The 455654-nt window shown below is 65.8% G+C and carries 420 protein-coding genes, 4 tRNA genes, 1 other RNA gene, 1 pseudogene and 3 riboswitches (2 of these 429 cut by a window edge); of the genes and pseudogenes, 185 read left to right on the top strand and 241 right to left on the bottom strand.

Annotation, left to right across the window (positions count from 1 at the left end; translation table 11 throughout):
• A protein-coding gene (gene lptG, locus KF707C_RS05270; RefSeq protein WP_003448391.1) for an LPS export ABC transporter permease LptG crosses the window boundary here: on the bottom strand, positions 1–859 show its 5' portion. The gene continues 203 nt to the left of window position 1, outside the view; only the first 859 of its 1062 coding nucleotides appear in the window; it begins with the start codon at positions 857–859; its stop codon lies off the left edge, out of view.
• Positions 852–1973, bottom strand: coding sequence for an LPS export ABC transporter permease LptF (gene lptF, locus KF707C_RS05265; protein WP_003448392.1), 1122 nt, complete (start codon positions 1971–1973; stop codon positions 852–854). The genes lptG and lptF overlap by 8 nt, the downstream gene beginning before the upstream one ends.
• A 143-nt stretch (positions 1974–2116) precedes the next feature.
• Here lptF and KF707C_RS05260 point away from each other — a divergent pair, with 143 nt between their 5' ends.
• From KF707C_RS05260 to rlmF, 7 genes are all read left to right on the top strand, one after another.
• Complete coding sequence (locus KF707C_RS05260; RefSeq protein ID WP_003448395.1) at positions 2117–3604, top strand: leucyl aminopeptidase; 1488 nt, start codon at positions 2117–2119, stop codon at positions 3602–3604.
• Positions 3601–4017 carry a DNA polymerase III subunit chi gene (locus KF707C_RS05255; protein WP_003448396.1) on the top strand — a complete coding sequence of 139 codons (417 nt, stop codon included), beginning with the start codon at positions 3601–3603 and terminating at the stop codon, positions 4015–4017. Before KF707C_RS05260 ends, KF707C_RS05255 begins: the two co-directional genes overlap by 4 nt.
• Positions 4018–4028: 11 nt before the next feature.
• Positions 4029–4448 (top strand): hypothetical protein, encoded by a 420-nt coding sequence (locus KF707C_RS05250; RefSeq protein WP_003448398.1) that lies wholly within the window; start codon positions 4029–4031, stop codon positions 4446–4448.
• Positions 4449–4562: 114 nt separating this feature from the next.
• On the top strand, positions 4563–7412 hold the full coding sequence (locus tag KF707C_RS05245; RefSeq protein ID WP_003448400.1) for a valine--tRNA ligase: 2850 nt from the start codon (positions 4563–4565) through the stop codon (positions 7410–7412).
• A 64-nt stretch (positions 7413–7476) separates the two neighbouring features.
• Positions 7477–7773, top strand: a complete 297-nt coding sequence (locus KF707C_RS05240; RefSeq protein ID WP_003448401.1) for a winged helix-turn-helix domain-containing protein — start codon at positions 7477–7479, stop codon at positions 7771–7773.
• 35 nt (positions 7774–7808) lie between these two features.
• Positions 7809–9638 (top strand): SLC13 family permease, encoded by a 1830-nt coding sequence (locus tag KF707C_RS05235; protein WP_003448402.1) that lies wholly within the window; start codon positions 7809–7811, stop codon positions 9636–9638.
• 67 nt (positions 9639–9705) lie between these two features.
• Positions 9706–10701, top strand: a complete 996-nt coding sequence (gene rlmF, locus KF707C_RS05230) for a 23S rRNA (adenine(1618)-N(6))-methyltransferase RlmF (protein WP_003448404.1) — start codon at positions 9706–9708, stop codon at positions 10699–10701.
• 14 nt (positions 10702–10715) lie between these two features.
• On the opposite strand, the gene KF707C_RS05225 is transcribed toward rlmF, so the two are convergent.
• Positions 10716–14147 carry an AAA family ATPase gene (locus KF707C_RS05225; protein ID WP_003448406.1) on the bottom strand — a complete coding sequence of 1144 codons (3432 nt, stop codon included), beginning with the start codon at positions 14145–14147 and terminating at the stop codon, positions 10716–10718.
• On the bottom strand, positions 14144–15364 hold the full coding sequence (sbcD, locus tag KF707C_RS05220; protein WP_081608019.1) for an exonuclease subunit SbcD: 1221 nt from the start codon (positions 15362–15364) through the stop codon (positions 14144–14146). The genes KF707C_RS05225 and sbcD overlap by 4 nt, the downstream gene beginning before the upstream one ends.
• 108 nt (positions 15365–15472) lie before the next feature.
• On the opposite strand from sbcD, the gene KF707C_RS05215 reads away from it, so the two are divergent.
• A complete protein-coding gene (locus KF707C_RS05215; protein ID WP_003448409.1) occupies positions 15473–16807 on the top strand; it encodes a TAXI family TRAP transporter solute-binding subunit in 1335 nt (444 codons plus the stop codon).
• 61 nt (positions 16808–16868) lie between these two features.
• Positions 16869–17876, top strand: coding sequence for a nucleoid-associated protein YejK (yejK, locus tag KF707C_RS05210; protein WP_003448410.1), 1008 nt, complete (start codon positions 16869–16871; stop codon positions 17874–17876).
• Between the two features lie 54 nt (positions 17877–17930).
• On the opposite strand, the gene KF707C_RS05205 is transcribed toward yejK, so the two are convergent.
• The 8 genes from KF707C_RS05205 to KF707C_RS05170 form a co-directional block, all read right to left on the bottom strand.
• Positions 17931–18866, bottom strand: a complete 936-nt coding sequence (locus KF707C_RS05205) for a glutathione S-transferase family protein (RefSeq protein ID WP_003448411.1) — start codon at positions 18864–18866, stop codon at positions 17931–17933.
• 37 nt (positions 18867–18903) lie between these two features.
• Positions 18904–19218: a GIY-YIG nuclease family protein gene (locus KF707C_RS05200; protein ID WP_003448412.1), complete on the bottom strand. Its 315-nt coding sequence runs from the start codon at positions 19216–19218 to the stop codon at positions 18904–18906.
• 44 nt (positions 19219–19262) lie between these two features.
• Positions 19263–19748 carry a nuclear transport factor 2 family protein gene (locus tag KF707C_RS05195; RefSeq protein ID WP_003448413.1) on the bottom strand — a complete coding sequence of 162 codons (486 nt, stop codon included), beginning with the start codon at positions 19746–19748 and terminating at the stop codon, positions 19263–19265.
• A gap of 92 nt (positions 19749–19840) precedes the next feature.
• Positions 19841–20473, bottom strand: coding sequence for a helix-turn-helix transcriptional regulator (locus tag KF707C_RS05190; protein ID WP_003448414.1), 633 nt, complete (start codon positions 20471–20473; stop codon positions 19841–19843).
• Between the two features lie 79 nt (positions 20474–20552).
• On the bottom strand, positions 20553–21677 hold the full coding sequence (locus KF707C_RS05185) for an NAD(P)/FAD-dependent oxidoreductase (RefSeq protein WP_003448415.1): 1125 nt from the start codon (positions 21675–21677) through the stop codon (positions 20553–20555).
• A gap of 7 nt (positions 21678–21684) precedes the next feature.
• Positions 21685–22641, bottom strand: a complete 957-nt coding sequence (locus tag KF707C_RS05180) for an ornithine cyclodeaminase family protein (protein ID WP_003448416.1) — start codon at positions 22639–22641, stop codon at positions 21685–21687.
• Positions 22642–22774: 133 nt separating this feature from the next.
• Positions 22775–23779: a DUF481 domain-containing protein gene (locus KF707C_RS05175; RefSeq protein WP_003448418.1), complete on the bottom strand. Its 1005-nt coding sequence runs from the start codon at positions 23777–23779 to the stop codon at positions 22775–22777.
• 125 nt (positions 23780–23904) lie between these two features.
• On the bottom strand, positions 23905–24900 hold the full coding sequence (locus KF707C_RS05170; protein WP_036990984.1) for a DUF481 domain-containing protein: 996 nt from the start codon (positions 24898–24900) through the stop codon (positions 23905–23907).
• Between KF707C_RS05170 and KF707C_RS05165 the strand changes: the two genes are divergently transcribed.
• Both KF707C_RS05165 and KF707C_RS05160 read left to right on the top strand, forming a co-directional pair.
• Positions 24899–25285, top strand: coding sequence for an MGMT family protein (locus KF707C_RS05165; protein WP_036990986.1), 387 nt, complete (start codon positions 24899–24901; stop codon positions 25283–25285). The genes KF707C_RS05170 and KF707C_RS05165 overlap by 2 nt on opposite strands.
• A gap of 75 nt (positions 25286–25360) precedes the next feature.
• On the top strand, positions 25361–27100 hold the full coding sequence (locus KF707C_RS05160; RefSeq protein ID WP_003448424.1) for an AmpG family muropeptide MFS transporter: 1740 nt from the start codon (positions 25361–25363) through the stop codon (positions 27098–27100).
• A 61-nt stretch (positions 27101–27161) separates the two neighbouring features.
• Here KF707C_RS05160 and KF707C_RS05155 read toward each other — a convergent pair whose 3' ends face one another.
• The gene (locus tag KF707C_RS05155) at positions 27162–27989 is read right to left on the bottom strand and encodes a mechanosensitive ion channel family protein (RefSeq protein ID WP_003448426.1); all 828 of its coding nucleotides are present in this window, start codon (positions 27987–27989) and stop codon (positions 27162–27164) included.
• 113 nt (positions 27990–28102) lie between these two features.
• A complete protein-coding gene (locus tag KF707C_RS05150; protein WP_003448428.1) occupies positions 28103–28582 on the bottom strand; it encodes a YajQ family cyclic di-GMP-binding protein in 480 nt (159 codons plus the stop codon).
• Positions 28583–28805: 223 nt separating this feature from the next.
• Here KF707C_RS05150 and KF707C_RS05145 point away from each other — a divergent pair, with 223 nt between their 5' ends.
• From KF707C_RS05145 to KF707C_RS05130, 4 genes are read left to right on the top strand one after another with little or no spacing between them, the layout of a single operon-like run.
• Positions 28806–29768, top strand: a complete 963-nt coding sequence (locus KF707C_RS05145; RefSeq protein ID WP_003448429.1) for a GGDEF domain-containing response regulator — start codon at positions 28806–28808, stop codon at positions 29766–29768.
• On the top strand, positions 29765–30676 hold the full coding sequence (locus tag KF707C_RS05140) for a putative 2-dehydropantoate 2-reductase (protein WP_003448430.1): 912 nt from the start codon (positions 29765–29767) through the stop codon (positions 30674–30676). Before KF707C_RS05145 ends, KF707C_RS05140 begins: the two co-directional genes overlap by 4 nt.
• Before the next feature lie 45 nt (positions 30677–30721).
• Positions 30722–32743 carry a sensor histidine kinase gene (locus KF707C_RS05135; protein ID WP_003448432.1) on the top strand — a complete coding sequence of 674 codons (2022 nt, stop codon included), beginning with the start codon at positions 30722–30724 and terminating at the stop codon, positions 32741–32743.
• 1 nt (position 32744) lies between these two features.
• Positions 32745–33323 carry a cob(I)yrinic acid a,c-diamide adenosyltransferase gene (locus KF707C_RS05130; RefSeq protein ID WP_003448434.1) on the top strand — a complete coding sequence of 193 codons (579 nt, stop codon included), beginning with the start codon at positions 32745–32747 and terminating at the stop codon, positions 33321–33323.
• Between the two features lie 4 nt (positions 33324–33327).
• Here the strand turns inward: KF707C_RS05130 and KF707C_RS05125 are convergent, their stop codons facing one another.
• The 4 genes from KF707C_RS05125 to secA form a co-directional block, all read right to left on the bottom strand.
• Positions 33328–34272, bottom strand: a complete 945-nt coding sequence (locus KF707C_RS05125) for a Nudix family hydrolase (RefSeq protein WP_036990988.1) — start codon at positions 34270–34272, stop codon at positions 33328–33330.
• Entirely contained in the window at positions 34269–34907 is a 639-nt protein-coding gene (locus KF707C_RS05120; protein ID WP_003448438.1) for a glutathione S-transferase family protein, read from the bottom strand. Before KF707C_RS05120 ends, KF707C_RS05125 begins: the two co-directional genes overlap by 4 nt.
• Positions 34908–35065: 158 nt before the next feature.
• Positions 35066–36283, bottom strand: a complete 1218-nt coding sequence (argJ, locus tag KF707C_RS05115) for a bifunctional glutamate N-acetyltransferase/amino-acid acetyltransferase ArgJ (protein ID WP_003448440.1) — start codon at positions 36281–36283, stop codon at positions 35066–35068.
• 119 nt (positions 36284–36402) lie between these two features.
• Positions 36403–39156: a preprotein translocase subunit SecA gene (gene secA, locus KF707C_RS05110; RefSeq protein WP_003448443.1), complete on the bottom strand. Its 2754-nt coding sequence runs from the start codon at positions 39154–39156 to the stop codon at positions 36403–36405.
• A 282-nt stretch (positions 39157–39438) separates the two neighbouring features.
• Between secA and KF707C_RS05105 the strand changes: the two genes are divergently transcribed.
• Positions 39439–39894, top strand: coding sequence for a DUF721 domain-containing protein (locus KF707C_RS05105; RefSeq protein WP_036990991.1), 456 nt, complete (start codon positions 39439–39441; stop codon positions 39892–39894).
• Positions 39895–39960: 66 nt separating this feature from the next.
• Here KF707C_RS05105 and lpxC read toward each other — a convergent pair whose 3' ends face one another.
• From lpxC to rsmI, 18 genes are all read right to left on the bottom strand, one after another.
• Positions 39961–40872 (bottom strand): UDP-3-O-acyl-N-acetylglucosamine deacetylase, encoded by a 912-nt coding sequence (gene lpxC / locus KF707C_RS05100; protein ID WP_003448445.1) that lies wholly within the window; start codon positions 40870–40872, stop codon positions 39961–39963.
• A gap of 112 nt (positions 40873–40984) precedes the next feature.
• A complete protein-coding gene (gene ftsZ / locus KF707C_RS05095; RefSeq protein ID WP_003448446.1) occupies positions 40985–42172 on the bottom strand; it encodes a cell division protein FtsZ in 1188 nt (395 codons plus the stop codon).
• Positions 42173–42217: 45 nt separating this feature from the next.
• Positions 42218–43468: a cell division protein FtsA gene (ftsA, locus tag KF707C_RS05090; protein WP_003448447.1), complete on the bottom strand. Its 1251-nt coding sequence runs from the start codon at positions 43466–43468 to the stop codon at positions 42218–42220.
• Positions 43469–43489: 21 nt separating this feature from the next.
• Entirely contained in the window at positions 43490–44353 is an 864-nt protein-coding gene (locus tag KF707C_RS05085; RefSeq protein ID WP_036990994.1) for a cell division protein FtsQ/DivIB, read from the bottom strand.
• 3 nt (positions 44354–44356) lie between these two features.
• On the bottom strand, positions 44357–45304 hold the full coding sequence (locus KF707C_RS05080; protein WP_003448450.1) for a D-alanine--D-alanine ligase: 948 nt from the start codon (positions 45302–45304) through the stop codon (positions 44357–44359).
• Positions 45301–46761 (bottom strand): UDP-N-acetylmuramate--L-alanine ligase, encoded by a 1461-nt coding sequence (murC, locus tag KF707C_RS05075; protein WP_003448452.1) that lies wholly within the window; start codon positions 46759–46761, stop codon positions 45301–45303. Before murC ends, KF707C_RS05080 begins: the two co-directional genes overlap by 4 nt.
• Entirely contained in the window at positions 46754–47824 is a 1071-nt protein-coding gene (gene murG / locus KF707C_RS05070) for an undecaprenyldiphospho-muramoylpentapeptide beta-N-acetylglucosaminyltransferase (RefSeq protein WP_003448453.1), read from the bottom strand. The genes murC and murG overlap by 8 nt, the downstream gene beginning before the upstream one ends.
• On the bottom strand, positions 47821–49029 hold the full coding sequence (gene ftsW / locus KF707C_RS05065; protein WP_003448454.1) for a putative lipid II flippase FtsW: 1209 nt from the start codon (positions 49027–49029) through the stop codon (positions 47821–47823). Before ftsW ends, murG begins: the two co-directional genes overlap by 4 nt.
• On the bottom strand, positions 49029–50375 hold the full coding sequence (murD, locus tag KF707C_RS05060) for a UDP-N-acetylmuramoyl-L-alanine--D-glutamate ligase (protein WP_003448455.1): 1347 nt from the start codon (positions 50373–50375) through the stop codon (positions 49029–49031). Before murD ends, ftsW begins: the two co-directional genes overlap by 1 nt.
• A 6-nt stretch (positions 50376–50381) precedes the next feature.
• Entirely contained in the window at positions 50382–51464 is a 1083-nt protein-coding gene (gene mraY / locus KF707C_RS05055; RefSeq protein ID WP_003448456.1) for a phospho-N-acetylmuramoyl-pentapeptide-transferase, read from the bottom strand.
• A 2-nt stretch (positions 51465–51466) separates the two neighbouring features.
• On the bottom strand, positions 51467–52831 hold the full coding sequence (locus KF707C_RS05050; RefSeq protein WP_036990996.1) for a UDP-N-acetylmuramoyl-tripeptide--D-alanyl-D-alanine ligase: 1365 nt from the start codon (positions 52829–52831) through the stop codon (positions 51467–51469).
• Positions 52824–54287 carry a UDP-N-acetylmuramoyl-L-alanyl-D-glutamate--2,6-diaminopimelate ligase gene (gene murE / locus KF707C_RS05045; RefSeq protein WP_003448458.1) on the bottom strand — a complete coding sequence of 488 codons (1464 nt, stop codon included), beginning with the start codon at positions 54285–54287 and terminating at the stop codon, positions 52824–52826. The genes KF707C_RS05050 and murE overlap by 8 nt, the downstream gene beginning before the upstream one ends.
• Positions 54287–56020 (bottom strand): peptidoglycan D,D-transpeptidase FtsI family protein, encoded by a 1734-nt coding sequence (locus tag KF707C_RS05040; RefSeq protein ID WP_003448459.1) that lies wholly within the window; start codon positions 56018–56020, stop codon positions 54287–54289. The genes murE and KF707C_RS05040 overlap by 1 nt, the downstream gene beginning before the upstream one ends.
• Entirely contained in the window at positions 56017–56310 is a 294-nt protein-coding gene (gene ftsL / locus KF707C_RS05035) for a cell division protein FtsL (RefSeq protein WP_003448460.1), read from the bottom strand. The genes KF707C_RS05040 and ftsL overlap by 4 nt, the downstream gene beginning before the upstream one ends.
• Complete coding sequence (gene rsmH / locus KF707C_RS05030; RefSeq protein ID WP_003448461.1) at positions 56307–57254, bottom strand: 16S rRNA (cytosine(1402)-N(4))-methyltransferase RsmH; 948 nt, start codon at positions 57252–57254, stop codon at positions 56307–56309. Before rsmH ends, ftsL begins: the two co-directional genes overlap by 4 nt.
• Positions 57251–57706, bottom strand: a complete 456-nt coding sequence (gene mraZ, locus KF707C_RS05025; RefSeq protein ID WP_036990999.1) for a division/cell wall cluster transcriptional repressor MraZ — start codon at positions 57704–57706, stop codon at positions 57251–57253. Before mraZ ends, rsmH begins: the two co-directional genes overlap by 4 nt.
• Before the next feature lie 322 nt (positions 57707–58028).
• An RNA gene (gene rnpB, locus KF707C_RS05020) (RNase P RNA component class A) lies at positions 58029–58387 on the bottom strand.
• Positions 58388–58487: 100 nt separating this feature from the next.
• Complete coding sequence (gene rsmI / locus KF707C_RS05015) at positions 58488–59354, bottom strand: 16S rRNA (cytidine(1402)-2'-O)-methyltransferase (protein ID WP_003448463.1); 867 nt, start codon at positions 59352–59354, stop codon at positions 58488–58490.
• Between the two features lie 120 nt (positions 59355–59474).
• On the opposite strand from rsmI, the gene KF707C_RS05010 reads away from it, so the two are divergent.
• From KF707C_RS05010 to KF707C_RS04995, 4 genes are read left to right on the top strand one after another with little or no spacing between them, the layout of a single operon-like run.
• Positions 59475–61286 carry a penicillin-binding protein activator gene (locus KF707C_RS05010; RefSeq protein WP_003448465.1) on the top strand — a complete coding sequence of 604 codons (1812 nt, stop codon included), beginning with the start codon at positions 59475–59477 and terminating at the stop codon, positions 61284–61286.
• Positions 61283–61651, top strand: coding sequence for a YraN family protein (locus tag KF707C_RS05005; protein WP_003448467.1), 369 nt, complete (start codon positions 61283–61285; stop codon positions 61649–61651). The genes KF707C_RS05010 and KF707C_RS05005 overlap by 4 nt, the downstream gene beginning before the upstream one ends.
• A gap of 28 nt (positions 61652–61679) precedes the next feature.
• Entirely contained in the window at positions 61680–62273 is a 594-nt protein-coding gene (locus KF707C_RS05000; protein ID WP_003448470.1) for a phosphoheptose isomerase, read from the top strand.
• Positions 62270–62800, top strand: a complete 531-nt coding sequence (locus tag KF707C_RS04995) for a BON domain-containing protein (protein WP_003448472.1) — start codon at positions 62270–62272, stop codon at positions 62798–62800. The genes KF707C_RS05000 and KF707C_RS04995 overlap by 4 nt, the downstream gene beginning before the upstream one ends.
• A 47-nt stretch (positions 62801–62847) precedes the next feature.
• Here the strand turns inward: KF707C_RS04995 and KF707C_RS04990 are convergent, their stop codons facing one another.
• From KF707C_RS04990 to rplM, 7 genes are all read right to left on the bottom strand, one after another.
• Positions 62848–63276, bottom strand: coding sequence for a ClpXP protease specificity-enhancing factor (locus KF707C_RS04990; RefSeq protein ID WP_003448473.1), 429 nt, complete (start codon positions 63274–63276; stop codon positions 62848–62850).
• A 10-nt stretch (positions 63277–63286) separates the two neighbouring features.
• Positions 63287–63904, bottom strand: coding sequence for a glutathione S-transferase N-terminal domain-containing protein (locus KF707C_RS04985; RefSeq protein ID WP_003448474.1), 618 nt, complete (start codon positions 63902–63904; stop codon positions 63287–63289).
• 88 nt (positions 63905–63992) lie between these two features.
• A complete protein-coding gene (locus tag KF707C_RS04980; RefSeq protein WP_003448475.1) occupies positions 63993–64772 on the bottom strand; it encodes a cytochrome c1 in 780 nt (259 codons plus the stop codon).
• A complete protein-coding gene (locus tag KF707C_RS04975; RefSeq protein ID WP_003448476.1) occupies positions 64772–65983 on the bottom strand; it encodes a cytochrome b in 1212 nt (403 codons plus the stop codon). The genes KF707C_RS04980 and KF707C_RS04975 overlap by 1 nt, the downstream gene beginning before the upstream one ends.
• Positions 65983–66576, bottom strand: a complete 594-nt coding sequence (gene petA, locus KF707C_RS04970) for a ubiquinol-cytochrome c reductase iron-sulfur subunit (RefSeq protein WP_003448477.1) — start codon at positions 66574–66576, stop codon at positions 65983–65985. Before petA ends, KF707C_RS04975 begins: the two co-directional genes overlap by 1 nt.
• Positions 66577–66829: 253 nt before the next feature.
• Positions 66830–67222, bottom strand: a complete 393-nt coding sequence (gene rpsI / locus KF707C_RS04965) for a 30S ribosomal protein S9 (RefSeq protein ID WP_003448478.1) — start codon at positions 67220–67222, stop codon at positions 66830–66832.
• Positions 67223–67237: 15 nt separating this feature from the next.
• Positions 67238–67666, bottom strand: coding sequence for a 50S ribosomal protein L13 (gene rplM, locus KF707C_RS04960; protein ID WP_003448479.1), 429 nt, complete (start codon positions 67664–67666; stop codon positions 67238–67240).
• Positions 67667–67939: 273 nt separating this feature from the next.
• On the opposite strand from rplM, the gene KF707C_RS04955 reads away from it, so the two are divergent.
• Positions 67940–68977 (top strand): NADP(H)-dependent aldo-keto reductase, encoded by a 1038-nt coding sequence (locus tag KF707C_RS04955; protein ID WP_003448480.1) that lies wholly within the window; start codon positions 67940–67942, stop codon positions 68975–68977.
• 37 nt (positions 68978–69014) lie between these two features.
• Here the strand turns inward: KF707C_RS04955 and KF707C_RS04950 are convergent, their stop codons facing one another.
• Complete coding sequence (locus tag KF707C_RS04950) at positions 69015–70154, bottom strand: acyl-CoA dehydrogenase family protein (protein WP_003448481.1); 1140 nt, start codon at positions 70152–70154, stop codon at positions 69015–69017.
• Between the two features lie 148 nt (positions 70155–70302).
• Here KF707C_RS04950 and KF707C_RS04945 point away from each other — a divergent pair, with 148 nt between their 5' ends.
• On the top strand, positions 70303–71301 hold the full coding sequence (locus KF707C_RS04945) for a GlxA family transcriptional regulator (RefSeq protein WP_003448483.1): 999 nt from the start codon (positions 70303–70305) through the stop codon (positions 71299–71301).
• Positions 71302–71526: 225 nt separating this feature from the next.
• Here the strand turns inward: KF707C_RS04945 and zapE are convergent, their stop codons facing one another.
• From zapE to KF707C_RS04930, 3 genes are all read right to left on the bottom strand, one after another.
• Positions 71527–72621 (bottom strand): cell division protein ZapE, encoded by a 1095-nt coding sequence (gene zapE, locus KF707C_RS04940; protein WP_003448484.1) that lies wholly within the window; start codon positions 72619–72621, stop codon positions 71527–71529.
• Positions 72622–72716: 95 nt separating this feature from the next.
• Positions 72717–74066: a tryptophan--tRNA ligase gene (locus KF707C_RS04935; RefSeq protein WP_003448485.1), complete on the bottom strand. Its 1350-nt coding sequence runs from the start codon at positions 74064–74066 to the stop codon at positions 72717–72719.
• A 29-nt stretch (positions 74067–74095) separates the two neighbouring features.
• Positions 74096–74725 carry an alpha/beta hydrolase gene (locus KF707C_RS04930; protein ID WP_036991007.1) on the bottom strand — a complete coding sequence of 210 codons (630 nt, stop codon included), beginning with the start codon at positions 74723–74725 and terminating at the stop codon, positions 74096–74098.
• Positions 74726–74851: 126 nt separating this feature from the next.
• On the opposite strand from KF707C_RS04930, the gene KF707C_RS04925 reads away from it, so the two are divergent.
• Complete coding sequence (locus KF707C_RS04925) at positions 74852–75292, top strand: YhcB family protein (RefSeq protein WP_003448487.1); 441 nt, start codon at positions 74852–74854, stop codon at positions 75290–75292.
• 81 nt (positions 75293–75373) lie between these two features.
• Here KF707C_RS04925 and cysN read toward each other — a convergent pair whose 3' ends face one another.
• The 3 genes from cysN to KF707C_RS04910 all read right to left on the bottom strand — a co-directional run bounded on the left by cysN (position 75374) and on the right by KF707C_RS04910 (position 79110).
• On the bottom strand, positions 75374–77275 hold the full coding sequence (gene cysN / locus KF707C_RS04920) for a sulfate adenylyltransferase subunit CysN (protein ID WP_003448488.1): 1902 nt from the start codon (positions 77273–77275) through the stop codon (positions 75374–75376).
• A 12-nt stretch (positions 77276–77287) separates the two neighbouring features.
• Positions 77288–78205, bottom strand: coding sequence for a sulfate adenylyltransferase subunit CysD (cysD, locus tag KF707C_RS04915; RefSeq protein WP_003448489.1), 918 nt, complete (start codon positions 78203–78205; stop codon positions 77288–77290).
• 146 nt (positions 78206–78351) lie between these two features.
• Positions 78352–79110: a Nif3-like dinuclear metal center hexameric protein gene (locus KF707C_RS04910; RefSeq protein ID WP_003448490.1), complete on the bottom strand. Its 759-nt coding sequence runs from the start codon at positions 79108–79110 to the stop codon at positions 78352–78354.
• 112 nt (positions 79111–79222) lie between these two features.
• On the opposite strand from KF707C_RS04910, the gene algW reads away from it, so the two are divergent.
• Positions 79223–80374 carry a Do family serine endopeptidase AlgW gene (gene algW / locus KF707C_RS04905; protein ID WP_003448491.1) on the top strand — a complete coding sequence of 384 codons (1152 nt, stop codon included), beginning with the start codon at positions 79223–79225 and terminating at the stop codon, positions 80372–80374.
• Between the two features lie 56 nt (positions 80375–80430).
• Here algW and hisC read toward each other — a convergent pair whose 3' ends face one another.
• From hisC to KF707C_RS04855, 10 genes are all read right to left on the bottom strand, one after another.
• Positions 80431–81483, bottom strand: coding sequence for a histidinol-phosphate transaminase (hisC, locus tag KF707C_RS04900; protein ID WP_003448493.1), 1053 nt, complete (start codon positions 81481–81483; stop codon positions 80431–80433).
• A 2-nt stretch (positions 81484–81485) separates the two neighbouring features.
• Entirely contained in the window at positions 81486–82799 is a 1314-nt protein-coding gene (hisD, locus tag KF707C_RS04895) for a histidinol dehydrogenase (RefSeq protein WP_003448495.1), read from the bottom strand.
• Between the two features lie 122 nt (positions 82800–82921).
• A complete protein-coding gene (hisG, locus tag KF707C_RS04890) occupies positions 82922–83557 on the bottom strand; it encodes an ATP phosphoribosyltransferase (protein WP_003448497.1) in 636 nt (211 codons plus the stop codon).
• 88 nt (positions 83558–83645) lie between these two features.
• Complete coding sequence (gene murA, locus KF707C_RS04885; RefSeq protein ID WP_003448498.1) at positions 83646–84911, bottom strand: UDP-N-acetylglucosamine 1-carboxyvinyltransferase; 1266 nt, start codon at positions 84909–84911, stop codon at positions 83646–83648.
• Between the two features lie 21 nt (positions 84912–84932).
• Positions 84933–85172: a BolA family protein gene (locus tag KF707C_RS04880; protein WP_003448499.1), complete on the bottom strand. Its 240-nt coding sequence runs from the start codon at positions 85170–85172 to the stop codon at positions 84933–84935.
• 109 nt (positions 85173–85281) lie between these two features.
• Positions 85282–85590 carry an STAS domain-containing protein gene (locus tag KF707C_RS04875; RefSeq protein ID WP_003448500.1) on the bottom strand — a complete coding sequence of 103 codons (309 nt, stop codon included), beginning with the start codon at positions 85588–85590 and terminating at the stop codon, positions 85282–85284.
• The gene (locus KF707C_RS04870) at positions 85587–86231 is read right to left on the bottom strand and encodes an MlaC/ttg2D family ABC transporter substrate-binding protein (protein ID WP_003448501.1); all 645 of its coding nucleotides are present in this window, start codon (positions 86229–86231) and stop codon (positions 85587–85589) included. Before KF707C_RS04870 ends, KF707C_RS04875 begins: the two co-directional genes overlap by 4 nt.
• Positions 86232–86242: 11 nt before the next feature.
• On the bottom strand, positions 86243–86710 hold the full coding sequence (gene mlaD, locus KF707C_RS04865; RefSeq protein WP_003448502.1) for an outer membrane lipid asymmetry maintenance protein MlaD: 468 nt from the start codon (positions 86708–86710) through the stop codon (positions 86243–86245).
• Positions 86710–87507 (bottom strand): lipid asymmetry maintenance ABC transporter permease subunit MlaE, encoded by a 798-nt coding sequence (gene mlaE / locus KF707C_RS04860; RefSeq protein WP_003448504.1) that lies wholly within the window; start codon positions 87505–87507, stop codon positions 86710–86712. Before mlaE ends, mlaD begins: the two co-directional genes overlap by 1 nt.
• Positions 87507–88316, bottom strand: coding sequence for an ATP-binding cassette domain-containing protein (locus KF707C_RS04855; RefSeq protein WP_003448505.1), 810 nt, complete (start codon positions 88314–88316; stop codon positions 87507–87509). Before KF707C_RS04855 ends, mlaE begins: the two co-directional genes overlap by 1 nt.
• A gap of 231 nt (positions 88317–88547) precedes the next feature.
• Here KF707C_RS04855 and KF707C_RS04850 point away from each other — a divergent pair, with 231 nt between their 5' ends.
• From KF707C_RS04850 to KF707C_RS04805, 10 genes are all read left to right on the top strand, one after another.
• The gene (locus KF707C_RS04850) at positions 88548–89522 is read left to right on the top strand and encodes a KpsF/GutQ family sugar-phosphate isomerase (RefSeq protein WP_003448509.1); all 975 of its coding nucleotides are present in this window, start codon (positions 88548–88550) and stop codon (positions 89520–89522) included.
• The gene (locus KF707C_RS04845) at positions 89522–90046 is read left to right on the top strand and encodes a KdsC family phosphatase (protein ID WP_003448510.1); all 525 of its coding nucleotides are present in this window, start codon (positions 89522–89524) and stop codon (positions 90044–90046) included. Before KF707C_RS04850 ends, KF707C_RS04845 begins: the two co-directional genes overlap by 1 nt.
• Before the next feature lie 8 nt (positions 90047–90054).
• Positions 90055–90624 carry an LPS export ABC transporter periplasmic protein LptC gene (lptC, locus tag KF707C_RS04840; RefSeq protein WP_003448512.1) on the top strand — a complete coding sequence of 190 codons (570 nt, stop codon included), beginning with the start codon at positions 90055–90057 and terminating at the stop codon, positions 90622–90624.
• Entirely contained in the window at positions 90611–91147 is a 537-nt protein-coding gene (lptA, locus tag KF707C_RS04835; RefSeq protein ID WP_003448514.1) for a lipopolysaccharide transport periplasmic protein LptA, read from the top strand. Before lptC ends, lptA begins: the two co-directional genes overlap by 14 nt.
• Complete coding sequence (gene lptB, locus KF707C_RS04830) at positions 91147–91872, top strand: LPS export ABC transporter ATP-binding protein (protein ID WP_003448515.1); 726 nt, start codon at positions 91147–91149, stop codon at positions 91870–91872. The genes lptA and lptB overlap by 1 nt, the downstream gene beginning before the upstream one ends.
• 147 nt (positions 91873–92019) lie before the next feature.
• Positions 92020–93516, top strand: coding sequence for an RNA polymerase factor sigma-54 (locus KF707C_RS04825; protein ID WP_036991003.1), 1497 nt, complete (start codon positions 92020–92022; stop codon positions 93514–93516).
• A gap of 84 nt (positions 93517–93600) precedes the next feature.
• Positions 93601–93909 carry a ribosome hibernation-promoting factor, HPF/YfiA family gene (hpf, locus tag KF707C_RS04820; protein ID WP_003448517.1) on the top strand — a complete coding sequence of 103 codons (309 nt, stop codon included), beginning with the start codon at positions 93601–93603 and terminating at the stop codon, positions 93907–93909.
• Between the two features lie 12 nt (positions 93910–93921).
• Complete coding sequence (gene ptsN, locus KF707C_RS04815; protein WP_003448519.1) at positions 93922–94386, top strand: PTS IIA-like nitrogen regulatory protein PtsN; 465 nt, start codon at positions 93922–93924, stop codon at positions 94384–94386.
• A gap of 9 nt (positions 94387–94395) precedes the next feature.
• Entirely contained in the window at positions 94396–95253 is an 858-nt protein-coding gene (gene rapZ, locus KF707C_RS04810) for an RNase adapter RapZ (protein ID WP_003448521.1), read from the top strand.
• Between the two features lie 16 nt (positions 95254–95269).
• Positions 95270–95542: an HPr family phosphocarrier protein gene (locus KF707C_RS04805; protein WP_003448523.1), complete on the top strand. Its 273-nt coding sequence runs from the start codon at positions 95270–95272 to the stop codon at positions 95540–95542.
• 202 nt (positions 95543–95744) lie between these two features.
• Here the strand turns inward: KF707C_RS04805 and pmbA are convergent, their stop codons facing one another.
• Positions 95745–97091: a metalloprotease PmbA gene (gene pmbA, locus KF707C_RS04800; RefSeq protein ID WP_003448525.1), complete on the bottom strand. Its 1347-nt coding sequence runs from the start codon at positions 97089–97091 to the stop codon at positions 95745–95747.
• A 145-nt stretch (positions 97092–97236) separates the two neighbouring features.
• Here pmbA and yjgA point away from each other — a divergent pair, with 145 nt between their 5' ends.
• Positions 97237–97758: a ribosome biogenesis factor YjgA gene (gene yjgA, locus KF707C_RS04795; RefSeq protein ID WP_003448527.1), complete on the top strand. Its 522-nt coding sequence runs from the start codon at positions 97237–97239 to the stop codon at positions 97756–97758.
• An 18-nt stretch (positions 97759–97776) separates the two neighbouring features.
• Here the strand turns inward: yjgA and tldD are convergent, their stop codons facing one another.
• The 8 genes from tldD to mreB form a co-directional block, all read right to left on the bottom strand.
• On the bottom strand, positions 97777–99219 hold the full coding sequence (gene tldD / locus KF707C_RS04790) for a metalloprotease TldD (RefSeq protein WP_003448528.1): 1443 nt from the start codon (positions 99217–99219) through the stop codon (positions 97777–97779).
• Positions 99220–99221: 2 nt separating this feature from the next.
• Positions 99222–100070 carry a carbon-nitrogen hydrolase family protein gene (locus KF707C_RS04785; RefSeq protein WP_003448529.1) on the bottom strand — a complete coding sequence of 283 codons (849 nt, stop codon included), beginning with the start codon at positions 100068–100070 and terminating at the stop codon, positions 99222–99224.
• 56 nt (positions 100071–100126) lie between these two features.
• Positions 100127–103942, bottom strand: a complete 3816-nt coding sequence (locus tag KF707C_RS04780; RefSeq protein ID WP_003448530.1) for a YhdP family protein — start codon at positions 103940–103942, stop codon at positions 100127–100129.
• A gap of 13 nt (positions 103943–103955) precedes the next feature.
• Positions 103956–105413: a ribonuclease G gene (gene rng / locus KF707C_RS04775; protein ID WP_003448531.1), complete on the bottom strand. Its 1458-nt coding sequence runs from the start codon at positions 105411–105413 to the stop codon at positions 103956–103958.
• Between the two features lie 6 nt (positions 105414–105419).
• On the bottom strand, positions 105420–106010 hold the full coding sequence (locus tag KF707C_RS04770; protein WP_003448532.1) for a Maf family protein: 591 nt from the start codon (positions 106008–106010) through the stop codon (positions 105420–105422).
• A 51-nt stretch (positions 106011–106061) separates the two neighbouring features.
• Positions 106062–106550 carry a rod shape-determining protein MreD gene (mreD, locus tag KF707C_RS04765; RefSeq protein ID WP_003448533.1) on the bottom strand — a complete coding sequence of 163 codons (489 nt, stop codon included), beginning with the start codon at positions 106548–106550 and terminating at the stop codon, positions 106062–106064.
• Positions 106550–107572 (bottom strand): rod shape-determining protein MreC, encoded by a 1023-nt coding sequence (gene mreC, locus KF707C_RS04760; RefSeq protein ID WP_394340057.1) that lies wholly within the window; start codon positions 107570–107572, stop codon positions 106550–106552. The genes mreD and mreC overlap by 1 nt, the downstream gene beginning before the upstream one ends.
• A 72-nt stretch (positions 107573–107644) precedes the next feature.
• A complete protein-coding gene (gene mreB, locus KF707C_RS04755; protein ID WP_003452051.1) occupies positions 107645–108682 on the bottom strand; it encodes a rod shape-determining protein MreB in 1038 nt (345 codons plus the stop codon).
• A gap of 219 nt (positions 108683–108901) precedes the next feature.
• On the opposite strand from mreB, the gene gatC reads away from it, so the two are divergent.
• From gatC to KF707C_RS04730, 5 genes are read left to right on the top strand one after another with little or no spacing between them, the layout of a single operon-like run.
• Entirely contained in the window at positions 108902–109189 is a 288-nt protein-coding gene (gene gatC / locus KF707C_RS04750; RefSeq protein ID WP_003452050.1) for an Asp-tRNA(Asn)/Glu-tRNA(Gln) amidotransferase subunit GatC, read from the top strand.
• A 14-nt stretch (positions 109190–109203) separates the two neighbouring features.
• Complete coding sequence (gatA, locus tag KF707C_RS04745; RefSeq protein WP_003452048.1) at positions 109204–110655, top strand: Asp-tRNA(Asn)/Glu-tRNA(Gln) amidotransferase subunit GatA; 1452 nt, start codon at positions 109204–109206, stop codon at positions 110653–110655.
• A gap of 11 nt (positions 110656–110666) precedes the next feature.
• Positions 110667–112112, top strand: coding sequence for an Asp-tRNA(Asn)/Glu-tRNA(Gln) amidotransferase subunit GatB (gene gatB, locus KF707C_RS04740; protein ID WP_003452046.1), 1446 nt, complete (start codon positions 110667–110669; stop codon positions 112110–112112).
• A 54-nt stretch (positions 112113–112166) separates the two neighbouring features.
• Positions 112167–112550 (top strand): septal ring lytic transglycosylase RlpA family protein, encoded by a 384-nt coding sequence (locus KF707C_RS04735; RefSeq protein WP_036992800.1) that lies wholly within the window; start codon positions 112167–112169, stop codon positions 112548–112550.
• 13 nt (positions 112551–112563) lie between these two features.
• Positions 112564–112941, top strand: a complete 378-nt coding sequence (locus KF707C_RS04730; protein ID WP_003452044.1) for a carboxymuconolactone decarboxylase family protein — start codon at positions 112564–112566, stop codon at positions 112939–112941.
• A gap of 31 nt (positions 112942–112972) precedes the next feature.
• Here KF707C_RS04730 and KF707C_RS04725 read toward each other — a convergent pair whose 3' ends face one another.
• From KF707C_RS04725 to KF707C_RS04710, 4 genes are all read right to left on the bottom strand, one after another.
• A complete protein-coding gene (locus KF707C_RS04725) occupies positions 112973–113914 on the bottom strand; it encodes an AEC family transporter (protein ID WP_003452043.1) in 942 nt (313 codons plus the stop codon).
• A 69-nt stretch (positions 113915–113983) separates the two neighbouring features.
• Complete coding sequence (locus KF707C_RS04720) at positions 113984–114406, bottom strand: bactofilin family protein (RefSeq protein WP_003452042.1); 423 nt, start codon at positions 114404–114406, stop codon at positions 113984–113986.
• 334 nt (positions 114407–114740) lie between these two features.
• The gene (locus tag KF707C_RS04715) at positions 114741–115301 is read right to left on the bottom strand and encodes a response regulator transcription factor (protein ID WP_003452041.1); all 561 of its coding nucleotides are present in this window, start codon (positions 115299–115301) and stop codon (positions 114741–114743) included.
• Between the two features lie 24 nt (positions 115302–115325).
• Positions 115326–116582 (bottom strand): ATP-binding protein, encoded by a 1257-nt coding sequence (locus KF707C_RS04710; RefSeq protein ID WP_003452040.1) that lies wholly within the window; start codon positions 116580–116582, stop codon positions 115326–115328.
• A gap of 248 nt (positions 116583–116830) precedes the next feature.
• On the opposite strand from KF707C_RS04710, the gene KF707C_RS04705 reads away from it, so the two are divergent.
• The 4 genes from KF707C_RS04705 (at position 116831) to KF707C_RS04690 (ending at position 122928) form a co-directional block, all read left to right on the top strand.
• Positions 116831–117547 (top strand): SIMPL domain-containing protein, encoded by a 717-nt coding sequence (locus tag KF707C_RS04705; protein WP_003452039.1) that lies wholly within the window; start codon positions 116831–116833, stop codon positions 117545–117547.
• Positions 117548–117759: 212 nt separating this feature from the next.
• Entirely contained in the window at positions 117760–119361 is a 1602-nt protein-coding gene (locus KF707C_RS04700; protein ID WP_003452038.1) for an ABC transporter substrate-binding protein, read from the top strand.
• Positions 119362–119956: 595 nt separating this feature from the next.
• On the top strand, positions 119957–121282 hold the full coding sequence (locus KF707C_RS04695; RefSeq protein ID WP_231992324.1) for an OprD family outer membrane porin: 1326 nt from the start codon (positions 119957–119959) through the stop codon (positions 121280–121282).
• 47 nt (positions 121283–121329) lie between these two features.
• Positions 121330–122928: an ABC transporter substrate-binding protein gene (locus KF707C_RS04690; protein WP_003452036.1), complete on the top strand. Its 1599-nt coding sequence runs from the start codon at positions 121330–121332 to the stop codon at positions 122926–122928.
• A gap of 162 nt (positions 122929–123090) precedes the next feature.
• On the opposite strand, the gene KF707C_RS04685 is transcribed toward KF707C_RS04690, so the two are convergent.
• Positions 123091–124308 carry a M24 family metallopeptidase gene (locus KF707C_RS04685; RefSeq protein ID WP_003452035.1) on the bottom strand — a complete coding sequence of 406 codons (1218 nt, stop codon included), beginning with the start codon at positions 124306–124308 and terminating at the stop codon, positions 123091–123093.
• A gap of 160 nt (positions 124309–124468) precedes the next feature.
• Between KF707C_RS04685 and KF707C_RS04680 the strand changes: the two genes are divergently transcribed.
• From KF707C_RS04680 to KF707C_RS04655, 6 genes are all read left to right on the top strand, one after another.
• Positions 124469–125032 (top strand): cupin domain-containing protein, encoded by a 564-nt coding sequence (locus KF707C_RS04680; protein WP_003452034.1) that lies wholly within the window; start codon positions 124469–124471, stop codon positions 125030–125032.
• Between the two features lie 263 nt (positions 125033–125295).
• Positions 125296–126897, top strand: a complete 1602-nt coding sequence (locus KF707C_RS04675; protein WP_096368003.1) for an ABC transporter substrate-binding protein — start codon at positions 125296–125298, stop codon at positions 126895–126897.
• A 196-nt stretch (positions 126898–127093) separates the two neighbouring features.
• Positions 127094–128104: an ABC transporter permease subunit gene (locus KF707C_RS04670; protein WP_003452003.1), complete on the top strand. Its 1011-nt coding sequence runs from the start codon at positions 127094–127096 to the stop codon at positions 128102–128104.
• A gap of 30 nt (positions 128105–128134) precedes the next feature.
• On the top strand, positions 128135–129046 hold the full coding sequence (locus KF707C_RS04665) for an ABC transporter permease subunit (protein ID WP_003452005.1): 912 nt from the start codon (positions 128135–128137) through the stop codon (positions 129044–129046).
• 129 nt (positions 129047–129175) lie between these two features.
• The gene (locus KF707C_RS04660) at positions 129176–130150 is read left to right on the top strand and encodes an ABC transporter ATP-binding protein (RefSeq protein WP_003452007.1); all 975 of its coding nucleotides are present in this window, start codon (positions 129176–129178) and stop codon (positions 130148–130150) included.
• Complete coding sequence (locus tag KF707C_RS04655; protein WP_003452010.1) at positions 130147–131118, top strand: peptide ABC transporter ATP-binding protein; 972 nt, start codon at positions 130147–130149, stop codon at positions 131116–131118. The genes KF707C_RS04660 and KF707C_RS04655 overlap by 4 nt, the downstream gene beginning before the upstream one ends.
• A 48-nt stretch (positions 131119–131166) precedes the next feature.
• On the opposite strand, the gene KF707C_RS04650 is transcribed toward KF707C_RS04655, so the two are convergent.
• From KF707C_RS04650 to KF707C_RS04610, 9 genes are all read right to left on the bottom strand, one after another.
• On the bottom strand, positions 131167–132093 hold the full coding sequence (locus tag KF707C_RS04650) for a 5-oxoprolinase subunit C family protein (protein ID WP_003452012.1): 927 nt from the start codon (positions 132091–132093) through the stop codon (positions 131167–131169).
• The gene (gene pxpB, locus KF707C_RS04645; RefSeq protein WP_003452015.1) at positions 132090–132767 is read right to left on the bottom strand and encodes a 5-oxoprolinase subunit PxpB; all 678 of its coding nucleotides are present in this window, start codon (positions 132765–132767) and stop codon (positions 132090–132092) included. The genes KF707C_RS04650 and pxpB overlap by 4 nt, the downstream gene beginning before the upstream one ends.
• The gene (locus KF707C_RS04640) at positions 132764–133510 is read right to left on the bottom strand and encodes a 5-oxoprolinase subunit PxpA (RefSeq protein WP_036992787.1); all 747 of its coding nucleotides are present in this window, start codon (positions 133508–133510) and stop codon (positions 132764–132766) included. The genes pxpB and KF707C_RS04640 overlap by 4 nt, the downstream gene beginning before the upstream one ends.
• Positions 133511–133844: 334 nt before the next feature.
• Entirely contained in the window at positions 133845–136406 is a 2562-nt protein-coding gene (locus KF707C_RS04635) for a PepSY domain-containing protein (protein WP_003452019.1), read from the bottom strand.
• A gap of 182 nt (positions 136407–136588) precedes the next feature.
• A complete protein-coding gene (locus KF707C_RS04630; RefSeq protein WP_003452021.1) occupies positions 136589–138778 on the bottom strand; it encodes a TonB-dependent receptor in 2190 nt (729 codons plus the stop codon).
• 251 nt (positions 138779–139029) lie between these two features.
• The gene (locus KF707C_RS04625) at positions 139030–140139 is read right to left on the bottom strand and encodes an alpha-hydroxy acid oxidase (RefSeq protein ID WP_003452025.1); all 1110 of its coding nucleotides are present in this window, start codon (positions 140137–140139) and stop codon (positions 139030–139032) included.
• Between the two features lie 11 nt (positions 140140–140150).
• The gene (locus KF707C_RS04620) at positions 140151–140831 is read right to left on the bottom strand and encodes a Fe2+-dependent dioxygenase (RefSeq protein ID WP_003452027.1); all 681 of its coding nucleotides are present in this window, start codon (positions 140829–140831) and stop codon (positions 140151–140153) included.
• Positions 140832–140957: 126 nt separating this feature from the next.
• Positions 140958–143219 carry a TonB-dependent receptor gene (locus KF707C_RS04615; RefSeq protein WP_003452029.1) on the bottom strand — a complete coding sequence of 754 codons (2262 nt, stop codon included), beginning with the start codon at positions 143217–143219 and terminating at the stop codon, positions 140958–140960.
• A gap of 163 nt (positions 143220–143382) precedes the next feature.
• Positions 143383–144546, bottom strand: coding sequence for a type III PLP-dependent enzyme (locus KF707C_RS04610; RefSeq protein WP_003452030.1), 1164 nt, complete (start codon positions 144544–144546; stop codon positions 143383–143385).
• Between the two features lie 520 nt (positions 144547–145066).
• Between KF707C_RS04610 and KF707C_RS04605 the strand changes: the two genes are divergently transcribed.
• Together KF707C_RS04605 and KF707C_RS30070 are read left to right on the top strand one after the other, a co-directional pair.
• Positions 145067–146650 (top strand): peptide chain release factor 3, encoded by a 1584-nt coding sequence (locus KF707C_RS04605; RefSeq protein ID WP_003452032.1) that lies wholly within the window; start codon positions 145067–145069, stop codon positions 146648–146650.
• 581 nt (positions 146651–147231) lie between these two features.
• A pseudogene (locus KF707C_RS30070) lies at positions 147232–147684 on the top strand (REP-associated tyrosine transposase).
• Between the two features lie 271 nt (positions 147685–147955).
• Here KF707C_RS30070 and KF707C_RS04595 read toward each other — a convergent pair.
• Positions 147956–148969 (bottom strand): M14 family metallopeptidase, encoded by a 1014-nt coding sequence (locus KF707C_RS04595; RefSeq protein WP_003452443.1) that lies wholly within the window; start codon positions 148967–148969, stop codon positions 147956–147958.
• A 97-nt stretch (positions 148970–149066) separates the two neighbouring features.
• On the opposite strand from KF707C_RS04595, the gene KF707C_RS04590 reads away from it, so the two are divergent.
• Complete coding sequence (locus KF707C_RS04590) at positions 149067–149690, top strand: TetR/AcrR family transcriptional regulator (protein ID WP_003452446.1); 624 nt, start codon at positions 149067–149069, stop codon at positions 149688–149690.
• A 49-nt stretch (positions 149691–149739) separates the two neighbouring features.
• Here KF707C_RS04590 and KF707C_RS04585 read toward each other — a convergent pair whose 3' ends face one another.
• The 4 genes from KF707C_RS04585 to KF707C_RS29900 all read right to left on the bottom strand — a co-directional run bounded on the left by KF707C_RS04585 (position 149740) and on the right by KF707C_RS29900 (position 154068).
• Positions 149740–150435: an ABC transporter permease gene (locus KF707C_RS04585; protein ID WP_003452449.1), complete on the bottom strand. Its 696-nt coding sequence runs from the start codon at positions 150433–150435 to the stop codon at positions 149740–149742.
• A gap of 10 nt (positions 150436–150445) precedes the next feature.
• Positions 150446–151156 carry an ABC transporter permease gene (locus tag KF707C_RS04580; protein WP_003452452.1) on the bottom strand — a complete coding sequence of 237 codons (711 nt, stop codon included), beginning with the start codon at positions 151154–151156 and terminating at the stop codon, positions 150446–150448.
• A 57-nt stretch (positions 151157–151213) separates the two neighbouring features.
• Positions 151214–151999, bottom strand: coding sequence for a transporter substrate-binding domain-containing protein (locus KF707C_RS04575; RefSeq protein ID WP_003452455.1), 786 nt, complete (start codon positions 151997–151999; stop codon positions 151214–151216).
• A 71-nt stretch (positions 152000–152070) separates the two neighbouring features.
• The gene (locus KF707C_RS29900) at positions 152071–154068 is read right to left on the bottom strand and encodes an aminotransferase class I/II-fold pyridoxal phosphate-dependent enzyme (RefSeq protein ID WP_036993052.1); all 1998 of its coding nucleotides are present in this window, start codon (positions 154066–154068) and stop codon (positions 152071–152073) included.
• 178 nt (positions 154069–154246) lie between these two features.
• Between KF707C_RS29900 and KF707C_RS04565 the strand changes: the two genes are divergently transcribed.
• Positions 154247–155041: a TatD family hydrolase gene (locus KF707C_RS04565; RefSeq protein ID WP_036993055.1), complete on the top strand. Its 795-nt coding sequence runs from the start codon at positions 154247–154249 to the stop codon at positions 155039–155041.
• A 308-nt stretch (positions 155042–155349) separates the two neighbouring features.
• Here KF707C_RS04565 and KF707C_RS04560 read toward each other — a convergent pair whose 3' ends face one another.
• The 4 genes from KF707C_RS04560 to KF707C_RS04545 all read right to left on the bottom strand — a co-directional run bounded on the left by KF707C_RS04560 (position 155350) and on the right by KF707C_RS04545 (position 161650).
• Positions 155350–157380 (bottom strand): methyl-accepting chemotaxis protein, encoded by a 2031-nt coding sequence (locus tag KF707C_RS04560; RefSeq protein WP_003452464.1) that lies wholly within the window; start codon positions 157378–157380, stop codon positions 155350–155352.
• Between the two features lie 248 nt (positions 157381–157628).
• Positions 157629–158465, bottom strand: coding sequence for a regulatory signaling modulator protein AmpE (gene ampE / locus KF707C_RS04555; protein ID WP_003452467.1), 837 nt, complete (start codon positions 158463–158465; stop codon positions 157629–157631).
• A 15-nt stretch (positions 158466–158480) separates the two neighbouring features.
• Complete coding sequence (gene ampD / locus KF707C_RS04550) at positions 158481–159029, bottom strand: 1,6-anhydro-N-acetylmuramyl-L-alanine amidase AmpD (RefSeq protein ID WP_003452469.1); 549 nt, start codon at positions 159027–159029, stop codon at positions 158481–158483.
• Between the two features lie 347 nt (positions 159030–159376).
• Positions 159377–161650, bottom strand: a complete 2274-nt coding sequence (locus KF707C_RS04545; RefSeq protein WP_036993053.1) for a DUF1631 domain-containing protein — start codon at positions 161648–161650, stop codon at positions 159377–159379.
• A 318-nt stretch (positions 161651–161968) separates the two neighbouring features.
• Between KF707C_RS04545 and nadC the strand changes: the two genes are divergently transcribed.
• Together nadC and KF707C_RS04530 are read left to right on the top strand one after the other, a co-directional pair.
• Positions 161969–162817 carry a carboxylating nicotinate-nucleotide diphosphorylase gene (gene nadC / locus KF707C_RS04540; RefSeq protein ID WP_003452473.1) on the top strand — a complete coding sequence of 283 codons (849 nt, stop codon included), beginning with the start codon at positions 161969–161971 and terminating at the stop codon, positions 162815–162817.
• Between the two features lie 506 nt (positions 162818–163323).
• On the top strand, positions 163324–163551 hold the full coding sequence (locus tag KF707C_RS04530) for a hypothetical protein (RefSeq protein WP_003452474.1): 228 nt from the start codon (positions 163324–163326) through the stop codon (positions 163549–163551).
• A 65-nt stretch (positions 163552–163616) separates the two neighbouring features.
• Here the strand turns inward: KF707C_RS04530 and KF707C_RS04525 are convergent.
• The 4 genes from KF707C_RS04525 to KF707C_RS04510 form a co-directional block, all read right to left on the bottom strand.
• Positions 163617–163692, bottom strand: a tRNA-Thr gene (locus KF707C_RS04525).
• Between the two features lie 13 nt (positions 163693–163705).
• Positions 163706–165340, bottom strand: a complete 1635-nt coding sequence (locus KF707C_RS04520) for an O-antigen ligase family protein (protein ID WP_158526749.1) — start codon at positions 165338–165340, stop codon at positions 163706–163708.
• Between the two features lie 37 nt (positions 165341–165377).
• On the bottom strand, positions 165378–167372 hold the full coding sequence (locus tag KF707C_RS04515; RefSeq protein WP_003452476.1) for a sulfatase-like hydrolase/transferase: 1995 nt from the start codon (positions 167370–167372) through the stop codon (positions 165378–165380).
• A 72-nt stretch (positions 167373–167444) separates the two neighbouring features.
• Positions 167445–167894: a pilin gene (locus KF707C_RS04510; protein ID WP_003452477.1), complete on the bottom strand. Its 450-nt coding sequence runs from the start codon at positions 167892–167894 to the stop codon at positions 167445–167447.
• 273 nt (positions 167895–168167) lie between these two features.
• Here KF707C_RS04510 and pilB point away from each other — a divergent pair, with 273 nt between their 5' ends.
• From pilB to yacG, 5 genes are read left to right on the top strand one after another with little or no spacing between them, the layout of a single operon-like run.
• On the top strand, positions 168168–169874 hold the full coding sequence (gene pilB, locus KF707C_RS04505; RefSeq protein WP_003452478.1) for a type IV-A pilus assembly ATPase PilB: 1707 nt from the start codon (positions 168168–168170) through the stop codon (positions 169872–169874).
• 2 nt (positions 169875–169876) lie between these two features.
• A complete protein-coding gene (locus KF707C_RS04500) occupies positions 169877–171094 on the top strand; it encodes a type II secretion system F family protein (RefSeq protein WP_003452479.1) in 1218 nt (405 codons plus the stop codon).
• Between the two features lie 2 nt (positions 171095–171096).
• Complete coding sequence (locus KF707C_RS04495; RefSeq protein WP_003452480.1) at positions 171097–171969, top strand: prepilin peptidase; 873 nt, start codon at positions 171097–171099, stop codon at positions 171967–171969.
• Positions 171966–172577, top strand: coding sequence for a dephospho-CoA kinase (gene coaE, locus KF707C_RS04490; RefSeq protein WP_003452481.1), 612 nt, complete (start codon positions 171966–171968; stop codon positions 172575–172577). Before KF707C_RS04495 ends, coaE begins: the two co-directional genes overlap by 4 nt.
• Positions 172574–172774 (top strand): DNA gyrase inhibitor YacG, encoded by a 201-nt coding sequence (gene yacG / locus KF707C_RS04485; RefSeq protein ID WP_003452484.1) that lies wholly within the window; start codon positions 172574–172576, stop codon positions 172772–172774. Before coaE ends, yacG begins: the two co-directional genes overlap by 4 nt.
• 616 nt (positions 172775–173390) lie before the next feature.
• Here yacG and KF707C_RS30215 read toward each other — a convergent pair.
• The 4 genes from KF707C_RS30215 to KF707C_RS04470 all read right to left on the bottom strand — a co-directional run bounded on the left by KF707C_RS30215 (position 173391) and on the right by KF707C_RS04470 (position 175290).
• Positions 173391–173606: a hypothetical protein gene (locus KF707C_RS30215; RefSeq protein WP_004420093.1), complete on the bottom strand. Its 216-nt coding sequence runs from the start codon at positions 173604–173606 to the stop codon at positions 173391–173393.
• 107 nt (positions 173607–173713) lie between these two features.
• A complete protein-coding gene (locus KF707C_RS04480) occupies positions 173714–174400 on the bottom strand; it encodes an energy-coupling factor ABC transporter permease (protein WP_004420096.1) in 687 nt (228 codons plus the stop codon).
• Positions 174397–174864, bottom strand: a complete 468-nt coding sequence (locus KF707C_RS04475; protein ID WP_004420098.1) for a hypothetical protein — start codon at positions 174862–174864, stop codon at positions 174397–174399. Before KF707C_RS04475 ends, KF707C_RS04480 begins: the two co-directional genes overlap by 4 nt.
• Positions 174865–174867: 3 nt before the next feature.
• Positions 174868–175290 (bottom strand): GNAT family N-acetyltransferase, encoded by a 423-nt coding sequence (locus KF707C_RS04470; RefSeq protein WP_004420099.1) that lies wholly within the window; start codon positions 175288–175290, stop codon positions 174868–174870.
• 135 nt (positions 175291–175425) lie between these two features.
• Here KF707C_RS04470 and KF707C_RS04465 point away from each other — a divergent pair, with 135 nt between their 5' ends.
• The 4 genes from KF707C_RS04465 (at position 175426) to KF707C_RS04450 (ending at position 178411) form a co-directional block, all read left to right on the top strand.
• A complete protein-coding gene (locus KF707C_RS04465) occupies positions 175426–176052 on the top strand; it encodes a DUF1780 domain-containing protein (protein WP_004420101.1) in 627 nt (208 codons plus the stop codon).
• Positions 176053–176122: 70 nt separating this feature from the next.
• Entirely contained in the window at positions 176123–176296 is a 174-nt protein-coding gene (locus tag KF707C_RS04460; protein ID WP_004420103.1) for a DUF3094 family protein, read from the top strand.
• 60 nt (positions 176297–176356) lie between these two features.
• Entirely contained in the window at positions 176357–177655 is a 1299-nt protein-coding gene (locus KF707C_RS04455; RefSeq protein WP_004420104.1) for an NAD(P)/FAD-dependent oxidoreductase, read from the top strand.
• 42 nt (positions 177656–177697) lie between these two features.
• On the top strand, positions 177698–178411 hold the full coding sequence (locus KF707C_RS04450) for a substrate-binding periplasmic protein (RefSeq protein WP_004420106.1): 714 nt from the start codon (positions 177698–177700) through the stop codon (positions 178409–178411).
• Positions 178412–178515: 104 nt separating this feature from the next.
• Here KF707C_RS04450 and KF707C_RS04445 read toward each other — a convergent pair.
• The 3 genes from KF707C_RS04445 to KF707C_RS04435 all read right to left on the bottom strand — a co-directional run bounded on the left by KF707C_RS04445 (position 178516) and on the right by KF707C_RS04435 (position 178761).
• Positions 178516–178591: transfer RNA gene (locus tag KF707C_RS04445), tRNA-Lys, on the bottom strand.
• Between the two features lie 8 nt (positions 178592–178599).
• Positions 178600–178676, bottom strand: a tRNA-Pro gene (locus KF707C_RS04440).
• Between the two features lie 9 nt (positions 178677–178685).
• Positions 178686–178761, bottom strand: a tRNA-Asn gene (locus KF707C_RS04435).
• Between the two features lie 208 nt (positions 178762–178969).
• On the opposite strand from KF707C_RS04435, the gene KF707C_RS04430 reads away from it, so the two are divergent.
• Complete coding sequence (locus KF707C_RS04430) at positions 178970–181282, top strand: DUF1631 domain-containing protein (protein WP_036991266.1); 2313 nt, start codon at positions 178970–178972, stop codon at positions 181280–181282.
• 20 nt (positions 181283–181302) lie between these two features.
• Positions 181303–181644, top strand: a complete 342-nt coding sequence (locus tag KF707C_RS04425) for a PilZ domain-containing protein (protein ID WP_004420111.1) — start codon at positions 181303–181305, stop codon at positions 181642–181644.
• Between the two features lie 233 nt (positions 181645–181877).
• On the opposite strand, the gene clpB is transcribed toward KF707C_RS04425, so the two are convergent.
• The 3 genes from clpB to rluD all read right to left on the bottom strand — a co-directional run bounded on the left by clpB (position 181878) and on the right by rluD (position 186365).
• Entirely contained in the window at positions 181878–184442 is a 2565-nt protein-coding gene (gene clpB / locus KF707C_RS04420; RefSeq protein ID WP_004420113.1) for an ATP-dependent chaperone ClpB, read from the bottom strand.
• A 229-nt stretch (positions 184443–184671) separates the two neighbouring features.
• On the bottom strand, positions 184672–185397 hold the full coding sequence (pgeF, locus tag KF707C_RS04415; protein ID WP_004420115.1) for a peptidoglycan editing factor PgeF: 726 nt from the start codon (positions 185395–185397) through the stop codon (positions 184672–184674).
• The gene (gene rluD / locus KF707C_RS04410) at positions 185394–186365 is read right to left on the bottom strand and encodes a 23S rRNA pseudouridine(1911/1915/1917) synthase RluD (protein WP_004420116.1); all 972 of its coding nucleotides are present in this window, start codon (positions 186363–186365) and stop codon (positions 185394–185396) included. Before rluD ends, pgeF begins: the two co-directional genes overlap by 4 nt.
• Before the next feature lie 147 nt (positions 186366–186512).
• Between rluD and KF707C_RS04405 the strand changes: the two genes are divergently transcribed.
• Entirely contained in the window at positions 186513–187532 is a 1020-nt protein-coding gene (locus KF707C_RS04405) for an outer membrane protein assembly factor BamD (protein WP_004420117.1), read from the top strand.
• Positions 187533–187636: 104 nt separating this feature from the next.
• Here the strand turns inward: KF707C_RS04405 and KF707C_RS04400 are convergent, their stop codons facing one another.
• The gene (locus tag KF707C_RS04400) at positions 187637–189268 is read right to left on the bottom strand and encodes an NAD+ synthase (RefSeq protein ID WP_004420118.1); all 1632 of its coding nucleotides are present in this window, start codon (positions 189266–189268) and stop codon (positions 187637–187639) included.
• 155 nt (positions 189269–189423) lie between these two features.
• Here KF707C_RS04400 and KF707C_RS04395 point away from each other — a divergent pair, with 155 nt between their 5' ends.
• From KF707C_RS04395 to KF707C_RS04385, 3 genes are read left to right on the top strand one after another with little or no spacing between them, the layout of a single operon-like run.
• Positions 189424–189660, top strand: a complete 237-nt coding sequence (locus KF707C_RS04395) for a PP0621 family protein (protein WP_004420120.1) — start codon at positions 189424–189426, stop codon at positions 189658–189660.
• Positions 189650–191251, top strand: coding sequence for a sensor histidine kinase (locus KF707C_RS04390; protein ID WP_004420122.1), 1602 nt, complete (start codon positions 189650–189652; stop codon positions 191249–191251). The genes KF707C_RS04395 and KF707C_RS04390 overlap by 11 nt, the downstream gene beginning before the upstream one ends.
• A 2-nt stretch (positions 191252–191253) precedes the next feature.
• Positions 191254–192591, top strand: coding sequence for a sigma-54-dependent transcriptional regulator (locus tag KF707C_RS04385; protein WP_004420124.1), 1338 nt, complete (start codon positions 191254–191256; stop codon positions 192589–192591).
• A gap of 133 nt (positions 192592–192724) precedes the next feature.
• Here KF707C_RS04385 and thiO read toward each other — a convergent pair whose 3' ends face one another.
• Positions 192725–193834 carry a glycine oxidase ThiO gene (gene thiO / locus KF707C_RS04380; protein ID WP_004420126.1) on the bottom strand — a complete coding sequence of 370 codons (1110 nt, stop codon included), beginning with the start codon at positions 193832–193834 and terminating at the stop codon, positions 192725–192727.
• Between the two features lie 58 nt (positions 193835–193892).
• On the opposite strand from thiO, the gene KF707C_RS04375 reads away from it, so the two are divergent.
• The 7 genes from KF707C_RS04375 (at position 193893) to KF707C_RS04345 (ending at position 202270) form a co-directional block, all read left to right on the top strand.
• On the top strand, positions 193893–194426 hold the full coding sequence (locus tag KF707C_RS04375) for a GspH/FimT family pseudopilin (protein WP_036991269.1): 534 nt from the start codon (positions 193893–193895) through the stop codon (positions 194424–194426).
• An 80-nt stretch (positions 194427–194506) separates the two neighbouring features.
• Complete coding sequence (locus KF707C_RS04370) at positions 194507–195001, top strand: GspH/FimT family pseudopilin (protein ID WP_036991271.1); 495 nt, start codon at positions 194507–194509, stop codon at positions 194999–195001.
• On the top strand, positions 194992–195579 hold the full coding sequence (pilV, locus tag KF707C_RS04365) for a type IV pilus modification protein PilV (protein ID WP_004420128.1): 588 nt from the start codon (positions 194992–194994) through the stop codon (positions 195577–195579). The genes KF707C_RS04370 and pilV overlap by 10 nt, the downstream gene beginning before the upstream one ends.
• An 11-nt stretch (positions 195580–195590) precedes the next feature.
• On the top strand, positions 195591–196523 hold the full coding sequence (locus KF707C_RS04360) for a PilW family protein (protein WP_004420129.1): 933 nt from the start codon (positions 195591–195593) through the stop codon (positions 196521–196523).
• The gene (locus KF707C_RS04355; protein ID WP_051050677.1) at positions 196520–197002 is read left to right on the top strand and encodes a PilX N-terminal domain-containing pilus assembly protein; all 483 of its coding nucleotides are present in this window, start codon (positions 196520–196522) and stop codon (positions 197000–197002) included. Before KF707C_RS04360 ends, KF707C_RS04355 begins: the two co-directional genes overlap by 4 nt.
• Positions 197003–197024: 22 nt before the next feature.
• The gene (locus KF707C_RS04350; RefSeq protein ID WP_004420131.1) at positions 197025–201830 is read left to right on the top strand and encodes a PilC/PilY family type IV pilus protein; all 4806 of its coding nucleotides are present in this window, start codon (positions 197025–197027) and stop codon (positions 201828–201830) included.
• A 20-nt stretch (positions 201831–201850) separates the two neighbouring features.
• Positions 201851–202270, top strand: coding sequence for a type IV pilin protein (locus KF707C_RS04345; RefSeq protein WP_192817691.1), 420 nt, complete (start codon positions 201851–201853; stop codon positions 202268–202270).
• A gap of 56 nt (positions 202271–202326) precedes the next feature.
• On the opposite strand, the gene ispH is transcribed toward KF707C_RS04345, so the two are convergent.
• The 8 genes from ispH to murJ all read right to left on the bottom strand — a co-directional run bounded on the left by ispH (position 202327) and on the right by murJ (position 210293).
• The gene (gene ispH, locus KF707C_RS04340; RefSeq protein WP_004420133.1) at positions 202327–203271 is read right to left on the bottom strand and encodes a 4-hydroxy-3-methylbut-2-enyl diphosphate reductase; all 945 of its coding nucleotides are present in this window, start codon (positions 203269–203271) and stop codon (positions 202327–202329) included.
• A 103-nt stretch (positions 203272–203374) separates the two neighbouring features.
• Positions 203375–203614 (bottom strand): type II toxin-antitoxin system BrnA family antitoxin, encoded by a 240-nt coding sequence (gene brnA / locus KF707C_RS04335; RefSeq protein WP_004420134.1) that lies wholly within the window; start codon positions 203612–203614, stop codon positions 203375–203377.
• On the bottom strand, positions 203595–203867 hold the full coding sequence (locus KF707C_RS04330; RefSeq protein ID WP_004420135.1) for a BrnT family toxin: 273 nt from the start codon (positions 203865–203867) through the stop codon (positions 203595–203597). The genes brnA and KF707C_RS04330 overlap by 20 nt, the downstream gene beginning before the upstream one ends.
• Before the next feature lie 51 nt (positions 203868–203918).
• Positions 203919–204359 (bottom strand): FKBP-type peptidyl-prolyl cis-trans isomerase, encoded by a 441-nt coding sequence (gene fkpB / locus KF707C_RS04325; RefSeq protein ID WP_004420136.1) that lies wholly within the window; start codon positions 204357–204359, stop codon positions 203919–203921.
• The gene (lspA, locus tag KF707C_RS04320) at positions 204352–204855 is read right to left on the bottom strand and encodes a signal peptidase II (RefSeq protein ID WP_004420138.1); all 504 of its coding nucleotides are present in this window, start codon (positions 204853–204855) and stop codon (positions 204352–204354) included. Before lspA ends, fkpB begins: the two co-directional genes overlap by 8 nt.
• Positions 204848–207697: an isoleucine--tRNA ligase gene (gene ileS, locus KF707C_RS04315; RefSeq protein ID WP_004420139.1), complete on the bottom strand. Its 2850-nt coding sequence runs from the start codon at positions 207695–207697 to the stop codon at positions 204848–204850. The genes lspA and ileS overlap by 8 nt, the downstream gene beginning before the upstream one ends.
• 15 nt (positions 207698–207712) lie before the next feature.
• On the bottom strand, positions 207713–208651 hold the full coding sequence (ribF, locus tag KF707C_RS04310) for a bifunctional riboflavin kinase/FAD synthetase (RefSeq protein ID WP_004420140.1): 939 nt from the start codon (positions 208649–208651) through the stop codon (positions 207713–207715).
• Between the two features lie 106 nt (positions 208652–208757).
• A complete protein-coding gene (gene murJ / locus KF707C_RS04305) occupies positions 208758–210293 on the bottom strand; it encodes a murein biosynthesis integral membrane protein MurJ (protein ID WP_004420141.1) in 1536 nt (511 codons plus the stop codon).
• Between the two features lie 213 nt (positions 210294–210506).
• Between murJ and rpsT the strand changes: the two genes are divergently transcribed.
• A complete protein-coding gene (gene rpsT, locus KF707C_RS04300; RefSeq protein WP_004420142.1) occupies positions 210507–210782 on the top strand; it encodes a 30S ribosomal protein S20 in 276 nt (91 codons plus the stop codon).
• Between the two features lie 101 nt (positions 210783–210883).
• On the opposite strand, the gene KF707C_RS04295 is transcribed toward rpsT, so the two are convergent.
• From KF707C_RS04295 to rplU, 5 genes are all read right to left on the bottom strand, one after another.
• A complete protein-coding gene (locus tag KF707C_RS04295) occupies positions 210884–211348 on the bottom strand; it encodes a CreA family protein (RefSeq protein ID WP_004420143.1) in 465 nt (154 codons plus the stop codon).
• A gap of 10 nt (positions 211349–211358) precedes the next feature.
• On the bottom strand, positions 211359–212477 hold the full coding sequence (gene proB / locus KF707C_RS04290) for a glutamate 5-kinase (protein WP_004420144.1): 1119 nt from the start codon (positions 212475–212477) through the stop codon (positions 211359–211361).
• Positions 212478–212558: 81 nt separating this feature from the next.
• The gene (gene cgtA, locus KF707C_RS04285; RefSeq protein WP_004420145.1) at positions 212559–213773 is read right to left on the bottom strand and encodes an Obg family GTPase CgtA; all 1215 of its coding nucleotides are present in this window, start codon (positions 213771–213773) and stop codon (positions 212559–212561) included.
• A gap of 140 nt (positions 213774–213913) precedes the next feature.
• A complete protein-coding gene (gene rpmA / locus KF707C_RS04280) occupies positions 213914–214171 on the bottom strand; it encodes a 50S ribosomal protein L27 (protein ID WP_004420146.1) in 258 nt (85 codons plus the stop codon).
• 24 nt (positions 214172–214195) lie between these two features.
• The gene (gene rplU / locus KF707C_RS04275) at positions 214196–214507 is read right to left on the bottom strand and encodes a 50S ribosomal protein L21 (protein WP_004420147.1); all 312 of its coding nucleotides are present in this window, start codon (positions 214505–214507) and stop codon (positions 214196–214198) included.
• Positions 214508–214751: 244 nt separating this feature from the next.
• On the opposite strand from rplU, the gene KF707C_RS04270 reads away from it, so the two are divergent.
• Together KF707C_RS04270 and KF707C_RS04265 are read left to right on the top strand one after the other, a co-directional pair.
• On the top strand, positions 214752–215720 hold the full coding sequence (locus KF707C_RS04270) for a polyprenyl synthetase family protein (protein WP_004420149.1): 969 nt from the start codon (positions 214752–214754) through the stop codon (positions 215718–215720).
• A gap of 128 nt (positions 215721–215848) precedes the next feature.
• Positions 215849–216091: a PA4570 family protein gene (locus KF707C_RS04265; protein WP_004420152.1), complete on the top strand. Its 243-nt coding sequence runs from the start codon at positions 215849–215851 to the stop codon at positions 216089–216091.
• A gap of 132 nt (positions 216092–216223) precedes the next feature.
• Here KF707C_RS04265 and KF707C_RS04260 read toward each other — a convergent pair whose 3' ends face one another.
• The 6 genes from KF707C_RS04260 to KF707C_RS04235 form a co-directional block, all read right to left on the bottom strand.
• Positions 216224–216841, bottom strand: coding sequence for an FKBP-type peptidyl-prolyl cis-trans isomerase (locus KF707C_RS04260; RefSeq protein ID WP_004420154.1), 618 nt, complete (start codon positions 216839–216841; stop codon positions 216224–216226).
• An 81-nt stretch (positions 216842–216922) separates the two neighbouring features.
• Positions 216923–217228, bottom strand: a complete 306-nt coding sequence (locus tag KF707C_RS04255) for a DUF6482 family protein (RefSeq protein ID WP_004420156.1) — start codon at positions 217226–217228, stop codon at positions 216923–216925.
• Between the two features lie 120 nt (positions 217229–217348).
• Positions 217349–217843 (bottom strand): TIGR00645 family protein, encoded by a 495-nt coding sequence (locus KF707C_RS04250; protein ID WP_004420158.1) that lies wholly within the window; start codon positions 217841–217843, stop codon positions 217349–217351.
• 190 nt (positions 217844–218033) lie between these two features.
• A complete protein-coding gene (locus tag KF707C_RS04245) occupies positions 218034–218375 on the bottom strand; it encodes a PA4575 family protein (RefSeq protein ID WP_004420161.1) in 342 nt (113 codons plus the stop codon).
• 210 nt (positions 218376–218585) lie between these two features.
• Entirely contained in the window at positions 218586–221093 is a 2508-nt protein-coding gene (locus tag KF707C_RS04240) for a Lon protease family protein (RefSeq protein WP_004420162.1), read from the bottom strand.
• 90 nt (positions 221094–221183) lie between these two features.
• The gene (locus tag KF707C_RS04235; protein WP_004420165.1) at positions 221184–221507 is read right to left on the bottom strand and encodes a TraR/DksA family transcriptional regulator; all 324 of its coding nucleotides are present in this window, start codon (positions 221505–221507) and stop codon (positions 221184–221186) included.
• 148 nt (positions 221508–221655) lie between these two features.
• Here KF707C_RS04235 and KF707C_RS04230 point away from each other — a divergent pair, with 148 nt between their 5' ends.
• Both KF707C_RS04230 and KF707C_RS04225 read left to right on the top strand, forming a co-directional pair.
• Positions 221656–223509: an Lnb N-terminal periplasmic domain-containing protein gene (locus tag KF707C_RS04230; RefSeq protein WP_004420167.1), complete on the top strand. Its 1854-nt coding sequence runs from the start codon at positions 221656–221658 to the stop codon at positions 223507–223509.
• 113 nt (positions 223510–223622) lie between these two features.
• Complete coding sequence (locus tag KF707C_RS04225) at positions 223623–224843, top strand: RtcB family protein (protein ID WP_004420169.1); 1221 nt, start codon at positions 223623–223625, stop codon at positions 224841–224843.
• Positions 224844–224876: 33 nt separating this feature from the next.
• On the opposite strand, the gene betT is transcribed toward KF707C_RS04225, so the two are convergent.
• Positions 224877–226904 (bottom strand): choline BCCT transporter BetT, encoded by a 2028-nt coding sequence (betT, locus tag KF707C_RS04220; protein WP_004420170.1) that lies wholly within the window; start codon positions 226902–226904, stop codon positions 224877–224879.
• Between the two features lie 278 nt (positions 226905–227182).
• Between betT and KF707C_RS04215 the strand changes: the two genes are divergently transcribed.
• Positions 227183–227497, top strand: coding sequence for a hypothetical protein (locus KF707C_RS04215; RefSeq protein WP_051050681.1), 315 nt, complete (start codon positions 227183–227185; stop codon positions 227495–227497).
• A gap of 32 nt (positions 227498–227529) precedes the next feature.
• Here KF707C_RS04215 and gdhA read toward each other — a convergent pair whose 3' ends face one another.
• The 3 genes from gdhA to ettA all read right to left on the bottom strand — a co-directional run bounded on the left by gdhA (position 227530) and on the right by ettA (position 231396).
• The gene (gene gdhA, locus KF707C_RS04210; RefSeq protein ID WP_036991276.1) at positions 227530–228864 is read right to left on the bottom strand and encodes an NADP-specific glutamate dehydrogenase; all 1335 of its coding nucleotides are present in this window, start codon (positions 228862–228864) and stop codon (positions 227530–227532) included.
• Between the two features lie 251 nt (positions 228865–229115).
• Positions 229116–229646, bottom strand: a complete 531-nt coding sequence (locus KF707C_RS04205) for a hypothetical protein (protein WP_004420175.1) — start codon at positions 229644–229646, stop codon at positions 229116–229118.
• Positions 229647–229728: 82 nt separating this feature from the next.
• Positions 229729–231396 (bottom strand): energy-dependent translational throttle protein EttA, encoded by a 1668-nt coding sequence (gene ettA / locus KF707C_RS04200; RefSeq protein WP_004420178.1) that lies wholly within the window; start codon positions 231394–231396, stop codon positions 229729–229731.
• A 342-nt stretch (positions 231397–231738) separates the two neighbouring features.
• On the opposite strand from ettA, the gene KF707C_RS04195 reads away from it, so the two are divergent.
• From KF707C_RS04195 to KF707C_RS04185, 3 genes are all read left to right on the top strand, one after another.
• Positions 231739–235878: a sensor domain-containing protein gene (locus KF707C_RS04195; RefSeq protein ID WP_036991277.1), complete on the top strand. Its 4140-nt coding sequence runs from the start codon at positions 231739–231741 to the stop codon at positions 235876–235878.
• A gap of 167 nt (positions 235879–236045) precedes the next feature.
• Entirely contained in the window at positions 236046–237299 is a 1254-nt protein-coding gene (glyA, locus tag KF707C_RS04190; RefSeq protein ID WP_004420182.1) for a serine hydroxymethyltransferase, read from the top strand.
• Between the two features lie 139 nt (positions 237300–237438).
• Entirely contained in the window at positions 237439–237807 is a 369-nt protein-coding gene (locus tag KF707C_RS04185; protein ID WP_004420185.1) for a PilZ domain-containing protein, read from the top strand.
• Positions 237808–237934: 127 nt separating this feature from the next.
• Here KF707C_RS04185 and radA read toward each other — a convergent pair whose 3' ends face one another.
• The 3 genes from radA to KF707C_RS04170 form a co-directional block, all read right to left on the bottom strand.
• Positions 237935–239302, bottom strand: a complete 1368-nt coding sequence (gene radA, locus KF707C_RS04180) for a DNA repair protein RadA (protein WP_004420187.1) — start codon at positions 239300–239302, stop codon at positions 237935–237937.
• A gap of 42 nt (positions 239303–239344) precedes the next feature.
• The gene (locus tag KF707C_RS04175) at positions 239345–239626 is read right to left on the bottom strand and encodes a hypothetical protein (RefSeq protein ID WP_004420188.1); all 282 of its coding nucleotides are present in this window, start codon (positions 239624–239626) and stop codon (positions 239345–239347) included.
• An 81-nt stretch (positions 239627–239707) separates the two neighbouring features.
• A complete protein-coding gene (locus KF707C_RS04170; RefSeq protein WP_004420190.1) occupies positions 239708–239953 on the bottom strand; it encodes a YdcH family protein in 246 nt (81 codons plus the stop codon).
• A 211-nt stretch (positions 239954–240164) separates the two neighbouring features.
• On the opposite strand from KF707C_RS04170, the gene mscL reads away from it, so the two are divergent.
• Positions 240165–240584: a large-conductance mechanosensitive channel protein MscL gene (gene mscL, locus KF707C_RS04165; protein WP_004420191.1), complete on the top strand. Its 420-nt coding sequence runs from the start codon at positions 240165–240167 to the stop codon at positions 240582–240584.
• Between the two features lie 122 nt (positions 240585–240706).
• On the opposite strand, the gene KF707C_RS04160 is transcribed toward mscL, so the two are convergent.
• The 6 genes from KF707C_RS04160 to KF707C_RS04135 form a co-directional block, all read right to left on the bottom strand.
• Positions 240707–242266, bottom strand: coding sequence for a TerC family protein (locus KF707C_RS04160; protein ID WP_004420192.1), 1560 nt, complete (start codon positions 242264–242266; stop codon positions 240707–240709).
• Positions 242267–242544: 278 nt separating this feature from the next.
• On the bottom strand, positions 242545–243024 hold the full coding sequence (locus KF707C_RS04155; RefSeq protein ID WP_004420195.1) for a DUF934 domain-containing protein: 480 nt from the start codon (positions 243022–243024) through the stop codon (positions 242545–242547).
• Complete coding sequence (locus tag KF707C_RS04150; RefSeq protein ID WP_004420197.1) at positions 243021–244691, bottom strand: nitrite/sulfite reductase; 1671 nt, start codon at positions 244689–244691, stop codon at positions 243021–243023. Before KF707C_RS04150 ends, KF707C_RS04155 begins: the two co-directional genes overlap by 4 nt.
• A 125-nt stretch (positions 244692–244816) precedes the next feature.
• The gene (locus KF707C_RS04145; RefSeq protein ID WP_004420198.1) at positions 244817–246826 is read right to left on the bottom strand and encodes a CocE/NonD family hydrolase; all 2010 of its coding nucleotides are present in this window, start codon (positions 246824–246826) and stop codon (positions 244817–244819) included.
• A gap of 24 nt (positions 246827–246850) precedes the next feature.
• Positions 246851–248437, bottom strand: a complete 1587-nt coding sequence (locus KF707C_RS04140) for a BCCT family transporter (RefSeq protein ID WP_036991279.1) — start codon at positions 248435–248437, stop codon at positions 246851–246853.
• Between the two features lie 364 nt (positions 248438–248801).
• Positions 248802–249578, bottom strand: coding sequence for a ferredoxin--NADP reductase (locus KF707C_RS04135; protein ID WP_004420201.1), 777 nt, complete (start codon positions 249576–249578; stop codon positions 248802–248804).
• Between the two features lie 84 nt (positions 249579–249662).
• Between KF707C_RS04135 and KF707C_RS04130 the strand changes: the two genes are divergently transcribed.
• Positions 249663–250787 carry a methyltransferase gene (locus KF707C_RS04130; RefSeq protein WP_004420202.1) on the top strand — a complete coding sequence of 375 codons (1125 nt, stop codon included), beginning with the start codon at positions 249663–249665 and terminating at the stop codon, positions 250785–250787.
• Positions 250788–250981: 194 nt separating this feature from the next.
• Here KF707C_RS04130 and KF707C_RS04125 read toward each other — a convergent pair whose 3' ends face one another.
• From KF707C_RS04125 to KF707C_RS04090, 8 genes are all read right to left on the bottom strand, one after another.
• Positions 250982–251122, bottom strand: coding sequence for a DUF2474 domain-containing protein (locus KF707C_RS04125; protein ID WP_004420206.1), 141 nt, complete (start codon positions 251120–251122; stop codon positions 250982–250984).
• 10 nt (positions 251123–251132) lie between these two features.
• Positions 251133–252140 (bottom strand): cytochrome d ubiquinol oxidase subunit II, encoded by a 1008-nt coding sequence (cydB, locus tag KF707C_RS04120; RefSeq protein ID WP_004420210.1) that lies wholly within the window; start codon positions 252138–252140, stop codon positions 251133–251135.
• A 2-nt stretch (positions 252141–252142) separates the two neighbouring features.
• Complete coding sequence (locus KF707C_RS04115; protein WP_004420213.1) at positions 252143–253582, bottom strand: cytochrome ubiquinol oxidase subunit I; 1440 nt, start codon at positions 253580–253582, stop codon at positions 252143–252145.
• Between the two features lie 261 nt (positions 253583–253843).
• Positions 253844–254419 carry a nucleotidyltransferase family protein gene (locus KF707C_RS04110; RefSeq protein WP_004420216.1) on the bottom strand — a complete coding sequence of 192 codons (576 nt, stop codon included), beginning with the start codon at positions 254417–254419 and terminating at the stop codon, positions 253844–253846.
• A gap of 83 nt (positions 254420–254502) precedes the next feature.
• Positions 254503–255474 carry an XdhC family protein gene (locus KF707C_RS04105; RefSeq protein ID WP_004420220.1) on the bottom strand — a complete coding sequence of 324 codons (972 nt, stop codon included), beginning with the start codon at positions 255472–255474 and terminating at the stop codon, positions 254503–254505.
• A gap of 11 nt (positions 255475–255485) precedes the next feature.
• Positions 255486–256703 (bottom strand): cytochrome c, encoded by a 1218-nt coding sequence (locus KF707C_RS04100; RefSeq protein ID WP_004420223.1) that lies wholly within the window; start codon positions 256701–256703, stop codon positions 255486–255488.
• A gap of 2 nt (positions 256704–256705) precedes the next feature.
• Entirely contained in the window at positions 256706–257245 is a 540-nt protein-coding gene (locus tag KF707C_RS04095) for a (2Fe-2S)-binding protein (RefSeq protein ID WP_004420226.1), read from the bottom strand.
• Positions 257238–260066, bottom strand: coding sequence for a xanthine dehydrogenase family protein molybdopterin-binding subunit (locus KF707C_RS04090; protein ID WP_004420228.1), 2829 nt, complete (start codon positions 260064–260066; stop codon positions 257238–257240). Before KF707C_RS04090 ends, KF707C_RS04095 begins: the two co-directional genes overlap by 8 nt.
• A 339-nt stretch (positions 260067–260405) precedes the next feature.
• Between KF707C_RS04090 and KF707C_RS04085 the strand changes: the two genes are divergently transcribed.
• Positions 260406–261614 (top strand): MFS transporter, encoded by a 1209-nt coding sequence (locus KF707C_RS04085; RefSeq protein ID WP_004420231.1) that lies wholly within the window; start codon positions 260406–260408, stop codon positions 261612–261614.
• Between the two features lie 140 nt (positions 261615–261754).
• On the opposite strand, the gene KF707C_RS04080 is transcribed toward KF707C_RS04085, so the two are convergent.
• Positions 261755–262321, bottom strand: a complete 567-nt coding sequence (locus KF707C_RS04080) for a DJ-1 family glyoxalase III (RefSeq protein WP_004420233.1) — start codon at positions 262319–262321, stop codon at positions 261755–261757.
• Positions 262322–262520: 199 nt separating this feature from the next.
• Between KF707C_RS04080 and KF707C_RS04075 the strand changes: the two genes are divergently transcribed.
• Both KF707C_RS04075 and trmA read left to right on the top strand, forming a co-directional pair.
• Positions 262521–263813 carry an NCS2 family permease gene (locus tag KF707C_RS04075; RefSeq protein WP_004420235.1) on the top strand — a complete coding sequence of 431 codons (1293 nt, stop codon included), beginning with the start codon at positions 262521–262523 and terminating at the stop codon, positions 263811–263813.
• Positions 263813–264907, top strand: coding sequence for a tRNA (uridine(54)-C5)-methyltransferase TrmA (gene trmA, locus KF707C_RS04070; RefSeq protein ID WP_004420237.1), 1095 nt, complete (start codon positions 263813–263815; stop codon positions 264905–264907). Before KF707C_RS04075 ends, trmA begins: the two co-directional genes overlap by 1 nt.
• A gap of 151 nt (positions 264908–265058) precedes the next feature.
• Here trmA and KF707C_RS04065 read toward each other — a convergent pair whose 3' ends face one another.
• Complete coding sequence (locus KF707C_RS04065) at positions 265059–265445, bottom strand: DUF4345 domain-containing protein (protein WP_004420241.1); 387 nt, start codon at positions 265443–265445, stop codon at positions 265059–265061.
• A gap of 139 nt (positions 265446–265584) precedes the next feature.
• On the opposite strand from KF707C_RS04065, the gene KF707C_RS04060 reads away from it, so the two are divergent.
• From KF707C_RS04060 to ypfJ, 3 genes are all read left to right on the top strand, one after another.
• Complete coding sequence (locus KF707C_RS04060) at positions 265585–266019, top strand: DUF411 domain-containing protein (RefSeq protein WP_004420243.1); 435 nt, start codon at positions 265585–265587, stop codon at positions 266017–266019.
• A gap of 19 nt (positions 266020–266038) precedes the next feature.
• Positions 266039–266893, top strand: coding sequence for a PhzF family phenazine biosynthesis protein (locus KF707C_RS04055; protein ID WP_004420245.1), 855 nt, complete (start codon positions 266039–266041; stop codon positions 266891–266893).
• Between the two features lie 71 nt (positions 266894–266964).
• A complete protein-coding gene (gene ypfJ, locus KF707C_RS04050) occupies positions 266965–267837 on the top strand; it encodes a KPN_02809 family neutral zinc metallopeptidase (RefSeq protein WP_004420247.1) in 873 nt (290 codons plus the stop codon).
• A gap of 127 nt (positions 267838–267964) precedes the next feature.
• Here the strand turns inward: ypfJ and KF707C_RS04045 are convergent, their stop codons facing one another.
• From KF707C_RS04045 to KF707C_RS04025, 5 genes are read right to left on the bottom strand one after another with little or no spacing between them, the layout of a single operon-like run.
• A complete protein-coding gene (locus KF707C_RS04045; RefSeq protein WP_004420249.1) occupies positions 267965–268303 on the bottom strand; it encodes an endonuclease domain-containing protein in 339 nt (112 codons plus the stop codon).
• Between the two features lie 29 nt (positions 268304–268332).
• Positions 268333–268968, bottom strand: coding sequence for an HAD family hydrolase (locus tag KF707C_RS04040; protein ID WP_004420250.1), 636 nt, complete (start codon positions 268966–268968; stop codon positions 268333–268335).
• Positions 268969–269016: 48 nt separating this feature from the next.
• Positions 269017–269886, bottom strand: a complete 870-nt coding sequence (tesB, locus tag KF707C_RS04035) for an acyl-CoA thioesterase II (RefSeq protein ID WP_004420253.1) — start codon at positions 269884–269886, stop codon at positions 269017–269019.
• A gap of 32 nt (positions 269887–269918) precedes the next feature.
• Positions 269919–271523 carry a SagB/ThcOx family dehydrogenase gene (locus KF707C_RS04030; protein WP_004420255.1) on the bottom strand — a complete coding sequence of 535 codons (1605 nt, stop codon included), beginning with the start codon at positions 271521–271523 and terminating at the stop codon, positions 269919–269921.
• Positions 271520–272080: a GNAT family N-acetyltransferase gene (locus tag KF707C_RS04025; RefSeq protein ID WP_004420256.1), complete on the bottom strand. Its 561-nt coding sequence runs from the start codon at positions 272078–272080 to the stop codon at positions 271520–271522. The genes KF707C_RS04030 and KF707C_RS04025 overlap by 4 nt, the downstream gene beginning before the upstream one ends.
• 68 nt (positions 272081–272148) lie before the next feature.
• On the opposite strand from KF707C_RS04025, the gene KF707C_RS04020 reads away from it, so the two are divergent.
• From KF707C_RS04020 to KF707C_RS04005, 4 genes are all read left to right on the top strand, one after another.
• Entirely contained in the window at positions 272149–273066 is a 918-nt protein-coding gene (locus KF707C_RS04020) for a histone deacetylase family protein (protein ID WP_004420258.1), read from the top strand.
• Positions 273067–273207: 141 nt separating this feature from the next.
• Entirely contained in the window at positions 273208–274440 is a 1233-nt protein-coding gene (locus KF707C_RS04015) for a TIGR03862 family flavoprotein (RefSeq protein WP_004420259.1), read from the top strand.
• 107 nt (positions 274441–274547) lie between these two features.
• Complete coding sequence (locus tag KF707C_RS04010; RefSeq protein WP_036991281.1) at positions 274548–275546, top strand: response regulator; 999 nt, start codon at positions 274548–274550, stop codon at positions 275544–275546.
• Between the two features lie 3 nt (positions 275547–275549).
• A complete protein-coding gene (locus KF707C_RS04005; protein WP_004420263.1) occupies positions 275550–276014 on the top strand; it encodes a PAS domain-containing protein in 465 nt (154 codons plus the stop codon).
• Here KF707C_RS04005 and KF707C_RS04000 read toward each other — a convergent pair.
• The 8 genes from KF707C_RS04000 to yedA all read right to left on the bottom strand — a co-directional run bounded on the left by KF707C_RS04000 (position 276011) and on the right by yedA (position 285242).
• Positions 276011–277477, bottom strand: coding sequence for an aldehyde dehydrogenase family protein (locus KF707C_RS04000; protein WP_004420264.1), 1467 nt, complete (start codon positions 277475–277477; stop codon positions 276011–276013). The two genes, KF707C_RS04005 and KF707C_RS04000, sit on opposite strands and share 4 nt — an antisense overlap.
• A gap of 19 nt (positions 277478–277496) precedes the next feature.
• The gene (locus tag KF707C_RS03995) at positions 277497–278309 is read right to left on the bottom strand and encodes an ABC transporter permease (RefSeq protein WP_004420265.1); all 813 of its coding nucleotides are present in this window, start codon (positions 278307–278309) and stop codon (positions 277497–277499) included.
• The gene (locus KF707C_RS03990) at positions 278309–279220 is read right to left on the bottom strand and encodes an ABC transporter permease (protein ID WP_004420268.1); all 912 of its coding nucleotides are present in this window, start codon (positions 279218–279220) and stop codon (positions 278309–278311) included. The genes KF707C_RS03995 and KF707C_RS03990 overlap by 1 nt, the downstream gene beginning before the upstream one ends.
• A gap of 107 nt (positions 279221–279327) precedes the next feature.
• Positions 279328–280473, bottom strand: a complete 1146-nt coding sequence (locus KF707C_RS03985; protein WP_004420269.1) for an ABC transporter substrate-binding protein — start codon at positions 280471–280473, stop codon at positions 279328–279330.
• Positions 280474–280566: 93 nt separating this feature from the next.
• Positions 280567–281685, bottom strand: a complete 1119-nt coding sequence (locus KF707C_RS03980; protein ID WP_004420271.1) for an ABC transporter ATP-binding protein — start codon at positions 281683–281685, stop codon at positions 280567–280569.
• A gap of 223 nt (positions 281686–281908) precedes the next feature.
• Entirely contained in the window at positions 281909–282733 is an 825-nt protein-coding gene (locus KF707C_RS03975) for a response regulator transcription factor (RefSeq protein WP_004420272.1), read from the bottom strand.
• 208 nt (positions 282734–282941) lie between these two features.
• Positions 282942–284261, bottom strand: a complete 1320-nt coding sequence (locus KF707C_RS03970; protein WP_004420273.1) for a DEAD/DEAH box helicase — start codon at positions 284259–284261, stop codon at positions 282942–282944.
• 60 nt (positions 284262–284321) lie between these two features.
• Entirely contained in the window at positions 284322–285242 is a 921-nt protein-coding gene (gene yedA, locus KF707C_RS03965) for a drug/metabolite exporter YedA (protein WP_004420275.1), read from the bottom strand.
• Between the two features lie 156 nt (positions 285243–285398).
• On the opposite strand from yedA, the gene KF707C_RS03960 reads away from it, so the two are divergent.
• Positions 285399–285875 (top strand): Lrp/AsnC family transcriptional regulator, encoded by a 477-nt coding sequence (locus tag KF707C_RS03960; RefSeq protein WP_004420276.1) that lies wholly within the window; start codon positions 285399–285401, stop codon positions 285873–285875.
• A 65-nt stretch (positions 285876–285940) separates the two neighbouring features.
• Here the strand turns inward: KF707C_RS03960 and KF707C_RS03955 are convergent, their stop codons facing one another.
• Together KF707C_RS03955 and KF707C_RS03950 are read right to left on the bottom strand one after the other, a co-directional pair.
• The gene (locus tag KF707C_RS03955; RefSeq protein WP_004420279.1) at positions 285941–286552 is read right to left on the bottom strand and encodes a 3'-5' exonuclease; all 612 of its coding nucleotides are present in this window, start codon (positions 286550–286552) and stop codon (positions 285941–285943) included.
• Between the two features lie 23 nt (positions 286553–286575).
• Positions 286576–287055: a LabA-like NYN domain-containing protein gene (locus KF707C_RS03950; RefSeq protein WP_004420280.1), complete on the bottom strand. Its 480-nt coding sequence runs from the start codon at positions 287053–287055 to the stop codon at positions 286576–286578.
• Positions 287056–287340: 285 nt separating this feature from the next.
• Between KF707C_RS03950 and KF707C_RS03945 the strand changes: the two genes are divergently transcribed.
• The 3 genes from KF707C_RS03945 (at position 287341) to KF707C_RS03935 (ending at position 289389) form a co-directional block, all read left to right on the top strand.
• Positions 287341–288201: a substrate-binding periplasmic protein gene (locus KF707C_RS03945; RefSeq protein WP_004420281.1), complete on the top strand. Its 861-nt coding sequence runs from the start codon at positions 287341–287343 to the stop codon at positions 288199–288201.
• A gap of 10 nt (positions 288202–288211) precedes the next feature.
• The gene (locus tag KF707C_RS03940; protein ID WP_004420282.1) at positions 288212–288877 is read left to right on the top strand and encodes a YciC family protein; all 666 of its coding nucleotides are present in this window, start codon (positions 288212–288214) and stop codon (positions 288875–288877) included.
• Between the two features lie 74 nt (positions 288878–288951).
• Positions 288952–289389: a VOC family protein gene (locus KF707C_RS03935; RefSeq protein ID WP_004420283.1), complete on the top strand. Its 438-nt coding sequence runs from the start codon at positions 288952–288954 to the stop codon at positions 289387–289389.
• Here KF707C_RS03935 and KF707C_RS03930 read toward each other — a convergent pair.
• Both KF707C_RS03930 and KF707C_RS29620 read right to left on the bottom strand, forming a co-directional pair.
• Positions 289383–290186: a substrate-binding periplasmic protein gene (locus tag KF707C_RS03930; RefSeq protein ID WP_004420284.1), complete on the bottom strand. Its 804-nt coding sequence runs from the start codon at positions 290184–290186 to the stop codon at positions 289383–289385. The two genes, KF707C_RS03935 and KF707C_RS03930, sit on opposite strands and share 7 nt — an antisense overlap.
• 12 nt (positions 290187–290198) lie before the next feature.
• Positions 290199–290447, bottom strand: coding sequence for a CDGSH iron-sulfur domain-containing protein (locus KF707C_RS29620; RefSeq protein WP_036991282.1), 249 nt, complete (start codon positions 290445–290447; stop codon positions 290199–290201).
• Between the two features lie 88 nt (positions 290448–290535).
• Between KF707C_RS29620 and KF707C_RS03920 the strand changes: the two genes are divergently transcribed.
• Positions 290536–291621 carry an endonuclease/exonuclease/phosphatase family protein gene (locus KF707C_RS03920; RefSeq protein ID WP_004420286.1) on the top strand — a complete coding sequence of 362 codons (1086 nt, stop codon included), beginning with the start codon at positions 290536–290538 and terminating at the stop codon, positions 291619–291621.
• A 75-nt stretch (positions 291622–291696) separates the two neighbouring features.
• On the opposite strand, the gene hrpB is transcribed toward KF707C_RS03920, so the two are convergent.
• Positions 291697–294219 (bottom strand): ATP-dependent helicase HrpB, encoded by a 2523-nt coding sequence (hrpB, locus tag KF707C_RS03915; protein ID WP_004420287.1) that lies wholly within the window; start codon positions 294217–294219, stop codon positions 291697–291699.
• Positions 294220–294394: 175 nt separating this feature from the next.
• Here hrpB and KF707C_RS03910 point away from each other — a divergent pair, with 175 nt between their 5' ends.
• The 4 genes from KF707C_RS03910 (at position 294395) to KF707C_RS03895 (ending at position 296906) form a co-directional block, all read left to right on the top strand.
• Positions 294395–294814 (top strand): hypothetical protein, encoded by a 420-nt coding sequence (locus KF707C_RS03910; protein ID WP_004420288.1) that lies wholly within the window; start codon positions 294395–294397, stop codon positions 294812–294814.
• A gap of 1 nt (position 294815) precedes the next feature.
• A complete protein-coding gene (locus KF707C_RS03905; protein WP_004420289.1) occupies positions 294816–295706 on the top strand; it encodes a cation diffusion facilitator family transporter in 891 nt (296 codons plus the stop codon).
• 344 nt (positions 295707–296050) lie between these two features.
• Entirely contained in the window at positions 296051–296530 is a 480-nt protein-coding gene (locus KF707C_RS03900) for an Lrp/AsnC family transcriptional regulator (RefSeq protein WP_004420290.1), read from the top strand.
• 172 nt (positions 296531–296702) lie between these two features.
• Positions 296703–296906 (top strand): DUF2788 domain-containing protein, encoded by a 204-nt coding sequence (locus KF707C_RS03895; RefSeq protein WP_004420291.1) that lies wholly within the window; start codon positions 296703–296705, stop codon positions 296904–296906.
• A gap of 23 nt (positions 296907–296929) precedes the next feature.
• On the opposite strand, the gene KF707C_RS03890 is transcribed toward KF707C_RS03895, so the two are convergent.
• Positions 296930–297559, bottom strand: coding sequence for a pseudouridine synthase (locus KF707C_RS03890; protein ID WP_081608029.1), 630 nt, complete (start codon positions 297557–297559; stop codon positions 296930–296932).
• Positions 297560–297637: 78 nt separating this feature from the next.
• On the opposite strand from KF707C_RS03890, the gene KF707C_RS03885 reads away from it, so the two are divergent.
• On the top strand, positions 297638–298705 hold the full coding sequence (locus tag KF707C_RS03885) for an MBL fold metallo-hydrolase (RefSeq protein WP_004420295.1): 1068 nt from the start codon (positions 297638–297640) through the stop codon (positions 298703–298705).
• 19 nt (positions 298706–298724) lie between these two features.
• Here the strand turns inward: KF707C_RS03885 and amn are convergent, their stop codons facing one another.
• The 5 genes from amn to KF707C_RS03860 all read right to left on the bottom strand — a co-directional run bounded on the left by amn (position 298725) and on the right by KF707C_RS03860 (position 306115).
• Entirely contained in the window at positions 298725–300200 is a 1476-nt protein-coding gene (amn, locus tag KF707C_RS03880) for an AMP nucleosidase (RefSeq protein ID WP_004420296.1), read from the bottom strand.
• A gap of 118 nt (positions 300201–300318) precedes the next feature.
• Positions 300319–300999 carry an energy-coupling factor ABC transporter permease gene (locus tag KF707C_RS03875; protein ID WP_004420298.1) on the bottom strand — a complete coding sequence of 227 codons (681 nt, stop codon included), beginning with the start codon at positions 300997–300999 and terminating at the stop codon, positions 300319–300321.
• Between the two features lie 48 nt (positions 301000–301047).
• A riboswitch (cobalamin riboswitch) is annotated at positions 301048–301248 on the bottom strand.
• A gap of 53 nt (positions 301249–301301) precedes the next feature.
• Positions 301302–302951, bottom strand: a complete 1650-nt coding sequence (locus tag KF707C_RS03870) for an acyl-CoA dehydrogenase family protein (RefSeq protein WP_004420301.1) — start codon at positions 302949–302951, stop codon at positions 301302–301304.
• Position 302952: 1 nt separating this feature from the next.
• Complete coding sequence (locus tag KF707C_RS03865; RefSeq protein ID WP_004420302.1) at positions 302953–303600, bottom strand: TetR/AcrR family transcriptional regulator; 648 nt, start codon at positions 303598–303600, stop codon at positions 302953–302955.
• A 118-nt stretch (positions 303601–303718) separates the two neighbouring features.
• Positions 303719–306115, bottom strand: coding sequence for a hybrid sensor histidine kinase/response regulator (locus KF707C_RS03860; protein ID WP_004420305.1), 2397 nt, complete (start codon positions 306113–306115; stop codon positions 303719–303721).
• 252 nt (positions 306116–306367) lie between these two features.
• On the opposite strand from KF707C_RS03860, the gene KF707C_RS03855 reads away from it, so the two are divergent.
• The 4 genes from KF707C_RS03855 (at position 306368) to KF707C_RS03840 (ending at position 309884) form a co-directional block, all read left to right on the top strand.
• Entirely contained in the window at positions 306368–307165 is a 798-nt protein-coding gene (locus KF707C_RS03855) for a hydroxymethylpyrimidine/phosphomethylpyrimidine kinase (RefSeq protein WP_036991295.1), read from the top strand.
• Positions 307162–307791: a thiamine phosphate synthase gene (thiE, locus tag KF707C_RS03850; RefSeq protein ID WP_004420309.1), complete on the top strand. Its 630-nt coding sequence runs from the start codon at positions 307162–307164 to the stop codon at positions 307789–307791. The genes KF707C_RS03855 and thiE overlap by 4 nt, the downstream gene beginning before the upstream one ends.
• A gap of 30 nt (positions 307792–307821) precedes the next feature.
• The gene (hemL, locus tag KF707C_RS03845) at positions 307822–309108 is read left to right on the top strand and encodes a glutamate-1-semialdehyde 2,1-aminomutase (protein WP_004420311.1); all 1287 of its coding nucleotides are present in this window, start codon (positions 307822–307824) and stop codon (positions 309106–309108) included.
• Between the two features lie 227 nt (positions 309109–309335).
• Positions 309336–309884, top strand: a complete 549-nt coding sequence (locus KF707C_RS03840) for a tetratricopeptide repeat protein (protein ID WP_004420312.1) — start codon at positions 309336–309338, stop codon at positions 309882–309884.
• A gap of 64 nt (positions 309885–309948) precedes the next feature.
• On the opposite strand, the gene KF707C_RS03835 is transcribed toward KF707C_RS03840, so the two are convergent.
• Positions 309949–310278 carry a DUF1820 family protein gene (locus KF707C_RS03835; protein ID WP_004420314.1) on the bottom strand — a complete coding sequence of 110 codons (330 nt, stop codon included), beginning with the start codon at positions 310276–310278 and terminating at the stop codon, positions 309949–309951.
• Positions 310279–310412: 134 nt separating this feature from the next.
• On the opposite strand from KF707C_RS03835, the gene miaB reads away from it, so the two are divergent.
• From miaB to lnt, 5 genes are all read left to right on the top strand, one after another.
• Positions 310413–311753: a tRNA (N6-isopentenyl adenosine(37)-C2)-methylthiotransferase MiaB gene (gene miaB / locus KF707C_RS03830; protein ID WP_004420316.1), complete on the top strand. Its 1341-nt coding sequence runs from the start codon at positions 310413–310415 to the stop codon at positions 311751–311753.
• Between the two features lie 91 nt (positions 311754–311844).
• Entirely contained in the window at positions 311845–312861 is a 1017-nt protein-coding gene (locus tag KF707C_RS03825) for a PhoH family protein (protein WP_004420317.1), read from the top strand.
• Complete coding sequence (gene ybeY, locus KF707C_RS03820; RefSeq protein WP_004420318.1) at positions 312854–313318, top strand: rRNA maturation RNase YbeY; 465 nt, start codon at positions 312854–312856, stop codon at positions 313316–313318. Before KF707C_RS03825 ends, ybeY begins: the two co-directional genes overlap by 8 nt.
• 21 nt (positions 313319–313339) lie before the next feature.
• Positions 313340–314179: an HlyC/CorC family transporter gene (locus KF707C_RS03815; RefSeq protein WP_004420320.1), complete on the top strand. Its 840-nt coding sequence runs from the start codon at positions 313340–313342 to the stop codon at positions 314177–314179.
• A 114-nt stretch (positions 314180–314293) separates the two neighbouring features.
• Complete coding sequence (gene lnt, locus KF707C_RS03810; RefSeq protein ID WP_004420321.1) at positions 314294–315814, top strand: apolipoprotein N-acyltransferase; 1521 nt, start codon at positions 314294–314296, stop codon at positions 315812–315814.
• 92 nt (positions 315815–315906) lie between these two features.
• Here the strand turns inward: lnt and KF707C_RS03805 are convergent, their stop codons facing one another.
• On the bottom strand, positions 315907–316668 hold the full coding sequence (locus KF707C_RS03805) for a YdcF family protein (protein ID WP_004420323.1): 762 nt from the start codon (positions 316666–316668) through the stop codon (positions 315907–315909).
• A gap of 26 nt (positions 316669–316694) precedes the next feature.
• Positions 316695–317132, bottom strand: a complete 438-nt coding sequence (locus tag KF707C_RS03800; protein WP_004420325.1) for a hypothetical protein — start codon at positions 317130–317132, stop codon at positions 316695–316697.
• A 252-nt stretch (positions 317133–317384) separates the two neighbouring features.
• On the opposite strand from KF707C_RS03800, the gene leuS reads away from it, so the two are divergent.
• The 6 genes from leuS to lipA all read left to right on the top strand — a co-directional run bounded on the left by leuS (position 317385) and on the right by lipA (position 324591).
• Positions 317385–320006 carry a leucine--tRNA ligase gene (leuS, locus tag KF707C_RS03795; RefSeq protein ID WP_036991299.1) on the top strand — a complete coding sequence of 874 codons (2622 nt, stop codon included), beginning with the start codon at positions 317385–317387 and terminating at the stop codon, positions 320004–320006.
• Positions 320007–320067: 61 nt separating this feature from the next.
• On the top strand, positions 320068–320676 hold the full coding sequence (locus KF707C_RS03790) for an LPS-assembly lipoprotein LptE (protein ID WP_004420329.1): 609 nt from the start codon (positions 320068–320070) through the stop codon (positions 320674–320676).
• A 42-nt stretch (positions 320677–320718) separates the two neighbouring features.
• Entirely contained in the window at positions 320719–321756 is a 1038-nt protein-coding gene (gene holA / locus KF707C_RS03785; protein WP_004420332.1) for a DNA polymerase III subunit delta, read from the top strand.
• Between the two features lie 73 nt (positions 321757–321829).
• A complete protein-coding gene (arfA, locus tag KF707C_RS03780; RefSeq protein WP_004420335.1) occupies positions 321830–322045 on the top strand; it encodes an alternative ribosome rescue factor ArfA in 216 nt (71 codons plus the stop codon).
• 54 nt (positions 322046–322099) lie between these two features.
• Entirely contained in the window at positions 322100–323413 is a 1314-nt protein-coding gene (locus KF707C_RS03775) for a lytic murein transglycosylase (protein ID WP_004420338.1), read from the top strand.
• Between the two features lie 125 nt (positions 323414–323538).
• On the top strand, positions 323539–324591 hold the full coding sequence (lipA, locus tag KF707C_RS03770) for a lipoyl synthase (protein WP_004420341.1): 1053 nt from the start codon (positions 323539–323541) through the stop codon (positions 324589–324591).
• Between the two features lie 77 nt (positions 324592–324668).
• Here the strand turns inward: lipA and lipB are convergent, their stop codons facing one another.
• From lipB to KF707C_RS03715, 11 genes are all read right to left on the bottom strand, one after another.
• Positions 324669–325292: a lipoyl(octanoyl) transferase LipB gene (gene lipB, locus KF707C_RS03765; protein ID WP_004420344.1), complete on the bottom strand. Its 624-nt coding sequence runs from the start codon at positions 325290–325292 to the stop codon at positions 324669–324671.
• The gene (locus tag KF707C_RS03760; RefSeq protein WP_004420345.1) at positions 325292–325573 is read right to left on the bottom strand and encodes a DUF493 domain-containing protein; all 282 of its coding nucleotides are present in this window, start codon (positions 325571–325573) and stop codon (positions 325292–325294) included. Before KF707C_RS03760 ends, lipB begins: the two co-directional genes overlap by 1 nt.
• Positions 325574–325647: 74 nt before the next feature.
• Positions 325648–326811 carry a D-alanyl-D-alanine carboxypeptidase family protein gene (locus KF707C_RS03755; protein WP_004420347.1) on the bottom strand — a complete coding sequence of 388 codons (1164 nt, stop codon included), beginning with the start codon at positions 326809–326811 and terminating at the stop codon, positions 325648–325650.
• A gap of 62 nt (positions 326812–326873) precedes the next feature.
• Positions 326874–327875: a septal ring lytic transglycosylase RlpA family protein gene (locus tag KF707C_RS03750; protein WP_004420348.1), complete on the bottom strand. Its 1002-nt coding sequence runs from the start codon at positions 327873–327875 to the stop codon at positions 326874–326876.
• Between the two features lie 3 nt (positions 327876–327878).
• Positions 327879–328868: a lytic murein transglycosylase B gene (gene mltB / locus KF707C_RS03745; RefSeq protein WP_036991301.1), complete on the bottom strand. Its 990-nt coding sequence runs from the start codon at positions 328866–328868 to the stop codon at positions 327879–327881.
• A gap of 35 nt (positions 328869–328903) precedes the next feature.
• Positions 328904–330049: a rod shape-determining protein RodA gene (gene rodA, locus KF707C_RS03740; protein WP_004420352.1), complete on the bottom strand. Its 1146-nt coding sequence runs from the start codon at positions 330047–330049 to the stop codon at positions 328904–328906.
• Positions 330046–331944 carry a penicillin-binding protein 2 gene (mrdA, locus tag KF707C_RS03735; RefSeq protein ID WP_004420354.1) on the bottom strand — a complete coding sequence of 633 codons (1899 nt, stop codon included), beginning with the start codon at positions 331942–331944 and terminating at the stop codon, positions 330046–330048. Before mrdA ends, rodA begins: the two co-directional genes overlap by 4 nt.
• Before the next feature lie 9 nt (positions 331945–331953).
• Positions 331954–332421, bottom strand: a complete 468-nt coding sequence (gene rlmH / locus KF707C_RS03730) for a 23S rRNA (pseudouridine(1915)-N(3))-methyltransferase RlmH (protein ID WP_036991305.1) — start codon at positions 332419–332421, stop codon at positions 331954–331956.
• Between the two features lie 12 nt (positions 332422–332433).
• Positions 332434–332787 (bottom strand): ribosome silencing factor, encoded by a 354-nt coding sequence (gene rsfS / locus KF707C_RS03725; protein WP_036991308.1) that lies wholly within the window; start codon positions 332785–332787, stop codon positions 332434–332436.
• A gap of 22 nt (positions 332788–332809) precedes the next feature.
• Entirely contained in the window at positions 332810–333454 is a 645-nt protein-coding gene (gene nadD / locus KF707C_RS03720) for a nicotinate-nucleotide adenylyltransferase (RefSeq protein WP_004420359.1), read from the bottom strand.
• Entirely contained in the window at positions 333454–334719 is a 1266-nt protein-coding gene (locus tag KF707C_RS03715) for a glutamate-5-semialdehyde dehydrogenase (protein ID WP_004420361.1), read from the bottom strand. Before KF707C_RS03715 ends, nadD begins: the two co-directional genes overlap by 1 nt.
• A gap of 305 nt (positions 334720–335024) precedes the next feature.
• Here KF707C_RS03715 and KF707C_RS03710 point away from each other — a divergent pair, with 305 nt between their 5' ends.
• Positions 335025–335732 carry a DNA-3-methyladenine glycosylase gene (locus tag KF707C_RS03710; protein ID WP_004420362.1) on the top strand — a complete coding sequence of 236 codons (708 nt, stop codon included), beginning with the start codon at positions 335025–335027 and terminating at the stop codon, positions 335730–335732.
• A complete protein-coding gene (locus KF707C_RS03705) occupies positions 335729–337045 on the top strand; it encodes a bifunctional DedA family/phosphatase PAP2 family protein (RefSeq protein WP_004420364.1) in 1317 nt (438 codons plus the stop codon). The genes KF707C_RS03710 and KF707C_RS03705 overlap by 4 nt, the downstream gene beginning before the upstream one ends.
• 45 nt (positions 337046–337090) lie before the next feature.
• Here the strand turns inward: KF707C_RS03705 and KF707C_RS03700 are convergent, their stop codons facing one another.
• From KF707C_RS03700 to KF707C_RS03690, 3 genes are read right to left on the bottom strand one after another with little or no spacing between them, the layout of a single operon-like run.
• On the bottom strand, positions 337091–337681 hold the full coding sequence (locus tag KF707C_RS03700) for an LON peptidase substrate-binding domain-containing protein (RefSeq protein WP_004420366.1): 591 nt from the start codon (positions 337679–337681) through the stop codon (positions 337091–337093).
• 9 nt (positions 337682–337690) lie between these two features.
• The gene (locus KF707C_RS03695) at positions 337691–338407 is read right to left on the bottom strand and encodes an LrgB family protein (RefSeq protein WP_004420367.1); all 717 of its coding nucleotides are present in this window, start codon (positions 338405–338407) and stop codon (positions 337691–337693) included.
• Positions 338404–338766 (bottom strand): CidA/LrgA family protein, encoded by a 363-nt coding sequence (locus KF707C_RS03690; RefSeq protein WP_004420368.1) that lies wholly within the window; start codon positions 338764–338766, stop codon positions 338404–338406. The genes KF707C_RS03695 and KF707C_RS03690 overlap by 4 nt, the downstream gene beginning before the upstream one ends.
• Before the next feature lie 211 nt (positions 338767–338977).
• Here KF707C_RS03690 and KF707C_RS03685 point away from each other — a divergent pair, with 211 nt between their 5' ends.
• The 5 genes from KF707C_RS03685 (at position 338978) to KF707C_RS03665 (ending at position 343464) form a co-directional block, all read left to right on the top strand.
• Complete coding sequence (locus KF707C_RS03685; protein ID WP_004420370.1) at positions 338978–339433, top strand: MaoC family dehydratase; 456 nt, start codon at positions 338978–338980, stop codon at positions 339431–339433.
• 84 nt (positions 339434–339517) lie between these two features.
• On the top strand, positions 339518–341245 hold the full coding sequence (locus tag KF707C_RS03680; protein ID WP_004420372.1) for a C13 family peptidase: 1728 nt from the start codon (positions 339518–339520) through the stop codon (positions 341243–341245).
• A 28-nt stretch (positions 341246–341273) separates the two neighbouring features.
• Positions 341274–341915: an oxidoreductase gene (locus tag KF707C_RS03675; RefSeq protein ID WP_004420373.1), complete on the top strand. Its 642-nt coding sequence runs from the start codon at positions 341274–341276 to the stop codon at positions 341913–341915.
• A 3-nt stretch (positions 341916–341918) separates the two neighbouring features.
• Positions 341919–342530: a class I SAM-dependent methyltransferase gene (locus tag KF707C_RS03670; RefSeq protein ID WP_004420374.1), complete on the top strand. Its 612-nt coding sequence runs from the start codon at positions 341919–341921 to the stop codon at positions 342528–342530.
• 67 nt (positions 342531–342597) lie between these two features.
• Positions 342598–343464 (top strand): MBL fold metallo-hydrolase, encoded by an 867-nt coding sequence (locus tag KF707C_RS03665; protein ID WP_004420375.1) that lies wholly within the window; start codon positions 342598–342600, stop codon positions 343462–343464.
• An 86-nt stretch (positions 343465–343550) separates the two neighbouring features.
• Here KF707C_RS03665 and KF707C_RS03660 read toward each other — a convergent pair whose 3' ends face one another.
• From KF707C_RS03660 to mpl, 3 genes are read right to left on the bottom strand one after another with little or no spacing between them, the layout of a single operon-like run.
• Entirely contained in the window at positions 343551–343838 is a 288-nt protein-coding gene (locus tag KF707C_RS03660; protein WP_004420377.1) for a YceK/YidQ family lipoprotein, read from the bottom strand.
• A complete protein-coding gene (gene ubiX / locus KF707C_RS03655) occupies positions 343831–344460 on the bottom strand; it encodes a flavin prenyltransferase UbiX (RefSeq protein WP_004420378.1) in 630 nt (209 codons plus the stop codon). Before ubiX ends, KF707C_RS03660 begins: the two co-directional genes overlap by 8 nt.
• A 1-nt stretch (position 344461) precedes the next feature.
• Entirely contained in the window at positions 344462–345814 is a 1353-nt protein-coding gene (gene mpl, locus KF707C_RS03650; protein ID WP_004420379.1) for a UDP-N-acetylmuramate:L-alanyl-gamma-D-glutamyl-meso-diaminopimelate ligase, read from the bottom strand.
• Positions 345815–346081: 267 nt separating this feature from the next.
• Between mpl and KF707C_RS03645 the strand changes: the two genes are divergently transcribed.
• The 3 genes from KF707C_RS03645 (at position 346082) to KF707C_RS03635 (ending at position 348987) form a co-directional block, all read left to right on the top strand.
• Entirely contained in the window at positions 346082–347437 is a 1356-nt protein-coding gene (locus KF707C_RS03645) for a C4-dicarboxylate transporter DctA (protein WP_231992299.1), read from the top strand.
• Positions 347438–347501: 64 nt separating this feature from the next.
• Complete coding sequence (locus tag KF707C_RS03640) at positions 347502–348191, top strand: FadR/GntR family transcriptional regulator (protein WP_004420381.1); 690 nt, start codon at positions 347502–347504, stop codon at positions 348189–348191.
• Between the two features lie 46 nt (positions 348192–348237).
• The gene (locus KF707C_RS03635) at positions 348238–348987 is read left to right on the top strand and encodes a GntR family transcriptional regulator (RefSeq protein ID WP_100244170.1); all 750 of its coding nucleotides are present in this window, start codon (positions 348238–348240) and stop codon (positions 348985–348987) included.
• On the opposite strand, the gene KF707C_RS03630 is transcribed toward KF707C_RS03635, so the two are convergent.
• Positions 348988–349860 (bottom strand): LysR substrate-binding domain-containing protein, encoded by an 873-nt coding sequence (locus tag KF707C_RS03630; protein WP_004420385.1) that lies wholly within the window; start codon positions 349858–349860, stop codon positions 348988–348990.
• 130 nt (positions 349861–349990) lie between these two features.
• On the opposite strand from KF707C_RS03630, the gene KF707C_RS03625 reads away from it, so the two are divergent.
• The 3 genes from KF707C_RS03625 to phnX all read left to right on the top strand — a co-directional run bounded on the left by KF707C_RS03625 (position 349991) and on the right by phnX (position 353625).
• Entirely contained in the window at positions 349991–351151 is a 1161-nt protein-coding gene (locus tag KF707C_RS03625) for a 2-aminoethylphosphonate--pyruvate transaminase (RefSeq protein WP_004420387.1), read from the top strand.
• A gap of 280 nt (positions 351152–351431) precedes the next feature.
• Positions 351432–352772, top strand: a complete 1341-nt coding sequence (locus KF707C_RS03620) for an MFS transporter (protein WP_004420388.1) — start codon at positions 351432–351434, stop codon at positions 352770–352772.
• A 25-nt stretch (positions 352773–352797) separates the two neighbouring features.
• Positions 352798–353625 carry a phosphonoacetaldehyde hydrolase gene (phnX, locus tag KF707C_RS03615; protein ID WP_004420390.1) on the top strand — a complete coding sequence of 276 codons (828 nt, stop codon included), beginning with the start codon at positions 352798–352800 and terminating at the stop codon, positions 353623–353625.
• Between the two features lie 141 nt (positions 353626–353766).
• On the opposite strand, the gene KF707C_RS03610 is transcribed toward phnX, so the two are convergent.
• Positions 353767–355668, bottom strand: a complete 1902-nt coding sequence (locus KF707C_RS03610) for a sigma-54-dependent Fis family transcriptional regulator (RefSeq protein ID WP_004420393.1) — start codon at positions 355666–355668, stop codon at positions 353767–353769.
• A 317-nt stretch (positions 355669–355985) separates the two neighbouring features.
• Here KF707C_RS03610 and exaC point away from each other — a divergent pair, with 317 nt between their 5' ends.
• On the top strand, positions 355986–357506 hold the full coding sequence (gene exaC, locus KF707C_RS03605; protein WP_004420395.1) for an acetaldehyde dehydrogenase ExaC: 1521 nt from the start codon (positions 355986–355988) through the stop codon (positions 357504–357506).
• Between the two features lie 287 nt (positions 357507–357793).
• On the opposite strand, the gene qhpR is transcribed toward exaC, so the two are convergent.
• Complete coding sequence (gene qhpR / locus KF707C_RS03600) at positions 357794–358834, bottom strand: AraC-like transcriptional regulator QhpR (RefSeq protein WP_004420398.1); 1041 nt, start codon at positions 358832–358834, stop codon at positions 357794–357796.
• A 286-nt stretch (positions 358835–359120) separates the two neighbouring features.
• Between qhpR and eat the strand changes: the two genes are divergently transcribed.
• The 4 genes from eat to KF707C_RS03580 all read left to right on the top strand — a co-directional run bounded on the left by eat (position 359121) and on the right by KF707C_RS03580 (position 363392).
• A complete protein-coding gene (eat, locus tag KF707C_RS03595; RefSeq protein ID WP_004420400.1) occupies positions 359121–360488 on the top strand; it encodes an ethanolamine permease in 1368 nt (455 codons plus the stop codon).
• A gap of 55 nt (positions 360489–360543) precedes the next feature.
• Entirely contained in the window at positions 360544–361938 is a 1395-nt protein-coding gene (locus KF707C_RS03590; RefSeq protein ID WP_004420402.1) for an ethanolamine ammonia-lyase subunit EutB, read from the top strand.
• A gap of 15 nt (positions 361939–361953) precedes the next feature.
• Complete coding sequence (eutC, locus tag KF707C_RS03585; RefSeq protein ID WP_004420403.1) at positions 361954–362787, top strand: ethanolamine ammonia-lyase subunit EutC; 834 nt, start codon at positions 361954–361956, stop codon at positions 362785–362787.
• A 146-nt stretch (positions 362788–362933) separates the two neighbouring features.
• Positions 362934–363392 carry a GNAT family N-acetyltransferase gene (locus tag KF707C_RS03580; RefSeq protein WP_004420405.1) on the top strand — a complete coding sequence of 153 codons (459 nt, stop codon included), beginning with the start codon at positions 362934–362936 and terminating at the stop codon, positions 363390–363392.
• A gap of 37 nt (positions 363393–363429) precedes the next feature.
• On the opposite strand, the gene KF707C_RS03575 is transcribed toward KF707C_RS03580, so the two are convergent.
• Complete coding sequence (locus KF707C_RS03575; RefSeq protein WP_004420406.1) at positions 363430–365016, bottom strand: serine/threonine-protein kinase; 1587 nt, start codon at positions 365014–365016, stop codon at positions 363430–363432.
• Between the two features lie 153 nt (positions 365017–365169).
• On the opposite strand from KF707C_RS03575, the gene KF707C_RS03570 reads away from it, so the two are divergent.
• The 5 genes from KF707C_RS03570 to KF707C_RS28975 all read left to right on the top strand — a co-directional run bounded on the left by KF707C_RS03570 (position 365170) and on the right by KF707C_RS28975 (position 369446).
• Positions 365170–365829, top strand: a complete 660-nt coding sequence (locus tag KF707C_RS03570; protein ID WP_004420408.1) for a DedA family protein — start codon at positions 365170–365172, stop codon at positions 365827–365829.
• 10 nt (positions 365830–365839) lie between these two features.
• Positions 365840–366658, top strand: coding sequence for a M90 family metallopeptidase (locus tag KF707C_RS03565; RefSeq protein ID WP_004420409.1), 819 nt, complete (start codon positions 365840–365842; stop codon positions 366656–366658).
• A 78-nt stretch (positions 366659–366736) separates the two neighbouring features.
• Positions 366737–367264: an inorganic diphosphatase gene (ppa, locus tag KF707C_RS03560; protein WP_004420411.1), complete on the top strand. Its 528-nt coding sequence runs from the start codon at positions 366737–366739 to the stop codon at positions 367262–367264.
• A 218-nt stretch (positions 367265–367482) separates the two neighbouring features.
• Entirely contained in the window at positions 367483–368673 is a 1191-nt protein-coding gene (locus tag KF707C_RS03555) for a tyrosine-type recombinase/integrase (RefSeq protein ID WP_081608033.1), read from the top strand.
• A 32-nt stretch (positions 368674–368705) separates the two neighbouring features.
• A complete protein-coding gene (locus KF707C_RS28975) occupies positions 368706–369446 on the top strand; it encodes a hypothetical protein (protein ID WP_131679663.1) in 741 nt (246 codons plus the stop codon).
• 118 nt (positions 369447–369564) lie between these two features.
• On the opposite strand, the gene KF707C_RS03550 is transcribed toward KF707C_RS28975, so the two are convergent.
• Both KF707C_RS03550 and KF707C_RS03545 read right to left on the bottom strand, forming a co-directional pair.
• Positions 369565–370992, bottom strand: coding sequence for a YfjI family protein (locus KF707C_RS03550; protein WP_158526748.1), 1428 nt, complete (start codon positions 370990–370992; stop codon positions 369565–369567).
• Between the two features lie 64 nt (positions 370993–371056).
• A complete protein-coding gene (locus KF707C_RS03545) occupies positions 371057–371266 on the bottom strand; it encodes a helix-turn-helix transcriptional regulator (protein ID WP_036991373.1) in 210 nt (69 codons plus the stop codon).
• A 312-nt stretch (positions 371267–371578) separates the two neighbouring features.
• On the opposite strand from KF707C_RS03545, the gene KF707C_RS03540 reads away from it, so the two are divergent.
• The 7 genes from KF707C_RS03540 (at position 371579) to KF707C_RS03510 (ending at position 376149) form a co-directional block, all read left to right on the top strand.
• Positions 371579–371908 carry a hypothetical protein gene (locus KF707C_RS03540; protein ID WP_004420416.1) on the top strand — a complete coding sequence of 110 codons (330 nt, stop codon included), beginning with the start codon at positions 371579–371581 and terminating at the stop codon, positions 371906–371908.
• Between the two features lie 95 nt (positions 371909–372003).
• Positions 372004–372972 carry a DUF932 domain-containing protein gene (locus tag KF707C_RS03535; RefSeq protein ID WP_004420417.1) on the top strand — a complete coding sequence of 323 codons (969 nt, stop codon included), beginning with the start codon at positions 372004–372006 and terminating at the stop codon, positions 372970–372972.
• A 75-nt stretch (positions 372973–373047) separates the two neighbouring features.
• Positions 373048–374052 (top strand): YqaJ viral recombinase family nuclease, encoded by a 1005-nt coding sequence (locus KF707C_RS03530; RefSeq protein ID WP_036991322.1) that lies wholly within the window; start codon positions 373048–373050, stop codon positions 374050–374052.
• An 89-nt stretch (positions 374053–374141) separates the two neighbouring features.
• Positions 374142–375092 carry a recombination directionality factor gene (locus KF707C_RS03525; RefSeq protein WP_004420423.1) on the top strand — a complete coding sequence of 317 codons (951 nt, stop codon included), beginning with the start codon at positions 374142–374144 and terminating at the stop codon, positions 375090–375092.
• Complete coding sequence (radC, locus tag KF707C_RS03520) at positions 375064–375561, top strand: RadC family protein (protein ID WP_004420426.1); 498 nt, start codon at positions 375064–375066, stop codon at positions 375559–375561. The genes KF707C_RS03525 and radC overlap by 29 nt, the downstream gene beginning before the upstream one ends.
• A 13-nt stretch (positions 375562–375574) precedes the next feature.
• Positions 375575–375784 (top strand): hypothetical protein, encoded by a 210-nt coding sequence (locus tag KF707C_RS03515; protein WP_004420428.1) that lies wholly within the window; start codon positions 375575–375577, stop codon positions 375782–375784.
• Between the two features lie 59 nt (positions 375785–375843).
• Positions 375844–376149 (top strand): hypothetical protein, encoded by a 306-nt coding sequence (locus tag KF707C_RS03510; RefSeq protein WP_036991325.1) that lies wholly within the window; start codon positions 375844–375846, stop codon positions 376147–376149.
• Here KF707C_RS03510 and KF707C_RS03505 read toward each other — a convergent pair.
• Positions 376136–376483 (bottom strand): helix-turn-helix domain-containing protein, encoded by a 348-nt coding sequence (locus tag KF707C_RS03505; RefSeq protein WP_004420431.1) that lies wholly within the window; start codon positions 376481–376483, stop codon positions 376136–376138. The genes KF707C_RS03510 and KF707C_RS03505 overlap by 14 nt on opposite strands.
• A 136-nt stretch (positions 376484–376619) precedes the next feature.
• On the opposite strand from KF707C_RS03505, the gene KF707C_RS03500 reads away from it, so the two are divergent.
• Both KF707C_RS03500 and KF707C_RS03495 read left to right on the top strand, forming a co-directional pair.
• Positions 376620–376973: a hypothetical protein gene (locus tag KF707C_RS03500; RefSeq protein WP_004420433.1), complete on the top strand. Its 354-nt coding sequence runs from the start codon at positions 376620–376622 to the stop codon at positions 376971–376973.
• A 113-nt stretch (positions 376974–377086) separates the two neighbouring features.
• Positions 377087–377881 carry a hypothetical protein gene (locus KF707C_RS03495; protein WP_004420436.1) on the top strand — a complete coding sequence of 265 codons (795 nt, stop codon included), beginning with the start codon at positions 377087–377089 and terminating at the stop codon, positions 377879–377881.
• A gap of 135 nt (positions 377882–378016) precedes the next feature.
• On the opposite strand, the gene KF707C_RS03490 is transcribed toward KF707C_RS03495, so the two are convergent.
• The 12 genes from KF707C_RS03490 to KF707C_RS03435 form a co-directional block, all read right to left on the bottom strand.
• Positions 378017–378745 carry an inovirus Gp2 family protein gene (locus KF707C_RS03490; RefSeq protein WP_036991327.1) on the bottom strand — a complete coding sequence of 243 codons (729 nt, stop codon included), beginning with the start codon at positions 378743–378745 and terminating at the stop codon, positions 378017–378019.
• Between the two features lie 873 nt (positions 378746–379618).
• Positions 379619–380551 (bottom strand): Kiwa anti-phage protein KwaB-like domain-containing protein, encoded by a 933-nt coding sequence (locus KF707C_RS03485; RefSeq protein ID WP_036991329.1) that lies wholly within the window; start codon positions 380549–380551, stop codon positions 379619–379621.
• A complete protein-coding gene (locus KF707C_RS03480; protein ID WP_051050679.1) occupies positions 380548–381135 on the bottom strand; it encodes a hypothetical protein in 588 nt (195 codons plus the stop codon). The genes KF707C_RS03485 and KF707C_RS03480 overlap by 4 nt, the downstream gene beginning before the upstream one ends.
• A 99-nt stretch (positions 381136–381234) precedes the next feature.
• Positions 381235–383058, bottom strand: coding sequence for an Hsp70 family protein (locus KF707C_RS03475; protein WP_004420441.1), 1824 nt, complete (start codon positions 383056–383058; stop codon positions 381235–381237).
• A gap of 2 nt (positions 383059–383060) precedes the next feature.
• Positions 383061–384302 (bottom strand): hypothetical protein, encoded by a 1242-nt coding sequence (locus KF707C_RS03470; RefSeq protein ID WP_036991331.1) that lies wholly within the window; start codon positions 384300–384302, stop codon positions 383061–383063.
• Positions 384299–385402, bottom strand: coding sequence for a hypothetical protein (locus KF707C_RS03465; RefSeq protein ID WP_036991333.1), 1104 nt, complete (start codon positions 385400–385402; stop codon positions 384299–384301). Before KF707C_RS03465 ends, KF707C_RS03470 begins: the two co-directional genes overlap by 4 nt.
• Before the next feature lie 27 nt (positions 385403–385429).
• Complete coding sequence (locus KF707C_RS03460) at positions 385430–388489, bottom strand: type III restriction-modification system endonuclease (protein WP_004420449.1); 3060 nt, start codon at positions 388487–388489, stop codon at positions 385430–385432.
• A gap of 124 nt (positions 388490–388613) precedes the next feature.
• Positions 388614–390272, bottom strand: coding sequence for an RNA-binding domain-containing protein (locus KF707C_RS03455; RefSeq protein ID WP_036991336.1), 1659 nt, complete (start codon positions 390270–390272; stop codon positions 388614–388616).
• 9 nt (positions 390273–390281) lie between these two features.
• The gene (locus KF707C_RS03450; RefSeq protein ID WP_004420453.1) at positions 390282–392153 is read right to left on the bottom strand and encodes a site-specific DNA-methyltransferase; all 1872 of its coding nucleotides are present in this window, start codon (positions 392151–392153) and stop codon (positions 390282–390284) included.
• Positions 392154–392196: 43 nt separating this feature from the next.
• Entirely contained in the window at positions 392197–392877 is a 681-nt protein-coding gene (locus KF707C_RS03445) for a DUF4391 domain-containing protein (RefSeq protein ID WP_036991338.1), read from the bottom strand.
• Positions 392874–396164 (bottom strand): helicase-related protein, encoded by a 3291-nt coding sequence (locus tag KF707C_RS03440; RefSeq protein WP_004420458.1) that lies wholly within the window; start codon positions 396162–396164, stop codon positions 392874–392876. The genes KF707C_RS03445 and KF707C_RS03440 overlap by 4 nt, the downstream gene beginning before the upstream one ends.
• A 166-nt stretch (positions 396165–396330) precedes the next feature.
• Positions 396331–397617 carry a three-Cys-motif partner protein TcmP gene (locus KF707C_RS03435; RefSeq protein WP_004420460.1) on the bottom strand — a complete coding sequence of 429 codons (1287 nt, stop codon included), beginning with the start codon at positions 397615–397617 and terminating at the stop codon, positions 396331–396333.
• Between the two features lie 305 nt (positions 397618–397922).
• On the opposite strand from KF707C_RS03435, the gene tcmP reads away from it, so the two are divergent.
• Positions 397923–398765 (top strand): three-Cys-motif partner protein TcmP, encoded by an 843-nt coding sequence (gene tcmP / locus KF707C_RS03430; RefSeq protein ID WP_036991340.1) that lies wholly within the window; start codon positions 397923–397925, stop codon positions 398763–398765.
• Here the strand turns inward: tcmP and KF707C_RS03425 are convergent.
• Together KF707C_RS03425 and KF707C_RS03420 are read right to left on the bottom strand one after the other, a co-directional pair.
• Positions 398746–399498, bottom strand: a complete 753-nt coding sequence (locus tag KF707C_RS03425; RefSeq protein ID WP_004420463.1) for a DUF5131 family protein — start codon at positions 399496–399498, stop codon at positions 398746–398748. The genes tcmP and KF707C_RS03425 overlap by 20 nt on opposite strands.
• Positions 399499–399886: 388 nt before the next feature.
• Entirely contained in the window at positions 399887–400153 is a 267-nt protein-coding gene (locus KF707C_RS03420) for a hypothetical protein (protein WP_004420465.1), read from the bottom strand.
• 145 nt (positions 400154–400298) lie between these two features.
• On the opposite strand from KF707C_RS03420, the gene KF707C_RS03415 reads away from it, so the two are divergent.
• Entirely contained in the window at positions 400299–401237 is a 939-nt protein-coding gene (locus KF707C_RS03415; protein ID WP_004420468.1) for a class I SAM-dependent methyltransferase, read from the top strand.
• A 306-nt stretch (positions 401238–401543) separates the two neighbouring features.
• On the opposite strand, the gene KF707C_RS03410 is transcribed toward KF707C_RS03415, so the two are convergent.
• The 7 genes from KF707C_RS03410 to KF707C_RS03380 form a co-directional block, all read right to left on the bottom strand.
• Positions 401544–402431 carry a SphA family protein gene (locus tag KF707C_RS03410; RefSeq protein ID WP_004420470.1) on the bottom strand — a complete coding sequence of 296 codons (888 nt, stop codon included), beginning with the start codon at positions 402429–402431 and terminating at the stop codon, positions 401544–401546.
• An 80-nt stretch (positions 402432–402511) separates the two neighbouring features.
• Complete coding sequence (locus KF707C_RS03405) at positions 402512–403573, bottom strand: NADH:ubiquinone reductase (Na(+)-transporting) subunit F (protein ID WP_004420473.1); 1062 nt, start codon at positions 403571–403573, stop codon at positions 402512–402514.
• 10 nt (positions 403574–403583) lie between these two features.
• Complete coding sequence (locus KF707C_RS03400; RefSeq protein WP_004420475.1) at positions 403584–403943, bottom strand: phenol hydroxylase subunit P4; 360 nt, start codon at positions 403941–403943, stop codon at positions 403584–403586.
• A 57-nt stretch (positions 403944–404000) separates the two neighbouring features.
• Positions 404001–405527, bottom strand: coding sequence for an aromatic/alkene/methane monooxygenase hydroxylase/oxygenase subunit alpha (locus KF707C_RS03395; protein ID WP_004420477.1), 1527 nt, complete (start codon positions 405525–405527; stop codon positions 404001–404003).
• 34 nt (positions 405528–405561) lie between these two features.
• Entirely contained in the window at positions 405562–405831 is a 270-nt protein-coding gene (locus KF707C_RS03390; RefSeq protein WP_004420480.1) for an MmoB/DmpM family protein, read from the bottom strand.
• Positions 405832–405840: 9 nt separating this feature from the next.
• On the bottom strand, positions 405841–406821 hold the full coding sequence (locus KF707C_RS03385) for an aromatic/alkene monooxygenase hydroxylase subunit beta (protein WP_004420483.1): 981 nt from the start codon (positions 406819–406821) through the stop codon (positions 405841–405843).
• Positions 406822–406873: 52 nt separating this feature from the next.
• Complete coding sequence (locus tag KF707C_RS03380) at positions 406874–407131, bottom strand: phenol hydroxylase subunit (RefSeq protein WP_004420486.1); 258 nt, start codon at positions 407129–407131, stop codon at positions 406874–406876.
• A 381-nt stretch (positions 407132–407512) separates the two neighbouring features.
• On the opposite strand from KF707C_RS03380, the gene KF707C_RS03375 reads away from it, so the two are divergent.
• The 12 genes from KF707C_RS03375 to KF707C_RS03320 all read left to right on the top strand — a co-directional run bounded on the left by KF707C_RS03375 (position 407513) and on the right by KF707C_RS03320 (position 419818).
• Positions 407513–409210 carry a sigma-54-dependent Fis family transcriptional regulator gene (locus KF707C_RS03375; protein ID WP_004420490.1) on the top strand — a complete coding sequence of 566 codons (1698 nt, stop codon included), beginning with the start codon at positions 407513–407515 and terminating at the stop codon, positions 409208–409210.
• Positions 409211–409305: 95 nt separating this feature from the next.
• The gene (locus KF707C_RS03370; protein WP_004420493.1) at positions 409306–409740 is read left to right on the top strand and encodes a PQQ-binding-like beta-propeller repeat protein; all 435 of its coding nucleotides are present in this window, start codon (positions 409306–409308) and stop codon (positions 409738–409740) included.
• A 423-nt stretch (positions 409741–410163) separates the two neighbouring features.
• Positions 410164–410922 (top strand): sulfite exporter TauE/SafE family protein, encoded by a 759-nt coding sequence (locus tag KF707C_RS03365; protein WP_004420494.1) that lies wholly within the window; start codon positions 410164–410166, stop codon positions 410920–410922.
• Between the two features lie 99 nt (positions 410923–411021).
• On the top strand, positions 411022–411264 hold the full coding sequence (locus tag KF707C_RS03360) for an exodeoxyribonuclease VII small subunit (RefSeq protein WP_004420495.1): 243 nt from the start codon (positions 411022–411024) through the stop codon (positions 411262–411264).
• On the top strand, positions 411261–412148 hold the full coding sequence (ispA, locus tag KF707C_RS03355) for a (2E,6E)-farnesyl diphosphate synthase (RefSeq protein WP_004420496.1): 888 nt from the start codon (positions 411261–411263) through the stop codon (positions 412146–412148). The genes KF707C_RS03360 and ispA overlap by 4 nt, the downstream gene beginning before the upstream one ends.
• A 295-nt stretch (positions 412149–412443) precedes the next feature.
• Positions 412444–413193, top strand: coding sequence for an AraC family transcriptional regulator (locus tag KF707C_RS03350; protein WP_051050682.1), 750 nt, complete (start codon positions 412444–412446; stop codon positions 413191–413193).
• 169 nt (positions 413194–413362) lie between these two features.
• Positions 413363–414433, top strand: coding sequence for an ABC transporter ATP-binding protein (locus tag KF707C_RS03345; protein WP_004420498.1), 1071 nt, complete (start codon positions 413363–413365; stop codon positions 414431–414433).
• Positions 414430–416067 (top strand): ABC transporter permease, encoded by a 1638-nt coding sequence (locus tag KF707C_RS03340; protein WP_004420499.1) that lies wholly within the window; start codon positions 414430–414432, stop codon positions 416065–416067. Before KF707C_RS03345 ends, KF707C_RS03340 begins: the two co-directional genes overlap by 4 nt.
• Before the next feature lie 23 nt (positions 416068–416090).
• On the top strand, positions 416091–417083 hold the full coding sequence (locus KF707C_RS03335) for an extracellular solute-binding protein (protein WP_004420500.1): 993 nt from the start codon (positions 416091–416093) through the stop codon (positions 417081–417083).
• A 15-nt stretch (positions 417084–417098) separates the two neighbouring features.
• Positions 417099–417887 (top strand): inositol monophosphatase family protein, encoded by a 789-nt coding sequence (locus KF707C_RS03330; RefSeq protein ID WP_004420501.1) that lies wholly within the window; start codon positions 417099–417101, stop codon positions 417885–417887.
• A gap of 48 nt (positions 417888–417935) precedes the next feature.
• Positions 417936–419297, top strand: a complete 1362-nt coding sequence (locus KF707C_RS03325; RefSeq protein ID WP_004420502.1) for an OprD family porin — start codon at positions 417936–417938, stop codon at positions 419295–419297.
• A gap of 128 nt (positions 419298–419425) precedes the next feature.
• Positions 419426–419818 (top strand): cupin domain-containing protein, encoded by a 393-nt coding sequence (locus tag KF707C_RS03320; protein WP_004420503.1) that lies wholly within the window; start codon positions 419426–419428, stop codon positions 419816–419818.
• Between the two features lie 71 nt (positions 419819–419889).
• Here the strand turns inward: KF707C_RS03320 and KF707C_RS03315 are convergent, their stop codons facing one another.
• Positions 419890–420831: a LysR family transcriptional regulator gene (locus KF707C_RS03315; RefSeq protein WP_004420505.1), complete on the bottom strand. Its 942-nt coding sequence runs from the start codon at positions 420829–420831 to the stop codon at positions 419890–419892.
• A gap of 196 nt (positions 420832–421027) precedes the next feature.
• Here KF707C_RS03315 and KF707C_RS03310 point away from each other — a divergent pair, with 196 nt between their 5' ends.
• The 4 genes from KF707C_RS03310 to dxs all read left to right on the top strand — a co-directional run bounded on the left by KF707C_RS03310 (position 421028) and on the right by dxs (position 429035).
• Positions 421028–422719 (top strand): AMP-binding protein, encoded by a 1692-nt coding sequence (locus KF707C_RS03310; protein ID WP_004420506.1) that lies wholly within the window; start codon positions 421028–421030, stop codon positions 422717–422719.
• Entirely contained in the window at positions 422716–425985 is a 3270-nt protein-coding gene (locus KF707C_RS03305) for an acetyl-CoA carboxylase family protein (protein ID WP_004420508.1), read from the top strand. Before KF707C_RS03310 ends, KF707C_RS03305 begins: the two co-directional genes overlap by 4 nt.
• A 375-nt stretch (positions 425986–426360) precedes the next feature.
• Positions 426361–427017 carry a winged helix-turn-helix domain-containing protein gene (locus KF707C_RS29565; RefSeq protein WP_004420511.1) on the top strand — a complete coding sequence of 219 codons (657 nt, stop codon included), beginning with the start codon at positions 426361–426363 and terminating at the stop codon, positions 427015–427017.
• A gap of 122 nt (positions 427018–427139) precedes the next feature.
• Positions 427140–429035, top strand: coding sequence for a 1-deoxy-D-xylulose-5-phosphate synthase (gene dxs, locus KF707C_RS03295; RefSeq protein WP_004420513.1), 1896 nt, complete (start codon positions 427140–427142; stop codon positions 429033–429035).
• Between the two features lie 136 nt (positions 429036–429171).
• Here the strand turns inward: dxs and KF707C_RS03290 are convergent, their stop codons facing one another.
• The 12 genes from KF707C_RS03290 to nrdR form a co-directional block, all read right to left on the bottom strand.
• On the bottom strand, positions 429172–429969 hold the full coding sequence (locus KF707C_RS03290; protein WP_004420514.1) for a cobalamin-binding protein: 798 nt from the start codon (positions 429967–429969) through the stop codon (positions 429172–429174).
• Positions 429969–430385, bottom strand: a complete 417-nt coding sequence (locus KF707C_RS03285; protein WP_004420515.1) for a hypothetical protein — start codon at positions 430383–430385, stop codon at positions 429969–429971. The genes KF707C_RS03290 and KF707C_RS03285 overlap by 1 nt, the downstream gene beginning before the upstream one ends.
• Positions 430382–430996, bottom strand: a complete 615-nt coding sequence (gene ribA, locus KF707C_RS03280) for a GTP cyclohydrolase II (protein ID WP_004420516.1) — start codon at positions 430994–430996, stop codon at positions 430382–430384. Before ribA ends, KF707C_RS03285 begins: the two co-directional genes overlap by 4 nt.
• Positions 430997–431105: 109 nt before the next feature.
• A complete protein-coding gene (locus KF707C_RS03275) occupies positions 431106–431759 on the bottom strand; it encodes a retropepsin-like aspartic protease family protein (RefSeq protein WP_004420517.1) in 654 nt (217 codons plus the stop codon).
• A 65-nt stretch (positions 431760–431824) separates the two neighbouring features.
• Positions 431825–432325, bottom strand: coding sequence for a phosphatidylglycerophosphatase A family protein (locus KF707C_RS03270; RefSeq protein WP_004420518.1), 501 nt, complete (start codon positions 432323–432325; stop codon positions 431825–431827).
• On the bottom strand, positions 432318–433286 hold the full coding sequence (gene thiL, locus KF707C_RS03265) for a thiamine-phosphate kinase (protein ID WP_004420519.1): 969 nt from the start codon (positions 433284–433286) through the stop codon (positions 432318–432320). Before thiL ends, KF707C_RS03270 begins: the two co-directional genes overlap by 8 nt.
• An 18-nt stretch (positions 433287–433304) precedes the next feature.
• Entirely contained in the window at positions 433305–433778 is a 474-nt protein-coding gene (nusB, locus tag KF707C_RS03260) for a transcription antitermination factor NusB (RefSeq protein WP_004420520.1), read from the bottom strand.
• On the bottom strand, positions 433775–434251 hold the full coding sequence (ribH, locus tag KF707C_RS03255; protein ID WP_004420521.1) for a 6,7-dimethyl-8-ribityllumazine synthase: 477 nt from the start codon (positions 434249–434251) through the stop codon (positions 433775–433777). The genes nusB and ribH overlap by 4 nt, the downstream gene beginning before the upstream one ends.
• A gap of 62 nt (positions 434252–434313) precedes the next feature.
• Positions 434314–435408 (bottom strand): bifunctional 3,4-dihydroxy-2-butanone-4-phosphate synthase/GTP cyclohydrolase II, encoded by a 1095-nt coding sequence (gene ribBA, locus KF707C_RS03250; RefSeq protein ID WP_004420523.1) that lies wholly within the window; start codon positions 435406–435408, stop codon positions 434314–434316.
• 18 nt (positions 435409–435426) lie between these two features.
• Complete coding sequence (locus KF707C_RS03245; protein WP_004420525.1) at positions 435427–436089, bottom strand: riboflavin synthase; 663 nt, start codon at positions 436087–436089, stop codon at positions 435427–435429.
• Positions 436090–436308: 219 nt separating this feature from the next.
• Positions 436309–436467: riboswitch (FMN riboswitch) on the bottom strand.
• 91 nt (positions 436468–436558) lie between these two features.
• Entirely contained in the window at positions 436559–437665 is a 1107-nt protein-coding gene (gene ribD, locus KF707C_RS03240) for a bifunctional diaminohydroxyphosphoribosylaminopyrimidine deaminase/5-amino-6-(5-phosphoribosylamino)uracil reductase RibD (protein ID WP_004420526.1), read from the bottom strand.
• A complete protein-coding gene (nrdR, locus tag KF707C_RS03235) occupies positions 437665–438129 on the bottom strand; it encodes a transcriptional regulator NrdR (protein WP_004420528.1) in 465 nt (154 codons plus the stop codon). Before nrdR ends, ribD begins: the two co-directional genes overlap by 1 nt.
• Before the next feature lie 113 nt (positions 438130–438242).
• On the opposite strand from nrdR, the gene KF707C_RS03230 reads away from it, so the two are divergent.
• The 3 genes from KF707C_RS03230 (at position 438243) to trxA (ending at position 440316) form a co-directional block, all read left to right on the top strand.
• Positions 438243–438671: a YbaY family lipoprotein gene (locus KF707C_RS03230; protein WP_004420531.1), complete on the top strand. Its 429-nt coding sequence runs from the start codon at positions 438243–438245 to the stop codon at positions 438669–438671.
• Positions 438668–439321 (top strand): class I SAM-dependent methyltransferase, encoded by a 654-nt coding sequence (locus tag KF707C_RS03225; protein ID WP_036991346.1) that lies wholly within the window; start codon positions 438668–438670, stop codon positions 439319–439321. Before KF707C_RS03230 ends, KF707C_RS03225 begins: the two co-directional genes overlap by 4 nt.
• Positions 439322–439446: 125 nt before the next feature.
• Complete coding sequence (gene trxA, locus KF707C_RS03220) at positions 439447–440316, top strand: thioredoxin (RefSeq protein WP_004420534.1); 870 nt, start codon at positions 439447–439449, stop codon at positions 440314–440316.
• A 75-nt stretch (positions 440317–440391) separates the two neighbouring features.
• On the opposite strand, the gene KF707C_RS03215 is transcribed toward trxA, so the two are convergent.
• Positions 440392–440742, bottom strand: coding sequence for a hypothetical protein (locus KF707C_RS03215; RefSeq protein ID WP_004420536.1), 351 nt, complete (start codon positions 440740–440742; stop codon positions 440392–440394).
• 108 nt (positions 440743–440850) lie between these two features.
• On the opposite strand from KF707C_RS03215, the gene KF707C_RS03210 reads away from it, so the two are divergent.
• The 5 genes from KF707C_RS03210 to KF707C_RS03190 all read left to right on the top strand — a co-directional run bounded on the left by KF707C_RS03210 (position 440851) and on the right by KF707C_RS03190 (position 444786).
• Entirely contained in the window at positions 440851–441414 is a 564-nt protein-coding gene (locus tag KF707C_RS03210) for a DUF2796 domain-containing protein (protein ID WP_004420537.1), read from the top strand.
• Positions 441415–441454: 40 nt separating this feature from the next.
• Positions 441455–442162 carry an ABC transporter ATP-binding protein gene (locus KF707C_RS03205; protein WP_004420540.1) on the top strand — a complete coding sequence of 236 codons (708 nt, stop codon included), beginning with the start codon at positions 441455–441457 and terminating at the stop codon, positions 442160–442162.
• Between the two features lies 1 nt (position 442163).
• On the top strand, positions 442164–443426 hold the full coding sequence (locus KF707C_RS03200; protein ID WP_004420541.1) for an ABC transporter permease: 1263 nt from the start codon (positions 442164–442166) through the stop codon (positions 443424–443426).
• A gap of 7 nt (positions 443427–443433) precedes the next feature.
• Entirely contained in the window at positions 443434–443952 is a 519-nt protein-coding gene (locus tag KF707C_RS03195; protein WP_004420543.1) for a DUF3299 domain-containing protein, read from the top strand.
• A gap of 162 nt (positions 443953–444114) precedes the next feature.
• A complete protein-coding gene (locus KF707C_RS03190) occupies positions 444115–444786 on the top strand; it encodes an OmpW/AlkL family protein (protein ID WP_004420545.1) in 672 nt (223 codons plus the stop codon).
• 123 nt (positions 444787–444909) lie between these two features.
• Here the strand turns inward: KF707C_RS03190 and KF707C_RS03185 are convergent, their stop codons facing one another.
• The 4 genes from KF707C_RS03185 to KF707C_RS03170 all read right to left on the bottom strand — a co-directional run bounded on the left by KF707C_RS03185 (position 444910) and on the right by KF707C_RS03170 (position 448000).
• Positions 444910–445839, bottom strand: coding sequence for an NAD-dependent epimerase/dehydratase family protein (locus KF707C_RS03185; RefSeq protein WP_004420546.1), 930 nt, complete (start codon positions 445837–445839; stop codon positions 444910–444912).
• Positions 445832–446716 carry a sugar nucleotide-binding protein gene (locus tag KF707C_RS03180; RefSeq protein WP_036991349.1) on the bottom strand — a complete coding sequence of 295 codons (885 nt, stop codon included), beginning with the start codon at positions 446714–446716 and terminating at the stop codon, positions 445832–445834. The genes KF707C_RS03185 and KF707C_RS03180 overlap by 8 nt, the downstream gene beginning before the upstream one ends.
• Before the next feature lie 97 nt (positions 446717–446813).
• Positions 446814–447584, bottom strand: coding sequence for a precorrin-4 C(11)-methyltransferase (gene cobM / locus KF707C_RS03175; protein WP_004420550.1), 771 nt, complete (start codon positions 447582–447584; stop codon positions 446814–446816).
• Positions 447581–448000, bottom strand: a complete 420-nt coding sequence (locus tag KF707C_RS03170; RefSeq protein ID WP_004420552.1) for a cobalamin biosynthesis protein — start codon at positions 447998–448000, stop codon at positions 447581–447583. Before KF707C_RS03170 ends, cobM begins: the two co-directional genes overlap by 4 nt.
• A gap of 119 nt (positions 448001–448119) precedes the next feature.
• A riboswitch (cobalamin riboswitch) is annotated at positions 448120–448314 on the top strand.
• A gap of 92 nt (positions 448315–448406) precedes the next feature.
• On the opposite strand from KF707C_RS03170, the gene cobW reads away from it, so the two are divergent.
• Entirely contained in the window at positions 448407–449459 is a 1053-nt protein-coding gene (cobW, locus tag KF707C_RS03165) for a cobalamin biosynthesis protein CobW (RefSeq protein ID WP_004420555.1), read from the top strand.
• A gap of 110 nt (positions 449460–449569) precedes the next feature.
• The gene (gene cobN, locus KF707C_RS03160) at positions 449570–453304 is read left to right on the top strand and encodes a cobaltochelatase subunit CobN (protein WP_004420557.1); all 3735 of its coding nucleotides are present in this window, start codon (positions 449570–449572) and stop codon (positions 453302–453304) included.
• 107 nt (positions 453305–453411) lie between these two features.
• Here cobN and KF707C_RS03155 read toward each other — a convergent pair whose 3' ends face one another.
• Positions 453412–454503 (bottom strand): 3-deoxy-7-phosphoheptulonate synthase, encoded by a 1092-nt coding sequence (locus KF707C_RS03155; RefSeq protein ID WP_004420559.1) that lies wholly within the window; start codon positions 454501–454503, stop codon positions 453412–453414.
• 515 nt (positions 454504–455018) lie between these two features.
• Here KF707C_RS03155 and KF707C_RS03150 point away from each other — a divergent pair.
• Positions 455019–455654: the 5' portion of an ATP-binding protein gene (locus KF707C_RS03150; protein WP_004420564.1), read on the top strand. Its footprint extends 372 nt past the window's final position; 636 of the gene's 1008 nt are visible here — the first part of the coding sequence; its start codon is at positions 455019–455021; its stop codon lies off the right edge, out of view.

The raw sequence follows: 455654 nt of genomic DNA, 5'->3' as shown, positions 1-455654 counted from the left end.
AAATCGCCATCAGCACCAGGGCTGCAGTGACCAGCGGCTGCAGGACCTTGGTCCAGAACGCCAGCCAGTAGCGCCCGTTGTTCAGGCCTTGATCGGCCAGGTAGTGGATGTAGCGCCACAAACCGGTGATGGACAGGGCCTCGGGCTCCATCACCACGGTGCCCAGCAGTTGCGGATTCAACTCCACGTCCCAGCGCTCACTGGGACTGTTCACCACTTCGGTGTGATCGCCACGAAAGTGGGTGGTGGCCACATTCTCCAATTGCCAGTGATCGCCCTGGAACAAGGCACGCCGGGCGAAGCTCGCAGACTGCATGCGGCGCTCACCATCGAAACGATAACGGGTCACGCCATAGAGCACGCCATTGGGCTGGACGGCGTTGATGTGCACGAACTCCTCACCCTGGCGGTGCCAGAGGCCGCGCTTCGAGCTCTGGGCGTCACCACCGCCCTGGGCCATGGAGCGATTGGCCTGGGCCAGGTTCTCGCTCCAGGGCGCCAGGTACTCGCCGATCAGCACGCCGACGACCATCAGCACCAGCATGGGCTTCATCACGGCCCAGACGATGCGCCCAATGGACACGCCCGCAGCTCGCATCACAGTGAGTTCGCTGCTGCTGGCCAGTGTGCCCAGACCAATCAGGCTGCCGATCAGCGCCGCCATCGGCAGCATGTCGTAGAGCCGGCGCGGCAGGGTCAGGAAGACATACCAGGCCGCGGCGAACACGTCGTAGCTACCTTCGACATCGCCCAGCTCATCGATGAAAGCGAACAGCGCCGCCAGGCTGACGATGACGCCCAGCACCGCGAGGATGCCAAAGAACACGCTGGTGCCGATGTAACGATCCAACCTAACCATGGGCCACCTCACGTGCATCACGACGAGCCGCCCACTTCAGTCGTAGCGGCTCCCAGTACAACAACAGCAGGCCGATGATCAGGAACAGCCCATGCACCCACCACAGCCCCAGGGCCATGGGAATGCGCCCCTTGTCCAACTGCCCGCGCGCCGCGATCAGCAGGGCCAGGTAGGCCATGTAGAGCAGGATCGCAGGCAGCAGCTTGAGGAAGCGCCCCTGGCGCGGGTTGACCCTGGACAACGGCACCGCCAGCAAGGCGACCACGAACACCAGCAGCGGTATGGACAAGCGCCACTGCAACTCGGCCTGGTAGCGCGGGTCGGCACTGCCGATCAACTCGGATGTCGGCACGGCTTCGCGCTCGCCGATCTCGGCGCTGATCTCGGGCTTGGGCAACAGCACGCCATAGGTCTCGTATTGGATGATGCGGTAGTCCGCCTTACCGGGGTTGCCGTCGTAGCGGTAGCCATTCTTGAGGATCAGGTAACGGCTGCCGTCTGGCTGGATCTGCTGATGCCCCTTCTCCGCGACCAGCACTCCGATGCCGCGATCGGTGCCATCCTGGCGTGACACGCGCTTCTCGGAAATGAAGACACCTCCCAGCGCGCTGCGGTCAGCGGAAAGCGACTCGGTGTAGGTGACGCGACCCCCCCCCTTCATGGCCTGGAAGCGGCCGGGAACCAGGGTATCGAACTCGGTGAGGGCGTCCTGCTCGTTGAGGATGCGCGCCACCTGGGCCACACCCTGGGGCGCCAGCCCCAGGCTCAGCCAGGCCACCAGCAGAGCGACCAGGGTGGCAGGCGCCAGGCTGTAGACCATGAGGCGCTGCTGGCTCATGCCGGTGGCGCTGAGAACCGTCATCTCGCTTTCCAGGTAGAGCCGGCCGTAGGCCAGCAGGAAGCCGAGGAACAAGCCGAGCGGCAGGATCAACTGCAGGAAGCCTGGAATCCGGAATCCCATGATCATGAACAGCACGCCCGGGTCCAGGACACCCTGCGCGGCCTGGGCCAGGTACTTGATGAAACGGCCGCTCATGATGATTACCAGCAGCACGGCACTGACCGCACTCAAGGTAACCAGGACCTCGCGGGAGAGATAACGGAAGACAATCAAAACCAGGGGCTCCAGGGTTGTCAGGCTCAGGCGGCTGCGCTCAAACTAGCCGCTTTATGGCCAGCCCGCCGAACTGACGGGCCACTGAAAAAATAGCCGGCATTATCAATCAATCCCGGCCCTTTGTCTTGGGGACACATGTCATGGAATTCCTCGTCAAAAGCGCCCGCCTGGAAACCCTTAAAACCTCCACCCTGGTCGTCGCCGTCGGCGAAGGCCGCAAGTTGGGTGAGGCCGCCAAGGCGGTCGACGCGGCTGCCGATGGTGCCATCACCACCCTGCTCAAGCGCGGCGACCTGGCGGGCAAGGTCGGCCAGACCCTGCTCCTGCACAGCCTCCCCAACCTCAAGGCCGATCGCGTGCTGCTGGTGGGCAGCGGCAAGGAGCGCGAACTCTCTGACCGCCAATTCCGCAAATTGATCGCTGCAGTCAACGGCGTGCTCAAGGGCCTGGGCGGCAGTGACGCCGCGCTCGCCCTGGGCGAGCTGCAGGTGAAGGGCCGCGACGCCTATGGCAAAGCCCGCCTGATGGTGGAAACCCTGGCCGATGGCACCTACCTGTTCGACCGCTTCAAGAGCCAGAAGGCCGACGCCCCTGTACTGAAGAAAATCACCCTGCTGGGCGAGAAAGCCGACGTCGCCGAACTGGAGCGTGGCAGCGCCCACGCCCAGGCCATCGCCAAGGGCATGGCCTTTACCAGGGACCTTGGCAACCTGCCGCCGAACCTCTGCCACCCCAGCTACCTCGCCGAAGAGGCCAAGGCCCTGGCCAAGGAACACAAGCACCTCAAGGTCGACGTGCTGGACGAGAAGAAACTCAAGGAACTCGGCGCGGGTGCCTTCCTCGCCGTGGCCCAGGGCAGCGAGCAACCGCCACGGATGATCGTGCTCCACTACCAGGGCGGCAAGAAGGACGACAAACCCTTCGTCCTGGTGGGCAAGGGCATCACCTTCGACACCGGCGGCATCAGCATCAAGCCCGCAGCCGGCATGGACGAGATGAAGTACGACATGTGCGGCGCCGCCAGCGTGCTCGGCACCTTCCGCGCACTGCTGGAACTGCAGTTGCCCATCAACGTCGTCGGCCTGCTGGCCTGCGCCGAGAACATGCCCAGCGGTCGCGCCACCCGCCCCGGCGACATCGTCACCACCATGAGCGGCCAGACCGTTGAAATCCTCAACACCGACGCCGAAGGCCGCCTGGTGCTGTGCGACACCCTGACCTACGCCGAACGCTTCAAGCCCCAGGCGGTGATCGACATCGCCACCCTGACCGGCGCCTGCATCGTCGCCCTCGGATCCAACACCTCCGGCCTGATGGGCAACGATGACGCCCTCGTGAAGCAGATCCTCAAGGCCGGCGAGTACTCGGACGACCGCGCCTGGCAACTGCCGCTGTTCGACGAGTACCAGGAACAGCTGGACAGCCCCTTCGCCGACATCGCCAACATCGGCGGGCCGAAGGCCGGCACCATCACCGCCGGTTGCTTCCTGTCGCGCTTCGCCAAGAAATTCCACTGGGCGCACCTGGACATCGCCGGCACCGCCTGGGTCAGCGGCGGCAAGGAGAAAGGCGCCACCGGTCGACCGGTCCCCCTCCTGACCCAGTACCTGCTGGACCGCAGCCAGTGAGGATCGAGTTCTACGTGCTCTCCTCGGCCAGCCCGGCGGACCGCCTGCGTGCGGCCTGCCAGTTGGCCGCCAAGGGCTGGCGGCATGGGCTGCCGGTCCTGATGCGCTGCGCGGATGCCGCCCAGCGCGACGAACTGGACCAGTTGCTCTGGCGCTTCCGCGCCGAGAGCTTCATCCCTCACGGCCTCATCGAGGATGACCCCGACGGCCCCGTGGTGCTGGCGCTGGACGAGGCACCGACCGTCCAGCAGGGCCTGCTGATCAACCTCGCATCCAGCCTGTCGCCCCACATCGAGCACTTCAGCCGCATCATCGAGATCGTCAATCAGGAACCCGCCCTGCTTGCCGCCTGCCGGGAGAATTTCCGCACCTACCGCCAGCGGGGCTATGATCCGAAACGAGTCGAACTCTAGCTGTAACCATCATGGATACCCCCAAACCTCCTCCCAAGCCGGCCCACCTGCTGGACGACCTCGAATCCATTCGCGCCCTTCTCGGGGACGAACCCGGTGTCGCCGAGCCCCCCTTGCTGACCGATGCCCTGGACGCCGCCGATGGCATCCCGGTGCTGTCCGAGATCGTCGAGCCCGCCCTCCAGGCGCCGCCCGTCGACGCCCCGCAACCGGCGACCGGCAGCGCCACGCAACCCATCGCCGAAGCGATCCGCCAACGCATGACGCCCACCGGCAACCCCGAACTGGCGCGCCTGGACAGCGAGCTGCGGGCCGCCGCGCAGTTGATCCTGCAGGATGTGATCGACGACTTCGTGCCGCAGATCGAGGCCGAACTCAAACGTCGCCTCGGCGCCCGGCTGAACCGCCTGCTACCGCCCAAACGCCAATAGGCCATCCGCCTCGGCGGCACGCATCGCCCGGTGCGTGCCGCTTATGGCGCTGCGCCTTTGCCGCTATAATCCCCGGTTTTCCCATTCAGTTCCCTCTAGGGTCCCCGCCGAACCATGGACAAGACCTACCAGCCCCACGCCATCGAAACTTCCTGGTACCAGACTTGGGAGAAGAACAACTACTTCGCCCCGCAAGGTTCCGGCGAGCCCTACACCATCATGATCCCGCCGCCGAACGTCACCGGCAGCCTGCACATGGGACACGGCTTCAACAACGCGATCATGGACGCCCTGATCCGCTTCCGCCGCATGCAGGGTCGCAACACCCTCTGGCAGCCGGGCACCGACCATGCCGGCATCGCCACCCAGATGGTGGTGGAGCGCCAGCTGGCCGCCCAGGGCGTGAGCCGCCATGACCTAGGCCGCGAGAAGTTCCTCGACAAGGTCTGGGAGTGGAAGGAAGAGTCCGGCGGCACCATCACCCGGCAGATCCGTCGCCTCGGCTCCTCCGTCGACTGGTCCCGCGAGCGCTTCACCATGGACGACGGTCTCTCCGAAGCGGTCAAGGAAGCCTTCGTCCGCCTGTTCGACGATGGCCTGATCTACCGTGGCAAGCGCCTGGTCAACTGGGACACCAAGTTCCACACCGCCATCTCCGACCTCGAAGTGGAAAACCATGACGAGAAAGGCCACCTGTGGAACCTGCGCTACCCCCTGGCCGACGGCCACAAGACCGCTGACGGCAAGGACTACCTGATCGTCGCCACCACCCGCCCGGAAACCATGCTGGGTGACAGCGCCGTCGCCGTGCATCCGGAGGACGAGCGCTACAAGGCCCTGATCGGCACCTTCGTCGAACTGCCCCTGGTGGGTCGTCGCATCCCCATCGTCGCCGACGACTACTGCGACCCCGAGTTCGGCACCGGCTGCGTGAAGATCACCCCGGCCCACGACTTCAACGACTACGAAGTCGGCAAGCGCCACAACCTGCCGCTGATCAACATCTTCGACAAGAACGCCGCCGTGCTCGCCACCGCCCAGGTGTTCAACCTCGACGGCAGCGTCAACCACGACCTCGACGCCAGCCTCCCGGCCGAGTTCGCCGGCCTCGACCGCTTCGAAGCCCGCAAGCGGATCGTCGCCGCCTTCGAACAGCTCGGCCTGCTGGAAAAGATCGAAGACCACGCGCTGAAAGTGCCCAAGGGCGACCGCTCCGGCACCGTCATCGAGCCCTGGCTCACCGACCAGTGGTACGTTTCCACCAAGCCCCTGGCCGAGCCCGCCATCGCCGCCGTGGAAGACGGCCGTATCCAGTTCGTGCCCAAGCAGTACGAGAACATGTACTTCTCCTGGATGCGTGACATCCAGGACTGGTGCATCAGCCGGCAGCTCTGGTGGGGCCACCGCATCCCCGCCTGGTACGACGAGGCCGGCAACGTCTACGTCGGCCGCGACGAGGCCGAAGTCCGCGCCAAGCACAACCTGGGCGACCAGCCGCTGCGCCAGGACGAGGACGTGCTGGACACCTGGTTCAGCTCCGGCCTGTGGACCTTCTCCACCCTCGGCTGGCCGGAACAGACCGAGTACCTCAAGACCTTCCACCCCACCGACGTCCTGGTCACCGGCTTCGACATCATCTTCTTCTGGGTCGCCCGCATGATCATGCTGACCCTGCACCTGGTGAAGAACGAGGATGGCACCCCGCAGGTTCCGTTCAAGACCGTCTACGTCCACGGCCTGGTACGCGACTCCCAGGGCCACAAGATGTCCAAGTCCAAGGGCAACGTGCTGGACCCGCTGGACATCGTCGACGGCATCGATCTCGACACCCTGCTGGAGAAACGCACCAGCGGCATGATGCAGCCCAAGCTGGCCGAGAAGATCGCCAAGCAGACCCGCGCCGAATTCCCCGATGGCATCAACAGCTACGGCACCGACGCCCTGCGCTTCACCTTCTGCTCCCTGGCCTCCACCGGCCGCGACATCAAGTTCGACATGGGCCGGGTCGAGGGCTACCGCAACTTCTGCAACAAGCTGTGGAACGCCGCCAACTTCGTCATCGAGAACACCGACGGCCAGGACACCGGCGTCAACGGCGAAGCCGTGGACCTCTCCTCGGTCGACCGCTGGATCATCAGCCAGCTGCAGCGCACCGAAGCCGAAGTCACCCGCCAGCTCGACGCCTTCCGCTTCGACCTGGCCACCCAGGCCCTCTACGAGTTCGTCTGGGACGAGTACTGCTCCTGGTACCTCGAACTGGTCAAGCCGGTGCTCTGGGACGAGAACGCTCCCATCGAGCGCCAGCGCGGCACCCGCCGCACCCTGGTACGCGTGCTGGAGGTCATCCTGCGCCTGGCCCACCCCTTCATGCCCTTCATCACCGAAGAGATCTGGCAGCGCATCAAGGCCCAGGCCGGCGTCAGCGGCGACACCCTGATGCTGCAACCCTGGCCGGTGGCCAACGAAAGCCGCATCGACGCTGCCGCCGAAGGCGACATCGAATGGGTCAAGACGCTGATGCTCGGCGTGCGCCAGATCCGTGGCGAGATGAAGATCTCCATGGCCAAGCGCATCGACGTGGTCCTGGCCAACGCCAGTGACGAAGACCTGCGCCGCCTGAATGAGAACGGACCGCTGCTGAACAAGCTGGCCAAGTTCGAATCCGTCCGCGTCCTGGCCAGCGGCGAGGAAGCCCCCATGTCCGCCACCGCCCTGGTGGGCGACATGCAGGTGCTGGTGCCCATGGCCGGCCTGATCGACAAGGACGCCGAACTGGCGCGCCTGGACAAGGAGATTCAGCGCCTGGACGGCGAGGTCAAGCGCGTCGGCGGCAAGCTCGCCAACGAAGGCTTCGTCGCCAAGGCCCCGGCCGAGGTGCTCGACAAGGAGCGCGCCAAGCTGGCCGAAGCCGAACAGGCACTGGCCAGGCTGGCCGAGCAGCGCGAGAAGATCGCCAACCTGTAAACCCTGACGAGGCCCGCTGATGCGGGCCTCGAACTTCACGCCTGGCACAACGCAGGGAACGCCCATGGAAACCAGCAAGACCAAGACCAGCTTCTATCGCCGCCTCTACGTCGCCTGGCTGATCGACAGCGGCGCCGCCACCAGCGTCCCGGCGATCATGGACGCCACCGGCATGCCCCGGCGCACCGCCCAGGACACCCTCTCCGCCCTGGGCGAACTGGATATCGAATGCCACTTCGCCCAGGCCGAGGGCGAACGCAACAACGCCGGCCACTACGAAATCCGCGACTGGGGCGCCATCGACAAGCGCTGGATCGCCACTAACCTGCATCAGATCAAGGCGGTCCTCGGCTATCCCTGAGACCCTGCCCCGCCAGTCCACTCCGGGAGCTGCGTTTGAACCTCGATCTGCTGATGGTCCTCGGCCTGCTGGCGGTTGCCGTCACCCTCTTCATCCTCAACAGGCCGCGCATGGACGTGGTCGCCCTGCTGGTGATGGTCGCCCTGCCGCTGACCGGCGTGCTGGACATCCAGCACACCCTGGCCGGCTTCAGCGACCCCAGCGTGGTGTTGATCGCCGCGCTCTTCGTCATCGGCGACGGCCTGGTCCGGACCGGCATCGCCTATCGCCTGGGGGACTGGCTGGTGGCCAGGGCCGGCAGCAGCGAGACCCGCCTGCTGGTGCTGCTGATGCTGGCCGCCGCCGGGCTGGGCTCGGTGATGAGCTCCACCGGCGTGGTGGCCATCTTCATCCCGGTGGCCCTGGGCGTCGCCGCGCGACTCAAGATTCCCCCGGCGCGCCTGATGATGCCGCTGGCCTTCGCCGGCCTCATCAGCGGCATGCTCACCCTGGTGGCCACCGCCCCCAACCTGGTGGTCCACAGCGAACTGCGCCGCGCCGGTCTCGACGGCTTTGGCTTCTTCAGCCTGACGCCGGTAGGGCTGGCGGTGCTGGCACTGGGCGTGCTGTACATGCTGGCGACCCGCCGCTGGCTCACCCCGAGGGGCCGAGACCAGGCCGATGCGGCGCCGCGCCTGACCCTGACGGACCTCGCCACCGCCTACGACCTGAACCAACGCGAGCGCCGGCTGCGGGTCCGCCCCGACTCGCCCCTGGCACGCCAGGCGCTGAACGAACTGGAGCTGCGCAAGCAGTACGGCATCAACGTCATCGCCGTGGAGCGCCAGCAGCGCTTCCGTACCCTGCTGCTGATGGCCACCGGCAACACCCTGCTGGAGCCCGGCGACGTCCTCCTGGTGGACCTGGCCAGCCCCGCCATCGGCCTGCTCGGCGCCTACCAGGAGCTGGGCCTGGAACCCCTGCCGTTGACGGCCTCCTACTACAGCCTGCATGCCCATCAGCTGGGTCTGGCCGAAGTCGCCTTCCCGCCCGAATCCAGCCTCCCCGGCAAGACCATCCAGGCGTTGGGCTTCCGCACCCGGCACAAGCTCAACGTGGTCGGCCTGCGCCGCCAGGGCCGCGCGCTGGACGGACTGCTGGTGGACGAGAAGCTCAAGACCTCGGACACCCTGCTGGTGGCGGGTGACTGGCGGGCGATCCACCAGCTCCAGGGCAAGAGCCGGGACTTCCTGGTCCTGAGCCTGCCCGCCGAGGTGGACGAAGTGGCGCCCACCGCCCGCAAGGCGCCCTACGCGCTGCTCAGCCTGGCGGTGATGATCGTCCTGATGGTCAGCGGGCTGGTGCCCAACGTGATGGCGGCACTGATCGGCTGCCTGCTGATGGGCGCCTTCCGCTGCATCGACCTGGACAGCGCCTATCGCGCCATCCACTGGCCCACGCTGGTGCTGATCGTCGGCATGCTGCCCTTCGCCCAGGCGCTGCAGCAGACCGGCGGAATCGACCTGGCGGTGAAGGGACTGGTGGCCCTGCTGGGCAACGCCGGCCCTTACGCCATGCTGGCCTGCCTCTTCGCCGCGACCTCCCTGATCGGCCTGTTCATCTCCAACACCGCCACCGCCGTGCTGATGGCGCCGGTGGCCATAGGCACCGCCCAGCAACTGGGCCTGTCGCCCTACCCCTTCGCCATGATCGTCGCACTGGCGGCCTCGGCGGCCTTCATGACGCCCATTTCCTCCCCGGTGAACACCCTGGTGGTGGGACCGGGGCAGTACCGCTTCGGCGACTTCGTGAGGGTCGGCGTGCCCTTCACGGTGCTGGTGATGATCGTCAGCGTCTTCATGGTGCCCCTGGTATTCCCGCTCTGATGGACGCGGGTCCCCACGGGCACCCCCGCTGTGGGAAAATGCCGCGTTTCCCCTCGACATCGCCGCCATGCCGCAACCGCCCAAGCGTTCACGCCCCGCCCCCGCGAAACCCGCCGCCCCCACCAAGGGGCAACTGCACCCGCGCAACCGCCACCAGGGACGCTACGACTTCCCCCAACTGATCCAGGGCAGCCCGGAACTGGCGCGCTTCGTCATCACCAACCCCTACGGCAAGGAAAGCATCGACTTCGCCGACCCCGAAGCGGTGAAGGTGTTCAACCGTGCGCTGCTGCGACAGTTCTACGGCATTCGCCACTGGGACATCCCGCCGGGTTACCTGTGCCCGCCGATTCCCGGGCGGGCCGACTACCTTCACGGCCTGGCGGACCTGCTGGCGGCGGACAACGGCGGCGTCATTCCCCGGGGCAAGGGCCTCCAGGCCCTGGACATCGGCGTGGGCGCCAACTGCATCTATCCCCTCATCGGCCACCAGGAGTACGGCTGGCACTTCACCGGCGCGGACATCGACCCGACCGCCCTGGATTCGGCCCTCGCCATCGTAGGGTCCAACCAGCTGACAAGCGCCATCGACCTGCGCCGGCAGGCGGCCCCCAAGCAGATCTTCAAGGGGCTCATCGCGCCGGGCGAGCGCTTCGACCTCACCCTCTGCAATCCGCCCTTCCACAGCTCCCTGGACGAAGCCACGCGCGGCAGCCGGCGCAAGTGGAAGAACCTCGGCAAGCAGGCCCCTGAACGCAAGCTGCCGGTGCTCAACTTCGGTGGCCAGGGCGCGGAGCTCTGGTGCGAGGGTGGCGAATCCGCCTTCCTCCAGCGAATGGTGGACGAGAGCCGCCAGTTCCGGGACCAGGTGCTCTGGTTCAGCAGCCTGGTATCGAAAGGCGGCAATGTGCCGGGCATGGAGGCACGACTGCGGCGCAGCGATGCCGTCGAGATACGCACGGTGGAAATGGCCCAGGGCCAGAAGCAGAGCCGCTTCGTCGCCTGGACCTTCCTCGATGCCGACCAGCGCGAGGCATGGCGGCGGGCGCGCTGGCAGGCCTGAGGTCGCCCGCTCCCTCAGGGAGCGGTGACACTGAAGCGCGGGTCCAGCCGGCTGTAGCCCATGCCCACGCCCTTGTGCACCCTGAGCTGCACCGGAATACGCTCCTTGAGCGCTTCGACGTGGCTGATCACCCCGATCATCTTGCCGCTGGCGTTGAGCGCGTCCAGGGCATCCAGGGCGACCTCCAGGGTTTCGCCGTCCAGGGTACCGAAGCCCTCATCGAGGAACAGCGAATCGATGCTGGTCTTGTGACTCACCAGGTCCGACAGGGCCAGCGCCAGCGCCAGGCTGACGAGGAAACTCTCCCCACCCGACAGGGTCTTGCAGTCCCGGGCCGTGTCCGCCTGCCAGGTATCCACCACTTCGAGCTCCAGCTCGCCCCCCTGGCGCCGCGCCAGCTGATAGCGACCGTGCAGCCGCTGCAACTGACGATTGGCCAGGTGCACCAGGTGATCCAGCGTCAGGCCCTGGGCGAACTTGCGGTACTTGGCCCCATCGGCGGAGCCCACCAGGCTGTTCAGGCGCTGCCAGAGGTCGTAGTCGGCTTCCTGGCGACCGATCTCGGCGAACAGGGCCTGAAGGTTCTGCCGTCGCAGGGCATCACCCGACAGCTGGGCGCGAATCTCGCCCTGGCGCTGGCTGAGCCCCCGCAGGCGCTCGCCGAGGGCCTGCCACTCGGCGTCCAGCTGCTCGGGAGCCAGCGCACTGGCCGGCTCGGCCTGCAAGCGTCCGGCGTGCGCCCGGGCGTCCGCCAGCAGGGCCTCGGCATCCCCCCGCTCCCGTTCCAGCCGCTGTTGCAGGTCCTGCAGGCCCGCGCGCTCGACCTCGTCGAGCAACGCGGCGAGAAAGGCCGGCTCGTCGTTGAACGGACTGGCCGCGAGGGCCTGTCGCCAGGCGTCGAGGTGCTGCAATTGCTGGAGGCGGAGCGCCTGCAGCCGTTGATCCTGGCTGTGCTCGCTCCCCTTCAAGTGATTGAGACGCTGCTGCGCCAGGTCCAGCTCCGCCTGCTCGGTCGCCAATGCGGCCTCGGGGTCCGGTGCCGGCGCCAGAGGCGCCCGGTCGGGCTCGCCGGAGGCCTGCCAGCGCCCAAGCCAGACGCTCGCCTGTTCCCGGGCGCGGGCCAGGGCAAGCTGCTGGTCCCGTAGTCGTTCCTCCAGCTCCTGGCGGCTGGCCTGGTCCTGCTGCCATTGCCGCCATTCCGCCTCGCGCTCGGCGAGCCAGGCCTCCCCGGACTCGGGAAGTTCGTAGCCCAGCGATGCCAGCCCCGCAATGAGACTCGCACGTGCCTCGCTCTGCGCGCCATGCGACTGCTCCAGTCGCTGGACAGTCGCCTGCTCGCGCTGGTGCAGTCCGGCCAGCTCCTTCTCCAGCAGCGCGAATGCGCTGTCGCAGGCCTGCCGGTGTTGCTCGGCCCGTTGCCGCCCCTCGCGGACAGACGCCAGTTCGGCCTTCATCCGGTCCAGGTGCCCGAGGCGCTCCTGCAAGGCCTGGACCCGCGCAGCGTGCGCCTCGCGCTCGGCATGCAAGGCGGCCAGGTCGGGAAGCTGCAGCGCCAGCGCCTGGCACAGTTGGCGCCAGTGCTCGACGACTTCACGCTGCTCCGTCTCGAAGCCCTGCAACGCCTCGCCCAGCTGCTGGGCCTGGGCCTCCAGGGCGGAAAGCCGGTTGCTGAGGATTTCCCCCTGCTGGCGCACCTCGTCCTGGGCCTGCTTGGAGGCCTCCAGGGCCCGCTGGGTGTCGGACAGGTCGAGCGCTTGGTATTCGGCGATCGCCGGATGCTCGTGGGAACCGCACAGCGGGCAGGCATCGCCAGGCTGGAGGGCGGCACGATAGGCCTCCAGTTGCTGGATGCGACGCTCCTGCTCGAGCAGCTTCTCCTTGTCGGCGATCTGCTGCTTCAGCTCGCTGAAACGGCGCCGCAGGGCATCCCGTTGCTCCCCCAGACCACGGCGCTCCTCCTCCAGGGGCAGCAACTGGGCCCGGGTCCGATCCTGGCGCTCGGCCAGTTGCCGGCGCTGCTGGGACAACTGTTCCAGCCGCTCGAGCTGAGCGCCGCGCTCCAGAAGCCGCTGCCACTGCTCCCGCAGGGCGACGTCATCCTGGCCGGCCAGCAACTCGTCCAGCCGGACCTGTGCCTCCCGCTCGCCCAGCTGCGCCTGCACCTGCTCGGCATGGGCGGACTCGACGGCGCTTCGAGCGGACGACAACCGCTGCTCCAGCGCCGTCGCTTGCCCGCTGAGCGCAGCCTGCTCGCGCTGCAGTTCGCCGATCTCCGCCTGGCGCCGAGCCAGGGCGCCGAGCTCCGCCCGCCAGCCCCCCAGATGCTCGCCCAGCCGGGCCCGCTGCGGATGCTCGGCCAGGCGCCGCTCAAGGCCCTCACGCTCATTCAGGAGGCTTTCCACGGCGCGCTGCCGGACAGCGACCCATTGCTCGCTCAGTTGGGCGCCCCGCCACAGCTGGCCGAGGATGCGCTCGGCCAGGTCTTTAAGCTCCTGCCGGGTGACCCGCAGCTCGCCCTCGCCCTGCTCCAGTTGCAGCACACTGCGCTGCCAGTCGCGGTGCAGGGGCTGCAGGCGGCTGGCGGGCTCACTGGCCGCCAGACGTGCCAGTTGGGGCTGGGCCTGCTGCAAGGCTTCGCGAGCCGCCAGGGCCTGTCGTTCGGCGGACTGTTGGCGGGCAAGCGCCTTGTCCAGTTCATCGCGCCACTGGCGCTGTCGTTGCAGATCGGCCTGGAGCGCCTGCAACTGTCGCTCGTCCGAAGCCAGCCCCTCCGCCTCCGCCTCCAGGGCGAGGCGCGCGTCATCGCCCAGCAGCTCCACCCCTTCGGCGCGGGCGCGAAGCTGGTCGAGGCCGGCCTTCACCTCCCGGGTGCGCTCGAAGACGCGTTGGGAGATCAGTCCGTAGATGTCGGTGCCGGTGAGTTCTTCCAGCAGCTCCGCACGCTGGTTGGCATTGGCCTCCAGGAACGCGGCGAACCCGCCCTGGGCCAACAGCATGGACTTGGTGAAACGGTCGAAATCGAGCCCGGTCAGGCGTTCGGTGAGCCGGAGCTTGTCCGCCACCTTGTCGCTGAGGATTTCCCCGTCGGCGATGCGCGCCAGCTCCACCCTGGGAGCCTGCAGGCCCCCATCCACCCGGTCACGGGCGCGACGCTGGCTCCAGAAGGCGCGATAGCCCACGCCCTTCACCTCGAACTCCACCTCCGCCAGGCAGTCGGCCGTATGGCGCGTCATCAGCTCGTTGAGGCTGGCAGAGACCGTGCCCATGCGCGGCGTACGGTGATACAGGGCCAGGCAGATGGCGTCCAGCAGGGTGGTCTTGCCGGCGCCGGTGGGGCCGGTGATGGCGAACAGGCCATTGCCCGCGAAGGGCTCGCCGGTGAAGTCGATCTTCCATTCACCCTTCAGGGAGTTGAGGTTCTTCAGGCGCAGGCTGAGGATCTTCATGCGTCACCCTCCCGCAGGTCGGCCAGCACCCGGCGGTGCAGTCCCTGCAGCTCGCCACGCAAGGCGGCATCCAGTTCCTCGCTCTCCAGACGTTTGTCGAACACCTCCTCCGGGTTCAGCTCATCGAGGGTTTCGCGCGCCTCGCGTTGCAGGCCGGGCAGGACATTGCCCCGTTCGCGGCGAATGCGCAGCACCTCCACCGGCAGTCCCTCGCAGAGCGCGGCCAGGCGCGCCTGGAGGTCATTGAGGTAATCATCGGTACTGACCTGTACCTCGACCCAGACCGGTCGCTCCGGCGTCCCCTCGGACGCGACTGCGGCCAGCAATGCAGGCAACTCGGCGAGGCTGCCGCGCAGCGAGTGCAGGGGCTGGAAACGCGGCACCGGCAATGCCTCGACCTTGTGCAGGCCGATGCTGTCCAGCTCCACCAGCAGGACTTCCTTCTGCTGGGATGCCTCGTCGAACGCCAGAGGAATCGGCGAACCGCTGTAACGGACGTGCTCCAGTCCGCCGACCTTCTGCGGCCTGTGGATATGTCCCAGGGCGATGTAGTCGGCCGCCGGGAAAGCGTTGGTGGGGAAGGCCTCCAGGGCGCCGACGTAGATCTCGCGCACGGATTCGCTGGCGCTGGCGCCCACGGTGGTGAGGTGGCCGGTGGCGACGATGGGCAGGCCACCGCCCAGTTCGCTCCGCCGCTCACGGGCGAGGTCGAACAGGTGCTGGTAGTGCGCCTGGATGGCCTGCTGCAGCGACAGCTGCTTGTCGGCGGCGCTCTGCCCGGCCTGGCTCTGCAGCACATCGCGCGGGCGGATGAAGGGAATGGCGCAGAGTATCGCCCCGGGCACCCCGGAGCGGTGCCGGAGCACCAGCACCTGCTCCGCCGGGTCCAGGCCCACGGCCGGGACCACCCGGGTCTGCAGCTGCGCCAGCAGGCTGCGGCTTTCCCCCAGCATGGCCACGGAATCGTGATTGCCCCCCAGCACCACCAGCTCGGCGCCAGTGGCGCGCAGATCCACGATGAACTGGTTGTACTGTTCCCGGGCGTAGCTGGGTGGCGCCCCGGTGTCGAAGATGTCCCCCGCGATGAGCACCGCATCCACCTGGCGCGCCTCCACCTGCTCGATCAGCCAGTGGCAGAACGCCTGGTGCTCGGCTTGCCGGGTCTTGCCCATGAAGTGCTGGCCCAGGTGCCAGTCGGAGGTGTGAAGGATGCGCATCGGGATCACCCTGGGGAACGGAAATGCGCGCAACCCTGTCATTTCCTTCGCGGCCTGGCAACCGTCGAGCCGCTATCCTGTGTTCATCCGCTGCAGACAGGGACCGACATGCAACGCCTCCTTCGCGACTTCAAGATCATGCTACTGGCCAACCTCTGGCTGATTCCGGTGCTGGCGGTCCTGGTGGGCGCCCTGTTCTACTTCGTGGCGCCGCCGCCGCCCATGCACGCGCGCCTGGCCACCGGCGGCCCCACTGGCGGCTACCACGCCTTCGGCCTGAAGCTGAAGGAGGAACTGGCCAGGCAGGGTTTCGAGCTCGAACTGGTGCGAAGCAAGGGCTCCCTGGACAACCTGGCCAAGCTGGAACGGGGTGACGTGGAGATCGCCCTGGTGCAGAGCGGCCAGGAGCTCACCCTGGAGGCGCACAAGCGGGACGCGCTGCATGGCCTCGGGGTGATGTACCAGGAGCCCCTCTGGCTGTTCAAGCGCAAGGGGATCGTCATCGACAGCATGGCCGACCTGCTGCCCCTGAGGGTCGCCATCGGCGCCCCCGACAGCGGCACCCGCTCGGTGAGCGAAGCCCTGCTGGCCGCCAACCAGATCAGCCCCGAACGCTACCCCGGGCAGTGGCAACCCATCAGCGCCAGCCCCGCGGCCAGCGCCCTGCTGGCGGGCGAGCTGGACGCCGGCTTCTTCCTCGGCCCGGCCGAGAGCGCCGTGGTGCAACGCCTGGCGGCCAGCCCGGAGCTGGACCTGGTCAGCCTCCGGCGCAGCGCCGCCTACCGCGCTCGCCTGCCCTACCTGACCAAGCTGGCGGTCGGCGAGGGCGTGCTCAACCTCGCCAGCAACAGCCCGGCACAGGACATCCTCACCCTGGCCCCGGTGGCTACCCTGGTGGCCAATGACGAGTTCCACCCCTCGCTCACCCCACTGATCCTCGAGGCCGCCCGCGAGGTGATGAAGGGCGGCACCCTGCTGGACCCGCCGGGCACCTACCCGGCGGCCAAGCCCCAGACCCTCGCCCCGCTCAGGGAGGCGGAGTACTACTACGAGAAGGGACTGCCCATCCTGCAACGCTATGTGCCCTTCCGCATCGCCTCCCTGGCGGACCGCTACATCATCCTGCTGATCCCGCTGATCGTGATCATGATCCCCCTCTCCAAGGCCGTCGGCCCCATCTACCGCTGGCGCATCCGCGCGCGCATCTACCGCTGGTACAAGCACCTGCGGGAGATCGAGCGCAAGCTGGACGGCGACACGCCGCCGGACCAGCTGGCGGCCGAGATCGACAACCTCGAACAACTGGAACAACGCCTCGTCCGGGTCGAGGTGCCACTCTCCTACTCCAACGAGCTCTACGACCTGCACGTGCACCTTCGCTACGTGATCGAGCGCTTGCAGGCGTTGCAGCGGCGGCAGGCAGCCGGCGAGCGGCTCGGGTAAACTGGCGGACTTTTGATGCCGGCGCGCCAGCGCGCCGGAGGTCCCCGGAGAGCCAAGAGCCATGCCCATCCGCCACTGCATCGTTCACTTCATCGACAAGAAGCCCGACGGCAGCGCCGCCGTGCTCCACGCCCGGGACAGCGAACTGGGCGAATCCCAGGCCATGGAGAACCTCCTGGCCGACCTCAACGAGAGCTACAACGCCAAGCAGGGCAAGGCCTGGGGCTTCTTCCACGAGGAGTCCGGCGCCTACCCCTTCAGCGGCTGGCTGAAGGAGTACCAGGACGGTGCCCGCGACTTCACCGCTTTCAGTCGCCAGGCGGTGGAGCACCTGCAGAAGCTGATGGAGGAGTCCAACCTCTCCACCGGCGGCCACGTGCTCTTCGCCCACTACCAGCAGGGCATGACCGACTACCTGGCGATCGCCCTGCTGCACCACAGCGAGGGTGTCGCCGTGACCGACAGCCTGGAGGTGGCGCCGGCCAAGCACCTGGACCTGGGCCAGTTGCACCTGGCGGCACGGATCAACCTGTCGGAATGGAAGAACAACCAGCAGTCGAAGCAGTACATCTCCTTCATCAAGGGCAAGAACGGCAAGAAGGTCTCGGATTACTTCCGTGACTTCATCGGCTGCCAGGAAGGCGTCGACCCCCCCAGCGAAACCCGTACCCTGCTCAAGGCCTTCAGCGACTTCGTGGAAGCCGAGGACCTGGCCGAAGACCAGGCTCGGGAGAAGACCAAGACCCTGGTGGACTACGCCAGCACCCAGGCCAAGCTGGGCGAGCCCATCACCCTGGACGAACTGTCGGGGCTGATCGACGAGGACCGTCCCCGCGCCTTCTACGAGCACATCCGCAACAAGGACTACGGCCTGTCCCCGGAGATCCCGCCGGACAAGCGCACCCTCAGCCAGTTCCAGCGCTTCACCGGCCGTGCCGAGGGCCTGTCCATCAGCTTCGAGGCGCACCTGCTGGGCTCGAAGATCGAATACGACGAGGGCCGCGACATGCTGATCATTCGCCAGCTGCCGACCCAGCTGAAGGACCAGTTGAAGCGGCGCAAGGACTGAAACGAAGAAGCCCCGGCCAATGCCGGGGCTTCTCGCTTCGGGCCGACCGCCGGATCACACCGCCTCGATACGGAACCCCAGGCGCGGCACGTGGACATTCACCCGGCCGGCACGCTCGTCGTCACGACCGAGGATGATCTCCTCGATACCGCTGAAGACCAGCTCGCCCTCCACCGGGTCGACGCCGTAGTCCGTGGCCGCCACCCGCACGACCTGACCGACCGCAAAGCCATTGGGATCGTCGACCGCCCCCTCCGGCAAGGGCGCCGGCTCGGCCCCGCGAGCGATCTCGATGGCCTCGACGGCGGACAAGGGGCTGGACGCGCCCTCGCCAAAGCCCAGCACACGCCCCAGCCAGGCGGCTACATCCGGGTAGTCGTCCACCAGCGGCGCGGTCACCGGGGTCGCCTTGAGGAACCAGAGACAATGGGCCAGGGAGAAATCCGCCACCGAGGGTTCGCCGAAGAGGAACTCGCCCTCGCTGCGTTCCAACTGCTGCTGCAGCCGGCCCATGAGCACCGGCCAGTTGTTCCGCGCCTGCTCCGGCGACAGGCGGCTGGCGCTGCCGCCGGAGAACAGCTTGGCGCGGTCGGCGAGGAAGGCCTGCTGCGCGGCGGGAGGCAACTGCCCTATGCGCACGGCGATGGATTCGGGCTGGAACACCAGGGTCACGGAATGCTGGAAGATCACCGAGTCCACCCACTGGGCGAAGCTCGCGACGATGAACTCCTGTCCCTCGGGGAACAGCGCCGGGGTCGCCTTCTCCGCCTCCAGGCGGCGGGCGATCAGCGCGGTATCGCAGTAGATGTCGGCCCCCACCTGCAACACCGGGGTCTTGCGGTAGCCACCGGTCAGGGCCATCAGGTCCGGCTTGGGCATGATCCGCGGGATGTCCACCGAGCGCCACGACAGCTGCTTGTAGCCGAGCATCAGGCGCGCCTTCATGGCGAAGGGCGAGGCGTCGTAGTGATGCAGGATGAGTTCGGACATGGGGCAGGGCTCCGCTGCGTGAAAAAGAATCCGCAGCTTAGCGTGCGCCCGTCTCCGGGCCCATCCTTTCCGGAGCCTGCCAGGCCTTTATCAGCGCCTCTTTGGCCGGCTTCTTCATGCGTTTGATGGCGAGCTCACGGCGCAGGGCCTCGCCCTTGTCGGCGCAGGTCTCGACAAAGACCAGCGCCTGGGCCGGACTGGAATGGAAGAAACGCGCGCCCTTGCCGCTGCGGTGCTGGGCGAAGCGGCGCTGCGGGTCGTCGCTGATGCCGCAGTAGAGCGCGCCGTTCTCGGCACGCACCAGATAGACGAACCAGGGCTTGGCGGGGGGGACTTCAGGCAGTTCGGACATCGCGGGACCTTCGAGGCGGCGCCGCGATTAGGCCTGTCCGGGCGTCAGGGCACAAGCCCCCGCGCGCTGGCCCGGTAGGCGGAGAGGCCCCGCGCCGCCTGCTGGCGGATCCTGTCCTGCACCGCCGGCAACCAGCCCAGCAGCAGGCCCTTGGCTCCCAGGGCCTGGCGGCTCCAGCGCCAGAGGTCGAAGTGGTCGTGGTGCTCGATGATCCTGCCGTCGGAGAACAGGAAGCGGGCCTGGATGCGATTTTCCACCATGCGACCGGTCTGGCTGAACAGGTAGCGAGCCACCCAGTGGGCGCTGCCCTGGAGATCGTCCGCCTCGACGCGGTCGAAGGTCAGGGAGAACTGCTGGGCCCGGCTGGCCAGCATGCGCCACATGTCCGCGGCTTCCTCGCCATTGAGGTCGGTGAACACCGGGTCGCTGAAATGCACGTCCGGGCTGTAGCAGGCCGCCATGGTCTCGGCGTCCAGCCGTTGGAAAGCCTGGTAGAAGCGGGTGATGAGTTCGGCGTTGGGATGGGCCATGGGTCAGCTCCGGGGCAAGGGATGACAGCAGTATCGACCCACTTCGGGCTGAGGCTCCAGTGCCATCAGCCCCGCGAATGCAGGTAACCGCTTCAGGGCGACTCCGCCTTCAGCTCCTTGAGGTGCTTGTAGACCGTCGCGCGGCCCATGTTGAGGACATTGGCCACATAGTTGGCGGCACTCTTGCCCTTGAAGGCGCCTTCGGCGTGCAGCGCCAGTACCAGTTCGCGCTTGTGTTCCCGGGTGAGCAGGTTGAGACCCAGCTGGCGCTGCCGCAGCCAGTTGTGCAGGAAGGTGTTGATGCGCTCCTGCCAGTCGTCCCGGAACAGCGCATCCGGCTGGGGAATCAGCTTGCCTGGCGAGAGGAACAGGTCGAGGGCCGCCTTGGCCGCCTCGAACAGCGAGATATTGAGGTTGATGCAGAGCACCGCCAGCGGCGTGCCCTGGGCGTCCCGCAGCACCGTGCTCATGGAGCGGATTTTCTGGCCGTCCCAGTTGAGCTTTTCGTAGGGGCCGATGTTCCGCTCGCCCACCTCATCGTCGAGCATGTCTTCGAGGGCGGCGTCATCCCCTACGCAACGCTTGGACAGGTTGTTGGCGATGTAGTCGATCTTCTGGGTCCGCAGGTCGTGGAGCACCACCTCGGCATGGGGAAAGAACAGGGTGGCGATGGCGTCGGCGATGGCCCGGTAGTTGTCCAGGTCAGCGGCTGGGCGGGGGGTCATGAAACGGCTCCTGGCGCGGAAGGAACGACGCCGGGCACGGGGCCCGGCGCTGCGAGTGTGGCGCAAAGCGCCGGCGGCGTCACCCCAGGCGGGCCGGCGAAAGCAGCGCCTCGGTGAGGCCGAAGCGGGCCAGGTGCTCCGGCAGCGGCTGGCGGCGGATCAGGCTGGCGCTGGCCTCGCCCATGGCGGCGGACGTCTGGATGCCGTAGCCGCCCTGCCCCGCCACCCAGTAGAAGCCCGGCGCGCCCGGGTCATAACCGGAAACCAGGTCGCCGTCGGCGAAGAAGGAGCGCAATCCGGCCCAGGTCCGCGCCGGACGGCGGATGCTCATGTGGGTGTGCTCCTCGATCTGGTAGATGCCGAGGGCGATGTCCAACTCCTCGGGCTGCACATCGTGGGGCTCCACCGGGTCGGCGTTGGCGGGCGAGCCCAGCAGCATCCCGGCGTCCGGCTTGAAGTAGAAGGACTCGTCGAGGCTCACCACCGCCGGCCAGGCGTGGACATCCAGCCCCTCCGGCGGCGCGAAGATGAAGGCGGCCCGACGCTTGGGTTGCAGTCCCAGCGGCCGGACGCCCGCGAGGCGCGCCAGTTGATCGCACCAGGCACCCGCGGCATTGACCAGCACCGGCGCGACCAGGTCGCCCTGCCGGGTCGTCACCCGCCACAGCTCGCCGTCGCGGCGCACCGCCTGCACCTCGCAGCCCAGGCGCACCTCGCCACCATTGCGGCGAATCCCACGCAGGTAGCCCTGGTGCAAGGCATCGGTATCGATATCGGCGGCGCTGGGGTCGAACATGGCGCCCTGGACCTTGTCGCGGCGCAGTACCGGCACACGCTCGCAGGCTTCGTCGGCGCTGAGCATGCGCATGTCGGGCACGTTTTCCAGGGCACTGTCGAACTGGCGTTGCAGCTCGGCGGCGTCGCCCGTGAAGTCCACCACCATTTCGCCACGGGGCGTCAGCAGCGGATGCTCGCTGAATCCGGGCGGAGGCGCATCGAAGAAGGCCCGGCTGGCGGCGGTCAACGCCCGCACCTGGGGCGTGCCATAGGCCACGGTGTAGAGCGCGGCGGAACGGCCGGTGGCGTGGTAGCCGGCGTGTTCCTCCCGCTCCAGCACCAGGACGCGGCCATGCCGGGACAGCCAGAAGCCGGTGGAGGCACCGGCGATGCCGGCACCGACGATGATGAAATCGACCTGGTTCATGGGCGCCTCACTGGCCTTCGCACTGCAGTTGGTAGACCCGGTTGGCCAGCGCCACGTCCTCGAGGCCAAGGCCGATGGAGCGGAAGAACACCGGACGGCTGTAGTCCGGGCGCGGCACGCGGTCGCTCACCAGGCCGGGCAGGTCGCCGACGATGGACTCGGGACTCCAGCCATGCCGCTCGGCCGCCAGCAGCATCTCGCCGGCGGCGCCTGGCGTGGTGACACGGTAATCGCAGTAGACATCCATCTCCGCCAGGGCCTCGGGCGGTATCTCATGGGCACGCGGGGCATTGGTGCTGATGGAGGTGACCAGCGCCGGCCGGGTGAGTTGGCGCGGGTCCAGCACCGGACCGGCGGAAGAGGTGCAGAGCATCACCACGTCGGCATCGGCCACGGCAGCGTCCAGGCTGTCGTGGACCTCGACACGCGGGTCCTCGGCGCGCAGCAGCGCCTGGGCCTCGGCATTGCCGGCGAGCGTCCGCGAATGAACGCGGATGGACTGCCAGTCCCGCAACCCTTTCACCTGATGCAGGTGGGCACGGGCCACCGCGCCACTGCCGATCACCGCCAGCCGACGGGCCCCGACCGGCGCCAGCTCTTCCACCGCCACGGCTGTGGTGGCGGCGGTGCGGGCGGTGGTGAGTTCACCGGCATCGCAGAGCAGCAGCGGCTGGCCACTGTCCATGGACATCAGCAAGGTCCAGGCGGTGACCCGAGGGCCCTCCGGCTTCTTGATATAGGGCGAGGTCTTGACCCCGTAGACGCCTTCCTTGGCGAGCACGCCCAGGTAGTTGATGAAGTCGCCCGCGGCATTGGGAAACTCCACCAGTTGCTGGGGCGGCTGCACGGCCTCACCCCGGGCGAGGTCACGGAACATGTGGCGCATGGCCTGATGCACGTCGAGCTGCTGGAGCAGGCGGCGGGCTTCGGCTTGCGGAACGACGAACGGCGGGACGCTGGGCATGGGAGGCTTCCGGAGTCAGAAATAAACATTTTGTCCATTCTGGACTCAGTTGTTTACATCGACAAGCGAAAAGCGACCTGCTGCACGGGCGCCACGTCAGGCCCCGGGGTCGGGGCCGTCTCACCAGGCAGGCTTACCAGCCCACGCCGAAACCGACGGTGTAGCGTGTTTCGTCGATCTCGCCGTCGGCGCCGCTGACCTGGTCCTTCTCGGCCTTCATGTTCAGCGAGGCCCAGTCGGTGAGCTTGTAACGCAGGCCCATCTCGGCATCCAGGGAGTAGTCGGCGGTGTTGTCCAGCGGACGTCCCACTTCGCCGGTGGTGAAGAACTCGACCGTCTTGCCGATCAGGTAGCGGTTGTAGTCCCACTTCAGGCTGAGGGAATAGAAGTTCTCCTTGCTGCCATCGGAGAACTGGTAGTCGCTGCGGTTGACCAGGCTCGCCAGGGAGAAGGCGCCCAGTTCGTCGTCCCAGAACTGGTAACCGGGACCGGTACCCAGGGTGCGCTGGCGCGCCAGCTCCTCGACCTTGTCCCGCTTGTATTCACCGCGGCCCTGCCAGAAGAACTGGTCGGTGAGGAAACGGTCGAGGGCGTACTCGACCTCCCAGTTGTCGGTGGTCTTCACCTCGTTGGTGAACTCGCGGTTGTATTCGCCCGAGGCGTTGTGCCGCCAGCGGCCGTGACGCGCCTTGGTGGAGAAGTCGACGTCATAGTCGTCGGTGTCCTTCTCGGCGCGCTTGTAGTCGAGCGCCAGGTCGACGTTGCCGGTCCAGGTGAGGTCTTCCACCAGGGGCTTGGGCTTCATGATCTGGTCGATGCTGGCCAGTTCCACTTCCTTGGGGGCATCGCCGTTGGCGAGGATGACCTTGCCCTCGTCGGCCCGGTGCAGGGACTTGGCCCGCTCGCCCTCCACATCGCCCTGCTTGATCAGCAGCTCGCGGTCGCTCTCCAGGGTGGCGACCTTCTTCCAGTCCAGCGGAATGGTTCCGCCGTAGTCGGTTTCCAGCACCAGCTTGTTGCCGTCGAAGACGCGGATGGTGCCGGTGAGTCGGTCGCCGTTCTTCAGCCAGACGGTGTCGGCGAAGGTGGCGGTGGAAGCGGCGGCAAGCGCCAGGCAAAGCAGGGATCGAGACAGCATGGGACGGCTTCTTCGGCTCCGATTCAAAAAAAGCCGGGCATTATCCGGATGGCCGGCGGCAGAGCAAGGACTGACCGGACGATGGCCGATGAGTTCCGAAGAATCGATGGACGTGCGCCTCCCCGCTACCAGCCCACCCCCACGCCGATGAGGTAATGGCGGTCCGATACGGTGGTTCCCTGGCCCCGGATCTGGTCCAGCTCGTAGAGCAGCGAGAGCCGCGCCCAGTCGTTCAGGCGATAACGCAGGCCGAACTCGCTGTCCAGCACATAATCGATCTCGTTGATGCGCGGCATCTGCAACTGGGCCTTGGAGTAGAGCTCGAAGCGGGTCCCCCAGATCAGGCGCTTGAAGTCCCACTCCAGGGAGTAGGCGTCGAACTCCAGGTCACCGGCGGCGCTTTCCAGTTCAAAGCGCGACAGCTGGGCGATCAGGTCGAAGCGCCCCAGTTCGTTGTCCCAGAAGCGATAACCCGGCCCCAGTCCGTAGGAGCGCTGGCGATCGAAGAACTCGAAGTCATCGCGGGCCTGGTCATAGCTGCCACGCACGAACCAGTGGGGGGTGAGGAATCGGTCGAGATCGTACTCCAGCTCCCAGTTGTCCTCGGTGCGATCGCCGTTCTTGGTTTCGTTTTCCAATTGCCCACTGAGCACATGCCGCCAGCGGCCGTGCTCGACCCGGGTATCGCCCTTGAGCTTCCATTCATCCTTCTTGTCGGCATTGCGCTCCATGTCCAGCTTGGCGTCCAGGTTGCCTTCCCAGATCCGGTCCTTGAGCAGGGGACGGGGCGGAACCATCTGGCGGATGCTGGCCAGGGGCACCGTCTCGCTCGCACCATTGACCAGACGCACCATGCCCTTGCCCGCCGCTTCCAGGCTCTGGCTGTGCTCGCTGTCCTGGCCCGCGCGCTTGATCATCAGCGGTTTCTCGGAGAGGAGGGTGTCGATATCCTTCCAGTCGATCAGCACCTGGCCGGCATAGCGGGTCTTCAGCGCCAGCTTGCCGCCATCCAGCAACAGGATCTCGCCGGTCAGGCGATCGCCGTTGTTCAACCAGACGGTATCGGCCCAGAGCGGCGTACACAGGACAGTCAGGAACAGGGCACCGAGGCAACGGATCATGGCGGACAGCAAGAAAGGGAAAGAGGCGCCAGAGGATGCATGGGGGGACTTGCCCGGAGCAAGTGCCGACGTTCGCCGGGAGGCGCTCTACCTGACCCTTGGCCAGGTACCGGAGGGCAAGGTGGTCACCTACGGCCAACTGGCGGAACTGGCGGGCCTGGGCCGCGCGGCGCGCTGGGTCGGCCGGACCCTGAGTCAGCTGCCCAGCGGCACCCGGCTGCCCTGGCACCGCGTGGTGGGAGCGGGCGGGCGCTTCAGCCTGGCCGCTGGTACCCCGTCCGGCAATGAACAGCGGGCACGATTGCGCGCAGAGGGTGTCCGACTCCACAACGATCGGGTGGACATGCGTCGGCACGGCTGGCATCCCATGCCACCCAAGGGTTAGAGTGCGCCCTGCCCTGTTTCCCGCCCGCCGCGGAGCGCCCCTGTCCGGCGCCTCGCCTTTCGGACCGCACCGCTGATGCCTCATAGTTCCTGGCGCGCCGCCATCGCCGCCTACGCCTCGCCCTCCACCCTGTCGCTGCTGTTGCTGGGGTTCGCCGCCGGCCTGCCCTACATGCTGGTGTTCGCCACCCTGTCGGTCTGGCTGCGGGAGGCCGGGGTCTCTCGGGAAACCATCGGTTTTGCCAGCCTCATCGGCCTGGCCTACGCCTTCAAGTGGATCTGGTCGCCGCTGCTGGACCAATGGCGCCTGCCGCTGCTGGGCCGCCTGGGTCGGCGCCGCTCCTGGCTGGTGCTGTCACAGGCCCTGGTGGCGCTGGGGCTGGTGGGCATGGCTATGTGCGACCCGCAAACCCACCTGACCTGGCTGATCGCGCTGGCGGTGGTGGTGGCCTTCGCTTCCGCCACCCAGGACATCGCCATCGACGCCTATCGCCTGGAAATCGCCGAGGACAGCCGGCAGGCCGCCCTGGCCGCCTGCTACATGACCGGCTACCGGGTTTCCGCGCTGCTGGCCACCGCCGGCGCGCTGTATTTCGCCGAGTGGTTCGGCTCCACCACGACCGTCTACGAATACGGTGCCTGGGCCGGCACCTACCTGTTGTTCGCCCTGCTGATGCTGCCTGGCCTGATCACCAGCCTGTGGATGCGCGAGCCGGCGGTCGAGTTGCCGGCCCAGACCAACAGCTCTCGCTTCAAGCTCAAGCAGCAGCTGTCCTCGGTACTGATCCTGCTGGTGATGCTGATCTCCCTGCCAGCGATGATCACCGGCCTGCTGGACCGCGCCTGGCCTCGCGCCGCGCTCTACGCCATCTTTCTCGTCACCTGCCTGTCGCCCTGGGGCATGCGCCAGATCCTGCCGGTGCGCGACCTGCTGAGCCAGCAGCGCCGCCAACTGCTGGTCGCCGCGAGGGGCAAGGTGATGCCGAACTTCGACTTCGTCCACCAGGCCGTCTCGATCATCGTGCTGATCGTGGTCCTGGTGACCATCGCCGCCGCGGTGAAGGCGTTTTCCTCGGGCGCCTGGCCTCGGGGCACGCTGTTCGTGCTGATCACCCTGGCCTGTTTCTCCGCGCCCGGCCGGCTGCTCATGGCCCCGGTACTCACGCCAATCAGTGAGTTCGTCCAGCGCTACCGCTGGCAGGCGCTGCTGCTGCTGGGGCTGATCGCCACCTACCGGATGTCCGATACGGTGATGGGGGTGATGGCCAACGTCTTCTATATCGACCAGGGCTTCACCAAGGAGCAGATCGCCAGCGTCAGCAAGCTGTTCGGCCTGGTGATGACCCTGCTCGGCGCTGGCGCCGGAGGCGTGCTGATCGTGCGTTTCGGCATCCTGCCGATCCTCTTCATCGGCGGGGTCGCCTCGGCGGCCACCAACCTGATGTTCGTGGCCCTGAGCGGCATGGGCGCCCACCTGAACATGCTGGTCCTGACCATCTCCTGCGACAACTTCAGCGCGGGTCTCGCCACCTCGGCCTTCGTCGCCTACCTGTCGAGCCTCACCAATCTGAAGTTCTCCGCCACCCAGTACGCGCTGCTCAGCTCCATCATGCTGTTGCTGCCGCGCCTGATCGGCGGCTATTCGGGAGTGATGGTGGAAAGCCTGGGCTACCACAACTTCTTCATGCTCACGGCCCTGCTGGGCATTCCCACCCTGCTGCTGATCGCCATCCAGTGGGGTCGGGATCGCCAGCAGCCCAGGGAAAACGGCTCGCACAGCAACCCACCGGCATCGAGCTCCACCGAGCAGCCCTGACCCCCGGACACGAAAAAGGCCAGCGAATGCTGGCCTCTTTCGTAGCGTGCATCCGAGCGCTTCAGGCTTCCTGGACCAGACGCACCACCCGCTGGGGGAAGGGGATACCGATGCCCACCTCATCCAGCCGCTCCTTGGCCCGCTCGATGAAATCGAAGGTCACGCCCCAATAGTCCTCCGTGGCGACCCAGACCCGCAGGGAGATGTTGATGGCGCTCTCCCCCAGTCCGGTGACGAAGACCACCGGTTCAGGATTGCGCAGCACGCGCGGGTCCCTGGCGATATCCAGCAGCACTTGGCGGGCCACCTTGATGTCGCAGCCGTAGTCGATGCCGATGTTGATATCCACGCGGCGGGTCTTCTCCCGCGAGAAGTTGGTGATGTTGCCGTTGGACAGGCTGCCGTTGGGTACGATCACCACCTTGTTGTCGCCGGTCTTCAGGGTGGTATGGAAGATCTGGATGCCGTCCACGGTTCCCGCCACGCCCTGGCCCTCGATCCAGTCGCCCACCTTGAACGGGCGGAACAGGAGGATCAGCACACCGCCAGCGAAGTTCGCCAGGCTGCCCTGAAGCGCCAGGCCGATGGCCAGGCCCGCCGCACCGATGGCGGCGACGAAGGAGGTGGTTTCGACCCCGATCATCGAGGCGACGCTGACCAGCAGCAGCACCTTGAGGATGATGTTGGCCAGGCTGCCGACAAAACCCTGAAGCGTGCGATCGACATTGCGGTTGCGCATCAGCGCGCCCACCCGGCCGGTCAGCATGTTGATCAGCCACCAGCCCACCAGCAGGGTGATCAGCGCCAGGGTCAGCTTGCCGCCGTACTCCAGCACGATGGGAATCCAGGCCTCGGATGCCTTCACCAGCTCATCGACGTTCATATCCATCGTTGTTCTCCTCAATTTCCACAATGCAAAACCAGGCCGCCATGGACACTCCATGGCGGCGAAGGTTCAAGGGGTACCTGGAGTGCGACGCGAGCGGGCCGCGAAGGTTCCGCTCAATCGCGGAAGTTGTTGAACTGCAGCGGCATGCCGAACTCCTTGGCACGCAGGGAGGCGATGGCGTCCTGCAGGTCGTCGCGCTTCTTGCCGGTGATGCGCACCTGCTCGCCCTGGATCGCGGCCTGGACCTTGAGCTTGGTGTCCTTGACGTGGGCGACGATCTTTTTCGCCAGCTCCTTGTCGATGCCCTCGCGAAGCACCGCCTCCTGCTTCACGGCCTTGCCCGAGGCATAGGAGTCCTTCACCTCCAGGCACTGGATATCGATCTTGCGCTTGACCAGGGCCAGCTTGAGGATTTCCAGCATCTGCTCCAGCTGGAAGTCGGCTTCCGCCGTGAGCGTCACCGTCAGCTCCTTGAACTCGAAACTGCCCTTGCCGCGCAGGTCGTAGCGGCGATCGAGCTCCTTGATGGCGTTGTCGACAGCATTGGTGACTTCGTGCTTGTCCAGTTCGGACACCACGTCGAACGAGGGCATGGGATTCCTCCAGATAGACGGCGCGATCTGCATCACGGATATGAGCGCGCCTGGCTTGACGGTAAAAAATGCGCACCCATTATAACCGAGCGACAAGTCCCCTTTTCGAGGCCTTACCCAGCAGTCCGAATCCGGCAGAGCGGTGGGGCGACAAGGCAATCGGCATGGGGCTTGATATCATAACGCCACATTCCGCTGTCCCACTCCTTCGCGAGCCTGCCCAATGCCCAACCCTCATCTCAGCATCCTGGTGGTGGACGATGCCAAGTTCTCCAGCGCCATGATCGGCCGCGCCCTCGCCCAAGCCGGGTACCAGGACCTGCGCTTTGCCAGCAGCGCCAGCGAAGCCCTGAATCTTTTGGAGCAGAAGCCCGCCAACGTCATCCTGGCGGACTGGCTGATGCCCGAGATCGACGGCCTGGAGCTGACCGCGCGAGTGCGCCAGCTGGACGAAATGACGGATCACTACAGCTACATCATCCTGCTGACCGGCAAGGAAGGGGAGAACGTCCTGGGCGAGGCCTTCGATCGCGGGGTGGATGACTTCATCAGCAAGGCCGCCATGAGCGAGCAACTGGTGCCCCGGGTGTTCGCCGCCGACCGCCTCTGCGCGACCCTGCAGCGCCTGCTGCAGGAAAATCGCCTGCTGACCCAGAACATCGCCAGCCTGGAACAGCGCAACCTCGTGGACTCCCTCACCGGCTTGGGCAATCCCCGCTACCTGCGGCTGAAGCTGACCGACAGCCTGCGCCAGGTGGAGTCCCGCGGTGGCGCCCTGTGCTACCTGCTGATCGGGCTGCTGGACGCCCCGCAGCTGCGCCTGCGGTATGGCGACACCTTCTACAGCGAGCTGCTCCATGGCGTCGCCCGGCGCTTGCAGCAACTGATTCGCCCGCTGGATGTGCTGACGCGCCTGGACGAGAACCATTTCGGTCTGATCACCCTGATCGACGACCTCCACGAGTGCTCGCCCAGCAGTTTCCGTCGACTCCACGAGGGGCTGAACCTCAAGGCCTTCAAGACCACCGAGGGCTTCATCACCCTCAAGGCCGGCATCGCCCTGGTGGGCCTGGATACCAAGGCCCTGCCGGTGGATGTGGAGGAACTGCTGGACAAGGCCGTCGCGCTGCTGCCCGAAGCCTACGCCAGTGGTCGGGTCACCGCCCTGCGCCTGCCCCAGCCATGACCTGGCACATTCTCGGCGCCGGCAGCCTCGGCAGTCTCTGGGCCACCCGCCTCGCCCGTGCCGGCGTGCCGGTCCGCCTGATCCTGCGGGACCCTCGGCGACTGGCGGCGTACCAGGCGGCCGGCGGCCTCACCCTGGTGGATCAGGGCCAGGCCCGGCGACACGCCATCCCCGCCGAACTGCCAACGGCCGATGGGCCCATCCAGCGCCTGCTGGTGGCCTGCAAGGCCTATGACGCCGAAGCCGCCGTCGCCCCCTTGCTACCGCGCCTGTCTCCCGACGCCGAGCTGGTGCTCCTGCAGAACGGCCTGGGCAGCCAGGATGCGGTCGCCCTTGGTGCGCCCCACGCGCGCTGCGTGCTCGCCTCCAGCACCGAAGGCGCCTTTCGCGAAGAGGATTTCCGCGTGGTGTTCGCCGGCCAGGGCTTCACCTGGCTGGGGGACCCTCTCCGCCCCGGCGCCCCGGCCTGGCTGGGCGACCTGTCGGCCGCCGGCATTCCCCACGCGTGGACACCGGACATCCTCTCGCGCCTCTGGCGCAAGCTGGCCCTCAACTGCGCCATCAACCCGCTGACCGTGCTTCACGATTGCCGCAACGGCGGGCTGCTGGAACATCCGGCCGAAGTGGCGGTGCTCTGCTCGGAACTGGTGGAGTTGCTGCAGCGCTGCGGCCAGCCGGCAGCGGCCGAGAACCTGCTGGAAGACGTGCAACGCGTGATCCAGGCCACCGCCGCCAACTTCTCCTCCATGCATCAGGACGTCGCCAGCGGCAGGCGCACCGAGATCAGCTACCTGCTGGGCCACGCTTGCGCCACTGCGGCGCGCCACCATGTCGCCGTGCCCCATCTGGACCGCCTGCACGAACGCCTCAAGGCCCACCTGCGGCAGCGCGGATTGCCCGTCACCTGACCCCGCGCTAACCTGCCTTCAGCCCAGTCGCGGAAACCTGCCCCCTTGACCAGCCTGCGCAAGCGCCTCGAGAACCTGTCGGTCGGCCGCAAACTCCTCGCGGCCCTCCTGGTGCTCCTGGCCACCGTCCTGCTCATCGCCAACCTCGCCTTCATCAGCGCCGCCTACTGGATTTCCCAGGAAAGCGTGGCGCCCCAGGCCCTGGAAACCCTGGGCCGGCTCTTCGCCAGTCCTACCGTTTCCAGCGACGCCCTGTCATCGGAGGCAAGGGCCAGGTCGATGCTGGAGCGGCTGGACGGCTACAGCCCACTGAGGGCGGCCGCCCTGTACGGCACCGACGGCCGCCTGCTGGCCCAGTTGCAGACGGGCGAACAGCTCGACCTGCCGCTGACGGCCAGCGACATCCCCGGGTGGCGCTCGCGAGAATTCCGCGCCACCCACCTGTCCCAATTGCCACAACCCGGCCGCGATCCGGGCTACCTGCTGCTGGTGGCCTCCAGCGAACTGCCCGGGGTGTTCTACACCGGCACCCTGACGGCCAGCCTGGCGATCCTGGCCTGCAGTGTGCTGCTCTGGTTGCTGGTGGCCCGCCAGATCAAGCGCATGGTCACCCGCCCCATCCGCCGGCTGGAGGAGCTCTCCCGCCAGGTCACCCGTGAGGAGAACTACTCCCTGAGGGCGCCCCGGGGCAACCGCGATGAGATCGGCAGCCTCTCCGATGCCTTCAACACCATGCTCAGCCGCATCGAGGCCCGGGAGCAGCAGCTCAAACGGGCCCGGGACGACGCCCAGGCCGCCTTCGACCAGGCCCATACCCTGGCCGAGGAAACCCGTCACTCCAACCGCAAGCTTGAGCTGGAAGTCCAGGTACGAAGCAAGATCGAGAAGAAGCTCACCGGCTTCCAGAACTACCTCAACAGCATCATAGACTCCATGCCCTCGGCGCTGATCGCCCTGGACGAGCAGCTCTACGTCACCCAGTGGAACCAGGAGGCCAGCGCCCTGTCCGGCACCTCCATGGACGATGCCCTGAACCAGCCGGTCTTCCTCGCCTTCCCATCCCTCAAGCCCTTCCTGCCGCAGATCCGCCTCACGGCGGAGAAACACAAGGTGGAGAAGGTGGAACGGGTCAGCTGGCGGGTGGGCGAGGACGTGAAGCACTACGCCCTGACCTTCTACCCATTGACCGGTGGCGCCGGGCGCGGCGTGGTGATCCGTATCGACGACATCACCCAGCGCCTGTCCATGGAAGAACTGATGGTGCAGTCGGAGAAGATGCTCTCGGTGGGAGGCCTGGCCGCCGGCATGGCCCACGAGATCAACAACCCCCTGGGCGCGATCCTGCACAACGTGCAGAACATCCGGCGGCGCCTCTCCCCGGAACTGGACCGCAACCAGGAGCAGGCCGCCATCAGCGGCATCAGCCTGGAGTCGGTGAACCAGTATCTGGAGGCCCGCGAGGTGCCTCGGCTGCTGGACGACATCCAGTACGCCGGCGCCCGCGCCGCGAAGATCGTCACCCACATGCTGGCCTTCAGCCGTCGCAGCAACCGCCAACTGGCGCCCTGCCAGCTGCCGATGCTGATCGACCAGGCCCTGGAGATCGCCAGCAACGACTTCGACCTCACCGAGGGATTCGACTTCAAGGAGCTCCAGATCGTCCGCGAGTTCGATCCGGACCTCGGCCCCGTGCCGGGTACCGCCAACGAACTGGAGCAGGTCCTGCTGAACCTGCTGAAGAACGCCGCCCAGGCCGTCCATCAGCGCGAGGACGGCGAAGAAGGACGCATCACGCTGCGCACCCGTCTCTGCCCGCCCTGGGCCGAGATCCAGGTGGAAGACAACGGCGTCGGCATTCCCGAGACGGTGCGCAAGCGCATCTTCGAGCCCTTCTTCACCACCAAGGAAGTGGGCCAGGGGACGGGGCTCGGGCTGTCGGTTTCCTATTTCATCATCACCAACAACCACAAGGGGCAGATGGAAGTGCAGTCCAGGCCCGGCCAGGGCACCTGCTTCACCCTGCGCCTGCCGCTGACATCCACCGCCACGGACGCAGGAGCCGCCTGACATGGGCAACCGCCTCTCGAAGATCTACACCCGAACCGGCGACAAGGGCGAGACCGGCCTTGCCGGTGGCCGCCGGGTTCCCAAGGACCACCCGCGCATCGAGGCCATCGGCGAAGTGGACAGCCTGAACAGCCAACTGGGCCTCTTGCTCGCCGAACTCGCGGAAGGACAGGCCCGGTGGCCGGACCTGGCGGAGCTGGAAGAGGCCCTGGCCCCCTGCCAGCACCGCCTGTTCGACCTGGGCGGAGAATTGGCCATGCCGGAATACCAGGTGGTGGACACTGCCGAGGTCGAACGACTGGAAGCGGCCATCGACCGCTGGAATGACGAGCTGGGGCCGCTGGAGAACTTCATCCTGCCCGGTGGCTCACGCCTGGTGGCCCAGGCCCACGTCTGCCGCAGCGCCGCCCGCACCGCCGAACGCCGCCTGCAGACCCTGAACGGCGAGGAACCCCTGCGAGCGGAGTTGCTGGCCTACCTCAACCGCCTGTCCGACCTGCTCTTCGTCGCCGGCCGGCTGATCGCCAGGCGGCAGGGAATCGGTGAGGTGCTGTGGCAGGCGGCGGGAAAGGCGGGATAGGGCGTCAGGCCTCCGGCCAGAATGCGCGAATGCCTGCCACTCCCTGGGCGCCCACTTGCCAGGCACGCTCGATATCGGCCGGTCCGACGCCGCCCAGCAGGTAGACCGGCTGGTTGAAGCCTTTCAGCATCTCCTCTGCACGCTCCCACCCCAGAGGCGCGGCATCGGGATGGGTCTGCGTCGCCTCGACCGGCGACAAGGTGACGAAATCCACGCCCATGGCCTGAGCCAGCTGCAACTCCTCCGCACAGTGGCAGGATGCCGCCAGCCAACGCTCGCGGGGGAAAGGCCGGCCGTTGGGCGCGTACTTGCGCAACTGCCGGGCGGTCAGGTGCCAGCCGGCGGCGGGAAAGTCCCCCAGCCACTCCAGCGGTCCCTTGAGCATCAACTGCGCCTTGCCGGCGCACAGCCCCTGTATGTCCACCGCGAGATCACGGTACTGGGCGTCGAACATCGTCGGTGCCCGTAGCTGGATCAGGCGCACGCCACCGGCCAGGGCAGCCTTCACCCCCGCCAGGAGCGCCTGGGGCTCGAGATCTCCCGGGGTGACGAGGTAGCGATCGGGCAGGCGTGCAGCCGCCACGATGGGCGCGTTGGCTTCGGGAAACTCGTAGTTCACCAGTTCCCGCGGCGACACCCAGGCCAGGGGCTGACCCTCGGCACCATGGGGTTCGCCGGTGAATCCGGCAACCTCCCAGACATCCAGCAGCACCTGCTTGTCCGGGTAGTCGTGGTGGACCTGGATCAACGGCCGGGCGGCGCTCACGCGGATACCCAGTTCCTCCTCCAGCTCACGGCACAATGCGTCGCGCACCGCCTCGCCCTCCTCCACCTTGCCGCCGGGAAACTCCCAGAGGCCGCCCTGGTGCTTGTCCTCCGGACGCCGGGCGATCAGCACCCGGCCGTCGACACCCCGGATCACGGCGGCGGCCACATGGATTCGTTTCATTCGATGATCTCCGTTTCCTGCATGGCGGCCTGGTACCAGCGCTGGAACGCAGGCCACCGGTAGATGGTTTCGACATAGGCCTCGGCATCCGCCGGCAGCGCCACGGCGTAGCTGCGCAGCCGGGCGGCAACCGGCGCAAAGAAGGCGTCGGCGATACTGGCATGGCCGAAGAGGAAGGGACCGTCCTGACCGAAGCGGCCGCGGCAATCAGCCCAGAGCGCGCAGATGCGCCGGATATCCGCCTGGACCTCTTCCGGCACCTCGTCGAGGGGCTTCTGTCGCCGCAAGTCGATCGGCATGTGGCTGCGCAGGGGCACGAAGCCGCTGTGCATTTCAGCGCACGCCGACCGCGCATGGGCGCGAGCTGTCTGGCCAAGGGGCCATAGGTGGGCTTCGGGGAACCGCTCGGCGAGGTACTCGGCGATCGCCAGGGAGTCCCAGAGCGTACCGTCCTCGCACTGAAGCACCGGGACCTTGCCGGTGGGCGAGAGACTGAGCAACCGCGAGCGGCTGTCCGCCTGGTAAAGCGGAATGCGTTCCTCGTCATAGGGGGCGCCGGTCAGCTCGATCGCCAACCAGGCCCGCAGGGACCACGACGAATAGTTCTTGTTGCCGATGATGAGTTTCAGTGTCATGCCCAACTCCTTGGTTCCAGTTCCACGGTGTGTCACTGGATCATGGAAGCGGCCGACGATCCAGGCAATTCCGCTTGCTCATCGGGCCATGAGCATGCGGAATACCAGGCTGGAAAATCAGGACCCGCCGCCGGCAGCGGCGGGCCACCGCCGGGTTATCAGGTGCGGTACTCGGCGTTGATCTTCACGTACTCGTGGGACAGGTCGGTGGTCCAGATGGTCTCACTGCAGTCACCACGCCCCAGCTCGATGCGGATGGTGATCTCCTCGCGGGCCATCACGGCCGCACCCTGGGCCTCGGTGTAGCTGGCGGCGCGGCCACCCTGGCTGGCGATGCAGACTTCACCGAGGAACACATCGATCTTGCTGACATCCAGGTTCGGCACGCCGGCGTAGCCCACGGCGGCGAGGATGCGGCCCCAGTTGGGGTCGGAGGCGAACAGGGCGGTCTTGATCAGTGGCGAATGCGCCACGGCGTAGGCCACGTCCAGGCACTCCTGGTGGTTGCCGCCGCCATTCACCTGGACGGTGACGAACTTGGTGGCGCCCTCGCCGTCGCGGACGATGGCCTGGGCGATCTCCATGAAGACATCGAACACCGCCTGCTTCAGCTTGGCGAACAACTCGCCGCTGGCTGCGGTGATTTCGGGAAGCGCAGCCTGGCCGGTGGCGATCAGCATGCAGCAGTCGTTGGTGGAGGTATCGCCATCGATGGTGATGCGGTTGAAGGACTTGTTCGCGGCATCGCGCACCAGGGCATGAAGCACGTCGCGAGCGACCTTGGCGTTGGTGGCGATGTAGCCGAGCATGGTGGCCATGTTCGGGCGGATCATCCCGGCGCCCTTGCTGATGCCGGTGATGGTCACGGTCACGCCATCATGCTCGAACTGGCGACTGGCACCCTTGGGCTGGGTGTCAGTGGTCATGATGCCTTCGGCGGCCAGGGCCCAGTTGTCCTCCCTGAGGTCCGCCAGGGCGGCGGGCAGCGCCGCCTCGATCTTCTCTACCGGCAACGGCTCGCCGATCACGCCGGTGGAGAACGGCAGCACGGCCGCCTCATCCACGCCGGCCAGCTCAGCCAGCCTGGCGCAGGCACGGCGGGCGCGAACGAGGCCATCCGGACCGGTGCCGGCATTGGCATTGCCGGTGTTGGTCAGCAGATAGCGCACATCGCCTTCCAGGCGCTCGCGTGTAACCAGCACCGGTGCGGCGCAGAAGGCATTGGTGGTGGTCACGCCGGCGATGGTGGAACCTTCGGCGCAACGCATCACCACCACATCCTTGCGCCCGGGGCGCTTGATGCCGGCGGAAGCGATGCCGAGTTCGAAACCGGGAACCGGGTGCAGCGTAGGCAGAGGGCCAAGACCAACAGCCATGGGAAGCGCTCCTTTTGTGATGGTGCGACCGGCTGCGGGTGGCGCAGCGGCCTGGGGATATCAGGAAAAACGCCGCGAGCGGCGGGAGCCGGTCGCGGCGTCGTAACTACAGCGGCAGGTCAGCTGATCTGACCGTGGCAGTGCTTGTACTTCTTGCCCGAACCGCAGGGGCAAGGCTCGTTGCGCCCGACCTTGGGCTCGGTACGAACCGGCGCGGCAGCGGTGGCGGTGGCGGTAGCGACACCCAGGTCATCCGGCTCGTCGCCGGCCTCGGCCTCGACCAGGCTCGGCGCCGCGGCATGTTCGAACTGCATGCGACGCGCCAGCTCCTCGGCCTCGCGGCGCAGGCGCGCCTCTTCCTCGGCCGGATCCTCGCGGCGAACCTGCACGTGGGAGAGCACGCGAATGGTGTCGCGCTTGATGGAATCGAGCAGTTCCTGGAACAGGGTGAAGGACTCGCGCTTGTACTCCTGCTTCGGGTTCTTCTGGGCATAGCCGCGCAGATGGATGCCATGGCGCAGGTGATCCATGGTGGACAGGTGGTCCTTCCAGAGATCGTCCAGTACACGCAGCAGCATCTGCTTCTCGAAGGCGCGCAGCGCCTCGACGCCGGCCAGCTCTTCCTTCTCGTGGTAGGCGGCCATCAGAAGCTCGAGAATCTTCTCGCGCAGGGTTTCCTCGTAGAGCTTGTCATCCTCGTCGAGCCACTGCTGAATCGGCAGCTTCAGGCCGAAGTCGCTGTGCAATGCGGCTTCCAGACCGGAGATGTCCCACTGCTCGGGCATCGACTGCGGAGGAATATGGGCGTCGATGGTGCTGTTCAGCACTTCCTCGCGGAATTCCTTGATGGTGTCGCCAATGTCTTCGGCGGCCAGCAGCGTGTTGCGCATGTGATAGATCACCTTGCGCTGCTCGTTGGCCACGTCGTCATACTCGAGGAGCTGCTTGCGGATGTCGAAGTTGCGGCCTTCGACCTTGCGCTGGGCCTTCTCGATGGCGTTGGTCACCATGCGGTGCTCGATGGCTTCGCCGGACTGCATGCCCAGCGCCTTCATGAAGTTCTTCACCCGGTCGGAGGCGAAGATGCGCATCAGGTTGTCTTCCAGCGACAGGTAGAACCGGCTGGAACCCGGGTCGCCCTGGCGGCCGGCACGGCCACGCAACTGGTTGTCGATGCGGCGGGACTCGTGGCGTTCGGACGCCACCACGTGCAGGCCACCGGACTCGATCACCTGCTGGTGACGCTTCTGCCACTCGGCCTTGATCTGGGCGATCTGCTCGTCGGTGGGGGCTTCCAGGGCCGCGACTTCGGCCTCCCAGTTGCCGCCCAGGAGGATGTCGGTACCCCGGCCGGCCATGTTCGTGGCGATGGTCACGGCACCGGGACGACCGGCCTGCGCGATGATCTCGGCTTCCTTCTCGTGGTACTTGGCGTTGAGCACCTTGTGCTCGATACCGGCCTGCACCAGGAGCTGGGCCACGTACTCGGAACTCTCGATGGACGCGGTGCCCACCAGCACCGGTCGGCCATTGGCCTGGCATTCCTTGATGTCGCTGATGATGGCGGCGAACTTCTCTTCCTGGGTCAAATAGACCAGGTCGTTGAAGTCTTTTCGGGCGACTGGACGGTGGGTGGGAATGACCACCACATCGAGGCCGTAGATCTGGCGGAACTCGAACGCCTCGGTATCGGCGGTACCGGTCATGCCGGACAGCTTCTTGTAGAGGCGGAAGTAGTTCTGGAAGGTGGTGGAGGCAAGGGTCTGGCTTTCTGCCTGGATCTGCAGGCCTTCCTTCGCCTCGATGGCCTGGTGCAGCCCCTCGGAGAGGCGGCGGCCCGGCATGGTGCGGCCGGTGTGCTCGTCGATCAGCAGCACCTGGCCATTCTGCACGATGTACTCGATGTTCCGGTGGAACAGGGTATGGGCACGCAGGGCGGCGTAGACGTGGGTCAGCAGGCTCAGGTTGTGCGCCGAATAGAGGCTCTCCCCCTCCGCCAGCAGGCCGGCCTCGGTGAGCATCTCCTCGATGTACTGGTGGCCCATCTCGTTGAGCTCGACCTGGCGGGTCTTCTCGTCAACGGAGAAATGACCTTCCTGGGTAACCTGCCCTTCCACCTCTTCGATATGACGCTTGAGGCGCGGGATCAGCTTGTTGATCTGGATGTAGAGCTGGGAGCTGTCCTCGGCCTGGCCGGAGATGATCAGCGGGGTGCGGGCTTCGTCGATGAGGATGGAGTCCACTTCGTCGATCACGGCGAAGTTCAGCTCGCGCTGGAACTTGTCTTCCAGGCTGAACGCCATGTTGTCGCGCAGGTAGTCGAAACCGAACTCGTTGTTGGTGCCGTAGGTGATGTCGGCAGCGTAGGCGGCGCGCTTCTCTTCCGGCGGCTGGAACGGGGTGACGATGCCGACCGTCAGGCCGAGGAACTCATAGAGAGGCCGCATCCAGTTCGCGTCGCGACGGGCCAGGTAGTCGTTCACGGTCACCACATGCACGCCCTTGCCGGACAGCGCATTGAGATAGACCGCCAGGGTCCCCACCAGGGTCTTGCCCTCGCCGGTCCGCATCTCGGCGATCTTGCCGTCGTGCAGGGTCATGCCACCGATCAACTGGACGTCGAAGTGGCGCATGCCCATGACGCGCTTGCCCGCCTCGCGCGCCACCGCGAAGGCTTCAGGCAGCAGTTGGTCGAGGGTCTCACCCTTGGCCAGGCGCGCCTTGAACTCTTCGGTCTTGGCACGCAGTTGGTCATCGGACAGGGCCACCATCTGCTCTTCGAACGCGTTGACGGCCTGGACAACCTTGGCCATGCGCTTCACATCGCGTTCGTTCTTGCTTCCAAAGAGTTTCTTCAACAATGGCGCAAACATATAGAGAGGATCTTCCACACTTGGGGATGGAGGGCGGCCTGGAGTCGCCCGCGCAGCCGTCATGGCTGCTAGCGAAGGGGGCATTCTACCCGGATTCCTTGTGGAGGAAAGCGGGTGGAGTTCCCAGCCTCCGTCGGAACCGGTCGACCATGGAGCGACCGGATCGGTCCATGGACTGCACGGCGACATGACCTCCGGGCCACATCGGGGAGCCCGGAAAACCGGGCGGATGAATCGCTTCTGTTAATATTGGGGCATCCTGGTTTCCTTCAAGCACCCGCCATGGCATTCCGCCCCCTGCCCGCCCGTTCCCCCGCCTCGCTGCTGCGTGAGGAGAAGCCATTGCGAGCCTTGTTCACCGAGGCCCAGCGCATCGACCAGCTGCAGCAGTTGCTGGCCAGCCAGTTGCAGCCCGCCGCCCGTGAACATTGCCACGTCGCCGCCTGGCGCGACGGTCGCCTGCTGTTGATCGTCACCGATGGACACTGGGCGACACGCCTGCGCTATCAGCAGACACGCCTGCTCCGGCAACTGAAAGCCTTCGAGGCCTTCTTTGGCCTGGAGCGGATCGTCTTCAAGGTGCAGCCAACCACGGGAACCGCCAAGGCTCCCGTCACCGAGGGACGCCTGTCCTCCACCGCGGCGGAAAGCCTCCAGGCCACAGCCGAGACCGTGAGCGACCCAAGGCTTCGCGCGGCACTGGAACGCCTGGCCCGACACGGCCAACCCAAGGACTGAGCCCGACTGAAGATAAAAGAAAGGCCACCCGAAGGTGGCCTTTGAAGTCAGGAAAGAGGTTATTGCTTAAACGGCTGCTACCGGACGCATGTAGGAGATGGGTGCAGTCCTGGCGTCCTCGAAGGTCACCACTTCCCAGGCGTCCTTCTGCTCGATGAGCTTGCGCAGCAGGCGATTGTTCAGCGCGTGGCCCGACTTGAAGCCACGGAACTCGCCGATCAGGCTGTTGCCCAGCAGGTAGAGGTCACCGATCGCATCGAGAATCTTGTGCTTGACGAACTCGTCCTCGTATCGCAGGCCGTCTTCGTTGAGCACCTGGTTCTCGTCCACCACGATGGCGTTTTCCACGCTGCCGCCGAGCGCCAGGTTCTGGGAACGCAGGAACTCGATGTCACGCATGAAGCCGAAGGTCCGCGCGCGGCTGACCTCCTTGACGAACGAAGTGCTGGAAAAGTCCACGCTGGCACACTGGGTGCGATTGCGGAACACCGGATGATCGAAGTCGATCTCGAAGCTCACCTTGAAACCGTCGAAGGGGACGAAGGTGGCGCGCTTGTCGCCCTCCTCCACCGTGACTTCGTGGAGGATGCGGATGAACTTCTTCGGCGCTTCCTGCTCCTGCAGGCCGGCGGACTGGATCAGGAATACGAAGGGACCGGCACTGCCGTCCATGATCGGCACTTCCGACGCGGAGAGTTCGACGTAGGCGTTGTCGATGCCCAGGCCTGCCATGGCCGAAAGCAGGTGCTCCACGGTGTCCACCTTGACCTCACCGTTGATCAGTGTGGTCGACATGGTGGTCTCACCGACGTTCTCAGCGCGGGCGGGGATATCCACTGCGGGTTCGAGGTCGGTACGGCGAAACACTATGCCGGTGTCCACAGGCGCGGGCTTGAGGGTCAGGTAGACCTTCTCCCCGGAATGCAGCCCTACGCCAGTGGCACGGATAATGTTCTTGAGAGTGCGTTGTCTGATCATGGCATTGGCCGCTTGTACGCAAGTTGCGAACTGTTTTCAACAATGGGCGGCGATAATAGCAGAACCGCCCTTTGCTGAACACCAATCACCCCAATACTCCTGATAAATCCCATCAATCAGCCTGGCGACGCAGGAACGCCGGAATGTCCAGGTAATCCAGGTCATCCTGGGTGTTGAGCTTGGCCGCGGTGGCCGCGCCGGCGTGAGCCTGGTTGCGCATCACGGTCGGACGGTCCAGATCGCGGTAGTTCACCGAGGGCTGCTCCGGACGGGTGGCCACGGTTGCGGTCGCCACACTGGCGGCCTGGACGGTGTTGTCCACCACCTTGACCGGCTTCTCGATGCGCGCACCAAGGCCAGTGGCCACTACGGTCACGTGCAGTTCGTCGCGCATGTCCGGATCGATCACGGTCCCCACCTTCACGGTGGCGTGCTCGGAGGCGAACTGCTCGATGATGTTGCCCACATCGGAGTACTCGCCCAGGGACAGATCCGGACCGGCGGTGATGTTCACCAGGATGCCGCGCGCGCCCTGCAGGTTCACATCGTCCAGCAGCGGGTTGCGAATGGCCGCCTCGGTGGCCTCACGGGCGCGATTCGGACCGCTGGCGCAGCCGGTGCCCATCATCGCCATGCCCATTTCGCCCATGACGGTCTTAACGTCGGCGAAGTCGACGTTGATCATGCCGGGACGCTTGATGATGTCGGAGATGCCGCGCACGGCGCCGGCCAGCACGTCGTCAGCCTTGGCGAAGGCGGCCAGCAGGCTGGCATCCTTGCCGAGGATGGTCAGCAGCTTCTCGTTGGGGATGGTGATCAGCGAGTCGACGTTCTCCGCCAGCGAGCGGATGCCCTCGTCGGCGATCTGCATGCGCTTGCGGCCTTCGAAGGGGAACGGACGGGTCACCACGGCCACGGTGAGGATGCCCATTTCCTTGGCCACCTCGGCGATGATCGGGGCCGCGCCGGTACCGGTACCACCGCCCATGCCGGTGGTGATGAACACCATGTCGGCGCCCTGCAGCACCTCGGCGATGCGCTCGCGATCCTCGATGGCGGCCTGGCGGCCCACTTCCGGATTGGCGCCGGCACCCAGCCCCTTGGTCACGCCCGGGCCGAGCTGCAGCACAGTGCGCGCGCCAATGTTCTTCAACGCCTGAGCGTCGGTGTTGGCGCAGATGAACTCGACGCCTTCGATGTTGGTAGTGCTCATGTGGTTAACGGCGTTGCCACCGCCGCCGCCCACGCCGATTACCTTGATTACCGCGCTTTGCGGAACATTATCAACGAGTTCAAACATTTCCCCTCTCCTTCCTTTTTAGTTTTTCGCCTACTGCGTACCGCGTTAGAAATTGCCCTGGACCCAGCGCTTGAGGCGCTCGAGCACAGGGGCTTTGGCCTCTTCCGAGAAACCGAAGCTGCCAGAGGATGCGGGCATGCCATCGGACTGCTTCTGCAGCCCGTACATCAGCAGGCCCACGCCCGTCGAATAGATGGGGTTGCGCACCACGTCCGCGAGCCCCTTGACGCCGTGGGGCAGCCCGAGGCGCACCGGCATGTGGAAGATCTCCTCGGCCAGCTCCACCGCGCCTTCCATCTTGGCGGTGCCGCCGGTGAGGACGATGCCCGCCGGAATCAGGTCTTCGTAGCCGCTGCGGCGCAACTCGGCCTGGACCAGGGTGAAGAGCTCGTCGTAACGCGGCTCCACCACTTCGGCCAAGGCCTGTCGAGACAGTTCGCGCGGGGGACGATCGCCGACGCTGGGCACTTTGATGGTCTCACCGGCACCGGCCAGCTTGGCCAGGGCGCAGGCGTAACGGATCTTGATTTCCTCGGCGTACTGGGTCGGTGTCCGCAGGGCCATGGCGATGTCGTTGGTGACCTGGTCGCCGGCGATCGGGATCACCGCCGTGTGGCGGATCGCGCCTTCGGTGAAGATGGCGATGTCGGTGGTGCCGCCGCCGATGTCCACCAGGCACACGCCCAGCTCCTTCTCGTCGTCGGTGATCACCGAGTAGGCCGAGGCCAGTTGCTCGAGGATGATGTCATCCACTTCGAGGCCGCAGCGACGCACGCATTTCTCGATGTTCTGCGCGGCGTTCACCGCACAGGTCACGACATGGACCTTGGCCTCCAGGCGCACGCCGGACATGCCCAGGGGCTCGCGCACACCTTCCTGGTTGTCGATGACGTAGTCCTGGGCCAGGGTGTGCAGCACACGCTGGTCGGCGGGAATGGCCACCGCCTGGGCGGCGTCCAGTACACGCTCGATGTCGGCGCCGCTGACCTCGCGGTCGCGGATCGCGACGATGCCATGGGAGTTCAGGCTGCGGATGTGATTGCCGGCGATACCGACGAAGGCGGAGTGGATACGGCAGCCAGCCATCAGCTGGGCCTCCTCCACGGCACGCTGGATGGACTGCACGGTGGACTCGATATTCACCACCACGCCCTTCTTCAGGCCGCGCGACGGGTGGGTACCGATGCCGACGATTTCCAGCTGGCCATCGGCCGCGATCTCGCCCACCAGCGCCACCACCTTGGAGGTGCCGATATCCAGGCCCACGATCATCTTGCCGCTCTGTACGCTTGCCATGTTCTAACCTTCTCTCTCAATTCACTGCGCGGCGACCGTCGTCGCCGCCGGGGCTTCGACCGGCGTCCGCCAGGCCACGGCCAGGCCGTTGGGGTAGCGCAGGTCGACGCGCTCTATGTTCGCGATCTGTTCCTTGAGCGTCTTCTCGTAGATCGAGATGAAGCGACGCATCTTCTCCACCAGGTGATCCCGGCCCAGCAGCAGCTCGAAGCCCTGTCCGGTGGTCAGGAACCAGCTGCCGCGTTCACGCAACTCCAACCGCACGATGGAGAAGCCGAGAGGCCGCAGCATCTGGCTGAGCATCTGGTATTGCTGCATCACCTGCTCCTGCGCCCGCTGCGGGCCCCAGAGCTGGGGCAGCTGTTCGTAATGAGTCAGTTCACGCGGTGTGAAGGCCTGACCCTGGTTGTTCAGCAGCGCCTCATCACCCCAGCGGGCGATGGGCAGTTGTTCCTCCAGGCGAATGGCCACCTGGTCCGGCCAGACCCTGCGCACCTCGGCATGGGCGATCCACGGCATCTGCTCCAGCTCGCGGCGCATGCCGGCCAGGTCGATGGTGAAGAAGCTCGCCGCGATGTAAGGCGCGATCCGCTGCTGCACCGCCTGCTGGCTGATGTAGCTCAGGTCGCCCTGCACATTGATCCTGGCAATGGGCCGATCCGCGTAGGGCAGCAGCCGCTGGGCCGCCTCGTAGGCGCCGAAACCGAGCACCGCCAGCAGCACCGGCCACAACAGGCGCCGGAGGAAGCCGAAACTGGGCTTGGGTAACCGCTGGGCGAGCGGTTCCTTCTCCACCATCCTGCTGGCGCCACGGGGCACCGGCTTGCGCAGCGGCGCAACGCGACCGATCACCGGTTCCTGACGACGGATAGTGGCGCTACGCATGGGTCAGCCCCTTGCCTCGACGCTGTCGGCGAGGATCGCCAGCACCAGGTGCTGGAAATCCAGGCCGGCAGCGCGCGCGGCCATGGGCACCAGGCTGTGGTCGGTCATGCCCGGTGCGGTATTGACTTCGAGCAGCCAGAAGCGGCCTTCGGCGTCCTGCATCACATCGGCCCGGGCCCAGCCCTGGATGCCGAGGGTTTCGCAGGCACGCGCGGTAAGCAGCTTCAGCTCCTCCTCCTTGTCCGCCTCCAGTCCACAGGGGATCTGGTAGCGGGTATCGCTGGCCAGGTACTTGGCGTCGTAGTCGTAAAAGGTGTGCGGGGTGCCGAGACGAATGGGCGGCAACACCTCGCCACGCAGCCAGGCCACGGTGAACTCCGGTCCCTGGATCCACTGCTCCACGAGAACCTGCGAGTCATAGGTGGCGGCGGCGCGCCAGGCCTCGATCAGGGCCTCGACGCTCTCGACCTTGGCCATGCCGATGCTGGAGCCCTCATGGGCAGGCTTGACGATCAGCGGGAACCCGAGCTTGTTGGCGGCCTGGCGGCAATCGGCCTCGCTGGCCAGCACCCCATGACGCGGCGTGGGCAGGCCGAGGCTGTTCCACAACTGCTTGGTGCGGAGCTTGTCCATGGCCAGTGCGGACGCGAGGATGCCGCTGCCGGTGTAGGGAATGCCCAGGCACTCCAGCAAGCCCTGCATGCTGCCGTCCTCCCCTCCACGACCATGAAGGATGATGAAGGCGCGGTCGATCTTCTCGGCCTGCAGGCGCTGCAACAGGTCATCGCCCACGTCGATGCCGAAGGCGTCCACGCCGGCGGCCTGGAGAGCCTGCAGGACCATGGCGCCGGATTTCAGCGAAACCTCGCGCTCGGCACTCTTGCCACCGTAAAGCACGGCGACGCGGCCAAAGGCGGCCGGCTCGAGGGTGGACATCAGTTTCGCGCTCATGACTTCTTCCTCTCGGCGGCCACGTCGCAAGCGCCACCGAACAGCGGGTTCTGGATCAGCTGCGGCGCCAGGGCGCCGATGTCGCCCGCGCCCTGGCAGAGCAGGATGTCGCCGGGACGAAGCAGCGGTTTGACCAGGGGCGCAAGATCAACGCCGCGGTCGATGTAGATGGGGTCCAACTGACCGCGCTGGCGGATGCTGTGGCAGAGCTGGCGGCTGTCCGCTCCGGGAATGGGCTCCTCGCCCGCCGGATAGACCTCCATCAGCAGCAGCACGTTCGCCTCGCCCAGCACCTGCACGAAGTCGTCGTACAGGTCGCGGGTGCGGCTGTAACGGTGTGGCTGGTAGACCATCACCAGGCGCCGCTCCGGCCAACCGCCCCGGACGGCCTTGATCACGGCAGCGACTTCGCGCGGGTGGTGGCCATAGTCGTCCACCAACATCACGCTGCCGCCCTCCACCTGCAGTTCGCCGTAGACCTGGAAGCGTCGGCCAACGCCCTGGAAGCCCGAGAGGCCCTGGACGATGGCTTCGTCGCTGATGCCTTCGTCAGTGGCGATGGCGATGGTGGCCAGGGAGTTCAGCACGTTGTGGTTGCCCGGCATGTTGACCGAGACATCCAGGGGCTCGCGGTCCTTGCGCAGCACGGTGAACCAGGTACGCATGCCTTCCTGGCGCACGTTGATCGCGCGCACGTCGGCGTCTTCGGCGAAGCCGTAGGTCACCGTGGGGCGGGCCACCTGGGGCAGGATCTCGCGAACGACCGGGTCATCCACGCAAAGTACCGCCAGGCCATAGAACGGCAGGTTGTGGAGGAACTCCACGAAGGTCTTCTTGAGACGATTGAAGTCCCCCTCGTAGGTGCTCATGTGGTCGGCGTCGATATTGGTGACCACGGCCACCATCGGCTGCAGGTGCAGGAAGCTGGCGTCACTCTCGTCCGCTTCGGCCACCAGGTAGCGGCTGGTGCCCAGCTGCGCATTGGTGCCGGCCGCATTCAGGCGCCCACCGATGACGAAGGTAGGGTCCAGGCCGCCGGCCGCGAAAACCGAGGCGATCAGGCTGGTGGTGGTGGTCTTGCCGTGGGTGCCGGCGACCGCGATGCCATGGCGATAGCGCATCAGCTCGGCAAGCATCTCGGCACGGGGCACCACCGGAATGCGGCGCTCCAGGGCCACCGCCACCTCGGGATTGGACTTGTTCACCGCGCTGGATACCACCAGCACGTCGGCGTTCTCGGCGTTCTCGGCCCGGTGGCCGATGAAGATCTGGGCGCCGAACTTCTCCAGGCGTTCGGTCACGGCCGAGGTCTTGAGGTCGGAGCCCGATACCCGGTACCCCAGGTTCAGCAGCACTTCGGCGATACCGCACATGCCCACGCCGCCGATGCCGACGAAGTGAATGCGGCGGATGCGGCGCATCTCGGGCTGGGGCATGGCTTTCTGGCTCTCAACCATGGGCCACCTCCAGGCAGATTTCGACCACGGTGCGGGTGGCGGCGGGCTTGGCCAGTCGGCGGGCGGTAGCGCCCATGGCCTTGAGTTTCTCGGGCTGCATCAGGACCTCGGTCAGCTGAGCGGCCAAGGTGGCCGCGTCAGTGGAATGTTGCGGAAGAAGGACAGCCGCGCCCTCCTTCGCCAGGTATTCGGCGTTGCGCGACTGGTGGTCGTCGATGGCGTGGGGCAACGGCACCAGGAACGACGGCAGCCCGGCGGCGGCCAGTTCGCTCACGGTCAGTGCTCCGGCACGGCAGATGACCAGGTCCGCCCAGGCATAGGCACGGGCCATGTCCTTTATGAAAGGCGCGACCTCCGCTTCGACCGCAACCTGGCGATAACGCTCCGCAGTGATTTCGTCATGTTTGCGGCCCGCCTGGTGGAACACCTGCGGACGCAGGTCGGCCGGCAGTTTCGCCAGGGCTTCGGGCAACAGCTTGTTCAGGGGCTCGGCACCCAGGCTTCCGCCCAGCACCAGCAGACGCGGCTTGCGGCCGGCCAGGTCGTCGCGCGGCGTCTCCAGGAAGAGCTCCTCGCGCACCGGGTTACCCGTGGTGCGTCGTTTTTCGCTGGGGCCGAAGGTATCCGGGAAGGCCTCGCAGACGCGGCTGGCGAATGGCGCCAGACTGCGATTGGCGGTGCCCGCCACGGCGTTCTGCTCATGGATCACCAGGGGCACGCCGGACAGGCGCGCCGCCAGTCCGCCGGGGCCGGTGACGTAGCCGCCCATGCCGAGCACGCACACAGGCTTGAGCTGACGCACGATGCGGCGGGCCTGGAACAGCGACTTGAGCAGCTCGAACGGTGCCTTGAGCAGCGACTTCAATCCCTTGCCGCGCAAGCCGCTCACCTGGATCAGGTGCAGCGGCAATCCGGCCTGGGGCACCAGTTCGTTCTCGATGCCTTTCGGGGTACCCAGCCAATGCACGGAGAAACCCCGAGCCTGGAACTCACGGGCACAGGCCAGTGCAGGGAACACGTGGCCGCCGGTGCCGCCGGCCATGATCAGCACGGTGCCGCTCATGGGCGTACCTCCTCGTCGAAGAAATCGCTTTCGACGAACTCCACTTCCTCATGACCCAGGTAGGTGCGCCGCTCCCACTCGATCCTGAGCAGCAGCGCAAGGCTGACACAGCAGATCACCAGGGAACTGCCGCCATAACTGAGGAACGGCAGGGTCAGGCCCTTGGTGGGCAACAGGCCGATGTTCACGCCGACATTGATCAGAACCTGGCCGATCCAGAGGAATGCCAGACCGTAAGCCACATAGGCCGAGAAGAACTGCCGCGACTTCTCCGCCCAGAGGCCGATATAGAGGGCGCGTACGCTGACGAAGACGAACAGACCCACTGTGGCGAGCGCCCCGATCATGCCCAGCTCTTCGGCAAGCACGGCGAACACGAAATCGGTATGGGCTTCCGGCAGGTAGAACTGTTTCTGGACGCTGTTGCCCAGCCCCACGCCGAACCACTCGCCCCGACCGAAGGCGATCAGCGCCTGGCTCAACTGGTAGCCCGCGCCGTACTGATCGGCCCAGGGGTCGATGAAGTTGGTCAGGCGCTGCATCCGGTAGCTCTGGCTGGTCATCACCAGCACCCCGGCCGCCAGCACTGCCCCAGCCAGCGGAACGAAGCGCACCAGGTTGATGCCGCCGAGGAACAGCATGGCGATGCAGGAGCCCACCAGCACAACGGTGGCGCCGAAGTCGGGCTCGGCCAGCAGCAGCGCGGCGATGGGGCCCAGCACCAGCATCGGTTTCATGAAGCCGGTGAGCTTCTCACGCACCTCATCCTGGCGGCGCACCATGTAACCGGCGATGAACATCACCGTGAACAACTTGGCCAGTTCCGAAGGCTGGAGGTTGAACAGGCCGAAGCCTATCCAGCGCTTGGCACCATTGATCTCGCGTCCGATGCCGGGGAGCAGTACCGCCACCAGCAGTATCGTCGCGAGCAGCATCAGGCGCGCGCCATGTCGCTGCCAGAAGGACATGGGTATCTGCAGGGTGACCAGCGCCGCGCACAAGCCGATGGTCAGGTAAACCAGGTGGCGGATCATGTGGTAGAGCGGATTGCCGGACTGGGCTGCCGCGACCTCCGAGGACGCCGAGGTGATCATCACCAGCCCCAGGCCGAGCAGGGTCAGGCAACCGGCCAGCAGCGGGAAGTCCAGGTCGATGCCACGGCGGCTGCGCAGTGGCGACGGAGCGGCAAGCAGTTGGGCCAGCATCAGGACAGCCCCTCCACGGCCTGGGCGAACAGTCGTCCGCGCTCTTCGAAGTTCTTGAACATGTCCAGGCTCGCGCAGGCCGGCGACAGCAGCACGGCATCGCCCGGCTCGGCCAGGTCGGCGCAGCGCCGCACCGCCTCGTCCAGGGTCGAAACCCGAACCTGGGGCACTGCATCACCCAGGGCCTGGGCGATCCGTTCGGCATCGCGCCCGAGCAGGACCACGGCACGGCAGAAACGCGCCACGGGCGCGGTGAGCCCGGAGAAGTCGGCGCCCTTGCCGTCCCCACCGGCGATCAGCACCAGCTTGCCGTCGATATCGGCGCCCAGGCCCTCGATCGCGGCCAGCGCGGCACCGACATTGGTGGCCTTGGAGTCGTCGTAGTAGGCCACGCCCCTCAATTCGCGCACCCATTGGCAGCGATGGGCGAGGCCGGCGAAGCCACGCAGGGCCTGCAGCATGGGCGGGAACGGCAGGCCGACGGCGTGGCCGAGCGCCAGCGCGGCGAGGGCATTGGCCTGGTTGTGGGCGCCACGTATCTTCAGCTCGCGGACCGACATCAACTTCTCGAACTGGAAGGCGAGGTACTTCTCACCGTCCTCCTCGATCAGGCCGAAGGCTTTGAAATCCGGCCTGTTCAGACCGAAGGTCCAGCAGGGCAACTGGTCCGCCACCAGGGGACGGGAGAGCGCATCGCCACGATTCACCACCACCTGCCGGGCGCCGCGAAAGATGCGGTGCTTGGCCAGGTGATAGGCCTGCATGTCGGCATAGCGGTCCATATGGTCTTCGCTGACGTTGAGCACGGTGGCCACCTCGGCATTCAGCCGCTCGGTGGTCTCCAGCTGGAAGCTGGACAGCTCCAGCACGTAGAGTTCGACATCGTCCGCCAACAGGTCCAGTGCGGGGGTCCCGAGGTTGCCGCCCACCGCAACGCGCTTGCCGGCGGCCCGCGCCATGTCGCCCACCAGGGTGGTGACGGTGCTCTTGGCGTTGGAGCCGGTGATGGCGACGATGGGCGCCTTGGCATGGCGTGTGAAAAGTTCGATGTCACCCGAAAGCTTCACGCCCCGGCGCGCGGCTTCCTGCAGCGCCGGCGTGGCCAGTGCCAGCCCGGGGCTGACGTAGAGCTCGCTGGCGCGGCCGAGGAAGTCCGGGTCCAGCTCGCCGCAACGCACTTCGACCTGCGGGTACTGGCTCTGGAGCGTCGCCAGCTCCGGCGGGTTCGCGCGCGTGTCGGCCACGGCGAAGGGCACGCCCTGTCGCGCCAGGAAGCGCACCAGGGACATGCCGCTCTTGCCGAGGCCGACAACGATGCGGAACTGGTCGGAAGCGATCAGGGTCACGCTGGGTTACCTCAGTTTCAGGGTGGCGAGGCCAATCAGCACCAGGATCACGGTGATGATCCAGAACCGAACGATGACCCGGGGTTCGGGCCAACCTTTCAGCTCGAAATGGTGGTGGATAGGGGCCATTCGGAATACGCGACGACCGGTCAGCTTGAAGGACGCGACCTGGATCATCACCGACAGGGTTTCCATTACGAACACGCCGCCCATGATGAAGAGCACCACTTCCTGGCGGACGATCACGGCGATGGTGCCGAGGGCCGCGCCAAGGGCCAGGGCGCCCACGTCACCCATGAAGACCTGGGCGGGGTAGGTGTTGAACCAGAGGAAGCCAAGGCCCGCGCCGACCAGGGCGGCGCAGAACACGATCAGCTCGCCTGAGCCCGGCACATAGGGGATGAGCAGGTATTCGGCGAATTTGATGTTCCCCGAGAGGTAGCAGAAGATCCCCAGCGCGCCGCCCACCATCACCGTGGGCATGATCGCCAGGCCGTCGAGGCCGTCGGTCAGGTTCACCGCGTTGGAGGAGCCGACGATCACGAAATAGGTCAGGACCACGAAGCCAATGCCCAGGGGGATCTCGATGTTCTTCACCAGGGGCAGGATCAGGGTGGTCTCGGCCGGCGTGCTGGCGGTCATATAAAGGAAGATCGCAGCGGCGATACCGAACACCGACTGCCAGAAGTACTTCCAGCGGCTGGGCAGGCCTCGGGAGTTCTTCTCGATCACCTTGCGGTAGTCATCCACCCAGCCGATGGCGCCAAAGGCCAGGGTCACGGCCAGTACCACCCAAACGTAACGATTGGCCAGGTCCGCCCATAGCAGGGTGCTGATGGCGATGGCGGTCAGGATGAGCGCGCCGCCCATGGTCGGGGTGCCGGACTTGGACAGGTGCGATTGCGGGCCGTCGTTGCGCACGGCCTGGCCGATCTGGCGGACCTGCAGGGTGCGGATCATCCAGGGACCCAGCCAGAGCGACAGCGACAGGGCCGTCAGGACGCCGAGAATCCCGCGCAGGGTCAGGTACTGGAATACACCGAACCCCTTATGGAACTGTTGCAGGTACTCAGCGAGCAGCAGCAGCATGATTAGTGAGCCTCCCCCGTCCCGCAGAATGCCGCGACGACCTTGTCCATCGCCGCGCTGCGGGAGCCTTTGATAAGAATTGTGGTGTTGTTGTCCTGCTCGTCCGCCAGGGCCTGGATCAGGCTGGCCTGGTCGGCGAAATGGCGTCCCTGGTCGCCAAAGGCGGTTACCGCGTGCGCCATCAGCGGACCAACGGCGTACAAGGCACTGACCTTGCCACGGGCGTAGGCGCCCACCTCGCGGTGACCCTCCTCGGCCCAGTCCCCGAGTTCGCCCATATCCCCGAGCACCAGGATGGTGCGACCGGAAAAGCCGGCGAGTATATCAACGGCGGCCAGCATCGACGCGGGGTTGGCGTTGTAACTGTCATCGATGACGCGCATTCCACTGGCGGCCAGCTGCGCTACGGCGCGGCCCTTGACCGGTTGAAGGCTCTCCAGGCCCTCGCGGATCCCGACCAGCGGCACACCCAGTGCGTAGGCGGCGGCGCTGGCAGCCAGGGCGTTGGCGACGTTGTGCCCGCCCAGCAGGTTGAGCTGGATGTCCGCTTCGCCGGCCAGGCCGCGGAGGCTGAAGCCCACGCAGCCACGGGCATCGCGCTCCAGGTTTTCGGCGCGGAAATCGGCTCGGGCGTCCGCCACGCCGAAACTGAGCACCTTGCGACCGGCGGCGCGGGCGAACCAGATATCGAAGGCGCGATCGTCACGATTGAGCACGGCGATACCATCGGCCGCGAGCCCTTCGATGATCTCGCCCTTCGCCTCGACGATTTTCTCCGGGCCGCCGAATTCGCCTACATGGGCGGTGCCGGCATTGTTCAGGATGGCCACCTGGGGCCGGGTCAGGCCGACGGTGTAGCGGATTTCGCCAACCCGGGATGCGCCCAGTTCGATCACGGCGCTGTCGTGCCCTGGCGCCAGCTCCAGCAGGGTCAGAGGCACACCGAGGTCGTTGTTCAGGTTGCCGCGGGTGGCAAGGACGGTGCCCTGGGTACGCAGGATGCTTGCGAGCATTTCCTTGACGGTGGTCTTGCCGCTGGAGCCGGTCACAGCCGCCACACGGCCGGTGAAACCATCACGGTTGTAGGCACCGAGACGACCCAGGCCATCGCGGGTGTCCGACACCAGCAGTTGCGGAATGGGGGCGTCTGCCACCTTACGTTGAACCAGCGCGGCGACCGCGCCCTTGGCGGCGACATCGGCCAGATAATCGTGACCATCGAAACGCGGCCCCACCAGGGCGACGAACAGTTGACCGGGACCGATCTTGCGGCTGTCACTGGAAACGCCGTCAAAGCTGACGTCGCTGCCCACCAGTTCAGCCTGCAGCGGCACCTGCAATTCGGAGAGACGGAACGGCCTAAGCATGGGGTGCCTCCCAGGCGTCCAGGGCCTTGGCGGCCTCATCCAGGTCGGAGAATACGTGACGAACGCCGGCGATCTCCTGGTAATCCTCATGACCCTTTCCGGCCAACAGGACGACATCGTCCACGCCAGCCGAGGCGATCAGTTGCGCGATGGCCAGCCCTCGGCCGGCAACGAACGCAGCCAGGTCGGGTGCCGAGAAACCGGAACGGATATCGGCGAATATCTGCGCGGGATCTTCGCTGCGTGGGTTGTCATCGGTAACCAGCACGCGATCGGCCAGGCGCTCGGCCACGGCCGCCATCAAGGGGCGCTTGCCACGGTCGCGGTCACCGCCGCAGCCAAACAGGCAGAGCAGGTCGCCACGGGCATGGGGGCGAAGTGCCTGAAGGACTTTTTCCAGGGCATCCGGGGTATGGGCGTAGTCCACCACCACCAGCGGCTTGTCATCTCCCCCAAGCCGCTGCATGCGGCCCACCGGCCCCTGAAGCGCCGGCAGCACCTGCAGGACATCGGCCAGCGGATAGTCCATCGCCAGGAGTGCGCCAACCACGGCCAGGAGGTTGCTCAGGTTGAATCGACCCAGGAGCGGGCTGCGCAGCAGGCCCTCCCCCTGATGGGTCACCAACTGAGCGCTCACGCCCTGATCGTCGAAGTGCGCTTCGCGGCAGTAGAGGAAGGCGTCCTCGTCTTCCAGGCTATAGCTGAACAGACGCGACCCGTGCTGTTCGGCCGCCAGTTGGCGCCCGAACTCGTCATCCAGATTGATCACCCGGGCCTTCAGCTCGGGCCAGGCGAACAGCCGGGACTTGGCCGCGCCGTAGGCCTCCATCGAGCCGTGATAGTCCAGGTGGTCGCGGGAGAGGTTGGTGAACACCGCCACATCGAAATCCAGTGCGGCGACTCGCCCCTGCTCCAGGCCGTGGGAAGACACTTCCATGGCCACCGCACGGGCGCCCGCCTGCTTGAGGTTGGCCAGGGTGGCCTGGACCGCCAGCGGATCGGGCGTGGTATGTCGGCCGCTCTCCAGCTCGCCATGGAAGCCGGTGCCGAGGGTCCCGACGATGCCACAACGTTCGCCCAGGCGATCGAGGGCCTGGGCCAGGAGTTGGCTGACGCTGGTCTTGCCATTGGTACCGGTCACACCGATCAGGCGCAGGGCGCGACTGGGCTCGCCATAGAAACGACCCGCGATGGCCGACATCTGGCCAGCCAGCCCCTTGATTGGAATGAACTCCGCGCCAGCCCGTTCGGCCACGTCGGCGTCGGTAGCCTCGTAGGCTACGGCGACAGCGCCACGAGCGATGGCATCGGCGATATGGGTGCGGCCGTCGCTCAGGGCGCCAGGAATCGCCAGGAACAGATCACCAGGACGGACCTTTCGGCTGTCCAGGGTCAGTTCTCGAATCAGGGTGGAGCCTTGCGCCTGAGGCAGCAGTTGGTTCAGTGGCATGGGCATCAGATCCGCCCTCCTTTGCCTGGAGCCGCTTCCGCGGTCTGTTGTTCCTCGGTCGGCAGGTTGTCCGGGGCGACGTTCATCAGACGCAGCGCACCGGCCATGACCTTGCCGAATACGGGGGCCGAGACCAGGCCGCCGAAATAGCCCGCCTTGCTGGGCTCGTCGATCACCACCACCATGGCCAGCCGGGGATTGCTGGAGGGACCGAAACCCGCGAACAGCGAGCGATAGGCGTTCTGGGTGTAGCCCTTGGTTCCTACGCTGGCTTTACGGGCCGTGCCACTCTTGCCGGACACGTGGTAGCCAGGGACCTTGGCGCGAAAGACGCCACGGGGCGCCTCGACTACTTGCTGGAGCATGCCCTGCATGGTTTTCGCCACGCTCTCGGGAATGACCTGGGCGCCAACTGGAACGTTGTCCACGCGGATCATGGAGAGCGGCACGGCCTGGCCGTTATTGGCCAGGGTGGCGTAGGCGTGGACCAGTTGGATCGCGGTGGTGGACAAGCCGTAGCCGTAGGACAGGGTCGCGGTTTCCGCCTTGCGCCACTCACGATGGTTGGGCAGGTTGCCGACGCGCTCGCCAGGGAAACCGAGGCCGGTGTCCTGGCCCATGCCCAGTTTGCGCATGGTGTCGTAGATCGCCTCGCCGCCAATGTCGAAGGCGATCTTGCTCATGCCGACGTTACTGGAGTTGATCAGGATGCCCGTCAGATCCAGGACAGGGCCCTCGGTCCGGGAAACGTCCTTGATGGTGTAGCGACCGATCTGCAGGTAGCCGGGGTAGACCTCTACTTTGTCTTCCGGCTTCCAGCGCCCGGTTTCCAGGGCCGCCGACATAGAAATGGGTTTCACCGTGGAGCCCGGCTCAAAGACGTCGATCATGGCACGGTTGCGCATGGCTGCAGGCTGCAGGTTGCGACGGTTGTTCGGGTTGTAGGTGGGCTGGTTGGCCATGGCCAGCACTTCCCCGGTCTTGACGTCGACTATCACCAGGCTGCCTGCCTTGGCGCCGTTCTCCACCAGGGCATTGCGCAATTCCCGGTGCGCCAGGTACTGCAGGCGCAGGTCGATGGACAGGGCGAGGGTCTTGCCCGGCTTGGCATTGCGTGCGACCTGGACATCCTTGATCAGGCGACCACGACGATCCTTCAGCACCTGGCGCTTGCCGGGCACGCCGGCCAGCCATTCGTCAAAGGAAAGCTCCACGCCTTCACGACCGCGATCATCCACGTCGGTGAAACCGACGACATGGGCGGTCACCTCGCCGGCCGGGTAGAAACGACGAAACTCCTCGATGCCATAGACGCCCGGGAGCTTGTGGGTGAGGACGGCCTGCCCCTGCTCCGGGGTCAGGCCACGCGCCAGGTAGATGAACTCGCGGCCGGCATTCTGTTCGATGCGCTGGGAGAAAGCCTTGGGGTCCTGCCCCAGCACCTGGGCGATCCGGGACCACTGCTCCCGGGACTCCATCAGCTCCTTGGGGTTGGCCCAGAGCGTGGTGACCGGGGTACTGACCGCCAGCGGCTCACCATTGCGGTCAGTAATCAGGCCGCGATGGGCGGGAATGGGGATATGTCGCACGCTGCGCGCATCGCCATGGGCCTTGAGGAAGTCATGGTCGATGACGTGCAGGTCGACGATGCGCCAGGAAATGGCGCCAATCATGAGGGCGAGAAGCACCAGCACCAGGCGGAAGCGCCAGGGATAGAGGGCGCCTTCCAGCTTCATCATGGCGCCACCATCCGCACTTCGGCCGGATCGGGAATGCGCATCTTCAGCTGCTCGCTGGCCAGCGACTCGATACGGTTGTGGGCGGTCCAGGTGCTCTGCTCGAGAATCAGGCGCCCCCACTCGGCCTGGGCCTTGTCACGTACGCTCAGTTCGCCGTACAGCTCATTGAGGAGCTGACGATTCCAGTGGGCGCAGTAGGACACGGCGATGGCCGACAGCAGCACGCCAATGAAGAGCAGCAACATCACAAGGCTGCCGCCAGGCAGGGGCTTGGCGTAGAGGCGACTCATCGCAGTTTCTCCGCGATACGCATGACCGCGCTGCGGGAGCGCGGATTGGCCTTCAACTCGGCCTCGGAGGCGTACTGGGGCTTGCCCAGCAGCTTGAGGCGCGGCTCGAAGACCGCCTGGCGAATCGGCAGGTCACGGGGCAGGTTATCGGCCTCGCCCTTGGCATGCTTGCGCATGAACAGCTTGACGATGCGGTCCTCCAGCGAGTGGAAACTGATCACCACCAGGCGACCGCCCACGGCCAGGGACTCGAGCGCGGCATCAAGCCCCTGCTCCAGGTCGCCCAGCTCGTTGTTGATATGGATACGGATTCCCTGGAAGGCACGGGTTGCCGGGTTCTTGCCCTTTTCCCAGGCCGGATTCGCGGCCGCCAGCACCGCGGCCAGGTCGGCCGTGCGCTCGAAGGGTTTCTCGGCACGACGCTGGACGACAGCCCGGGCCATGCGCTTGGCGAAACGCTCCTCGCCATACTCCTTGAAGACCCGGGCGATCTCGTCTTCGCTGGCGCTGGCGATCCACTGGGCGGCGCTTTGACCTCGATCGGGGTTCATGCGCATGTCCAGCGGGCCATCATTGAGGAAGCTGAAGCCACGCTCAGGATCGTCCAGTTGCGGGGAGGACACGCCAAGATCCAGCAGTACGCCGTCGATCTTGCCCTCAAGCCCACGCGCACGAACCTCGTCACCGAGCTCGGCAAAGCTTCTCTGCACAATGACAAAGCGGCCGTCTTCGGCCGCCAGAGCTTGCCCCGCTGCAATCGCCTGCGGGTCCTTGTCGAATCCCAGCAGCCGTCCGCCTGGCCCAAGCCGCTCAAGGGCGAGCCGGCTGTGCCCCCCTCGACCGAAGGTGCCGTCCAGGTAACAGCCATCCCCCCGCAGGGCGAGACCCTCCACTGCCTCTTCGAGCAGTACGGTGATATGGCGGAAACTGCTGGATACGCTCACAGGATAAGGTCACGTAGTTCGTCCGGCAGACCGCCGGGCTGTTTGATTGCCATGAGGTCCGCCTCGGAAACTGCGTTCCACGCGTCCTCATCCCACAGTTGAAATTTGTTCAGTTGGCCGACCAGCATCGCGCGCTTATCCAGCCGGGCGTGATCACGCAGTCGCGGCGGAATGAGAAAGCGACCGGCGCTGTCCAGCTCCAGGTCCACGGCATTGCCGATCAACAGGCGTTGCAGGCGGCGAGTCTCCTCGCGCAGGGACGGCAGCTCACGCAGCTTGGCTTCTATGAGCTCCCACTCAGGCAAGGGGTAGACAACCAGACAAGGGTCGACGGCGTCGATCGTGACGATGAGCTGGCCAGCGCAACGCGAAACGAGCTCGTCGCGATACCGACTAGGCATCGCGAGTCGTCCCTTTGCGTCGAGACTGATGGCATTAGCTCCGCGAAACACGGCTGCGCTTCCCCTTTGATTGGCTTTCCTTGCCAGTAAATCCCACTTCTACCCACTTCGCTCCACTTCCGCACACTATAGAAATGCGCCAGCCCCACCGTCAAGGCGGGCAAAAGGGGAAAACTCCTTACAGGACGGCAATTTAGCGAGGATTCTGAGGGGGTGTACGAGGTTTGACAGCGCAAAAAGGAGAAGAAAAATCCAAGACTTACAACCAGCTGAACTTCGAACTTAAAGTGAATTGTTAAGAGCTGGATACTTTCGACATTGCGACGAAAGGAAACAGGGATCAGGAGTGCAATCGGGGAACGAGGGAAAAGAAGTGGAGAGTCGATCTGTAAGCCGGGTTCTGTCGAGGACAGTCATTCATCTACGGCGGCCATCACTGACAACCTTTAGCAACCTACCCGAATCCGACGCGGGCCACGCCATGGATTCCTATTTGGTCTTGCTCCGAGTGGGGTTTGCCTAGCCACGAACTGTTACCAGTCGTGCGGTGCGCTCTTACCGCACCTTTTCACCCTTACCGGCGCTTACGCGCTTAGGCGGTTATTTTCTGCGGCACTTTCCGTAGGCTCACGCCTCCCAGGCGTTACCTGGCACTCTGCCCTATGGAGCCCGGACTTTCCTCCCTCTCAAAATCGTAGAACGAAATGAGACAGCGACTGTCCGATCGACTCTCCGCCGACTAGGGTAACGGCGCCCGAGACAAGCTGCAAGCAAGTCGACCTGCGACGCGAACTCTCAAATCCGCACAGAGTCTCGCCCCAGAGCCCGCCGCTCACGATTGACGCTTCAGCGCCTCCTGATACAGCAGGTTCTTGCGCACCCCCGTGATCTCAGCGGCCAGCGCCGCAGCGCGCTTCACCGGCATCTCCGCAAGCAGCAACTCCAATACCCGCACGGCCTCGGCGCTCACGGAGTCCTCGCCTTCCGGCGGCTGCCAGCCGCCAACCAGAACCACACACTCACCCCGCTGCTGGTTGGCGTCGGCCGCGACCCAGGCGCAGAGCTCCGCAAGAGAAGCCCCCTTCAGCGTCTCGAAGGTTTTGGTCAGCTCCCTCGCCAACACCGCTTGCCGCTCGCCGCCGAACACGCCCCGCATATCCTCCAGGGACTCCAGCAGTCGGTGGGGAGCCTCATAGAAGATCAATGTGCGCGACTCTTCCCTTACCCCTTCCAGCCGCCCGCGGCGTGCACTGGCCTTGGCCGGCAGGAACCCTTCGAAACTGAATCGATCCGAGGGCAGGCCTGCTGCGGACAGCGCAGCGATAAGCGCACAGGCACCGGGAACGGGTACCACGCGAACACCTGCCGCCTGGGCCGAGCGCACCAGATGAAAGCCCGGATCAGAGATGAGCGGCGTTCCCGCATCGGAGATCAGGGCGACATTCTCTCCCGACAGCAAACGGGACAGGAAACGGCCGCCATGATCCCGCTCGTTATGCTCGTGACAAGCCGCCAGGGGCGTTTCGATACCGAAGTGCTGCAGCAGGCGGGCCGAATGCCGGGTGTCTTCCGCGGCGATCAGCGAGACCTCCCGCAGCACCTTCAGAGCCCGAGCCGTGATGTCATCCAGATTGCCAATCGGCGTTGCGACCACATAGAGCGTGCCCGGAACACCACCACTGGCAGAAGAAAGAGCCACAAGACACCTCGGAAAGTACGGAAAGGCGGCATTGTATCTCGATTCGCCGGGTCGACATCGCACCCCACCCGGGCCTTGGGTACAATCGCACCTTTCTCCAACGAGTATCGGGACCGATAAATGATCGCCTGCCTGCGTCCGCTCTCCGCCCTCTGCCTTGCCGGCCTGCTGGCCGCCTGCGCCAGTTCGCCCTCGTCCAGCCTCGGCGAACTGCCTCGGACTCCCGACGCCAGCATCGAGCAATTGCTGCAGCAGGCCAGCACCGCCAAGCCCGAGCAGGCAGCGTCGCTGCGCCTCTCCGCCGCCGACCTCGCTTACAAGCAGCAGGATATCGGACGCTCGGCCCGCATCCTCGAGCAGATTCCGCTGGACAGCCTGAAACCGGCCCAACAGGTTTTCGCCAGCACGCTGTCCGCCGAGTTGGCCATGACCCGCAACCAGCCCAAGAGCGCCCTGAAAGCCCTGGCCCACCCAAGCCTGGAGCGCCTGGCCGAGTTGCCGGTCGATCAACAGGTGCGCACCCAGCTCGTTCGTTCGCGAGCCCTGGAAGCCGACGGCCAAACGCTTGCCGCCGCTCGCGAGCGCGTCTTCATCGCCCCGCTGCTCAACGGCGATTCCGCCGCCAGCAACCACGAGGCCATCTGGACGCTGGTCTCCCACCTGCCCCTGGACCAGTTGCAGGGAGGCGCCGACAAGGACCTTTCCGGTTGGCTGGAACTCGCGCGCCTGACCAAGACATCCGCCACCCTCGAGCAACAGCAAGCCAGCATCGATAACTGGCGCAAGCAGAACCCGGACCACCCAGCAGCCAAGCAACTGCCCCTGCCACTGGTCAAGCTGAAGGAACTGGCGAATCAACCCCTGACCAAGATCGCATTGCTGCTGCCTCAGGAAGGACAACTGGCCACCGTGGCCCGCGCCCTTCGGGACGGATTCCTGGCCGCCCACTACCAGGCGCAACAGGCTGGCCAGGCGCAACCGGCCATCGAGATCTACGACAGCTCCAAACTGGGCTCCGTGGACGAGTTCTACCGCAAGGCTCAGGCTGACGGCGTGCAACTGGTGGTCGGCCCGCTGGAGAAGCCCCTGGTCAAGCAGCTCAGCGCACGAGAACAGCTCCCCATCACCACCCTGGCGCTGAACTACAGCGACTCAAACCAGGAGTCCCCCGCACAACTGTTCCAATTCGGCCTCGCCGCCGAGGACGAAGCTCGCGAAGTCGCTCGCCGCGCGTGGGCAGATGGCATGCGCAGTGCCGTCGCACTGGTGCCCCGTGGAGAGTGGGGAGACCGTGTCCTCCGCGCCTTCCAGCAAAGCTGGCAGGCGGAAGGCGGACGCCTGATCGCCGCCGAGCATATGGACCAGCCGGTTGCGCTGGCCCAGCAAATCGCCGATCTCTTCCAGCTTCGCCAAAGCGAAGCCCGCGCCAAACGCCTCCAGAGCACCCTGGGCGTGGCCGTTGCCTCACAGCCGGCGCGCCGCCACGACGTGGACTTCATCTTTCTAGCCGCCACACCGCAACAAGCCCAGCAGATCAAGCCGACCCTTGCCTTCCAGTACGCAGGTGACGTACCGGTCTATGCCACCTCCCACCTCTACTCCGCCGCCAACGACCCAGCCCAATACCAGGACCTGAATGGCATTCGCTTCTGCGAAACGCCCTGGCTGCTGAACAGCGATGATCCACTGCGCCAGCAGACAGCCAGCCAGTGGCCGCAAGCCGGCGGCAGCCTCGGTCGCCTGTACGCCATGGGAGCCGACGCCTATCGCCTGGCCCCACGCCTGACCCAACTCAAGGCCCTGCCGGACACTCAGGTGGACGGCCTCTCCGGACGCCTCAGCCTGAATCCCGCACAACGTATCGAACGCCAACTGCCCTGGGCCGAGTTCCGCGACGGGCAAGTGCAACGCCTGGAAGACAGCGACACTTGACCGACAGGCGATCGCGCGGGCAGCAGGCCGAAGCCCTTGCCCGCGCCCACTTGGAAGCAAATGGACTGCGCCTGTTGTCGCAGAACTGGCGGTGCCGGCGCGGCGAGCTCGATCTGGTCATGCTCGACGGCGATACAGTAGTATTCGCCGAAGTCCGCTACCGGCGTCACGCCGGCTGGGGCGGCGCCCTAGAGAGCGTCGATGCCCGCAAGCGTGAAAAACTGGCATACGCCGCCCAGCAGTTCCTCCAGCAGGAATCCCGCTGGGCAAGATACCCTTGTCGATTTGATGTGATTGCCGTCTCTGCAATGGACGGTGATTCGCCCCCGCGACTGACCTGGCTGAAGAACGCCTTCGACACCTGATCGGTCGCCCCACTGAAGGTCTTACCCGATGGACATGCAACCCCGTATCCGCCAACTCTTCCAGGCCAGCATCGACACCAAGCTGCAGGCTATGGAACTGCTGGCCCCGCACATCGAGCACGGCAGCATGGTCATGGTCCACGCCCTGCTCAATGAGGGCAAGATCCTGTCCTGCGGCAACGGCGGCTCGGCCGGCGACGCCCAGCATTTCTCCTCGGAGCTGCTCAACCGCTTCGAGCGCGAACGCCCCAGCCTGCCAGCCATTGCACTGACCACCGACAGCTCCACCATCACCTCCATTGCCAACGACTACAGCTACAACGAGGTGTTCTCGAAGCAGATTCGCGCCCTGGGCCAACCCGGGGACATCCTGTTGGCGATTTCCACCAGCGGCAACTCCGCAAATGTGATCCAGGCGATCCAGGCGGCTCACGACCGCGAGATGGTGGTTGTCGCCCTGACCGGACGCGACGGCGGCGGCATGGCCTCCCTGCTACTGCCCGAGGACGTGGAGATTCGCGTCCCCTCCAAGGTGACCGCACGCATCCAGGAAGTGCACCTGCTGACCATCCATTGCCTCTGCGACCTGATCGATCGTCAACTGTTTGGGAGTGAAGAATGACCCGTTCCCCCCTGCTAATCGCCAGTCTCGCCCTGTGCCTCGCCCTTGCGGGCTGCGGCGGCCGCACCATCGGCAAGACCATCGACGACCAATCGACCCCGTCGAAGGTCCGCGCCAAGGTTGAAGCCGCCAGCCCCGACCTGAAGACCAACTCCCGCGTCGTGGTAGCCAGCTACAACGGCATCGTGCTGCTGGCCGGCCAGACCCCTCGCGCCGACCTCAAGGAGCTCGCTGGCCAGGCGGCCCAGTCCGCCCAGGGCGTCCGCCGCGTACACAACGAACTGCAGGTGACGCAACCCGCCTCGGCGCTGGCCATCCTCAACGACAGCACCATCACCACCAAGATCACCACCCAGTTGCTGGCGGACAGCAAGGTACCGAGTTCGCAGATCAAGGTGATCACCGAGAACGGAATCGTTTACCTGCTGGGCCTGGTGACTCGCCAGGAAGCGCAACTGGCCACCAGTATCGTGCAGGGCGTCTCCGGCGTGCAGAAGATCGTGCGACTCTTCGAATACACCAACTGAGCCAGGCTCCTGGCACAAAAAAGGCGATCCACTGGATCGCCTTTTTTTCACTTCACCACTTTGAGACTGGGCCGTCCACTGGGGCGCACAGAGTCGCTCCCCGATGAAGGCTCACCGCCGGACGGACCATCGTCATCGGGCCCCTGGTCGTCATCGTCAGGCATCGGCGGCTCCAGATCGAAGACCATGCCCTGCCCGTTTTCTCGGGCATAGATGGCCATAACAGCGGCCGATGGGATGTAAAGGCTGTGGGCCACGCCACCAAAGCGCCCCTCGAAGCTCACCGCTTCGTTGTCCATGTGCAGGTGTCGCACCGCACTGGGGGAAACATTGAGAACGATCTGGCCGTCATTGGCATAACCGGGCGGAACCCGGACGCCGGCATGCTCCGCATTCACCAGCAGGTGCGGGGTACAGTTGTTGTCGACTATCCACTCGTAGAGGGCGCGAACCAGGTAGGGACGACTGGAGTTCATATTGGGCTCCTCAGCGCATATCGCGCTCGACGGCGGACAGACTGGCCCGGAACGAGTCACGGGCGAAGGCCCGCTCCATGTAATCCAGCAGCGGCTTAGCCGGACGCGGAAGCTCGATGCCCAGCACCGGAAGGCGCCAGAGGATCGGCAGCAGGCAGCAGTCCACCAGACTGAAATCTTCGCTCAGAAAATACGGTTTGTCCGCAAACAGCGGCGACACGCCGGTGAGACTCTCACGCAACTCCTTTCGCGCGATCGCCCTGTCAGCATCCTTTACATGCGGATCGAGGATGCGATCCACCAGCGAACACCAGTCACGCTGGACACGATGGATCAGCAGACGGGTATTGGCCCGTGCGACCGGATAGACCGGCAGCAATGGCGGATGGGGGTAGCGCTCTTCCAGGTACTCCATGACGACCGTGGATTCGTACAGGGCAAGATCCCGATCAACCAGGGTCGGCACACTGCCATAGGGGTTTATCTCTGCCAGCCTTGGCGGAAAGCGCCCTGGCTCGACATTGATGATCTCGGCGGCGACACCCTTCTCGGCGAGCACGATGCGCACCCGATGGGAGTAGTGGTCGGCAGGGTCGGAGTAACAGGCCAGCCTGTTGGTGACGGCCATAGCGCCCTCCTCGCTTTGGATTATTCAGGGGCAGAAAGACACGCGCGCCCACGAGGGGCGCGCGCTTGTACAACGATGCAGCAGTCTATCAGTGAACGTCCTTCCAGTACTCGCGCTTGAGCAGGTAGGCGAACACGAAGAAGAATGCCAGGTACAGCAGGACATAGGTACCGACGCGCTGGCTTTCCAGCTTGACCGGGTTGGCCGAGTAGGCGAGGAAGGTCACCAGGTTCTGGATCTTCTCGTCGAACTCGGCTTCGGTCAGCTTGCCGGTCTTCGGCAGCACGGTCAGCTGGTCGCAAGCTTCATGAGTCAGCGGAGCACCGGTCAACGGGTCGTACTGCTTCTTGCCATCCTCGACCACCTGGACCTGCTTGCATCCAACGACCTGGCGACCCTGCAGGCTCACCAGCACGTTGGGCATACCGACGTTCGGGAAGACCTTGTTGTTCACACCCCAGGGGCGGGAAGGATCTTCGTAGAAGGCGCGCAGGTAGCTGTACAGCCAATCGTTGCCACGGACGCGTGCAACCAGGGTCAGGTCCGGCGGAGCCGCACCAAACCAGGTCTTGGCATCCTGAGCCTGCATGCCGATCTTCATGTGGTCGCCGATCTTGGCGCCAGTGAAGACCAGGTTCTCCATCATCAGCTCTTCAGGAATGCCCAGATCCTTGGCAACACGCTCATAGCGCTGGAACTTGGCACTGTGGCAGCCCATGCAGTAGTTCGCGAACGTACGCGCGCCGTCCTGCATGGCAGCCTTGTCGGTCAGGTCGATATCGACCTTGTCCAGATGCACGTTGCCACCGGCGGCGAAGGAGAGTGCCGGCAGCGCAGCGAGAACAAATGCAGCAAATAGCTTTTTCATCAGCCTGTCACCCTTTCCGGTACCGGTTTGGTTTTTTCCATCCTTGTGTAGAACGGCATCAGGATGAAGTACGCGAAGTACAGGATGGTGCACACCTGGGACAGCAGGGTGCGGCCCGGAGTCGGAGCCAGCACGCCGAGGACACCGAGGATGACGAAGGAGATGCAGAACACCAGCAGCCAGACCTTGCTCAGCCAACCCTTGTAACGCATGGATTTCACCGGACTGCGATCCAGCCACGGCAGCACGAACAGGATGGCGATGGCCGCACCCATGGCGATTACGCCCATGAGTTTGTCCGGAACCGCCCGCAGGATTGCGTAGAACGGGGTGAAGTACCAGACAGGAGCAATATGCTCAGGGGTCTTGAAGGGGTTGGCCTGTTCGAAGTTCGGCTTCTCGAGGAAATACCCCCCCATTTCCGGGAAGAAGAACACCACGAAACAGAACACGAAGAGGAAAACCACCACACCGACAATGTCTTTAACGGTGTAGTAGGGATGGAACGCAATGCCGTCCAGCGGCACGCCGTTCTCGTCCTTCTTCTTCTTGATGTCTACGCCATCCGGGTTGTTGGAACCCACTTCGTGCAGAGCAAGGATGTGCAGAACAACCAGGCCGAGCAGAACGATCGGCAGAGCGATCACGTGCAAGGCGAAGAAGCGGTTCAGGGTGATGCCGGAAATCAGGTAGTCGCCACGGATCCACTGGGTCAGGTCTTCACCTACCACCGGAATCGCACCGAACAGGGAGATGATCACCTGGGCACCCCAGTAGGACATCTGGCCCCAGGGCAGCAGGTAGCCCATGAAGGCCTCGGCCATCAGGGCGAGGTAGATCAACATACCGAAGATCCACACCAGCTCGCGGGGCTTCTGGTAGGAGCCGTAGAGCAGGCCGCGGAACATGTGCAGATAGACGACGACGAAGAAAGCCGATGCACCGGTGGAGTGCAGGTAGCGGATGATCCAGCCGTACTCCACGTCGCGCATGATGTACTCGACGGAGGCGAAGGCCTCTTCCGCGGACGGAGTGAAACTCATGGTCAGCCAGATACCGGTGAGGATCTGGTTAACCAGCACCAGCAACGCCAGCGAACCGAAGAAGTAGAAGAAGTTGAAGTTCTTCGGTGCGTAGTACTTGCTCAGATGGTCTTCCCACATCTTGGTCGCGGGGAAGCGCGCATCGACCCATTCCATGAATTTGCTCATCAGGCCTTCTCCTGGTCCACACCGACGACGATGACGTCATCCGACTCGTACGAGTAGGGCGGCACCGGCAGGTTCAGCGGCGCAGGCTGCGCCTTGTAGACACGACCGGCAAGGTCATAGCGGGAGCCGTGGCAGGGACAGAAGTAGCCACCGACCCACTCGGGACCCAGATCAGCCGGCGCGACTTCCGGACGGAAGGACGGCGAGCAGCCCAAGTGGGTGCAGATCCCCACCAGTACCAGGATCTCCGGCTTGATCGAGCGATTGACCGGATCCACGTAGGTCGGCTGGACCGACACCTTGGATTCCGGATCAGCCATGCTGTCGTGGATCTTGCCAAGGTTGGCGAGGATCTCTTCGGTACGACGCATGATGAACACCGGCTGACCGCGCCATTCGGCCACGATCTGCTGGCCCGCCTCGACCTTGCCTATGTTCACTTTGACCGGTGCACCCGCGGCCTTGGCCTTGGCACTGGGCAGCCATGACCCCACGAACGGGACCGCAGCCCCCACCGCCCCCGCCGCACCGACCACGGACGTGGCCGCTACGAGGAAGCGACGCCGGCCTGCATTCACGCCGTCATTGCTCATTCAGTCGTCTCCCATCAGCTTCATTGGCCTGTTGTTCAGGCCTGTACTAAGTAAAAAATCGAGCCGCGCAAAAAATTCGCCAAATGGTAAAGAAAACCCCCTTTCCTGACAAGGTAATAGCCGGATACAAAACAGCCGGAACCCTTGATTGGCGGGGGATTCGCATGTGCGACAAGCTGTCGCAGGCATAACTTTTTGCACATAAAAAAACGCCCAGTTCCGAAGAAACTGGGCGTTTTTCCGAAGCGCCGAATTAACGCTTGGAGTACTGCGGACGCTTACGCGCCTTGCGCAGACCGACTTTCTTACGCTCGACTTCACGAGCGTCGCGAGTCACGTAACCGGCTTTACGCAGCGGGCTGCGCAGGGTTTCGTCGTACTCGATCAGAGCGCGGGTGATACCGTGACGGATCGCACCAGCTTGACCACTGACACCACCACCAACAACGGTGACGTAGATGTCGAACTTCTCGACGGTCTCGGTCAGCTCCAGGGGCTGACGCACGACCATGCGAGCGGTTTCACGGCCAAAGAAGGTATCCAGGCTGCGGTTGTTGATGGAAATCTTGCCAGTGCCCGGACGCAGGAAGACGCGAGCGGTAGCGGTCTTGCGACGGCCAGTGCCGTAATTTTGAGTCGCCGACATAGTGAATCTATCCCGTTAAATCTTCAGTTCTTGGGGCTGCTGAGCGGTGTGCGGGTGAACGGAACCCTTGTACACCTTCAGCTTGCGATACATGTCGCGGCCCAGCGGATTCTTCGGCAGCATGCCTTTCACCGCGGTCTCGATCACGCGCTCGGGGGCCTTGGCGATCAGCTTCTCGAAGTTGATCTCCTTGATGCCGCCCGGGAAGCCGGAGTGCGAGTAGTACATCTTGTCGGTGGTTTTGGCACCGGTCACACGAACCTGCTCGGCGTTGATGACAACGATGTAGTCGCCGGTATCAACGTGAGGGGTGTATTCCGGCTTGTGCTTGCCACGCAGACGGCTGGCAATTTCGGTGGCCAGACGACCCAGGGTCTGACCTGCAGCGTCGACGACGTACCAGTCGCGCTTAACAGTTTCCGGTTTTGCAGTAAAAGTCTTCATTCGCTATAGCCTCAGGGGCCGCCCTGAAAATAAGACGGCGGATCTTACTGAATAGTGCGCGCCCTGGCAATACAGGGCAGCCGGAAACAGACGCTATCGGGGGCTCGGGTCAGCGCGTCCGCTACGGCAAGGTTCTTTCGGCAGGCTAGGCATCCCCGCCTTCCTTCGTCGCAGGCTAGGCATCCCCGCTAAGAAAGCCGGCGAATTATGCCGATTGCAGGAAAAAATTCAACCTGATTTCATGCAACCTTCAATCGAATCAAGGAGGCACCGATGGAATTTCGCCAACTCGGCCGTACCGACCTCAAGGTCAGCAGCCTTTGCCTGGGCACCATGACCTGGGGCGAGCAGAACACCGAGACCGAGGCCTTTGCCCAGATCGAGCGCGCCAAGGCCTATGGCATCAATTTCCTGGACACCGCCGAGATGTATCCGGTGCCGCCGCGTGCCGAGACCTACGGCGCGACCGAAACCATCATCGGAAACTGGTTCGCCAAGCACCGGGATCGCGCCGACTGGGTCCTGGCGAGCAAGGTCGCCGGCCCCGGCAATGGCATAAGTCATATTCGCGGCGGGAGCCTCAGGCATAACCGCGAACACATCACATCCGCCCTGGACGCCAGCCTGAAGCGCCTCAAGACCGACTGGATCGATCTCTACCAACTGCACTGGCCCGAGCGCAGTACCAACTTCTTCGGCCAACTGGGCTACCAGCACAAGGACGAGACGTTCACCCCGCTACAGGAAACCCTGGAAGTACTGGGCGAACTGGTGAAGGCTGGCAAGATCCGCCATGTCGGCCTGTCCAACGAAACCCCCTGGGGCACCATGAAGTTCCTGCAACTGGCCGAGCAACTGAGCCTGCCCCGCGCCGCCTCCATCCAGAATCCCTACAACCTGCTGAACCGTAGCTTTGAAGTCGGCCTCTCGGAAGTGGCCATTCGCGAGCAGTGCGGCCTGCTGGCCTATTCACCCATGGCTTTCGGGATGCTTTCCGGAAAATACGAAGGCGGAGCGCGCCCAACCAACGCGCGCATCACTCTGTTCAGCCGCTTCACCCGGTACACCAACCCGCAAGCCCAGGCAGCCTGCTCGCGCTATGTCGCCCTGGCCCGCGAACACGACCTTGACCCGGCGCAGATGGCACTGGCCTTCGTCACGGCACAGCCCTTCGTGACCAGCAACATCATCGGCGCCACCAGCCTGGCGCAACTGGACACGAACCTTCGCAGCAGCGAACTGACATTGAGCCAGGACGTCCTGGATGGCATCGCCGCCATCCACAGGGACCAGCCAAACCCGGCGCCCTGACCCCGAAAGGAGGCTGGGAAGCCCAGCCTCCTTTCCGTCAGACCAACGAGCGGGCGATGATTTCCTTCATGATCTCGTTGGTCCCGGCATAGATACGCTGGACGCGGGCATCCGCCCAGGCTCGGGCTATCGGGTACTCCCACATATAGCCATAGCCACCATGCAACTGGACGCATTCGTCCAGCACCTTGCACTGCAACTCGGTCCCCCAGTACTTGAGCATCGCCGCCGTGGGCACATCCAGCTTGCCGGCCAGATGCAACTCCAGGCAACGATCGACGAAGACCCGACCGACCTGAATCTCCGTAGCCATCTCGGCCAGCTTGAAGCGGGTATTCTGGAAGTCCGCAACGGCCTTGCCGAACGCCTTGCGCTCGCGGGTGTAGTCCAGGGTCCACTTCAGGGCCGCTTCCGCCGAGGCCAAGGCGCCGATTGCCACGGTGAGACGCTCCTGGGGCAACTCCTGCATCAGGTAGGCGAACCCCATTCCGGCCTGCCCCAGCAGATTCTCCCTGGGCACGCGCACATCCTGGAAGAAGAGCTCCGAGGTGTCCTGGGCCTTCATGCCCACCTTTTCCAGACGCTTGCCCTTGGAGAATCCCGGCGTACCAGCCTCTACCAGGAAGAGGCTGGTGCCCTTGGCGCCCGCCTTGGGATCGGTCTTGGCGACGACCACCACCAGGTCCGCGAGAAAACCGTTGGTGATGAACGTCTTGGATCCATTGATGACGTACTCATCGCCATCCAGTACCGCCGTGGTCTTCACACCCTGCAAGTCGGAGCCCGCGCCAGGCTCGGTCATCGCGATGGCACTGACCAGCTCACCACTCACCAGACGAGGCAGATACTTCAGCTTCAGCGCCTCGGAACCATAGTGAAGGAGGTAGGGCGCGACGATATCCGAATGTAGGGAGAACCCGATGCCGGTAAGCCCGAGGCGGCCGATTTCCTCGATCACCACGGCGCTGTAGAGGAAGTCCGCGCCCATACCGCCATAGGCTTCCGGAATGTGCGAGCACAGCATCCCGGCCTCCCCCGCCTTGTTCCACAGGGCACGGTCGATATGGCCGTCCTTCTCCCATTGCGGATGAAAGGGAACGGCCTCCTGCTCGAGGAACTTGCGCACGCTGTCGCGGAAGAGTTCGTGATCGGAGCTGAACAGGGTTCTCGGGATCATGGCTTCACCTTGGCTCGAAGTTGTTGTCAGGGGCCGAATAGCCACCGACTCTAGGCCACTCGCCTCGCGCTCCACACTGGACACTTAGGACAAAAAATAAGACGATCCCGCCACAGAATGACCGCTTTCCCCTAATAAGAACAATGCCATGAACCCTCCGCAGCCCACCAACCTCCGACAAGTCAGCATCCTGGCCATCGAAGGCGTCTTCGCCTCCACACTGATGCAGGCAAAGGACTTCTTCCACATGGCCGCCGTGCGCTACGGCAAGCTGCAAGGCAAAGGCCTCACCCCCGCGTTCGACATACGCCTGGTGAGCCCCGACGGCCAGCCGGTGGACAGCTTCAGCGACGTGCGTATCCCGGTAGACGGCCCGCTGGACGCTGCCGAGATCATCATACTCCCGGCCTTCTGGGGCGATTTCGACGCCCTCCTCGCCCGTTATCCACAAGTCTGCGACTGGCTGCGTATCCGTCACGCGGCCGGCAGCGCCATCTGCGGCGAAGCCACCGGCGTGTTCTGGATGGCCCAGGCCGGCCTGCTGGATGGAAAGGAAGCCACCACGTACTGGCGCTTTTTCCGTGAATTCAACGAGCGATTCCCAAAGGTATTGCTCAACCAGGACAAGCATCTGTCCGATGCGGACAACCTCTACTGCGCCGGTGGCGTGACCTCGGCCTGCGACCTCTATATCTACCTGATCGAGCGTTTCTGTGGTGCCGGCATCGCCCAGGCGGTCTCCCGCGACATCCTCTACGAGGTTCAGCGCAGCTACACGCCAGGACGCATCGGCTTTGGCGGTCAGAAGCTCCATCACGACATGACCATCCTGCAGATCCAGCAATGGCTGGAAGATCACTTCGCCGACAAGTTCCGCTTCGAGGATGTAGCCCGCGACCACGGCATGAGCATCCGCAACTTCATGCGACGCTTCCAGGCTGCGACCGGCGACAAGCCCCTGCACTACCTGCAGCGGCTACGCATCGAGACAGCGAAGGGGCTGCTGTCAGCCACCCGCAAGAGCATCAAGACCATCAGCTACGAAGTCGGCTATGACGACGCCAGCTTCTTCGCCCGCCTCTTTCGCCAGCACACCCAGCTGTCTCCGAACCAGTATCGCCGCCAGTACCAGCAGAAGGGCGAGTGATGCAGACGCGGACAACGGCCACGGGGAACCCTCTCCCTGAGTACGCAAAGGCGCTGGGGTACCCGCATGGCGACGACAAGGAAGAAAAGGCGCTGGCCATCAAGCCGATGACGCCAGGGAAATACTGGAAGTGTTGCCCGCTGGAACTTCGGGAGCAGGAATTGGCGAAACGCTGACAGGCATGCCGCAAGCCCCGGTGAACAGGGATTGCGGCTTGTCGCTCCGTTACGGCTTGTGCGGCCGCGAGAGGAACTCGTGGGACTGCATCTCCAGAAGGCGACTCAGGGTACGCTGGAACTCGAAGTTCAGGCGGCCTCCCGAATAGAGATCCTTGAGCTCCACCTCGGCGGAAATGATGAGTTTGACGTTCCGGTCATAGAACTCATCCACCAGGTTGATGAAGCGGCGCGCCATGTCGTCCTTGGCCACGCCCATCTGCTCGACGTTTGCCAGGATCACGGCATGGAAGATCTTGCCGAGCTCGATGTAGTCGTTCTGGCTTCGCGGGCCGTCGCAGAGCTCCCGGAATTCGAACCAGGCTACGTCCTCGCAGACCCGCACGGCGCGAATCTCGCGATTCTCCACCATCAGGACCTCACCTTCCTGGGCCAGGGTGCATTCCGGCAGCAGGCTCTTGAAGCTGCGGCTCAAGCTCTGTTCGGCCTCGGCATCGAGGGGCCAGTGGTAGAGCTCGGCCTGCTCCAGGGCGCGCAGGCGATAGTCCACACCACTGTCGACGTTGACGATCTCGGTGTGCTCCTTGAGCAGGGCGATGGCCGGAAGGAATCGAGCCCGCTGCAGGCCGTCCTTGTAGAGGCCGTCAGGCACGATGTTGGAGGTGGCCACCAGGCTGACGCCGTTCTTGAACAACTCCTCCAGCAGCGTGGCCAGGATCATCGCATCAGTGATGTCCGAGACGAAGAACTCGTCGAAGCAGATCACCCGAGCCTCGTCGGCGAAACGCTTGCCGATGATGGTCAGCGGATTCTTCTCGCCCTTGAGGGTCTTCATTTCCTCATGGACACGCTTCATGAAACGGTGGAAGTGGGTACGCATCTTCTGCTTGAACGGCAGGGCGTCGTAGAAGGTATCCACCAGGTAGGTCTTGCCACGACCGACACCGCCCCAGAAGTACAGGCCCTTGACCGGGCCCTGGCGCTTCTTGCCGAACAGGCTGCCCAGCAGACCGGGCTTGCCACGATCGTCGGCGATCAGGTCATCGTAGAGACGTTGCAGATGACGAACGGCATTTTCCTGCGCGGCATCGTGGAAGAATTCCGGCCGCTTGAGATCGGCCTGGTAGCGCTCGAGGGGGGTCATGATCGGTAGCAAGGCAACGAAAAACGGGGCAGGTACTTTAGAGCCTGCCCCGTCGATTGGCAATCGGCCGACGCTATCGGCCGACGCTCATCCCATCACTCCTGCGGCGCAAGCGCCTGGTAGAGACGGGCGATGCCGGCGTCGCGGGCCGCCGCATCGCCGAAGGTCGGGCTGACGGCGACTTCCTCATCGTCCAGCCAGACACCGAACGCATTGCCCTGCACCCGCAGATCCAGTTCAGCATCGGACTGCAGGCGCTTGCTCACCTGGCCGGCCGCCTTGCCGTCGGCGAAGGCTCGGGACAGGAGCAACTGCTCGCCACCCGCATCCAGCAGGCGGAAGCGGAAGCTGCCGTCTTCATCACGGAAGCTGACGAAACGCGCGCTCTTGGTCGCTTTCCTGGCCTTCGCCTCGCCTCCCGCCTGCACGTTGGCACGGAAGGAGCGCAGCCCTACGGCCTCGCGCAGCTCGCCGAGGAACGGCGTGGCAATCTTGCGGGCCTTCGCGGCACCCACCAGAAGGATGTCCTCCAGATCGGACGGGCGCTCGATCAGAGCGTGATAGCGCTCGCGGGCCTCGCCCAGCTCATTGTCGAGCAACTGGAACAGCCGCTGCTTGGCTTCGCCCCAGGCCAGGCCGCCAATGAGCTCGGCACGGAACTCCGCCAGCTGGGCGGGGGTAGCGAAGGCCTGGTAGAGGGTGAACAGGTGCGAGTTGTCGGGATCCTTCGACTCACCGGGTGCCCGGGAGTCGGTGACGATGCGGGCAATGGCATCCTTGAGCTGCTTGGCGCTGCCGAACAGCGGGATGGTGTTGTCGTAGCTCTTGGACATCTTGCGCCCATCGAGACCCGGCAGGGTCGCCACTTCTTCCTCGATCACCGCCTCGGGCAGGGTGAAGAAATCACGGCCGGCACCGAACAGGTGGTTGAAGCGCTGGCCGATGTCACGGGCCATTTCCACGTGCTGGATCTGGTCTCGCCCCACCGGCACCTTGTGGGCGTTGAACATCAGGATGTCAGCCGCCATCAGCACCGGGTAGCTGTAAAGGCCCATGGTGACACCGGCGTCGGGGTCCTCGCCGGCCTCGAGGTTCTTGTCCACCGAGGCCTTGTAAGCGTGAGCGCGGTTGAGCAGACCCTTGGCGCTGACGCAGGTGAGCAGCCAGGTCAGCTCGGGAATCTCGGGAATGTCGGACTGACGGTAGAAGGTCGCCTTGTCCGTATCCAGGCCACAGGCCAGCCAGGTGGCGGCAATCTCAAGGCGCGAACGCTGGATGCGAGCCGGGTCATCGCACTTGATCAGGGCGTGGTAATCCGCCAGGAAGTAGAAGGAGTCGACGTCGCCGGCACGGCTGGCGACGATGGCCGGGCGGATGGCACCGGCATAGTTGCCGAGGTGCGGTGTGCCGGTGGTGGTGATACCGGTAAGGATACGAGTGGTCATGATTTTCGCTTGTCGGACTTCGATCGGAATCAGAGACGCGGCAGGACCAGGTCCTTGAGGTCGGTCAACTTGCCGTGGAAGAAGTGCCCGCATTCTGCCACTTTCAGCAGCTCATGGGGGCGCGCGAGGCCAGCGGACCAGTCGTAGACCGCATCGGGCGGCACCACTTCGTCGGCCTCCGGCTGGATGACGGTCAGTTGGCCGACATCGGGCAGCGGATGGTCGGAGGTCAAGCGCATCACTGCAGGTGCCACCAGGAGCAGGCGCGGAACCTCGATCCCCTGGCGCTCCAACCGGCCGGCCAGGCTCGCCGCCACGAAACCGCCGAAGGAAAAGCCCAGCAGCACCAGGGGCCGCCCCGGCTGTCGTGCGCGAATCCAGTGGGCGGCCGCCTCGGCATCATCCACCTCGCCCGAGCCCATGTCATGGCTGCCGGCGCTGGCTCCAACACCGCGATAGTTGAAGCGCAGCGTGCTGTAGCCGGCGTCACGCGCGGCACGCTGCAAGGTGGAGACCACCTTGTTGAGCATGGTGCCGCCCTGCACCGGATTGGGATGGCAGATCAGCGCCAGGCCACGGGCCTCGGGCAGGTCAAGGTGAAGCGCCTCGATCTGGCCGCAGGGGCCATCGAGCAGGAGAGGGATTTCGCGGCTCAACAGGGGAAACTCCGTGACCCCGTGACGGGTCGACTCGTCTTGGATTAGCACAACCGGGTTTGCGTCGCGGTATACAGCGCAGATTCGAGCCGTTAACGTAAAGCAAAGCCGCTTATAGAGGAAGGACTCGTGGAACAGTCGCTCATCATCTGGTTGCTACCAGTCTTGACCCTGCTCGCCGGTATCGGCGTCGGTTTCCTGATCGCCCGGCTGGCGCCCAACGCAGCCCCGAGCCGGACTCAACGCCAACTGGATGACCTGCAGGAACGCTTCGATGCATACCAGAGTGAGGTGGTCACCCACTTCAACACCACCGCCAACCTGGTGAAGAAGCTCACCCAGAGCTATCAGGATGTGCAGGAACACCTGTCGGACGGCGCCAGCCGCCTGGCTCTCGACGAACTCACCCGCCAGCGACTTTTGGCAGCTCTGCACGCCGACGAAGCCGCCGGCCCCCGCGAGCGCCTGACACCGCCGAAAAGCAACGAAGCACCCAAGGACTACGCGCCAAAGGCGCCGGACGCCCCCGGTACCCTGGACGAGACGTTCGGCCTCAAGGGCAAGTACTGAGGCGCCATCCAGTCGGGCGACCGACTGGACGACAGCGCCAACAAAAAGCCCCGCGAAATCGCGGGGCTTTTTGTTGGTCGCTTAGATCGCGCCGCGACTGCGCAGCAGGTCGAGTACCTGCCTGACACCCTCTTCCACACCCACGGACTGGGTATCGATCACCAGGTCGGCATCCAGGGGGACATCGTAGGGGAAGGATTCCCCGGGAATATTGTCCTGACCAGCTGCATAGAGGCCTTGCGGATCACGCTCGCGGCAGACAATGGGCGAGGCCTGCACATACACGGTCACCAGGCGATCGGCGCCAATGAGGGCCTTGGCCTGTTCGCGGCCTTCCGCATCCGGCGCAACGAATGCCGCCAGGGTCAGCAGGCCCGCCTCGTTGAACTGACGCGCCACGTGAGCGGCACGGCGCCAGTTCTCGGTACGGCCGGCACGGTCCTGGGGCAGCCCCTTGTTCAGGTCGTGGCGGAGGTTCTGGCCATCCAGCACATAGACCGCACGGCCCATGTCGAACAGCTTGCGCTCCACGGCGTAGGCCAGGGTGCTCTTGCCGGCGCCGGACAGGCCGCTGAACAGCACGGTGGCGGGCTTCTGGCCGAAGCGGGATGCACGCTCCTCGGCGGAGACGTGCGCCTGGGCACCATGGTGGCCACTGACGTTACGACCCGCCTTCGGGTCGGAGATGATCATGCCGGCGCCAACGGTCCCGTTGGTGAGGCGATCGATGACGATGAAGGCCCCCGTGGTGCGGTTCTGCTCGTACCCGTCCAGGGCGATGGTGGCATCCAGGCTGACCTTGACCTTGGCGATCTCGTTCAGCTGCAGGCTGCTGGCTGCGGTCTCTTCCAGGGTGTTCACGTCCACCTTGTGGGCGATGCTGGGAATGGAACCCGGCACATAGCTGGTGGCCCGCTTGATGTCGTACTTCTTGCCCGGAAGCATGGGCTCCTCGCCCATCCAGACCAGCATGGCTTCGAAGCTGTCGGTCACCAGCGGCTGGTTGTCGGCATGCACCAGCATGTCGCCGCGGGACACGTCGATCTCGTCTTCCAGGGTCAGGGTGATCGCCTGGCCGGGACCTGCGTGCTCCAGCTCACCTTCGTAGGTGACGATGGACTTCACGCGACTGCCCTTGCCGGACGGCAGCGCAACGACCTCATCGCCCTTGCGCACGATGCCGCTGGCCAGGGTGCCGGCGAACCCACGGAAATTCAGGTTCGGCCGGTTGACGTACTGAACCGGGAAACGCATGTCGGCGACATTTCGGTCACCCGCGATTTCCACGGTTTCGAGGATTTCCATCAGCGACTGGCCGGCGTACCAGGGCGAGCGCTCGCTCTTGTTCACCACGTTGTCGCCCTTCAGCGCCGACATCGGTACGAAGTGGATCGAGGTGGGATTGAGCTTGATGCGCTCGGCGAACTGCAGGTAGTCGGCCTTGATCGCCTCGAAGACACCCTGGTCGAAGTCCTTCAGGTCCATCTTGTTGACGGCGACGACGATGTGCTTGATCCCCAACAGCGACGCGATGAAGCTGTGGCGGCGGGTCTGGGTCTGCACGCCGTAGCGGGCATCGACGAGGATGATGGCGAGGTCGCAGGTCGATGCGCCGGTGGCCATGTTGCGGGTGTACTGCTCATGGCCGGGGGTGTCGGCGATGATGAACTTGCGCTTCGCGGTGCTGAAGTAGCGGTAGGCCACGTCGATGGTGATGCCCTGTTCGCGCTCGGCCTGCAGGCCGTCCACCAGCAGCGCCAGGTCGACGTCCTCGCCGGTGGTGCCGACCTTCTTGGAATCGCGGGTGATGGCCTCGAGGTGGTCCTCGTAGATCATCTTGGAGTCGTGCAGCAGGCGCCCGATCAGGGTGCTCTTGCCGTCATCGACGTTGCCGCAGGTGAGGAAGCGCAGCAGTTCCTTGCGCTCATGCTGGGCCAGGTACGCGAGGATGTCCTGGCTGATCAGATCGGATTGGTGGCTCATGATGCGGAATCCTTAGAAGTAGCCCTGACGTTTCTTCTCTTCCATCGAACCGGCCTGGTCATGGTCGATGACGCGGCCCTGGCGTTCGGAGGTACGGGTCAGGAGCATTTCCTGGATGATTTCCGGCAAGGATTGGGCGGTGGATTCCACGGCACCGGTCAGCGGGTAGCAGCCGAGGGTACGGAAACGCACCATTTTCTTCTGGATGGACGCTTTCTGCTCATCGGACAGGTGCTCGAGGATGCGCTCGTCATCGATCATGATCAGCGCGCCATTCATCTCGATCACTTCGCGCTCGGCGGCGAAGTAAAGCGGGACGATCGGGATGCCTTCCAGGTAGATGTATTGCCAGATGTCCAACTCGGTCCAGTTGGAGAGCGGGAAGACGCGGATCGACTCGCCCTTCTTCACCTTGCCGTTGTAGACGTTCCACAACTCGGGCCGCTGGTTCTTCGGGTCCCAACGATGCTTGCTGTCGCGAAAGGAATAGACGCGCTCCTTGGCGCGGGACTTTTCCTCGTCGCGCCGGGCGCCACCGAAGGCGGCATCGAAGCCGTACTTGTCGAGCGCCTGCTTGAGGCCCTCGGTCTTCATGATGTCGGTGTGCTTCGCGCTGCCATGGGTGAAGGGGTTGATGCCCTGGGCGACGCCTTCCGGGTTCACGTGGGTGATCAGGTCGAGCCCCATTTCAGCGACCATCTTGTCGCGGAACTGGTACATCTCCTGGAACTTCCAACGGGTATCGACATGCATGACCGGGAACGGCAGCTTGCCAGGGAAGAACGCCTTGCGCGCCAGGTGCAGCATGACGGCAGAGTCTTTACCGATGGAGTAGAGCATCACCGGGTTGTCGAATTCGGCGGCCACTTCACGAATGATGTGGATGCTCTCCGCCTCCAGCTGTTTCAGGTGCGTCAGTTTATCGAGCATGGCTACTCACGAAGGTCTTTCTGATACGACGGCCGGCGGGCCGTGGGCGAGCGGCCACTCTAACACAGCCCCTCATTCTATTGAGGGGGCTTCTTAGAACGAAACCATCTAGGGATATACCCGCCGGATTGATGGCCCGGCGCGTGTCAAACGGGGTTTGGGCAATCGATGAACAGGTGCTCCAGGGCAAAGCGTCGAGCCAGGTAATCACCCAGCGCCTGGACGCCATAGCGCTCGGTGGCATGGTGTCCGGCAGCGATGAAACTGATGCCGTTCTCCCGTGCGCTGTGGAAGGTCTGCTCCGAGGCTTCGCCGGTCAGGTACAGGTCGACGCCGGCGGCAATGGCCGTGTCGATGTAACCCTGGCCGCCGCCGGTGCACCAGCCGATGCGACTGACCATCCGGTCTCCCTCCACCAGCAGGGGCTCGCGACCCAGCACCTCATGCACGCGACGGGCGAAGTCGCGGGCGCTCATGGGTTCGGCCAGGGACCCTACCAGCCCCACGGTACGCGGGTTGTCCGGCTCCAGCGGCCCCTCGACGATGATGTCGAGCTGGCGTGCGAGCTGGACGTTGTTGCCCACTTCAGGGTGAAGGTCCAACGGCAGGTGATAGGCCAACAGGCTGAGGTCGTTGGCCAGCAGGGTCTTCAGGCGTCGATGCTTCATGCCGACCACGCAAGGATTCTCGCCCTTCCAGAAGTAGCCATGGTGTACCAGCACCACGTCCGCATCCGCCGCCACGGCGGCCTCCAGCAAGGCCAGGCTGGCAGTCACGCCGGTGACGATCCGGCTGACCTGGGGACGCCCTTCCACCTGCAGGCCGTTCGGGCAGTAGTCCTGGATCCGCGCCGCGCCCAGATAGCGCTCCGCTTCATCGACAAGGGTGTTCAGGGCAATGGCCATCGCATTCCTCACAAGCTGTTGCGGACGACTCGTTTTTAACCGGCGCCCTCGTATAATGGCGCCACCTTAAGGGGCACCCCCGCCCCTCGCAACCCTCAGGACTCTCCCCTCGATGCTCAAGGCCCTGCGATTCCTCGGCTGGCCCCTGATTGTCGGCGTGCTCGTGGCACTGCTCATCATCCAGCGATACCCGGAATGGGTCGGCCTGCCCCGCCAGGAGGTGCACCTGCAGGAGGCGCCCAAATTCAGCCTCACCCGCAAGGGGCCGGACTCCTACGCCGACGCCGTGAACAGCGCATCCCCGGCGGTGGCCAACCTCTACACCACCAAGATGGTGAGCAAGCCCGCCCACCCCTTGTTCGAGGACCCGCAGTTCCGCCGTTTCTTCGGAGACAACCTGCCCCGCCAGCGCCGCATGGAGTCGAGCCTGGGGTCTGCCGTGATCATGAGCCCCGAGGGCTACCTGCTCACCAACAACCATGTGACCGCCGGAGCCGACCAGATAGTGGTCGCCCTGAAGGATGGCCGGGAAACCCTGGCACGCCTGGTGGGCGCCGACCCCGAAACCGACCTCGCGGTCCTGAAGATCGACCTCGAGAACCTGCCCTCCATCACCCTGGGCCGTTCGGACAACATTCGCATCGGCGATGTCGCCCTGGCGATTGGCAACCCGTTCGGCGTCGGCCAGACCGTGACCATGGGCATTATCAGCGCCACCGGCCGCAACCAGTTGGGCCTGAACACCTATGAGGATTTCATCCAGACCGACGCGGCGATCAACCCGGGCAACTCCGGCGGCGCGCTGGTGGATGCCAACGGCAACCTCATCGGCGTCAACACGGCCATCTTCTCCAAGTCGGGCGGCTCCCAGGGCATCGGGTTCGCCATTCCGGTGAAGCTGGCCCTGGAGGTAATGAAGGCGATCATCGAGCATGGTTCGGTGATCCGCGGCTGGCTCGGCATCGAAGTCCAGCCTCTGACTCCGGAACTGGCGGAATCCTTCGGCCTGGAAGGGCGTCCCGGCATCGTGGTGGCGGGCATCTACCGCGATAGCCCCGCCCAACGCGCCAACCTGCAGCCGGGGGACATCATCCTCAGCATCGATGGCGAGCCTGCAGGCGACGGCCGTCGCTCGATGAACCAGGTAGCCCGTACCCGCCCCGGCGAAAAGGTCAGCATCCTGGTGATGCGCAATGGCCAGGAGTTGGTGCTGAGTGCGGAGGTCGGCCTGCGCCCGCCCCCCACCAATAACGGTGGAAGCTGACCCCCGCTGACAAAAAAGCCGAGGCAACTGCCTCGGCTTTTTTATGGCGCGGCGGTTCAGAGCCGATCGAGCGCGCTCAGCAACGCCTGGTTCTGATCCGGCGTGCCGATGGTGATGCGCAGGAACTGAGCGATACGCTGCTGCTTGAAATGGCGCACGATCACGCCACGCTCCCGCAGCCCCGCCGCGATCTCCGCGGCATCCCGCTGCGGGTGGCGAGCGAACACGAAATTCGCCGCCGATGGCAGCACATCGAAACCACGGGCCTCCATCGCAGCCACCAGCGCCTCACGGCTCTCGATCACCTTGCGGCAGGTGTCCTCGAAGTGGGACCGATCCTCGAAGGCCGCCGCCGCACCGGCGATCGCCATGCGGTCCAGCGGATAGGAGTTGAAGCTGTTCTTGATGCGCTCCAGCGCCTCGATCAGGTCAGGATGGCCCACGGCCAGGCCTACCCGCAGGCCGGCCAGCGAGCGGGACTTGGACAGCGTCTGGGTCACCAGCAGGTTCGGGTAGCGGTCCACCAGGGCGATGGCGGTCTCGCCACCGAAGTCGATATAGGCCTCGTCCACCAGCACCACGGAGTCCGGATTGGCCTGGAGCAGGCGCTCGATGGCCTCCAGAGCCAGCAGGCATCCCGTGGGAGCGTTGGGGTTGGGGAAAATGATGCCGCCGTTGGGACGCGCATAATCCTCTACCCGAATCTGGAACTGCTCATCCAGCGGCAGCGCCTCGAAGGGAATACCGTAGAGGCCGCAATACACCGGGTAGAAACTGTAGGTCACATCCGGGAACAGCAATGGGCGGCCGTGCTGGAACAGGCCGTGGAAGGCATGTGCCAGCACTTCGTCGGAACCGTTGCCGACGAATACCTGATCGGTCCGAACACCGTAGAACTCAGCCACCGCCTGTTTCAGTCGATCGCTGTTGGGATCGGGGTACAGCCGCAGGTTGTCATTCACCTCCGCCTGCATCGCGGCGATGGCCTTCGGCGAGGGGCCGTAGGGGTTCTCGTTGGTATTCAGCTTCACCAGGTTGGCGATCTTCGGCTGCTCCCCGGGCACGTAGGGCACCAGGTCCTTGACGAAGGGGCTCCAGAACTTGCTCATCGTCACTCTCCCTTGATCCGGTACTCGGCGCTGCGGGCGTGGGCGGTCAGCGACTCGCCTCGCGCCAGGACCGACGCGGTCCGCCCCAGCTCGGAGGCGCCATCGGCCGAGCAGAAGATGATGGAGGAGCGCTTCTGGAAGTCATACACGCCGAGCGGCGAGGAAAAGCGCGCCGTACCGGAAGTCGGCAGGACGTGGTTGGGGCCGGCGCAATAGTCACCCAGAGCCTCGGCGGTGTAGCGGCCCATGAAGATGGCGCCGGCGTGGCGGATATGCGGGAGCCAGGCTTGCGGATCGGCGACGGACAGCTCCAGGTGCTCGGGCGCGATGCGGTTGGCGACCTGGCAGGCCTGGGCCTGATCCGCCACCAGGATCAGCGCGCCGCGATTCTGCAGGGAAGTGCGGATGATCTCGGCACGCTCCATGGTGGGCAGCAGCTTCTCGATGCTGGCGGCCACCCGATCAAGGAAGCCTGCATCGGGGCTGACCAGGATGGACTGGGCGTCCTCGTCGTGCTCGGCCTGGGAAAACAGGTCCATGGCGATCCAGTCCGGATCGGTGCCGCCATCGCAGACCACGAGGATTTCCGACGGACCGGCGATCATGTCGATCCCCACCTGGCCGAACACATGGCGCTTGGCGGTGGCCACATAGATGTTGCCGGGGCCGACGATCTTGTCCACCTGGAGCACGCTCTCGGTGCCGTAGGCCAGGGCGGCCACGGCCTGGGCGCCGCCAATGGTGAAGACGCGGTCCACGCCGGCGACGCAGGCCGCCGCCAGGACGATCTCGTTGATCTCGCCACGAGGCGTCGGTACCACCATCACGACCTCCTGGACGCCGGCCACCTTGGCGGGAATGGCGTTCATCAGCACCGAGGAGGGGTAGGAAGCCTTGCCGCCGGGCACATAGAGGCCAGCGCGATCCAACGGGGTCACCTGCTGACCCAGAACGGTGCCGTCGGCCTCGGTGTAGGTCCAGGATTCCTGTTTCTGCTTCTCGTGGTAGCTGCGCACACGGGTGGCGGCGGTTTCCAGGGCCTGGCGCTGCTCGTCGGAAATACGCGTCAAGGCCAGCTCCAGACGCTCACGCGGCAGGATCAGGTCGGCCATGGAGGAAGCCGCGACACCGTCGAAACGCTGGGTGAACTCCACAACGGCGGCGTCGCCGCGTTCGCGGACGGCCTGGATGATGTCGAGGACCCGCTGGTTCACCGCGTCATCCGACACGCTTTCCCAGCTCAGCAGATGATCCAGGTGTCGCGCGAAATCCGGATCAGCGGCATTGAGTCGGCGGATGGCGATTGGAGCGGTCATAGCGGGCCTCGTTATTGGCAATTGCTCGGGCGCCGCTAGAGTAGCAAGCCCACCGTGCGGGCACCCGAGAATAGTGGCTATGACACGGATAGGCACGTGCGGCGCAGGGCCGCACTCAAGCGTCAGCTTGGGTGTCGCGACTCGACGGCGCTGCGCAGCACTTCGATCAGCGCCTGGATGCGCGCGTGCTGCATCTTCATCGATGCCTTGTTGACGATCAGTCGGGAGCTGATGGTAGCGATCAGTTCCTGGGGTTCCAGGCCGTTGGCGCGGAGGGTGTTGCCGGTGTCGACCACGTCGATGATCTTGTCGGCCAGGCCCACCAGGGGAGCCAGCTCCATGGAGCCATACAGCTTGATCACATCTACCTGGCGGCCCTGTTCGGCATAGTATCGCTTGGCCACATTGACGAACTTGGTCGCCACCCGCAGACGCCCCTTGGGCTCGGGTGCACCGACGGCACCCGCGGTCATCAGCTTGCAGCAGGCGATCCTGAGGTCCAGAGGCTCATAAAGGCCCTGGCCGCCGTACTCCATCAGCACGTCCTTGCCGGCGACTCCCAGGTCGGCTGCGCCGTGCTCCACGTAGGTCGGCACGTCGGTCGCACGCACGATGAGCAGGCGCACATCCTCCTGGGTGGTAGGGATGATCAGCTTGCGGCTCTTGTCCGGATTCTCGGTGGGCACGATGCCGGCTTCGGCGAGCAGTGGCAGGGTATCGTCGAGAATGCGGCCCTTGGACAACGCGATGGTGAGCATGAAACTGGTTTTCCTTGGCTAAGGCCCCGGCGGGGCCTGATGCGCGGCCGCTGCGGACCGATCCGAGAGGACCGGCCCACGGCAGGACCTAACCCGGCACGCGGCGGATCTTGGCGCCGAGCAGTTGCAGTTTTTCCTCGATGCATTCGTAACCACGGTCAATGTGGTAGATGCGATCGATCAGGGTATCGCCCTCGGCCACCAGGCCGGCGATCACCAGGCTCGCCGAAGCGCGCAGGTCGGTGGCCATGACCGGTGCGCCCTTGAGCTTCGGCACGCCGGTGACGATGGCGGTATTGCCCTCGACAAGGATCTGGGCGCCCATGCGATTCATTTCGTAGACGTGCATGAAGCGGTTCTCGAACACCGTTTCGATGACCGCGCCAGTGCCCTCGGCCACGGCGTTCATCGAGATGAACTGGGCCTGCATGTCCGTGGGGAACGCCGGGTACGGCGCGGTGCGCACGTTCACGGCCTTCGGACGATTGCCCTTCATGTCCAGCTCGATCCAGTTGTTGCCGGCGTTGATGTGGGCGCCAGCTTCTTCCAGCTTCTGCAGCACGGCTTCGAGGATGGTCGGGTCGGTGTCCTTGAGCTTGACGCGACCGCCGGTGGCGGCGGCGGCAACCAGGTAGGTGCCGGTCTCGATACGGTCGGGCATCACGTTGTAGCGCGCACCGCCGAGGCGCTTCACACCATCGATGATGATGGTGTCGGTACCGGCACCCTGGATCTGGGCGCCCATGGCGATCAGACAGTTGGCCAGGTCCACCACTTCCGGTTCGCGGGCGGCGTTCTGCAGCACGGAGCGGCCATTGGCCAGTGCAGCGGCCATCATGATGTTCTCGGTACCGGTCACGCTGACGGTATCGAAGAAGAAATTGGCACCGCGCAGGCCTCCGGCCGGGGCACGAGCCTTGATGTAACCGCCCTCCACGTCGATCTGCGCGCCCATGGCTTCCAGACCGCGGATATGCAGGTCGACCGGGCGGGAGCCGATGGCGCAGCCACCGGGCAATGCCACCTCCGCCTGGCCGAAGCGGGCCACCATGGGACCAAGCACCAGGATCGAGGCGCGCATGGTCTTCACCAGCTCATAGGGTGCGACCAGGGTCTTGATGCTGCTGGCGTCGACTTCAACCGCGAGCTTCTCGTCGATCACCGGCTGGACCCCCATGCGACCGAAGAGCTCGATCATGGTGGTGATGTCGTGCAGGTGCGGCAGGTTGGCCACGGTGACCGGCGTATCGGCCAGCAAGGTGGCGGCAAGGATCGGCAGCGCGGAGTTCTTGGCGCCGGAAATGCGGATTTCGCCATCGAGGCGTTGACCGCCAGTAATGATCAGTTTGTCCATAGTTCTCTCGGGCGACCGGGTTCAGGAACGCTCGGCCCAGGCGGCCCGGCTGAAGAATTTCATGGTTACGGCGTGGATGCTGCCATCGGCGATCCAGGGATTCAGATGGGCATAGACCTGCTGCTGACGCTTCACCGGGCTCAGGCCGGCCAACTCGTCACTGATCAGGTTCAACTGGAAGTTGCAGCCTTCCCCTTCGACTTCCACCTGGGTTCCTGGCAGCTTCGCCTCCAGGAGGTTTTTCACTTCTACGGCCTGCATGCTCAACCTCAATCGGCGCCCAACGCGCGCGGGTCGGCCATGATACAAAAAAGCCCTCCGCCTGCGAACCCCGCAAACACGGGGCCTGACGGAGGGCCGTCGGACCGGCTCAGACCCCGCGGGGCAGTAGCTCGGTCAACCCGGAAACTTCGGCGATCTGCCGCATGTCCCCAGGCAGTCCGCGCAATGTGACCGACTTTCCGGCGGAGGCGGCATCACGCATGAAGGCCAGCAACAGGGAAAGTCCCACGCTGCTGCTCTTCTGCACGGCGGAGCAGTCCAGCACCAGGTCGTTGCCGGACAGCGAACGGATCAGTTGCCGCCCGGCTTCGCGCAATGCAGGACCGGTGCTGTAGTCGAGCACACCCACCAGACACAGCTCGCCGGCGGATCCCCGCTCGATGCGAGCCTCGCTCATTGCCCGCCCGCCTTCTTGGCCTCGTCGGATTCCTTGGCCTTGGCCACGACCTCGGCCCATCCGTTGATGGTTTTGTCCAGGTCGTTGCCATTGCGCTGCATGCTGTCGGCGAACTGGTCGCGGAACAGCTTGCCGATGTTGATGCCATTGATGATGACGTTGCGCAGCATCCACTGGTCGTTGAGGTAGACCATGGTGTAGGACACGGGATAGACGGTTCCCTTGCTGTCCTTGACTTCCATGCCGACGGTAGCGCGCTCAGGATCGTTCTGCTTGGCGGGCAATACACGGATTTCCTGGTTGTCGTACTCCAGCAGGGCGTTTCCGTAAAACTGGAACAGGCTGCGCTTGAAGTTGTCCTGGAAGCGGGTCATCTGCTCGGGGGACGCATTGCGCGAGTACTTCACCGTCATGATGCTGCGGGAAATGCCTTCTGCATCCACCACCGGGCCGAGAATGCGATTCAGGGCATCGTAGAAGGACTGCGGGTCGCTTCGGTACTGCTGCTTGTTGCTCTTCAGCTCGGTCAGCAGCTCGTCAGTGGTCTTCTGCACCACATCGCGCGCGCTGGGCGCCGCGGTGGCCATGAGGGGCAGGGCTGCCAGCAGCACCAGCAGGCCATTACGCAGGGCTTTGATCATGTCACGATTCCTCATTTGCTCTCTTTGTTGACCGAGTTCAGCAGGAACTTGCCGATCAGGTCTTCCAGAACCAGTGCGGACTGGGTATCACGGATGGTTCCGCCGTCCTTGAGCAGCTCATCGTCACCACCGACGCTGATGCCGATGTACTTCTCGCCCAGCAGGCCGGCGGTGAGGATGGAGGCGGTGGAGTCCGCGGGCAGGTTGTCCACGCGCTGCTCGACCTCCATGGTCACGCGACCGGTGTAGCTGTCTCGGTCCAGATCGATGGCGGTGACCTTGCCGATGGTGACACCAGCCATGGTTACCTTTGCTCTGACCGTCAAACCGGCAATATTGTCGAAATGCGCGTAAAGCTTGTAGGTATCGCCACTGGCGCCATAGGACAGGCCGCTGACCCGCAGGGCCAGGAGCAGCAAGGCCAACAGACCGGCCAGGAGGAACAGGCCGACACCAATTTCCAAGGTGCGGATTTGCATCAGAAATCTCCAAACATCAAGGCGGTCAGGATGAAGTCCAGCCCCAGCACGGCCAGCGAGGCATAGACCACGGTTTTAGTCGTTGCGCGGCTGATCCCTTCCGAGGTCGGCTCGCAGTCATACCCCTGGAACACGGCGATCCAGGTCACGACGAAGGCGAATACGACGCTCTTGATCACGCCGTTCAGCACGTCTTCGGTGAATTCGACACTGCTCTGCATGTTGGACCAGAAGGAGCCGTCATAGACTCCCAGCCAGTCCACGGCCACCATAGCGCCCCCCCAGATGCCCACCACGCTGAAGATCAACGCCAGCATCGGCATGGAAATGAAGCCGGCCCAGAGGCGCGGCGCGATGATGTACTTGAGAGGGTCGACTCCGATCATCTCCAGGCTGGAGAGCTGCTCGGTGGACTTCATGTTGCCGATCTCCGCGGTCAGCGCCGAACCGGCACGCCCGGCGAAGAGCAGACCGGTCACCACCGGGCCGAGCTCGCGCAGCAACGTCAGCGCGACCATCTGCCCCACCGCCTGCTCCGAACCGTAGGACACCAGGATGTTGTAGCCCTGCAGGGCCAGCACCATGCCGATGAAGACACCGGAGACGATGATGATCGGCAGCGACAGCACCCCGATGGAATACAGCTGCTTGACCAGTAGCTGGAAGCCGTTGCGGGTACCGGTACGACCAAACAGCGCACGCAGCAGGAACAGGGTGGAACGACCAAGGGACTCGACGACGTCCAGGCCGGAGCGCCCGAGCAGGCGAATGCGCTCGAGCAGCGACTTCTTGCGCATCAGTGATCCCCCAGGAGGTCTTTTCGGTAATCCGGCGCCGGATAATGGAAAGGCACCGGACCGTCCGGGATGCCCTTCATGAACTGGCGGATACGCGGGTTATCGGAATTCATCAGCTCATCCGGGGTTCCCTGCCCCAATACCTGGGAATCGCCCACCACGTAGAGGTAATCGGCGATGCTGGCGGTCTCCGCCAGGTCGTGGGATACGACGATACTGGTGATGCCCAGGGCGTCGTTTAGCAGGCGGATCAGTCGCACCAAAACGCCCATGGCGATGGGATCCTGCCCGACGAACGGCTCGTCGTACATCAGGATCTGCGGGTCGAGCGCAATGGCACGGGCCAGCGCGACCCGGCGCTTCATGCCGCCCGAGAGCTCGTCCGGCATCAGATCCAGGGCCCCCCGGAGGCCCACGGCCTGGAGCTTCATCAGAACGATGTCGCGGATCATCTCCTCGGGCAGGCGGGTGTGCACCCGCAGCGGAAAGGCCACGTTCTCGAACACATCGAGGTCGGTGAACAGGGCGCCACTCTGGAACAGCACACCGAACTGCTTGCGCATGTCGAACAGCTCGGGACGCGAGAGCTTCGGCAAGTTCTGGCCGTTGACCCAGACTTCGCCGGCATCGGGCTTGAGCTGGGCGGCGATCAGGCGCAGCAGTGTAGTCTTGCCGCAGCCGGATGGCCCCATGATGCCGGTGACCTTGCCGCGGGGAATGCGAATGTCGACATCCTGGAAAATGCTGCGCGTACCGCGCCTGAAGGTGACCCCCTTCAGCTCGACGGCATAGGCGTTTTCGGCGCTCATCTAGACTCCTTGCGATACAGCCTCCCTGAAAGACGACGCGCCCCAACGCGAGGACACCCCGAACAGGACGGGCCGAACAGGGCGCGAACTATATCACCGCGCCCCGACGCCTCCCAAGACTGCGCGAACTGCCGTTCAGCTTTGCGACAGCTTCCACGGGAATGGAGCGTGAGCTGATTCACCTTTATCGCTATAATCGCCACCTTTTCCTTTGGCAACCGCACGCCCTCCATGAGCCAATCCAGCGATCTGATCAAGTCCGCACAACGCACCATCCAGCTCGAACGTGAGGCGATCGACGCCCTTATTCCGCGTATCGACGCCGATTTCGTCCGCGCCTGCGAGCTCATCCTGGCCTGCAAGGGACGCGTGGTAGTGGTGGGCATGGGCAAGTCCGGGCACGTCGGCAACAAGATCGCCGCCACCCTGGCCAGCACCGGGACCCCGTCCTTCTTCGTCCATCCGGCCGAAGCCAGCCATGGCGACATGGGCATGATCACCCGCGACGACGTGGTGCTGGCCCTGTCGAACTCGGGCTCAACCGCCGAAATCGTCACCCTGCTGCCGCTGATCAAACGACTGGGCATCACCCTCATCAGCCTGACCGGCAACCCTGAGTCCCCACTGGCCAAGGCCGCCGAAGCCAACCTGGACGCCCGAGTGGGCCAGGAGGCCTGCCCACTCAACCTGGCGCCCACCTCGTCCACCACAGCCTCCCTCGTGCTGGGCGACGCCCTCGCCATCGCACTGCTGGAAGCCCGTGGCTTTACCGCCGAGGACTTTGCCTTTTCGCACCCGGGTGGTGCGCTGGGCCGCCGCCTGCTGCTGAAGGTCGAACACATCATGCACAGCGGTGACAACCTGCCGAAGGTCGCGCGGGGCACCGCCCTGCGAGACGCACTGCTGGAAATGACCCGCAAGGGCCTGGGCATGACGGCGGTGCTGGAAGACGACGGACGCTTGGCCGGCATCTTCACCGATGGCGACCTGCGCCGAACCCTGGACAAGGGAGTGGACGTTCGCCAGGCCGGCATCGACGAAGTCATGACGCTCCACGGCAAGACCGTGCGCCCTGAGATGCTGGCAGCCGAAGCGCTGAAGATCATGGACGACCACAAGATCAACGTGCTGGTGGTGGTCGACGCAACCGATCGCCCCATCGGCGCCCTGCATATCCACGACCTGACGCGCGCCGGAGTGATCTGATGAGCAACGAACTCCTTTCCCGCGCCAAGGGCGTCCGCCTCGCGGTATTCGATGTCGACGGCGTACTCACCGACGGGCGCCTCTACTTCCTTCCCGGCGGCGGCGAGTTCAAGACCTTCAGCACGCTCGATGGCCAGGGCATCAAGATGCTGATGAACGCCGGAGTGCGCACCGCCATCATCAGCGGTCGCCAGTCGGAAGTGGTGGAACGTCGCGCGCAGAACCTCGGTATCCAGCACCTGTTCCAGGGCCGCGAGGACAAGCTCGTGGTGCTCGATGGGCTGCTCGCCGAACTGGGCCTGAGTCACGACCAGGTCGCCTACCTCGGCGATGACCTGCCCGACCTCCCGGTCATCCGCCGGGTAGGCCTGGGGATGGCGGTGGCGAACGCCGACGCCTTTGTGCGCCAGCACGCCCACGGCGTGACCCAGGCCCGCGGCGGCGAAGGCGCGGCGCGGGAGTTCTGCGAACTCATCCTGCGCGCCCAGGGTGCGCTGGAAGCTGCGCAAGCCGCTTACCTGTGAGGCCGACCATGTCCAAGAACCTACGCACGGCGCTGATCCTGACGCCCATCGCCGCCCTGCTCATCGCCCTTGGCTACTGGAACATCCGCCCCGAGAGCTTCATGGACCGCCCCCAGGCGGCAGGCGGAGACAATGCCATCGACTTCTACGTCGAGAACGGCAAGAGCACCCAGTTCCAGGAAGACGGCAAGCTGCACTACGAAATGACCGCCACGCGCCTCGAACATATCAAGGCCACCGATGTCACATTGCTGACCAAACCCGACCTCCTGCTGCACCGCGGCACCGCCTATCCCTGGCACGTGCAGAGCGAGCGTGGCGAGGTAGGCCCCGAAGGCAAGCAGGTGGAACTGATCGACCAGGTCAGGGTGGCCCGCACCGACGCCAAGGGCCGTCCCACCATCCTGACCACCAGCCGGCTGACCGTATTCCCCGATCAGGAATATGCGCAGACCCAGCAAGCCGTTAAAATCGACGCGGCCAATGGGGTGACCACGGCACAAGGAATGAAAGCGTACTTGAATGACAGCAGGATGATCCTGCAGTCCAACGTAAGAGGCCAGCATGAGGTTCGTTAATACCCTCCCCCTGTTGCTCAGCCTGGGCACCGCACTCGGAAGTGCCGCCGCCTGGGCATTGCCGTCCGACCGCGAGCAACCGATTCGCGTCCAGGCCGACAGCGCAGAGCTCGACGACAAGCAAGGCGTAGCGGTCTATCGGGGAAATGTGGTGATCACCCAAGGCACGCTGAAGATCACCGGTGACACCGTCACTATCACCCAGGATGCCAACGGCGACATCGAAGTCTTCACCTCCGTGGGCAAGCCCGCCTACTACGAGCAGAAGCCTGCCGTGGACAAGCAGATCGTCAAGGCCTACGGACTCACCATCCAGTACTTCGCCGCCAACGAGCGCATCATCCTGCTCGACCAGGCCAAGGTGGTTCAGGAAGGCAATACCTTCGAAGGCGAGAAGATCGTCTATGACACCCAACGCCAGATCGTAAACGCCGGCCGCGCCACGGGCGGCAACGTCACCACGCCGCGCCCGCGGATCGACATGGTGATCCAGCCGAAGAAGAAAGAGCAGAAAGCACAGTAATGGCGACTCTCAAAGCCCAGCACCTGGCCAAGAGCTACAAGAGCCGTCAGGTGGTCCGCGACGTCAGCCTGTCCATTGACAGCGGTCAGATCGTCGGCCTCCTCGGCCCCAACGGCGCGGGCAAGACCACCTGCTTCTACATGATCGTCGGCCTGGTAAGGGCCGACCAGGGCCGCGTCCTGATCGACTCGCAGGACGTCACCCACCAGCCCATGCACGGCCGCGCCCGAGCGGGCATCGGCTACCTGCCGCAGGAAGCCTCGATCTTCCGCAAGCTCAGCGTGGCGGACAACATCATGGCAATCCTCGAGACCCGCAAGGAACTCGACCGCGCCGGACGCCGCCGGGAACTGGAAAGCCTGCTGCAGGAATTCCATATCAGCCACATCCGCGACAGCCTCGGCATGAGCCTCTCCGGTGGCGAGCGTCGTCGGGTGGAAATCGCCCGCGCACTGGCGACGGCGCCGAAGTTCATCCTCCTCGACGAACCCTTCGCCGGCGTCGACCCGATTTCCGTAGGCGACATCAAGCAGATCATCCATCACCTCAAGGCCAAGGGCATCGGCGTCCTCATCACCGACCACAACGTGCGCGAGACCCTGGACATCTGCGAGACCGCCTACATTGTCAGTGACGGCCAACTGATCGCCGAAGGCGATGCGGAGGCCATCCTGGCCAACCAACTGGTGAAGGAAGTCTACCTGGGCCACGAGTTCAGGCTGTAGTTTCCCGCTCGCTCACCTACAAGATGGCTTGCGGGAACTAGGAATTTCCTTCAAGGTCAGGCATATAATTTGCTTCCTGGCGGCGCTTCGGCGCCCTGTAGTGGATGGCGCGAATGCGCCGGCGAATAAGGTCCCAAGCCCTCTGCCATGAAACCATCGCTAGTCCTCAAGATGGGCCAGCAGCTGACGATGACACCGCAGCTGCAACAGGCCATCCGCCTTCTCCAACTCTCCACCCTGGACCTCCAGCAGGAAATCCAGGAGGCGCTGGAATCCAATCCCATGCTCGAACGGCAGGAGGATGGCGAGGATTTCGACACCTCCGATCCCATGGCCGAAGGGGATCAGTCGCCGAACACCGGCAGCCAGGACACGAGCTTCCAGGAGTCCAGCGCCGAGGGCAGCAACGAGCCCCTGGAAGATGGCGAATGGCACGAACGCATCCCCAGCGAGCTTCCGGTGGACACGGCCTGGGAGGACGTCTACCAGACCAGCGCCAGCAGCCTGCCCAGCAACGATGATGACGAGTGGGACTTCACCTCCCGCACCTCCGTCGGGGAGAGCCTGCAGAGCCACCTCCTGTGGCAACTGAATCTGGCCCCCATGTCCGACACCGACCGCCTGATCGCCGTCACCCTGATCGACTGCATCAACAACGATGGCTACCTCGAGGAGTCCCTGGCCGAGATCGTCGACGCCTTCGACCCCGAACTCGGTGTCGAGCTGGACGAAGTCGAAGTGGTGCTGCATCGCATCCAGCAGTTCGAACCCGCCGGCATCGGCGCCCGCGACCTGCGCGAATGCCTGCTGCTTCAACTGCGCCAGCTGCCCGCCACCACGCCCTGGCTGACCGAAGCGCAGCGACTGGTCGGCGACTTCCTCGACCTCCTCGGTAGCCGCGACTATAGCCAGCTGATGCGGCGCATGAAGGTCAAGGAGGATGAGCTCAAGCAGATCATCGCGCTGATCCAGGCGCTGAATCCCCGCCCCGGTTCCCAGATCGAGGCCAGTGAGCCCGAGTACGTGGTACCCGATGTCATCGTCCGCAAGCACAATGAACGCTGGCTGGTGGAGCTGAACCAGGAGGCGGTACCCCGCCTGCGAGTGAATCCCCATTACGCCGGCTTCGTCCGGCGCGCCGACTCCAGCGCCGACAACACCTTCATGCGAAACCAGCTGCAGGAAGCGCGCTGGTTCATCAAGAGCCTGCAGAGCCGCAACGAGACGCTGATGAAGGTGGCAACCCAGATCGTCGAACACCAGCGCGGTTTCCTGGAGTACGGCGACGAGGCCATGAAGCCCCTTGTCCTGCACGACATCGCCGAAGCCGTGGGCATGCACGAGTCCACCATCTCGCGCGTGACCACCCAGAAATTCATGCACACCCCCCGCGGTATCTACGAGCTGAAGTACTTCTTCTCCAGCCACGTCAGCACCTCGGAAGGCGGCGAATGCTCGTCTACCGCGATCCGCGCCATCATCAAGAAACTGGTTGCAGCGGAAAATCCGAAAAAGCCGTTGAGCGACAGCAAGATCGCTGGTTTACTGGAGGCACAGGGCATTCAAGTGGCCCGTCGCACAGTCGCCAAGTACCGGGAATCCCTCGGAATAGCGCCTTCCAGCGAACGAAAGCGATTGATGTGACGCGGAAATTGACCCACGCCAAAGTGTTCCGGTGGCAGGCCCGTTAGCCTGTCTCTTATACACGGGCAATAAGGAGAAAGCGGTATGCAAGTCAACATCAGTGGACATCAACTGGATGTGACCGACGCCCTGCGCAACTACGTTGTCGAGAAGTTCGACCGTCTGGAGCGCCACTTCGACAGAATCACCAACGTGCAGGTGATCATGCATGTCGAGAAACTCAAACAGAAAATCGAAGCCACTTTGCACATCGCCGGCGGCGAAGTCGTTGCTAACGCGGAACATGAAGACATGTACGCCGCCATCGACCTGCTTACCGACAAGCTGGATCGCCAACTGATCAAGCACAAGGAGAAGCAATTGAACCGCCAGCAGGGTGCCACTGCCCGCTGACCCTCCCTCCCTATGATCCGACTTGAGCAAATCCTGACCCCCGGCCGTTCCCTGGTGAACGTGCCGGGTGGCAGCAAGAAACGCGTACTGGAACAGATCGCCAAGCTGGTCGCTCGCGACCTTCCCGACCTCGATTACCAGGACATATTCGAAAGCCTGGTATCCCGGGAGAAACTCGGTTCCACCGGTTTCGGCAACGGCATCGCCATTCCCCACTGTCGACTCGCCGGTTGCACCGCGCCCATCAGCGCGGTGCTCCGTCTCGACGCACCCGTCGACTTCGACGCCATCGATGGCGCCCCCGTGGACCTGCTGCTCGTGCTGCTGGTCCCGGAAGCCGCCACCGACGAGCACCTCGAACTGTTGCGCCAGATCGCCAGCATGCTGGACCGTGCCGACGTGCGCGAACGCCTGCGCCAGGCGCCCGACAGCACCAGCCTGTACCAGGTGGTGGTGGACGTTCAGAGCGGACGCTAGGACCTGCCCATGCGCCTGGTCATCGTCAGCGGCCGCTCCGGTTCGGGCAAGAGTACCGCCCTCGATGTACTCGAGGACCACGGCTTCTACTGCATCGACAACCTGCCCGCCGGCCTGCTTCCAGAGCTGGCGGAACGGACCCTGCTGCACACCGAACTGCTGGAGCCGAAGGTCGCCGTATCCATCGATGCGCGCAACCTGCCCAGCCAGTTGCAACGTTTTCCCGAATTGCTGGAAGAAGCGCGGACACGTCACATCAAGTGCGACGTCCTCTACCTGGACGCCGAACAGGACACCCTGCTCAAGCGCTTCTCGGAGACGCGCCGTCGCCATCCGCTGACCAACGACAATCGCTCCCTCGCCGAAGCCATTCGCGATGAAGAGACGCTGTTGCAGCCGATCGCCGACCTGGCCGACCTGAAGATCGACACCACGCGCCTGAACCTCTACCAGCTGCGTGACGCCATCAAGCTGCGCCTGCTCAACCAGCCTGAGCCCGGCACCGCCTTCCTCGTCGAGTCTTTCGGCTTCAAACGCGGCATGCCGGTGGATGCCGACCTGGTCTTCGACGTCCGCTGCCTGCCCAACCCCTACTGGAAGCCTGAACTGCGCGAGCATTCCGGCCTGGATCAGGAGGTTGCCGCCTACCTCGCATCCCAGCCCGATGTCGAGGAAATGTACCAGGACATCTTCGGCTACCTGAACAAATGGCTACCGCGCTTCGCCGCCAGCAATCGCGCCTACGTCACCATTGCCGTTGGCTGCACCGGTGGGCACCACCGCTCGGTCTATCTCGCCGAGCGACTTGGCAACGCGCTCAAGCCCATTTTGAAGAACGTCCAGGTTCGCCACCGCGACCTCAGCTAGAAGGATTGGAAACGCGATGCCCGCCTGCGAGATCACCATCATCAACAAACTTGGCCTGCATGCCCGGGCGGCAGCCAAGTTCGTCGGCGTGGCCGGACGTTACCCTTGCCAGATTCGCGTCGGCCGCTCGGCGGAAAGCCTGGTGGACGGCAAGAGCATCATGGCCGTGATGATGCTGGCGGCCGGCAAGGGCACCCCCATTCACCTGCACACTGAAGGCGATCAGGACGACGACGCCCTCAAGGCCCTGATCGAACTGATCAACAACAGGTTCGACGAAGGCGAGTGATCCTCCGTTTCCTCGGAAAAACGCCCTCTACCCCCCTTCATCCAGCACCCGCCACGACCGAGCCCGGACTCGCCGCCGTCCCGTGCCACACGGGATTGCGCTATCGGCCAAGGGCCCGGTCACGGCGCTACGCGCCCTGTCTGGCGCATATGAAAAACGCGCCCGACAGGGCGCGTCACCTTCCAGGCGGGATGTGGCGGGCTCAGCTGCCGGCGACGGTCATGCGTTCTATCAGCACCGACCCGGTGCGGATATTGCCGCGAAGCTCCAGGTCGCTGCCCACCGCGACGATCTGCCGGAACATATCCTTCAGGTTGCCGGCGATGGTGACTTCCTGCACCGGGAACTGGATTTCGCCGTTCTCCACCCAGTAGCCGGCGGCACCCCGGGAATAGTCGCCGGTCACCATGTTCAGGCCGTGGCCCATCAACTCGGTGACCAGCAAGCCGCGCCCCATGCGCCGGAGCAGGGCTGCCTGGTCCTCCTGGCCATGGCTGACGAACAGGTTGTGAACCCCGCCGGCGTTGGCTGTGCTGGGGAGGCCCAGCTTGCGCCCGGAGTAGGTGCCGAGGACATAGGAGACCAACTCGCCCTTCTCCACGAAGGGCTTGGCATAGGTGGCGAGGCCGTCGTTGTCGAACGCCGCGCTGGCCATGGCACGCGGAATCAGCGGTCGCTCGTCGATGGACAGCCACTCGGGGAACAACCGCTCTCCCAGGGCCCCTTCGAGGAAGGAGGATTTACGGTAGAGGTTGCCGCCGGAGATCGCCCCCAGGAAGCTGCCGAACAGCCCGGTGGCCAGCTCGGGAGCGAACAGCACCGGAACTTCGCAGGTGGGGACAGGACGCGCGCCCAGCCGCGCAGCACTGCGCTCGGCGGCGCGTCGACCGATGCTGGCGGGGTCGGCCAACTGCTCGCCGATCCGGTTGACGTCGTACCAGTAGTCCCGCTGCATCTGCCCCTGGGCTTCGGCGATCATCACGCAGCTCAGGCTGTGACGAGTGCTGGCATAGCCGCCGACGAAGCCATGGCTGTTGCCATAGACTCGGCAGCCGCGGTGGGTGTTCAGGGTCGTGCCGTCGGCCTTGGTGACCCTCGGGTCGGTGGCGAAGGCGGCGGCCTCGCAGAGCAACGCCTGCTCCACCGCCTGCTCAGGGCTGATGGACCAGGGATGATAGAGATCGAGGTCCGGCAGATCGCGCGCCATCAGTGCGGCATCCGCCAACCCCGCGCACTCGTCTTCCGAGGCGTGCTTTGCGATGGCAAGGGCCGCGGCCACCGTTTCGCGGATGGCCTCCTCGCCAGTCGCGGAGGTGCTCGCCGAGCCCTTGCGCTGGCCGACGTACAGGGTGATGCCGAAGCCCTGGTCGCGATTGAATTCCACCGTTTCCACGTCACCCTCGCGAACCGTGGTAGACAGTCCCTGCTCAACTGAAACCGCCACTTCGCAGGCGCTGGCGCCCTGGCGACGGGCCTCGGCGAGGATGCGCTCGACCCGCGCCTGCAGTTCCGGCAATGCTTCCGGGCCGACCACTTCTACTTCACTCATAGCCACTCCAGTTCAATGAATTCCGATCGCGGTGCACGCCACTGGGCGCTACCCCGCACATGCCGCACAGCGGCGGCACCAGCCGGAGACGGACAACGCGGTTCCGACTGGTTATCATGGCGGCGTTTCCAACTGGACCACCCCCATGTCTGATTCCTTCGACGACGACTTCTCCGGAGAGAAGAGCAAAACCCAGGTCAAACGCGAGCTCCATGCCCTGCAGGATCTCGGTGAGCGCCTGACCACCCTGAAGGCCGAGCAACTCGCCCGCCTCCCCCTGACCGATGCACTGCAAAAGGCGATTGCCGAGGCGCCCAAGCACAAAGCCCATATCGCCCGCAAACGCCATATCCAGTACATCGGCAAGCTGATGCGGGACCAGGACATCGAGTCCATCGTCACCCTTATCGACCAGCTCGACAGCTCCACTCGTCAGTACAACGAACGCTTCCACGCCCTGGAGCGCTGGCGCGACCGCCTGATCGAGGGCGGCGATGCCGCCCTTGAAAGCTTCGTCGCCGACTACCCGGAGACCGACCGCCAGCACCTGCGCGGCCTCATCCGTCATGCCCAGCACGAAGCAGCCCACAACAAACCACCGGCCGCCGCGCGCAAGGTCTTCAAGTACATCCGCGACCTGGACGAAACCAAGCGCGGATTGAAGTAAGCGCCACGACAGGGGCCGTCAGGCCCCGGTCCCTCCCACCGTCATCGCGTCGATCTTCAGCGTAGGCTGGCCCACGCCCACCGGAACCGACTGCCCGTCCTTGCCACAGGTGCCCACACCGCTGTCCAGTGCCAGGTCGTTGCCGACCATGGAGACGCGACTCATGGCCTCGGGACCATTGCCGATCAGCGTGGCGCCCTTCACCGGCGTGGTGATCCTGCCGTTCTCGATCAGGTAGGCCTCGCTGGTGGAGAACACGAACTTGCCGCTGGTGATGTCCACCTGGCCGCCACCGAGGTTGGCGCAGTAAAGGCCGCGTTCGACGGAGGCGATGATTTCCTGCGGATCGCTCTGGCCGGCCAGCATGTAGGTGTTGGTCATGCGCGGCATCGGCAGGTGCGCGTAGGACTCGCGGCGACCGTTGCCGGTACGCGCCACCTTCATCAGCCGCGCGTTGAGCTTGTCCTGCATATAGCCCTTGAGCACACCGTTCTCGATCAGCGTGGTGCATTGGGTCGGGGTGCCTTCGTCGTCGATGCTCAGCGAGCCCCGGCGCTGGGCCAGGGTGCCATCGTCGACGATGGTGCAAAGGCTGGAAGCCACTTTCTCCCCGATCCGCCCGCTGTAGGCGGAGCTGCCCTTGCGATTGAAGTCCCCTTCCAGGCCGTGCCCCACCGCCTCGTGCAACAGGACGCCGGACCAGCCCGCGCCCATCACCACCGGAAGGGTGCCGGCCGGAGCGGGCACCGCTTCCAGGTTGACCAGCGCCTGGCGCAGCGCCTCACGGGCGTAGCCCATGGCGCGGTCTTCCTGGAGAAAATAGCGGTAGTCGGTCCGGCCGCCACCGCCATGGCCACCGCGCTCGCGGCGGCCATTCTGCTCGACGATCACGCTCACATTGAAACGCACCAACGGTCGCACATCGGCACCCAGGCTGCCGTCGCTGGCGGCGATCAGGATGCGCTCCCATACGCCCGCCATGCTCACGGTCACCTGCTTGATGCGAGGGTCGAGGGCACGGGTGGCGGCATCCACCCTTTTCAGCAACTCCACTTTCTCGGCGCGGCTGATGACCTCCAGCGGACTGCTGGAGTCATACAGGCGTGTGACCTGCGGACTGGCGAACGCCTGCACCCGCCCCTCCTGGCCGGCACGGGAAATCGAGCGGGCCGCCCGCGCCGCCTGGCGCAGCGCATCGAAGGTGATCGCATTGCTGTAGGCGAAGCCGGTCTTCTCACCGGACTGGGCGCGCACGCCCACGCCCTGGTCGAGGTGGAAGCTGCCTTCCTTGACGATGCCGTCCTCCAGGACCCAGGACTCGGAGACCTGACCCTGGAAATAGAGATCGGCCGCATCGATACCGGGACCGGCGAGTTCGCCGAGGATCTCCGGAAGCTGCTCGATGCTGAGGTCGCCAGGCGCCAACAGGTGCTCGCTGACGGATAACAAGAGATCGCTCATAACTACTCCGTACGCGCCGGCCCAGGGTTGGCCGGCGTCATGAATCGTCTGTGGGTGCTCACCGGCATGCGCTGGCGGATCGCGGCCTGTTCGGCGGAATCGCGTTCGGCCAGCAACACGGCCTCGCCACGGGGCTGCTCCGCCAGGACCCGCCCCCAGGGATCGACGATGGCCGAATGACCAAAGGTCTCGCGTGGACCCGGGTGGATACCGCCCTGCCCTGCCGCGAGCAGGTAGCACTGGGTCTCGATAGCCCGGGCACGCACCAGCACCTGCCAATGGGCGGCACCGGTCACGGCCGTGAAGGCCGAAGGCGCGGTGATGAGTTCGGCGCCGGCTTCGCGCAGGGCGCCGTAGAGTTCGGGAAAGCGCAGGTCATAGCAGACGGTGAGGCCCAGCCGGCCCACCGGGGTATCGGCCACCACCACCCGATCGCCATGGGCGTAGTCGTCGGACTCGCGGTAGCGCCCGCGATTGTCGCTCACGTCGACGTCGAACAGGTGGATCTTGTCGTAGCGGGCCACGCGCTCGCCGCGCTCGTCTATCAGAAGCGAGCAGGCATTGGGCTTGTCCTGGGGACGGCCATCGGGCGGCAACGGCAGGGTCCCGGCGACGATCCACAGCCCCAGGTCACGCGCCGCCTGGCTCAGCCAGGGGAGGATGGGTCCGCTGCCCTCGGCTTCGGCACGACCGATCGCCGCCAGGTCCGGGCGGCCGATGGCGGCGAAATTCTCCGGCAGCACCGCGAGGCGGGCGCCACCTTCGGCCGCCTGTTCCAGCAGGCGTCGGGCGCTGGCGAGGTTGGCCGGGACATCGGCCTGGCTGACCATCTGAATCACGGCAAGGGACATCGGACTCTCCGAGCGGGACATGAAATGCATCCTAACCCAAGCTGATGCCGCTCGCTTCAGCGAGGCTTCTCGAATGGCTTGTCGAAGGTGATCTTGGGGCTCTTCCAGGAACCTTCCACCCTGTACTGGACGCTGGCGAAGCGGGCGACCCGGTCACCCAGCAGCTTGTCCACCACGAACAGGGCCCCGCCGATGGCCGGAGCGCCGACGATCAGCGCGGCCAGCGGCAAGTTGTTGGTCACCGGCAAGGTCACCAGCAGCTTGGCGTCGATGCGATCGGACGCGAGGTCGAGGGTGCCGTCCAGCTCCAGGCCACTGGAGGGCCCTTCCAGGACGATGGGGTTACGGGTGACGAAGCGGCCCTCACTGCCCACCAGCAGCCCCCTGACACGGTCGTAGGCCAGGCCCTTGCCCAGCAGGTCGGAGAAATCCAGGCGCAGCCGCCGACCGATGGAGTTGAAGTTGAGCAGGCCGAACACCCTCAGGGCCTGCGCGCCGCCCTCCACTTCGACGAACTGCCCCTTGCTCAGGCTGGCGTCCAGGGAGCCGGAGTAGCGTTTCAGGCTTACCCAGGCCGGCGAGCCCGGCCAACGACCATCGGCATCCAGGCGAAAGCGTTCGCTGGTGGCCGAAGGGGCGAAGTTCCAGGCCGTCAGCACATCCGCCAGATTGCGCCCTTCGAGGCGCCCCTTGTACCAGGATGCACTGCTTTCGGCGGTGCCTTCCCAACCCGCGGAGCCGGTGACCTTGAGCCCCCGGAGGTCGAGATCCAGATCGCTGAATAGCAGGCCGCGGGCATTGGGCCGGGCCTTGAATGACCAGGCGCCCAGGGGCGAATCCCCCAGCACCACCTGGTCGATGCGCACATCCAGCGCCGGTACGCTGCGCGGATCGACACCCGCCAGCGGATCGGGCCTGGCGTCCGCCTCGACCTCGCTTTCCGGCGGTTTGGGCAGGCGAACCTGCTTCAGCTGAACGGAGATCGGGCTTCCCTCGGCATCCGCCAGCACCACCTTGCCCGTGACCAGGGCGCTGTCGAGGCCAAGGCTCCAGGCGGCCGGCGCACGCTCCAGACTTACCTTGAGGTTCTCCATGTCCAGGCCGAACCCCCAGAATCGCGCGATATCCAGATCGACGCTGCGCAGCATCCGCGCCTTCTCGGTGCTCTCGCTGGGCGCGTACCGAGCGGCCAGTTTCTGCCAGGGCGAGGCCTCCAGCTCGTCGAGCCGCCCGCGCACCCGCAGGCCGGGACTACCGGGGAGACTGGCCGTCCCGCCTCCCAGCACCAGGTCGCCGCGCGCCTGGTCCAGCTTGCCCACCGGTGCTGCCAGCACCAGGCTGGCGACGCCCGCGTAGTCCAGCCAGTATCGCCGCTCGTCGCCTTCCAGCGTCATGCGCCAGGTGGTATCGCGGGTGTCGTCGGCCGCCTTGCCGAAGGGCGCGGGCAGGTCCAGGGCCAGCCCCCTCAGGCTCGAATCGACTCGCAGCTGGCTGTCCTGGCCGTCGAGGCTGAGGTTCAGGCTGTAGGGCAAGGTGCCACTCGCGGGCAGCGCCTGGGTGACACCGAGCCAGGCCGTCAGGTCCTTGAGGGCGATGGCGCCGGTTGCGAGGATTCGCGAGCGCGCCTGCCCATTGCGCCCCTCTGCCAGGGCCCTTACCCGCACCTCGCGTCCGAATGCCTGGCCACGGAGGTCCTGGGCGCTGAGCCCCTTGGCGGTGTCATAGCGGAAGGCGCCGCGAAGCTGGCTGAAGGCGAGCTCCGGACGTGGGATCTTCAACTGCGCGCCTGTCGTGGCCAGGTCCACCACGACCTGGGGCGCATGACCTTTCTCCAGGGGAATATCCAGCTTGAGACGGCCATCCAGGGCGCCCTCGCCCTGCCAGCCCTCGAAAATCTGCGCGGTCCCCATCGGCGCTTCGCGGAGGATCTTCAGGCCATCGACGAAATTGCTCTGCAACTGGGCATCCAGCAGCAGGCGCGGCACCGCTCCAGGCTCCACATGGGGCACCTCGGCCCTGGCATCGCTGACCCGCGAATCGAGGATGCGGCCGGCCGGCACCTCGATCCTCACCCCGCTGTCCTCGATGAACACATCGCCGCGCGCTTCGCGCAACTCCGGCCAACCGGGCTGGTAGGCCAGTTCGGCGTCATGGACCTTGAAGAACAGGCTGAGGGAGCGGGCCCCCGGGTCGGCCCCATGGGCCAGGGAACCCTGGTACTGGAAGAAACCTTCGTCCACCGCCCCGCCTCGGATGGCCTCCTTGAGCCAGGTCGCCAGTGCCGGACTGAGCCCGGGAGAGCGGGTGGGCAGGTACTTCTCGGTATAGCGGGCATCGCCCTCCGTCAAGCCGACCCGCAGGTCCATGTAATCCTCGGCGGCGGGGTCGCGCATCAGCCGTATCAGCATGTCACCGGCGATGCTGCCCTCCTCGCCTTTCAGCCGCATGTAGGGGCTGGCGAGGGTGAAGGCGCTGTCATCCAGGGCCCAGGTCAGCCGGGCGCGGGCCTCCCGATAGCGCCAGGGCTTGGGAAAGAGGTGATCCAGATGCAGGGCGAAGTCGCGGCTGTCCAGGCGCAGCTCGCCTCGGGCGAGGTCGCCGGTCAGGCTGCCGCTGACATTCTCGACCGCCGGAGCGCCATGGTAGGCCTCGAAGCCCACGTCATTCAGGTTGGCGCCGTAGGTGAGCCGGCCGGGGCCGGACTCCGCCGGGCGATAGACCAGGTTGATGTTGCGCAGGGCACCCCGGGGCTTGAGTGCGGCAACGGCCTCGGCGGCCGCCTCGGGCAACGGCACCAGCGCCTCCACCACCGGCAGCAGGGGCGCAAGGTCCAGTCGATCGGCGCCCAGGCGCCACTCCGGCTGTTCACCCGCCTTGCGGTCCAGGCGCAGGCGGATGTCACCCCAGCGCTGCGCGCCGATATCGGCCGCCAGGGAATCCACCAGCATCTGGTACCCGTCCGGCTGACGGATGAAGTAGGCATTGAGGGCCAGGTCCTGCAGGGTCACCGGCTTGCGTGTGGCGTAGGCGCCTTTCAGCTCCGGCGCATGCAGGCGCAGGGCGACCCGTTGCAGGCCGTCCGCCCACTCGCCCCAGAACTCGCCACCGGCCTGGAGACGCTGCAGGCGCCAGTCCGGGGCCAGGCCGGACGGCAGCCAGCGGGCCCAGTCGGTCTGGGGCAGGCTCAGGTACACCTCGGCCTCGCTCTTGAACCAGGTCTCCGCGTTCAGCCGGCTGCGCAGTCGCAGGGCCATCGGCTGGCCATCGGGCAGGTTGAGCCGACCGTCCAGGCGCTGCCGGGTAATCCCGGTGCGCAGGCTGAGATTGACATAGGCGAAGGTCAGGGGCGCCTGGGCATGGGGCTCCAGGGTGAGCTGGCTGTTCAGCACCGAGACCTGGCCGATGCGCTGGAGCAGCTCGCGGACCTGGCGGGGGCCCGGAAGGGGCGTGTCCGACTTCGCGGTGAATCCCTCCAGGTGCCATTGCCCGGCGGCGTCCTGACGCACCCCCAACTGCAGGCCCTCGAGTTCGATCCGTGCAATGCGCGGCTGCCGCGCCAGCAGGCTGCCGAGCACATCGGGAATCACCCGGACCTGATCCAGGCGCAACGCACCCTCGTCGTCGCCGAGCATCACATCGTGGGCGATGAGCAGGGGCGAGAATCCGTGCCAACGGCCTTCCAGGCTGCCGATTCCCAGGGGACGGCCAATGGCTTCGCTGGCCCTGGATTCCACTTCCGCGCGGTACTCGGCCACCAGGGGTACCAGTTCCCGCCCCAGGCTGACGTAGAGCGCCGCCAGCACCAGGACCAGGGCACAGAGCCCCAGTGACCAGCGCAGGGCACGGATCAGGACGCGCACGAAGCTGTCCACTCAGCGGGTCGCCTCAGAGCAGGACGACATCGTACTGCTCCTGGGAGTACATGGTCTCCACCTGGAACTTGATGGGCCGGCCGATAAAGGCTTCGAGGTCGGCCACGTTGCCCGACTCCTCGTCCAGCAGGCGATCCACCACCTTCTGGTTGGCCAGCACCAGGTAGCCTTCCGCCTGATAGGCGCGGGCCTCCCGCAGGATCTCGCGGAAGATCTCGTAGCAGATGGTTTCAGCGGTCTTCAGCAACCGCCGCCCCTGGCAGGCAGAGCAGGGCTCGCACAGCACCTGGATCAGGCTCTCGCGGGTGCGCTTGCGGGTCATCTGCACCAGGCCCAGCTCGGTGATGCCGATGATGTTGGTCTTGGCATGGTCGCGCTCCAGCTGCTTCTCCAGGGTGCGCAGGACCTGGCGCTGGTGCTCTTCATCTTCCATGTCGATGAAGTCGATGATGATGATCCCCCCCAGGTTGCGCAGGCGCAGCTGGCGGGCGATGGCGGTGGCGGCCTCCAGGTTGGTCTTGAAGATGGTCTCTTCCAGGGTGCGGTGGCCGACGAAGGCGCCGGTGTTCACGTCGATGGTGGTCATCGCCTCGGTCGGGTCGATGATCAGGTAGCCGCCGGACTTCAGCAGCACCTTGCGCTCCAGGGCCTTCTGGATTTCGTCCTCGACACCGTAGAGGTCGAAGATCGGCCGCTCGCCGGGGTAGTGCTCCAGGCGGTCGGCGATCTCGGGCATCAGTTCGTCGACGAACTGGGTGACTTTCTGGAAGGTTTCCCGGGAGTCGATGCGGATCTTCTCGATGCGCGGATTGACCAGGTCGCGCAGGGTGCGGAGGGCCAGACTGAGGTCCTCGTAGATCACCGAGGGCGCCGGCGCGGTCTGGATCTGCGCGGAAATCTGCTCCCAGAGTCGGCGCAGGTAACGGATATCCACCAGGATCTCGTCGGCCCGGGCGCCATCGGCGGCGGTACGCAGGATGAAACCTCCGGCCTCCTCGATGCCTTCGGCGGCGATGCAGTCGGCTACCACCTGCTTCAGGCGCTCGCGCTCGGCCTCGTCCTCGATCTTCAGGGAAATGCCCACATGGCTGGTGCGCGGCATGTAGACCAGGTAGCGGGACGGGATCGAGAGCTGGGTGGTCAGGCGGGCGCCCTTGCTGCCGATGGGGTCCTTGGTGACCTGCACCACCAGGCTCTGGCCTTCATGGACCAGGGCGCTGATGCTTTCCACCGCGCTGCCCTCACGACTGCTGATCTCGGAGGCATGGATGAAGGCCGCACGGTCCAGGCCGATGTCGACGAAGGCGGCCTGCATGCCCGGCAGGACCCGAACCACCTTCCCCTTGTAGATGTTGCCGACGATGCCACGGCGCTGGGTGCGCTCGACATGCACCTCCTGCAGCACACCGTTCTCCACCACGGCCACGCGCGATTCCATCGGCGTGATATTGATCAGAATCTCTTCGCTCATGCGGTCCTATCCCAGGTGCTGCCAACAAGGAATACCGAATTCGGCAAGCATCTCCGCCGTCTCCAGCAGCGGTAATCCCACTACCGCGGAATAACTGCCCTCGACCCGACTGACGAACACCGCGCCCAGCCCCTGGATAGCGTAGCTGCCCGCCTTGTCGGCTGGCTCGCCACTGGACCAGTAGGCGTCGATCTCGCTGGGGGAAATGGGGCGGAAGCGTACCCGACTGGCCACCACGCGGGACTCGCAGCGTCCAGCAGACGCCAGGGCGATGGCGGTGAGCACCTCATGCTCACGACCGGAAAGCCGGGCCAGGGTGGACAGGGCATCCTCGCGATCGGCCGGCTTGCCGAGAATGCAGCCATCCAGCACCACCGCAGTGTCGGCGCCCAGCACACAGGCATCGCGGGGGTCGTCCAGCGTGGCCAGCCCCACCAGGGCCTTCTCCCGCGCCAGGCGCTCCACATAGGTGGAAGCGCTTTCGCCGGGGCGGGCGGTCTCGTCTATGGAGGCGACCAGGGTGACATGGGGAACGCCGATCTGCGCCAGCAGCTCGCGCCGGCGCGGCGACCCCGAAGCCAGATACAGCATGGCCATGCGGACTTCTCCCTGTCGTAGACAGAAGCTTGCGACAGGGCCGCAAGCCGATCAATGAACGTTGAGGCGGCGACTCGTGCCGCGCAGCGCGGCGTAGACCCAGGGCCAGAGCAACGCGCTGACCAGCGCGGGCAACAGGAAGACCAGGGTCGGAGGACGGTTACCGGTAAGGGCATTGAGCCACAGCTGCACCAGCTGGGCCAGGCCGAAGACAACGAGCAACACCAGGCATTGCTGCCACATCGGGAACATGCGCAGGCGCTGGTGCAGGGTCAGCACCAGGAAGGTGATCAGCGCCAGGATCAAGGCGTTCTGCCCCAGGAGCGTGCCGTAAAGCACATCCTCCGCCAGTCCGAGCACCCAGGCGGTGGTCATGCCGACCCGATGTGGCAGGGCCAGGGTCCAGTAGGTGAGAAACAGCGCCAACCACAACGGGCGGCCGAACTCCATGAAGCTGGGCACCGGTCCGACGCTGAGCAGCAGCGCCAGGAGTAGGCTGAGCCAGATCACCCAGCCATTGTTGGAACTCTGGCCGACCATCAACGGGCCTCCTGGGAATTCGGCGCGGCCGGGGACCGGGCCGGTGCCGGCTGGGCAGCCGGTGTCGCGGCGCCCGGTGCAGCAGCCGGTGCAGCGGCAGGCGCAGTGGCGGCGGGGGCAATGGCCGCCGCGCCGGCGGCCGGCGTCGCGGGCGTCGTGCCATTCGGCGCGGCCCCGGTGGCGGCTTCGCGATCGGCGGCTTCCTGGGCCCTGGCGGCGTCGTTGGCGCGCTCCTCGGGGGAGCGGGTATCGGTGAACACCAGCAGCATGTAGCGGCTGCGGTTCAGGGCGGCGGTCGGCACGGCACGGACGATGGCGAAGGGCTGGCCGGAGTCGTGGATCACTTCCTTGACGGTGGCCACCGGGTAGCCGGCGGGGAATCGCTGCCCCAGGCCGGAACTCACCAGCAGATCGCCTTCCTTGATATCCGCCGTGTCGGCCACGTGACGCAGTTCGAGACGCTCCGGATTGCCGGTGCCGCTGGCGATGGCGCGCAGGCCATTGCGGTTCACCTGCACCGGAATGCTGTGGGTGGTATCGGTCAGCAACAGGACACGGGCGGTATAGGGCATCACCTCCACCACCTGGCCCATCAGGCCTCGCGCATCCAGCACCGGCTGGCCGAGGAACACGCCGTCCTTCTCGCCCTTGTCGATCAGGATGCGGTGGGTGAAGGGGTTCGGATCGACACCGATCAGCTCGCCCACCAGCACCTTCTCATCCACCAGGGCGGAGGAATTGAGCAGCTCGCGCAGGCGCACGTTCTGCTCGGTGAGGGTGGCCAGCTTCTGCAGGCGGCGCTGCATCAGCAGGGCCTCGGCCTTGAGCTTCTCGTTTTCGGCGATCAGGGTACTGCGGCTGGTGAACTGGTCGCTGACCCCATCCCAGACCCGGACCGGCAGGTCGGCCGTCCAGTAGAAGGGCGTCAGCACCAGCCCCATCTGGCTGCGCAGAGGCTTCAGGGTATCGAAGCGGGCGTCGACCACCATCAGCGCGGCCGAAAGCACGGCGAACACCAGCATGCGCACGCCGAGCGAAGGTCCCTTGGTGAATAGCGGCTTGATGGCCCGCTCCTAGGCTGAAGCTCTCCAACCTCACTCGGTGGAGAGCAGGTCCATCGCGTGACGATCCATCATTTCCAGGGCACGGCCGCCGCCACGGGCCACGCAAGTCAGCGGGTCCTCGGCGACGATCACCGGCAGGCCGGTCTCCTGGGCCAGCAGCTTGTCCAGGTCGCGCAGCAGCGCGCCACCGCCGGTCAGGACCAGGCCCCGCTCGGCGATATCGGACGCCAGCTCCGGCGGCGACTGTTCCAGGGCGCTCTTCACGGCCTGGACGATGGTCGCCAGGGACTCCTGCAGCGCTTCCAGCACCTCGTTGGAGTTCAGGGTGAAGCTGCGCGGTACGCCTTCCGCCAGGTTGCGGCCACGGACGTCGATTTCGCGGATCTCGCCACCCGGGTACGCGGTGCCGATTTCCTGCTTGATGCGCTCGGCGGTGGATTCACCGATCAGGCTGCCGTAGTTGCGACGCACGTAGGTGACGATGGCTTCATCGAAGCGGTCGCCGCCCACGCGCACGGACTCGGCGTAGACCACGCCGTTCAGGGAGATCAGGGCGATCTCGGTGGTGCCGCCGCCGATGTCGACGACCATGGAGCCACGGGCTTCCTCAACCGGCAGGCCGGCGCCGATGGCGGCCGCCATGGGCTCTTCGATCAGGAAGACTTCGCGGGCGCCGGCGCCCAGGGCGGACTCACGGATGGCGCGACGTTCCACCTGGGTGGACTTGCAGGGTACGCAGATCAGCACGCGGGGGCTGGGCTGCAGGAAGCTGTTCTCATGCACCTTGTTGATGAAGTACTGCAGCATCTTTTCGCAGACGCTGAAGTCGGCGATGACGCCGTCCTTCATCGGGCGGATGGCGGAAATGTTGCCAGGGGTACGGCCCAGCATACGCTTGGCCTCGGTACCCACGGCCACGACGCTTTTCTGGTTGCCGTGGTTACGGATGGCGACCACGGAGGGCTCGTTGAGGACGATACCGCGCTCGCGCACGTAAATAAGGGTATTGGCAGTGCCCAGGTCGATCGACAGATCGCTGGAAAACATGCCACGCAGTTTCTTGAACATGGGAGAGGGACCCTAGGCAACGCGTGGGTAAAAAAGTGCGGCAAACTCTAACAACGACGGGGATTTTGGGCAAGGCGCCGATATGTTAAATTGCCTGTTTTTCCGGGCCATCAAGGCCCATCATCGCGGCCTTTGACCGCCCGTTCGCAGCACCGTTCCCCGCTCGATTCCCGCACGGTCGGCTGCCCTCCGAGGCCGCTTCAAAGTTGGAGAACCCCGATGGCGCTTGAACGCTCCGACGTGGAAAAGATCGCCCATCTCGCCCGACTGGGCCTGAATGAAGCCGATATCCCGCGTACCACCGAGACCCTGAACAACATCCTCGGCCTGATCGACGCCATGCAGGCGGTGGACACCGACGGCATCGAGCCCCTGGCCCACCCCCTGGACGCCACCCAGCGCCTGCGCGCCGACCGCGTCACCGAGGAGAATCGTCGCGATGCCTACCAGGCCATCGCGCCGGCCGTCGAAAACGGCCTCTACCTCGTGCCCAAAGTCATCGAATAAGCAAAGGGTTTCCCATGCATCAATTGACCCTCGCCGAGATCGCCCGTGGCCTTGCGGCCAAGGAATTCTCCGCAGAAGAGCTGACCCGCGGCCTGCTGGCCCGCATTCGCCAACTCGACCCGCAACTCAACAGCTTCATCACCGTCACCGAGGACCTGGCCCTCGAGCAGGCCAAGGCGGCCGATGCCCGTCGCGCCGCGGGTGAAGAGGGTGCCCTGCTCGGTGCGCCCATCGCCCACAAGGACCTGTTCTGCACCGAAGGCGTGCTGACCAGTTGCGCCTCGAAGATCCTCGACGGCTTCAAGGCCCCCTACGACGCCACCGTGGTGGCCCGCCTCAAGGCCGCCGGCGCCGTCAGCCTCGGCAAGCTGAACATGGACGAGTTCGCCATGGGCTCCTCCAACGAATCCAGCCACTACGGCGCGGTGAAGAACCCCTGGGCCCTCGACCGCGTGCCGGGTGGCTCGTCCGGCGGCTCCGCCGCCGCCGTCGCCGCACGCCTGGTGCCGGCAGCCACCGGCACCGACACCGGCGGCTCGATCCGCCAGCCGGCCGCCTTCACCAACCTCACCGGCATCAAGCCCACCTACGGCCGCGTGTCGCGCTGGGGCATGATCGCCTACGCCTCCAGCCTCGACCAGGGCGGCCCGCTGGCCCGCACCGCCGAGGACTGCGCGCTAATGCTCGGCACCATCGCCGGCTTCGACCCCAAGGACTCCACCAGCGTCGACACCCCGGTGGACGACTACCTCACCGCCCTGGCCAAGCCCCTGGCAGGCCTGCGCATCGGCCTGCCGAAGGAGTACTTCGGTGCCGGCCTCGATGCCCGAATCGGTGCCGCCGTGATGGCCGTGGTGGAAGAACTGAAGAAGCTCGGCGCCAGCGTGAAGGAAGTCTCCCTGCCGAACATGCAGCACGCCATTCCGGCCTACTACGTGATCGCCCCGGCGGAAGCCTCCTCCAACCTGTCGCGCTTCGACGGCGTGCGCTTCGGCTACCGCTGCGAGAACCCGCAGAACCTGGAAGACCTCTACAAGCGCTCCCGCGCCGAAGGTTTCGGCAGCGAAGTGAAGCGCCGCATCATGGTCGGCACCTACGCCCTCTCCGCCGGCTACTACGACGCCTACTACCTGAAGGCGCAGAAGATCCGCCGCCTGATCAAGAACGACTTCGTCGCGGCCTTCGCCGACGTCGACGTGATCCTCGGCCCGACCACGCCGAACCCGGCCTGGAAACTGGGCGAGAAGAACAACGACCCGGTGGCCCAGTACCTGGAAGACATCTACACCATCACCGCCAACCTGGCGGGCCTGCCGGGCCTCTCCATGCCCGCCGGCTTCGTCGATGGCCTGCCGGTGGGCGTGCAGCTGCTCGCCCCCTATTTCCAGGAAGCGCGCCTGCTCAACGTGGCCCACCAGTACCAGCAGGTCACCGACTGGCACCAACAGGCCCCGGCCGGATTCTGAGGACGACACACATGCAATGGGAAACCGTGATCGGGCTCGAGATCCACGCCCAGCTCAGCACCCAATCGAAGATCTTCTCCGGCAGCGCCACCACCTTCGGCGCCGAACCCAACACCCAGGCCAGCCTGGTGGACCTCGGCATGCCCGGCACCCTGCCGGTGCTGAACGAGGAAGCCGTGCGCATGGCCGTGAAGTTCGGCCTGGCGATCGACGCCGAAATCGCCGAGAAGAACGTCTTCGCCCGCAAGAACTACTTCTACCCTGACCTTCCCAAGGGCTACCAGACCAGCCAGATGGACCTGCCCATCGTCGGCAAGGGCCATCTGGACATCACCCTGGAAGACGGCACCGTCAAGCGCATCGGCATCACCCGCGCACACCTGGAAGAAGACGCCGGCAAGAGCCTGCACGAAGACTTCCACGGCATGAGCGGCATCGACCTGAACCGCGCCGGCACCCCGCTCCTGGAGATCGTCTCCGAGCCGGACATCCGCAGCGCCAAGGAAGCCGTCGCCTACGTCAAGGCCATCCACGCGCTGGTGCGCTACCTCGGCATCTGCGACGGCAACATGGCCGAGGGCTCCCTGCGTTGCGACTGCAACGTCTCGGTGCGCCCCAAGGGCCAGGCCGAGTTCGGCACCCGCGCCGAGATCAAGAACGTCAACTCCTTCCGCTTCATCGAGAAAGCCATCAACCACGAGATCCAGCGCCAGATCGAGCTGATCGAGGACGGTGGCAAGGTGGTGCAGGAAACCCGTCTGTACGACCCCAACAAGGACGAGACCCGCTCCATGCGCGGCAAGGAAGAAGCCAACGACTACCGTTACTTCCCCTGCCCCGACCTGCTGCCGGTGGTGATCGAGAAGAGCTTCCTCGACGAAGTGCGTGCCGAGCTGCCGGAACTGCCGGTGCAGAAGCGCGAGCGCTTCGAGCGCCAGTTCGGCCTCTCCGCCTACGACGCCAGCGTGCTCTCGGCCAGCCGCGAGATGGCCGACTACTTCGAGTCCGTGCAAGGGGTCTGCGGCGACGCCAAGCTGGCCGCCAACTGGGTGATGGGCGAACTCTCCAGCCTGCTCAACAAGGACGGCCTGGAGATCGAGCAGTCGCCGGTTTCCGCCGAGCAGCTGGGCGGCATGATCCTGCGCATCAAGGACAACACCATCTCCGGCAAGATCGCCAAGATGGTCTTCGAAGCCATGGCCGCCGGTGAAGGCAGTGCCGACGAGATCATCGAGAAGAAGGGCCTCAAGCAGGTCACCGACACCGGCGCCATCGAGGCGATGCTGGACGACGTGCTGGCCGCCAACGCCGAGCAGGTCGAGCAGTACCGCGCCAGCGATGAAGCCAAGCGCGGCAAGATGTTCGGCTTCTTCGTCGGCCAGGCCATGAAAGCTTCCAAGGGCAAGGCCAACCCCGGCCAGGTGAACGAATTGCTCAAGAAGAAGCTCGAAAGCTGACCCCCATCGAGGACGCCGGGCTTGCCCGGCGTTTTCATGTCCGAGACCCTCAGCATGTTTCGATCCCTTTTCTGGCTCCCGGTACTGGCCCTCCTGCTGTCCGGCTGCAGCACCAGTCCCTTCGGCGGCGGCGAAAGCGGCCACGACTACCGCGCCGAAGGCAAGGCGTCGTACTACGGCGCCAAGCACCACGGCAAGCGCACCGCCAGCGGCGAGCGCTTCAATCAACATGCCCTGACGGCCGCCCACCGCACCCTGCCCTTCGGCACCCGGGTCAAGGTGACCAACCTCAACAATGACCGTTCGGTGGTGGTACGCATCAACGATCGCGGTCCCCACATCCGAGGCCGGATCATCGACCTCTCCCGCGAGGCCGCCGACCGGCTGGGCATGCTTCGTGCGGGCGTGGTCCGGGTAAGGGTGGAATCCCTCGACTGACTGGAGAACCACAATGAGCGACGCACGCAAACCCGGCATCCAGGTCCGCCGCGAAGTCATGGGCGACGCCTTCGTCGACCGCGCCCTGGGCAACGCCACCGCCTTCACCCAGCCCCTGCAGGAATTCGTCAACGAACACGCCTGGGGCGGCGTCTGGAACCGCGAGGGCCTGGACCGCAAGACCCGCAGCCTGATCACCCTGGCCGCCCTCACCGCGCTGAAATGTCCCCAGGAACTCAAGGGCCACGTGCGTGGCGCCCTGAACAATGGCTGCAGCGTGGAGGAGATCCGCGAAGCCCTGCTGCATTGCGCCGTGTACGCCGGCGTGCCGGCCGCCATCGACGCATTCCGCGCGGCCCAGGAAATCATCGACGACTACCAGAAGGCCTGAAGCCCGGGATCTCGGCCGACCTGCCCGGAGATCAGATCCAGCCGCCCCACTGCAGCAGGAAGATCCCCAGGTTGGTGTTCACCGCCGCGAGCAATGTGGTGATCACGATGATCGCGGCGGCCAACTCATGGTTCCCGCCCGCCCCGCGCGCCATCACATAGCTGGCGGCCGCCGTGGGACTGGCGAAATAAAGGAACAGCACCCCCAGTTCGGCGCCACGGAACCCGCACAGCCAGGCGCCAAGGGTGGCGAGCAATGGAATCCACAGCATCTTCATCAGGCTGGCGCTGACGGCCACGCCGCCGCTCTTGCGCAAGGAGGCCAGCGACAGCGTCCCGCCGATGCAGATCAGCGCCAGCGGCAGCGTCATCTGGGCGAAGTAGTCGGCCGAGGTGAGCAGCCAGGCCGGCAAGCCGATCTGCCACCAGGAGAAAGGCAGCGCCACCAGCACCCCGAGAATCAGCGGGTTGCGCAGCACGCTCTTGAGAATGCTCCAGGGGTCGGACTTCATGTACGGGCTGTAGATCGCCAGCACCACGGCGGACAGACTGTTGTAGGCCAGGATCACCAGCGCCGCGAGCACCGAGCCCAGCGCCAGGCCATGGTCACCGTAGAGACTGGTGGCGAGCGCCAGTCCGACGATGCCGTTGTTGCCACGGAACGCGCCCTGGGTATAGATGCCGCGATCGGCCCGGGGCACGCGCCACAATGACCATCCCCAGGCGAGCAGGAAACCCGCCAGGGTCGCCGCGAAGAAATACAGCAGCACGGCCGGCCGCGCCGCGCGATGCAGGTCGGCGTGGTAGATCCCGAGGAACAGCATGGTCGGCATGGTGGCATTGAACACCAGCGCCGACGCTGTCTGGATGAAGGCCGCGTCGATCCAGCCGACGCGCCTGAGGAACACGCCAAGGAACAGCATGGAGAACACGGGGGCGGTGATGCCCAGGGTCTGGATCAACAGGGCGAGCATGGCGGTAGCCGGAGATGCGGGCGGAAAGCCGCGATGATAGCAAGGGGCCGACCCTGCGCGTCGCCGCATTCACATCAGGTCCACCCGCAACAGTCGGGGCGGCTCCCCCATGCCGTCGTCATCGGTGCCCAGCCGGGTCAGGGTACCCTCCACGGTGGCTCCAGGCTCCATGCTGAGCAGGCGGTAGCTGATGTTGCCGATCACCCTGGCGCTGGCGCGCAGTTCCAGCAGGTGCTCCACCTCCAGATCGCCCACGATGGTTCCGTCGATCAGCGCATCATGGCAACTGACATCGCCTTCGATCCGGCCCTCCGCACGCAATGACAGCATCCCGGTGACGCCTGGACGCTGCGACACATTCCCCTGGATCAGCCCCAGGACCTCGAGCCCCTGCTCGAACTCCACATGCCCCACCAGCGATACATTCCGCGCCAGCAGGCTGGGGAACCTGTCCACGCGCTGCCCATCGTTCTTGCGACGCCTGCCAAACATGCCGACCTCCTCATGGTTCCCGGCGCTGATTGCCGGCAGGGCCCTGCCCCGGCCGAGCGCGCCTCGACGCAACGACTCGGGAACTCCTGCAAGCTGCGCCCACCGGGGCGAAGATCACCTTCCGGGGGCATCGGATGCCGGGAAGCGCCCTCCAGACCGGACCAGGGGATGCATCGCCCCATGGCCTCGGGCAACGGAGCCTAGCCGCATGCCGAGCCTGTCCCGGCCTGGCTGACGACAAATGCGAACGATTGATGGCGATTGAGCCGTTCTGAGGCCGGGCGACGCCGACGCGCGCCCGGTCGGTGGGAGCCCGGCTGGGCTCCCGGCGGGATCAGCGCCGGACAGGGCGCTTCTGCAGCTTGCGCTGCAGGGTACGGCGGTGCATGCCGAGGGCGCGGGCCGTGGCGGAGATGTTGCCGTCGTGCTCGGCCAGCACACGCTGGATGTGCTCCCACTGCAGGCGATCCACCGACATCGGGTTCTCCGGCACCAGGCTATCGAGGTCGGCGTGCTCGGACAGCAGCGCAGTCAGCACGTCATCGGCATCGGCCGGCTTGCACAGGTAATTGGTCGCGCCGCGCTTGATGGCTTCCACCGCGGTGGCGATGCTCGAATAGCCGGTGAGGATCACCACCCGCATCTCGGCATCCAGCTCCAGCAGCTTGGGCAGCAGCACCAGACCGGAATCCCCGTCCATCTTCAGGTCCAGCACGGCGTAGTCGGGCAGGTCCTCCTTGGCCATGCGCAATCCCTCCTCCGCGGAGCCGGCCACCGACACCCTCAGCCCCCGCCGCCCCATGGCACGGGCCATGACCCGGGTGAAGGTGGCGTCGTCGTCCACCAGGAGCAGGTGCGGTTGTTCCTCGCCTTCGATCAGGGGTTCGTCAGTCATCTCGCTTCCTCTTCGTCAAGGCACTCAGGCGACACCGTAGGCGCGTGGCAGGCGCAGCTCGGTCAGGGTACCGCCCTCTTCATGGTTATAGAGTTTAACCGTGCCACCGGCACGGGTGACGCTGGCCTGGCTGAGGAACAGGCCCAGCCCGAAGCCCTTGCCCTTGGTGGTGAAGAAGGGCCGTCCCAGTTGCTCGGCGATCGCCAGGGGCACACCGGCGCCATGGTCGCGAATGGTCAGCACTATCCACTGGTGATCCCAGTTGACGCGGATGTCGAGCTTTTCCGGACAGGCGTCGGCGGCGTTGTTGAGCAGGTTCAGCAGCGCCTGGGTCAGGTCCGCCGGAGGCTTCAGCCTGGGGGCGACCCCAAGGCCCGTGCACTGGTAGCGGTAGGTGGCCTCCGGACGCATCAGGTGCCAGCGGTTCAGGGTCACCTCCAGCCACTCGATGACCGACTGCTCCACCACCGCCTGACGCCTGTCCGCCTCGGCGGCCCGCACCAACTGCTGCAGGGTGTCCTTGCAAAGCATCACCTGCTGCTGCAGCAGCGCCAGGTCATCCTGCAGGCCGGGCGCCTCGCGGTACTCCTGGCGCAACTCCTTGAGCAGGACGCTCATGGTGGCCAGGGGCGTCCCCAGTTCGTGGGCGGCACCGGCAGCCTGGGTCGCCACCGCCAGCAACTGCTGGTCGCGCATGCTTTCCTCGCGCCGCACCGCCTGCAACTGGTCCTGGCGCCGCAACTCCTCCGCCATGCGGGCGACGAAGAAGGTGATCAGCGCCGCCGCCAGGGCAAAGCTCAGCCACATCCCGTAGACCAGCAGGGACTCGCGCTGCCCGCTGGGCATCTCCAATGGATGGAAGAGCACCAGCAGCAGGGTGTAGGCCGCCAGCGCCAGGCCCGCCAGCGTGACGGTATAGAGCCAGGGCAGGGTGGCTGCGGCAATGGTCAGCGGCACCAGGTAATAGGAGACGAAGGGGTTGGTGGAGCCCCCGGAAAAGTACAGCAGCACGCTGTGGATGATCAGGTCGAAGCCGAGCTGGACGGCGTACTCCAGCTCGGTCACCGGCCAGGGCCCTCGCAGACGCAAGGCCGTGCCGATGCACAACAGCAGCGATACCCCCAGCGTGACGCTCAGGGCCAGCCAGGGCAGTTGCAGCAGTTGCGTCTTGAACGCGAGGCCGACCGAGCCGGCCTGGGCGGCCAGGACGAGGATGCGGATCAGGGTCAGCCGCAGCAGGTTCTGGCGGCTGGCGGACAGTAGCTGTACGGGTTCGAGCATGGGGACTCCCTGGAATCGCCGGAGTATAACCAAGGCTGTGCCCGCCTCGCCCCTGTGGCAACTCGCCGCAGTGAGCAGAGCGGGAGAGATGCGATCCCCTCGAAGGCCCGCCGCCCGCCACTCTGGAACTAGCGTCCCGTTTTCCAGTCAATGTGCAGCAGCCTTAACCCGTCTGGACGATCACCCTCGTCCAAGAGGAAGCAATCGTCGCGCAACCCGCGCGCAAGCCTGTCCCACAAGGAGCCCTCATGCCCAGATTCAGCCAACTCGCCGCCGCCCTCGCCCTCTGTGCCGCCAGCCTTGGCGGCCTCACCGCCCAGGCCGCCGACGAACCCCGCTACAACCAGGTCGCCGTGCGCGCCGAAGTCAGCCAGGAAGTGGCCCACGACCTGATGCACGTCACCCTCTACAGCGAGGCCCAGAACACCGACCCCGCCAAGCTGGCGGACGAGATCACCCGCACCCTCAATGCCGCCGTGGACAAGGCCCGCAAGACCAAGGGCGTGACCCTGAGCCTGGGCAGCCGCAACAGCTATCCGGTCTACGACGAGAAAGGCCAGAAGATCACCGCCTGGCGCGAGCGCGCCGAACTGCGCCTGGAAAGCGCCGACTTCGCCACCCTGTCCCAGCTCAGCGCCGACCTGATGGGCCAGCTGAAGATGGCCGGGATGAACTTCAGCATCGCCGAGAAGACCCGCAAGACCCACGAGGACGACCTGATCAAGCAAGCCGTGGACGCCTTCAAGGCTCGCGCCCAACTGGCCACCGACGCCCTGGGCGGCAAAGGCTACAAGCTGGTCAACCTGAGTCTGAACAGTGCGGGCTTCCAACCGCCGCAGCCGATCATGATGCGCGCCATGGCCGCCAAGGGTTACGCCGCCGATTCCGCCGTGCCGGAGATCGAGGCAGGCACCAGTCGCGTCAACGTCACCGCCGACGGCACCATCGAAGTGCAGATGCCCTGATCGCGCACACCGCGCCGCTCCGGGTCGGAGCGGCGCCCTCGCCCCCGCCGGGGCGCGACTTGCAGAATTGCGACACGCCCTTACAGCTTTACTCCTCCAACTACACTCCTTCCGGCCTCGCTATTGCGTCAGGCATCTGCCCTGCATAGCTTCACGCAAGGTCTCCACAAGGGACCCCTCAAGATGAAAAACACAACAAAGATGAGGTCAACATGCGTAAAAACGCCGTCATCCAGGCACTTATCGCCGCTGGGCTGATCGCCAGCGCACCCTTCGCAAGCGCCGCCAGCAACCTGGTCTTCTGCTCCGAAGGCAGCCCCGCCGGCTTCGACCCCGGCCAGTACACCACCGGCACCGACTTCGACGCGGCGGCCGAGACCCTGTTCAACCGCCTGACCCAGTTCGAGCGCGGCGGCACCGCCGTCGAACCGGGGCTGGCGGAGAAGTGGGAAGTGTCGCCCGACGGGCTCGTCTACACCTTCCACCTGCGCTCCGGCGTGAAGTTCCACAGCACCGAATACTTCAAGCCGACCCGCGACTTCAACGCCGATGACGTGGTCTTCACCTTCCAGCGCATGCTCGACAAGGAGCACCCCTTCCGCAAGGCGTACCCCACCGAGTTCCCCTACTTCACCGACATGGGCATGGACGCGAACATCGCCAAGGTGGAGAAGCTCGACGACAAGACCGTCCGCTTCACCCTCAACCAGGTGGACGCCGCCTTCATCCAGAACCTGGCCATGAGCTTCGCCTCCATCCAGTCCGCCGAGTACGCCGACCAGTTGCTCAAGGCCGGCAAGGCCGCCGACATCAACCAGAAGCCCATCGGCACCGGCCCCTTCGTGTTCAAGCGCTACCAGAAGGACGCGCAGATCCGCTTCGCCGGCAACAAGGCGTACTGGAAGCCCGAGGACGTGAAGATCGACAACCTGATCTTCGCCATCAACACCGACGCCTCGGTGCGCATGCAGAAGCTCAGGGCCGGCGAATGCCAGGTCACCCTCTTCCCCCGCCCCGCCGACCTCGAGGCGCTGAAGAAGGACCCGAACCTGAACATGCCCTCGCAGCCGGGCTTCAACCTCGGCTACATCGCCTACAACGTCACCCACAAGCCTTTCGACAAGCTCGAGGTGCGTCAGGCGCTGGACATGGCGGTGAACAAGCAGGCCATCATCGACGCCGTCTACCAGGGCGCCGGCCAGCTCGCCGTCAACGGCATGCCGCCGACCCAGTGGTCCTACGACGAGACCATCAAGGACGCCGGCTACGACCCCGAGAAGGCCAAGGCCCTGCTCAAGGCCGCCGGCGTTGCCGAGGGCACCGAGATCACCCTCTGGGCCATGCCCGTGCAGCGCCCCTACAACCCCAACGCCAAGCTGATGGCCGAGATGCTCCAGTCCGATTGGGCCAAGGTGGGCATCAAGGCGAAGATCGTCACCTACGAATGGGGCGAGTACATCAAGCGTTCCAAGGCGGGTGAACACGACGCCATGCTGATCGGCTGGAGCGGCGACAACGGCGACCCGGACAACTGGCTGGGCACCCTCTACGGTTGCGACGCGGTGGACGGCAACAACTTCTCCAAATGGTGCGACGCCAACTACGACAAGCTGGTGAAGGCCGCCAAGAGCACCTCGGACACGGCCAAGCGCACCGAGCTGTACAAGCAGGCCCAGCATGTTCTGAAGGCGCAGGTGCCGATCACCCCGATCGCCCACTCCACCGTCTACCAACCCATGCGCAAGAACGTGCAGGACTTCAGGATCAGCCCGTTCGCCCTCAACTCCTTCTACGGGGTCAGTGTCGGCCAGTGAGCCGAAGAACGGGGCCTGCACAGGCCCCGTTTTTCCACATGCCCAATCGCCCCCACCACACGCCCGTCAGTCACCAAAGAATTATTCCCCCCCGCGATCAGCCCCTTCCCACTGGACGGGGCAACGCCCATCAATTGCCCAAGACTTAAGTGACACTTAACTTCCTCGTCGCTGGATCGGCATCGAGCCGGACATCTGCATCGCCCGCCCCGCAACGCCCAGGGCACGTCCCTGAACCGTCCAGGGGAATCACGCGAGTCCACAGACTCGCATGGACACGCCTGATGACTAGAACGAGGTCCCCATGCACCAGAATGACAAGCCCCACCTAGCACCTCCCACCCGGCGCCTTACCGACGGCGGGCCTGGCAAGGTCGACGAAGACGCCCCGCCGCATCGGCTACGCCGCCGTCACCCGCCACTCACGGCCTGATCACCCCGTTCGATCCTCTCCACCGTCCTGCTCCTGCCAGGACCGGCATCACCGTCGTGATCCGGTCTCGCGGAAGGCACGCGCCTGGACGGCCACAACAACAACGAAGGAAGCGATCCCATGTACATTCCCTCCAAACCGGCCCTCCTGGGGGCGGCACTCATGACCTCCAGTGCGATGCTCTTCGCCGAGAGCGGCAATGACCAGGCCGGCGCCGACGGCTTCGTCGAAGGCCAGAGCCTCTACCTCACGACCCGCAACTTCGCCGCCCGAGAGTGGTACCGGGACAGCTTCGGCCTGGAAATCCCCAAGCGCCAGGGTCCCCCGGAAGCTACCCAGGCCCGGCACACCCTGGTTCAGGGCACCCAGCTCGGCTACCGCTCGGGCTACACCGAAGGCGAGGTGGGCGTTGGCCTCGACCTGGCCGCCTTCAACGCCATCAACCTGGAACGCGGCAAGGGACGAATCAGTGGCGGCGGCAACCGGACCCTGACGGACAGCGATGGCCACGCCCCCGCGCAATGGACCAAGGTCGGCATCGCCAACCTGCGATTACGAGCCTCCCGCACCGAACTCAAGGCAGGCCGTTTCCTGGTGGACACCCCGGTATTCGGCTACATCGACAACCGCGCGCTGCCCTCCAGCTTCGACGGTGTGGCCCTCGACAGCCAGGAACTGGACACGCTGCACCTGCAGGCCGGCAGCTTCCGCCGGGTCAGCCCAAGGACCGGCGCCGGCGACGAGGCCTTCACCACCGAGTACGGCACCCGCGAAGCCGAGGGCGACCGGGTGCATTACCTCGGGGGACGCTACGGGCCCGTCGAAGCGCTCGAAGTCGCCGTCTACGGCGGTCGTTTAGAAGACATCTGGGACCAGTTCTACCTGGGCCTGTTCCACGGGCTGGGCGACCGCGACACACTGGCCCTGGACACCGCCCTGAATGCCTATCGCACCCGCGACAGTGGCTCGCGCAAGGCGGGCTACATCGACAACGACGCCTGGAGCCTCGCCTTCACCCTGAGCCACAAGGCCCATGCGCTGAGCCTGGCGTGGCAACAGGTCCGGGGCGACGAATACTTCGACTACGTTCACGAAACGGGGGCGATCCACCTGGCCAACTCACTGTTCTCCGACTACAACGGCCCCAATGAGAAGTCGGTGCAAATCAGCTACCGGACCGATTGGGACTCCCTGGGAATACCGGGCCTGGACACCCATCTCTGGTACGTGAAGGGCTGGGACATCGACGGCACCCGTTACACAGGCGACCGAAACGGCGCCTTTGGCAACTACGCCGAGGTACGCGCCATGGACGGGGAACGTCACCACGAATATGGCCTGTCGGCCAGCTACAGGCTTCGGGAAGGTCAGCTCAAGGACGCCACCTTCAAGGTCACCTGGATGTCCCATCGAGGAAGCCGGCAGCAAGTGGACGGCAGCGCCGACGAACTACGGATCGTCACCACCCTCCCCTTCAGCCTGCTCTGAATCACCACGGCGCCGGGGTCCCCTCCCCGGCGCCCAGGAGTTCCCCCATGTTCAAGCCCCTTCGCCTGACGCTCCTGCTCCTGACCCTTGGCGGAACACAGACGCTCGTCCAGGCCAGCAGCCTGGTGGTCTGCACCGAAGCCAGCCCGGAGGGCTTCGATATCGCCCAGTACACCGCCGCCACCACCGCCGATGCCTCGGCCGAAACCCTCTTCGACCGCCTGGTGCACTTCGTCCCCGGCAGCACACGCCTCGAGCCGGGGCTGGCGGAAAGCTGGACCATCAGCCCCGACGGGCGTGTCTACGAGTTCCAGTTGCGCCAGGGCGTGAAGTTCCACAGCACGCCCTGGTTCACCCCCAGCCGCGACTTCAACGCCGACGACGTGCTCTGGAGCTTCCAGCGCCAGCTGGACCCGCAGCATCCCTGGCACAAGCTGTCGCCACGTGGTTTCCCCTATGCCGAGTCCATGGACCTCGCCAACCTCGTCGAGGGTATCGAGAAGCTGAACGACCACCGCGTGCGCTTTACCCTCAAACAGCGGGAGGCGCCGTTCCTGGCGAATCTCGCCATGGGCTTCACTTCCCTCTACTCCGCAGAGTACGGCGGACAACTGCTCGACGCCGGCAAGCCGGAACAGCTCAACCGCGAGCCGGTGGGCACCGGCCCCTTCATCTTCGAGCGCTACCGCAAGGACGCCCAGGTGCGCTACCGCGCCAACCCTGACTACTGGGCGGGCCGCCCCGCCATCGACCGCCTGCTGTTCTCCATCTCCCCCGACTCCAATGTGCGGGTGCAGAAGCTCAGGGCGGGGGAATGCCAGATCGCCGTCTATCCACGCCCCACCGATGTCGCCGCCCTGCGCCAGGACCCGGCCCTGGAGGTCCTCGAACTCGACTCCCAGCTCATCGCCTACATCGGCATCAACACCCGCCACGCGCCCCTGGACGACGTACGGGTACGCCAGGCCATCAACCTCGCCTTCGACACCCGGTCCTATATCCGCGCGCAGTACGGCGAAGACAACGCCAGCATCGCCGTGGCCCCCTACCCGCCCACCTTGCTGGGCTACAACGACAAACTGCAGCCCTGGCCCCATGACCCGGAACGAGCACGGCGATTTCTGGCCGAGGCGGGGTACGAGGAAGGCTTCACGTTGTCCATCTGGACCCGCCCCGGTGGTACCAGCACCAACCCCAACCCGGGTATCGGCGCGCAGATGCTGCAGGCCGACCTGGCGGCCATCGGCATCCAGAGCGAGATCCGCATGGTCGAATGGGGCGAGCTCATCAAGCGGGCGAAGAACGGCGAACACGACCTGGTGTTCATGGGCTGGGCCGGCGACAACGGAGACCCGGACAACTTCCTCACCCCCAACCTCTCCTGCGGCGCAGTGACGTCCGGGGAGAACCTGACGGGCTGGTGCAACCCGGAGTTCGACGAACTGATCCGCCGGGCCCGCGCCCTGACCGACCCCGAGCAGCGTGCGCCGCTCTACCGGCAGGCCCTGGCCATCTTCCACGAGCAGGCCCCCTGGATTCCCCTGGCCCATCCCAAGCAGTTCGTTGCCCTGCGCAAGGGCGTGGAGGGCTACCAGTTGAGTCCGCTGGGCACGAACAGCTTCGCCAGGGTGAAACTCGCACCTTAAACACCAAGCCGAATTTCGCGAGCCGGCTTCTACACGCGCATCGTAGGAGCCGGCTTGCCGGCGAACGCGCGAGTGGCCTTCGCGGGCGAGCCCGCTCTATGCGAAGCCCGTAACGACATTCGCAAACGAGCGCGCCAGGGCCGGACGGACTCGACGCTCTCCTCAGGCCTCCAACCCGAACGGATCCTCGATGGAATGGCTTGGCTGGGTGAACCAGCGCGGACCCTCGGCCGTCATGTAGAAGTGATCCTCCAGGCGAATGCCGAACTCGCCCGGCACGCAGATCATCGGCTCGTTGGAAAAGCACATCCCTTCCGCCAAGGGGGTCTCGTCGCCCCGCACCAGATAGGGGCCCTCATGGATGTCCAGGCCGATACCATGGCCGGTGCGGTGGGGCAGCCCCGGCAACCGGTAGTCCGGGCCCAACCCGCCGGCCTCCAGGCAGCGTCGAGCGGCGGCGTCCACCGAACCGCATGGCGCCCCCAGCCGCGCCGCGTCGAAAGCCGCCTGCTGGGCCGCCTTCTCAAGGTTCCAGAACGCACGCTGGCGTTCATTGGGTTGGCCGAACACGTAGCTGCGGGTGATATCCGACTGGTAGCCATGGAGCTGGCAACCCGTGTCGATCAGCACCATGTCGCCCTCCTTCAACCGCTGCGCATGCTTCACGCCATGGGGGAAAGCGCTGGCCGCGCCGAACAGCACGATGCAGAAGGTCGACCCCGGCGCGCCGACCTGGCGGTGGGCCTGATGGATGAACTCGGCCACCTCCGTGGTACTGATGCCTTCGCGCAGGATGCTGGCCGCCGCCTTGTGGACTTCCAGGGTCATGTCCTTCGCCCGTTGCATCAGCGCCAGCTCGGCGGCGGACTTCTGGAATCGGCAGCGATCGATCACGGTGGAGGCGTCGACGAAGTCGAACCCGTCGCCCAGCCGGCGGATACCGTCGAACATGAAGAAGGCCAGGGACGGACAGAGTCCCACTCGCTGGCCGGCACTCACACCCAGCTCATGCAGCTGGTCCAGCAGAAGGCGATAAGGGCTCTCATGCTCCTGCCAGCTGTGGATAAGGCCCTCCACCACCCGAAAGTCGCGGATGGTCCCCTCCTCGAAGGCCGGTGCAAGGTAGGCCAGCTCACCCTCCGCAGGCAGCAACGCCCCCACCAGGCGCTCGCTGGGGTTCCACTTCACACCGGTGAAGTAACGCAGGTTGCTGCCGGCGTTCAGATAGAGCGCGGCGATGCCCTGCTCCCGCATCAGTGCCTGGGCCCGAGCGATGCGCGCCTGGTATTCGCCCAAGGCGATGGGCGCCATACCCGTGGTCATGTCGGCCAGTTCTGCCAGGGCCTGCTCCGGGGTCTTGCCCCCCACGCCGATCGTCATCTTGTGCTCCCGAGTGAAAATTCGACGGGCAAAATTTAAGTTCTACTTAAATTACCGTCAAAGTAAATTTTCAGTAGCACTTAATTTCAATAGTGCGACAGCTCTTTCCTACGATGCGACGCCCGCTATACTGACCGCCTTCAGAACAAGAGCCTCGCCAATGACCGTAGATCGCATCGGGGAGCGTCTGCGCCGCTATCGCCGCGCCGCCAACAAGACCCTGAACCAAGTCGCCGCCGAATCGGGCCTCACCGCCAGCTTCCTGTCCCAGGCGGAACGCAACCTCACCGGCGTGTCCATCTCGTCGCTGGCCAGTATCGCCAAGTCCCTGGGCGTGCCGCTGAACACCCTGTTCGACCAGCCGCCGCAGCCCGAACCGGACTCCCACCAGGGCCAGCGGGTGCGCTACACCATCGGCGGCCAGCCCCTGGCCTACGAGCGCCTGTCCAGCAACTTCCCCGGCAACCTGATCAACGCCGTGAAGATGAGCATGCCGGCGGGCTACCAGTCCGAACTCATTTCCCATGAAGGTGCCGAGTTCGCCTATGTGCTCTCCGGGCAGATCACCTACACCATCGAGGGCCGCAACTACCCGCTCGGGCCAGGTGATTCGGTGCATTTCGACGCCGGAAAGCCGCATTTCCTCGCCAACTCCGGCAATGACGTCGCAGAAGTGCTCACCGTGACCACCATGGGACTTTTCGACGACCACCCCACGCCTTGACCCACGGGTGTCGATAAGTAAGCCCCACTGAATTTAAGTTGACCTTAATTTCAGCATCACTTAAGTTCCGCCACGGTCCATCGCCGAGGCGAACTGTCTCCGCGATGAACCTCCGCCACCGATGCACAGGATCCAAGGGTGGCGTGACAGACGGGCAACGGGACGGCCCACGAAGCCGCCCGCATCAGGCCGGAGCCTCGTCTCCCGCGAGATACCGCACCGGACCTGGCTGCCATCCTCAGAAAAAGAACAACGAGGTTCGCATGCGTCAGAAATCCCCGCTCCAGGCCCTGCTCGCCGCCGGCATGATCCTCGGCTCCAGCGTCAGCGTCGCCGCCAACAATCTGGTCTTCTGCTCCGAGGGCAGCCCCGCCGGCTTCGACCCGGGCCAATACACCACCGGCACCGATTTCGACGCCACCTCGGAAACCCTCTTCAACCGGCTGGCCCAGTTCAAACGCGGCAGCACCCAGGTGGAACCCGCCCTGGCCCGCTCCTGGGACATCAGCGAGGACGGCAAGCGCTACGTCTTCCACCTGCGCCCCGGCGTGAAGTTCCACACCACCGCGTACTTCAAGCCGAGCCGCGACTTCAATGCCGATGACGTGGTCTTCACCTTCCAGCGCATGCTCGACAAGGAGCACCCCTTCCGCAAGGCGTACCCCACCGAGTTCCCCTACTTCACCGACATGGGCCTGGACGCGAACATCGCCAAGGTGGAAAAGCTCGATGACCTGACCGTGGCCTTCACCCTCAACCAGGTGGACGCGGCCTTCATCCAGAACCTGGCGATGAACTTCGCCGCCATCCAGTCCGCCGAGTACGCCGACCAGCTGCTCGAGGCCGGCAAGGCCGCCGACATCAACCAGAAGCCCATCGGCACCGGTCCCTTCGTGCTCAAGCGCTACCAGAAGGACGCACAGATCCGCTTCACCGGCAACAAGGACTACTGGAAGCCCGAGGACGTGAAGATCGACAACCTGATCTTCGCCATCAACACCGACGCTTCGGTGCGCGCGCAGAAGCTCAAGGCCGGCGAGTGCCAGATCACCCTGAACCCGCGCCCCGCCGACCTCGCCTCGCTGAAGGCCGACCCCAGGCTGGTGGTGCCCAGCGAGCCGGGCTTCAACCTCGGCTACATCGCCTACAACGTCACCCGCGCGCCCTTCGACAAGCTCGAAGTGCGCCAGGCCCTGGACATGGCGGTGAACAAGCAGGCCATCATCGACGCCGTCTACCAGGGCGCCGGCCAGCTCGCCGTCAACGGCATGCCGCCGACCCAGTGGTCCTACGACGAGACCATCAAGGACGCCGGCTACGACCCGGAGAAGGCCAAGGCCCTGCTCAAGGCCGCCGGCGTGGCCGAGGGCACCGAGATCAGCCTCTGGGCCATGCCCGTGCAGCGCGCCTACAACCCCAACGCCAAGCTGATGGCCGAGATGCTCCAGGCGGACTGGGCCAAGGTCGGCATCAAGGCCAGGATCGTCACCTACGAATGGGGCGAGTACATCAAGCGCGCCCACAATGGCGAGCACGACGCCATGCTGATCGGCTGGACCGGCGACAACGGCGACCCGGACAACTGGCTGGGCACCCTCTACGGTTGCGACGCGGTGGACGGCAACAACTTCTCCAAATGGTGCGACGCCAACTACGACAAGCTGGTGAAGGCCGCCAAGAGCACCTCGGACACGGCCCGGCGCACCGAGCTGTACAAGCAGGCCCAGCACGTCCTGAAGGAGCAGGTGCCGATCACCCCGATCGCCCACTCCACCGTCTACCAGCCGATGCGCGCCAGCGTGAAGGATTTCCTGATCAGCCCTTTCGGCCGCAACAGCTTCTACGGCGTCAGGAACGAGCCCTGAGCGACAGGGCCGTACGGCGGCCCTTCGACCTCCTCAGGCTGGCGACAGACCGGCCGAGGCTGAACCCACCTGCCTCAACGCCACCCTGGCGCCGCCGACTCACCCTCGAACCGGCGCCAAGCCCCATGCGGCCTACACTGCTGGGGACGGCCGGCCCGCTGGCCGGCATGACAAGAACGAGGAGTGACTAGCCCAAATGCTGAGTTTCATCGCACGTCGACTGGGACTTCTGATCCCCACCTTCTTCGGCGTCACCCTGCTCACCTTCGCCCTGATCCGCCTGATCCCCGGCGACCCGGTGGAAGTGATGATGGGCGAGCGCCGGGTCGACCCGGAAATGCATGCCCAGGCCATGGAGCGCCTGGGCCTCAACAAACCCCTACCGGCCCAGTACCTGGACTACATCGGCAAGCTGGCCCAGGGCGACCTGGGCGAATCCCTGCGCACCCGGGAAGGCGTATGGAACGAATTCCTCACGCTGTTCCCCGCCACCCTGGAACTGGCCATTGCCGCGCTGATCTTCTCCGGCACCCTGGGCGTGCTGGCCGGCGTCATCGCCGCCCTGAAGCGCGGCTCGCTGTTCGACCACGGCGTGATGGGCATTTCCCTCGCGGGCTACTCCATGCCGATCTTCTGGTGGGGCCTGCTGCTGATCATGTTCTTCTCGGTGGGGCTTGGCTGGACCCCGGTCTCGGGACGGATAGACCTGCTCTACGACATCGAGCCCAGGACCGGCTTCATGCTCATCGACACCCTGCTCTCCGATGAGGAAGGCGCCTTCAACGACGCCTTGCGCCACCTGATCCTGCCCGCCGTGGTGCTGGGCACCATCCCGTTGGCGGTGATCGCCCGGATGACCCGCTCGGCCATGCTCGAAGTGCTGCGCGAGGACTACGTCCGCACCGCCCGCGCCAAGGGGCTGTCGCCGGCCCGGGTGGTCTTCGTCCACGGCCTGCGCAACGCGCTGATCCCGGTGCTCACGGTGTTCGGCCTGCAAGTGGGCACCCTGCTGGCCGGCGCCGTGCTGACCGAAACCATCTTCTCCTGGCCGGGCATCGGCAAATGGCTGATCGAAGCCATCGGCGCTCGCGACTATCCGGTGGTGCAGAACGGCATCCTGCTGATCGCCTGCCTGGTGATCCTGGTGAACTTCGTCGTGGACATCCTCTATGGCCTGGTCAACCCACGCATCCGCCACCAGCGTTGACGACCCTGGACAGGTTCTCTGGAGTGCTAAATGAACACAGCTTCAAACATCCCGGCCACTGACCCGAGCATCCTCTACCCCTCGCCCCTCAGGGAGTTCTGGAAGGCCTTCGCCCACAACAAGGGCGCGGTCGGCGGCCTCGCCTTCATGATCCTCATCGTCTTCTGCGCCCTCTTCGCCCCCTGGGTCGCCCCCCACGACCCGAGCGAACAGTTCCGCGACTTCCTGCTCACCCCGCCGGTGTGGCTGGAAGGCGGCCAGGCCCGGTTCCTGCTGGGTACCGACGAACTGGGCCGCGACCTGCTCTCGCGCCTGATCCACGGCGCACGCCTGTCCCTGATGATCGGCCTGGCCTCGGTGCTGATGTCGCTGATCCCCGGCATCCTCCTGGGCCTGGTGGCGGGCTTTTTCCCGCGCCTGCTGGGGCCCTCGATCATGCGCCTGATGGACATCATGCTGGCCCTGCCGTCGCTGCTGCTGGCGGTGGCCATCGTCGCCATCCTCGGCCCGGGCCTGATCAACACCGTGATCGCCATCGCCATCGTCTCCCTGCCCTCCTACGTGCGCCTGACCCGCGCCTCGGTGATGGGCGAGCTGAACCGCGACTACGTCACCGCCTCGCGCCTGGCCGGTGCCGGCCTGCTGCGCCTGATGTTCGTCACCGTGCTGCCCAACTGCATGGCGCCGCTGATCGTCCAGGCCACCCTGAGCTTCTCCTCGGCCATCCTCGACGCCGCCGCCCTGGGCTTCCTCGGCCTGGGCGTGCAGCCCCCCACTCCCGAGTGGGGCACCATGCTGGCCTCCGCGCGCGACTACATCGAACGCGCCTGGTGGGTGGTCTCGCTGCCCGGCCTGACCATCCTGCTCAGCGTTCTGGCGATCAACCTGATGGGCGACGGCCTGCGCGACGCGCTGGACCCGAAGCTCAAGAACGCCGTCTGAGGAGTCCGCCATGAATCGTGAAATCTTCGCAGGAGCCAGCTCGCTGGCGAACCTGCGGTCCCCCTTCGCGAGCGAGCTCGCCCCTGCAATGCCGCGTCCAGGCATTGCGTACTGCCTGGAGACCTCCGCATGAGCCTCCTCGAAATCAGGAACCTCTCCGTGCGCTTCGGCGACGCCGATGCCGTCCCGGTGGTGGACGGCCTCGACCTCAACGTGGACAAGGGCGAAGTGCTCGCCATTGTCGGCGAGTCCGGCTCCGGCAAGTCGGTGACCATGATGGCCCTGATGGGCCTGATCGACCCGCCGGGACGCATCAGCGCCGACAGCCTGCGCTTCGATGGCCACGACATGCTCACCCTCAAGGGCCGCCAGCGCCGGCACATCGTCGGCAAGGACCTGGCCATGGTCTTCCAGGACCCGATGACCGCCCTCAACCCCAGCTACACCGTGGGTTTCCAGATCGAGGAAGTGCTGCGCCAGCACCTGGGCCTCAAGGGCCGGGCCGCCCGCCAGCGCGCCCTGGAACTGCTGGAGCGGGTGGAGATCCCCGGCGCCGCCAGTCGCCTTGACGCCTACCCCCACCAACTCTCCGGGGGCATGAGCCAGCGGGTCGCCATCGCCATGGCCATCGCTGCCGAACCCAAGCTGCTGATCGCCGACGAACCCACCACCGCCCTGGACGTGACCATCCAGGCGCAGATCATGGACCTGCTGCTGGACCTGCAGCGGGACCAGGGCATGGGCCTGGTGCTGATCACCCACGACCTGGCCGTGGTCGCCGAAACCGCCAACCGCGTCTGCGTGATGTATGCCGGGCAGGCGGTGGAGATCGGCCAGGTGCCACGACTGTTCAACGCCCCGACCCACCCCTATACCGAAGCCCTGCTCAAGGCCATCCCCGAGCACAGCCTGGGCGCGCGGCGACTGTCCACCCTGCCGGGCATCGTTCCCGGCCGCTACGACCGGCCCCAGGGCTGCCTGCTTTCACCGCGCTGCCCCTACGTCCAGTCGAACTGCGTCGCCCAGCGCCCGCGCCTGGACACCCATGCCCACGGCGCCGTGCGCTGCTTCTACCCCCTTAACCTGATCGAGGTGGCGCGATGAGTGCCGTACTGACCGCCCGAGACCTGCACCGCCACTACGAAGTCTCCCGTGGCCTGTTCAAGCCCAGCGCCCTGGTCCGCGCCCTCAATGGCGTGTCCTTCGAGCTCGAGGCCGGCCGCACCCTGGCCGTGGTCGGCGAATCCGGCTGCGGCAAATCCACCCTGGCCCGCGCCCTGACCCTGATCGAGGAGCCCTCCTCCGGTTCCCTGCAGATCGCCGGGCGCGAGGTGGCCGGCGCCAGCAAGGATGAACGCAAGCAGCTGCGCCGCGATGTGCAGATGGTCTTCCAGAACCCCTACGCCTCCCTCAACCCACGGCAGAAGGTGGGCGACCAGTTGGCCGAGCCGCTGCTGATCAACACCGGCCTGTCCCGCAGCGAGCGCCGCGAACGGGTGCAGGCGATGATGCAGCAGGTGGGCCTGCGCCCCGAGCACTACCAGCGCTACCCGCACATGTTCTCCGGCGGCCAGCGCCAGCGCATCGCCCTGGCCCGGGCCATGATGCTCACCCCCAAGGTGCTGGTGGCGGACGAACCCACCTCGGCCCTGGACGTGTCGATCCAGGCCCAGGTGCTGAACCTCTTCATGGACCTGCAGGAGCGCTACGACACCGGCTACGTGTTCATCTCCCACAACCTGGCCGTGGTGCGCCACGTGGCCAACGATGTGCTGGTGATGTACCTCGGCCGGCCAGTGGAAATGGGGCCCGGCGAACGCATCTACGAGCGTCCGCTGCACCCCTATACCCGCGCCTTGCTCTCGGCCACGCCGGCGATTCACCCGGATCCGGCCAGGCCCAAGATCAAGATCGCCGGCGAGCTGCCCAACCCCCTGGACCCGCCCAGCGGTTGCGCCTTCCACAAGCGCTGCCCCTACGCCACCGAACGCTGCCGCGTGGACGTACCGGAGCTGCGCCTGCTGGACGCCCGCCAGGTGGCCTGCCACAACGTCGAGACCATCAGCGACTAGTTCGCCACAGGCTGGAGATCCCCGGCCGGGTGAAATCCGGGCTACCGACTAGGCCCGGCCGTCGAAGAAACGATAGAAGGCCCGCAATTCGTCCTGGGCGTCCTCCAGGCTCATGACGGTGAAGCGCAGCCACTGATTCGCCGGGCACTGGGCCAGGCGTCCCAGGTCCAGCGGATGCACCCAGCCGAGTACGGGATAGCCACCCATGGTCTGGCGGTCGGCCATGAGGATGATGGGCTGGCCGTCCGGCGGCACCTGGATGGCGCCGCCGACCACGCCCTGCGACCACTGTCGCCTGGGCGCCGCGATGGGCGGGCCCTGCAGTCGCGCGCCCATGCGGTCGGAAACTGGACTCAACTGCCAGGCCCGCTCGAAGAACGCTCGGGCCTCGGCCTCCTCGAACGCGGCGGCATCGCCGCCGATCACCACCCGCAGCACCTGCGCCGCGCGGTAGTCCGGCTGCCAGGGCCAGGGCACGCTGGCGCCCCAGGGGAAGTCCCCGGCCTCGCCCGCCAGCAGGTCGCCCGCACCGATGCGTGCGCCGCTTCCGTCCAGGCCGCCCAGGCACTCGCGCATCTGGCAGGCCACGCTACCCAGCACCGGCTCGGCCCGGATACCGCCCACCAGCGCCAGGTACCCGCGCTGTCCGCTGCGGGCGAATCCGATCCGCAAGCGCTGCCCGGCCTCCAGGCGAAAGCGCGACCCGTTCAGCCGTGGCGAGCCGTCCACGCTGAGTGGCATCTCGGCACCGGTGAAGGCCACCCAAAGCGCCGACCGGGCCTCCAGTTCGACATCGCCCAAGGCGATCTCCAGTACCGCGCACCCACGGGGATTGCCCAGCAGGCGATTGGCCCAGGCGGCCGCCAGCGGATCCATGGGACCGGCCGGGGACACGCCCAGGTGCTGCCAGCCGTACCGCCCGGCGTCCTGCAACAGGGACAGCGGACCTGGCCGGATCACCTCGAGCAGGCTCACGTCTCGCCCCCTTCCGCGCGAAAAGCGGCCTCGTCGATGGGCTGGAAACGGACCCGGTCGCCCAAGGCCATCAGGCTGGGGGATTCGCGATGGGCGTCGAACAGTGTCCAGGGACAGCGTCCCAGCAGATGCCAGCCGCCGGGCGAGGCCTGTGGATAAATCGCCGTCTGCCGCTCGGCGATCGCCAGGCTGCCGGCCGGGACATGAACCCGGGGACTGGAGCGCCGAGGGAGTGCCAGGCGGGGATCGAGCCCGCCCAGGTAGGCGAACCCCGGGGAAAAGCCGATGGCGCCCACCCGGTACTCGACGCTGCAATGCAGGTCCACCACCGCCTCCACGGAGATGCCGCAGGCGTCGGCGACCCAGGGCAGGTCCTCGCCGCAGTACCAGACGGGGATCCGGTGCAGCCGGCCAGCACCGGCGGCCACCGGTTCCACCAGCCACGCCTCCAGGAGCGGCTCGATCAGCCGGGCCAGCGCCTGGTGATCGGTCCGCATCAGGTCGTAGTGCAGCAGCAAGGTGGTCCAGCCCGGCACCAGGTCCCGCAGCAAAGGCCCGCAGTGAGCCCTCAGGCGCTCGGCCAACTGGGCGATGCGCAGCGGCAGCCGGTCGTCCGGTGCTTCGGCCAGCACCAGCAGCAGGGCCTCGGCACCGGCGGGCTCGATTCGGATCATAGGGTGTCCAGCTTGCCCCTCAAGCGGCGCAGCACCGCCAGGGATTCCGGGTTGTCGCCATGCACGCAGAGGCTGTCCGCCGACAACCGCAACGGCTTGCCGTCGATGTCGGGGAAGGGTTCGCCGGTGGCGATGGCCAGGGCCTGATCGAGGATGCGCTGCGGATCCTGGTGCACCGCGCCGGGCAGGCGACGGGGCGCCAACTGGCCATCGGACAGGTAGGCGCGGTCGGCGAAGGCCTCGAACATCAGCGGCACATCGGCCGCGTCCGCCAGTTCCAGCTCGCGACTGTTGTCGGCCAGCGCCAGCACCATCAGCGGCAACCCCTTGCGGTAGCTGGCGCAGGCATCCAGCACCGCCGCCAGCAGCGCATCGTCACGGACCAGGTCGTTGTAGAGCGCGCCATGGGGCTTCACATAGGCCACCTGGGTCCCCAGCGACCGGCAGAAGGCCTCCAGGGCGCCGATCTGATAGAGCACCTGGGCACGCACCTCCTCCGGCGAACAGGCCAGGTGACGCCGACCGAAACCGGCCAGGTCGGGGTAGGCGGGATGGGCGCCGATGCGCACGTCGTTGCGCACCGCCAGCATCACCGTGCGCTGCATGGTGAGGGGGTCGCCCGCATGGAAGCCACAGGCGAGGTTGGCCTGGTCCACCAGCGGCATGGCGTGCTCGTCATCGCCCATGCGCCAGGCACCGAAGCTTTCGCCCATGTCGCAGTTGAGTAGGATTCGTCTGTTCATGGAGCGGATTATGGCTCTCCATCCCCGCCTGAGCGAGTTTCGCGGGCAAGCCCGTTCCTACCGGGCGACGCCGGGCCTGCCGTCGTAGGAGCCGGCTCGCCGGCGAACGGCACCGAACGCTTCGCGGGCAAGCCCGCTCCCACGGGAACACCGCGCAAGGTCCCACATCGTAGGAGCCGGCTCGCCGGCGAACGGCACGGAACGCTTCGCGGGCAAGCCCGCTCCCACGGGAGCACCGTGCAAGATCCCACATCGTAGGAGCCGGCTCGCCGGCGAACGGCGCCGGGGTCTTCGCGAGCAAGCTCGCTCCTACAGGGACGCGGTGCGGGGCGCGTCAGTAGACGTCGCGGCGGTAGCGGCCCTCGTCGCCCAGCTGCTCTACGGCGTCGTCGCCGAGGAGGTCCCGCAGCACGCGGTCCACCCCTTCGGCCATGCCTTGCAGGCTGCCGCAGACATGGATCACCGCGCCCTGGTCCAGCCAGTCGCGCAGTTCGGCGGCGGCCTCGCGCAGGCGGTCCTGCACATAGACCTTCCCGGCCTGATCGCGGGAGAAGGCCAGGTCCAGCCGCTGCAGTTCGCCCCGGGCCAGCCAGCCCTGGAGTTCATCGCGGCAATAGAAGTCGTGGGTCTGGTTGCGCTCGCCGAACAGCAGCCAGTTGCGGGTGCGGCCATCGGCGATGGCGGCCTTGAGCAGGCTGCGCAGGCCGGCAAGGCCGGTGCCGTTGCCGATGAGGATCAGCGGACGGTCGTCCTCGACGAGGTGGAAACGGCTGTTGCGGCGCAGGCGCAGGGGAACCGGGGCACCCAGCGGCAGGTAGTGGGTCAGCCAGCCGGAAGCGATGCCCAGGCGGCCGTCGGGACGCCGCTCCTGGCGCACGATCAGCTCCAGGACTCCGTCACTGGCCAGGGAGGCGATCGAATACTCCCGCGCCGCCAGGGGAATCAGGGCCTGGATCAGGGCCTGGGGCTGCAGCCCCACCAGGTGTTCGAAGCTGTCGGGAATCTGTCGACCGGCCAGGGCCTGGCGCAAGGGCTGGCGCACGCCGTCCAGCTCCACCGGCGCCTCACCGTCGAGGTGATGCCGGGCCAGCCAGGCGTCGATCACCGGCTCCGCCTGACGCGGCAGGATCTCCACCAGGTCGCCGGCTTTCCAGTCCGCCTGGCCGTGCGCCGGGGCGCGCAAGCGCAGCATCCAGGTGGACTCACCCTGGCTGCCGGGGTTCAGGTGCTCGCGGCCCTCCAGGGTCCAGCTGTCGAAAACCGGGCCGTTCCAGGGCGTCAGCACGCCGCTGCCAGAGAGCTGGGCCAACCGCTGCTGCCAGTGCTGGAGCGCCTGCTGGTCGGCGTTGTCCACCTCCACCGGGTCGAACAGGGCCTTGGCGCCCTGCCCTTGCAGCCAGGCTTGCAGGCGCCGGCCAAAGCCACAGAACTGCTCGTACTGGCGATCCCCCAGGGCCAGCACGGCGTAGCTCAAGCCGGCCAGTTGCGAGGCCTGTCCGAGCACCTTGCGCTCGAAACCACGGGCATTGTCCGGGGCCTCGCCATCACCGAAGGTGCTGACCACGAACAGGGCGTTGCGCGTCTCGGCCAGGGCCGCGCCATCCAGGCGCGCGAGCGGCTCGACACGCACTGGCATGCCGGCGGCCTGCAACTGACCGGCGCTCTGCCAGGCCAGCTGTTCCGCGAGGCCGCTCTGGCTGGCGAAACCGATCAGCCAGGACTCCTTGCCACCGCTGGGCCCGAGGTCGCCACGGGCGGCCTTCGCCGCGCGCTTCTTGCGGCGGCGGTCGAGGTAGAGCAGCCAGCCGGTGATGAAGAACAAGGGCATGGCGAGACTGGCCAGCATCATCAGGATGCGGCCGGTCAGCCCGAAGTATTCGCCCACGTGCAGCGCGTAGACGCTGGCCAGCAACTGCGCCTTGAAACTCTTCTCGGTGTAGCGCTCGCTGCGAGCCACCTTGCCAGTGGCGGGGTCGAGCGTGATCCGGTTGAGAGCGCGGGGATGCGCCGCATCCTCCAGCAGGTAGAACACCTGGGCGGGCTGGCCACCGGCCGGAGGCAGGCGCAGGTTGTAGGCGCTCAGGGTCGGGCCGGCGGTCTCGCGGATGCTTTTCCACAGCGCGTCATAGTCCACCACCAGCGGCGGGCCGGACGGGGCCTGCATGCCGGGGCGAGCGCGACCCTCGCCACGGCGTTCGCCGGGCTTGCCCTGCTGGCCGGCCGGGGCATCGGAGAGCAGGCGATTGAGCCCCTCGCGGTACCAGTCGTAGGACCAGAACAGGCCGGTCAGCGCCGCCAGGAGGTAGAACGCCAGGCACCAGGTGCCGGCCACCGCGTGCAGGTCCCAGTTGAAGCTGCGGCCCTTGCGCGACCAGTCCAGGGTCAGCCAGGCCCGCCAGTTGCCGGCCTTGCGCGGCCAGCGCAAATAGAGGCCGGACAGGCAGAAGAAAATCAGGATCAGTGTGCAGGCGGCGGTGATCTGCTTGCCGAACTCGCCCATGGCGAGGAAGCGGTGCAGTTGCAGCATCAGGCCGAAAAATTGCTGCCCAGTGGGGTGGCCGAGGAGCTCACCGGTGTAGGGATCGAACCAGCGCATCGGGCCACGGCGCTCACCGGGCGGCGGGGTGAAGAAGACCCGGGCGGCATGGTCGCCGCCGGTCTCCACCCAGAGGCCGGACACCGTCTTGCCTTCGGCGGCCTCGATCCGGCGCACCAGTTCGGCAGGCGGCAGCACGCCCTGCTCGCGCACCTCGACCTTGAGGGTCTCGGGGTTGAGCGCGCGGAGGATCTCGTCCTGGAAGCTGTAGGCGGCCCCGGTGATGCCCATCAGGGCGAGTACCAGCCCCGCACTGATGCCGAACAGCCAGTGCAGCTGGAACAGGATCTTCTTGAACACGTGATATCCCTCGGGAACACGCCGGGCGGCGTGTCGTATCGCTTGGTCGCGGTCGGCCCCATGCCTGACCGGGACGCGATTCTATTTGAGAACGGGATGCGTTAAATCAGGAAATCGATGTTTTACCGAATATTTACAGCGTCGCCGTGGGCCCCGGGAGGCGGGGACCCACGGCGCCTTCATCAGAAGGAGTAGGTGGCGGAAAGGATCGCCGAGCGGGCGTCGCCGTATTCGATGGCGGAGGAGCGGGCGGTGGTGCCGATGTTCTGGCGCACGCGCTCCACGTAGTCCTCGTCGAACAGGTTGTTCACGTTCAGCTGCAGGTCGAGGTTGTCGCTGACCTTGTAGCCGACCATGGCGTTGTGCAGCCAGTAGTCATCCAGCTTGGCCTGGGTGCTGGAGCTGACGTTGCGCTCGCTCACATAGCGGGCGCCATAGCCCAGGGTCCAGCCTTGCGGCAGCTCGTAGGTGGTCCAGAGGTTGAAGGAGTGCGGCGGGGTGTTGCCCAGGGCCTGGCCTTCACGCGCCGGATCGATCTCGGACTTGAGGGTCTCGCTGTCGAGGAAGGTGTAGTTGGCGTAGACGTTCCAGCGGTCGGTGACCTTGCCGGTAGCCCCCAGCTCCACGCCCTGGACGCGCTGCTCGCCCGCCAGGATGTAGCTTCCATCGGCCAGTTGCTCGCGGGCATCGGTCTTCTCGACGCGGAACACCGCGCCGTCCAGCATCAGGCGACCGCCCAGGAATTCCCACTTGGTGCCCAGTTCCCAGGTTTCGTTCTTCTCGGGATCGAGGTTCTGGGTGTTGCCGTTCAGACCACCGCCATTGGAGGCGACGTTCTCCGCCGAGGGGTTGAAGGACGTCCCCCAGGCCACATAGATGCGGCCGTTATCGGTGGGTTTGTAGACCAGGCCGGCGCGGCTGCTCAGCTCTTCATCCTTGGAGGTGAAGCGACCGGTGCGCACCTGGGTGGCGGAGAAGGTTTCGCTTTCCGCGTCGAACCAGTCGTAACGCAGGCCCAGGTTCAGGTCCCATTGCTCGTTCAGGGCGATGGTGTCGAAGACGTACAGCGCCTTGTTGTCCAGCTGGTTCTCGGTGTACCCGGTGATGGTCTTGTTAATCGGACCGTTCCACTGCCCCGGCGGGTTGGCCAAGTCGTAGCCGTCGGCCGGATAGAGGGCGTTGCCCAGGCCGTGGTTGTAGGTCTTGAGGTCCAAGTTCTCGCGGGACAGTTCGACGCCGGTGACCAGCTCATGGCCGAGGCCCGCCGTGTCGAAGCTGGCGCGCAGGTTGGTCTGGTTGATCCACATGTCGGTGGTCACGTCGCGGCCGTAGGCCTGGGGACCGGCCGGACGGTAGTTGCCCGCCGGCACGCCGGTCAGGTTCACGTGGGACGCCGACACCACGGTGTCACGGTCCACGCGGCTGTAGCGGGTCAGGTTCTGCAGGCGCAGGTTGTCGTTGAAATCGTGCTCGAAGTTCGCGGTGAAGGCGTTCTGCTCGATCTCTTCCTTGTCCAGGTTCTTCCAGCCGAAGTAGTCCTCGCGGCTCACGCCGGCGAGCTTCTTGCCGTCCAGGGCCGGTACGCCGTAGTCGGGCAGGTTGTCGTCGGTCTGGTGGAAGGCGCTCAGGGTCAGTCGGGTGGACTCGTTGAAGCCCAGGCGCAGGGAAGGCGCGATGCCCCAGCGTTCGCGATCGATCTGGTCGCGGCCGGGCACGTCGTTCTCGTGGGCCATCAGGTTCAGGCGCAGGGCGCTGTCGGTGCCCAGGCCTTCCAGCGGCTGGTTGGTGTCCAGGGTCAGGCGATGGTAGTTGTCGGTGCCCAGGCCGCCGCCGATGCGGGTGAAGGCGCGGTCCATCGGCTGCTTGCTGATGATGTTGATGCTGCCACCGGTGGTGCCGGCGCCACCGAATACCGAGTTCGGGCCCTTGATGACCTCGACCTGCTCGATGTTGAAGGTGTCGGTGCGGCTGGTCTGGGCGCTGTCGCGCAGGCCGTCGACCTGGATGTTGCTGTTGGCGGAGAAGCCACGGATGTTGATGCTGTCGCCGGAACCGCCACCGCCCTCGCCGGCGTTGAAGGTGATGCCGGAGACGTTGGAGAGCACCTGGCGCAGGCTCAGGGCCTGCTGCTCCTGGATCACTTCCTTGGGTACGACGGTGATGGTCTGCGGAGTGTCCAGCAGCGGCGCGGTGTACTTGGCGGAGGCGGATTCCTCGACCTTGTAGGATTTCTCGGCCTTGCCGTCGACATTGACGCTGCCCAGTTCCAGCGCGCCCTGTTCGGCGAGGGCCAGACCGGCGGTGGAGGCGGTCGCCAGGCCGATGGCCGAGGCCAGCAGCGCGCGTTGCGGCAGATTGCTCTTCTTGCTCATAAGAATCACTCCCCAGTGAATTTGAGGCGCGATTCTATTTGCGAATGTTTATCAGTAAAGATTCTCTTGCTTTCTTTACAAATTCTTTACATTTCTCGGAAAAGTCTGAGAATCATCATCTTCCGAGAAAAGCCTGACAAAAATCGGGAAAAATCCTACAAAAAACACAAATTAATGTAGGAGCCCCCCTTAAGGCACTGATCTGCAGGCGATGACGGATGAGCCTTGCTTCATGATTGGTCGGTCATCCCTCAGCTACTGCCGAGGATCAGCGACGCCTCGATCGCGTCCAGGGTCGGGCACCCGGTCAGCGCCATGGTGACCTCCAGCTCGGTGCGCAACAGGTGCAGCACATGGGCCACGCCCGTGGCCCCCGCAGCGGCCAGTCCGAACACATAGGGCCGGCCGATCATCACGGCGCTGGCGCCCAGGGCGAGCGCCTTGAAGACATCGGAGCCCCGACGAATGCCACCGTCCAGCAGCAGGGGCACCCGGCCCTGCACCGCCCGGGCGATGGCGGGGAGCACGTCCAGCGTGGCCGGCAGGCCGTCCAGGGTCCGCCCGCCGTGGTTGGACACCAGGATGCCGGCGACGCCCCGCTCCACCGCGCGGGAAGCATCACTCGGGTTCATCACCCCCTTCACCAGCACCGGCAGATGGGTGATGGATTGCAGCCATTCCAGGTCCTTCCAGGTGGGCGCATGCTCCAGCAACGGACTGCCGAACAGCGGGCTGCTTCCCGGCTGGGCGATGCTGGGCGGCAGGCCGCGCATGCCCTTGAGGTTGACCGCCTCGACACCGTCCGGCAGCGCGAACCCCGAGCGTTGCTCCCGGTTGCGCAGGCCGTTGACCGGGGCATCCACCGTCACCACCAGGGCGCGGTAACCGGCCGCCTCGGCGCGGCGCACCAGGTCCCGGGTGAAGTCCCGGTCCGGCTGGATATAGAGCTGGAACCACAGCGGCGCCTGAGCCGCCTGGGCGATGGCCTCCAGGCTGACACTGGCCTGGGTGCTGACCACCATGGCGGCGCCCATGGCCGAGGCACCGAGCGCCGTGGCCAGCTCGCCCTCCGGATGGGCGAGCCTCTGGAAGGCCACCGGGGCCAGGAGGATGGGGTAGTCCAGCGCCAGCCCGCAGAGATCGAGTCGCGTGTGGCCGCCGCGCAGGTCTTCCAGGACGCGATTCTGCAGACGGATGCGGCGAAAGGCGGCGAGGTTGTCGGCCAGGGTCGACTCATCGGCGGCGCCACCGACCAGGTAGGCCCAGGCCGACGGCGTCATGCGTTCGCGGGCGAAGGGCTCGTAGTCGGCGACGCAGGCGATCTCGGCGGGAATCTGCTGGAGTTTGGGAAGAGGCGTCATGAGGGTTCCGCTCAGGTGTTCGACCAGTGCCGCAACAGGTTGTGGTAGACGCCGGTCAGGCGCACCAGGGCGGGATTGTCGGGAACCGACTCGCCCAGTTGCTGGATCGCGCTGTCCAGTTCCAGCAGCAGCGACCGCTGGCTGTCCTCCCGCACCAGGCTCTGGATCCAGAAGAAGGCGGCCATCCGCGCGCCACGGGTGACAGGTTCCACCCGGTGCAGGCTGCTGCCCGGGTAGAGCACCAGGTGGCCGGCGGGCAGCTTCACACGGTGGCTGCCATAGGTGTCCTCCACCACCAGTTCTCCCCCGTCGTAGTCGTCGGGGTCGCAGAAGAACAGGGTGGCGGACAGGTCGCTGCGGACCCGATGGGTCGTGCCCGGCACGCTGAAGATCGCATTGTCGATGTGATCGCCGTAGGTGCCCCCGCCGCTGTAGCGGTTGAAGCGCGGCGGCAGCACCTTGAGCGGGAGCGCGGCGGCGATGAACTGCGGGTGGTTGCCCAGGCGCTGGACGATGAAGTCGCCGATCTGCTGCGCCAGCGGGTCGTCCTGGGCCAGTTGCTGGTTGTCCTTGGCACGCACCGCCATGTGCCCGGCCGTTCCCCGGCCATCCAGCCAGTTCGCCCGTTCCAGGGCCTCGCGGCATTGGCGCACTTCATCCGGGGTGAGCACATCAGGGATATGGAACATCACGGCGGGTACCCTCCCGGGCAATAAAGCTGCTGATAAGCGTTCGCAAATGATGGCGACATCTTACGCGCGGCGCACCAGGCAAGGAACCGGGACAGAGTGCCGCGCCCGCAGGCGCGGCCTGGAGCCTCAGAAGGACAGGGTGGCCGTCAGCGTCACCGCGCGGGCGTCGCCGTACTCGATGGCCGAGGATCGTGCCCCGCTGCTGCCGCCGCCCCGGACGGTGCCGAGCTGGGTACGCACGCGTTCCACATACTGGCGATCGAACAGGTTGTCGAGGTTCAACTGCAGATCGAGGCTGTCGCTGGCGCGATAACCGAGCATGGCGCTGTGGACCCAATAGGCGCCCAGCTTGACGCCATCGTCGTTGCTGGTGAGGTTGCGCTGGCTCACGTAGCGGGCGCCGTAGCCCAGTCGCCAGCCGGCGTCGAGGTCATAGGTGCTCCAGAGGTTGAAGGAACGGGGTGGGGTGTTGGCCAGCGCCTGCCCCTTGGCGGAGACGCCGACCCGCTCGTTGACGGCCTTGAGGGTCTCGCTGTCCAGGAAGGTGAAGTTGCTGAAAACCTTCCAGCGCTCGCTCAGCTCACCCGTGAGGCCCAGCTCCAGGCCCTGCACCCGCTGGTTGCCGGCGAGCACGGTGGTGCCGTCGGTGAGCTGGGTCCGGGCGTTGAGCTTCTCGACGCGGAACAGCGCCGCGTCCAGCTGCAGGCGCCGCTCCAGCAGCTCCCATTTGGTGCCCAGCTCCCGGCTGCGGTTCTTCTCCGGGTCGAGATCCTCGGTCGCCGCGCTCAGCCCGGCGCCCGAGGTGGCGAGGTTCTCGGCGCTGGGGTTGAAGGAGTTGCCGTAGGCCAGGTAGAAGCGGCCGTTCTCCACCGGTTTGTAGACCAGCCCGGCCCGACCGCTCAGACGCTCGTCGCTGGAGGCGTTGTCGGTCGCCACCCAGTCCCCCTTGCTCAGGCTGCTGTTCCGGGCGACGCCGTCCAGCCAGTCGTAGCGCAGGCCCAGGCTGAGGTCCCACTGCGGGCTCAGGGCGAGGGTGTCGAAGGCATACAGGGCCCGGTCGTAGAGACGCGTGGAGAGGTAACCGGAGTCGGCCTTCCGGGTCGGACCGCTCCAGTGACCGGGCGGCGAGGCCAGGGGATAACCTTCGTCCGGGAACGTCAGGCCGTAGCTGTAGGTGGTGCGGTGGTAGGTCTCGCGGGAGAACTCGGCGCCGGTCACCAGGGTATGGCCGATACCCAGGGTGTCGAACTCGGCCGTGAGGTTGGTCTGGTTGATCCACATGCGGCTGGTGACGTCCCGGCCGTAGGCCTGGGGACCGGCGGGCAGGTACTGCCCCGGCGCCAGCACGGGGCCGGGCGCACCGCCACCCCGGCGTCGATCGAGGTTGACGTGGGAGGCGGAGATGACGGTGTCGCGGTCCACCTCGCTGTAGCGGGTCAGGTTCTGCAGGGCCAGCTCGTCGCTGAACCGGTGGTCCAGGCGCACCGTGAAGGCGTCGCTGTCGATGCGCTCGCGATCCAGGTTGCGCCAGCCGAAATAGGCGTTGCGCTGCACGCCGGGAAGGCGCTCGCCCCGGAGCGCGGGGACGCCGTAGTCGGGGTCGTTGTCGTCGCGCTGGTGGAAGTAGCTCAGGGTCAGGCTGGAGTCCTCGCCCAGGCCCAGCAACAGCGAAGGCGCCACGCCCCAGCGCTCGCGCTCCAGCCGTTTGCGGCCGGGAATCTCGTCGTCGTGGGCCATGAGGTTGAGGCGGAAGGCGCTGCCGCTGCCCAGTTCCTGCAACGGCTGGTTGCTGTCCAGGGTCAGGCGCCGGTAATGGTCGGTGCCCAGCCCCAGGCCCAGGTGGCTGAAAGACTCGAAACCGGGCTGCTTGCTGATCTGGTTGACGCTGCCACCGGTGGTGCCGGCGCCGCCGAACACCGAGTTGGGCCCCTTGATGACTTCGATCTGCTCGATGTTGAAGGTGTCGGTGCGGTTGTTCTGGGCGCTGTCGCGCAGGCCGTCGATCTGCAGGTTGGCGTTGGCGGAGAACCCCCTGATGTTGATGCTGTCACCCGACCCGCCACCGCCCTCGCCGGCGTTGAAGGTGATACCGGACAGGTTGGTCAGCACCTGGCGCAGACTCAGCGCCTGCTGGTCTCGCATGACCTGCGCGGGTACTACGGTGATGGTCTGGGGCGTATCCAGCAGCGGTACCGCGTTCTTCGCCGACGCCGAGCGCTCCGTGCGGTAGTCATCGGCCCGGCGGTCCTGGATACGCAGCTCTTCCAGTTCCAGCCCGTCGCCCGGCCGGGGACTTTCGACGGCGCCAGCCTGGGTGATCGCGAGGCCGATGCCGGCGGCCAGCCAGTGACGGATGCCCGGTTGTGTGCGGGGTGCCAGGTACTTCATGGGGGTTCCTCCCTCGGTGATAAGGGAAAGGAACCTATTTGATAAATACTCTCATTAACATCCGTCCGATTGCGCTTGGGAAATGCCCGCCGCGCAACCGGATTTCGCCTACGGCAGAACGACGAAGCCCGCCAGGAGGCGGGCTTCTCGGGAGCGGCGAATCTTACAGGTAGTAGGACTTCAGCGGCGGGAAGCCATTGAATTCCACGGCGCTGTAGCTGGTGGTGTAGGCGCCGGTGGACAGCCAGTAGAGGCGGTCTTCGGCGGCCAGGTTCAGCGGCAGGCCGTACTTGTAGTGCTCGTACATGATGTCGGCGCTGTCGCAGGTCGGACCGGCGATCACCACTTCCTCCATCTCGCCCTTCTTCTCTACCCAGATCGGGAACTTGATGGACTCGTCCATGGTTTCGATCAGGCCGGAGAACTTGCCCACGTCGGTGTAGACCCAACGCTCGACGGCGGTACGGGACTTGCGCGCCACCAGGACCACTTCGGAGACCAGGATGCCGGCGTTGGCGATCAGGGAGCGGCCCGGCTCGAGGATGATTTCCGGCAGCTCGTCGCCGAAGTCTTCCTTGAGGAAGCGGATGATTTCCTCGGCGTAGGTTTCCAGGCTGTTGGTGCGCTGGATGTAGTTGGCCGGGAAGCCGCCACCCATGTTGATCATCTGCAGGGTGATGCCGTCCTCTTCCTTCAGGCGCTCGAAGATCACCTTGACCTTGGCGATGGCGGCGTCCCAGACGTCGATGTCGCGCTGCTGGCTGCCCACGTGGAAGGACACGCCATAGGGCACCAGGCCCAGTTGCTTGGCGAGGATCAGCAGGTCCAGCGCCATGTCCGGGTTGCAGCCGAACTTGCGCGACAGCGGCCAGTCGGCGGAGGTGGAACCCTCGGTGAGGATGCGCACATAGACCTTGGCGCCCGGAGCGGCCTTGGCGATGTTGCGCAGGTCGGCCTCGGAGTCGGTGGCGAACAGGCGCACGCCCTTCTCGTAGAAGTAGCGGATGTCGCGGGCTTTCTTGATGGTGTTGCCGTAGCTGATGCGCTCCGGGCCGACGCCGGTCTTCATCACCTTGTCCAGCTCGTAGATGGAGGCGATGTCGAAGTTGGAGCCCTTGTCACGCAGCAGCTCGGTGATCTCGGTGGCCGGGTTGGCCTTCACCGCGTAGTAGATCTTGGCGAAGGGGAAGCAGTTGACCAACTGATCGTAGGAGTCGGCGATGGTCTGCTTGTCGATCATCACGAACGGGGTTTCTTGCTTGTCGGCAAATGCCTTCATGCGCTGGAAAGTTTCGGGCGAGAAGTAGTCTTCGACCTTGATCGACATGCGAGGGACTCCATATGGCAAAACAAACGAAAGTTGTCAGGGGTGGCCCTGTCCTTTTATGGACAACGGACCGGAACGTCTGATCAGTTTCCCCACTTTGGTTCGCCTACTTCCCAAGGCATGTCGCCGAGGATCTTCAGTCGTTTCCGACCTCAAACCTCTCGTCGTCAGTACTTGAGCCGGATGGATCGTTGCCAGCATGGACGTTCGGGCGCGAACTTTAGGACCACGAGCCCTTGATAGCAATCAAAAATTGCCGCTGTTTCGCACCCGGTTGTCGCCTGCCTGATTGACTGTTTCTTATCTTCAACAAAACGCCCTGAAATGCTGCACAGATGCGGGTTACAGGGGAATGACCGGGGGATGGCGCCCGCCTCTACCAGAGGCCTCGCGGGCGCGTATCCGCCCTCTGGGGTGGATCACGCCCGGCGGCGCTGATCGGCGGGCCGTTTCCCGCTATAATCCCGCGCTTTTCCGGGCCGTCCGCGCCCCGTCACCGCATTCCAGCAGGCATCACTCCATGACCATCCAGGCCGCCGCAGTCGCGAAACGCCGCACCTTCGCGATCATTTCCCACCCCGACGCCGGTAAGACCACCATCACCGAGAAGCTGCTGCTGATGGGCAAGGCCATCTCGGTCGCCGGTACCGTGAAGTCGCGCAAGTCCGATCGTCATGCCACCTCCGACTGGATGGAGATGGAAAAGCAGCGCGGCATCTCCATCACCACCTCGGTGATGCAGTTCCCCTACCGCGAGCACATGATCAACCTGCTCGACACCCCCGGCCACGAGGACTTCTCCGAAGACACCTACCGCACCCTGACCGCGGTGGACTCGGCGCTGATGGTGCTGGACGGTGGCAAGGGCGTCGAGCCGCGCACCATCGCCCTGATGGAAGTCTGCCGCCTGCGCGACACCCCCATCGTCAGCTTCATCAACAAGCTGGACCGCGACATCCGCGACCCCATCGAGCTGCTGGACGAGATCGAGGCGGTGCTGAAGATCAAGGCCGCCCCCATCACCTGGCCCATCGGCTGCTACAAGGACTTCAAGGGCGTCTACCACCTGGCCGAGGACAGGATCATCGTCTACGTGCCGGGCCACGGCCACGAGCGCATCGAGACCCGAGTCATCGAGAAACTGGACTCCGACGAGGCCCGCGCCCACCTGGGCGACCTCTACGACAACTTCCTCGAGGAACTGGAGCTGGTGCAGGGCGCCTGCCATGAGTTCGACAAGGAGGCCTTCCTCAAGGGCGAGATGACCCCGGTGTTCTTCGGTACCGCCCTGGGCAACTTCGGTGTGGACCAGGTTCTGGACTGCATCGTCGACTGGGCGCCGCAGCCGCTGTCCCGCGCCACCCACGAGCGCAATGTGGAACCCACCGAGGAGAAGTTCTCCGGCTTCGTGTTCAAGATCCAGGCGAACATGGACCCGAAACACCGCGACCGCATCGCCTTCATGCGCATCTGCTCGGGCAAGTACGAGAAGGGCATGAAAATGCGCCACGTGCGCCTCGGCAAGGACGTGAAGATCGCCGACGCCCTGACCTTCTTCTCCAGCGAGCGTGAGCAACTGGAAGAGGCCTATGCCGGCGACATCATCGGCCTGCACAACCACGGCACCATCCAGATCGGCGACACCTTCACCGAGGGCGAGGCCCTGGGCTTCACCGGCATCCCCCACTTCGCCCCGGAACTGTTCCGCCGCGTGCGCCTGAAGGACCCGCTGAAGTCCAAGCAGCTGCGCCAGGGCCTGCAGGAACTGGCCGAGGAAGGCGCCACCCAGGTGTTCTTCCCCCAGCGCAACAACGACATCATCCTCGGCGCCGTGGGCGTACTGCAGTTCGACGTGGTCGCCAGCCGCCTCAAGGAGGAATACAAGGTCGAGTGCGCCTACGAGGCGATCAACGTCTGGTCGGCGCGCTGGATCGAGTGCAAGGACGAGAAGAAGCTCAAGGAGTTCCAGGACAAGGCCTTCGAGAACCTCGCCGTCGATGGCGGCGGCCACCTCACCTACCTGGCCCCCACCCGCGTCAACCTCAGCCTGATGGAAGAGCGCTGGCCGGACATCAAATTCCGCGCCACCCGCGAGCACCATTGATGCTCCCCATGTAAGCGAGCTCGCCCGCGAAAGCCACCCGCGCATTCGCCGGCAAGCCGGCTCCTACGACCACCCCATCCCTGTAGGAGCGAGCTCGCTCGCGAAAGCCACCCGCGCGTTCGCCGGCAAGCCGGCTCCTACGATCATCCCATCTCTGTAGGAGCGAGCTCGCTCGCGAAGGCCTCCCACGCATTCGCCGGCAAGCCGGCTCCTACGATCACCCCATCCCTGTAGGAGCGAGCTCGCTCGCGAAAGCCACCCGCGCATTCGCCGGCAAGCCGGCTCCTACGATCACCCCATCCCTGTAGGAGCGAGCTCGCTCGCGAAAGCCACCCGCGCATTCGCCGGCAAGCCGGCTCCTACGATCACCCCATCCCTGTAGGAGCGAGCTCACTCGCGAAAGCCACCCGCGCATTCGCCGGCAAGCCGGCTCCTACGACCACCCCATCCCTGTAGGAGCGAGCTCGCTCGCGAAAGCCACCCGCGCGTTCGCCGGCAAGCCGGCTCCTACAACCGTCCCCTTGCCTCGCCAAAGGGCCTACGCAACCCTCCCCGCTCCACTCGAAGGAGGAGCGCAACGGATGCGCTATCAAGGACGAAACCTGCGCAAGGGCAGGATTTCCGAGCCGGGCCGGATCTACCTGCTGACCACGGTTACCCATGAACGATCGCCCCTGTTCAACTGCTGGGACTCCGCCTGTGCTGTCGCCCGGGAAATTCACGCCATGGAAGAATCGACCGCCCTGCGGACCCTGACCTGGGTGTTGATGCCGGACCACCTCCATTAGCTTGTCCAACTGCACAACGGAAAGCTGGAGGATCACACCCGAAGACTGAAGTCACGCTCCGCCATTGCGGTGAATGCATTGCGAAATCGAAGCGGCCGCCTTTGGCAGAAAGGCTTTCACGACCACGCGCTTCGCAGCGATGAAGACGTGAAGACGGTGGCCCGTTATGTGGTTGCCAATCCGCTGAGGGCCGGGCTGGTCGAACGGTTGGCGGATTACCCCTTTTGGAATGCCATCTGGCTGTAGGAGCGAGCTAGCAAAAGCCACCCCGCCCATTCGCCGGCAAGCCGGCTCCTACGATCACCCCCATCCCTGTAGGAGCGGGCTCGCTCGCGAAAGCCTCCCGCGCGTTCGCCGGCAAGCCGGCTCCTACGACCACCCCATCCCTGTAGGAGCGAGCTCGCTCGCGAAAGCCTCCCGCGCATTCGCCGGCAAGCCGGCTCCTACGACCAGCCCGTTCCTGTGGGAGCGGGCTCGCCCGCGAAAGCCACCCGCGCATTCGCCGGCAAGCCGGCTTCTAGGGGTCGAGGGCGCCGCCGGCCCAGGTACTGGATGGCTCGGATCCGGTGAACTTGGCCACTATCGCGCCCTGGGGCACCAACCGGTCGCGGTAGCGGGTCAGCATCAGTCCCGCCTGGGGCGCCACCAGCGCCCGTTCGCTCGCCGGGTCGCCCGGGGTGGCGATGACCCGGGCGAAGCGTTCGCCGGCCTGGACGAGGTCCCCCAGCTCCCGCTCGAATACCAGGACCCCGGAGGTCGGCGCGAAGACGGTCTCCATCTGCCCGATGGGAACCGCCCGGCCGCGCCACTCCGGCAACTGCACGGGATCGGCGATCAGTCCACGGGCTCGGAGGAAATCATAGAGGCCGTCGGCATCCCGTTCCGCCAGGGCATCGCTCACGTCGCCCTGGCCACGCAGCTCGACGGTGGACACCAGCCGCCCCTCGAAACGCCCTTCCGCGAGCCAGGGGGCGATCACCACCTCCTCGAAGGCGCCATCGCTGTCACCCTCCCAGAGAATCGCCACCTCCGCGCCCAGGGCGGTCGCCAGGTCTTCGCCCGCAGGCCAGAAGCACTGGTGCAGGTAGAGGTAGGGCAGCGCTTCATCGTCGGTGTGCAGGTCGAGCACGATGTCGGCCTGGGCCGCCAGCTCCGCCAATCCCTTCTGCCAGACCGCCAAATTGCCCAGCGGCCGCTCCTGGGCGGCCGAACCGGGAAAGCCGCGATTGAAATTGCGGCTGCTGGGCTCATGCACACGTCCGAGGATGCGCCCCTGGCGGAACTGCGCGATACCCAGGGGATTGGCCTGGGGAACCAGGGTCACGCTCCCCCGCAGCAGGCCCCTCGCCGCCGCTTCGGCGAGACGCGGCAGCAGTTTGTGCAACACCAGCATGCCGGCGATCTCATCCCCATGGACGCCGGCCTGCAAGTGGGCCCTGGGGCCCGGCAGGCCGCTGTCCAGACGCCATGCGGGGACCCGCAGCGGGGCGCCCGAATCGCCTGGTACGGTGAAGGAAACGTCGTGGATCATGTCATGCCTCCCATGGTCGCCGGTCGATGCCGGACACTTGGTTCGCCAACGGGCCAGGCGGTACTATCCCGGCCCATCCTGCGAAGGAACTCACCCCTTGGATACGCCCCGCGAAAGACAACCCCGAACCAACCCCGACGAGCGCCGCGAGCACCTGGTGCGAGCCGCCCTGCGCTGCCTGGTGGCCGAGGGCCACGCGGGCATTTCCGTGCGCCGCATCGCCAGGGAAGCCAATGTCGCCATCGGCCTGATCAATCACTACTTCGGCAGCATCGACGCCCTGGTGGCCCAGGCCTACGAGACCCTCGCCAGCGAGGTGAACCAGTCGCTCCGGGCCTGCCTGGAAGCGGCTGGCGAGGACCCCGAAGCGCGCCTCGACGCCTTCCTCAACGCCTACTTCTCCCCCGTCGCGCTGAACCCGGACCTGCTCAGCCCCTGGGTGGTGTTCTGGAGCCTGATCCGCCACTCGCCCCAGGTGAACGAGGCCCATGAGCGCACCTACGGCGGCACCCTGCGCATGCTGGAAGGGCTGCTGTCGGACCTCTCGCGCAAGGAAGGCTTCGCCATCGCCAAGCCCCGCCTCGCCGCCATCGGCTTCTCGGCGATGCTGGACGGACTCTGGCTGGAGTGGTGCCTGAATCCGGCCAACATCAGCGCCGAGGACGGCCTGGAGATCAGCCGCCGCTGGATCGCCAGCCTGCGCGCCGGGGCCTACGCCTGAGGCCCGGCCTGTCAATCGGCCGGCAACCAACGCACCAGCGCTCCCCTGATCAGACTCGTCGCATCGAGCCTCGCCGTTCCATCCGCGACGCCAGGGTCTCGATCAGGAAGGTGAGGCAGATGTAGATGCCCGCCACCAGCAGCAACGGCTGGTAGATCTGGAAGGTCTGCGCCCGCACCACGTTGGCCGCGCCCAGCAGGTCCACGACCGCGACGGTGGAGGCCAGGGCGGTGGACTTGAGCAGCAGCACCGTTTCACCCGCCAGGGTAGGCAGAAGCTGGCGCAACGCCCGGGGCAGCCAGACCCGCGTCAGGACCTGGCGACGGTTCATGCCGAAGGCCGACGCCGCTTCCAGCTCACCGCGCGGGACGGACTTCAGGCCACCGCGGATCACCTCGCCCACGTAGGCGCCCACGGAGAGCACCAACGCCAGCACGATGTACCAGAAGCCGTCCCGCAGATACGGCCAGAGGAAACTGCCGCGAATCAGCGGGAAGGTGGCGAACAGGCTGCCGACGCCGTAATAGAAGAGGTAGATCTGCACCAGCAGCGGTGTCCCGCGTATCACGCTGGTGTAGGCCAGGCTCGCCCCGGCCAGCAGCGGGTTGCGCGAGATCCGCGCCAATGCCACCCCCATGGCCAGGATGAAGCCCAGCGTCGCGGAGATCGCCAGCAGCTGCAGGGTGGTGGCCAGTCCGCTGAACAGCAGGCCGGCATACTCGGTGATCCAGTTCGGTAGGGTCATGCGCGTTTCCTCACACCGACGGCATCCAGCGCCGGAAGCGACGCTCCAGCCATCCGGAGAACAGGTTGGAAAGCAGCGTCAGCCCGTAATAGAAGGCCGCGACGGTGAGGTAGAACAGCAGGTACTGGCGGGTTGAACCCGCCGCCTGCTTGGCGGTGAAGAGCAGCTCACTGGTGCCCACCACGCTGATCAGGGCGCTGTCCTTGAGCAGGTTGAGCCAGAGGTTCGCCATGCCGGCCAGGGCGTTGGGCGCCATGGCCGGGAGGGTGACCCGGCGGAACAGGCTGAAGCCGCTCATGCCAAAGGCCCGGGCCGCCTCGACCTGCCCCTGGGGAATGGCCTGGATCGCGCCCCGCAGGACCTCCGAGGCGTAGGCGCCCTGCACCAGGCCCAGCACCAGGATCGCCACCAGGGTGCCGTTGAGCTTGACCTCGGTATGGCCGAGCCAGCCCAGCAGCTCGTTGATCCCCATGGAACCGGCGTAGAACAGCAGGAGGATCAGCAGCAGTTCGGGCACCGCCCGGCACAGCGTGGTGTAGCCCGCCATCAGGCGTGCGAGCGGCCGTGGGCCGTTCAGCTTGATGAGGGCCACCCAGAGCCCGATGAACAGGCCGGTGAGAAAGGCACCCACAGAGATCTCCAGGGTCACCTGCAATCCCTGGAGCAACGCGGGTCCCCAGCCCTGCGGGCCGAAGCCCACCAGCTCGAAATAGGACGACATCAGGACACCTCGAAGGGAAGTGGAAGCGGACCGCCCCGGCGCGGGGCGGTCACCGGGTCATTGCCGGGGCGCGACGCTCACGTCGAAGTACCTGGCGGAAATGACCTTGTAGTCCTCGCTGGCCAGCAGCGTGCCGATGGCTTCGTCGAGGCGCGCCTTGAGGGCCTGGTCGTCCTTGCGCAGGCCAGCCGCGACACCCCGGCCGAACAGCGGGTCATGGGGCACTTCGCCCTTGTACTCGATGCCCGAAGCCTGGGCATCGGGGGACTTGAGGAAGGCGCTGATGGCGATGCCATCGGCCATCATCAGGTCGATGCGCCCGGCCACCAGGTCAGCGTTCACCGAGTCCTGGGTGTCGTAGTAGCGCAGGTCGGCGATGTGCTCGTAGTACTTCTTCAGGTAGTTGGAGCTGACGGTGGACAGCTGCACCCCGACCACCTTGCCCTTCAGGCCCTCGGGGGTGATGGCGACATCCACCGCCTGGGGCGCGGCCACGGCCACCGGCGTGTCGTAATAGGCACGGCTGAAGGCGATCTGCCGCTCACGCTCCTCGGTGACGGACATGGAGTTGAAGATGATGTCCACCTTCTTCGCCATCAGTGCGGGGATCAGGCCGTCCCAGGCCACCTCCTCGATCTCGCAGCGGGCCTGCATCTGCGTGCAGAGCACCTGGATCAGGTCGGGCTCGAACCCCGTCCACCGTCCATCCGGCTGCTTCTGGGAGAAGGGCGGATAGGGCTCGGCCGCTATCGCGAATCTCAGGGTCTCGGCCTGGGCGCCCGCCGCGCCGGCCACCAGCATCGCCGCACCCGCCATCCAACCTGTCCATCGAGTCTTCTTCATGGTGTTCCCCTGCCCTGTGTGGTCTTGTTTTTGGTTAGAGCCTGTAGCACCTGCCGCCGAAGCGGCCTGTCTCATCGATTCCGGTGAGCGTTGACGAACTGCCGGCAGCGCTCGCTGCCCGGCTTCAGGAACACCTCGTCGGGATGCCCCTCTTCCTCGATCCGCCCCTGGTGGAGGAAGGCCACGTGACTGGACACATCGCGGGCGAAGGCCATTTCGTGGGTCACCAGGATCATGGTCCGGCCCTCCTCGGCCAACGAGCGGATGACCCGCAGCACCTCGCCCACCAGTTCCGGGTCCAGGGCCGAGGTGGGCTCGTCGAACAGCATCACCTTGGGCTCCACCGCCAGCGCGCGGGCGATGGCCACCCGCTGCTGCTGGCCACCGGACAGGAAGGACGGGTATTCGTCGCGCTTGGCGGCCAGGCCCACGCGCTCCAGCAGCGCCTCGGCCCGCTCCACGGCTTCGACACGGCTCTCCTTGAGCACCTGGATGGGCGCCTCGATGAGGTTTTCCAGCACCGTGCGATGAGGCCAGAGGTTGAAGCCCTGGAAAACCATGCCCAGGCGCGAGCGGATGCGCGTGAGCTGTTTCGCGTCCGCCACCCGGGGTTCGCCGATGCGGTCGGTGGACAGGCGAATCCGTTCGCCGTCGACACTGATGCTCCCCTGGTTGGGAATCTCCAGCAGGTTGATGCAGCGCAGGAGGGTGCTCTTGCCCGAACCGCTGGCGCCGATCAGGGACACGACATCGCCCTCACGTGCCGACAAGGACACCCCCTTGAGCACCTCGAACTCGCCGAAGCGCTTGTGGATATCCTCCACCTGGACGCGCATCGGACGCTCCGCCGCCACGGGAGCCGCCTCGGCCGAACAGGGCCCCTCGATCACCGGGCGCGACGTCAGGCCGGCGGCGAATCGACGAATGCGGCGGCAGGCATCGAGCAACTGCTCCTCGCCCAGGCTGTAGGAAAGTCGCACGAAGCCTTCGGCGGCCGGCCCGAAGGCGGCGGCATCCAGCACCGACACGCCGGTTTCGCGGAACAGCTTCCAGGCGAAATCCAGGGAACTGAGGCCACTGGCACGCACATCCAGCAGCACGAACATGCCCGCCTCGGGCTTGAGCACCCGCAGCGGCGCGCAATCGGCCAGCGCCTCCACCACCAGGTCACGGCGGCGGCGGTAGAGTTCGCGCATGTCCGCCGTCACCTCGTCGTAGGCACGCACCGCCACCAGCACCGCCTCCTGGACGAACCCGGGCAGGCCGTAGAGCACGTTCAGCGCCAGGTTCTCGATATGGCTCACCAGTTCCGGGCAGGCCACCACCCAGCCGGTGCGCCAGCCGGTCATGGCGTGGGACTTGGACAGGCTGCCGACGCTCACCGTGCGCTCACGCATCCCCGGCAGGGTGGCGAAGTAGCGATGGGGCGTCTCGAAGGTCAGGCTCTCGTAGACCTCGTCCGCCACTACCCAGAGGTCGTGGGCCTGGGCCAGGTCGGCGATGGCCTGCATTTCCTCGGCGTTCATCACCACGCCCGTGGGGTTGTTCGGGTTGGCGAAGAAGATCGCCCGGGTACGCGGGCCGATGGCCGCGCGCAGGGCGTCCAGGTCGGGCCGGAACCCGCTGGCCGCCGGACAGGGCACTCGCACCAGGTTCGCCCCGGTGGCCTTGAGGGTGGCCTCGTAGGTGACGTAGACGGGGTCGAACACTATGACCTCGTCGCCCGCCTCCAGCAGGCACATGGCGGCGGCGTACAGGCCGTTCTGGGCGCCGGCCACGAGGATGGCGCTGTCGGCGCCCACCGGCTGGCCGGTGAGGCGGCCGTGAAGATCGGCGATGGCCTGGCGCAGTTCCGGGCGGCCCGCGACATCGCAGTAGTGGGTGTCGCCCGCCCGCAAGGCGTCGATGGCGGCGGCGGTAATGGGCTCGGGGGTGGCGAAATCGGGGTCGCCGATGCTGAGGACGATCACATCCTCGCCGGCACGCTGGGCGGCGATGGCCGCGTAGTGGATGTCCCAGGCGGCGGTTCCCGCCCCGGCCATCCGGTCAACGATCGAAGCAAAGCGCATAGTCGAGCCCTAGGAAAAGTATGAATTTCAGTCAGCGACTCGTGGCTGCGAATCGGACCGTGGCTAGAACATATCCCAGCATGAACGTGTGTTCAATATCGTTTTTCAGGAGGCCTCTCGCCGCGTCTTCGTCATCGACATCCATGCCGCACGGGCGGGGCCGGTATATGCTGGCGCCATGCTGATCGATACCCACAACCACCTCGACTTCCCCGACTTCGACGCCGACCGCGACGAGGTGCTGGCACGCTGCCGCGCCCTGGGCGTCAGGCGACAGGTGCTGCTGGGCGTGTACCAGGGCAACTGGCAACGGATCTGGGACTGGGCGAACCAGGGCGATGACTTCCATGTCGCCTTCGGCCTGCACCCGATCTACCTGGCCCAGCACCGTGAGGAACACCTGGCGGAACTGCGCCAGCGCCTGGATCGTCACCGGGGTCATCCACGGCTGTGCGCGGTGGGGGAGATCGGGCTGGATTACTTCGTGCCGGAACTGGATCGCGATGCCCAGCAAAGGCTGTTCGAGGCCCAACTGGGCCTGGCGGCGGAGTTCGAGCTACCGGTCCTGCTCCACGTGCGCCGCAGCCACGCCGCCGTGATCGCGACGCTCAAGCGTTTCCGCCTGAAGCGCGCCGGCATCGTCCACGCCTTCGCCGGCAGCGTCGAGGAGGCGCGGGAGTATCGCAAGCTGGGCTTCCGCCTGGGCCTGGGCGGCGCGCCGACCTGGCCCCAGGCCAATCGCCTGCGCAAGGTGGTGGCGCAGCTGCCGCTGGAGGACATCGTGCTGGAAACCGACGCCCCGGACATGGCGCCGGCCATGCATCCCTATGGCCGTAACAGCCCCGAGTTCCTGCCGGACATCTGCCGCGCGCTGGCGGAGATACGCGGCGTGAACCCGGAGGAACTGGCCCGGATCAGCACGCGCAATGCGTGCGAGCTGTTCGGCTGGAATGACCTTCAGGAAAGAACCTGAACGCGAAACGGAGCCTATTCGCGAGCAAGCTCGCTCCTACGACAAATGCGGCATCTCGCGAAGGCCTGTAGGAGCCGGCTTGCCGGCGAATGGCGCCGGGATCTTCGCGAGCAAGCTCGCTCCTACGACAAATGCGGCATCTCGCGCAGGCCTGTAGGAGCCGGCTCGCCGGCGAATGGCGCCGGGGTCTTCGCGAGCAAGCTCCTACGACAGCAATGCATGGACGGGGCAATGCGGCGTCTTACGCAGACCTGTAGGAGCCGGCTCGCCGGCGAATGGGGTCGCGAGCGCGCTCGCTCCCACGGGACTCACACCCGGAAGGCCCCGATCAACTGCTTGAGCTGCGCCACCTGCCCGGACAGCTCGCGGCTGGCCTGCTCGGTCTGGCTCGCCCCGGCGGCGGTGCGCTCGCCGGCGTGGTTGATCTCGACGATGTTCTGGTCGATATCGTGGGCCACGGCGGTCTGCTGTTCGGCGGCGGCGGCGATCTGCTGGTTCTGGTCGACGATCATGCCCACCGCCCCCAGGATGTTCTCCAGCGCGGCCTGCACCCTGCCGGACTGGCTGACGGTGCCGTCGGCCATCTGATGGCTGGTGTTCATCGCCTTCACCGCCGCGCCGACGCCGCCCTGCAGCCGGGCGATCATCTGCTCGATCTCCTCGGTGGATTGCTGGGTGCGCTTGGCGAGCGTTCGCACCTCGTCCGCCACCACCGCGAATCCCCGCCCCTGTTCGCCGGCGCGGGCCGCTTCGATGGCGGCATTGAGGGCCAGCAGGTTGGTCTGCTCGGCGATGCCCTTGATCACTTCCAGCACCCGGCTGATGGAGGCGCTGTCGGCAGCCAGCTGGTTGATCACGCCCACCGACTGGTCGATCTCGCTGGCCAGGCGCTCGATGCTGGACAACTGGGACTCCACCAGGGCACGACCGCTCACGGTCTCCTGATTCACGCTCTGGGCACTGCCCACGGCGGCGGCGGCGCTGCGAGCCACCTCCTGGGCCGTGGCGGACATCTGGTTCATGGCGGTGGCGACCTGCTCGATCTGGCTGCGCTGCCCGGCCACGGCCTGGTTGCTTTCGCCGGAGACCTGCTCGACGCGGCCCGCCTGGCGCTCCACTTCAATCACCGTGTGCCCCACCAGCTCGATCAGGTCGTGGATCTTGGCCACCGTGCCGTTGAAGACCTGGCCCAGTTCGCCCAACTCGTCACGGCTCTCGGCCCGAAAGCTCACGGTCATGTCACCGGCGGCGACCTTGTCCATCACCTTGCCCAGGCTCTTGAGCGTGGTGCGCGTGGACACATAGAAGCCGCTGTAGAGGTAGACGATGGCCAGGAAGACCACCAGCAGCGCCACCACCAGCAGCACCGTCTGCATGCGCTTGTCGGCGAGGCGGATTTCCAGCTCGGACTTGAGGAAGCCCAGGGACGCGTCGTTGAGCTGATAGGTCTTCTCCAGCCCGGCGCTGGCCTGGTCGTAGAACTGCTGCCAGGGCGTGTCGAGGGTGTCGGCCATGATCACCCGCTCCTCGAACAGCGTCGCGCTCTGCTTGAGCGAGTCGCGGCTCGCCGCGGCCAGACTGTCCAGCGTCTGATGGGCCCGTGGGCTGCCATCCAGGGCATCGGCGATCTTCAGGCCGTACTCGGCGCTGAGCTTTTCCAGGTCCAGCAACAGGTCATCCAGCTTGGTGCTGGCGGCGGAATTGAGGAAGCCCTGTCCCAGCGAGTAGGCGCCGATGGCGCGGCCCTTGCCGATGGCCTGGGTGACCTGGGGCGTGGCGGTGGCGATGAGTTCGGTGATCTGCCGGACATCCGCCTGGTCGTCCTGGCTGAGGCCGGCCTGGGTGGCGACCACCTTGATGAAGACCTGGGCATTGCCCAGCAGCTTCTCGATCATGGCGCTCTTGCTCTGCAGGGAGGTCTCTCCCTTGGCGGACTGCAAGGCAGTGATCAGCTCGTCGCGCTTGGCGTTGAAGGCGTCCACCTGCTCCGGTTCGCTGACCACGGGCACCAGGCCCTCCAGGGTCGCGAGCACCTGCTGCTCCAGGCCGGCAATGCGCGTTTCCAGGTCCCCGGCCTGGCCCGACTGGCCGATCATCGAGTTGATCAGCACCAGGTCGTTGAGGCTTTCCAGGTGGCGCCGCACCGTGAGGCTGGCCCCGAGGAGGTCGAGGCTCTGCAATTCGGAGCGGGTGCTGACGAATTGCCGGTAGGAATCCCGGACGAGATAGAAGTTGGTGATCAACATCGGAAGGAAGAACAGCACACTGATAAGACTGAACTTCATGCCGAAGCTGAGGCGATTCATCAGCGTGATGGCAGGATACAACAGGGTCTTCACAAGACGCCTCCTGTTCTCATTTATTGTTATGGACGCGCATCGAATCGCTGGAAAGGCCGTGAAAACGGGCAGGGTCGGGCTCCCACACGGCAAACCTGCGCCCCAGATCAACCAGAGTCTTCACTGGGAATTATCAGAACTTTCTTGCGCGTAAGCCTGTGTACCCGATATCGGCAGGAGTTTCTGTAATTAAAGGTTAAGCGGGGAGTTGCCGCCCGGCGGTAGCGCCGGGCGGGCGAAAGGCAGGGTCAGAGCAGCAGGGTCCAGACGGCGAAGCCGGCGTACCAGAGCACGGCGGCACGCACCAGCAGTTGCCAGAGGGCATCCAGCGTCGCCACACCGGCGTCACCGCTGGCGGGCTCCGGCAGTTCGGCAGCGGCACGCCCGGCAAGCTCGATGTAGCGACGGGCCGGAATCTCCCAGCTCAACAACTCATGAAGGAGCACGCGGCTCACACCGACGAAGTTGCCCACCAGGGAGAAACTGGCCGCCAGCACCCGCACCGGCAGCCAGTCGAAGGCGTGGCGGATCATTTCCGCCCGCTCGCGCAGCGGCTCGATGGAGGCATGCTCGCTGGCCAGCGCCAGCAGGCGGTAGGCAAGGGCCGCCACCGGGCCCAGCAGCGCATACCAGAAGATCACCGCGAAGAAGCCCTGGTAGGCCTGCCAGAGCTGATAGCCCTGCACCTGGTTCAGCAGGTCGCCGCCCTCCTCCGCCTCGAGGCCCATGTCACGCTCGGCGACATGGTAGGCGCCCTGGGTATCGCCTCGCCGCCAGGCGTCGCGGAAGGGGCCGATATCCTCGAGCACATCGCCGCGCCCGAGGCTGTAGACGATCACCAGCAAGTGCACGGGCAGCGCCAGCCAGCCATAAGCCACCGGCTCCAGCGCGAGCAGCACCAGCCCCAGCAGCACCAGGGGCAACAGCACCAGCAGCGCCAGGATCAGCCAGGCATTGCCCGCCATGCGCGGATTGGCCTCCGCCTTGGCCAGCTCGCGCAACCAGAAGCCGTCCTGCTGGATATGCCGACGCCAGGCGGAGAACTTCTCGATCCAGAGCACCAGCAACAACACCAGAAAATACATGGGTCCCTCCTTGATTCAGGTTACGAGGGCCGCCCGCAGGCGTGCCCAGTCGAACGCGGGGCCCGGGTCGGTCTTGCGGCCCGGGGCGATATCACTGTGTCCGCAGATGCGTTCCGGCGTGATGGCGGGATAGGCCATGCGCATCTGCTTCACCAGGGCGATCAGCGCAGCATACTGAGGTTCCGTGAACGCCAGGTCATCGGTGCCTTCCAGCTCGATTCCCACGGAAAAGTCGTTGCAGCCCTCCCGACCGTCGAAGCGGGAAACGCCGGCATGCCACGCCCGCCCATTGCAGGAGACGAACTGGGTGACGGCGCCATCACGTTCGATGAGGAAATGCGCGGACACCCTGAGATCACGGATCTCCTCGAAGAACGGATGCTCCGACGGGTCCAGGCGGTTCTGGAAGAACGCCTGAACCTTGCCGGTGCCGAACTGGCCGGGCGGCAGGCTGATGTTGTGGATGACCAGCAGGGAAACCTCGCCCTCGGGGCGAAGGTTGAAATTGGGGGATGGACAGTGGCTGATGCCCTGGCACCAGCCGGATAGGGGGTCCAGCTGCATGTCGGCTCCTTGATAGGTCGCCCACTTTAGGCGCAGCGGAGGTGTTTTTGCGAGAGGGCAAGCGCGCCCCTGCGCAGCGCGGGGTTCCGCCTTGTAGGAGCCGGCTTGCCGGCGAATGGCGCGGACAGGTTCGCGGGCGAGCCCGCTCCTACGGGGATGCAGCGCGGGGGCCAGCTCTGTAGGAGCCGGCTTGCCGGCGAATGCGCGGACAGGTTCGCGAGCAAGCTCGCTCCTACGGGGACGCGGCGCGGGAGCCAGCTCTGTAGGAGCCGGCTTGCCGGCGAATGGCACGGACAGGTTCGCGGGCGAGCCCGCTCCTACAGCGAAGGTACGGACCGGTTAGCGCCTCAGGCCCCCTTGAGTCGGCGCAGGTTGCCGATCACCGATTCCAGGGCACGGTCGAACAACAGGGCATCGTCCAGCAGGCGGATCGCCTTGCGGCGGTACTCGACGGCCAGCCCCATGCGGCTCTTCTCCAGCACCTTCATGCCGGTGCGATTGACGAAGATGTACTTGCCGGTGGGCTTGATCAGCGCCGCCAGCTTGCAGCGCAGCTTGTGCTCCTCGTCTTCCTGGAACTCCACCCAGCTGCCCACCCGCAGGTTATCGACGAAAACCAGCGCCTCGTCGTCGTCCGCGAGCGTCAGTTCCGGCTCCGGCACCTGGGTTTCACCCGGCGCGACCAGGACGATTTCCTCCACCACGGCGACCATCACCGGGGCGCCTTCCTGCTCCGCCGGCTCTTCCGGCAAGTCGAGGAGCAGAGGTGGCGACTCCAGGCCGCCATCGGCCTGCTCTACCGGCTCGGGCTCCGGCTTGCGCAGGCGCTGGAAGGCCTGCACATGCAGGGCCTCCAGCTGGCTGAAGAATTCGCTGGTGGAAAAGGGATCGAAGGCGGCGCTGGCCAAACCGTCGCGCAGGGACTTGAGCAGCCCCGGCACCAGCTCCAGCAGGCGCGCACGGGCCTCGGGCGCCTCGTGGGACTCCACGCTCCAGATCAGGTCATCCATGGTCTGCAGCGCGGCTTGCCATTCGGCCGACTCCACGCCGTGCTTCAGGCAGCTCAGCAGCAGCACCTTGCTCCAGGCTTCCCGCAGCAGGCGCACCACCACCTCCGGCAGGGTGCGGCCCAGCAGGCGCTGGTTGAGGGCTTCCTCCACCCGCTTGCGGGCCAGCTCGGCCTTGGCGCGACCCTCTTCGGCATCGCGGGTGCGCTGTTCCAGCAACTCGCTGCGACGGCGCTCATCACCGGTGTAGGCGAGGAACTCGGCCAGCAGTTCGGAGAAGATCGACGGATCATCGACGAAGTCGTTCAACAGCCGCTGCACCACCTGCTCGATGCGGTGATAGAGGCTGTCGCGCTGGGCTTCATCCTGCTCCACCCAGCCCAGGGCGGCGGAGGCGATCTCGTTGAGCAGCCGCCGCGCCGGATGGCTGCCACGGCTGAAGAAAGTCTTGTCCAGCAGCGCCACCTTGAGCATGGGAATCTGCATCCGGCCGATCAGGGCCTTGAGCGAATCCGGCAAGGTGCGGTCATCGAGGATGAACTCGAAAAGCATGGACACCAGGTTGATCACATCGTCGTCCACCTGCCCCACCACCCGCACACGGCCACTGCGGGCGCTGGCGCGGCTGAGCAACTGGTCGAGGTTGACGCGCAGGTCGTAATCGTCGGCGGGCTGCTGCGGCAGGTGCTGCTGCAGATGGGAAAGCAGGCGCATCAGGTCGACGCTGCTGACCGGCACGGCATCGGCCGGGTACTCACGGCGAGGGAAGGCGCTGCCACGCACCTGGGTCAGCAACTCCTGGATGACTCCGAAGACCTCCTGCACCCCCTCGTCACCCGTCGCGCCGCCGGATGCGGCGCTCCCCGCCTGCGCGCCCCGGCTGGACGCGGTCGGACGATCCGGCTGGCGACGCACCGGCGCCGAACGCAGGTCCGGCAGCACGCCGGCCTGGATCAGCGACTGGTTGGCCTCGGCGTAGAACGCGTCCAATTCGGTCAGGACGTACTTCTCGAACAGTTTGAAGATGATCAGCTTGACCTTGATCTCCACCCCCAGACTGCGGCAGGCGTCGAGGAACGACTCGCACAGCACACGGGGCCCGAGGGGGTTGGTGCGGTCCTCGATCTTCTTGCTCACCAGGGCGTTGAGACGCGCGGTGATATGCCCCAGCGCGACACCGTCGCGGCTCATCACCTTGGCCACCATGGCGTCCAGGGCCACGGTCTCCTCGAGCTCGTCGTTCTGCACCAGCGAGAGGTTATCGAAAGACGCCACATCCAACTGCGGCGCCTTGCCGATCTCGTACTGGTTCAGGGCGGTGAAGCACTCGAACACCTTCTGCAGGAAGGTCCGCTCGATGCTTTTGCGCTTCAGCCGAAGGTCCCGCATCGCCTCGAAGAAGGCATTCTGCTCGGCATTGCTGGTGGCACGGTCGGCCATCTCGAAGAGGGTGTCGTCCGCATTGTCGAACAGCATCTGCAGCGTCTGTTTCAGCTGCACTGCCGCTTTGTCGCGTACCTGGATCAAGGCCACGGGCAGCCTACCTGCGGAAGCGGTTGGCGATTGCTGGGTGGTTCCCTTGGTGAGCGAAACCACCTTCGCGTCGGTCTGCATCACGAGCCTCCCGCAGACCGGACCCTTCCCAGGGCGTTTCGGACCGCGCATCTATCGAGAGAGTCATCCATAACGTCAATTTTATGGCGTCAAAAATAGAAATTTCCGAGGTCATTATAGGGATGACGCTGTGACAACCAAGGGGAGATTTCCTTCAGACATGACTCAGGTCACAGATGAGGGAAAACCGGCCGACCAACGCACAATTCGCAACCTACACCTGAGTATCTAGCAGAAAGCGTGGCGCGTTTGTCATTGGCACTGCACCGGTCGTCGGCAGCCTTTATAATCGCCGCCTTCCTGCCTGCGGAGCCCACCATGCCCAACCTCCTCCTCGCCGACCTCAGCGCCGAAATCGAGGCCAACGTCCGTGCCGCACTCAAGGAAGACATCGGCGACGGAGACATCACCGCGCAGCTGATACCCGAGGATCGCCACGCCCGCGCCACCATCATCACCCGCGAAGCCGCCCTCATCAGCGGCACCGCCTGGGTGGACGAAGTGTTCCGCCAACTCGACCCGCGCGTGAGCCTGACCTGGGAGGTGCGCGATGGCCAGCGCGCCGAAGCCAACCAGGCCCTCTTCCACCTCGAAGGCCCGGCCCGCGCCCTGCTCAGCGGCGAACGCAGCGCCCTGAACTTCCTCCAGTGCCTCTCCGGCGTCGCCACCCGCGTCGGCCACTATGTGGACCTGGTGAAAGGCACCCAGGTGAAGCTGCTGGACACCCGCAAGACCTTGCCGGGCCTGCGCCTGGCGCAGAAGTACGCCGTCACCTGCGGTGGCGGCCATAACCACCGCATCGGGCTCTACGACGCCTTCCTGATCAAGGAAAACCATATCGCCGCGTCCGGCGGCATCGCCCAGGCCATCGAGGCCGCCCACCGCATCGCCCCCGGCAAGCCCGTGGAGGTCGAAGTGGAGAACCTGGATGAACTGCGAGAGGCCCTGGATGCCGGCGCCGACATCATCATGCTCGACGAACTCAGCCTCGACGACATGCGCACCGCCGTCGCCCTCACCAACGGCCGCGCCAAGCTGGAAGCCTCCGGCGGCATCAACGAGACCACCCTGCGCACCATCGCCGAGACCGGCGTGGACTACATCTCCATCGGCGCCCTGACCAAGGATGTGAAAGCCATCGACCTGTCGATGCGGCTGAGCCTCTGATCCCCGCAACGGACAGCGGTTGCGCCGGTCCATGGACGCCTGGATCGAGCGCTTGCTACCACAGAAAGAAGCCGGCTACTGAACCCTGCCTGATCGCAGCGGGTTAACCGTTCGGGGCGCACTCGAACCTCGAATGCGCTCCGGACAGATCGTCCGCGCCAAACGTTGCCAAGCCACCCGCTCAAGGCTAAGGTGCCGCCGTCCTGGCAGATTCCAGGACCGGGCGTCGCGGCCCGAATAGCAAAAGGCGCACATGCGCCGACCATCCGACTGCCGGCGCTTTTTTTGTGCCGGCACCCTCGTGTCATGGCGGCTGTGCGCGGGAGACCGAAAGGTCTGCCGGGTTCCTTTTGCCCCGGTCCGCGAACCCGTGCACAGCTGCCACCCAATCGTTTCGCGGCGACTCGTGGCAGCTCCCACGCAAAAGGAGAAATGACCATGCCTGCACAGGTATCAGCAAGGACCACAAGCACCTCCCCGACTCGCAGAACCGCAGGAGGTGAACCATGAAAGCCTTCGCCCGCTTCGCCGACCACCAAGGCGACCGCATCCTCACCGCCAGCTACGCCCTCAGCACCCTCGCCGACCTGCTGGGCCGAGACGGCCTCGATCACCAGCTGAGCGACCGCGACTTCAAAGGCCTGCACCACGCCCTCAAGGCCCTCGCCGACCTGATGCACTGCTCGGCCATGGACCTGTACCAGACAGCGGAGAAAATCGGCCGAGAAGCCTGACCACCTCGCCGAATCGCCAGAAACGAAAAAGCCCCGCAGAACCTGCGGGGCTTTTTCGTTGGATCTGGTGCCGGTAAGAGGAATCGAACCCCCGACCTTCTCATTACGAATGAGCTGCTCTACCGACTGAGCTACACCGGCGGCGGTGCGAAGGCTAGCACTGGCGCCCCCTTGAATCAATCTCGAGAGACACAGCATTGCCGGAGGATAGACATGCGGACTCGGAAGCAAGTAAGAGCGCGACAGCAATCATCATGAAGAACAGAGTCAGGCCGTGATAGAACACACCATCTACAAGCGAAAGAGCCAGCAGTGCGCACATCATAGAAATACCAAGTGCCTGATGCCTCAGAGCTTGAGCTGGCTGGACCTTCCGCACAACCTGCTGCACCGCAACGAATAGAACTCGAGATAGTGCCAGAACACATAACGCTGTCCCCACGACGCCCCACTCGAGCAACAACTGAAGCAGCCCATTATGCGCCTGTACGAAACTTCGACTCTCCCGAACAGCTAGAAATCCTTCGCCTCCCCATCCGAACCACATCCTCTCGGAGATATGGGGAAGTAAAGAGCGCCAAATTTCGAGCCGACCTGAACTGAGCTGATTTGAAGAGTCCGCCCCTCCCGTGCGAAGCAGCGCAGTCAACCACCCCATGGATCCAGACTCCACGGGAAATAGTGAGGAAAGCATAAAGGACGCCAGCACCGCCATGACCACCCAACGCCACTCTCTGGCATATGGCCTGCCATGAAAAACGAGCAGCAGCGAAAGAGTTCCAAGACAGGCTGCAACGAACCCTCCACGCCCGCCACTCCAAAGAAGCATTGATGCAGAGAGCACCAGTGTTACCAAAGCGACTACCTTCAAACGACCGCCGTAGGCAAAGACTCCCCATGAACTGACGACCATACTAATGCAGAGCAAGTAACCCAGATGACGAATATTCCTAAAAAAAGGAGGGCTTCCCGCCCAATTATAAGTACGCGGATCAGGTAGAACACTCCAATAAAACATCAAAACAAAGAGGTACACGATCGTTGCAGCAGCGACAGTTGCAAGAAGCACCTGAACGGACCGCTCGTCTCGTAAAAACCAACTAATCATCGCCAACAAAAGAAGTAAGTGCGCAACAACCTCAGCACCACGATACCAGTCGCCACCACCAACCCCACTTATGGTGGAAAGCGTGTTCGAGACAACTATAGATGTTAAAAAAAACAGAAAGAACACCCACCCAAGCCGCCCCACCCTAAATGGAGAAAAATAAAAAATCACGACACTCAGAACAAAGAAAACCTCAACAACAGCAACATGCCATTGATTCAGAAAAATACTTTCAACATTCAAATAACAAACCAAAAACACCGACGCCGCCGCTGCATATCTAACCAGCTTGCCTGCAAGACCTCTCACCGCAAATGCCTTATCGACAAGTCCAGCCTGGAGTAGCAAAAGCATTAAATGAGCCAGATAAACGAAGCCTCTCGGCCAAGAAAGCAGGGACTCACGCTCAATATAAAGGAGAAAATTAGAGAGAACGAATGAAACACCCCAGAGCATCCAAACAAGGCTAATACCTCTCCCTCCAGGAAAACGCGACAACCAGGGAAAACTCAAAACCATCACCGCCTGAAGCACCGCCACGCTCAAGTTACTCAATGAAGTCACAGACACCATGAAAAACCAGAGCGCCATGATTGACCACACAAGCCTGCTCCGATTCTTATGTAATATGGCTACAGAGTCAGAAAGCAGGACATCAGGCCCTTCACGAGCCTCTTTCATGAGGACCTCATTACGATGCAAGAGCTTACCAACGGGCTCATCTGGCATCTGCAACACGGGCACTTCTGCATACATGCTGTTCCAACATCAATGGATCCGAAGCAAACTGCCTACACAGTGCCAACTGCATTTCCCTTATAGAAGGATCGCCATCCTCCCCTTCAATCGGCCTCCACGTCATGGCCGAGTAATCAAACAGACGAAAAGGCGCCAGCTCCTTGCCATAATCTCCAAACGCGAGCACCTTATCTCCACTAAGAACGGAGTACTCTTTCTGACGCATTATTTGCCCAATCTTATCCGGACGCAGACTGACATATCCATTAGACTCAACGCGATACGCAGATGCTCCTTGCGCAAAGGCTTCATCAGCATCAATTTGTCCATTCAATACCGCTGACACATTAAAGTCAGTTTCCACAAAAAAATTTCGCTCTGGAATTTTCTCGCGACCAATTAGTGAGTAACCATCAAGTGTCTTTGGCAACTCTATCCCCAAGTACTCAAGAACCGTTGGATAAATATCGAGAAGGCTTACTCGATCCCTCTCCTGGCTAGACGGTATGCTCACCAATTTTCCGTTACGGTAAACCTGGTAGGCCATCAGCACCTGAAACTGGAACCGCTGGACCACATTGGTGCCGTGCCCATACGCAGACAGTTCAAATGGCCTTCCTCCGACTGCGGAGCTGAAAGTTACGGCATCCCGGGCAAAGCCCTCGCCATGATCGGAAACGAAGAACACCAAGGCATTCTCAAGTCGGCCGGCATCACGAAGCGCAGTGATGACCTTCCCAAACTGCTCATCAGCTCTCGGCAGGGATTTCATGTAGTTCTGGAAATTACCCTGCCCATTGAACTTACTGAGCCAACCCGTCTGCCGCTCCTTGCCAGAGACATATGCATAGGGCCAGTGAGGTTCACAGAAGTGGACCACCATGAACGCTGGAAGGCCCGCGTCAAGGTCAGCGATACCATCCTCGACTTCACCAACAAAATCCTCCCCCATATAGGATGCACTCAGCGCCCTATTTGAATAAACGTAAGGAAAGAAAGGCTCCGACAACGGAAACTGCCGAACCATATTGAGAACTGGAAGATCGGAGAGAAACCCAAAAAGAAAATCCCCCACACCAATCTTTGGCCCTACTAAATGATCAAACCCATAACGCTGATCGATATTTGCAAAGCGCTTCTCATCCATCGCATAAAGTGTTTGATAACCCTCTTCCTTCAAACGCTTAGGCAATGATTTGAAGTCATGATTGATAAGCGAGTAAGGCATCAGATTGAAGCGAGCGCCATGCTTGACGGGATTAACCCCCGTCAGAAGACTCATCCATGAAGGGAAGGTACGAGGCAACGGAGTGACTGCATCGCTGAAGCGGACAGACTGTTGAAGATACCCATTGAGGTTGGGCATGTAACGCTCACTGGGCATTTCAGGGCGGAGTGAGTCAAATCCAATAATGATGATATTAGGGCGAGCGCTGGTAACAACAATTTCTTTACTGGAACTATCCCACAACCCAACCAACAAACCGAGACCCAGAACCCCAACTATTAATTTACTTCCCCGAAAGCCAGAACCAACCCCCCCTCCAATGACCAGGAGCCAAGCACAAGTTCCAGACACCAACCCCCACAAAAATACTGATCCTTTCTCTGCCCCACCCGCCAATGCACTCCACGGAAAAAGAACCATATTCCAGAGATAAATCAAAAGAAAGAAAAACAACAACAGAAGATAGAAAACCCTCGAATCACCTCGAAACTTAGAGAGCGAACAACACCTCCAAACAACATACAGAACAAAAGCCACCAGTAAATTTAGCAAAGAAAAAGAAAAGACAAACCAAAAAAAATCAATAAGAAAGGGCGTATTTATAACACTCCCTACATCCAGAGAAGACATGACACGTCCCCTGGAGAGCTTCCCAAAAAGTGAAGCCCCACTTACAGCCAGCAACGCAACATTCAGAGCAATCAGCAAACAGCCGCCCCACAGAACCCTTGCCATATCTTTACGCATATTGAAAATCCAGAAACAAAAAGGCCCGCCAACTTTTTAGTGTTGGCGAGCCTATATTCAAGCGACTATATATCAGCTGCCGCTCGGCGGGTTATTTTTAGTAATAGCAGCAGAAGCGATATCGTTGGTGGTGATGCTAGTGGAGTTCTCCCACAGCAGCGCAGTGCCATTACCCGGGCGAGGGGTCATGGTAATAGTTTCGCTATCAATACCAGTACCAATCCCGGTAGCGAGGGTCAGTTCGATTACACCCTCATCGACGGTTGCGCTGGCAACCTCAGTGGTAGGAGTAAAGTTCGGAATACCAGCATCACCAGTCGAGCAGTTGGTCATTACACCACCAGCCTCTTGGGAGCAAAGAGCTACAGCAGTCTTCAGCGAGTCAGCAGCAGTCAGAGCATTACCGATCTTGGCCTTGATGGTGTAATCCTGATACTGCGGAATGGCCACAGCAGCCAGAATGCCGATGATCGCAACCACGATCATCAGTTCGATCAAGGTAAAACCTTTTTGTGCCTTCATTTATTGATCCTCAAATGGAATAGGCCAGTTGCCTGCTCAGGCTCTAGCAGGTGCTGTGCCAACTCCGACTGATCGACATAAAACAAGATCGCCCGGCTTGGACTGGGATGGGGCAGGCTCCAAACACAGACAATTTGCGCCCTCCCGCATTCACCCACTGCACGCACTTCCAGCCACTATCTGCCCTTTTTTGTCACCCGCCCCGGACGCATTTGGCGCCACCGATCAACTACGTTATAAGGCAGGGTCACCACTGGCAGACTGACGCTTCCCATGAACGAAACCGCTCCCGCGCTCTCCGGCCTGGCCAAACAACTGGTGCTGACCCATCTGCTGGATGAGCGAAGCGCGCTGCAGGCCCATACCCAGGCCCAGCGGAACAAGATTCCGCTGATCACCTACCTGGTGCAGAACAAGCTGCTAAAAAGCCGCGACCTGGCGGAAATGGCGGCGGAGCAGTTCGGCGTCGCCTTTCTCGACCTGTCCAGCATCGACAAGGAGAGCCAGCCCAGGGAGTTGGTGAGCGAAAAGCTGATTCGCCAGCACCGCGCCCTGCCCCTGTGGCGTCGGGGCAACAAGCTGTTCGTCGCCATCTCCGACCCCACCAACCACCAGGCCGTCACCGATATCCAGTTCAGCACCGGGCTCAATACCGAAGCCATCCTGGTGGAGGACGACAAGCTGGGGGACGCCATCGAGAAGTTCTTCGACGGCGCCGGCAGCGGCATGGAAGAGCTGGCGGATGTGGACCTGGACGGCCTCGACGTCGAGGCGGTCGACGATAACAAGCAGGACAGCCCGGGCGCCGTGGATGCCGACGATGCGCCAGTGGTGCGCTTCGTCAACAAGATGCTGCTGGATGCCATTCGCGGCGGTTCGTCTGACCTGCACTTCGAACCCTACGAGCGCAGCTACCGCGTGCGCTTCCGTACCGACGGCATGCTCCACGAGGTGGCCAAGCCGCCGGTGCAGTTGGCCACCCGCATCGCCGCCCGCCTGAAGGTGATGGCCGCACTGGATATTTCCGAGCGCCGCAAGCCCCAGGACGGCCGGATCAAGATGAAGATTTCCAAGACGAAATCCATCGACTTCCGGGTGAACACCCTGCCCACCCTCTGGGGCGAAAAGATCGTGATGCGGATCCTCGACGCCACCAGCGCCCAGATGGGCATCGATGCCCTGGGCTACGAGGATGAGCAGAAGAACCTCTATATGGAGGCGCTGAAGCAGCCCCAGGGGATGATCCTGGTGACCGGCCCCACCGGCTCGGGCAAGACGGTCTCCCTCTACACTGGCCTGAATATCCTCAACACCGTGGACATCAATATCTCCACGGCGGAAGACCCGGTGGAGATCAACCTGGAGGGCATCAACCAGGTCAACGTCAACCCCAAGCAGGGCCTGGACTTCGCCCAGGCGCTGAGGGCCTTCCTGCGCCAGGACCCGGACGTGATCATGGTGGGCGAGATCCGCGACCTGGAGACGGCGGAAATCGCCATCAAGGCCGCCCAGACCGGCCACATGGTGTTGTCCACCCTGCACACCAACAGCGCCGCGGAAACCCTGACCCGCCTGCGCAACATGGGGGTGCCGGCCTTCAACATCGCCACCTCGGTCAACCTGATCATCGCCCAGCGCCTGGCACGCAAGTTGTGCGTCCATTGCAGGAAGGAGCATGAGGTGCCCCGGGAGACCCTGATCAAGGAGGGCTTCCCGGAGGCGCGCATCGGCAGTTTCAAACTCTATAGCCCGGTGGGCTGCGACAACTGCAACCAGGGTTACAAGGGCCGAGTGGGTATTTATGAAGTGGTTAAAATCACGCCAGCCCTGCAGCAGCTTATTATGGAAGAAGGCAACTCCATCCAGATCGCCCAGCAGGCGCGCCGCGATGGCTTCAATGACCTGCGAACCTCCGGCCTGGTGAAAGCCATGAACGGCATCACCAGCCTGGAGGAAGTCAACCGCGTGACCAAGGATTAACCATGGCGGATAAAGCGCTGAAAACAAGTACCTTCGCCTGGGAAGGGACGGACAAGAAAGGCACCAAGGTCAGGGGAGAACTCACGGGGCAGAACCCGGCGCTGGTGAAGGCACAGTTGCGCAAGCAGGGCATCAACCCCACCCGGGTGCGCAAGAAATCCACCTCGATCCTCAGCGCCGGCAAGAAGATCAAGCCCCTGGATATCGCGCTCTTTACCCGCCAGATGGCCACCATGATGAAAGCCGGCGTGCCGCTGATGCAGTCCTTCGACATCATCGGCGAGGGCTTTGAAAAGCCCGCCATGCGCGCCCTGGTCAACGAGGTGAAGCAGGAAGTGTCCGCCGGTAACAGCCTGGCCAACTCCCTGCGCAAGAAACCCGACTACTTCGATGAGCTCTACTGCAACCTGGTGGACTCCGGTGAACAGGCCGGCGCCCTGGAAACCCTGCTGGACCGCATTGCCACCTACAAGGAAAAGACCGAGGCGCTGAAGGCCAAGATCAAGAAGGCGATGAACTACCCCATCGCCGTGATAGTGGTGGCCATCATCGTATCGGCCATCCTGCTGATCAAGGTGGTGCCGCAGTTCCAGTCGGTCTTCGCGAACTTTGGCGCCGAACTGCCCGCATTTACGCTGATGGTGATCGGTATCTCGGAGATGCTTCAGGAGTGGTGGTTCATCGTCCTGATAGGCCTCTTCGCGTTTGGCTTCGCCATGCAACAAGCCCACAGGAAGTCGGAAAAGTTCCGGGACTGGGGCGACCGCACCGTCCTCAAGCTGCCCATCGTCGGCGATATCCTCTACAAATCCGCCGTCGCTCGTTTTGCTCGCACACTGGCCACCACCTTCGCCGCCGGCGTTCCGCTGGTGGATGCCCTGGACTCGGTGGCCGGCGCCAGCGGCAATGTGGTGTTCAAGAATGCGGTGATGAAGGTGAAATCCGACGTGTCCACCGGCATGCAGCTCAATTTCTCCATGCGCACCACCGGCGTGTTCCCCGCCATGGCGGTTCAGATGACCGCCATCGGCGAAGAGTCCGGCGCCCTGGACGATATGCTGGACAAGGTGGCCAGCTTCTACGAGGCCGAGGTGGATAACGCCGTGGATGGCCTGACCGCCCTGATGGAGCCCATGATCATGGCCGTGCTGGGCGTGCTGGTGGGCGGCCTGATCATCGCCATGTACCTCCCCATCTTCCAACTGGGCAACGTCGTCTAAAGATGCAATTGATCGACTTTCTGGCCAGCCATGTGCTGGCCTTTGTTTTCTGCGCGCTCCTGCTGGGTCTGCTGGTGGGCAGCTTCCTCAATGTGGTGATCCATCGCCTGCCGAAGATGATGCTGCGGGACTGGCAGGAGCAGGCCCGGGAAGCCCTGGAACTGCCCGCCGAACCCAAGGGGCCGGTCTTCAACCTGGTGCTGCCGAACTCCCGCTGCCCCCATTGCCAGCATGAAATCCGTGCCTGGGAGAACATCCCGGTGGTGAGCTACCTGGCCCTGGGTGGCAAGTGCTCCGCCTGCAAGGCCCCCATCAGCACCCGCTATCCGCTCGTGGAACTGGCTTGCGGCCTGCTGTCCGCCTACCTGGCCTGGCACTTCGGCTTCAGCTGGCAAGCCGGCGCCTTCCTGGTGCTGACCTGGGGCCTGCTGGCCATGAGCATGATCGACGTGGACCATCAGTTACTGCCGGACGCCCTGGTGCTGCCGCTGCTCTGGCTGGGGCTGATCCTCAACAGCCAGGGGCTGTTCGTCAGCCTGGAAGATGCGCTGTGGGGCGCGGTGGCGGGCTACCTCAGCCTCTGGTCGGTGTACTGGGTGTTCAAGCTGGTGACCGGCAAGGAAGGCATGGGCCACGGCGACTTCAAGCTGCTGGCGATGCTGGGCGCCTGGGGTGGCTGGCAGGTGCTGCCGCTGACCATCCTGCTGTCGTCCCTGGTGGGCGCGATCCTCGGCGTGATCATGCTGCGCCTGCGCAACCAGGACACGGCGACGCCGATCCCCTTCGGTCCCTATCTGGCCATTGCCGGCTGGATCGCATTGCTCTGGGGTGATCAAATAACGGCGACCTATCTGCAGTTCGCCGGTCTCAAATGAACAAACCCTGGATTCTTGGCCTTACTGGCGGCATTGGCAGCGGCAAGAGCGCTGTCGCCACCCACTTCAGCGACCTGGGCGTGCACCTGGTGGATGCCGACCAGGCTGCCCGCTGGGTGGTGGAACCCGGCCGCCCGGCCCTGGCGAAGATCGCCGAGCATTTCGGCAGCGACGTGCTGCAAGCCGACGGCCAACTGGACCGCGCCGCCCTGCGCCAGCGCATTTTCGAGAACGCCGAGGAGCGGCGCTGGCTGGAAAGCCTGCTGCACCCCTTGATCGGACTGGAAATCAGCCAGTACCTGTCCAAGGCCGAATCGCCTTACGCCATTCTCGTCTCGCCGCTGCTGATCGAGTCCGGCCAGCACCGCATGACCCAACGGGTGCTGCTGGTGGATGCGCCGGAGTCCGCGCAGATCCAGCGCACCGTGGCCCGCGACAAGGTGCCGGAGGAACAGGTCCAGGCGATCCTCAAAGTGCAGGCCAGCCGGGAGCACCGACTCCAGCACGCCCATGATGTGCTGCTGAACGACCGCGACCTCCACTGGCTTCGCAACGAAGTGGAGCGTCTGCACAACTTCTACCTGACCCTGCGAGGAGGCCAGCCATGAGCCAAGCCGTCACCGTGGAGTGCCCGACCTGCGGCGCTCCGGTGGAGTGGGGCCCGCAAAGCCCTTCCCGCCCTTTCTGCTCCGAACGCTGCAAACTCATCGACCTGGGTGCCTGGGCGGCCGAGGAACATGCCATCCCCGGCGACCATTCGGAGGACGAGTTGTTCTCCGGCGAGCTACCGCCCCGGGAGCATTGAAGCCAAGCCCCGCCCCGTAGGAGCGAGCTTGCTCGCGAAGACCACCCGCGCATTCGCCGGCAAGCCGGCTCCTACATCCCCGCCCTGTAGGAGCGAGCTCGCTCGCGAAAACCACCGCGCATTCGCCGGCAAGCCGGCTCCTACATCCCCGCCCTATAGGAGCGAGCTTGCTCGCGAAGACCACCCGCGCATTCGCCGGCAAGCCGGCTCCTACATCCCCGCCCTGTAGGAGCGAGCTCGCTCGCGAAAACCACCGCGCATTCGCCGGCAAGCCGGCTCCTACATCCCCGCCCTATAGGAGCGAGCTTGCTCGCGAAGACCACCGCGCATTCGCCGGCAAGCCGGCTCCTACGTCTCCGCCCTGTAGGAGCGAGCTTGCTCGCGAAGACCACCCGCGCATTCGCCGGCAAGCCGGCTCCTACGTCTCCGCCCTGTAGGAGCGAGCTCGCTCGCGAAAATCACCCGCGCATTCGCCGGCAAGCCGGCTCCTACATCCCCGCCCGCTCGCGAAAGAAAGGGCCCGCGCATTCGCCGGCAAGCCGGCTCCTACGTCTCCGCCCTGTAGGAGCGAGCTCGCTCGCGAAAACCACCCGCACATTCGCCGGCAAGCCGGCTCCTACGGCCGCATAAAGCTGTAGTCCCGATCCGGATCGAGGTTGTCGGCGAGGAACTGCAGCTCCTGGGCCAGATCCTCCATGGGCCGTAGCGTCGCGCTGCGCTCCACCACCACGCTCAACAAGGCGCGCAATGCCCTTTCTTCGCTGAAGCCTTCGGTTTCGGCCACTGCCAGTTCCCGTGCCAGCATCGACCTGGCCCATTGATGAATGCCCATGGCGCTTCTCCTGTTCGGTGTGTGCGCCCATTCTGGGAAGCGGCAGCGTCCGCCCGTTGATCCAGGTCAGGCGCCGTGGCGAGATAGAGGCGATGAATCCCCGGCGATCAGCGAGAGTCCTCGTCCTTCCAGGGTGCCTGGAGGTAGCGGGTGCGGTTGAAGGTTTCCAGCCACTCCGGGCAGAACACCACCAGGGCCGTCACCGCCGTGCCGTTGATGAAGGCCTCGGGGAACATCACCAGCCAGAGGTAGCCGATGAAGTCCTCCAGCCAGGGCGGCATGGGAAAAATGCCATCCACCCAGAGGATGCCCAACCCGAGCAGGGCGCACAGCAACGCGGCCAGAGCCGCCGGAAAAAAGCCGCAGCAGAAGATGTAGACGAAGAGGTTGCGCGGCTGGAAGTGCTCGACCCACTTGGCGCAGAGTTCGGTGACCAGCACCGGCAGCAGCACCAGCAGCGCGCCATTGATGCCAAGGGCGACGAAGTCCTGCTTGCCCAGTGCCAGCAACCCCAGCTGGGCCAGCAGCCCGCCGAGCACGGCGAGGGGCCAGTCCAGCAGCAGGGTCACGGCGGTCAAGCCGATGAAGTGGTAGGACAGGCCCGAGGAGAAATCCCGTCGCACCAGCCAGAGCAGGAACAACAGCAGCACGGTGCCGAACACCAGGTGCTGGCGCCGGGTATCGCTGAAGAGTTCCAGCCAGGGCGCACGCCAGATGGCCCAGGCCAGGACTGGCAGGTAAAGTGCCCAGCCGATGCCGAGGGTTTCGGCGGAAAGCAGGTCGGCGGCGATCACGGTGCCAGGGACTCCAACGCCTCCCGCAGCGCCGCCGCATCATTGAAGGCCTTCTGTCCCGTGAGCGTGCCCCGGTCGAGTTGCAGCCAGAGCACGCTGGCGGCCGGGGCCGGATAGCGGTGGGTGACCCGGGCATCCCGATCCAGCAGCACGCGGTAGTTGTAGTCACGCATGGCCGGTACGGCGAACAGGGAGGAAATCACCGAGGGCATGCGGCTGATATCGGCGACGAACACCGCATGACGCGACTCGAGGTAGTCCTTCGGCAAGCCCTCTAGGGCCGCGTTCACCAGCTTCCCACCGTCCATGTCGCGGGCCACCAGCAGCACCTTGAGGTCGTCGTTCAGGCTGTAGGCCTGGTCGTATTGGTCGAGGAGCGTCCAGGGCGCCAGACGCTCGCCCGTTTCCGCCGCCTGGCCGAGAGCGGCCAGCAGGCACAGCGTCAAACCCAGGAAAAACCGCATCGTTCACGCTCCCGTAGTGGAATAGACCCGAATGTCATCGCGTTCCGACCAGCCCCGCTGCATTTGCCAGAAGGCCAGCGCCTCGGGCGCATCCTCCAGCACGAACACATGGGACTTGCGAATGCCCAGCGACGCCAGGCGACGCAGGGCCTCCTGCAGCAAGGCGCGGGCCCAGCCCTGGCCACGGTGGGGTGAGTCCACCACCAGATGCTGCAGGTAGCCCCGCCGGCCGTCGTGTCCCACCAACAGGCTTCCGGCCACCCGCCCGGCGTCATCCTCCAGCAGGAGGCTCAGCTGCGGATTGCGCTGCAGGTAGGCACAGAAGGGTTCAAGTTCGTCCTCCTCACGCAGGCGAATGCCAGGCGTGCGCCGCCAGAGGGCGACGAGGGCTTGGTGATCGGTGGGCTGAATGGGACGAATGCGCATGGCGGACTCCAGGCAGACAGTCGGAAGTTTACACCGCGCCAGCGAAGGGTGAGCTGCGCGCATTTGTCGCGAGAGGCTCTCCCGCGCCCTTTTTCGACTACCCAGCGCCCCTGCGCAAAGGCTAAGCTGCGGCTCATGAACGAGTCCGACTACCTGCGCCTGCTCACGCGGCAGGCCGAGCAAGCCAACGACTTCCTGTCGAATGCGCGCAAGTGGGAACGCGAGCGCTGGGTCTGCCAGCGACTCCTCCAGGCACTGAACCTGCCCTACCGGCTGGACGACTTCGGCACCGGGCAGGAACCGCCGGATGTGCAGTTCCGCGATGCCAACTTCGAGGTGTTCTTCGTGCTCGACGAAGGCCGCCGCCTCAACGACGAGTGGCGGCAGGAGCTGGAGCGCCGCCGCAGCGCCTTTTCCCTGGCCCAGCTGGTGCGCCGGGAGAACCGACCCAAGAAGATTCCCGCCGCCGAGCTGCAGGCCCGCCTCGGCCCGACCCTGCGCAAGAAGGCCCGCAACTACGGCGAACGCGGCCTCGACCTGGGCGAACTGGACCTGCTCGCCTTCGTCAACCTCAAGCGCGCCACGCCCGACTTCAACAGCCACTTTCCGCCACCGACGGAATACCTGCGCCAGGGCTGGCGTTCGCTGTCCCTGGTCGGTCCCAACTTCGCCCGGGTGATCTTCGCCCACGGCGATGCGCCTGATTTCCTGCGCAGCAACCTGGGGCGGACGATCCTGTTCGATGTGGGCATCGGGCTCTGAACGGGTCCACGCAACTTTCCCACCCCGGATTCGCCGGCTAGAATGCCCACCATTCCAAGTCGAGGCCCCCATGCCCAGCCGCCTGACGCCCGAAGACCAGCAAAAGGTCGACCAGTACCTCAATCTCCCGCAGCACCAGGTGGACCGCAAACCGTTCCGCCCCTGGCGCCTGCTCGCCATGGTACTGGTGGTGGTCGTCGCCCTGGGTCTCCTGAGCCGCCTCCTGAGCCGACTGGTGCTATGAGCCGCCCCTTGCGCTCGCCCTCGGTGACACCGCATTTCTATAGCCTTGTGAGACCCCCTCATGTCCCATCGCATCGTGATCGTCGGCGGCGGCGCCGGCGGCCTGGAGCTCGCTACCCGTCTGGGTAGGACCCTCGGCAAGAAAGGCCTGGCCAAGGTCATCCTGGCCGACGCCAATCTCACCCATATCTGGAAACCCCTGCTGCATGAAGTGGCCGCCGGCTCGCTCAACTCCACGGAGAACGAGCTGAACTACGTGGCCCAGGCGAAGTGGAACCATTTCGAGTTCCAGCTGGGCCGCATGAGCGGGCTGGACCGCAAGCGCAAGGTCATCCAGCTGGCCGCCACCCATGACGAGGACGGGCGCGAACTGGTCCCCGCCCGCGAACTGGCCTACGACAGCCTGGTGATCGCCGTCGGCAGCACCACCAACGACTTCGGCACCGAGGGCGCGGCCCAGCACTGCATCTTCCTCGACACCCGGGAACAGGCCGAACGCTTCCATCGCAAGCTGCTCAGCCATTACCTGCGCGCCCACGCCCAGGGCGACAACGGCGACCAGATCAGCGTGGCCATCGTCGGCGCCGGCGCCACCGGCGTGGAACTGGCGGCGGAGCTGCACCACGCCGCCCACGAACTGGCCGCCTATGGCCTGGACAGCATCCAGCCGGAGAACATGCGCATCACCCTGATCGAGGCTGGCCCACGGGTTCTGCCCGCGCTTCCCGAGCGCATCAGCGCGCCTGTGCACCGCACGCTGGAAAAGCTCGGCGTGAGGGTGATGACCGGCGCGGCGGTGAAGGAAGTGACAGCGGACGGCCTGCAGACCGCCCAGGGCGATTCCATTCCCGCCAGCCTCAAGGTCTGGGCAGCCGGCATCCGCGCACCGGCCTTCCTCAAGGACCTGGACGGGCTGGAAAGCAACCGCATCAACCAGCTGGTGGTCCGCCCCACCCTGCAGACCACACGCGATGACGACATCTTCGCCTTCGGCGATTGCGCCGCCTGCCCCCTGGGCGATGGCAGTGAGCGAAACGTGCCGCCAAGGGCCCAGGCCGCCCACCAGCAGGCCTCGCTTCTGGTGAAGTCCTTCAAGCTGCGCCTGCAGGGCCAACCGCTGCCGGACTACCGGTACCAGGACTACGGCTCGCTGATCTCGCTGTCGAGCTTCAGCGCCGTGGGCAATCTCATGGGCAACCTGATGGGCAGCGTGAAGCTGGAAGGCTGGCTGGCGCGGATGTTCTACATTTCCCTCTACCGTATGCACCAGATGGCGCTGTACGGGGGCTTCCGCACCTTGCTGCTGATGCTCAGCGACCGTATCGGCCGCAGCACCGATCCGCGACTGAAGCTGCACTGACCCCCGCGTGGACTGCGCATGGGGAGAAGAGGAGATCCAACCATGCGCAGCGCACTACTCGCCCTTCCGCTGCTGCCGAGCCTGGCGGGAGCCGCCCCGCTGACGCTCTACTACATCGAGAAGCCGCCCTACTACCACACGGAGCAGGGCGAACCGACGGGCTTCCTGCTGGAACGAACCCGGGCGATCTTCGCCCGGGCCGGGCTCGACGTCCGCTTCGAACCCCGCCCTCCGAAACGCATCCTCAGGGAACTGGAACAGCAGCGCCCGGACACCTGTTCCATCGGCTGGTTCAAGACCGCCGAGCGCGAACGCTTCGCCTGGTTCTCCCGCCCGATCCATCGCGACGCCCCCATGCTGGTGCTGACCCGCAAAAGCCTTATCGACCAGGTTCGCGGCCACGCCCGACTCGCCGACCTGCTGAAAAGCGGTCTCAGGCTGGGCCTGGTGGATGGTTTTTCCTACGGGGAACTGGACGGCGCACTCAAGTCCGCCCGCAGCCTGAAGGTCACGGCCCCGCCCACCCAGACCGTGCTCATGCTGGCGGCGGAACGCATCGACTACACCCTGATCGACGAACGGGAACTGCCCTATATCCTGGCCGAGGCCGGGCTGCAGGATGCCAACCTGAGAACCGTTCGACTTCCGGACATTCCGGCCGGCCAGCAGCGCTACCTGATGTGCAGCGGCAACCTGGACCCCAGTCTTCGCCAGCGCATCGACGAAGCGATCGAGGCACTGGCGCCGAAACCCTGAGCACCAGGAAAGCGCCATCCGGCCACCGAGCTTTTTCGCGGACGAACAAAAAAGCCGCCAGGCTTGCCTGGCGGCTTCTTCGGACCTCCTGGGGAGGTCTTGTATGGTGGGTCGTGTAGGATTCGAACCTACGACCAATTGGTTAAAAGCCAACTGCTCTACCGACTGAGCTAACGACCCATGCGAGGTGGTCGGGGTAGAGAGATTCGAACTCCCGACATCCTGCTCCCAAAGCAGGCGCGCTACCGGACTGCGCTATACCCCGTTTGGAAGTTGGCTCCGCGACCTGGACTCGAACCAGGGACCCAATGATTAACAGTCATTTGCTCTACCGACTGAGCTATCGCGGAACTTCGGTCTTCCAACTCATCAACGCTGCCCCGTTTGATTGGGATCGCGTTGCTGAGGCGCGCCATTTTACGTATGGAGAAACGCCTGTCAACCCCTGAAAAAACGAATTCTGACAATGATTTGCAGATGACCACCCGAGTGCTATACCTGACTCGTGGCGAGATCGTTGCAGGCCGTGGTCACGACCTGACTCCCCGCAGGACAGTTATGAGCAATCAGGATCGCCCCCCAACACCCCCTGGAACCGTGACGACCCTGGCCAGCCGCGGCATCCAGCCTCGTTTTGGCGAGTTGGTGCAGAGCTGCCGCAAGCTGGTCATGAACCGTCTTGCCGAAACCCTAACCGCCGTGTTCGCCCAGGTGGACGACACCCTCTTCGATTGCGCCGAGAAGGCCGAGAACAACCAGGTCCAGACCCTCTTCTTCGACAGCATGCGGGACATCCGCAAGCAGCGCCCGCAGATCGAACGCCTTTACCACCAGCGCATCGCCAGTGGTTTCGAGGACTTTCTCGGCGGCAAGCTCAAACCCGACATCGATGCGGCCCAACTGGACGCCGACCACCTCCAGCTCATGGGAAACGAGGAATATGAGGAGAGCCTGCTGGTGACCAACATGGTCAGCCGGGTCAAGGCTCGCTGCGCCCAGCCGCTCTTCGCCCTCGACCAGCGGCTGGCGGTGCTCAACGGTGGTCGAAAACTGGGGGACGACGACAACCCCTTCGGTCCCCAGGCCGTTGCCCTGGCCTTCAAGGAGGCGCTGCAGCCGAGCCCCTTCCCCCTGCGGATCAAGACCATCCTCTACATGCTCTTCGACCAGCACGTGATGCAGTGCCTGGACGGCGTCTACGACGCCCTCAACCAGCGCCTGGTGCAGGCCGGCGTTCTGCCCAACCTGAAGTACAGCGTGCAACGCTCCACCAGCGTGCCTCATCACCCAGGCACGCCACGCAAGCCGGGTAGCGAGGGCGCGGCCGCCCAGGCACCAGGCGCCCACGGTAGCGGATCTGCGAGCGGCAGCCCGCTGGACCTGTCCGGCCTGCCACCGGCAGACCCCGGCCAGTTGTTCAATGGCCTGGCCGCCCTGCTGGGCGAGCGTCGCCTGCATCACGGCAACGCGCCGCTCCCGGGCGGCACGCCAAGCATCGCCTCGTTCGCGCCCCGGGGCGCTACGCGCACTTACAGCGCCGCCGAGCTGCTGGAGGCCTTGAACCGCCTGCAGCAGCAATCCGCCCAGGACCTGGCCAGCAAGCTCCGGCAACCACAGCGGGTGGACGGCCTCAAGGCCGATCTGCAGGAACAGCTGGAAAGCCACAGCCGCCTCCCGGGCCAGCAGAAGCTCTCCGACTACGAAGCCGACGTCATCGACCTGGTGGGAATGCTCTTCGACTTCATCCTCGACGACGACAACCTCGCCGACGTCTACAAGACCGCCCTCTCCCACTTGCACACGCCCTACCTGAAAGTGGCACTGCAGGACAAGGCGCTTTTCACCCAACACCACCACCCCGCCCGACGCCTGCTCAACAGCATGGCCCAGGCCGGCGTGCTCTATGCCGGCGAAGGCGAGGAGCGCGGCCTGCTGGCGAAGATCCACTGGGTGGTGGAGCGGGTCGTCCACGGTTTCAGCGGCGACCTGCTGCTGTTCGACAGCCTGCTGGACGAGTTCAACGAGTTCGTCGGCACCCTGCGCCACAAGGTTGAGCTGCGCGAGCAGCGCGCGGTGGAAGCCGCCAAGGGCCGGGACAAGCTGCTGGGCGCACGCCAGCAGGCGGTGGATATCGTCGCCCGGGTGCTCCAGGGCAAGGAGCTGCCGGGCATCATTCACAACTTCCTGGAACTCACCTGGACCGACGTGCTGGTCTTCGTGCTGCTCCGCCACGGCGAGCGCAGCACCGAATGGCAGCGTTCGGTCGAGGTCGCCGAACAATTGGCCTGGAGCGGCACGCCCCTAGACGCCGGCGGCCGTGCGCGCCTGCAGGACCTGCGCATTTCCATGCTGGAAGACCTGCGCAAGGGTCTGGAACTGTTGGGCGGCTATCACGAGGACGGCATCCGTCGCCTGCTGCAGGACCTGGTGGCCTGCCAGCATGCGGTGCAATCCCAGCAGCCGCAGTTGGCCGAGCGCATCGAAAGCCCTCTGCCGGAAAGCAAGCTGGGGGAAATGCTCGGTGAAGACGCGGGACTGGCCAGCACGCCTCGCCCGGTCACCCTGTCCGCCAGGGCCCAGGCACTAATTCGCGAACTGGCTCGAGTGGAATTCGGCACCTGGTTCGAGTTCATAGACGGGCCGGATGTCCGGGTGTTCAAACTGTCCTGGTACAGCCCCACTACGCGCAACTACATGTTCGTCGATCACAGCGGCCAGCGTGCCGCCATCATGCCGCTCACTCAACTGGCGCTTGATATGGAACAGGGACTGGTCCGCCTGGTCCCGCCCGAGCGCAACGCGCCCCTGATGGACCGGGCACTCGGCGCCATTTATCGCGTGTTGCAGCGCTTCACCGGCCGCACCGCCTGACCCCGCTACAGGACCCCACCATGGACGAACGCCGCCAGCGCAACCGACATGCCACCGAATTGCAGATAGAAGTCTTCGATGTGCATTCCGGCCAGTGCCTGGGACGCATCGTCGACCTCTCGATGGAGGGCTTCATGCTGCTCAGCGAATTGCCGCTGGAGGCCGACTCGGTCTGGGAGTGCCGCCTGGTGCCCCTGACCTGGGTGGAAGGGCTGGAAGAAATCCGCCTCGGCGCCGACTGCCTCTGGACCCGTACGGGCGAGGACACGCGCAAGCGCTGGGCGGGCTTCCACATCATCGATATCGCCGAAGACCAGGCGATCGCCCTGGAAGAACTGCTGCAGTTCGTTCGGGTCGGGTGACCGCGCGGCGCGGGCCGGAACGCCGCCCGCACCATTCGCCGGCAAGCCGGCTCCTACATGGCCAGGGCCCGCTGTAGGAGCGGGCTCGCCCGCGAACCCGCCCACACCTTTCGCCGGCAAGCCGGCTCCTACGACATCCGGCCGTGCGCGGCATTTCCCTGTAGGAGCGGGCTCGCCCGCGAACCCGCCCGCACCATTCGCCGGCAAGCCGGCTCCTACGACATCCGGCCTTGTCAGTCGAAGACGATCTCGTCGCCTTCCACCTTCGCCTTGATACCGGCGCCAGGCCCGAACTTGCCGGCGAGGATCTGCTGGGCCAGCGGGTTCTCGATCCATCGCTGGATCGCGCGCTTGAGCGGACGCGCGCCATACACCGGGTCGTAACCAACGGCGATCAGCTTGTCCAGGGCCTCCGGACTCAGCTCCAGGCTGAGTTCGCGCTCGACCAGACGCTTGCGCAGGCGCTGCAGCTGGATCTCGGCGATGCCGCCGATCTGGTCGCGGCCCAAGGGCTCGAACACCACCACTTCGTCGATACGGTTGATGAACTCCGGCCGGAAGTGGTTGCCCACCGCATCCATCACCGCCGCACGCTGGGCTTCGCGATCCCCCACCAGCTCCTGGATCTGTGTGGAGCCCAGGTTGGAGGTCATCACCACCACGGTGTTGCGGAAGTCCACGGTGCGGCCGTGGCTATCGGTCAGGCGACCGTCCTCCAGCACCTGCAGGAGGATGTTGAAGACATCCGGGTGCGCCTTCTCCACCTCGTCCATCAGCACCACCGAGTAAGGCTTGCGACGCACGGCCTCGGTCAGGTACCCGCCTTCTTCATAGCCGACATAGCCCGGCGGCGCACCGATCAGGCGAGCGACCGAGTGCTTCTCCATGAACTCGGACATGTCGACGCGCACCAGCGCCTCCTCGGTGTCGAAAAGGAACTCGGCCAGGGCCTTGCACAGCTCGGTCTTGCCCACCCCGGTCGGACCGAGGAAGAGGAAGGAGCCGCTGGGACGGTTCGGGTCCGCCAGGCCGGCGCGGGAGCGACGCACGGCGTTGGCCACGGCCACGACAGCCTCATGCTGGCCGATGACGCGCTTGTGCAGCTCGTCCTCCATGCGCAGCAGCTTCTCGCGCTCGCCCTCCATCATCTTGGCCACCGGGATGCCGGTCCACTTGGAGACCACCTCGGCGATCTCTTCGTCGGTCACCTTGTTGCGCAGCAGCTGGTTCTCGGTCTTGCCGTGCTGATCGACCATCTGCAGGCTGCGCTCCAGATCCGGAATCACGCCGTACTGCAGCTCGGCCATGCGTTGCAGGTCGCCCTTGCGCCGGGCGGCCTCCATGTCCTGGCGGGCCTGTTCGATTTTCTGCTGGATCTGCGCCGAGCCTTGTACCTCGGCCTTTTCCGACTTCCAGATTTCCTCGAGGTCGGCGTACTCGCGCTCCAGCTTGAGGATGTCCTCCTCCAGCTTGGCCAGGCGTTTCTTCGTCGCTTCGTCCTCTTCCTTCTTCAGGGCCTCGCGCTCGATCTTCAGCTGGATCAGTCGACGGTCCAGCCGGTCCAGGGCTTCGGGCTTGGAGTCGATCTCCATGCGGATGCGGCTGGCGGCCTCGTCGATCAGGTCGATGGCCTTGTCCGGCAACTGGCGGTCGGTGATGTAGCGGTGCGACAGCTTGGCCGCGGCGATGATGGCGCCGTCGGTGATGGTCACCCCGTGGTGAACCTCGTAGCGCTCCTTGAGGCCCCGCAGGATGGCGATGGTGTCTTCCTCGCTGGGTTCGTCCACCAGCACCTTCTGGAAGCGACGCTCCAGGGCGGCGTCCTTCTCGATGTACTGGCGATACTCGTCCAGGGTGGTGGCGCCGACGCAGTGCAGTTCACCCCGGGCCAGGGCCGGTTTCAGCATGTTGCCGGCGTCCATCGCGCCCTCGGCCTTGCCGGCACCGACCATGGTATGCAACTCGTCGATGAAGAGGATGACCCGGCCTTCCTGCTTGGACAGTTCGTTGAGTACGCCCTTCAGGCGCTCCTCGAACTCGCCACGGAACTTGGCCCCGGCGATCAGCGCCCCCATGTCCAGGGCCAGCAGGCGCTTGTCCTTCAGGCCGTCCGGGACTTCGCCATTGACGATGCGCTGGGCCAGGCCTTCGGCGATGGCGGTCTTGCCCACGCCGGGCTCGCCGATCAGCACGGGGTTGTTCTTGGTGCGGCGCTGCAGCACCTGGATGGTGCGGCGGATCTCGTCGTCACGGCCGATCACCGGGTCCAGCTTGCCGTCCTCGGCGCGCTTGGTCAGGTCCACGGTGAACTTGTCCAGGGCCTGGCGGGACTCCTCGACATTGGGGTCGTTGACGGCCTGGCCGCCGCGCAGGTTGGCGATGGCGTTCTCCAGGGCCTTGCGGGTCACGCCCTGGCCGAGCAGGAGCTTGCCGAGGCGAGTGCCCTCGTCCATCGCGGCGAGCATGACCAGCTCGCTGGAAATGAACTGGTCGCCTTTCTGCTGGGACAGGCGATCGGCCTGGTTGAGCAGGCGCGCCAGGTCCTGGGACAGGTTCACGTCGCCGGTGGGATTCTGGATCTTGGGCAGTTGATCGAGCTCGCGGGTCAGCCCCTGGCGCAGCGCCTGGACATCGAAGCCCACCTGCATCAGCAGGGGCCGGATGGAGCCGCCCTGCTGGTCCAGCAGGGCGAGTACGAGGTGAAGCGGCTCGATGGCGGGGTGATCGTGGCCAACGGCCAGGGACTGGGCATCGGAGAGCGCCAGTTGCAATTTGCTGGTCAATCGGTCGATTCGCATGGGTTCGTCCTTTCTATGAATGGCGGGCGGCGCGATGACGGCACCAGATACGAAAAACCCGCCGGGATGAAACCTAGATAGGGACGATTCTGTGCGATTCAACCGTTGAGAAATTGATCGGAGTCATGGAGGGGCGCACTAGCCCACCGGGGACGAGCGGCGCGATATCCGTGCAGGCCGGTCCAAGGCCTTCGCTCGAACCGGCCCGAGTCGCGGGTTCGGCGGCCCTTCAGTCCGCCAGCCAGACCAGGCTGGCGAAACGGCCGGTCCGGGCCGCACGGCGATAGGAATAGAAGCGGGGATCGCCGACGGTGCAGAAGCCGCCGCCATGCACGGCGGTCACCCCCCGCGCGGCGAGGCGGATGCGCGCCAGCTGGTAGATGTCGGCCATGAACTTGCCGGCATTGAGGCTGGGCCGGAAGGCGGACGCGGCTTGCGGGTGCTGCGCGATAAAGGCTTCGCGCACCTCGGGCCCCACCTCGAAGGCTTCGGGACCGATGGCGGGCCCCAGCCAGACCAGCACCTCTTCCGGCGCCAGCGTCAAGGCATCCAGGGTGGCTTCGAGCACGCCATTGGCCAGCCCGCGCCAGCCGGCATGGGCCGCCGCGACGCGGGTACCGGCGCGATCGCAGAACAGCGCTGGCAGGCAATCGGCGGTCAGCACCGAAGCGGCGACGCCCGGTGTGGCGGTCCAGCTGCCGTCCGCTTCGTCCACTCGGGAGGGGTTGGCTTCCACCACCTGCACGCCATGGACCTGGCTGAGCCAGGCGGGCCGACAACCCAGGGCGTCGGTCAGCGCCTGACGGTTGCGTTCGACGGCCAGGGGATCGTCCCCGACATGGCTGCCGAGGTTGAGTCCTTCATAAGGAGGCAGGCTGAAGCCGCCCTCGCGGGTGGTCACGCAGGCGCGAACGCGCGCCGGGGCGGGCCAGTCGGGCTTCAGCCAGTGGCTCATTCGAAGGACTCGTGGTCCTGGCGCAGCAGGGTCAGCAGCCAGACGAAATCATCCGGCAGCGGCGACTCCCATTTCATGCGCTCGCCGGTCGCCGGATGATCCAGTTCGAGGAAGCGCGCATGCAGGGCCTGCCGCGGGAAGTCCTTGAGCGTCTGCACCAGCGTCTGGCTGGCCGCCGGCGGGATACGGAATCGCCCGGCGTAGACGGGGTCACCCACCAGCGGGAAGTTCACATAGGCCATGTGCACACGGATCTGGTGAGTGCGGCCGGTCTCCAGCTTGACCCGGGTGTGGGTATGGGAGCGGAAGCGTTCCAGCACGCGATAGTGGGTCACGGCCGGCTTGCCGCCCGCCACCACCGCCATGCGCTGGCGTTGCTGGCCATGACGGCCGATGGGTGCGTCGATCTTGCCGCCGGCCGTGATCACGCCCACCACCACCGCTTCGTAGATCCGGCTCACGCTGCGCGCCTGGAGCTGCGCCACCAGGCTGGTGTGTGCTTCCAGGGTCTTGGCGACCACCATGAGGCCGGTGGTGTCCTTGTCCAGACGGTGGACGATGCCGGCGCGCGGCACATTGGCCAGCCCCGGCACGTGATGCAGCAGCGCGTTGAGCAGGGTGCCGTCGGCGTGGCCGGCGGCGGGGTGCACCACCAGTCCGGCCGGCTTGTCCAGGACCAGCAGGTGGTCGTCCTCGTAGACGATATCCAGCTCGATGTCCTGGGCGATCCACTCACCCTGGGCTTCCTGTTCGGCATCCAGCTCCAGCAGGGCGCCGCCATGAACGATGTCCCGCGGGCGCAGCACGCTGCCGTCGACGGTCAGGACCCCTTCCTTGATCCAGCCGGCGAGGCGGGAACGGGAGTGCTCGGGGAAGAGTTGTGCAGCGACCTGGTCGAGGCGTTGCCCGCCCAGTTCGGACGGTACCTCGGCGCTGAGTTGGATGACCTGTTTGTTGATGGAAGACATGCTCGACAACGGAGGGGGCGCAGCCTTTGGTTTCGGTTACGCGCTTGTGGTTAAATACTGCGTCTTTGTCCCGGGGGTTCCGGGGCGCTCATCATAACAGGACGGCTACAGGCACGACAGCCAGCCGTCACAGGGACGCAAGCCGCCATGCAAGTGAAACACCTGCTGCTGATCGCCACTCTCGCCCTCACCGCCGCCTGTTCCTCCAATAAAGAAGTGGTGGACGAGAACCTGAGCGAAGCCGAGCTGTACCAGCAGGCCCAAGCCGATCTGGACAACAGCAGCTACACCCCCGCCATCGCCAAGCTGAAGGCCCTGGAATCCCGCTATCCCTTCGGCCGTTACGCCGAGCAGGCACAGCTGGAACTCATCTACGCCTACTACAAGAACGTCGAGCCGGAGGCCGCCAAGTCCGCCGCCGAGCGTTTCATCCGCCTGCACCCGCAGCACCCGAACGTCGACTACGCCTACTACCTGAAAGGCCTGGCTTCCTTCGACCAGGACCGTGGCCTGCTGGCGCGCTTCCTGCCGCTGGACATGACCAAGCGCGACCCGGGCGCCGCCCGCGACTCCTACAACGAGTTCGCCCAGCTCACCAGCCGCTTCCCCAACAGCCGCTACGCCCCGGATGCCAAGCAGCGCATGGTCTACCTGCGCAACCTGCTGGCGGCCTATGAAATCCACGTGGCCCACTACTACCTGACCCGCCAGGCCTATGTCGCCGCCGGCAACCGTGGTCGCTACGTGGTGGAAAACTTCCAGGAAACCCCGGCCGTGGGCGATGGCCTGGCCGTGATGGTGGAGTCCTACCAGCGCCTGGGCCTCAATGAGCTGGCGGCCACCAGCCTGGAAACCCTGAAGCTCAACTACCCGGATCACCCGAGCCTGGTGGATGGCCAGTTCGTGCCCCGCGAAGAGGAAGCCGACAACCGTACCTGGCTGGCCAAGGCCACCCTGGGCCTGATCGAGAGCGATGCGCCGCTGCCCCCGGGCGAGACTCGCGCCGCTCAGGATGTGATCAAGCAGTACGAAGACGCCAAGGAGCAGATCCCGGAAGAGCTGCTGCCGGAGAACCAGGGCGAAGTGCAGGAAGAAGCGCCCCAGTCCGAGACCAAGAGCAACGACCGCTCCTGGTTCAGCTACATGACCTTCGGCCTGTTCGACTGATATTCAGCGTCATGCGCAAGAAGGGAGGCCAGGGCCTCCCTTCTTCGTTTCAGGGGCCCGAGCCTCCCGGCCAGACACGCGGCGCCCCTTCCGCCGGATGGGCGTCAATCCCCCAATCGCCAGCCAGAGGTGATGGGGTAACGCCGGTCCCGGCCAAACCCCCGCTGGGTGACCCGCACGCCCACCGCCGCCTGGCGGCGCTTGTACTCGTTGCGATCCACCATCGCCAGCACCCGGTTCACCAGGTCCTCGTCGAAGCCTTCGGCAATGATGGCGTTGGCCGACAGGTCGTGCTCGATATAGAGCTTGAGCACCTCGTCCAGCACCGGATAGGGCGGCAGGGAGTCCTCGTCACGCTGGTCCGGCGACAGCTCCGCCGAGGGCGGACGCTCGATGACCCGCGCCGGAATCACCTGGCCCAGGCGATTGCGGTACTCGGCCAGGCGGAACACCAGGGTCTTGGGCACGTCCTTGAGCACGTCGAAGCCGCCCGCCATGTCGCCGTAGAGCGTGGCGTAACCCACCGCCATCTCGCTCTTGTTGCCGGTGGTCAGCACCAGGCTGCCCTTCTTGTTGGAGATCGCCATCAGCAAGGTGCCGCGACAGCGCGCCTGGAGGTTCTCCTCGGTGGCGTCCCGGGGCAGCCCCCCGAATGCCGGCGCCAGCACCTGCTGGAAAGCCTCCACCATGGGCGCAATGGGCAGCACCCGATAGGCGACGCCCAGCAGGCGCGCCTCGGCCTCGGCGTCTTCCAGGCTGACCTGTGCGGTGTAGTGATAGGGCATCATCACCGCCTCCACCCGCTCCGGCCCCAGGGCATCGACGGCCACCGCGAGGCTCAGGGCCGAGTCGATCCCGCCGGACACGCCGAGCACGACGCCCTTGAAGCCGTTCTTTCCCACGTAGTCGCGAACCCCGACCACCAGCGCCTGGTAGACGCTGGCCTCGAGCTCCGGCAGCTCCGCGCAGTGGGTCTGGCGCGGCACCCAGCGGCCCTCCTGGCGATGCAGGTCGACCGGGAACAAGCCTTCCACGAAGCCCGCCGCCCGCTGGCAGACCCGTCCTTCGGCATCCACCACGCAACTGCCGCCATCAAACACCAGTTCGTCCTGGCCTCCCACCTGGTTGACGTAGATCACCGGCACGCCGGTCTCCCGCGCCCGTTCGGCCAGCATCTCCTCACGCTCCAGTTGCTTGTCCAGGTGAAAAGGCGAGGCGTTCAGGCTGATCATCAGCCTCGCCCCGGCCGCCCGCGCCTGAGCCAGGGGGCCGGGAGACCAGATGTCCTCGCAGATGGACAACCCCACGGGAACACCCTTGATGTCCACCACGCAGGGCTGGTCGCCCGGATCGAAATAGCGTCGCTCGTCGAACACCCGGTAGTTGGGCAGGCGCTGCTTGTAGTAGGTCGCCAGCAGCTCGCCGTCGGCGATCACCGCACAGGCGTTGAAGCGCCGCTCGGCTTCGAGCCAGGGATAGCCGACCACCAGGTAGATGCCGCGCACCTCGTCCCGCAGCCGCTGGAGGCCCTGCTCGATGCGCCGCTGCATGCTGGAGCGCAGCAGCAGGTCCTCGGGCGGATAGCCACACAGGGTGAGTTCGGGAAAGACGATGACGTCCGCCGCCCATGAGTCGCGGGCGGCGTTCGCCTCCTCGATGACTCGCTGGGTATTGCCCTGCACATCGCCGACACGGAGATTGAGCTGGGCCATCACGATTCGCAGGCTGTGGCGCATGGCGCCTCCCGGTGTGCTTGCTTCAGAGCCACCATACTCCGCCGCGTACCGGACGAAAACCGGACAAGTCTCGGCGGCGTGCGGCCGGTCTCTGTGCGCGGACTACCGGCTTGGATAAACTGGCCGCTTTCCAATGACAAGAGAGCACCCTGGGCATGTTTCGCCTGTTGTTCTGGATTGCCGTGATCTTCGCCGCCATCTGGCTGTGGCGCCGTTTCAAGACCCCCTCCACACCCCGCCAGCAACCCCGACGGGAGGACGAGGGCCACCCCATGGTGCGCTGTGCCCACTGCGGCGTTCATCTGCCGCGCAGCCACGCCCTGACCCAGGATGATCGCTGGTATTGCAGCCAGGCCCACCTGGAGCAGGACCGGAGCTCCGGTGAACGCTGAGACGCTCCCCGCCCCCTCCGAACTCAGCGCCCAGGGGCGACGGATATTCCGCCTCTACAGCCTCTACCGGCTGCTGATCGGCCTCACCCTGGTGGGGCTGATCTCCAGTGAACTCGACGATCAGTTCATGGAGCTGGCTCGACCCGAGCTGTTCCGCAACGCCGCCTGGTTCTACCTGATCATCAACAGCCTGATCGCGGTGGCCGTGCCGCGCCCACGCCATATGGTGCAGGTGTTCAGCCTGGCGCTGGTGGACGTGCTGATCCTGTCCTGCCTGTTCTACGCCGGCGGCGGCACTCCCAGCGGCGTGGCCAACCTGATCGTCGTCTCGGTGGCCATCTCCAATATCCTCCTGCGCGGCCGCATCGGCCTGCTGGTGGCGGCGGTGGCGACCCTCGCGCTGATCTACCTGACCTTCTACCTGAGCCTCAGCCATCCCAGGGCCAACACCCAGTTCGTCCAGGCCGGCGGCTTCGGCGCCCTCTGCTTCGCCGCCGCACTCTTCCTCCAGGGCCTCAGCCGGCGCCTGCAGCTGAGCGAAACCCTGGCCGAGCAGCGTGCCGCCGACGTGGCCAGCCTGGAAGCGCTGAATGCGCAGATCCTGGAACGCATGCGCACCGGAATCCTGGTGCTGGACCCGCGCAACCGGATCCTGCTGGCCAACAACGGTGCCCTGGCCTTGCTGGGTCGCGACGAACTCCAGGGCCGCAATCTGGCGGTGCAATGCCCGGCGCTGCTGGGGAGCCTCGAACAGTGGCTGGCCAATCCCACCCTGCGCCCCCAGAGCCTCCAGGCCTTCGCCGATGGCCCCACGCTGCAGCCCAGCTTCGTGCCGCTGCCCCGTGGGGACCAGCAGAACACCCTGGTCTTCCTCGACGACATTTCCCAGATCGCCCAGCAGGCCCAGCAACTCAAGCTCGCCTCCCTCGGTCGCCTCACCGCCGGCATCGCCCACGAGATCCGCAATCCGCTGGGCGCCATCAGCCACGCCGCCCAGCTGCTGCAGGAGTCCGAGGAGCTGGACGGCCCGGATCGGCGCCTGGCGCAGATCATCCAGGACCACTCCCGGCGCATGAACCTGGTGATCGAGAACGTCCTCCAGCTGTCGCGGCGCCGCCAGTCGGAGCCCCAGCTGCTGGACCTGAAGTACTGGCTGACCCGTTTCGCCAGTGAGTTCCGCGGCTCGGCTGCCCCCGGCCAGACCCTGCACCTCCACACCCTCGGCAGCACCCTGCAGACCCGCATGGACCCGCACCAGCTGACCCAGGTGCTGACCAACCTGGTGCAGAACGGCCTGCGCTACAGCGCCAGGAAGCACGGCCAGGGCCAGGTCTGGCTCAGGCTGTTCCGCGACCCGGAAAGCGACCTGCCGGTGCTGGAAGTGGAAGACGACGGCGAAGGCGTCCCCCCCGAACAGGTGCACAACATCTTCGAACCCTTCTTCACCACCGAGAACAAGGGCACCGGCCTCGGCCTCTATCTCTCCCGCGAACTCTGCGAGAGCAACCAGGCCCGCCTTGACTACAAGCCGCGGGAGGCGGGCGGAAGCTGCTTCCGCATCACCTTCGCCCATCCGCGCAAACTGAGCTGAACATGACCCGACAGAGAGCCCTGATCGTCGACGACGAACCCGACATCCGCGAACTGCTGGAAATCACCCTCGGGCGAATGAAGCTCGACACCCGCAGCGCCCGCAACCTCAAGGAAGCCCGCGACTGGCTGGCCCGGGAAGCCTTCGACCTGTGCCTGACCGACATGCGCCTGCCCGACGGCACCGGCCTGGAGCTGGTGCAGCACATCCAGCAGCGGCATCCGCTGGTACCGGTGGCCATGATCACCGCCTACGGCAGCCTGGATACCGCGGTGAACGCCCTCAAGGCCGGCGCCTTCGATTTCGTCACCAAGCCGGTGGACCTCGGCCGCCTGCGGGAGCTGGTCAACACCGCCCTGCGCCTCAGCACGCCGGACGGCGAGGAGCCGCCGGTGGATGGCCGCCTGCTGGGCCAGTCGCCGCCCATGACGGCGCTGCGCAAGCAGATCCAGAAGCTCGCCCGCAGCCAGGCGCCGGTCTACATCAGTGGCGAATCCGGCAGCGGCAAGGAACTGGTGGCGCGCCTGATCCACGAACAGGGGCCACGGGCGGAGCGCCCCTTCGTCCCGGTGAACTGCGGCGCCATCCCCTCCGAACTGATGGAAAGCGAATTCTTCGGCCACAGGAAAGGCAGCTTCACCGGCGCCGTGGAAGACAAGCAGGGCCTGTTCCAGGCCGCCAACGGCGGCACCCTGTTCCTCGACGAGGTGGCCGACCTGCCCCTGCCGATGCAGGTGAAGCTGCTGCGGGCCATCCAGGAAAAGGCCGTGCGTGCGGTGGGCGGCCAGCAGGAGGTGGTGGTGGACGTGCGCATCCTCAGCGCCACCCACAAGGACCTCGCCGCCGAAGTGGCCGCCGGTCGTTTTCGCCAGGACCTCTACTACCGCCTCAACGTCATCGAACTCAGCGTGCCGCCCCTGCGGGAGCGCCGCGAGGACATCCCGCTGCTGGCCGAGGCCATGCTCAAGCGCCTGGCCCAGCAGAGCGGCCTGCCCGCCGCGACCCTGGCCCCCGAGGCCCTGGACAAGCTCAAGTGCTACCGCTTTCCCGGCAACGTGCGGGAGCTGGAGAACATGCTGGAGCGCGCCTACACCCTCTGCGAGGACGACCAGATCCAGGCCCGCGACCTCCGACTGGCCGAGGCCAGCGGCGTCGCGGAGGCCGGCGAGGCCAGCCTGGCCCAGATCGACAACCTGGAGGACTACCTCGAAGACATCGAGCGCAAGCTGATCATGCAGGCGCTCGAAGAGACCCGCTGGAACCGGACGGCGGCGGCGCAGCGCCTGGGCCTGACCTTCCGTTCCATGCGCTATCGCCTGAAGAAGCTGGGTATCGATTGATACCGACTCGCAGGCGAACTCGCTCGCTAAGCGGCCCGCATCATTCGCCGGCAAGCCGGCTCCTGCACCGCGCGCCCGCAGGAGCGAGCTCGCTCGCGAAACAACCCCAGGCCATTCGCCGGCAAGCCGGCTCCTACACTGCGCGGCCGGGCGGCGCGTAGGGCGCCGGGTCGATGATGGGCTCGCGTCCCAGCATCAGGTCAGCCAACAACCGGCACGACGCCGGCGCCAGCACCAGGCCATTGCGGTAATGGCCGCAGTTCAGCCAGAGCCCCTCCAGCCCGGGCACCGGTCCGATAAAGGGAATGCCCTCCGGCGACCCTGGGCGCAGTCCGGCCCAATGCCCGACCAATTCGGCATCCCGCAATGCGGGCAACAGCTCGAAAGCCGAGGCCTTCAAGCTTTCCAGCGCCTCGGCGGTGGGCGTCTTGTCGAAGCCGGCATGCTCCAGGGTGCTGCCCACCAGGATATGGCCGTCACGACGAGGAATCGCGTAGCGCCCCTTGGCCAGGACCATCGCCGGCAGAAAATCCTCGGCGCACTTGAACAGGATCATCTGCCCCTTAACCGGTTCCACCGGCAGGGACAGGCCGAGCCCAGCCAGCAGATCCCCGCTCCAGGCGCCCGCCGCCAGCACCACGCGATCCGCCAGCACGTCGCCCCGTGCAGTCTCGACGCCTTGCACCCGCCCTTCGCGACGCACGAACCCGCGGACCTCGCAGTGTTCCTGAACCGACACGTTCGGCATGCGCACCAGCGCCTCGCGCAAGGCGCGGGTCAGCCTCGGGTTACGCACATTGGCCACACCGGCCATATGGATCGCCCGACCAAAGCCTTCCCCTAGCGGCGGCACCGCTGAATGCACCTGCGCCATCGGCACCGACGTCAGTGGACGCCCTTCCCTCTCCGCCCAGGCCAGTGCCTCGGCTTCGTCGTCCAGGTCGAGCCAGTAGAGCCCGGTCTCGAACACCTCGGGATCTATCCCGGTTTCGCCCAGCAGTCGCTGACCCAGCTGTGGGTAAAAGTCCTGGGACCAATGCGCCAGGGCCGTCACCGCCTTGCTGTAACGCCAGGGATATAGCGGTGAGACGATCCCGCCGCCCGCCCAGGACGACTCGCGCCCCGTGTCGCCGCGCTCCAGCAGGGTTACCTGCAAGCCCTGCCGGGCCAACTCCAGGGCACTCAATAGACCTATGGCACCGCCTCCCACGATGGCGACGCTTTTTCCTACATCGGTTGGCATCGAAAACCCCCGCCTTAGACTGCCCGCACACAACCCCACCCAGGCAAGGACGCCGACCATGACAAGACCACTCGGGTACTCGCTCGTCGAACTGCTCTTCGTTCTCCTGATCGCCGGCATCCTGCTCAGCCTGGCCACACCCGCCCTCGTCTCGACCGTGCAAGACAGTCGCGAGACGCAGGCCGTCAACCAACTGCTCGGGGCGCTGCATTATGCACGTGGCACGGCGGTGATGGAGCGGAAGGTGGTGGGGATATGCGGAGGTCGGTCAGCCTGCAATCGGAGCAATCATTGGCATGGACAGCTGATGGTCTACGAGGATAGCCCGGGAGGCGGCGGGCCAGCGTCGGACGACAGCCTCCTCCGAGTGACACCACTCCCCGGCGACCTCTACGTCCATTGGCGCGGATTCCGCCCGTCTCACTCGGTCATTTACAAGCCGGACGGAACGGTCGCGGGAACAAACGGCACCTTGACGCTATGCCGGGACGGCATCGCCGTCCGCGCACTCGTGATCAACGTATCAGGCAGAGTGAGAACTCGAACACCCTCCGATGACGATAGGTGCAACTTGTCAGCAACTCGTCGTTGATTCTGCTCGCTGGTCCACTCAAATGCGCTGATAATCCGTTCATCGGGTAGTGTTCTCCCAGGCAGAAACGGAACGCGGCAATGTATTCGCGAAAAGGATTCTCACTGATTGAACTTATGGTGGTCATTGCCATTGTGGCGATCATGGCCAGCATCGGTTACCCCAGCTTCTCGACCCTCATCATGAACAACCGGATAACTTCCCAGACAAATGCCTTGCTGGGGGTCCTCCAGCTTGCCCGCAGCGAAGCAGTGACGCAGCGCAAAGCGATGACGGTGTGTCCCAGCAGCAATCAGTCGACCTGCGCGGCCCCGAACAACAACCGCTGGGCGAACGGCCTGGTGATCCGCAATGCCGATGTCGGTGTCGTGCGGGTGCTGTCCCTGTCCGCCGACACCCCCGTGCTGGGCTCGGGCACCGCGTCGGTCGTCTTCGCGACCGATGGCACCAGCGCCGGAGGGACTCTGCGTGTCTGCGACAGCCGGGGCGATGCCGACTCCAGGACCATCCTGATCAACGCCGCCGGCCAGTCTCGCAGCAGGGCCTTTCAAGCGGGAGACCTTGCATGCCCATGACCTCACACCGCGCCAGCGGCTTCACCCTCATCGAAGTGCTGATCGCATTGTTGATCCTCGCCATCGGCCTGCTGGGCATGGTCAGCCTGATGATGACCAGCCTGCAATCCAACCAGAATGCCTATCAGCGAGGACAGGCCAGCCTGATCGCCTACGACATGGCGGATCGCCTACGCCTGAACCGCACCCTGGCGACGACCGCCAATGACTACGTATTCCTCCTTAACACCAGCGTTCCCTCGGACCCAGGCTGTCGCACTACGGGCTGCACGGCAGCCAATATTGCCGACCTCGACCTGCGGGAATGGCAGGAGAACTTCCGCGATGTGAACGGCACCGGTGTGGACGGCAACGACTATGTTGCGGCGCTACCCAACGGCGCCGGTACGGTCCAACGCAGCGGGCGCAGCTACCTGATCACGGTCAGCTGGGTTCCGAGTGTCAATAGCAAAGAGGTCGAGGAGGAGACCTTCGCCTGCAATGGTGTGATCGATGGCGACACCAACACGGTGGTGGCCGGAGAGCCCGACAGCGCGGCGAACGCCAGATGCTTCTTCCAGTTGAGGGTCGATCTATGAGGAATGCGGTCATGGAGTCCCGCCACCATAGCTCCGGATTCTCGCTCATAGAGTTGATGGTGACGATTCTCCTGAGCAGCCTTCTGCTGCTGGGAGTCCTGCAGCTGTTCAACGACGCGAGTTCATCGGACAGGGCCAACAGTGCACTTTCCCGACTCCAGGAAAGCGGCCGTATCGCGCTGGACGTCATCAAGCGCGACATCCGCAGAACCGGCTATCAGGGCTGCGCCAGCAGCAGCATAGCCAGCCGTACCGGGTCCAGCCTGATCTTCCCCCGCGACGCGTTCGGTACACGCAATGAAACGGCGGTCAATGGCGGCGTCATCGAAGGCGTGGGAACGGGCAGCGACACTCTGACGATTCGCTATGCCTCCCCAACGCCCATCACCGTATCGGCGATAGGCGGCACCTCGCTGACGCTGGCCAGCCCGATGAGCTTCAGCACGGATCAGACTTTCCTGCTGACCGACTGCCTGAACGTGGTGATCTTCAAGCCCAACGCTGCCGGCGAGAACGCCACGACGCTCACCACCGCGAACTCCAATTTCAGCGGTGTCATGCTCGGGGCACGGCTCTATCGCGTCGTGCAATCCACCTACGCGATCTGCGCCTCCGGCCGTGGTCTCTGCCGCAACAACCACGATGGCGCGGGCGCCCAGGAACTGATCGCGGATGCCGAGAACTTCCAGGTGCTCTACGGCATTCGCAATGGGGGCCAGACGCGCTGGATCACAGCGACCGATCTCAGCAGCACGCTGCGTGAGCAAGTCAGCCAGGTGAAACTCAGCCTGGTGATTTCCAGCCCGGACAATGCTTCGAGTGGCGCCAGCAGCCAGCAGTTCGCCATCGCCAACCTCGGCGACAATTCAACCCTGGCCGCCGTGAACGACCAGCGTATCCGCCGAGCCTTCACAACGGCCATCGAATTGAGGAACCGCCAATGAGTGTCATGCCCCGATATGCCCAGCGAGGCGCGGTGCTGCTGGTCAGCCTGGTGCTGCTGCTTATCCTGACGACTCTTGCGGTAACGGCGGCCTCCACCTCGGCGCTGCAGGAGCGCATGTCGTCCAACGCACAGCAGTCCAACACCGCCTTCCAGGCGGCGGAGAATGGCTTGGCGAACACAATCGCCCAGATCACCCCATCCAGTGCCCCGCCTTCGGATCAGACCTACCTGTACTGTAAGAATGTGAGCGGAGAGGCATGTGCGGCAGGAGCTGGGGACATGGCAGCCAGAGCCAGAGTCGCCGTAGCTGCCAGGGTGGAGGACGGCTACTCCATCCGCGAAGGTAGCGGCACGCCGATGGTGATGACCTATGACATCTCCAGCAGCGCCAGCCTGGACACGTCCAACGCCACTATCACTGGCAGCAACACCAATGCCCTGCATCGCCAAGGCTACATGACCGTTGAAATTCGCTGATGCAGCACCGAGGGCATCAACCATGAACAAGAAGCTCGATACCTCCCGCCGCTTCGCCGTCAGCCTGATGGCCGGACTCCTGCTGTTCAGCGGTGCCAACAGCTACGCGGACGATACCGAAATCTTCTTCGGCGGCCCGGCGATCGACAGCGGCATTCGCCCCAACGTGCTGTTCGTGCTGGATAACTCCGGCTCCATGAACTGGCGTCTGAACAGCAACAACACGGCGACCGGCACCCAGAAATCGCGGATGGACGTGCTGAAGGAATCCTTCGCCGACATCATGAACAACACCCGCGACATCAACGTCGGCGTGATGGTCCTTAACGGCCGCAGCGAATACGGCGACTCGCGCTTCGTCTACCCCGTGACCTATATCGACCAGTCCCTGCCGGGTAACGCGGACCTGGTGGCCACCACGCCGGGCATTCGCGCCAGCACTGACGATGCGACCCAGGGCAACGCCAGCAACAACAACCGGGCAGTGGTGACCGATCCGACGCTGGTGATGGGTACCATCAGCTCTCTGCAGGACATCGAGGGAAGCGCCGGCACCTCGGTGCTTACGACCACGGGAGCCTTCTATCGCGTGAACGTTAGCGGTACCGAGTATGCCTGCCGCCTCAACCCGCCTAGCCGCAACAATCCAATCCGCTGCACCAATACGCTGAAGAACGACCTGAACCTCAGGCGCAGTGCGCCCGAGGAGCCCCTGTTCAACTTCCAAGGTCTGAACGTACCGGGCACGGCCACGATCAGCGAGGCCTACATCGAGGTCACGCCCACCAACACCCCCGGCAACAGCGGACGGCGCAACCCCGTCTTCAGTGTCCAGGTCGAGCGCAGCAAGGCACCCGCCGCCCTTAACGACAACAACACCCTGGGTACCCGCAGCTACCTCAACAGCGATACCACCCAGGCGTTCGGCTGGATCAGCGGCAACCGCGTGCGCATGGACATCACCGGACTGATCCAGACCCTGCGCACGGCCACTCCCGCGACCAACCCGACCAACTCGCCGATCACCGGGGTGTTCGTCCGCCTGACGCCTACCACGAACAACAACAACAACCAGGACTACACTTTCTGCGTCGAGGGCTGCGCCGCCGGCAACGCGCCTACGCTGGTCATTCGCTACACCAGCCAGGGCTATGCCCCCGAGCAACGCATGGGGGCCTTGCGCTTCCAGGACGTCGGCATTCCCCAAGGGGCCACCATCACCGAAGCCCGCATCAGCTTCGTGCCCGCAGCCACCACCGAAGCCCCCTTCCCGACCTTCCAGGTCAAGGCCGAGCGCACCGGCAACGCCAGCAGCTTCACCACCGGCGAAGACCTCACCAGCCGCAGCACCACCACCGCCACCACCTCCTGGAGCCCCACGAACTGGCCGCTCCAGGCCACGCCCGCCCCCATCCAGGGGCCCGATGTCACGGCACAGGTCCAGGAAGTCGTCGGCCTTTCAGGCTGGTGCGGCAACAACGCCATGGCGTTCTACCTGACACCAACGTCCACTGTCGGTGCGATTTCCGCCAGTAGCTTCGACGGCGCCGGAGGCCTCCAGCCCACCTTGACTGTCAGCTACACAGGCGGCACCGGCGGCTGCTTCAATTCAATTGTCGAAGCCCGTATCACCGAGGAAAAGAATGACGGGCACCAGAACAACTCCGGCACCGTCACCCTGGCCGGCCAGACGCTGCCGATGACCACCCGGGAGATCGGTGCGCGCTTCGATAACCTGCCGATCAACCCCGGCGCGGAGATCATGGAAGCCAAGGTCCTGATCACCCCAGCCGCGACGGTGAACAACCCGAGCCTGACCAGCCAGATCAGTTTCCAGAACAGCAACACACCCTCGGCCTTCACTACGGGCAACAACAACTTCAGCAACCGCAGCAGTCGTACCAGCGAGGTGCAGTGCCAGATCAACAGCACTACCGGCTGGGTTACCGGGCAACCCGTGGTCTGTGACATCGGCGGCCTCGCCTCGTCACTCACCTCGCTGTTCAGCGTTTCCAACAGCTGGACCCGAGGCAATGCACTGAACATGTTCATCCGCCATACCTCCACCAGTTCACTCACGGCGGTGGCCTACGAGACCAACCCCAGCCAGTCCATCAAGCTACGGCTGAAGATCCGTAATGGCGGCCTGTCCAACACAGTGCGCAGCCATGTCAACGCCCTGGTGCAGAACATGTATGCCGAGGACGGTACACCCATCGTACCGACGCTCTACGACTCTGCGCGCTACATGCGCGGCTCGATCTCCGGCCGGGATAGCCCGATCAACAGCACCTGCCAGGCTAACCATATCGTTCTGCTGACCGACGGCCAGGCGAACAACAACACTACCTCGGCAGTCAACGGCATCACCTCGATCATCGGCGAAAGTTGCACCTCCGCCGACAGTGGTGAGCTTTGTGCCCGGGATCTGGCCAAGTTCCTCGCCGAGAATGACCAGTCCTCCAGCATCGAAGGCACCAATACCATCACCACTCACACCGTCGGTTTCGCCCTGGATGCCAGCGGCGCGACGGCCAGCGCCGGGATCAAGCGCTTCCTCGCCGAAGTGGCGACCAACGGCGGCGGCGGCAGCTACACGGCGGAATCCGCGTCGGAGCTGAGCAGTGCCTTCAACCGAATCATCCAGGAGGTATTGGCGACCGACACCACCTTCGTGAGTCCCGGTGCGACGGTGAACCAGTTCAACCGCCAGACCAACCGCAACGAGATCTACTTCGCTCTGTTCAAACCCTCGGAAACCGACCGCTGGATCGGCAACCTCAAGCGCTACAAGCTGACCAACACCACCGGCAGTGAGGTGCTGGACGCGGACGACGTCCCTGCAATCGACCAGGCCACCGGTTTCTTCAAGGCCAGCGCGCGCAGCTTCTGGACAGCCAGCGCCGATGGCAGCAACACCGCACTGGGCGGGGTGGCGGCGAACCTTCCGGCGAACGCCAGTCGCAAGCTCTTCACCTACTTCGGCAACAGCCCAACGTCAGGTGCGGTCACACTGGATGTGCCTGCCCACCGCATCGATACGGCCAATACCACCAACCTGACCGAATCGGTGCTGGGCGCGACGGACACCACAGAACGCAGCCAGCTCATCAACTGGATCCGCGGCACCAACACAGATGGTACCGTCAGAAACAGCGTGGGTGACCCGCTCCACTCGGTGCCGCGTCTGCTGACCTACCAGTGCAACACCTTCAGCAACACCGCGCTGACGGCCTGCTCCAGCGAGGACCAGACCGCCTTCGTTGGAACCAACGAAGGCCTGGTTCACGCCTTCAACACCGCAACGGGCGAAGAGCAGTTCGCCTTCATGCCGGCGGAACTGCTGCCCAATATCAAGCCGCTGATGGTCAACGCCAAATCCACCTCGGTTAAGCCGCGGGTCTATGGCATGGACAACAGCGTAGTGCTCTGGGCCAACGACCTGAACGGCAATGGCGTCATCTATGGTGGGCGCGACCCGAGTTCGACGGACACGCCTCGCTTGCTGACCGGACTGAACACGGGCGAGTTCGTCTATGCCTACGCCACCATGGGTCGCGGCGGACGCAGCCTCTATGCCCTCGACGTGACCGACCGGGCGTCGCCGAAGATGCTCTGGTTCATCAAGGGCGGAGAAACCCCGGGCTTCGAACGCCTTGGACAAACCTGGTCCACCCCGGTGCTGACCACCGTGGACATCGGCGGCACAGCCACAAAAGTACTGATCTTCGGCGGCGGCTACGACACCAATCAGGACAATGTCAGGGCTCGGACCGCCGATGGCATGGGCAATGCCATCTACATCGTCAACGCTACCACCGGTGCGTTGATCTGGTCCGCCAGCGGGGCGGCCACCGGCCACACCTTGCGCCTGAACAAGATGCAGTACAGCATCCCGGCCCCCATCCGCGTGATCGACATAGACCGCAATGGCAAGGCGGACCAGTTCTTCGTGGGCGACATGGGGGGACAGGTCTGGCGCTTCTTCATCAACAACGGCAGCGCCGCCAGCAGCCTCGTCAGCCCCGTGAACGGCAACGGCTCCGGCGCACCGGACGCCGACGACGGCGTCTTCGCCGACGTCATCGGCGCGGACACCGGGACGGAGACCGCCACCCAGCTCGAACAAAAGCTCCGCCGCTTCTACAACGAGCCGGATGTGGCGCTGCTGAACATCAATGGAACTCGCACGCTGGCGATCAACATCGGCTCCGGCTATCGGGGCCACCCACTGAATGCGGTGACCCAGGACCGCTTCTATTCCTTCCGTACCCCGCTGGTCTACAACCCGACCACGGATGCCGCCAACAACCACACGACGCTCGTCGAGTCGAACCTGTATGACGCCACCGACAACCTGATCCAGGAAGGCAGCGCGACGCAGCAGACGGCCGCGGCCACCGCCTTCGCACGCACCTCCGGCGGCTGGTACATCCGCCTGGAAGGACGAGGCGAGAAGGTGCTCTCCGAGTCCGCCACCTTCGCCGGTCTCTTGGTGTTCACTACCTACGAACCCACCGCCAGCCTCAACTCTTGCCGCGCGGCGCAGGGGATTTCCCGCGCCTATACGGTCAACCTGTTCGACGCGACTCCTGCGGCGGAGAACGTGAGCGGTACCCCCGACAAGGCTGATCGGGCCACGCTACTCAAAACTGCCGGCATCCCGCCAAAACCCGTGTTCCTGCTTCCTGACAACGGCAGTGGCAATGATGGCGATGGCAGCGGTGGCGGAAAGGATAATGGCCCATGGGTGCTTTGCATTGGCACCGTATGCAAGACCATCAAGGGCCCCTACCAGGAATCCACCTACTGGATCGATGACAATTGAGGACGGCCATGCGAAGAGGAATGCACGGATTCACCCTGATAGAGCTGATGATCGCCGTGGTCGTCGTCGCGATTCTCGCAAGCATCGCCTATCCGTCATATCAGGGTTATCTGCGCCGAAATGCGTGCGAGGCCGCAAAGGCCTCGCTGACCGGACTGGCGAACGCCATGGAGCGCTTTCGGGCCCAACAAGGCACCTATGTAGGCGCGGCTACCGATGGTGTTCCGAATATCTATGCCACCCAGAGCCCGGAACAGGGCACCGCACAGTTCAACCTTGTGGTTGGCAACGCCACGGCAACCACCTTTTCGATCTCCGCTACGCCTGTCCAAGGCGGACTCTGGGGAGGCGCAGCCAACACCCTGACCTTGACCTCCACCGGTGTGCGCTCGGGTGGAGCCTCGCTGGTTAACGCCTGGGATCGCTGCCCATCCAACTGATCAGCTGAAACGAAAACGGGGCCCAAGGGCCCCGTTCTTCATTCCACTGGCAGGAATCAGATCGCCTTCACCCGCAGTTCCTTCGGCATGGAGAAGGTGATGTTCTCCGGCCGGCCATCCAGTTCCACGGCCACCTCCGCGCCCCACGCCCGAAGCTGGTCGATCACACCCTGCACCAGCACCTCGGGGGCGGAGGCGCCGGCGGTGATGCCGACCCGACCGGCCTGGTCGAACCACTCGCGCTTGAGGTCCTCGGCGCCGTCGATCAGGTAGGCAGGAGTGTCCAGGCGCTCGGCCAGTTCCCGCAGGCGGTTGGAGTTGGAGCTGTTGGGACTGCCCACCACCAGGACCACGTCGCTCTCGCTCGCCAGTTGCTTGACCGCGTCCTGGCGGTTCTGGGTGGCGTAGCAGATATCGTCCTTGCGCGGTCCGCCGATGCTGGGAAAGCGCGCGCGCAGGGCGTCGATCACCCGGCTGGTGTCGTCCATGGACAAGGTAGTCTGGGTGACGAAGGACAGGGCGTCCGGGTTGCGCACCACGAGGCGGGCCACATCGGCCTCGTCCTCCACCAGGTAGATGGCACCGCCGTTGGCGGGGTCGTACTGGCCCATGGTGCCTTCCACCTCGGGGTGGCCGGCGTGGCCGATCAGGACGCACTCGCGGCCGTCGCGGCTGTAGCGGGCAACTTCCATGTGGACCTTGGTCACCAGGGGGCAGGTGGCGTCGAACACCTTGAGGCCCCGGCGGGCGGCTTCCTGGCGAACGGCCTGGGAGACTCCGTGGGCGCTGAAGATGACGATGACGTTGTCCGGCACCTGGTCCAGTTCCTCGACGAATACCGCGCCACGGGCGCGCAGGTCTTCCACCACGAACTTGTTGTGCACCACTTCGTGACGCACGTAGATCGGCGGGCCGAAGACTTCCAGGGCGCGGTTGACGATCTCGATGGCGCGATCGACGCCGGCACAGAAGCCGCGGGGGTTGGCGAGTTTGATTTGCATACGGGGTATCTCGACGCGCGGTGTGTCAGGTTTCATCCAAGGACCGGCCTGCTTTCGAGGAACGGGCAGTCGCGCTCGGAGCCCGTCCCGTCGACTTCACGACTCAGGACTGCCGGTGTGTGACTTGCTCCAGGCGTTCCGCCAGCCAGATCTTGATGATCGACTGACGCGTGACGCCCAGGCGGCTGGCCTCCCGATCCAGCGACTCGATCATCCAGACGGGAAAATCCACATTCACCCGCTTCTGCTCATGCCCGGAACGCTTCGCCTGCGCCAGGTCGAGATGTTCGAGAACATCGCCTTCCTCTTCATCGAACAGGCGGTCAAATTCCACTGCTTTCATAAAGACTGACCTCCTCTACCCGTGAACGGCGGACGGAAATAATGCGAATTCGTCCGTGGCGGTAAGTGATCACCGCCGACCAGCACCTATCCAGCAGGCGGGCGATCACCAGGTATCGCGGCTCATCCAGCGTCCTGGCCGGAATTTCCAACAGGTCCGGATCGTTCCACAGCTGCTGCGCAGTCATGAAGTCGATGCCGTGCTTGACCCGGTTGGCAAGGCTCTTGGCCTCGTCGTACTCAAATCGCAGCATAGTATAAAAAATATCCCTTTTTTACACTGCGACGATACCCGGCCTCCAGATTCAGGCCACCGCCTTGACCGAGATGATCTCCACCTCGAAAGCCAGCGGCTTGCCGGCCAGCGGGTGGTTGAAGTCCACGGTCACGTGGGTATCGTCCACCTGCTTGATCACCCCCGGCAACTCGGCGTTGGCCGCATCGTTGAAGATGATCAGCAGGCCTTCGGAGAGCTCCATGTCCTGGAAGCTGCCCCGGGGCATGACCTGGATGTTCTGCGGGTTGTGCTGGCCGAAGCCATGCTCGGGCTCGATGGCGAAGACGCGCTTGTCGCCGGCCTTGAGGCCATAGAGAACGCCCTCGAAGCCGGGCAGCAGGTTGCCGTCGCCCACCCTGAAGGTGGCGGCCTTCTTGTCGAAGGTGCTGTCCACCACGTCGCCGTTATCCAGCTTGATGGCGAAATGCAGGGTGACTTCCATATCCGGCCCTATGCGATGTTCAGTCATGGGCGGGTTCTCCGGATTTCTTGGTCTTGAACATGTCCAGCGCCAGCATCACGGCGCCGACGGTGATGGCGCTGTCGGCCAGGTTGAACGCCGGGAAGTACCAGCGGTTCTGCCAGTGCACCAGGATGAAGTCGACCACATGGCCGAGCACCACGCGGTCGTAGAGATTGCCGAGCGCCCCGCCGAGCACCAGGGCCAGCGCGACGGCCAGCCAGGTCTCTTCGGGTTTCAGGCGCTTGAGCCAGACCACCAGCACGCCGCTGACCACCAGGGCGATCAGGGCGAACAGCCAGCGCTGCCAGCCGGAGCTGTCGGCGAGGAAACTGAAGGCGGCGCCGGTGTTGTAGGCCAGCGTCCAGCTGAAGTAGTCGGGAATGACCACGATCTGCTGGTACAGGTTGAGCTCGGACTCGAAGAACCACTTGGTGGCCTGGTCGAGCACGAACACCAGGGCGGTGAGCCAGAGCCAGCCAAGCCGGCCGTATGCCTTAGGCATAGTGACGGACCTCGCCGGCGCCTTCGATGTTTTCCACGCAACGGCCACAGAGTTCCGGGTGCTTCACGAACTGGCCGACATCGGCGCGGTGGTGCCAGCAACGGCCACACTTGGCGTGGGTGGACTTGGCGATCTTCAGCTTGAGGCCGGCCACTTCGGTGTCCACGGCATCCGCCGGAGCGCTGGCCAGCGGCTGGACGGCAGCGGCGGAGGTGATCAGCACGAAGCGCAGTTCGTCGCCCAGCTTGGCCAGGCTGGCGGCCAGGGCGTCGTCCGCGAACAGGGTCACTTCGGCCTGCAGGTTGCCGCCGATGGCCTTGGCGCTGCGCAGATTCTCCAGTTCCTTGTTCACGGACGCTTTCACGGCCATGACCCGCTCCCAGAACTCGCGGCCCAGCTCGACGCCTTCCGGCAGTTCGGTCAGCCCCTGGTACCAGGTATTGAGCATCACGGACTCGTTACGCTCGCCCGGCAGGTATTGCCAGATCTCGTCGGCGGTGAACGCCAGGATCGGCGCCACCCAGCGCACCAGCGCCTCGGCGATGTGGAACAGCGCGGTCTGGCAGGAGCGGCGCGCGACGCTGTCGGCGGCGGTGGTGTACTGGCGGTCCTTGATGATGTCGAGATAGAAGCCGCCCAGTTCCTGTACGCAGAAGTTGTGCACCCGGGAGTAGACGTTCCAGAAGCGGTACTCGCCGTAGGCCTCTTCCAGCTCGCGCTGCAGCAGCAGGGCGCGGTCGACGGCCCAGCGGTCCAGGGCCAGCATGTCCTCGGCGGGGAGCAGGTCCTTCACCGGGTCGAAGCCGTTGAGGTTGGCCAGCAGGAAGCGCGCCGTGTTGCGGATGCGGCGATAGGCATCGGCGCTGCGCTGGAGGATCTGCTGGGATACGGCCATCTCGCCGGAGTAGTCGGTGGCCGAGACCCACAGGCGCAGGATGTCGGCGCCCAGGCTGTCGGTGACCTGCTGCGGGGCGATCACGTTGCCGAGGGACTTGGACATCTTGCGGCCGGACTCGTCCACGGTGAAACCGTGGGTCAGCAGTTGGCGGTACGGCGCGTGGCCGTCGATGGCGCAGCCGGTCAGCAGGGAGGAGTGGAACCAGCCACGGTGCTGGTCGGAGCCTTCCAGGTAGAGGTCGGCGACCGGACCGCTGGCGTGGCCCAGCTCGGCGTGGGAGCCGCGCAGGACGTGCCAGTGGGTGGTGCCGGAGTCGAACCAGACGTCCAGGGTGTCGCTGATCTTGTCGTACTGCGCGGCCTCGTCGCCCAGCAGCTCCGCGGCGTCCAGCTTGAACCAGGCCTCGATGCCCGCCTGCTCGACGCGCTTGGCCACTTCCTCCATCAGCTCGACGGTGCGCGGGTGCAGCTCGCCGCTGGCCTTGTGCAGGAAGAAGGGAATCGGCACGCCCCAGTTGCGCTGGCGGGAGATGCACCAGTCCGGACGGCCGGCGATCATGCCGTGCAGGCGCGCCTGGCCCCAGGTGGGCACGAACTCGGTCTGGTCGATGGCGGCCAGGGCTCGCTCGCGCAGGGTGGCGCCCTGCTCCGGCTGCTTGCCGGACACGGCCCGGTCCATGCCGACGAACCACTGCGCGGTTGCGCGATAGATCAGCGGGGTCTTGTGGCGCCAGCAATGCATGTAGCTGTGGCTGATGGACTCGTGCTTGAGCAGCGCGCCCACTTCTTCGAGCTTGGCGACGATGGCCGGGTTGGCCTTCCAGATGAACTGGCCGCCGAAGAACGGCAGGTCCTGGACGTAGACGCCATTGCTCTGCACCGGGCTGAGGATGTCGTCGTTGTCCATGCCGTAGGCCTTGCAGGTACGGAAGTCGTCCTCGCCGTAGGCCGGAGCCGAGTGAACGATGCCGGTGCCCGCGCCCAGCTCGACGTACTCGGCCAGGTAGATCGGCGACAGGCGCTCGTACAGCGGATGGCGGAAGCGGATCAGGTCCAGGGCCTCGCCCTTGGCGGTGGCGATGACTTCGCCTTGCAGGCCGTAGCGCTGCAGGCAGGACTCCACCAGTTCCTCGGCCAGCAGCAGGATGCGCGCGCCGGTGTCCACCAGGGCGTAGGTGAATTCGGGATGGACGTTGAGCGCCTGGTTGGCGGGCACGGTCCAGGGGGTGGTGGTCCAGATGACGATGGCGGCGGGCTTGGCCAGGCTGGAAAGACCGAAGGCGGCCGCCAGCTTGTCGGCGTCTTCCACGGGGAAGGCGACGTCGATGGCATCGGACTTCTTGTCGGCGTATTCCACTTCGGCTTCGGCCAGGGCCGAGCCGCAGTCGAAGCACCAGTTCACAGGCTTCAGGCCCTTGAACACGAAGCCCTGCTTGACCATCTCGGCCAGGGCGCGGATTTCACCGGCCTCGTTGGCGAACGCCATGGTCTTGTAGGGGTTGTCCCACTCGCCCAGCACGCCCAGGCGGATGAAGTCGGCCTTCTGCCCCTCGATCTGCTCGGTTGCGTAGGCGCGGCAGAGTTCGCGGGTCTTGTCGGCCGGCAGGTTCTTGCCGTGGGTGGTTTCGACCTTGTGCTCGATGGGCAGGCCGTGGCAGTCCCAGCCCGGCACATAGGGCGCGTCATAGCCCGCCAGGGTCTTGGAACGGACGATGATGTCCTTGAGGATCTTGTTGACCGCATGACCGATATGAATGCTGCCGTTGGCGTAGGGCGGGCCATCGTGCAGGATGAACTTCGGGCGCCCTTCTCCGATCTGCCGCAGCTTCTGGTACAGGCCCAGGCCGTTCCAGCGCTGCAGCAGTTCCGGTTCGCGCTGAGGCAGACCGGCTTTCATCGGGAATGCCGTTTCCGGCAGGTTGAGCGTCGCTTTGTAATCGGTCATTTCAGTCCAGGCTCTTCAATTTGATTGAGTACCCTGCCAATAGGCACGGGCGGCAGCGACATCCGCATCGATCGCCGACTTCAACGCCTCAAGAGAGGCAAAACGCTGCTCGTTACGCAGCTTCTGGTGGAAGTTCACGCTGATCCGCCGGTCGTAAAGGTCGCCGGCGTAGTCCAGCAGGTGGACTTCCAGGTGGGCACGCCCGTCACCCTTGACGCTGGGGCGCACGCCGATGTTGGCCACGCCGGGCCGGGGCTGGCCGTCCAGCTCGACGCTGACCAGATAGACGCCGTTCAGGGGCACCCGGCGACGCTTGAGCTGCACATTGGCAGTGGGCGTGCCCAGCTGGCGACCGAGCTTCTGCCCGTGCAGGACGCGGCCCGTGATGGTGAAGGGACGCCCCAGCAGGCGCTCGGCCAGCGGGAAGTCACCGTCGGCCAGGGCCTGCCGAACGCGGGTGCTGCTGACGCGCACGCCATCCAGTTCGACAGTGGCGGCCGCCTCGACGGAGAAACCCTCGGCCTCGCCCGCCTGCAGCAGGAAGGAGAAGTCGCCGGCGCGGTCGCAGCCGAAGCGGAAGTCGTCGCCGATCTCGAGGTGCCGGGCGCCCAGCCCTTCCACCAGCACGGCATGCACGAACTCGGCGGCGGACAGCTCGCGCAGGCGACGGTTGAACGCCAGGCAGAGCACCCGGTCGACGCCTTCGCGGGCCAGGAGCTCCAGCTTGTCACGCAGGCGCGTCAGGCGAACGGGCGCGGTGTCCGGCCCGAAGTACTCCCGTGGCTGCGGCTCGAAAATCACCACGCAGGTAGGTAAACCCAGCTCAGCCGCACGCTCGCGCAACCGCTTGAGAATGGCCTGGTGGCCGCGGTGCACGCCGTCGAAATTGCCGATGGTGGCGACGCAGCCCCGATGTTGGGGCCGCAGGTTGTGTAGGCCTCGAACCAGCTGCATAGCACAAGTCTTGTTCACAAAGTGGTCGATTATACGCACAGCCGACGCCGGACAACAGGCGCAGAAAGCCTCTCGGCACGACAAGCGGCGAGCATCCGGGGGCGGCTCAGACGGCACGGCGGGCAAAGTCCCTCGGGCGGAATCCCAGCAGTACCAACATGCCGAAATAGGCCAGGACGCCAGCCCCCACCAGCACCGCCAGGCGCAGCAGGCGCTCGGCCATGGAGCCGAGCTCCCAGGCGGGCAACAGGTGCATCACGCCCAGCAGCACGGCGCACATAACGGCCACGGCCAGCACCAGCTTGGCCAGGAAGCGCCCCCAGCCCGGCTGAGGCTGGAACAGCTGCTGCTTGCGCAACTGCCAGTAGAGCAAGCCGGCGTTCAGGCAAGCCGCCAGACTGATGGCCAGGGCCAGGCCCGCGTGGCGCAGGTGGAAGACGAACGCGAGGTTCATCAGCTGCGTCGCCACCAGGGTGAGCACGGCGATCCGCACCGGCGTGCGGATGTTCTGCCGGGCGTAGAAGCCGGGCGCCAGTACTTTCACCAGGATGATCCCCAGGAGGCCGACGGCGTAGGCCATCAGCGCCTGCTGGGTCATGACCGCGTCGTGGGCACTGAACTTGCCGTACTGGAACAGCGAGACGGTCAGGGGTTCGGCCAGCAGGGCGAGCGCCAGGGTGCAGGGCAGCACCAGCAGGAAGCAGAGGCGCAGCCCCCAGTCCATCAGCTGGGAATAGGCCTGCCGGTCATCGCTGGCGTAGGTCTTGGCCAGGGACGGCAAGAGGATGGTGCCCAGGGCAACGCCCAGCACACCGGAGGGCAGCTCCATCAGGCGATCGGCGTAATACATCCAGGACACCGACCCCGCCGCCAGGAAGGACGCGAAGATGGTGTTGATGATCAGGGAAATCTGGCCGACGGAGACGCCGAAAATCGCCGGGGCCATCTGCTTCAGCACCCGCCAGACGCCCGTATCCCGAAGGTTGAGTCGAGGCAGCACCAGCATGCCGATACGCTTCAGGGCAGGCAGTTGATAGAGCAACTGGGCCAGGCCACCCACCAGCACGGCCCAGCCGAGCGCCATCACGGGCGGGTCGAAATAGGGGGTCAGGAACAGTGCGAAGACGATCATGCTGACATTCAGCAGGGTCGGCACGAAGGCCGGAACGGCGTACCGGTTCCAAGTGTTGAGGATGGCGCCCGCCAGCGACGACAGCGAGATCAGCAGAATGTAGGGAAAGGTCACCCGCAGCAGGTCGGTGGTCAGGGCGAACTTGTCCGGGTCCTCCACGAAGCCCGGCGCGGTCACCCAGATTATCCAGGGTGCAACCAGAATGCCGAGGACCGTCACCAGGGCCAGCACCAGGGTGAGCAGTCCGGACACGTAGGCGATGAAGGTGCGCGTGGCCTCCTCGCCCTGCTGGGTCTTGTACTCGGCGAGGATGGGGACGAAGGCCTGGGAAAAGGCACCCTCGGCGAAGATCCGTCGCAACAGGTTGGGCAGCTTGAAGGCAACGAAGAATGCGTCGGTGGCCAGGCCGGCGCCGAAGTAGCGCGCGACAATGGTGTCACGCACGAATCCCAGCACGCGGGACAGCATGGTGATGGAGCTGACGGCCGCCAGCGACTTGAGCAGGTTCATTGAGAAGTCCGGACTGGGTGGAACGTCGCGCCGGTGCGCTGCCGGGCCACGAGGAAGGCTGCGAGTGTAGAGCCCGACCGGGATAAAAGCATCCCGCCCCGGACAGTGCACGTTCGTCGCCATAAGTACTTGATCGCCCTTGACAAGGGCAAGTCTGGCCGGCATGATTCGCGGCCTCATTTGTTAGCAACCCCAGTTTCGAGGAGCTTGACGGTGGCCAATACACCTTCTGCCAAAAAACGCGCCAAACAGGCTGAGAAGCGTCGTAGCCATAACGCCAGCCTGCGCTCCATGGTCCGTACCTACATCAAGAACGTAGTGAAGGCTATCGACGCCAAGGACCTGCCGAAGGCTCAAGCAGCCTACACCGCCGCTGTACCGGTGATCGACCGCATGGCCGACAAAGGCATCATCCACAAGAACAAGGCCGCTCGTCACAAGAGCCGCCTGAACGCCCATATCAAGGCGCTCGGCCAGGCTGCTGCCTGAGCCAGTTCTTGCTGAAAAACCGGCCTTCTGGCCGGTTTTTTATTGCCTGGAATTTTCCCGGCAAAACAAAAAGCCCGGAAATCCGGGCTTTTTCGTTCCGCTCAAGGCTGGCCGGGCCAGGGCAGGATCGGGATTGCCGTCACTGCGTTCTGCGGACTGCCTTCGATCACGCGATCACTGTAGACCAGGTACACCAGCGTATTGCGCTTGCGATCGAAGAACCGCACCACCTGCATGGTCTTGAACACCAGCGAGGTGCGCTCCTTGAAGACTTCCTCGCCATCCTTCAGCTCACCCTTGAAGCGGATCGCCCCCACCTGACGGCAGGCGATGGACGCCTCGGCGCGATCCTCGGCCAGCCCCAGGCCACCCTTGACGCCGCCGGTCTTGGCCCGCGACAGGTAGCAGGTCACACCCTCGACCATGGGATCATCGAAGGCCTCGACCAGGATCCTGTCGTTCGGCCCCACCCACTTGAACACCGTGGAGACCGAGCCGATCTCCTCGGCGCCCGCCAGCAGCGGCAGCGCCAGCAGCGCCACCAACAATCCCTTCATCCGGCGCATCGCTTACCCCTCAAACCAGGACCAGGTTATCCCGGTGAACCAACTCAGGCTCATCCACATAGCCCAGCAGCGCCTCGATCCGATCGGACGGCTGGCCAATGATCTTCTGCGCCTCGAGCGCACTGTAGTTAGCCAGGCCGCGAGCCACCTCAGCCCCGTCCAGGCCCACACAGACCACCATCTCACCGCGCCGGAAGCTGCCCTGGACGGCCTTGACCCCGACCGGCAGCAAGCTCTTTCGATCCTGACGCAACGCCTTCACCGCGCCCGCATCCAGCACCAGGGTGCCGCGCGTCTGCAGGTGACCAGCCAGCCACTGCTTGCGCGCTGCCAGCAGGCCGCGCTCTGGCGCGAGCAGGGTGCCGAGGCGCTCGCCGGCCTTCAGGCGATCCAGCACGCGCTCGAGGCGCCCACCGACGATTACCGTATGGGCACCAGAACGCGCCGCCAGCCGCGCCGCTCGCAACTTGGTCTGCATTCCGCCACGCCCGAGGGCGCCACCGGTGCCACCGGCAACGGCATCCAGGGCCGGATCGTCGGCACGGGCCTCGAAGATCAGTTGGGCATCGGGATTGTGGCGAGGGTCAGCATCGAACATGCCGTCACGATCCGTGAGGATCACCAGCAGGTCGGCCTCCACCAGGTTGGCCACCAGAGCGGCCAGGGTGTCGTTGTCGCCGAATCGGATCTCGTCGGTGACCACGGTGTCGTTCTCGTTGATCACCGGGATCGCACCCAGCTCCACCAGGGTGCGCAGGGTGCTGCGAGCGTTCAGGTAACGCTTGCGGTCCGACAGGTCGTCGTGGGTCAGCAGGATCTGGGCGGTGTGCCGACCATACTCGGCGAAGCTGGACTCCCAAGCCTGCACCAGCCCCATCTGACCCACCGCAGCGGCGGCCTGCAGCTCATGCACGGCACTGGGACGCGAACTCCAGCCCAGGCGACTCATGCCGGCCGCCACCGCACCGGAAGACACCAGCACCAGCTCCACCCCGGCATCGCGAAGGGCCACCATCTGCTCGACCCAGACACCCATGGCCGAGCGATCCAACCCCCGACCATCGGCGGTCAGCAATGCACTACCGATCTTCACCACCCAGCGCTGGGCGCCAGTCACCTTGTCCCGCATATCGTCCAACCTTAGCTAGAAAGCTGCACGACAAGGCGCGCAGCCATGCGAACACCCCATCGCACCGGACGGCGCAGGGAATCAGGGTACGTAGAAGATTTCCGGCCCGTCGCCGTCATCCTCGTCGTCGAAATCGTCGTCATCCTCGGCACCGGCATTCTTCAGGCCGGCGCGACGCAGCGCGCGCTGGTCGTCCATGGCCTGCAGGCGAGCCCGCGCCTCATCCTCGATGCGCTGGTCCAGCTCGGCGAGCTGCTCGGCGAACGCCGGGTCCTCCTCCATGCGCAAGCTGCGCTCATCGAGGTAGCGCATGATTTCCTGGGACAAGGCCTCGGTCCCCTCACGCTCCAGCGCGGAGATCACGAATACCGGACCGGACCAACCCAGACGCTCGAGCACCGCCTTGACACGCGCATCACGATCCTCGTCGAGTAACTGGTCGGCCTTGTTCAGCACCAGCCAGCGATCACGCTCGGTGAGCGCCGGACTGAAGCGCGCCAGCTCCTCGATGATGGTCGCCGCCGCTTCCGCCGGATCGCTCTCGTCCAGCGGCGCCATGTCGACGATATGCAGCAACAGGCGAGTGCGCGCCAGGTGCTTGAGGAATCGAATACCCAGGCCGGCACCATCGGCGGCGCCTTCGATCAACCCCGGGATGTCGGCCACCACGAACGACTTGAATCGTCCGACACTCACCACGCCAAGGTTCGGCACCAGCGTGGTGAAGGGGTAGTCCGCCACTTTCGGCTTGGCCGCGGAAACGGCACGAATGAAGGTACTCTTGCCCGCATTGGGCAATCCCAGCAGACCGACGTCAGCCAGCACCTTCAATTCCAGTTTGAGGTCACGGGACTCACCGGGCTTGCCTTTGGTGGTCTGACGCGGCGCACGGTTGGTGCTGGACTTGAAGCGCGTATTGCCCAGGCCGTGCCAGCCACCCTGAGCCACCAGCAGGCGCTGCCCAGGCTTGACCAGGTCACCGATGATTTCCTGGGTGGCGGCATCGATCACCGTGGTGCCCACCGGCACCGGCAGGATCAGGTCCTCACCCTTGCGCCCGGTGCAGTCCTTGCTGCCCCCGTTCTCGCCACGCTGGGCGTCGAATCGGCGGGTGTAACGGTAGTCCACCAGGGTGTTCAGGTTCGGATCGGCCTCCATGTACACGGAGCCGCCATCGCCCCCGTCACCACCGTTGGGGCCGCCCTTTTCAATGAATTTTTCGCGACGGAAACTCATCAGGCCATTGCCGCCGTCGCCCGCTTTTACAAAGATCGATACTTCATCGACGAATTTCATCAGGACGCCTCCCGCCACGGGGACGGGTTGAGTGAAACAAAGCTCATAGGATACAGGGAACCCTGCCCATTGCAGAGTTTCCGTGAAGCACAAACAAAAAAGCCCCGTCGCAAGACGGGGCTTTTACAGCGAGGTCGCTATCAGGCAGCGACGATGCTTACGTACTTGCGATTGAAAGCACCTTTGACCTCGAACTTGATCACGCCGTCCACTTTCGCGAACAGGGTGTGATCCTTGCCCAGGCCAACGCCGACACCGGCGTGGAACTTGGTACCGCGCTGACGCACGATGATGTTGCCAGCCTTGACAACCTGGCCGCCGTACAGTTTCACGCCAAGGCGTTTACTTTCGGAATCGCGGCCGTTGCGGGTAGAACCGCCAGCTTTTTTGTGTGCCATGAGTCAAATCCTCCAAAAAGGAAATTAGGCCTGGATGCCGGTGATCTTGATTTCAGTGAACCACTGGCGGTGGCCCTGGCGCTTCATGTGGTGCTTACGACGACGGAACTTGATGATGCGCACTTTGTCGTGACGGCCCTGGGAGACCACTTCAGCGACTACTTTGGCGCCATCAACAACCGGAGCACCGATTTTCACGTCGTCGCCATTGCCGATCAGCAGGACGCGGTCGAAAGTCACGGATTCGCCGGTGGCGACTTCGAGCTTCTCGACTTTCAGGAATTCACCTTCAGCGACTTTGTATTGCTTGCCGCCGGTAACGATAACTGCGTACATGGATTTTCTCCGTTAAACCTGCTCACCCGACGCTTTATAGAAAGAGAAATGGGTCGGCATGGCTGCATGGTGCCGGAACTGACACCCATGCAATTGCGTAAGGCAGGAAAATGCCCAAGGAAGTTCAGGGGCCGCGATTGTACGCAAGCCCGGATTGCCGCGCAAGCACCGCCAGTGCTCGCCTTGACAGCCCCGGACCCGCCCCCTAGCATGCCGCGCATCCCAACTGGAGCACCTCAGGCCGATGCAACCCCAGGCTTTCTACCGCGTGGTGGCGGATGACTTTACCGCAGTCGACGACATCATCCGTCGCCAACTGACCTCCCGCGTTCCCCTGGTGGAAAAGATTGGCGACTACATCGTCTCCGCAGGGGGCAAGCGCCTGCGCCCCCTGCTGGTGCTGCTCAGCGGCAACGCCCTGGGTTTCGGTGGCGATCCACTGCGCCTGCTGGCCGCCACCATCGAGTTCCTGCACACCTCCACCCTGCTCCACGATGACGTGGTGGACGCCTCCGGCCTGCGTCGCGGTCGCTCCACCGCCAACGCCCTGTGGGGCAATGCGCCCAGCGTGCTGGTGGGTGATTTCCTCTACGCCCGCTCCTTCGAAATGATGGTCGAGCTCGGTTCCATGCCGGTCATGCGGATCATCTCCCAGGCCACCCGGGTCATCGCCGAGGGCGAGGTGTTGCAGCTGTCGAAGATCCGCGACGCCAGCACCACCGAAGAAACCTATATGGAAGTCATCCGCGGCAAGACCGCGATGCTCTTCGAGGCCTCCACCCACAGCGCCGCCGTACTGGCCAATGCCAGCGCCGAACAGGCGGAGGCCCTGCGCCAGTTCGGCGATGCACTGGGCATCGCCTTCCAACTGGTGGACGACCTTCTGGACTACCGTGGCGACGCCACCACCCTGGGCAAGAACGTCGGTGACGACCTTGCCGAAGGCAAGCCCACCCTGCCGCTGATCGCCGCCATGCGCGACGGCACCCCGGAGCAGGCGGCGCTGGTGCGCAAGGCCATCCAGCAGGGTGGCAGCCAGGACCTGGAAGGCATCCGCGCCGCCGTAGAGGCCGCCGGGGCCCTGGATTACACGGCACGGCTCGCCCGCGACTACGCCACCCGGGCCATCGCCTGCCTGGAGCAACTGCCCCCTGGCCCGTACCGTGATGCGCTGAGGGAACTCACCGAGTTCGCCGTGGCCCGCACGCACTGATCGGCCAGCGTTCGAGGAGCCCGTCCCTGCGACGGGCTTTTTTGTGTCACGACGAAAGGTGGCGATTGATACTTGCTATTTAGGTAATAAGAATTATTCTCATCTCGCCACTTTCAAGGAGATGAGCCATGACTTACCTGATCGATGCCTGGCTGGATCGCCCACACCCCTACCTGCGGATTCTCCATCGGGAAACCGGTGAGGTCTGCGCCGTGCTGCAGGAAGAAGCCCTCGACGAGCTGCGCGACCTGGGCGACCTGGACCTGGCCAGCCTGAACTCCAGCGAACCCCTGATCCTCAAGGAGCTGGTGCGCAACCTCTTCCTGTTCTGCTATGCCCGCGCGCTACGCCCGCACGACGAAGCGCACTAAGGGTTTCGATGACGCCAGGACGGCGTCATCCGCAGGACCGGCGCCCGGGCGTCGGTCCTGCAGCGAGGGCGAAGGCGCCCTCGCCGGTTCCGGGGCAGGCCAGGGACGGCCACCCCGGTAGCCACTCCCGGATCAGAGGATCTCGAGAAGTTCGACGTCGAACACCAGCACACTGTGGGGCGGGATGCTGCCAACGGCCTGGCCGCCATAGGCCAGTTCGCTCGGCACGTGCAGGCGCCACTTGCTGCCGGCGTTCATCAGTTGCAGGGCCTCGACCCAGCCGGCGATCACGCCGCCCACCGGGAATTCAGCCGGCTGGCCGCGATCGTAGGAGCTGTCGAACACGGTGCCGTCGATCAGGGTGCCGTGGTAATGGGTACGCACGGTGTCCTCCGCGGACGGCTTGGCGCCTTCGCCAGCAACCAGTACCTCGTACTGCAGGCCGGATGCCAGGACGGTCACGCCGTCGCGCTTGGCGTTCTCTTCCAGATAGGCGCGACCGGCGCCGGCAGCCGCTTCGGCACGGACCTGGGCTTCGGCCTGCATGCGCTCGCGAATCACGCGGAAGCTGGCGGACAGGGCGGCGCCATCAACGCGGCTCTCCACACCGTTGAATGCGTCGCTGAGGCCGGCGAGCACGGCATCCAGGCTCACGCCGGGCGGGGGATTGTCACGGATCTGGTCGCCCAGTTGGCGGCCAATGCCGTAGCTGACGCGGGTTTCGTCGGTGGAAAGATCGAGTTGGGACATCGCGGAGCTCCGCTCAGGGAAAAAAGGCCGGCCAGACTAGCACAGCTTCCCTCGCCGGGCGTGGGCTCCGGTCGATCCGAATCAGTGGGAAACCCGACTGGATATCGGCACCCTCAGCCGCTCCTGGCTGTCCGCCTCCATGCCGCACATTTCGTCATGCACCACATCGTGTACCAGGTGGAGCGACACACCGGGCAAGTCCTTGAGCATCTCCCGCGCATGCTCCACGGAACGCAGGTGGACGGCATGCCCTCGCCCGTCATCCAGGGCATGGGGACGGCCGTCGATCCGGGCCTCGAGAAGGTAGATGCCGCCCTCCATGGAGATCAGGTTGAGTTCTTCCACATGCCCGGCCCGGGCGTGGCTGCTGAGATCCTGCAGTTTCATGAGGTCACCTCGCGCGCTGTACACCTCAAATCTAATGCACAGGAGAAAACCAGGGGCCGGAAACACAACCGCCCGTCCGCTTTCTGGCGGACGGGCGGCGATTGGGGCAGGACCTGCCGATCAGTGGTCGTGCTTGGTCATCTTGTCCAGGTAGCCCATGGCGAAGGCCGAGATGACGAACGTCATGTGGAGGATCACGTACCACATGATCTTGCTGTTATCGATATTCGGCGCATCCATGAACACACGCAGCAGATGGATGGAGGAGATCGCGACGATGGACGCCGCCACCTTCATCTTCAGCGAGCCGGAATCCATCTTGCCCAGCCAGCTCAGCTTCTCCTTGCCTTCATCGATATCCAGCTGGGACACGAAGTTCTCGTAGCCGGAAATCATCACCATCACCAGCAATCCCCCCACCAGGGACATGTCGATGAGCGACAGCAACACCAGGATCAGCTCCGCCTCGGTCTTCTCGAACACATGGGGCAGGACGTGCCAGACCTCCTGGAAGAACTTCAGCGTCAACGCCAGCAAGGCCAGGGACAGGCCGAAGTAGATGGGGGCCAGCAACCAACGTGCCGCATACATCGAATTTTCTAGAAAGCGTTCCATGGCGCCTCGCAGTCAGTCAGAAACGGGCGCGAGTATAACGATCACTTTCCTACAGAAGAACATTCGAACAGGGGAATGACATATCCCCAAACATTGTGGATAAGTCTGTTGACGAGCGTTGGAACGACGCTCCCGTCGCCCCGCCCACGCTGCCTCCAGCTCGCCGATCAAAAGCTCGCCACTAGCGAACTCAGCTTTCCGGCCGGAACTGGTAGTCACCGAGATTGCGGCAGCGGGTGCCGTTGATGCGACGCAACTCGCCCTGCAGGTGGATGCGCCAGATGGGTGGGTCGTGGGCTTCGGCGTAACCCTGCTCGGCGAGGCAATCAGCAATGGCGGACAAGACGGATTCGGCTACCTGAGGCCCATGGAACGGACCTTGCGCCTTGATCGCAGAAGGTTGCTCACCCGCCATGCCGGCGGCGCAGAGCAGGGTCCAGAGTCCATTTTCCCCCGCCAGCGGACGAATCACGCATTCGATCCGGGTCACCAGTCCCAGGCATTGGCGGGTAAGGCAGAGGTTGCGCGTCATGGCGGCTGTCCTCGCAGGGGCCTGAATTCAGCCTACACCCGAGAGACCGACTGCGAAAGTTCGACGCTTATCCACGCAAGCTGTGGATAACCCTGTGAACAGGGTGAGGGAAAGGCGATGGGGCGTACTCCGCACAGGCATCGCCGCCCATCGATCAGTGACTGACCAGCCACGCCGGGAACAGCCCCGGGCAGCCGGTCACTCCAGGCCTCAGGCCGGGCCCTGGGGTCTATCGGCGGCCGGCAGCGGCGCAGGCTCCTTCTTCGGCGCCTTGCGGCCCTTGGCGGGTGCCGCAGCCTTGGCCACGACCTCGACGGTCTCCTGGGCCGGGGCCGGCTTCTCGTCTTCCTCCATGCCCATTTCCGCGATTTCCCGCAGGCGCGCCACCACCCGCGCATTGACGCTGCCTTCGGGGAAGCGCCCCTTCTCGTCCGGCACGCCTGCCGGCTCACCCACCAGCAGGCTAAGCGCCTCGTCGGCCTGGCGCACCGCGTAGACATGGAACCTGCCCTGGCGAACAGCCTCCAGCACCCGGTCGTCCAGCATCAGGTTGGTCACGTTGGCGTGGGGAATGATCACCCCCTGCTCCCCCGTAAGGCCGCGCGCCTCGCAGAGGCGGAAGAAGCCCTCGATCTTCTCGTTGACCCCGCCCACCGCCTGCACTTCGCCGAACTGGTTGATGGATCCGGTGATGGCGAAGCATTGCTTGAGCGGGGTGCGCGACAGCGCGGAAATCAGGGTACAGGCCTCGCCGAGCGAGGCGCTGTCACCATCCACATAGCCGTAGGACTGCTCGAGGGCGATGCTGGCGGAGATTTCCAGGGGGAATTCCTGGGCGTAGCGACTGCCGAGGTAGCCGGTGAGGATCATCACGCCCTTGGAGTGGATGGGTTGACCCAGGTTGACCTCGCGCTCGATGTCGACGATGCCGGAACCGCCGGGATAGACGGTAGCGGATATCCGCGCGGGGACGCCGAAGGCGGAATCCCCCACCTCCAGCACGGTGAGGCCGTTGCACTTGCCCACGGCGGCGCCCGCGGTGTCGATCAGGATGATGCCCGCCAGCATGTCGTCGAGGATGCGCGCCGACACACGGCCGGTGCGCGTGGCCTTGGCCTTCAGCGCTCTGACGATGTGAGCGGAGTCGGTCACCGCATCACCGGCCAGCTGGCGCACGAAGTCCGCCTCGCTGACCAGCTGGAACAGGTCACCGATACGCGCCGACAGGCGGCCCTGGTGCTCCGCCAGACGAGCGCTGTAGGTGGCCAGGGACGCCACGGCTGCGGCGGTGAGCGGCGCCATGCCCTCCTCCGAGGTGCGGGTCTTCAGCAACTGGGCGAACTGTTCCAGGCTGTCATCCGACAGGGCGATCTCCTCGTCGAAGTCCACCAGGACGCGGAACATCTCCTGGAAGTCGGGATCCAGGTCCTGAAGCGTGTAGTAGAGCTGGCGGGAGCCGATGATGATCACCTTCACCTGCAGCGGGATCACCTGCGGGGTCAGGGTGACGGTGGCCAGTCGGCCCAGCTCCGCCAGGGGAGATTCCATTTTCAGCTGGCGGGAATGCAGGGCGCGTTTCAGGGCGTCCCACACGAAGGGCTCACCGAGCAGCTTTTCCGCCTCCAGAACCAGGAAGCCGCCATTGGCGCGATGCAACGCCCCCGGCCGCAGTTGGCGATAGCTGGTGTAGAGGGCGCCCTGGTCCGTGCCGTACTCGATGCGGCCGAAGAGGTTGTCGTAGGTGGGATGGGACTCGAACACCACCGGCGCCCCGCCATTGGCATGATGTCCAACGACCAGGCTCGGGCAGTACTGCTCCTCCAGCAGTTCGCGGCGCTGGGCGTCGGGCTTGTCGTCCAGCAACTGGTCCACCACGGTTTTCAGCAGGTTCACCTGCATGGCCTGCAGGTAGGCCACGACGCCGGCGTTCTCCGCGTACTTCTCCGACAGGGGGGACAGCAGCGGCATCAGCGCCTGGGTGATGGTTTCCTCGTTGAGCTGGCGCAGCTGGTTGCTGGACTCGCGCTTCCATAGCGGCAGGCTGGACAGCTCCTCGTTCAGGCGTTCCTCCAGGCTGGCGATATCGTCATGGAAGCGCTCGCGCTCGGACTCGGGCAACTGGGCGAAATCCGCCTCGTCCAGCGCCTTGCCATCCTTCATCGGGGTGAACGCGATGTTGGCGCTGTCGCGGTAGAGGGCGACGTCCTTCTCCAGGGCCAGTCGCTCGATCACATCCAGGGCGCGGTCGTAGCGCTGGTTGAAGGCGCGGTCGATGGCGCTCTTCTTCTGCTGGAAGGTGGGTGTTTCGAACACGGCGGGGAAGGTGGCCAGCAGGTTGTCCACCAGGTGCTCGATATCGCAGATGAAACCCTGGGCCTCCCCGGGCGGCAACTGCAGGGCGCGCGGTTCGCGCGGTTCCTCGAAATGGTTGACGTAGACCCAGTCCGCGGGCGTATCCAGGCGCTTGCCCTCGGCCTTGAGGTAACGCTGGACGAAGGAGAAGCGGCCAGTGCCCGGTTCGCCCATCACATAGACGTTGTAGCCGGGACGCGGCATGGCCACGCCGAACTGCAGGGCCTCCACCGCCCGCTCCTGGCCGAGCACCCCACGGAAGGGCTCCAGGTCGTCGGTGGTCTTGAAGTTGAATTGCTGGGGCTCGAAGGGACGGGTGAGCGCATCGGGCGCCAGGCGCAGGCTGGCAGCGAAGGAATCAGGCATCGAGTGTCCTTAGTGGCTCGGCTGGAAAAGCAATGGCCGCATTCTGGCGCCGCCCCGTCGCCACTGGCAAGGCATGACGCCAGCGGCGTTTCAGTGAGCCAGGTCCGCGCAGCCCAGGCAGTACTCGGCGGCGGGCAGCACCGCCAGTCGCGCCGGCTCGATGGGCTCGCCACAGCGTTGGCAATAACCGTAGCTGCCGTCGGCGAGGCGCAGCTTGGCCAGGCCCGCGCGGCGCAGGGCGGCCTCGGTCTCGGCCAGCAGGGCCTCCAGCACTTCGTCGTTTTCCCGCTGGACCGCCTGCTCGGCGAAATCCGGTGAGTGGCTACTGGCCAGGTCCTGGCGAATGGAGTTGGCGCGGGTGCTGTATTCCGCGATCAGGGCGTCGAGTGCGGCGCGTGGGTCAGTGGTGGTCATGTGGAAATCCCCCTGTTCACACTTCCAAGTGTGGACGCTCCATCACGGTCCCGCGAACTTGCGCAATCAATCGTCCTGGCCTTGCTTGACAGCGCCCCGCCCCTCCCTCAAAGCTGCGCCCGACCTCTCGTGAAGAAGAGCAGCCCTCTTGAAACGGATCTTCCCCTACCTCGCACTCTGCACCTGGATCACCGCCCACGCCGCCCCGCAGATGCCTGCCGAGCGCCTCGACACCCTGGCCGCCGATCCCTACTGGATCGCCCTGGGTCACTGGGAGACCGGCAAACTGGGCGGCTGGCGCAGCTACGTCGATGACGAGGACTTCTTCCTCGCCAAAGAGGGCCCCGGCAACCCCGGCGCGGAGCTGCGCGCCACCCTGGAAGCGCTTTACCAGCCCGCCAGCCTCGGCGACCAGCACCCGCAGTGCACCTACCCCGCCCGCACCCGCTGGCTGCGGGAGCAGCTGCAACTGACCGACCTGCCCCAGCCTCCCTGCAGCGAGTACAGGGCCTGGTACGCCGACATCAACCCCCACAGCACGGTGCTGGTGTTTCCCGCCGCCTACCTGAACAGCCCCTCGTCGATGTTCGGCCACACGCTGCTGCGCATCGACCAGCCGGACATCCACGAGAACAACACCGCCATGCTCAGCTACGCGCTGAACTTCGGCGCCTTCATCGAGGGTTCGGACAACAGCATCCTCTACGCCTGGAAGGGCCTGATGGGCGGCTACCCGGGACTCTTCGCCCTGGTGCCCTACCGCGACAAGCTGAAGGAATACAGCCGCCTGGAGAACCGCGACCTCTGGGAATACCGCCTCAACCTCAGCCCCGAGGAAACCGGGCGCATGGTGGAGCACGTGTGGGAGCTGAAGCAGATCCGCTTCGACTACTACTTCTTCGACGAGAACTGCTCCTACCGCCTGCTGGAACTGCTGGAGATCGCCCGTCCCGGCATCGAACTCACCGAGCAGTTCCCCATTACCGCCATCCCCACCGACACGGTGCGGGCGGTGAAGGACGCCGGTCTGGTGGAGTCCATCGACTACCGCGCCTCCCGGGAAAAGGAGCTGCTGGCCCGTGCCGAGCCGCTGGATAGCGCCGAACAGCAGTGGGTGCTGCGCCTGGCCGAGGACGACCGCCTTCTCGACGCCCCCGAGTTCCTCGCCCTGCCCGCCCCGCGCCGCGCGCTGATCCAGGACGCCGCCTTCCGCCTGCTGCGCTACCGCTCGGTCGGCGAGGAGCGCACCGCCGCCAGCGCGGGACGCAGCTATCGCCTGCTCCAGTCCATCAACCGCAATCCGCCGCCGACACTGCAGCTGGATCGCCCCGACCTGCCGGAGGAGGGCCACGAATCCCGCACCTGGCAACTGGGCGCCGGCACCCGCGAGGACAGGGCCTACGCCGAGTACGGCCTGCGCATGGCCTACCACGACCTCAACGACAACCTCTCCGGCTTCCCCCTCGGCGCGCAGATCGAGATCCTCCAGCTCAAGCTGCGCCAATACGAAGACAACCACTGGCAGCTGCAACGCCTGGACCTGGCCACCATCCGCTCCCTCACCCCGCGCGGCGACCTGCTCAAGCCCTGGTCCTGGCAGGTGGCCGGCGGCCTGGAGCGGGTGCTGGGCGAAGACGGCGACGAGCGCCTGGTGAGCCACCTCAACGGCGGCGTCGGCGGGGCCTGGCAGCTGGGCGGGGATGCCCTCGGCTTCGCCCTGGCCACCGCCCGCATCGAACACAACGAGGACTTCGCCCCCTTCGTCGCCACGGCCGCCGGCTTCAACACCGGCCTGCTCTGGCACAACCCCGTCGGCACCCTCAGCCTGGAAGCCGCTGGAGACTATTTCCACAATGGTGAAGTCCGGCGCCGACTGTCCCTCAACCAGCAGTGGGAGATTTCCCGCAACCTCGGCCTGCGCCTGACCGCCCAGCGCGAATTCAGCCAGCTCGCCGCGCCGGTGAACGAGGTGATGCTGGAATTGAAGTGGTACCACTATTGATGGGTTTCGTACCTGGCGGCGATACCCTTCAAGCCCGCCACCTGTAAGCTGCGCGCCCGGCCCCGCTACAACGGAGCCAGAATGGTTATCCACACCCTCGTCAGGCGATGCAGATGAACGTGAACGGTCCACAACTGCTGGAAGTGGCCAGCGGCAAGCCCATCAAACTCTGGACCCAGGGCGTCCCGGTAGAGGACGAAGCGCGCCAGCAATTGATCAACACCGCGAAGATGCCCTTCATCTTCAAGCACCTCGCCGTGATGCCCGACGTCCACCTGGGCAAGGGCTCCACCATCGGCAGCGTGATCCCCACCCTGGGCGCCATCATTCCCGCCGCGGTGGGCGTGGACATCGGCTGCGGCATGATGGCCGCCCTCACCTCCCTGCATGCCCGCGACCTGCCGGACAACCTCCACGGCCTGCGCAGCGCCATCGAGCGCGCGGTGCCCCACGGCAAGACCTTCGGTCGACGCGACCAGGGCGCCTGGGACGCGGTGCCGGACGCGGCCGACCAGGCCTGGCGCCCCCTCGCCGGGCGCTTCAAGGCCATCACCCGCAAGTACCCGCGCCTGGAGAAGACCAACAACCGCAGCCACCTGGGCACCCTGGGGACCGGCAACCACTTCATCGAGGTCTGCCTCGACGAGGCCGACCGGGTCTGGTTCATGCTCCACAGCGGCTCCCGGGGCGTGGGCAACGCCATCGGCACCCTGTTCATCGAGCTGGCCCAGGCGGACATGCGCCAGCACATCGCCAACCTGCCGGACCGCGATCTCGCCTACCTCGAGGAAGGCAGCCGCCATTACGACGACTACGTCGAGGCCGTGGGCTGGGCCCAGGACTTCGCCCGGCAGAACCGCGCCCTGATGATGCAGGCGGTGATCGAGGCGGCGCGCAAGGTGATCCGCAAACCCTTCGAGGCCAGCCTGGAAGCGGTCAACTGTCACCACAACTACGTTCAGAAGGAACGCCACTTCGGCCGCGAAGTGCTGGTCACCCGCAAGGGCGCGGTTTCCGCGCGCAAGGGCGAGCTGGGCATCATCCCGGGCTCCATGGGCGCCAGGAGCTTCATCGTCCGCGGCCTCGGCAACGAGGAGTCCTTCTGCTCCTGCAGCCACGGCGCCGGCCGCACCATGAGTCGCAGCCGGGCGAAGAAGCTGTTCAGCGTCGAGGACCAGGTCCGCGCCACCGCCCACGTGGAGTGCCGCAAGGACAAGGATGTGATCGACGAGATCCCCATGGCCTACAAGGACATCGACGCCGTGATGGCCGCCCAGCGCGACCTGGTGGAAGTGGTGCACACCCTGCGCCAGGTGGTCTGCGTCAAGGGCTGACCGGGCCCTCGCAAGACCCGGTCGCCCACGCCATCAACGCCCCGCCAGCGGCAGGGACGCGGAGACCTGCTGGAGGACGTGCAGGTGCCGCTCGTACTGGTCGAGCACGTCGGCGATCACCTGCTCCTGGCTGAAGCCCCAGAGGTTGTAGCCCTGGCCACCCTCGGGCAGATGCACCTCCAGCCGGAAGCAGCGTTCCGGCGTGCCCGGCGCGGCATAGGCCGGCGTCGCGGCTTCCACCACCCGGACCTCGTAACGGAATGGCGCGGCCTCGCCACAAGGTACCTTCAAGGCCAGGCGGGGCAGCCCGTCCGCCGTGGGGTTGCGGTCGCTGATCCGGGCCGAGATGCCCTGCCGACGCAGCGCCGAACAGACCTCGCCGAGTGCCGGCCGGCAAACCGCCTCCAACATGGCGAGCGCCGCCTCGCGATCCGGGTGGGTGGTCACCCGCTCCACCCGCTGCTGCCAGTCGGGCACATCGCCGGCACTGGGCTGCACCCGCGCCGACAGGTATCCGGCCAGGCCGTGCTGGTGGCTGTCGCGACGCACCACTTCCAGGCGCAAGGCGCGATAGAGCCCGGCCATGATGAAGAACATCACGAAGGAGAACGGCAGGCCCATGATCACGGTGGCGTTCTGCAACGTCGGCACGCCGCCCACCATCAGCATCGCCAGGGTCAACACGCCGATCACCACCGACCAGAAGATCCGCAGCCAGGACGGCGCGTCGCTGGAAGGGTCCTTCAGCACGGAGGTGAAGTTGCCCAGCACCAGGGCGCCGGAATCCGCCGAGGTGACATAGAACAGGAGCCCGGTCAGGGTCGCCAACAGCGCGCTGAGACCGATCCAGGGGTACTGCGCCAGCAATCCGTAGAAGGCCCGCTCGGGGGTGTTCACGGCCATTTCGCCGAACTCGGCGCTACCCGAGAGCACCACGTCCAGCGCGCTGTTGCCGAAGATGGAGATCCAGATCAGGGTGAAGGTGAACGGAATCACCAGGGTTCCCAGGACGAACTCCCGCAGGGTCCGCCCCCGGGAGATCCGCGCCAGGAAGAGGCCGACGAAGGGCGCCCAGGCCACCCACCAGGCCCAGAAGAACAGGGTCCAGCCGTTCAGCCAGTCCACCGGACGGTCGAAGGCGAAGGTATTCAGGGTCATGCTGGCGAAACCGCTCAGGTAGTCGCCGATGTTCAGCACCACGCCGTTGAGCAGGAACACCGTGTTGCCGCTGAACAGCACGAAGAGGATCAGCGCGATGGCCAGCAGCACGTTCAGCTCGGAGAGCCGGCGGATGCCCTTGTCCACGCCGGATACCGTGGAAATGGTCGCCATCACCACCGACAGCAGGATCAGCAGCGCCTGGGGCAGGATGCCTTCGGGCACGTCGAACATGAACTTCAGCCCGTAGTTGAGCTGGACCACGCCGATCCCCAGGGAGGTGGCGATGCCGAACACCGTCCCGAGGACCGCGGCGATCTCCACGCCATGTCCCAGGGCCCCATGCACGCGGCGTCCGAAGATGGGATAGAGCGCCGAGCGGATCGACAGCGGCATGCCATGGCGGAAACTGAAATAGCCCAGGGCCATGCCCATCAGGGCGTACATCGACCAGCCGGTGATGCCGTAGTGGAACAGGGTCCAGGCCACCCCTTGGCGCGCCGCGTCCAAGGTGCCCGGCGCCCCCTCCGGCGGCTGCAGCAGGTGCGTCACCGGCTCCGCCACCGAGAAGAACATCAGGTCGATGCCGATGCCGGCGGCGAACAGCATCGCGCCCCAGGTGAACAGGTTGAACTCAGGCCGGGCGTGATCCGGCCCCATGCGGATGTCACCGAAGCGCGACAGCGCGATCACCAGCACGAACACCACGTAAAGCGTGGCGGCCAGGAAGTAGTACCAACCGAAGCCTTCGGAAATCCAGCCCAGCACCACCCCCAGGGCGGTCGCCGCGCTGTCGCTGTCCAGCAACGCCCAGAAGGCCAGTGCCAGGATGCAGGTAGCGGAACCGAAGAACACCGCCCGGTTCAGGCGGTCGTGGTCCGTCTCGACCCGTGTATCGGTCATGGTCGCTCCTCTTTCTGCTGCTTCGGGGACGGAGGAGGCTAACACCCCGACTGAGGGGCGATTGTCATGGATGCGACATGGGCCAACGACCCTTACGACGGCCAGCAAGAGCATCCCGCCCCGTCGACAGGGCCATCACACCGTCTTGACGAAATCTCGACAGTCGCAAGCAGAGAATGTTCGAGTTGATTTCCCCAGGTATTCCTACACCGTCACCGAGAGAGGCCTACGTGAACCTTTATCGTCAAGCCTGGCCCTTCCTGTTGGGCACCTTGCTGATGGCGGGCTGCGCGAGTACCCGTGACACCCTGCTCGCCCAGGGCTACCCGATGGCCTTCGTCGACGGCTTCGAGGCCGGTTGCAGCAGCGGCCGACAGGCGGCGGGCGTGATCACCGGCGAGTTCCGCAAGGACGTCCCCCGCTACCTGAAGGATGCGACCTACGCTGAAGGCTGGAGCGACGGATTCCGCCAGTGCCAGGCCCAGGTGCAAAGTGAGGAACGGCGGCACCACGAGGCGCGGCTGCAAGACGGCGGCGACGACTGGGAAAGGAACCGGGGTACCGCCATGGGTCGGGCACTGCACCCCGATTGAGTGCCCCCGGGAAGCCGGGGGCGACGGCAGCGTCAGACCACGCCCTGGGCCAGCATGGCGTCGGCCACCTTGACGAAGCCGGCGATATTCGCGCCTTTCACGTAGTTCACCCGGCCCTTCTCTTCGCCGTAGTGGACGCAGGCGTGGTGGATGTTTTGCATGATGCCGTGCAGGCGCTGGTCCACCTCGCCGGCGGTCCAGTGCAGGCGCATGGCGTTCTGGCTCATTTCCAGGCCGCTGGTGGCCACGCCGCCGGCGTTCGACGCCTTGCCCGGGGCGAAGAGGATGCCCGCCTCGAGGAAGATATCCACAGCCTCCAGGGTGGACGGCATGTTGGCCCCTTCCGCCACGCAGACGCAGCCGTTGGCCAGCAGGGCGCGGGCGTCGGCGGCATCCAGCTCGTTCTGGGTGGCGCAGGGCAGCGCCATGTCGCAAGGCAGCGCCCAGGGGCGCTGGCCCGGCAGGAAGCGCAGGCCGGGGCCCTGGAGTTCACTGAGTCGACCGCGACGGACGTTCTTCAGCTCCATCAGCGCCTCCCACTGCTCGCCGGAAAGGCCGTCCTCGATGAACAGGGTGCCTTCGGAATCGGACAGGGAGATCACCTTGCCACCCAGTTCCATCACCTTCTGCGCCGCGAACTGGGCGACGTTGCCGGAGCCGGAAATCGCCACGCGCTGGCCGTCGATGTCGCGACCGATGCCCTTGAGCATTTCCTGGGCGAAGTAGACGCAACCATAGCCCGTCGCCTCGGGGCGGATCAGGCTGCCGCCGTAGGCCAGGCCCTTGCCGGTGAACACCGAGGTGAACTCGTTGGACAGGCGCTTGTACTGGCCGAAGAGGAAGCCGATCTCCCGGGCGCCGACGCCGATGTCACCGGCCGGCACGTCCAGGTCGGCGCCGATGTGGCGATACAGCTCGCTCATGAAGGACTGGCAGAAGCGCATCACCTCGGCGTCGCTCTTGCCCTTGGGATCGAAGTCGGAGCCGCCCTTGCCGCCACCCATGGGCAGGGAGGTCAGGGAATTCTTGAAGACCTGCTCGAAGGCGAGGAACTTCAGCACCCCGAGGTTCACCGAGGGGTGGAAGCGCAGGCCGCCCTTGTAGGGCCCGATGGCGCTGCTCATCTGCACCCGGAAACCACGGTTGACGCAGACGCGCCCCTGGTCGTCGACCCAGGGCACCCGGAACAGGACGGCGCGCTCGGGTTCGACGATCCGCTCGATGATGCCGCCCTGGAGGTACTTGGGGTTGGCCTCCAGGAAGGGCCACAGGCTGCGCAGCACTTCTTCCACCGCCTGGTGGAACTCAGGCTGGTCGGGATCGCGCTGCTTCAGGCGCGCCAGGAAGGCGTCAACGGATTGCGTCATGAATCTCACCAATTTCGTTTTGTTGTGAACGATTTATCGCGCGAGACTCTACCAAGCCAGCCGCCCCCTCGGTAGGCCAAAATGACGCATTGATGAATCTTTTTGGTGCATTACTTGTAAATCAGTCCGTTAATCGGACACTTCCTCCCCGGGCAGATTCCAGCTCCCAAGGGAATTTCCCAAGTTGCAAAAGGGCCCGAATCGCACCATCTCGAAGCCATGAGCGCACCATTTCCGCACAAGTGAAGTACTCAGCCTTCAGGCGGGGTCTGCAGCACCCGTTCCGGGCTGATTCCCAGGTCGCTGCGCTTGCCACGCATCAGCACCACACCGTGATCCGGCAGGCTGATCCAGACGCGCTCGGAGACGCAGGTACCCACGCCCTGGCCACCGTCGTCCAGCACCAGTTCGACGCGAAACTCGCAGCCCAGCCCTCCCTGCTCCTTGGCCAGCACCCGTGCACTGAACTCGGCGTCCTGTCCCAGCCAGCGGGTATAGAGCGCGCCGGCGGGAACCAGCAGGGCGCCCCAGACCACCAGAATCAGCAGCGACCCCAGCACGGTGTGCAATTGCCAGCGCGCCGCGTCGGTTTCCAACTGGAACAGTCGGGTGAACCCCTCCCGCCAGGCCAGCCAGGCGTAGAGGCCGCCTCCCAGCAGAAAGGCGCCACCCAGCGCGCCGAGCTGCCAGGCCGGGGACGGGTAGAAGGAAAAGTACAGGCCGCACAGGCCGAACAAGGCCAGGGCGCAGAGCCAGAACAGGTAGTGGTTGAATCCCTTCATCGTTCCTCCGGAAACGACAACGGAGCCAGGAGGCTCCGTTGTCGTGTCAGGGTCGGGCCTGGTGCAGGCACCAGGCCACCCATCACTGGGCCAGCTTCTTGTAACGCACGCGGTGCGGCTGGGCGGCCGCTTCGCCGAGGCGCTTCTTCCGGTCTGCCTCGAACTCGGTGTAGTTGCCTTCGAAGAAGGTCACCTTGCCGTCGTCCTCATAGGACAGGATGTGGGTGGCGATACGGTCCAGGAACCAGCGATCGTGGGAAATCACGATGGCGGCGCCGGGGAAGTCCAGCAGCGCCTCTTCCAGGGCGCGCAGGGTTTCCACGTCGAGGTCGTTGGACGGTTCGTCGAGCAGCAGCACGTTGCCGCCCTGCTTCAGGGTCAGGGCCAGGTGCAGACGGCCACGCTCACCACCGGAGAGGTCCTTGACGAACTTCTGCTGGTCGGCGCCCTTGAAGTTGAAGCGGCCGACATAGCTGCGCGACGGAACTTCGTAGTTGCCGATCTTGATCTGCTCGAAGCCATCGGACACCTGCTGCCAGACCGTCTTGCCGCCGTCCAGGCTGTCGCGGCTCTGGTCGACGCTGGCGATCTGCACGGTCTCGCCGATCTCGATGCGACCGGAGTCCGGCTGCTCCTTGCCGGTGATCATGCGGAACAGGGTGGACTTGCCCGCGCCGTTGCCGCCGATCACGCCGACGATGGCGCCTTTCGGGATGCTCAGGGACAGGTCGTCGATCAGCACGCGATCGCCGTAGCCCTTGCTGACGTTGTGCAGCTCGATGACCTTGTCGCCCAGGCGCGGACCGGCCGGGATATAGATCTCGTTGGTCTCGCTGCGCTTCTGGAATTCCTGCGACTGCATTTCCTCGAAGCGCTGCAGACGCGCCTTGGACTTGGCCTGGCGGGCCTTGGCGCCCTGGCGCACCCACTCCAGTTCGGCCTTCATGGCCTTGGCGTGGGAAGCTTCCTGCTTGGCTTCCTGGGCCAGGCGGTTGGCCTTGGATTCCAGCCAGCCGGAGTAGTTGCCCTCGAAGGGGATGCCGTGGCCACGGTCCAGTTCCAGGATCCAGCCGGCGACGTTGTCGAGGAAGTAGCGGTCGTGGGTGATGGCCACCACGGTGCCGGGGAAGTCGTGGAGGAAGTGCTCCAGCCAGGCCACGGAGTCGGCGTCCAGGTGGTTGGTGGGCTCGTCCAGCAGCAGCATGTCGGGGGCCGACAGCAGCAGGCGGCAAAGGGCCACGCGGCGCTTCTCGCCACCGGAGAGGTGCTCGATCTTCGCGTCCCACGGCGGCAGGCGCAGGGCGTCGGCGGCGACCTCCAGCTGGCGCTCCAGATTGTGGCCATCGGAGGCCTGGAGGATGGCCTCCAGCTTGGCCTGCTCGGCGGCCAGGGCGTCGAAGTCGGCGTCCGGCTCGGCGTAGGCGGCGTAGACCTCGTCGAGACGGGCCTGGGCCTGCTTGATCTCGCCCACCGCCTCTTCGACGATCTCGCGAACGGTCTTGCTGGCATCGAGCTGGGGCTCCTGGGGCAGGTAGCCGACCTTGATGCCCGGCATCGGACGGGCTTCGCCGTCGATCTCGGTATCCACACCGGCCATGATGCGCAGCAAGGTCGACTTGCCCGCGCCGTTCAGGCCGAGCACGCCGATCTTGGCGCCCGGGAAGAAGGAGAGGGAAATGTCTTTGAGGATCTCACGCTTCGGGGGCACGACCTTGCCGACCCGGTGCATGGTATAGACGTATTGAGCCATGACTGACCTTGGTGCTGACGATGATGGAAAGGCGGGAGAGCGACGATACAGGGAACAGGCGCTCCCGCGCGCGTGCGGCAAAGCTACCGGAATGCGCCTGGGAGGGCAAACCACGCTCGTCGGTCGTGCTGGCACTTTGAATCCCTTCAAGGCATGCTAGCCGGTCCTCGGGCCCTGCCGGTCCGGACTGAACCGCAACCTGCCCATCGAGCCGTAAACGCAGGAACGCCATCCGTGCCAGACCGCCCGCCATCACTCACCCAGCGTGAGCCAGGACAACCCCTGCCTGGCGCTCCCACGCGCCGCTCGGTCAAGGGCCTCCTCGCAGGCCTGGTGCTGCTGATGCTGTCCCTGCTGTTCTGGCAGCTGCACCAGGAGTACCGCCAGCTGCAGGACGGCGCCCGGGAACGCAACTACACCCTGACACGCGAGCTCGCGAGCCACCTGGAAGTGGTGATGCAGCTCAAGGCAGACGCCGCGATCGCCCTGCTCCGCCACCAGGCCCCCGACCCCGAACGGGAGGAACAACGCCTGGCCGCGCTGGACCTGCTGAAGCCGCTGCTGCCGGCCGCCAGCAGCCTCGCCTGGCTCAACCCCAATGGTGGCGTGCTGGCGGACACCCGGGCGAACAGCGACGACGAGCTCTTTCTCGCCAACCTGGCCCAGCGCAGCGAAGGCGAGCTCTACCACTACGCCTTCAGCCCCCGCGACCGCGGCGAGGTCTACCTGCTGTTGCGCCAGTCGCCCCTGCCCGAGGCCAGCGCCTACTGGGCCGTACGCATGGACGCCGAGGCCATCCGCGCCTGGCTGCTGAAGAACGAGGACCGCGACTACCGCTGGCTGCTGGAAGACGGTTACCTCCAGCGCGTCCTCGCCCAGAGCGGCAGGACCGGCGGCGCCCGCGCCATCATCACCCCGGTGACCGCCGAACAGGAGGCCCAGACCATCCTGGCCTCGCCGCTGGCCAACAGCGACTGGCAGGTCCGCGCGCTCCATGACGAGCGACTGGTCCGCTCCAGCCTGCTGCCGGAGCTGCTGAGCAAGCTGCTGCTGTTCCTCATCGCCGCCAGCCTGGCGTTGATCGCGCTCTACTACCTGCAGCGCGAGCAACGCAGCCTGCAAGCGCTCAACGATGCCTCCCGGCGCTCCCTTCGCCAGGCCGCCAGCGCCCTGGGCGTGATCGAGGAGCGGGTGCTGGTGACCCGCGTCGATGGCCACCTGAGCTACCTCAACCCCCAGGCCCAGGCGCTCTTCGGCGTCAGCGGCGACGCCGCCCAGGACCATCACCTGCTGGCCCTGCTGCCGGAGCTGGATCCGCTGCTATTGCACGCTCCGGGCCAGGATCACGAGCCGGTCTCCGACCTGGTGCAATTCGAGCTGGACGGCGAGCAGCGCCTGCTGGCGGTGACCCGCAACGACCTCACCGACGGCGCCCAGTTGCTGGGCTATGTCTGGGTATTGCGGGACGTGACCGAAGAACAGCGGGCCCTGAACGTCCTGCAGGAAACCCGCAGGCGCTACCAGGACATCTTCGAGGGCAGCGGCATCGCCCTCTGCGTGCTGGACCTGGCGGAACTGCGCCGCTACCTGATCCGCCAGGGCGTGCGCGACGCCGCCAGCCTGGGCGCCTGGATGCAGGAACACCCGGAGCGCCAGGACGAAGCCCTGCGCCTGTTGCGCATCACCGAGGTCAACCAGGTGGCCATGCGCCTGCTGGAAGTGGCCAACGGGGAACAGGCCTGGAAGCAACTCATCGGCTCCCGCCCCCTCCATGAAGGCGGTATCCGCTTCCGCCTGATGGCCGCCCTGCTGGGGGGCGAGAAGCAGTTGGAGATGGAGAGCCGGATCACCACTCCCCTGGGCCAGGAGCGACACATCTGGCTGGTCCTGCGCTTGCCTGAGCTGGTCCAGGACCTGGACGCGGTGACCCTCAGCATCAACGACATCACCAGCCGCAAGCAGGTGGAGCTCTCGCTGATCGAGCGCGAGCGCTTCTGGTCGGACGTGGTGCTGGCGGTGCCCGACACCCTCTATGTCCACGACGTCATCGGCAAGCGGGTCATGCTCAGCAACAACCGCCTCGCCCAGCAGCTCGGCTACAGCCGCCGCGACGTGCGCGCCATGGGCGAGCGCTTCTGGGAGGGCATTCTCCACCCCGACGACCAGGAGCTCTACTGGCGCATGCGCTGCCTCCAGCAGGTGGTCAGCGACGGCAAGCTGCTGCAGTGCCAGTTGCGCTGGCGCCACAAGGACGGCAGCTGGCACTGGTTCGAGATTCGCGAGCAGGCCCTGTCCCGGGACGACAAGGGCCGCGTCGGCCGCCTGATCGGCGTGGCCAAGGACATCACCGAACAGATCGAGGCCACCGAGTCCATGCGCGAGAGCGGTCGCCGCTACCGCATGCTGGCCGAGAGCATCAGCGACGTGATCTTCACCACCGACTCCGAACTGGGCGTGAACTACGTCAGCCCCTCGGTGCTGCCGGTGCTGGGCTACAGCGTCGACTGGGCCCTGGACAACGGCTTCTACAGCTTGGCCGCCGATCCACGGCAGATGGGGGCGCTGTTCGAGCAACTGGAGCAGGTGCGCAACGCCCTGGGCAACCCCCAGCGCCTGGCGGAGCTGCGCGCCCAGATGCCCGCCCGGCTGTTCTTCTTCGATTGCATGCGCGCCGACGGGCAGAAGATCCCGGTGGAGCTGCGCACCATGCTGATGTGGGACGAGTACGGCCGCTTCGAGGGCATGCTCGGCGTCGGCCGCGACATCAGTCAGCAGCGCAGGGCCGAGAAGGACATGCGCATGGCCGCCACGGTGTTCGAGCATTCCACTTCGGCCATCCTGGTCACCGACCCGGCGGGCTACATCGTCCAGGTCAACGAAGCCTTCTGCCGCATCACCGGCTACGCCGCCGAGGAGGTGCTGGACCAGGTGCCCTCCATGCTCACCGCCGACCGCCAGCAGGCCAACCAGCTCAACTACGTGATCGGCCAGCTCAACCAGCGCGGCAGCTGGGAGGGCGAGGTCTGGCTCAGGCGCCGGGTCGGCGACAACTACCCGGCCTGGGTGGGCATCACCGCCGTGCAGGACGAGGACGGCGACCTGGTGAGCTACGTCTGCTTCTTCAGCGACATCAGCGAACGCAAGGCCAGCGAGCAGCGCATCCACCGCCTGGCCTACTACGACGGCCTGACCCACCTGCCCAACCGCACCCTGTTCCAGGACCGCCTGCACACCGCCCTGCTCCATGCCGAACGGCATCAGGAATGGGTGGTGCTGATGTTCCTCGACCTGGACCGCTTCAAGCCCATCAACGACTCCCTGGGCCACGCCGCGGGCGACCGGATGCTCAAGGACGTGGCCGTGCGCCTGGCCGCCTGCGTGGACGACGATGACACGGTGGCGCGCATGGGCGGCGACGAATTCACCCTGCTGCTGCAACCCCGGGCCACCCGCGAAGGTGCCTTGAACCGCGCCATCCACGTGGCCGAGCAGATCCTCGCCAGCCTGGCCCGCCCCTTCATCCTGGAAGGCCGCGAGTTCTTCGTCACCGCCTCCATCGGCATCGCCCTCTCGCCCCAGGACGGCCGCGAACTGAGCCAGCTGATGAAGAACGCCGACACCGCCATGTACCACGCCAAGGAGCGGGGCAAGAACAACTTCCAGTTCTACCAGGCCGACATGAACGCCCGCGCCCTGGAGCGCCTGGAGCTGGAGAGCGACCTGCGCCACGCCCTGGAACAGGGCGAGTTCCTCCTTTATTACCAGCCGCAGTTTTCCGGCGACGGCAAGCGCCTCACCGGCGTCGAGGCCCTGCTGCGCTGGCGCCATCCGACACGCGGCCTGGTGTCGCCGGCCGAGTTCATCCCGGTGCTGGAAGAACTCGGACTGGTGGTGCAGGTGGGCGACTGGGTGCTGGCCGAAGCCTGCCGCCAGCTCAAGGCCTGGCACCAGGCGAAAATGCGCCTGCCGAAGATCTCGGTGAACCTCTCCGCCCGCCAGTTCGCCGATGGCCAGCTGGCCCAGCGCATCGCCAGCATCCTCGACGACAGCGGCCTGCCGCCGGCCTGCCTGGAACTGGAGCTGACCGAGTCCATCCTGATGCGCGACGTGGCCGAAGCCATGGCCATCCTGGAGAACCTCAAGCGCCTCGGCCTGTGCATCGCCGTGGACGACTTCGGCACCGGCTACTCCTCGCTGAACTACCTGAAACAGTTCCCCATCGACGTGCTGAAGATCGACCGCAGCTTCGTCGACGGACTGCCCGATGGCGAGCGCGACGCCCAGATCGCCCGCGCCATCATCGCCATGGCCCACAGCCTGAACCTGGCGGTGATCGCGGAAGGCGTGGAAACCCACGCCCAGCTGGACTTCCTGCGCGAACATGGCTGCGACGAGGTGCAGGGCTACCTGTTCGGCCACCCGGTGCCGGCGGCCCGGTTCGCCCAGCTGTTCGGCGCCAGCGCGAATTTCATCCTCAGTTGACGGCTGTGGCACCAGCTCGGGGAACGACGGAACTGTCGATGCTTCGGTGCTGGCGTCGTCATCTTGAAGCCCATTCGTCCATCCCATGACCGACCTTCATATGCCAGCCCGCGACCTATCGGGTAGAATGCGCCCCTTTCCCAGCACCGATCCTTATGAGGACCGCCATGTTCAGCCGTGATTTGACCCTCGCCCGCTACGATGCCGAACTCTTCGCCGCCATGGAGCAAGAAGCCCAGCGCCAGGAAGAGCACATCGAGCTCATCGCCTCCGAGAACTACACCAGCCCGGCGGTGATGGAAGCCCAGGGCTCCGTGCTGACCAACAAGTACGCCGAAGGCTATCCGCACAAGCGCTACTACGGCGGCTGCGAATACGTCGACATCGTCGAGCAACTGGCCATCGACCGCGCCAAGGAACTGTTCGGCGCCGACTACGCCAACGTCCAGCCCCATGCCGGCTCCCAGGCCAACGCCGCCGTCTACCTCGCCCTGCTGAACGCCGGTGACACCATCCTCGGCATGAGCCTCGCCCACGGCGGCCACCTGACCCACGGCGCCTCCGTCTCCTCCTCCGGCAAGCTGTACAACGCCGTGCAGTACGGCATCGACGCCAACGGCCTGATCGACTACGACGAAGTCGAGCGCCTGGCCGTGGAGCACAAGCCGAAGATGATCGTCGCCGGCTTCTCCGCCTACTCCCAGGTCCTGGACTTCGCCCGCTTCCGCGCCATCGCCGACAAGGTAGGCGCCTACCTGTTCGTCGACATGGCCCACGTGGCCGGCCTGGTCGCCGCGGGTGTCTACCCGAACCCGGTGCCCTTCGCCGACGTGGTCACCACCACCACCCACAAGACCCTGCGCGGCCCGCGTGGCGGCCTGATCCTCGCCCGCAAGAACGAGGAGATCGAGAAGAAGCTGAACTCCGCCGTCTTCCCGGGCGCCCAGGGCGGCCCGCTGGAGCACGTCATCGCCGCCAAGGCGGTGTGCTTCAAGGAAGCCCTGCAGCCCGAGTTCAAGGCCTACCAGCAGCAGGTCCTGAAGAACGCCCAGACCATGGCCCAGGTCTTCATCGACCGCGGCTTCGACGTGGTTTCCGGTGGCACCCAGAACCACCTGTTCCTGCTGTCCCTGATCAAGCAGGACATCACTGGCAAGGACGCGGACGCCGCCCTGGGCCGCGCCTTCATCACCGTGAACAAGAACTCGGTGCCGAACGACCCGCGCTCCCCCTTCGTCACCTCCGGCCTGCGTATCGGCACCCCGGCCGTGACCACCCGTGGCTTCAAGGAAGCCGAGTGCCGCGAGCTGGCCGGCTGGATCTGCGACATCCTCGACAACATGGGTGACGAGTCCGTGGTCGATGCGGTTCGCGAGAAGGTCAAGGCCGTCTGCGCCCGCCTGCCGGTCTACGGCAAGTAAGCGACAGGAAGGCAATGAAGGAGCCCGGCCGATGCCGGGCTTTTTCATGTCGCCGGACCACTGGCCACTGCGGTCGAAGGGTCCGGGCGGCGCGTTCCAGCCTTGTCTATAGTGGGTGAAATTTCCAAGGAGTACGGACATGAGTGAATCCGCCAACGAGCGTCGGCGCTTCCACCGCATCGACTTCGACGCCGCCACCTCGATCGAACAGGGCGACCGGCGCTGGGTGGCGAAACTGCACGACATTTCCCTGAAGGGGTTGATGGTCGTAAGCCCGGACGACTGGTCCGGCGACCCGGCGCGCGAGTTCAGGGTTCGCATCGAGCTGGGCGCCGATGTCCAGGTGGTGATGGAGGTGGAATTGGCCCGCGACCAGGACGGTCACCTGGGCTTCGTCTGCCGCCACATCGACCTGGACTCCATCAGCCACCTGCGACGGCTGGTGGAACTCAACCTGGGGGACGAGGAACTGCTGGAACGGGACCTCTCGGCGCTCGGCGAGTCCTGAGCGGATACCCGCCTCCCCGTAGGAGCGGGCTTGCCCGCGAACAGCTCCGCCCCTTCGCCGACGAGCCGGCTCCTACGAAATCCCGTCCCGCCCGCGACACCCTGCCGCCTCCTCCCGGCGCTCGCCCTCACTCGAACAACGCATCCAGCGCCTGCTCCAGGCGCGTCACCGCGATGACCTGGAGGCCCGCCGGGGATTCCTTGGGGGCGTTGCCCCTGGGCACTATCGCGCGCTTGAAGCCGTGCTTCGCGGCCTCCTTCAGGCGCTCCTGGCCACTGGGCACCGGACGCACCTCGCCGGACAGGCCGACTTCGCCGAACACCAGCAGGTCGTGGGGCAATGGGCGATTGCGCAGGCTGGAGATGATGGCGGCGATCAGCGCCAGGTCCGAGGCGGTTTCCAGCACCTTCACCCCGCCCACCACGTTGAGGAACACGTCCTGGTCGTAGGTCGGGATGCCGCCGTGGCGGTGCAGCACCGCCAGCAGCATCGCCAGGCGGTTCTGGTCCAGGCCCAGGGTCACCCGGCGCGGGTTGGCCAGGTGGCTGGTGTCCACCAGGGCCTGCACCTCCACCAGCATGGGCCGCGAGCCCTCCCAGGTGGCCATCACCACGCTGCCGGGCACCGACTCCTGGGCACGGGTGAGGAAGATCGCCGAGGGGTTGGAGACTTCCTTGAGCCCCTTGTCGGTCATGCCGAACACGCCCAGCTCGTTCACCGCGCCGAAGCGGTTCTTCACCGCCCGCAACAGGCGCAGGCGGCCGTCGGACTCCCCCTCGAAGTACAGCACCGTGTCCACCATGTGCTCCAGCACGCGCGGGCCGGCCAGCGCGCCTTCCTTGGTGACGTGGCCGACCAGGAAGATCGCCGTGCCGCTCTGCTTGGCGAAGCGCACCAGCAGGGCCGCGCTCTCCCGCACCTGGGACACGCCGCCGGGGGCGGATTGCAACTGTTCGGTGAAGATGGTCTGGATCGAGTCGATCACCATCACCTTGGGCTTTTCCATCCGGGCGGTGGCGATGATGGTCTCGATGCAGGTCTCGGTCATGACCTTGAGCTTGTCCTCCGGCAGCCCCAGCCGGCGGGCGCGCATGGCGACCTGCTGCTGGGACTCCTCGCCGGTGACGTAGAGCGCCGGGAAACGCGCGGCGATATTGCAGAGGGTCTGCAGCAGAATGGTGGACTTGCCGATGCCGGGGTCGCCGCCGATCAGCACCACCGAGCCATCGACCAGGCCGCCGCCCAGCACGCGATCCAGTTCGTTGGACGCGGTGGAGAATCGCGGCATCTCCTCGACGCTGACTTCCGCCAGGGTCTTGATCTGCGTCTGTTGGCCGGCCCAGCCGCCGCGACCGTTCGAGGAGCTGGCGGCGGCACCTTCCAGCACGGTTTCCACCAGGGTGTTCCAGGCTCCGCAATCGGCGCACTGGCCGGCCCATTTGGGGAAGGTGGAGCCGCACTCGGTGCAGCCGTACATGCGCTTGGCCTTGGCCATCAGCGGCCTCCGTCAGAAAACCAAAGGCCGCATGATAGCGGATCAGCCCCGACAGCCGCCCCCGCAGTTGCAGCACTGGCCGCTGGCGCGACGACGCTGGCGATCGAGGTCCTGGCGCAGGCCCTCCAGGCGCATGCGGAGCATGGCCAGGCTGGAGCCGTCCTCGGGCTCGGCGCCCTCTTCCACGCGCTGGATGCGCAATTGCAACAGGTCGTACTGGTGCTGCAGGCGGCCCAGGCGCTCGACGGCGTCCTGGCGTTCGGGAGACGGGACCGGCGCGGCTTGCGACGCCGCGCCGGTGGACGGGGAATGGGTCGAGGTCATGGGGTTCGGCTCCGGGCAGTGAAGATGTCCCAGACTATCCAGCCGGCCCCGACGCCCCCTTGATCCGGATCAAGCCGGGCGTCAGCCCTTGCTCCCCTTGAGCAGGCGGGCGATCTCGTCCTTCAGCGCGACCCGCTGCATCTTCAGGTTGTGCAAGGCCCCGTCGTCCAGTGCCTGGGTGCCGTCCTCGACTTGGTAGATGCGCGAATCCAGTTCCTGGTATTCCCCCGCCAGCCGGGCGAATTGCGCGTCGCTCTGCAACAGGGCACGCATGGCGTCCCTGTATTCCGGGAATTCACGGTTCAGCGGGTGATGTTCCAGTGGCATGTCTGCGGCCCTCCTCATGTTGCCTGATCTTCAGGCTAGACCAGGCCCCGGCGAGGGAAAGCGCCGCCTGACGGAAACCCGCCGCGAACTTGGCAGTGTCCCGGCCAGCTCCTAGCATTGGCGGTCGGCACAGCCAGGCGAACCCGCGCTGGCAGCCTCTGACCGCTGAATTACACTTCAGCATTAAAACCAGAACCTCAGGGAGTGAAACATGAGCCTGCTCAGTGAATTCAAAGCCTTCGCCGTCAAGGGCAACGTGGTCGACATGGCCGTGGGCATCATCATCGGTGCCGCCTTCGGCAAGATCGTCTCGTCCTTCGTCGGCGACGTGATCATGCCCCCCATCGGCCTGCTCATCGGGGGCGTGGACTTCACCGACCTGGCCATCACGCTCAAGGCCGCCGAAGGCGACATTCCCGCCGTGGTGCTGAGCTACGGCAAGTTCATCCAGACGGTGCTCGACTTCGTCATCGTCGCCTTCGCGATCTTCATGGGCATCAAGGTGCTGAACCGCCTCAAGCGGGAAGAAGCCGCCGCCCCGGAAGCGCCGCCGGCCCCCACCAGGGACCAGGAACTGCTGACCGAGATCCGCGACCTGCTCAAGTCCCAGCGGGACAAGCAGCAACCCTGACCGCACCGCAGTAAATGCAACGGCGCCCTGGAGGCGCCGTTGTCCCCTGTAGGGGCGAGTGCAGGCGTTATGTCCCGACTGCGTACAATCCCACCGATGGGTATCGCTTCGCTCCACCCATCCTACGGTTGGAGCCTCGGCGTCAGCAGCAGCCGGTTGACCCGCCGCTCCTTCACCTCGATCACCTCCAGCTTCCAGCCTTCCACCTCCAGGGCGTCTCCCTTGGCCGGCAGGCGGTCCAGCAGGCTCATGGCCAGGCCGGCCACGGTCTGGTAATCCTCGCTCGGCCGGGCGCTGAAGCCGAGGCGCTCGCCCAGCAGGTTCAGGGTCACCGCGCCGCTGACCTTCCAGCCACCGTCGCAAGGCTCGATGTCCAGGCCATCCACTTCACTGGCGTCCGGCAGTTCACCGGCAATGGTCTCGAGGATGTCGGTCATGGTCAGCAGGCCCTCGAAGCCGCCGAACTCGTTGACCACGAAGGCCACGTGGGTGGAGGCCCTGCGCATTTCCTCCAGGGCGCTGAGCACCGAGGCGCTTTCCGGCAGGTTGGGCGGAACACGCAGCAATTGCTGGATATCCGGCTCCTGCCCCTGCAAGAGCTCCCGCAGCAGTTCCTTCTTGTGCACGTAGCCCAGGGGCTCGTCGATATCACCGCTGCGGATCACCGGCAGGCGCGAATGGGGCGAGCGCAGCAGGGCATCGCGGATGGCCTCGGGCGCATCGTCCAGGTCGATGCGCTCCACCTCGCCGCGGTGGGTCATCTCCGTGCGGATCGGGCGCTCGGCCAGGCCCAGCACGCCGCTGATCATGATCCGCTCGCGCCGGTCGAAGGGCACCTGGCCGGCATCTTCCCCGCCCACCAGGTCGGCGATCTCCTCGCCCACTTCATCGCTCCCCACTTCGCGGCCGCCCAGCAGGCGCAGCACGGCATGGGCGGTGCGCTCACGCACGTTGCGGCTGCCCTGCAGGTGGCGCTTGCGGCGCCAGCGCACCAGCTGGTTGGCGGCCTCGATCAGCAGGCTGAAGCCGATGGCGGCGTAGAGGTAGCCTTTCGGGATATGGAAACCCAGGCCTTCGGCGGTGAGGCTGAAGCCGATCATCATCAGGAAGCCCAGGCACAGCATGATCACCGTGGGATGGGCATTGACGAAGGCGGTCAGCGGCTTGCTGGCGACGATCATCAGGCCGATGGACACCACCACGGCGATCATCATCACCTCCAGGTGCTCCACCATGCCGACAGCGGTGATCACGGCGTCCAGGGAGAACACCGCGTCCAGCACCACGATCTGCGCCACCACCGGCCAGAACAGGGCGTAGGCGCGGCTGCCACCCTGGGCATGGACGCGGCCCTCCAGGCGTTCGTGCAGTTCCATGGTGGCCTTGAACAACAGGAACACGCCACCGAAGAGCATGATCAGGTCACGGCCGGAGAAGCTCTTGCCGAACACCTCGAACAGCGGGGTGGTCAGGGTCACCAGCCAGGAGATGCTGGCCAGCAGGCCCAGGCGCATCAGCAGGGCCAGGGACAGGCCGATCAGCCGCGCGCGGTCGCGCTGCTCCGGCGGCAGCTTGTCCGCCAGGATGGCGATGAACACCAGGTTGTCGATGCCGAGGACGATCTCCAGGACGATCAGGGTGAGAAGGCCCAACCAGGCCGTTGGGTCAGCTATCCATTCCATGGTGATCAGGCTCTCGTCGGCAGGTCAGGGGCAGGCGTGATTCCCGCCTGCGGGCGGTGCATCGAGGTGCACGGGGAAGAGGCAGCGGGAGGCTGCGAACGCGAGTGGCATCGACGGATGCCGGGGAGGAGGCACGCCGCACCCCGAGGTGCGGGGGGCGGCTTGGAACTACTGTCGCTGTCCATTGGTTTCCAGACGGGATGAACGGACCGCAAATGCTAGATCAGAAATTCAGCGACAATAAAGCCGGTTTTTTTACCAATCATGTATGAAATCTCTTAGCGCCTACGAAACAGCGGCCTCGGCTCTATGGCGGATCGGCCGTAGAGCACACTGACCCCGGCCAATCCCTTGAGGGCGTCCTCGACGCACTTGTCCTCCCGTACGGCGAAGGCGTCGAAGCCGCACTGGCGCATATGGGCGAGCTGGTCCCGCAGCACATCCCCCACCGCCCGCAGTTCGCCGCGCCAGCCCAGGCGGGTCCGCAGCAGATAGGCCTGGCTGTAGCCACGGCCATCGCGAAAGCTGGGGAAGTCCAGGGCGATCAATGGCAGGGCATCGGGCAGTTCGCCCACCAGGGCTTCCACCTCGTCGTCGGGTTGCAGGAGCAGGCCATCGCGCCCACCGCGTTCACGCCAGGCGTCAAGGGGCAGGATCAGCGGCCCCCCGGGCAGGCCCTCGCCCGCCTCGCGCACCAGCGTCCAGGGGTCGTCCACCCGGCGCGCCTGGCCGTCCACCAGCTTGATCAGGTTCTTCATGCCGGGACCTCCTCGCGGGCGTAGACCCGCTCCTTGAAGGGCTCCAGCCCGATGCGCCGTACCGTGTCGATGAAACGCTCACCCGGCGCCCGGTGATCACTGAAGGTGGCCACCAGCCGCTCGATCACCGCCGGCACCTCATTGGCGCTGAAGGAGGGGCCGATCACCCGCCCCAGTTCGCTGTCCATGCCCTGGGCGCCGCCGACCGTGACCTGGTACCACTCGCTGCCGCCCTTATCCACGCCGAGGATGCCGATGTTGCCGATGTGGTGGTGACCGCAGGCGTTCATGCAGCCGGAGATGTTCAGGCTGAGTTCACCGAGTGCCTGCAGGGCGACAGAGTCCTGGAAACGCGCCTGGATGGCCTGGGCGATGGGAATGGACTTGGCATTGGCCAGGGCGCAGTAGTCGCCGCCGGGGCAGGCGATGATGTCGGTGAGCAGGCCGACGTTCGGCGTCGCCAGGCCCTGGGCCCGGGCGAGTTCCCAGAGCGCAGGGAGATCGGCCTTGCGCACGTCCGGCAGCACCAGGTTCTGCTCGTGGGCGATGCGGATCTCGCCGAAGCCGAAGCGCTCGGCCCAGTCCGCCACCGCCTCCATCTGTTCGGCGGTCACGTCACCGGGCGGCGCTTGCGGTCCGGGCTTGGTGGACAGCACCACGGCCGCGTAGCCGGGCATCCGGTGCGCCTGCAGGCTGCGGGCGGCCCAGCGGGCGAACGCCGGATCGCGGGCCAGGTGGCTGCCGAAGTCGAGGTCGGCGTCGTCCAGCCGCGCATAGGGCGGCTGGGTGAAGCTGGCGGCCACCCGCTGGTACTCTGCCTCGGTGAGTTGCGCGGGGCCGTCCCTGAGGTGCTGCCACTCGGTCTCCACCTCGCGGGCGAAGGCGTCGATGCCCAGCGCCTTCACCAGGATCTTGATGCGCGCCTTGTACTTGTTGTCGCGCCGGCCATGGCGGTTGTAGACCCGCAGCACGGCCTCGACATAGGACAGCAGGTCCCGCCAGTGCAGGCCCTCGCGGATCACCTGGCCGAGGATCGGCGTGCGCCCCAGGCCACCGCCCACCAGCACCCGCAGGCGCATCTCGCCGTCGTCGTCGCGGTAGAGATAGAGGCCGATGTCGTGCATCTTCACCGCTGCCCGGTCCTCCTCGGCGGCGCAGAGGGCGATCTTGAACTTGCGCGGCAGGAAGAGGAATTCCGGGTTGATGGTGGACCACTGGCGCAGGATCTCCGCCAGCGGGCGCGGGTCCAGCAGCTCATCGGCGGCCACCCCGGCGAAGGCTTCGGTGGTGATGTTGCGCACGCAGTTGCCGGAAGTCTGGATGGCGTGCATCTCCACCTCGGCCAGTTGCCGGAGGATATCCGGCACCTCGGCCAGGGTGATCCAGTTGAACTGGATATTCTGCCGCGTGGTGAAGTGCCCGTAGCCCCGGTCGTGTTCCCGGGCGATGCGCGCCAGGCAGCGCATCTGCCGCGACGACAGGGTGCCGTAGGGAATGGCCACCCGCAGCATGTAGGCGTGTTTCTGCAGGTACAGGCCGTTCTGCAGCCGCAGGGGCAGGAACTCCTCCTCGGACAGCGCGCCGGACAGCCGCCGCGCCACCTGGTCGCGGAACTGTTCGACGCGCTCCAGCACCAGGGCGCGGTCGTAATCGTCGTATTGGTACATCGCAAAGGCTCCGGCAAGGCGTGCGGGGCCTCACTATCGCCGCCACCCACCCGGCAAAACAGCCTCAGGTCAGGCGCGAAAAACCGTATCAGACGGAGGCGATGTGGTGCGACGGGACCGACGCCTCAGGCCGTGAATCGCGCTACCCGCTGGTGCCAGTGGGCGCGATGCACCTCCTGGCTGTCCAGTCGCGCCACCTGTTCAGTCTCCAGGTAGAACCAGCGGGCATCGGCCTGCACCTGCAGGCGAGTGTCCACCTCCACCCGCCAGTCGTCCCGGCCCGTGCAGGAGCGCCAGCGGATATCCGCCCGCACTGAAAGGGGATCCCAGGGCAGGGCCCGATAGGTCTCGGTGCAGCGCTGGTCGACCCAGAGGCCGTGGTCGAGGAAACGCCGGGCGCCGAGGTCGTCCTCGATCCTCACCCGCACCTCCCCGCTGGCCACGTCCTCCTCCAGTGTCCGACGCGGCCCCGGCTCGCGCAGCACCTCCAGCGCTTCCGGCACGGCGCCCTGGGGCCGCTCGAAGGGACAGGGCACCTCTTCCCCCTCGAAGGCCGGCAGCTCGACCCGCTGCGGACCCGGCAGCAGGGTCAGGGTCGCCAGTTCCGGGGCGGGCCAGAGCAGGGGGAAGCTGGCCGTGCCCAGGGCGATGCGCAGCCGATACCCGGCGGGCACCCGCCAGCCCATCTGATCCAGCACGAGGACGACGCGCATCGGCTCGCCCGGCACCACCGGCGTCGGTTCGGCGAGGTCGTCGCGCAGGCGCAGGTTGAGGGCGCCGTAGCTCAGTTGCGTCACCTGCCCGTCGGGCGCGACGGCATTGAGGCGCGCCACCAGGTGACCACAGGGACGGTCGGCGCTCAGGCACAGGTCCAGGCGCGCGTCCCCCAGCAGGCGCAGGGGTTCGGCCAGTGGCGCCGAGTCGAAGCACAGTGAGTGGGCATCGTCCCGGCGCTGGTCGGTGGGACCGTCGGGCCCGAGCCAGATGGCGCAGTAACGCCCCTGGTGGAGCCCGGTGGTCACCGGCGAGCAGAAGCGGCGTGGCCGCTCCAGATCCGCGCGTTCCGGCACCAGTCCGGCCTCGCCGAGGGAGAACACCCGGCGCCGGAGCTGCGGATCCGGCCAGCCGGCCGTCCGGACCCAGGCCCCGGGACGCTCCCGGTAACAGGCTCGGGGCGGCAGCACGTCCTGCAGGTAGAAGGTGCCGGGGGCCTCGTCCATCACCCCGTTGTCGATGCCCTTCAGCCAGTGGTCCCACCAGCGCCTGGCTTCCTGCAGGAAGCCGATGGCCGGGGCCGGCACGGCGATATGCGGGTACTTGTGGATCCAGGGACCCACCAGGGCCTTCTTCGGACCGGGCAGGTGCTGCAGCAGGCGCGGCACGGCGTTCCTGTAGGCGTCCCCCCAGCCGCCGATGGCGTAGACCGCCGCCTCGATCGCCCCGTAGTCCTCGCACACCGAGCCCTGGCGCCAGTAGTCATCGCGCACCTGGTGTTCCAGCCAGATGCCGGCCAGCGCCGGCATGGCCTCCAGGCGCTCCTGCCAGCGCTGGCGCCAGGCCTCCCCCAGCAGGAGCGGGTCGGGAGGCACGGCGAGGAAGCTGAGCATGGTGGCCGACCAGCCGAGGCTCTCCAGCAACAGGCAACCGCCCTTGAAGTGGATATCGTCGGCGTAGCGGTCGTCGGACGAGCAGAGGGTGATGATGGCCTTCAGCGCCCGGGGCCGGCGGGCGGCCAGCTGAAGGCTGTTGATGCCACCCCAGGAGATGCCCATCATCCCCACCCGGCCATCGCACCAGGGCTGCCGGCACAGCCAGTCGATGACCTCCAGGGCGTCCTCCTGCTCCCGCAGGCTGTACTCATCCTCCAGCAGCCCCCCGGACTCGCCGCTCCCGCGCATGTCCACCCGCACGCACACATATCCCTGCCCGGCCATCCAGGGGTGGCTCAGGCTGTCGCGCAGGGCGGTGCCGTCGCGCTTGCGGTACGGCAGGTACTCCAGGATCGCCGGAAAGCGCTGCGGCCCCGCCGACTCCGGCAGCCAGATGCGCGCGGCGAGCGGGGTGCCATCGCTCAAGGGGATCAGGCAATGCTCGATCTCGCGCACCCGGTAGGGAAACTCACTGATGACGTCCATGGGGCCTCCTGTGGAAAGAGGGGCTCAGCGCCCCGCCTGCGACTTGGCGATCGTGGAAGACGGGCGGGCCTGCGGCGCGACGCCGGCATCCCGATCAGCCAGCAGTGCCGGGGTCCTCAGCCAGAGCATCAGCGTGCCGCCGGCGCCCAGGACGATGAACATCCCCGGCAGGCCGCCGAGGTTGGAAAGCATCTTCACGCCATCGAGGCCGACGAAGGCCACCATCACCCAGGCCATGGCGCCGATGATCAGCCCCCAGGCCACCTTGAGCAGGGGGTTGCCATCCAGGTCGGAATCGGCGGTCACACCCCGGCTGCAGAGGTTGCCGATGGCGTCGGTGTTGGAGTCGGCGGCGGTGACGAAATTGATGAAGGCGACGAACAGCAGGAAGGCGATCACCACATCGCTGGCCGGCAGCTGCCGGAACATGGCGTAGAGCACGTGTTCGACGCCCTGCTGGTTCAACACCAGGTTCAGGCTGCCGCCGCCCTGGGCGTCGTAGTAGAGGCTGCTGCCCGAGAAGATGCTCATCCACAGCATGGAAAACAGCGCGGGATAGAGCATGTTGATGCGGATGAACTCGCGCACCCGGTAGCCACGGGCGATCTTGCCGAGGAACAGCGCGGCCACCGGTGCCCAGGCGAACCAGACCGCCCAGAAGAACACCGTCCACTCCCGCGCCCAGGGATCGCCACCGGCGGTCCCGGTGTAGAGGCTCTGCCGGAGGAAGCCACCGAGGTAGGCGCCCAGGGCCTCGATGCCGAGGCTGATCAGCGTCAGCGTGGGGCCGCAGAGCAGCACGAAACCGCCCAGCGCCATCAGGATCCAGGTGTTGAGACCGGACAGCTTGGCGATTCCCCGCTGCAGCCCGCTGGCGGCCGAGGCGACGAAGGTGAGGACGATGGCCGCGATGATCAGCGCCAGGCGCAGGGGCGTGGTCTCGCCGCCGATGTACTGGCTCAGGCCACCGGCCAGGGTCAGGGCCCCCGTGCCGAGGGCGGACGCGATGCCGGCCACCAGGGCGAACAGCCCGAGGGTGTCGATCAGGTCGGCGTAGCGCCGGACCCGTTCGGCGCCCAGCAAGGGCCGGAGCATGGCGCCGATGGAGAACTCGCCCCGCAGGTTGTGAAAGGCCAGGGCGAACACCAGGGAGGGCACCAGGTAGATGGCGTAGGGCGTGATGGTCCAGTGCATGAACATGGTGGACAGGGCGAAGCGCACGGCGGCGGGACTCTCGGCTTCGATCCCCAGGTCCCCCGGTGGCCCGTGGAGGTGGAACAGCGGCTCGGCGACCGCCCAGAAGAGCACGCCCACCGCCAGCGTCGTGCAGAGGGTCACCATGAACCAGCGCGGCTTGCTCAGCAGCGGGGTGGCCCGCTCCCCGCCGATGCGAATCTGCCCCAGGGGCGAGAAATACACGGCCAGGGCCAGGATCACCATGCCCAGGGCCGCGATGCAGAAGAGCCAGGCGAGGTTGTCGAGGATCAGCGCATTCAGCCCCTTGCTGATGGCGAGAAAAAGCGACAGATCGAGGTAGCTGGCGACCACCGCCGCCAGCAGGATGAGGAACGTTGGCCAGAACACCAACGGCCTCAGTGGGTGCTGCTTCATGGATTGCCCTCCCCTGCGCGAGGTCCCGGGGGATCCGGGACCTCGTCGGGGGGATAGCTAAGCGTCGAGTCGCCGCGGTGGGCAAACCCGTGCGGCGAGTCGCGGCGGGGCGGGCGAGATCGGCGGGCGCCGAGTGCGGAGGTCAGTGGACGAAGCGGCGTCGAGGGCTCTGGGATGGGGCTTCAAGGGAGGCCGAGCGCCAATGCCGGGAAGCCTTCAACCCTCGTCAGGGACGAAGGCCGACAGCCGGCGTTGCAAAGCCGCCCCGCCCCCCGAACCGGTCCGCGCCCGTTGCCGGACGATGCTCCAGCGCCAGTCCGGACCGGGACTACGCCAGGCATCGATGGACGGTACGCGCGTCCGCCTACCAGTAGTTCTCCACCGCCACCTGCCCCGGCCGGCGGGTCAGGCTGAGGTGCATGTCGCGGGCCTTCAGCACCGCGCGGGTGTCCTCGATCATCTGCGGATTGCCGCAGAGCATCACCCGCGAATGCTCGGGGGTCAGCGCCAGCCCGGCGGCGCGTTCCAGCTCGCCGTTCTCGATCAGGGTGGTGATGCGCCCGTGGAGCGCCCCCGGCACGGTCTCGCGGGTCACCACGGGCAGGTAGAGCAGCTTGTCGGCGACCCCTTCCAGGTAGTCGCGATGCCTGAGGTCCTCGATCAGCGGCTGGTAGGCCAGTTCGGCGGCCTGGCGCACGCTGTAGACCAGGACGATGCGCGAGAAACGCTGCCACACCTCCAGGTCCTGGAGGATCGACAGGAAGGGCGCCAGGCCGGTGCCCGTGGCCAGCAGCCAGAGGTCGCGGCCGTCGTTGAAGCGGTCGAGGGTGAGGAAACCGAAGGCCTGCTTGTCCACCAGCAGGGCGTCGCCCACCGCCAGGCGCGACAGCTCGCTGGTGAACTCGCCTCCCGGCACCACGATGGAAAAGAACTCCAGGTACTCGTCATGGGGCGCCGACACCATGGAATAGGCACGCCAGACCACGCTGCCGTCGGGCTTGGTGACGCCGAGGCGGGCGAACTGGCCGGCGCGGAAGCGGAAGCCCGCGTCACGGGTGGTGCGCAAGGTGAACAGGCTGGGCGTCAGGGTCTGGACCTCCAGCAGGGTCTGACGGGTGAACTTCTCTTCGCTGACAGTCATACTCCGCTCCCGCTCCTTTCCGATTCGCTCGAAGGCCGCCCCCAGTCTCTCGCAAAGCGGCCTTCAGAAACACCGCCGGTTCTTATGCCTATATTCGCTACGCCTTTTGCCCATCTGGACCTGGTCCGACAGCCCGAACAGCGGGACGACCCGCTGCAGGCGTTCGACGCCGCCGACGAGTACCTGCTCAACCACCTCCACGAACAGGGCGTCACCCCGGACGCCCGCGTGCTGGTGCTCAACGACAGCTTCGGCGCCCTGGCCGCCAGCCTCGCGCCCCAGGTCCGGGTCACCAGCAGTGGCGACTCCCATCTGGGCTACCTCGGCCTCGTGCGCAACCTGGCGCGCAACGGCCTGGAGGCCGGCCAGGTGGCCTTCGTCCCCGCCAGCGAACCCCTTGTGGGCCCCTTCGACCGGGTGCTGATCCGCGTGCCCAAGACCCTGGCGCTGCTGGAAGAACAACTGATCCGCCTGCAGGGCCAACTGGCCCCCGGCGCCAGCGTGGTGGCCGCCGGCATGGTCAAGCACCTGCCCCACGCCGCCGGCGACCTGCTGACCAGGTACATCGGCCCGATGCAGCCCTCGCTGGCGGTGAAGAAGGCGCGCCTGCTGATCGCCACCCCGGACGCCCGACCGGCGGTCACCTCGCCCTACCCCACCCGCTACCAGCTGGATTCACCGCGCCTGACCCTGGTGAACCACGCCAACGTCTTCTGCCGCGAAGGCCTGGACATCGGCACCCGCGCCTTCCTCCCGCACCTGCCGCGCAGCCTCGCCGCCGTACGCGCCGCCGACCTCGGCTGCGGCAACGGCATCCTCGGCATCGCCTACGCCCTGGCCAACCCCCAGGCCGAGATGACCCTGGTGGACGAGTCCTACATGGCGGTGCAATCGGCGCGGGAGAACTGGCGCGCGGCCCTGGGTGACCGCCCGGCGGACATCCGCGCCGGCGACGGCCTGGCCGAGCAGCCGGAGGACTCCCTGGACCTGGTGCTGTGCAACCCGCCCTTCCACCAGCAGCAGGTGGTGGGCGACTTCCTCGCCTGGCGGATGTTCGTGCAGGCGCGCAACGCGCTGGTGACCGGCGGCGAGCTGTGGATAGTCGGCAACCGCCACCTGGGCTACCACGCCAAGCTCAAGCGGCTGTTCCGGGGCGTCGAGCAGGTGGCGGCGACGCCGAAGTTCGTGGTGCTCAAGGCCAGCAAATGAATCTTCGCGGGGCCTGACAGCCCGTTCGGACTTACCTCAGCCCAAGGTTGGATCACGCTCCATCGAACCACCACTCCCGCCACACCGAGCCCCGCACGGTGGATGCAAAGAACGGCATCCACCCTACATCTGCGGTCAACTCCACCCGTCTTCATCGATCCGCCTCAACACCGGGCAGGGCGTCGCCGGGCGGTTCAGTGGGTACTCAGCCCCGCCGCCGCCATGAACATCCGCAGCAGGTAGGCCACGGCGCCCAGGGCCAGCACGCTGAGGGTCCAGATGCCCACCAGCCAGCCGAGGCGCTGCCACAGGGGTTTCTTCTCCGGTTCGCCCATCGTCTCGCTCCTAGTGGTAGCCATCTTCCACCCGCACCTTGCCGCGGAACACGTAGTAGCTCCAGGCGGTGTACATCAGGATGAAGGGGATGATGAACAGCGCGCCCACCAGCGCGAAGCCCTGGCTCTGGGGCGGCGCGGCGGCGTCCCAGATGGACACCGAGGGCGGGATCACGTTGGGCCAGAGGCTGATCCCCAGGCCGCTGTAACCGAGGAAGATCAGCACCAGCGTGAGGATGAAGGGCGCATGTTCGGCGTTGTTCGCCACCGCTCGCAGCAGCGCCCAGGTGCAGACCAGCACCAGGATGGGCACCGGCAGGAACCAGAACAGGTTGGGCAGGCTGAACCAGCGGGCGGCGATGTCTTCGTGGGCCAGCGGGGTCCAGATGCTGACGATGCCGGTGATGGCCAGCAGCACCAGCACCAGCGGGCGCGCCAGGTCGTGCATCTGCTGCTGCAGGCGGCCTTCGGTCTTCATGATCAGCCAGGTGCAGCCCAGCAGTGCGTAGGCGGCGATCAGGCCCAGGCCGCAGAACAGCGGGAAAGGCGCCAGCCAGTCCAGGGAGCCGCCGGCGAACTGCCGGTCCACCACCGGAATGCCCTCGATGTAGGCGCCCAGGGCCACGCCCTGGAAGAAGGTGGCGGCGAGGGAGCCGCCGATGAAGGCCTTGTCCCACAGGTGGCGCTTGGCCGGCTTGGCCTTGAAGCGGAACTCGAAGGCCACGCCGCGGAAGATCAGCCCCAGCAGCATCAGGATCAGCGGCAGGTAGAGCGCCGAGAGCACCACCGAGTAGGCCAGCGGAAAGGCGCCGAACAGCGCCGCCCCGCCCAGCACCAGCCAGGTCTCGTTGCCGTCCCAGACCGGCGCCACGGTATTCATCATCACATCCCGCTCGCTATCGTCCTTGACGAAGGGAAAGAGGATGCCGATGCCCAGGTCGAAGCCGTCCATCACCACGTACATCATCACGCCGAAGATGATGATGACGGCCCAGATCAGAGAAAGGTCGACGCCCATGTTCAGTTCCTCACCGGGTTGGCAGCGTTGTCGTCATCGTCCATGCCCTCTTCGGTCGCCGAGAGCGGACGGGCGGGGGTGCGGTGCTGGCCGGGGCCGCCGCTGCCCTGTTCCTGGCCTTCGTGGGTGACCGGGCCCTTGCGCACCAGGCGCATCATGTAGCCGATGCCGGCGCCGAAAAGCACGAAGTAGACCACCACGAAGCTCACCAGGGTCAGGCTCATCTGGGTCACGCTGTGGTTGGACACCGCCTCGCTGGTGCGCATCAGCCCGTAGACCACCCAGGGCTGGCGGCCCATCTCGGTGGTGAACCAGCCGGCGAGGATGGCGATCAGCCCGGACGGCCCCATCCAGAGGCAGAAGTAGAGGAAGGGCCGCGAGCGGAACAGCCCGCCGCGCCAGCGCAGCCAGAGGCTCCAGACGCCGGCGAGGATCATCGCCAGGCCCAGGGCCACCATGATGCGGAAGGACCAGAACACCACGGTGGAGTTCGGCCGGTCCTCCTTGGGGAAGTCCTTCAGCGCCGGCACCTGCTTGTCCAGGCTGTGGGTGAGGATCAGGCTGCCGAGGTAGGGAATCTCCACCTTGAAGCGGGTTTCCTCGCGCTCCATGTCCGGCCAGCCGAAGAGGATCAGCGGGGTCGCCTCGCCGCTGCTGTTGTCCCAGTGGCCTTCCATCGCGGCGATCTTCACCGGCTGGTGCTTGAGGGTGTTGAGGCCGTGCAGGTCACCGATGAAGGCCTGCACCGGGGCGACGATCAGCGCCATCCACATGGCCATGGAGAGCATCTTGCGGATGGCCGGATTGTCGCGGCCGCGCAGCAGGTGCCAGGCCGCCGAGGCGCCGACGAAGAAGGCCGTGGCGAGGAAGGCGGCGGTGGCCATGTGCAGAAGGCGATAGGGGAAGGAGGGGTTGAACACCACGGCGAACCAGTCGGTGGGGATCACCCGGCCGTCGATGATCTCGAAGCCCTGGGGCGTCTGCATCCAGCTGTTGGAGGCGAGGATCCAGAAGGTGGAGATCAGCGTGCCGATGGCCACCATCACCGTGGAGAAGAAGTGCAGGCCGGGGCCGACGCGGTTCCAGCCGAACAGCATCACGCCGAGAAAGCCCGCCTCGAGGAAGAACGCGGTGAGCACCTCGTAGGTCAGCAGCGGCCCGGTGACGGAGCCGGCGAAGTCGGAGAAGGCGCTCCAGTTGGTGCCGAACTGGTAGGCCATCACCAGGCCGGACACCACGCCCATGCCGAAGTTGACGGCGAAGATCTTCGACCAGAAGTGGTACAGGTCGCGGTACACCTCCTCCCGCGTCTTCAGCCACAGGCCCTCCAGCACGGCGAGGTAGCTCGCCAGGCCGATGGTGATGGCCGGGAAGATGATGTGGAAGGAGACCGTGAAGGCGAACTGCATTCGGGCGAGATCGAGAGCCTCCAAACCGAACATGGCGAATCCTCTGAATCAGGTTGAGTCGGGCACGGGTCCAGCGTCGCTCCAGGGCTGCTGGAGTCGGGCCAAGCGAGTGGTTCTTATAGGATCGATTGCGGCGGAGGCGGCCCGGAACGGCGCCTCACAGATCCGCGACCAGGATATTGATGCGGATCAATGCAACCAGAGATTAGCCGTTTCAAGGGGCACGGAATCTGTGGTTCGTTGCCGCGCGGCAGGTTGTCGCGCGGCGGCTCGCCGCAGTCCTGGGCACTCGCCCTAGCGCTCGCCGCCAAGGGCCGCGGGGCTGTCCACATCGCCCAGCACGCCCGGGTCATCGACCTCGACGGCCGTCCAGGCGGCGGGATGGGCACGCAGGACCTTGCGCGCCCCTTCGTCGCCGGTGAGCCGCTGGAGCTCCGGCCAGAAGTCGCGGCCGAACAGCACCGGGTGGCCCCGTTCCCCCCGGTACAGGGGAAAGACGATGCGTCCCGGTGCGGCCTTGTCCACCAGGGCCCGGAGGCTGGCGTCGGCGATCCAGGGCATGTCCCCCAGCAGCACGGCGCAGGCCGCCGCCGGATGGCCGTCGAGGCACCGCGCCCCGGCCGCCAGGCTGTGGCCCATGCCCTGTTCCGCATCCACGCAGCGGACGATGACGCTGTCCGCCGGCAGGCCCAGGGCCGCCGGATCGTCGTCGGCACGCAGCACCAGGAGCACCTCCTCGAACACCGCCCGCGCCCGCTCCAGGCTGGCCGCCAGCAGGGTACGGCCATCGGCCAGGACGGCCCGGCGCTTGTCGCTGCCGAAGCGACGGCCGAAGCCGGCGGCGAGCATCAGGGCAACGACCTGGGTCATGGGCTCATCTCCGGAATCGCAAGGGTGTCGCTGGAATCCCCGGATGCTTCCGGGCCAAGGGCTCGGTCACGCACCCTGCCCGCTCACACCCGCTCACGGGCGATGCCGCTGCGCACCCGCAGGACATCCGCCATCACCGCCAGGGCGATCTCGGCGGGGGTCTTGCTGCCCAGGTTGAGGCCGATGGGGGCGATGACGCGGGCAAGCTCCGCCTCCGACAGGCCCCCCACCCGGCGCAGGCGTTCCTTGCGCTTGGCACTGGTGACCATGGAGCCCATCACGCCGATGTAGAAGGCCTCGGTGCGCACCGCCTCGATCATCGCCAGGTCGTCGATCTTCGGATCATGGGTCAGCGCCACCACGGCCGTGTCGGCGTGGCAGCCGCCCAGGCGGATGTACTCCGAGGGCAGTTCGCGGCGGATTTCGACTCCCGGCAACTCGACGCCCTGCAGCGCCTCGTCGCGCGGGTCGCAGAGCACCACCTCGAAGCCGAGGCTGACGCCGAATTCGGCGCAGACCTGGGCCACCGTGGAGTAGCCCGCCAGCAGCAGGCGCTGGGCGGCGCCCACCCGCAGCAGCACCCGTTCGGCTTCCCGCTCGACCCGGGGGCCGTGCTCGCGGTCCGGCAGCAGCCGCCGGGCGCCATCGGCCAGGGACACCTCGCGGAGCAACCGGCGGCGCCCCGCCAGGGCGCTTTCCAGCTCCCGCAGGTGGGCCTGGGTGTCGCAGTCCGCCGGCAGGTTTTCCACCAGCACGTCGAGGATGCCGCCACAGGGCAGGCGGATGGCGGACCGGGTGTCGCTGCCGTCGCCGTAGCGCACCACCTGCACCGGCTGGCCGAAGGCGCCGGCCGCGAGGCGTTCGAGGAAGTCGTCCTCCACGCAGCCGCCCGACAGCGAGCCGATCCAGTGCCCGTCGGCGGTGGCCGCCAGCAGGGAGCCCGGCGCGCGGGGCGCCGAGCCGTAGGTGGAGAGTACGGTGCAGAGCCAGACACGGCGGCCGGAAGCCAACCATTCCAGGGCCTTGCGGACGACCAGCAGATCGAGGTGTTGCATGGGAGAGACCGTCAGTGGGAATGGACTTCGGCCCGCAACTCGCTCACCCGCTCCGGCGCCACCTCGTCATCGAGGCCGCCCCAGGTCTGTCGCAGGTAGTTGAGCAGGTCACGCATCTGGCCGTCGTCGAGTTTATCCCTGAAGCCGGGCATCGGCGCCATCCTTTCGAAGCCGGTGAACTGCTGCTCGCGGATGCCGTCGTCGATCACCCGGAGCAGGTTGCGGGTGTCCGCCAGGCGCAGGGTGGTGTTGCCGTTCATGGCCACCGCGACGTGGGGCACGCCCTCGCCTTCGGCGCCGTGGCAACCGGCGCAGACATTGAGGTAGTCCTGGCGGCCACGGGCGGCGCTTTCACCCAGCCGGTCCAGGCCGACCGCGGCGATCTTGCGCGGCGCCGGCGGCTGTTCGCCCAGCAGGTAGGTGGCCATGGCGCGGTGGTCGTCCAGGGGCAGGTACTGGGTGCTGTGGTGCAGCACCGGGTACATCTCGTTGAACACCGAGCCCTGGGCGCTGACGCCGTGCTTGAGGAAGGTGGCCAGGTCGTCCTTGATCCAGCCGCGCTCGGCCAGGTCCTGGGCCAGCAGGCTGGGCGCCTCGTAGCCGAGGATGACGCCGCCGCTCATGCGCCGGTCCTGCTGCAGGGCGCCGAGGGCGTTGCGCGGGGTGTGGCACTCGCCGCAATGGCCGAGCACTTCCACCAGGTACTGGCCGCGCTGCCACTCCTCGCCCTTGCCGTCGGCCGGCTGCAGTTGCACGCGGTTCTTGTAGAGCAGGTTCCAGAAGGCCATGCCGAAACGCAGGTTGAAGGGGAAGGCCAGGTCGGTCTTCGGGCTCGGCTTGGCCACCGGATCCAGGCTCATCAGGTAGGCGTAGAGGGCGTCGGAGTCCTCACGGGTGAGCAGGTGGTAGGAGGTATAGGGCATGGCCGGGTAGAGCTTGGCGCCGTCGGGGCGCTCGCCCTGGGTCACCGCCTTGTAGAAGTCGTCGGCGCTGTAGTGGCCGATGCCGTGTTCCTTGTCCGGGGTGATGTTGGTGCCGTAGATGGTGCCGAACGGCGACACCAGCGGCAGGCCGCCGGCGTACTCGGCGCCCCCTTCGACGCTGTGGCAGGCGACGCAGTCGGCGGCGCGGGCCAGGTATTTGCCGCGTTCGATCAGGGCCTTGTCGGCGGGTTCGGCGGCCTGGGCGGCCAGGGGCAGCAGCAGGGCCGCCAGCAGTAGCGCGCGCATCCTCAACCCTCCCTGACCAGGCCGAGGCCTTCGACCACGTCGCGGGCGGCCTTGTAGTAGCGCACATAGCCGGTGCAGCGGCAGATGTGCTTGCCCAGGGCGTTCTCGATCTCCCCTTCCAGCTCGCTGCGCTTGACCGGCTGGCGCTGGAGCTTCTCCACCAGCACCGTGGCGGCATTGACGTAGCCGGGGGTGCAGTAGCTGCACTGGAAGGCGAAGTGGTCGACGAACTTCTGCTGGATGGGGTTCAGCTCGCTGACCTCGCCCTTGTCGTTGCGCTGGGCGTGGCCTTCGATGGTGCGGACCTTCTTGCCGTCGAAGAAGTGCGCGCCGGTGATGCAGGTGCGGATCTCCTCGCTGGTGCCGTCCGGCTTGTCGAGGATGGCCACGCAGGCGTGGCACACGCCCTGGCCGCAGCCCAGGCGCGAACCGGTGAGGTTCAGGTGCTCGTGAAGGAAGTCGATCATCATCAGGTCGTCGTCCACCGTGAAGGGACCGACCGCCTGGCCGTTGAGGGTCATGCTGAGGGCGCGCTTAGCCATGGAGGGCCTCCTTGATGCGGGCCGGGGTCAGAGGAAGGTCACGCAGGCGCTTGCCGGTGGCGTGGGCCAGGGCGTTGGCGATGGCGCCGACCACGGGGATCATCACCACCTCGGCGATGCCCTTGGCCGGATCGCTGGGGGACAGCGGCGGCAGGATCTCGGCGCTCTGGTTCCAGACGGCGCAGTCCTTGGCGCGAGGCAGCACGTAGCGGTTGAAGTTCCAGGTGCCGTCGCCCGGCCCGCCTTCGTACAGGGGCATCTCCTCGGTCAACGCATGGCCGATGCCCATGGCGATGCCGCCTTCCAGCTGGCCGAGCACCAGCTCGGGCACTATCACCCGGCCGCACTCCAGCCAGGAGTGATGGTTGATCACCCGCGCCTCGAAGCTGCCCTTGTTCACCTTCAGTTCCACCAGGGTGGCGACCGGGCTGTAGTAGGTGACCATGGCGTTGTTCAGCTGGGTCGGCGGGTACTTCACGCGGGTGCGGTCCAGCAGGTGGAAGCCGTGGTGGCTCATCAGCGCCTGCTTCTCCCGGGGGGCGCCGGCGCCGTACTTCACCGCCAGCGCATCCAGGGGCAGGGTGTCGCGGTTGCCATTGATCTCGAACTCCGCCTCGGCCCAGGCCCAGCGGTTGAAGCCGTGGACGCTGACGCCGGTGACCAGGCCCAGTTCGTGGGCCTTGTGCGCCAGCAGCTCGAAGGGGATAGGCGGCAGGCCGTTGGCGGTGAGCTTGCCCTCCACCCAGTGGGCGTCCTCGCGGCGCACCACGTAGGGGTTGGCCATGCCGCCGTATTCTCCCCGGCCCCAGATGGCCAGGGCCGCCGGCCACAGGCCGTGGTTGAAGAGGACGCGCGCGGCCTCGCGGGTGCCGTGGCCGGTGTAGTAGGAGGAGTTGGTGGCCGAGGACGGCGAGGCGAGCTTGCCGACCCAGCGCGGGTTCTTCAGGGCGGCGTCCTGCTCGTCCTGGCTGATGAGGTAGGGGTTGCCGCTGGTGGTCAGGCCCAGCTCCGCCCACTCGGTGACGCCGGTGCGGATGTCGTCGGCCGGACGCCCCAGGTAATCCGCCACCAGCAGCGCCTGGGAGGTGGCCATGCCGGTGCCCATGTCGATGGCGATCTGGCGCAGGCTGATGCGCCCTTCGGCGGTGAACTCCAGGCTGGCCATGGGCGCCTCGGAGCCGGTGCCGAAGTCCTTCTGGCAGATGGCGAAGCCGACGCCGTACCAGTGGTCCGGGTCCTTGGCCTCCTCCTCGCGCTTGCGGGCGTCGCGGTTCTTCCAGATCTCGTGCTGGGCGGCCTTGTCGAGGATCTCGTCGAGGCGCAGGGCGCCGGCCGGAATCGCGCCCTGGGTGTTCTTCATGCCGGACTTGAAGACGTTCCGGCGGCGCAGCTCGATGGCGTCGACGCCCAGGCGCTGGGCCACCTCGTCCACCATCATCTCGGTGGCCGCCATGGTCTGCAGGGTGCCGTAGCCGCGCATGGAACCGGCCTCGACGCCCCGGGAGTGGTAGGCGGTGGCGGCCAGGTCGCTCCTGGGCAGGTAGTAGATGGACTGGGCCGCGGTGGCCCCCACCGCCGCCACCGAGGGGCTGTAGTTGATGCGGCCGCCGCCGTCGACGTCCATGTGCGCGCGGAAGATCTGGAACGACAGGTCGTCCTTCTTCACCGCCAGCTGGTAGTGCATGTCGAAGGGGTGGCGCTTGATGCCGCTCTGGAACTGCTCGTAGCGGTCGTTGGCCAGGCGCACCGGCACGCCGTCGCCGTACATCGCGGCCAGGGCCGCATAGAAGACGAAGATATTGTTGTCCTTGGAGCCGTAGCCGACGGTGTAGCCCGGGTGCAGGTTCAGCGTGCGCACCTTGAAGCGCGACGGCGCCAGCATGTGCGCGGTCTGCTCGGCCACCTCGAAGGGGCACTGGGTGGCCACCACGAAGTGCAGGGTGCCGCTGGCCGGGTCGTACCAGCCGTTGCCGTTGTCGGCCTCGAGGGCCGCCGGCTCGATGGACTGGGTCCGGTAGCGCTCGTCGAAGACCATCCAGCCCTCGGGCGGGCTGGCCAGCGCCGCCTGCATCTGCTCGGCGTGGTAGAGCCCCTGGGCGGTGAGGTCGCCGGCCGGGTTGCCCGCGCCCCAGGCGGGTTTCCGCTCGCGGATCAGCGGGAAGAGCATGCTGTCCTTCAGGCTGGAGAAGGTGTCCGGCTCGAAGGGCGTGGCGCCGCCCACGCGGACGAAGCGGAAGCTGCCGTAGGGATCGCGCTGGTACAGCTCGGCCCTGGCGCCGTAGCGCACCACCTTTTCATTGAACTTGAGGAGGTTCTTCGCCCGGCGGAAGCGGTCGAAGTCCTTCCAGATCAGCAGCGCCACCGGGTGGCCGATGAACATCGGCACCTGGCCTTCCGGCAGGAAGGGATCGGGGCTGTGGCCTTCGGGGAAGGCGATGCCGTCGCGGGCCAGGTCCTCGGCGGTCACCAGGCGGTCGGGCTTGAGCTCGTCGCCCAGCATCGACAGGTCGAGGCCGACGTAGAGGTGGTCGGCGCGGGTTGCCTTGAGCAAGAGCGCATGACCTTGCTGCTGCGGCCAGCCGGGCATGTCCTTGGCGCGGATGTCACGGGCGAAGACCTTGCCGCCGCAGACCTTGCTGACTCCGTCGATCCGCCCGCGCGCCTGGCCGCCGGGGGTGTACCAGGGCTCGGGGGTGCGGGTGACCTGCTCTTCGAAGAGCGCGGCGAATGCCTTGCTGCCCAGGGGCGCGAGGGTGATGCCGATGCCGGCGACGACGCTGCCTTGCAGGAAGGCGCGGCGGGATAGTTCAGGAGTGGACATGCCCGTTCCTCTAAGGCCCGGGGAGTTCGGGCCCCATTTCATGGTCGCGAAGGATTCCCGGCCCCGCTGTTCGACAGGGACCGCTACAAGCGTAGTGGAGGGAAGAAGCTAACTAGGAGGTCAGATTTTAATGAAAGGCAGGCGACACACAAGAAGAAATTGACTTGAAAGTCAGTTTCCCTGCATCGCTTATCGGAAACTTCCTACTGACACCGCAGATATAGCCGTCGGCATCAGCACTACAGCCGCTGATCGAACGCTCTGTTCGCCAGATGCAACCGAATATTTCGGCGGGCATGCTAGGCTGCCGCATCGATAGCAGCCTAAGCAGTTTCTTCCATGTCCACGGACATCCTCCTACGCCACCACCGCCCCTTCCTGGCCTTCTGGCTGGCCCGGGTCTGCACCGCCAGCGGCTTCCAGATGATCACCGTCGCCATCGGCTGGCACATCTACGAACTGACCGGGAACGTCCTCGACCTGGGCCTGGTGGGCCTGGTGGAATTCCTGCCCCGGGTCCTCTTCATGCTCCACACCGGCCATGTGGCCGACCGCTTCGACCGGCGCCGGGTCGCCGCCACCTGCCAGGTGCTTCAGGCCCTGGTGGCGGGCGTGCTGGTCTACGCCGCCGCCACCGGCTCGGCGAGCCGCGAACTGATCTTCGCCATGGCCTTCCTCTTCGGCGCCGCCCGCGCCTTCGAGATGCCGGCGACCCAGGCGCTGCTGCCGAACATCGTTCCGCCGGCGCTGTTCCCCCGCGCCGTGGCCGCCTCCGCCTCCGCCATGCAGGCCGCCACCATCGTCGCGCCGGCCCTCGGTGGCCTGCTCTACGCCTTCGGCAGCACCTGGGTCTACGGGCCGACCCTGATCCTCTATGTCCTCGCCTGCGTACTGATGCTGAGCCTGTCCAGCAACCAGCAACGCAGCCAGGGGCAGCGCGCCAGCCTCGACTCCCTGCTGGCGGGCATCCGCTTCATCCGCAGCCGCCCGGATATCCTCGGCGCCATCTCCCTGGACCTGTTCGCCGTGCTGCTGGGGGGCGCCACCGCCCTGCTCCCGGTCTTCGCCAAGGACATCCTGCTCACCGGGCCCTGGGGCCTCGGCCTGCTGCGCTCGGCACCGGCGGTCGGTGCGCTGCTGATGTCCTTCTGGCTGGCGCGCTTCCCCATCGAGCGCAATGTCGGCCGCATCATGTTCACCGCCGTCGGGGTGTTCGGCGTGGCGACCATCGCCTTCGGCCTGTCCACCTCCTTCTGGTTCTCCCTGGCGGTGCTGGCCGTGCTGGGCGCGGCGGACATGATCAGCATGGTCATCCGTGGCGCCTTCGTGCAGTTGCACACCCCGGACGAGATGCGCGGCCGGGTCAGCGCGGTGAACGGGCTGTTCATCGGCGCCTCCAACCAGTTGGGCGAGTTCGAGTCCGGCGTCACCGCCGCCTGGTTCGGCACCGTGCCGGCGGTGGTGATGGGCGGCGTCGGCACCCTGCTGGTGACCGGGCTGTGGATAAAGCTGTTCCCGACCCTGGCCAGGCGCGACCGATTGCACTGAGGCCCTTCGCGAGGAGCAGGCTGGGAAATCCGGGCTACGGGCTCCCCCCGGGAGAGGGCGGGGGGAGGCGGGCGGAAGCTCGGTGCCCGTCACGTTCAACCTTGCCGGGCCCACCCCAACAGCCCTGGATCACCGGCCCCTCACTCCACCAGCATCGCCCGGGCGACTTCATTGCGCCTGGCCTTGCCGCACAGCTTTTCCACCAGGGTCAGGGCGAAGGCCAGGGCATTGCCGGGGCCCTGGGCGGTGACGCAGTTGCCGTCCACGACCACCGGCTGGTCGACGAAGGTGCAGCCGGACAAGCGATCGCTGAAGGCCGGGTAGCAGGTCATGCGCCGCTGGCGCAGCAGGCCGAAGGGCTGCAGGGCCATGGCCGGCGCGGCGCAGATGGCGGCGAACAGCCGGCCCGCCCGGGCGTGGTCCCGCAGCATCTCGCCCAGGGGCTCGTGCTGCCCCAGGCGCTGGGCGCCGGGCATGCCGCCGGGCAGGACGATCAGGTCGAAATCCTGGGCCAGCACATCCAGCAGCATGGCGTCGGCCGTGAGGCGGGTACCCCGTGCCAGGGTGATCATCCGCCGGTTCTCGATGCTGGCCACGACGGTATTCACCTCGGCCCGGCGCAACACATCGAGCAGGGTCACGGTTTCCAGGTCTTCGACGCCCTCGGCGACCGCCAGCAGGGCATGGAGTTGGGGTGGGGTATGCATGCTGTCCTTCCTCATGGTCCTGGAACCTAAGTTGTCCGCCCGGTCATAAATTCACCGCCGAAAAGCGAACTGGTATGATGCGCGCCTTTTTTCAGACTGGCAGAGAAAACGCCATGGCGCCCGCGTGCGCCGTGCATTTGTGCTTTGCTTTCGGCCAGCTGACATGACAACGACGCCGTGCGTCACGGGGAGCCTTCACATGCTGGAAAAGCTGTTCCAACTCAAGGCGCACGACACCAACGTGCGCACCGAGCTACTGGCGGGTCTGACGACCTTCCTGACGATGGCCTACATCCTCTTCGTCAACCCGGCCATCCTCGGTGAAACCGGCATGGACAAGGGCGCCATCTTCGTCGCCACCTGCCTGGCCGCCGCCATCGGCTCGGCCACCATGGCGCTGATCGCCAACTACCCCATCGCCCTCGCCCCCGGCATGGGCCTGAACGCCTTCTTCACCTACACCGTGGTGCTGCAGATGGGCCACACCTGGCAGGTGGCCCTGGGCGCGGTGTTCCTCTCGGCCTGCATGTTCTTCGTGCTGTCGGTGTTCAAGATCCGCGAATGGATCATCAACAGCATCCCGCTGGAGCTGCGCTCGGCCATCGCCGCCGGCATCGGCCTGTTCCTCGGCCTGATCGCCCTGCAGAAGGCCGGCATCGTCGCGGCGCACCCGGTGACCATGCTCACCGTCGGCGACCTGACCCGTCCCGAGCCCATCCTCGCCGTGCTCGGCTTCTTCCTCATCGTCGCCCTGGAGGCCCGCAAGGTGACCGGCGCGGTGCTGATCGGCATCCTCGCGGTGACCATCCTCGGCATCGCCCTGGGCGTCTCCCAGTTCGGCGGGATCGTTTCCATGCCGCCATCCCTGGCGCCCACCTTCCTCCAGCTGGACATCAAGGGCGCGCTGGAAATCGGCCTGGTGAGCGTGATCTTCGCCTTCCTCTTCGTCGACCTGTTCGACAACTCCGGCACCCTCATCGCGGTGGCCAAGAAGGCCGGCCTGATGCGCGCCGATGGCTACATGCCGAAGATGGGCCGTGCGCTGATCGCCGACTCCACCGCCGCCATGGGCGGTTCCCTGCTGGGCACCTCCACCACCACCAGCTACATCGAGTCCGCCGCCGGCGTCAGCGCCGGTGGCCGCACCGGCCTCACCGCCCTGACCGTGGCCGCGCTCTTCCTGCTGGCCCTGTTCCTCTCCCCGCTGGCCGGCAGCGTGCCGGCCTTCGCCACCGCCCCGGCGCTGTTCTTCGTCGCCGTGCTGATGGCCTCCGGCCTGGCTGAAATAGACTGGAACGACCTGACCACCGCCGCCCCCGTGCTGATCACCACCCTGGCGATGCCCTTCACCTACTCCATCGCCGACGGCATCGCCTTCGGCTTCATCGCCTGGGCCGCCATCAAGACCCTCGCCGGCCGCTACAAGGAGCTGAGCCCGGCGCTGGTGATCCTCGCGGTGCTCTTCGTCATCAAGATGGGGTTCTTCCACTGATGAGCCGACCGCAGTTCGATCCGACCACCTACGACGCCCAGCTCGCCGACAAGACCGAGCGCCTCCGGGCGCTCCTGGCCCCCTTCGACGCCCCGGAGCCGACGGTCTTCGACTCCCCCCGCGAGCACTACCGCCTGCGCACCGAATTCCGCCTCTGGCGCGAGACCGGCGGCGAGCAGCGCCACTATGCGATGTTCGAGGCCGGCGACAAGTTCACCCCGGTGCTGATCGAGGACTTCCCCATCGCCAGCCGCCGCATCAACGAACTGATGCCGCGCCTTAAAGCCGGCTGGCAGGCGAGCCAGGTGCTGTCCTTCAAGCTGTTCCAGGTGGAGTTCCTCACCACGCTCTCCGGCGACGCGCTGATCACCCTCTGCTACCACCGCCCGCTGGACGAAGCCTGGCAGGCGGAGGCCGAGAAGCTCGCCGCCGACCTGGGCGTGAGCCTGGTGGGCCGCTCCCGGGGCAAGCGCATCGTCATCGGCCGCGACCATGTGGAAGAGGTGCTGACCGTCGCCGGCCGCAGCTTCCGCTATCGCCAGCCGGAAGGCGCCTTCACCCAGCCCAACGGCGAGGTCTGCCAGAAGATGCTGGCCTGGGCCTTCGAGGCCCTGGGGGAGCGGAACGACGACCTGCTCGAGCTGTATTGCGGCAACGGCAACTTCACCCTGCCGCTGGCCACCCGCGTCCGCAAGGTGCTGGCCACAGAGATCAGCAAGACCTCGGTCAACGCCGCCCTGGCCAACCTCGCCGACAACGGCGTGGACAACGTGACCCTGGTGCGCCTCTCCGCCGAGGAACTGACCGAGGCGCTGAACGGCGTGCGGCCCTTCCGCCGCCTCGCCGAGGTGGACCTGGCCAGCTACGACTTCGGCACCGTGTTCGTCGACCCGCCCCGCGCCGGCATGGACCCGGACACCTGCGAGCTGACCCGGCGCTTCGACCGCATCCTCTACATCTCCTGCAACCCGGAGACCCTGGCGGCGAACATCCAGCAACTGAACGACACCCACCGCATCAGCCGCTGCGCCCTGTTCGACCAGTTCCCCTACACCCACCACATGGAAGCGGGCGTGCTGCTGGAGCGGCGCTGACGCCCGTCCCCGGGCTGCCCCGGCTCTTCGCGGGCAAGCCCGCTCTCGTAGGAGCCGGCTCGCCGGCGAATCGCACGGTCCCCTTCGCGAGCAAGCTCGCTCCTACGCAAGGCCCGCCCTCGCCGGCGAATGGCAGCGAGTTCGCCAGGGGCTAGCCGCCGTCCAGCTTGCGCAGGGCGGCAAAGGCCAACCCGGCGGACACCACCTCGAACAGCAGCGCGTAGAGGTTGAAGGTCTGCCCCAGGCTGCCGTCCAGCCAGAGCCCGCTGACCCGCCCCAGGGCCAGGGCGATGTAGACCAGCACCAGCAGGTCCAGGGCCGCGCGGGCCAGGTGCAGGCGCAGTTGCGCCAGCACCAGGAAGGCGGCGATCCCCAGTTGCAGGCAGCCGTAGTAGGCGCGCACGTCGGTGACCGCGGCCGGGTCCATCAGCAGCATCCCACTGAGGCTCGCCATCTGCTCCGGACGGATGAAGTAGGCCAGGCCGAACAGGGCCAGGATCAGGGCCTGCAGGCCCAGCAGGATGCGGGTGAAGAGCATGGGTACACCTCGGAAGCGGACGCCGCCTGAAAGCATAGGTGGACCGGGAACAGTCTGAAACAGCGCAACGCTTGGGCCCTGCGGGAGGCGGCGTTATCCTGCCGCTTTTCCGGCCGGCCCGGCCGAAAGGAGATCCCCCATGCGTTCCCTGCTACTGCTCACCACCCTGCTCGCCGGCCTCGCCCAGGCCGCCGAGCCCGTCACCATGGACGTCTACCGCGACCCCAACTGCGGCTGCTGCAAGGCCTGGATCAGCCACCTGCGGGACAACGGCATCCAGGTGCGTGACCATGTCGAACCCGACATGGCCGCGGTCAAGACCCGCCTCGGCGTCCCCCACAGCCTGGGTTCCTGCCACACCGGCGTGGTGGACGGAAAGTTCGTCGAGGGCCATGTGCCTGCCAGCGACGTACTCAGGCTGCGGGAGCGTCCCGACCTCCTGGGTGCCGCCGTTCCCGGGATGCCGGTGGGCTCCCCCGGCATGGAGATGGGCGACCGGGTGGACGCCTACCAGGTGATCGGCGTGGCGCGGGATGGACGGGAGTCCGTGCTGAGCGAGTATCCTGCGCGCTGACATCCCCTCGGAGCCTGAAATGGAATACTGGCAAGTCGACGTCTTCGCCGAACGGGTCCTGGCCGGCAATGGCCTGGCCGTCTTTCCCGACAGCCGCGGCCTCTCCGCCGCGGCCATGCAGGAGCTGACCCGCGAACTGAGGCAGTTCGAATCCATCTTCCTCACCCCCCTGGACAGCCCCGACGCCTTCACGGCCCGCGTGTTCACCGTGGAGGAGGAACTGCCCTTCGCCGGCCACCCGATCCTCGGCGCCGCCGCCCTGCTCCACCACCTCCACGCCAGGGCCGAGGAAGCCAGCTGGCGCCTGGAGCTGCCGGAGAAGCAGGTGCGTATCGACACCCGCCGCGACGGCGCCGGCTTCTACGCCGAGATGGACCAGGGCGTGGCGGCGTTCGGTCAGGTGCTGGACACCGCCCGGGCCAACGCCTTCGCCGCCGCCTTCGGCAGCGAGCCTGACCCCCGCCATCCGGCCCAGGTGGTCAGCACCGGCCTGCCCTACCTGCTGCTGCCGGTGACCGCCCGGGGCCTGGCCGAGGCCCGCCAGCGGGAGTCCCTGGACGCCGCCCTCGCCGCCATCGGTGCCGCCTTCGTCTTCCTCATGGACGTGGACGCCCGGGAGGGCCGCACCTGGGACCCGCTGGGCGTGGTGGAAGATATCGCCACCGGCAGCGCCGCCGGTCCGGTTGCGGCCTGGCGCGTGGCACGTGGCCTGGAGGCGCCGGAAGAGCGCTTCGCCCTGACCCAGGGGCGCTTCCTCGGCCGCCCCAGCCGCCTGGATGTCCGGGTCGACGCCGACGGCCATGTGCGGGTGGGTGGCGGTGTCCAGTTGCTGGCCCAGGCACGCCTGCTGCCGCCCCCGGAGAGCCTCGGCTGACGACCGGGCTGGCGGCGGCGTTCGCCAGCGTCAACACTCAAGAGTCACGCAGCCGGAATGGGAGAGGGATCATGCGCTGGCAACGGGCCCGTCGCAGCGAGAACGTGGAAGACGCCGGAGGCACGGGCGGACGCGGCATGCGCCTGGGCGGCGGCAAGGGCCTCGGCCTTGGCGGCATCGCCATCGTGGTGGTGGTGGCCCTGCTGATGGGCGAGGACCCGCTGCAGATCCTCGGCGAAATCACCCAGCAAGGCGCGTCCATCCATCCCCAGCAACAATCGGCCATGCCCACCGGGACGCCGGAGGAACGGGAGTTCGTCAGCGCCATCCTCGGCGATACCGAAGACACCTGGCGCGCCATCTTCCAGGCCGCCGGCCGCCAGTACGACGACCCGAAGCTGGTGCTCTTCAATGGCGGCGTGCAGTCGGCCTGCGGCTTCGCCTCCTCGGCGGTGGGCCCCTTCTACTGCCCGGGCGACCGCAAGCTGTACCTGGACCTGGACTTCTTCGAGGAAATGGCCAGCCGCTTCAAGGCCGCGGGCGACTTCGCCCAGGCCTACGTGATCGCCCATGAAGTGGGCCACCACGTGCAGACCCTGCTGGGCGTCTCCGCCAAGGTCAACGCCGCCCGCCAGCGCGGCGAACCGGTGGAAGGCGCCGATGGTCTGCTGGTGCGCCAGGAGCTCCAGGCCGACTGCCTCGCCGGCGTCTGGGCCTACCACGCCCAGCAACGCCTGAACTGGCTGGAACCCGGCGACCTGGAGGAAGCCCTGAACGCCGCCAACGCCATCGGCGACGACCGCCTGCAACGCCAGTCCCAGGGCCAGGTGGTACCCGACTCCTTCACCCACGGCACTTCGGCCCAGCGCGTGCGCTGGTTCAAGGTGGGGTTCGAGAAGGGTCAGGTGGGGCGCTGCGATACCTTTTCGGCGGGGCGGCTGTAGGGCTCACCCCTCTCCCCCCGCCCTCTCCCGCCAGCGGGAGAGGGGGCCAGCATCGGGGCTCGGCTAGGCATTTTTCCAGGCACGAACCACCCCCTCTCCCACCTGTGGGAGAGGGCTGGGGAGAGGGTCAACCCGGCGTGAACACCGCACGCCAGATCACCTCAAGCACTGTGTCCGTCTCGCCCAGCACGTCATGGTTCCAGAAGCGCAACACCCTGAAGCCCTGCGCGACCAGCCACTCATCACGCTCGAAGTCCCTTTCCGGCTGTTCAAGATGCTGGCCGCCGTCCAACTCGATGACCAAGCGATGCTCGATGCAGACGAAGTCGACGATGTAGCGCCCAATGGGCTTCTGCCGCTTGAACTTCAAACCGTGGAGCCTGTGCCCTCGCAGGTGATACCAAAGATGGCGCTCGGCGTCGGTCATGTTGCTGCGCAATTCACGCGCATAGCGTTTCAGGTTCACGGAGCCTCCTTGCTTATCTTCCCTTCTCGCTAGCGGGAGAGGGCGCCAGGATCAGCGTTCGGCGCACCATCACGGCTCCGGACGATGCCCAGCAACTCCCCACAATCCCGCACGAACCAGTCCGTCAGCTCCGGCCAGGGATTCTCCGGCAGGTTCACCAGCACGGTGCCGGCGCCCGCCGCGCGGCCGCAGTCGAGGTCGAAGCGGTAGTCGCCCACCATCACCAGTTCGCGGGGCGTGACCTGCCAGCGCTCGGCCAGATGCAGCAGGCCGCCGGGATGGGGTTTGGGCGGGGCTTCGCCACGGCCGAGGATGTCCTCGGTGGCGAAACAGCCGTCGAGGCCGATGGCCGAGAGGGTCAGCAGGGCCAGCTCGTGGGCGTTGCGGGTGAGGATGCCCAGTCGGCAGCCGCGCCCATGCAGGTCGCGCACCAGCTCGATGGCGCCGGGCGCGGGTCGGGCGTTGCGGGCCAGCTCGCGCTCGTGTTCCAGCAACCAGGCGTGCTTGGCCGCGGCCTCGGCCTCGGGAAGCGCCGCCAGGTGATGGAGGATGTCGTCCTCCGGGGGAATGTCCAGGGCCACGCGGATGGCGTCGAAATCATGGACCGCGAGGGTGAGGGTGCCGTCCATGTCGAACACCCAGTGGCGATACTGCGCCAGGCTCATGGTGAATCTCCAACCGAGTCGAGCGCCCGAGCCTACCCGATCCGGCCGTTACTTCCAGTCCTCGCGCAGCCGGGTCAGGCCCTCCTGGGCCACCGAGGCCACCAGCTGGCCGGCGCGGTTGAAGATGCTGCCCCGGGAGAATCCACGGGAATTGCCGGCCCAGGGGCTGTCCATGGCGTAGAGCAGCCAGTCGTCCGCCCGCAGGTCGCGGTGGAACCAGAGCGCGTGGTCGAGGCTGGCCACCTGCATGAACTTCTGCCACACCGAGACGCCGTGGGGCAGCATCGAGGTGGTCAGCAGGCCGAAGTCCGAGGCGTAGGCAAGGATGTACTTGTGGATCGCGGGGATGTCCGGGAGGCTGCCGTCGGCGCGGAACCAGACGTACTTGACCGGCTCGCCGGGACGCGGGTCGAAGGGGTTCTCCAGGGTCACCGGGCGGATCTCGATGGGCTTGGCGCAGAGGAACTTGTCCCGCACCCGCTCCGACAGCAGATGGGCGCTCTGGCGCGCCAGCTCCAGTTCGCTGGGCAGGTTTTCCGGCCCCGGCACCTCGGGCATGGCGAGCTGGTGCTCGAAGCCGCCTTCGTCCTGCTGGAAGGAGGCGCTGCAGGTGAAGATCTGCTGGCCCTTCTGGATCGCGGTGACCCGGCGAGTACTGAAGCTGCCACCGTCCCGCACGCGCTCGACGGAGTAGACCACCGGCAGGCTGGCGTCCCCCGGGCGCAGGAAGTAGCCGTGGAGGGAATGCACGTGGCGCGCGGATTCCACCGTCTGGCTGGCCGCCGACAGGGACTGGCCGAGCACCTGGCCGCCGAATAGCTGGCGGAAGCCGAGGTCCTGGCTGACGCCCCGGAACAGGTTCTCTTCGATGGATTCAAGGCTCAGCAAGGCGACCAGTTCGTCGAGGACCTGGGTCATGAATCACTCCTCCGCAAGGCAGCCGCCCCGGGTCATGGCCGGGGCGGTCTTCGTAGATCAGGATAGGCTGGCAACGTGGTCAGGCGCTCATCCCACTGCGCCCGTCCGAGGGTGAAATGGTAAAGGCTTTGCCAGCGGCTGTCGGCAATTTCCAGCAGTTCATGAACCGAATCGTCGAAATAGCAGCCGATACCGGTGCCCGAGAGACCCGCCGCTTCCGCTTCCAGGTAGAGCACCTGGCCGATCGCCCCGCACTCCCGGTAGAGCTGCGGGTAGGCCCAGGCGCCCCGCTCCAGGGCGTCGTCGAAGCGGGCCAGCATGGCCAGGGCGACGCAGCCGTCGGCGGCGATGTCCTGGCCGCAGGAAAGAAAGCCCGCCAGGCCCCGGGCGTCGCCCTCCAGCAGGCGATAGAGCGGCAGCGACCCGCTCACCCGCTCCCAGAGAAAATCCGTCCGCAGGCCCTCGCGCAGCTCGGCGTCGGCCGCCGCGCCACGGGCCAGCCAGTAGAGGCCGGGGGCCAGGCCCTGGACGCGGTGGACGAACAGCAGCAGGTCCACCTGCGTGCCCCCCAGGCTGGCGAAAGGCACCGGCGACTGCTCCGGCATCAGGCGTCGCAGCCAGGCCAGCAGCAACTCCGCCTGGATGCCGCTGCGGCCGTCCATGGACTGGGCGCTGCGCCGCCGGTGCAGCAGCGGTCGCAGGGGCAGGCCGGGGTTGTCCAGCACCTCGGGGGCCGCTGGGGCCACCCAGTCGGCCAGGGGCCGGCGCGGGGTTCGACAGTGGCCGTGGACGCGCTCCAGTTCCGGCCAGTGGCGTTGCTCCCGGGACAGCCGATTGGGCACGCCCGCCAGCTCCAGCGCAGAGATGCCGTCCAAAAGTGCCGGGGCGAGGGGGAACTCCCGCGCCTGGGGCGGACCTATCCACAGCAGCAGATCGCCGAACTCGCGCTCGACGAAGCCTTCCCGGTCCAGCCCCAGCAGCCCGTCCAGCGTCGTCTCCGCGACGCCCTCCAGCACCCGCAGCTGCCAACCCAGGGCCGCGGCGGCGATGGCCAGCGCCGCCAAGGCGTGGCCCAGGTCGTGCTGGCAGTAGCGGTAGGCGCGTTCGCCGTACTTCCAGGCCTCGCGCCAGGGAATGCTGGCCAGGCCCAGGAGGAAACCGCCCGGTGGCAGGGCGTCCGTCAGTTGCGCGGCCAGGGGCGACGGCAGCTCGGCGCGGATTTCGAGGCTGTGGATATCCGGCGCGTAGTGGGCCAGCGAGGCGCCCTCCTCCACGACCCCGGCGGGCAGCAGCAGGTAGGCCTCGGTGGGATGCAGGTTGCCGGAGGACGGGTTGACCCGCAGCGCCCAGCGACTGCCGCCGGCCTCCTTCCAGGCGGAAATCGCCAGGCTGTCGTAGAGCAGTTGCGACAGGCTGGCGCGGTCCAGCGCCGCCGGACGGCCCACCGGCCCCGCGAACACCGCGTCGTAGGCGGGCGTCTCCTCCAGCGGGCGATGCCAGAGCTCCAGCGCGCGGGCCCCGGCGTAGCGGCGGAAGGGCGCCGGCTGGGTGGCCCAGTCCAGCTGGCCGGGGCCGGGCGCGAAACGGTCCGGCCGGTGCTTGCTGAGTGCGTGGTAGGCGCGCACGAGGTCGCTCACTGCAGGGCCTCCCACTGGGCCCGGCCAAGGCGGTAGAGCCGATGCGGGCGCAGGGCGTGCCCTTCCGGCAGGCGCGGGTGCTCGAAGTCCCCGTCACCGTCCCGTTGCATGCCCAGCCGCTCCATCAGCGCCTGGGACGGCAGGTTGGCCGGCACGGTGAAGGCCACCACTTCCGCCAGGGGCAAGCGCTCGAAGGCGAAGGCCAGGGCGGCGCGGGCCGCCTCGCAGGCCAGCCCCTGGCCCCAGTAGCGGGGCAGGAAACGCCAGCCGATTTCCACCGCCGGGGTGAAGGGGGCGTCGAAGTTGACGTTCTGCAGGCACAGCACCCCGACGAAGGCGCCATCGGCCCGGTCCTCCACGACCCACTGGCCGAATCCGTGGTCCTCGATGTGCTGACGGATGCGCGCAGCCAGGGCATCGCTCTCATCGCGACCGAGGCAACCAGGGAAGTGGCGCATCACCTCCGGGTCGGCATTCAGCGCGGCGAAGGCCGCCAGGTCGTCGTCGCGCCAGGTGCGCAGGCGCAGGCGTGGGGTTTCCAGGTCGAGGCAGGGCATTGTCGGTCTCTTGAGCGCGGCGGGATCGGCCCATCATACTGCCGCCGTAACTCCGCCGAGTGCCCCCGATGTTCCTGCCGCTGGTCTACCACGACGACTACAGCCCGCCTTTCCCGGCGGAGCACCGCTTCCCCATGGAGAAGTTCCGCCTGCTCTACCGGCATCTCCTGGACAGCGGCCTGACCACCGACGCGCGCCTGCACCGGCCGGATATCTGCCCGCCCGAAGTCCTGGCCCTGGCCCATTGCCCGGACTACATCCGGCGCTTCGCCGAAGGCGAGCTCAGCCGCGAGGAACAACGCCGCCTCGGCCTGCCCTGGAGTCCGCCCCTGGCCCGCCGCACCGTGCGCGCGGTGGGCGGCTCGCTGCGAGCGGCGGAGCTGGCGCTGGAACACGGCCTGGCCTGCCACCTGGCCGGCGGCACCCACCACGCCCATTACGACCATGCGGCGGGCTTCTGCATCTTCAACGACCTGGCGGTGGTCAGCCGCTACCTGCTGGAGACCGGCCGGGTCCAGCGGGTGCTGATCTTCGACTGCGACGTCCACCAGGGCGACGGCACCGCGCGCATCCTGGCCGATACGCCCGATGCCATCACCGTCTCCCTGCATTGCGAGAAGAACTTCCCAGCGCGCAAGGCCGAAAGCGACTGGGACATCCCGCTGCCCATGGGCCTGGGCGATGCCGAATACCTGCAGGTGGTGGAGGACGCGCTGAACTACCTGCTGCCGCTCTACCAGCCGGACCTGGTCCTCTACGACGCCGGCGTGGACGTGCACAAGGACGACGCCCTGGGCTACCTGCAGCTCACCGATGCCGGCGTGGCGGCCCGCGACGAGACGGTGATGCGCCATTGCCTGGGGCGGGACATCCCGGTGGTGGGGTTGATAGGCGGTGGCTACGACAAGGACCGCGCGGCCCTGGCCCGGCGACACGGCATCCTCCATCACAGCGCCGGACGGGTGTGGAAGGACTTGGGCCTGTAGGCGCAACCCACCCGGACATTCGCCGGCAAGCCGGCTCCTGCGGCCCGATGGGTAGCCCCCATCACAATGGAATCAACGAGTTTCAGAGGCTCGCGGTCCGGTAGAATGCGCCCCTCCGCCACTCCCGCCCGACCTGCCCACATGAATGACTCCTCCCCTTTCGTCGCCGTGATCGGCGGCGGTCCCGCCGGCCTGATGGCCGCCGAAGTCCTGGCCCAGGGCGGCGCGCGGGTGGCCCTGTATGACGCCATGCCCTCGGTGGGGCGCAAGTTCCTGCTGGCCGGCGTGGGCGGCATGAACATCACCCACTCGGAGCCCAAGGCTCCCTTCCTGGGCCGCTACGGGGCGCGCCGGGATGCGCTGGCGACGCTGCTGGAGGACTTCGACGCCGACGCGCTGCGGGCCTGGATCCATGGGCTGGGCATCGACACCTTCGTCGGCACCTCCGGACGGGTCTTCCCCACCGACATGAAGGCCGCGCCCCTGTTGCGGGCCTGGCTGAAACGCCTGAAGGACCAGGGCGTCACCCTCCACACCCGGAACCGCTGGCTGGGTTGGGACGAAAGCGGCGCCCTGCGCATCGCCGGGCCCGAGGGTGAAACCCGGGTCAAGGCCGACGCCTGCGTGCTGGCGCTCGGCGGCGGCAGCTGGGCGCGCCTGGGCTCCGACGGCGCCTGGGTGCCCCTGCTGGAAGCCCGTGGCGTGGCCATCGCCCCGCTGCAGCCGGCCAACTGCGGCTTCGAAGTGGATGCCTGGAGCCCGCTGCTCAAGGAGAAGTTCGCCGGTGCGCCGATCAAGCCCGTGGCCATGGGCCTCGAGGGCGAGCCCCTGCGCCAGGGCGAGTTCGTCCTCACCGCCGGTGGCATCGAGGGCAGCCTGGTCTACGCCCTGTCCTCCGCCATCCGCGAACGCATCAACGCCAGCGGGCGCGCCACCCTGCACCTTGACCTGCAGCCGGGCCAGAGCCTGGAAAAGATCACCCGCGCCCTGTCGCGGCCCCGGGGGTCCCGCTCCATGGCCAAGCACCTGCACAGCCAGCTGGGCCTGGATGGCGCCCGCGCCGGCCTGCTGCGGGAGCTCTCGGCGAAGGACGACTTCCTCGATCCCGCCCGCCTGGCGGCGGCGATCAAGCGCCTGCCCCTGACCCTCGTCCGCCCGCGCCCCCTGGACGAGGCCATCAGCTCCGCCGGCGGCGTGACCTTCGAGGCCCTGGATGCCGGGTTGATGCTCCAGGCGCTGCCCGGCGTGTTCTGCGCCGGCGAGATGCTGGACTGGGAAGCGCCCACGGGCGGCTACCTGCTCACCGCCTGCTTCGCCAGCGGCCGGGTCGCCGGCCGGGGCGCGCTGGACTGGCTGGCCGCGCACCGCGGCTGAGCGCCCTCCGGCCACCCCGTGCGGGGCCGTTGATCGCCGCGCCCGTATCCCCGGCGACCGGGCCAGCGTCTATGCTTGCCTGAGCCCAGCATTTCCGGTGCCCCAACGTGATACCCCTTCTCGTCTGCGACGACTCGACGATGGCGCGCAAGCAGCTGATCCGCGCCCTGCCGGCCGAATGGCCCGTGCGTATCACCCAGGCCAGCCACGGCGAGGAAGCCCTCGACGCCATTCGCCAGGGCCTGGGGCGGGTGGTCCTGCTGGACCTGACCATGCCGGTGATGGATGGCTACCAGGTGCTGGCGCAGCTTCGTGCCGAAGGCCTGACGGCCCAGGTGGTGGTGGTTTCCGGCGATGTCCAGGACGAGGCCCAGCGCCGGGTCCGCGAACTCGGCGCCCTGGCCTTCCTCCGCAAGCCGGCCGATCCGGAGGAGCTGCGGGCCACCCTGCTCGGCCTCGGGCTGCTGGCACCCGTCCCGGCCGGCGTCCCTGCCACGCCAGGTCCCTTGCCCGAACTGAAGGTCAACTTCCGCGACGCCCTGCGCGAGGTGAGCAACGTCGCCATGGGCCGCGCCGCGGCGCTGCTGGCCCGGGTGCTGGGGGTGTTCGTGCGCCTGCCGATTCCCAACGTGAGCCTGTTCGAGGTGAGCGAACTGCAGATGGCCCTGGCCGACGCCCAGCGCGGCGAGCGCTTGTCCGCCGTATGCCAGGGCTTCATCGGCGAGGGCATCGCCGGCGAGGCGCTGCTGCTCTTCCATGACACCGAGAGCGCCGAGGTGGCGCGCCTGATGGATGTCACGCCCCGGGGCGACACCGACCAGGCGGAGATGCTCCTGGACCTGGCCGGCATCCTCATCGGCGCCTGCCTGGCCGGTTTCGCCGAGCAACTGGATATCCGCTTCTCCCAGAGCCATCCCCGGCTGCTGGGGCAGCACAGCTCTGTCGAGCGCCTGCTCAACCTGAACACCCGCCGCTGGCACAAGACCCTGGCGGTGGAGATCAGCTACGAGATCGAGGACCGGGAGCTGCATTTCGACCTGCTGCTGCTCTTCACCGAGAGCTCGGTGGCGCGCCTGACCCAGAAGATCCACTACCTGATGGACTGAACCATGCCGGCACAGATCGACCTCAAGGAACTCCACTGGCTGCTGGACATCGTCCAGTGCCTGGATGTGGGCGTGGTGGTGCTGGACCGCCAGTGCCGTATCGAGGTGTGGAACAGTTTCATGGAGAACCACTCGGGCCTGGGACCCGACCAGGTCCATGGCCGCGAACTCTTCGAGGTGTTCCCGGAGATTGACCGCGGCTGGTTCCGGCGCAAGCTCGACATCGCGCTGCAACTGGGCACCCGTGCCTTCAGCCTGTGGGAACAGCGCCCTTACCTGATGCGCTTCGAGAACTACCGCCCCATCACCGGCGAAGAGGACTTCATGTACCAGAACATCACCCTGCTGCCGCTGGCCGCCGCCAGCGGCGAGGCCGAGCGGGTGTGCCTGCTGGTGGAGGACATGACCGAGGTGGCGCGGCTGAAGCGGCAGCTGGCCGAGGCCGGCCGGGTACCTCCAGCACCCTAGAGGTACCAGCCCCAGGGCTCGGCGCTGCGGTACTCGGTCACCTGTTTCACTTCCAGGTAGTTGTCCAGGCCCCAGCGGCCCAGCTCGCGACCTATGCCGCTCTGTTTCATCCCGCCCCAGGGCGCCTGGGTGAAGGTGGGCTGCGAGCAGTTGACCCAGACGATGCCGGCCCGCAGGCCGTTGGCCACCCGCGCGGCCCGTTCGAGGTCGGCGCTCATCACGGCCGCGGCGAGGCCGAAACGGCTGTCGTTGGCCATGCGCAGGGCCTCGGCCTCGGTCCTGAAGCGCTTCACGCAGAGCACCGGACCGAAGATTTCCTCACGCCAGATGAGGCTGTTCTCGCCGGGCTCGTCGAACACCGTGGGCTCGACGAAATAGCCGTGGGACAGGTGCGCGGGACGCTTGCCGCCGGTGAGCAGGCGCGCGTCCTGGCGCCCCTGCTCGATCATGCCCATGACCTTCTGCAACTGGCCGGCGCTCACCAGCGGCCCCAGCAGCACGCCACGCTCCAGGCCCGGCCCGATGGTGATGCGCCGGGCTTCCTCCACCAGGCGCTCCAGCAGTCGCTCGGCGATGCCCTCCTGCACCAGCAGGCGCGAGGTGGCGCTGCAGACCTGGCCCTGGTTCCAGAAGATGCCGAACAGGATCCACTCCACCGCCGCCTCGACATCGGCGTCGTCGAAAACGATGAAGGCGGATTTGCCCCCCAGCTCCAGGCTGACGTTCTTGATGTCGGCGGCAGCCGCCGACATGATCTTCACCCCCGTGGGCACGCTGCCGGTGAAGGCCAGCTTGTCCACGCCCGGGTGCTGGCTGAGGGGACCGCCGGCCTCGCCGCCGAGGCCGGTGACCACGTTGAGCACCCCCGAAGGCAGGCCGATGCGCTCCGCCGCCCCCGCCAGTTCCAGGGCCGTCAGCGGGGTCAGCTCGGAGGGCTTGAGCACGCAGGTGGCGCCCGCCGCCAGGGCCGGGGCGACCTTCCAGGCGGCCATCAGCAAGGGGTAGTTCCAGGGAATGATCTGCCCGGCCACCCCCACCGGCTCGTAGCGGATGCGGCAGCTGAAGCGCTCGTCCGGCAACGCCAGGGGCTCGTCCTGGCGAGCGTCCAGCTCACGCGCCAGCTGGGCGTAGTAGCGGAAGCAGCCGATGGCATCGGCGATGTCCCACTGGGCTTCCGGCAGCGGCTTGCCGTTGTCCCGCACCTCCAGCACCGCCAGGGCGTCCTGGCGGCCTTCCAGTTCGTTGGCCAGGGCGTCCAGCCAGTCGCCACGCTCGGCCCCGCTGCTCTGCCCCCAGCCCCGGTTGAACGCCTGCCGGGCGGCGTGCACGGCGTGGTCGATGTCCTCCTCGGTGGCGGCGGGCACCCGCTGGATCAGGTCGCCATTGCTGGGGTCCAGCACGTCGAAGTAGCCGCCCAGGTCGGGACGGACCCATTGCCCGTTGATGTACAGCTGGTCACGCATGGTTCTGCTCCATGGGCGCTCAGGCGCCGCTGCGACGGTTCTGCAGGTGGCGGGAGGTGAACAGCAGCGCCAGGGAGACGCAGATGATCACCGTCGAGATGGCGTTGATCTCCGGGGTGATGCCCCGGCGGATGGACGAGAAGATGTAGATCGGCAGGGTGGTTTCGGAGCCGGCGACGAAGAAGGCGATGATGAAATCGTCGAAGCTGAAGGTGAAGGCCAGCAGGAAGCCGGCGAGGATGGCCGGGGCGATCTGTGGCAGCGTGACCCGCAGGAAGGTGTCCAGGGGCGGCGCATAGAGGTCGGCGGAGGCCTCCAGCAGGGCCTTGTCCAGGGCCTCGACGCGGGTGCGGACTATGACCATCACCAGCGCCATGGTGAACAGGGAATGGGCGGCGATCACGGTGAACAGGCCCATGCGCAGCCGTGGCAGGCCGGCGCCCAGCAGCAGGTCCAGCAGCGGGTTCATCACCTCGAACAGGCTGATGAAGGCGATCAGGGTGGCGATGCCGATGACGATGCCGGGAATGATGATGGCGCAGTAGGTCAGGGCGTCGAAGAGCATCCGCACGCGCGGGCCCACCCGCTGCAGGCCGAACACCGCCAGGGTGCCGAAGACGGTCGCCAGCGTGGCCGAGCAGAGGGCGATCAGGGTGCTGGTGCCCAGGGCCTCCATGATGAAGGGGTTGTCGAAGGCGCGACCGAACCACTGCACCGAACAGCACTGGAAGGACAGCGCGCTGCGCCCGGCGTTGAAGGAGAACAGCACGATCAGCGCGATCGGCGCATAGAGGAACAGGTAGAGCGAGGTGGAATAGCTGCGCAGCCACATCAGAGCATCCCCTCGGTGCCGCGCTTGCCGTAGCGCGCCACCAGCTTGAGGTAGAGGGCGATGATCAGCAGCATCATCGCCACCAGGGTCATGGCCACCGCGCTGCCGAAGGGCCAGTTGCGCGATTGCAGGAAGAGGTCCACCAGGGCGTTGCCGACGAAGAACACCTTGCCGCCGCCGAGGATGGCCGGGATCAGGAACTCGCCCATGAGCAGGATGAACACCAGCATGGCGCCGGTGATCACCCCCGGCGCGGAGAGTGGCAGGGTCACCCGGCGGAAGGTCTCGAAGGCGCTGGCGCCCAGGTCGGCGGAGGCCTCCAGCAGGCGCTTGTCGAGCTTCTCCAGGCTCACGTAGATGGGAAACACCATCAGCGGCAGGTAGCCGTAGACGATGCCGATCAGCACCGCCGTGGGGGTGTTGATCAGCCGCACGTTCTCCAGCCCGACCATGGCCAGCAGGGCCGGCAGGCCCTTGCCACCGAGGATGAAGATCCAGGCGTAGGTGCGGATCAGGAAGCTGGTCCAGAAGGGCACTATCACCAGGGTCAGGAGCAGGGATCGGTTGCGCTGGACCTTCACCGCGAGGAAGTAGGCCAGCGGGTAGGCCGCCACCAGGCACACCAGGGTGCCGAGCGGCGCCAGCACCAGGGTGTTGGCGAAGGCCTTGGCCCGGGAGCCCAGGTTCAGGTAGTTCTCCAGGGTCAGCGCCGCGCTGTAGCCCCCCACCGGGCTCCGCTCCCCCAGGCTGAAGACCAGGATGATCACCAGCGGCAGCAGGAGCAGCAGCAGGAACCAGAGGGTGGACGGCAGCAGCAGGAGCAGCGTGACGCGCCGGCCGAGGCTGCGGCTTTCTGGCGGCGCGGCCCGGCCCGCATCGGCCGGCGCGGGGGCGCTGAGGGCGACGTGCATGGAAGAGTCCCTACGGTTCATGGAAGCAACCAGGGTAGGAGCGAGCGCTGCTCGCGAATGCGGAATCGCGCTTCGCGGGCAGCCCGTTCCTACAGGAGCATCGCCCGTCAGGCCGCCTTGAAGCGGGCCATCAGTTCCGCCCGGGCCGGGCTGGTGAGGGTGGCGGCGGCGCCGAACTCCAGGGCGCTGAGCAGGTCGGCGGCCGGGTACATGATCGGATCCTCCAGCATCGCCTTGGGCAGCAGCGCGTCCACCCGCTTGTCGCCGCTGGGGTAGCCGTGGGCCTCCACTTCCCGCTTGTTCACTTGCGGGTCCAGCAGGAAGTTGATGAAGGCGTAGGCCGCGTCACGCCGCTCCGCCCCCTTGGGAATGGCGAAGAAGTCGCTCCACAGCTCGCCGCCCTCGCGGCCCAGCACGTACTGCATCTGCGGCAGGTCGCGGTGCAGCTGGGAGGCGTCGCCGGTCCAGCACATGGACATCCAGGCGTCGCCGCTGCGCATGGAGGGCTGGTAGTCGGAGTTGATGGCGAACAGGTGTGGCTTGACCTCCAGCAGCAGTTTCTCGGCGTCGGCCAGCTCCTTCGGGTCGAGGGAATTGAAGCTGTAGCCGAAGGCCTTGAGGGCGTTGCCGATGACAGTCAGCTGATAGTCGTGGACCATCACCCGGCCGTTGGCCTCGCCCTTGGCCAGCTCCCAGAACTCCTTCCAGGTGCTGGGGCGGGCCTTGATCTGCTCGCTGTCGTAGACGAAGCCGGTGGTGCCCCAGTTCTTCGGCACCGCATAGACCTTGCCGTCGACTATGCCCTGCTCCATGAAGCGCTTTTCGTAGGCGGACTGGTCGAAGTTGGGCAGGCGGGCCAGGTCCAGGGGCTCGATCAGGCCCAGCTCGACGTAGGTGCTGATGGTGTAGTTGGTGGGGACGAAGACATCCCAGCCACTGCCACCGGCCTGGAGCTTGGCGAGCATTTCCTCGTTGGAGCCGAAGACGTTCATCTGCACCCGGGCACCGGTCTGCTCGGCGAAGGCGGCGAAGTTGCCGGCGTTGTGGTAGTTCGGCCAGGTGGCCAGGGTGACGCGGTCGCCGATGCTGCCCTTCTCGGCGGCGAAGGCGCGGTTGCCGGCGAGCAGGCCGGGCATGTTGGCGGCCATCACCGCCATGGCCAGCCCGAGGCCGGTCTTGCCGAGGAACTCGCGACGGCTGATGGAGCCGTTCTGCCAGCTGCGCAGTTGCTTGATGAAGTCTTTCCGATCCATTGCTGCCACCTGCCTTTCACCTGTTGGTTGTGCTTGTCCGTTCCGTACTGCGGTCGATGCGCTTGAAACCTTCGCGGCAGCGGCGCTGCCACGCTACAACGTCATTGCCAGGCCGCTGGCCTGGTCCCAGCCGATCCGAACCGGCGCGCCATGCTCGAAGGCCGAGCGCTCCGCCAGCCCATGGCGCGGCACCCGCACGCAGACGATGCCGAAAGGCTCGGTGCGCACGCGGTATTCCGTCAGGTTGCCGAGGTAGATGCGGTCCACCACCTGGCCGGTCAGGCTGATTTCGCGGGCCAGCGACTCGGCGTCGGCGCCGATGGCGATGAGTTCCGGGCGCACCGCGATGCAGCCGGGTTCGGCGGCCTTCAGGGCCGGGCCGGTGGGCGTCTGCGGGCTGGCCAGTTGCAGGCCCTGGGCGGTCTCCAGCAGCACGCGGTTGCCGTCGACACGGCGCACGGTGCCGTCGAAGAGGTTGGACTCGCCGATGAAGTCGGCCACGTAGCGGCTCGCCGGGGTTTCGTAGAGCTGCTCGGGGCTGGCGCTCTGCAGGATGCGACCGTCCTGCATCACGCTGATGGTGTCGCTCATGGACAGCGCCTCTTCCTGGTCGTGGGTCACCAGCACGAAGGTGATGCCCACTTCCCGCTGCAGGCGCAGCAGCTCGGACTGCATTTCCTTGCGCAGCTTGCGGTCCAGGGCCGCCAGGGGTTCGTCCAGCAGCAACACCGTGGGCTTGTTCACCAGGGCGCGGGCCAGGGCCACCCGCTGCTGCTGACCGCCGGACAGCTCGTGGGGCTTGCGCTGGCCGAAGCCACCGAGGCGCACCATCTCCAGCGCGTCCTCCGCCAGGCGACGCTGCAGGGCCCTGTCGGGACGCGGCTGTCGGTAGCGCAACCCGTAGGCGATGTTGTCCAGCACCGAGAGGTGGGGGAACAGGGCGTAGCTCTGGAACACCATGTTCACCGGCCGCTGGTGCGCCGGCACCCCCGCCACCGAACGGCCTGCCAGCAGCACCTCGCCTTCGCTGGGCTGTTCGAAGCCGGCGATCATCCGCAGGGTGGTGGTCTTGCCGCAGCCGGAGCTGCCGAGAAAGGAATGGAAGGCACCGCGCCGCACCGCGAAGTCCAGGCCATCGACGGCGGTGACCGCACCGTAGCGCTTCACCACCTGGCGGAACTCGATATCGAAGGTCTCGCTTGCATCGCTCACGGCCGGCCCCTTCTGGCAGCTGCTCCTGACTGATGGCAACAGGCTAGCCAGGGGGCTTTTGGGCTGTATATATCCCTCGGGGGATAGGCCGGGAACTCCACAGAAACTGTGGAGCGCTCTGTGGATAAGTCGTGGGCACCCACGCGCGGCGCCGATGGACGCTGGGGCGGAAAAGATTGATCGGTTATTGACCAGCCCCGTCTTATCGCCAACCGCGATAAATCTAGACGGCCCTGCGCAGGGGCTCCGGTTCGTCCCGCTGCCCCGCCAGTTCCCGCACGAACAGCCCGAGCAACTCGGACTGGCTGCCGATGCCCAGCTTGGCGTAGAGGTTCTTGCGGTGGATCTTCACCGTGCCCGGGCTGATGGCCAGGTGTTCGGCCACCGAGGCGCTGGAGTGGCCGCGCAGGAGCATCTGCACCACCTCCTGCTCACGGGCCGTCAGCACATGGGCGCCGAACTGGTCGAAGGCCTCGCGGATCTTGTAGTCCAGGTCCTGGGCCGGACGCGGGGACTGGGCGCGCGCCAGTTGCCAGGCCTCCCCCACCACCTGCTCCACCACCGGCTGGGCGCAGTCCAGCAGGTGCATCTCGTCACGGCTGTAGGCCGGGTTGCGGGTGCTGCGCATGAGCGAAAGTACCGCCTTGGCGCCTTCGGGCAGGTCGATGAAGAAGGCGATCTCCTCGGTCAGTCCGGTCTGCTGGTAGTAGGTGAGGTAGTAGTCGCCCAGGTAGAAGTGGTCCGGGGCGAACTGGCGCAACCGCCAGAGTCCGGGGGCCTGGTTGCGGGTGCAGGCGAGGTAGAAGGGGTCCAGCAGGTAGGGGCCGACCTGGTAGTCCTCCACGTAGATATGCCGCTTGTCCGGCGGGAAGGTGTCAAAAAGCGCCAGGGGCCTGTGGTTGCCTTCGTAGACGAAGAGGACGAAGTGATCGACGGTGCAGATCTGCTGCAGCCACTGGCTGAGGCCGAGCAGGCGGGGCCGGCCGGCGGGTTGGGCGAGCAGGTGGGCGACACCGGTGGTCCAGTGTTTCAGTTCCTTGTGGCGCATGGGGAGAGGGCCTGCGGGGTTGGGCTGCGCTTCATTCACTATAGGCGTTCAGCATTTCGCACAAAAATGCAGGAACTGAGCCAATATCCTGAATGCCCTGCTCCCCCCTCTGCCAAAGGGGTGCCAGCGCGCCGCCCTGCCCCGGCTTCCCGCGCCCGCCCCGGAAAGCGTCACCCAATGCCACAAAAGGGTGACACCGGGGTGCGGGTCAGCCCTTCTTCGCCTTGCCGAAACCCGGTGCCTTGCGCACCGCCTTCACCTTGGGCTTCTCGCTGTCGATCCAGCGCCCCAGGGACGCCCCCTTGCCGGAGGCCGGCTGGGACTCCTTGGGCTTCTTGGGTTTCTTCGGCTTCTTCAGGATGGCGCCGGTGGCATCGGTCTGCGGCACCCGGTGATCCGGGACGAAGCCGGGCTCATCGCGGCGCTGCAGGGTCTGGCGGGTCAGCACCTCGATGGCGGAAAGCAACTGGACCTCGTCGGCGCAGACCAGGGACACCGCCTCCCCCGTGGCACCGGCGCGGCCGGTACGGCCGATGCGGTGCACGTAGTCCTCGGCGACTATGGGCAGGTCGAAGTTGACCACCAGGGGCAGGTCGTCGATGTCCAGGCCACGGGCGGCCACGTCGGTGGCGACCAGCACCTGCACCTCGCCGGCCTTGAAGCGTTGCAGGGCGCGCAGGCGCGAAGGCTGCGGCTTGTCGCCGTGGATCGAGTCGGCGGCCAGGCCTCGGGCCTGCAGTTCGTCCACCAGTTGGTCGACGCCCTTGCGGGTCTTGGCGAAGACCAGCACCTGGCCCCAGCCACGGTCTTCCAGCAGGTGCAGGAAGAGCTCGGACTTGCGCTTCTTGTCCACCGGGATCAGCCACTGGCTCACGCTCCTGGCCGCCGCGTTGCGCGGACTGACCTCGATGGACAGCGGGTCGCGCAGAAGCTCGCGGGCCATCTGGCGAATGGCGTCGGAGAAGGTGGCGGAGAACAGCAGGGTCTGGCGCCGGCGCGGCAGGGCGACGAAGAGCTCATCCAGCTCGCGGGAGAAGCCGAGGTCGAGCATGCGGTCGGCCTCGTCCAGCACCAGTGCCTGGAGCTGGCCGAACTTCACCGCGTTCTGCCGGTAGAGGTCCAGCAGGCGGCCCGGGGTGGCGACGAGGATGTCGATGCCCTTGCGCAGCTTCATCATCTGCGGGTTGATGCTGACCCCGCCGTAGACGGCGTAGTGGCGCAGGGGCAGATGCTGGCCGTAGACCCGGAAGCTCTCGTTGACCTGCTCGGCCAGCTCGCGGGTGGGCACCAGCACCAGGGCGCGGATGGAGTTGGCGGCGACCTGGGGGCCTTCCTGGGTGAGCTTCTGCAACAACGGCAGGGCGAAGCCGGCGGTCTTGCCGGTGCCGGTCTGGGCGGCGGCCATCAGGTCGCGGCCCTTGAGCACGGCGGGTATGGCCTCGGCCTGCACCGGGGAAGGGGTCTGGTAGCCGAGGGCCTCGGTGGCGCGCAGCAGGGGTTCGATCAGGCCGAGGGAGGCGAAGGTCATGTAGGCAGCCGTCAAAGGGGAAAAGCCGCGATTCTAGCAGGCTGGCCGCCCCCTTCGGGATCAGCCGGTCTGCTCCCGCAGCCCGTCGGCCTTGCGCTCGGCCTGCTGCTGGCGCCACTGGGGCAGGCCGATCAGCACCACCGCACTGATGATCACCAGCATGGCCAGCCCCTCTTCCAGGCCGATGGTCTCGCCCGCGAAGCCGATGCCCAGGAGCACGGCCACCACCGGGTTGACGTAGGCATAGCTGGTTGCGGCCGCCGGGCGCACCTGCTTCAGCAGGTAGAGGTAGGCGCTGAAGGCGATGATGGAGCCGAACACCACCAGATAGGCCAGCGCGCCCCAGCCCGCTAGGGTCGGCGCCGCCACCAGGCGCTCGCCGGACAGCAGGCTGCCGGCCAGCAGGGCGACACCGCCGGCCAGCATCTCCGCGGCGCTGGCCATGGGGCCGCTCGGCAGGGTGAGGTTCTTGCTCCACATGGAGCCGAAGGACCAGGCCGCCGCTGCGAAGAGGATCAGCGCCGCGCCCATGGGGCTGGCCTGGAGGTTGGAGCCGAGGTTGAGCAGGCCGATGCCCACCAGCCCGAGGACGATGCCCGCCCATTCCAGGCGCGTGGTGCGCTGGCCCCAGATCAGGCCGAATAGCAGGGCGAACAGGGGCACCGTGGCCACCGCCAGGGCGGCGACGCCGGACGCGACGCCCAGGTCCTCGGCCAGGGTCACGCCACCATTGCCGCAACTGAGCAGCAGAAACCCGACCGCCGCCGCCGACTTCCACTCCTGCCAGCTGGGATTGGGCACGCCGCGCCAGCGCAGGAAGCCGTACATCAGGGCGCCGGCGACGACGAAGCGGATGCCCGCCATCAGCAACGGCGGCCAGGACTCGACGCCGATGCGAATGGCCAGGTAGGTGGAGCCCCAGATCAGGTAGAGGGCGAGGAAAGCCCCGATGAGCAACAGGGGAGCGCGACGGGCAGGCATGATGGAAAACTCGAGGCAGGCGGAAGTAAGGGCCTATTCTATGTAAGGCACTACGGACGAAATAAGGCAGGAATCCTGCTTGATGCCCTTCCAAACCTTGCAAACAATCTATTTGGCTGACGTTTTCCTTTGATTCAACAGATACCGGAGGTCCCTGTGGACAAGTACGACCGCCTGCTGCTCGCGGCCCTGATGGAAAACGGCCGCGCGTCCTTCGCCGACCTGGCCCGGCGCATCAACCTGTCGCCGCCGGCCGTGGCCGACCGCGTCGCCAAACTGGAGGCCGCCGGGATCATCACCGGCTATCACGCCAGCGTCGACCTGGCGCGGGTGGGCCTGCCCATCGAATGCGTGATCGAACTGCGCATCACCGACCGCGACTACAAGCGCACCCAGGAAGCCCTGGAGAAGATCCCCCAGCTCACGCTCTGCCACCGTGTCACCGGCGACGCCTGCCTGCTGATCAAGGCCGCCGTGGCCTCGATGCCGGAGCTGCAGGACCTGATCGACCAGATCGGCCAGTTCGGCGCCACCAAGACCTCGCTGATCCTCTCGACGCCCTTCGAGCAGCGCATCCCCGCGGTGCTGCAGGAGCGCGGCAAGGTGGAGCCGCTGCGGACGGTGAAGGGCTAGGCGCCCTGCGCTGGCTCCGAAATCATGGGTGAAAGGATCCGCCACCGCACCGCTGCCAGCCACCTTCAGCCCGCGCAATGACGCCGCAGGGCCTCGGGAATCTTCGCCGCCGGGACCTTCTGCAGGCTGCAGAACAACCGGTGGGTGATGTCGTTGACGCCGTGCCGCTGGCGCAGGCGCTCCGCCAGGTGCAGCGTGAGGTTGGCCGCCATCTCGGCATCGGCCAGGGCGCGGTGGGCCTTGCCGGTGTCCGGCAACCGCGCCCAGCTGTTTAGGGTGCCCAGCTTGTGGTTCGGCGCCTCCGGCAACAGTCGCCGGGCCAGCAGCAACGAGCAGGCGAAGGCCTGGCGTCGGGTGCGGCCGATGCGCGCCAGCTCGAAGTCCCAGAACTTCTGGTCGAAGGCGGCGTTGTGGGCCATCAGCGGCAGGTCGCCGATGAAGTCCGCCGCTTCCGCCATCACCCGTTCCACGGGCGGCGCCTCACGCAGCATGGCGTTGGTGATGCCGGTGAGCCCCTGGACGAAGGGCGGCACCGGCACGCCGGCGTTCATCAGGCTCTGGTAACGGTCGAAGATGCGCCCACCTTCCAGGATCACCACGCCGATTTCGGTGGCGCGGCAGTGGCTGCCCGGCGTGATGCCGGTGGTTTCGAAGTCGATGACGGCGATGGGGTCCACGGGGAATTCCAGGTCAGGAGAAGTCAGTTGCGCAGCAGCAGCGCACCCTCGATGGGCTGGTAGCGGCTGGCGACACGGATGAGGGACTGGGCGGTGAGGCCGGGCACGCCGTAGACCAGGGTCTCGACGCCATGGGCCTTGGCCACGCGCTCCAGCAACAGGTCGAAGTCACCGTCGCCGGAGGCCAGCACCACGCAGTCGACCCGGGGCGCGGCATCCAGCACATCGATGGTGATACCCACGTCCCAGTCGCCCTTGGCCGAACCATCGCTGCGCTGGATGAAGGGTTTGAGCTTCACGTTGAAACCGAGGTTGCGCAGGATCTGCTGGAACTGCTGCTGGCGCGGATCGCCACGGTCGATGGCGTAGGCGTTGGCCTCGACGATCTGGCCCTCGGCCGCGATGCCCTGCCAGAAGGCGCCATAGTTGAAATGGCAGCCGTGGGCATGGCGAACGGTGTAGTAGAGGTTCTGCACGTCGGCGAATACGGCGATTTTCTTCAACGCGGCTCCTCGCGAATCGGCGGGCGACGGCCCGCCACGGGTAGATGGCGGCCAGTATGCCAGTCTCGGAATCAGGAAAGTGGATCGGCACCGGAAGAACTCGACGCCTGGCCGGCGCCCCGAGGCCGGCGGGTCTATAGTTTCCAGCATCCCCGCTACCGTGAAGAACGGGGACGACGCCGAGACCCACCGCGAGGGTCTGTTGCAGGGAGCAGGGCGTCCGCCATGGCAGGCGGCGCCGTTTTGCAGTCACTCCGGCACAGGCCCTGCCCGAGGCGAACCGCAATGCGCGCTCATGGATGCTGCCTGCTTGCCCTGCTCCTGCTCTCCCCCTTCGGCCAGACGGAACCCCGCCTGGTGTTCAGCGCCTTCCCCGACAAGGGGCTACCGTCTTTCCGGATCTGCGAACGCATCCTTGCGGAAGCCTACAGCCAGCTCGGCATCCCCATCGAAACCCGTGCAGCGCCCGCCGCGCGAGCTCTCCAGGATGCCGAGCGCGGACTGAACGACGGCGAACTCTGCCGCAGCAGCCTGATCGCCGAACAACCCAACGACCTGTTGCAGGTCCGCCCGGCACTCTTCGTTTCCTACGCCGTGGCCTTCGCCAATCGCCCGCTGCCGGTGCAGGGCTGGTCGAGCCTCAAGCCCTACCGGGTGGGTTTCGAACGGGGCAAGGGCGCCCTCGAGATGCGCCTCGCCGGGGTACGCCAGTCGCCGTCCAACGGCGTGGAGAACGGTCTGCTCAAGCTGGCGGGCGGACGGGTGGACGTGCATGTGGAGGACTATTACTCCGGCATGCGCATCCTCCGCCAGCGGGGCCTGGCGGGCATCCGGCCGCTGCACCCGGCGCTGGAACGCTTCGCCATGCACCACTACCTGAACCCCCGCCATCGCCACCTGGTGCCCCGCCTCGAGGCGGTGCTGCGACGCATGGAACGCGACGGCCGCCTGCACCAGATCGAGGAGCAGGTGCTGCGGGAAGCCGGGCTGGACGATCTCTCGCCGCCCCGGGCCGCTGGCGTGTCGTCGCCTCCGCCCGTCCCGACCGTCGAGCCGGGCGCCGCGCTGCCATTCAGCCTGAACCTCCCTTTGGAGACCGCCCCGGCTTGGGCTAAAGTGCCCAAGACCGACTGCCGCAAGATGTGAACGCCCGACAATGAATCCCTTCGAGCTGCTGCGCGCCTCCTGGTACTTCTTCTCCCGCCACTTCGGCGAAATCGCCCTGCTCTGCCTGCCCGTCATCCTGGCGGAGGCCATCGCCCAGCAGGGGCTGGTCAACTGGCTGGGCCCGACCCAGTCCCAGGGCGCGTCCATGGTCCTCAGCATGCTGTTCTATCCGCTCTACGTGGGCGCGCTGGTGATCTTCGTCGACGACCGCAGCCACCGCATGCGCCACAAGCCGAAGCAGATCATCGCCCTGACGCTGATGCGCTGGCCGGCCTTCGCGCTGCTGGCGGCCATCAGCACCCTGCTGATCATGGTGGGCGTCTGGATGCTGGTCCTCCCGGGCCTCTACGTGATGATCAAGGTGGCCTTCGCCGAGTACCTGCTGGTGCTGGAAGGCCGCTCCCCCCTGGATGCCATCCGTGACAGCTTCGCCCTGACCAGCGGTCACTTCTGGACCATCCTCGCCACCATCCTGCTGATCATGGGACCGATCTGGATCGTGGACTGGTTCGCCTACCGCGAGCTGGACACCAACCCGGACCCGGTGGGCACCGTGATTCTGGAAACGCTCAACAGCCTCTTCCAGCTGTTCGTCACCGTCGCCCTGTTCCGCATGTACAGCCTGCTTCGGGAGGAGCAGGCGGCCGAAACCTGACTGAAAGGCGTTCTGACACGAGCGTGCCGGGAGAGCTGCTAGTCTTTCCCGGAATCTCGTGAAGGAGCTCGAGCATGGCCGACAATCCCAGCATCCTGTCCCACATCTCCCTGGGCACCAACGACTTCGAGCGCGCCGTGGCGTTCTATGAGCACGTGCTGCCCACCCTGGGCTGCAAGCGCATCATGGCGCACCCCGGCGCCGTGGCCTTCGGTCGCGAATACCCGGAGTTCTGGATCCAGGCCCCCATCGACGGACGCCCGGCGACAACGGGGAACGGTACCCACGTCGGCTTCTTCGCCCCCAGCCGGGACGCGGTGCTGGCGTTCTACGAAGCCGCGCTGGATGCCGGCGGCACCTCGGACGGGGAGCCGGGACCGCGGGTGGAGTACGGCGAGCCCTACTACGGCTGCTTCATCCGTGACCTGGACGGCCACAAGATCGAAGCCACCTTCTGGGACCTGGCCCTGGACCCGGGCTACGAGATCTTCGTCGACCCCGGGGCTCACTGAGCGCCGGCGCTGTAGCGCTGCGCGGCCTTCAGCACCCAGCCCTCATCGAGCATCTGCCCGAGCGCCTGGGCGATGGCGTCGCGCTGGGGCGCCAGCACCCGCTGGCGCGAGAAGCCGACGAAGAGTTCGGTGCGGGCCGGTGGCCGGTAGGCCAGCTTGACGATGCGCCCCGCCAGCTTCGGGTTGCGCAGCAGCTCATAGTCCACCTGGCAATCGGTGCCGATCACCAACTGCAACCGCTTGCGCTGCAACATCTCCAGCAGTTGCCCCTCACCGCTGACACCGACCTTGCGCAAGGCCGGGTCGGAATCGAATGGCTCGAAGTACGCCGAACCCAGCACGAAGCCGATGTCGTAACCCGCCAGCTGCCCATAGCCGGTCACCCTGGGCGCCACGTCCGGCCGGATGTAGAAGCGCGGTGCGCAGGAAAAGTAGGGGCGCTCCAGGTAATCGATGTATCGCTCCCGCTCGGGGGTTCTGGCCAGTCCGGTCATGAGGTCGGCGGAGCCGCGCTCCAGGGCGGCCAGCCCACGGCTCCAGGGCGCCCGCCGCACATCGAAGCGCAGCCCGGTGCGGCGCTCCAGTTCCGCCAGCAGGTCCATGTCGAGGCCCTGCAGCCGACCGCCATCACCGGCGATGCGGAAGGGAGGCCAGTAGTCCGTCATCACCTTGAGCGGCGCCGGCTGCTGGGCGGACGCAAGGCCCGCCAGCATCCAGGCGCCCAGCAGGCCGGCGAGGCGGCGGCCGGCACGGGCGGTGGGATCGGAAACTGACCAGAGGACTGCACCGCGCGGCATGCCGGCTCCCGATCATTCAGGCAGTTGATGGTGAGTGCCATCGCAGCAGGGCGGCGAATGGCTGTGCTTGCAGCCGCAGAGATACAGGGTCTCGCTGGCTTGTGCATGAAACTTGAGGGGCGTCATTCCGGTGCCCTTGTGGGAGCCATCGCAGAAAGGCTGCTGCCGGCTGAACCCGCACCGGCACCAGAAATAATCGCGTCCGGCCACCACGTCCACCTCGTAGGGGCCCCGCTGGGCCACATGCGGCTCGTTGTCCACGGCATTCCTCCCGGGCGCATGCGACCTTGGGCCATGGCGGTCGCTCGGGTATGCTCGCCCTCTTCCAGCATAGTCCCCGCCCTTGCCGATGCCCCGAGTCCTGCGTTTCGCCCTGCTCAGCCTGTCGGTCCTCGCCGTCGGCCTCATCGCCCTGATCTATGCCCTGACCTGGCATCCGGCCGCCCGTGAGCCCGCGCCGCTGGCCTGCCAGGCCGAAGCGCCGCAGCTGCAGCCGGGCCAGGCGCTCAAGGTGATGACCTGGAACCTGCAGTACCTGGCCGGCAAGCGCTACGTCTTCCGTGACGACCTGCCAGACGGTGAGGGACGCGACGAGCGTCCGACGGCGGACGACCTGGCCTACAGCCTCGACGAGGTGGTGCGGGTGATCCGCGAAGAGCAGCCGGACATCGTCAACCTCCAGGAGCTGCACGACGGCGCCCGCGCCACCGACTACCAGGACCAGCTGGCGCTGCTGCAGGAGCGCCTGGCCGACCTCTATCCCTGCGCCAGCCAGGCCTTCTACTGGAAGGCCGCCTTCGTCCCCGACCCGCAGGTACTCGGCAGCGTGGGCCTCAAGCTGGCCACCCTGAGCCGCTTCGGCATCCAGAGCGCCGAGCGCCTGCAACTGCCCCAGGGCGCCAGCGACCCGGTCAGCCGCCAGTTCGACAAGAAGCGGGCGTTGCTGGTGAGCTACCTGCCCATTCGCGGTGGCGGCCGACTGGCGGTGATCAACACCCATCTGGATACCCTGGCCGACGCGCCGGAGATCCTCCGGCGCCAGGTCGCCATGACCCACGGCCTGCTGGACCAGTTGCAGCGCGAGAACCTGCCCTGGGTGCTGGCCGGGGACTTCAGCCAGTTGCCCCCCGGCCAGTACGACGGCCTGGCGCAGCACCAGCGACAGCGTTTCGCACGGGACAGCGAGCTGAAGGCACTGTGGGACCGCTTTCCGATGATTCCCAGCCTGGAGGAGGCCAGCGGCGACCAGCGCGCCCAATGGTTCACCCACTTCCCCAACGACCCGAGGGCGAAGGGGCCGGACCGCACCCTCGACTACGTATTCCACAGCCCGAGCCTGACCCGCATCGAGGCGAAGGTGCGCCAGGGCGACACCCTGCGCATCTCCGACCACCTGCCGCTGACGGCACGCTTCTTCCTGCCGTCGACCCCTTGAGCCCCGGCCGAACGCAGGATGCGCCCTGCCGGCACCGCCAGCCCGGGCACTCCCCCCTTGCAGGCAGGACCGGCCCTACTTCCTCGGCTTGGCCCGCGCCGTGGGCTCGGCCACCAGGGGGTCATCCGGCCAGTAGTGCTTGGGGTAGCGCCCTTTCAGATCCTTCTTCACCTCGGCGTAGGTGTTGCGCCAGAAGCTGGCCAGGTCCTGGGTGACCTGCACCGGTCGCTGGGCCGGGGACAGCAGGTGCAGCTTGACCCCTTGCCGGCCGCCGGCGATGCGCGGGGTGTCCGCCAGGCCGAAGAGCTCCTGCAGGCGCACCGCCAGCACCGGCATTTCCTCGCTGTAGTCCAGGCGGATGCGTGACCCGGACGGCACTTCCAGGGTGCGCGGCGCCAGTTCGTCGAGCCTCTGTGACAGCGGCCAGGGCAGCAGCCCCTGGAGAATGCCGGCCAGGTCGAGGTTGGCGAAATGGCTGAGGCGGCTGACCTTGCCCAGCCAGGGCAGCAGCCAGTCTTCCAGGTTGGCTAGGAGGGCGGCATCGGACAGGTCCGGCCACTCGCTCTCGCCCTTGGCGGCGATGTCCAGGCGGCGCAGCAAGGCCACCCGCGCCTGCCACTGGCGCAACTCGGGCGTCCAGGGCAGCAGCTCCAGCCCCTTGCGCCGCACCAGCCCCAGCAGTGCCCGGGCGCGCGCCTCCTCGTCCAGGCCGTTCAGCGCTTCCCGCGCCAGCACCAGTTCACCCACCTTCAATTGACGCTCGGCGCGCAACACGCCTTCGCGCTCGTCCCAGTCCAGCAGGTCCTGGCGGCTCACCTGCTCGGCCAGGGGTCCCTCGAACAGGGCCGGGTCCAGGTCGGCGGCCAGGTAGATGCGTTCCTCGCGCTGGCCCTGGCGGCTGCCCAGGTCGGCGATCACCAGCCAGGAGGCCTTCATCAGCGCATCGGGCTCGCCGAAGGTGGCGGCGCGACCGTTGGCCAGGCGGTAGTCGGCCCCCCCGGCGCGACGCTGCTGGGCGATGCGGTCCGGGTAGGCGAAGGCCAGCAGGCAGCCGAGCCAGCGAGGATGGTCGGGATCGGCCACCGGCTCACTGGCAGGGCCCTTCAGGTAGGCGCGGAATTGCCGCGCCAACTGCCGGGCGCGCTGCACGCCACCCCGGGCGCCACGCACGGCCTTGTCTTCGCCGGCCAGCAGGGCCAGCCGGCTGTGCAGGTCGGCCCCGGCACCGCGCAGGATGTCGCGCTCCCCCAGCAGCGCCGCCAGGTCGCACGCCAGGGCACCCAGCCCCAGCGCCTGGCCCCGCAACAGCAGGTGGGCGATGCGCGGGTGGGCCGGTAGTTCGGCCATGGCCTGGCCGTGGCGCGTGAGGCTGCCATCCTCGGCCAGGGCGCCGAGGCGCCGCAGCAGGTCGCGGGCCTGGCCATAGGCGGCGCTGGGCGGCGGATCGAGCCAGGCCAGTTCGCTGGGGTCGTTCACCCCCCAGCGGGCCAGTTGCAGGGCCAGGCCGGCCAGGTCGGCCTGGAGGATTTCGGCGCTGCCATGGGCGGCCAGTTGCTCATGCTGGGATTCGGACCAGAGCCGGTAGCAGGCGCCGGGCTGCAGGCGACCGGCGCGCCCCGCGCGCTGGGTGGCGGAGGCCCGGGAGATGCGCTGGGTGTCCAGGCGGGTCATGCCGCTGGCCGGGTCGAAGCGCGGCGTGCGCTCAAGGCCGGCGTCCACCACCACGCGGACACCGTCGATGGTCAGGCTGGTTTCGGCGATGTTGGTGGCCAGCACCACCTTGCGCTTGCCGGTCGGCGCCGGCTCGATGGCCGCGCGCTGGGCGGACAGGTCCAGGTCACCGTGGAGCGGGCAGAGGAGCACGTCGGCTCGCCCTTCCAGGCGCTCGCCCAGTTGCTCGGCCACCCGGCGGATCTCGGCCTGCCCGGGGAGGAACACCAGGAGGCTGCCGGGCTCGTCCGCCAGGGCCTGGAGCACCGTCTGCACCACCCGGGGCTCCAGGGCCTCGCCGGGCTGGACGGTCCGTCCCCAACGGGTTTCCACCGGGAACATGCGGCCTTCGCTGCGCACCACCGGCGCCTCCCCCAGCAGGCGCGAAAGACGCTCGCCCTCCAGGGTGGCGGACATCAGCAGCACCTTCAGCGGCGGTTCGTCACGCAGCAGGGCGCGGCCGTTGAGGGTCAGCGCCAGGGCCAGGTCCGCGTCCAGGCTCCTTTCGTGGAACTCGTCGAAGATGACCAGCCCCACGCCTTCCAGGGCGGGATCGTCCTGCAGGCGCCGGGCGAGGATGCCCTCGGTCACCACTTCGATGCGGGTGCGCGGACCGACCTTCGACTCCAGGCGAATGCGGTAGCCGACGGTTTCGCCCACCCGTTCGCCGAGCTCCGAGGCCAGTCGCTCAGCCGCCGCGCGGGCGGCCAGGCGGCGCGGCTCCAGCATGAGGATGCCCTGGCCGGCGAGCCAGGGCTCGTCCAGCAGGGCCAGGGGGACGCGCGTGGTCTTGCCGGCGCCCGGAGGCGCCTCCAGCACGGCTTCGTGGCGGGATCGGAGGGCGGCCCGCAACTCGGGCAGGACGGCATCTATGGGTAACGGGTTCATGGACACTCCAGGCAGGCGCAAAAGTATAACGGCGAACCGCTGGTTCCTTGCCCGGGTCTCAAGACTTGTAGGAAAAGTCACCGGACACCGGCACTTTTCATGGGTTGCCCCCCTTGGCGGGCAGTCCTGCAACAAAGGGCTTGATATAGTTGCGATCTTTCATCAGGAGATGCTTATGCGCACTGCTTCTCGCGTGATCGGCGCCGCACTGGCCGCCACCCTCGTCACCCAGCTGACCGCTTGCGGCACCCTTTTCTTCCCGGACCGTCGCGGCCAGATCGAAGGCAAGATCGACCCCCTGGTCGCTGGCTTGAACGCCATCGGCATCCTCTTCTATGTGATCCCCGGCCTGGTCGCCTTCGCCGTCGACTTCGCCACCGGGGCCATCTACCTGCCCGAAGGCCAGACCGCCCAGGTGTCCCCGGAGACACTCCGGGACGCCATCGGGGCCGACGGCAAGGTGGACAACGCCCGGCTGAAAGCCATCATCGAGCGCGAAACCGGCCGCGACCTGCCTCTGGATGACCCGCGCCTGCAGCAGCACAGCGGCAACCCGCAGCAACTGGCCGCCTTCGGCCTGACCCCGGCGGCCTGACGTGCCGACAGCGCCGGCGGGGCACGCGCGCCTGCTGCGCCTGGCCACGCGTGCTTCGCTGGCGGTGGCCATCACCCTGGTGCTGGCCAAGGGCGTGGCCTGGGCCATGAGCGGCTCGGTGAGCCTGCTGGCCGGCCTGACCGATTCGCTGCTGGACAGCGTGGCTTCCCTGCTCAATCTGCTGGCGGTGCGCTACGCGTTGAAACCGGCGGATGACGACCATCGCTACGGCCATGGCAAGGCGGAAGCCCTGGCGGGCCTGGCCCAGTCACTGTTCATCGGCGTCAGCGCGGTACTGGTGGCGACCCAGGCCTACGAACGGCTGAGGAACCCGCACCCGCTGGAGGCGGAGGCCCTGGGCATCGGCGTGATGCTCTTTTCCCTGGTGCTGACCACGGCACTGCTGATGGTGCAGCGCCATGTGATCCGCGCCACCGGTTCCACCGCCATCCGCGCCGACGCCCTGCACTACCGGTCGGACCTGCTGCTCAACGGCGGCATCCTGGTGGCCCTGGTACTGACGGGCCTGGGCTGGCAGCAGGCCGACAGCCTGTTCGGCCTGGGCATCGCGGCCTACATCCTCTGGAGCGCCATCAGCATCGCCCGGGAATCGGTATCGGTGCTGATGGACGAGGAGCTGTCGACGGACATCACCGACGACATGCACCGCCTCGCCTGCTCGATTCCAGGCGTGCTGGGCGCCCATGACCTGCGCACGCGCGTCTCGGGCAGCCACTGGTATGTGCAACTGCACCTGGAGCTGCCCGGTGAACTGCCCCTGTCGCATGCCCATGCCCTCTGCGAACAGGCCGCCGCCGCCATCACCGCCCATTACCCCAAGGCCGAGGTGCTGGTGCATGCCGACCCCACCGAGGTGGTCCGGCACGCCTGAGCGTCCCGTTCCCGCTGTTTCCGCGCAAAGAAAAAGGGGGCCCAATCCATTGGGCCCCCTCGGGGGAATTCGTCCGGTGCAGGCAATCGTATCGCCGCTTTCTTCGCCCGCCTGATTGGGCGGTGCGGACCCGGGTGCCTGCTCGAACCGGTGGGTTCGGCGGCGCCGACGCACCTGATTGGGCGGGTCGGGTGGACATCTGTCCGGGCCGTGAAACTGAGGAGAATCTTACGGCGAGACCCGCGACCAATGATTGCTAAGATTGCTCATTTACTCATCACTTGCGCAATAAATCACTAATCAGTCACCATTTACGGCAATCAATCCAAGAGCAGGGCGACACCATGGATAAACTCGATCGCTACGACCTGAAAATCCTCGCCGAACTGCAGCGCGATGCGCGCATCTCCAACCAGGAGCTGGCCGAGCGCATCGGCTTGTCCCCTTCGCCATGCTCCCGGCGGGTCAAGCATCTGGAGGATGAGGGCTACATCGTCCGCCAGGTCGCCCTGCTGGACCGCAAGAAGCTGGGCCTGAGCCTGACCGCCTATGTGCTGATCGGCATGGATCGCCACACCCCGGAACGCTTCGAGCATTTCCAGGAAGTCATCCGCCAGTGCCCGGAAGTGCTGGAGTGCAGCCTGGTCACCGGGATGGAGGCGGACTACCAGTTGAAGGTGGTGGTGCCCGACATGGACCACTACCAGCAGTTCCTGCTGGGCCAGCTGACGCGGATCGAGGGCGTCACCAGCGTTCGCTCCAGCTTCGTGCTCAACCAGGTGCTGAGCAGCACCGAGCTGCCCCTGGGCCACCTGCGGAGCTGAACGGCCCTCGCGCGGGACGAGGCTTGGCGTATAATCGCCGCGCTTTGCTGTACCCCCGCGTGGCCCTGCCCCTCACGAGCCTTTCGGCTCACGGAACCTCCAGCGCACCGCCCGCCTGTCGCCCGGCCCATGACCGGGCGGGTGCAGCCTCTATCAGCCCACGAGGTATGCGATGAGCCCGGAGAAGTTCGAAGAGTTGATGATGACGGCGATGATCGCCGTACTGGTGGCCTTCATGGCCTTCATCGTCTGGGACCTGGCAAAGAAGTCCAAGGCGGGTCGCTTCGGCACCATGATCCTGTTCCTCGCCCTGGGCCTGGGCGTGCTGGGCTTCGTGATCAAGACGCTGGTGATCGGCAGCCTCGAAGGCATCTGAGCCCTCCAGGCTTGGCCCCCGGATCAGAGCGTCGCGGGGACCTCCCGATACTCACCTAGCCCCAGCCCATCGAGGTTCCAGGGGCCGATCCTGACGCGCACCAGGCGCAGTGTGGGCAGCCCCACGGCGGCGGTCATGCGCCGCACCTGGCGGTTGCGTCCCTCACGGATCACCAGCTCCAGCCAGGCGGTCGGCACGGTCTTGCGAAAGCGCACCGGCGGGTCGCGCTCCCAGAGCCGGGGCTCCTCCAGACGTCGCGCCTCGGCCGGTAGCGTCGGCCCGTCGTTGAGCTCCACGCCGTCGCGCAGGCGTTGCAACTGCTCATCGGTGGGCTCGCCTTCCACCTGTACCCAGTAGGTCTTGGGCAGCTTGTGCTTCGGGTCGGCGATGCGCGCCTGCAGGCGACCGTCGTTGGTCAGCAGCAGCAGGCCTTCGCTGTCCCGGTCCAGCCGTCCGGCGGGGTAGACGCCGGGAATGTCGATGTAGTCCTTGAGGGTCGCGCGGCCCTCGCCGTCACTGAACTGGGTCAGCACGTCGAAGGGCTTGTTGAACAGCACCAGGCGCGGCTCCACGGGCGGCGCCTTGGGCACGCGGCGGGGGGCCGCGCCGGGCCTGCGGGACGGGGAACGGGCGGGACGCGGGGGACGGGACATGCCTGGATACGGGTTGGGGATCGCGAAACGGGACGGGCATGCTAGGTTGACTCCGATCCTGCCGCAAGAGAGAACGCCATGCCGCGTGCCCTGCGCCCCACCTGGCTGATCAGCCTGAAAACCCTCGCCGGCCTCCACCGTGCGCCCTACCAGGGGCCGACCACGGCCCACTTCGACGGCCGCCGTTTCCACAACCTGGAGCCCAAGCCCCACAAGGACCTGCGCGACTTCCTGCGCTGGCAGTTCAGCCGCGAGACCCAGGCCGACTGGATCGACCAGCCCGGCCCGGAGGCGCCGCCCGATGTGCCGGAGCGCGTGGAGGGGGACGAGCTGCGGGTCACCTACATCAATCACGCCACCCTGCTGTTGCAGCATCGTGGGCTGAACGTGCTGACCGATCCGGTCTGGTCGGAGCGGGTCAGCCCCTTGAGCTTCCTCGGGCCCCGGCGCCACCATCCCCCCGGCCTGGATCTCGACCAGTTGCCCCCCATCGACCTGATCCTGGTCAGCCACAACCACTACGACCACCTGGACCTCTACAGCCTGCGGGCCCTGGCCGAGCGCTTCCCGCTGGCCCGGGTGGTCACCGGCCTGGGCAACGGGCCATTGATCCGCGAAACCGGCTTCACCCGGGTGCTGGAGATGGACTGGTGGCAAGCCCTGGAACTGCCGGGCGGGCTGACCCTGAACGCGGTGCCGGTCCAGCACTGGTCGGCGCGTATCCGCAGCGACACCAACGAGACCCTGTGGATGGGCTTCGTCATCCAGTCCCCGGACGGTCCTTTCCTGTTCCCCGGCGATACCGGCCTGGGGCCGGAGTTCCGCCTGATCCGCGAACGCTTCGGGCCCATGCGCTTCGCCGCCCTGCCCATCGGCGCCTACGCGCCGCGCTGGTTCATGCGCGACAACCACATGAACCCGGACGATGCGGTTCAGGCCCACCGCCAACTGGACTGCCGCAGCAGCCTGGCGATCCACTTCGGCACCTTCAACCTCACCGACGAAGGCCAGTTCGCCCCGCCCCGGGACCTGGCCCGCGCCCTGGCCGACCACCAGGTGGACCCGGAGGTTTTCCGGGTGCCGACGCCTGGCTTCCAGTGGCAGGTTCCGCCGCTGGACACCGAAGTGGCGCGCACCGCCGACTGAGCGGGGCGCACCACCGGACTCAACGGAACGGCGGCTCGTCGAAGCTGCGCAGCTTGCGGGAATGCAGCGAGTGGAGCTGGGCACGCAGCAGGTCGAGGGCGGCGATGCCGATGCGCAGGTGCTGGCTCACCGCCCGCTGGTAGAAGGCGCTGGCCGAGCCCGGCAACTTGATCTCGCTGTGCAGGGGCTTGTCGGACACGCACAGCAAGGTGCCGTAGGGCACCCGCAGGCGATAGCCCTGGGCGGCGATGGTGCCGCTCTCCATGTCCACCGCCACCGCCCGGGACAGGTTGATCAGCGGCCGCTCCTGGGCCCAGCGCAGCTCCCAGTTGCGGTCGTCGTAGGTCAGCACGGTGCCGGTGCGCAGGCGGCGCTTGAGGTCTTCGCCCCGCTCACCGGTCACCAGGGCGGCGGCTTCCTGCAGGGCCTGCTGGACCTCCGCCAGGGCCGGCAGCGGGATGTTCGGCGGCAGCACCCGGTCGAGGATGCCGTCACGGCGCATGTAGGCATGGGCCAGCACGTAGTCGCCGATGGTCTGCGACTGCCGCAGGCCGCCGCAGTGACCGATCATCAGCCAGCAATGGGGGCGCAGCACCGCCAGGTGGTCGGTGATGTTCTTCGCGTTGGACGGGCCGACGCCGATGTTCACCAGGGTGACGCCATGGCCATCGGCGGCCTGCAGGTGGTAAGCCGGCATCTGGTAACGGTGCCAGACCACGCCGTCGATGATCGCCTGCATCTCGCCTTCGTCCATGCCCCGCTCCACCACCACGTTGCCCGGCAGCACCATGCGCAGGAAGCGCGGGTCCTCGCGCAACTGGTCAAGGCCGTGGCGAATGAACTGGTCGACGTAGCGATGGTAGTTGGTCAGCAGGATCCAGGGTTGCACATGGCGCCAGTCGCTGCCGGTGTAGTGCACCAGGCGGCGCAGCGAGAAATCCACCCGCGCGGCGTCGAACAGGGCCAGGGGCATCAGGTCGACGTTGTCCCAGTCGTGCAGGCCGTCGGCCACGCCGTCGCTGGCGGCGGAGAGATCGGTGCTGGGAAAGACCCGCGCCAGCTCGGCGGCGGTCACCCCGGAGCCGGCCAGCTCGTCGCCCTGCTCCACCACATAGGGATAGGGAATGTTCTGCTGGCTGACGCCGACTTCCACGGTGACGGTGTAATCCGCCATCAGCGGCGACAGCTGGTCCAGCAGATAGCCCCGGAATGACGCGGGCTGGGTGACGGTGACGCTGTAGGTGCCGGGCACCTGGACCTTGGCGTAGGCCCGCACGGTGCTGGGGACCTCGCCCTGGCAGTGGTAGGTGACCCGTAGCTCGGGATAGCGGAACAGCGCCCGCTCGGCGGCGCTGGGCAGGGTCCGTTCCTTGATATAGCGCTTGAGGGCCTGGCTGAGGGACTGGGTGGCGTGCTGGTAGAGGGCGGCGAGGCGGTCGACGGCCTCCTCGGCGGTGGCGGCAACGACGAATTCGCTGAACGATGGACTGCTCACGGTCTGCTTCCTGGCAGGGGACTCGGCCCTATCTTGCGCCATGCAAACGCGGCGCGACCAGCCTGGAAGGCGACGAAAAACGCGAAGTGCCCGGCGGCCTGGCCGCCGGGCGGAATCGTCAGGCCGGCTGGTGCAGGCGGACGTTGAACAGCGGGCCCTGGCTGTAGCGGGTCAGGGACTTGGCGGCGGCCAGCACGCCGAGGTCGATCAGCGGTTCCACCAGCACCACGCTCATGTAGGCGAGGCCGAAGCTGCCCACGGACGCCAGGTTCTCGGCGCTGAAGCCGTGGCCGTAGAAGGCCCAGAAGGCGACCCAGGCGACGATGCCGCCCTGGTAGGCGGTGGACAGCGCCAGGGCCTGCTTGTAGGAGGTGTCCACATAGGCGGTACGCGCGGGAATGATGCGCCTGGCCAGTTCATGGATGCCCCAGAGCGGCACCAGCAGGGTGGTCACGTTCATGCCGTACTGCGGCAGGTCGAAGGGCGCGAAGAACAGGCCCTGGATCAACAGGCCGGCGGCCAGGCCGATGGCGGTGGCGCCGGCGCCGAACATCAGCAGCAGGGTGGAGCCGAGGATCAGGTGAACCTCCGAGACGCCCACCGGATGGTGCGGCAGGACCTCGAAGAAACCGAACACCAGGGCGGTGGTGAGCAGGCTGCGCAGCGCCAGGGCGGCGACGCCGCCGTTCTCGCGCACCGCGTCACGGGCGAGTTTCGCCGTCAGGCCGAGACCGGCCACGGCAGTTGCATAGCTGAGGAAGAGCTTGGCGCCTTCGACGACGCCGGGTTCGATGTGCATATCGGTTCCTTTCCGCGCCCACCGCGCGGTGACCTGATGAGTTGGGGGCTGGGCCCGGTGACGATGGCAGGTCTCCTGGCTCGCGGCTTGGTACTTCGCCCGCCTTCCCGGCCGGCTGGCCAGTGGCATGTTGGGCATCGTGCGCCGCTTACAGTTGCGGGGGCAGCCAGGGAATCGGCCCTTGCGAGGCCTCACCCTGTTCCCTTTTCACCGACCTCGGGGGTCGGAACCATCGGCGGCAACATTAACGTCGCGGCTGCACAAAGAACAGCGGAATCGCCCGGGAACCAGCCGGCATGGACTCAAACCAGGTGCGGCGTGCTGCGGGCCAGCAGCGCCTCGACATCGACTCCCCGTGGCAGGGTGCCGTAGACGCGGCCGTGCCCCTCCAGCCGGCTGGCGATGAAGACATCGGATACCGTGGCGTTTCCGGCCTCCAGCAGCAGCTTGGCCTGCAGCGCCACGGCCACGTCCTCGGTCAGTTGGCGGGCGCGGTACTGGATGTCGCCGGTGTCGGCGAAGCCCTGCTTCAGCTTGCCGATGAAGCCCGCCAGGCGCGCATCGCCGTGGCCGTCGCCGAGTTCGGCGAACAGCGCGTCGAGTACGCCGGGCTCCTTGGACAGGGCCCGCAGCACGTCCAGGCACTGCACGTTGCCCGACCCTTCCCAGGTGGAGTTGACCGGGGCTTCGCGGTAGAGGCGTGGCAGGATGCTGTCCTCGACGTAGCCGGCGCCGCCCAGGCACTCGGCGGCCTCGTTGATCATCGCGGGGGCGCGCTTGCAGATCCAGTACTTGCCCACCGCCGTCACCAGGCGGGCGAACCTGTCCTCCTGCTCGTCATGGGCGTTGTCCAGGGCCCGGCCCATGCGCAGGGTCAGGGCCAGGGCGGCCTCGCTTTCCAGCGCGAGGTCGGCCAGGACGTTCTGCATCAGGGGCTGTTCGGCCAGCACGCGGCCGCCGACCTTGCGGTGGGCGCAATGGTGGGCGGCCTGGGTCAGGGCCTGACGCATGAGGGCGCTGGAGCCGATCATGCAGTCGAAGCGGGTCAGCGCGACCATTTCGATGATGGTGGGCACGCCGCGCCCTTCTTCCCCCACCATCCAGGCCAGGGCGCCGCGGTACTCCACTTCGCTGGAGGCATTGGACCAGTTGCCCAGCTTGTTCTTCAGGCGCTGGATGTAGAACTCATTGCGGCGGCCATCCGGGCGGTGCCGGGGCAGGAGGAAGCAGGACAGGCCCTTGTCGGTGTAGGCCAGGGTCAGGAAGGCGTCGCACATGGGGGCCGAGCAGAACCATTTGTGGCCCACCAGTTCATAGGCCTGCCCCGGCCCGGGGATCCCCACCGGATGGGCGCGGGTGGTGTTGGCGCGGACATCGGTGCCGCCCTGCTTCTCGGTCATGGCCATGCCGATGGTCAGGCCGGTCTTCTGCTCCATGGGCAGGTTGCGGGGGTCGTACTCGGTGGAAAGGATCTTCGGCAGCCACTGGTCGGCGACCTCGGGCTGCAGGCGCAGGGCCGGCACGCTGGCGAAGGTCATGGTCAGCGGGCAGCCGCTCCCGGCCTCGGCCTGGCTGTGCAGGTAGCTCATGCCGGCCCGCGCCACGTGGGCGCCCGCGCGGGGGGCGGTCCAGGGCGAGGTGGGGATGCCGTGGGCGATGGCGGCGCCCATGAGCTCGTGGTAGGCCGGGTGGAACTCCACCAGGTCGATGCGATGGCCATAGCGGTCGTGGCTCTTGAACACCGGCTTGTTCTCGTTGGCGAGGAAGCCCGCCACCATCAGGGGCCCACCGGCCAGGGCGCCGTAGGTTTCCAGCCGTTCCTCGGCCCAACCGCCCTGGTAACGGCGCACCCACTCCTGCAAGGGCAGATCGACGCGGTAGAGGTTGGCGCCTTCCAGCGGCGGCACCTGGTTGAAGACTTCATGGGTTTCGGCGGATGCGTGCAGGCTCATTTCAGTTCTCCAGGGCAGGTTGGCCGGCGCCCAGGGCGCGCAGGCAGAAGGTCACGAGGTTGTCGCAGACGCTGTCGAGGTCGTCCGCCCGATGCCCGGCTTCGCGCAAGGCGCGGGCCGGAGGCGACAGCGGTCCCACCAGCGACTCGGCGATGGCACCTACCAGGCAGGCGGCGGTCAGGGGGATGGAGGGCACCTGGAACTCGCCACGGTCGCGTCCCTCTTCAAGCAATCGTTCGAAAAGCTCCGCATAGGCCTCGCGGTAGAGCAGGCGCTGCTCGTCCACTTCGGGGTCCACCGGCTCGGCGATCAGGGCGAAGGCCAGGCGACGGCTGTTCCAGGCCCGCGCCGCGAACTGGCGCAACCCCCGGGCCAGGCGCTCGGCTGCACTGCCATCGCCCCGCAGGACAGTGGCCAGGCTGTCGACTTCCTGCTGGCTGGCACGGGCGAAGACCTCGGCGGCCAGCTCGCCCTTGTTGCCGAAATGGCGGTAGAGGCTGCCGGTGGCGATGCCGGCGTCTTCGGCCAGGGCCTGCATGGTCAGGGCGGCGAATCCCCCGTCCACCACCCGGGCATGGGCGCAGGCGAGGATGCGGTTGCGCAGCGACTGGTCACGGTCGAGCCGTGCGGCGGTGGTGCGGTAGGCCATGGTCTGAATCCCGGTTCACTGTTTTTAGTGAATCAGGATTCAGAGGTTGCAGAAAGCGGGAGAGGTGCCGCGAAGGATGGCATTAATGCCGCCGCGTTCCGGCCTGCGAGAAGGTGCCTCAGCTGAGGGAGCGAACCGCCGCGACGGGGCGGCACAGCAGCCAGTCATGGAGCAGGCTGCGCAGCTCCTCGAACTTCACCGGCTTGGCCAGGTAGTCGCTCATGCCCGCCGCCAGGCAGCGCTCGCGATCGCCGCTGTGGCTGTGGGCGGTGATGGCCAGCACCGGCAGCTCCGCGCAACCGGGCATGGCCCGAAGCGCGCGGCAGGTGGCGAACCCGTCCATCACCGGCATCTGGCAGTCCAGCAGCACGGCGTCCACCGGCTCCCGGCGAATCTGCTCCAGGGCTTCGGCCCCGTTGTCGGCGGTGACGACGCGGTAGCCGAGCTTGAGCAGCATGCCTCGAGTGACCAGCTGGTTGATGGCATTGTCCTCCACCACCAGCACGGTGCACTGATCCGGCCGGCGCACCGGCTGGCCTCCGGGGCGACGCATGGGCACGGCCCGGGCCTGGACGGGAAGCGAGAAGGCCAGGTCGAGGGTGAAGGTGCTGCCATGACCGGGCCTGGACTGATGGGACAGGGCGCCACCGAGCAGGGCCACCAGTTGCTGGCTGAGGGCGAGGCCGATGCCCAGGCCGCCGTACTCACGGGTCATGGAACCGTCCAGCTGGTAGAAGCGCCGGTACAGCAGGCCGTCCGGCGGGGTGACGAAGCCGATGCCGGTGTCACTCACCTGGATGCTCAGGGCCAGGCCGCCGGCCTCCGTCTCCTGGCCGCTGACGCTGAGGCCGACGCGGCCCCGGGGGGTGAACTTGATGGCGTTGTCCAGCAGGTAGCCCAGGGCCTGGGCCAGCTTGCCGGAATCGCCTTCCAGGGTATCCGGCAGCTTGTGGTCGAAGCTGAGCTCGAAGGCCAGCCCCTTCTCCGTCGCCCGGGGTTCGAACTGGGCGCGCAGGCTGTCCAGCATGCCCCGCAGGCTGAAAGGCTCCCGTCGAGGGTAGAGCTTGCCGGCCTGCAGTTCGGTCATGGCGAGGATGTCGTTCACCAGGCGCATCATGTCCCGTGCCGAACCGGATGCCGTGCGCTGGTACTGCTCCAGTTCGTCGTCCAGGGAGAGGGTCTGCATCAGCTCCAGGGAGCCGATCACGCCGTTCATCGGGGTGCGCAGTTCGTGGGTGACGGTGGCGAGGAATTCGTCCTTCAGGCGGTTGCTGTTTGCCAGCTCCTGGTTCAGCGCTTCCAGCTTGCGGCTCGCGTCCTGGAGGATGCGGGCACGCTCCTCCTTCATGGCGTTGATGCGGTCGGCAAGCGCCAGGGACAGCAGTCCGACCTCCAGCGCCGAGCCGATCTGGCTGGCGTACATGGTGAGGAAGATATTGGGCAGGTAGCCGAGCACCATCAGGGTGTTGACGGCGCCCCCCAGCAGGAAGGCGGTCCAGGCGATGATGAAGTAGCGCGCGACGCGCATGCCCCGCAGCCAGGCGAGCACGCCGGCGGAGAAGATCGCCACGGTGAAGATCAGCGCCAGGGAGGTGGCCAGGCGCAGGGCGACGCCGTAACTGGCGGTCAGCGCCAGGACCATGGTCAGCGCACCCACCGCCATCAGCACCAGCAGGGTGCGATCCATCCAGGGACTGTGGTCGGCGGTGTGCAGGAAGCTGCGGGCGAACTGGCAGCCGAACAGCGCCGCCGAGCCGATCAGGAAGGGGGTGGCGGCATTGGCCCACCAGGGGTGGTCCGGCCAGAAGTACTGGATGCCCGCACCGTTCACCGAGATCTGGTAGAGCCCGAACGAGCCGATATAGAGGATGTAGTAGAGGTAACTGGTGTCGCGGACGCTGAGATAGATGAAGAGGTTGTAGACCAGCATCACCAGCAGCACGCCATAGATGATGCCGAGGACGTAGATGCGCTCCGGCTGCTCCTCCAGGTAGGCCTGGGGCGACCAGAGGGTCAGCGGCGCCTGGATGGAGCCTTCGCTCTGCAGGCGCAGGTAGAGGCGCTTCTTCTGGTTGGGTTGCAGGTCGACGTTGAAGAGGTAGCTGTTCTGCTTGATCTGCCGGCTGGAGAAGGGCAAGGCATCGCCGGTGCGCTGGGCGAGCCTGTAGTCGCCCTGGCCATCCGGCAGGTAGAGGTCCAGGTGATCGAGGGGCGGGTAGGCCAGCTCCAGCAACCAGTTCTGCAGGCCGCCCCGCTCGAGCGGGCGATATTCGAGGTCGACCCGCAGCCAGAACACCGAGCGTGAGTAGCCGGCGTTGAGCACGGGCTTGTCGCTGCGGCGGAAGCTGGTCTGCAGGGCCGGGGAGATGATGTCGTCGATGCGGGCGTCGCCGCGCACGTCCTCGAACACGTCCATATGCAGCCCCAACGGCAGGCTGCGGGTCTGCTCGTCGAAGGTCACGGCGCGGGACAGGGTCGCAACCAGGCACAGGAATAGGAGAAGGAGGATACGCATGCCGCCCCGCAATGGCCTCTGGTCGCGTCTGGGAGCCCCTCCTCCTCGATCTGCGCGCCACCTGGGCCAGGTTGTTGGAAATGCAGCCACTCTAGCACAGCCCGGATCGGCGGGAAGCTGCACATTGCCATCATTCACTAACGGCTCTATTCCGGGCCTTTGAGACTGACCGCGGGGGCATGCGCCAGCCCCCCTGAGGCAAACCGCCGCCGGTGCGGTCGGCCAGGATGTTTAGTGGTAAGCTCGCCGACCATGAAAACGACCAACTCTCGCCCCGTAGTGCTCTGCCTCTCCGGCCACGACCCCAGTGGTGGCGCCGGCCTGCAGGCGGATATCGAAGCCCTGATCGCGCAAGGCTGCCACGCCGCACCGGCAGTGACCGCCCTGACCGTGCAGGATACCGTCAACGTTTCCGACTTCCGCGTCCTCGACCGCGAGTGGGTGCTGGCCCAGGCCCATGCGGTGATCGCCGACCTGCCGGTAGCCGCCGTCAAGCTGGGCATGCTCGGGTCGGTGCAGATGGTGGAAACCGTTCTGGAGATCATGCAGTCACTGCCGGGCGTGCCACTGGTCTGCGATCCGGTGTTGCGGGCCGGCGGCGGCGGCGCCCTGGGCAAGGACGAAGTGGGCTTCGCGATCCGCGAGCGCCTGCTGCCGGTGGCCGCCATCGCCACCCCGAACCTGCCGGAAGCCCGCATCCTCGCCGAACTGCCGGACGGCAGTGCCGACGAGTGCGCCGAGAAACTGCTGCCCTTCTGCCGCAACCTGCTGATCACCGGCGGCCACGGGGATGAAAGCGAAGTCCACAACCGTCTCTATACCCGCGAAGGCACGCACCATACCTTCACCTGCCAGCGCCTGCCGGGCAGCTATCACGGCTCGGGCTGCACCCTGGCCAGCGCCCTCGCCGGCCGCCTGGCCCTGGGCGAGGAACTCGCCAGCGCCGTGCGCAGCGCCCTGGACTACACCTGGCGCACCCTGCGCGATGCCGAACAACCCGGCCACGGCCAGTACGTGCCACGCCGCCTGCCGTTGGACTTCTGCTCATGAAACTGCGCGGCCTCTACGCCATCACCGACAGCCAGCTGCTGGCCGGCGGCAAGCTGCTGCCCTATGTGGAAGCGGCCCTCAAGGGCGGCGCCCGACTGCTGCAGTACCGCGACAAGTCCAGTGACGAAGCCCGCCGCCTGCGGGAAGCCGAGGCCCTGCGCGAACTCTGCACCCGCTACGGCGCCCATCTGATCATCAACGACGATGCCGAGCTGGCCGCCCGCCTGGGCGTCGGCCTGCACCTGGGCCAGGGCGACGGCTCCCTCGCCGCCGCCCGTGCGCTGCTCGGCCGCCAGGCGATCATCGGCGGCACCTGCCACGCCAGCCTCGACCTGGCCGACGCCGCCCTCAAGGAAGGCGCCAGCTACATCGCCTTCGGCCGCTTCTACAATTCCCTGACCAAGCCAGGCGCGCCCGCCGCCACCCTCGAGTTGCTGGATCAGGCCCGCCAGCGCTTCCAGGCCCCCATCGTCGCCATCGGCGGCGTGACCCTGGACAACGCCCCCGAGCTGATCGCACGGGGCGCCGGCATGCTGGCGGTGATCCACGCCCTGTTCGGCGCCGAGTCCGCCGACGAGGTGGAACGCCGCGCCCGCGCCTTCAGCGCCCTGTTCGACGCCGCCTGACCCCGAATTCGCTTGAAAGAGAGACCTGCCATGTCCCGTTCCGAACTCCTCTTCGCCAACGCCCAGAAACATATCCCCGGTGGCGTCAACTCACCGGTCCGCGCCTTCAAGAGCGTCGGCGGCACGCCGCTGTTCTTCAAGCACGCGAGCGGCGCCTACGTGACGGACGAGGACGACAAGCGCTACGTGGACTACGTGGGTTCCTGGGGCCCGATGATCCTCGGCCACAGCCACCCGGACGTGCTCGATGCGGTGCGCCGCCAGCTGGAACACGGCCTGTCCTACGGCGCGCCGACGGCCATGGAAACCGAGATGGCCGACCTGGTCTGCTCCCTGGTGCCGTCCATGGAAATGGTGCGCATGGTCAGCTCCGGCACCGAGGCCACCATGAGCGCCATCCGCCTGGCCCGTGGCTTCACCGGTCGCGACAGCATCATCAAGTTCGAAGGCTGCTACCACGGCCACTCCGACAGCCTGCTGGTGAAAGCCGGCTCCGGCGCCCTGACCCAGGGCGTGCCGAGCTCCGCCGGCGTGCCCGCGGCCTTCGCCAGGCACACCCTGACGCTGCCCTTCAACGACATCGACGCGGTGGAGCAGATGCTCGCCGAAGTCGGCCAGGATGTAGCCTGCATCATCGTCGAACCGGTCGCCGGCAACATGAACTGCGTGCCGCCGGCACCCGGCTTCCTCGAAGGCCTGCGCCGGCTATGCGACCAGCACGGCGTGGTGCTGATCTTCGACGAAGTGATGACCGGCTTCCGCGTCGCACTCGGCGGCGCCCAGGCGCACTACGGCGTGACCCCGGACCTGTCCACCTTCGGCAAGATCGTCGGCGGCGGCATGCCCGTGGGCTGCTTCGGCGGCAAGCGCGAGATCATGTCCTGCGTCGCCCCGCTGGGCCCGGTCTACCAGGCCGGGACCCTGTCCGGTAACCCGCTGGCGATGGCCGCCGGCCTGACCACCCTGAAGCTGATCAGCCGCCCGGGCTTCCACGCCGAGCTGACCGACTACACCACGCGCATGCTCGACGGCCTGCAGCAGCGCGCCGATGCCGCCGGCATCCCCTTCGTCACCACCCAGGCGGGCGGCATGTTCGGCCTCTACTTCAGCGGCGCCGACGACATCGTCACCTTCCAGGACGTGATGGCCAGCGATGCCGAACGCTTCAAGCGCTTCTTCCACCTGATGCTGGAAGGTGGCGTATACCTGGCCCCCAGCGCCTTCGAGGCCGGCTTCACCTCCATCGCCCACGGAGACGCGGAACTGGCCATCACCCTGGATGCCGCCGAGCGCGCCTTCGCCCAGCTCAAGGCCTGATCGACATCCGCCTCGCAGACGCCCGGCCAGCCCATCGCTGGCCGGGCGTTTTCGTTTCACCGGCGATACACCGGAGGCGGGTTCCACCCTCGCGATGCGCGCGGCGACGGACGACCCCGGTAAAGACTTTGTAAGATCGCCCCGGCTTATTTCATAATGCGCAGGTCGGCGCGTTTTTCGCCGACCGGGCATGAAGCCCGCATTGCTTCCGAGGCGCTGTGATCCCCATGAACCGCACCGGCCGCAGCCTGATCCTGGGCTGCCTGTTGCTCGCCCTGCCGCTGCTGGCCAACGCCGGCGGCAACTCGCTGCTGATCCCGGCTACCGGCCGCTGCAACCTCAACACCCTGCCGGAAAACCTCTCGGAAGCCCTCTCCGCCTGCCAGCAGGCCGCCAAGGGCGGTGACGCCGAAGCCCAGTACGAACTCGGTGAGTTCTATTACGACGGCAAACGCACGCCACGCGACCTCGCACAGGCCCTGCAATGGTTCGAGCAGGCGTCTCTGCAGGGCCACGCCAACGCACAGTTGCGCCTGGGCAACATGTTCTTCCGGGGCGAGGGCGTCCCCGCCAACAACGTGCAGGCCTATATCGTGCTGAAGATGTCGGCGGTGAACGGCTCGGACGAAGCGATGGACAGCGCCGACCTGGTGGCCGCGCAGATGCGCAGCGACGAACTTGAAATCGCCACCCAGGTGCTGGGGCAGATCTTCCGCAACTACCTGCTGGAATTGCAGGCTTCCGACGGCAGCTCGCCCTTCGCGCCGCTGCCGTAGCGACCAGGCCTTACCGGGAAGTTCAAGCCGGGGGCCGGCGTCGAAGCCTGCCCACCTCGAGCGATCAGCTGTTCTTGTCCGGCAACGGCATGGGGAAAGGCATCACGTTGCCACTGCCCTTGGCTTCGCTGATCTTCGGGGTTCCCAGGCGCTCCACTTCATCGATGCGGATGATGGAGTGCATGGGCAGGAAGCTGCGCACGACGCCTTCGAACTGGGCCTTGAGCTTCTCCTCGCTGGGATCGACCACCACCTGGGTGCGCTCACCGAAGACGAATTCCTCCACTTCGAGGAATCCCCACAGATCGCTCTGGAAGATCTGCTTGGCATACATCTCGTACACCTGTCCCTGGTTGAGGAAGATCACCTTGTAGATGGGGTCGGGCTTGCTCATGGCGATTGAGGGCGGATCACGCGGAATTTCGGGGGGCACGGATCATAGCACAGCCACCAGGCGGCCGGCGCTAGGAACGACGGAACGGCGCGACTATAATGCGCGGTTCTTCGAATCACCCGACTCATACGTGCATGGCCAAGAAGCTCTATATCGAAACCCACGGCTGCCAGATGAACGAGTACGACAGCTCGCGCATGGCCGACCTGCTGGGCGAACACCAGGCGCTGGAAGTGACCGAGCGCGCCGAAGATGCCGACGTCATCCTGCTCAACACCTGCTCGATCCGCGAGAAGGCGCAGGAGAAGGTGTTCTCGCAACTTGGTCGCTGGCGTGAGCTGAAACAGCAGAACCCGGAGCTGGTGATCGGCGTCGGCGGCTGCGTGGCCAGCCAGGAAGGCGCCGCCATCCGCGAGCGAGCGCCCTACGTGGACGTGGTCTTCGGCCCGCAGACCCTGCATCGCCTGCCGGAGATGATCGACGCCGCACGCATCACCCGCAAACCCCAGGTGGACATCAGCTTCCCCGAGATCGAGAAGTTCGACCGCCTGCCCGAGCCCCGGGTCGACGGGCCCAGCGCCTTCGTCTCGGTGATGGAAGGCTGCAGCAAGTACTGCACCTTCTGCGTGGTGCCCTACACCCGGGGCGAGGAAGTCAGCCGCCCCTTCGACGACGTGCTGGCCGAAGTGATCCACCTGGCCGAGAACGGCGTCCGCGAAGTCACCCTCCTGGGCCAGAACGTCAACGGCTACCGTGGCCAGACCCATGACGGCCGCATCGCCGACTTCGCCGAACTGATCCGCGTGGTGGCCGCCGTCGACGGCATCGACCGCATCCGCTACACCACCTCGCATCCGCTGGAGTTCTCCGACGCCCTGATCCAGGCCCACGCCGAGGTGCCGGAACTGGTGAAGTTCGTCCACCTGCCGGTGCAGGCGGGCTCCGATCGCATCCTCGCGGCCATGAAGCGCAACCACACCGCACTGGAATACAAGTCACGCATCCGCAAGCTGAAGGCGGCGGTGCCGGACATCTGCATCAGCTCCGACTTCATCGTTGGTTTCCCCGGCGAGACCGACAAGGACTTCGAGGCCACCATGAAGCTGGTGGAGGACGTCGGCTTCGACTTCTCCTACTCCTTCGTCTACAGCGCGCGCCCCGGCACCCCGGCGGCCGACCTCGCCGACGACACCCCGGAAGAGGTGAAGAAGCAGCGCCTGCAGATCCTCCAGGCCCGCATCAACCAGCAGGGCTTCGAGATCAGCCGACGAATGGTCGGCAGCGTCCAGCGCATCCTGGTCAGCGACTTCTCCAAGAAGGACCCGGGCATGCTCCAGGGCCGTACCGAGAACAACCGCATCGTCAACTTCCGCAGCGCCAACCCGCGCCTGATCGGCCAGTTCGTCGACGTCCGCATCGATGACGCCCTGCCCCACTCCCTGCGCGGCAGCCTGATCGAAGAGGCCCTGCACTGACGATCACCCCGGGCCCGTGCTTTTCCAGCCGGGCCCTCGGGGTTATTCTTCAACACATCCCCCACCTCACGCCCAAGGGCGCACACCGACATTGAACGCCACCCTGGATCTTCACCGCTTCACCCTGGAACCCTTTGAGGCTCGCCGCTTCGCCAACCTGTGCGGCCAATTCGACGAGCACCTGCGCCTGATCGAACAAGGCATGGGGATCGAAATCCGCAATCGCGGCAACCAGTTCGAACTGGTGGGCGACCCCCAGCGCACCCGCTCCACGGAAAACCTCCTGCGCCGCCTCTACCGCGAAACCGAAGCCATCGAGCTGTCGCCCGACATGGTCCACCTCTTCCTCCGGGAAACCGGCATGGACGAGGCCAGCCCGAGGACCGAGGCGGTGATCCTGCGTACCCGCAAGGGCCATATCCGGCCACGGGGCGCGAACCAGCAGAACTACGTGAAGTCGATCCTCGACCACGACATCAACTTCGGCATCGGCCCGGCGGGCACCGGCAAGACCTACCTGGCGGTGGCCTGCGCCGTGGACGCCCTGGAGCGCGAGCAGGTGCGCCGCATCCTGCTGGTCCGCCCGGCGGTGGAAGCGGGCGAAAAGCTCGGTTTCCTGCCCGGCGACCTCTCCCAGAAGATCGACCCCTACCTGCGCCCGCTCTACGACGCGCTCTACGAAATGCTCGGCTTCGACCACGTGGCCAAGCTGATCGAGAAACAGGTGATCGAAGTGGCCCCGCTGGCCTACATGCGCGGACGCACCCTTAACAACAGCTTCATCATTCTCGACGAGAGTCAGAACACCACCGTCGAGCAGATGAAGATGTTCCTCACCCGTATCGGCTTCGGCTCCACCGCCGTGATCACCGGCGACATCACCCAGATCGACCTGCCCCGTGGCACCCGATCCGGCCTGACCCATGTGATCGACGTGCTGCGTGACGTGCCGGGCATCAGTTTCACCCACTTCAAGTCCCAGGACGTCGTGCGCCATCCGCTGGTGCAGCGCATCGTGGAAGCCTACGACCGCTTCGACAACCGCCAGCAGGCGACCAAGGCCAAGCCGGCCGACAATGACCCGGGTGCCCTGGACGACCATGCTTGAACTCGACCTGCAACTCGCCAGCACGGCCCAGGGCCTGCCGAGCGAGGCGGACTTCCGCCGCTGGTGCGAACTGGCCCTGCGCCAGCGCAGCGCCGACTCCGAACTGACCATCCGCCTGGTGGACGAGCCCGAAGGGCGCGAACTGAACCGCACCTGGCGGCACAAGGACTACGCCACCAACGTCCTCTCCTTCCCCGCCGACGTGCCCGAGGAGCTGCTGGATATCCCGCTGCTCGGCGACCTGGTGATCTGCGCACCGGTGGTGGCGAGGGAGGCCGCGGAACAGGGCAAGGCGGTGGACGCCCATTGGGCGCACCTGGTGATACACGGCTGCCTCCACCTCCTGGGGTACGACCACATCGAGGATGAGGAAGCCGAGGAAATGGAAGCACTGGAACGGGAATTGCTGGCTGAACTTGGCCACCCCGACCCTTATCAAGACGACGAAGACCAATAAGAAGCATCGAGCAAAGGACATATGAGCGAAGATCGATCGAGCAACGGGCACAGGTCCTGGCTGGAAAAGCTGACCCAGGCCTTTGCCCATGAGCCGAAAAGCCGCCAGGAGCTCCTCGAGCTGCTGCGCGAGGCCCACCAGAACAAGCTGCTGGACAGCGAGGCGCTGTCCATCGTCGAGGGCGCCATCCAGGTCGCCGACCTGCAGGTACGCGACATCATGGTGCCGCGCTCGCAGATGATCAGCATCAAGGCCAACCAGACGCCGAAGGACTTCCTCCCGGCGATCATCGACGCCGCCCACTCCCGCTACCCGGTCATCGGCGAAAGCCTCGACGACGTCATGGGCATCCTGCTCGCCAAGGACCTGCTGCCACTGATCCTCCAGGACAGCGACCAGCCCTTCAACATCAAGGACCTGCTGCGGCCGGCCACCTTCGTTCCCGAGTCCAAGCGACTCAACGTGCTGCTGCGGGAGTTCCGCGCCAACCACAACCACATGGCCGTCGTGATCGACGAGTACGGCGGCGTGGCGGGCCTGGTGACCATCGAGGATGTGCTGGAGCAGATCGTCGGCGATATCGAGGACGAGCACGACGTCGAGGAAGACAGCTACATCAAGCCGCTGCCCAGTGGCGACTTCATCGTCAAGGCGCTGACCCCGGTGGATGCGTTCAACGAATTCTTCGAGACCGACTTCTCCGAGGACGAGTTCGACACCGTCGGCGGCCTGGTCATGGGCGCCTTCGGCCACCTGCCCAAGCGCAACGAGACCACCGATATCGGCGACTTCCGCTTCCGCGTGCTCAACGCCGACAGCCGTCGCGTCCACCTGCTGCGACTCTCGCCGCTGTCCCGCTGATTCGCGAGCGCCTCTCCCCAGCGGAGGGGCGCCCGTGGATAATCCGGCCCGGGCCGAACCTTCAGCCCCCCTGTGAACTCCATCGCTGCGCCGCAATCCGCCCAAGGACCGAGCATGAACTGGATCTCCCGCCCCGGCTGGCCGGGCAACCTGCTGGCACTGGCCGCCGGCGCCCTGACGCCCCTGGCATTCGCCCCCTTCGACGCCTGGCCCCTGGAACTGCTGTCGCTGGCGCTGTTCTACCTGGGCCTGCGGCACCTGGCGCCCAAAGCCGCCTTCTGGCGCGGCTGGTGCTACGGCCTCGGCCTGTTCCTCGCCGGCACCAGCTGGATCTACGTCAGCATCCACGACTACGGCGCCGCCTCGGCCCCGCTCGCGACCTTCCTCACCGTCGGCTTCAGCGCCGGCGTCGCCCTGTTCTTCGCCCTGCCCGCCTGGCTCTGGGCCCGCTGGCTGCGGCGCGACGAGGCGGCCCTGGCGGACACCCTGGCCTTCGCCGCCCTCTGGCTGGCCCAGGAGGCCTTCCGGGGCTGGTTCCTCACCGGTTTTCCCTGGCTCTACGCCGGCTACAGCCAACTGGACGGCCCCCTGGCGGGCCTCGCTCCGGTGGGCGGCGTCTGGCTGCTGTCCTTCCTCCTGGCGCTGACCGCCGCCCTGCTGGTGAACCTGGCGCGCCTGCGCGTGCGGCCCGCCTTCCTCGGCATCGGCGTCGTCCTTCTGCTGGCCCCCTGGCTGATCGGCCCGGCCCTCAAGGGCCATGCCTGGACCCAACCGGCCGGCGCTCCGCTAAAGGTGGCCGCCATGCAGGGCAACGTCGAGCAGAACCTGAAATGGGATCCGGCGCAGCTCAACGCCCAGTTGGCCCTGTACCGCGACATGACCTTCGCCGCGCAGAAGGCCGACCTGATCGTCTGGCCGGAGACCGCCGTGCCCGTGCTCAAGGAGTTCGTCGAGGGCTACCTGGGCGTCATGGCCCGCTACGCCAACGACCGGCAGGCCGCGCTGATCACCGGCGTGCCGATCCGCGAACTCAACGAACGGGGCGAGAAGCGCTACTACAACGGCATCACCGTCGTCGGCCAGGGCGAAGGCACCTACCTCAAGCAGAAGCTGGTGCCCTTCGGCGAATACGTGCCGCTGCAGGAGCTGTTGCGGGGACTGATCGCCTTCTTCGACCTGCCCATGTCCGACTTCGCGCGAGGCTCGTCAGACCAGGAACCACTCCTGGCCAAGGGCTACCGCATCGCCCCCTACATCTGCTACGAGGTGGTCTACCCCGAGTTCGCCGCCAGCCTGGCGGCCCGCAGCGACATCCTGCTGACCGTGTCCAACGACACCTGGTTCGGCACCTCCATCGGACCGCTGCAACACCTGCAGATGGCCCAGATGCGCGCACTGGAAGCCGGCCGCTGGATGATCCGCGCCACCAACAACGGCGTCACCGCCCTGATCGCCCCCTCCGGCGCCATCAGCGAGCAGATCCCGCAGTTCCAGCAGGGTGTTCTCTACGGCGAGGTGCTGCCGATGCAGGGCCTCACGCCCTACCTGCAATGGCGCGCCTGGCCCCTGGTGATCCTCTGCGGCCTGCTGCTCGCCTGGGCGCTGATGGCCAGCCGCATCGCCAAGACGGTGTGACCGCCGGGGCGCGCGACCGGCCCCGGAACATTCGCCGACGAGCCGGCTCCTGGGGGCCGCGCCATCGCTCGCCGGAGGTATCGGACAGAGGCTCAGTCGTAGGCCAGCGGGTAGGCGAAGAGGCCAACCGCCTCGTTCAGCAGCATCCCGTTCTGCCAGACCGCCTTGGCCTCCGGCAGCCAGCCTCCCAGGGGACGTCCATTGGGTACGCCGAGGAACCCCATGGGCGCCGTGACCACCTCGAATCCGGCCCGCTCGAAGCTCCAGCGGGCCCGGGGCATGTGCGACGCCTGGGTCACCAGCAGCACCCGGCGCAACCCCGCAGGCTGGAGCAGACGGGCGCTGTAGGTGGCGTTCTCCCAGGTGGTCCGGCTCTCCCCCTCCTGCCAGCGGACCGCGACGCCGAAGTCCCGCTGCAGCACCTCCGCCATGATCGCCGCCTCGCTCGGCGGCTCGCCGAAATGCAGCCCACCCGTGGTGAGCAGCGGCAAGCCGGTGGCCCGTGCCAGGCGCGCGGCATAGCGCAGGCGCTCGAGTGCCTGGGAGGCCGGCTGGTCCTCGCCCCACGCCGGATCGTCCCGCTCGCGACCGCCGCCCAGCACCACGATGGCGTCGACACGCGAGGCCAGCGCCGGCCATTCCGACTCGGCCAGCGCCGGCTCCCGCTCCAGGACGCGGGCGGACCACTCCACCACCACGGGCAGGCTCATCAGCCAGAGCCCGACCAGACCCGCGACGAAACCGGCGAACGACAGGCGCGGCCAGCGCCGGCGTACCCACCAGGCGAGCAGCAGCAGGAGCAGGAAGCTGCCTGGCGGCAGGATGAATTGCTTGAGGATGTAACGAATCGGCATCGGGCACCTCCCAGGGTGCCCGGAGCCTAACGGGGATTGGACGTTCGGAAAAGCTGGGAGCCGCAGGACATGCAGGCGTTCACTCCGCGCTCCCTCTGCCAGACGGCCGGAGTGCCGCACATGGCGCAACAGAGCTCCTGCCGTCGGTTGGGTAGTGGCCTGGGCTTGCGGGTGAACTGCTGGGGAGGACTGGCCTCGCCGAGTGACGAGCGCCGCGGCAGGTCACGGATGGCCGCCAGCTCCTGGGCGGCCGCATGCCAGCCCCGCAGCCAGCGCGTATCGCGGTCCAGGTAGGCGCGAATCAGCTCCATCTCAGCCGGGGTCAATCCCTTGAGTTCCAGTTCCAGCGGTTCTTCGTCCCGCAATCGAACCGCCGTGTCCGCTTCATCCAGCGCCAGGGCCAGCCGGTGCAACAACCGTTCGTAGAGCCCGCTCCCTGAATCCGTCCGCCGCAATTCGCCCATCCAGCACCTCGAACCACGTAAACGCTTGCCTTGCTTATGAAAAGCTTAGCGTTCGCCTCCCCGCTGCAAGGCGCCCGCGACAAACGGTGCCGGGATTGCCGACGGACGTCAGCCCGAGCATTCAGGGTTTCCCTAGGCCGACGGGGGTCATGTATGCTACGGCGCTTGAATTTCCGTTTCCTCCAGGGATCGGCCACCGGCGAACGCCGCCGCGCCCGGTCCGAGGAACCTCATCCTCCAGCGCCAGTAGCCATGCACGAACAGTATCAGCCCCGCGAAATCGAAGCCGCCGCGCAAGCCCACTGGGACGCGCATAAATCCTTTGAAGTGAGTGAGCAGCCCGGCAAGGACACCTTCTATTGCCTGTCGATGTTCCCCTACCCGAGCGGCAAGCTGCACATGGGGCACGTGCGCAACTACACCATCGGTGACGTGATCGCCCGCTACCAGCGCATGCAGGGCAAGAACGTCCTGCAGCCCATGGGCTGGGACGCCTTCGGCATGCCGGCGGAAAACGCCGCGATGAAGAACAAGGTCGCGCCCGCCAAGTGGACCTACGAGAACATCGACTACATGAAGACCCAGCTGAAGAGCCTGGGCCTTGCCATCGACTGGTCCCGTGAAGTCACCACCTGCAAGCCGGATTACTACCGCTGGGAGCAATGGCTGTTCACCCGCCTGTTCGAGAAGGGCGTGATCTACCGCAAGAACGGCACCGTGAACTGGGACCCGGTGGACCAGACCGTGCTAGCCAACGAGCAGGTGATCGACGGCCGTGGCTGGCGCTCCGGCGCGCTGGTGGAGAAGCGCGAGATCCCGATGTACTACTTCAAGATCACCGCCTACGCGGATGAACTCCTGAGCAGCCTCGACGACCTGCCCGGCTGGCCCGAACAGGTCAAGACCATGCAGCGCAACTGGATCGGCAAATCCCGCGGCATGGAAGTCAGCTTCCCCTACGACCCGGCCAGCATCGGCCAGGACGGCGCGCTGAAGGTCTTCACCACCCGCCCCGACACCCTGCTGGGCGCCACCTACGTCGCCGTCGCCGCCGAACACCCGCTGGCCACCCTGGCGGTGCAGCGACTGCCGGCCGACAAGGCCGCCGAGCTGCAGGCCTTCATCGACGAGTGCAAGCGCGGTGGCGTCGCCGAAGCCGACATCGCCACCCAGGAGAAGAAGGGCCTGCCCACCCCCCTGTTCGTCGAGCACCCCATCACCGGCGACAAGCTGCCGGTCTGGGTCGCCAACTACGTGCTGATGAACTACGGCGAAGGCGCGGTGATGGCCGTGCCGGCCCATGACGAGCGCGACTTCGCCTTCGCCCACAAGTACGACCTGCCGGTGAAGCCGGTGATCCGCACCGCCGCCGGTGACGAGACCCCCGCTCCGTGGCAGGACGCCTACGGCGAACACGGCCAGCTGATCAACTCCGGCGAATTCGACGGCCTGGACTTCCAGGGCGCCTTCGACGCCATCGAAGCCGCCCTGCAGAAAAAGGGCCTGGGCCAGTCCCGCACCCAGTTCCGCCTGCGTGACTGGGGCATCAGCCGCCAGCGCTACTGGGGCTGCCCGATCCCGATCATCCACTGCCCGTCCTGCGGCGACGTGCCGGTCCCCGAAGACCAGTTGCCCGTGGTTCTGCCGGAAGACGTGGTACCGGACGGCGCCGGCAGCCCGCTGGCGAAGATGCCCGAGTTCTACGAATGCAGCTGCCCGAAATGCGGCAGCGCGGCCAAGCGCGAAACCGACACCATGGACACCTTCGTGGAGAGTTCCTGGTACTTCGCCCGCTACGCCTCGCCCACCTACGACAAGGGCATGGTCGACCCGGCCGCGGCCAACCACTGGCTGCCGGTGGACCAGTACATCGGCGGCATCGAACACGCCATCCTGCACCTGCTCTACGCGCGCTTCTTCCACAAGCTGATGCGTGACGAGGGCCTGGTCAGCTCCGACGAACCCTTCAAGAACCTGCTGACCCAGGGCATGGTGGTGGCCGAAACCTACTACCGCATGGCCTCCAACGGCGGCAAGGACTGGTTCAATCCGGCCGATGTGGAAGTCGAGCGCGACGCCAAGGCCAAGGTCATCGGCGCACGCCTGAAGACCGACGGCCTGCCGGTGGAGATCGGCGGCACCGAGAAGATGTCCAAGTCGAAGAACAACGGCGTGGACCCGCAGGCCATGATCGACGCCTACGGCGCCGACACCTGCCGCCTGTTCATGATGTTCGCCTCGCCGCCGGACATGAGCCTGGAATGGTCCGACGCCGGCGTCGAAGGCGCCAGCCGCTTCCTCCGCCGCGTCTGGCGACTGGCCCAGGCCCATGTCAACGCCGGCCTGCCGGGCCCGCTGGACACCAGCGCCCTCACCGATGCCCAGAAGGAGGTGCGTCGCGCCATCCACCTGGCCATCAGGCAGGCCAGCCAGGATATTGGCCAGCACCACAAGTTCAACACCGCCATCGCCGCCGTGATGACCCTGATGAACGTGCTGGAGAAAGCGCCGCAAACCGACGCCCAGGACCGCGCCCTGCTGCAGGAAGGCCTGGAAGTCGTGGCCCTGCTGCTGGCCCCGATCACCCCGCACATCTGCCACGAGATCTGGCGTGGCCTGGGTCATGCAGGCGCCGTCATCGACGCCACCTGGCCGACGGTCGACGAAAGCGCGCTGGTGCAGGACACCCTGCAACTGGTGGTGCAGGTCAACGGCAAGCTGCGGGGCCACATCGACGTGCCCGCCGACGCCAGCCGCGAGGCCGTGGAAGCCACTGCCCGCGCCAACGAGAACGTGCTGCGCTTCACCGACGGCCTGACCATCCGCAAGGTCATCGTGGTGCCCGGCAAACTGGTCAACATCGTCGCCAACTGATCGCAGCCGGCGCCTGTCCAGGGGGAGAGGCGCCGGATCGCTCGCAAGGGGAAAGCAATACATGATGAAACGGAATCTGCTGGTCCTTGGCCTTACCGCGCTGCTCAGTGCGTGCGGCTTCCACCTGCGCGGTACCGGCGACGCCGACTTCGCCCTGACCGAACTGGACGTGACCGCCCGTAACCAGTACGGGGATACCGTCAAGGCCGTGCGTGAAGCGCTGGAAGACAGCGAAGTCAAGGTGCATGCCGGCGCGCCCTACACCCTGGTACTGGCCCGCGAGGACGAGTCCCAGCGCACCGCGTCCTACACCACCTCGGCCCGCAGCGCCGAATTCGAGTTGACCCAGACCCTCGACTACGAGATCCGCGGCGCCCAGAACCTGCTGTTGATGGCCGACAAGCTGACCGTCCAGAAATACTACGTGCATGACAGCAACAACCTGATCGGCTCCGACCAGGAAGCGGCCCAGCTGCGCCAGGAAATGCGCCAGGAAATGGTCCAGCAGATGATCATGCGCCTGCAGCTGATCACCCCGACCCAACTGGACCTGCTCCAGCAGACCGCCGAAGCCAAGGCCCGGGCCGAGGCCGAAGCCCTGGAGGCGGCGCGCAAGGCCGAAGAGGCCCAGCAACCGCAGCAATCGCCGCTGCAACTGCCCATCCAGTGAGTACATCCGGGGCCGCACCAGCGGCCCCGGTCATTTGCGCCTATGAAGCTCAACCCCGCCCAACTGGGCAAGCACCTGCAAGGTTCCCTGGCCCCGGTCTACGTAGTCAGCGGCGACGAGCCCCTGCTCTGCCAGGAAGCCTGCGACGCGATCCGCGCCGCCACCCGCGCCCGGGACTTCAGTGAACGCCAGGTCTTCAACGCCGAGGCCAACTTCGACTGGGGCCAGCTCCTGGAGGCTGGCGCCAGCCTTTCGCTGTTCGCCGAGAAGCGCCTGCTGGAAGTGCGCCTGCCGTCGGGAAAACCAGGGGACAAGGGTGCCGCCGCGCTGATGGAGTACCTCGCGCGACCACCGGAAGACACCGTGCTGCTGCTGACCCTGCCCAAGCTGGACGGCAGCACCCAGAAGACCAAATGGGCCAAGGCCCTGATCGATGGCGCGGATGCCCAGTTCATCCAGATCTGGCCGATCGAGGCCCACAACCTGCCCCAGTGGATACGCCAGCGCCTGTCCCAGGCGGGCCTCGCCGCCAACCAGGAAGCCGTGGACCTGATCGCCGCGCGGGTGGAGGGCAACCTCCTGGCTGCGGCCCAGGAAATCGAAAAGCTCAAATTGCTCGCCGAAGGCGGCCAGGTGGATGCGGCCACCGTCCAGGCCGCCGTGGCCGACAGTGCGCGCTTCGACGTTTTCGGGCTGATCGATGCGGCCCTGAACGGCGAGGCCGCCCATACCCTGCGCACCCTGGAAGGCCTGCGCGGCGAAGGCGTCGAGCCGCCGGTGATCCTCTGGGCGCTGGCCCGTGAACTGCGCCTGCTGGCCGGACTGGCCCAGCAGTACAGCCAGGGCGTCCCCCTCGAAAAAGCCTTCGCCGCCGCCCGTCCACCGATCTGGGACAAGCGACGCCCCCTGGTCAGCCGCGCCCTGCAGCGTCATCCGGCGTCCCGCTGGAACCAGATGCTGCAGGACGCCCAGCGCATCGACGCCCAGATCAAGGGCCAGGCCCAGGGCGACCCCTGGAACGGCCTCGCACGCCTCTCGCTGCTGCTGGCCGGTCAACGACTGCCGCTGGCTCCGGAGTGACTGGACATTTTCTGACCACTGACCGATGATGCGCCCGCCCGCAAACCCGCGGGCGCCCATCCGAGGACAGGCCATGGCCAAGAAGCGCAAGCAAGGCGCGCCCAATCGCGCAAAATCCCTGGTAGCCCAGCCACTCTTCCGCTGCCGCCGGGAGAAACCACAGAAAGGCAAAGGCAGCTACCGCCGCGAAGCCTCCCAGAATTGGGAGGCTTCGTCGTTTCAGGGGCCGGAAAACAGCCGATCCACCGCCGCCGCCCTCGTTCTCCAATCCGGCGAAAGGGCCGCCTGAAACCGACGAGACGTGTTAAGGTCGCGGCTTTGTTCGCCTGCCCGAGACCCGCGTATGTTCGATGCCCCAGCCCCCGGCCTGATTATCCGAAGCCTGGCCGTGGCCTCCGCCTTCACCGTACTGTCCTCCTGCGCCGACGCCCCCGCCCCGAAACCCGCGACGGCACCGCTCCCCCAGGCCAGCCAGCCAGCTTCCAAGCCCGTCGCGACCAGCCCACAGGCCACCCCTTCCGTGGCCATGCCCGCCGTCAGCTTCGACGCCTGGCGTGATGGTTTCCGCCGTGAAGCGCTGGCCCAGGGCATCGAACCGGCACTCTTCGACCGCGCCTTCGCCGGCATCACGCCGGACGCCAGCGTCATCGCCGCCGACCGCAGCCAACCGGAATTCACCCGGCCCGTCTGGGAGTACCTGGAAGGCGCCATTTCCCCTTACCGGGTGCGCAAGGGCCAGGCCCTGATGACGCAGAACGCCGCCACGCTGAGCGCCATCGAGCAACGCTTCGGTGTCGACCGCGAACCCCTGGTCGCCATCTGGGGCATGGAGAGCAGCTTCGGTCAGTTCATGGGCGACAAGTCGGTGATCCGCTCCCTGGCCACCCTGGCCTACGAAGGACGTCGTCCCGCCTTCGCCCATGCCCAGTTGCTGGCCGCCCTGCAAATCCTCCAGCACGGTGACATCCAGCCGGGCAACATGCTCGGCTCCTGGGCCGGCGCCATGGGTCAGACCCAGTTCATCCCCACCACCTACAACAGCCACGCCGTGGACTTCGACGGCGATGGCCGCCGGGATATCTGGAATTCCACCGCCGACGCCCTGGCCTCGGCCGCCCATTACCTGCAAGCCTCCGGCTGGCGCAAAGGCCAGCCGGCCGCCGTGCAGGTGCAACTGCCACCCGGCTTCGACTACGCCCATGCGGATGCCGATATCCGCAAGCCCGTTTCCCAGTGGCAGGCCATGGGCGTCCGACTGGACCCGCAAGGCAGCGGCCTCTCCGGCGAAAGCGCCTCGTTGCTGCTGCCCGCCGGCCATCGCGGCCCGGCCTTCCTGGTCCTGGACAACTTCCGCGCCATCCTCAAGTACAACAACTCCTCGTCCTACGCCCTGGCGGTGAGCCTGCTGGGCCAGCGCTTCGACGGGGGCGGCCAGATCCTCGGGAACTGGCCGAAGGACGAGCGACCGCTGAGCCGCAGCGAACGGGTGGAACTGCAGGAGTCCCTGGCTGCCGCCGGCTACGACCCGGGGGCGGCCGACGGCATCATCGGCGCCAACACCCGCAAGGCCATTCGTGGCTATCAGCAACGACTGGGTTGGCCTGCGGACGGTTACCCGACCCAGAACCTGCTCAAGAAGTTGCGCGCCGGGCGCTGAGCCCCGCCCCGGAGGCCCCGGCCTCCGGACGGCCGCCCGTTCGCCGAAACGCCTTTGTGATAGACTTCGCCACCCCCTCTTGCCTCTCCGAAACTCCACGGAGCCTTTAGCGGAGCCCGTTTCCGATGTCCGATACCGCCTCGTCCAAACCCGTCGCCAGTGGTGAAAAGTTCCGTAATGCCCAGGGCATTACCGCGATCAAGGATGGCCAGAAGCGCCGCAACGGCGCCGAACCCGAGGTCTATGAACCCAAGCCCAAGTGGCTGCGGGTGAAGGCACCAGGCGGCAGCCGCTTCGAAGCGGTCAAGCGCAATGTCGGCGAACATCGCCTGAGCACCGTTTGCCAGGAATCCCACTGCCCGAACATGGGCGAGTGCTGGTCCAACGGCACCGCCACCATCATGCTGATGGGCTCGGTGTGCACTCGCGCCTGCCGCTTCTGCGCCGTCGACACCGGTAACCCCAATGGCTGGCTGGACAAGGAAGAGCCGCAGAATACCGCCAAGTCGGTCGAACTGATGGCCCTGCGCTATATCGTGCTCACCTCGGTGGACCGCGACGACCTGGACGATGGTGGCGCCGGCCACTATGCCGCGTGTGTGCGGGCCATCAAGGAACGTACTCCGAAGGTAGTGGTGGAAGCCCTGACGCCGGATTTCGATGGCGATCTGGAAGCCATCGAACGTGTCGTGGACTCCGGCCTGGAGGTGTTCGCGCAGAACGTCGAGACGGTCAAGCGCCTGACCCATGTGGTCCGCGATCCGCGCGCCGGCTACGAGAAGACCCTGCGGGTGCTGGAGCATGCCAAGCGCCACCGCCCGGACGTGCTGACCAAGACCAGCCTGATGCTGGGCCTGGGCGAGACTGACGAGGAAATCATCGAGACGATGGACGACCTGCGCGCCATCGGCGTGGACATCCTGACCCTCGGACAGTACCTGCAGCCGACCCGAAACCACCTGAAGGTGCAGCGCTGGGTCAGCCCCGAGGAGTTCAACCGCTTCCGCGACATCGGCCTGGAAAAGGGCTTCATGGAAGTCGCCGCCGGCCCGCTGGTACGCTCCAGCTACCGGGCCGACCGGGTCTTCGAGAAGAACAACCTGGGCCTGGCCGCGCCCGTTCCGGTTCCCGGCCAGTCCACCGATGAGAGCCTGATCCCGGCCCTCAACCTGAACTGATCCGCATCAAGTGAAAAGCCCCCGTCGGCCAAGGCCGGCGGGGGCTTTCTGCATTCAGGACGGGGAACCGCGAGCTGTCAGCCGCCGTAGCCCAATCGCGCACGCAGGGCCCGTTCCAGACGCTCCGCCACCTCGTCGAGAGGCGCGGGCTCCACCAGCAGGTCCTTCAACTGGACCATCTTCAGCCCGGCATAGCCACAGGGATTGATCCGCCAGAATGGCGACATGTCCATGTCGACGTTCAGCGCCAGGCCATGGAAGGAACAGCCACGGCTGACCCGCAGGCCAAGGGAGGCGATCTTGTCACCCTGGACGTAGACACCGGGCGCATCCGCCTTGGGCGCCGCCTCGATGCCGTAGCTCGCCAGCACATCCACCAGGCTCTGCTCCATGGCGGTGACCAGGTCGCGAACGCCCAGTCCCAGCCGGCGCAGGTCCAGCATCAGGTAGGCCACCAGTTGGCCAGGGCCGTGGTAGGTCACCTGGCCCCCGCGATCCACCTGGATCACCGGGATGTCCCCTGGCGCCAGCAGGTGTTCGGCCTTGCCGGCCTGGCCCTGGGTGAACACCTGGGGATGCTGCAGCAACCAGATCTCGTCGGCTGTCCGCTCGTCACGCTCGGCGGTCAGCCGGCGCATCGCCTCGAAGGTCGGCAGGTAATCCACCAGCCCCAGATGGCGAACGATGAGCTCGGGCGCCACTAGAGCACCATATGTACGCGGCCGGTCGCCCGCAGGTCGATGTGGATGGCCTGCAGCTGGTCGACGCTGGTGGCGGTGATCAGCACCTGCACGGAGAGGAAGCGGCCATTGCGGCTATCACGCACCACCAGGGTGGACGCATCGAAACCGGGGGCATGGCGCTGGATCACTTCGATCACGAGGTCGGCGAAGCCGTCGCCAGCGTCACCGATCACCTTGATCGGGTAGCGCTCGCAGGGAAATTCGATTTTCGGGGCTTGTACGTCAGGAGTGTCGGTCATGGCGGCGGCGGACTCGTGGTCCGCGATGCGGAGGCCCCGCACCCGGGTGGGGCGCGAGGCGTCGGCTCAGAAGGTCAGTTGAACAGGCCGTAGAAGAACAGGCGAATGCTATCCCACAGGCGGCGGAAGAAGCCACCTTCCTCGACGGTATCGAGGGCGATCAGGTCGGCGCTGTGGACCACCTGGTCTTCCAGCTTCACCTCCACCTTGCCGATCACGTCACCCTGCTTGATGGGGGCGATGAGCTGCGGGTTGAGGGTCATGCTGGCTTGCAGTTTCTTGGCCTGGCCTCTCGGCAGGGTCAGGGTCAGGTCATTGGCCAGGCCGGCCTTGACCTCGCGGGCACCGCCCTTCCAGACCTGGGCCTTGGCCAGTTCGGCGCCCTTCTTGTAGAAGCTCTGGGTTTCGAAGAAGCGGAAGCCGTAGGTCAGCAGTTTCTGGGTCTCGGCAGCACGGGCCTGCTCGCTGTTGGTGCCGAACACCACGGCGATCAGGCGCATGTTGTCACGCACGGCGGACGCAACGAGGCAGAAGCCGGCCTCCTCGGTGTGGCCGGTCTTCAGGCCATCCACGGTCTTGTCGCGCCACAGCAGCAGGTTGCGGTTGGGCTGCTTGATGTTGTTCCAGAAGAACTCCTTCTGGGAGTAGATGGCGTAGTGGGCCGGATCTTCGTAGATGATCGCGCGGGCCAGGCGAGCCATGTCATGGGCACTGGAGTAGTGCTCCGGGTGCGGCAGGCCGGTGGCGTTCATGAAGTGGCTGTTGCCCATGCCGAGCTTCTCGGCCGTGGTGTTCATCATGTCGGCGAAGGCATCCTCGCTGCCGGCGATGTGCTCGGCCACCGCGACGCTGGCATCGTTGCCCGACTGGATGATGATGCCGTGCAGCAGGTCGCTCATGGAGACCTGGGTGTTCACCTGCACGAACATCCGCGAACCGCCGGTACGCCAGGCATGCTCGCTGATGGTCACCGGATCGTTCTCGCCGACCTGGCCCTTACGGATTTCCAGGGTGGCGATGTAGGCGGTCATCAGTTTGGTCAGGCTGGCCGGAGGCAGGCGCTGGTCACCGTTGTTCTCCACCAGCACCTGGCCGCTCTGGGCGTCCATCAGGACATAGGACTTGGCGGCCAGTTGCGGCGGCGAGGGGATGATCTGCTGGGCCGCCATGGAGACCGGCGCGACGATGAGCAGGGCTGCGGGCAGTAGTAGGCGTTTGGCAAAGCTGAAGATGTTCATCCGTCTCTCTGAGAAATTGCTAATGGTCTTTCAGGCCCTGGCGGGCGAGGTGAGCGAAGCCGTCAGTCCGGCTTCACCAGGGTGGGTTGGCCAAGATTGGCCAGGCGCACGGTGTTCTGGACTTCCTGTGCTTCACCCTGAGTTCCGATCGGCCCCAGGCGCACCCGGTGCAGGATCTGCTGGTTGCGCACGACCGAGCTGATGAAGACCGGCGCACTGACCGTCCCGCTCAACTTGGCCTTGAGGAGCTCCGCAGCGTCCGGATTGGCGAAGGCGCCCACCTGGAGATACAGGCCAGAGGCTGCGAGTGAATCGTTTTTTTTTGCGTCGATCTGCACGGGCAGGACGGCGGCGGCATGCTGCTGGGGCGGCGGGGTGTACTGCTCGATCGGCGCGGTGGCCACCTGCACGGCCGAGGGTTGGGGCTTGGCCTGGGCCGCCATCTTCGGCTGCGCCAGCACCATGGGTACGGGACGGCCCTGGGCGGCCCACCACTCATTGGGGTCGATGCCTTCTACCTTGACCCGCGCCGTGCCGCTCTCGGCATAACCGAGCTTCTTGGCGGCGGCGAAGGATAGGTCGATGATCCGGTCGGAATAGAAGGGCCCCCGGTCGTTGACACGAAGGATCACGCTGCGACCGTTGTCGAGGTTGGTCACCCGGACATAACTGGGCAGCGGCAGGGTCTTGTGGGCGGCCGTCATGCCGTAGAGGTCATAGGCTTCGCCGTTGGCGGTGGCCTGGCCGTGGAACTTGGTGCCGTACCAGGAGGCGGTACCCACTGCCTGGTAACGTCGGCCGTCGGCCATCGGGTAGTAGGTCTGGCCCAGCACGGTGTAGGGATTCGCCTTCACCGAGCCGTAATGCGGCATCGGCACGGCGTCGGGGATGCGCGAGACGTCCACGTCCCACCAGGGCGCGCCATCCTTGTGGGGACGGGCATAGTTGCCAGGGCCGGAGATGGCCCCACCGGGTTGCACCGGTTCGGGGGCGCGGCTGCTCGAACAGCTGGCCAGCAGCAGGGCCACGGCGCCGTAGACGGCGACTCTTATCGGTTGCGGCATCGGTTAACGCCCACCCCTTGCGTCGACCAGCGATTGGGAAAGCTGATGCACGGCCATGGCGTACATCACGCTGCGATTGTAGCGGGTAATGACATAGAAGTTCGGCAATCCCATCCAGTACTCCGCCCCCTCATTACCCTCCAGCCTGAAGGCCGTCACCGGCACATCATCGCGCAAGGCGTCGGTGCTTGCCCAGCCCAGCGCCCTAAGATCGCCGACGTTCTTCACCGGGTCCAGCCCCTGGGTCAACCCTTCGTCGATTCGATCGCCCCGCACCTCGGCACGGCTGACCACCTGGCCACCCGTTTCCCAGCCGTGACGCTTGAAATAGCTGGCAACGCTGCCGATGGCGTCCACCGGATTGCCCCAGATATCGATATGGCCGTCGCCGTCGAAATCCACGGCGTAGGCGCGGAAGCTGCTCGGCATGAACTGGGGCAGGCCCATGGCGCCGGCGTAGGACCCCTTGAGCATCAGCGGGTCGACCTGCTCCTCGCGGGTCAGCAGGAGGAACTCCTTGAGCTGCTTGCGGAAGAAGTCCGCGCGCGGCGGGTAGTCGAAGCCCAGGGTGGACAGCGCGTCGATCACGCGGAAGCTGCCGGTGTTGCCTCCGTAGAAGGTCTCGACACCGATGATCGCGACTATCACCTCGGCCGGCACCCCGTACTCCTTCTCGGCACGGGCCAGGGCATCGGCGTGCTGGCTCCAGAAGGTCACGCCCTTCTGGATGCGCGCCGGGGTGATGAAGATCGGGCGGTACTCCTTCCAGGGCCTGACCCGCTCGGCGGGACGGGAAATGGCGTCGAGGATCGACTGCTTGCGCTGCACCTCGCGGAACAGCGCCATCAGTTGCTCACCGGCGAAGCCGTAGTCACGGGTCATCTCGGCGACGAACTCGGCCACCTGCGGCGATCCCTCGTAGTCTCCGGCCGCAGCCGGAACCGCCATCCCCAGGAGGCCCGCCAGGGCAATCCCGCCAGCCCCCAGCTGCATCCACTTACGCAGTGCGTTCAAATCATTCACTCGTTTCAAACCTGGGCGATCCATTTGCGATGGGTATGGATGGCCATCAATACCCCGAACCCCGACAGCAGCGTCACCAGGTGGGTTCCGCCGTAGCTGATGAAGGGCAGGGGCACCCCCACGACCGGCAACAGGCCACTGACCATGCCGATATTGACGAACACGTACACGAAGAAGGTCATGGTCAGGCTGCCTGCCAGCAGCTTGCCGAACAAGGTCTGGGCCTGGGCGGTGATCACCAGGCCACGGCCGATCAGGAGCAGATAGACCAACAGCAGCAGGCAGGCGCCCACCAGGCCGAACTCTTCGCCGAGGACCGCAATGATAAAGTCGGTGTGGCTTTCCGGCAAAAAATCCAGGTGCGACTGGGTGCCCAGCAACCAGCCCTTGCCGAACACGCCGCCCGAGCCGATGGCCGCCTTGGACTGGATGATGTTCCAGCCGGTGCCGAGGGGGTCGCTCTCCGGGTCGAGGAAGGTCAGGACCCGCTGCTTCTGGTAGTCGTGCAGGACGAAGTACCACATGGCCACCGCAATCGGCACCACCGCCGCCACCGCGCCCACGATCCAGCGCCACTGCAGGCCGGCCATGAACAGCACGAAGCCGCCGGACGCCAGGATCAGCAGCCCGGTGCCCAGGTCCGGCTGCTTCAGGATCAGCACGAAGGGCACCAGAATCAGCACCAGACTGACCGCGATGTGCTTGAACTTGGGCGGCAGGTTGTGCCGTGACAAGTACCAGGCGATGGTCGCCGGCATGATGATCTTCATGAACTCGGAAGGCTGGAAGCGGATCACCCCGGGAATATTGATCCAGCGGGTGGCCCCCATGGCGGTGTGACCCATGATCTCCACCACCATCAGCAGCGCCACGCCCACCACGTAGGCCAGCGGCACCCAGCGCGCCATGAAACGCGGTTCGAACTGGGCGATGACGATCATCGCGGCGATCCCCAGGGCGAAGGAGCTGGCCTGCTTCATCAGCAGGTCCCAATGCTTGCCGCTGGCGGAATAGAGGACGAAGAGGCTGCCGGCGGCCAGCAGCAGGATGATCAGCAGCAGCCAGCCATCGATGTGCAGGCGCTGCAGCAGGGAGGCGCGCCGCTTGAGCACGTCCTCCTGGGAGATGGTGCGGTCGAAATTGCTGTTCATCGATTGGCGCTCTGCTGCTCGGCCAGGGGCTGGGGCGGACGGAACTCGGGCTTCAGCTGGCCATCTTCGCCCAGCAGCCAGGCGTCCATCACCTGCTTGACCACGGGGGCGGCCACGCCGGAGCCGGACTCGCCGTTCTCCACCATCACGGCGACGGCGATCTTCGGGTCCTCGGCCGGGGCGAAGGCCACGAACAGGGCGTGGTCGCGGTGGCGCTCCTGGACCTTGCTGCGGTCGTACTTCTCGCCCTGCTTGATCGCCACCACCTGCGCCGTACCGGATTTGCCCGCGATGCGATAGACGGAGGTATCGCCGACCTTGCGCGCGGTGCCCCGGGCACCGTGAACCACCTGTTCCATGCCGATCCGCCCGTAATCCCAGAACTTCGGATCACGCAGCACGATGTCCGGCAACGGGTTCGGGTCCACCGGCGGCCTTCCCTCGATGGTCTTGGCCAGGTGCGGACGGATCCACTTGCCGCGATTGGCCATCAGCGCCGTGGCCTGGGCCAGTTGCAGCGGCGTGGACTGCATGTAGCCCTGGCCGATCCCGAGGATCAGGGTCTCGCCGGGATACCAGGCCTGGCGGTAGCGGGCCCGCTTCCATTCCCGCGACGGCATCAGGCCGGCGGACTCCTCGAACATGTCCAGCGCCACCCGCTGGCCGAAGCCGAAGCGGCTCATGTACTCATGGAGGCGATCGATGCCCATCTTGTGGGCAAGGTCGTAGAAATAGGTGTCGTTGGACCGCATGATCGCGGTCTCCAGGTTCACCCAGCCGTCACCGGAACGGTTCCAGTTGCGGTACTTGTGGGCGTAGTTGGGCAGTTGGTAGAAGCCCGGGTCGAACACCCGCGAGACCGGGGTGACCACACCGGCATCGAGGCCGGACACCGCCACCATCGGCTTGACCGTGGACCCCGGCGGATACAGGCCGCGCAGCACGCGGTTATAGAGGGGGCGGTCGATGGAATCGCGCAGCTCGGCGTAGGCCTTGAAGCTGATGCCGGTGACGAAGGGGTTGGGATCGAAACTGGGCTGGCTGACCATCGCCAGCACATCCCCGGTGGACGGTTCGATGGCGACGATGGCGCCACGGCGTCCCGCCAGGGCTTCTTCGGCGGCCTCCTGCAGGCGCACATCCAGGGTCAGCACCAGGTCCTTGCCCGGCTTCGGGTCGGTACGCTTGAGCACGCGCAGCACGCGGCCCCGGGCGTTGGTCTCGACTTCCTCGTAGCCCACCTCACCGTGGAGCTGGTCTTCGTAGAAGCGCTCGATACCGGTCTTGCCGATGTGGTGGGTGCCGCTGTAGTTGATCGGATCGAGCTGCTTGAGCTCCTTCTCGTTGATCCGGCCCACGTACCCCACGGAATGGGCGAAATGCGCGCCCTGGGGATAATGACGCACCAGCTGTGCCGCCACCTCCACGCCTGGCAAGCGGAACTGGTTCACCGCGATCCGAGCAATCTGGTCCTCGGTCAGCTCGAAGAGGATGGGCACCGGCTCGAAGGGACGCCGCCCCTGCTTCATGCGTTTCTCGAACAGGGCCCGGTCATCCGGGGTGAGCTGCAGGACCTCGACGATCACATCGAGAATCTGCTGCCAGTCGCCCGCCCGCTCGCGGGTGACGGTGAGGCTGAAGCTGGGTCGGTTGTCGGCGACGATCACGCCATTGCGGTCGAAGATCAGCCCTCGGGTGGGCGGAATCGGCTGCACATGGACTCGGTTGTTCTCGGACAACGTCGAGTGGTGCTCGTACTGGATCACCTGCAGGTAATAGAGGCGGGCGATCAGCACGCAGGTCAGCAGCAGCACCGCCACCGCGCCCACGATGACGCGCTGGCGTACCTGGCGGGCGTCCCTTTCGTGGTCTTTGAGGCGGATCGGCTGCGGCATGGAAGGCGCTTACTTGTGGTAGGGGTGGCCGGACAGCACGGTCCAGGCGCGATAGATCTGCTCGCCGATGAGGATGCGGACCAGGGGATGCGGCAGGGTCAGCGGCGACAGCGACCAGCGCTGCTCGCTTCGGGCGCAGACCTCCGGGGCCAGTCCCTCGGGACCGCCCACCATGAGGTTCACCGTCCGCGCATCCAGGCGCCAGCGGTCCAGTTCGACGGCGAGCTGTTCCGTGCTCCAGGGCCGTCCTTGGACTTCCAGGGTGACTATCCGTTCCCCGGGCTGGACCTTGGCAAGCATGGCCTCCCCTTCCTGACGGATCATCCGCGCCACGTCGGCGTTCTTGCCGCGCGTGGTCAGGGGAATCTCCACCAGTTCCAGGCTGAGTTCGGGCGGCAGGCGCTTGACGTACTCGTTCCAGCCCTCTTCCACCCAGCGCGGCATCCGCGTACCGACGGCGATCAGACGTAGACGCAAGGGATGCCCCACTTACTCGTGGCTATGGTGGGCGCGGCTCTGCTCGGCACCCTGCCACAGGCGTTCCAGGTCGTAGAACTGGCGGGTAGCCACCTGCATCACATGCACCACCACGTCCCCCAGGTCCAGCAGGGCCCACTCGCCGCCGTCCAGGCCTTCGCTGCCCAGGGGGCGCACGCCTTGTTCCTTGGCCTTCTCCAGCACGTTCTCGGCCAGGGATTTGACGTGACGGCCGGAGGTGCCGCTGGCGATCACCATGAAATCGGTGATGCTGGTCTTGCCACGGACATCGATGGTGGTGATGTCCTGGCCTTTCATGTCTTCCAGGGCCGCGATGGCGACCTTGACGAGTTCTTCGTTTTGCATCGGGTTCAACTACCTCAGTGAATCAGTTCGGCGCACGGTACAGATCGTGCGCATGGATATAGGCCAACACGGCGTCGGGCACGAGAAAGCGCACCGAGCGCCCCTCCCTCAGCAGTTGGCGGATCTGCGTGGCGGAAATCGCCAGGGGCGTCTGCCAGACGAAAGCGATCTGTCCGGCCGGCCCCTGCAAGGACATGGGATCGACCGCGCTGCGTGCCGCCAGCAGGTCACGCAGGGCTTCCGGCGCTTCGCTGTCGGCGTCGGGACGCTGCAGGACCAGGATGTGGCAATGCTCCAGCAGCTCGGTCCAGCGATGCCAGCCGGGCAGGCCGCAGAAGGCATCCCAGCCCAACAGCAGGAACAACTGGACGTCCGCGCCCAACTCGGCACGCAGGGACTCCAGGGTCTCGATGGTCCAGGATGGCCGCTCGCGCTTCAGCTCACGGTCGTCCACCCGCAAGGGGTCGACGCCGCCCACCGCCAGCTGCACCATCTCCAGCCGCTGGGCCGCCGACACCTGCGGTGTCTCGCGGTGCGGAGGCCGTGCGCTGGGAATCAGCCGCAACTCATCGAAGCCGAACTGCTCGGCCACTTCCAGGGCACCCCGCAGGTGACCGATATGCACGGGATCGAAGGTGCCGCCGAAGAGGCCGATGCGCTTGCCCATCAGGTGCGTACGTGACCGTCGCCGAAGACCACGTATTTCTCGCTGGTCAGGCCTTCCAGCCCGACCGGACCACGGGCGTGCAGCTTGTCGGTGGAGATGCCGATCTCCGCCCCCAGGCCGTACTCGAAACCATCGGCGAAGCGGGTGGAGGCATTCACCATCACCGATGCGGAGTCCACTTCGGTGAGGAAGCGCCGCGCATCACTGAAGTTCTCGGTGATGATGGCGTCGGTGTGCTGGGAGCCGTAGGTGTTGATGTGCTGGATCGCCTGGTCCAGGTCATCGACGATGCGGATCGAGAGGATCGGCGCGTTGTACTCGGTGCGCCAGTCCTCCTCGGTGGCCGCCAGAACATCGCCGCCCAGCAGGGCGCGGGTGTCGGCGTCGCCGCGCAGCTCCACGCCCTTGTCGCGGTAGATGGCGGCCAGCGGCGGCAGCACGCGTTCAGCGATGCCACGGTGCACCAGCAGGGTTTCCATGGTGTTGCACGGGGCGTAGCGCTGGGTCTTGGCGTTGTCCGCCACGCGGATCGCCTTGTCCAGGTCCGCCGCCACGTCGATGTAGACATGGCAGATGCCATCCAGATGCTTGATGACCGGCACCTTGGCCTCGCGGCTGATGCGCTCGATCAGCCCCTTGCCGCCACGGGGCACGATCACGTCCACGTATTCCGGCATGCTGATCAGCGCGCCCACGGCGGCGCGGTCGGTGGTTTCCACCACCTGCACCAGCTCGGCGGGCAGGCCGGCGTCGGCCAGGCCCTTCTGGATGCAGCAGGCGATGGCCTGGTTGGAATGGATGGCCTCGGAGCCGCCGCGCAGGATGGTGGCGTTGCCCGACTTCAGGCAGAGGCTGGCGGCATCGATGGTCACGTTGGGACGGGACTCGTAGATGATGCCGATCACACCCAGCGGCACGCGCATCTTGCCCACCTGGATGCCGGACGGCAGGTAGCGCATGTCGCGGATCTCGCCGATGGGGTCCGGCAGGGTAGCGACCTGGCGCAGGCCCTCGATCATGTCGTCGATGCGCTCTGGAGTCAGGGCCAGGCGATCCAGCATGGCCGGCTCCAGGCCATTGGCCCGGCCATTGGCCAGGTCCTGCTCGTTGGCGACGGACAGCTCGGCGCGAGCGGCGTCCAGGGCATCGGCGGCGGCCAGCAGGGCGCGGTTCTTCTGCGCGGTGCTGGCACGGGCGGCCACACGCGAGGCGGCGCGGGCGGCGCGGCCAAGGCGGGTCATGTAATCGAGAACGGACTCGGTCATGGTCTCGGGTTCTGGCGGAAGGAAAGCGGCTGATTATAGCGAGCGCGGCCGCCCGCGCCCAGCGGCGCCGGGCGGATGGTAGACAGGCCAGTGCCGGGCCCACCCAGGTCCTGCAGGCAGGCCCCGGGGCAGGCGCCCCGCCAGGTCGACGCCCCGGTGCAACCGGCAACGGCGCGGCCGCTCGGGACATGGCGATGGGCGCTTGTTATTTTGCGTGACGATTCCCCGCAGGGGATTCAGCTTCGGCTCAGCCTGGCTTCCGTATAATCGCCAGCCTGTTCCCAACCGGTACCCGTGACAGCCCCATGTCCCGTGATCCCATCAATGGCTTGCCCTGGCCCGGCGCCCGTCCCCTGGACGACAGCTTCTTCAACCGCGATGCCCAGCAGGTTGCCCGGGAACTCCTCGGCAAGGTGATCCGCCATCGTGTGGGCGACCTCTGGCTGGCCGCCCGCATCATCGAGACCGAAGCCTATTACCTGGCGGACAAGGGCAGCCACGCCTCCCTCGGATTCACCGAGAAGCGCCGTGCCCTGTTCCTCGATGGCGGCCACATCTACATGTACTACGCCCGTGGCGGCGACTCCCTGAACTTCAGCGCCCAGGGCCCGGGCAACGCCGTACTGATCAAGTCGGGCCACCCCTGGGTGGATGCCGTCTCGCCAGCCGAAGCCCTGGCCGCCATGCAACGCAATAATCCCGACGCCCAGGGCCGCCCCCGCGCCCCGGAACGCCTCTGCGCCGGGCAGACCCTGTTGTGCAAGGCCCTCGGCCTCAAGGTCCCGGTCTGGGATGGCCAACGCTTCGATTGGCAGAGGCTGTTCGTCGAAGACGTCGGCGTACGCCCGGCCACCCTCATCCAGACCACCCGCCTGGGCATTCCCCGGGGCCGTGACGAACACCTGCCTTACCGCTTCGTCGACGCCGATCACGCCCGCCACTGCACCCGCAACCCGCTGCGCCGGGGGCAGGTCGAAGGACGCGACTACCAACTCATCGAGGACACCCCATGACTCAATGGTTCGACCAGGTCACCACCTGGCTGGGCGCCAACCCGGAATGGCTGGGCCTGGCCATCTTCCTCATCGCCTGCATCGAATGCCTGGCCGTCGCCGGCATCCTGGTGCCGGGGGTGGCGCTGCTCTTCGCGGTCGGCGTCATGGCGGGCAGCGGCGCCCTGGAGCTCTGGGAAACCCTGCTGCTCGCCTACACCGGCGGCCTGCTCGGGGACCTGATCTCCTACGGCATCGGCCGGCGCTTCCACCAGAACATCCGTCGCCTGCCCGTGCTGCGAAACCACCCGGAATGGATCAACGGCGCCGAAAGCTACTTCCAGCGCTATGGCGTCGCCAGCCTGCTCGTGGGCCGCTACATCGGCCCGCTTCGCCCCATGCTGCCCATGGTGGCCGGCATGCTGGACATGCCCTTCCCGCGCTTCATCGCCGTAAGCATGCTGGCGGCCGCCGGCTGGGCCGTGGCCTACCTGGTTCCCGGCTGGGCCACCGGCGCCGCCCTGCGCCTGCCGCTGCCGGAAGGGTTCTGGGGCGAAGCCGGGGTGGTGATGGTGGTCGTCCTGGGCATGCTGGCCGTGATCGCCCACAACACCCTGCGGGAGAAGCGCTGGGCCAATCCGATGGCGGCGGCCCTCTGCCTGGCGGCCCTCGCGGCGATGCTGGTGGGCTGGCCCCACCTGCAGGCCCTTGACCAGGGCCTGATGGCGCTGGTCCAGGAACAGCGCAATGGCAGCCTCGACCGCCTGATGGTGCTGGTGACCCGGCTCGGCGACTTCACCACCCAGCTGCTGGCCGGCGCCCTGCTGGCGACGCTGCTGCTGGTGGCGCGCCAATGGCGCGCCGCCTGCTTCGCCGCCGGCACGCTGATCGCCACCGCCCTCGCCAACACCGCGTTGAAGCACTTCTTCGCCCGGGCGCGGCCGGATATCCTCGCCGAGCCACTGGGCTCCTTCAGTTTCCCCAGCGGCCACAGCTCGGCGGCTTTCGCTTTCTTCCTGGTACTGGGCATCCTCGCCGGTCGCGGCCAGCCCGGCCGCCTGCGCCTGACCTGGCTGCTGCTGGCCGCCCTGCCCGCCGTGGCCATCGCCCTCTCGCGCGTCTACCTGGGCGTGCACTGGCCCACCGATATCGTCGCCGGGGGGCTGCTGGCAGGCGGCATCGCGGCGGCCAGCCTGGCGCTGATGCAACGCGCCGCGCCCCTCGAGGCCATGCCGCCGAAGGTCTGGGTACTGGTGCTGCCGGCCTGCCTGGCGCTGCTGGGCGGCGTCGCCACCTGGGCCCTGCCGGAAGCCCTGGCGCGCTACAGCTACTAGGCCGGGGCGGGTGCGGAGACCGATCGGCTCCGCGCCCAGGCAGGCTCAGGCGGTGGAGTCGCCCTGCAACTGATCCAGCATTCCCTGGAGCACGCCCAGTCGCTCATCCACGCTGCCCAGGCCCAGCAGGTGCAGTTTCTCGGGCACCGGGAAGGGCAGCAGGTAGGCCAGCTGGTTGGCCAGGGCCTGCTGCCCCGTCACGACGCCACCCATGCCCAGCCCCTGGACCATGGGGTGCTCCGCCAGGGCGTTGAGCAGGGCGGCCAGATCGGCATGCTCGGCGCGGAGCGGGCGTTCGGGCTCATCCTCCAGCCACTCCACCTCGGCCACCGTCAGCTGGTCCTTGAGCACCTGGGCCGTCCGCACCCGGAAGCGCCGACCACCCTCGACCCGAATGCCCAGCAGCCCGTTGGGCCGCTGCTCCCAGTCGCGGATCTGCGCCTCGCAGCCGATGGCGGCGAACTGGCTGGCGGCCTCCCCCACTTCCTGCCCCTCGAGAATGCCCACCACGCCGAAGCCTTCGCCCTGCTTCATGCAGCGGCCGATCATGTCCAGATAGCGCGCCTCGAAGATCTGCAGGTCCAGGGTGCAACCGGGGAAGAGCACGGTATTGAGGGGAAACAGCGGCAGCTTCATGCAAGGACCTCAGGCAATCAGTGCAACGGCAAGGGGCAGCAGCACGGCGGTGGCGACCCCCATCAGGCTCATGGCCAGGGCGGCGAAGGCGCCGCACTCCTCGCCCTCCTGCAGCGCCCGGGCGGTTCCCACCGCATGGGCGGTGAGCCCCAGGGCCATGCCCTGCGCCGCTGGATGGCGGACCCCGCAACGGCGCAGCAACTCCGGCCCCATGATGGCGCCAAGCACGCCGGTGATCAGCACGAACACCGCTGCCAGGGCCGCCACGCCCCCCAACTGCTCCGCCACCAGCATGGCGATCGGGGAGGTCACCGACTTCGGCAGCAGGGTCATCAGCACCATGTGCTCGGTGCCGAACCACCAGCCCAGCAGCGCTACCGACAGCGTAGCGAAGAGGCCGCCGAACACCAGCGTCAGCAGCGTCGGCCAGAACAGCTGGCGGATCCGCCGCAGGTTGAGGAACAGCGGCACCGCCAGGGCGACGGTGGCCGGGCCGAGGAATACCGTGAGCAACTGGGTGCTCTGCCGGTATTCCTGGTAGCTGATGCCGAAGGCCAGCAGCACCCCGATCAGCAGCAGCATGGACAGCAGCACCGGCTGCAGGAAGACCCAGCGCGTCCGCTCGTAGGCGGCCAGGGCCAACTGATAGGCCGCCAGGGTCATGCCGAAGCCGAACAGCGGATGGTGTACCACCGCCTGCATGGCGGCACTCCAGTCGAGGCTCATGGCTCCTCCCCGCGTCGGCCCTGGCGGTCGATGAGCCTCTGCATCAGCCAGCCGCAGAAGATGAAGGCCGCGAACAACGACAGCACCAGGGTGCCGACGATGGCCCAGACGTCTTCCCAGATCGCCTGGGCATAGACCATCACCCCCACCGCCGGCGGCACCAGCAGCAGTGGCAGGTAGCGCAGCAGGCTGCCGGCGGCGAGGCTCAGGGGTTCGCCGACCTCGCCACGCACCAGCAGATAGAGGAAGAGCAGCACCAGGCCGATGATGGGTCCGGGCAGCATGGACAGGAACAGGGCGTTGAGCCCGCTGCCGATCAGCTGGAACAGCACCAGCCAGGTCAGTCCGCGCAACAGCATCACGATCTCCAGGAATGGGCGCCGGCAGGGCGAGCCGCCGGGAAGGCCGCATTATAGGCCCGCCCGCCGCCGCGCTATAACCCGCCATTCGCAGAGGGCATGGCGTCTTGACCGGCCCTTCCCGGCATGCTGATCTAGACCCTGCACGCAAGATGCGGGGCTCGCCCCGGAATGAGAAGAATTACAACACTGCATCCACGGAGGATGACGCATGGCGTTCGTACCAGCAGCGGAACTGAAGAACTACATCGGCAAGGAGCTGGGCCACTCGGAATGGGTGACCATCGATCAGGAACGGATCAACCAGTTCGCCGAATGCACCGGCGACCACCAGTTCATCCACGTCGATCCGGAGCGGGCCAGGCACACGCCCTTCGGCTCCACCATCGCCCATGGCTTCCTCAGCCTCTCGCTCATCCCGAAGCTCATCGACGGCCTCCTGGTCATGCCGGAAGGCCTGAAGATGGCCGTCAACTATGGCCTGGACAGCGTGCGTTTCATCCAGCCGGTGAAGGTGGACTCCCGCGTGCGCCTGGCGGTGAAGATCATCGACGTCACCGAAAAGAACCCCGGACAGTGGCTGATCAAGGCCCTCTGCACCCTGGAGATCGAAGGCCAGCAGAAGCCCGCCTACATCGCCGAATCCCTGAGCCTCTGCTTCGTCTGACCCCGAGTCCCTGTCTCAAAAAAGCCCGCAGCTGCGGGCTTTTTTGCGCCAAACTGAAAGTCAGACCCCTGCCCAGGACACCCCATGAAGCCCCTTCTGCCCCTCACCCTCGCCCTGCTGCTCACGGCCTGCGGCGAGGGGGAACCCCTGACTCCGCCGGACGCCCGGCTGCCCGACGGCTCCCGCTACCGTGGCGAGCTGGTGGACGGGCTGCTGCAGGGGCCGGGTCGACTGGACTACAGCAACGGCACCTGGTTCGAAGGGCAGTTCAAGGACGGCCAGCCCGAGGGTCGAGGCCAATGGCATGGCCCCAACGGGCTGGTCTACATCGGCGAGTTCAAGGCGGGCCTGTTCCACGGCCAGGGCACGCTCAGCTACGGCAACGGCACCACCTACGCGGGCCGCTTTGCCGGCAACCAGTTCAATGGCGAGGGCACCCTCAAGCAGGGTGACCTGACCTACCGCGGCGAGTTCCGCAACGACCAGTACCACGGCTCCGGCAGCCTCGAATGGGCTGACGGCAGCCACTACCAGGGCCTGTTCCGCAATGGCCAGCCGGACGGCGAAGGCGTGCGCACCGACGCGGACGGCAACCGTTACGCCGGCCGGTTCAAGCACGGCCAGCTCCAGGGCCAGGGCGCTTTCCAGGGGGAAGACGGCTCCCACTACATCGGCCAGTTCCGCAACAGCCTGTTCCACGGCAAGGGGCGCTATACCAGCGCCGACGGCGACATCTGGACCGGCACCTTCAAGAACGGCGACCTGCTGGGCCAGGGCGAGTTCATCGGCGCCGACGGCAGCCACTATCGGGGGCACTTCCGTCACTGGCGCTACCAGGGCGAGGGCACGCTGACCCTCGCCGACGGCAGCCGCTACGAGGGCCAGTTCGGCGACGGTGAGTACGACGGCCGCGGAACCCTGTCGCTCGCCGACGGCACCCGGACAACCGGTTTCTGGCGGGCGGGCACGCGCATTCGCGACGAACAGGACCGCGCGCTCTCCGATCCCCTCGAAGTCGGCCTGCTGGCCCAGGGACCGCTGCTGCAACAGGCCCTGGACGCACTGCCCTCCTCGACCCCGGCGCTGGAACTGTACGCCATCACCCTCGCGGGCGACGGTCGCCAGAGCGTGTTCCTGCGTGAAGCGAACTACGTCTCCCGGCTGCTGGCCGAACGCTTCGGCGCCAGCGGCCAGGTCACCCTGGTCAATCATCGCGACCACATGGCCAACCGCCCCCTGGCCACCCGGGAAAGCCTGTCCCGCGCCATCCAGGCCGTCGCCCGGAAAAGCGGGCCGGAGGACCTGGTGTTCATCTACCTCACCAGCCACGGCTCGGCCAACCACGAGCTGGTGCTGGAGCAACCCGGCCTGCAGCTGCCGCAACTGCCCGCCAGGGAGCTGGCGGACCTGCTGGTTCCGCTGAAGGACCGGCTCAAGGTCCTGGTGATCTCCGCCTGCTATTCCGGTGGTTTCATCCCGCCCATCAAGGACGACAAGACCCTGATCATGACTGCGGCCCGCGCCGACCGCGTGTCCTTCGGCTGCTCCGAGGAAAGCGATTTCACCTACTTCGGCCGCGCCCTGTTCGCCGACGCCTTCAGCGAGACCGACGACCTGGAGCGCGCCTTCGGCATTGCCCGTACCAAGGTGGCCGAGCGCGAGCAGGCCGATGACTTCGAAGCGTCGGAACCCCAGATCTGGGCGCCCAAGGCGGTTACCGCCCGTTGGCGCGAACTGCGCGAGCAGCAGGCCGAACGGGCCCTCACCGCGCAGAACGCCGCCGATCCCGACAAAACCGCCCGCAGCCACTAAGCTGAGACCGTATCAGCGGAGAGACACTATGCATCTGACGCCCAAGCACATCCTGCTCGCCGGCGCCACGGGTCTGACCGGTGAGCACCTGCTCGACCGGCTGCTCAACGAGCCTACGGTGGCCAGGGTCCTGGCGCCGACTCGCCGCCCCCTGGCCGAACACCCGCACCTGGTGAATCCCGTCGGCGCCCTGGAATCCCTTCTTCCGCAACTGGAAGGTCCCGTGGACGTGGCCTTCTGCTGCCTGGGCAGTACCCTCCGCCAGGCCGGCTCCCAGGAAGCCTTCCGCGCCGTGGACCTGGAACTGGTACTGGCCTTCGCCCGCCGCGCACGCGAGCTGGGCGCCCGGCACTTCATCGTGATCAGCGCCCTGGGCGCCAACCCCGCGTCCTCGATCTTCTACAACAAGGTCAAGGGCGAGATGGAAACGGCGCTGAAGGCCATGGACTGGCCGCAACTGACCATCGCCCGCCCCTCGCTGCTGATGGGGCCGCGCAGCGAGTTCCGCCTGGGCGAGCGCCTGGCCGAACCCTTCATGCGCTGGGTGCCCGGCAAGTACCGCGGCATCGAGGCCTGCCGCCTGGCCCGGGCGCTCTGGCGCCTGGCGCTGGAGGAAGAGGACGGCACCCGCATCATCGAGTCCGACGACCTGCGCCGCCTGGGTCGCTGACCCATGGGCTTCTACGACCGACGCGTCCTGCCGTACCTGATCGACTTCGCCTGCGGCATGGGCCAGGTCATGAAGACCCGCTCCCTGGTCGTGCCCGAGGCCGAGGGCGAGGTCCTGGAGATCGGTATCGGCACCGGCCTCAACCTCGCCTTCTACGACCCGGCCCGGGTCAGCCGGATCACCGGCGTCGATCCCGCCGCGCAGATGCAGGCGCTGGCCCGCCGCCGCGCCGAGACCATCGGGATACCGGTAGAGACCATCGCCCTGGAGCTGGGTGAGATCCGCGCCGAGGATGGCCGCTTCGACAGCATCGTCTGCACCTTCACCCTCTGCAGCATCCCCGATGCCCTGGCCGCCTTGCGGGAAATGCGCCGGGTGCTCAAGCCCGGAGGGCGCCTGCATTTCGCCGAGCACGGCCTGGCGCCGGAACTGCCCGTGGTGCGCTGGCAGCGGCGCCTCACCCCCTGGTGGAAGCCCCTGGCGGGCGGCTGCCACCTGGATCGCGACATACCGCGACTGATCGAGGCCGGCGGCTTCCACATCCGCGAACTGCACAGCGGCTACCTGCCAGGCCCGCGCCCCATGACCTTCGTCTATCGCGGCTGGGCGGATTGACCGCCGCCCCCGCCTCCGGGTTAGCCTTGCCGACCTCGCACGCAGCGACAGCACAAAGAGAACCGGCATGCGCACCCTCACCACCCTGCTCGGCAACAGCCAGAAACTCGACGGCGGCGCCATGTTCGGCAACGCCCCCCGCGCCCTCTGGGAGCGCTGGATGGCCCCGGACGAACTGCACCGCATCGACCTCGGCTGCCGCGCCCTGCTGGTGCGCGACGGCGAGCGCAACGTCCTGGTGGAGACCGGCATCGGCGCCTTCTTCTCTCCCGAGCTGAAGCAGCGCTACGGCGTCCAGGAAAGCCACCATGTGCTGCTGGACAGCCTGGCGCGGGTCGGCCTCGACCACGCCGATATCGATGTGGTGCTGCTCACCCATCTGCACTTCGATCACGCCGGCGGCCTGCTCGCCCCCTGGGAAGAAGGCCAGCCGCCGCGCCTGCTGTTCCCCAAGGCGCGCTTCGTCACCGGTCGCCGACAATGGCAGCGCGCCTGCGCGCCCCACGCCCGCGACCGCGCCTCCTACATCCCCGAGATGCTGGAATTGCTGGACGCCAGCGGTCGCCTGGAACTGCTGGATGAAGGCGACCGGAGCGCGAGCCTCGGCGCCGGCTGGCGCTTCCACTGGAGCGACGGCCACACGCCGGGCCAGTTGCTGCCGGAAGTGGACATGCCCGACGGACCGGTGGTGTTCAGCGGCGACCTGATCCCCGGATCGCCCTGGGTCCACCTGCCCATCACCATGGGCTACGACCGCTTTCCGGAAGGGCTGATCGAGGAAAAGGAAACCTTGCTGGCGGACCTCCTGGCCCGCAACGGCCGCCTGGTGTTCACCCACGACCCGGATATCGCCATGGGCCGCGTGGTGCGCGATGCCAAGGGCCGATACGGCCTGGCCGAAAGCCTGGCCGGTGTCCGCGACCTGGCGCGCTGAATCCCGGGGTTTTCTGCAGGAGCGGACTCAGCGTCGCACCAGCCCCCGACGGGGTCCGATCGGGGCCTTCCAACCCGCTCCCGACCTCAGTAACCGCCGGTAACCCCCAGCCCCACGCCCAGCTCCGCCGCCACCGAGAAGGGCAGCAACAGGGTATCCAGCAACGCGCTGGCCGGCAGGTCGATGGCGGGATGGGCCGGCGGCTCGACACCGAAGCGGTCCACCGGGCAGCAGCCGCCGTTGAGCGCGTACCAATCCAGCCGTGTGCCGGAGTAGATGATCGGCGCGCCCGGCTTGGCGGCGTTGAGGGTGGTGACGCTGGCGCACCCCGTCAGGGCCAGCGTCAGCAGGAGCGCGAGCCCGCCCCTATTCATCGCAGCCCTGATGGTGTTCGCCCCAGCGCGGCAGCATGTCCTGGGGAATGTCCAGCAGGTTGAGGATCCGTGCCACGACGAAATCCACCAGGTCGTCGATGGTCTGGGGCTGGTGATAGAAGCCCGGCGACGCCGGCACTATCACCGCCCCCAGGTTGGAGAGTTTGAGCATGTTCTCCAGGTGGATGCTGGAATAGGGCGCCTCCCGCGGTACCAGGATCAGTTGGCGACGCTCCTTCAGGGTCACGTCGGCGGCGCGCTCGATCAGGTTGTTGCAGGCCCCGGTGGCGATGGCCGAGAGCGTCCCCGTGGAACAGGGCACCACCACCATCGCCGTGGGCGCGCCGGAGCCGGAGGCCACCGGGGCCATCCAGTCCTCCTTGCCGTAGCAGCGGATCTGGCCCGGCGCCGCGCCGGTGTATTCGCTGAGGAAGGCCTGCATGGCCTGGGGCTTGGCCGGCAGGGTCACGTCGGTTTCGGTGGCTACCACCAGTTGCGCCGCCTTGGAAATCAGGAAGTGCACCTCGCGGTCTTCCTGGATCAGGCAGTCCAGCAGGCGCAGGCCGTACTGGGCGCCAGAGGCGCCGGTCATCGCCAGGGTGATGCGGGAGGGGCCGTTCATTTCAGTCCTCCAGCGCCTTGGCCAGCTTGCCGTGCAGGCCGCCGAATCCGCCATTGCTCATGATCACCACCTGGGTGCCGGGTGCCGCGATGGCCTTCACCCCCTCGATGATGGCTTCCAGGGAATCGCACACCCGGGTCGGCACGCTGGAGCCGGCGACGGTGGCCGCCAGGTCCCAGCCCAGGTTCGGCGGGGCGTACCAGAACACCTGGTCCGCCAGTTTCACCGAATCCGGCAGGCCGTCGCGGTGGGCGCCCAGCTTCATGGAGTTGGAACGGGGTTCGATCACCGCGATCACCGGCGCATCGCCCACGCGCTTGCGCAGGCCGTCCAGGGTGGTGGCGATGGCGGTCGGGTGGTGGGCGAAGTCGTCGTAGAGGGTCACACCCTTGACCTCGGCGACCTTCTCCATGCGTCGCTTGACGCTGCGGAAGGCCGACAGCGCGGCCACGCCCAGCTCCGGCACCACGCCCACATGGCGCGCGGCGGCCAGGGTGGCGAGGGCATTGGCGACGTTGTGCTGGCCCGTCAGTTCCCAGTCCACGGCGCCGACGGCCTGGCCCTCGAACAGCACCTCGAAGCGCGAGCCATCCTCGCGGAGCAGGCGAGCCTGCCACTGGCCGCCTTCACCCGTGGTCTGCACGGGGGTCCAGCAGCCCATCTCCAGCACCCGCACCAGGGCGCTTTCGGTGGTGGGATGGATGATCAGGCCCTCGCCGGGGATGGTCCGCACCAGGTGGTGGAACTGCCGCTCGATGGCGGCGAGGTCGGGGAAGATGTCCGCGTGATCGAATTCCAGGTTGTTCAGGATCGCGGTGCGCGGCCGGTAGTGGACGAACTTGGAGCGCTTGTCGAAGAAGGCGCTGTCGTACTCGTCGGCCTCCACCACGAAGAACGGCGTCCCGCCCAGGCGCGCGGACACGCCGAAGTTCTGCGGCACGCCACCGATGAGGAAGCCCGGGCTCATGCCCGCGTGCTCCAGCACCCAGGCCAGCATGCTGCTGGTGGTGGTCTTGCCGTGGGTGCCGGCCGCCGCCAGCACCCAGCGCCCCTGCAGCACGTGATCGGCCAGCCACTGGGGGCCGGACACGTAGGGCAGCCCCTTGTTCAGCACCTGCTCCACCGCCGGGTTGCCACGGGACAGGGCATTGCCGATCACCACCAGGTCCGGGGCCGGCTCCAGGTGGGCGGGATCGTAGCCCTGCATCAACTCGATGCCCTGGGCCTCCAGCTGGGTGCTCATGGGCGGGTAGACATTGGCGTCGGAGCCGGTGACACGGTGGCCAAGTTCCTTGGCCAGCACCGCCAGCGAACCCATGAAGGTGCCGCAGATGCCGAGGATGTGGATATGCATGGATGACCTCTGGAACGGGCCGCCCCGGCCCGGGAAAAAACCTGACGCAGGTTAGCACAGCGGCCGGTCGGACCCCATGACCGCGCCGGCAGGCGTTGGACCTTCGCACCCCGGAAAAGGTCGCCCGCCAGCCCGCCTATCGCGAGCGTGACAAATGGCGCTTGCAAAGCCATCGGCATTGGCCCTAGGCTGCACTGGTCTGACCGGTAATACCACAACAACTAAAAGCATTCGGTATCAGCGTCTCCCTTCGACGAGCCGCCGCGAATGCGCCGAACGGAGACTCCCGCAATGCTGCTCAAGCTCTGCTCCCGCTCGATATTCCTGCAAGTCGTGATTGGCCTGGTGATCGGCATCCTCTGCGGTATCGGGCTCCCCGAACTGTCCTCCCAGCTCAAGCCCCTGGGTGACGGCTTCATCAAACTGATCAAGATGCTCATCGCCCTCATTGTCTTCTGCGTGGTGGTGAACGGGATCTCCGGTGCCGGCGACCTGAAGAAGGTCGGCCGCATCGGCCTGAAGTCGGTGATCTACTTCGAAGTCCTGACCACCCTCGCCCTGGTCATCGGCCTGGCGGTGGCCTACGGGCTGGGCCTGGGCTCGGGCGCCAACATCGACCTCGCCAGCCTCTCCGGCAGCGATGCGGCGGCCCTGGGCTCCGGCACCAGCCACCTGCACGGGCCGGTGGACTTCATCCTCGGGCTGATCCCCAGTTCGGTGTTCAGCGCCTTCGCCGAGAACAACATCCTCCAGGTGCTGCTGTTCGCCGTGCTCTTCGGCAGCGCCCTGAACCTGGTGGGCGAGCAGGCCGCCGGCGTCTCGCGGCTGATCGGCGAGGTCAGCCACGTGATCTTCCGCATCATGGGCATGATCGTGCGCCTGGCGCCCATTGGCGTGTTCGGCGCGGTGGCCTTCACCACCAGCCGCTACGGCCTCGAATCCCTCAGTCACCTGGGCGCCCTGGTAGCGGTCTTCTACCTGACCTGCACGCTCTTCGTCGTGCTGGTGCTGGGCGGCGTACTGCGCCTGTGCGGCATTCCCCTGCTGCCCTTCCTGCGCTATTTCCGCGAGGAACTGCTGATCGTCTTCGGCACCGCCTCCTCCGACGCCGTGCTGCCCCAGGTGATGCGCAAGCTGGAACGCCTCGGCATCCGCAGCTCCACCGTGGGCCTGGTGATCCCCACCGGCTACTCCTTCAACCTCGACGGCTTCTCCATCTACCTGACCCTGGCCGTGGTCTTCATCGCCCACGCCACCGGCACGCCCCTTTCCGGCGGCGACCTGCTGACCATCCTGCTGGTGTCCCTGGTCACCTCCAAGGGCGCCCACGGCATTCCCGGCTCGGCCCTGGTGATCCTCGCCGCCACCCTCACCGCCGTGCCGGCCATCCCCGCCGCGGGACTGGTACTGGTACTCTCGGTCGACTGGTTCATGGGCATCGGTCGGGCCCTGACCAACCTCACCGGCAACTGCGTCGCCACCGTCGCCATCGCCCGCTGGGAGAACGACATGGACCTTCCCCGCGCCCAGTCGACCCTCGCCGGCGGCGAGGGAGGCGGCCAGGACGAAGGCCCCATGCAGCTGCGGACGCCCTTGGCGCGCCCGGGCAAGACGGACGCCTGACAGAGACGGCGCCCCGCCCCGGGGCGCCATCCCGGCGACGGAATCCAACCATTAGGGAGGCTCAATGTTCGCGTCATCCAAACGGGTCAACTCGATCGTGCAGAAGCTCCTGGAGCCCATCGAACAGGGTCGCTGGGCGGCGGGCCAGATGCTGCCCGGCCAGCGCGAGCTGGCGGAACAGCTGGAGATCAGCCGGCCCAGTCTGCGTGAAGCCATCACCGTCCTGGAAACCCTGGGCGTGGTGCGTTCCCTCCCGGGCAAGGGCGTGATGGTGCTGGATCGCAAGGCCCAGCCCCTGGACGAACTGCCGGTGTCCACCGCGGCCACCGCCGAGGACGTGCTGCAACTGCGCTACGCCCTGGAACCCTTCATCGTCGGCCTGGTGGCGCAGACGGTGGACGACAACGCCCTGAGCCAGTTGCGGCTGCTGGTGCTGGACATGCGCGAGGCGGTCGAGGACGGCAACCCGCAGGCCATGACCAGCGCCTACTCGGCGTTCCATCGCAAGCTGGTGGCCATCACCTCCAACCCGATCTTCCTCAGCGTTTCCCAGCAGATCGCCAGCGCCCTCGAACAGAGCGAGGGGCCGACCCTGCGCGACCCGGAACACGCCGAGCAGATACTCGAAGAACACGAAACCATCCTGCGCGCGATCCGGCGCCACGACAGCGAACTGGCCAGCCGGGCCATGCGCCAGCACATCCTCAATGAAGGGGCGCGCCTTAACCTGGACCTGCGCCTGCCGGAAACCTGAGACCAGACCATTGCTAGGGGGCGCGGCCCCCTGGAGAGATCACGCGATGCAAGTCGGGAGCATGCACCACCGCCTTTCGCCTGCCGGCGGCAACCCCCAGGGCCCCGCGAGGGCGCCCGGACACCTGGTCTACGAAGCGCTCTACAGCGCCATACTGGAACGTCGCCTGGCGCCGGCGACGCGCCTGAGCAAGGACACCCTCGGGCGCATCTTCCGCGTCAGCAGCGGGACCGTGCAGCGCGCCCTGACCCGCCTGGCGGAGGAAGGCGCCGTCGACCTTTCGCCCAACCAGGTGGCCGCCGTGGCGCGCCCCACGGAGCGCCACGCCCGTGAACTGCTGGAGGCGCGGCTGCTGATCGAGGCACAGGTCATCCGCCTGGTCAGCGGTCGCCTGGACGCCGAGCGACTGGACGAGCTCCGGGGCCTGGTCCGGTGCCAGCGGGACTGCCTGGCCCGGGGCGACCACGCCGGGCTGATCCTCGCGGCCAACCGCTTCCACCTGCGCCTCGCGGAACACGCCGACAACCCCTGGCTGCCGAATTTCCTCGCCAAGCTGCTGCGCCGCGCCGCCCTCGCCATATCCCTCAGCCGTGGCCGCGCCTACGACGAGGGGACCTGCGTGGAGCACGAGGCCCTGATCGAGGCCCTCGCCGCCGGTGAGGGGGAGCGCGCCTGCCTGCTCATGGACCGGCACCTGAACGGCCTGTTCGCCCGCCTGCGCTTCATGCCCCCGCCCACGGAGGACCTGCGGGCGGCCTTCCAGGGAAGGCTGCCGGTCCACCGGGGGCGCCGCTAGCTAGGCGCGTCGCCCCCGCACCATCTCGAAGAAGGTCTCGATGATCCGCCGCGAACCCTGCTCCCGCAGGCAGACCAGGGTTTCGGTCATGCGCTGCTGGCAATCGCGGATGGGCAGTACCTGGACATTGGCGCTGGCGCCCACCTCGGCGGCGGAGACGAAACCGACGCCGAGGCCGGCGGCGACCATCTCGAAGGTCGCCTCGCGCCCTTCCACCTCGATGGCCGGACTCAGGGCCAGGCCCGCCCGGCGCATCTCCTCCTCGAGGATCTGCCGGGTCATGGAGCCCCGTTCCCGCAGCACCATGGGCATCTCGGCCAACTCGGCCAGGACGATGGAGTCGCGCCCGGCCCAGGGATGGCTGCGGGCGACGAAGGCCACCAGCGGGTCGCTGCTGAGCACATGGGTGAGCAGCCCGTCATCCTCGACCGCCCGCCCCAGCAGGGCGAAATCCGCCTTGTACTCCTGCAGCCGGCGCAGGCACTCGTCGCTGTTGCCCGTCACCAGGCTGACGCGGATGCCCGGGTAACGCTCGCAGAACCGCGCGATGTGCCCCAGCAGGTGCACCGGCGAATCCACCGCCAGGGTCAGGGTGCCGGTCTCCAGCGCCCGGGAGGTGGACAGCAACTCCACGGCCTCGGCCTCGGCGGCGAACAGCCGCTGGGTGATGGACAGCAGCCGCTCCCCCAGCTCGGTGAGCTGCACCGAGCGCTTGTTGCGGTTGAACAGCAGGATGCCGAAGCGCTCCTCCAGCTTGCGCACCTGGTCGGAAACCGCCGGCTGGCTGAGGAACAGCGCCTCGGCCGCGCGGGTGAAATTCCCCTGCACCGCGACCGCGTGGAACGCCTTGAGCTGGGCCTGTGAAACCGCCATGCCGCCTCTCCTCGATAAATAATCTCAGGTTATTTTTGAAATACTATAAATCGATTTTTTTTATTTCTACGAAATTGGTTTGATCTCTCCCACACCAAGCGCCCTCACCAGAACAACGCTGGAGACGATCATGACCAAAGCCGAATTCCCCACCGCCACCCAGCCCCTGGCCGCCCCGGCCCTGGGCGAACCCTACCTGCTGACCCCCGGTCCGCTGACCACCTCCCGCGCCACCAAGGAAGCCATGCTGCGGGACTGGGGCTCCTGGGACGGCGCCTTCAACCTGGTGACCGCCGAAGTGCGCCAGGAACTGCTGTCCATGGCCGGCGTGCAGGACGACAGCTTCGCCTGCGTGCCCCTGCAGGGCAGCGGCAGCTTTTCGGTGGAAGCGGCCCTGGCCACCGCCATCCCCCGCGACGGCAAATGCCTGATCCTGATGAACGGCGCCTACGGCCAGCGCGCCGCCAAGACCCTGGACTACCTCGGCCGCGCCTACCTCACCCTGGACAAGGGCGACTACCTGCCGCCGCAGCCCGTTGAAGTGGACGCCCTGCTCGCCGCCAACCCGGACGTCACCAACGTCTTCCTGGTCCATTGCGAGACCAGCTCCGGCATCCTCAATCCGCTGCGGGAGATCGCCGAGGTGGTGAAGGCCCACGGCAGGAGCCTGATCGTCGACGCCATGAGCTCCTTCGGCGCGGTGCCCCTGACGGTGCAGGACGTGCCCTTCGACGTGCTGGTGTCCTCGGCCAACAAATGCATCGAAGGCATCCCGGGCTTCGGCTTCATCATCATCCGACGTTCGGTGCTGGAGGCCGCCAAGGGCCGCGCCCACTCCCTGGCGCTGGATGTCTACGAACAATGGACCTACATGGAGCGCACCGGCCAGTGGCGCTTCACCCCGCCCACCCACAGCGTGGTGGCCTTCCGCTCGGCGCTGGAGCAGCACGCGGCCGAGGGCGGCGTCGCCGGTCGCCTGGCGCGCTACTCGCGCAACCGCGACGTGCTGGTCGCCGGCATGCGCGAACTGGGCTTCAGGACCCTGCTGGACGACCAGTGGCTGTCGCCCATCATCACCACCTTCTTCAGCCCCGAGCACCCGAACTTCGAGTTCAAGCGCTTCTACGAGGAGCTCAAGGCCCGCAGCTTCATCATCTACCCCGGCAAGCTGACCCTGGCCGAGAGCTTCCGCATCGGCTGCATCGGCCAGATCGACGAGCACGTCGTCCGCCAACTGCTGCGCGCCATCGCCGACACCCTCGAGGTGATGGGCGTGGACATGACCGCCTGAGTCGAGAGGCGGTCCTTAAGGTCGCCCACCGTCCTGAGACGGCCCCGTTGCGGGTACGGAGCCGTGGTGCGGTGACCTCTTTCTGCAACATTCCCGTAGTAAACCAGCCGCTCGGCCACGCCGGGCAGGAGCCAAGACTAGCGCCGAACCTCATCCACCAGCCTGACGCCACGACCGCTGCCATCTGACCAAGGCCGTGCGTTTAGACAGCCCTGCAGTACTGAAAACAACAACAACCTCCCCTTTGCACTGTCCGGCATTCCCACACGGGGTCAGAACCATGAACAACTCAACAGGTGCCCCGCACAGCGGCTGGAAATCCCTCCAGCGCTGGCGCGTCCAGATCTTCCTCATCACCTGGCTGGCCTACGCCGCCTTCTATTTCACCCGCAAGGCCTTCTCCGTCGCCAAGCTCGGCATCGGCGAGGATCCGAGCTTCGAGCTCGACAAGGCCGCCATGGCCAACCTCGACGCCCTCTACCTGGCCGCCTACGCCGTAGGCCAGTTCACCTGGGGCATCGTCGCCGACCGCTTCGGCCCGCGCGTCGTCGTCCTCGGCGGACTGGTGATCTCCGCCCTGATGGCCCTCGTCATGGGCACCTTCGCCACCCTGCCTATCTTCGCCACCTGCATGGTGGTCCAGGGCCTGGCGCAATCCACCGGCTGGTCGGGCCTGTGCAAGAACATCGGGTCCTTCTTCGCCACCCGTGAGCGCGGCCGCGTGCTGGGCTACTGGAGCACCTGCTACGCCTTCGGCGGCCTGGTGGCCACGCCCTTCGCCGGCTGGTGGGCCTACGAGGTGTCCCACGACTGGCGCATGGCGTTCATCTCCTCCGCCGTCGTGGTGCTGGTGGTGGCCGTCCTGTTCTTCCTGCTGCAACGCAACCGCCCGCAGGATGTCGGGCTGCCGCCGGTGGAAGTGGACGCGACCTGCGAGCAGCGTGGCGGCGCCCCCCGGGAAAGCCACTGGAGCGCCCTGCGCAAGGTATTCAGGAACCGCACCGTGCTGGTACTGGGCCTGGCCTACTTCCTGCTGAAGCCGGCGCGCTACGCCATCCTGCTCTGGGGCCCGGTGATCGTCTACGAACGCATGCCCTCCATCGGCAAGGTGGCCTCGGCCATCGTCCCCACCTCCTTCGAGGTGGCCGGCCTGGTGGGCCCGATCCTGATCGGCTACGCCTCCGACAAGCTGTTCGGCGCCCGCCGCATACCCGCCTGCGTGCTCAGCCTGGTGGTGCTCACCGTCTGCCTGGCGCTGTTCGTCCCGGCCATGCAGAGCGGCAGCCTGTACCTGGTGGTGGGCCTGCTGTTCATGATGGGCATGACCCTCTACGGGCCCGACTCGATGATCAGCGGCTCGGCCGCCATCGACTTCGGCACCCAGGACGGCGCCGGCTCCGCCGCCGGCTTCGTCAACGGCTGCGGCTCGGTGGGCGCCATCCTCGGCGGCCTGCTGCCCGGCTACTTCGACACCGTCACCGTGTTCCTCGTCTTCACCGCCGCCGCCCTGCTGGCCAGCCTGATGCTGGTGCCCTTCTGGAACAGCCGGCCCAGGACGCTCGCAGCCCCCAGCCAAACCGAACCCTGCGCCCCGGCCGAACTGGCCAGCGCTCGAACCTGACCCCCTCGCGAACTGGAGACCCTCCATGAACTACCAGCAACCCACCCGCCTGAAAGCCGCCATCCTCGACTGGGCCGGCACCGTGGTCGACTTCGGCTCCTTCGCCCCGACCCAGATCTTCGTCGAGGCCTTCGCCGAGTTCGGCGTCGCCGTCTCCCTGGAAGAAGCCCGGGGCCCCATGGGCATGGGCAAGTGGGACCATATCCGCACCCTCTGCGACATCCCCGCCATCGGCGAGCGTTACCGCGCCGCCTTCGGCCGGCTCCCCACCGACGAGGACGTCACCGCCATCTACGAGCGTTTCATGCCGCTGCAGATCGAGAAGATCGGCGTCCACTCCGCGCTGATCCCCGGCGCCCTCGACGCCATCGCCAGCCTGCGGGACAAGGGCCTGAAGATCGGCACCTGCTCCGGCTACCCGAAGGTGGTGATGGACAAGGTGGTGGCGCTGGCCCGTGACAACGGCTACCTGCCGGACCATGTGGTGGCCACCGACGAAGTGCCCAACGGCCGTCCGCATCCGGCCCAGGCCCTGGCCAACGTCATCGCCCTGGGCATCGACGACGTGGCGGCCTGCGTGAAGGTGGACGACACCTGGCCGGGCATCCTCGAAGGCCGCAGCGCGGGCATGTGGACCGTGGCCCTGACCTGCTCGGGCAACGCCCTGGGCCTGACCTGGGAGCAGTACAAGGCCCTGCCCAAGGACAAGCTGGACGCCGAGCGCGCCCGCATCGGCCAGCTCTTCGAAGGCGCCCGCCCGCACTACCTGATCGACACCATCGCCGAACTGCCGGCGGTGATCGACGACATCAACCAGCGCCTGGCGCGGGGAGAAATGCCCCAGGCCAGCTGATCCGGCACTGAAAAGGCCCGGCCCCCCGCAAAGGGGCCGGGCCTTTCTGCTTTTCCGGACTTTTTTTGGGGCGACGACGCCGCGACCCATCCTATGTATGGACTCGAGTTGATCGGCCTCGCCGGCAGCTAGCGGAATCCCCTACCCCCGCGTCGCGATCGCGTGCTTGCGCAGCTTGCGGTACAGGGTGTTGCGGCTGATGCCCAGCTGCTCGGCGGTGCGGGTCATGTGCCAGCGCTGGCTGTCCAGGGCGTTGAGCAGGGCCGTGCGCTCGGCGTCATCCAGGGGATTGGCGAGCGGCTCGGCGGCCGGCGGAGTGGTGGTGCCACGCAGCACCTCGCCGGGCAGGTCGGCGAGGCGGATCAGGCCATCCTCGCAGAGCGCCGCCAGGGTCCGCAGCACGTTACGCAGTTGCCGCACGTTCCCCGGCCACGGGTAGTCCAGCAGCGCCTGCCGGGCGTCCTCGGCCAGGCAGATTCGAAGGCCACGGGCCTCCTCCTCCAGCAGGTACTGCAGCAATTCCGGCTTGTCGCTGCGCTCCCGCAGCGGGGGCAGCTCCAGCACCAGGCCATTGAGGCGGTAGAACAGGTCCTCGCGGAAAGTCCCGGCCTGCACCCGCTCCTCCAGGGCCCGGTGGGTGGCGCTGATGATGCGCACGTCCACCGCCTGGGGCTCGCCGCCGATGGGCACCACCTGGCGCTCCTCCAGCACCCGCAACAGGCGCGTCTGCAGGGCGAGGGGCATGTCACCGATCTCGTCGAGGAACAGGGTGCCGCCATCGGCCTGCAACAGCTTGCCGCGCATGCCCTCCTTGCGGGCGCCGGTGAAGCTGCCGCCCCGGTAGCCGAACAGCTCGCTCTCGATCAGGGTTTCCGGGATGGCCGCGCAGTTCAGCGCGACGAAGGGCTTGGCCGCGCGGGAGCTGGCCTGGTGCAGGGCGCGGGCGAAGGCCTCCTTGCCGGAGCCGGTCTCGCCACTGACCAGCAGCGGCACATCACGCTCATAGACACGCAGGGCGCGGCGGAAATCATTCTGCAAGGCCGGATCGCCCAGGCAGATCCCCGGCCGGGCGACCTTCGGCGAGGCCTGGGGCACCGGCTGCGGGGCGACGCGGGGTTGCCCGCGCAGGGCGGCGAACAGGGCGCGGCCATTGCGGGTGCGCAGGGGCCAGGTGGTGACGGGCTGGGGCGTGGCACGCCCCAGCAGGTCGTCGAGGTGACAGTCGAAAAGGGCCTCCACCGACTGCCCCAGCAGGTGCTCGCGGGCATAGCCCAGCAGGTTGATGGCGCTCTGGTTGACCGCGCGGATACGCCCTTCCCCGTCGAAGGCCAGCAGCCCCTCGCTGAACAGGCCGACGTACTCCGCCTGGAGGTGGAAGCGCAGCAGCCATTCACCCTCGAAGCGACGCAGGAAATAACAGCTCTCGATCATCTTCGCCGAGAGGTTGACCAGCGCCATGGTGTGGAACTGGCTCTGGCGTGACACATCGTGTCGCGCGGAGGAGACATCCAGCACCGCCATCAGCTCGCCCTGGGGGTCGAACACCGGGCTGGCGGAGCAGGTCAGCCCGGTGTGCCGGCTGCGGAAGTGCTCGTCCTGGTGAATGGTCAGCGCCTGGCGCTCCACCACGCAGGTGCCGATGCCGTTGGTGCCTTCGCGGGCCTCGCTCCAGTCGGCGCCGAGCCAGAGACCGGCCCGCTCGAAGGTAGGCCGCTCGGCACTGGCGGTGACGCAGTTGAGGATGATTCCCCGGGCATCGGTGAGCAGCACCGCATGGCCGGAACCGGATAGCTGGCGGTAGAGGTTGTTCATCTCGCCATTGGCGACCTCCAGCACCTGCCGCAGGCCCTCGCGGCGCTCCAGCATGCGGCCGTGCTCCAGCACGGTGGGCGCCAGCGGCTGGGCCGGGTCCAGGTGGTAATCCTCCAGGCAACGCAGCCAGGAGCGTGCGATGGATGGGTCGGCGGCGGGCCCGCTGGCCTGCGCCTTTCCCTGTGCCAGGGTCATCACCTGTTGGGCGTGACGGCTGAGAGAATTCTGCATTGTTGTTGTTCTCCTGTGCGGGCGTTCCGGGAGGCAGCCCTGGCCGTGAAACGGCACCCGCGGGTTCGAGCATCCTCCAGCCTGGATGGCTTTGCAATGGCTTGCCGACCCATCGGTCACAGGCTGTGTCAGATACGGGACAAAGTGTCACTCCAGGCTGTGCCGGGTCCGATACAAGGCGACCGCCACGCCCTCCTCTCGCACCTTGCAAACCGCTCTGGAACGGCTATTACAGGACTCTGGCCCGAGCCTTGCTCCTTATCCTGCAAACGCCAACCAGCGTTCTCCCAAACAGAACAAGAGACAGGAGAAACACCATGCGTTACGCCCAACCCGGTACTCCCGGCGCTGTCGTTTCCTTCAAGTCCCGCTACGGCAACTTCATCGGTGGCGAGTTCGTGCCTCCGGTCAAAGGCCAGTACTTCACCAACACCTCACCGGTGACTGGCCAGCCGATCGCCGAATTCCCCCGTTCCACTGCCGAAGACATCGACAAGGCCCTGGACGCCGCCCACGCCGCCGCCGATGCCTGGGGTCGCACCTCCGTGCAGGACCGCTCCAACATCCTGCTGAAGATCGCCGACCGCATCGAGCAGAACCTCGAAGTCCTGGCCGTCACCGAGACCTGGGACAACGGCAAGGCCGTGCGCGAGACCCTCAACGCCGACATCCCGCTCGCCGCCGATCACTTCCGCTACTTCGCCGGCTGCATCCGCGCCCAGGAAGGCGGCGCCGCCGAGATCAACGACAAGACCGTCGCCTACCACATCCACGAGCCCCTGGGCGTGGTCGGCCAGATCATCCCCTGGAACTTCCCGCTGCTGATGGCCGCCTGGAAGCTGGCCCCGGCCCTGGCCGCCGGCAACTGCGTGGTACTCAAGCCCGCCGAGCAGACCCCGCTGGGCATCACCGTGCTCATGGAACTGATCGGCGACCTGCTGCCGGCCGGCGTGCTCAACGTGGTGCAAGGTTTCGGCAAGGAAGCGGGCGAGGCCCTGGCCACCAGCAAGCGCATCGCCAAGATCGCCTTCACCGGCTCCACTCCGGTGGGTTCGCACATCCTCAAGTGCGCCGCCGAGAACATCATCCCGAGCACCGTGGAGCTGGGCGGCAAGAGCCCGAACATCTACTTCGAAGACATCATGCAGGCCGAGCCCGAGTTCATCGAGAAGGCCGCCGAGGGCCTTGTCCTGGCCTTCTTCAACCAGGGCGAGGTCTGCACCTGCCCGTCGCGGGCCCTGGTGCAGGAATCCATCTACCCGGCCTTCATGGCCGAGGTGATGAAGAAGGTGAAGGCCATCAAGCGCGGCGACCCGCTGGACACCGACACCATGGTCGGCGCCCAGGCCTCCCAGCAGCAGTTCGAGAAGATCCTCAGCTACCTCGACATCGCCCAGCAGGAAGGCGCCGAAGTGCTCACCGGCGGTGCCGTGGAGAAACTGGAAGGCAGCCTGGCCAGCGGCTACTACATCCAGCCGACCCTGCTGAAGGGACACAACAAGATGCGCGTGTTCCAGGAAGAGATCTTCGGCCCGGTGGTGGGCGTCACCACCTTCAAGGATGAAGCCGAGGCCCTGGCCATCGCCAACGACACCGAGTTCGGCCTGGGTGCCGGCGTCTGGACCCGCGACATCAACCGTGCCTGGCGCATGGGCCGCGGCATCAAGGCTGGCCGCGTCTGGACCAACTGCTACCACCTGTACCCGGCCCACGCCGCCTTCGGTGGCTACAAGAAATCCGGTGTCGGCCGCGAAACCCACAAGATGATGCTGGACCACTACCAGCAGACCAAGAACCTGCTGGTGAGCTACGACACCAACCCGCTGGGCTTCTTCTAAGTCCTCCCCCACGAAAAAACGCGGCCTCGGCCGCGTTTTTTCATTTCTGGAACACCCTTTCCCCTACCGGTGGGAGCGAATTCATTCGCGAACGATCCCGAGCGCGGCGCTCGCCCTGTTCCGCAGGGTGGACCACGCTTCACCGGTCCACAATCGAGGCCCTCGCGGGTGGATGGAAAAGCGCCATCCACCCTTGGGTTGACCTGGTTCCGTAGGGTGCGCCATGCGCACCGGAAGCATCCCCAAGGTGCGCACGGCGCACCCTACCGGGGGACAGCCGGGCTGCCCTAGCGCTCATCCCCGCGCCACTGCCGGGGGCTGACCCCGAACCAGCGACGAAAGGCGCGGGAGAAGGCGCTGGTCTCGGAATAGCCGAGCAGGGGCGCCAGTTCGGAAATCGGCCGCTGTCGCTGGCGCATGTAGTGAAGCGCCAGCTCACGACGGGTCTGCTCCACCAGTTGGCTGAAGCTCAGGCCTTCCTCCCGCAGGCGCCGCTGCAGGCCCGCCGGGGTCAGTTCCAACTGTTCGGAGATGCACTCGAGGTTTGGCTCGCCCTGGGCCAGGGCCAGGCGGATCTGGGTACCGGCCTCCTCCAGCAGGCTCGGCCGGTTGCCCTGCTCGCCCAGGCGGCGGATCACGTCCTGGAAGAGGAACAGCAGGTTGGGGTCGCGCTCGGGCATCGCCCGTCCCTGCACATCCCCCTTGGGCACCAGCAGGAAATTGCAGGGACGGCCGAACTGCACCGGCGCGCCGAACGCCGCCCCATGCTCCTGCCAGCCCTCCGGGCGTTCATGCTCGAAGGCCACCGCCCGTGGCGCCCAGTCGCGGCCGAGCACATGCCGGACCAGGTTCACCGCCATGCCCATGGTCAGCTCGGCGTCCTGGCGGCGGTCGAGGATGGCGCCGTGGCGCACCTGGTAGTCGAAGCGGTAGCACTCGCCGCAATCCACCAGGCGGATCAGGGTGCTGTGCTGGTGATAGGGAAACGCCTCGGCGAAGTTCTTCAGGGCCTCCTCCAGGGTGCTGGAGAACAGCCCGACATAGCCGAGCAGGCCCAGGTCGCGGGGCTGGAACTGCTGGCCGTAGTGCAGGCCGAAGTTGTCGCTGCCCGACTGCCGCGCAGCCTCTTCCAGCACCCGGCAGTAATTGGTCAGGGCCAGGCTGAGGGTGGGGTGCCGCAGCTGCTCCGGGTCAATGCCGGCACGGCCGAAGATGCGGTCCAGGTCACCCCCCTGCCCCTCGATGAAACGATCGAGTCCGCTGGCGGCGGCCGACAGTACGCCGACGTTGTTGCCCAGGCTGGCCATGGATAGCAGGGAGGCGCTCATCAGGGTCCACCGATTTTTCTTGATCGCTCATTCAAGCAAAAGCCATGCCCCCTGAGACCCTGGCGAGAAGCCCTGGAAAACGGGGCTCCGCGAGCCATTTCCGGGCATTCCCGAGCCCCGCGCCCTGTCACGGGGCACGCCGTGTGAGGCCCTGGGTAACAACGGGATACAACTTGACCGCAGGCGATGGCGACGGAGCCCCAGGGTCAAGTCCTGCCCGGGGTCGGTGGATAAGATCGACCGAGGTCATCCATCAACCACGCCCCCGCAGGGCAGAGGAGTTCCGATGAGCACAACAACACTAAAACCCACGCTCGGCACCTTGCACCTCTGGGGCATCGCCGTCGGCCTGGTGATCTCCGGCGAGTACTTCGGCTGGAGCTACGGCTGGGCCGCCGCCGGCACCCTCGGCTTCATGGTCACCGCGCTGCTGGTGGCCACCATGTACACCTGCTTCATCTTCAGCTTCACCGAACTGACCACCGCCATCCCCCACGCGGGCGGCCCCTTCGCCTACAGCCGCCGCGCCTTCGGCGAGAAAGGAGGGCTGATCGCCGGCATCGCCACCCTGATCGAATTCGTCTTCGCCCCACCGGCCATCGCCATGGCCATCGGCGCCTACCTCAACGTGCAGTACCCGGAGCTGGATCCGAAGCACGCGGCAGTGGGCGCCTACCTGATCTTCATGACCCTGAACATCCTCGGCGTCAGCATCGCCGCCACCTTCGAGCTGGTGGTCACCGTGCTGGCGGTGGCCGAGCTGCTGGTGTTCATGGGCGTGGTGGCGCCGGGCTTCAGCTTCTCCAACTTCGTCCTCAACGGCTGGGCCGGCAGCAACGAGTTCAGCCTCGGCGCCTTCTCCGGCATCTTCGCCGCCATCCCCTTCGCCATCTGGTTCTTCCTTGCCATCGAGGGCGCCGCCATGGCCGCCGAGGAAGCGAAGGATCCGAAACGCACCATTCCCCGCGCCTACATCGCCGGCATCCTGACCCTGGTGTTCCTCGCCATCGGCGTGATGATCATGGCCGGCGGCGTCGGCGACTGGCGCGAGCTGTCGAACATCAACGACCCGCTGCCCCAGGCCATGAAGGCCGTGGTGGGCAACGACTCCACCTGGATGCACATGCTGGTGTGGATCGGCCTGTTCGGCCTGGTGGCCAGCTTCCACGGCATCATCCTCGGCTACTCCCGCCAGTTCTTCGCCCTGGCCCGCGCCGGCTACCTGCCCCCTGGCCTGGCCAAGCTGTCGCGCTTCCAGACCCCGCACCGCGCCATCCTCGCCGGTGGCGTGGTGGGCATCGCCGCCATCTACAGTGACGGCCTGATCAACCTCCAGGGCATGAGCCTGACCGCCGCGATGATCACCATGAGCGTGTTCGGCGCCATCGTCATGTACATCATCAGCATGCTCAGCCTGTTCAAGCTGCGCCGCAGCGAACCGCACCTGGAGCGTACCTTCCGCGCACCGGGTTACCCTGTGGTACCGGCCATCGCCCTGGCCCTGGCCGTGGTCTGCCTGGTAGCCATGGCCTGGTTCAACACGCTGATCGGGGGCATCTTCCTTGCATTCATGGTGGTGGGTTATCTCTACTTCCAGTTCACCGCCCACCATCGCGCCAGTGCACCGGCCGATGCCCTGTTGAACCGCGCCTGAGTTCGTCGCGCCCCGGTACGAACAAACCGGGGCGCCTCTTCAAGGAGAGCTTCGAGTGAGCAGTTTTTCCCACAGCGTCGGCGGCGAGACCTGGCGCTTCGACAGCCTCAAGGATGTGATGGCCAAGGCCAGCCCGGCCCGCTCCGGTGACTACCTGGCCGGCGTCGCCGCCAGCAGCGACGGCGAGCGGGTGGCCGCGCAGATGGCCCTGGCGGATATCCCGCTGAAGCATTTCCTCGACGAGGCGCTGATCCCCTACGAAGCCGACGAAGTCACCCGCCTGATCATCGACAGCCACGACCGCGCCGCCTTCGATCCGGTGAGCCACCTCACCGTCGGCGGCTTCCGCGACTGGCTGCTCAGCGACCACGCCGACGAGCACAGCCTGCGCGCCCTGGCCCGGGGCATCACGCCGGAAATGGCCGCCGCGGTGTCGAAGATCATGCGCGTCCAGGACCTGGTCCTGGTGGCGCAGAAGATCCGCGTGATCACCCGCTTCCGCAACACCCTGGGCCTGCGCGGCCGGCTCTCCACCCGCCTGCAGCCCAACCACCCCACGGACGAGCCCGCCGGCATCGCCGCGAGCATCCTCGACGGCCTGCTCTACGGCAACGGCGACGCCATGCTCGGCATCAATCCGGCCACCGACAGCATCGCCTCCATCTGCGCCATGTTGGAGATGCTCGACGCCATCATCCAGCGCTATGACATTCCCACCCAGGCCTGCGTGCTGACCCACGTCACCACCTCCATCGCCGCCATCGAGCGCGGCGTGCCGCTGGACCTGGTGTTCCAGTCCATCGCCGGCACCGAGGCGGCCAACGCCAGTTTCGGCGTGAGCCTGGCCATCCTCCAGGAAGGCTACGAAGCCGGCCTGTCGCAGAAGCGCGGCACCCTGGGCAACAACCTGATGTACTTCGAGACCGGCCAGGGCAGCGCCCTCTCGGCCAACGCCCATCACGGCGTCGACCAGCAGACCTGCGAGACCCGCGCCTACGCCGTCGCCCGCCACTTCAACCCCTTCCTGGTGAACACCGTGGTGGGCTTCATCGGCCCGGAGTACCTCTACAACGGCAAGCAGATCATCCGCGCCGGCCTGGAGGACCACTTCTGCGCCAAGCTCCTCGGCGTGCCCATGGGCTGCGACATCTGCTACACCAACCATGCCGAAGCGGACCAGGACGACATGGACACCCTGCTCACCTTGCTGGGGGTGGCCGGCATCAACTTCATCATGGGCATTCCGGGCTCCGACGACGTGATGCTCAACTACCAGACCACCTCCTTCCACGACGCCCTCTACGCCCGGCAGAGCCTGGGCCTGAAGCCCGCGCCCGAATTCGAGGCCTGGCTGGAGCGCATGGGCATCCTGGTGCAGAACGACGGCCGGGTGATCCTCGGCGACCAGTTGCCCCCCGCCTTCCGCCAGGCCATCGCCCGCCTGGCCTGACCCGAGGAGCCACGGATGAAGACCCCACGCCAGTTTTCCGGCCACACCGCCAACCCCTGGGAAGAGCTGCGCCGCCTGACCCCGGCGCGCATCGCCCTGGGCCGCGCCGGCATCAGCCTGCCCACCCAGGCCCAGCTGAATTTCCAGTACGCCCACGCCCAGGCCCGCGACGCGGTGCACCTGCCCTTCGACCACCAGGCCATCCGCGACGCCCTGGCCGAGCGCGGTCGCGCCAGCCTGCTGCTGCACAGCGGCGCCAAGGACCGCGACACCTACCTGCAGCGCCCGGACCTCGGCCGTCGCCTCGATGCCGCCTCGCGGGAGGCACTGCAGCAGCACGCCCAGGCCAACCCCGGCGGCTACGACCTGGCGGTGGTGGTGGCCGACGGCCTCTCGGCCCTGGCGGTGCAGCGCCACACGCTGCCGTTTCTCGAACGCCTGGAAGAACAGGCCGTCAACGAGGGCTGGTCGCTTTCCCCGGTGGTGCTGGTGCAGCAGGGCCGGGTGGCGGTGGCGGACGAGGTGGGCGAACTGCTGAAGGCGAAGATGGTGGTGATCCTCATCGGTGAACGGCCCGGCCTGAGCTCCCCCGACAGCCTCGGCCTGTACTTCACCTGGGCGCCCCGGGTGGGACTGACCGACGCCTACCGCAACTGCATTTCCAACGTGCGCCTGGAAGGCCTCTCCTACGGCATGGCCGCCCACCGCCTGATGTACCTGATGCGCGAAGCCTGCCGCCGCCAGCTCTCCGGCGTGAACCTGAAGGATGAAGCCGAGGTGCCCTCGCTGTCCGGCGAGCCGGACCGGACCCTGGCGGGCAACTTCCTGCTGGCCACGGATCACCCCTGAACCCGCGCCTTGGCGAGGCGCGGATCGACCGGTCAAACGCTTGCTTGGATTGCGCTTTCCACAAATTCTGGTGCAGCATCGATACCGCTGGCTGGCACAGCATCTGCATTGCCCATCACGTTCCCCCCAACGCTACGAGGCCCACCATGCGCATCGTCCAAGCCACCCTTGAGCACCTGGACCTGATAACGCCGTTGTTCGTGAAATACCGGGAGTTCTATGGCGAACTGCCCTTCCCGGAGTCCTCGCGCAAGTTCCTGGAGAAGCGCCTGAGCCGCAAGGAATCGGTGATCTACCTGGCCTTCCCGGACGACGACGACACCCGACTGCTGGGTTTCTGCCAGCTTTACCCGAGCTTTTCCTCCCTCTCCCTGAAGCGCGTGTGGATCCTCAACGACATCTATGTCGCCGAAGACGCCAGGCGCCAGCTGGTGGCCGACCGCCTGCTGCAGACCGCGAAGAAGATGGCCCGGGAAACCAACGCCGTGCGCATGCGCGTCTCCACCAGCAGCAGCAACGAAGTGGCGCAGAAGGTCTATGAGTCCATCGGTTTCCACGAGGACACCGAGTTCAAGAACTACATACTGCCCATCAACAGCGACTGACCCCGGCGCGCCCCCCGGTCTCCGGACCGGGCCGCCGTCATCCCAGCCCGAACCAGACCCCCAGCAACAGCGGCAGGCCCACCAGCGCCGCCAGCGCGACCGGCCTGGACCAACCGGGGGCCGACTCAGGCTCCCGCCGACGGGCCTGCTCCAGCAGCCGCTCCAGGGCCAGCTGGAATTCCGACAGCGCCTCGAAACGCGACCTCGGCTGAGGCGCCAGCGCCCTGGCCAGCACCCCATCCCAGCCATCGGGCAGCGCCTTCACGCGCCCCGCCAGGGGCACATAGCGACTGGCCTGCCCTCCCTCCGGACGTGCCACCTCGGGCCATTGGCCGCTGAGCAGCCAGTAGGCCAGGGCCGCCAGGGCGAACTGGTCGGCGCTGCCGTCCAGCACCCGCCCCTGGCGCAGCTCCGGCGCCAGGGGCACCGCCAGCGCCGGGGCCGGCTGCCGGGCCACGCCGGGCAGGACGGCCGCGTACTCCGGCAGGAACAACAGCTGTCCCCGGTCATCCAGCAGGATCTGCCAGGGATTCAGCCAGAGCCCCTGCATGCCCCGGCGCTGCAGGGAACGCACGGCCTCGATCAGTTGCACCAGGATGGCCAGGGTGGCCTCGGCGTCCAGCGGCGGCCCTTCCGCGCAACGCCGCACCAGGCTGCGGGCGCCCGAAGGCGGCGGCGCAAAAAGGAGAAAGGCGTGGTGCCGTCCCTGGCGTGGCGAAAGCACCTGCGGCAGCGTGGCGACCGGGCTGCGGCGCAACACCCATTCACGCTGCCAGAACGCCTCGTCGGCATCGTCGTCCGCCAGCCAGAGCAATGCCTCGCGATCGCCCTCGACGGCGTGGAACAACCGTCCCGGCGGCCCGAAGTCACACGATGCGCCTAGCGTCCAGCCGTCCACCGTCATGCCCGGTTCGGCCCGTTCCAGCCGAGGCCAGGCACCGCAGGTCGCCGAAGGCGGCAGCGAGTGAGGGTCCCCCGGCAGCACCAGCGCCGCCGCACCGGGCGCGGCCAGCAGGGGTTCGAGCAGAGCGCCCAGCTGGCCGGGCTGGAGATCGGCGCAGGCCCCGCCCAGGCCGTGCAGATCCGCCACGTCCAGCAAGGGCTGCGGCGCCAGCAGCAGAGGCTGGCCGGGCGCCAGCGACAGGCTGTGCTGGACCACCGCCAGTTCCGCCTGGTTGCCCAGCGGGTTGTCGCGCCCCGTCAGCGTATGGGCGTGCGAACCGGGAAACTGCACCAGCCCGACGGCGCCGGCCTGGAGGAAGTGCGCCTCGCCATCCTGAACCAGCAACAGGCCCGCGCTGAGCTCAGGCACCGGCTCGCCCGCCTGGCGACGGCGAAACAGCTGCAGGTTGAGGGCGGCCAGCACCTGCCGCGCCGCCTGGGTCTCGCTCCAGCCTTCGGGGGTGCAGCCGTAGTCGGCGAACAGCGCATCCAGGCAGTCCCCCAGCATCTGCACCACATTGGCGCATGAACGTCCCCAGAGCAGGGCCAGCAGCAGAAGCGGCGGCCGGCCATTGCGCCCGGCCACCCAGGTCGCCCGGGCCCGCGCCGCCTGGCTCGGCAGGTCCAGCCCGTGCCCCTGGGCCAGGCTCACGGCGGGGTGTTCCAACAACTGCAACGGCATGGGACGGGGTCCTGATCCGGGAAAACTATGGAAACAGTTGCAGCCTTCATGCCGTTCGCCATTCCGCCAACCGCATCACCGGGAGAGGGCCAGTTGTCCCTATAATGCGTGCATCACGCCCCTCGCCCGCCCCGCTTATCCACAAGGCGCTCCATGGATTTCAACCCGATCGACCTCATCCTGCACCTGGACCAGTACCTCAACCTGCTGGTCACCAACTACGGCACCTGGATCTACGCCATCCTCTTCCTGGTCATCTTCTGCGAAACCGGCCTGGTGGTGACGCCTTTCCTGCCGGGCGACTCCCTGCTCTTCATCGCCGGCGCCGTCTGCGCCGGTGGCGCCATGGACCCCTGGCTGCTGGGAGGGCTGCTGATGATCGCCGCCATCAGCGGTGACAGCCTCAACTACGTCATCGGCCGAACGGCGGGCGAGCGCCTGTTCAGCAACCCGGACTCGAAGATCTTCCGCCGCGACTACCTGCAGCGCACCCATGAGTTCTATGACCGCCACGGCGGCAAGACGGTGACCATGGCGCGCTTCCTGCCCATCGTGCGCACCTTCGCCCCCTTCGTCGCCGGCGTGGGTCGCATGCCTTACCCGCGCTTCGCCTTCTTCAGCGTGCTGGGCACCATTCTCTGGGTGGGCGGGTTGGTGACGCTGGGCTTCTTCTTCGGCAACGTGCCCTTCATCAAGGACAACCTGTCGCTGATGGTGCTCGCCATCATTGGCCTGTCCCTGCTACCGATGGTCTTCGGCGTACTGCGGAGCCGCCTTCGCCCGGCGGGCAAGGGCGCCCAGCACCCGAGCTGAACCCGACGCCATGTGGTCATTCCGTCGCTGGCGCCGCCAACGCATCCTTGCGCGCAACCCCGTCTCACCCTCGCAGTGGGAAGCCATCTGCCGTCGCCTGCCGATCCTCGACGGCCTGGACGACGCCGAACAGCAGCGCCTGCAGGAGCGTTGCGTACTCTTCCTCCACGACAAGCGCATCACCGCCCTGCCCGGCGTGGACCTGAACGGCGACGACCGCCTGCTCCTCGCCGCCCAGGCCCAGTTGCCCCTGCTGCACCTGCCGGACCTCGACTGGTACCAGGGTTTCCATGAGCTGGTGCTCTACCCCGACGACTTCGTCAGCCCGCAACGGCATCGGGATGCGGCCGGCGTCGAACACGAGTACGAAGACGCGCGCAGCGGTGAGTCCTGGCAGTACGGCCCGGTGATCCTCGCCTGGCCCGGCGTGCAATCCAGCGGTGGCTGGGACGGCTACAACCTGGTGATCCACGAGCTGGCCCACAAGCTGGACATGCTCAGCGGTGGCCCCAATGGCCTGCCGCCGCTGCACCGCGACATGCGCCAGTCCGACTGGGCCCTGGCCATGCAGACCGCCTTCGACGCCCTGAATGCCCAACTGGACCGCGACCCGGACGCCGAGACGCCCATCGATCCCTATGCGGCGGAAGACCCCGCGGAGTTCTTCGCGGTCGCCAGCGAGTACTTCTTCACCGCCCCGGACCTGCTGGATCAGGCCTTCCCCGCCGTCTACCGGCAACTCCAGGCCTTCTACCGGCAGGACCCGCTGGGCCGTCTGAAACGCCTCCAGGACAGTCATCCGGACTACCGCGACGCGACCAATGGATAAGTAGAACGGCGTGGCATCGCTGTGGGAATGTGCCTATAATCGCGCCCACTTTTTTGGCCCCACCCTTGGGAGTTGACCATGAGCTACAGCAAGATCCCGGCTGGCAAAGACCTGCCGAACGACATCTACGTCGCGATCGAGATCCCGGCCAACCACGCGCCGATCAAATACGAAATCGACAAGGACAGCGACTGCCTGTTCGTCGACCGTTTCATGGCCACCCCGATGTTCTACCCGGCCAACTACGGCTACATCCCCAACACCCTGGCTGACGACGGCGATCCCCTGGACGTGCTGGTCGTCACCCCCTACCCGGTCGCACCGGGTGCCGTGATCCGCGCCCGTCCGGTCGGCGTCCTGCACATGACCGACGAAGCCGGTGGCGACGCCAAACTGCTGGCCGTTCCCCATGACAAGCTGAGCGTCCTCTACAAGGACGTGAAGGAATACACCGACCTGCCGGCCCTGCTCCTGGAGCAGATCAAGCACTTCTTCGAGAACTACAAGGACCTCGAAAAAGGCAAGTGGGTGAAAGTTGAAGGCTGGGGCAACGCTGACGAAGCCCGCGCCGAAATCACTAAAGCGGTTGCGGCTTACCAAAAGTAAGCCCCGACCTCTCATGAAAAGCCGGCCACAAGCCGGTTTTTTTTATGCCCGAAAAAATCCTACCAAGTCCGAAACCCAAGCTGGTAGCCTAGATAAATCAAGGGCTACAGCCATTTACCAAACCAACCGAGTCCGATCCGATACAACCCCATCCGATGACCAAGTGGGGGGACAAGTGGGGGGACAAGAGGTAAATGGCAACGCGGCGGGGGGACACGATGGGCAAGCTAAATCCGAAACAGGTCGAGAACCTGACAGAACCAGGCACCTACGAAGATGGAGATGGGCTTCGCCTGGTTGTCAAACCCACAGGACGCAAGTCTTGGCTGCTACGCTTCCAGCTCGCAGGTCGCCGCCGCGAAATGGGCTTAGGTTCGTATCCAGAGGTCAGCCTCAAGAGCGCACGACTCGAAGCAAGCGCTAAACGCCGCCACCTTATAGATGGTATCGACCCACTTGCCGCACGGGATCAGGAACGCGAAGCCCAGCGCGAAGCCCAGCGAGCCCGAGAGGCAAAACAGCTCAAATTTGAGACGCTGGCAACAGATTACTGGAGCGCGCATAGCGGGGCCTGGTCTGCACAGTGGCGTAAAGGCTGGATGCGCAAGCTAGAACTCTACGCATTCCCCCACATTGGCAAACTAGCTGCCGAGCAAATCGACACAGAGCATGTCCTCAAGCTGCTGCAACCTATCTGGGCCATAAAAACCCGAACAGCTGACGAAGTACGCGGACAAATTGAGCAAATCTTGGACGCAGCAAAAGCACGAGGCCTTCGCGAAGGGGAAAACCCTGCACGATGGCGTGGCCATCTGGATAATTTGCTCAGCCGTGCGGAAAAGAAAAAAGCTAGAAAGCGCGAGCACTTCCCCGCAATGCCCTGGCAAGACGTGCCAAAGCTAATGCATCAATTGAAAGCGAACATGACAGCGCCATCTCTTGCCGCACAATTGTTGATCATGACCGCCGCGCGCGCGCACATGGTGCGATTCGCACGCTGGGATGAATTTGATTTTGAGACTCGTACGTGGTCACTTCCCGACGAGCGCATGAAAATGCGCGTCGCCTTCGTAATCCCACTTGCCAAGGAGGTTATTGACTGCCTACAAGCTATTCCGCGTATAGAAGACAGTCCATTTTTATTCCCTGGCCAAGGTAAAAGCGGTGTAATGCATGCAAATGCGATCCGCAACCTACTACATGACATGGGCTATAAATCTATTACGCGACATGGTTTTCGCTCATCATTTCGCGACTGGGCAGGAGAGTGTACGCACTACCCACGCGAGGTTTGTGAAATGGCGTTGGCTCATGACGAGAGGGATCAAACAGAAGGGGCTTACTCGCGCTCAGATTTCCTAGAGAAACGTCGCGCCCTAATGGCTGATTGGGCAAAATTTTTATCCTGACCACCGCCTAAAATTTATAAACGAGCCCCACCATGACAGACAAAAACACCCTCACTGAACTTATACAATCGCTATACCCTACAAATAAAATCTCAAAGAAAAAAAACAAAAACCCTCTCCTTCACCCAATAGAAACAAAAGAAGAAAAACTAAGCACCTTACTAAATCACACACACCTAACACTCAGATCAATATTAAAAAAGTACTGGCCAAAAGAATTAAATAGCCACATAGACCAACGAATATCCAACTTTATAGAGACACCAAAAATCAGCTGGAAAAACATATCTAGCTGCTGGACAAACACATACAAAGAAGAAAAAAGAAGCACTCTCAAATTGTATTTTTTTTACGCAAAAATATACTATCTCAGTGCAAAACTGCAAATGGAGAAAGACAATAAAGAAAAAGCTTTTGCCTACATCTCGCACGCAGCCTACTTAATTGGGTTCCTTAATGGCTACCAACATCATATTGACGAAGAAAAATTCAGGCGCGAGCGTGCAGCCGAAGGCGGAAAGGGGAAAGAATCCAAAATATCAAAAATCAGAGATCACTTCTCACTCCTACTGAGAACTCCACCTAAAAATGGCTGGGGTACCGAGTCCGAAACCATTGAAACGATTTACACCAGCAAGGAGTTCGAAAAATACATCTCAGAAATCGAAGCGCAAGACACGATTAGAAATCTGAAAGATTTCATAACCGAAGAGCTTATTCACAACCAAGAAAATCAGAAAGTATACAAAGCACTACGTAGAAAGCAGTATTAATATAGCGCGCACAAAAAAGCCAGAGCCTATGGCTCTGGCTTACGGGGCACCACTTCAACAAATACAGAAACCAGCGCACTTACCTTTTCGACATATGCTGAGGATCGAAAATTAAAAATTAGATCAATTCAATTTCAGCAACCCGCCCACTCACAACCTCCCTCACAAGCCCTTTTTCCACCAAGTAATCAACTGCACGATTGAGTCTGGTAGCTCGTCGCAATCCCGAAGGCCCTCGCTGCAGAATCTCATTCCTTCGAGTTCTTCTGAAGACCGATCTATCGCATCTGGCACGTAGCCACGAAACCAGAGCATCGCCATCGGTCACAACTTGAGGTGAAAATGAGAACAACCTCTTATACACAACAGAACAACCCATAACGATCTTCTCAACAGCCGATAGCTCAGGCAGGGAAATTTGAGTTCCGCCAGTTTCAAAGAAATGCAGTAAAGCGGCCACTCTGGAGATATTTTCAGTCTGTTTTGATCCATGATCACGCGCTCGTTCATAGCGTCCACCAACCTGCATTTCACTTTCAATACTATTGTGGATCCGCTTCAACTCCTCACCAGCCTCTGGAGAAAAGCCAACAACCAACTTACTAGAATCTCTGGCATCAAATTTTCTAACATTTTCTTCAAGAAGCTCTTCCATTCTTTTTGTATAACGATCCAGGCTGAGCTGAACCTCGCCAGAAATAAATCGAGTGCCCTGGGTCGATTTTGGATAAAAAACCAATGACCTTGCAAAGAACCCCGACGCTTTACCAAGTTCACCTTTTCTTTCCAAGTACTCATTAAACACCCCAGGCTGAACCCCGATACCGATGCTGAGCCGCACATCTTTCAATGAGTAATGCCCCGTTGAAGCCCGCCCCACTTCCACACCAGAGCCATCCCAATAAGCGTTCATCATGCCGATCTGGTTAATACTCCCCCTTAGAGCTATATCACCTTCGCTCGTGAACAATGCTGCGGATGGACAGTCTTGGTCCAACGACTTAGACAAGGCAGCCGTGGTTACATCCTGGTGAATCATCCTGAACACAAAAGGGCGCACTGGTTCTGAGTTAGCATGCGCCAAGAGAGCGCTTTCAAGCTGCTGATAAGCAATTGACCCCACATCTTCATCAAGCAGATTCTTTTGAATCTTTTTTTTCTTTCTTTCCCATAACTCCCACAAGACAGACCATTCTTTTATTTTCTGAAAATCCAGACTTTTTCGCCGCCCCTCAAAAGCCCTTAAAACAGAGGCCGTAACTTCCTCAACTGTGGTCTTTCTCTCACCCGACAAAGCAATCAAGAATATGATCAGCGATACCGGCCCAATGCTTCCCCAGGGTCGCCTCACATCTATCAAGTGCTGACAAACCAACGCAATAACTGCAAGGACAACTGACACAACCAGCTCTATCGGAGCCTGGGTCCGCGCTGCAATTCTTAATACTGACTCCTTGAAAATCGGGAATTCATCGAGCCAGCCCACATCAATGTAAGAATATGAATCCTCACTACCAGCAAAATGGTTATCCGAAAATAATTCCATACCAAACACCTCACTAACTAAAAATAAAGGACTGGATATCCTGCCCAATGACTTAAGGAAAAGTTTACTTCCGAGTGTCGAGCCAACGCATGACATCTTCGACCAACCACCCAACCGCGCCCCCCTTTGCCGACAGGCGCATTGGCCTCGGGAACGCTGGGTCATGGCGCGGGCTGCCCGGGTTTAACCAGTCATACAGGGTCGAGCGTGACACTGAGAGGAGCTCACTTAGCCGCTTCATGCGGACCACCCTCACCTCCGACCGATCTGGCATCCACACCTTCTGGATACCAAAGCCACTATCTTCACTATTCATGGGTTACCTCCTAGTACGTTGAGGCAGCCATCGTATTTCGGGCTTCGCGGTGCCACACCAGCCCTGCTTAGAGATCCTGAAAAACTTCCAAGCAGGCGCATTGACACTTGCGCGCAGAAATGATTTGGATGCCTAAAAAATCCAAAACCACATGCCGGCTGCCTGCTAGTCCTGCTACTCGATAGCAGGACTAGCAGGCTTATCAGCCCATTCGAAAATTTTTCAGCCCTACATAACTGCCATGACATCACCACCAAGGAGGTTCGCCCCATGTCATTGCAGTGCCCTCGCTGTCACTCCCCCAAAGTCGCTTCCTTCCATCACGCCATGAAAGTCGGCGCCGCCATCGGCACCGTGAGCGGTGTTGCGCGTGGCGTCAGCGCTGCCCTGGCAGGCGGTCAGGCTGGTGCAGCTATCGGCGCGTTCGCCGGCCCAGTCGGCATCACCCTAGGTTCCGTGTCGGGCGCCATTCTCGGCGGCCTGGCCGGCGGCGTCGGTGGCTGTGCGCTGGGCGCTCAGCTCGGCGAGTCGCTCGACCGCCACGTCCTGGCCCACAACCTCTGCCTGCTCTGCGGTCATCGCTTCAATCTGCCGGCCTGATTCGGCCCTCTCTCGTCTTTCCATTCCATTTGTCCGGTCGGTGCTGCGCCTCGCGCGGCGCTTTATGCCGGCCTGCATCCAAAGGAATCGTTCACATGGCACATCTCGTCGAAACCATGGCCTACGCTGGCGCTACTCCGTGGCACGGCCTGGGCAATCAGCTCACTCAGAAACAACCCATCGAAGTCTGGCAACGCGAAGCCGGCATGGAGTGGCAGATCCTGGAAAGCCCCGTGCATTTCAAGTCGGATGCCGTCGGCCACCTGGGCGCGATCCATTCCTTCCCGGAACAGAAGGTGCTGTTTCGCTCGGACACCAAGGCACCACTGTCGGTGGTATCCCAGCGCTATCACACCGTACAGCCTCGGGAGGTCTTGGAGTTTTACCGGGATCTCACCGAGGTTTCCGGTTACGAGCTGGAAACCGCTGGCGTGCTCAAGGGCGGACGCAAGTTCTGGGCGCTGGCGCGTACCGGACAAGGCGCGGCGCTCAAGGGCAACGATCAGGTCAACGGCTACCTGCTGCTGGCGACGTCCTGCGACGGCACCCTGGCCACCACCGCCACACCGACTACGGTGCGCGTGGTGTGCAACAACACCCTGACCATCGCCCTGGACGGCGCCAGCCGCGCGATCAAGGTGCCGCACAACACCCGCTTCGATCCGAAGGTGGTGAAGAAGCAACTCGGCATCGCCGTCTCGCAATGGGACGACTTCATGTACCGCATGCGCGCGCTGGCCGAGCGCAAGGTGCAGTGGCATGAGGCACTGGGCTTCTTCATGAACGTGATGTGCGAGACCAGCCCGACCGGCGCGCTGCCGGAGCATCTGCCCAACGAGCGCGCCCTGCGCAAGGTCCAGGAGCTGTACGAAGGCGGTGGTCGCGGTAGCCAGCTGGACTCGGCACGCGGCACCGCCTGGGGCCTGCTCAACGCCGTGACCGAGTACGTCGACCATGAGCGCCGTGCCCGTAGCAACGAATACCGCATGGACTCGGCCTGGTTCGGTCAGGGCGCTCAGATCAAGCAACGCGCCCTGGATGCCGCGCTGCAGCTCGCCGCTTAACCCTCACTCACATCAACCCTCGCGCCCGGTCAGCCTTGTGCTGGTCGGGCGTTTTTATGTCTGCAGGTGAATACCATGAAAGCAACGTCATTGAACGGCAGCACCAGCAAGAAACGCCCTGCCCTGCGCTTGGTCAGCACCAAGGAGCTGCCGCGCGAGGACTGGCTGCAGATCCGCAAGCAAGGCATCGGCAGCTCGGATGCCGCCGCTGCCGTGGGCCTGAACCCCTACAAGTCGCAACTGGAGCTGTGGCTGGAAAAGACTGGTCGTGATGCCGGCATGCCCAAGGCTGATCCGCACGATGAGGAAAGCCCGATGTACTGGGGCAATGTCCTGGAGCCCATCGTGGCCTGGCACTACAGCAAGCGCACCAAGAACAAAGTCCGCCGCATCAACGCCGTGTTGCAGCATCCCGATCCGGAGTTGCCCTGGATGCTAGCCAACATCGACCGCGAGGTGATCGGGGCCGATGATGTGCAAATACTCGAATGCAAGAGCGCGGGCATAAACGGGGCACGCCTCTGGAAGGAAGGCGTGCCCGAGTATGTGCAGCTACAGGTAATGCACCAGCTCGCCGTCACCGGCAAGCAGGCAGCGGATGTCGCGGTGTTGCTCGGTGGCCAGACGCTGGAGATCCACCGTATCGAGCGGGACGAGCAGATGATCGCTCGCCTGATCGAGCTGGAGCGCAAGTTCTGGCACTACGTGGAAACCGACACGCCACCGCCGGCCGATGGCACGGCTTCCGCTGACGCGGCCCTGCGCTGCCTCTACCCCGAGGACAACGGCCAGGTCGTCGACTTCAGCGGCCATGCCGGACTGGCCGCTGCCTTCATTGAACTCAAGGCCGTGCGCCAGTCGATTGCCGACAAGGAGAAGCGCGAGGCCGAGCTCAAGCAGATGCTGCAGCAGGCCATGGGCGATGCCGGCCGAGCGGAGTTCTCCAGCGGCTACGTCTCCTGGCGCAAGGCCAAGGACAGCATCGGTCTCGATGTCGCTCAGCTGCTCCAGGACAAGCCCTACCTGCAGGCCAAATACCCGCTGCTGAAACCCGGTGCACGGCGTTTCCTGGTCGGCTGATTTCCGTCTCTTTCACCCTTCCCTCCCCTTGGCCAGCCATTCAGCTCGCGCTGCGTGGCTGGCCTTTTTTCATTTCCAGGAGAACCACCATGCTCAAAGGTCTCGCACTCACCCCGCCCGTGCTCGGACGCATCTCGATAGGCAAGGTCGTCGAGAAGAACGGCAAGCGCCTGCCGGAAAAGGATGACCAATTCACCATCACCTCCCAGGTACAAGGCAAGGACGGCTGGCTGCTGCATCCGCTCAACGACGAGCTGCGCCAAGGCAAGGACGACAAGCTGCGTAGCATCCCGGTACGCCTGCTGTTCAACGAGCCGGAGCTGAATTTTCGCGCCGACTACACCTTGTTCGACCGGCAGTCCGGACGGCCGCTGTGCGTGGGCAATGGCGAGACCTGCAAGCGCGTCACCCCGGATGGCATGCAGTCGCTGCCCTGCCCTTCGCCGGATGCCTGCTCGTTGGCCAAAGGCAATGCCTGCAAGCCCTACGGTCGGCTGAACGTGGTCATTGGCGATGACGATCCGCTGGGTAGCTTTGTGTTCCGTACCACCGGTTTCAACAGCATCCGCACCCTCGCCGCCCGGCTGCACTACTTCCAGGCCATCTCGGGCAACCGCCTGGCGTGCCTGCCGCTGGAGCTGCGCCTACGCGGAAAGTCCACTCGGCAAAGCCATGGCACGCCGATTTTCTACGTCGACCTGACGGTACGCGGCGGTATGGAGATGACGGAGGCGCTGCAGGCCGCCAACGAGCTCGATGCGCAGCGACAAGCCGCGGGCTTCGATCAGGCCGCCTTGGATGAAGCGGCGCAGCGTGGCTTTGGCAATGGCGCCTTCGAGGACAGCGAGGAAGACGCGGGCGCCGTCGCCGAGGAGTTCTACCCCGCCGAGGAAAGCCCATCTCCAGCCACCAACACTCCCCAGCGCTCTGCGAAAGCCAGTCTGGCCGAGAAGCTGGACGCACAAGCCCAGCGCCACACCCCACCAACCGATCACCATCAAGGAGCCCAGCATGCGCCTGCACAAGCTGAAGGCCAGTGAATCGACCGGCACCTACCTGGTCGAGTCGCCGGTCACCGAAACCGACATCCTGCTGATGGCCCGGCAGTTGGCGAATCTGCGTCTACGCCGGGGAAGAGCACTGACCTCACCGAAGGAAGTGTTCAGCCACCTGCAGGCGCTGCTGGGCGATTACGAGCATGAGGTATTCGCCCTGCTCCTGCTCGACAGCCGGCACCGGGTGATCGTCTTTCACGAACTGTTCCGGGGCACCCTGGACAGCGCCAGCGTCTATCCCCGGGAAGTCGTCAAGGCTGCCCTGGAGCACAACGCCGCAGCAACCGTGCTGGTCCACAACCACCCTTCCGGTGATCCGGAACCCAGCCAATCAGATCTCACCCTGACCCACAAGCTGCGGGAGGCCCTGAACCTGGTCGGGGTACGAACCCTGGACCACATCGTGGTGGGCCACGAGGGCTGCGTATCGCTGGCGGAACAGGGCTACCTGTGAGGAGAACACGACGATGAAGCTACTGCGGATCTTTGCTGCCGTGTTCATGTTCGCCGGCATCCTCGCGGGCTGCCTGGCCCTTCTGCTGCTGGTGCTTCTGATAGTGCGCTTTCCGCCCCTGCTGATCGCCGTACTGCTGGCGTGCTGGATTTTCTGCCGCCTCGTGAAGGCGTTGGCACCCGGAACAGCCGCGGCAGAGTCCACCACTGCACCACCGAACTAATCACTACCCCGAGCCGCCAGGCCTGTACTGGCCGCCTCAATTCAATAGGGAGCATGACGATGAACAGACAGTGTTTGATCTGCGACTCCAGCGCCGTACTGACACGGGACGCAGCCAAAGGGCTGACCCTGCTGGTCGGGCTGTTCAATGGCGCAATCAAGGGCGCTCAGCGCCCACATGAGGGGAGCGGCCACACCGCTCTTCTCAGCGGACTGGCGGCGGTCGCACCTGCGTACCCGGAGGCGCGGAAGGCGGCAGAGGATGTCGTGCGGTTTCACTTCACCGGCTTCGACTGCCTGTGCCTACGCTGCGGTGCTTTGTTCGACGAGACAACAGAAAGTAAGGAGGGCCTTAGCCCCGGTTGAGGCGCTCCACCAAACGCTCCACTACCTCCAGCACTAGCACCCGGTCGGCCGCCTTCAGGGTGGACAGCAGCCCCTGCAGCCGGCGTGCCTGGTCTTCCGGTCGAGAGCTGCCCTCGGTCAGCAGGTCGGCCGTCTCGCAGCCAAAGATCGCTGCCAGTTCTACCAGTCGCTCGACGTTGGGCATCACGACGCCACGCTCGATGCGTGATACGGCCTCACTACCGACCCCCAATCGCTCCGCGACCTGCTCCTGACTCAGCTTGCGGCGCACTCGCTGGCGAGCAATCGCCTGGCCCACGACTTCCGCCAGCTGCTTCGAATCGGTTTTTGACATGCCACCCTCCAGATCGACCTGGATGGTTGAGCATCAACCCGTTGACATGAAGGACCTCACAAACCGAGACTCAACCCTAAAGGTCGATATTCGACTTTTCCTCAGACCATCCCCCCAAGCAGGGAGCACAAACAGCATGTACGTCATCACCGGACTGAACGAAGCTCAGATCGACAGCCTCGTGCGAAACAGGGCGTCCTTCGAGATCAATGGCCTCAGGGGCAACTTCATGGCCGGCATCAAACTGGTCGAAACCAAGATTGAAAGCCAGGGGCTGAAATGCCGGGTCAGAAGCGACGTGAAAAGTGCTGCGGTACAGGGCGGCGCCCTTGGTGTGGCATTCGGCGTTCTGTCAACGCCGGTAACGCTGACTGCGGCAACGCTCGGTATAGCCGCAGGCCTGGGGCACACCCTGGCCACCTACAACCCTGACTACGAAATCCTGAAGGACTACGTGAATCAGCGACTCCGGGTTATCTACAAAAAGTAGTTCTCAGCCCCCGTGAGCCCCGCGACACCGCGGGGTTTGCTTGTCCATTACCAGCCGTTTAACGGCCAGACCTTATTTCGACCTCGACAGAAACAACACACTGGAGCCACTCCATGAAACGGATACTCAGCATTCTGCTGCTCACTTTTTGCACCGCAGCCCAGGCCAAGAGCCTCGTGGACCATTACGCCTGGGGCGGTATCGCTTACCCGGCCGAGACTTCCACCGCTGGACTCCCTGAAGCTATTCCCTGCATCACCAAGAAAGCCTTCAATGGGCAGCCCATGATCAAGTGCACCTGGTTGGAGACTTCCCGCGAGGTGCTCATTTGGGATGCCCAGCGCCAGCAGGATGTGCGTTATGTCAACCAGATAAGCGGTACGTGCCTGCGCGGCAAGTGCCGGACAAACACCACCATCGTCGGTGAATGGAATCAGGATGTCTTCTTCGCACTGTCGATCTGGTACCGCATCAGCACCAGCACCGACGGCAAGCCGGTGGCCTACCGCGTCGACACCTCTCGTCAGGTGTCGTATGCCGAGGCGGGATCTCTCCTGTACCAGTTCTACCTGGATATTGGCGTACCTGATGACCGACTTGTTGGCACGTTCGATGGACGCTATGAAGGCGGCTATGCAGCCTGGCAAGAACAGAAAGGGAGTAGCCGAAACGTAGCTCATCAGGCTGCTGAGCCTGCTCAGACTGAATGGCCAGACGTGAAGAGTGCCTGGTGCAATCCGCGCATGGATGACGAGTGCTACATCAACGAGAAAAGGGTCCCGATTGCCGAACTGGGCAGGTGGCTTCCCGATGTTGCTGAATCAAACATCGATCAGATCGGCGGCTACTGTGAAACCATCCTCTGCTTTGATAAGGATGACCAACCCATCGGCTACTTACTACAGTAACAACCCTAATCCATAGTGGGCCGATTAAGCCCCAATCATCTCATTGAGCAGAGAACAAGTGGAGGCGTCGGCGTACGCCTCCCCATTTTTTTTCCAAGACCACGACCGCGCCCGCCCTGCAAGCGCCTATTGGCATTATCCTCTACTGGTATCGAACCCTCGCTGGCGATCCCCGTAGGACTTCGTCGCCACCTTGCACAGGTAGCTGACCCGATAGAACAGCTCAGGCAGTTCATCCACCAGAACCTTGCGATCACTTCCGGCCACCTTTCGCTCACGGGGAACTCGATCTATCCGATACGTCGTATTATCAGGGATATGCACCAGCTCTTCGACCAGCCAGACTGGCAATCTCAAGGCGCTGGCCCAGGCCTCCTGTAAACGGGAGATCATATTTCTATTTAGCGATTGCAACTTCCCTACGGAGTAGTAGGCATCACGATTAAGAAAAAATACCAGGTGGTAATGCGGCTTCCTAGCCCACCCGACTTCTCGCGCCCAGACGTAGCGAACCTTGCAATCACGAGCGTCCTTCTTTTGTTCACGTAGCTGGCTACGGTGGTACTGGATCTTTGCGTTGAAAGACTCGATGAATCTGCTGATGATCTTGTTGGTGTCTGCGCAGTCAGACGGATCTAGATCCCCTGGTAAATGTAGGTCCACCCTGAATGCCATGACCCTTGGGTACTGGGCCAATGCCAACTCAACTGTGTGCTTGAGACGAGACAGATACTCCTGGATGAAAGGCCCCTTGTCGCGCATCAAGCGGAAGCCTTCAAAGGTGTCGTCGTAGTACAGATGGAGGTTGGTATTGGCGGGATGACGGAGTGGAAGGTGGCTGGTGTTGTCGAAATTACGAAACATGGTTATGACTCCTGATTGAGGTTCATACCCATACGTCATCATGTGGAATTATTTACCATTGCCTCGTATGACTACCTGATCACCTCACCTGGACACTCAGGTCGATGTGCAGACTCAGATTGAACAGACTAGTGAGTCCTTCATGATAGTTCAGGCTGTGCTCACTCGATGTCAGAAACGCCCGAACCCTACGGGTAGAAAGAGCTAGTAAAACATAATACCCGTACCGCGGGTTATGCTCTCGGCCACGCAGTGATTACAGCGTGTTTTTTAACAGCCAAGCCGTGAATTTATCCAGTTCAACAATTCCGGAATTAAATCATCGGAATACTATGCAAATACGACCAACAAACATCGGCAGATCGGCCACCCCAAACAGTTTTCCGCTGACCACGATTCTAGACCAGGCCAGACGCCGCAAGAGCCATCTTGATTATCAGCTGCCAGCGCCTCGGCCAACTGGTCGAACAACCGCGCTGGCTTACCAGTGATCAATGAGTTATTGGCCAGGGCTTGCCCTGGTCACCGTGAAGCTGTACTTGGATGCCATCAGCCTGACGTGACCACCCGGATTGTTCCAGCCATGCGCGGTGCCCCCGTTACGCATGACCTGGCGTGACCCTCGCTCGACTTCGGGGAGTAGAAGGACGGGGGAGCAGCGGGTTGCATTGCCAACTCCGCTGTCACTTAGCCGCCTGAAATCCAACAATGAACGATTCAAAACCATAAATTTGGCGGACACTCACACCGCCCCTACACTGCTCAAAATTTAATCCCCCCCCTATCAGGCCGCTGGCAGCGGTAGGTCAGCTTTCAATCAGCACAGACATTGCTACCTAAAGATTTTGCCAATTGAGTTATATTTGCGCCTACCTATTGACCAACAGGTGTAGTCGATGGCACGTCATACTGATTATCAGACAGCTCTGAGCGCAGACGATGATCCAGCAGGACGTGCAAGATGTCGCGCATTTTTTCTGGGGTAGCGACGATCCGCCCCTGATCATCAAACTGGATACCCCACTCCCGCAGCCCGTTGATCTCACGAAGACGGGTCATGTAATCGGGGTTTTGATAGTAACCCCGAGCTTTGATCACCGCCATACGACGCAAGTGCGTAGCATTCTTGCCTATAAATGCATCAAATACGGCAAAATCGGCGATGGCGGCGGAAAATCCGGGCTCTTGCTTGAGGGCTGAATATGCTTCTTCGTAAGTGTCCTTATGATTAAGGAGCGATTCAAACGCGGGCTTACTACTCATGAAAACGCTGTCACCGGCAACGAAGAAGTCGAAACTCCTGGAAATACTGAATGACGGGTTTTCCATGATATCAAGGCCAGCCTCAGTGAAGAAGATATTCATCATCCCCTTCTTCTTTCTGGTTCCCCAATCGGCACTTGCCTTCTTGACACAATAAATAACCGATTCACCGAGGCGAAGACGAAGGACGTAGCCGGCAGCGTTATTTAGCTGCTTCACGTTCTTTACCAAGCATTCCTCCAAGGGCTGGTCAATCAGCCCTTGGAGACTGGGAAAAAGAGTTTTTTCGCGTGAGACCGCAAGGAAACCACCTTCGCTCGGCTGGCTGAGCAAATTGTACTCTTCGGCGACTGTGTAGCTGGTTTGATAATTCGTCGCAAGCTCTTTTAATTGATTCCTCAAGGCATCGCTCATCACAACCGAAACGGCTGTAAAAGGATTCATTTGCCCCGTCGTAGGTCGCTTTTTGAATACCCATAGCGACGCATTGGCCTGAGTGATATCGAAGCCCCCAAAGGCTTGCAGATCTTGTTCTACAGTCATTTCTCCCCCCGATGCAAAACGTAAATTCCATGTACCAAGCAGGACTCAAGATGATCGCCTGACTTAACCTGCTCCGTCGATAGTGCCTTCACACAGCGTTTATGCCCCTCAGTCACGATGTTGAGCTCATACAACTGCCAACCAGCGACCAACAAGAAGGGATTCATTAGAATTTGCCCTGAACGATAAGTAATAACAAACATCAGCGCAATAAATAGCAAAAATCCGAAAAATTTCCCGTCAACTCCCAAGTCGAGCCCCATGAAAGAAACGACGTAGGGGAACACGTAGTTAATTAGATCATTTGGAATTGACTTAGAGTCGACAACCTCAAGTCTTGAGTAACCTGAAAGGTTCTTCATCAGAACCATGAAGATAACAAGACTTATAGCGCAAATCCCGAGCAGGCCAAGCGCCCGCTCAGGATTTGCAAGCTCAGGAAGAGAACAGGAGGATATTTCCGTTATATTGCATAGAGGAGCCTTCCATGAAGTCTCTTTGACATCTTGAATCAACAGAATCAGGCTCAACGGAAAATAAGAGCCTAGAAACAAGATCAGTGCGGGGAAAAGTCGCATTTCCATCGTGAAGCCTACGGACTCCTGCCTCAAAAAAGTTGGACATCTAGTGTCAACACATATAGCAGACCAGATCATGCACTCGAACAGCTAGAGGGCGCCCAATCAGAAATCGAATGCTACTCGGCGGATATTGCCGGTCGTGCCAGAAGCACACTGGCACAAGGGATCATTGCTCCGCCGCCCACAGCCGCTACAGGGGGTGTAGTAGAGCTTCTCCCGTACCTGCAATGGCGTGAGTTCATCCAAGGTGTAGGGTGTCATTTTCTGCACTTCATGCAGATATTCACCGGGCACTAGGGACTTGTCCTCACGCAGAGCCAGATTCGACCGAAGTAACAGCGCCCCCTTAAGGTTGCAGAATCTCCGGCCTTCAGGCTTTTTTAGTGCTGGGTCCCCCGGCTGCACAATACCCCCCAGTCCTCCAAGACTCAGTCCGAACTCCAGGTTATGGATTTCGGTTGCATCCTGATCATTAACAACAGTCGAGCACGCCTCGACCTGCAGAATCAGGTTCTCATCCACCCGCATATCCAGCTCAACACGCTCGAATAAACGACCGCTCCGCTCATCCACCTTGACGCTGAGACTGGCAAGATTGTTGCGCGGATCACTGGCCTGTACATGCCGGCCATGCCGGCGGGCAGGCACTTCCAGCTGGATCTTCGCCACGCCATCACGAGGATCGGTGCAGTAAAGATTGAGTCGTTCGGCTTGCTGAATCGCACCTTCGCGGGGCATCACCGAGCCCGCCTTGATCGCAACGTGACGGGTATCACGCGCCAGTGCCAGCTCGATGTTCTTGGCCAGCAGCAGATCAGCCCGGTCATGGGCAATCCAGGCGGCGCCCTTGGAAATGATCAGTTGCCCCTCTTCCGATACACACAGCCGCTGCGGCCCGAACATTTCCATCAGACGAGTCTTAATCAGCGGCATGTTTACCATACCGCCAGTGGCCAGACACAGGCTGATATCTGAGGCCTCGAACCCAACCGAGCCCAACAAGCTGCCGATCATTTCTAGCCCCTCGGCCAGCTTGCCGCTGACGATTTCCTCCAGCACCTCGCGAGACAGCTGATAGACAAGGTCGGGATCAAGGCCAGCCTGGTTAGTACGGAAGTAATCAGGCACGTAGATCTGCGCCTGGCTCAGGCTCGACAGATCGATCTTGGCCCTCTCTGCACGCGCCAGCAGCTTTTTCTGGGCATCTGCCGCAACATCTACACCTTCAAGAGCCGCATGCTGGGCACAGTGACGGCGCACCACCTCATGCATAATCGACTCATCGATCACATCACCGCCCAAATGACCGCAGCCATGATTGGCGATCTGCACCAGATAGCCATCGACCAGTTGGCACAGGGTCAGGTCGAGTGTACCGCCCCCCCAGTCGAACACCAGCATGTACTGGCGATCCAGGCGACGGATTTCGCTGGCAAAGTCGGGCAGACCGCGGAGATGTCCGTATAGTGCCGCTAGTGGTTCATGGACGAACTGATCGATGGTTACACCCGCCAGGCGAAAGGCTTCGCGCAAGTCACGACGGCGTTCACCACTCATGTCGACCGGAATAGTCACCACCGCCCGGCTGTAATCCCCCGGCCGCTCATCCCGGGCATGTCCGGCCACATAGCGGACGATGTCGGCCACCATCTGTCGAGGGCTACGACTCACGCCATCCACATGCACCGAATGCTTACCGAGCAGGGTTTTCGGTGAGCGCACCACGTTGCCGATCACCCCAAGCCCGGAGCTAGACAGCCGACTTTTGGCTTCGTGCCCGACGACCACTTCGTCGCCGTCATAGCACACCACCGATGGATGAGGTGAACCGCCATGATCCTCATCCACGTAAGCAATGCAGCGGTCACCCTCGACCACAGAGATCAGGCTGTTGGTCGTGCCAAAATCAAACCCATAGATGGCCATGTTTACCTGTCCTTGATCCGACTGATTTCCTTGTTCAACTTCTCGACCACGCTCCCCAGGTACTCACGGGCGACAGTCACCTTGGGCGGCTCCCGATCCAGCGCAATAAGAACATCCTGAAGGATTGGCATCTCGCTATTCAGCACACGCAGAACCTGCCCACGCAAACGCGACAGGTCATCATTGGAGTGCACTTCCTGGATGCGCGACTGCTCTTGAGCAACACCCAGTTGCGCCTGGAGCTCATCTAACCGGACAGTTTTGTCGGCAAGCTCAGCCTCGCATGCTTTCAGCTGCTCTTCGGCCTGGCTCTTGGCTGCGGCCAACTGGCGCATTTCGCGCTCAAGCTGATCAGCCCGAGCATCAGCTTGCTGAACCATACGCGCCTGATCATCCAGCAGCCAGGTCAGGCCCGGCACATCCCCGAACGGCTGGCTGGTGAGCAGACGAACCAGCCCATCGCTCCGCTCACGTTGCAGCGGATTGGGTGCAAGGATCGAGCGGCGCAGCACGCCTACCAGCTCGCGAGGAGCAGTACCCTGATAGAGGCGCCACTGGCAGGCCAAATAATAACCACACTCCAGACGCTTCTGAGCCTTTTTCTTGTCCGGAGTCGGCACCTCGGAGGCGGTCACCTTCTGCATGGACTCCCGGACCTCGTTGGCCATGGCCTCAAGGCTCAACCCGTCATCCGCGGTTCGGGGCAACCAAGACTCCAGAGAGCGTTTACCCTGCCCCTGTACCCGCCGCCCGACGTCAGCGGCAAAGTAGCGTAGCTGTTCCTCGATGCTCCGGTAACCGTTCAAGTCTGCAGCCAGCAGCATCAGATTGAGGCTTTTCTCCAGGGTCGGATCATTCTCCTCAGCAAAAGCCAACAGCTCGTAGCGCCGGACCTCTTCGATTCTTGAGTTTTTCACCAGCTTGCGCAGTGTTGCTTCCGCCAAGGTCGATTTGGTCTTGCCAACATAAAAGTGCTCAAGGAAATCAGCCAGGTTCTCAATCTTCTGCGGCTCCTTGTCTTTCGGCTTCAATATGCTGGCCGTATCCGGAATGGCCTCGGCTACTGGCTCATCTATTAGCGCTTCCGGCACAAAGTCGCTGACAACTGGCGCGGTCTGGACAACTTCTGCCGAAACCTCCTGAGCCGACACTTCCTGGCGTCTGGCAGGCTGAAGCATCTCTTTCGCCCCGGTTTTGCGGCTCATCACAGGTACGCTACCAAGCTTACTCATCTTGTCACTCATTGGTTCACTTTCTCCAGCACCTGCTCGGCATAGCCGGCAAAGATCGCATCATTCAGCAAGCGGCGCGCCATCCGCCTCAGCTCATCTGTCGACCGGCAGGTGCGTCCCCACTCCAACCAAAGCACCAAGGCCTTGGTACGGTCTTCTGCCGTCCAGATCGGACTGGCACTGACCTGCTGCAATTCATCCAGCTCCCGCTCCTGTCGCTTGTCCGACAAGGCCATCCAACTCAAGACCCTGTCGGTGGCGTGATCAACTGGCAAACGCGCCTGAGCCTCCTGCTGTGCGACCGCCCAGCGCCTCACAGGCTTTCCTGCCCAGCCTGCAAAAAGGCTGGCTGCAGCAGCTAGCGCAGGCGCATCAGCTTGGCTAGCAGCCTGGACGAAGCTATTGAACGAAAAGTTGATAATGCCGCGAATCGTCCGAGCCAGCGGCCTGTCCACGTTGCGCAAGGCCTCCAGCGCACGATTGAAGCGTTCCTTGTATTGAGCGTGACTGAGCTGGGTGCCACCCCTCTGGTCCTTGGCCAGCACACCGTAGAGATATTGGCAAATCCCTTCCAGATACTCACCGGCTGTCTTCAGCGACTTGCAGGCCTCGGCAAAACGCCGGACATCATCGACGCTCAGTTCGTTATCAAGAAAAAGCGTATTAAAAATGTCTTCGAGGCGCTGCAGCTCCGCAAGCTCCGGAATGCAGAAGCGCAGTTCAAATCGCTCAGTGGAGTCCTGATTGCTGAGCTCCAGAACATGAAACCCCTGCCGACACTCCGCCAGCGCCTGAAACAGCTCGTCGGGGGCCATCATCCGCCCATTTAGTGAGGCCCTGTGGCAACTGCCCAGCAACCAATCCGTGGCCTGGACAGGTTCATGAATAACGGTTTCGCTGTTGCCCAGAAGCTGCCCATGCAGCAGGAGTTCCGGTTTACGGTACGGGTGCACCGTGAAAAAGTGATCACGGCGCGCCTGAGCACTGTCAAAGTGTGCCGAGCAGCGCGGGCACTCGTAGACTATCGGCTGCAACACCGCCGGTGGCGATTCCGGAATGATGACGCTGCCGCCAGCGTTACCCGGGTCGATAAAGCTCAGATACCAGGCCATCCATTTCCCCGTCTAAGTCACACTGTTTTACTTCACCAGTTCCATCAGCTTCCCATATCCATCTACCACCTGGTACTTAACCTGCTCCGAGGTAATGTTGGCGAAGAATTTCCGGGCACAGGCAATTTTGGATTTTTCAATGTCACGTAGCTCAAGCGAGGACATAGAACCCTTGGTTTCAGCAACGAAGTAAACGTGCTTCACCTTGCCTTCCTGGAAAGCTATCGCCCAGTCAGGGTTGTAGTTGCCGACCGGGGTCGGAATAAAGAAGCTCTTCGGCAGTTTGGCGTACACCGCCACCTCGGTGCTGGCATCCAGTTCCTGAACGAATTTCCGCTCGATGTTGGAGTCGGTGAACACGTAATCATAGACGTGGTGCTTGGCTTCAAACGCCTTGCTGAAATCGTCACGCGGCTTCTCAGCGGTGAAGATGTCGGCGCTGTGGGTCTCGTCGACCGGATCATAAGCGATGTGTTCAACGATGGCCGTGGCCTTCTGCTCGTTGATCAACGTACCGGCCCTGGCGATAAAGTCTTCCGGGTTGGTCTTGTACTGGCTGAACACGGCAACATTCAAGCGCTTGAGAATGCAGGCAATGGTGCTACGCGTCAGCTGAGTGGCTTCCGCTAGGTTGCCAATCAGGTCGTATTTCACCGCCGAATGAACAGAGTCCGTGTACTTCTCGGTCGAAATTTCAGCACTCTTGAAAGCCGTACCGCTCTTCATATCGTCGAAGCTGGCATTATCCAGCTGAGTGCCACGCTCGATGATGTACTGCATCGGCTTGACCCGCAGCTCCGCATCCAGGGTAGCTACGCACTTGTCCACTAGCTCGTCTGTTTCAAAGTGAACGGTGTACGCCGCTTTGCGGTTGATCTTGTTCCATAGCGCCTGGAACTCTTTCTTCTCGAAATTCGAGTTCAGCGGGTTGAGCTTGGCTTTGCGGTCGTTGCCGATCTCGGGCATTTGCGCGGCGCTGAACACGCTATCGATCAGCTGGAAGACTTGCTCGGCATAAGGCTGCAGCTCGGCTGGCAGCTCGGCCAGTTGCTCTTCACGCTTGGCCTCATGGTAGGCCTGGGTGATCTGATCGTTATCGTCGGTGTAGTCGTGCTTCAGCAGGTATTTGTAGATCTGCTTAGCCAGCTGGGGTGTGACCTCGACATCGCCACCGGAGGTCTGCAGAACCTTACCGGTGAAGTACTTCTCATCGGCGACTCGCGGCCGTGCCGACAGCGACTCACTGATGTCTTTTTGCAGCGCACTGACAAAATCCTTGTAGCTTTCGCTGGCCACTACGGTCAGTTCGTTGATTTCATGCACAGTGGCCGGGTTGTCCATGCGCTCGCCGAGCTGGTTCACGGACAAGCGCATGCCGCGGCCTACTTCCTGGCGGCGGGAGACGGTGTTGTCGCTGTGTTTCAGGGCGCAGATGACGAAGACGTTGGGGTTGTCCCACCCCTCGCGCAATGCCGAGTGAGAGAAGATAAAGCGCACCGGCTCATCGAAAGACAGCAGGCGTTCCTTATTCTTGAGGATCAGATCGTAGGCATCGACGTCATCGGTCTCGGTAGCCTTCTTGCCCACCGAGGGATCGACCAGGCGCTTGCTCTTCTTATCGATAGAGAAGTAGCCATCGTGCGTCTGGCGGGCCTGAATGCCCTTGAGGTAGCGGTTATAGGGGGTGTCTTCCAGCGTCATCACATCGGTGAGGTAGGCGTTGTATTCCTCCTCGAAGACCTGCGCGTACTCCCCCGGCACTTCGCCGGTTTCGTCGTACTGGCGGTACTTGGCCACCTCGTCGATAAAGAACAGCGACAGCACCTTGATGCCGCGACTGAACAGCATCATCTCCTTCTGGAAGTGCGCCTTGACTGCCTCGCGGATCTGGATGCGCCGCATCGCGGCCTCATCCACGTTGCCCACGGCCTCGCCAGCGACCAGCTCAACACCATTGGTGAAGCTCAAGGTATCGATGCGCGCATCAATGTCGGCGACTACATAGCCCTTGTACTGATCCAGCCCGCCGGACAGGTCGTACAGGTTGTCGTTACGGCCCAGCTTGCGCAGCACACGCTTGATACCGCTGTTCTGCTTAACCTCGAACTCGACCCGCGCCATGGGCGGCTTGTTGCTGGAGACTTCAATGTCCTGCAGAAACAGGTAGGCGTTGGTACCGGTCAGATTTTTGATCGTGATCCCGCGTACATTGATCTTCTTCACCAGCTTCTGGTTGTAGGCGTCCAAAGCGTCGAGGCGGTGGATCTTGTTGTGCTCAGTTTTGTGGGTAGCCGAGTAGCGCACGATCATCAGCGGGTTGAACTCACTGAATGAAGCCAGCGTCTTGGCCCCTTCCATCTTCTGCGGCTCATCGAGAATCAGGATCGGCCGGTTGGCCTTGATCACATCGATGGGCTTACGAGACTGGAAGTCATCAAGCTCGTCATAGATTCGACGGTTGTCCTTACCCGTTGCGTTGAACGCCTGGGTATTGATCACCATCACATTGATACCAGCATCCGAGGAGAAACTCTCCAGGTTGTGCAGTTGCTTGGAGTTATAGATGAAGAAGCGCGCCTTCTTGCCGTAGCTCTCCAAGAAGTGTTCGGCAGTAACCTGCAGCGACTTGTACACGCCCTCGCGAATGGCAATGCTCGGCACCACGACGATGAATTTGCTCCAGCCATAGCGCTTGTTCAGCTCGAACATGCTCTTGATGTAGCAGTAGGTCTTACCGGTACCGGTTTCCATCTCGATATCGAGGTTGATCGGACAACCGGTTTTGCTGTCCCGTACCAATGCTGGGGACAGCGGCAGGTTCTGCCGACGTTGCACAGCCTGAATATTTTCCAGCAATTGGGCTGGGCTAAGTGCCAGCTCGGCATTTTTGAAACCGGCCTCGGTCGGTTCAGCAGAGCTCTGCACGCCGTAGAGGTCAATCTGCTGCGGCGTAACGGGTTTTACAGGACTTGCACCGGGGTCGATGCGATAGGCCACGCCCGAGGATTTTGGCTGACCAGCAAAGCAATCGGCAAAGGCATCGACGGCATGCGTCTGGTACGGCTGCTGTTTAAATTTCAGTTTCATGCACAATTCCTGACTGACCCAAGGGCTCGCAAGCGACAAACAAGGCTAAGGCCCTTTTGAATCAGCTACTTACCGTAAATTTATTCTGCATTTATCTTGCAAAGCAGCACGACTTATTCTGCATTTATTCTGCAAGCACCCAGAGCGGTGCCTTGCGTGGGCCGCTGTTGGTGATGCGCCCCGCCCGCCGCAGGCTGGTCAACAGATTGCCCACCTTATTCAGCTTCTGCTGCTCATCCAGCGCATCGCTCAGCTTGCTCAACAGTAAGCGATCAATGTCCTGGCGGCTGGCTGAGCCAAACTGAGTCAGCAGGTCGATGATCAGCTGCTTATAATGCCCATCATCGAGGCCGCGGGTGCGGATGTACTCGGCTTTACTGGCTGTCGCTTTGGCAACGCTGGCCGAAACGTACAGGTTGGGTTTTCGCCCCTCGATAAGCCCGGCTTTGCGCAGGTGCTTGACCATTGCAGCATCCAGCGGCAGCTTTTTCTGCACACGGTCGAGCGCCAGAATGTCCTCAAGCGCCAGATCGGTCTTCTGAATCAACAGGCGGCTGTAGGCCTGATCCACTACGCGGCCATGAATCGTCATCTTTACCGACTTTGGCTCGCTCAAATCGTAATCCGGCATAGGAAAGAAGCGCCGCGCTTGCCCCAGATGCATCTCATGGATGCCGTAACCCATGGTATCGATCATGTTCAGCTCAGCCATGGCCTGGGCCAGGAACGGATTACGGTAGCGCCTGGGGGTTTTGGAGCCGGAAATGTAGTCGGCCGGTTGCCCTTCGAAAAACGAACCCTCGTTCTCCAACACCAGCCGATCAGGGTATTCGGTGACGATGATGCGACCATTGCGGCTGTAGTCCTGGTGTGCGATGCAGTTATGCAGCGCCTCCAACACGATTTTCTGGTCGTACTTGGCCAGCTCAATAGCCAGCAACTGGTCTTCCGGCAGGATACGAATCTGGATATTGCGGATTTTCTGGTACAGCCCGCTGCTATTCAGCAAAAACGGCAGCCCGAAGTGCTCATACGCTCGCTCACTGCCCTCCAGTTTCCAGGTCATCTGGGCCGGATGCGGCGACAGCAGGTGGGCAGCTTCGAGCTTGCCCAGTAGCAGCAGCGTGGTGCGCGTGATCTGGCCATCGCGGGTCAGTTTGGCACGATCAAGGAAGGTCGGATCAGACCACTGCTTGACCTCATCGGCAGTAAACCGGTTAGCGTACTTTTTAGCGAAAGACTCCCGCGCCCGGGACAGCGCACTGGCGTCCAAATGATCAAGCGTTGCGCCGGCAACGGCCTGTGCGGACCAGTCGGCAGCACCCACCTGGCGGCGAATCTCATCGAGCTTATCCAGACCCAGGTGAGTCAAGCTTTCACCCGCGCGGGCGTAGTAATGCCCCTTCCAGGCAATAGGCAGGCCCAACGGCGCAGCAGGAATTTCGAACAACAGCACACGCCCTTCATCCAGCAACAACTCGTGAATGTTGCGCAGGGTAATGCTGGGCTCGGTGGCATCGGAGATCTGCATTTTCAGACTCTGCAGATGATCCGGCTTCACTCGGTAGTCGGTACCAACAGCCTTGCGAGTGTTGTTATCCACACCGAACACCAACCAGGCGCGCTCTTGGTTGCGGAGGTTGGCCTCGTTGGCCAAGGCGGAAAAGTACTTACCTATGGTATCCGTCGAGTAATCGTTGCCGGCGCGCTTGAACTCGGCCACCTCGTTTTCCCAACCTTCAATCAGGTTGTCCAACAGCGCACGCAAGGCTTGAGCGTCCATATTGGCCCCTTAAAGCGTCTTGATTTCAGTAGCCGGCGACAGCAGCTTGAACACCTGCTCGACGTTGATCTTCACGCTATCGCTGGCAAAGCCGGCGTCACGGAACACCACACGCAGCGGCTTATGTCCGGCGAGCTGCTTGACGAAGTTTTCATCGATGCCGGTGTCGAAGCAGGCAACTAAGGCGTTGCTGTCAACGAAGAACACTGTCTTGCCAGCGATGCTTTGCTGGCTGATAGGCAGAGCAAGATCCACCCCCCAATCCAACAGTACTTGGAACAGTAGGTCTTCAGGTGTGCGGTCTTCGCGGATATTGCTGACCTGATCGGAAAGCAAATCCTGACTCACCGCATCAGGGGTGTAGTACACGTCCTTCATGTTGGAGGTAGCAGTCTTCAGAACGCGGAAACCAAGGTCCTGTCCGGCAGCCCCCTCCTGTTCGCGCAACTCAGCGCTGAAGTTCCGTACCCGACTGAGTCCCATCTCGAAGATTGAACGGAGCCCCGGTTCAGCCCGCGGCAGAGGCTCAGGAATCTGCACACCAATGAACCGGCGATTGCCTCCATCCTCGAAGTTCTGCTTCAGAACGGCATGAGCAGTGGTCGCGCTGCCACTGAAAAAATCGAGAATGATGTCATTCTCATCGGGCTTACCGGCCAGTTGCAGGATTCGCTGTAGCAGCTCCACCGGTTTAACCGAGTTCAAGACATTCTCGGTGTGCTGGAATGGGACATACTTGAGCAGGGTTTTCTTGGCGTCTTGCGTATGACCAACTTCGTTATAGAACCAGAGGGTTTGCGGTGTTCGTCCGCTTGACACCTCTGACAAGAATTTTTTGACAGCCGGAACATTGTTTCCATCTGCTCCCCACCATATACGCTTGTCAGCGTCTAACGCTTTGAACTTCACCTCGTCGATAACCCAATAGCGCCCGGTTGGAGGCCCCTCAATAAACCTTCCATTAGGACAGGTAACTGAGTAAACCCCTGCGTCATATCGATTCCGAGCTGACATATTTTCAGCCTTCCACGGCCCGCGCGGATCGTTATCTGGATTTTTATAACGCGCCTCCATTTCTGCTGTTCTTTCTAGCTTTTCCGGGCGCCAGTAGTTTTTAGCTTTCGCATATACGAGGATGTAATCGTGATCTTCAGAGAACCAATCAGCCGTATTCTTTGGCGCATAGACTTTTTGCCAGATGATCTGCGCTACAAAATTCTCTTCCCCGAAAATCTCGGAGCAAAGCTTGCGCAGGTTATCAACTTCGTTATCGTCGATTGAAATGAACAGCACCCCGTCGTCCCGCAGCACGTTACGGGCCAGTCGCAGACGTGCGTAAATCATACTCAGCCAATCGGAATGGAAGCGTCCGTTGGCTTCAGTATTCGCCACGAGACGAGTACCAAATTCATCAGTCTGATTTGAGTGAGCGAGATAGCTCTCAGCAGCTTCCTTGTAATCATCGTCATAGATGAAGTCGCGCCCAGTGTTATATGGCGGATCAATGTAGATCAGCTTTATCTGACCGAGATAGCTCTCCTGCAGAAGCTTAAGAACCTCTAGATTGTCCCCCTCAATGAAAAGATTCCGCGTCGTATCAAAATCAACACTCTCCTCTCTGGCTGGACGCAAGGTCTTTGCAATTGGCGCATTTGCGGCCAGCAACGCCTCTCGTTTCCCTGGCCAATTCAGCTGATAACGCTCCTGCTGCCCTTCTACCACGGTGGTAGAGAGCTCCTGCCGCAGCAGATCAAAGTCGATAGCCCTATTCAGTTCGCCCTTGGCATCGCGCACCTCGGTGACGCAATTGGGAAACAACTCGACCAACTTGGCGATATTAGATTCGGTCAGGTTGGGGGAGTGCATTTTCAGCTTGTCCATGGAACGTCCTGTATCTCTTAAATGCTTGGCGCAAACCGAGGGCTTAGGCACTCAATTCGGCGATTTCATTCTGAATTTCCCGCAGCTGGGCGTTGAGCGCCACCTTGCGGTTGAACTGTTTTTCTTTGTGCAGGCGCGCATCCAGCTTGGCGTGCTCACTGTGCAGGCTACGCAAACGGTTTAGCCGCTGCAGTTGCTCGGGCAGGCTCTCGCCCGGCCTAGCCGGACTGGGTAGCAAACTGCGAAGCAATTGTTCGTAGAGCCCCTGCAGATCCAGCGCTACCGGCAGAGCCTGACGCGGGCTTTCAGCCGGCAACCAGCTACCTGCGAAGTAGCCATCAATCACCCATTTGCTGGCATCGGCTTCGCTCGGACGCTTAAAAGCCGCCACCATGCGGGTGCGCTGCTCATGGTGCAACTGAAAGATGATCGGCAGTGGGATGGCGCGATCGATTGCACGCAGCACGTCCTCGTCCAACTCGGCAGTTTTCTGAGTGATATCGAACACCTGGATTTCCGCCACTCCGCCACGGGCCGGCAGGTTGATAGTTTCCGGTGCCAGCTTGTAGGCCCAGGTTATCTGTTCGACCTGACTGACAAACTTATCGCGCAATACAGAGCTAACGGGGCCGTGCTCGTAGATTTTGCTCTTCGGCACCACGCGGGCAACCCTAGCCTGCGCAGGGAAGCTAAATAGCGCTGATGGGATGCCTGCCTGACTCATGCCACGCCTTGAATAACGATGAAGGTAATCAGCTCGAAGTCATCCAACCCGGAGATGGTGTCCACCAGCGCGGTGGTTCTACCGCCACTGAACAGGCTGTCGATGTCCCGTTCTTCCTTTACATCGATCATCGAGCGAATGGCCTGATCGAGCAGGTCGGAGTAGATGCGCATATCACGTCCGTCCCCGGTGACCTGATTGAACAGTTGATAGGCCTCGGGAATAGGCTGGCTGTGGCCCTTACAGGCACTGCGAGCCAGATCCAGCAAGCGCTTGGCCTCTGTCTGGTCGCTGATGATCTGCCCCTCCAGGCTGATGTAGATCAGATAGAAGGGATGCAGGCGATTCTGATGATTGAGACTGGAGCCCCTGTTGCGATTACGCAGGGTGAAAATCACCCCAGGCAGCAGCCCAAGCTCTTGCCGCGCCGGCACGACGGCATGCATACCGTTGGGGACATGCTCAAGGTCGCCATTGGTTTTGATGTAGTTGAGCAAATCCATACGGAAATCGTTGAGCCCAAGATCGGTGATGGAGACGCCGGTCTTGATGTCTTCCATTTCGATCACGTCGTCTTGAAGGCGACGTAACTGCTCCTTGCGGTAGGCCACGTCATTGGCCTGAGCATTGAGCACGTTGTCATCGCCGGTTGCGACGACGTCGGCGATCATCATGCGGTTCTCAACCCGCTCCTTGAGGTTGATGTACTCATCCAGGCTGATGTCCGGCCAGTAGTTGACCAGCTGAATGCTGGCGTTCTGCGAGCCGATTCGATCCACGCGGCCAAAGCGCTGGATGATCCGTACCGGGTTCCAGTGAATGTCGTAGTTGATCAGGTAGTCGCAGTCCTGCAGGTTCTGGCCTTCGGAGATGCAGTCGGTGCCGATCAGGATATCGATCTCTCGCGGCTCATCCGGGTAAATGGCGGCCTTCTCTTTGGAGCGCGGCGAGAACAGCGTGAGCAGCCCCTGAAAATCATAGGTCTGCCGGCTGCCCTGCATGTTGCCCAACGTGGATTTTGGGGCATCACTCCCGGTGACCTTGCCGGAGTGGACCCTATGGCTGCGTAGTAAGTACTCGGCCAGGTTGTCGTACAGGTAATTAGCGGTATCGGAGAAGGCGGTGAAGATCAGCACCTTGCGATTGCCGGGGTTAATCGGCGAGGTCAGTTTGCTGGTGATCTGGGTCTTAAGATGCTGCAGCTTAGCGTCATCGGCAGGCGTGACCTTGGCCATTTCGGCCAGCAACTCATCGATGAAAACCAGATCGCCCTGAAGATCCTGCTCCCAGGAGGGCACGTCCATATCTTCCAGGCTGATCTGGATTTTCTTGCCGATGCTGATGTCGCCCGGCATGGGCAGGTCGTCATCATCGAAATCCGCATCCTCGAACGCGGCGGTGACATCGGCAAAGCCACTGGCCAGGCCGGTTTTCTTGAAGGTGGCGATTTTGTCCAACGCGCCGCAGTGAGCCGCCTGCAGGCTTTTCAGGGTCAGGCGGAAGGACTCAACTGAGCTTTCCAGGCGTTTGAGCAGGTTAGTGGTCATCAGCGCTTGCAGGCTTTTTTCACGGTCTACCTGCTTGAGTTTTCCTCTGCCGCCCTCGACTTCGGTGTCGTACATTTCCTCGTACTTCTTCATCCGGCTGGGCAGGATGTAGCTGACCGGGGCATACACTGCGAGCTTGAGTAATGAGAGCTGATTGAAGATCTCGTTAAAGCCGATGACGTCCTCACGATGGGTCAGTGGGCAGTGGAAAGACAACGGCTTACGGCGCTCGGGGAAACTGCCGATGTCGGCGGTGTTATAGAAGGTCTCGATATGCCGGCGCGAGCGGGCAATGGTCACGCTGTCGAGCAGCTCGAAGAAGTCGAAGTCCAGGGTATTGAGAATGGCAGCAGCGGTGCGTTTCTCTGGAGGCAGGATCGACCAGGCATTGAACGCCGCCTGAGCGCGGCGAAATATGCCGTCGATGTCTTTTTCAGTGCGTAGCTTGTCGTTGAGGTTGTCGCTGTCGCCCTCGTAGGCCAAGGCCAGCTGGTTACGCAAATCGCTGAACCGGTTGTTGACCGGTGTGGCCGAGAGCATAAGCACCTTGGTCTTCACGCCCTGCCGGATCACCTGATTCATCAAGCGCTGGTAACGGGTTTCCTTGTCTTTGTAGACGTCGTTATTGCGGAAATTGTGCGACTCGTCGATCACCACCAGGTCGTAGTTACCCCAGTTGACCCGATCCAGCGGAATGCCCAGCGACTCGCCACGGGTGCGGGTCAGGTCGGTGTGACAGAGCACGTCGTAGTTGAAGCGATCCTTGGCAAAAATGTTGGTCTTTAGGTTGCGGTTGTAGTTCAGCCAGTTGTCGGCAAGCTTTTTCGGGCAGAGCACCAGGACCGATTTGTTGCGCAGCTCGTAGTACTTGATTACCGCCAACGCGGTGAATGTTTTGCCCAGGCCCACGCTGTCGGCAAGGATGCAGCCACTGTAGGTTTCCAGCTTGTTGATCAGGCCGGTGGCCGCGTCACGCTGAAAGTTGAACAGCTTCTGCCAGATCAGGCTGTCCTGGTAACCGGTGCGGTCGTTGGGCAGCACGTCCTCGTTCAAGTCTTCCAGGAACTCGCGGAAGATGTTGTAGAGCATCAGGAAGTAGATCCGCTCCGGCGCATTCTCCTGATAGACCGACGCGATGTGATCGCAGAGCCGAGCGGTTACATCCTCAAGCTTCTCCGGGTCGCTCCAGATTTGCTCGAACAGATTGAGGAACATGCCGGTATGGGCCGGCTCATCGAAACGGGTAACGATGTTCGAGAGCGCATTGCCCTTCTGGTAGCCCAGGTCTACAGCGGTAAACCCCTGAACGGGCATAAAGACGGCGTCCCCCGCCGTCGCGCGCGTGCCGATAAAGGGCTGCATCGGAGCCTGACCACGATTGGAGCGGAAGGTGGCCTTACGGCGTATCCAGTCAGCGCACTCCCTGGCGATGGCCTTTTGAGTGAGCTGATTCTTCAGCTGGATTTCAAACTCACTGCCGGTCAGGCTGCGCTCACGCTCAGCCTTGGGGATATGGAACTCGCGCTGCTCCTTCTTGATCTTGTCGCTGACCTCGTTGGGAACGAAGGTCGGCGAGGTGAAGATGAACTCCAGTGAGTCGATGCTCTCCAGTTCCTTCTTCAGCGCCAGGTAGGCGTAGATCGAAAAGCACGAAGCGGCGATCTTCAGCTTCGAGCCCGGCTTGAGCGTACCTTTGAGGTTTTCACCAAGCAGGGTGTTGATGTTGTCGATCAGTTCCATACGACGGCGTCCCTATGTGCGAGCTGACCCGATTATTACGGAGCTTGCGCTGAATAGCACGGGCTACCAGCGCCGCCGCCGTAGGAGCAAGATTCGACGATGCACCAAGGCCACCCCTATCCCACTAGAAAATTAAACCACCATGGCAGCGACACCCCGAGCCTAGCTACAGGAAAAAGAAAGTACTCTGCGCAGGGGCGGTAATCACATCACTTAGCCTAATGCTTTCCCCCTTACGCCGTTTGGACACCCCGTTTTTGTCCCGCACCTCCAAGTCCCGATTTGCTACTGCAACATTTAGAGAGCGCTTGACTACCTCCTCGTCCGCCATGGTGTAGTTGGCCATACTGTGCATTAATGACTCAAAGGTCTGCTCACGTTTTGCATAAAGCTGCTGGGGCAGCAACTCAGAAAGCTCTGTGCAAATACGCTCATTAGTTACCCCATCAAAGTGGTGTTTCTCCCCCAACACAAGCTCTTCTTGACTAGTTACCCGTACATCTCGGTTAGCGTCGTAGCCGACAAAGAGCGAAGGGGAAAGCATATGAGAAAAGTGATTCCCGTGACGCCAATGAATCGACTTCATGACATCGTTGGCGCGATATTGGTTTGCCAAGTGGATAAACCAATAAGTCCGCGGATTCGAGCCGAGCGGCGTGATAAAAAAGACTGTCATGAACTTCGCACCACTCTCAATCAGAATGCCCTTCGACAGGCAACGCTGAATCAAGTATTGCCATTCATGCCTCTGCGTTGCTTTCAGGGCGGCGAGCTCACTCCAAGGAATATGCTGCTCTAATCCAATATTCGCGATAGCTTTCCTATTCGACTTTCGATCAGAAAGGTAGGTTATTAGCGAATCAACATTGAACGTGAGCAAAACCTCTGCATTTTTTATATTGTTAAATATATTCTTAATTGAAGGAAATGGCACATCACCATAGGCGTACTGATCAAGAAGAAATATGGCACGCTCACCGTAACCAAAATCCTTTATTCGTTTCGTGATCAGTGGAAGTGAATCATTAAAGTCAGAACACTGCAGAAATACATCTCGGTCAATACGATACCCAAGTCCCTGAGCAGTTAGGACAGCACGAAGACAATCGATATTGGCTTGTTTCACGTCGACAAAGAAGTTCTGCGTCCGAACGGTACGAGATTGGGTTCGTTTCACATTGATGATCGCCTCAGCCTCTCGTACAGCATTTAGCGTAATAACCGGTGATCCGAAATGTGCTCCACCGTCGACGTCATTGTACTGGCCGCCACCACAGAACCCGTCGACGACTGACAAGCGAAGCTCTGGGATGAGCGCATTACGCATCAAGACCTGAACGTAGGCCTGCAGGTACTCCTGGATGATCAGGTGCTTGACCTTGCTATGAGGGTCAATGGTCGGAAATATTTGAGCCCTCCAGTCCCAGGTGTACTTCTCGTCATCCTTGGCCATCTGTGGTGGTCCTTAGTAAGCGTCTGGAGAGGGGGAGCATAAGCGGCTCAACCCCTCGAACGTGGCCATTGATCACCCAACAGCCGCCCTAAAGCGCTTCACGCTACCGCGCGGCATCGCCAGATGCTGCTTTGCGCCAGCAACACCCTTATTTTCTGTAGGTAATTGATGTTAGGGTGAACGCCCGAGGGAAGTCAAAACGCCAGTAGACAGCCAGAGAGCGAAGCACTGCCCCTCGACACCTCGCCTGGCGGTTCGGTAACCGAACCACCGACTACTCAGGACTAAGGCTTCGAGGCTATCGGATGGTAAAGCATGCGTTTGGTGGTGAATGGACGCGCATCAAGCTGGACAGGCTGGAGAGCTACCTAAACATTTACGCTACTGCTCTCAAATACCAGCCGTTCACACTCCACTACGTAGATGCGTTCGCCGGAACAGGGCAACGAGATGATGAAGAATCGAATTCGGACTCACTACTTGAGTTAGAAGCGCTGAAAGGCTCTGTTCGACGTGCTCTTGAATGCAAAGACACCTTCCATGAATACCATTTCAACGACCTGAAACGTGAGCATGTCACAGCCTTGGAAGAGTTGTGCGTGGAGTATCCCGATAAAGTCATTCACATCACTCAGCTTGATGCGAACACCTTTGTCACCAACCTCTGCAGAAAGCTCGGAAGAAATGATCGGGCCGTAATTTTCCTTGACCCTTACAGCACGGCGGTTGATTGGCGTACGCTGCAGATCATAGCCGCGACGAAGAAGGTGGACCTATGGATGCTCTTTCCAATATCGACCCTACTTCGCATCCTCCCGCAAAATGGGCCTAGAGAAGAGTGGCGTCCCTGTATCGAGCGGCTGCTAGGAACCACGGAATGGGAGAGGGCTTGCTATGTCGAAGACGAGCCAGTCATCAGAGACCTATTTGGCGATCAAGAAGCAAAACCGCAGCGATCAAATCACGAGGCGGTCATTCAGTTCTTGACCAGGCGGCTCAGGGAGATATTCCCTCATGTCGAAGAGCCGACCCGACTCAACCAAAAGTCAGGACTTCTATTTCTATTCTATTTTGCTGTTTCGAACCCACATCCAAAAGCAAAGGCCTTGGCTGAAAAACTAGCCCGTGCTATCCAACCGAAACTGTAGGAATAATCGGGTACTCATCATAAAGACGGCCGTTTAGCAGGCGACCATTGGCTTTTTTGTTGCGTTTGATGCCATCAGCCCCCCAGCCACCCCACTGCTTGAAGAAAAAAGCCACATCAGCTTGAGCGCACTGCTTTTCGATATTGAGGGCCCACTCAGGCCTCATTGGACGAGCCTTTGCACCTGACTCCCCTCCTACAATTACCCAATCCATACCAGATAGGTCAATCTGGCCGAGGTCTTCAAGAAGAGGCTCAACGGACAGAAAGCGAATTGTCGCTTGAACCTTTCGGAGTTCATCAATACGCGGCAAACCGTACTGTTGATCCTCCACCGAAACGCCAAGCCAGATATTGGAAGGGATGGGCCGGCTACCGAAGTATTCAGGTAGCCTAGAAGCTCGCTTAGTAAGGATCTGATAGGAGTGCTGTGGCGTCCTGATGATCGTATCCATGACCTGATCGATGAAGGCGTCTGGCACATCCTCATGAAAAAGGTCGCTCATCGAGTTCACGAAATAGAGCGTCGGCTTCTTTCTGCGCAATGGTTGATCCAACCGTCCTGGCATTAGACGCAGCTTGAATCCGTCTTCGTAGCCTGAAGCGCCCATTGCTTGTAAGCGCCTCGCCATGACTTCCGCATAGCAGTGCTTACAGCCAGGGGAGACCTTGGTGCAGCCAGTCACCGGATTCCATGTCTGCTCTGTCCATTCAATGGCTGAGTAACTGCTCATCGCGCTTCCCTGTATGAATATACAGTATTTATCGATTCCCGAGTTTAGCAAATGCGGATTAAGAGGTCTTGCCGGATTTTCTAACCTGTTGCAAGGTCTGCTACCCGCCGAAAAGGCGGTCAGGTTGCTCCTCCAAAATCTATGACTCCACCACTGCATGACTGCACAGAGCGTAAGACCGAATGGCTCTTGCTGCGTACAAGCCACTACGCAAAGCTTGAGTGGGGGGACATGTGGGGGGACATAAAGCAAACAAAAAATAATATTCAATAAAATCAATACCATATAGTTGATAAAAAACCGCCCACAAGCCGGCTTTTTTATTGCCTGAAAGAACCCGGACCACCAGGCCCGGATGCCCTCGACCGACTCCCGTGCGGGGCGCCCGTCACTTCAACGACTCGGCAAAGGCGTTCCATTCCTCGGTGGCCTTCTGCGCGGCGTCCCGGTGTTTGTGGATCGCATCGTTCTGCGCCTTGATGAAGGCCGTGATGCAGCCGTGGTAGCTGTCCATGTTGGCGCTGAAGCGGTCGGCCTCGGCCTGGTCCTTGAACTGGGCCGGCACGGTGGGCTGTTTGCAGGAGTGGGCCGGCTGGGTGGTGTCGGCCAGCGCGACGGGGGAGATCAGCAGGAGCAGTGCAAGAATCCGGGTCATTCGTTCCTCACTGGAGGCGGGGATGGCGTGGAGAAACACCTGGGCGTTTCGGCGGGAGACAATTTTCATTCGCAATGGGCGGCAAGACAATGATTGCGTGCGCCTGGGTTAGAATCCCGCCCTCTTTTCCCAGCCCCTGCCCGCCATGACCCCTGACGCCCTCGCCTTCCTCGAACAGCACCTCGCCACTGCCCTGGCGTCTCCCCCGGACGAGATCCGCCGCCTGTTCCACGGCCGTGGCCGGCGTTATCCCGGGTTGGAGCAACTGACCGCCGACTGGCTCCAGGGCGTGTTGCTGGTGTCGCTGTTCCGCGAGCCCGGCGCGGACGAATTGGCCGCACTCAAGGCGACGCTGCTGCGCCTGGTGGAATCCCCGGCCTGGCGGGCCAGCGGCGCACGGTCGCTGCTGCTGCAGCATCGCTACCTGCTGGAGAGCACCCAGGAGCGGCTCTGGGGCGAGGACGTCGAGGAATGCGTGGTGAACGAGGGCGGGCTGCGCTTCAAGCTGGACCTGGGGCGCAAGCAGAACAACGGCCTGTTCCTCGACATGCGCCATGGCCGCGACTGGGTACGGGCCAACGCCGGTGGCCAGCGGGTACTCAACCTCTTCGCCTACACCTGCGGCTTTTCGGTGGCGGCCATCGCCGGTGGCGCCGAGCAGGTGGTGAACCTGGACATGGCCAGCGCGGCCCTGAGCCGGGGACGGGAGAACCATCGGCTCAACGGCCACGACCTCGGCCGCGTGAGCTTCCTCGGCCATGAGCTGTTCAAGTCCTGGGGCAAGGTGAAGAAGGGCGGGCCCTATGACCTGGTGATCATCGACCCGCCATCCTTCCAGAAGGGCAGCTTCGCCCTCACCCGCGACTACCAGAAAATCCTCCGCCGCCTGCCGGAACTGCTCAGCGACACCGGAACGGTGCTGGCCTGCGTGAACGACCCCGGCATCGGGCCGGACTTCCTGATCCAGGGCATGGCGGCGGAAGCGCCGGAACTGCGTTTCGTCGAGCGCCTGGAGAACCCGCCGGAGTTCGAGGACATCGACCCGGATGCGGGGTTGAAGGCGATGGTGTTTCGGCGCGGCTGATCGAGGACCGCGCGGGGCACAGCCCCCTCACCCCCGATGGGAAAGGGGAGAAAGGACTCACCCCCTGCGGGGGTGAAGTCAGTCCGTAGCCCGGATGAAATCCGGGGAAGTTCCCACCACCACTCCCGGATTCCATCCGGGCTACGATTTGCCAGCTTGCGTACGAGAGCCCCTGATCGGGGACCACATGCAATCCCTCGTGCTCCGAACATGGATCGCTTATTTGCCAAGCGGGCCGCAGGTCCGCCCTCCTGGCACCCTGCGCTGCCCACCGGCCCCTCGCCCGGAAGGAGAGCGGAGCCAGCCCTAGAACGGCACCGTCAGCTTCAGCCAGTAGGCATCGCCTTCCGCCCGGTTGCGCACACCGGTCTCCTGCTCCCATTTGGCGGTGAGGAACCAGCCCTCTGGGTTCTGGTACATGACCGATGGGCCGATGGCGAAGGCGCGGCCCTTGTTGTCGTCGATGCGCTCGCCGTGCTGGCGGTCGTCGGTGGTCTGCCGGTAGAAGTAGCCGCCCACGCCCACTACCCAGCCGTTGCCCAGGCCCCAGCCGACGGCGTAGTCGAAGTGGAATTCCTGGCCGGAGCGGTAATCGGTGGCGGAGTTTTCCAGGTTGAAGTCGTACATCAGCTTGACGCTGGCGTTGAGCCCGGCGGGGTCGATGCGGGAGATGGCCAGCACCGGCTCGATGGTCCAGTAGTTCCGCCCGATATTGGCCAGGTCGCCCCGGTCGTACTCCCCCGTGGGCGCGATGAAGTCCAGGGCCAGGACGCTGTGCAGGGTGTCGCTGTGGTGGAAGCCCAGGGCCGGGCCGAAGATGATGTCCCCCAGTCCCCTCTTGCTCTGGGACTGCCCATTCACCTCCACCTCGAGGTCGACGAAGGGAAACAGGGCGGCGAAGGCCAGGTTGCCGCCGAACAGCTGGCGCTCGCTCACCCAGATCAGGCGTGGCGCGATGACGTTGGCGCGGACACGGAAATCCACCGGCAGGCTGCGGCCATCGTTGCCCCGCAGGGTATCGGCCTCGTAGTGGGTGGAGAACACCTGGCCGTAGAAGCCGGGCGGCGGCATGGCTCCGGACAGGTAGTTCTCGGCGCCCACCGGGTAGGTGGAACCACCGCCTTCGGTGGCGAGGGCCAGCGGGGCCAGGGTGGCGAGGGCACAGCAGGACAGGGCACGCAGGGTGGTGCTCATCGGCATTTCCTTCTTGTTGTTATGGGCGTGTGCCGCCCTCCGCACGCGTCAGTGCGGATGGGCGGGTGCAGCGGGTTGGTTCAGATACGTTTGAACAGCGCCGAGCGGGTGCTTTCCCCGGCGCCGTCGGCGGCGGTGAGGAAGCGCTCCATGAAGATGTCGCGCTCGAACAGCCGGCCCTGCATCAGGGCGGTGACCGCGGCGTCGATCATCGGCGGCGGGCCGCAGAGATAGGCCTTGTGGCCGGCGAAGCGGTTGTCGAAATGCTGCTTCGCGGCGTCATGCACGTAGCCCCGGAAGCCGGTCCACTCGCTGTCCTCGGCCGCCTGGCTGAGGGAGGGGACGTAGGTGAAGTTCCCATGGGTCTCGGCCAGGCCCTCGAAGAGCTCGCGGTTGTAGAGCTCGGCGCGGGTGCGAGCCCCCTGGAACAGGGTCATGTGCCGTGTATCCCCCCGCTCCAGCAGGTCGAGGATCATCGACTGCGGGCTGGACAGCCCGGACCCGCCGGCGACGAAGACCAGGTCCCCGGGCTGGGAGGTGCGCACGAAGAACTGCCCGTACGGGCCGGACAGTTCCAGCGCGTCCCCCACCTTGAGCTGGTCGTGGATATGACCGGTGGCGAGGCCGCCTTCCACCCGGCGCACATGCAGCTCCACCTCGTCGGCGCGGCTGGGCGGGTTGGCCAGGGAGAAGGCCCGGGTACCCTCGATGCCGGGAAGTTGCAGGTTGATGTACTGCCCGGCCTGGAACGCCATGGGACGGTCCAGCTTCAGGTGCAGTCCCTTGATGGTGGGCGACAGGTCCACCAGCCGGGTGACGGTGGCGCGGTAGTCCTGCACGGGGTACCCGGCGAAGTCGGGGTCGACGTCGATGTCGGCCTCGATCACCAGGTCGCTCTGGGGGATGGCGCAGCAGGCCAGCACCTTGCCCTCGTCGCGTTCCATGTCCATCAGGGCGAAGGGGGACGCGGCGCCGACATCGGCCTCGCCTTCCAGCACCTGCACCTTGCAGGTGGCGCAGGTGCCGTGGCCGCAGGCGAAGGGCAGCCAGACGCCCTGGCGCAGGGCTGCCTGGAGAATGGTCTGGCCCTCCTCGACGTCGATCTGCTCGCCGGTGGGTTCGATGGTGACCTGGTAGCTCATGGCGCGACCCTCAGTTGAAGCTGCCGGAAAGGCCATCCAGGCCGGGTGTGTCCAGGTGCAGCAGGCTCTTGTGGCCGATGCCGTTGGCGGCGAGCCCGGCACCGGGGTCCGGCTGGAAGGGGGCGTCATCGAGGCGCCAGCGGGCCTGGCTGAAGTCCACCTTGGCCGCGTCCGGGTGCGGCGCGATCACGGGCTTGACCACGGTCTCGACGAAGTCGCCGAAGGCCATGTCCGGCGGCAGCGGCAGGGTGACGGGGGCGCAGAACATCAGGTGGCGCTCCCAGCAGAGGTACACCAGTTGCAGGCCGTTGAAGTTGTCCTGGCGATCCAGGGATTGCGCCTCATAGGCGCCTATGGCGGTCACGGGCATGACACTGTCCTTCTTGTAATGAGGTGGAAGGCGGGCGCGTGGCGCCCACCGCTGGCGTCAGCCGACCCTGGCCGGCTCGGCGGGCCTTTCGCCCTGCCACTCGCGCCAGCGCTGGTGCTCGGGCGAGTCCTGGTAGTCGAAGTTGTCTTCGCCGAAGGCGATGTTGTAGTAGTCCCGCACCACCGCCTCGACATCGCCCCCGCCGCAGTTGCCCTGGAGGATCTGGTGCACCGGCAACCAGGCCTGGACGTACTTCTCCGGCTCGAACTGGAAGATGTCGCAGCAGCCGTCGGAGCAGAAATGGAAGCGCTCGCCGCCGTGCACGACGCTGCGATGACTCAGCGTCGTATCCGCGTCCGGCTCGGTGAAGGCCAGGGGGATCTGACAGATCTGGCAGAGCATGGGCAGCGCGTTGTTGTAAAAGCGCTCGCCGCGCGCCTGCATCTCGCGCCAGTGCTCGTAGCGCGGGCGGTAGATGCGGTCGAAGGTGTCCGGGTACTTGGCCGAGAGCCAGTCCAGCTCCTCGTCCGTGGGCATCCAGGTATGGAAGTTGGTGGCCTGGCTGTACTGGTAGAAGATCGACCAGGCCTGGTGGCTGATGTGCTCCTTGCCGAGGGTGGTCTGCTCCACGTACTTGGGCGGGCGGATGCCGTAGCGCTCCAGGTCCTTGAACAGCGCGCCGCCGGCCTGCTCGAAGTAGACCTCCCAGGCCTCGGCCCAGGACATGACTTTGTTCGGCAGCATGTAGTCCATCATCATCCCCACCAGCGTCAGCAGGCGGTAACCGCGCCAGAACCACTTGTCGATCCAGCGCTGGATGATGGGCACGTTGTCCTCGTGCTGCTCCAGCAGGAACTTGATCACCTCCAGCCCCAGGGTCATGTGCCGGGCCTCGTCGGACTGCGCCGAGAAGCCGAAGGTGACGGTGGCCATGTCGCCGTTGTAGGCCGCGCCGGACATGAAGGGCACGAACAGCAGGTTGGTCAGCACGTATTCGAAGCTGAAGGAAATCGCCGTGAGGAACTCGAAGGGGCCGGCGGTGCGGGCGTCCTCGAAGAAGGACTTGGGCACCGAGAGGAACCACACCCGGTCGTGCATGTGGGCGAAGTCATGCAGGCCGTTGAAGTGCTTGTTGTAGTGGCTCATGGCGTGGATCTGGGTCTGCACGTGGCGCAGCTCGTCGATGGCCTGCATCTGGCAGGCGACCCGCGCCCCGGCGCCACCGAAGTGCCGGCCGACCCGGGCGAAGCCCTGGTAGGCCTGGTACTCCAGCGGGGTCACGCCGCAGAGGAACAGCTTCAGCGCGTTGACGTAGCGCGCGTCGGACAGGTGCGTATGGCCGTTGTTCTGGGCGAAGGCGTCGAAGATCGCGTAGAGCTTCTTCTCCTTCTCGGCCTGGTATTTCCAGTAGGCGTCCATGGTCAGGCGGAAGGGGTCCTCCCACTTGTCCCAGTCGGTGATCTTGATGCCCTCGAAGCGCTCGAAGGGATAGATGTCGTCCTTGCTCTGGTAGCTGGGCTCCCAGGCCAGGTCGCGGGTCAGGCAGCGGTACTTGTCTTTCTGGTTCAGGCGTTTGGCGGCCATGGTGGCTCTCCCGATTCTTGTCGTTGTGCGCGGGTCAGTTCCAGTGCAGGGCGAAGCGGTCTTCGTCCTCGTCGACGTTGCCGCCGAGGGTGATCACGTCGATGAGCATTTCCTGCAGGTCCCACTCGCGGCCGAGCTTTTCCTCCACCGTGGCGCGGTGGATCTCCAGGCGGCCTTCGGCCTGCACGCGGATCATCGCCGGCTGGTGCTGCACCTCGGCGTGGGGGTTGTCCTGGGTGATGGCCTCGACGATGTAGCGGGCGTTGTCGTTGTCCTGGAAGGCGATGTAGACGAGGGAAGTCATGGCGGGTCCTCAGAGGCCGAGTTTCTTCAGGCGGGCGGCGAACTCGCCGGCGACGGTGTCCAGGGCGGCGCGGCCGGGGCCGATCTCGGCCAGGGGCGCCAGGGCTTCCAGGGCACGGGACTGCCAGTGGGCGATCCAGCCGGCGACGAGCTGGCGGTTGTCATCGCTCTCGGCCAGCACCGGTTTCACCAGGGCATCGACCCAGCGCTGGGTCTCGGCGAACCAGAGGCGCATGAACTCGGTGAGCATGCCCACCTGGCCGGTGCCGTCGGCGCAGAGCTGCTCGTCGAACTTCTGGAACAGCAGCGGGTAGAGCAGGCCGTCGCTCACCAGGTTCTGCGCCAGGGTCAGCTCGAACCAGTCGCGTACCACCAGGGTGTCTTCGACGTAGCGGCGCAGCCCCTGCCAGGCCGGGTCCTCCAGCCATTGCCGCTTGGCCTCGGCGAGCAGCTCGGTGTCGCCGTCGTCCAGCATCAGGCCGATGCGCGAGAGGTACTGGGCGATACCGAGGCGGTCCATGGCGTGGAACATGTGCAGCTGGGTGACGCTGGTGCCGAAGCCGTCGGCGGCGATGCCGCTGTTGTTCATGTTGGCGCCCAATTCCGCATGGCGCAGGGGCAGCAGCAGGCGGGCGATGCGCTCGCGGCTGCCGGCATCCAGGCCGGCCAGCAGGTTGCGCTTCTCGCAGAAGGCGTAATCGTGCTCGGCGTTCTCCTGCATCTTGGCGCGGGTCTGCACGTAGGCGCCGTAGTAGAACTGGCGGGGGTCGCTGATGGCGTACCAGTCGGCCATGCGAATGGCGGTGCGGCTCGGGTCGTTGAGCAGCTTGTCCGGCTGCCACAGCGGGCGGTAGTGGAAGTTGGTGGCGGCCTCGATGTCGAAGCTGGCCTCCTGGTAGCGGCTGGCCGGCTTGTCGCCGAAGCGCCGGCGGGTGTGGCTGAACGTCTGGCGGAGGGGCTCCACCGTTGCCGTCTTGATCTCGATGCTCATGCAAGGCGTCCTGTACTTGTTGTTGTGGGAGGGCGACGCGGCGGCCGATGGCTCAGTCGGCCGGACCACGGCTTTCGCCGTAGCGCCATTTCTCCATGTCGGCGTCGATGGCCTCGGCCATCCGCGCGTCCATGTGCCGGACCCGGTTCTGCTCGCAGAAGCGGGTGAAGGCCTCGCGGGGCAACACCAGCTCGACGAAGAGGTCCGGGTAGCCGATGGCGAAGTCGAACTCGACGAAGGTGGCGTCGGGCTCGCTGCGCACACGGACATAGCGCGGCAGCTGATCGAAGCGTTGTGGATTCGGGTTCATGTCAGTGGATCCCAGGTGGGCTCGACAGGGCTTGAGCAACCGCTGTGCCAGGGACCGGCAAGCGCTCAAAAAATCAGCTCAAGCCCTTGTATTCACTGGGATTTTTAAAATGAGAAGCGCCTGGGACAGGGCCTTGGCAAGGCTCGGCCGGGCGCCTTGGTTCGACCAATTGATCAAGGCCCACCCGGACGTTCGAGCAAATGGTGAAACCGGTTTTCCCCATCAGGGAGGCGATTGACTTTTAGTCGTCTTTCAGGCCGCTTAGAAAAGGAACGCGGCCGCCTTGCGTGAGCAGGCCGCTCCGGAGCAGGACCCGAAGTCGCCCGCCTGAGCGATGCCCTCCGGCCTCCCCCACACAAGAACAACCCGGGGTGCGACAGCATGAAAGTGGATTACAAGGCGTCGGAGCACAGCCCGACCCTGAAGGACCTGACCGATCGGGTCCGCTTCCTCGGCAACGAGGGCAAGATCTGGCTGGACGAGCAGCGCATGCTCCTGCTGCAGTCCGCCGCCATGGGCTCCTTCCGTCGCGAGCTGGTGGAGATGCTCGGCGTGGAACGGGCCAAGGGGCTGTTCCTGCGCCTGGGCTACCAGTCCGGCCTTAAGGACGCCGAGCTGGCCCGCAAGCTGCGCCCCGACGCCGACGCGGTGGAGATGTTCCTCACCGGCCCGCAGCTGCACTCGCTCAAGGGGATGGTCAAGGTCGAGCCGCTTGCGATGAACATCGACATCGAGAACGGCCTGTTCTACGCCGACCTCGAATGGCAGAACTCCTACGAGGTGGAGAACTGCCGCGCCGAGGGACTGGCCTCGGACGAGCCGGTGTGCTGGACCCTGCTGGGCTACGCCATCAGCTACTCGTCGTTCTTCCTCGGCCGCCAGGTGCTCTACAAGGAGGTCAGCTGCCGGGGCTGCGGCGGCGACCGCTGCCGCATCATCGGCAAGCCGGTGGAGGAGTGGGAGGACGCCGACGCCTTCCTGCGCTATTTCCAGAGCGACCCCATCATCGACGAGCTCCAGGCCCTGCAGGTGCAGGTGGCCGACCTGCGCCAGCGTCTGGAACAGGACGCCGGCCAGTTCTACGGCATCGGCAAGGCGCCGCTCTACCGCAAGGCCTGCACCCTGATCGACAAGGTAGCGCCGGGCAAGGCCTCGGTGCTCCTGCTGGGGGAAACCGGGGTGGGCAAGGAGGTCATGGCCCGCAGCCTGCACCTGCGCAGCGAGCGCGCCGGCGGCCCGTTCGTGGCGCTGAATTGCGCCGCCATCCCGCCGGACCTGATCGAGGCCGAGCTGTTCGGCGTCGAGCGAGGTGCCTACACCGGCGCCCAGCAGTCGCGCATGGGCCGCTTCGAGCGGGCCCACGGCGGCACCCTGTTCCTCGACGAGGTGGTGGAACTGACGCCCCGCGCCCAGGCCAGCCTGCTGCGGGTGCTGCAGGAGGAAGAGCTGGAGCGGGTGGGCGACAGCCAGACCCGCAAGGTGGACGTGCGGGTGGTGGCCGCCACCCACGAGGATCTGGCCCGGGCGGTGAAGGACGGCCGCTTCCGCGCCGACCTCTACTACCGGCTGAACGTCTACCCGGTGTTCATCCCTTCCCTGCGCGAACGCAAGGAAGACATCCCGCTGCTGGCGGATCACTTCCTGGCGCGCCTCCACACGGCCTACGGCAAGACCACCCTGGGCCTGTCCGACCGCGCGCTGGAGGCCTGCATGCGCTACGACTGGCCGGGCAACATCCGTGAGCTGGAAAACCTCATCGAGCGCGGCGTGATCATCACCGACGCCAACCAGAGCATCAGCGCCGACGCCCTCTTCCCGCACCACTCCGACGAAGCCGGCAGCATCGGGCTGACCAGCGACGGCGCCCTGGTGGACACCCGCGCCAGCGTCGAGCCGGACTGGGTGGAGCACCTGATCGACAGCGGCCTCAGCCTGGACGCGGTGGAGGAAGCGCTGATGCAGGGTGCCCTGAAACGCGCGCAGCAGAATGTGTCCGAAGCGGCACGCCTGCTGGGCATGACCCGCCCCGCCCTCGCCTACCGGCTGAAGAAGCGCCCGGGAGAGGACGGCCAGCGCTGAGGCGAAGGGCCGGGCATCGTCATGGCAAAGCCCGATCCATCCACTAGAGTTCCAGCAGCACTGTCGTGTTCATGATTGCGCCCAAGGAGGGCTACATGCGTCTGACCTGCGCCCTGGTTTCACTGTTCCTGCTCGCTGGCTGTTCGTCCTATCGCGGCGACGCCGAATTCATCAAACCGGTTCCCGCGGACCGCCTGCTGGCCTTCCAGGAGCCGGTGCCGGGCGGCGGCCGTATCGTGGTGAACCGCGACATGGGGGGACTGGGCAGCGGCTGCTACATCGCCGTGCATGTGGATCGCCAACTGGCGGCGCGCATCGGCACCGGCGAGGTGGCCAGCTTCGAAGTACCGGCCGGGGACCGCATCGTCGGCATCGGCATCGACGAGCAGGACGACACCCTCTGCTCCATGGGGCGCCTGCGCCGTGAAAAAGCCGCCCATGTGGACAGCGGCCAGAGCGAGCACTTCCGCATCATCAGCGACAACCGCGAAGGCTTCGCGCTGCGGGAGGACGCCCCCACGGCGAAATGAGCCGTGTGCGTTGGTTCCCGGGGGGTGCGGCTTGTCGGCGAATCCCTTGGAACGCTTCGCGAGCGGGCTCGCGCCTGCGGGGACCCCGAGGGGCATCCCGCCTGTTGTCCCGCCCGGGAATGAAAGAGGCCGGAAGCGGGGCAAGTGAACCCGGTTCCGGCCTGAGATCGAACGTGACGCCTTTCCCTGATCGGCCCGCTGCCCAGACTGCCCGGCACGGCCATGGAGTCGGCTTCCCTGCGCCTTACTGCCCCCGCCCCATACGGTTGTTGAAAGCATAATGCGCGGGGCGGATCGCGCGGTCCCGTTGATTCACCGATTCGGCTCACTGGTCGGCGGAGGGCGACAAGCCTCGCCGTTGAGCGCCGCTTTGCCACCGTTCACCCCCGAGGGTTACGCTGCCGACTTTTTGCGGGTACCGCCATGAGCCTTCACGACGTCATCCTCCTCCTGCTCGCCGGCTTCGCCGCCGGCGGCATGAACGCACTGGCCGGCGGCGGCACCTTCTTTTCCTTTCCGGCCCTGCTGGCCACCGGCCTGCCGCCGGTGACCGCCAACGCCACCAATGCCGTGGCGCTCTGGCCGGCGAGCCTCGCCGCCAGCTGGGCGGCGCGGGAGCAGTTGCGCTCCCTGGGGCGCTATGTGCTGCCGCTGGTGGCGCTGTCAGTGCTGGGTGGCGTGGGCGGTGGCCTGTTGCTGCTGGCCGGGGGCGACGAAACCTTCCGCAAGCTGATTCCCTGGCTGCTGCTGGCCGCCACCCTGCTGTTCGCCGCCAGTCCCTGGCTGAGCCGCCTGGTCAACCGCCAGCGCACCGCCGGGGAGCTGCCTCCCCACGGCCCGGGGAGCGGCCTCGCCCACGCACTGGTGGCGGTGTACGGCGGCTACTTCGGCGCCGGCATGGGCATCCTGCAGCTGGCGGCCTTCTCCATCGAGGGGCATCCGCTGCTGCGAGCCAACGCCCTGAAGAACCTGCTGTCCAGCGTCATCTACAGCGTCGCGGTGGTGACCTTCGTCATCGCCGGCCGAGTCAGCTGGGCGGAGCTGGCGGTGCTGCTGGGTGCGGCCAGTTGCGGCGGCTACGCCGGCGGCGCCCTGGCGCGCCGGCTCCCCACACAGTGGCTGCGCGGCCTGGTGATCGCGGTGGGCGCGGGGATGACGGTCTACTACTTCGTCACGGCCTAGGATGCGCCAGGTCACGCACCGCCATCCGCCCCCTTCATTTGCCCGCAAAGGCCCGCTCTGCTAGTGTCGCGCCCGATTCGACCTCCGCGAGACAGCAGCATGGCCCGCAAGAAAGCCACCCCCGATTTCGAACAGTCCCTAGCCGAACTGCAGACCCTGGTGGAGCGGCTGGAAAGCGGCGAGCTGTCGCTGGAAGACTCCCTCGGCGCCTTCGAGCAAGGCATCCGCCTGACGCGCGAGTGCCAGGCCGCACTGAACCAGGCCGAGCAGAAGGTACAGATCCTCCTGGAACGTGACGGCCAACTGGAAGAAGCGCCCTTCGACGCGGACGACCAGGCATGATCGCCGGCTACCAGGCCCGCTGCCAGCAGCGCGTGGACGCCGCGCTGGCGGCGCTCTTCGAGCCCCCCCTCGCTCCCCTGGAGCGCCTCTACCAGGCCATGCGCTACAGCGTGGTGAACGGTGGCAAGCGCGTGCGCCCGCTGCTCGTCTACGCCGCCTGCGAGGCCCTGGGCGGCGACCCGGCCCGGGCCGATGGTGCCGCCTGCGCCGTGGAGCTGATCCACGCCTACTCCCTGGTCCACGACGACCTGCCGGCCATGGACGACGACGACCTGCGCCGGGGCCAGCCCACCACCCACATCGCCTTCGACGAAGCCTGCGCCATCCTCGCCGGCGACGGCCTGCAGGCCCTCGCCTTCGAGGTCCTGGCCGACGCCGAGCGCAATCCCCAGGACGCCGAGACGCGCCTGGCCATGGTCGCCAGCCTCGGTCACGCCGCCGGCCCCGCCGGCATGGTGGGCGGCCAGGCCATCGACCTGGGCTCGGTCGGCCTCAAGCTGGACCAGGCCGCCCTGGAAACCATGCACCGGCACAAGACCGGCGCCCTGATCGAAGCCAGCGTGCGCCTCGGCGCCCTCGCCAGCGGCCAGGCCACCCCGGCGGCCCTGGCGGCGCTACGCATCTACGCCCGCGCCGTCGGCCTGGCCTTCCAGGTACAGGACGACATCCTCGACGTGGAAAGCGACACCGCCACCCTGGGCAAGACCCAGGGCAAGGACCAGGCCCACGACAAGCCCACCTACCCGGCCCTGCTCGGCATGGACAGGGCCAAGGCCTACGCCCTCGAACTGCGCGACCAGGCCCTGGCCGCCGTCGCCGGCCTGGGCGACTCCGCCGAGCCGCTGCGCGCGCTGGCCCGCTACATCGTCGAACGCCGCAGCTGATCGCACCGGTCCGCGTCCCGCCGGGAGCGGCCGGTTCCCCCTCCCCTTTCCGTCCACCCCATTCGGGGTGACGACGCCTCGACGCCCCTGCCCTTCAGGCTCGCAGAAAATGCCCAGGGTTCCTGACGCCGAATCCGAGGCGTGAATACGCATTTACGCCGCCACTTCGGGGCACCGAGACGCCTCGCCTGCGCTAGGTTCTTCGACACCCACGCCCGATGCACCTGTCGAAGACCACGAGGCGACCGGATGGCCAGCAGGGCCCTTGCGCAACCTGCTCGCCGGCGTCGTGAGAATGATGCAGATCGAACACCTTCCCCTGGCCCCCGACCTCCCCGGCCTGCTCACCTGCCTCGAACAGGTGGCGCCCCTGCTGGATGCGATGCCGGGCGTGGTGTTCTTCGTCAAGGACCTGGAGGCGCGCTACGTCCTGGTCAACCAGACCCTGGCCCGTCGCTGCGGGGTGAACGACAAGGCGTCCCTGCTGGGGCGGACCGCCGAGGACGTCTTCCCCAGCCGCTTCGGCTCCCGCTACACCGAACAGGATCGCCAGGTGCTGGACGGCGGCGAGCCCCTGAGCGACCAGCTCGAACTGCACCTCTACCCGGGGCGCCAGCCCGGCTGGTGCCTGACCCACAAGCTGGCGCTGCGTGACCTGGGGCGGCGGGTGATCGGCATGGCGGGCATCTCCTACGACCTGCAGGCCCCGCAGTCCAGCCATCCCGCCTACCAGCGCCTGGCTGCGGTGGACGCCTACATCCGCGAGCACTTCGCCGACCCCATCAGCCTGGATGACCTGACCGCCATCGCGGAGCTTTCCGTGGCCCAGCTGGGTCGGTTGTGCAAGCGCATCTTCCAGCTCACCCCACGGCAGATGATCCACAAGGCCCGACTGGGCGCCGCCACCCAGTTGCTGGCCGGCGACCTGCCCATCACCGAGATCGCCCACCAGTGCGGCTACAGCGACCACAGCGCCTTCAGCCGGCAGTTCAGGACACACACCGGGCTCTCCCCCAGCCAGTACCGGGACAGCTTTCACCGCTGAAACGCCCGGCTCGCTGGCGGGCCTGCGATGGCCACGGCTGTGCCGAATTCGTCATCCCACGGCGATGAATCGTTCAAGCCACCCGCCACCGGCACGTCCAGAGTGGGGCGGCGAAAGGGGGCGAGCCACCTCGCACCCACGGACGAACGGGAATCACCGGAGGCGCTCAATGTCATCCATCAGCATCCGCCAACTGGAGGTGAGCTACGGCAGCGGGGTCAAGGTGATCGATGGCCTCGACCTGGAAATCCCCGAGGGCAGCTTCTTCACCCTGTTGGGCCCCAGCGGTTGCGGCAAGACCACCTTGCTGCGGGTGATCGCCGGTTTCATTCACCCCACGCGCGGCAGCCTGAGTCTCGGCGCGGTCGACATGACCCGGATGCCGCCCCATCGGCGCGGCATCGGCATGGTCTTCCAGGACTACGCCCTGTTTCCCGACAAGACGGTGTTCGACAACGTCGCCTACGGCCTGAGGGCGCGGAAGCTGGACGCGGCCCGCATCCGCCAGAAGGTCGGCGAGTACCTGGAGCGGGTGGGCATGGATGGCTTCGCGGACCGCCACCCCGCCGCCCTCTCGGGCGGCCAGCGCCAGCGCGTCGCCCTCGCCCGCGCACTGGCCATCGAGCCCGAGGTGCTGCTGATGGACGAGCCGCTGTCGAACCTCGACGCCCGGCTGCGGTTGCAGATCCGCACCGCCATCGCCGAGTTGCAACGGGAAATCGGCATCACCACCGTCTTCGTCACCCACGACCAGGAAGAAGCGCTGGCCCTGTCCGACCAGATCGCCCTGATGCGGCAGGGGCGCATCGAGCAGCTGGGCAGCCCGCAGGCCATCTACCAGTCGCCCTCCAGCACCTATGTGGCGGACTTCGTCGGCTCCGCCAACCTGCTCGCCGCCAGGGTGTTGGAGCAGACCGACGCCGACAGCGTCGCCATCCTGGTGGCCGGCCAGTCCCTGCTGGCCCGCACCGACGGCCCCCTGGAGCAGCCCAGCGTGCACCTGGTGGCGAGGCCGGAAAGCATCCGCCTGCGCGCCGCCGGGCAGGCGAACGGTAACAGCCTGGACGGCTGGATCCACCGCAAGCAGTACCTGGGCAACCGCACCAGCTACAGCATCCGGCTGACGGACACACAGCGGGTTTCAGTGGACCGCTTCGGCCCCGACGACGGCGGCTTCCTCGAAGGCCAGCCGGTCAGCCTGGAATTCGATCCCCAGCACGTCCGGGTGGTCTCGCGATGAACAGCCGACTCCCCTCCATCTGGCATCTCCTCGCCCTCTGCGCCCTGGCCCTGCTGCTGACCTTCCTCCTCTGGCCCCTGGCGAACCTGCTCTTCTCCAGCGTCTTCGGCGCCGGCGCCGAGGGCACCGGCTGGAGCCAGCTGCGGGACGACCCGAGCTACCTCCGCGCCCTGGGCAACACCCTGCTGCTGGGCTGCCTGGTCACGGCCTGCGCCGGCGTGCTGGGGGTGTCCCTGGCCTATGTCACGGCGCGCTTCGACTTCCCCGGCAAGGCCCTGGTGGCGGTGCTGCCGGTCTGCACCCTGGTGGTGCCGGAGGTGATCGTCAGCCAGACCTGGCTGATGATCCTCGGCAACAACGGCCTGCTCACCCGCATCCTCGACGAACACCTGGGCCTCGCCTTGCCGAGCTTCTACGGCTGGCCCGGACTGGTGCTGGTGATGAGCCTGGTCTACTACACCTACATCTACCTGGGCACCCTCGCCGCCATCCGGGGTTTCGATGCCCAGCTGGAGGAAGCGGCCCAGAGCCTGGGCACGCCTCCGGCGCGGGCGCGGCTGCAGGTGATGCTGCCGGTGGTGATGCCCGCCGTGCTGGCCTCCGGGCTCCTGGTGTTCACCCTGGCGGTGGGCAACTTCGCCATCGCCACCCTGCTGGGCGGCAAGGTGCAGTTGCTGTCGGTGCTGACCTACCTCAGCTTCATTTCCGAGATGGGCACCAACGCGTCGCTGCAGAGCGCCCTCGCCACCCTGTCCATCGCCATCGTCGCCGGTGTGCTCTTTCTCCAGCGCTGGCTGGTGTCGCGCAAGCGCTACGAGATCGTCCAGGGACGCAGCGCGCCGGCGCGGCGCCTGCGAGGCATACGCGGGCTGCTGCTGGGCGGTGGCACCGTCCTCTTCATCCTGCTGTCGTCGCTGCCGCTGCTGATGGTGCTGGTGAGCGCCTTCACCCAGTCCCGAGGGCCGGTGATGCAGTGGGGCGTCTTCTCGCTGGACAACCTCGGCCGGGTTCTGCTGCGCAATCCGGAGCCCATCCTCAACACCCTCGCCTACGGCGCGCTGGCCACCCTGATCGGCATCCTCCTCAGCGTCGTCATCAGTTACCTGGTGATCAAGAAGAAGAACCTGCTCACCCCGGCCATCGATTACCTCGCCATGCTGCCGCTGGCGATGTCCGGCACGGTGCTGGGGATCGGCCTGGTGATGACCTTCAACACCGGGCCCCTGGCCCTCAGCGGCACGGCGGCGATCCTGGTGGTGGCCTTCGTCATCCGGCGCTTTCCCTTTGGCGTGCGCAGCGCCTCCGCCACCCTCTACAACATTCCCGACTCCCTGGAAGAGGCCTCCATCAGCCTCGGCGTCCCGCCGCTGCGCTCCTTCCTGAAGGTGGTGCTGCCGCTGATGGCACCCGCCGTCGCGGCGGCGGCGGTGCTCACCTGGACCACCATAGTCGCCGAGCTCAGTGCCTCGCTGGTGGTGTACTCGGCCGGCCGGGAGACCATCACCATCCAGGTCTTCCGCCTGATCGAGACCGGGCTCCAGGGCCAGGCCGCCGCCTACGGCCTGATCCTGGTGCTGCTCACCCTGACTCCGGTGGTCATCGCCACCCGGGTGTTCCACATCAAGATCTTCTAGCCCACGAACGGAGGGACGACGCCATGACATTTCCCTGGAACAACCCGCTGCCGGCCCTGCTGGCGGCCATCGCCCTGGCCCTGATGCAGCCCGCCGCCGCCAGCGGCAAGGCGGTGCTCTACACCACCAACAACGACTCGGCGGTGCAGGCCCTGCTGGACAGCGGGACGCGGCTGGCGCCGGACCTGAAGATCGGCGTGGTCAACGGCTCCAGCGCGGCGCTGCTCAAGCGCATCGAGGCCGAAAGCCGGGCGGCCCGCGCCGATGTGTTCTGGAGTTCCCAACCCAATACGCTGGGGGCCTTCACCTCGCTCTACCAGCCCTACCGCTCGCCCCAGGCCGCCGCCATCGCGCCCGCGCACCATCACCCGGACCAGCTCTGGAGCACGGCCAATATCCAGGTGGTGGTGATGATGGTGAACCGCAAGCAGCTCGGCGACCTCGCCGAACCCAGCCACTGGCGCGACCTGCTGGCCCCGGCCTGGAAGGGACGGATCATCGTCGGCGACCCGGCCACCACCTCCACCGCCTACACCGTGCTCTGGGGCCTGCGGCAGCTGCTCGGCGCGGAGGACTTCCAGCGCCTGGCGGCGAACCTGGTGGTCTCGCGCAACTCCAGCGCCGTCCTCAACCAGGTGGCCCAGGGCGAGTACGCCGTCGGCCTCACCTTCGAAGGCAACGCCTACGCCTACGTGGCGGGGGGCCAGGAGGAGATCCGCCTCGTCTATCCACAGGAGGGCACCTTCGTCACCGAGGAAGCCCTGGTGCTGGTGAAGAACGGCCCGAACCCGGAGGGCGGTCGCCGCCTCTACGACCTGCTGCTGAGCCGCGACACCCAGGTGGCGCTGCTGGAGCGGGCCTACCGCCGGCCGAGCCGGGGCGATATCCAGGTCGGCGCCCATGTCGGCCTGCCGGAGCTCGACGACATCAAGGTCTTCGCCGTCGACGACCTGGCCGCGGTCGCAGGCCGCGATGACTTCCTCCTGGCCTGGAAGGCCCTCGACAAGGCCCGCTGAGCCAAGGAGCGCGAGATGACAACCGCACGGCACCAAGCCCTGGCCGAGCACCTGGCCGACCTCAGCCGCACCCTGTTGCGGGCGCACTGGCACTCGGCGATGCCCGGTGGCCAGCCTTTCGACGACAAGGCGGACGCCAGCCCGGTCACCGAACTGGACCGACGCATCGAGCTGGAACTGCGGGAGACCCTGGTCCGCGAGACACCGGCCTTCGGCGTGGTGGGCGAGGAGTTCCCGGCCCATGAGGCGGACGCCGAGTACGTCTGGGTCCTGGACCCCATCGACGGCACCAAGGCCTTCATCGCCGGCCTTCCCGTCTTCGGCACCCTGATCGCCCTGTGCCGGGACGGCCGACCGATCCTCGGGGTGGTGGACCTGCCCATCAGCGGCCTGCGCTGGGTCGGGGTCGAGGGCGAGGCCACCCGCCTCAACGGCCACCCGGTGACGACCCGCCCCTGCGCCGAACTGGCCCAGGCACTGCTCGCCAGCAGCAACCCGGAAAGCCCTCCCGACCACCACCTGGACGCCTTGGCCCGCCTGCGAAGGGCCACTCGCTGGCGCCTCTACGGCGGCGCCTGCAGTGCCTACGCCAACCTGGCCTGCGGCCGCCTGGACCTGGTGGTGGACAGTGGGGGCATGACCCCGGTGGATTACTGCGCCCTGGTTCCCGTCATCGAGGGGGCTGGCGGCGTGATCAGCGACTGGCACGGCGCGCCCCTCGGCCTGCACTCCGGCGACACCGTGGTGGCCGCCGGCGACCCCGCGCTGCACCGCAGGACCCTGGAGCTCCTGCACCGCGCTTGAACCCCTGACAGGCCCCGGAGCGGGCCCGACATCCCCAGGAGGGACACCATGCACCCGATCCCCCGCAGCATCCTGCTCGCCCTGGCCATGGGCAGCGGTCCGGCCCTGGCCGCCGGCTTCCTCGACGACAGCCAGGCCAACCTCGCCCTGCGCAACTTCTACTTCAACCAGGACAACCGCGAAGGCCGTTCCGGCGAGACCGAGGAATGGGGCCAGGGCCTGCGCCTGGACTACCAGTCCGGTTTCACCCAGGGCACCTTCGGCTTCGGCCTGGACGCCATCGGCCTGCTGGGGCTGCGCCTGGACTCCGGCGGCCGCGCTGGCAAACCCGGACAGTCGCGCACGCCCAGCGCCCTCTTTCCCCTGGAGCACGACGGCAGCCCGAGGGACGAGTACAGCAGCCTGGGGCTCACCGCCAAGGTGCGCTACGCCGCCAGCGAAGCCCGCTTCGGCACCCTGATCCCGCGCCTTCCGGTGATCAAGGCCAACGACGGACGCCTGCTGCCCCAGACCTTCGAAGGCGCCCAGCTGACGGTGCGGGAAGTCGAGGACCTGACCCTGCTGGCCGGCCGCCTGCGCAAGGCCAAGGGACGCTCCCAGAGCCACCGCGACGACCTGTCCATCAACGGCGCCAACAGTCCGCGCAAGGCGGGCGACGCCGTCAGCGCCGCGCCGGCCCGGCACAGCGACGCCTTCGACTTCTTCGGGCTGGACTACCAGCTCACCCGGCAACTGCAGGCCCAGTACTACCTGGGTCAGCTGGAGGACTTCTATCGCCAGCACTTCCTGGGGCTCAACCATGCCCAGGGCCTGCCCCTGGGCACGCTCAAGACCGACCTGCGCTATTTCCACACCCGCGCCCTCGGCAAGAACGCCAGCCGCAGCGGTCGTGCCGAGGGCTACACCGCGGCCGGCTACTACGGCGACGGCAACGACGACAGCGGGCGACATCGGGGCGAGGTGGACAACCGCACCTGGAGCGCGCTCTTCACCTGGTCCCACGGTCCCCATGCCCTCAGCGGCGGGTACCAGCGACTCAGCGGCAGGAGCAATTTCATCCAGCCCAACCAGGGCAATGGCGGTGATCTCTACCTGATCACCGACCGGCAGCTGAACAGCTTCGCCCGGGCCGGCGAGCGCACCTGGCTGACCCAGTACAGCCTGGACTTCGCCCCCTGGGGCCTGCCCGGCCTCAGCAGCAGCGTCGCCTACCTGAAGGGCAGCGAGATCCGTTCGGAGCGGGGTCGGCTGAAGGAGTGGGAGCGCGACTTCACCCTCGCCTACGTGCTGCAGTCCGGCCCCGCGAAGGGATTGGGCATCACCTGGCGCAATGCCTCCCTGCGCAGCCAGGCCAGCACCGACGCAGACCAGAACCGCCTGTTCCTCACCTACAGCCTGCCGTTGCTATAGGCAGCGTCCCGGCCCCTCCTCCGACCCGGCGAGGGGCCGCATCGCCCAGTTCCGACCCTCTCCCCAGCCCCGTCCCACAGCCGTCCACTGATAACGTCCCCGGTCACCCAGCACGACAGGAGGCTCCCATGAAGGCGATCGACATCCACGCGGCCCTGGACAGCATCACCGCCGGCAGGGCCATGCCCGAAGCACGCCACGCGGTGGCCTTTTCCCAGCTCACCCAGTTCCAGCCCGGCCCGAGCGCCATCCATGTCGGCCGCTTCTCCGGCGAGATGCCCTGGGAGCGGCACCCCGATGGCGACAAGCTGCTGCAGGTACTGGAAGGCCGTGTCGAGGTCACCCTGCTGCCGGACATCGGCCTGCTGCGGGAAACCGTGCTCGCTGGCTCGCTGCTGGTGATTCCACGCGGCCTGTGGCATCGCCTGGAGGGCGTCGAGGCCGCGGTACTGGCGGTGGTGCCGCTGCGCACCGAAGTGTCCAGGGGCGAGAAGCCGGCGGCGCTGAACCGCTCGGCCTGAGCATCCGGGCCGTCACCCAGCCTCGGGCGACCGGCTTCCCACGCCCTCGCCATCCGCCTGCCGCGCCGCTGTTACGCGAGTGTCCCCCGGTCGCCAAGGTCCTCGCCGAAGTGCGCCAGCAGGCGCTCCCGGAGCCAGCGGTTGCCGGGCTCGTTGGCCGCCTGTTCGTGCCAGTAGAGGTTCAGGGTCACCGGCGGCAACGCCAGCGGCATCGGCAGCACGCGCAAGCCGTGGATCCGCGCCAGCAGGGGCGTGTAAGGCGCGGCGATGGTCAGCAGCCAGTCGGTCTGCGCCACCACCTGGGCGGCGCTGAGGTAGTGCTGGCAGCGCTGCACCACGTTACGGTTCAGGCCCTGGCTGTCGAGGGCCAGATCCTCCACCGAGATGCCACGGCGACGGGACGTCACCGCGATATGCCGGGCCGACAGGTAGCGCCGGGCGTCCAGCTCGCCGGTGAACGCGGGGCCCGCCAGCACCAGCAGGGGCTCGCGCAACAGCTGGCACTGGTGCAGCTCGGCATCGGCCGGCCGCGCCACTTCCATCGCCAGGTCCACCTGGCCGGCGGCCATCTCCAGCTTGAGCGCCGCCCAGCGCACGCTGGTGCTGCGGATGCTCACCTGCCCCCCCAGGTCACGGAGGTCGGCCAGGATGCGCGGCAGCAGCAAGGGTTCCAGTTGCTCCGGCATGTTGAGGACGAAGCTGCGCGCATCCCGCTCCGGATCGAAGTCCTGCAGGCGCTCGACGCCCGCCTGCAGCATGCCGAGGGCGGCGCTGACCACCGGCACCAGGCGCAGGGCCACCGGCGTCGGCGCGACGCCCCGGCCGTCACGGACGAACAAGGGATCGCCCAGATGTTCCCGGAGGCGCGCCAGGGCATGGCTGATGGCCGATTGACTGAGGTGCAGCACCGCCGCCGCGCGGGTCAGGTTGCCCTCGCGCTGGATGGCGTCGAACACCCGGAACAGGTTGAGATCAATGCGACCGAGATTCGGCCATTCATGCTGTTTATTCATGGTTGTGCAGACCTCTGGAATGACCGCCGCCACCTGATGCCGGTGCCGCGCCCCTGGCGTTAACGCTAGCGCCCCTCCGACAGACATGCAGCAGATTCATGGTTGTGAATGAAAAAGCATCAGTTCCCCAGGGGTGGTCCGCTGCTTAGGATCACCTCATCCCCCGCCACAAGAACAACGACCGCGAGGCAGACAGATGAACGAACGCGACTACCTGAGCGAACTCGCCCGGCTTCGGGAACGGTCCTGGCCCGCCGGCCTGCCCCGCTCGCCGGAGTATCCCCTGGGCGAGCGCCCCCTCACCGAGTACCTGCGGGAATGGGCCCGGCGCCAGCCACGCAAGACCGCGCTGCACTTCTACGGCCATGACACCAGCTGGGCCGAACTGGACCGGCTGAGCGACCGTTGCGCCGTGCTGCTGGAGGAACTGGGCGTTGGGCCGGGAGACCGGGTGGCGGTGTTCATGCCCAACTGCCCGCAGCTGCACATCGCCTTCTGGGGCATTCTCAAGCTCGGCGCCGTCTATGCACCGGTGAGCCCGCTGTCCAGGGGGCTGGAGCTGGCCTACCAGTTGAACGACAGCGAGGCCGAGGTGCTGCTGTGTTTCGACCAGTTGTTGCCGGTGGTGCGCCTGGTGCGTGAAGAAACCCCCTTGCGTCATGTCATCGCCACCAGCCTCAGCGAACTCTGCCCCGACACGCCGGAGCTGCCGGTACCGGACCTGTTGCGGGCACCCAAGCTGGTCGCTGATGACGCCCTGGATTTCTACTCCGCCCTGGCCGCCACCAAGGGCACGCCTCCCGCCCATCCGCCCTGCCTGCACGCCTTCGCCGCGCTCAACTACACCGGCGGCACCACGGGCCTGCCCAAGGGCTGCATCCACAGCCACGGCGACATGCTCTACACCTGCGCCAGCTTCGTCCCGGTGGCCCTGGGCCTGACGCCCGACTCGATATCCCTGAACTTCCTCCCGGAGTTCTGGATCGCCGGAGAGAACGCCGGCCTGCTGTTCCCCGTCTTCGCCGGCTGCAGCCTGGTGCTGCTGGCCCGCTGGGACGCCCTGGCTTTCCTCGGCGCCGTCCAGCGTTACCGCGTCAGCCACTGCGGCCTGCTGGTGGACAGCGCCGCCGAGGTGCTGGAGCACCCGCGCCTGGACGAATTCGACCTGGGTTCCCTGCAGCGGGTCGGGGCCATCTCCTTCGTCAAGAAGCTGACCCCGGAGTACCGCCGGCGCTGGCACGAGCGCACCGGCTGCAACCTCTATGAGTTCGCCTTCGGGATGACCGAAACCCACACCTGCGACACCTTCACCTTCGGGCTGCAGGACGATGACTTCGACCTGCGCCAGGCCCCGACCTTCGTCGGCCTGCCGGTGCCGGGCACCGAGTTCAAGGTCTGCGACTTCGAGACCGGCGAACTGCTGCCCCTGGGCACCGAAGGCGAGCTGTGCCTGCGTTCGCCGTCCCTGTTCAAGGGCTACTGGCGGCGCCCCGAGGCCAGCACCGAGGTCCTGCGGGAGGGCTGGCTGCGTACCGGCGACCTCGGCGTGATCGACGCGCAGGGATTCATCCGCTACCTCGGCCGGCGCAAGGAGATGCTCAAGGTCAACGGCATGAGCGTGTTCCCCAGCGAACTGGAGGCGCTGCTCGGCCAGCACCCGGCGATCCTGGCCAGCGCGGTGATCGGCCGTCCCGACCCGGAGCGCGGCCAGCAGCCGGTGGCCTTCATCGTGCTGCACCCGGGCAGCGGCGAGAGCGCCGAAGGGCTCGCCGCCTGGTGCCGCGAGTCCATGGCCGGCTACAAGGTGCCGGAGATCCGCCTGGTGGAGGCCCTGCCGATGACCGCCACCGGCAAGGTGAAGAAGAACGAACTGGAAGCGCTGCTGTGAACCGACCCATCGCGAAACTGCTGATCGCCAACCGTGGCGAGATCGCCATCCGCATCGCCCGCGCCGCCGCCGAACTGGGCATCACCAGCGTGGCGGTCTACGCCGAGGACGATGCCGGCTCCCTGCACTCGCGCAAGGCCGACTGCGCGGTGCCCCTCTCCGGCCGAGGCGCCGCGGCCTACCTGGACGCCGAGCAACTGGTGGACATCGCCCGCCAGCAAGGCTGTGACGCGGTGCATCCCGGCTACGGCTTCCTCAGCGAGAACGCCGACTTCGCCCAACGCTGCGAGGAAGCGGGCATCGGCTTCGTCGGGCCGAGCGTGGAGACCCTGGCCCTGTTCGGCGACAAGGCCCGCGCCCGCGACCTGGCCGCCCGCTGCGGCCTGCCCCTGGCCGCCGGCAGCAATGCTGCCACCAGCCTGGAGCAAGCCCGCGCCCTGCTGGCGAAGGGCCCCATCATGCTCAAGGCCCTGGCCGGTGGCGGCGGGCGCGGCATGCGCGCGGTGCGCGAAGCCGGCGAACTGGAGGAAGCCTTCCAGCGCTGCCAGTCGGAAGCCCGCGCCGCCTTCGGCAATGGCGACCTCTACGTGGAACGGCTGATCGAACAGGCCAGGCACATCGAGGTGCAGGTGCTGGGCGATGGCGAGCGCGTCAACCATCTCTGGGAACGGGACTGCAGCCTGCAGCGCCGTCACCAGAAGGTGATCGAGATCGCCCCGGCGCCGGCGCTGCCCGCCGGCCTGCGCCAGCGCATCCTCGAAGCGGCGCTGACCCTGGCCGCCAGCGTCGGCTACCGCGGCATCGGCACCTTCGAGTTCCTGGTGGACGAGGCGCGGGGTGATTTCGTGTTCATGGAAGCCAACCCGCGCATCCAGGTGGAGCACTGCATCACCGAGGCCATCACCGGCGTCGACCTGGTCCAGGCCCAGCTGCGGCTGGCGGCGGGCGCCCGGCTGTGCGAACTGGGCCTGCTGGAGCCCGTCGCCACCCGGGGCTTCGCCGTGCAGCTGCGGATCAACCTGGAAACCATGCAGGCCGACGGCAGCGCCCGTCCGGCCGGCGGACTGATCAGCGCCTACGAGCCGCCGAGCGGCCCCGGCATCCGCGTCGACGGCTACGGCTACGGCGGCTACGCCACCAGCCCCAGCTACGACTCGCTGCTGGCCAAGCTGATCGTCCAGGGCGACGACCTGCCCTCCGCCCTGCGCCGGGCCTATCGCGCCCTCTGCGAGTTCCGCCTGGAAGGCGTGGCGAGCAACATCCACTTCCTGCAGAACCTGCTGCGCCGCGCGGAACTGATGAAGGGCGTCGACACCCGCTTCATCGAACGCAGCATCGGCGAGTTGCTGGCGCCTCGGGAGCAGGCGCACCCGCACCTGTACATGAGCGGTGCCGCGTCGGCTGGCGACAAGCCTGCCGGCGGGGTCGACGCCCCGGCCGGTTGCGTGCCCCTCAACGCGCCCAGCCAGGGCGTGCTGGTCAGCCTGGACGTGCAGGTCGGCGATGCCGTCGCCGCCGGCCAGCCGGTGGCGGTACTGGAAGCGATGAAGATGGAGTTCGTGGTCAAGGCGAGCCAGGGCGGTATCGTCCGCGCCGTCGCCGTGGCGCCGGGCGACAGCCTGTTCGAGGGCGCACCGCTGCTGTTCATCGAGCCGGCCGAGGTGACGGACGAGGGCCCCCGGGACGAGGAAAGCCTGGACCTGGCCCATATCCGCGCCGACCTCGCCGAAGTGCTGGAACGCCACGCCGTCACCCGCGACGAGCGCCGCCCCCAGGCGGTGGCCAAGCGCCGCAGAACCGGCCAGCGCACCACCCGCGAAAACCTCGACGACCTGCTCGACCCCGGCAGCTTCATCGAGTACGGCGCCCTCGCCCTGGCCGCTCAACGGCGGCGGCGCCCCCTGGAGGAACTGATCCAGCAGAGTCCCGCCGATGGCCTGGTGGCCGGCATCGGTACGGTGAACGCCGGGCACTTCGGCGATGAAGCCGCCCGTTGCATGACCATCGCCTACGACTACACGGTGTTCGCCGGCACCCAGGGCGTGATGAACCACAAGAAGACCGACCGCATGCTGGGCCTCGCCGGGCAGTGGCGGCTGCCCCTGGTGCTGTTCGCCGAAGGCGGCGGCGGCCGGCCCGGCGATTCCGACTTCGTCGGCGTGGCCGGCCTGGACTGCCACACCTTCGTCGCCATGGCCCGGCTCTCCGGCCAGGTGCCGCTGGTGGGCGTCGTCTCCGGCCGCTGCTTCGCCGGCAACGCCGCCCTGCTGGGCTGCTGCGACGTCATCATCGCCACCCGCAACGCCAGCATCGGCATGGCCGGCCCGGCGATGATCGAAGGCGGCGGCCTGGGTCGTTTCAGCGCCGAGGAAGTGGGGCCCACCCGCGTCCAGGCGCCCAACGGGGTCATCGACGTGCTGGTGGAGGACGAGGCGGAAGCGGTCCGGGTGGCCCAGCAGTACCTGTCCTATTTCCAGGGCGACCTGGCGGACTGGGAGTGCGCCGACCAGCGCCTGCTGCGCCACGCCATTCCCGAAAACCGCCTGCGGGTCTACGACATCCGTGCCCTGATCGAGACCCTGGCGGACCAGGGCTCGATGCTGGAGCTGCGTCGGGAGTTCGCCCCCGGCCTGGTCACCGCCTTCGTCCGTATCGGCGGCAAAGCCTTCGGCCTCATGGCCAACAACCCCATGCACCTGGGCGGCGCCATCGACGCCCAGGCCGGCGACAAGGCCGCGCGCTTCATGAAGCTGTGCGATGCCTTCGGCATTCCCATGGTCTCCCTCTGCGATACCCCCGGCTTCATGGTGGGCCCGGAGTCGGAGAAGCAGGCCACGGTGCGCCATGTCTCGCGGATGTTCGTGGCCGCCGCCGGGCTTTCGGTGCCCTTCTTCACCCTGGTGCTGCGCAAGGGCTACGGCCTGGGCGCCCAGGCCATGGCCGCGGGCAGCTTCCACTCGCCACTGTTCACCGTCGCCTGGCCCAGTGGCGAGTTCGGCGCCATGGGGCTGGAAGGTGCGGTACGCCTGGGATACGCCAAGGAGCTGGCGGCCGTAGAAGACCTGGCGGCTCGGGAGGCGCTGTTCCAGAAAATGGTGGCCAAGGCCTACCAGAACGGAAAGGCCATCAACATGGCCAGCTTCCTGGAGATCGACGCCGTGATCGACCCGGAGGAAACCCGGCGCTGGCTGCTGCGCGGGCTCAGTGCGGCCACGAACGCGAAACGAGGAGAGGAGCGCCCGCGCGGATTCGTCGACACCTGGTAGCCAGTCCGGGCGACAGAGCCGAATTCGGCAATCGCTGTCCTGAAATCAGGGCTGGTCTGTTCAAAAAGCGAGGGGCTTCCTTACCGAAGCCCCTCAATACCTTCAGATACGTCCTACAGACGATTTTCTACAGAAACTTGGCATTTTCCCGCCTATCTGGCGGACATTCACCGAAAATCGCCCTTTCATACCTGACCAACAACGCGATTCCTACGCATATGTTGAAATTTCCCCCTTCTGAATAAGCTGTGCGCTGACACCAAATCATCAAGGTCCCGCCACCAACTCCCTATCCTCTCCCTCACCGGCCCGGGGACCCGAGCCCCAGGGGAGCGCCACTCGACGACAACGACAACAAGGTGACGGGAGGGAACCATGTCGTATCTGACCATCAAGACCGGCACGCCAGGTTGCCTGGCCCATTTCTATCCGGCGAAGTACCGGATCGACCTGATCGACGAGCAACGGCGACAGCGGATCGACCTGAGCTTCGCCGGCAGCCGGGTGCTGGAGTGCCTGCTGGACGCTGCGGGCGAAGTGGTGTCCCGCGAGGCACTCCTCAGCCATGCCTGGGCCGATCGGGTCGTCAGCCAGGGCAGCCTCAACCAGCAGATCCATACCTTGCGCCGCCTGCTGCACGACAAGGACCGTCGCCGCATCATCCAGACGCTGCCCAGCCGGGGCTATCTGTTCAACCCGGAGTTCCTGGTCCCCGGGACGGAGCGCGCGTCGATCCCGGACCCCGCGGAGAGCCGGTCCAGGCCAATGGCGGCCCCCACCCCCGGGGTCGTCGGAACCAGGGCGACACGACGGCGGCGAACCTGGAGTCTGCATGGGGCATGGGCCCTGGCCCTGCTGCTTTCCAGCAGCCTGGTCGCGCCCGGCCTGCGCCCGATGCCCCTGCCCTTCATCCATCAGCCCCTGGACTATCATCCCGTCGGCCACCGCTACGCCGGGACCAGCGGCTTGCCCCAGAGCGAACGGCCACGCGAGGCGCCTTTCATCAGCCTCCGACCGGCCCGGCATCCATGATCCGAAACCGGGGCGCGGGGCGCCCGGACCCGCCGCCCAGCGCGACGCTCCACGCGTCTTGGGCATGGAAAGGCGCATCAGGTAAACTGCCCCATCTTTTTTTGCCCATAACGATTAGCCTGATGCCCACGACGTTCCACGAGATTCCCCGCGAACGCCCTGTCACGCCCCTGCTTGACCGCGCGACGACGCCGGATCAGCTGCGCCGGCTAGGCGAGGCGGAGCTGGATACCCTGGCCGACGAACTGCGCCAGTACCTGCTCTATACCGTCGGCAAGACCGGTGGGCACTTCGGTGCCGGCCTCGGCGTGGTGGAACTGACCATCGCCCTGCACTACGTCTACGACACGCCCGACGACCGGCTGGTCTGGGACGTGGGCCACCAGGCCTATCCCCACAAGATCCTCACCGGCCGCCGCGAGCAGATGGCCACCCTGCGCCAGAAGGACGGCGTCGCCGCCTTCCCGCGCCGGGCGGAAAGCGAGTACGACACCTTCGGCGTCGGTCACTCCAGCACCTCCATCAGCGCCGCGCTGGGCATGGCGATCGCCGCCCGCATGCAGGGCTCGGAGCGCAAGTCCATCGCCGTGATCGGTGACGGCGCGCTGACCGCCGGCATGGCCTTCGAGGCGCTGAACCACGCCTCGGACGTGCAGGCCGACATGCTGGTGATCCTCAACGACAACGACATGTCGATCTCCCGCAATGTGGGCGGCCTGTCCAACTACCTGGCGAAGATCCTCTCCAGCCGCACCTACGCCAGCATGCGCGAAGGCAGCAAGAAGGTGCTCTCGCGCCTGCCCGGCGCCTGGGAGATCGCCCGCCGCACCGAGGAATACGCCAAGGGCATGCTGGTGCCCGGCACCCTCTTCGAGGAACTGGGCTGGAACTACATCGGCCCCATCGACGGCCATGACCTGCCCACCCTGATCGCCACCCTGCGCAACATGCGTGATCTCAAGGGCCCGCAGTTCCTCCATGTGGTGACCAAGAAGGGCAAGGGCTTCGCCCCGGCCGAGGCCGATCCCATTGGCTACCACGCCATCACCAAGCTGGAGCCCATCAAGGCCCCGGCGACGCCGAAAAAGCCCTCCGGGCCGAAGTACTCCAATGTGTTCGGCCAGTGGCTCTGCGACATGGCCGGCCAGGACCCGCGCCTGGTGGGCATCACCCCGGCGATGAAGGAAGGCTCCGACCTGGTGGCCTTCGCCGAGCGCTTCCCGGACCGCTATTTCGACGTGGCCATCGCCGAACAGCACGCGGTCACCCTCGCCGCCGGCATGGCCTGCGACGGCGCCAAGCCGGTGGTGGCCATCTATTCCACCTTCCTCCAGCGCGCCTACGACCAGTTGATTCACGACGTGGCGGTGCAGAACCTCGACGTGCTCTTCGCCATCGATCGCGCCGGCCTGGTGGGCGAGGACGGCCCCACCCATGCGGGCAGCTTCGACCTCTCCTACCTGCGCTGCATCCCCGGCATGCTGGTGATGACCCCGAGCGACGAGAACGAGCTGCGCCTGCTGCTGACCACTGGTCACCACTTCGAAGGCCCCGCCGCCGTGCGCTACCCGCGTGGCAGCGGCCCGAACAGCCCCATCGACCCGGAACTGAAGACGGTGGAGATCGGCAAGGGCGTGGTGCGTCGCCAAGGCTCGAAGGTGGCGCTGCTGGTCTTCGGCGTGCAGTTGGCCGAGGCCCTGCAAGTGGCCGATGGCCTGGATGCCACTGTGGTGGACATGCGTTTCGTCAAACCCCTGGACGAGGCCCTGGTACGCGAGCTGGCCGGCAGCCACGAGCTCCTGGTGACCGTGGAGGAGAACAGCGTGATGGGCGGCGCCGGTGCCGCCGTCAGCGAGTTCCTCGCCCGAGAGAACCTGCTGAAGCCGATCCTCCATCTGGGCCTTCCGGACTACTACGTGGAGCATGCCAAACCGGCGGAAATGCTCGCCGAGTGCGGCCTGGACGCAGCCGGTGTCGAGGCTTCGGTGCGCACGCGGATGGCGCTGCTGGGGCTCTGACGGCCCAATCGGTGCGCGCGGCGCTCCCTACCCGGAGCTCTGCCGCACCGGACTGGCGCCGCCGGTGGATGGAAAAGCACCATCCCCCCTTTACGCAGGGTGCGCCATGCGCACCTCACCGCTCTCGGGACGCGCGCTACTTCGCGGCGTCCAGCAGGCGGCACAACCGATCGGTGGCCTGCAGCATCTGGAAACTCGGCCGTTCCAGGCCTCGGTCGGGCACCGCCCAGACCTGTCCCTTCTTCACCGCCGTCAGTTGCGGCCAGTCTTTCCAGGCACTCGCCTGGCCGGGTTCGCTCACCAGGATCACCGCTGGATCGCGCTGCAGCACCGCTTCCACGCTCACCTGGGGCGCCGGCAGCGGCAGCTCCGCGAAGACGTTCTCCGCACCGCAGACCCGCAGGGCGTCACTGACGATCTGTCGCCCGCCCAGGGTGTACAGCGGCCTGTCCCAGACCTGGTAGAAGACCCTCAGGGGCACGGGCCGCCGGTGGCGCTCGCGCAGCGCCGCCAGACCGCTCTCGAAACGCCTGGCCAGGCGATGCCCCTGGTCGGCGCGGCCGATGCGCTCGCCGATCTCGATGAAGGAGCGGGCCAGTTGCTCGAGGCTGCGGGGCTCCACCACCAGTTGCGCGATCGCCAGGTCCTTGAGCTGGGCGCGTCCGGCGGCGCCGACGCTGTCGGGCCAGAGCAGCACCAGGTCGGGCTGGAGGCTGAGCAGGGCCTCGGCCTGCAACTGGCCATAGCGACCGACTGAGGGCAGGTCGGCCAGGGCCGGGGGACGCTCGCCGCCATCCAGCACCCCTACCAGCAGGTCGGCGGCGCCCAGGTCGAGCATGGTTTCCGTGAGGGAAGGTGCCAGGCTGACCACCCGCAACTGCGCGGCAGCGGGCAGTGCCAGGCACAGCAACAGGCAGGCGAGCAGAGGGCGCATCAGCCCAGCTGACGGGGGATTCGATAGAGGTAGAGCATCACCAGGCTGCTCATGGCCAGCAGGAACAGCGCGACGCCGTTGAGGTTCACCGGCACCGCCAGGGCCGCGACCCAGGCCGGCAGGGAGGCCACCAGCATGGCCTTGGTGCGACAGCGCCCCAGGGCATCCCAGGCCGCCGCTTCGTCCGGACCGTCGAGGGCGGCCTCGGTGGCCACCAGGGCACGCTTGTAGGCCGCGAAGCACCTGAGGCTGGGGAAGAGCGACAGGAGGCCGACGATGAACAGCGGCATCTGCGCCGCCGGCAGGAGGTCCAGGTCACCCAGGAAGGCGTTCATCAGGAACAGCGGCGCGAGGGTCAGCGGCAGTTGCCGCCACCAGGCCAGGCTCAGGCGGCGGCGGGCGTCGGCACGGCTCACGACTCGGCTTCCGCCTGGTGCAGGTTGCCCAGCATGTGGCCGAGCTTGCCGGCCTTGGTCGCCAGGTACTTGCGGTTGTGCTTGTTCATCCCGGTCTGCAGCGGTACGCGCTCGGCCACCTTGAGGCCATAGCTTTCCAGGGCCTTCACCTTGCGCGGATTGTTGGTCATCAGCTTGATGGCGCTGATGCCCAGGTGCTCGAGCATCGGCTGGCACATGGCGTAGTCGCGCTGGTCGGCGCCGAAGCCCAGGCGCTCGTTGGCTTCCACGGTGTCGGCGCCGGCATCCTGCAGCTCATAGGCGCGGATCTTGTTCAGCAGGCCGATGCCACGGCCTTCCTGGCGCAGGTAGAGCAGCACGCCACAACCGGCTTCGGCGATGGCGCGCAGGGCCCCTTCGAGCTGGAAACCGCAATCGCAGCGCAGGCTGAACAAGGCGTCGCCCGTCAGGCACTCGGAGTGCAGGCGGCCCAGCACGGGTTCGCCGCTGGCGACATCGCCCAGGGTCAGGGCGACGTGCTCCTTGCCGCTGGCCTCGTCGAGAAAGCCGTGCATGGTGAACACGCCGAACGGCGTGGGCAACTGGGAGGCGGCGACGAAAACGACGGACACCGTAGAACTCCTGGAAATGGGCAAGGGCGGCATTGTAACAGCAGCGCCAAGCCGTCGGTCAGACTGAATAGTGGGGGATTTTCATCGAATGGATCGAAGGACGCCGGCGCTAGAACTTCGACTCCAGCAGCAGCACGCCCTGGTCCTCGCGCCACTTCACCCGGTTGAGGAAACTCATGCCCAGCAGGACCTCCACCGGCGCATCGCCCTCGATCACCGCGCCTTCCACCCCGAGCACCTCCAGGCCGCCCACCTTCACCCGATCGAAGGTCACGCGCCAGGCGTTCACCGTGCCAGCGGCGGTGCCCGCCTTCATGGGCTGGCCTTTCATCCGGTAGTCGATCCCCAGGCGGCGGGCCTGGTGTTCGTTCATGGCCACGCTGGTGGCGCCGGTGTCCACCAGGAACTGCACCGGGTGGCCTTCGATGGAGCCGGCGACCTGGTAATGGCCATTGTTGCCACGGGCGATGCTCAGCTGGGCCCGTTGCGGCGCGGCGGACATGCCGGCGGGGTTGTACTCGCGGGACAGCCCGTAGCGGCCCTCGACGCCGTCCACCCGCAGTACCGCACCCTGGCTGTCGGCGCTGATCACCTGGACGCCGCCCGGGCCGGTCTGCCCCACCTTCACCAGCTTGCGCTGGCCGTCCACGTTGAGCACGACGGCGCCGGGGAACAGGCCCACCACCTGGACCTGGGTGGCCAGGGCCAAGGCGGGACAGAGCGCCGTCAGCAGGACGGCGACCTTCAGGTCAGGACGCGACATGGGGCTTCTCCCGTTCTTTATCGAAGGCTTTGGGCTGTTTTCGGCGCTGGAAACCGGCCCCTGTTCTAGGCCAGCCCCCAGATGATGAGCTGCATCGCCAGCCAGGCGAAGACACCGGCCAGCACATCGTCCAGCATGATGCCCACGCCGCCGTGGACATGCTTGTCGATCCAGCGGATCGGCCAGGGCTTGGCGATGTCCATGACGCGGAACACCAGGAAGCCCAGCAGCAACCACTGCCATCCCTCGGGCACCAGCCAGAGGGTGATCCACATGCCCACCATCTCGTCCCAGACGATGCCCTCGTGGTCATGGACCCGCAGGTCGTCGGCCACCCTGCCGCACAGCCAGAAGCCGAACAGCATGGTGACGCCCAGCATCAGCCAGTAACCCCAGTCCGGCAGCATCTGCCAGAGGGGGATGAAGGGCAGCGCCACCAGCGAACCCCAGGTTCCCGGCGCCTTGGGCAGGGTCCCGGAACCGAACCCGAAGGCGATGAAATGCCAGGGATTGCTCCAGACCGAATGGGGGATGGGTTGCGGCGTGGCCGATTCGTGATCAGTCACCTTGACTCCCGAAATGTTGATAGCCCAATACCGGCGGCAGCAGCTCCGCACCCGTGGAATCCAGCAGGTGCACGCCCTGTCCGGCGTCGACGCGGCCGATCACCGCCATCTCCGGCCACAGGCCCTGGACAGCGGCGAGCTCCGTGGCAGGCAGGGTAAAGGCCAGCCGGTAGTCGTCGCCACCGGCCAGCGCACACTTGAGGGCGAAATCCCTCGGATGGAGCGCCGTCAACGCCGGCGACAGCGGCAGGCGGGACTGATCCACCCACAAGGCGACGCCCGATGCCTTCGCGATATGGCCGCAATCGGCCAGCAGGCCATCGGAGATATCCAGCGCCGCCGTGGCCCGGCCGCGCAGGGCCTGTCCCAGCGCCAGCTGCGGTTGCGGCGACCAGTAGCGCGCCAGCAGGTAGTCGGCATGCGCGCCTTGCGCCTCACGCTGCCCCAGCACCAGCGGTAACGCCCCGGCGCCATCGCCCAGGCTGCCGCCCACGCAGAGCAGGTCCCCCGGCCGCGCGCCGGCACGGGTCAGGGCCCCGCCGGCGGGTACGCGGCCGAGGACCGTGAGGGTCAGGCTCAGGGGACCTCGGGTGGTGTCGCCCCCCACCAGGCCGAGGCCGCAACCGCGCGCCATGGCGCAGAGGCCACGGGCGAAGCCGTCGAGCCAGTCGGCGCGGGCATCGGGCAGGGTCAGGGCGAGGGTGAAGGCGACCGGGGTGGCGCCCATGGCTGCGAGGTCGCTGGCGGAGACCGCCAGGGCTCGCTGGCCCAGCAGGAAGGGGTCGGCGGCGTCGGGGAAATGGACCCCGGCCACCAGGGTGTCGGTGGAGATGGCCAGCTGTTCGCCGGGGGGCAGTTGCAGCAGGGCGCAGTCGTCGCCGATGCCGAGGGCAATGCCTTCGCCGCCCGCGGCACAGGCCGCGGAGGCGAAGAATCGACGGATCAGCTCGAACTCACCCATTCACAGGGAGGCGCGGGCTCAGCGCTTGCCGCCGCGGACTTCGGCGGCACGCAGGCGCGGCGCCAGCTTGTCCAGCACGCCGTTGACGAACTTGTGTCCGTCGGTGGCGCCGAACACCTTGGCCAGCTCGATGCCTTCGTTGATCACCACGCGGTAGGGCACGTCCACGCGGTTCATCAGCTCGTAGGTGGACAGGCGCAGGATCGCCAGCTCCACCGGATCGACCTCTTCCAGGGCGCGATCCAGGCAGGGCAGGAAGGCCTCGTCGATCTCGGTCTTCTGGCGCGGCACGCCGTGGAGGATCTCGTGGAAGTAGGCGCCGTCTACCTGGCTGAAATCGTTGTCGACGCGGAACTGCGCCTCGATCTCGTTGAGGGCCTGACCGGCGATGTGCCAGGAGTAGAGGGCCTGCATCGCCAGGGTACGGGCCTGGCGACGGGCTGCGATCTTGCCTTTCGGTGCCTTGGGCGCCGAACCTTCTGTGTTGCTCACTTGGCCTCCAGGGCAGCCAGCAGGCTGACCATCTCGAGGGCGGACAGGGCGGCTTCCGCGCCCTTGTTGCCGGCCTTGGTGCCGGAGCGCTCGATGGCCTGCTCGATGGAATCGACGGTCAGGACGCCGAAGGCGACCGGTACGCCGAACTCCATGGACACCTGGGCCAGGCCCTTGGTGCATTCACCGGCGACGTATTCGAAGTGCGGGGTGCCGCCACGGATGACCGCGCCGAGGGCGATGATGGCGGAGTACTCGCCTTGCTGGGCGACCTTCTGGGCCACCAGCGGGATCTCGAAGGCACCCGGGGCGCGGATCAGGGTGATGTCGTCTTCGCGGACACCGTGGCGAACCAGGGCGTCGACGGCGCCGCTCACCAGGCTTTCCACGACGAAGCTGTTGAAGCGGCCGACCACCAGGGCATAGCGGCCTCTGGGGGCGATGAAGGTACCTTCGATGGTCTTCAGGGACATGGGCGAGTTCTCGTCAATTAAAGAGCTGGGGCCCCGGCCTTGATGGCCGGAGCCCTGCGGGATCATTCAGCGGGCAGGTATTCTACAACTTCCAGGTCGAAACCGGATATCGCGTTGAACTTCATCGGCGAGCTCATGAGGCGCATCTTGCGCACCCCGAGGTCGCGGAGAATCTGCGAACCGGCACCGACGGTGCTGTAGGTGGTGGGGTTGGTGACCTTGGTCTCGGTGCCCAGCTGACGCTCCAGGTGGGCCAGCAATTGCGGGCCGGTGAGCGGGTTGCCCAGCAGCAGCACCACACCGCTACCGGCGGCGGCCACTTCCTTCATCGCCGCGCGCAGGCTCCAGCGCCCCCCCTGGTTGACCATGAACAGGTCCCGCAGCGGGTCCATGTTGTGCACGCGCACCAGGGTCGGTTCTTCCGGGCTGATCTCGCCCAGGGTCAGGGCCATGTGGATATCGCCTTCCACGGCGTCGCGGTAGGTCACCAGGTTGAAGTGGCCCAGTTCGCTGTCCAGGGGCTGCTCGGCGATACGCTCCACGGTCCGCTCGTGGATCAGGCGGTAGTGGATGAGGTCGGCGATGGTGCCGATCTTGATCCCGTGCTCGGCCGCGAAGGCCTCCAGCTCCGGACGGCGGGACATGGTGCCGTCGTCGTTCATGATCTCGCAGATCACCCCGGACGCCTCGAAGCCGGCCATGCGCGCCAGGTCGCAGGCCGCCTCGGTGTGGCCGGCGCGGGCGAGGACGCCACCGGGCTGGGCCATCAGCGGGAAGATGTGGCCAGGGCTGACGATGTCCTCGGCCTTGGCGTGCTTGGCGGCGGCCACCTGCACGGTACGGGCGCGGTCGGCGGCCGAGATGCCGGTGGTGACACCTTCGGCGGCCTCGATGGAGACGGTGAACTTGGTGCCGAAGCCGGAGCCGTTGCGGGGAGCCATCAGCGGCAGCTTGAGCAGCTCGCAACGCTCGCGGGTCATGGGCATGCAGATCAGGCCACGGGCGAACCTGGCCATGAAATTGATGTGCTCGGCCTGCACGCACTCGGAGGCCATTATCAGGTCGCCTTCGTTCTCGCGGTCCTCGTCATCCATGAGGATGACCATCTTGCCCTGGCGGATGTCTTCGATCAGTTCGTCAATGCTGTTGAGAGCCATGGGCCCTCCTTCTTGAATTCAGTGTTTGAGGTAGCCGTGTTCGGCGAGGAAACTTTCGGTCAGGCCGGAGGCGGCGGGTTCGGCGGCCTTGTCGCCGAGCAGCAGGCGCTCCAGGTAACGGGCCAGCAGGTCCACTTCCAGGTTGACCCGGCGACCGGGGCGGTAGTCGACCATGATGGTCTCCGCCAGGGTGTGCGGAACTATGGTCAGTTCGAACTCGGCGCCATTGACCGCGTTCACCGTCAGGCTCGTGCCGTCGACGGTGATCGACCCTTTCAGGGCGATGTACCTGGCCAGTTCACGCGGCGCGCGAATCCTGAATTGCACCGCGCGGGCGTTGTCCTCTCGCGCGATGACTTCGCCGATGCCATCCACATGGCCGCTCACCAGGTGGCCGCCCAGGCGGCTGGAGGGGGTCAGGGCCTTCTCGAGGTTCACCGGGCTGCCCGGCTTGAGGTCGTCGAAGGCGGTGCGGGCCAGGGTTTCACGGCTGACGTCGGCCCAGAAACCGTTGCCGGGAAGCTCCACGGCGGTCAGGCAGACACCGTTGACGGCGATGCTGTCGCCGAGCTTGACGTCGCCGAGGTCCAGCTTGCCGGTTTCCACCAGGACGCGGACGTCGCCGCCCTTCGGCGTGATGGCGCGAATGGTGCCGATGGCTTCGATTATTCCGGTGAACATGGGACCTCCAGAGCGTACGACGAACCGGCCTGAGCCGGCGAAAGACGCATTATAGGCGTCCGCCCTTCAGCCGCGCGCGGGCGAACCGCCGGCGCCGGAAGGATGCGGGATGGTGCATGTGACATCGATGGGACTCCTGTTTCGTGAAAAACAGGGCATATCGGATCGAAGGGGACCTGACCGGCAGGGGCGCGGACGCACCTCGGCCCTGGCAGGCTATCCCGTTCTCTCTTCATCCGGACTGTTACCGTCGGCCCCGGGATCACACCGGGTCTGCTGACCTTCCCGTCGCCGTGGCGGCCGGGAAGCGCTCGCGGGCTAGGCATCGAGGATGCCATCACCGCCGGTGGGGACTTGCACCCCGCCCTGAGAACGTTTCAGCCCGTTCGCGGGAACGGGCTGGCAGGCGTTTTATCACAGTCACGGGGATTGTGCATCGGCTGTCGCGGCCATGTGCCACGACCCGGATTCAGGCAGGAAGTCGGGGCACGGCGATGACTCGCCAGTCCTCTCCCACGGCGCGCACCTCGACGATGCTCAGTTCCGGCGCCTCGGCCATCCGCTCCAGCGGCCAGTCCAGCAGGGGGCGGGCGCCGGAGCCGAGGAACTTGCCGGCGAAGAAGATCTGGTACTCGTCCACCAGACCGGCCTGGGCGAAGGCGCCCGCCAAGCGCGGGCCGGCTTCCACCAGCACCTCATTGACACCACGGGAAGCCAGCGCCTCCAGCAGGCGACGCAGATCCACCCGGCCATCGGCGCCGGGAACAGCGATCAGCTCATGCCCCGCCGGCGCCTCCCGGCCTTCGAGGGCGGTGGCCACCAGGGCCGGTCCGGCCTGGAAGAAAGGCACGTCTGACGGTACCCGCAGGCGACCGTCCACCAGCACCCGTAGCGGCGGGCGGCTGGCGGCCAGCGCCGTGAGTTCGGCGTCCAGGCCCAGCTCGTCGGGGCGCACGGTCAGGCGGGCGGCATCCATCAGCACCGTGTCGGCGCCGGTCAGCACCACACTGGCGCGCGCCCGCAGGCGTTGCACGGCGGCACGCGCGGCCGGACCGGTGATCCACTGGCTTTCGCCGCTGGCCATGGCGGTGCGGCCATCCAGGCTCATGGCCAGCTTGACCCGGACGAAGGGCAAGCCCTGCTCCATGCGCTTGATGAACCCGGCGTTCAGGGCTTTCGCTTCGGCCTCCAGGACCCCGCTGGACACCGCGATGCCGGCGTCCTCAAGACGTTTGAGGCCGCGCCCGGCCACCTGCGGGTTGGGGTCCTGCATCGCCGCCACCACGCGGCCCACGCCCGCCGCCACCAGGGCATCGGCGCAGGGCGGCGTGCGGCCGTGATGGCTGCAGGGTTCCAGGGTCACGTAGGCCGTGGCGCCACGAGCCCGCTCGGCGGCCTGGCGCAGGGCGTGGACCTCGGCATGGGGTTCGCCGGCGCGCACATGCCAGCCTTCGCCCACCACCTGGCCGTCGCGGACGATCACGCAACCGACTCGGGGATTGGGATGGGTGGAGTAGAGCCCCTTGCGCGCCAGCTCCAGGGCGCGGGCCATGAAGGCCTGATCCTGGCCGGCCATCAGTCTTTGGACGGTTCGCGGGCCAGGCGCTCGATTTCCTCGCGGAATTCGTTGAGATCCTGGAAACGACGGTAGACCGAGGCGAAACGGATGTAGGCGACCTCGTCGAGCTTCTGCAGTTCGGCCATCACCAGTTCGCCGAGGACGCGGGACTTCACCTCACGCTCGCCGGTGGCCCTCAGCTTGTGCTTGATATGGGCGATGGCGGCTTCCAGGCGCTCGATGCTCACCGGGCGCTTTTCCAGCGCCCGCTGCATCCCGGCGCGCAGTTTCTCCTCGTCGAAGGGCTGGCGGCTGCCGTCCTGCTTGATCAGGCGGGGCATCACCAGTTCGGCGGTCTCGAAGGTGGTGAAACGTTCCTCGCAGGCCAGGCATTCCCGGCGGCGGCGCACCTGATCGCCCTCGGCGACCAGCCGGGAATCAATGACCTTGGTGTCATGGGCGCCGCAGAAGGGACAGTGCATGGCGTTCGCTGGGCATCGATGAAAAAAGGGGGTCCATGGTAGCGCATCCCCAAGGCAAGACAAGCCGAGGGCTTTAGGCTATAAGGCCCGCGCACAGAGAACAGGAAGCCACGATGCGCCGACTCCTATCCCTCCTCCTCGCCACCCTGCTGGCCGGCTGCGCCAGCGACGAGCCCGCCCCCCGGCAGGCCCCGGCGGCCGCACCCGAACCCTGGATCGAAGCCACCCCGGCCCACCTGCGGGAACTCAGTGGCGTGCTGCAGGTACCGCCCACCGGCAGCGATGTGGAACTGGCCCTGCTGTCCGTGGATACCCGGGATCGTCCCCAACGCCTGCTGGGCAGCCTGACCCTGAACGGCAACGGCGGCCCCCTGCCCTTTCGCCTGCTGTTCAACCCGGCCTACTTCCCCCGGGGCGAACGGGTGGAGCTGCGCGTCCGGGTCAGCCAGTCCGGCCGGCTGATCCAGCGACTGCCGCCCGTGCCCATTCTGCAGCCGGACTCCCGCGCCCTCGGCCCGCTGCAACTGGTACCGGCGCCATGACGCCTCCCGACGTGCTGCAGCAGGCCATCACCGAGTTGCTGGGAGACGCCCGGCTGAGCGCGGAAACGCTGCCCGGCACCGACCTGCGCCTCTGGCTGATCGATCCTGACAACATGGATCGGGCCTTCAGCCCGGAGGAAACCCGACGCATCCTCGAAGAACCGCCCTACTGGTGCTTCTGCTGGGCCAGCGGCCTGGCCCTGGCCCGCTGGCTGGCGGACAAGCCGGAGTGGGTGCGGGGCAAGCGGGTACTGGACTTCGGCGCCGGTTCAGGCGTCGCCGCCATCGCCGCGGCCAGGGCCGGCGCTCAGGAAGTGGTGGCCTGCGACCTGGATCCGCTGGCCCTGGCATCCTGCCGGGCCAATGCCGAATTGAACGGCGTGGAACTCCAGTACTCCGACGACTTCTTCCGGGAGGAGGATCGTTTCGACCTGGTCATAGTGGCCGATGTGCTCTACGACCGCGCCAACCTGCCGCTGCTGGACCATTTCCTGACCCGCGGCCGCCAGGCCCTGGTGGCCGACTCCCGGGTCCGCGACTTCCAGCACCCGCTCTACACCCGCCTGGCGGTGCTGGACGCCTGCACCTGGCCGGACCTGGCCGAGCCGGCGGAATTCCGCAAGGTGAGCCTGTACCACGCGATTCGCTGAAGGGTGCCCTTGCGGGCATCGCTTCGCGGCCGGGCCAACTGCACCCTTCGTGCTCGCGCGGGCATATTCATCCCCCACCGCCGGCCGTATCATTCGCCCACCCCTTCGCGCCACCGAGAACTCCGATGAGCGACACGTCCTATATCTTCGACGCCACCAGTACCGACTTCGAGCAGTCCGTAATCCAGAACTCCTTCCACAAGCCCGTACTGGTCGACTTCTGGGCGGACTGGTGCGCCCCCTGCAAGGCCCTGATGCCGCTGCTGGCGCAGATCGCCGAGTCCTACCAGGGCGAGCTCCTGCTGGCCAAGGTGAACTGCGACATCGAGCAGGACATCGTCATGCGCTTCGGAATCCGCAGCCTGCCCACCGTGGTGCTGTTCAAGGACGGCCAGCCGGTGGACGGGTTCGCCGGCGCCCAGCCGGAGTCCGCCATCCGCGCCATGCTCGAGCCCCACGTCCAACCGCCCGCCACCCCCGAGGGCAACCTGCTCGATGCCGCCCAGGCCGCCTTCAGCGAGGGCCGCATCGCCGAGGCGGAGAACCTGCTCAAGCAGTTGCTCACCGAGGACAACACCAACGCCGCCGGGCTGATCCTCTACGCCCGCTGCCTGGCCGAACGCGGTGAACTGGGCGAGGCGGAAACCGTCCTCAACGCGGTGAAGAGCGATGAGCACAAACAGGCACTGGCCGGCGCCCGCGCCCAACTGACCTTCCTTCGCCAGGCGGCCGACCTGCCGGAAGTGGCCGACCTTAAATCGCGCCTGGCCCAGAATGCGGGAGACGACGAGGCGGCCTACCAACTGTCGGTCCAGCAACTGGCCCGCCAGCAATACGAGCCCGCACTGGACGCCCTGCTGAAGCTCTTCGTGCGCAATCGCGGCTATGAGAACGGCCTGCCCCACAAGACGCTGCTACAGGTGTTCGACCTGCTCGGCAACGACCATCCGCTGGTCGCCACCTACCGTCGCAAGCTGTACAACGCGATCTACTGATCGGCCAAGGGAGCCCGGCTTCCGTCTCGCGGGTCGGGCTTCCAAGCCGCGAGGCAGTCACCCCGGCTCCGTCGATCACCCTTTCCACCGGTACAGCGGCGCATCCTCGCCCGCGTCCACCTGCACCTCGGCGCAGTGGCGCAGGCGCACCAGCAGGCGCTTGCCCGCCGCCGGCCCGCCCGCCAGCGCCTCGAGGGCCGCCAGCAGGCGTGGCCCCTCCATCTGCCCGGCCTCGCGCAACAACTGCCGCGCGGTGTCCCACAACGCATCGTTGCGCGGAGCCGCGACCGGGCCCGTGGCCATCGACGCGGCCGGGGCCTGGGTCTCGAGACTCAAGCGGCTGGCCAACCGGTCCCAGTCCTCGGCCTCCATCTCCACCGTCAGGTCCACCGGCCAATCGCCGATCCGTCCTCGTATGCGCAGCATCTCTGGCTCCTCCAGGAATCGATGGGCAATGCTCCCACGGCGCTGGCAGGCTGCCTACATTTGTTATAACGTAACCCACTCTTTCACCCCCGCCTGGAGGTTCCCTCGATGCATCGCCTGCTGCTCGCCCTGCCCTTCGCCCTGCTGCCGCTGGCCGCCCAGGCTCATGAGCACGACCACGACCACGAACATGGCAGCCTCGCCGCCCACGAGCACGGCGTGGCCCGACTGAACGCGGCACTGGACGGCAAGACCCTGGAGCTGGAGCTGGAAAGCCCCGCCATGAACCTGGTGGGCTTCGAGCACGCCGCCCGGAGCGACGCCGACAAGGCCAAGGTCGCCGGTGTCCGCGCCAGCCTGGAGCAGCCCCTGGCACTCTTCGACCTGCCTGCCCAGGCCGGCTGCCGAGTCAGCGCCCAGGAGCTGGAGAGCCCGCTGTTCGGTGACCATGACCATGACAAGGCCGACGACCATGCGCACGAGCACGAGCACAGCGATATCCACGCCCACTACCAGCTCGAATGCGCCACGCCTTCCGCACTGGAGTCCCTGGACCTCGCGCCCCTGTTCAAGCAGTTCCCCGCCACCCAGAAAATTCAGGTACAACTCATCGGCCCCAATGGCCAGCAGGGTGCGGAGCTCACGCCCTCCAGCCCCCGCCTGAGCTTCTAACCCGCCACAGAACCCGCCGGGGCAACCCGGCGGTTTTCCCATGAGCCAGACACTGATCGAACTCCAGGGGCTGGGCTTCGCCTGGCCCGGCCACCCGGAACTGCTGGACATTCCCGAGTTCCACCTCAATTTTGGCGAAAGCCTCTTTCTCAAGGGCCCCAGCGGCAGCGGCAAGACCACCCTGCTGGGCCTGCTGGGCGGTGTGCAGAAACCGGGACGCGGTTCCATCCGGCTGCTGGGCCAGGACCTGGCGAGCCTGTCCGCCAGCGCCCGCGACCGCTTCCGCGTCGATCACACCGGCTACATCTTCCAGCAGTTCAACCTGCTGCCCTTCCTCTCGGTCCGCGAGAACGTCGAGTTGCCCTGCCGCTTCTCCCGGTTGCGGGCCGAGCGCGCGTGCCAGCGCCACGGCAGCGTCGACAACGCCGCCGCCACGCTGCTGCGCCACTTGGGCTTGAAGGAGGACCTGCTGCTGCGCCGCGCCGACGCCCTGTCCATCGGCCAGCAGCAACGGGTCGCCGCTGCCCGCGCGCTGATCGGCCAGCCGGAGCTGGTGATCGCCGACGAGCCCACCTCGGCCCTGGACGCCGACGCCCGCGAGGCCTTCCTCGGCCTGCTGTTCGCCGAATGCCGCGAAGCCGGCTCCAGCCTGCTGTTCGTCAGCCATGACCAGAGCCTGGCGCCGCTGTTCGACCGCAGCCTGTCCCTGGCCGACCTGAACCGGGCCGCGCGCCTGGAGGAAGACTGAGATGCACCTGCTGAGACTGGCCCTGGCGAGCCTCGCCAACCGCCGCTTCACCGCCCTGCTCACGGTCTTCGCCATCGCCCTCTCGGTCTGCCTGCTGCTGGCCGTGGAGCGCGTGCGCACCGAAGCCCGCGCCAGCTTCGCCAGCACCATCAGCGGCACCGACCTGATCGTCGGCGCCCGCTCCGGCTCGGTGAACCTGCTGCTCTACTCCGTGTTCCGCATCGGCAACGCCACCAACAACATCCGCTGGGACAGCTTCGAGGCCATCGCCCAGGACAAGCGGGTCAAATGGGCCATTCCCCTCTCCCTCGGCGACTCCCACAAGGGCTACCGGGTGATGGGCACCAGCCCCGCCTACTTCGAGCACTATCGCTACGGGCGCGGCCGCTCCCTGGCCCTGGCCGAGGGCAAGCCGTTCAGCGACCTGTTCGAGGTGGTGCTCGGCGCCGAAGTGGCCGAGGCGCTGAAGTACAGGCTGGGGGACCGCATCGTGCTGGCCCACGGCGTCAGCACCGTCAGCCTGGTGCAGCACGACGACAAGCCCTTCACCGTGGTCGGCATCCTCGAACGCACCGGCACGCCGGTGGATCGCACCCTGCACATCTCCCTCGCGGGCATGGAGGCGTTGCACGTGGACTGGCAGAACGGCGTGCCCGCCCGGGGCGCCGGCAAGGTCAGCGCCGAGCAGGCCCGTGCCATGGACCTGCAACCCAAGGCCATCACCGCCTTCCTGTTGGGCCTGAACAGCAAGATCGCCACCTTCGCCCTGCAACGGCAGATCAACGAGTACCGCGGCGAGCCCCTGCTGGCGGTGCTTCCCGGCGTCGCCCTGCAGGAGTTGTGGAGCCTGATGGGGACCGCCGAGAAGGCGCTGTTCGTGGTCTCGCTGTGCGTGGTGCTCACCGGGCTGATCGGCATGCTCACGGCCATCCTCACCAGCCTCAACGAGCGCCGGCGGGAAATGGCCATCCTCCGCTCCGTGGGCGCACGCTCCTGGCACATCGGCAGCCTGCTGGTGCTGGAAGCCTTCAGCCTGGCCCTGGCCGGTGCGGCACTGGGGCTGGGCCTGCTGTACCTGGGGATCGGCCTCAGCCAGGGCTACGTGCAGGCCAGCTACGGCCTCTACCTGCCGCTGGCGCTGCCCAGCCCCTATGAGTGGACGCTGCTCGGCGCTATCCTGAGCGCCGCCCTGCTGATGGGCGCGGTGCCAGCCTGGCGTGCCTACCGGCAGTCACTGGCCGACGGCCTGTCCATTCGCCTGTGAGTCCCCCATGAAACCCATCCTGCTGGCCCTGCTGCTGACCCTCTCCTCCCCGCTCTGGGCTGGCGAGGCGCGTGAGCTCACCTGGTCGGAAATGATCCCCGAAGGCGCCCCGCCGCCCCCGCCACCGGCGCCCATCCATGACCTGTCGCAACTGGGGGACACCCTCAACGCCGAGGCCGGTCCCGCCGCCGGCCAACAGTCGCCGGCGGCCCCCGTGGTCGAGTCGCTGGATGGCCAGGAAGTGAAGCTGCCGGGCTACATCGTGCCCCTGGACGTGACCGAGGAAGGCCGCGTCACCGAGTTCCTGCTGGTTCCCTATTTCGGTGCCTGCATCCATGTGCCGCCGCCACCGTCCAACCAGATCGTCCACGTGAGGAGCGAACTGGGCGTGCTGATGGACGCCCTCTACCAGCCCTTCTGGATCGAGGGCCCGATGCAGGTGAAGCCCAGCAGCAGCGAGCTGGCCGAAGCGGGCTACCAGATGGAAGCCAGCAAGATCTACCCCTACGAGTCGCCCTCCAGCTGAGTGCTTCGGGACGGGCTTGATCGCGAACGCCTTTTCGCGGGCAAGCCCACTGATACGACAGTGCGCTTCCCGCCGGCACATTGCTCTGGATCAAGATACGAAGCTAGCTAATTACCGAAACTGGCCCCAGTCCAACACACTTAGAACCGACTGGAGCTTTCCATGCGCAAGCATCTTCTCACCGCCTCCCTGCTCGCCCTCGCCATCGCCTCGCCCCTGGCCCAGGCCCACAAGGCCGGCGATGTGATCATCCGCGCGGGCGCCGCCACCGTTGATCCGAACGAAGACAGCTCCGCCCTGTCCATCGCGGGCGGCAAGGTGGGCGGCACCAAGGCCACCCTCGACAGCGACACCCAGCTGGGCCTGACCGGCACCTACATGCTCACCGACCATGTCGGTCTGGAACTGCTGGCCGCCACCCCCTTCAAGCATGAAGTGGGCGTCAAGGGCCTCGGCGCCCTGGACGGCAAGCTGGGCGACATCAAGCACCTGCCGCCGACCCTCAGCCTGCAGTACTACCCGATGGACCCGGGCTCCGCCTTCCAGCCCTACGTCGGTGCCGGCCTGAACTACACCCTGATCTTCGACGAGAGCCTGACCGGCCAGCGCAAGTCCCAGGGCTTCAGCGACCTGGAACTGGACGACTCCTGGGGCCTGGCCGCCCAGGTGGGCATGGACTACATGCTGACCGACAACGTCCTGCTGAACGCCGCCGTCTGGTACATCGACATCGACACCACCGCCACCACCGACCTGGCCGGCGTGGGCAAGGTCAAGGTCGACGTGGACGTGGACCCCTGGGTCTACATGGTCGGCGTCGGCTACAAGTTCTGAGGTCACACACTCCCTGGGGATCACTCCCTGCTTCAAGGCGCCTTCGGGCGCCTTTTTTGATCGTCGGGAATGCGCGGGAAGAGAGGCGGCGAGGGGGCAAAGCTACGCGCCCCTGGACAGCGTTCAGCGCCCCAGCAGGCGGGCCACGCCCTCGCGCAGCGGCGTCGGCTTGGGGAAGTCGTAGCGCAGCAGCAGGCGGGCGTTATTGGCGCGGGAATGGCGGATGTCGCCCGCGCGTGCCTCGGCATGGGTGATCGGGGGCAGTCCACCCAGCACGTCGCCGATGGCCGCCAGCAACTCCTTCAAGCTGGTGGCCTGGTTGAGGCCGACGTTCACCGCGCCGACTTCCAGCCAGTCCTGTTCCAGGGCCTGGACCAGCACCTGCACCAGGTCGCCGACATAGACGAAATCACGGGTCTGCTCGCCGTCGCCGAACACCGTGATCGGGGTGCCCGCGAGGGCTCGCTCGGTGAAGATGCTGATCACGCCCGAATAGGGCGAAGACGGGTCCTGGCGCGGACCGAAGATATTGAAGAAGCGGAACACCGCCGGCTCCAGGCCATGCTGGCGGCGGTAGAAGTCCAGGTACTGCTCGCTGGCCAGCTTGTCCACCGCGTAGGGCGTCAGGGGCGACTTGGGCGTGTCCTCGTCGATGGCCCGGCCTTCGCCGTTCTGGCCATAGACGGCCGCGCTGGAGGCGAAGAGCACGCGCTTCACCCCCTGCTGGCGCATGGCTTCGCAGACATTCAGGGTGCCGATGAAGTTGCTCTGGTGGGTGGCCACCGGGTCGTCCACCGAAGCCTGTACCGAGGCCACCGCCGCCAGGTGCGCGACCCCCTTGCATCCGGCCATGGCCCGCGCCACCAGGGCGGCGTCGGCCACGTCGCCCTCGATCAGTTCGAGCCGGGGATTGTCCAGCGCCAGGTTGTCGCGCTTGCCGGTGGACAGGTTGTCCAGTACCCGCACCGCGTGGCCCCGGGCGAGCAGCGCGTCGGCCAGGTGGGAACCGATGAAGCCGGCACCGCCGGTGATCAGGATCGGGGAATCAGGCATGGCGATAGTAACGGTCCAGCAGGGTCGGAAGGGCCGCGCGCCAGGCACGGGGCTTGATGCCGAAGGTGTGGAGGATCTTCTTGCAGGCCAGCACCGCGTTCTGCGGCTCTTCCGCCGCGTCGGGACGGGCGGCATGGGCCTGGGGCGTGATGTCCTGCACCTTCAGCGGGTGCAGGCTGCGGGCCTCGGCGAGCAGCGCCTGGCCCAGGGCGAGCGGCGTGGTCGCCTCGTGCCCCCCGTAGTGGTAGGTGCCCCAGAGCGGCGCAGCGCAATCCAGTTGCTTGAGCACCGCCAGCAGCACCCGGGCGGCATCGTCCACCGGCGTGGGGTTGCCGCGACGGTCGTCCGCCAGGCAGATCTCGTCAGCCTGCTCGGCACGCGCCAGGAAGCGCGCCAGCGAGCCGTCGCGGCTGTCGTCCAGCAGCCAGCCGAAGCGCAGCAGCACATGTTTCGGGCAGGCCGCACGGACGCTCTGCTCCATGCGCAGGAGGGCCTGGCCGCGCACGCTGCGGGGCAAGGTCTCGTCCTTTTCGCTGTAGGCGGTGGCACGGGAGCCGTCGAACACGCGGTAGCTGGAAGGCTGCAGCAGCACGATGCCGTGGTGCTGGCAGAGTTCGGCGAGACGTTCGACCCCGCGCTCCTGGGCCGACAGGCGGTCTTCACTGACCTCGTCGGCCTGGAACCAGTCGAAGTAGTAGGCGAGATTGACCACGGCATCGGGCCGGGTGTCATCGAGCAGCTGCGTCAGGCTGGCGGCGTCCCAGCCCTGTTCGGGCGGACGCGGAGCGAGAAAACCGATGTCTTCCTCGGCGCCGAGACGGATCAGCGCCTGTCCGAGGGAGTTGCCGCCACCCAACAGCATCAAGCGCATTCGCATAGGGAAAAGGGTCGCTTAAAGCCGGTTAGAAGGATCGGGCGGACCATTTGCCCGCCGCACAAGAGCCGCATTCTGCGGGTTTCACCGCCTCACGTCACTAGCCGCGTGGCGGCAGGGGTTTCGTCGGGCGGTAGAGATGCGCATGACCGGCGCGGTAGAGGGACGAATCGGCGAAGCCCTCGGCCGCCAGCACCTCGCCCACCAGGATCAGCGCGGTCCGCCGGAAGCCCACGGCCTGCACCTTTTCGGCGATGTCGGCGAGGGTGCCGGTGACCTGGGCCTGGTCCGGCCAGCTCGCCCGGTGGATCACCGCCACCGGGCAGGCCGGGCCGTAGTGCGGCAGCAGCTCGGCGACGATCTCCTCGATCCGGCTCACCCCCAGGTGGATCGCCAGGGTCGCCCGGTGACGGGCCAGGTCCCCCAGGGACTCGCCCTCGGGCATTCGCGTCTTGCTGGCGTGGCGGGTGAGGATCAGCGTCTGCGACACCTCCGGCAGCGTCAGCTCGCAGCCCAGCAGCGCCGCACAGGCCGCCGTGGCCGTCACGCCCGGAACGATCTCGTAGGGAATACCCCGCTCGCGCAGGTGACGGATCTGCTCACCGATGGCGCCGTACAGCGACGGATCGCCCGAATGCACCCGCGCCACGTCCTGGCCCCGGGCATGGGCCTCGGCCAGCAGCGCGACGATCTGCTCCAGGTGCAGCTCGGCGGTGTTCACCACCCGCTCCGCCCGGTGCCCCTCCAGCACCGCCTCCGGCACCAGCGAGCCGGCGTAGAGGATCACCGGGCAGCTGCGGATCAGCCGCTGGCCCTTGACCGTGATGAGTTCCGGATCGCCGGGGCCGGCGCCGATGAAATAGACCGTCATGGCCGTTGGGCCTCCAGGTGGATGCAGGCCAGCGCACAGGTGGCGCGGGCGCTGCGGCGTTTATCGAGCACCAGCCACGCCGGCCCCTGCCCCAGTCGATCGGCCAGCGCCAGGGCCGCCGCCTCGGCCACCCCCGCACTGCCGGCCAGGGCGCGGACCCGCTCGGACGGCTGGTTCAGGCGGGCCTCCAGGGCGTTCAGCACCTCGGGGGCAACGCCCTGCAACGGCAGGTTCCGCTCCGCCGCCAGCGCCCGCAGGCCCGGCTCAAGGGCGCGGTCCTCCCGGGTCGCCAGCGCCGCCAGGCTCGCCGCCGGCACCCCGGCCTCGGCCAGGCAGGCCTCCAGCAACGCCCCCAGCTCCGCCGCCGTGCAGCCCTGGCGGCAGCCGAAACCGGCCACCAGCGAAAGCGGCGTCATGGGGGGAGCAGCGCGATTCATGGCGTGGCAGGCGACCGGTCGGGAAAAATCCGCGCAAGGACAGCACGGGCCCGACAAGGCGTCAACCGACGCGATTGACCGCCGGCCGGGCCCTGCGTAGCCTTCCGTCCTTTCGAGGTTCTCCAGCGAAGGCTGGAGCTAAGAGGGAACGTGGTCCAAGCCACGGCTGCCCCCGCAACTGTAAACAGCCGATGCCCTGTCCACAGCCACTGCCCCACGGGCGGGAAGGCGGACCCGGCGGCGCCCCGCGCCAGGCTGTGAGCCAGGAGACCTGCCTCGCACAGATTCCAGACAACCGGGCGGGGTGATCCGGTGGCGAATTCCCGGCGCGGGCCCTTGCCCGCCGCATTCGTCATGCCCGCCATAGAGCACCTGAGAGGCGCGCATGAAAACCCTGGCCAAGCTCCCCGTCACCATCGTCACCGGCTTCCTCGGCGCCGGTAAGACCACCCTGCTCCGCCATATGCTGGACAACGCCCAGGGTCGCCGCATCGCGGTGATCGTCAACGAATTCGGCGAACTGGGCATCGACGGCGACATCCTCAAGCAATGCAGCATCGGCTGCAGCGAGGAAGAAGCCGTAGGCCGCGTCTTCGAACTGGCCAACGGCTGCCTGTGCTGCACCGTGCAGGAGGAGTTCTTCCCGGTCATGCGCGAGCTGGTGGCGCGCCGTGGCGACCTCGACCAGATCCTCATCGAGACCTCCGGCCTGGCCCTGCCCAAGCCGCTGGTGCAGGCCTTCCAGTGGCCCGAGATCCGCAACGCCTGCACCGTGGACGCGGTGATCACCGTGGTCGACAGCCCCGCCGTGGCCGCCGGCACCTTCGCCGCCTTCCCCGACCAGGTGGACGAACAGCGCAAGCAGGACCCGAACCTCGACCACGAATCGCCCCTGCACGAACTTTTCGAGGACCAGCTGGCCAGCGCCGACCTGGTGATCCTCAACAAGAGCGACCTGCTGGATGCCGAGACCCTGGCCGCCGTGCGCGCCGAAGTCAGCGAAGAGCTGCCGCCGGCGGTGAAGGTGGTGGAAGCCGCGTCCGGCAAGCTGCCGCTGGACGTGCTGCTGGGCCTGAACGCCGAGGCCGAGGCGCACATCGACAGCCGCCCCACCCACCACGATCACGAAGAACACGAGGACCACGACCACGACGAGTTCGACTCCTTCCACGTCGACCTCCCGGACGTGGACGAGCGCGCCCTGCTCGCCGCCCTCGGCCAACTGGTGGAGCGCCATCCCATCCTGCGCATCAAGGGCTTCGTCGCCGTCGCCGGCAAGCCCATGCGCCTGCTGGTGCAGGGCGTCGGCAAGCGCTTCGACAAGCATTTCGACCGCGCCTGGCGCAGCGACGAAACCCGCAGCACCCGCCTGGTGGTGATCGGCCAGGACCTGGACCCGGCCGCCATCGCCAACGAACTGCGCACGGCACTGGCGTGAAGCGCGGACTGCACCCTCTCCCTCCGGGAGAGGGCTGGGGTGAGGGAAGCCCCCAGCGCTCGGAGACAGCCTTCACCCCCGGCCCCTCTCCCGTGGGGAGAGGGGAGTAAATGCACCTCCTGCGCACCCAGCCCGGCGGTTTCGTCCCCGAAGACGGCATCGCCCACCTCGCCCAGACCCCCGCCGAGCTGGTCATCCTCTGCAGCGGCGACTCGCACCTGGCGCTGCTGGCCGAGGCCGCCCGCGAGCTGCCGGAGGACTACCCGAGCCTGCGCCTGGCCAACCCCATGCAGCTGCAGAACCACGCCTCGGTGGACCTCTACGTCGACGAGGTGCTGCAGCACGCCAAGGTCATCCTCATCTCGGTGCACGGCGGCGTCGGCTACTGGCGCTACGGCATCGAGCAACTGGTCGCCCTGGCCGAGCGCGGTGCCAGGCTGATCCTGGTACCCGGTGACGACCGCCCCGACCCGGAGCTGGCGCGGCTCTGCACCGTCCCCGCCGAAGACGCCGAGCGCTACTGGCACTACCTGCGCCAGGGCGGGCTGGACAACGCCCGGCAGCTGTTCGCCTGCCTGGCCAGCCGCTGCCTGGGCCGCGCGATGCCCTGGGATGAGCCCCGGCCGCTGCCCCGTGTCGCGGTCTACCACCCGCGCCAGCCCAACGCCGGGCTGGAGCACTGGCGCGCCGACTGGCGGGCCGACCAGCCGGTGGTGGCGCTGCTGTTCTACCGCACCCACCTGCAGGCGGCGAACACCGGCTTCCTCGACACCTTCTGCGAGCGCCTCGCCGCCCAGGGCCTCAACCCGCTGCCCATCGCCGTCGCCAGCCTCAAGGAGGCCGCCTGCCTGGCCACCCTCGAAGACTGGCTGGACGAGGCCGGCGCCGAGCTGATCATCAACACCACCGGCTTCGCCCAGTCCGCGCCCGAGGCCCCCAACCTGCGGCCGTTCCGCCGTGACGTGCCGGTGTTCCAGGCCATCTGCAGCCTGGACAACCAGCCGCAATGGGAAGCCAACGCCCAGGGCCTGGGCCCCCGCGACCTGGCCATGCACGTCGCCCTGCCGGAGCTGGACGGCCGCCTCATCACCCGCGCCATCAGCTTCAAGGGCCTGGCCTGGCGCAGCGAGCGCAGCCAGAGCGACGTGGTCTGCTACCTGCCCCACGTCGAGCGCATGGACTTCGTCGCCGAGCTGGCGCGGCGCTGGCTGCTGCTGGCGCGCAAGCCCAACGCCGACAAGCGGGTGGCGCTGATCCTCGCCAACTACCCCACCCGCGACGGCCGCATCGGCAACGGCGTGGGCCTCGACACCCCGGCCGGCGCGCTGAACATCCTCCGCGCCCTGGAACAGCAGGGTTACCCCGTGGCCGGCCTGCCGGAGAGCGGCACGGCACTTATCCACAGCCTGCTGGGCGGCGTCAGCAATGACCTCGACAGCCTCGACGCCCGCCCCTGCGCCCAGAGCCTGGCGCTCGCCGACTACCTCGCCTGCTTCGCGCGCCTGCCCGAGGCCAACCAGCGCGCGGTGCGCGAACGCTGGGGCGAGCCGCAGCAGGACCCGATGTTCCGCAGCGGACGGATGATGATCGCCGGCCTGCGCTTCGGCCTCGCCTTCGTCGGCATCCAGCCGGCACGGGGCTACCAGCTGGACCCGGCGGCCATCTACCACGACCCGTCGCTGGTGCCGCCCCACGGCTACCTGGCGTTCTACTTCTGGCTGCGCGAAGTGTTCGGCGCCGACGCGCTGGTCCACGTCGGCAAGCACGGCAACCTCGAATGGCTGCCGGGCAAGGGCGTCGGCCTGTCCGCCGAATGCTGGCCGGACGCGGTCATGGGCCCGCTGCCGAACATCTACCCCTTCATCGTCAACGACCCCGGCGAGGGGGCCCAGGCCAAGCGCCGCGCCCAGGCGGTGATCATCGACCACCTGATGCCGCCGCTGACCCGCGCCGAAACCTACGGCCCGCTGCGCGATCTGGAGCGCCTGGCCGACGAGTACTACGACGCCTCCCTGCTCGACCCGCGCCGGGCCGTGCAGCTGCGCGGCGAGATCCTCGAACTGGTGAAGGCCACCGCCCTCGACCGCGAGTTGGGGCTCAGCCTCAACGACGACGCCGACAGCTGGCTGCCGCAGCTCGACGCCTACCTCTGCGACCTCAAGGAATCGCAGATCCGCGACGGCCTGCACCTGTTCGGCGAGTCCCCCGTGGCGGGCCTGCGCGACGACACCCTGCTGTCCCTGGTGCGCATCCCCCGGGGCGACGGCAAGGGCGGCAACGCCAGCCTGCTGCGCGCCCTCGCCAGCGACCTGAACCTCGGCCGCGACCCGCTCGACCTTTCCTGGGCCGAGCCCTGGGAAGGCCCGCGCCCCGCCGTGCTCGACGGCATCAGCGACGAGCCCTGGCGCAGCAACGGCGACACCCGCGAGCGCCTGGAACTGCTGGCCCGCCGGTTGATCGCCAACCCGGCCGCCGAAGCCATCGGCCGCGCCAGCGACGCGGTTATCCACAACCTGCGGCAGGTGATCGCCCCCGCCCTGGACGCCTGCGGCGCGGCGGAGATCGGCGGCGTGCTGACCGCGCTGGACGGGCGCTTCGTACCCCCCGGCCCCAGCGGCGCCCCCAGTCGCGGGCGCCTCGACGTGCTGCCCACCGGGCGCAACTTCTTCACCCTGGACGTGCGCAACCTGCCCACGCCCACCGCCTGGCGCCTGGGCTTCCAGTCCGCCAGCCTGCTGCTGGAGCGCCACCTGCAGGACGAAGGCGATCACCTGCGCCAGCTCGGCCTCTCCGTCTGGGGCACCGCCACCATGCGCACCGGCGGCGACGACCTCGCCCAGGCCATGGCGCTGCTGGGCGTGCGCCCGGTGTGGCAGGCCGGCAGCCAGCGCGTGGAGGATTTCGAGATCCTCCCGCTGTCGCTGCTGGACCGCCCGCGTGTGGACGTGACGCTGCGGGTCTCGGGCTTCTTCCGCGACGCCTTCGCCAACCTCATCCGCCTGTTCGACGCCGCCGTGCAGGCGGTGGCGGAACTGGACGAGCCCGACGACCTCAACCCCCTCGCCGCCCGCGTGCGCCAGGACCGCGCCCGCCTGGAAGGCGAAGGCCTGCCCGCCGAGGCGGCGCGGCGCGAAGCCGGCTGGCGGGTGTTCGGCGCCCAGCCCGGTGCCTACGGTGCGGGCGTGCAAGGGGTGATCGAGGCCCGCACCTGGGAAACCCGTTCCGACCTGGCCGAGGCCTACCTCAACTGGGGCGGCTACGCCTACGGCGCCAGCGATGCCGGTACCCCCGCCCGGCAACGTTTCGGCGAGCGCCTGGAAGGGCTGCAGGCGGTGCTGCAGAACCAGGACAACCACGAACACGACATCCTCGATTCCAACGACTACTACCAGTTCCAGGGCGGCATGCTCGCCACCGCCGAGACCCTGCGAGGCCAGAAAGTCGCCAGCTACCACGGCGACCACAGCCAGCCGGACCTGCCGCGCATCCGCAGCCTGCGGGAAGAACTGGGCCGGGTGGTGCGCGCCCGCGCCGCCAACCCCAAGTGGATCGCCGGCATGAAGCGCCACGGCTACAAGGGCGCCTTCGAACTGGCCGCGACGGTGGACTACCTGTTCGCCTTCGACGCCACCACCCGCTTGGTGGACGACCACCAGTACGCCCTGCTGGCCGAGGCCTACCTGCTGGATGCCGACACCCGCGCCTTCCTCCAGCAGCACAACCCCGAGTCCCTGCGCGACATCGTCGAGCGCCTGCTGGAAGCCCAGCAGCGCGGCCTGTGGGAGGAACCGGGGGACTACCGCGAGGCCATCGAGGACCTGTTGCTGGATATCGAGGAGCAGTGAGTTCGGCAGGTTGTCGATGGCAACCTGCGGCTGGAAACCACCCTCACCCCAACCCTCTCCCAGAGGGAGAGGGGCCGGGGGTGAGGGAAACTTGGCCCGCTGAGCCTTCACCCCCGCAGGCGCGCCGCCGCCTCCAGCAGCATCGCCTCGGTCCCCGCCCAGCCCAGGCAGCCATCGGTGATGGACACGCCGTAGCGCAGGTCGCAGGAGAGCGACTGGGCGCCGTCGAACAGGTGGCTCTCGATCATCACCCCGCGCAGGGCGTCCTGGCCGGCCAGGCGCTGGTCGATCACGTCCGCCAGCACCGCCGGCTGGCGCAGCGGGTCCTTGCCGCTGTTGGCATGGCTGCAGTCCACCAGGATGCGCGGCGCGATGCCCAGCTTCTCCAGCCCTTCGCGGGCCGCCTGCACACTGGCGGCGTCATGGTTCGGGCCCTTGTGGCCGCCACGCAGCACCAGGTGGGTGTCCGGGTTGCCGGCGGTTTCCACCAGCGCCGGACGGCCCTGGGCGTCGAGGCCGAAGTGCTGGTGGGCGTGGGCCGCCGAGCGCATGGCGTCGGTGGCGATGCCGAGGCCGCCGTCAGTGCCGTTCTTGAAGCCCACCGGCAGGTCCAGGCCGCTGACCATCTCGCGGTGGATCTGCGACTCGCTGGTGCGCGCGCCGATGGCCGCCCAGCTCAGTGCATCGTCCAGGTAGCCCGCCACCAGCGGCTGCAGCAACTCGGTGGCCACCGGCAGGCCCAGTCCGGCGATCTCCAGCATCAGCCGACGGCTCAGCGCCAGGCCCTCGGCCATGTCGCCGCTGCCGTCCAGGTGCGGGTCGTACACCAGGCCCTTCCAGCCCACGGTGGTGCGCGGCTTCTCGACGTAGGCGCGCATCACCAGCAGCAACTGGTCGCTCACCAGCGGCGCCAGCGCCGCCAGGCGGCGGGCGTAGTCGAGGGCGGCATCGGGGTCGTGGATCGAACAGGGGCCGACCACCACCAGCAGGCGCGGGTCCTCGCCGTCCAGTACCGCGCGCACGGCTTCGCGCTGGGCGCGGATCTGGCGGGCGAGTTCGACGGAGAGCGGCAGGCGCCGGCGCAACTCGGCGGGCGTGGGCAGGGGGCGGGTGCTACGGGAAGGCGACGGGGCCGTATCCAGGGCGACGACGTGCAGGGGCTGGGCGGCGGTGGACAGGGCGGAAACGGACGAATTCATGCTGGGTTCCTCGGCCGGCGCGGCGGGTCCGCGCGCGGCGCACTAACTGGGTGTTCGACTTGTCGGTGTGGGGATGCGGGTGGAGCGGCTAAATCGCCAGTCGGTGCGGTAATAGCGGTAGTCGTTGCGGTAGCTGATCATGGTGCGATCCTCGGTAACGTCGTGGTGGTCTTGTGGACCGTCGGAAAACAAAAACCCCCGGTCGGGTTGCCGACCGGGGGTTTCGTGGAGCTTTGGCGGCGACCCTGCTGGAGTGGGCCGCCTGATGGGTATCAGGTCAGCCCGTGGCTAAACCAATACCCGTGGAAATAGCGGGTCGCCGCGACCACGCGCACGCCCGCCACGGCCTGGGCCGGAGCAGCGTTGAGCGAAGTGGAAGCGAGGTGCGACATGACGATCTCCAAAGCGAATGCTGGTTAACCTACTGCATCCCGATCCGCCGTTCAATCACTGATTTCTATCGGCTACAACGACCTTTCGCTACCATGCCTGCCATGTTTTTGTAGGAAACCGCCATGTCCGAGCTTGCCCACTATCCCCTGAGTGCCGTGGTCGGCGCCGACGAATTGAAGCTCGCGCTCTACCTCGCCGCCATCGACCCCGCCATCGGCGGCGTGCTGATCGAAGGGCCCCGGGGCATGGCCAAGTCCACCCTGGCGCGGGGCATCGCCGACCTGCTGCCGCAGCGCACCTTCGTCACCCTGCCCCTGGGCGCCAGCGAGGACCGTATCGTCGGCACCCTGGACCTGGACGCCGCCCTGGGCGAAGGCCGCGCGCGCTTCTCCCCCGGCCTGCTGGCCCGCGCCCATGGCGGCGTGCTCTATGTGGACGAGGTGAACCTGCTGCCGGACCACCTGGTGGACCTGCTGCTGGACGTGGCCGCCAGCGGCCTGAACCTGGTGGAGCGCGACGGCCTGTCCCACCGGCATCCGGCGCGCTTCGTGCTCATCGGCACCATGAACCCCGAGGAAGGTGAGTTGCGCCCGCAACTGCTGGACCGCTTCGGCCTCAAGGTCAGCCTCGAGGGCTCGCCGGCCCCCGCCGAGCGCGCCGAGATCGTCCGCCGCCGCCTGGCCTTCGACAGCGACCCGCAGGCTTTCCTGGCCCGCTGGGAAGCTGAACAGCAGGCGCTGACGCAGGGCTGCCAGGCC

This window comes from Pseudomonas furukawaii (assembly GCF_002355475.1).
In the GTDB taxonomy this organism is placed as follows: domain Bacteria; phylum Pseudomonadota; class Gammaproteobacteria; order Pseudomonadales; family Pseudomonadaceae; genus Metapseudomonas; species Metapseudomonas furukawaii.
Note: the sequence above shows the minus strand (reverse complement) of the source record. Positions and strands in the feature narration are given on the sequence as shown.

What these genes read in the sequence shown, in the direction of transcription:
- KF707C_RS04225 (WP_004420169.1), top strand. Translation starts at nt 223,623, where the DNA reads ATGAACGTGAACGGTCCACAACTGCTGGAAGTGGCCAGCGGCAAGCCC.
- hisD (WP_003448495.1), bottom strand. Translation starts at nt 82,799, where the DNA reads ATGACCGCTCCAATCGCCATCCGCCGACTCAATGCCGCTGATCCGGAT.
- KF707C_RS04145 (WP_004420198.1), bottom strand. Translation starts at nt 246,826, where the DNA reads ATGGACGTCATCAGTGAGTTTCCCTACCGGGTGCGCGAGATCGAGCAT.
- KF707C_RS03695 (WP_004420367.1), bottom strand. Translation starts at nt 338,407, where the DNA reads ATGAGCCTCGACTGGAGTGCCGCCATGCAGGCGGTGGTACACCATCCG.
- KF707C_RS03435 (WP_004420460.1), bottom strand. Translation starts at nt 397,617, where the DNA reads ATGGCCAAGGATGACGAGAAGTACACCTGGGACTGGAGGGCTCAAATA.
- KF707C_RS05170 (WP_036990984.1), bottom strand. Translation starts at nt 24,900, where the DNA reads ATGATCCGTTGCCTCGGTGCCCTGTTCCTGACTGTCCTGTGTACGCCG.
- KF707C_RS04250 (WP_004420158.1), bottom strand. Translation starts at nt 217,843, where the DNA reads ATGGAACGCTTTCTAGAAAATTCGATGTATGCGGCACGTTGGTTGCTG.
- exaC (WP_004420395.1), top strand. Translation starts at nt 355,986, where the DNA reads ATGCGTTACGCCCAACCCGGTACTCCCGGCGCTGTCGTTTCCTTCAAG.
- KF707C_RS05240 (WP_003448401.1), top strand. Translation starts at nt 7,477, where the DNA reads ATGGAAACCAGCAAGACCAAGACCAGCTTCTATCGCCGCCTCTACGTC.
- KF707C_RS05215 (WP_003448409.1), top strand. Translation starts at nt 15,473, where the DNA reads ATGCAACGCCTCCTTCGCGACTTCAAGATCATGCTACTGGCCAACCTC.
- rpsI (WP_003448478.1), bottom strand. Translation starts at nt 67,222, where the DNA reads ATGTCGGCGACTCAAAATTACGGCACTGGCCGTCGCAAGACCGCTACC.
- tcmP (WP_036991340.1), top strand. Translation starts at nt 397,923, where the DNA reads ATGGTAAAGCATGCGTTTGGTGGTGAATGGACGCGCATCAAGCTGGAC.
- KF707C_RS04730 (WP_003452044.1), top strand. Translation starts at nt 112,564, where the DNA reads ATGAGCGACGCACGCAAACCCGGCATCCAGGTCCGCCGCGAAGTCATG.
- KF707C_RS04430 (WP_036991266.1), top strand. Translation starts at nt 178,970, where the DNA reads ATGAGCAATCAGGATCGCCCCCCAACACCCCCTGGAACCGTGACGACC.
- KF707C_RS04370 (WP_036991271.1), top strand. Translation starts at nt 194,507, where the DNA reads ATGTATTCGCGAAAAGGATTCTCACTGATTGAACTTATGGTGGTCATT.
- KF707C_RS05080 (WP_003448450.1), bottom strand. Translation starts at nt 45,304, where the DNA reads ATGAGCGCGAAACTGATGTCCACCCTCGAGCCGGCCGCCTTTGGCCGC.
- KF707C_RS05130 (WP_003448434.1), top strand. Translation starts at nt 32,745, where the DNA reads ATGGGCAACCGCCTCTCGAAGATCTACACCCGAACCGGCGACAAGGGC.
- brnA (WP_004420134.1), bottom strand. Translation starts at nt 203,614, where the DNA reads ATGAAAGCAGTGGAATTTGACCGCCTGTTCGATGAAGAGGAAGGCGAT.
- KF707C_RS03350 (WP_051050682.1), top strand. Translation starts at nt 412,444, where the DNA reads ATGATGCAGATCGAACACCTTCCCCTGGCCCCCGACCTCCCCGGCCTG.
- KF707C_RS04155 (WP_004420195.1), bottom strand. Translation starts at nt 243,024, where the DNA reads ATGAAGAACCTGATCAAGCTGGTGGACGGCCAGGCGCGCCGGGTGGAC.
- KF707C_RS04695 (WP_231992324.1), top strand. Translation starts at nt 119,957, where the DNA reads ATGACCTCCAGTGCGATGCTCTTCGCCGAGAGCGGCAATGACCAGGCC.
- KF707C_RS03835 (WP_004420314.1), bottom strand. Translation starts at nt 310,278, where the DNA reads ATGAGCAAGCCCGACCCCATCTACAAGGTGATCTTCCTCAACCAGGGA.
- clpB (WP_004420113.1), bottom strand. Translation starts at nt 184,442, where the DNA reads ATGCGAATCGACCGATTGACCAGCAAATTGCAACTGGCGCTCTCCGAT.
- KF707C_RS04585 (WP_003452449.1), bottom strand. Translation starts at nt 150,435, where the DNA reads ATGACCCTACCGAACTGGATCACCGAGTATGCCGGCCTGCTGTTCAGC.
- KF707C_RS04845 (WP_003448510.1), top strand. Translation starts at nt 89,522, where the DNA reads ATGAGCAACGAACTCCTTTCCCGCGCCAAGGGCGTCCGCCTCGCGGTA.
- KF707C_RS03385 (WP_004420483.1), bottom strand. Translation starts at nt 406,821, where the DNA reads ATGAGCATCGAGATCAAGACGGCAACGGTGGAGCCCCTCCGCCAGACG.
- KF707C_RS04580 (WP_003452452.1), bottom strand. Translation starts at nt 151,156, where the DNA reads ATGTCGTCCTATTTCGAGCTGGTGGGCTTCGGCCCGCAGGGCTGGGGA.
- KF707C_RS03325 (WP_004420502.1), top strand. Translation starts at nt 417,936, where the DNA reads ATGCACCCGATCCCCCGCAGCATCCTGCTCGCCCTGGCCATGGGCAGC.
- KF707C_RS04910 (WP_003448490.1), bottom strand. Translation starts at nt 79,110, where the DNA reads ATGGCCATTGCCCTGAACACCCTTGTCGATGAAGCGGAGCGCTATCTG.
- KF707C_RS03475 (WP_004420441.1), bottom strand. Translation starts at nt 383,058, where the DNA reads ATGGCCATCTATGGGTTTGATTTTGGCACGACCAACAGCCTGATCTCT.
- KF707C_RS04080 (WP_004420233.1), bottom strand. Translation starts at nt 262,321, where the DNA reads ATGCATACCCCACCCCAACTCCATGCCCTGCTGGCGGTCGCCGAGGGC.
- murJ (WP_004420141.1), bottom strand. Translation starts at nt 210,293, where the DNA reads ATGAACCTGCTCAAGTCGCTGGCGGCCGTCAGCTCCATCACCATGCTG.
- KF707C_RS04880 (WP_003448499.1), bottom strand. Translation starts at nt 85,172, where the DNA reads ATGCAGGCCGTAGAAGTGAAAAACCTCCTGGAGGCGAAGCTGCCAGGA.
- arfA (WP_004420335.1), top strand. Translation starts at nt 321,830, where the DNA reads ATGGCCAAGAAGCGCAAGCAAGGCGCGCCCAATCGCGCAAAATCCCTG.
- KF707C_RS04785 (WP_003448529.1), bottom strand. Translation starts at nt 100,070, where the DNA reads ATGTCCCTTGCCGTGATTCAGATGGTCAGCCAGGCCGATGTCCCGGCC.
- KF707C_RS05000 (WP_003448470.1), top strand. Translation starts at nt 61,680, where the DNA reads ATGGACATGCAACCCCGTATCCGCCAACTCTTCCAGGCCAGCATCGAC.
- KF707C_RS04005 (WP_004420263.1), top strand. Translation starts at nt 275,550, where the DNA reads ATGCCGGCACAGATCGACCTCAAGGAACTCCACTGGCTGCTGGACATC.
- radA (WP_004420187.1), bottom strand. Translation starts at nt 239,302, where the DNA reads ATGGCCAAGGCCAAGCGCATGTACGGCTGCACCGAGTGCGGCTCCACC.
- KF707C_RS03940 (WP_004420282.1), top strand. Translation starts at nt 288,212, where the DNA reads ATGAATCCCTTCGAGCTGCTGCGCGCCTCCTGGTACTTCTTCTCCCGC.
- trmA (WP_004420237.1), top strand. Translation starts at nt 263,813, where the DNA reads ATGAGCCGACCGCAGTTCGATCCGACCACCTACGACGCCCAGCTCGCC.
- KF707C_RS03410 (WP_004420470.1), bottom strand. Translation starts at nt 402,431, where the DNA reads ATGAGCACCACCCTGCGTGCCCTGTCCTGCTGTGCCCTCGCCACCCTG.
- cysN (WP_003448488.1), bottom strand. Translation starts at nt 77,275, where the DNA reads ATGAGCCACCAATCCGATCTGATCAGCCAGGACATCCTCGCGTACCTG.
- KF707C_RS04095 (WP_004420226.1), bottom strand. Translation starts at nt 257,245, where the DNA reads ATGGCTAAGCGCGCCCTCAGCATGACCCTCAACGGCCAGGCGGTCGGT.
- KF707C_RS03625 (WP_004420387.1), top strand. Translation starts at nt 349,991, where the DNA reads ATGACCAAAGCCGAATTCCCCACCGCCACCCAGCCCCTGGCCGCCCCG.
- yedA (WP_004420275.1), bottom strand. Translation starts at nt 285,242, where the DNA reads ATGCCTGCCCGTCGCGCTCCCCTGTTGCTCATCGGGGCTTTCCTCGCC.
- ptsN (WP_003448519.1), top strand. Translation starts at nt 93,922, where the DNA reads ATGATCCGACTTGAGCAAATCCTGACCCCCGGCCGTTCCCTGGTGAAC.
- KF707C_RS04950 (WP_003448481.1), bottom strand. Translation starts at nt 70,154, where the DNA reads ATGATCCCGAGAACCCTGTTCAGCTCCGATCACGAACTCTTCCGCGAC.
- KF707C_RS03920 (WP_004420286.1), top strand. Translation starts at nt 290,536, where the DNA reads ATGCCCCGAGTCCTGCGTTTCGCCCTGCTCAGCCTGTCGGTCCTCGCC.
- KF707C_RS03195 (WP_004420543.1), top strand. Translation starts at nt 443,434, where the DNA reads ATGAAACCCATCCTGCTGGCCCTGCTGCTGACCCTCTCCTCCCCGCTC.
- KF707C_RS04375 (WP_036991269.1), top strand. Translation starts at nt 193,893, where the DNA reads ATGACAAGACCACTCGGGTACTCGCTCGTCGAACTGCTCTTCGTTCTC.
- KF707C_RS03610 (WP_004420393.1), bottom strand. Translation starts at nt 355,668, where the DNA reads ATGCAGAATTCTCTCAGCCGTCACGCCCAACAGGTGATGACCCTGGCA.
- ispA (WP_004420496.1), top strand. Translation starts at nt 411,261, where the DNA reads ATGATCGCCGGCTACCAGGCCCGCTGCCAGCAGCGCGTGGACGCCGCG.
- KF707C_RS03705 (WP_004420364.1), top strand. Translation starts at nt 335,729, where the DNA reads ATGACTCAATGGTTCGACCAGGTCACCACCTGGCTGGGCGCCAACCCG.
- miaB (WP_004420316.1), top strand. Translation starts at nt 310,413, where the DNA reads ATGGCCAAGAAGCTCTATATCGAAACCCACGGCTGCCAGATGAACGAG.
- KF707C_RS04545 (WP_036993053.1), bottom strand. Translation starts at nt 161,650, where the DNA reads ATGCAGACCGACGCGAAGGTGGTTTCGCTCACCAAGGGAACCACCCAG.
- KF707C_RS03620 (WP_004420388.1), top strand. Translation starts at nt 351,432, where the DNA reads ATGAACAACTCAACAGGTGCCCCGCACAGCGGCTGGAAATCCCTCCAG.
- KF707C_RS04395 (WP_004420120.1), top strand. Translation starts at nt 189,424, where the DNA reads ATGTTTCGCCTGTTGTTCTGGATTGCCGTGATCTTCGCCGCCATCTGG.
- KF707C_RS04360 (WP_004420129.1), top strand. Translation starts at nt 195,591, where the DNA reads ATGGAGTCCCGCCACCATAGCTCCGGATTCTCGCTCATAGAGTTGATG.
- KF707C_RS03400 (WP_004420475.1), bottom strand. Translation starts at nt 403,943, where the DNA reads ATGCCCGTGACCGCCATAGGCGCCTATGAGGCGCAATCCCTGGATCGC.
- KF707C_RS04955 (WP_003448480.1), top strand. Translation starts at nt 67,940, where the DNA reads ATGGAATTTCGCCAACTCGGCCGTACCGACCTCAAGGTCAGCAGCCTT.
- KF707C_RS03565 (WP_004420409.1), top strand. Translation starts at nt 365,840, where the DNA reads ATGTGGTCATTCCGTCGCTGGCGCCGCCAACGCATCCTTGCGCGCAAC.
- KF707C_RS04985 (WP_003448474.1), bottom strand. Translation starts at nt 63,904, where the DNA reads ATGGCCGTCACCAACAGGCTGGCCTGTTACTCCGACCCTGCCGACCAC.
- KF707C_RS03200 (WP_004420541.1), top strand. Translation starts at nt 442,164, where the DNA reads ATGCACCTGCTGAGACTGGCCCTGGCGAGCCTCGCCAACCGCCGCTTC.
- KF707C_RS03395 (WP_004420477.1), bottom strand. Translation starts at nt 405,527, where the DNA reads ATGGCCGCCAAACGCCTGAACCAGAAAGACAAGTACCGCTGCCTGACC.
- KF707C_RS03710 (WP_004420362.1), top strand. Translation starts at nt 335,025, where the DNA reads ATGTCCCGTGATCCCATCAATGGCTTGCCCTGGCCCGGCGCCCGTCCC.
- KF707C_RS28975 (WP_131679663.1), top strand. Translation starts at nt 368,706, where the DNA reads ATGACAGACAAAAACACCCTCACTGAACTTATACAATCGCTATACCCT.
- murE (WP_003448458.1), bottom strand. Translation starts at nt 54,287, where the DNA reads ATGCCCATGCCACTGAACCAACTGCTGCCTCAGGCGCAAGGCTCCACC.
- rapZ (WP_003448521.1), top strand. Translation starts at nt 94,396, where the DNA reads ATGCGCCTGGTCATCGTCAGCGGCCGCTCCGGTTCGGGCAAGAGTACC.
- KF707C_RS04640 (WP_036992787.1), bottom strand. Translation starts at nt 133,510, where the DNA reads ATGAACAGACGAATCCTACTCAACTGCGACATGGGCGAAAGCTTCGGT.
- KF707C_RS04020 (WP_004420258.1), top strand. Translation starts at nt 272,149, where the DNA reads ATGTTCCTGCCGCTGGTCTACCACGACGACTACAGCCCGCCTTTCCCG.
- ftsZ (WP_003448446.1), bottom strand. Translation starts at nt 42,172, where the DNA reads ATGTTTGAACTCGTTGATAATGTTCCGCAAAGCGCGGTAATCAAGGTA.
- KF707C_RS04455 (WP_004420104.1), top strand. Translation starts at nt 176,357, where the DNA reads ATGTCCCATCGCATCGTGATCGTCGGCGGCGGCGCCGGCGGCCTGGAG.
- mreD (WP_003448533.1), bottom strand. Translation starts at nt 106,550, where the DNA reads ATGGTCGGCCAGAGTTCCAACAATGGCTGGGTGATCTGGCTCAGCCTA.
- KF707C_RS04770 (WP_003448532.1), bottom strand. Translation starts at nt 106,010, where the DNA reads ATGGCCATGCTGTATCTGGCTTCGGGGTCGCCGCGCCGGCGCGAGCTG.
- thiE (WP_004420309.1), top strand. Translation starts at nt 307,162, where the DNA reads ATGAAACTGCGCGGCCTCTACGCCATCACCGACAGCCAGCTGCTGGCC.
- KF707C_RS03490 (WP_036991327.1), bottom strand. Translation starts at nt 378,745, where the DNA reads ATGTTTCGTAATTTCGACAACACCAGCCACCTTCCACTCCGTCATCCC.
- mlaD (WP_003448502.1), bottom strand. Translation starts at nt 86,710, where the DNA reads ATGCAAATCCGCACCTTGGAAATTGGTGTCGGCCTGTTCCTCCTGGCC.
- cobM (WP_004420550.1), bottom strand. Translation starts at nt 447,584, where the DNA reads ATGACGGTCTATTTCATCGGCGCCGGCCCCGGCGATCCGGAACTCATC.
- KF707C_RS29900 (WP_036993052.1), bottom strand. Translation starts at nt 154,068, where the DNA reads ATGCGCTTTGCTTCGATCGTTGACCGGATGGCCGGGGCGGGAACCGCC.
- KF707C_RS03345 (WP_004420498.1), top strand. Translation starts at nt 413,363, where the DNA reads ATGTCATCCATCAGCATCCGCCAACTGGAGGTGAGCTACGGCAGCGGG.
- lipA (WP_004420341.1), top strand. Translation starts at nt 323,539, where the DNA reads ATGTCCGATACCGCCTCGTCCAAACCCGTCGCCAGTGGTGAAAAGTTC.
- KF707C_RS03445 (WP_036991338.1), bottom strand. Translation starts at nt 392,877, where the DNA reads ATGAGTCAGGCAGGCATCCCATCAGCGCTATTTAGCTTCCCTGCGCAG.
- yacG (WP_003452484.1), top strand. Translation starts at nt 172,574, where the DNA reads ATGAGCCAAGCCGTCACCGTGGAGTGCCCGACCTGCGGCGCTCCGGTG.
- KF707C_RS04710 (WP_003452040.1), bottom strand. Translation starts at nt 116,582, where the DNA reads ATGCTCGAACCCGTACAGCTACTGTCCGCCAGCCGCCAGAACCTGCTG.
- KF707C_RS04425 (WP_004420111.1), top strand. Translation starts at nt 181,303, where the DNA reads ATGGACGAACGCCGCCAGCGCAACCGACATGCCACCGAATTGCAGATA.
- KF707C_RS04195 (WP_036991277.1), top strand. Translation starts at nt 231,739, where the DNA reads ATGCTGTCCCTGCTGTTCTGGCAGCTGCACCAGGAGTACCGCCAGCTG.
- rsfS (WP_036991308.1), bottom strand. Translation starts at nt 332,787, where the DNA reads ATGCAAAACGAAGAACTCGTCAAGGTCGCCATCGCGGCCCTGGAAGAC.
- KF707C_RS04515 (WP_003452476.1), bottom strand. Translation starts at nt 167,372, where the DNA reads ATGCGTAAAGATATGGCAAGGGTTCTGTGGGGCGGCTGTTTGCTGATT.
- KF707C_RS03185 (WP_004420546.1), bottom strand. Translation starts at nt 445,839, where the DNA reads ATGCCTGATTCCCCGATCCTGATCACCGGCGGTGCCGGCTTCATCGGT.
- KF707C_RS03995 (WP_004420265.1), bottom strand. Translation starts at nt 278,309, where the DNA reads ATGTGGCTGCGCAGCTATTCCACCTCGCTCTACCTGTTCCTCTATGCG.
- KF707C_RS03855 (WP_036991295.1), top strand. Translation starts at nt 306,368, where the DNA reads ATGAAAACGACCAACTCTCGCCCCGTAGTGCTCTGCCTCTCCGGCCAC.
- KF707C_RS03640 (WP_004420381.1), top strand. Translation starts at nt 347,502, where the DNA reads ATGTTCGCGTCATCCAAACGGGTCAACTCGATCGTGCAGAAGCTCCTG.
- KF707C_RS04705 (WP_003452039.1), top strand. Translation starts at nt 116,831, where the DNA reads ATGCCCAGATTCAGCCAACTCGCCGCCGCCCTCGCCCTCTGTGCCGCC.
- KF707C_RS04215 (WP_051050681.1), top strand. Translation starts at nt 227,183, where the DNA reads ATGGCGGGCTGCGCGAGTACCCGTGACACCCTGCTCGCCCAGGGCTAC.
- KF707C_RS04385 (WP_004420124.1), top strand. Translation starts at nt 191,254, where the DNA reads ATGACCCGACAGAGAGCCCTGATCGTCGACGACGAACCCGACATCCGC.
- KF707C_RS04040 (WP_004420250.1), bottom strand. Translation starts at nt 268,968, where the DNA reads ATGAGCCTGGCGCAGTATCGCCACTGGGTGTTCGACATGGACGGCACC.
- trxA (WP_004420534.1), top strand. Translation starts at nt 439,447, where the DNA reads ATGAGCGACACGTCCTATATCTTCGACGCCACCAGTACCGACTTCGAG.
- KF707C_RS03170 (WP_004420552.1), bottom strand. Translation starts at nt 448,000, where the DNA reads ATGACGCCGCTTTCGCTGGTGGCCGGTTTCGGCTGCCGCCAGGGCTGC.
- KF707C_RS04680 (WP_003452034.1), top strand. Translation starts at nt 124,469, where the DNA reads ATGACCGTAGATCGCATCGGGGAGCGTCTGCGCCGCTATCGCCGCGCC.
- KF707C_RS04805 (WP_003448523.1), top strand. Translation starts at nt 95,270, where the DNA reads ATGCCCGCCTGCGAGATCACCATCATCAACAAACTTGGCCTGCATGCC.
- lptB (WP_003448515.1), top strand. Translation starts at nt 91,147, where the DNA reads ATGGCGACTCTCAAAGCCCAGCACCTGGCCAAGAGCTACAAGAGCCGT.
- sbcD (WP_081608019.1), bottom strand. Translation starts at nt 15,364, where the DNA reads ATGCGCATCCTTCACACCTCCGACTGGCACCTGGGCCAGCACTTCATG.
- lspA (WP_004420138.1), bottom strand. Translation starts at nt 204,855, where the DNA reads ATGCCTAAGGCATACGGCCGGCTTGGCTGGCTCTGGCTCACCGCCCTG.
- KF707C_RS04160 (WP_004420192.1), bottom strand. Translation starts at nt 242,266, where the DNA reads ATGGAATGGATAGCTGACCCAACGGCCTGGTTGGGCCTTCTCACCCTG.
- KF707C_RS04125 (WP_004420206.1), bottom strand. Translation starts at nt 251,122, where the DNA reads ATGGGCGAACCGGAGAAGAAACCCCTGTGGCAGCGCCTCGGCTGGCTG.
- KF707C_RS03800 (WP_004420325.1), bottom strand. Translation starts at nt 317,132, where the DNA reads ATGGGCGAATTGCGGCGGACGGATTCAGGGAGCGGGCTCTACGAACGG.
- rplM (WP_003448479.1), bottom strand. Translation starts at nt 67,666, where the DNA reads ATGAAGACTTTTACTGCAAAACCGGAAACTGTTAAGCGCGACTGGTAC.
- ispH (WP_004420133.1), bottom strand. Translation starts at nt 203,271, where the DNA reads ATGCAAATCAAACTCGCCAACCCCCGCGGCTTCTGTGCCGGCGTCGAT.
- cobW (WP_004420555.1), top strand. Translation starts at nt 448,407, where the DNA reads ATGAAAACCCTGGCCAAGCTCCCCGTCACCATCGTCACCGGCTTCCTC.
- gatB (WP_003452046.1), top strand. Translation starts at nt 110,667, where the DNA reads ATGCAATGGGAAACCGTGATCGGGCTCGAGATCCACGCCCAGCTCAGC.
- KF707C_RS04460 (WP_004420103.1), top strand. Translation starts at nt 176,123, where the DNA reads ATGCCCAGCCGCCTGACGCCCGAAGACCAGCAAAAGGTCGACCAGTAC.
- ftsL (WP_003448460.1), bottom strand. Translation starts at nt 56,310, where the DNA reads ATGAGTCGCCTCTACGCCAAGCCCCTGCCTGGCGGCAGCCTTGTGATG.
- mreB (WP_003452051.1), bottom strand. Translation starts at nt 108,682, where the DNA reads ATGTTCAAGAAACTGCGTGGCATGTTTTCCAGCGATCTGTCGATCGAC.
- ileS (WP_004420139.1), bottom strand. Translation starts at nt 207,697, where the DNA reads ATGACCGATTACAAAGCGACGCTCAACCTGCCGGAAACGGCATTCCCG.
- KF707C_RS04855 (WP_003448505.1), bottom strand. Translation starts at nt 88,316, where the DNA reads ATGAGCGCCGAAAACGCCTATGCCGTCGAGCTGAAGGGGGTCACCTTC.
- ribD (WP_004420526.1), bottom strand. Translation starts at nt 437,665, where the DNA reads ATGGCCGGCCAGGATCAGGCCTTCATGGCCCGCGCCCTGGAGCTGGCG.
- ftsW (WP_003448454.1), bottom strand. Translation starts at nt 49,029, where the DNA reads ATGCTGGCCCAACTGCTTGCCGCTCCGTCGCCACTGCGCAGCCGCCGT.
- KF707C_RS05120 (WP_003448438.1), bottom strand. Translation starts at nt 34,907, where the DNA reads ATGACACTGAAACTCATCATCGGCAACAAGAACTATTCGTCGTGGTCC.
- eat (WP_004420400.1), top strand. Translation starts at nt 359,121, where the DNA reads ATGAGCACAACAACACTAAAACCCACGCTCGGCACCTTGCACCTCTGG.
- KF707C_RS05040 (WP_003448459.1), bottom strand. Translation starts at nt 56,020, where the DNA reads ATGATGAAGCTGGAAGGCGCCCTCTATCCCTGGCGCTTCCGCCTGGTG.
- gdhA (WP_036991276.1), bottom strand. Translation starts at nt 228,864, where the DNA reads ATGACGCAATCCGTTGACGCCTTCCTGGCGCGCCTGAAGCAGCGCGAT.
- pilV (WP_004420128.1), top strand. Translation starts at nt 194,992, where the DNA reads ATGCCCATGACCTCACACCGCGCCAGCGGCTTCACCCTCATCGAAGTG.
- KF707C_RS05185 (WP_003448415.1), bottom strand. Translation starts at nt 21,677, where the DNA reads ATGAACCAGGTCGATTTCATCATCGTCGGTGCCGGCATCGCCGGTGCC.
- KF707C_RS04295 (WP_004420143.1), bottom strand. Translation starts at nt 211,348, where the DNA reads ATGCGCCGGATGAAGGGATTGTTGGTGGCGCTGCTGGCGCTGCCGCTG.
- KF707C_RS03860 (WP_004420305.1), bottom strand. Translation starts at nt 306,115, where the DNA reads ATGCGTATCCTCCTTCTCCTATTCCTGTGCCTGGTTGCGACCCTGTCC.
- ubiX (WP_004420378.1), bottom strand. Translation starts at nt 344,460, where the DNA reads ATGAACGGCCCCTCCCGCATCACCCTGGCGATGACCGGCGCCTCTGGC.
- KF707C_RS04720 (WP_003452042.1), bottom strand. Translation starts at nt 114,406, where the DNA reads ATGTTTGGCAGGCGTCGCAAGAACGATGGGCAGCGCGTGGACAGGTTC.
- KF707C_RS04065 (WP_004420241.1), bottom strand. Translation starts at nt 265,445, where the DNA reads ATGCTCTTCACCCGCATCCTGCTGGGCCTGCAGGCCCTGATCCTGGCC.
- ybeY (WP_004420318.1), top strand. Translation starts at nt 312,854, where the DNA reads ATGCTTGAACTCGACCTGCAACTCGCCAGCACGGCCCAGGGCCTGCCG.
- KF707C_RS04825 (WP_036991003.1), top strand. Translation starts at nt 92,020, where the DNA reads ATGAAACCATCGCTAGTCCTCAAGATGGGCCAGCAGCTGACGATGACA.
- nadC (WP_003452473.1), top strand. Translation starts at nt 161,969, where the DNA reads ATGCCCAACCTCCTCCTCGCCGACCTCAGCGCCGAAATCGAGGCCAAC.
- proB (WP_004420144.1), bottom strand. Translation starts at nt 212,477, where the DNA reads ATGCGGGACAAGGTGACTGGCGCCCAGCGCTGGGTGGTGAAGATCGGT.
- KF707C_RS03645 (WP_231992299.1), top strand. Translation starts at nt 346,082, where the DNA reads ATGCGCCGAACGGAGACTCCCGCAATGCTGCTCAAGCTCTGCTCCCGC.
- KF707C_RS05205 (WP_003448411.1), bottom strand. Translation starts at nt 18,866, where the DNA reads ATGTCCGAACTCATCCTGCATCACTACGACGCCTCGCCCTTCGCCATG.
- KF707C_RS05165 (WP_036990986.1), top strand. Translation starts at nt 24,899, where the DNA reads ATGGCGGACAGCAAGAAAGGGAAAGAGGCGCCAGAGGATGCATGGGGG.
- holA (WP_004420332.1), top strand. Translation starts at nt 320,719, where the DNA reads ATGAAGCTCAACCCCGCCCAACTGGGCAAGCACCTGCAAGGTTCCCTG.
- KF707C_RS04520 (WP_158526749.1), bottom strand. Translation starts at nt 165,340, where the DNA reads ATGAAAGAGGCTCGTGAAGGGCCTGATGTCCTGCTTTCTGACTCTGTA.
- KF707C_RS04575 (WP_003452455.1), bottom strand. Translation starts at nt 151,999, where the DNA reads ATGAAGAAGACTCGATGGACAGGTTGGATGGCGGGTGCGGCGATGCTG.
- KF707C_RS03310 (WP_004420506.1), top strand. Translation starts at nt 421,028, where the DNA reads ATGAACGAACGCGACTACCTGAGCGAACTCGCCCGGCTTCGGGAACGG.
- KF707C_RS04945 (WP_003448483.1), top strand. Translation starts at nt 70,303, where the DNA reads ATGAACCCTCCGCAGCCCACCAACCTCCGACAAGTCAGCATCCTGGCC.
- leuS (WP_036991299.1), top strand. Translation starts at nt 317,385, where the DNA reads ATGCACGAACAGTATCAGCCCCGCGAAATCGAAGCCGCCGCGCAAGCC.
- KF707C_RS03570 (WP_004420408.1), top strand. Translation starts at nt 365,170, where the DNA reads ATGGATTTCAACCCGATCGACCTCATCCTGCACCTGGACCAGTACCTC.
- KF707C_RS04075 (WP_004420235.1), top strand. Translation starts at nt 262,521, where the DNA reads ATGCTGGAAAAGCTGTTCCAACTCAAGGCGCACGACACCAACGTGCGC.
- KF707C_RS03910 (WP_004420288.1), top strand. Translation starts at nt 294,395, where the DNA reads ATGCGCACTGCTTCTCGCGTGATCGGCGCCGCACTGGCCGCCACCCTC.
- ppa (WP_004420411.1), top strand. Translation starts at nt 366,737, where the DNA reads ATGAGCTACAGCAAGATCCCGGCTGGCAAAGACCTGCCGAACGACATC.
- KF707C_RS04655 (WP_003452010.1), top strand. Translation starts at nt 130,147, where the DNA reads ATGAGTGCCGTACTGACCGCCCGAGACCTGCACCGCCACTACGAAGTC.
- KF707C_RS04090 (WP_004420228.1), bottom strand. Translation starts at nt 260,066, where the DNA reads ATGTCCACTCCTGAACTATCCCGCCGCGCCTTCCTGCAAGGCAGCGTC.
- KF707C_RS03690 (WP_004420368.1), bottom strand. Translation starts at nt 338,766, where the DNA reads ATGCTGTTGCGCGGACTGACCTGGCTGGTGCTGTTCCAGCTGATCGGC.
- yejK (WP_003448410.1), top strand. Translation starts at nt 16,869, where the DNA reads ATGCCCATCCGCCACTGCATCGTTCACTTCATCGACAAGAAGCCCGAC.
- KF707C_RS03275 (WP_004420517.1), bottom strand. Translation starts at nt 431,759, where the DNA reads ATGTCGCGTCCTGACCTGAAGGTCGCCGTCCTGCTGACGGCGCTCTGT.
- KF707C_RS03155 (WP_004420559.1), bottom strand. Translation starts at nt 454,503, where the DNA reads ATGAATTCGTCCGTTTCCGCCCTGTCCACCGCCGCCCAGCCCCTGCAC.
- KF707C_RS03530 (WP_036991322.1), top strand. Translation starts at nt 373,048, where the DNA reads ATGAAAGCAACGTCATTGAACGGCAGCACCAGCAAGAAACGCCCTGCC.
- KF707C_RS04135 (WP_004420201.1), bottom strand. Translation starts at nt 249,578, where the DNA reads ATGACTGTCAGCGAAGAGAAGTTCACCCGTCAGACCCTGCTGGAGGTC.
- KF707C_RS03930 (WP_004420284.1), bottom strand. Translation starts at nt 290,186, where the DNA reads ATGCCGCGCGGTGCAGTCCTCTGGTCAGTTTCCGATCCCACCGCCCGT.
- KF707C_RS04700 (WP_003452038.1), top strand. Translation starts at nt 117,760, where the DNA reads ATGCGTAAAAACGCCGTCATCCAGGCACTTATCGCCGCTGGGCTGATC.
- KF707C_RS03840 (WP_004420312.1), top strand. Translation starts at nt 309,336, where the DNA reads ATGAACCGCACCGGCCGCAGCCTGATCCTGGGCTGCCTGTTGCTCGCC.
- KF707C_RS05160 (WP_003448424.1), top strand. Translation starts at nt 25,361, where the DNA reads ATGCCTCATAGTTCCTGGCGCGCCGCCATCGCCGCCTACGCCTCGCCC.
- KF707C_RS03775 (WP_004420338.1), top strand. Translation starts at nt 322,100, where the DNA reads ATGTTCGATGCCCCAGCCCCCGGCCTGATTATCCGAAGCCTGGCCGTG.
- KF707C_RS03230 (WP_004420531.1), top strand. Translation starts at nt 438,243, where the DNA reads ATGCGCCGACTCCTATCCCTCCTCCTCGCCACCCTGCTGGCCGGCTGC.
- KF707C_RS04665 (WP_003452005.1), top strand. Translation starts at nt 128,135, where the DNA reads ATGAACACAGCTTCAAACATCCCGGCCACTGACCCGAGCATCCTCTAC.
- tesB (WP_004420253.1), bottom strand. Translation starts at nt 269,886, where the DNA reads ATGACCCAGGTCCTCGACGAACTGGTCGCCTTGCTGAGCCTTGAATCC.
- KF707C_RS04610 (WP_003452030.1), bottom strand. Translation starts at nt 144,546, where the DNA reads ATGTCGATCAAGGTCGAAGACTACTTCTCGCCCGAAACTTTCCAGCGC.
- KF707C_RS04085 (WP_004420231.1), top strand. Translation starts at nt 260,406, where the DNA reads ATGTCCACGGACATCCTCCTACGCCACCACCGCCCCTTCCTGGCCTTC.
- hisC (WP_003448493.1), bottom strand. Translation starts at nt 81,483, where the DNA reads ATGAGCAAGTTCTGGAGCCCCTTCGTCAAGGACCTGGTGCCCTACGTG.
- KF707C_RS03405 (WP_004420473.1), bottom strand. Translation starts at nt 403,573, where the DNA reads ATGAGCTACCAGGTCACCATCGAACCCACCGGCGAGCAGATCGACGTC.
- rodA (WP_004420352.1), bottom strand. Translation starts at nt 330,049, where the DNA reads ATGAACAGCAATTTCGACCGCACCATCTCCCAGGAGGACGTGCTCAAG.
- petA (WP_003448477.1), bottom strand. Translation starts at nt 66,576, where the DNA reads ATGAGCAATGACGGCGTGAATGCAGGCCGGCGTCGCTTCCTCGTAGCG.
- hisG (WP_003448497.1), bottom strand. Translation starts at nt 83,557, where the DNA reads ATGCTCACCATCGCGTTGTCCAAGGGCCGCATTCTCGACGATACCCTG.
- KF707C_RS03715 (WP_004420361.1), bottom strand. Translation starts at nt 334,719, where the DNA reads ATGACCGAGTCCGTTCTCGATTACATGACCCGCCTTGGCCGCGCCGCC.
- KF707C_RS03875 (WP_004420298.1), bottom strand. Translation starts at nt 300,999, where the DNA reads ATGCACATCGAACCCGGCGTCGTCGAAGGCGCCAAGCTCTTCCTCAGC.
- KF707C_RS04980 (WP_003448475.1), bottom strand. Translation starts at nt 64,772, where the DNA reads ATGAAAAAGCTATTTGCTGCATTTGTTCTCGCTGCGCTGCCGGCACTC.
- thiL (WP_004420519.1), bottom strand. Translation starts at nt 433,286, where the DNA reads ATGGGTGAGTTCGAGCTGATCCGTCGATTCTTCGCCTCCGCGGCCTGT.
- KF707C_RS03510 (WP_036991325.1), top strand. Translation starts at nt 375,844, where the DNA reads ATGAACAGACAGTGTTTGATCTGCGACTCCAGCGCCGTACTGACACGG.
- KF707C_RS04400 (WP_004420118.1), bottom strand. Translation starts at nt 189,268, where the DNA reads ATGCGCCACAGCCTGCGAATCGTGATGGCCCAGCTCAATCTCCGTGTC.
- betT (WP_004420170.1), bottom strand. Translation starts at nt 226,904, where the DNA reads ATGACCGATACACGGGTCGAGACGGACCACGACCGCCTGAACCGGGCG.
- KF707C_RS04735 (WP_036992800.1), top strand. Translation starts at nt 112,167, where the DNA reads ATGTTTCGATCCCTTTTCTGGCTCCCGGTACTGGCCCTCCTGCTGTCC.
- KF707C_RS03970 (WP_004420273.1), bottom strand. Translation starts at nt 284,261, where the DNA reads ATGACCTTCGCCTCCCTCGGCCTGATCGAACCCCTGCTGCGCGCCACC.
- mscL (WP_004420191.1), top strand. Translation starts at nt 240,165, where the DNA reads ATGAGCCTGCTCAGTGAATTCAAAGCCTTCGCCGTCAAGGGCAACGTG.
- KF707C_RS04660 (WP_003452007.1), top strand. Translation starts at nt 129,176, where the DNA reads ATGAGCCTCCTCGAAATCAGGAACCTCTCCGTGCGCTTCGGCGACGCC.
- KF707C_RS03665 (WP_004420375.1), top strand. Translation starts at nt 342,598, where the DNA reads ATGCGCACCCTCACCACCCTGCTCGGCAACAGCCAGAAACTCGACGGC.
- KF707C_RS05140 (WP_003448430.1), top strand. Translation starts at nt 29,765, where the DNA reads ATGACCTGGCACATTCTCGGCGCCGGCAGCCTCGGCAGTCTCTGGGCC.
- KF707C_RS03485 (WP_036991329.1), bottom strand. Translation starts at nt 380,551, where the DNA reads ATGACTGTAGAACAAGATCTGCAAGCCTTTGGGGGCTTCGATATCACT.
- eutC (WP_004420403.1), top strand. Translation starts at nt 361,954, where the DNA reads ATGAAGACCCCACGCCAGTTTTCCGGCCACACCGCCAACCCCTGGGAA.
- KF707C_RS04465 (WP_004420101.1), top strand. Translation starts at nt 175,426, where the DNA reads ATGAACGAGTCCGACTACCTGCGCCTGCTCACGCGGCAGGCCGAGCAA.
- KF707C_RS03335 (WP_004420500.1), top strand. Translation starts at nt 416,091, where the DNA reads ATGACATTTCCCTGGAACAACCCGCTGCCGGCCCTGCTGGCGGCCATC.
- hrpB (WP_004420287.1), bottom strand. Translation starts at nt 294,219, where the DNA reads ATGAACCCGTTACCCATAGATGCCGTCCTGCCCGAGTTGCGGGCCGCC.
- KF707C_RS03180 (WP_036991349.1), bottom strand. Translation starts at nt 446,716, where the DNA reads ATGCGAATGCGCTTGATGCTGTTGGGTGGCGGCAACTCCCTCGGACAG.
- ribF (WP_004420140.1), bottom strand. Translation starts at nt 208,651, where the DNA reads ATGCAGCTGGTTCGAGGCCTACACAACCTGCGGCCCCAACATCGGGGC.
- KF707C_RS05180 (WP_003448416.1), bottom strand. Translation starts at nt 22,641, where the DNA reads ATGCCCAGCGTCCCGCCGTTCGTCGTTCCGCAAGCCGAAGCCCGCCGC.
- KF707C_RS04605 (WP_003452032.1), top strand. Translation starts at nt 145,067, where the DNA reads ATGACCATCCAGGCCGCCGCAGTCGCGAAACGCCGCACCTTCGCGATC.
- KF707C_RS04405 (WP_004420117.1), top strand. Translation starts at nt 186,513, where the DNA reads ATGCAAGTGAAACACCTGCTGCTGATCGCCACTCTCGCCCTCACCGCC.
- KF707C_RS04345 (WP_192817691.1), top strand. Translation starts at nt 201,851, where the DNA reads ATGCACGGATTCACCCTGATAGAGCTGATGATCGCCGTGGTCGTCGTC.
- KF707C_RS03890 (WP_081608029.1), bottom strand. Translation starts at nt 297,559, where the DNA reads ATGTCCCGTCCCCCGCGTCCCGCCCGTTCCCCGTCCCGCAGGCCCGGC.
- KF707C_RS29565 (WP_004420511.1), top strand. Translation starts at nt 426,361, where the DNA reads ATGTCGTATCTGACCATCAAGACCGGCACGCCAGGTTGCCTGGCCCAT.
- KF707C_RS03555 (WP_081608033.1), top strand. Translation starts at nt 367,483, where the DNA reads ATGGGCAAGCTAAATCCGAAACAGGTCGAGAACCTGACAGAACCAGGC.
- KF707C_RS04500 (WP_003452479.1), top strand. Translation starts at nt 169,877, where the DNA reads ATGGCGGATAAAGCGCTGAAAACAAGTACCTTCGCCTGGGAAGGGACG.
- KF707C_RS03415 (WP_004420468.1), top strand. Translation starts at nt 400,299, where the DNA reads ATGACCCCTGACGCCCTCGCCTTCCTCGAACAGCACCTCGCCACTGCC.
- nadD (WP_004420359.1), bottom strand. Translation starts at nt 333,454, where the DNA reads ATGGGCAAGCGCATCGGCCTCTTCGGCGGCACCTTCGATCCCGTGCAT.
- KF707C_RS04690 (WP_003452036.1), top strand. Translation starts at nt 121,330, where the DNA reads ATGTTCAAGCCCCTTCGCCTGACGCTCCTGCTCCTGACCCTTGGCGGA.
- tldD (WP_003448528.1), bottom strand. Translation starts at nt 99,219, where the DNA reads ATGAGCGATCTCTTGTTATCCGTCAGCGAGCACCTGTTGGCGCCTGGC.
- KF707C_RS04530 (WP_003452474.1), top strand. Translation starts at nt 163,324, where the DNA reads ATGAAAGCCTTCGCCCGCTTCGCCGACCACCAAGGCGACCGCATCCTC.
- KF707C_RS03545 (WP_036991373.1), bottom strand. Translation starts at nt 371,266, where the DNA reads ATGCCAGATCGGTCGGAGGTGAGGGTGGTCCGCATGAAGCGGCTAAGT.
- qhpR (WP_004420398.1), bottom strand. Translation starts at nt 358,834, where the DNA reads ATGAGCGCCTCCCTGCTATCCATGGCCAGCCTGGGCAACAACGTCGGC.
- KF707C_RS04025 (WP_004420256.1), bottom strand. Translation starts at nt 272,080, where the DNA reads ATGCCCTGCCTCGACCTGGAAACCCCACGCCTGCGCCTGCGCACCTGG.
- KF707C_RS04935 (WP_003448485.1), bottom strand. Translation starts at nt 74,066, where the DNA reads ATGACCACTCGTATCCTTACCGGTATCACCACCACCGGCACACCGCAC.
- mlaE (WP_003448504.1), bottom strand. Translation starts at nt 87,507, where the DNA reads ATGCGCAAGAAGTCGCTGCTCGAGCGCATTCGCCTGCTCGGGCGCTCC.
- KF707C_RS03675 (WP_004420373.1), top strand. Translation starts at nt 341,274, where the DNA reads ATGCATCTGACGCCCAAGCACATCCTGCTCGCCGGCGCCACGGGTCTG.
- KF707C_RS04105 (WP_004420220.1), bottom strand. Translation starts at nt 255,474, where the DNA reads ATGCAACACCTCGATCTGCTGGTCGTCCGCAAGGCCCTGGAATGGTTG.
- KF707C_RS03290 (WP_004420514.1), bottom strand. Translation starts at nt 429,969, where the DNA reads ATGCGCCCTCTGCTCGCCTGCCTGTTGCTGTGCCTGGCACTGCCCGCT.
- pmbA (WP_003448525.1), bottom strand. Translation starts at nt 97,091, where the DNA reads ATGAGTGAAGTAGAAGTGGTCGGCCCGGAAGCATTGCCGGAACTGCAG.
- coaE (WP_003452481.1), top strand. Translation starts at nt 171,966, where the DNA reads ATGAACAAACCCTGGATTCTTGGCCTTACTGGCGGCATTGGCAGCGGC.
- cydB (WP_004420210.1), bottom strand. Translation starts at nt 252,140, where the DNA reads ATGGGCGTCGACCTTTCTCTGATCTGGGCCGTCATCATCATCTTCGGC.
- KF707C_RS05200 (WP_003448412.1), bottom strand. Translation starts at nt 19,218, where the DNA reads ATGTCCGAACTGCCTGAAGTCCCCCCCGCCAAGCCCTGGTTCGTCTAT.
- KF707C_RS05125 (WP_036990988.1), bottom strand. Translation starts at nt 34,272, where the DNA reads ATGAAACGAATCCATGTGGCCGCCGCCGTGATCCGGGGTGTCGACGGC.
- KF707C_RS04995 (WP_003448472.1), top strand. Translation starts at nt 62,270, where the DNA reads ATGACCCGTTCCCCCCTGCTAATCGCCAGTCTCGCCCTGTGCCTCGCC.
- KF707C_RS04595 (WP_003452443.1), bottom strand. Translation starts at nt 148,969, where the DNA reads ATGATCCACGACGTTTCCTTCACCGTACCAGGCGATTCGGGCGCCCCG.
- KF707C_RS03205 (WP_004420540.1), top strand. Translation starts at nt 441,455, where the DNA reads ATGAGCCAGACACTGATCGAACTCCAGGGGCTGGGCTTCGCCTGGCCC.
- algW (WP_003448491.1), top strand. Translation starts at nt 79,223, where the DNA reads ATGCTCAAGGCCCTGCGATTCCTCGGCTGGCCCCTGATTGTCGGCGTG.
- KF707C_RS04150 (WP_004420197.1), bottom strand. Translation starts at nt 244,691, where the DNA reads ATGTACCAATACGACGATTACGACCGCGCCCTGGTGCTGGAGCGCGTC.
- KF707C_RS05245 (WP_003448400.1), top strand. Translation starts at nt 4,563, where the DNA reads ATGGACAAGACCTACCAGCCCCACGCCATCGAAACTTCCTGGTACCAG.
- KF707C_RS05195 (WP_003448413.1), bottom strand. Translation starts at nt 19,748, where the DNA reads ATGGCCCATCCCAACGCCGAACTCATCACCCGCTTCTACCAGGCTTTC.
- KF707C_RS04205 (WP_004420175.1), bottom strand. Translation starts at nt 229,646, where the DNA reads ATGAAGGGATTCAACCACTACCTGTTCTGGCTCTGCGCCCTGGCCTTG.
- lpxC (WP_003448445.1), bottom strand. Translation starts at nt 40,872, where the DNA reads ATGATCAGACAACGCACTCTCAAGAACATTATCCGTGCCACTGGCGTA.
- KF707C_RS04130 (WP_004420202.1), top strand. Translation starts at nt 249,663, where the DNA reads ATGCCTATATTCGCTACGCCTTTTGCCCATCTGGACCTGGTCCGACAG.
- KF707C_RS03465 (WP_036991333.1), bottom strand. Translation starts at nt 385,402, where the DNA reads ATGGCCTGGTATCTGAGCTTTATCGACCCGGGTAACGCTGGCGGCAGC.
- KF707C_RS04015 (WP_004420259.1), top strand. Translation starts at nt 273,208, where the DNA reads ATGAATGACTCCTCCCCTTTCGTCGCCGTGATCGGCGGCGGTCCCGCC.
- KF707C_RS03865 (WP_004420302.1), bottom strand. Translation starts at nt 303,600, where the DNA reads ATGGCCTACCGCACCACCGCCGCACGGCTCGACCGTGACCAGTCGCTG.
- KF707C_RS04100 (WP_004420223.1), bottom strand. Translation starts at nt 256,703, where the DNA reads ATGCGCGCGCTACTGCTGGCGGCCCTGCTGCTGCCCCTGGCCGCCCAG.
- phnX (WP_004420390.1), top strand. Translation starts at nt 352,798, where the DNA reads ATGAACTACCAGCAACCCACCCGCCTGAAAGCCGCCATCCTCGACTGG.
- KF707C_RS03190 (WP_004420545.1), top strand. Translation starts at nt 444,115, where the DNA reads ATGCGCAAGCATCTTCTCACCGCCTCCCTGCTCGCCCTCGCCATCGCC.
- KF707C_RS03375 (WP_004420490.1), top strand. Translation starts at nt 407,513, where the DNA reads ATGAAAGTGGATTACAAGGCGTCGGAGCACAGCCCGACCCTGAAGGAC.
- KF707C_RS04990 (WP_003448473.1), bottom strand. Translation starts at nt 63,276, where the DNA reads ATGAACTCCAGTCGTCCCTACCTGGTTCGCGCCCTCTACGAGTGGATA.
- KF707C_RS03815 (WP_004420320.1), top strand. Translation starts at nt 313,340, where the DNA reads ATGAGCGAAGATCGATCGAGCAACGGGCACAGGTCCTGGCTGGAAAAG.
- ettA (WP_004420178.1), bottom strand. Translation starts at nt 231,396, where the DNA reads ATGGCTCAATACGTCTATACCATGCACCGGGTCGGCAAGGTCGTGCCC.
- KF707C_RS05225 (WP_003448406.1), bottom strand. Translation starts at nt 14,147, where the DNA reads ATGAAGATCCTCAGCCTGCGCCTGAAGAACCTCAACTCCCTGAAGGGT.
- KF707C_RS03315 (WP_004420505.1), bottom strand. Translation starts at nt 420,831, where the DNA reads ATGAATAAACAGCATGAATGGCCGAATCTCGGTCGCATTGATCTCAAC.
- KF707C_RS03575 (WP_004420406.1), bottom strand. Translation starts at nt 365,016, where the DNA reads ATGCCGTTGCAGTTGTTGGAACACCCCGCCGTGAGCCTGGCCCAGGGG.
- KF707C_RS04175 (WP_004420188.1), bottom strand. Translation starts at nt 239,626, where the DNA reads ATGACCTCGACCCATTCCCCGTCCACCGGCGCGGCGTCGCAAGCCGCG.
- KF707C_RS03935 (WP_004420283.1), top strand. Translation starts at nt 288,952, where the DNA reads ATGGCCGACAATCCCAGCATCCTGTCCCACATCTCCCTGGGCACCAAC.
- KF707C_RS04625 (WP_003452025.1), bottom strand. Translation starts at nt 140,139, where the DNA reads ATGACGCCTCTTCCCAAACTCCAGCAGATTCCCGCCGAGATCGCCTGC.
- KF707C_RS03340 (WP_004420499.1), top strand. Translation starts at nt 414,430, where the DNA reads ATGAACAGCCGACTCCCCTCCATCTGGCATCTCCTCGCCCTCTGCGCC.
- KF707C_RS03755 (WP_004420347.1), bottom strand. Translation starts at nt 326,811, where the DNA reads ATGAACATCTTCAGCTTTGCCAAACGCCTACTACTGCCCGCAGCCCTG.
- KF707C_RS03500 (WP_004420433.1), top strand. Translation starts at nt 376,620, where the DNA reads ATGTACGTCATCACCGGACTGAACGAAGCTCAGATCGACAGCCTCGTG.
- ampD (WP_003452469.1), bottom strand. Translation starts at nt 159,029, where the DNA reads ATGCAGCTGGACCCCCTATCCGGCTGGTGCCAGGGCATCAGCCACTGT.
- KF707C_RS04260 (WP_004420154.1), bottom strand. Translation starts at nt 216,841, where the DNA reads ATGTCCCAACTCGATCTTTCCACCGACGAAACCCGCGTCAGCTACGGC.
- KF707C_RS04060 (WP_004420243.1), top strand. Translation starts at nt 265,585, where the DNA reads ATGCGTTCCCTGCTACTGCTCACCACCCTGCTCGCCGGCCTCGCCCAG.
- ypfJ (WP_004420247.1), top strand. Translation starts at nt 266,965, where the DNA reads ATGCGCTGGCAACGGGCCCGTCGCAGCGAGAACGTGGAAGACGCCGGA.
- KF707C_RS04330 (WP_004420135.1), bottom strand. Translation starts at nt 203,867, where the DNA reads ATGCTGCGATTTGAGTACGACGAGGCCAAGAGCCTTGCCAACCGGGTC.
- mraY (WP_003448456.1), bottom strand. Translation starts at nt 51,464, where the DNA reads ATGCTGCTGCTGCTCGCTGAGTACCTGCAACAGTTCCATAAGGGGTTC.
- KF707C_RS05155 (WP_003448426.1), bottom strand. Translation starts at nt 27,989, where the DNA reads ATGGATATGAACGTCGATGAGCTGGTGAAGGCATCCGAGGCCTGGATT.
- murG (WP_003448453.1), bottom strand. Translation starts at nt 47,824, where the DNA reads ATGAGCGGCACCGTGCTGATCATGGCCGGCGGCACCGGCGGCCACGTG.
- KF707C_RS03460 (WP_004420449.1), bottom strand. Translation starts at nt 388,489, where the DNA reads ATGAAACTGAAATTTAAACAGCAGCCGTACCAGACGCATGCCGTCGAT.
- KF707C_RS03380 (WP_004420486.1), bottom strand. Translation starts at nt 407,131, where the DNA reads ATGAACCCGAATCCACAACGCTTCGATCAGCTGCCGCGCTATGTCCGT.
- cgtA (WP_004420145.1), bottom strand. Translation starts at nt 213,773, where the DNA reads ATGAAATTCGTCGATGAAGTATCGATCTTTGTAAAAGCGGGCGACGGC.
- KF707C_RS03700 (WP_004420366.1), bottom strand. Translation starts at nt 337,681, where the DNA reads ATGAAGCTGCCGCTGTTTCCCCTCAATACCGTGCTCTTCCCCGGTTGC.
- ftsA (WP_003448447.1), bottom strand. Translation starts at nt 43,468, where the DNA reads ATGGCAAGCGTACAGAGCGGCAAGATGATCGTGGGCCTGGATATCGGC.
- KF707C_RS05085 (WP_036990994.1), bottom strand. Translation starts at nt 44,353, where the DNA reads ATGCGTAGCGCCACTATCCGTCGTCAGGAACCGGTGATCGGTCGCGTT.
- KF707C_RS03480 (WP_051050679.1), bottom strand. Translation starts at nt 381,135, where the DNA reads ATGGAAATGCGACTTTTCCCCGCACTGATCTTGTTTCTAGGCTCTTAT.
- mrdA (WP_004420354.1), bottom strand. Translation starts at nt 331,944, where the DNA reads ATGCCGCAGCCGATCCGCCTCAAAGACCACGAAAGGGACGCCCGCCAG.
- KF707C_RS03990 (WP_004420268.1), bottom strand. Translation starts at nt 279,220, where the DNA reads ATGCACGTCGCCCTCAGCGCCCCCGCGCCGGCCGATGCGGGCCGGGCC.
- KF707C_RS05175 (WP_003448418.1), bottom strand. Translation starts at nt 23,779, where the DNA reads ATGCTGTCTCGATCCCTGCTTTGCCTGGCGCTTGCCGCCGCTTCCACC.
- mpl (WP_004420379.1), bottom strand. Translation starts at nt 345,814, where the DNA reads ATGCATATCCACATCCTCGGCATCTGCGGCACCTTCATGGGTTCGCTG.
- KF707C_RS03330 (WP_004420501.1), top strand. Translation starts at nt 417,099, where the DNA reads ATGACAACCGCACGGCACCAAGCCCTGGCCGAGCACCTGGCCGACCTC.
- KF707C_RS05190 (WP_003448414.1), bottom strand. Translation starts at nt 20,473, where the DNA reads ATGACCCCCCGCCCAGCCGCTGACCTGGACAACTACCGGGCCATCGCC.
- KF707C_RS03505 (WP_004420431.1), bottom strand. Translation starts at nt 376,483, where the DNA reads ATGTCAAAAACCGATTCGAAGCAGCTGGCGGAAGTCGTGGGCCAGGCG.
- KF707C_RS04240 (WP_004420162.1), bottom strand. Translation starts at nt 221,093, where the DNA reads ATGCCTGATTCCTTCGCTGCCAGCCTGCGCCTGGCGCCCGATGCGCTC.
- KF707C_RS03215 (WP_004420536.1), bottom strand. Translation starts at nt 440,742, where the DNA reads ATGCTGCGCATACGAGGACGGATCGGCGATTGGCCGGTGGACCTGACG.
- KF707C_RS05250 (WP_003448398.1), top strand. Translation starts at nt 4,029, where the DNA reads ATGGATACCCCCAAACCTCCTCCCAAGCCGGCCCACCTGCTGGACGAC.
- argJ (WP_003448440.1), bottom strand. Translation starts at nt 36,283, where the DNA reads ATGGCTGTTGGTCTTGGCCCTCTGCCTACGCTGCACCCGGTTCCCGGT.
- KF707C_RS04255 (WP_004420156.1), bottom strand. Translation starts at nt 217,228, where the DNA reads ATGAAACTGCAGGATCTCAGCAGCCACGCCCGGGCCGGGCATGTGGAA.
- rplU (WP_004420147.1), bottom strand. Translation starts at nt 214,507, where the DNA reads ATGTACGCAGTTATCGTTACCGGCGGCAAGCAATACAAAGTCGCTGAA.
- KF707C_RS04475 (WP_004420098.1), bottom strand. Translation starts at nt 174,864, where the DNA reads ATGCGGTTTTTCCTGGGTTTGACGCTGTGCCTGCTGGCCGCTCTCGGC.
- KF707C_RS04000 (WP_004420264.1), bottom strand. Translation starts at nt 277,477, where the DNA reads ATGCGTGACCAGCTGTACATCAACGGGCAATGGGTCCGTCCCGACCTG.
- secA (WP_003448443.1), bottom strand. Translation starts at nt 39,156, where the DNA reads ATGTTTGCGCCATTGTTGAAGAAACTCTTTGGAAGCAAGAACGAACGC.
- cysD (WP_003448489.1), bottom strand. Translation starts at nt 78,205, where the DNA reads ATGCTCGATAAACTGACGCACCTGAAACAGCTGGAGGCGGAGAGCATC.
- hemL (WP_004420311.1), top strand. Translation starts at nt 307,822, where the DNA reads ATGTCCCGTTCCGAACTCCTCTTCGCCAACGCCCAGAAACATATCCCC.
- KF707C_RS03870 (WP_004420301.1), bottom strand. Translation starts at nt 302,951, where the DNA reads ATGAGCCTGCACGCATCCGCCGAAACCCATGAAGTCTTCAACCAGGTG.
- KF707C_RS04870 (WP_003448501.1), bottom strand. Translation starts at nt 86,231, where the DNA reads ATGATCAAAGCCCTGCGTAATGGCCTGCTGGTGCTGCTGGCAGCCCTG.
- KF707C_RS03945 (WP_004420281.1), top strand. Translation starts at nt 287,341, where the DNA reads ATGCGCGCTCATGGATGCTGCCTGCTTGCCCTGCTCCTGCTCTCCCCC.
- KF707C_RS03680 (WP_004420372.1), top strand. Translation starts at nt 339,518, where the DNA reads ATGAAGCCCCTTCTGCCCCTCACCCTCGCCCTGCTGCTCACGGCCTGC.
- rluD (WP_004420116.1), bottom strand. Translation starts at nt 186,365, where the DNA reads ATGTCTTCCATCAACAAACAGGTCATCCAACTCAGCGCCGAGGTACCG.
- ampE (WP_003452467.1), bottom strand. Translation starts at nt 158,465, where the DNA reads ATGTATTTTCTGGTGTTGTTGCTGGTGCTCTGGATCGAGAAGTTCTCC.
- rlmF (WP_003448404.1), top strand. Translation starts at nt 9,706, where the DNA reads ATGCCGCAACCGCCCAAGCGTTCACGCCCCGCCCCCGCGAAACCCGCC.
- KF707C_RS03535 (WP_004420417.1), top strand. Translation starts at nt 372,004, where the DNA reads ATGGCACATCTCGTCGAAACCATGGCCTACGCTGGCGCTACTCCGTGG.
- pilB (WP_003452478.1), top strand. Translation starts at nt 168,168, where the DNA reads ATGAACGAAACCGCTCCCGCGCTCTCCGGCCTGGCCAAACAACTGGTG.
- KF707C_RS05150 (WP_003448428.1), bottom strand. Translation starts at nt 28,582, where the DNA reads ATGCCCTCGTTCGACGTGGTGTCCGAACTGGACAAGCACGAAGTCACC.
- KF707C_RS04350 (WP_004420131.1), top strand. Translation starts at nt 197,025, where the DNA reads ATGAACAAGAAGCTCGATACCTCCCGCCGCTTCGCCGTCAGCCTGATG.
- radC (WP_004420426.1), top strand. Translation starts at nt 375,064, where the DNA reads ATGCGCCTGCACAAGCTGAAGGCCAGTGAATCGACCGGCACCTACCTG.
- pgeF (WP_004420115.1), bottom strand. Translation starts at nt 185,397, where the DNA reads ATGAGCCACTGGCTGAAGCCCGACTGGCCCGCCCCGGCGCGCGTTCGC.
- lptA (WP_003448514.1), top strand. Translation starts at nt 90,611, where the DNA reads ATGAGGTTCGTTAATACCCTCCCCCTGTTGCTCAGCCTGGGCACCGCA.
- ribBA (WP_004420523.1), bottom strand. Translation starts at nt 435,408, where the DNA reads ATGGCTCTCAACAGCATTGACGAACTGATCGAAGACATCCGCCAGGGC.
- KF707C_RS03660 (WP_004420377.1), bottom strand. Translation starts at nt 343,838, where the DNA reads ATGAATAGGGGCGGGCTCGCGCTCCTGCTGACGCTGGCCCTGACGGGG.
- KF707C_RS03390 (WP_004420480.1), bottom strand. Translation starts at nt 405,831, where the DNA reads ATGACTTCCCTCGTCTACATCGCCTTCCAGGACAACGACAACGCCCGC.
- KF707C_RS04185 (WP_004420185.1), top strand. Translation starts at nt 237,439, where the DNA reads ATGAGTGAATCCGCCAACGAGCGTCGGCGCTTCCACCGCATCGACTTC.
- KF707C_RS03985 (WP_004420269.1), bottom strand. Translation starts at nt 280,473, where the DNA reads ATGGATCGGAAAGACTTCATCAAGCAACTGCGCAGCTGGCAGAACGGC.
- KF707C_RS04875 (WP_003448500.1), bottom strand. Translation starts at nt 85,590, where the DNA reads ATGAGCGAGGCTCGCATCGAGCGGGGATCCGCCGGCGAGCTGTGTCTG.
- KF707C_RS03550 (WP_158526748.1), bottom strand. Translation starts at nt 370,992, where the DNA reads ATGGAATTATTTTCGGATAACCATTTTGCTGGTAGTGAGGATTCATAT.
- zapE (WP_003448484.1), bottom strand. Translation starts at nt 72,621, where the DNA reads ATGACCCCCCTCGAGCGCTACCAGGCCGATCTCAAGCGGCCGGAATTC.
- KF707C_RS03885 (WP_004420295.1), top strand. Translation starts at nt 297,638, where the DNA reads ATGCCGCGTGCCCTGCGCCCCACCTGGCTGATCAGCCTGAAAACCCTC.
- KF707C_RS05260 (WP_003448395.1), top strand. Translation starts at nt 2,117, where the DNA reads ATGGAATTCCTCGTCAAAAGCGCCCGCCTGGAAACCCTTAAAACCTCC.
- KF707C_RS03210 (WP_004420537.1), top strand. Translation starts at nt 440,851, where the DNA reads ATGCATCGCCTGCTGCTCGCCCTGCCCTTCGCCCTGCTGCCGCTGGCC.
- KF707C_RS03975 (WP_004420272.1), bottom strand. Translation starts at nt 282,733, where the DNA reads ATGCGCCACAAGGAACTGAAACACTGGACCACCGGTGTCGCCCACCTG.
- KF707C_RS04270 (WP_004420149.1), top strand. Translation starts at nt 214,752, where the DNA reads ATGCAACCCCAGGCTTTCTACCGCGTGGTGGCGGATGACTTTACCGCA.
- fkpB (WP_004420136.1), bottom strand. Translation starts at nt 204,359, where the DNA reads ATGACTGAACATCGCATAGGGCCGGATATGGAAGTCACCCTGCATTTC.
- KF707C_RS04265 (WP_004420152.1), top strand. Translation starts at nt 215,849, where the DNA reads ATGACTTACCTGATCGATGCCTGGCTGGATCGCCCACACCCCTACCTG.
- KF707C_RS04245 (WP_004420161.1), bottom strand. Translation starts at nt 218,375, where the DNA reads ATGACGCGCAACCTCTGCCTTACCCGCCAATGCCTGGGACTGGTGACC.
- KF707C_RS04715 (WP_003452041.1), bottom strand. Translation starts at nt 115,301, where the DNA reads ATGACTGACGAACCCCTGATCGAAGGCGAGGAACAACCGCACCTGCTC.
- KF707C_RS04110 (WP_004420216.1), bottom strand. Translation starts at nt 254,419, where the DNA reads ATGACCCAGGTCGTTGCCCTGATGCTCGCCGCCGGCTTCGGCCGTCGC.
- KF707C_RS04630 (WP_003452021.1), bottom strand. Translation starts at nt 138,778, where the DNA reads ATGAGCAAGAAGAGCAATCTGCCGCAACGCGCGCTGCTGGCCTCGGCC.
- KF707C_RS04055 (WP_004420245.1), top strand. Translation starts at nt 266,039, where the DNA reads ATGGAATACTGGCAAGTCGACGTCTTCGCCGAACGGGTCCTGGCCGGC.
- KF707C_RS04140 (WP_036991279.1), bottom strand. Translation starts at nt 248,437, where the DNA reads ATGAAGCAGCACCCACTGAGGCCGTTGGTGTTCTGGCCAACGTTCCTC.
- murC (WP_003448452.1), bottom strand. Translation starts at nt 46,761, where the DNA reads ATGGTTGAGAGCCAGAAAGCCATGCCCCAGCCCGAGATGCGCCGCATC.
- KF707C_RS03245 (WP_004420525.1), bottom strand. Translation starts at nt 436,089, where the DNA reads ATGTTCACCGGAATAATCGAAGCCATCGGCACCATTCGCGCCATCACG.
- KF707C_RS05145 (WP_003448429.1), top strand. Translation starts at nt 28,806, where the DNA reads ATGCCCAACCCTCATCTCAGCATCCTGGTGGTGGACGATGCCAAGTTC.
- KF707C_RS04495 (WP_003452480.1), top strand. Translation starts at nt 171,097, where the DNA reads ATGCAATTGATCGACTTTCTGGCCAGCCATGTGCTGGCCTTTGTTTTC.
- glyA (WP_004420182.1), top strand. Translation starts at nt 236,046, where the DNA reads ATGTTCAGCCGTGATTTGACCCTCGCCCGCTACGATGCCGAACTCTTC.
- yjgA (WP_003448527.1), top strand. Translation starts at nt 97,237, where the DNA reads ATGTCTGATTCCTTCGACGACGACTTCTCCGGAGAGAAGAGCAAAACC.
- KF707C_RS04355 (WP_051050677.1), top strand. Translation starts at nt 196,520, where the DNA reads ATGAGTGTCATGCCCCGATATGCCCAGCGAGGCGCGGTGCTGCTGGTC.
- KF707C_RS03320 (WP_004420503.1), top strand. Translation starts at nt 419,426, where the DNA reads ATGAAGGCGATCGACATCCACGCGGCCCTGGACAGCATCACCGCCGGC.
- KF707C_RS03900 (WP_004420290.1), top strand. Translation starts at nt 296,051, where the DNA reads ATGGATAAACTCGATCGCTACGACCTGAAAATCCTCGCCGAACTGCAG.
- cobN (WP_004420557.1), top strand. Translation starts at nt 449,570, where the DNA reads ATGCACCTCCTGCGCACCCAGCCCGGCGGTTTCGTCCCCGAAGACGGC.
- KF707C_RS03425 (WP_004420463.1), bottom strand. Translation starts at nt 399,498, where the DNA reads ATGAGCAGTTACTCAGCCATTGAATGGACAGAGCAGACATGGAATCCG.
- KF707C_RS03750 (WP_004420348.1), bottom strand. Translation starts at nt 327,875, where the DNA reads ATGCCGCAACCGATAAGAGTCGCCGTCTACGGCGCCGTGGCCCTGCTG.
- KF707C_RS03525 (WP_004420423.1), top strand. Translation starts at nt 374,142, where the DNA reads ATGCTCAAAGGTCTCGCACTCACCCCGCCCGTGCTCGGACGCATCTCG.
- KF707C_RS04115 (WP_004420213.1), bottom strand. Translation starts at nt 253,582, where the DNA reads ATGTTCGGTTTGGAGGCTCTCGATCTCGCCCGAATGCAGTTCGCCTTC.
- KF707C_RS03420 (WP_004420465.1), bottom strand. Translation starts at nt 400,153, where the DNA reads ATGACCCGGATTCTTGCACTGCTCCTGCTGATCTCCCCCGTCGCGCTG.
- lnt (WP_004420321.1), top strand. Translation starts at nt 314,294, where the DNA reads ATGAACTGGATCTCCCGCCCCGGCTGGCCGGGCAACCTGCTGGCACTG.
- pxpB (WP_003452015.1), bottom strand. Translation starts at nt 132,767, where the DNA reads ATGATCCGAATCGAGCCCGCCGGTGCCGAGGCCCTGCTGCTGGTGCTG.
- rng (WP_003448531.1), bottom strand. Translation starts at nt 105,413, where the DNA reads ATGAGCGAAGAGATTCTGATCAATATCACGCCGATGGAATCGCGCGTG.
- KF707C_RS03365 (WP_004420494.1), top strand. Translation starts at nt 410,164, where the DNA reads ATGAGCCTTCACGACGTCATCCTCCTCCTGCTCGCCGGCTTCGCCGCC.
- KF707C_RS04510 (WP_003452477.1), bottom strand. Translation starts at nt 167,894, where the DNA reads ATGAAGGCACAAAAAGGTTTTACCTTGATCGAACTGATGATCGTGGTT.
- KF707C_RS03790 (WP_004420329.1), top strand. Translation starts at nt 320,068, where the DNA reads ATGATGAAACGGAATCTGCTGGTCCTTGGCCTTACCGCGCTGCTCAGT.
- KF707C_RS03495 (WP_004420436.1), top strand. Translation starts at nt 377,087, where the DNA reads ATGAAACGGATACTCAGCATTCTGCTGCTCACTTTTTGCACCGCAGCC.
- KF707C_RS03895 (WP_004420291.1), top strand. Translation starts at nt 296,703, where the DNA reads ATGAGCCCGGAGAAGTTCGAAGAGTTGATGATGACGGCGATGATCGCC.
- mltB (WP_036991301.1), bottom strand. Translation starts at nt 328,868, where the DNA reads ATGCAGCTGGGGGCTGGCGGGATTGCCCTGGCGGGCCTCCTGGGGATG.
- KF707C_RS03580 (WP_004420405.1), top strand. Translation starts at nt 362,934, where the DNA reads ATGCGCATCGTCCAAGCCACCCTTGAGCACCTGGACCTGATAACGCCG.
- rpmA (WP_004420146.1), bottom strand. Translation starts at nt 214,171, where the DNA reads ATGGCACACAAAAAAGCTGGCGGTTCTACCCGCAACGGCCGCGATTCC.
- KF707C_RS04450 (WP_004420106.1), top strand. Translation starts at nt 177,698, where the DNA reads ATGCGCAGCGCACTACTCGCCCTTCCGCTGCTGCCGAGCCTGGCGGGA.
- KF707C_RS03515 (WP_004420428.1), top strand. Translation starts at nt 375,575, where the DNA reads ATGAAGCTACTGCGGATCTTTGCTGCCGTGTTCATGTTCGCCGGCATC.
- KF707C_RS04850 (WP_003448509.1), top strand. Translation starts at nt 88,548, where the DNA reads ATGAGCCAATCCAGCGATCTGATCAAGTCCGCACAACGCACCATCCAG.
- KF707C_RS03685 (WP_004420370.1), top strand. Translation starts at nt 338,978, where the DNA reads ATGGCGTTCGTACCAGCAGCGGAACTGAAGAACTACATCGGCAAGGAG.
- KF707C_RS03360 (WP_004420495.1), top strand. Translation starts at nt 411,022, where the DNA reads ATGGCCCGCAAGAAAGCCACCCCCGATTTCGAACAGTCCCTAGCCGAA.
- KF707C_RS04975 (WP_003448476.1), bottom strand. Translation starts at nt 65,983, where the DNA reads ATGAGCAAATTCATGGAATGGGTCGATGCGCGCTTCCCCGCGACCAAG.
- thiO (WP_004420126.1), bottom strand. Translation starts at nt 193,834, where the DNA reads ATGCCAACCGATGTAGGAAAAAGCGTCGCCATCGTGGGAGGCGGTGCC.
- KF707C_RS04725 (WP_003452043.1), bottom strand. Translation starts at nt 113,914, where the DNA reads ATGCTCGCCCTGTTGATCCAGACCCTGGGCATCACCGCCCCCGTGTTC.
- KF707C_RS04565 (WP_036993055.1), top strand. Translation starts at nt 154,247, where the DNA reads ATGCTGATCGATACCCACAACCACCTCGACTTCCCCGACTTCGACGCC.
- KF707C_RS03635 (WP_100244170.1), top strand. Translation starts at nt 348,238, where the DNA reads ATGCAAGTCGGGAGCATGCACCACCGCCTTTCGCCTGCCGGCGGCAAC.
- KF707C_RS30215 (WP_004420093.1), bottom strand. Translation starts at nt 173,606, where the DNA reads ATGGGCATTCATCAATGGGCCAGGTCGATGCTGGCACGGGAACTGGCA.
- KF707C_RS03630 (WP_004420385.1), bottom strand. Translation starts at nt 349,860, where the DNA reads ATGGCGGTTTCACAGGCCCAGCTCAAGGCGTTCCACGCGGTCGCGGTG.
- hpf (WP_003448517.1), top strand. Translation starts at nt 93,601, where the DNA reads ATGCAAGTCAACATCAGTGGACATCAACTGGATGTGACCGACGCCCTG.
- KF707C_RS03805 (WP_004420323.1), bottom strand. Translation starts at nt 316,668, where the DNA reads ATGCCGATTCGTTACATCCTCAAGCAATTCATCCTGCCGCCAGGCAGC.
- KF707C_RS03670 (WP_004420374.1), top strand. Translation starts at nt 341,919, where the DNA reads ATGGGCTTCTACGACCGACGCGTCCTGCCGTACCTGATCGACTTCGCC.
- KF707C_RS04685 (WP_003452035.1), bottom strand. Translation starts at nt 124,308, where the DNA reads ATGACGATCGGCGTGGGGGGCAAGACCCCGGAGCAGGCCCTGGCAGAA.
- KF707C_RS05105 (WP_036990991.1), top strand. Translation starts at nt 39,439, where the DNA reads ATGGCATTCCGCCCCCTGCCCGCCCGTTCCCCCGCCTCGCTGCTGCGT.
- KF707C_RS03470 (WP_036991331.1), bottom strand. Translation starts at nt 384,302, where the DNA reads ATGAGTGACAAGATGAGTAAGCTTGGTAGCGTACCTGTGATGAGCCGC.
- murA (WP_003448498.1), bottom strand. Translation starts at nt 84,911, where the DNA reads ATGGACAAACTGATCATTACTGGCGGTCAACGCCTCGATGGCGAAATC.
- dxs (WP_004420513.1), top strand. Translation starts at nt 427,140, where the DNA reads ATGCCCACGACGTTCCACGAGATTCCCCGCGAACGCCCTGTCACGCCC.
- KF707C_RS03370 (WP_004420493.1), top strand. Translation starts at nt 409,306, where the DNA reads ATGCGTCTGACCTGCGCCCTGGTTTCACTGTTCCTGCTCGCTGGCTGT.
- lptC (WP_003448512.1), top strand. Translation starts at nt 90,055, where the DNA reads ATGTCCAAGAACCTACGCACGGCGCTGATCCTGACGCCCATCGCCGCC.
- KF707C_RS04670 (WP_003452003.1), top strand. Translation starts at nt 127,094, where the DNA reads ATGCTGAGTTTCATCGCACGTCGACTGGGACTTCTGATCCCCACCTTC.
- mreC (WP_394340057.1), bottom strand. Translation starts at nt 107,572, where the DNA reads ATGCTGGTGTTCGCCGTGCTTTCGGCCGCGCTGATGGTGGTCGACGCC.
- KF707C_RS04235 (WP_004420165.1), bottom strand. Translation starts at nt 221,507, where the DNA reads ATGACCACCACTGACCCACGCGCCGCACTCGACGCCCTGATCGCGGAA.
- ribH (WP_004420521.1), bottom strand. Translation starts at nt 434,251, where the DNA reads ATGTCCCTGAAGACCATCGAAGGTACCTTCATCGCCCCCAGAGGCCGC.
- KF707C_RS03540 (WP_004420416.1), top strand. Translation starts at nt 371,579, where the DNA reads ATGTCATTGCAGTGCCCTCGCTGTCACTCCCCCAAAGTCGCTTCCTTC.
- KF707C_RS03760 (WP_004420345.1), bottom strand. Translation starts at nt 325,573, where the DNA reads ATGACCGACACTCCTGACGTACAAGCCCCGAAAATCGAATTTCCCTGC.
- gatC (WP_003452050.1), top strand. Translation starts at nt 108,902, where the DNA reads ATGGCGCTTGAACGCTCCGACGTGGAAAAGATCGCCCATCTCGCCCGA.
- KF707C_RS04170 (WP_004420190.1), bottom strand. Translation starts at nt 239,953, where the DNA reads ATGCCACTGGAACATCACCCGCTGAACCGTGAATTCCCGGAATACAGG.
- KF707C_RS04470 (WP_004420099.1), bottom strand. Translation starts at nt 175,290, where the DNA reads ATGCGCATTCGTCCCATTCAGCCCACCGATCACCAAGCCCTCGTCGCC.
- KF707C_RS05010 (WP_003448465.1), top strand. Translation starts at nt 59,475, where the DNA reads ATGATCGCCTGCCTGCGTCCGCTCTCCGCCCTCTGCCTTGCCGGCCTG.
- nrdR (WP_004420528.1), bottom strand. Translation starts at nt 438,129, where the DNA reads ATGCACTGTCCCTTCTGCGGCGCCCATGACACCAAGGTCATTGATTCC.
- KF707C_RS04675 (WP_096368003.1), top strand. Translation starts at nt 125,296, where the DNA reads ATGCGTCAGAAATCCCCGCTCCAGGCCCTGCTCGCCGCCGGCATGATC.
- KF707C_RS03225 (WP_036991346.1), top strand. Translation starts at nt 438,668, where the DNA reads ATGACGCCTCCCGACGTGCTGCAGCAGGCCATCACCGAGTTGCTGGGA.
- KF707C_RS04615 (WP_003452029.1), bottom strand. Translation starts at nt 143,219, where the DNA reads ATGAAGTACCTGGCACCCCGCACACAACCGGGCATCCGTCACTGGCTG.
- KF707C_RS03440 (WP_004420458.1), bottom strand. Translation starts at nt 396,164, where the DNA reads ATGGAACTGATCGACAACATCAACACCCTGCTTGGTGAAAACCTCAAA.
- KF707C_RS03455 (WP_036991336.1), bottom strand. Translation starts at nt 390,272, where the DNA reads ATGGACGCTCAAGCCTTGCGTGCGCTGTTGGACAACCTGATTGAAGGT.
- gatA (WP_003452048.1), top strand. Translation starts at nt 109,204, where the DNA reads ATGCATCAATTGACCCTCGCCGAGATCGCCCGTGGCCTTGCGGCCAAG.
- KF707C_RS03450 (WP_004420453.1), bottom strand. Translation starts at nt 392,153, where the DNA reads ATGGACAAGCTGAAAATGCACTCCCCCAACCTGACCGAATCTAATATC.
- KF707C_RS05050 (WP_036990996.1), bottom strand. Translation starts at nt 52,831, where the DNA reads ATGCTTAGGCCGTTCCGTCTCTCCGAATTGCAGGTGCCGCTGCAGGCT.